Source organism: Achromobacter sp. ACM04 (assembly GCF_014851465.1).
Taxonomy (GTDB): Bacteria; Pseudomonadota; Gammaproteobacteria; order Burkholderiales; family Burkholderiaceae_B; genus Achromobacter; species Achromobacter aegrifaciens.
Map to the genome: position 1 here is coordinate 728,721 of NZ_JACUZS010000003.1, position 450,819 is coordinate 1,179,539.

Sequence of the window (450,819 nt, forward strand, 5' to 3'; positions counted from 1 at the left end):
CTGGAACGCGTGGGCCTGCCGGCGGAAATGGCGCAGCGCTATCCGCACGAATTTTCGGGCGGCCAGCGCCAGCGCATCTGCATTGCGCGCGCCCTGGCTTTGAACCCCAAGGTCGTGATCGCGGACGAATCCGTGTCGGCGCTGGACGTGTCGATCCAGGCGCAGATCGTGAACCTGCTGATCGACCTGCAGCGCGACATGGGCATTTCCTTCCTGTTCATTTCGCATGACATGGCTGTGGTCGAGCGCGTCAGCCACCGCGTCGCCGTCATGTACCTGGGCCAGATCGTGGAGATCGGGCCGCGCCGCGCCATTTTCGAGAATCCGCAGCACCCTTACACCAAGAAGCTGATGTCCGCCGTGCCGATCGCCGATCCGGCCCGCCGCCACATGAAGCGCACGCTGTTGTCCGACGAAATCCCCAGCCCCATCCGCAAGCTCGGCGACGAGCCCGTGGTGCAGCCGCTGGTGCAGGTCGGAACGGATCACTTCGTCGCCCGGCATCCGGTCGGCGGAGCGTATTGAGTCAGTTGTCGTACTTGTTTTTCTTCCACCAAACCCCCTAATTCCTTTTTGGAACCAGGAGTTGCAATGATGAAAGTTCTGCGCCCCACCAAACTGATGGCCGCCGCTGCGCTGGCCTTCGGCGTGATCGCGTCGCCGCTGGCGCATGCCGCCAAGGACGTGACGTTCGCCGTCTCCATCGCGCTGGAAACGCTCGATCCGTACAACACCAACAGCACGCTGAACCAGGCGGCCGGCAAGGCCTACTACGAAGGCCTGTTCGAGTTCGACAAGGACCTGAAGGTCCAGAAGGTTCTGGCCACCGACTACACCGTCAGCGAAGACGGCCTGGTCTACACCTTCAAGCTGCGTCCCGGCGTGAAGTTCCATGACGGCACCGATTTCAACGCCGAAGCCGTCAAGATCAACTTCGACCGCCCGGCCAATCCGGACAACCGCCTGTCGCGCTACATCCAGTTCAGCGTCATCGACAAGACCGAAGTGGTCGACCCGATGACCGTCAAGATCACGCTGAAGAAGCCGTTCTCGGCCTTCATCAACGCGCTGGCCCACCCGGCCGCCATGATGATCTCGCCCGCCGCGCTGGCCAAGTACGGCAAGGAAATCGGCTTCCACCCTGTGGGCACCGGTCCCTTCGAATTCGTCGAATGGAAGCCGGCCGAATACCTGAAGGTCAAGAAGTTCGACGGCTACTGGAAGAAGGGCTACCCCAAGGTCGACACCCTGACCTTCCGTACCGTGACGGACAACAACACCCGCGCCGCCGTGGTGCAGACGGGTGAAGCGCAGTTCGCCTTCCCGGTGCCGTTCGAGCAGGCCGCCGTGCTGAAGAAGAACGACAAGCTGGACGTGGTCGATCACCACAACTCGATCATGGCGCGCTACCTGTCGATGAACACGCAGCAAAAGCCGTTCGACAACGTCAAGGTGCGTGAAGCCATCAACTACGCCATCAACAAGGAAGCCCTGGCCAAGGTCGCTTTCTCGGGCTATGCCACCATCGTCGACGGCGTCGTGCCGCAAGGCGTGGACTACGCGCACAAGACCGGCCCGTGGCCGTACGACATCAAGAAGGCCAAGGCCCTGCTGGCCGAAGCCGGCTACCCCAACGGCTTCGAAAGCCAGCTGTGGTCCGCCTATAACGACGGCACCTCGGTGAAGGTGGTGCAGTTCCTGCAGCAGCAACTGGCGCAAGTCGGCATCAAGGTGTCGGTCGAAGTGCTGGAATCGGGCCAGCGCGTGCAGCGCGTCCAACAGGTGCAGAAGCCTGAAGACGCCAAGGTCCGCATGTACTACGCCGGCTGGTCGTCCTCGACCGGCGAAGCCGACTGGGGCCTGCGTCCGCTGCTGACCACCGCCGCGTTCCCGCCGGTGCTCAACAACGTGTCGTATTACTCGAACAAGTCGGTGGACGATGGCATCCAGCAAGCCCTGGCCACGACCGACCGCGCCAAGAAGACCGAGATCTACAAGAACGTTCAGGAAACCATCTGGAAGGACGCCCCGTGGGCCTTCCTGGTGACCCAGAACAACCTGTACGTGAAGTCGAAGAACCTGTCGGGCGTGTACGTTGAGCCGGACACCTCGTTCTGGTTCGGCGACATCGATCTGAAGCAGTAAATCTGGCAGTAACTCTCGGGGCCTAGTCGCCCCTGTAAGGCCACATACGGCGGGGGCGCGGTGTCCCCGCCGATGTTGCAGGAATTTCAATGCTGACCTACATCGTCAAACGTCTTTTGGGCATGATCCCCACGCTGCTGCTGGTAGCCGTGGTCGTGTTCCTGTTTGTGCACATGCTTCCGGGCGACCCGGCGCGACTGGCCGCGGGCCAGGAGGCCGACCAGCAGACCGTCGAGCTCGTGCGCAAGGAACTGGGACTGGATCTGCCGCTGCCGCAGCAGTTCGTGCGCTATTTCAGCCACATGCTGCAAGGCGACCTGGGTACCTCCTTGCGTACCAAGCGCCCCGTCTCGACCGAAATCGCCGACCGTTTCATGCCTACCCTGTGGCTCACGCTCGCCAGCATGGTGTGGTCAGTGACCTTCGGCATGATCATCGGGATCGTGTCGGCGGTATGGCGCAATCGCTGGCCCGACCGTCTCGGCATGACGCTGGCGGTGTCCGGCATCTCGTTCCCCGCGTTCGCGCTGGGCATGATGCTGATGCAGGTCTTCTCCGTGAATCTGGGCTGGCTGCCTACCGTGGGCGCCTCGACCTGGCAACACTACATACTTCCGTCCATCACGCTGGGCGCCGCCGTGGCGGCCGTGATGGCGCGCTTTACCCGGGCCTCCTTCGTGGAAGTCATCCAGGAAGACTTCGTGCGGACCGCCCGCGCCAAGGGCCTGACCGAGCGCCGCGTCGTGATCAAGCATGCGCTGCGCAATGCGCTGATTCCCGTCGTCACGATGATGGGCCTGCAGTTCGGCTTCCTGCTGGGCGGCTCCATCGTGGTCGAGACCGTGTTCAACTGGCCCGGCCTCGGCCGCCTGCTGGTGGACGCCGTGACCCAGCGCGACTATCCGGTGATCCAGGGCCTGGTGCTGCTGTTCTCGCTGGAATTCATCCTGATCAACCTGATTGTCGACGTGCTCTATGGCGTCATCAATCCCAGCATCCGTTACAAGTGAGGCGGCCATGAGCAATACGACACCCGCCACGACCATCGCCGCCGCTCCCAAGAACGACGTGCGCACCCCCGCCACCGAGTTCTGGCGCAAATTCAAGAAGCAGAAGCTCGCCGTCGGCGCGGGCATCTTCGTCCTGCTGCTCGTCGTCGTCGCGGTCTTCGCGCCGTGGATCGTGCCGTTCGACCCGGAGAACTTCTTCGACTACGACGCCCTGAACGCCGGACCTTCCACCACCCACTGGCTGGGCGTGGACTCGCTGGGCCGCGACATCTTCAGCCGCATCATCATGGGCGCGCGCATATCCTTGGCCGCGGGCTTCCTGTCCGTCGCCATGGGCGCCGTCGTCGGCACTTTCATGGGCCTGATGGCGGGCTACTACGAAGGCTGGTGGGAACGCATCACGATGCGCATCTCCGACGTGCTGCTGGCGTTCCCCGGCATGCTGCTGGCCATCGGCGTGGTCGCCATCCTGGGTTCCAGCATGGTCAACGTGATCGTGGCCGTGGCCGTGTTCAGCGTGCCGGCGTTTGCCCGCCTGGTGCGCGGCAACACGCTGTCGATCAAGCAGATGACCTACGTCGAAGCGGTCAAGAGCGTGGGCGCGTCCGACTGGACCATCATCATGCGCCACATCCTGCCCGGCACGATCTCGCCGATCGTGGTCTACGGCACGATGCGCATCGGCACCTCGATCATCACCGCGGCCAGCCTGTCGTTCCTGGGCATGGGCGCTTCGCCTCCCACGCCGGAGTGGGGCGCGATGCTGAACGAAGCGCGCGCCGACATGGTGATCGCGCCGCACGTGGCAATCTTCCCGGCGCTGGCGATCTTCTTCACGGTGCTCGCGTTCAACCTGCTGGGCGACGGCCTGCGCGACGCGCTCGATCCCAAGATCGACCGCAAGTAATCCTGCCGCCGGCCCTCCCTGGAGGGCTGGCGTGGAGGGCGAATCTTTGCGCCGTCGCCCCAGGGCGGCGGCGTTTTACATTCAGGAGCGTGGCGACACGCAGCGAACATGGACAAACAAGCGCTGGACATCCCCCGCATCGGCGTACTGCCATCGGGACCGCTGGATTCGATCTGCGACGTGGGCGAGGTCGCCGTCGGCCACCGTACGCTGGCCGAAGGCCCGCTGCAGACCGGCGTAACCGTGGTGCGTCCGCATGCCGGCGATCCCTATCTGGATAAGGTGCCGGCTGCCGCCACCGTGCTGAACGGCTTCGGCAAGAGCACCGGCCTGGTCCAGGTGCAGGAGCTGGGCGTGCTGGAAACGCCCATTGCGCTGACCAATACGTTTGGCGTGGGTACGGTGGCCAATGCGCAGATCCGCGCCGCGGTCGCCGCGAACCCTGGCATTGGTCGCGGCATGGCTACCGTCAATCCGCTGGTCTTCGAATGCAACGATGGCTATCTGAACGATATCCAGGCGCTGGCGGTGCAGGAATCGCACTACGCCGAGGCGCTGGCCGCCGCGGGCAAGCCGTTCGAGCAGGGCGCCGTCGGCGCGGGCCGGGGCATGTCCTGCTTCTCGTTCAAGGGCGGCATCGGCTCGGCCTCGCGCCTGGCATCCATTCAGGCCGGACCGCAATACACGGTTGGCGCGCTGGTGCTGGCGAACTTCGGCCGCCTGCCCAACCTGACCGTGGCGGGCAGGCCCTTCGGCCGCCGGCTGGCGCAGCAACTGGACAGCAGCCTCGCCCAGGCGGGCGAGAACGCCGCCATCGTGCCCGAGAAGGGTTCCATCATCCTGCTGCTGGCGACCGATGCGCCGCTGGACTCGCGCCAGTTGCGCCGCCTGTCGCTGCGGGCCGGGGCGGGGCTGGCCCGCACCGGTTCGGTGTACGGCCATGGCAGCGGCGACATCGCGCTGGCGTTTTCCACGGTCTATACGGTGCCGCAACTGCCGGAGCAGCCCATGCCGGCGGTGGCGATGCTGCACGAGGCCCGCATCGATCCCTTGTTCGAAGCCGCCGCCGAAGCCTGCGAACAGGCCATCATTTCCGCGCTGTGGCATGCCGAAGGCGTGACGGGGCGCGACGGCAACCACCGCGCCGCGATCCGCGACGCGGCGCCGCAGTGGCGCCAGTGGCTGTCCGAAACCGAATTCTGAAATCCTCCGAGGCTGATCCCATGAAGATCCTGATTTCCACCGATATCGAAGGCGTCGCCGGCGTCTTTCATTCCGAACAAGTCCGCGCCGGCAACGGCGAATACGAGCGCGCCCGCGCCTGGATGACCGCCGAGGCCAACGCGGCCGTGCAAGGCGCGATCGCCGGCGGCGCCGAAGAGATCCTGGTCAACGATTCGCACGGCGGCTTTCGCAACCTGCTGCCTGACGGCCTGGACGAACGCGCCCGCCTGGTGCTGGGCAAGCCGCGTTACCTCGGCATGATGGGCGGTCTGGAAGAGGGCTGCGACGCCGTCTTCATGATCGGCTACCACTCGCGTTCGCAGGGCTGCGGCATCCTGGCCCACACCATCAACAGCTTCGCCTTTGCCCGCGTAATCATCAACGGCATGGAGCTGGGCGAGGCCGGCCTGTACGGCGCGCTGGCGGGCGAGATGGGCGTACCCGTCATCCTGGGCACCGGCGACGATGCCTTCATCGCGGAGACTCGCGATACCTTCCCGGGCGCCGAATGGGTGCAGACCAAGGTGGCCCATGGGCAGGGCAGCGGCGTGACCCTGTCGCCGGCCGCGTCGCGCCGCGCGATCGCCGCCGCTGCGGAAACCGCCGTGCGCAATCTGAAGAAAGGCGCGGCAGTTCCTTTCCGCATTCCCGCCCCTATAGAATGCCGGTTGCAGACGCAGAGCTCGGCCCTGGCCGACCTGTTCTGCATGTGGCCCACGCTGGAACGCGTGGACGGCGTGACCTTGCGATTCACCACGGATAGCATGCAGTCCGCCGTCCGCACGCTGAACAGCCTGGCCGCCATGTCTTTCATGTTGCGCTAAGGATCCCATCCCCCATGTCTAGCACCGACGCCCGTATTGCCCAATTGCGGCAGGCCATGAGCCGCCGCGGCCTGTCCGCCTATGTCGTTCCGTCCTCGGACCCGCACCTGTCCGAATACCTGCCCGCGCGCTGGCAGGGACGGCGCTGGTTGTCCGGCTTCACGGGCTCGGTCGGCACGCTGGTGGTCACGGCCGATTTCGCCGGCCTGTGGGTGGACAGCCGCTACTGGGTGCAGGCCGAAGCCCAGTTGGCCGGCACCTGCGTGCAGTTGATGAAGATCGCGCTGGCCACGACGCCGGGCCATGTGGATTGGCTGGCGGCCAATGCCAAGGCGGGCGAGGTCATCGGGGTGGACGGACAGGTGCTGGGCCTGGGCGCTTTCCGCGCCCTGTCGGCGGCTGCGGCCTCGGCCGGCGCCGTCCTGGAAATCCGCGAGGATCTGCTGGAAGACATTTGGCAGGAGCGCGCCGGGCTGCCTGGCGCCGCCATCTATGAACACGTGGCGCCTGAAGCCTGCGTGACCCGCGCCGACAAGCTGGCGCAGGTGCGCGCCGCCATGCGCACGCATGGCGCCGACGTGCATTTCATCAGCACGCTGGACGATATCGCCTGGCTCTTCAATCTGCGCGGCGCGGACGTGGACTACAACCCGGTGTTCGTCGGCCACGCGCTGATCGGACTGGACCATGCCACGTTGTTCGTGGCTGACGGCAAGATCGACGACGCCCTGCGCGCCGTGCTGGCGGCCGACGGCGTGGAAGTGGCCGCTTATGCCCAGGCCGCCGATGCGCTGGCCTCGCTGGAACTCGATCAGAAGCTGTTGATCGATCCGGCGCGCGTGACCTGCGGCGTGTTCCATGCGATGGATCCGGCCGTGCCGCGCATCGAAGCCATCAATCCGTCCACGCTGCTGAAGTCGCGCAAGACCGATGCCGAGCTGGCGAACGTGCGTCAGGCCATGGCGCAGGACGGCGCCGCGCTCTGTGAGTTCTTCGCCTGGTTCGAAGGCGCGCTGGGCCATGAAACCATCACCGAACTGACCATCGACGAGCAGATCACCGCTGCTCGTGCGCGCCGGCCGGCCTATGTCTGCCCCAGCTTTGCCACCATCGCCGGCTTCAACGCCAACGGCGCGATGCCGCACTACCGCGCTACCCCCGAATCGCACGCCACCATTGAAGGCGACGGCCTGCTGCTGATCGACTCGGGCGGCCAATACCTGGGCGGCACGACCGACATCACCCGCGTGGTCGCGGTGGGCTCGCCCAGCGCCGACCAGAAGGTGGACTTCACGCTGGTGCTCAAAGGCATGATCGCGCTGTCGCGCGCCTCGTTCCCGCGCGGCACGCCTTCGCCCATGCTGGATGCCATCGCGCGCGCCCCTATCTGGGAAGGCGGCGCGGAATACGGCCACGGCACGGGTCACGGCGTGGGCTACTTCCTGAACGTGCACGAAGGCCCGCAGGTCATTTCCTACCGCGCTGTGCCGGGTCCGCACACGGCGATGGAGCCGGGCATGATCACCTCCAACGAACCGGGCATCTACCGCCCTGGCCGCTGGGGCGTGCGCATCGAGAACCTGGTCGCCAACCGCGTCTGGCTGACCTCGGAACTGGGTGAATTCCTGTGCTTCGAAACGCTGACGCTGTGCCCGATCGACACGCGCTGCATCGAGCCGTCGCTGATGCGCGCCGACGAAATCGCCTGGCTCAACGACTATCACAAGACGGTGTACGAACGCCTGTCGCCGCTGGTCGAAGGCGAGGCGCTGGCCTGGCTGGAGCGCCGCACCGCGGCGATCTGAAGCGTCGCGTGAGTGCATGAAAAAAGGCCGCGGGCGCAATGCCCGCGGCCTTTTACTTTGCGCGAAGGCTGGTCAGTTTTCCGCCGTGGCCGCCTTGGCGCCGGGATAGAGCGCGAGCCTGCCGATCAGGCAGCCCAAAGCCAGCAGCGCGCCATAGGCCAGCAGCGTCAGGCCGGCGGCCGCATGGGACTCCGCCGCGCGCATCAGTTGTCCCCAGGTCATCGCCCGGACGGCCAGGAATCCCAAACCTATGCCCAGCGCCTGCGCCAGCCAGAAGGCGATGGTGCCGTGGGCGACGGCCCGTCCGAACCGGGCCGCGCCGATCGGGCGCGGCAGGATGTTCAGGCAGACCAGGGTGCATAGCCCCAGCAGGGCCGCAGGCAGGACCAGATAGCCCAGCGCGTACGCCGTCCAGCCAGCGCCCTGAGCCTGCATCTGCAGGAAACCGCCCAACCAGACCGAAACAGTCAGTTGCCAGACCAGCACGGTCAGCGCGGTAGTCCAGGCGGCATGGCGCCGTTCATAGGCGGGGCCGCCAGCCGGGCCCGCAGGCTGCACGGTCCAGGCGGCAATGCGCACGATGACGCAGATGCCGATGATCTCAAGCACGATGGTTACGAGCTTGGTGATGATGTTCAGGGCCAGAAACTGCCCGATCATGCCGAAGCCGAGCCGTTCCTGCAGCACGTCGCGGTGGTCCATGACGAAGCGCATCAGCGTGTTCTGCAGAAAGGCGATGCCTGCCGCCACGGCCAGGGTGTAAAGCAGAAACAGCGCGATGAAGGTGCCGAACAGCTTGCGGGGCTCGGTCACCGCCTGGGTGTCATGGCGCGCCAGCCAGCCTCGCATGGCTCCCCAGGCGGTCAATCCGGCGATCACCGCGCCCGCGACGATATGGACCAGCAGCGGCGCCAGGAACTGCGGCTGGGTGTACATCTCCTGCATTTGCTCGAACTGGGGCAGGGCCAGCAGGCTGTACGACTGGACCAGCGCCGAGTAAGCCAGCCGCAGGAAAACTGCGGTCAACGCAAGGCGCCAGGCGAGCGAGTAGGAGGATCGGGCGGGATCGGTCATCGGCGGAAGCGGGAGTGTTGAGAAAAAACAGCAAGCAAAAAAATAGGGATCGAACATAGCACGGCGCTGCGCCGCGCCACATAAGGCGATGCCCCTTTCGGCGATTCGAGTGCTGCCAAATGTTACGCCCCGGAGCTAGGGGAAAACCCAAATAAGCTCCGCCTCCCGGCTATAATCCAAATTTCCCGCACGCGCCCGCTCGTCCCGGGTGCTCATTACGATGACCAAATACGTATTTGTCACCGGCGGTGTGGTGTCTTCCCTGGGCAAAGGCATCGCCGCTGCGTCGCTCGCCGCCATCCTCGAGTCGCGTGGCCTGCAAGTCACCATGCTGAAGCTCGACCCGTACATCAACGTCGATCCGGGCACCATGAGCCCGTTCCAGCATGGCGAGGTGTTCGTCACGGAAGACGGCGCCGAAACCGACCTGGACCTTGGCCACTACGAGCGTTTCATTTCGGCTCGCATGCACAAGGTGAACAACTTCACCACCGGCCAGATCTACGAATCCGTGCTCCGCAAGGAGCGCCGCGGCGACTACCTGGGCAAGACCGTCCAGGTCATTCCGCACATCACCAACGAAATCCAGGACTTCATCGCCCGCGGCGCCGAAGCCGCCTGGAACGGCAACACGGACGTCGCGATCGTCGAGATCGGCGGCACCGTGGGTGACATCGAGTCCCTGCCGTTCCTGGAAGCCGCCCGCCAGATGAGCCTGCGCATGGGCCGCAACAACGCCGCCTTCGTGCACCTGACGCTGGTGCCCTTCATCGCGTCGGCCGGCGAACTCAAGACCAAGCCGACCCAGCACTCGGTGCAGAAGCTGCGCGAAATCGGCATCTACCCGAACGCGCTGCTGTGCCGCGCCGACCGCCGCATCCCGGACGACGAGCGCGCCAAGATCTCGATGTTCTCCAACGTGCCCCTGGACGCGGTCATCTCCGTCTGGGACGCCGATTCGATCTACAAGATCCCGGCGATGCTGCATGCGCAGGGCGTGGACAACATCGTCTGCGAAGCGCTGGGCCTGACCCCGCCGCCGGCCGACCTGTCCATGTGGGATAACCTGGTCGAGGCGCTGGAGCACCCGCAGCACCAGCTCACCATCGGCATGGTCGGCAAGTACGTCGACCTGACCGAGTCGTACAAGTCGCTGACGGAAGCCCTGGTCCACGCCGGCATCCACACGCGCTCGAAGATCAACATCGAGTACATCGACTCCGAAGACATCGAAACCCGCGGCACCGACCAGCTCAAGCACCTGGACGCCATCCTGGTTCCGGGCGGCTTCGGCAAGCGCGGCACCGAAGGCAAGATTGCCGCGATCCGCTACGCCCGTGAAAACGGTGTGCCGTACCTGGGCATCTGCCTGGGCATGCAACTGGCCGTGATCGAGTTCGCGCGCCACGTCGCCGGCCTGGGCGGCGCCAACAGCACGGAATTCGATCCCTCGGCGCCGCACCCCGTGGTGGCCCTGATCACCGAATGGATGGACCGCGAAGGCAAGGTCGAAAAGCGCAACCAGTCGTCCGACTTGGGCGGCACCATGCGCAAGGGCGCGCAGCGCGTGCCGATCAAGCCGGGCACCCGCGCGCAGTCGATCTACGGCGACGAAGTGAACGAGCGTCACCGCCATCGCTACGAGGTCAACAACGTCTACGTGCCGCGCCTGGAAGAAGCCGGCATGGTGATCAGCGCCCGCACGCCGACCGAGAACCTGCCGGAAATGATGGAATTGCCCGACCACCCGTGGTTCGTGGGCGTGCAGTTCCACCCGGAGTTCACGTCGACCCCGCGTGACGGCCACCCGTTGTTCGCCAGCTATATCCGCGCCGCCATCGAGCAGAAGGCTCGCCGCGGTCAGGAGGCGTAATGCGCGTCTGCGGTCTGGAGTTCCGTAAGCGGATCTTCGGGACCGCGGGCCGCCGCCTCAGCGCCGCCCTATACGGCGGCGCTTCTTTCGGATACAACCAATTAGCATCGGATATGCGTCGCCCGGCCGCCTTGCGCGACACTGGCGGCGTCGCCGTATCCGGCGTCAGACCGAAACCAACGCAACTGCTCTGAAGGAATCCCATGAGTGCCTACCTCATCGCCGACGTCTCAGTGACCAAGCCCGCGCAGTACGAGGACTACAAGCGTCTGTCCACGCTCGCAATGCGCGCGTACGATGCGAAGATCCTGGTGCGCGGCGGCGATTCCAGGCACCTCGAGGGCCGTGAGCCTGGCCGTACCGTCGTCATGGAATTCCCCTCCATGACCGCGGCCCAGGCTTTCTACGACTCCTGGCAGTACCGCCGCGCCCGCAATGCCCGCGAAGGCGCGGCTGTCATGAATATGTTTATCGTTCAGGGAATGTAAAGTCATGAGTGCTATCGTCGATATCATCGGCCGCGAGATTCTGGATTCGCGCGGCAACCCCACCGTCGAATGCGATGTGCTGCTGGAGTCCGGCGCCATGGGCCGTGCGGCCGTGCCGTCGGGCGCGTCCACCGGCGCGCGCGAAGCCATCGAGCTGCGCGACGGCGACAAGAGCCGTTATCTGGGCAAGGGCGTGCTGCGCGCCGTCGAGAACCTGAATACGGAAATCTCGGAAGCCCTGATGGGCCTGGACGCCCAGGAACAGACCTTCGTCGATCGCACCCTGATCGAGCTGGACGGCACCGAATCCAAGGAACGCCTGGGCGCCAACGCGATCCTGGCCGCCTCCATGGCCGTGGCCCGCGCCGCCGCCGACGAATCGGGCCTGTCCCTGTACCGCTATTTCGGCGGCAGCGGCCCCATGAGCATGCCCGTGCCGATGATGAACGTCATCAACGGCGGCGCGCACGCCAACAACACGCTGGACCTGCAGGAACTGATGATTCTGCCGGTGGGCGCAGGCAGCTTCCGCGAAGCCCTGCGCTGGGGCGCCGAAGTCTTCCACATGCTCAAGAAGCTGATCCACGGCCAGGGCATGTCCACGGCAGTGGGCGACGAGGGCGGTTTCGCGCCCAACGTGGCCAGCCATGAAGCCGCCATCCAGCTGATCCTGAAGGCCATCACCGAAGCCGGCTACGAGCCGGGCACGCAGATCGCCCTGGGCCTGGATTGCGCCAGCTCCGAGTTCTACCGCGACGGCAAGTACACGCTGGCCGGCGAAGGCGGCATCTCGCTGTCCTCGCAGGAATTCACCAATCTGCTGGCCACCTGGTGCGACAAGTACCCGATCATCTCGATCGAAGACGGCATGGCCGAAAACGACTGGGAAGGCTGGAAGCTCCTGACCGACCAGTTGGGCAAGAAGGTGCAGCTGGTGGGCGACGACTTGTTCGTCACCAACACCAAGATCCTGCGCGAAGGCATCCAGAAGGGCGTCGCCAACTCGATCCTCATCAAGATCAACCAGATCGGCACCCTGACCGAGACCTTCGCCGCCATCGAAATGGCCAAGCGCGCCGGCTACACCGCCGTCGTGTCGCACCGTTCAGGCGAAACCGAAGACTCCACCATCGCCGACATCGCCGTGGCGACCAACGCCATGCAGATCAAGACGGGTTCGCTGTCGCGTTCGGACCGCATGGCCAAGTACAACCAGCTCCTGCGCATCGAGGAAGAGCTGGCTGAAGTCGCGTCGTATCCCGGCTTGGAAGCTTTTTACAACCTGCGTTGATGAGAAGCGCGGCCCCAGGCGCAATCCCGGGGCCGCATCCACGCCACGACTGCTGAGGGTTCCCGCGTATGCGCCTGTTGTTCCTGGTGCTGTTCGTGCTGCTAGGCCTGATCCAATACCCGCTGTGGCTGGGTAAGGGCGGGTGGTTCAAGGTCTGGGATCTGCAACGCCAGGTGGCGGAGCAACGCGAGACCAACGAAGGCCTGCGCGCGCGCAATGCCGCATTGGAAGCGGAAGTGCGCGACCTCGAAGGCGGCTCCGGCGCCATCGAGGAACGCGCCCGCGGCGAACTGGGCATGATGCGCGACGGCGAGGTGTTCGTGCACATCCTGCCGCAGAACACCCCGGCCCCGGCTGGCGGCGCCTCTTTGGCTGCCGACGCCGCGGCCAAGCCGGCCACCCCCGCGCGCGCCAGCGCGCCGGCGGCCCGCCCTGCGGCTACGCCTCCCAAGCCCGCCAATCAGGCCAACGCCCGGCACTGAGCGCCGGCTGCCGTTCCTGTTCATTCCCCGTTCCGTTCAACCGCAGCGCACGCTGCGGCACTCTCCGTACACGATGCCGGCGGGTTGCGGCGTCCTGCGCGCCCAATCCACCGGGTGCGAATGCATCTCCGTTTCCAGTTCCATGCGCAGGGGCAACAGGCCCCGGGTCTGCGCGTTTCCGGCATAGCTGCCGCGATCGGAGCCCAGCGCGGCCAGCAGCGCCCGCAAGGGCGGCAGCAACGGCTTGTGCAGATAGGTCAGCCGCAGCTTCAAGGTGTTGGCCTGAAATATGGTCTGGCCGCCCGGCTGCGGCGGCCGGCGCGCATGCTGCAGGTCCTGGTAGCCGTTGTCGATGGCGCGCAGGCCTGACGCCGCGGGTACCTTGAGATCCGGGCGGGCGTGTTCGCGGAACGATTGCTCGTCGGGCAGCAGGACTTCGATGCGCCAGGGGTGGGTACCCGAAATGGCGGCCAGCTCGGCTTGCTCGTCTTCCTGGCGGCGGCGTGCGCCGGCCTGGCCTTGCGCATCGGCGTACTGCGGCAGCAGGGCCTGCAGAAAGGCCATGCGCATGCGCGCTGGATCGCCGTGCCCGGTGGCGCCGGCGCGTCCCGCCTCCATCAGCGCCAGATAGGCCATCTGGCGCACGCCCTGCCAGCGGGCCGTTTCGATCGCCAGCAGGCCCAGCAGCAGCACCACGGCGCCCGCCACCGCGAATTCGATGGCGGCGGCGCCGCGTTGCCGGCAGGAGGGTGCATGAAAAAAGGCGGTCATGGCTGCGCAGTCTGGCGCAGGCATGGCCGCCTGTCGATGAGGATAAGCCGGCGTGATCGAAACGTCCCGGCGGCCAGGCCGCCGGTGTGGATCAGTGCACCGTGGGAGGTTCGTCCGCGGCCGGAGCTGCGCCGGACGAGAACAAGGTGGCGCAGTCGACGGAGTCGAACTTATACGGTTTGCCGCAGAAGTCGCAGGCCACGTCGACCTGGCCGCGTTCGGCCAGGATGCTGTTGATCTCTTCCTGGCCCAGCGTGCGCAGCATGCTGGCCACGCGTTCGCGGGTGCAGGGGCAGTGCCAGCGCACCGCCAGCGGATCGAACGCCACCAGGGTTTCTTCCCAGAACAGGCGATGGATCAGCGTGTCGATGTCGGTGGCCAGCAGTTCATCGCGCTTGATGGTGCCGGCCAGGGCGCAGGCGCGGTCCCAGGTTTCGGCGGCGTTCTGCTCGGTAAGAGCGGGCGCGTCCGAGCCGCCGTGGTAGGGCAGGCGCTGGATCAGCATGCCCGTGGCATGGTCGGCGTCGGCCGCCAGCCACAGCCGGGTATCCAGCTGTTCGGAGGCTTTCATGTAGTGCTGCAGGGCTTCGGCCACGGTGTCGCCCTGCAGGGGCACGATGCCCTGATAGGCCTGCTGGCCCGGCAGCTTGCGCTGCGGATCCAGCACCACGATGAAACGGCCGTTGCCGCCCGGGTTCAGCAGGCTTTGCATGTTGCCGTCGCTGGGCACGTCGTGGCCTTCGCGCATCTTGACGGTGGCGCGCAGGCTCAGGTCGTTGCGGCATTCCACCACCAGCAGCGCAATGGGGCCGTCGCCCTGGATCTGCAGCACCAGCGAGCCGTCGAACTTGATGTTGGCGGCCAGCAGCGTGGACGCCGCCACCAGTTCGCCCAGCAGGTGGGTGATGGCGGGAGGGTAGTCGTGATTGGCCTGCACGGCCTTCCAGGTCGCGTCCAGGCGCACGGCCTGGATGCGGACGCTGCGGTCTTCGGTAAGGTATTTCTTGAGCTGATCGGTCATGGAGGCATGTTAGCCGATCAGGCCCGTCTATTCCCCCTGCCGCCAGCAGGGTCGAAGCGCCGCCCCGGGGCGCTCAGCCGATCCGTTTCAGCGCGGTCTTGTAGCGTTGGCCGCGCGCCACGTAATGGGCGGTGTTCTTGTGCAGATTGGCGATTTCCTCGTCCGAGAGCTCGCGGACGATCTTGCCGATGCCGATGACCAGGGAGTTGTCGGGAATGATGCGGTCTTCCGGAATGATGGCGCCGGCGCCGATCAGGCAGTTGCGGCCGATGACGGCATTGTTCAGCACGATGGCCTGCATGCCCACGAGGGCGCCTTCATGGATGGTACAGCCGTGCAGCATGGCCTGATGGCCTACCGTGACGTTGGGGCCGATGGTCATGGGACAGCCGTCGTCCACGTGCAGCACGCTGCCTTCCTGGATATTGGTGCCGCTCTTGATCAGGATGGCGTCGTTGTCGCCGCGGATCGACACGTTGGACCAGATGCTGACGCCTGCCTCCAGCGTTACGTTGCCGATGATGTCGGCGCTGTCGGCCACATAGGCCGCCGGGTCGATGCGGGGAATCAGGTCGTCGAGCTGGTAAATGGGCATGCCTAGGTCTCCGGTTGCGGCGTCACGCCTTGGGGGCGTGCGGCGCGTCTGTAATGGCTGCGGTCATCCGCGAGCGCTCTTCTTCGCGCAGGCGCAGGATGCGGCGCTGGATTTTACCGGTGGTGGTCATGGGCAGCTCGTCGACGAATTCGATCTCCTTTGGGTACTCATACGGGGCCAGGCGCTCGCGCACATGTTCCTGCAGGTTCTCGATGATGTCGTTGCGGTCGCGCTGCGCGAACTCCGGCGTCAGCACCACGTAGGCCTTGACCAGGGCGCCGCGCTCGGCGTCCGGCTTGGGCACGACGGCGGCGTTGGCCACGGCCGGATGCCCGATCAGGCAGCTTTCGATTTCGCCCGGCCCGATGCGGTAGCCGGCGGACTTGAATACGTCGTCGGCGCGGCCTGCGTACCAGAGGTAGCCGTCGGCGTCGATCTTGGCCAGGTCGCCAGTCAGGCACCAGTCGCCCTTGAACTTGGCCTGGGTGGCGGTTTCATTGCGCCAGTAGCCCAGGAACATCACGGGATCCGGGTAGCCATGGATGTCGAGCCGGTTTACGGCGATCTCGCCGGTGGCGCCGGGCGCGACCGGCTTGCCGTCCTCGTCCAGCACCGCGACGTTGTGGCCTGGGTAGGGGCGGCCCATGCTGCCTGGTTTGGCGGGCCAGCGCTTCTGGCTGTTGCCCACCACGTAGTTCATTTCCGTCTGGCCGAACATTTCGTTGGGCGTTACGCCCAGCGCCGATTGGCACCATTCGAAGACGGTCTCGCCCACGCTTTCGCCGGCGCTCATGATGGAACGCAGGGCCAGCTGGTAGCGGCCGCGCGGCTCCGGCACCGCTTTCATCATCATCTTGAGCGCGGTGGGGAAGAGGAAGGTGTTGGTGACCTGGTAGCGTTCCAGGAGCTCGAATGCGCGCTCGACCGAGAAGCGGCCGCGCGTGCCGACGATGGGGTGGCCGAAGTACAGGGTGGGCAAAAGGGCGTCCATCATGCCGCCGGTCCAGGCCCAGTCGGCCGGCGACCAGAACACGTCGGCGGGCTTGGGGAACCAGTCCTGCGAGGCCACGAAGCCCGGCAGGTTGCCGATCAGCACGCTGTGCGGCAGCAGCGCGCCCTTGGGGGCGCCGGTGGTGCCGGAGGTATAGAGCAGGATGGCCGGGTCCGAGGAACGGGTCTGGACCATCTTGAATTCGCTGGGTTGGCGCGCCAGCAGGCTGCGCCAGGGCAATACGCGTTCGTCGGCGAAGCCGATGCCGATGATCTGCTGCAGGTTGGGACAGTTGTCGCTTACGGCCAGCAGGTTGGCGCTGGAGGCGTAATCCACGATCGCGACCCGGGTTTCGGAGTCGCGCAGGCGGCTTTCCAGGGCCTCGGGGCCGAACAGGGCGGACAGCGGCAGCACTACCGCGCCGACGCTGTAGATGGCCATATGGGCCACCACGGTCTCGGGCCGTTGCCCCAGCACCACACCCACGCGGTCGCCGCGCCCAACGCCCATTTTCACCAGGCCGTTGGCCAGCTGATTGGCCGCTTCCGCCAGGCGGGCATAGGTCCAGACCTCGCGGTTGCCAGATTCATCTTCGTAGTAGATGGCAATGCGCCGCGCATCCGGACTGCTGGATGCCCAGCGGTGGCAGCACGCTTCCGCGATGTTGAACTGGGTGGGTACCAGCCAGCGGAATGTTTGGTAGAGCGCCTGATATTGGTCGTTCATGGCCCTATGTTGTGAGCATGTTGCAGCGTGAACGGGTCAAGTTGGCCCGTTGCCCCAGATGCAAGCATGACCTAGAGGGCCGTGAACTGCAACATCCCCGTTGCGTAACGGGGACGCATACGGGTTATCACGGGTGTTTGCCTTGGCGGCGCAGTGCGGAGGGCAGGGCCGGCAGCGTCAGCGAGCGGGGCGGCCGGGCGGCGGGATCGGCTTCGCGATCCGCCATGACAGTGGCCCAGTCCAGCAACTGGAGCTGGCCGTCGTGCGTCTCCGCCAGGGCGGACAAGCTCTCCACCCAGTCGCCGTCGTTGCAGTAGAGGATCTCGCCCACGTAGCGCAGTTCGGCCTTGTGGATATGGCCGCAGACCACGCCGTCCAGGCCCCGTCGCCGGGCTTCGCCCGCCAGCGCCTCTTCGAAGTCCGTGATGAAGGACACGGCGTTCTTGACCTTGTGCTTCAGGTATTGCGACAGGGACCAGTAATGCAGTCCCAGACGGTGGCGCAGCCGGTTGAAATGATGGTTGATCCACAGCGCCAGTTGGTAGAGCCCGTCGCCCAGGTGGGCCAGCCAGCGGCTGTGCTGGATCACGCCGTCGAACTGGTCGCCATGCAGCACCAGCAGGCGCTGCCCCTTGGCGGTGGTGTGCACGTCCTCGTCCAGGATCTCGATGTCGCCGAAGGCATAGCCAGCGAACTCGCGCGCGAATTCGTCATGGTTGCCCGGGATGAATACGACCCGGGTGCCGTTGCGCGCCTTGCGCAGGATGCGCTGGATGACGTCGTTGTGCGCCCGGGGCCAGTGCCAGTGCTTGCGCAGCTGCCAGCCGTCGACGATGTCCCCCACCAGGTAGAGCGTGTCGGAATCGTTGTGATCCAGGAAGTCGAGGAGGAATTCCGCCTTGCACCCGGCGGTGCCCAGGTGAATATCGGAAATCCAGAGGGCGCGCCAGTGCGCGGGGCGGATTTCGTTCACGGTCGCTTTCCCAGGGGCTGTGCTCATGCCTGGGAATGAAACCATCCGGCGATGACCGGAACGTGAACGCTGCGTGACGCTGTTGTGACGGCGGGCGAGGTTCTGCGATGCACGGCGGACCGCCGTGCATCGGGTTCATGGGTTCGGGGGGGCGCGACCGGAGTCGGCGGTCAGGGCTGCTGCGGGTTGGCCTTCTTGGCCCGCAGGCGCTTCCAGATGCCGCCGCCCAGCGCGGCCGCGGCCAGCAGGCCGACCTTGGCGAACTTGGCCAGGAAGGCGGCGATCACGGCGAACAGGCCCAGTTTTTTGGCCGCTACGCCAGCCACCAGGGCGGCCAGGCCGTACTCGGCCACCTTGTCGGTCGAGGAGTTGAAGTCGGCGTAGCGCTTGCCTTCGACGTAGTTCAGGTTGTCCAGCAGGGTCAGCACGGCCGTCTTGTCCTTGGGCACCATGCTCTTCTGCGTGATCAGGTCCAGCGTGATGTAGCCGTCGCGGCCCAGCGCGTAGGTGTTGTAGTTGACGGTGGGGTTCTCGGTGGCGCTTTCGCCCTTGTGCTTGACCGCGACCGACCAGACCAGGCGCTGCGAGTTGCTGTCGTACTTCGGCGCCTCGACCCAGCCGTCCATGATCAGTTCGGGGAAGCCACGCTTCTTGCGCTCTTCGTTGGACTGCTCGGTGCCTTCGCGCAGGCTGTCCAGCAATTCGTTGACGTTCCAGTTCTTGGCGTCGTCGTCCTTGATGTAGCCGGCCTTGTCGAAATTGACGGTGATGACCCAATCGTCATCGTCGCTCTTGGGCATCACCACGCCCAGCAGGGAAGGATCCTTGCCGTTGCCGTAGGCCGCCATCAGCCGGTCCGCCTGCAGGCGCGGCACGAAGAACATGGATTCGGGCAGATGCACGACCGCCTGCTCGCCCAGTTTGACGTCGGCGGGCCCTTCCTGGGCAGCGGCGAAGGCGGCCTTGGTGGCCGCTTCGATTTCCTGTTGGGCGGCGGCGTTCTGCGCCAGGGCGCCGGCGGGCAGCAGGAACAGGGCGCTGGCGGCGGCCAGCGCAACACGGGAAAGGAAAGCGCGCATGATGGTTCTAGGGCGTCTGAAAAAAGGGGCCCCATTGTCTTTGCGGTCGACTTTCAACTTTCTGAAAGCAAACGGCTAATTCGGCGCACGATGTTGCCGTTTGTCGCAGAATGTATGCGGCGGGTCGGCTGACGCTGCCGGCGCAGGCTAGCGGGCCTTCTTGTGGCGCGGCGCGTTGCGCAGCCGCGTGCCCAGGATGCGATCGTGCAGGAACTGGCCGTCGGGATCGAACCAGGACCAGACGAAGATGGTGAAGGGCGCGGCGACGATGAACATGTCCATCGAAGGCCAGCCGGTGGCGCTGGCGGCCGCCCACACGACCGCCGCGCCGGCCAGCACCAGAGGCCAGACCAGGATGTAGCGCAACATCAGGCGGGTCGTGGACGGGGTGTTGCCGTCGCGGTCGACCAGGCGGATGTTCCAGGTTTTCATGGGCAGGGTCTGGCCGCGGCGGCGCCAGCACAGCACGAAATACGCTCCGATGGCGACGAACAGCCAGGCCTGCCGGGCGCCGCGCAATTCCAGCGCGTTCTTGCTCTGGGTCAGGGTATCCAGCAGGTAGCCAGCCAGGAACACCACGCCAAACAGCAGCACGGCTTCGTACATCATGCAGGCGAACCGGCGCAGCCGGTTGGGGGTCTGGTCAAGGAGGGCGTCGGTCGTCATGGGTCGCTATTATCCGACAAAGCCCAGGCCTTCCAAGGCAAAAAAAAACCCACCGGTAAGGGCGGGTCTTAAAAGGGGCTATGCAGCCCCCAAGGGGAAAACTGTTCAGGCCGTAAGCCTGGGCCTTGCTCAGGCGGCGGAGTGCGCGTTCTTGGTGCTCGTCTTGCCAGCCAGGGCACGGATGCCGTGGGCCAGCTTACGCAGGCCGGCGGCCAACGCCCGCATCGGGTGCGGACGGAATTGTTCTTCGATAGCCTGGAGCATCAGTTGGCGCTCGAGTTCGTCGGTCAGGCGGATGGTGTTGTTCGGGTTGATCACAATAGCCTCCACGGGCTTGCACTGTTTGTTTAGCTACTAGGGATAACCCGAATTATAGGGGTTAACCCTGAACTTGTGCAAGTGCCTGGTGCATATTGGCAACACCTTGGTGCGATGATGCGCTCAAACGGTGCTGGGGAAAACCATAAGCAAAGATAAGCGCGCCATGTTGCGGCGCCTTTACAACGCGCTGTTCAAGGGGAAGGGGCGCCCGGGGGCCGAAACCTCCCGGGGGCGCAGGGGCGCTCAGGCGTCGCGGTAACCGGCCGCGACCAGCTCGAAACCGAACAGGCGGCAGTCCAGCGAACCGTTGTGCAGCGGCACGCGGCGCTTGGGCTTCAAGCGCATCTGGTTGGGCAAGGTGAGGTCGCTGGTGATGACGTGCAGTTGCCAGCCCGCGAAATTGCGCTTCAGGCAGGTGGCCCAGTCGCGCCACAGATCCGCGTCCTGTTCGGTCCCCATGCGCTCGCCATAGGGCGGGTTGGTGACGATCCAGCCGTGGTCGGCGGGCGCCGTGACGTGGCGGGCATCGCCGACCTCGAAGCGGATCGAGTCTTCGGTCAGCCAGGCGCGTTCGGCGTTGTTGCGGGCGAATTCGATCGCGCGCGGGTCCAGGTCGTAGCCGACCAGCGGCGCGTCCAGTTGCGGCAGGATGCGCGCGCGGGCATCGTCCTTCAGGTCGCGCCAGCGGTAGGCGTCATGTCCGCGCAGGCGTTCGAAGCCGAACGGGCGCGAGATGCCCGGGGGCACGCCGAGGGCGATCCAGGCAGCCTCGATCAGGATGGTGCCCGATCCGCAGAACGGATCCAGCAGCGGGGCGGCCGGATCCCAGCCCGCCAACGCCAGCATGCCTGCGGCCAGGTTCTCGCGCAGCGGCGCCTCGCCCTTGTCCAGGCGCCAGCCGCGCTTGAACAGCGACTCGCCCGAGGTGTCCAGGTACAGCGTCGCGGTATGCCCGGTCAGGAACAGGTGCACGCGGGCGTCCGGACGCACGGTGTCGATGCTGGGGCGTTCGCCTTCCAGTTCGCGCAGGCGGTCGCAGATGCCGTCCTTGGCGCGCAAATTGCAGTACTGCAGGCTTTGCACCGGGCTCTTGATGGCCGAGGTATCCACGCGCAGGGTCTGCTCCGCGCCGAACCAGCGCTCCCAGGGAGTGTCGCGGGCCAGGTCCAGGATGTCGTCTTCGTGCGAAATCTCGGCATGGGCGACCTGCACCAGGATACGGGTGGCCAGGCGCGAATACAGGTTGGCGCGCTGCACGCCGGCCCAATCGGCCGTGAACGAGCAGCCAGCGCGGCCGGCCTGGGCGTCCTCGAAGCCCAGCGCCTGCATTTCGGCCGTCAGCGCCTCTTCCAGTCCTTGCGGGCAGGGGGCGAAGATGGGAAATGTTTCCGCCTGGCGGGTTTCGCGCGGACGGCGGCTGCGGACCTCGACGGCGGGTTCGCGGTGGTCTTGGTCCCGGTTACGTGCTTCGACAAAATCCGATTCGTGCTCGGGTTCAGCCTGATATTCCGGCGCCGGACCGTCGTCCTCGAACGGGTCGTAGAAGCGTCCCGCCGGGGTGGCCGGCGCGATGTACTGATCGTCGCGCAGGCGCGGCGCGCGCTGCGGGGCGCGGCCGGAGCGGCCGCCGGATTCAGTTTCGCGGCGCGGGCTGTCGGCCCGCTTGCGGTCCGTAGCAGGTCGCCCCGATGCCGCCCGGTCCGAGGCGCCGCGTCTCGGCGCCGCCCGGTCCGACGCGCCGCGCGCGGACTGGCCGCGGCCGGCGCCGCGCGGGCCACGGGCTTCCTCGTCCTTGCGCCGCTGATAGGCGGCGGGATCTTTCTGGCGTTCGATGCTTTCCTTGGTGCGCTCCTGTTGCGCGACCAGACGGGCGCGGGCGCCGCTGCGGGTGCGCTTGGGGGCGTCTTCGGCATAGGCGTCGCGCGCCGTTTTCTTGATCGTCAGCGTCTTGCGCGGGCGGTCCTGTTCATCAGAGGACATACGAATCCTGGCGAATGTGCAGAGGTAGGGGTATCAGAAGGGTTTGACGACGACCAGCGCCACCACCACCAAGAGCAGCAAGACGGGAACTTCGTTGAACCAGCGATAGAACTTGTGCGAACGGGTGTTTTTGCCCTGTTCGAATTTGCGCAGCATCAGGCCACAGGCGTGATGGTAGCCGATGACGAGCAGGACGAAAAAGAGCTTGGCGTGCATCCAGCCGTTGCCGGGGCCCACGCCGATGCGATAACCCAGATAGAGCCACATGCCGAATACCACCGCGACCACGGCCAGGATGGTGGTGAAACGGTACAGGCGGCGCGCCATGCCCAGCAGGGTGGTCTGGACCGCGGGGTCCGATTGCTGCGCCAGATTCACGAATATGCGCGGCAGGTAGAACAGGCCGGCGAACCAGGAAGCGATAAAGACAATATGAAAGGTCTTGACCCAAAGCATGGCCATGGCGCGATCCAGTCGAGGAAAGCCGCATTGTAAGCTGCGCCACTACGCGTTCAGGCCAAGAGGCAAAGCCCCGCGGACAGGGCTTTGCGGGGAGGCGGCTCAGATCACGTACAGGTCGACGTACTCGTGGACCGGCATGGCTTCCAGCCGCTTCTGGTCCAGCGAGGCCTGCAGGATGCGGTCTTGCTGGCGGGCTGGGAACATGCGCGCCAGATTGGTGCGGAACTTGGTTTCCAGCAGCGGTATGCCTTCGGCGCGGCGGCGCTTGTGGCCGATGGGGTACTCGCAGACGATCTCGTCCAGCCGCGTGCCGTCCTTGAATTCCACCGTCAGCGCATTGGCGATCGAACGCTTGTCGGGGTCGTGATAGTCGCGGGTATAGGCCGGGTCTTCCACGCACACAATCTTGTCGCGCAGCGCGTCGATGCGCGGATCCCGCGCCACCGCGTCCTCGTAGTCGGCCGCGGTCAGGCGGCCGAACAGCGTCGGTACCGCCACCATGTACTGGATGCAGTGGTCCCGGTCGGCCGGGTTGGCCAGCGGTCCCTTCTTGTCGATGATGCGGATGCAGGCTTCGTGCGTGCGGATTGTGATTTTCGCGATGTCGTCGGCGTTCTTGCCGGCGGCCTGCAGCCGGGCGTGGAGTTCCATTGCGCACTCGACGGCGGTCTGCGCATGGAATTCGGCTGGAAACGAAATCTTGAACAGCACGTTTTCCATCACGTAGCTGCCGTAGGGGCGCTGGAACCGGAACGGCTGGCCTTTGAACAGCACGTCGTAAAAGCCCCAGGTCTTGGCCGTCAGCACGGACGGATAGCCCATTTCGCCGGTCCGGGCGATCAGCGCCAGGCGCACGGCGCGGCTGGTGGCGTCGCCCGCGGCCCAGCTCTTGCGGCTGCCGGTATTGGGCGCGTGGCGATAGGTGCGCAGGCTCTGGCCATCGACCCAGGCCAGCGACACCGCACTGATCACTTCATCGCGGCTCAGGCCCAGCATCTGCGCCACCACGGCGGTGGAGGCAACTTTCACCAGCACGACGTGGTCCAGGCCGACCTTGTTGAAGGAGTTTTCCAGTGCGATGCAGCCCTGGATCTCGTGCGCCTTGATCATGCCGGTCAGCACGTCGCGCATCAGCAGGGGCGGTTTGCCGGCCGCGACCGCCGTGCGGGACAGCCAGTCGGCGGTGGCCAGGATGCCGCCCAGGTTGTCGGACGGGTGGCCCCATTCGGCGGCCAGCCAGGTGTCGTTGAAGTCCAGCCAGCGGATCATCGTGCCGATGTTGAAGGCGGCCTGCACGGGATCGAGCTGGAATTGCGTGCCCGGCACCTTGGCGCCGTGGGGCACGGTCGTGCCGGGGACGATGGGCCCCAGCAGTTTCCTGCACGCTGGATACTCCAGCGCTTCCAGGCCGCAGCCCAGCGTGTCGATCAGGCAGTTGCGCGCCGTTTCGTACGCCAGGCCGCTCTGGATTTCATACTTCAGGACGTAGTCGGCGATATCGACCAGAACCAGGTCGGGATCGGGACGGACGTTGGAGATCGGGGCAGACATAGCGGTACCTCTCCATGGAATGAATACAGGTGGCCATGCCGTGCCCTCGTCCGCGCCCTGGTGTCGTGGCTTACTTGCGCTTTTCCAGCGGCACGAACTTCTGGTCTTCCGGGCCCACGTAATTGGCGGTGGGGCGGATGATCTTGTTGTCGATGCGCTGCTCGATGATGTGGGCCGACCAGCCCGCCGTGCGCGCGATGACGAACAGCGGCGTGAACATGGCGGTGGGGACTCCCATCATGTGATAGCTGACGGCCGAGAACCAGTCCAGGTTGGGGAACATCTTCTTGATGTCCCACATGACCGTTTCCAAGCGTTCGGCGATGTCGAACATCTTGGTGCTGCCGGCCTTCTTGGACAGCTTCTTGGCCACTTCCTTGATGACCTTGTTGCGCGGGTCGGACACGGTATAGACGGGGTGGCCAAAGCCGATGATAACTTCCTTGGCTTCGACGCGGCGGCGGATGTCGGCCTCGGCCTCGTCCGGGGTTTCATAGCGCTTCTGCACGTCGAAGGCCACTTCGTTGGCGCCGCCGTGCTTGGGGCCGCGCAGCGCGCCGATGGCGCCCGAGATGGCGGAGAACATGTCCGAGCCGGTGCCGGCGATGACGCGGGCCGTGAACGTGGACGCGTTGAACTCGTGTTCGGCGTACAGGTTCAGCGAGATGTGCATGGCCTTGACCCACTCGTCACTGGGCTTTTCGCCATGCAGCAGGTGCAGGAAGTGGCCGCCGATGCTGTCGTCGTCCGTCTGCACGTCGATGATGCGGCCGTTGTGGCTGTAGTGGTACCAGTACAGCAGCGCCGAGCCCAGGTTGGCCATCAGGCGGTCGGCGATGTCGCGCGCGCCCGGGGTGTTGTGGTCGTCTTTTTCAGGCAGCACGCAGCCCAGCACGGACACGGCGGTGCGCATCACGTCCATCGGGTGGCTGGCGGCGGGCAAGGCTTCCAGCGCGGCTTGCAGCTGGGCGGGCAGGCCGCGCAGGCTGCGCAGCTTTTCCTTGTAGGCCTTCAGTTCGGCCTTGTTCGGCAGCTTGCCGTGGACGAGCAAGTGGGCGATTTCCTCGAACTCGCTGGCGTCGGCGATGTCCAGGATGTCGTAGCCGCGGTAGTGCAGGTCGTTGCCGCTGCGGCCGACCGTGCACAGTGCGGTGTTGCCGGCGACGACGCCGGACAGCGCAACCGACTTCTTGGGCTTGAAGCCGGCTTTTTCTTCCGGCTGGGCGTCCGTCTTGGCCACTTGCTTCTTGGGAGCCGTGCTCATGTCTCTACTCCTTCCTTTCGCGATGGTCGTTGCTATTGGGGGTGGGCATGCAAGGCGCCGGGCGGCTGCCGCGACGCCGGAAACCGTGGGCTGGCTTAGGCCTTGCCCTTCTGGAACAGCGCGTCCAGCTTCGATTCGAATTCGTGGTAACCGATGCGGTCGTACAGTTCCTCGCGCGTCTGCATCAGGTCCACCACGTTCTTCTGGTGGCCATCGCGGCGGATGGCGGTGTAGACCGCTTCGGCTGCCTTGTTCATGGCGCGGAAGGCCGACAGCGGGTAGAGCACCATGCCCACGCCCACGCTCTTCAGTTCTTCCACCGAGAACAGCGGCGTCTTGCCGAATTCGGTGATGTTGGCCAGCACTGGCACCTTGACCGCCTTGACGAAGCGGTCGTAGGTAGGCAGGTCGTAGGCGGCTTCGGCGAAGATCGCGTCGGCGCCCGCTTCCACGCAGGCCAGCGCGCGCTCGATGGCGGCGTCCACGCCATGGGAGGCGATCGCGTCGGTGCGGGCGATCAGGTAGAAGTCCGTATCGGTGCGGGCGTCGGCCGCGGCCTTGACGCGGTCGGCCATTTCTTCGGTCGAGACGATTTCCTTGCCGGGGCGATGGCCGCAGCGCTTGGCGCCGACCTGGTCTTCGATGTGGCAGGCGGCGGCGCCGAACTTGATCAGGCTCTTGACGCTGCGGGCGATGTTGAACGCCGACGGGCCGAAGCCGGTATCGATGTCGACCACTAGGGGCACGTCGCAGACGTCGGTGATGCGGCGCACGTCCGTCAGGACGTCGTCCATGGTGTTGATGCCCAGGTCGGGCAGGCCCAGCGAACCAGCCGCGACGCCGCCGCCGGACAGGTAGATGGCGCGGTAGCCGGCGCGCTTGGCCAACAGCGCGTGATTGGCGTTGATGGCGCCGATGATCTGCAGGGGGCTTTCTTCGGCAAGCGCGCGGCGAAAGAGGGCGCCGGCGGATTCGGGTCTGGACATGGGTGGTCTCCGTAATTTGGACCGGGTGTTTTCGTGGGCCCCGGATGAAACGACTGGACTGCGGACTGGCGCGTTGCAGGCCAGGCCGGGATGCGTCCCGTCCTGGTTCCTGACCTTACCGCGGGCCCGGAAAATAAATCTGTCCCCTTCGCGACATTCCTTTGCGCAGGGGCAAAGGGACAGGTTTATGTTTCGGTCTTGCCTAGGAATTGGGCCCGCGCAAACGGGCCCAATTCTTTACTCATGCGCTGCTTACTTCAGCAGGTCCTTGACGCCGTCGCGCTCTTCGAGGAGCTCTTTCAGCGTGAAGTCCAGGCGCTCGCGCGAGAAGGCGTCGATTTCCAGGCCTTCGATGCGCTTGTATTCGCCGTTTTCGGTCGTGACCGGCACGCCGTAGATGATGCCTTCGGGGATGCCGTAGGAGCCGTCCGACGGGATGCCCATCGTGACCCACTTGCCGTTGCTGCCCAGGACCCAGTCACGGACGTGGTCGATGGCGGCGTTGGCAGCCGAAGCGGCCGAGGACAGGCCGCGGGCTTCGATGATGGCGGCGCCGCGCTTGCCCACGGTGGGGATGAACGTGTCACGGTTCCAGGCGTCGTCGTTGATCAGCTTGGACAGCGATTCGCCGCCGACGGTGGCGAAGCGGTAGTCGGGGTACATCGTGGGCGAGTGGTTGCCCCACACGACCAGCTTTTCGATGTCGGCGACGGCCTTGCCGGACTTGGCAGCCAGTTGCGACAGGGCGCGGTTGTGGTCCAGGCGCAGCATGGCGGTGAAGTTCTTGGCGGGCAGGTCCGGCGCCGACTTCATTGCGATGTAGGCGTTGGTGTTGGCCGGGTTGCCGACGACCAGGACCTTGACGTTGCGGCTGGCGACGTCGTTCAGGGCCTTGCCCTGAGCCGTGAAGATCTGGGCATTGACCGACAGCAGGTCCTTGCGTTCCATGCCGGGGCCGCGCGGGCGGGCGCCAACCAGCAGGGCCACGTCGGCGTCCTTGAAGGCGGTGCGCGGGTCGCTGTGGGCGGTGACTTCTTGCAGCAGCGGGAAGGCGCAGTCATCCAGTTCCATGATGACGCCCTTCAGGGCCTTTTGCGCTTTCTCGTCGGGGATTTCCAGCAGTTGCAGGATGACGGGTTGATCTTTACCCAGCATTTCGCCGGAGGCGATGCGGAATAGCAGTGCGTAACCGATTTGGCCGGCGGCGCCGGTGACGGCGACACGCAAGGCAGGCTTGGACATGGACGTTCTCCGTAATGGTTTGGCGAGAAAAAATCTCACCAAGCAGTGTAATCGTTGGGCGTGAAAATCAACGCGTATGCAACGGCGTGCGCAGTGGCAGGCGCGGGGCCCGGGCAGCGTTGAATCCTAGATCGAATTTACGTGTCCGTCAATTGCTCTTCTATCTTATATAAGACATAAGACGTTGGACAGCCGCCCGGCCGATATGCCACAATAGAGCGTTTATTCGAATGCGCCGCAACCCGGTTTCGGTTGCGCGCCTGTATCAAGCCAGAACACTGGCGGCGGCAGCGCATTGCGGATGGGTTCGCTGCCTTGCGCCGCCCTCCCATTTCCCCGGATAAACATGACCCAATCAAAAAGATCCATGGCAGAGCCCCGGCCCGAAACCTCCTTACGCATTCGCGCCGCCCGCACGGCGGGCGAGGGGGCCGCTTTCAGTCCGCTCTACCGGCAAATCAAGGATCTGCTTGTCCAGAGCCTGGAACGCGGCGAATGGAAGCCCGGCGAACTCATCCCCAGCGAAATCGATCTGGCTGCCCGTTTCCAGGTAAGCCAGGGCACGGTGCGCAAGGCGGTCGATGAGCTGGCTGCCGAGCACATGCTGCTGCGCCGCCAGGGCAAGGGCACTTTCGTCGCCACCCACCACGAAGCGCGCGTGCGCTACCGCTTCCTGCGCCTGGCCGCCGATGACGAAGGCGAGGCCGGCCGGGCCGAAAGCCGCATCCTGGAATGCCGGCGCCTGCGGGCGCCCGCCGAGATCGCGCGCGCCCTGGACCTGCGTGCCGGCGAAACCGTCGTCATGATCCGCCGCCTGCTGTCCATGGGGCAGACGCCCACCGTCGTGGACGACATCTGGCTGCCCGGTTCTATTTTCCGTGGACTGACCCTGGAGCTGTTGACCGCCAACAAGGCGCCGCTCTACGGTCTGTTCGAATCCGAATTCGGCGTGAGCATGGTGCGCGCGGACGAAAAGCTGCGCGCGGTGATCGCGCCGGCCGAGGTCTGTCCGCTGCTTAATGTTCCCGCCGGGACGCCGTTGTTGCAGGTTGATAGGGTGTCTTATACGTATGGTGACCGCCCCATGGAAATCCGCCGGGGGTTGTACTTGACCGATCGATACCACTACCGCAATAGTCTGAATTGATGAGTTTTTTACCTACGATTTGATACCGACCCTATCTCTGGGCGAAAATACCGTGTTTGCCCGCAAGGGCTACGGCATTTCCGCCGTAACGATTCCCTAGTTCCGAAACACCGAGGCCGTCATGTCCGACACCGCTGCCAAGCCACGTCCGCAGTTTCGCAATATTGGTATTGCGCAACTCGCCAGCTACCGCCTGCCCCTGGCCGGCAAGCTGTCCATCCTGCACCGCGTCAGCGGTGCGCTGCTGTTCCTCTGTCTTCCCTTGGTCATTCTGCCGCTGTTCGCGGCCAGCGTGGCCGCACCGCAGACGTTCGCAGCCGTGGCCGCGTACGCCGGCAACCCGATCGTCAAGCTTGTCTTCCTGGTCCTGATCTGGGGCTATCTGCACCACTTCTGTGCCGGCATCCGCTACCTGCTGCTGGACCTGCACATCGGTATCGACAAGCTGTCGGCCAAGAAGAGCGCCGGCGTGGTTTTCGGGGTGAGCCTGGCGCTGACCCTGGTGTTCGCTCTCAAACTGTTCGGAGTGCTGTAATGGCCGACGTCAAAAACTACGGACCCAAGCGTCTGGTCGTGGGCGCCCATTACGGCGTCATGGATTTCATCATCCAGCGCATCACCGCCGTCATCATGGCCGTGTATACGCTGGTGCTGCTCATCGGCATCCTGATGATGCCGGCCTTCACGTACGAGCACTGGACCGCGCTGTTCAACTTCTACGTGGGCGTTCTTCCGGTTGGCCAGATCCTGGCCACCCTTGCATTCATTGCGCTGGCCTGGCATGCCTGGATTGGTGTGCGCGACATCTGGATGGACTACGTCAAGTCGGTGGGCGTGCGCCTGCTGCTGCAAGTGCTGACGATCCTCTGGCTGGTCGGTTCGGTCGTTTACTTCGCGCAAATCCTCTGGAGCATTTAAGCCGTGGTCTCTGTCATGAAATCCCTGCCGCGCCGCCAGTTTGATGTGGTGGTCGTTGGCGCCGGTGGAGCCGGCATGCGTTGTTCGCTGCAACTGTCCCAAGCGGGCCTGTCCGTTGCAGTGCTGTCCAAGGTGTTCCCCACGCGTTCGCACACGGTTGCCGCACAGGGCGGCGTGAGCGCCTCGCTGGGCAACATGAGCGAAGACAACTGGTACTGGCACATGTACGACACCGTCAAGGGTTCGGACTGGCTGGGCGACCAGGACGCCATCGAATTCATGTGCCGTGAAGCGCCGAACGCCGTGTACGAGCTCGAGCACTTCGGCATGCCGTTCGACCGCAACCCCGACGGCACCATCTACCAGCGTCCGTTCGGCGGCCACACCGCCAACTTCGGTGAAAAGCCGGTCCAGCGCGCCTGTGCCGCTGCCGACCGCACCGGCCACGCGCTGCTGCACACCCTCTACCAGCGCAACGTCGCCGCGCGTACCCAGTTCTTCGTCGAATGGATGGCGCTGGACCTGCTGCGCAACGAAGCGGGCGACGTGGTGGGCGTGACCGCCCTGGAAATGGAAACGGGCGAAATCTACATCCTGGAAGCCAAGACCACGGTGCTGGCCACCGGCGGCGCCGGCCGCATCTGGGCCGCTTCCACCAACGCCTTCATCAACACCGGTGACGGCCTGGGCATGGCCGCCCGCGCGGGCATTCCGCTGCAGGACATGGAATTCTGGCAATTCCACCCGACCGGCGTGGCCGGCGCCGGCGTGCTGATCACCGAAGGCGTGCGCGGCGAAGGCGGCATCCTGCTGAACAAGGATGGCGAACGCTTCATGGAGCGCTATGCGCCCACGCTGAAGGATCTGGCCCCGCGCGACTTCGTGTCCCGCTCGATGGACCAGGAAATCAAGGAAGGCCGCGGCTGCGGTCCGGACGGCAGCTACGTGGTCCTCAAGCTGGATCACCTGGGCGCCGACGTGATCAACAAGCGTCTGCCTTCGATCCGCGAAATCGCGATCAAGTTCGGCAACGTGGACCCGATCAAGGAACCGATCCCCGTCGTTCCGACCATCCACTACCAGATGGGCGGCATTCCGGCCAACTACCACGGCCAGGTGCTGACGCGCGAAAACGGCGAGAACAAGATCGTCAACGGCCTGTACGCCATCGGCGAATGCGCCGCGGTGTCGGTGCACGGCGCCAACCGCCTGGGCACCAACTCGCTGCTGGACCTGATCGTGTTCGGTCGCGCCACCGGCAACCACATCGTCAATTCGCATCCGGAACGCCAGCACGCGCACCAGCCCGTGCCGCAGCAAGCCGTCGAATTCTCGCTGGACCGCATCAACAAGCTGGAATCGCGCACTTCGGGCGAGAAGACCCAGGACATCGGCAACGCCATCCGCTTCTCGATGCAGCGCCACTGCGGCGTGTTCCGCACGCTGGAACTGCTGAACGAAGGCGTGACCCAGATCGAAGATCTGGCCAAGCAAGCCGACAACATCTACTTCAAGGACAAGTCCAAGGTGTTCAACACCGCGCGCGTCGAGGCGCTGGAATTGGCGAACATGACCGAAGTGGCCCGCGCCACGATCAAGTCGGCCGCCAACCGCACCGAAAGCCGCGGCGCGCACGCGCTGGACGACCACCCGACGCGCGACGACGAGAACTGGCTGAAGCACACGCTGTGGTACTCCGAAGGCAGCCGCCTGGATTACAAGCCCGTGCAGATGAAGCCGCTGACGGTCGAGTCCTTCCCGCCCAAGGCGCGTACCTTCTAAGTCCGGATTGAGCCCACTATGAGCACCAAGAGAATCGTCAAGTTCGAAATCTACCGCTACGATCCGGACAAGGACGAGCGCCCGTACATGCAGAAGCTGGAAGTCGAACTCCAGCCGACCGACAAGATGCTGCTCGATGCGCTGGTGCGCATCAAGAACGACGTCGATGACAGCCTGGCCCTGCGCCGCTCGTGCCGTGAAGGCGTGTGCGGTTCGGACGCCATGAACATCAACGGCAAGAACGGTCTGGCGTGCACGACCAACCTGCGCGAACTGAAGGAACCCATCGTTCTGCGTCCGCTGCCGGGCCTGCCCGTCATCCGCGACCTGATCGTGGACATGACGCACTTCTTCAACCAGTACCACTCGATCCGCCCGTACCTCATCAACGACACGCCGCCGCCCGAAAAGGAACGTCTGCAGTCGCCCGAGGCCCGCGAAGAGCTGGATGGCCTGTACGAGTGCATTCTGTGCGCGTGCTGTTCCACTTCCTGCCCGTCGTTCTGGTGGAACCCGGACAAGTTCGTCGGCCCGGCCGGCCTGCTGCAAGCCTACCGCTTCATCGCCGACAGCCGCGACGAAGCCACGGGCAGCCGCCTCGACAACCTGGACGATCCGTACCGCCTGTTCCGTTGCCACACCATCATGAATTGCGTCGACGTCTGTCCCAAGGGACTGAACCCGACCAAGGCGATCGGCAAGATCAAGGAACTGATGGTTCGCCGTACGGTCTAGTTTTTATTAAGCGCATTTTGCCTCCGGCGGCATTTTTTGCCGCCGGGCCGTCCCAAGGCAAAAACGCCCCCAAGGGGGGCAGCAAGCCCGCGTAGCGGGTGCGGCGTGGGGGCTTTTAAAGGTGTAAAGAAGGATGAGCAAGCTAACTGAATTGGAGCGGGCGCGCTTGCGTTGGCGGGCGCGCCGCGGCTTGCTCGAAAACGACTTGATCATCACCCGGTATCTGGATGCCCACGAGGCTGAGCTTACCGATGATGACGTAGCCGCATTGACGCAGCTTTTCGAGATGGGAGACAACGACCTTCTCGACCTGCTGCTGGCCCGCAAAGAGCTTGAGGGCGCGCTGGACACGCCCAGGCTTCGGAGCATCATTGGCCAGATGCGCGCGCTCTGATTAATTGAGAGGAATGAACATGAACCTGTCTGACAAAAAAGCCACTCTATCCTTCTCGGATGGCAGCGCCCCCATTGAGTTCCCTGTTTACAAGGGTACGGTTGGTCCGGATGTGATCGACATCCGCAAGCTGTACGGCCAGACGGGCATGTTCACGTTTGACCCCGGCTTCATGTCCACCGCTGCCTGCGAATCGGGCATCACGTACATCGACGGCGACAAGGGCGAACTGCTGTACCGCGGCTACCCCATCGAGCAATTGGCCGTCAATTGCGACTTCATGGACATCTGCTACCTGATCCTGAACGGCGAACTGCCCAACAAGGACCAGAAGGCCGATTTCGATTCGCAAGTGACCCATCACACGATGGTCAACGAGCAGCTGCACTTCTTCCTGCGCGGCTTCCGTCGCGACGCGCACCCGATGGCCGTGCTGACCGGCCTGGTCGGCGCGCTGTCCGCGTTCTACCACGACTCCACCGACATCACGAACCCGCAGCATCGTCACATCTCGGCCATCCGCCTGATCGCCAAGATGCCGACGCTGGTCGCGATGGCCTATAAGTATTCGCAAGGCCAGCCCTTCATCTACCCGCAGAACGACCTGTCCTACACGGGCAACTTCCTGCGCATGATGTTCGCCACGCCGTGCGAAGACTACAAGGTGAACGAAGTCGTCGAGCGCGCGCTGGACCGCATCTTCATCCTGCACGCCGACCACGAGCAGAACGCTTCGACCTCGACCGTCCGCCTGTGCGGTTCGTCGGGCACCAACCCGTTCGCCGCCATCTCGGCCGGCGTGGCTTGCCTGTGGGGCCCGGCTCACGGCGGCGCCAACGAAGCTTGCCTGCAGATGCTGGAAGAGCTGCAAGCCAACGGCGGCATCGCCAAGGTCGGCGAGTTCATGGAGAAGGTCAAGGACAAGAACTCGGGCGTGCGCCTGATGGGCTTTGGCCACCGCGTCTACAAGAACTACGACCCGCGCGCCAAGCTGATGCAGGAAACCTGCAAGGAAGTGCTCTCGGCCCTGGGCCTGGAAAACGACCCGCTGTTCAAGCTGGCCATGGAACTGGAACGCATCGCCCTGTCGGATCCGTACTTCGTCCAGCGCAAGCTGTACCCGAACGTGGACTTCTACTCGGGTATCGTCCAGCGCGCCATCGGCATCCCGACCTCGCTGTTCACGGCCATCTTCGCGCTGGCCCGCACGGTGGGCTGGATCGCCCAGTGGAACGAAATGCTGTCGGATCCCGATTACAAGATCGGCCGTCCGCGCCAGCTGTTCACCGGTTCGGTCACGCGCGACGTGCCCCCGATGGACAAGCGTTGATACGCAGTCTGGCTTGAACAAGAAACCGCCTTCGGGCGGTTTTTTGTTGCCTGTACGCCGTGTGGCCGCGGCGCGATGGTTTGGCGTGTACCATCCTTGCCATGATTCCGATAGCGCTGCCTTCTGCTGGCTTCTACATTTTTGTTTCCCTGGGTTTTCTTGCCGGTCTGGCGCTGCTGGCCTGGGCCGTGGTCCTGGTCGCCAGCGGCGGCGCGCGCCGCACGGTGCGCAAGTACTGGAAGACTTCTTCCCTGGTGTTCGTCGTGCTGGCCGTGCCGTTCGCCTTCTATGCCTGGGTGCAGACGGTGATCTGGCAAATCGAGCGAGAGGGCGCCCGTGCCGAGGCAGCCCGCAATGTCACGCTGCAGGAAGTCACGACCGTCGGCGGCATCGCCATGCCCGCGGGCACTCGACTGAAGCTGCAGGACGAAGGGCAGCTGGAGACCTATCTCGAAGCGGAATTTCCGCAGCCCGTGGCCATGTATGGCGTGCAGGCGTCGAGCGCGCGGCGCTATCTCAATTCGGACTATGACGACGAAACCTACGCCTTGCGGGGCCGCTATCCGCGCAACGTCATCCTGCGTGGCGCGGGCAGCCAGACCGTGCTGGGCTGGCAGTGCGACGCCACGCAGGATATCGAATTCGAGGTGGCGCGCGATGGCGCGATGAGGGCGCTGGACAAGTGCGTGCTGGGGCCGGGCAACCGCGCCGAAACCCTGGACCTTGCGCCGGGTTCCATCGTCTACGGCTCCGGCGGCACGGTCTACACCGATGGCTCGAGCGATCCGGACCGCTGGCGGATCGAGGTCAAGGATCCGATGGCGGTCCGGATATTCGGGCTGCCCTTGAGCGAGCCCCGGCTGTACCTGGACGAGGCGCGGCGCCTGCTGCGGGTCAGCGATGCGGAACTGGCCTGCCCGACGCGATTCGGCGGCGTGAGCTATGCCGCCGGCACCCAGGTCAAGTCGGTGCGCCGCGGCCGCGGCGATGCGCGCGAGCCGTTCCCGGGCGTGCTGGTGCTGAGCCCCTGGAATGGCCAGGCCGCCACACGCGACGGCCAGGCGGACGTGCCGGAAGGCATGTCGGTGATGCAGACCTTGGCTGGCGAGGTCGTGGACGTGGTCCGGAACGACACGGTGGGCGTCTTCCACTTCGCCACCTTCGTCGTGGGCGACGAGGAACCCGAGGCCCCCCGTCGCGCATCCTGCCCTTGAGCGCACGGCCCTCGCGGGCGGGTGTTACGCGCCGATGCCGCGCGCCATCAGCACGGCGAACAGCGGCAGGAAGATGAACAGGTGCGATTCGATCATGACCCAGCGCCGCGCCCGCTTGATGTCGGCGGCCGCAGGCAAGAAGCCCGGCTGCTGCCGCGACTGCTTGGCCCAGCGCAGGAAGGTCATCGTCGGCGCGATCGAACAGAGCCCGATGATGACGAAGAGCGTGATCTTGGCATGGAACCAGGGATTGCTCATGTAGAACGCGGCGCCCTTGATGCCCAGCGTCAGGCGCAGCACACCAGTGATGAGCACCACCACGGCGCTCAGCGCATAGAGGCGGTCATAGATGACCAGGCGCTTGAGGCCGGCGGCAGTGAGATCGGGCCGCAGCAGCACGGCTTCGGCGGTCAGGACCACCACCAGCAGGAAGATGGCCAGGTAGTGAAACCAGGCATACAAGGCGTCGGCCAGCATGTTGACTCCAGAAAACAAGGTTGAACTTGGTTTTTACCATCAGCCCGCGCCGGCGGGCTATCGCGGCGGCAGGAGCCCGCGCAATGAAAATGGGCGCCCCGAGGGGCGCCCATTGCTCAGCGGCTGACTATCATCAACGGCGCTTCTTGGCGGCCTCGGCGGCTTCCTGCTGCGCGTCCACCACGGCCAGCGCCGTCATGTTGACGATGCGGCGCACGGTGGCGCTGGTGGTCAGGATGTGCACGGGGCGCGCCGCGCCCAGCAGGATCGGGCCCATCGCGACGCCATTGCTGCCAGTCATCTTCAGCATGTTGTACGTGATGTTGCCGGTATCCAGCGTGGGCATGACGAGCAGGTTGGCGCGGCCCTTGAGCGTGCTGTCCGGGTAGGCGAGCACGCGGATCTTTTCCGACAGGGCGGCGTCGGCGTGCATTTCGCCGTCGACTTCCAGGTCGGGAGCGCGGTCCTGCACCATCTGGCGCGCGGCGGCCATCTTGCGCGAGGATTCCGTCACGCGGCTGCCGAAGTTGGAGTGCGACAGCAGGGCGATCTTCGGTACCACGCCAAAGCGCAGCATTTCGTCCGCGGCCTGGATGGTGATGCTGGCGACTTCCTCGGCCGTCGGGTTCTCGTTGACGTGGGTGTCGGTGACGAACAGCGTCTGGTCGGGCAGCATCAGCACGTTCAGGGCGGCGTAGGTCTGGCCTTCCTTCTTGCCGATGATTTCGTCGATGTACTTGAGCTGGTTGTCGTACTTGCTAGCCACGCCGCACAGCAGGGCATCCGCGTCGCCGCGACGCAGCAGCATCGCGCCGATCAACGTGTTGTGCTTGCGGATCATCGCCTTGGCGATGGCCGGCGTCACGCCTTCGCGGCCCTTCAGCTGGTAGTACGCGTTCCAGGTTTCGTTGAAGCGGCTGTCGTCTTCCGGATCCACGATCTCGAAGTCCTGGCCGGCCGCCAGGCGCAGGCCGAACTTCTTGATGCGCATTTCGATGACGGCAGGGCGGCCGATCAGGATCGGGAACGCCAGCTTCTCATCGGCCACGGTCTGCACCGCGCGCAGCACGCGCTCGTCTTCGCCGTCGGCGTAGATGACGCGCTTGGGCGCCTTCTTGGCCTGGGCGAACAGCGGACGCATCAGCTGGCCCGAGTGGTACACGAAGCCCATCAGCTTCTGGCGGTAGGCTTCGATGTCCTCGATGGGGCGGGCGGCTACGCCGGAGTCGGCGGCGGCCTGGGCCACGGCGGGGGCGATCTGGACGATCAGGCGCGGGTCGAAGGGCTTGGGGATGATGTAGTCCGGGCCGAACGACAGTTCCTGGCCGGCGTAGGCGCGGGCCACTTCGTCGTTCTGCTCGGCTTGCGCCAGTTCGGCGATGGCCTTCACGCAAGCCAGCTTCATCTCTTCCGTGATGCGCGACGCGCCGGCGTCCATGGCGCCGCGGAAGATGAAGGGGAAGCACAGCACGTTGTTGACCTGGTTCGGGTAGTCCGAACGGCCGGTGGCGATGATGCAGTCCGGGCGGGCGGCCTTGGCCACTTCAGGACGGATTTCCGGTTCCGGATTGGCCAGCGCCAGGATCAGCGGGCTGGCGGCCATGGTCTTGACCATGTCGGCGGTCAGCACGCCGGCGGTCGAGCAGCCCAGGAACACGTCGGCGCCGTTGACCACGTCGGCCAGCGTGCGCGCGTCGGTCTTCTGCGCGTAGCGCTTCTTGTTGGCTTCCATGTTTTCATCGCGGCCGTCCCAGATCACGCCGCGCGAATCCACCACGTAGATGTTCTCGCGCTTGACGCCCAGGTGGACCAGCAGGTCCAGGCAGGCGATGGCGGCGGCGCCGGCGCCGGAGCAGGCCAGCTTGACCTTGCCGATGTCCTTGTTCACGACCTTCAGGCCGTTCAGGATGGCGGCCGACGAAATGATGGCGGTGCCGTGCTGGTCGTCGTGGAAGACGGGGATCTTCATGCGCTCGCGCAGCTTCTTCTCGATGTAGAAGCACTCGGGCGCCTTGATGTCCTCGAGGTTGACGCCGCCCAGCGTGGGTTCCAGCGCGGCGATGATGTCGACCAGCTTGTCGGGGTCGTTCTCGGCCAGTTCGATGTCGAACACGTCGATGCCGGCGAACTTCTTGAACAGGCAGCCCTTGCCTTCCATCACGGGCTTGGCGGCCAGCGGGCCGATGTTGCCCAGGCCCAGCACGGCGGTGCCGTTGGTGATCACGCCCACCAGGTTGCCGCGCGAGGTGTACTTCGAGGCGGCGTCATCGCCCTGGTCGAAGATGGCCATGCAGGCGGCTGCCACGCCGGGGGAGTAGGCCAGGGACAGGTCGTCCTGGTTGGCCAGCGTCTTGGTCGGAGTGACCGAGATTTTGCCGGGGGTGGGGTAGGCGTGGTAGTCCAACGCCATTTTGGTGAGGGTTTCGTCCATGGGATACAGGCCTTGCGGGCGCTAAATGGAAAGGAAATGGGATTGCAAAAAGCGGGCTCGCGGCCCGCCGTATTTTCTGGGAAATGCTTGGGAACACCCGTATTTCAACAGAAAGCGCGGGTGCTTGGTTGTTGCGCTGCAGCGAATGGACGATTTTGCGCAAAACCTCGCTGCATTGCGGATTGCAATCCTATCTATCCCAAGGCGGCGTTTGCCGCGCGCCGGCATTCAGGCTCGCGCGCAACGCCAGGGCATCTTCCTGGCGGTCCAGGCTGTCCAGCGCGTACAGCACGATCCAATCCGCGCTGACCTCGAAGAAGTCGCGCAGCTGGGCGCGGGTGTCGCTGCGGCCGAAGCCGTCGGTGCCCAGCGTGCGGTAGGGCGCGGGCACCCAGGCGCGGATCTGTTCCGGCACGGCGCGCACGTAGTCGCTGGCGGCGACTACCGGCACGTTGCTGGCGCCCAGGCAGCTGCGGACCCAGTCGGCGCCGGATGCAAGGCCGAGCACGCGGGCGCGTTCGGCTTCGCGGCCGTCGCGGGCCAGTTCGGAAAAGCTGGTGACGCTCCAGACTTCGGCGTCCACGCCGTACTCGGCCTGCAGGCGCTCCGCCGCGAGTTCGGCCTCGCGCAGCATCGGGCCCGCGCCCAGCAGGCGCACCTGCGCCTGCCCGCGCGCGGGCCGCAGGCGGTACATGCCGCGCAGGATGCCCTCGCGCACGTCTTCGCCTGCCGGCATGTCCGGCTGCGCCAGGTTCTCGTTGGTGACGGTCAGGTAGTAGAACTCGTCGCGCTGTTCGTCCAGCATGCGGCGCATGCCGTGCTCGACGATGATGGCGACCTCGTAGGCATAGGCCGGGTCATAGGCGCGGCAGTTCGGCACGGCGGCGGCCATGATGTGGCTGGAGCCGTCCTGGTGCTGCAGCCCCTCGCCGCCGAGTGTGGTGCGGCCGGAGGTGGCGCCGACAAGGAAGCCGCGCGTGCGCTGATCGGCGGCTGCCCAGATCAGGTCGCCGATGCGCTGGAAGCCGAACATCGAGTAATAGATATAGAAGGGCAGCATCGGCAGGCCGTTGACCGAATAGCTGGTGCCCGCGGCCGTCCACGAGGAAATCGCGCCGGCCTCGGTAATGCCTTCTTCCAGGATCTGGCCGTCGCGCGCCTCGCGGTAATACAGCACCGAGCCGATGTCCTCGGGTTCGTAGAGCTGGCCTTGCGCGGAATAGATGCCGATCTGTCGGAACAGGTTGGCCATGCCGAAGGTGCGCGCCTCGTCCGCCACGATGGGCACGATGCGCGGCCCCACGTTGGCGTCCTTGAGCAGGGCGGTGAGCATGCGCACGATGGCCATGGTGGACGACATTTCCTTGCCGTCGGCGGCCAGCGCGAAGCGCGCCCAGTGCTCCGCGTCCGGCGGCGCCAGGCGCGGCGCCTCGGTGTTGCGGCGGGGAATGTGGCCGCCCAGCGCGGCGCGGCGCGCCTGCAGGTGGCGCAGTTCGGCGCTGTCCTCGGCCGGGCGGTAGAACTTCAGCGCCAGGCAATCGGCGTCCGAGATCGGCAGCGCGAAGCGGTCGCGGAAGGCCAGCAGCGCCTCGTCATCCAGCTTCTTCTGCTGGTGCGTGGTCATCTTGCCCTGGCCGGCCGAGCCCATGCCGAAACCCTTCTTGGTCTGCGCCAGGATCACCGTGGGCTGGCCGCGATGGCGCACGGCGCGGTGGTAGGCCGCGTGGATCTTCACCATGTCATGGCCGCCGCGGTGGAGGCGGTCGATGGCTTCGTCGCTCCAGTCGGCCACCAGGGCGGCCAGTTCGGGATTCTGGTTGAAGAAGTGGGCGCGGTTGAAGGCGCCGTCGTTGGCCGCGAAGGTCTGGAACTGTCCGTCCACGGTATTGGCGAAGGCGCGCGCCAGGGCGCCGTTGGTGTCGCGCCGCAGGAGCGCGTCCCAGTCGCTGCCCCAGACCAGCTTGATGACGTTCCAGCCGGCGCCCGCGTACAGCGTTTCCAGTTCGTCGATGATGCGGCCGTTGCCGCGCACCGGGCCGTCCAGGCGCTGCAGGTTGCAATTGACCACGAACACCAGGTTGTCGAGCTTTTCGCGCGCGGCCAGCGTCAGCGCGGCGATGGATTCAGGTTCGTCCATTTCGCCATCGCCGAAGATGCCCCAGACCTTGCGGTCGCCGCCGGGCATCAGCGAACGGTGCTCCAGGTAGCGCATGAAGCGCGCCTGGTAGATGGCGTTGATGGGGCCGATGCCCATCGAGCCCGTGGGGAATTGCCAGAAATCCGGCATCAGCCACGGGTGCGGATACGACGACAGCCCGCGCAGGCCGCGCGCGCCAGCCGTGATCTCCTGGCGGAAATGCGCCAGGTCCTCTTCGCCCAGAAAGCCTTCCAGATAGGCGCGGGCATACACGCCGGGCGCCGAGTGCGGCTGCATGTAGACCAGGTCGCCGGGGCCGTCCGGGCTCTGCGCGCGAAAGAAATGGTTGAAGCCGACCTCGAACAGGTCGGCGGCCGAGGCGTAGCTGGCGATGTGGCCGCCCAGCTCTCCATGCGCCTGGTTGGCGCGCACCACCATGGCCAGCGCATTCCAGCGGTTGATGCGGGCGATCCGTTCCTCCACGGCGAGGTTGCCGGGGAAGGGCGGCTCCTGATCGGCGGGGATGGTGTTGAGGTAGGCGGTGCGGGTCTGGCTGTTGGCGCGCAGGCCCAGCGACGCCGCATGACCCAGCAGATTGTCCAGCACGTAGCCCGCGCGCTCAGAACCTTCCGCCTGTACCAGCGATTCCAGCGCCTCACGCCATTCGGCGGTTTCGGCGGGGTCGGCGTCGTGCTGGATGTCTTGCCCGGGGCGGGCGGAACTGGCGTCGCGCATGGTCTTGTCGTCTCCTGGTTTGACGTCCATGCTAGACCCTAGCCCCTGGCATGGGTGATCAAAATTCTGGGGAAACTTCGGAAAATTCAGCATAATCTTTTGCAAGTTTTACCGCTTGCGGCAGCTTCTGCCGAGGATATGCTTGGTGGTCGTATCAGAGGGGTGACCGCCAGGTGGACGCGAAGGCGCTAGAATTCGCGCCTGGCAAGATAGGAATAACTGCAATGACCCAACCCATCAGCGTCCCGGCAGAGGTCACGTTGCCCGAACTTACGTTCCGCGGCATCCTCCTGGGCGCAATCATCACCGTCATCTTCACGGCTTCCAACGTCTTTCTCGGACTGAAGGTGGGCCTGACGTTCTCATCCGCCATTCCGGCGGCGGTGATCTCGATGTCCGTCCTGCGCCTGTTCAAGGACGCGAACATCCTCGAAAACAACATGGTGCAGACCCAGGCCTCCGCGGCCGGGACGCTGTCGTCCATCATCTTCATCCTGCCGGCCCTGGTCATGATGGGGCACTGGCAGGGCTTCCCGTTCTGGCAGACGCTGGGCATCTGCGCCGCCGGCGGCATGCTGGGCGTGATGTTCACCATTCCGCTGCGCCACGTGATGGTGGTGCAGAGCGACCTGCCGTATCCGGAAGGCGTGGCTGCCGCTGAAATCCTGCGGGTGGGCAGCGCCGAGCGCGCCCAGGACGAGGCCGCGGACAACGGACGCGCGCCAGCCAAGGCCGAGACCGGCATGGGCGACATCGTGGCCGGCGGCGTGGTCGCCGCCGCGGTCAGCTTCGCGGCCAGCGGACTGCGCGTGCTGGGAGACAGCGTCAGCGGCTGGTTCGCGCTGGGCGGCGCGGTGTTCCGGCTGCCCATGGGCTTTTCGCTGGCGCTGCTGGGCGCGGGCTACCTGATCGGCATCGTCGCGGGCCTGGCCATGCTGACCGGGTTGATCATTTCCTGGGGCATCGCCGTGCCCATCCTCACCGCCATGGGCGACATCCCGGCGGGCACGTCGCTGGCGAAGTACGCGACCGGCCTGTGGGCTTCGCAGGTGCGCTTCATCGGCGCCGGCGTGATCGGCGTGGGCGCCATCTGGACGCTGGCCACGCTGTTCATGCCGATGGCGCGCGGCGTCAAGGCTTCGTTCGCGGCGCTGACCAAGGCGGGCGCGGCCCGCGCCGGACGCGCGCCGCGCACCGAGCGCGACCTGTCGGCCGGCTGGATCTCGGCCGTGACGCTGGTGCTGGTGGCGGTCCTGGTGGTGACCTTCCAGGTGTTCCTGTCCGGCGCGCCGCTGTCGCCTGCCGGCATCTGGAAGCTGGTGGCCTACGCCGTGCTGTTTGCCTTCGTCTTCGGCTTCCTGGTGGCCGCCGCCTGCGGCTACATGGCCGGCCTGGTGGGCTCGTCGACCAGCCCGATCTCGGGCGTGGGCATCGTTGCCATCGTGCTGGTGTCGCTGCTGATGCTGGCGCTGGGCGGCGAATTGCTGGGCGCGCAGAACGGCGTGCAGATGGCGATTGCGCTGTCGATCTTCAGCACCTCGGCGGTGGTGGCGGTGGCCTCCATTTCCAACGACAACCTGCAGGACCTGAAGACCGGCTGGCTGGTGGGCGCGACGCCCTGGCGTCAGCAGGTGGCCCTGCTGATCGGCTGCGTCGCCGGCGCGGCAGTGATTTCGCCGGTGCTGGAACTGCTTTACAACGCCTACGGTTTTGCCGACGCCATGCCGCGCGAGGGCATGGACCCGGCGCAGGCCCTGTCCGCGCCGCAGGCGACGCTGATGCTGGCGATCGCGCGCGGCATCTTCACGCACCAGCTCAACTGGACCATGATCCTGATCGGCATGGCGGTCGGCGTGGGCCTGATCGTGGTGGACGAGATCATGAAGCGCACCTGCCGCGTGGCCCGGATTCCGGTGCTGGCCGTGGGTATCGGCATCTATCTGCCGCCCACCGTCGCCGCGCCCATCGTGGTCGGCGCGGTCCTGGCATGGTTGCTGGAACGCGCCCTGCGCCGCCGCGCGGCCGCCGCCGGCAAGCCCTACGAGCAGTTCGCCGACGCAGCCAATCGCCGCGGCGTGCTGATCGCCTCGGGCCTGATCGTGGGCGAAAGCCTGGTCGGCGTGCTGATGGCCGGCATCATCGGCGCGGCCGGCACCGAAGCGCCGCTGGCGATCGCCGGCGCGGGCTTCGAGCACACGGCCTCGTTCCTGGGGTTGGCCGTCTTCGTGGCGGTGGCGATCCTGTTCTGGCGCCGGGTAATGAAACTGGCGTGAAACGCCCGGCCGGTCCTGCCGGGCGGCCGCCTCAGGCGGCGTCCAGCAGGTCGGCCAGCGTGCGGGCGATGACCTTGGTGGCGCGCCGCAGGTCTTCCAGCACTACCCGCTCATCGTTGCGCTTGGCGTGCGATTCCAGCACGGTGCGCGGTCCGGCGCCGTAGATCACGCCCGGAATGCCCGCTTCGGCGTACAGGCGCACGTCGGTGTAGAGCGGCGTGCCCATGGCGGCGATGGGCTCGCCGAACAATTCCTCTCCATGCTTCTGAATGGCCTGCACCAGCGGCTGGCTGCCGGGCAGCGGGCGCATGGAATTGGCCAGTAACAGGCGCTTGATGTCCAGGCTGATGCCGGGCACGGCAGCAGCGGCTTCCTGGATGATGCGGCGGATGTCGGCCTCGACCTCGGCCGCGCTTTCTTCGGGGATCATGCGCCGGTCCAGCTTGAACGCCACCTTGCCCGGCACCACATTGGTGTTGGTGCCGCCTTCGATGCGGCCCACGTTCAGGTAGGGGTGGCTGATGCCCGGCACCTTGGAGCGGATTTCCCGGTACCGTGCGTTCTGCGCATACAGCGCGTTCAGGATGGCAACCGCGCCTTGCAGCGCGTCCACGCCGCTGCTGGGGATGGCGGCATGCGCCATCTTGCCGTGGACCGTCACTTCCATTTGCAGGCAGCCGTTGTGGGCGGTTACGACCTCGTAGCTGAAACCCGCGGCGATCAGCAGATCGGGCTTGGTCAGTCCTTGGGACAGCAGCCAGCCGGGGCCGAGCAGGCCGCCGAATTCCTCGTCGTAGGTGAAGTGCAGTTCGACGGCGCCGCGGCTGGGGCGGGCGACGGCTTCCAGCGCGCGCAGGGCGAACGTGTAGCTGGCGAAGTCGCTCTTGCTGACCGCGGCGGCGCGGCCGTACAGGCTGCCGTCGTCGATCTCGCCGCCGTAGGGGTCATGTTCCCAGCCTTCGCCCGGCGGCACCACGTCGCCGTGGGCATTGAGCGCCACGCGCGGGCCGCCCGCGCCGTATTCGCGGCGCACGATCAGGTTGGTGATCGATTGCAGGCCATAGTCCCGCACGGCCTCGGCGGGCACGGGATGGGCTTCCGCCTGCAGGCCGAAGCCTTGCAGCAGCTCGGCCGTGCGCTCGGCATGCGGGGCGTTGTTGCCGGGCGGCGTGTCGGTCGGCACGCGCACCAGCTCCTGCAGGAAGCGGACTTCCTCGTCAAAGTGGGCGTCAATCCAGGCGTCGAGTCGGGCGTAGTCGGTCATGGTCGGCTATTGGGTGTCGTGGGCAAGGTCGTCGAGCAGGTTCAGGAACGCCAGCACGGCAAGCTGGATGTCGTCGCTGGAGGTGGATTCGCGCGGGTTGTGGCTGATGCCGGAATTCTGGCCGCGCACGAACAGCATGGCCTGGGGCATGACCTCGTGCAGCTTCATGGCGTCGTGGCCGGCGCCGCTGGGCATGCGGTGGACGGGCAGTCCCAGCGCGTCGACGGCGCGTTCCCAGCGCTGCTGCCAGGCGCGATCGCTGGGCGCGGCGGCGGCGCGCATGGTTTCTTCCAGCGTGTAGCGCAGGCCGCGGCGCAGGCAGATGGCTTCGAGTTCGGCCAGCACGTCATGCGCCAGCGCATCGCGCTGCGCGTCGCTGGGCGCGCGCAGGTCCAGGCTGAAGCGGCATTCTCCCGGCACCACGTTGATCGAGCCGCCCGGGACTTCCAGCATGCCCATGGTGCCGACCGAGTCGCCGTCGCGGGCGGCGCGCTGCTCCACGTACAAGGCCAGTTCGGCCGTGGCGGTGGCGGCGTCGCGGCGGCGGTTCATGGGCGTGGTGCCGGCGTGGCAGGCCAGGCCGTGGATCCGCACCTGGTAGCGCACGCAGCCGTTGATGGACGTGACCACGGCCAGCGGCAGCCCCATTTCGTAGAGCACCGGCCCTTGTTCGATGTGGACTTCGACGAAGCCCAGATAGCGGGCAGGGTCGCGCTTGAGCGTGGGAATGTCTTCACTGCGCAGGCCGGCTTGCGCCATGGCGTCGCGCATGCTGACGCCGTCGTCGTCCTGCTGGTCCAGCCATTGCGGCTTGAAGTCGCCGATCAGTGCGCCCGAGCCCAGGAAGGTGGCGCGGTAGCGCTGGCCTTCCTCTTCCGCGAAGCCAATGACTTCCAGGTGGTAGGGCAGGCGCTTGCCCTGGCGGCGCAGTTCGCGCACGCAGGCCATCGGCACGAAGATGCCCAGCCGGCCGTCGTATTTGCCGGCGTTGCGCACGGTGTCGTAATGGCTGCCCGTCATGAGCGTGGGGGCGTCGGGGCTGGCGGCCAGGTAGCGGCCAACCACGTTGCCGACCGCGTCGATGCCGACCTCGTCGAAGCCGCAGTCGCGCATCCATTGCGACAACAGTCCGGCGCAGGCGAGGTGGGCTTCGGTCAGGTAGGTGACGGTGAGCTGCCCTTTTTCGGCGTAGCCGGGATCGCTGTGGACGGCCAGTTGCTCGCCCCAGTCCCAGATGTCGTTGCCGATGGCGGGTTCGGCGCCGAAGCCATCGCGCAGGCGGATCTCGGCGATGCGGTGCAACTGCTGCTGGGCCTCATCGAACTCCAGGTCCGGCGGGTTGTCCAGGCGGCGGGTGAACTCGTCGATCACCTGCTGGCGCGTCATGCCGGCGCCGCGCGGGCCGCGCACGGCCAGCACGAAGGGAAAGCCGAACCTGGCGCGGTAGTCGGCGTTCAACGCTTGCAGGCGGGCAGATTCGGCGGGCGTACACGCGGCCAATCCGGCCAGGTCCTGTTCGCGCGCCGAATCCGCGTCCTGGGGCGTCCCTGCTGCCAGCTCGGGATGGGCGCGCAGTAGCGCCGTCCGGGCATCGGCATCCGCGTCGTTCACGGCGCGGCGCAGGCGCTGCGCCAGGTCGGCCAGCGAGCGGAACGGCCGGTGGCCAAGCGCGCGTTCGGCGATCCAGGGCGCGCTGCCGTACAGGCCGTCGAGCATGGCGGCGGCGTCCGCGGGCGCTGCCGCATTGAGTTGGGCTAGGGTGTGGGCCATGGCCGTCCTGTTCAGGCGTTGGGGGTGTAGGGATGCGCCGCCTTCCAGTGGCGCGCGATGTCCAGGCGCCGGCAGACCCAGACGCGGTCATGGCTGGCAATGTGGTCCAGGAAGCGCTGCAGCGCAGTGATGCGGCCGGGCCGGCCCAGCAGGCGGCAATGCATGCCGATGCTCATCATCTTGGGGGCCTCGTCGCCTTCGGCATAGAGCGCGTCGAAGCTGTCCTTCAGGTACTGGAAGAAGGGATCGGCGTGCGAATAGCCCTGCGGCAGCGCGAAGCGCATGTCGTTGCAGTCCAGCGTGTAGGGCACGATCAGTTGCGGCACGACGCTGCCGTCCGTTTTCTGTACGCGCATCCAGAAGGGCAGGTCGTCGCCGTAGTAGTCGCTGTCGTACTCGAAGCCGCCGTAGTCGGCCACCAGACGCCGCGTGCGCGGGCTGTCGCGTCCGGTGTACCAGCCCAGCGGACGGCTGCCGGTCAATTGCGTGATCGCGTCCATGGCCAGGCGCATGTGTTCGCGCTCGGTGGCCTCGTCGATGTGCTGATAGTGGATCCAGCGCCAGCCGTGGCAGGCGATCTCGTGTCCCAGCTCGACGAAGGCGGCGGTCAGCTCGGGGTGGCGCTGCAAGGCCATGCCGACGCCGAACACCGTCAGCGGCAGGCCGCGCTTCTCGAATTCGCGCAGGATGCGCCAGACGCCGGCGCGCGAGCCGTACTCGTAGATGCCTTCCATGCTGAGGTGGCGCTCGGGATAGCTGGCGGGGTTGAACATTTCCGATAGGAACTGTTCGGACCCGGCGTCGCCATGCAGCACGCTGTTTTCGCCGCCTTCCTCGTAATTCAGCACGAACTGCACCGCGATGCGCGCCTGCCCCGGCCATCGGGCATGCGGCGGATTGCGGCCGTAGCCGGCCAGGTCGCGGGGGTAGGGGAGCGTGGAATCGTAGACGGTCATGGACAGGCGGGCGGAGTGCAACGGCGCGCGGCGGCCGGGCGTGGGTGGGCGGACGACTTCCTGATGATCAGCACCATAGCTGGAAATCCTGGTTTTGTATACAAACTATGTACATAATTTTGCGGAGGCGACGTTGTCGGGAAGGTCCGGCCACGGAAAAAGCCCAGCCGGCGGACACGCCGGCTGGGCTGCGCTTCCTGCGCTCATCATGGGCGCTGGCGGCCAGGGCTGGCAAGCCCTGGGGCAAGGCTGGACTTTCAGCGCAAGTCGCCGCAAGGCCAGCCGAAGGCGCCGTAGGCGCCCTTATCCGTTGCGGTAGAGAAAGCTGTAGGCGTTGATCGCCGGCACCCCTCCCAGGTGCGCATACAGAACCCGCGAACCGGCCGGAATCTCGCCGCGGCGGATGATGTCCATCATGCCCTGCATGGATTTTCCTTCGTAGACCGGGTCGGTCATCATGCCCTCGAGCCGGGCGCAGAGGCGGATGGCCTCGTTGGTCTCGGCCGAGGGCAGGCCGTAGGCCGGATAGGCATAGCGGGTGTCCAGCACCACGTCGCGCTCTTCGATGGCAGTCCTGAGTCCGACCATATCGGCCGTGCGCCGCGCGATGCGCAGGATCTGCGCGCGGGTTTGCTCGGGCGTGCCCGAAGCGTCGATACCGATGACGCGGTCCGCGCGGCCATCCGCCGCAAAGCCCACCACCATGCCGGCCTGCGTGCTGCCCGTGACGGCGCAGACGACGATGTAGTCGAACTTGAAGCCCAGCTCGGCTTCCTGGCGCCGCACTTCCTCGGCGAAGCCGACGTAGCCCAGGCCGCCAAGTTCATGGTCGGATGCGCCGGCCGGAATCGCGTAGGGCTTGCCGCCGCGCTTGCGGACGTCTTCCAGCGCCTCTTCCCAGCTGCGGCGAAAGCCGATGTCAAACCCCTGGTCCACCAGGCGCACGTCGGCGCCCATCAAGCGGCTCATCATGATGTTGCCGACCCGGTCGTAGACCGCGTCTGAATAGTCCACCCAGTTTTCCTGCACCAGCACGCAGGCCAGGCCCAGCTTGGCGGCCACCGCAGCCACCATGCGGGTGTGGTTGGACTGGATGCCGCCGATGGTGACCAGCGTGTCGCAGCCCTGTTCCAGCGCCTGCGGGATCAGGTACTCCAGCTTGCGCAGCTTGTTGCCGCCGAACGCGAGGCCGCTGTTGCAGTCTTCGCGCTTGGCATAGATCTCGACCTTGCCGCCCAGATGCGCGGACAGGCGCTCGAGCTTTTCGATGGGGGTGTCGCCGAAGGTCAGGCGATGGCGCGGAAATCGTTGCAGATCCATGGGACTCTCCTGGGCCGGGCCGGGTGGCGCGGATGGAAAAATCATAGGAATTTCAAGGATTTGCCGTCAATTGCGTATTTTTATTATTTAAAAGGAAAATAATTAAATAAACGTCCAGGTTTCTACTTAATATTTCCTGATTGGCTTTTTGATCGAAATTTAATTTTCAGGGACGTATCAAATGCCGGCAAATTCTGAGCTGGACCGCATCGATCGCCACATCCTGCGTGTGCTGCAGCAGGACGCGCAGATCACCAACCTGGAGCTGAGCGCGCGCGTCCACCTGAGCCCGGCCGCCTGCCTGCGCCGCGTGGAAAAGCTCAAGAACGAGGGCGTCATCCGCAAGACGGTCGCCCTGCTGGAGCCGGCGGAAGTGGACATGGCCACCCTGGTCATCGTGGGCGTGGTGCTGGACCGCTCCACGCCGGAATCCTTCACCGATTTCGAAGCCGCGGCGCGCGGCATCAGCGGCTGCCTGGAATGCCACCTGGTGGCCGGCGAGTTCGACTACTTCCTGATGCTGCGCATCCGTGATCTGGAACGCTTCAACAAGCTGCATGCGGGCGAGATCATCAAGCTGCCCGGCGTACGCCAGATCCGCACCTTTTTCGTCCTGAAAGAGATCCTGTCGACCACCGAATTGCCCGTATGAACGAGGCTAATGCGCAACACTGCAATTTCTGCGAGTGAAAATGATGCGGCGCGGCATTTTGGGTTGCCGGAAATTGAATGCGAGTAGACGGCGCAATAGAAGGGGTTGCCTGGACATTCCAATGCTGCATGACGGCATTCCGAATGCGCTTTTGCGTCACGCAAACGCAAGAAGACGTCCTTAAACTCAAAGGGCTATACTCTTATCCCATACGGCTTTTAAGGCTTGTACGCGCCTTCTGCCCCTGCTATCCGCCTAACGGGAAGCCCGTGTCGCGGAAGGTTTTCCTGCATCGTGTCGAGTGAAGCACTCGTAAAGGTGAAGCGATATGTCTTCGGAAATAGAATCTCTATCCACGTCTTATCTCTTTGGGGGTAACGCCCCTTATGTTGAGGAGCTTTACGAAGCCTACCTCGACAATCCCGGTTCGGTACCTGACAACTGGCGCGAATACTTCGACCAGCTGCAACACGCTCCCGCTACCGACGGCCAGGAATCCACCCGCGACCAGGCCCACGCTCCCATCGTCGAATCGTTCGCCCAGCGCGCCAAGGCCAATGCCTTCGTGCAACGCGCGGCCGAACCCGACCTGACCGTGGCCAGCAAGCAGGTTTCGGTGCAGTCGCTGATCGCGGCCTACCGCTCCCTGGGTTCGCGCTGGGCCGACCTGGATCCGCTCAAGCGCCAGGAACGTCCCCCGATCCCCGAACTCGATCCGGCCTTCTACGGCCTGACCGAAGCCGATCTGGACCAGACCTACTCGGCCACCAACACCTACTTCACGACCGCCAGCACGATGACGCTGCGCGACATCCTGAAGGCGCTGCGCGACACGTACTGCCGCAGCATCGGTGCCGAATTCACGCACATCTCCGACCCCGCCGCCAAGCGCTGGATCCAGGAACGCCTGGAAGCCACCCTGGGCGCGCCTGCCTACTCGGCCGAAGAAAAGCGCCACATCCTGCAGCAGCTGACCGAGTCCGAAGGCCTCGAGCGCTTCCTGCACACCAAGTACGTCGGCCAGAAGCGCTTCTCGCTGGAAGGCGGCGAAAGCTTCATCGCCTCGATGGACGAAGTGGTGAACCACGCCGGTGAAAACGGCGTCCAGGAAATCGTGGTCGGCATGGCCCACCGCGGCCGCCTGAACCTGCTCGTGAACATCATGGGCAAGATGCCCGGCGACCTGTTCGCCGAGTTCGAAGGCAAGCACGCCGAAGGCCTGACCGACGGCGACGTGAAGTACCACAACGGCTTCTCCAGCGACCTGTCCACCCGTGGCGGCCCGGTCCACCTGTCGCTCGCGTTCAACCCGTCCCACCTGGAAATCGTCAACCCCGTGGTCGAAGGCAGCGCGCGCGCCCGCCAGGAACGCCGCGGCGACGCCGAAGGCAAGCAAGTGCTGCCGGTGCTGGTGCACGGCGATGCGGCCTTCGCCGGCCAGGGCGTGGTCATGGAAACCCTGAACCTGGCCCAGACCCGCGGCTACGGCACGGGCGGCACGCTGCATATCGTCATCAACAACCAGATCGGCTTCACCACGTCCGACCCCCGCGACTCGCGCTCGACGCTGTATTGCACCGACGTGGTCAAGATGATCGAAGCGCCGGTGTTCCACGTCAACGGCGACGATCCCGAAGCCGTCGTGTTCGTGACCAAGCTGGCGCTGGACTACCGTCTGCAGTTCCGCCACGACGTGGTCGTGGACATCGTCTGCTTCCGCAAGCTGGGCCACAACGAGCAAGACACCCCGTCGCTGACGCAGCCCCTGATGTACAAGCGCATCGGCCATCACCCCGGCACGCGCAAGCTGTACGCCGACAAGCTGACCACGCAAGGCGTGCTGGCCGACGGCGAAGCCGATCAGCTCGTCAAGGATTACCGCCAGCTGATGGAAGACGGCCAGCGCACCATCGAACCGGTGCTGACCGACTACAAGAGCAAGTACGCCATCGACTGGTCGCCGTTCCTGGGCGCCAAGTGGACCGACCAGGCCGACACCGCCGTGCCGCTGGCCGAACTCAAGCGCATCGGCGAACGCATCACCAGCGTGCCGGAAGGCTTCACGGTGCACCCGCTGGTCGCCAAGCTGCTGAACGACCGCCGCACCATGGCCAAGGGCGAAATGAACCTGGACTGGGGCATGGGCGAACACCTCGCCTTCGCGACCCTGGTGTCCTCGGGCTACGCCATCCGCATCACCGGCCAGGACTCGGGCCGCGGCACGTTCACGCACCGCCATGCCGTGCTGCACGACCAGAACCGCGAACGCTGGAACGACGGCACCTACATTCCGCTGCAGAACGTCTCGGAAGGCCAGGCTCCGTTCACCGTCATCGACTCCGTGCTGTCCGAAGAGGCTGTGCTGGGCTTTGAATACGGTTACTCCAGCGCCGAGCCCAACACGCTGACCATCTGGGAAGGCCAGTTCGGCGACTTCGTCAACGGCGCCCAGGTCGTGATCGACCAGTTCATCAGCTCCGGCGAAGCCAAGTGGGGCCGCCAGTCGGGCCTGACCCTGATGTTGCCGCACGGCTACGAAGGCCAGGGTCCCGAGCACTCGTCGGGCCGCATCGAGCGCTTCCTGCAGCTGTGCGCCGACAACAACATGCAAGTGGTCCAGCCGACCTCCGCGTCGCAGATCTTCCACGTGCTGCGCCGTCAGATGATCCGTCCGTTCCGCAAGCCGCTGGTGCTGTTCACGCCCAAGTCGCTGCTGCGCAACAAGGACGCCGGTTCGCCCCTGACCGACCTGGCCGGCGGCAGCTTCCGCCCGGTCATCGGCGAGGTCGACGAGGCCATCGACGCCAGCAAGGTCAAGCGCGTGCTGGCTTGCTCGGGCAAGGTCTACTACGATCTGGTCAATGCCCGCCGCGAGCGTGGCGCCGACAACGTTGCGATCGTCCGCGTCGAACAGCTGTATCCGTTCGCGCACAAGTCGTTCGAAACGGAACTGCGCAAGTACCCGAAGGCAACCGAAGTGATCTGGGTTCAGGACGAACCGCAGAACCAGGGCGCCTGGTTCTACGTTCAGCATCACGTGTACGAGAACATGGTCGAAGGCCAGAAGCTGGGTTACGCCGGCCGCGCCGCGTCGGCATCGCCGGCCGTGGGCTACCTGGCCAAGCACCAGGAGCAGCAGAAGGCCCTGATCGAAACGGCTTTCGCGCCCAAGTTCAAGGTCATGTTGACGAAGTAACACTCGCTTGATGCACGCGCCGCGCGCGCAGGTTTCTGGAATTCCGATTCGAAGCTTGCCGCGCAGCGCGACCAGAACACAAACTTTACGGAACAAACAAAATGGCTATTACCGACGTCGTCGTCCCCCAACTCTCCGAATCCGTCTCCGAAGCGACGCTGCTGACCTGGAAGAAGCAGCCGGGCGCTGCCGTTGAAGCGGACGAAATCCTGATCGAAGTCGAAACCGACAAGGTCGTGCTGGAAGTGCCGGCTCCCGCTTCGGGCGTGCTGGCTGAAATCGTCAAGGGCGACGGCAGCACCGTCACCTCCGGCGAAGTGCTGGCTCGCATCGACACCGCCGGCAAGGCCGCCGTTGCCGCCGCCGCGCCCGCCGCCGAAGCGCCCAAGGCCGCCGAGCAAGCAGCTGCCGCTCCGGCCGCCGCTCCCGCTTCGTCGGCTGCCGCCGGCGTGGCTTCGCCCGCTGCTGCCAAGATCCTGGCCGAGAAGGGCGTTGACGCCGCTTCCGTGGCTGGCTCCGGCCGCGACGGCCGCGTGACCAAGGGCGATGCCCTGGCCGCCAGCGCGCCCGCCAAGGCCGCTCCGGCCAAGGCCGCTGCTCCGGTCGCGCCCCCGACGCTGTCGCTGGACGGCCGTCCGGAACAGCGCGTGCCGATGAGCCGCCTGCGCGCCCGCATCGCCGAGCGTCTGCTGCAATCGCAACAGGAAAACGCGATCCTGACCACGTTCAACGAAGTGAACATGCAGGCCGTCATCGACCTGCGCAACAAGTACAAGGACAAGTTCGAGAAAGAGCACGGCATCAAGCTGGGCTTCATGTCGTTCTTCGTCAAGGCCGCCGTTGCCGCGCTGAAGAAGTTCCCGCTGATCAACGCCTCGATCGACGGCAAGGACATCATCTACCACGGCTACTTCGACATCGGTATCGCTGTCGGCAGCCCGCGCGGCCTGGTTGTGCCGATCCTGCGCAACGCCGACCAGCTGTCGATCGCCGACATCGAAAAGACCATCGCCGACTTCGGCCGCCGCGCCGCTGACGGCAAGCTGGGCATTGAAGAAATGACCGGCGGCACGTTCTCGATCTCCAACGGCGGCGTGTTCGGCTCGATGCTGTCGACCCCGATCATCAACCCGCCGCAATCGGCCATCCTGGGCGTGCACGCCACCAAGGATCGCGCCGTGGTTGAAAACGGCCAGATCGTCATCCGCCCGATGAACTACCTGGCGCTGTCCTACGACCACCGCATCATCGACGGCCGCGAAGCCGTGCTGGGCCTGGTCGCCATGAAGGACGCTCTGGAAGATCCGCAGCGCCTGTTGCTGGACCTGTAATCTCGACGCCCCGGCCCGGCGCCCACCCGACCCCTGGGTCTTGCGGCGCCCTGGCCGGCTTATTGCCGGCCCGCAGGGCGGGGCGTGCTCCACTCAATACCTCATCGCGAGAACACTATGTCCAAACAATTTGACGTCGTCGTCATTGGCGCGGGCCCCGGCGGCTACATCGCCGCCATCCGCGCCGCGCAGCTCGGCATGTCGGTGGCTTGCATCGACGCCTGGCAGAACGGCCAAGGCGGCCCGGCTCCCGGCGGCACCTGCACCAACGTCGGCTGCATCCCGTCCAAGGCGCTGCTGCAATCGTCCGAGCACTACGAACAAGCCAATCACCACTTCGCCGAGCACGGCATCGAAGTCAAGGGCGTCAGCCTGAAGCTCGACACGCTGATCGGCCGCAAGAACACGGTGGTCAAGCAGAACAACGACGGCATCCTGTACCTGTTCAAGAAGAACAAGGTCACGTTCTTCCATGGCAAGGGCGCGTTCGCCGGCCAGGTTGAAGGCGGCTGGGCCATCAAGGTCACCGGCACCGCCGAGGAAGACCTGGTTGCCAAGCACGTGGTGGTCGCCACCGGTTCGTCGGCGCGCGAGCTGCCCGGCCTGCCGTTCGACGAAAAGGTCGTGCTGTCCAACGACGGCGCGCTGAACATCGGCGCCGTGCCGAAGACGCTGGGCGTGATCGGCGCCGGCGTGATCGGCCTGGAAATGGGCAGCGTGTGGCGCCGCCTGGGTTCCGAAGTCACCATCCTGGAAGCCATGCCGGAATTCCTGGCAGCCGCTGACGGCCAGGTGGCCAAGGAAGCCCTGAAGGCCTTCACCAAGCAAGGCCTGAACATCCAGATGGGCGTCAAGATCGGCGAGATCAAGGCGACCGCCAAGTCCGTCACCGTGCCCTACGTCGACGCCAAGGGCGCCGAGCAGAAGCTGGTGGTCGACAAGCTGATCGTCTCGATCGGCCGCGTGCCTTACACCGGCGGCCTGAACGCCGACGCCGTGGGCCTGAAGCTGGACGAGCGCGGCTTCATCGCCGTGGACGGCGACTGCAAGACCAACCTGCCGAACGTCTGGGCAGTCGGCGACGTGGTGCGCGGCCCGATGCTGGCGCACAAGGCCGAGGAAGAAGGCGTGGCGGTTGCCGAGCGCATCGCCGGCCAGCACGGCCACGTCAACTTCGACACCGTGCCGTGGGTTATCTACACCTCGCCGGAAATCGCCTGGGTCGGCAAGACCGAGCAGCAGCTCAAGGCCGAAGGCCGCGAGTACAAGGCTGGCAGCTTCCCCTTCCTGGCCAACGGCCGCGCCCGCGCGCTGGGCGACACCACCGGCTTTGCCAAGGTGATCGCCGATGCCAAGACCGACGAGGTCCTGGGCGTGCACATCGTGGGCCCGATGGCCTCGGAACTGATCTCGGAAGCCGTGACCATCATGGAATTCCGTGGCGCAGCCGAAGACATCGCCCGCATCTGCCACGCGCACCCGACGCTGTCGGAAGCCGTGAAGGAAGCCGCATTGGCCGTGGACAAGCGCGCATTGAACTTCTGATACGCGCATAGCCGATGCAAGACGGGGGCGGGTTCACGGATCCGCCCTTTTTTCATTCTGCTTTTCCTGCTCCCACATGAACGTCCGCGAATACTACGAACACGCCCTGGCCGAACGCGGCTACAAGCCCGACGAAGCCCAGAAAAAGGCGATCGACCGGCTGCAGCGCTATTTCGACGAATGGGTCAAGTTCAAGTCGATGCGCTCGAACGCGCTGAAGAAGCTGCTGAACCGCCCCGACGTGCCGCGCGGCGTGTACCTGTGGGGCGGAGTGGGGCGGGGCAAGAGCTTCCTGATGGACGCCTTCTACGCCACCGTGCCCGTGGTGCGCAAGACGCGCCTGCACTTCCACGAATTCATGCGCGGCGTGCACCGCGAACTCGAAGAAGTGAAGGGCATGCAGGATCCGCTGGACGAAGTGGCCAGGCGCGTGGCCAAACGCTACCGCCTGATCTGCTTCGACGAGTTCCACGTATCCGACGTGGCCGACGCGATGATCCTGCACCGGCTGCTGTTCAAGCTGTTCGAGTACGGCACGTCCTTCGTGATGACGTCCAACTACGAGCCCTCGACCCTGTATCCGGACGGCCTGCACCGCGACCGCATCCTGCCCGCGATCCAGCTGATCCAGGCGCGCATGGACATCATGAACGTGGACGCCGGCGTGGACTACCGCCGCCGCTCGCTGGAACAGGTGCAGTGCTATCACACGCCGCTGGACGAGCGCGCCCAGAAAGCATTGCAGGAAGCATTCGACAGCCTGGCCGACACGCCGCCCCAGGATCCGGTGCTGCATATCGAGCACCGCGAGATCCGCGCGCTGGCGCTGGGCGGATCGGTGGTGTGGTTCGATTTCGCCACGCTTTGCGGCGGGCCGCGTTCGCAGAACGATTATCTGGAGTTGGCCAACCGCTTCCATGCGGTGATCCTGTCGGGCGTGCCGCGCATGGGACCGCGCCAGGCTTCGGAGGCGCGCCGCTTCACCTGGCTGATCGACGTGTTCTATGACCACCGCGTCAAGCTCATCATGTCCGCCGAGTGCGAACCCGAGGAGATCTACACGGAAGGCGCGCTGGCCAATGAATTCCACCGCACGGTCTCGCGCATCCTGGAAATGCAGTCGCGCGAGTACCTGGAATCGGAACGCCGCCACACCGTGTCGTTGTAGTCGCGCCGCATCTGTCCGAATTTTCCGGGCAGATCGCGGTTGAAATTGGTAATACAAGTCATTATCAATTAAGATTTGGAGACTTCTGGTCCAGCACCGCAGTTTCCAACGTGTCTTCCACCCTCTTGTCCGCATCGGCCGCGCGCACCGACCCTTCCGCCGCGCCCGTCGATGGCCTGTACCGCGATCACCGCCCCTGGCTGTTCGGCTGGCTGCGCCGCAGGCTTGGCTGCGAGCACCGGGCCGAAGACCTGGCGCAAGACGTGTTTCTGCGCGTGATCCAGGGCCGCAAGGCGGTGCGCGCCGGCGAAGCCCGCGGACTGCTGACCACCATTGCCAAGGGCCTGGTGGTGGACCACCAGCGGCATGCGGCATTGGAACGGGCCTATCTCGCCTACTTGGCCGCCATACCCGAGGCTTATGCGCCGTCCCCCGAAGAGCAGACCGAGCAACTGCAATCGCTGGCGCGGCTGGACCGCCTGCTGGACGGCTTGCCGCCCAAGGCGCGTTCCGCGTTCCTGCTGTCGCAGCTCGACGGGCTGACCTATCCCGAGATCGCCCAGCGGCTCGAAGTCTCCTTGAGTTCGGTGCAGCAATACATGGTGCGCGCCATGACCGCGTGCTACGCGGCCTTTGATGACTAGCGCCGCGGACCCCGTCGCCGACCAGGCGATCGCCTGGTGGGTGCGGCTGCAATCCGGCCTGGCCGGTGCGGCAGAGCGGCAGTCCTGCGAGGCATGGCTGGCGCAGGATCCCGCGCATCGCTGCGCGTGGGATCGCTTGCAGCGCATCAGTCAGGATGCGCGGCGCGTGCCGGCGGCGTTGGCGCATGACGCGCTGACGCGTTCTGCATCGTCCTCGCCCCGATCGGCCGGCCGTCGCACGGTATTGCGCGGATTGCTGGCTGTTGGCGGCACGGCTTTTACCGGTTGGGCGGGCTACCGGCATACGCCGTGGCAGCGACTGGCGGCGGACCTCAGCACCGGCACAGGCGAACGGCTGGCCGTTGCGGTGGCTGATGGATTGCACATCACCTTGAACAGCGACAGCGCGGTGCGCCTGCACTTGCAGGACGATGCCCGCGGCCTGGACCTGTTGCGCGGCGAAGTGCTGGTGCGGACCGAAATGCGGCCCGCCATGGCGGCTCTGCGCGTGGATACCGGGCATGGCGAACTGCGCGCCGAACGGGCGCGCTTTGACCTGCGGCGCACCGCCGAAGGCGCGCGCTTGGGCGTGTACGAAGGCAGCGTGACGCTACTGCGCGGCGGCGTGGCTACGCATGCGGAAGCCGGGGAGCGCCTGGAATTCTCCGAGCATGGCGAAGTCGGCCGTCTTGCCTCCGATCCCGACCGGCTGGCCTGGACCGACGGGCTGGTGGTGGCCAAGGACTGGCGCCTGGACTACTTCGCGCAATACCTGGCTCGCCAGCGCCTGGGCATGATCCGGGTGGATCCGGCGGTGGCCGGTCTGCGGCTGTCGGGCGTATTTCCGCTGGATGACGCCGAGCGTGCGCTCAAGGCACTGGAGCCCGCCTTGCCCATCCGCGTGACGCGGCATACGCAGTATTGGCTGCAGGTCGGTCCGCGCGAGGCCTGAGCGTTACAAATTTTTTTGCCTGCGGCTTGCAGGTTTTCCGATCCCGTACGGAAGGCAGGGATAGATACCACCGTACAGGGAGAGTTTTGTGTCCGCTTCATCTCACTCGCGCTTGCGCGCCCCCTTGTCTGCCGGCCGCATGGCCCTGCTGGCCGCCATGTGCGCGGGCGGGCTTGCCGCCGGCATGCCGCAGGCCTGGGCGCAGCCGGCGCCCGCTTCCGCGAACGCGCCGCGCAGCTACCAGATCGCTGCCGGCTCCTTGGCCGATGCCCTGACGCAGTTCGCGCGCAGCGCTGGCGTGGTCCTGTCGTTCGATCCGGCGCTGGTGCGGGGACGCCGCTCGGACGGGTTGGACGGCGCCTACTCGGTGGGCGCGGGATTCGCCCGCATCCTGTCGGGCAGCGGTTTGCAGGCGCGTGCGCAGTCGGGCAATACCTGGACGCTGCTGCAGGTTGCCGCACCCGCGGGCGACACGCCCACGCTGGCGCCGGTGACCGTGTCGGGCATGTCCGACAGCGCAATCACGACGGTGGGCTACGTGGCCACGGTGAGCGCCAGCGCCACCAAGACCGACACGCCGCTGATCGAAACGCCGCAGTCGGTATCGGTCGTCACGCGCGAGCAGATCACGGAGCAGGGCGCGCAGACACTGAACCAGGTGCTGCGCTACACCGCGGGCGTGGCCACCGAATCGCGCGGCGCCACCGCCACGCGCCTGGACCAGTTCAGCGTGCGCGGCTTTCAGGCTTCGTCCTACCTGGACGGCTTGCGAGTATTCGGCGGGCGCGACGCCTTGCCGCAGGTGGACACCTATCGCCTGGAGCGCGTGGACGTGCTGAAGGGACCGGCCTCCGTCATGTACGGGCAGGGCGGTCCGGGCGGCGTGGTCAACCAGGTCAGCAAGCGCCCGCTGGAAGAGACGCTGCGCGAGGTCGAGGTGCAGGTCGGCAACTATGACTACCGTCGCGCCAACTTCGATTTCGGCGGTCCGGTCGATGAAGACGGCAAGTTCCTGTACCGCCTGGTCGGCTCGGGCTACATGTCAGACGGCCAGGTCAAGGACACCAAGGAACGCCGCTACTTCGTGTCGCCGGCCTTTACCTGGAAGCCCAGCAGCGACACGACGCTGACGGTGCTGACCAACTTCCAGCGCGATCCCGACATGGGTTCCTATGGCAGCGTGCCGGCCATGCGCACGCTGCTTTCCGCGCCCGACGGCATCCGCCTGCCGGCCGATTACTACGACGGCGACGCCAATTTCGAAAAGAGCGACCGCAAGAGCTATTCGCTGGGCTATGTGCTGGAGCACCGCTTCAACGACAACATCAAGGCATCGCAAAGCCTGCGCTGGACGCGTGCGGAAGCGCAGTACCGCAGCATCTACGGCGCGATGACCAATAACTACGGCTATACCGACAAGACCTACCGCTACCAGCAGCGCGCGTCGATCGCGACTGATGTGGACGTGGGCGCGCTGGTGCTGGACAACAATGTGCAGGCGCGCTTCAACACCGGCCCCTTCGCCCACACCACGCTGCTGGGCTTTGACTATCAGCACGTCAAGACCGACACGCTGTCCGGCTTTGGCACCGCGCCCGCGCTGGATGTGCTGAACCCGAACAATCATCAGAACATCCCGGCGCCGGCGTTCTCGACGGATGCGACCAACAAGCAGTACCAGACCGGCCTGTACTTCCAGGACCAGATCAAGATCGATCGCCTCTCGGTGTTGCTGGGTGGCCGCTACGACTGGTCGCGCACCGTGGGCGAGACCACCACGATCGCCACCGGACGGGTCGCGCCGTCCTCGCTGAATGCGGAGAAGTTCACGGGCCGCCTGGGTGCGATCTACAACTTCGACAACGGCGTGGCGCCGTACTTCAGCTATTCGGAATCGTTCGAGCCGCAGTCCGGCACGGGCTGGCAGAACAAGCCGTTCAAGCCGATCGAAGGCAACCAGTACGAGGTCGGCATCAAGTACCAGCCGCCGGGCAGCGCCACGCTGCTGTCGTTTGCGGCGTTCGACATCCGCCGCGAGAACATGACCACCACCGATCCGGATCCGACCCACATCTGCGGCACGGCGGGCGGACGCTGCTCGATCCAGGCGGGCGAGCTGCGCACGCAGGGCATCGAGCTCGAAGCCAAGACCGAGCCCCTGCGCGGCCTGACGCTGGTGGCTGCTTACTCCTTGATGGACAACGAGTACTCCAAGGGCTATCCCAACGCCGCGGGCATGAACCTGAAGGGCAAGACGCCGGTGGGCGTGCCTTCGCAACAGGCGTCCGCCTGGGCCCGCTACCAGTTGCAGGACGGTCCGCTGGCGGGCGTGGGAGTGGGTGGCGGCGTGCGCTACATCGGTTCCTCGTATGCCAACGAGACCAACACCCTGAAGGTGCCGTCGGTCACGCTGTTCGACCTGATGCTGGACTACGACCTGGGCCGCGCGTCGCCGTCGCTCAAGGGCATGCAGGTGGCGCTGAACGTGCAGAACCTGTTCGACAAGGAATACATCGCGTCGTGCTCGGGCGATTCCTGGTGCTGGTACGGCTACCAGCGCTCCATCAAGGCCAGCCTGCGCTATCGCTGGTAAGTCTTGCTGCTAGTTCGAAGTGAGAATGGTTATAATTTAAAACCCTCCGAATCGGGCTTGGGCCGCGGGGCTGGTCCGATCCGGTCCTCTAAAGGAAATCAATAATGACATTCGCAAGAACCTTGGCCGCCATTGCCCTGTTGGGCACGGCGGGCGCCGCGCAGGCGCATTTCGTTTGGTTGGAACGCAGCGCCGAGGGACCGGCCAAGGCGTATTTCGGGGAATGGGCGGATGACGTGCGCGAAAAGCGTGACGGCCTGCTCGGCAAGATCATGGTCGCGCCCGTCGTTACGGGCGCCGATGGCAAGGCGCTGAAGGCCTCGGGCGAAGGCGCCGACTTCCTCGAATTCGCGGCGGCGGGCAAGGGCGACGTGCGCTTGCGCCAGGCCTACCAGTTCAAGGACACCCTGGTGCAGTACGGCGCCAAGGCCGGCCGCGCGGACACCGAGGGCAAGCTGGACCTGGAACTCGTGCCGGTCGCGGCGGGGACCAACGCCTTCGTGCTGCAGTTCAAGGGCAAGCCGCTGGCGAAGACGGAAGTCACCGTATTCGGCCCGCCCAAGTGGGAGAAGCGCTTCCACAGCGATGAAAACGGCCGCATCGAAATCACCACCCCGTGGCCCGGCCAGTACGTGCTCGAAGCCGCCCACGTCGAAGACAAGGCGGGGGAGGCCGACGGCAAGGCATACGCCAAGATCCGCTACGTTTCCACTACTACCTTCAACGTGTCCCAGTGAAAGCTCCCGCTGCCGGCGCAGGCATGATGCGCTACCGTCTGGCCGTCTTTTCCAGGGCGGCGGCCGCCATCCTGGGCGGCTATGTTCTGGCGTCGGCGGCAGCCGCCTGCCTGGCGATCTGGCTGCCCATGCGGCGGCCGGACGCCGTGGTCACGGCGCAGATGCTGTCCTTCGTGTTCTACGCCTGCGGCGTGATCTGGGTTTTTGCCACGCGCAATGCCTGGCGCGCCTGGGCCGGCGTGCTGGCGCCCGCCGCGCTCCTGGGCGGGCTGTTCGCGATCGGCCGCGCGATGGGGGCGGCATGAAGGCGAAAGTGGAAAAGGCACCGGGCGAGGAAGGCCTGCGCCAATCCATGTCCTGGCTGCACACCTGGTCGGGACTGATCTTCGGCTGGGTGCTGTTCGCGATGTTCCTGACCGGCACGCTGGCGTTCTTCCGCCCCGAGATCACGGCCTGGATGCAGCCCGAGATCCAGACGCGGCCCGCGCCTGCGGCGCAGTCCGTGACTGCTGCACAGAACTACCTGGCGGAACATGCGCCCGACGCCACGCGCTGGTTCATCACGCCGCCGTCCGACCGCGAACCGCTCATCCAACTGCTCTACCAAGTGCCCAAGCCCAAGCCGGGCGAACGCGGTTTCGTGCGCGTGAAGCTGGACCCCGCCACCGGCCAGGCCCTGACCGCGCGCGAGACGCGTGGCGGCGACTTCTTCTACCGCTTCCATTTCGAACTGGAAACCGCGTTTCCCTGGGGGCGCTGGCTGGCCAGCATCGCCGGCATGTTCATGCTGGTGGCCATCATCAGCGGCATCATCACCCACAAGAAGATATTCACCGACTTCTTCACGTTCCGGCCCGGGAAAGGCGGGCAGCGCGCCTGGATGGACGGCCACAACGCCTTGTCCGTGCTGGGGCTGCCGTTCCACCTGATGATCACGTTCAGCGGGCTGGTGCTGTTCATGGCCATGCTGATGCCGGCCGGCATACTGGCCGTCTACGAGAGCCCCAGGCAGTATTCCGACGAGGTCTTCAAGTCCTTCAGGATCACTCCCGCGCGCAACGAGCCCGCGCCGCTGACCGCGCTGGCGCCGCTGGTGGAGCAGGCGCAGCAGCACTGGCAAGGCGGCCGGGTGGGGCGCATTACCGTCAATCATCCCGGCGATGCCGGCGCGACCGTGACCCTGGTGCGCGACGCCGCGGATGGCGTGTCGTTCGGCAAGCTGGCGCCCTACATGCGTTTTGACGGCGTCACGGGCGCATTCCAGGAAGGCGAGGACGAGCTCGGCGCCACGGCGCGTACGGCGGGCGTCATCGTCGGCCTGCACCTGGGATTGTTTGCCGAACCGTTTTTGCGCTGGCTCTATTTCCTGGTCAGCATGGCGGGCACGGCGATGGTGGGCACGGGCCTGGTCCTGTGGATCGCCAAGCGGCGGCAGAAGGCGCGTCCGGGGGCGCGCGAAGCGTTTTCGTTGCGCCTGGTCGACGCGCTCAACGCCGGCACGGTCGCTGGCCTGTTCATCTCGATCGCCGCCTTTTTTTGGGCCAACCGCCTCCTGCCGATCGACCTGGCGGGCAGGCAGTTCTGGGAATCGCGCGCCTTCTTCGCCGTCTGGGGCTTGTCGCTGGTCTACGCCTTCCTGTTCCAGCGCAGCAAGTGGCGCGACCTGTTGGCCGCGGCCGCGGCCTCCCTGGCGCTGGTGCCGGTGGTCAACGCCCTGACGACCTCGCGCCATCTCGGGGTGTCGCTGCCTGCGGGCGATTGGGTCATGGCTGGTTTTGACCTGACCTGCCTGGCCGGGGCGCTGCTGCTGGCCTGGATGGCGCGCAAGGCGGCCCGCGCCAGCAAAGCGGGCGCCAAGGCGCCCGCCAAGGGCCGCGCCGCATCCAAGCCGTCCCAGCCCGCCTACGAACCTAGAGGTGATACGCCATGACGCTAGCTGCCTTCTGCCTGGCCTACGCGGGCTTTTCCGCCCTGTGCCTGGGCATGGACCGCCACTACGAAGACCTGTTCGACCGCGCGCTGCCGCGGCGTCACAGGTTGCCTTTGCGCCTGTTCGGCTGGGGGGCGCTGGCTTTGTCCTTGTGCGCCTCGGCGGCGGTCTGGGGCTGGAGCTACGGCACGGTGGAATGGATCGGCATTCTGAGCATCGCCGGGCTGCTCCTGATCTGGTTCCTGACGTTCCGGCCGCGCGCCGCGCTGACCGCGGGCGGGCTGTGCGCGCTGGCGGCGCCAGTGTTGGCCGTCCTGTAGCCGCGCGCCCGGCAAGTTACACTGGGCGTTTCCCCCAGCAAACGCCTCTTCGCCTCATGAATACCCGCGTCCTCACCGGCATCACCACCTCTGGAACTCCCCACCTCGGCAACTACGCGGGCGCGATCCGTCCCGCCGTTCAGGCCAGCGCGCAGCCCGGCGTGGACGCATTCTTCTTCATGGCGGATTACCACGCCCTCATCAAGTGCGACGACCCTGCCCGCGTGGCGCGCTCGCGCCTTGAAATCGCCGCGACCTGGCTGGCGGTGGGCCTGGACCACGAGCGCGTGACCTTCTACCGCCAGTCGGACATCCCCGAGATCCCCGAGCTGACCTGGCTGTTGAACTGCGTCACGGCCAAGGGCCTGATGAACCGGGCGCACGCCTATAAGGCGTCGGTGGACCAGAACACGGAAAAGGGTCTGGAACCGGACGATGGCGTGACCATGGGCCTGTTCTCGTACCCGGTGCTGATGGCCGCTGACATCGTCATGTTCAACGCCAACAAGGTGCCGGTGGGTCGTGACCAGATCCAGCATCTGGAAATGGCGCGCGACATCGCCCAGCGCTTCAACCACCTGTACGGCCGCGATTACTTCACGCTGCCGGAAGTGGTGATCGAAGAAGACGTGGCGACCTTGCCGGGCCTGGACGGCCGCAAGATGTCCAAGAGCTACAACAACACCATTCCGCTGTTCGAGGGCGGCGCCAGCGCGCTGCGCGCGGCGGTGATGCGCATCGTGACCGATTCGCGCGCGCCGGGCGAACCCAAGGACGCCGAGAACTCGCACCTGTACACCATCTACCGCGCCTTCGCCACGCACGAACAGGCTGCCGCGCTGCGCAAGCAGCTCGAAGAAGGCATGGGCTGGGGCGAAGCCAAGCAGGCGCTGTACGACCACCTGGAAAACCTGCTGGCGCCCATGCGCGAGAAGTATTTCGACCTGATGGCCAACCCTGGCCGCATCGAAGACATCCTGCAGGCCGGCGCCGCCAAGGCGCGCAAGCTGGCCACGCCTTTCATGCAGGAACTGCGCCAGGCCGTGGGCCTGCGCAACCTGGAAGCCGGCTCGGGCGCCAAGGCCGCGCAGCCCAAGAAGGAAAAGGGCAAGGGCGCGCGCTTCGTCAGCTTCCGCGACGAGGACGGCAGCTTCCGTTTCCGCCTGCTGGCAGCGGATGGCGAGGAACTGCTGTTGTCGCAGCGTTTCGCCGATCCGAAGGAAGCCGGCGCGTTGATGCGCCGTCTGCAAGCGGAACCGGCCGATGCGGTGCTGAAGGCCGATGGGCAAGGCTATGCCGCGATGATCGACGGCGTGGCCGTGGCCACCGCGCCGGCTGGCGCGCAAGACGAATCCGGCGCCTTGCTGGAACGCGCGCGCGCCGCGCTGTCGTCTTTGTCGCAGGAATAAACCCAAGGGGCCGGCGCGCAGCCGGCCCGGCGGTTCAGGCCGCGCGGGCGCTGGCTACGATGCGCCCGTCGCGCACCTGGAAGCGCTGGGCGCTGCCCTGTCCGGCGATTTCCAGCATGTCGCCTTCCGTGTAGCCCGTGACATTCGGGCAGTCCAGCCATTCGGGGTTGATGAACGGGAAGTACTTGAGCGTGCCGCTGCCCTGGCTGGCGAAATCGAAGGTGGTGTTGGCGACCACTTCCGGATCCCATTGGCTGGCATCGAAAGTCAGCGCGCAACCCGCGCCGATACGGTAGGTGATGCTGGCGCCCATGCTGGCGAATCCCAGTGCGCCGACGTGCAACTGCGCTCCATTGCTCAATTCGATGATGCGGCTGCCCAGCCGCTCCAGCGTGATGTGCTTGAAACTGACTTCGGCGCCATCGACAAGCAGGTGCGAATACTGGCCCAGGGTGATTTCGCTGTAGACGCCGCTGGCGTTGGCTTCCTTGGCGGTGAGGGTTGCCGTTTCATTGGCGGCAAGCGTGATGGTATGGGACATGGCTGGGCGGATCTCCGGTCGTTCGGGGCAGGGCGCTGTTGTTCTTGTGCTGCTCCCCGGCAGGCGCTACGCGCCTTGGCTCGCCTGCTCGCGGGGGGCTTGTGCCGCCTTGCGGCCTGGCGCCGCCGGGTTTTATTATTTTGACACAATTAGATATTTTCTATCATTTTTGATAGGTTTGGCTTGAGAGAAGACAAGTAACCCGCCTCTTTACGGGTAAGCCCTAGGTAAAAAAAACCGGCGCATCAGGCGCCGGTTTTCCGTGGGGCGGGTCTCGCTCAACGCTTGAGCTTGGCGAACGCGTCCGCCATGGCGCTGTTCATGCCGGCGCCGGCCCCGGCGCCGCCGCGGCTGCCGTCGCCCTGCGGACGGCGGTTGCGGTCGCCGCCCTTGGGGGCGTCGCCGCTGCGGCGGGCGGGAGCTGCGGTGTCGTTCAGGCGCATGGTCAACGCGACGCGCTTGCGCGCCACGTCCACTTCCAGCACCTTCACGCTGACCGTCTGGCCCACCCGCACGACGTCGCGCGGATCCTTCACGAACTTTTCGGCAAGGGCCGAGATGTGGACCAGGCCGTCCTGGTGCACGCCGATGTCCACGAACGCGCCGAAGTTCGCCACGTTGGTCACAACGCCTTCCAGCACCATGCCCGGGTACAGGTCGTTCAGGGTTTCGACGCCTTCCTTGAACTGCGCCGTCTTGAACTCCGGACGCGGATCGCGGCCGGGCTTTTCCAGTTCGGCGAAGATGTCGCGCACCGTCGGCAGGCCGAAGCGCTCGTCGGTGAAGTCGGACGGCGACACGCCCTTGAGCGCTTCGCGCTGGCCGATGATCTGCTTCACCTCAGCCTTGATCTTGGCGACGATGCGTTCGACCACCGGATAGGCTTCGGGGTGGACCGACGAGGCGTCCAGCGGGTTGTCGCCGTTGGGAATGCGCAGGAAGCCCGCGGCTTGTTCGAATGCCTTGTCGCCAAAGCGCGGCACCTTGCGCAGGATCTCGCGGGTCGGGAAGGCGCCGTTCTCGTCGCGCCAGGCGACGATGTTCTTGGCCAGCAGCGAATTCAGGCCGGACACGCGGGCCAGCAGGGCGGCCGACGCGGTGTTCACGTCCACGCCCACGGCGTTCACGCAATCCTCGACCACGGCGTCCAGCGAACGCGCCAGCTCGCGCTGGTTGACGTCGTGCTGGTACTGGCCCACGCCGATGGCCTTGGGATCGATCTTGACCAGTTCGGCCAGCGGATCCTGCAGGCGGCGGGCGATGGATACGGCGCCGCGCAGCGTCACGTCCAGGTCGGGGAATTCCTGGGCCGCGGTTTCAGACGCCGAATAGACGGAAGCGCCGGCCTCGGAGACCACCACGCGGGTGACCTTCAGGTCCGGGAAGCGTTCCATCATGTCGCCCACCAGCTTCTCGCTTTCGCGCGAGGCGGTGCCGTTGCCGATGGCGATCAGGTCGACCTTGTGGCGCGCCACAAGGGCGGCCAGCGTGTTGATGGTGCCGTCGCGGTCGCGGCGCGGTTCGAACGGGTAGACGGTGGTGGTGTCCACGACCTTGCCGGTCTGGTCGATCACGGCGACCTTGCAACCGGTGCGGATGCCGGGGTCCAGGCCCAGCACGGCCTTGGGGCCGGCGGGCGCGGCCAGCAGCAGGTCCTTCAGGTTGGCGGCGAACACCCGGATGGCTTCGGCTTCGCCGCTTTCGCGCAGGCGGCCGATCAGCTCGCTTTCGAACGCCGTCAGCAGCTTCACGCGCCAGGTCCAGCGGCAGACTTCGCCCAGCCAGCGCGCGCGCGGCGTGGCGTCCAGTGCGAACAGGCCGTTGCCCAGCTTGAGGAAGCCGGCGATGCGGGCCACGCAGGGATGCGGCGTCTGCGCTTCCAGTTCGGCTTCCAGGCCCAGGCGCAGTTCCAGCACGCCTTGCTGGCGGCCGCGCAGCAGCGCCAGGATACGGTGCGAGGGCAGGGTGCGCAGCGGTTCGTTGAAGTCGAACCAGTCGCGGAAATTGGCGCCCTCGGTTTCCTTGCCGTCGACCACCTTGGAATGGATCAGGCCGGTGGACCACAGGTGCTCGCGCATGTCGGCCAGCAGATCCGCGTTTTCCGCGTAGCGCTCGGCCAGGATGTCGCGCGCGCCGTCGAGCGCGGCCTTGGCGTCGTTGATGGACGCTTCGGGATTCAGGTATTGCGCGGCGAGCGCGGCGGGGTCGCAGGCGGGATCGGCGAGGATGCCGTCGGCCAGCGGCTCCAGGCCCGCTTCGCGGGCGATCTGGGCGCGGGTGCGGCGCTTGGGCTTGTACGGCGCGTACAAGTCTTCCAGGCGCTGCTTGGTGTCGGCCGTGGCGATTTCCTGCTGCAGCGCTTGCGTGAGCTTGCCCTGTTGCGAGATGGATTCAAGAATGGAGCCGCGGCGCTCTTCGAGTTCGCGCAGATAGCCCAGGCGCACTTCGAGATTGCGCAGCACGGTATCGTCCAGGCCGCCCGTGGCTTCCTTGCGATAGCGGGCGATGAAGGGCACGGTGGCGCCATCGTCCAGGAGTTCCACCGCCGAAGCGATCTGGGAGGCGCGCGTGCCCAGCTCGGTGGCGAGCTGCGCGACGATGCGGGCGTTGTCGACGCCGGCGGCGACGTACGTGATAGCGGAAGTTTCAGACATCTCGATACGACGACAAAAAGGAAAAACAAGGGGCGGATTGTGCCATAAGCCGCTGTTACAAAACGTGCCAGGGTGGACGGATATGTCCCCCTCGCGACGGCCTGGCGGCCAATCCGCGGCCCGGCAGCGGGTATCATTTGGTCCTTTCCCACCCAAGTGTCTGGCGCCCGAACCGCAACCGGCACCGGTTCACCGTTGACTCGCTATGCTGGACCTGGATATCTCCGAATTCTTCGACGCCGACGGGCCTTTGGCCACGGCTTTGCCCGGCTACAAGCCCCGGCCTTCACAGGTCGAACTCTCGCAGGCCATAGGGCAGGCCATCCAGGACCGCGCCACCTTGGTGGCGGAGGCAGGCACCGGCATCGGCAAAACCTGGGCCTATCTTGTACCCGCCTTCATCCAGGGCGGCAAGGTGCTGATTTCCACGGGTACGCGCACCCTGCAGGACCAGCTTTTCGCCCGTGACCTGCCGCGCGTGCGCGCGGCGTTGGCCGCGCCGGTGACGGCCGCGCTGCTCAAGGGCCGCGGCAACTACGTCTGTCATTACCACCTGGACCGCCTGCAGGGCGACGAGCGCGCGCTGAAGTCGCGCACCGAAATCCAGCAGTTGCGCCAGATCCAGGTGTTCGCGGGCATTTCCAAGACGGGCGACCGCGGCGACCTGGCGCAGGTACCGGAAGACGCCGACATCTGGCAGCGCGTGACCTCCACGCGCGAGAACTGCCTGGGCCAGGAATGCCCGCGCATCCGCGATTGCTTCGTGGTGAAGGCGCGCCGCCAGGCGCAGGAAGCCGACGTGGTAGTCGTCAACCATGCCCTGTTCATGGCCGACCTGGTGCTGCGCGAAGAGGGCGTGACCGACCTGCTGCCCGAAGCGGACACCGTGATCTTCGACGAAGCGCACCAGTTGCCGGACACGGCCACCCGCTTTCTGGGCAGCAGCGTGTCCACGCACCAGTTGCTGGATTTCGGCCGCGCGCTGGAAGCGGCCGGCCTGGCCTACGCGCGCGAAGCCGCCAAATGGAGCGACGTCAGCCGCCATGTGGAAACGGCGGCGCGCGAGCTGCGCCTGGTCTGTGCGCCGCTGGACCGTATGCCCGGCCGCAAGGCGACTTTCGAGGCCATCCCCAATCCCGAGGAATTCGACGAAGCGCTGTTGGCGCTGCGCGAGGCCGTGGACGGCGCGGCCAAGGTGCTGGGCGCGGTGGCCGAAAAGCACCCGGACCTGATGGCGGCCGCGCGCAGCGGCGCCGAGATTTCGGTGCGGCTGAAGCGCTGGGCCACGCCGGGACGGGCGGGCGCAGACCATTCCGACGAAGGCTGGGGCCGCGACGACCAGGCGTCCGAACCCGTCGTGCAATCGGCGCTGGGCGACGGACTGCCCACGCCTGCCGCCATCCTGGAGGGCGCGGCCGCCGCGGAACAATGGACCGGCCCGGCGGTGCGCTGGGTCGAACACGGGCAGCACCACGTGCGCCTGCATTCGGCGCCGCTGTCGGTGGCCCAGGCTTTTTCCAAGTACCGCAAGCCTGGCCAGGCCTGGATCATGACCTCGGCCACGCTGTCCGTGAACGGCGAGTTCACGCACTTCACCAGCCAGCTGGGGCTGGAGAAGGCGCGCACGGGCAAATGGGAATCGCCCTTCGACTATCCCGAACAGGCCTTGCTGTTCGTGCCGCGCGGCATGCCCGAACCGCAATCGCCGCAGTTCCTCGACCGCTTCGTGCAGACCCTGCTGCCGCTGCTGGAGGCCAGCCCCGGCGGCACGCTGGTGCTGTGCACGACGCTGCGCGCGGTGGACAAGGTCGCCAACCTGCTGGCCGACGCCTTCGACGATGCCGGCCATGAATGGCCATTGCTCAAGCAGGGCGAGGGCACGCGCCGCGATCTGCTGGACCGCTTCTGCAAACTGGAGCATCCGGTGCTGGTGGGCAGCGCCAGTTTCTGGGAAGGCATAGACCTGCCCGGCGACGTGCTGACCCTGGTGGCGATCGACAAGCTGCCGTTCGCGCCGCCCGACGATCCGGTCATCGAGGCGCGCCTGCGCGCCTGCCGTGCGCATGGCGGCAATCCCTTTGCGGAATACCAACTGCCCGAAGCCGCGATCTCGCTCAAGCAGGGCGCGGGCCGTCTGATCCGTACGGAATCGGACTGGGGCGTGCTCATGGTGGGCGACGCGCGCCTGGTCGAAAAGCCTTATGGCAAGCGCCTGTGGCGCGGTCTGCCGCCGTTCGCGCGGACGCGCGAACTGGAAGAAGTACTGGCGTTCTACCGGCGCAAGCAGGAACCGCAGGACTAGCGGCCGTTCACGCCACAATCAGCCAGCCCTGGGGGCTGCCCGCGCCAGCGGGCCCCCCTGCCAGCCGCCTCAGGCCGCGACCCGTTCCGTCCGCCGCGACATCGCCCACCACCCGGTCATGACCGCGGCCAGGCCCACGATGGGCAGCATGGCGGCGTTCAACGTTTCCCAGCCTATGCGCACGAGCGCCGGACCCGCGGCCAGCGTGGCCAGGGCGGTGGTGGCGTAGCGCAGCATTTCGGCGGCTCCTTGTACGCGCGCCCGTTCGGCGGGACGGTAGGACTGCGCCAGCAGCGTGGTGCCGCCGACGAACATGAAGTTCCAGCCCACGCCCAGGCAGAACAATGCCGCGTGGAAGGCCGTGAGCGAAGTCGATTGCATCGCGATCAGCGAGCAGGCCGCGTTCAACGCCATGCCCATGCCAAGTACGCGGGGCAGACCCAGCCGGTTGATCAGCGCGCCGGCGAAGAAGGCCGGGGCGTACATGCCGATCAGGTGCCACTGCATGATGCTGGCGCCATCGGCGATGCTGTGCTGGCAGGCGACCGCGGCCAGCGGCGCGGCCGTCATGACAAACATCATCGACACCGAACCCACGACGTTGTTGGCCAGGGCCGCCACGAAAATCGGCTGCCGCATGACCTCGCCCAAAGGACGGGCCGGCAGGCCTGCGGCCTGCGTGTCGGCGGGCTGGCCGCCTTCGCCTTCCTGATCGCGGTAGGCGATGAGCAGCAGCGCGCTGGCGGCTCCCAACAGCGCCACCATCAGATATGCGCCGGAAAAGATCGCGGCGGGGAAGATGTCCTTGGCCCAGGCCGCCAGCGCCGGCCCCGCGATGGCGGCGATGACGCCGCCCGTCAGGACCACGGATATGGCGCGGCTCTTGGCCTCGGCGGGTACCGCGTCGGCGGCGGCCAGGCGGTAGTACTGCGCAAACGCCTGGAACACGCCGACCAGCGCCGTGCCCAGGCAGAAGAGCCAGAAGTCGCTGGCGAACACCGCGGCCACGGAAATCAGCCCGCCGGCCGCGCCCGCCAGCGATCCCAGCATGAAGCCCGCACGGCGGCCGATGCGCTGCATGAGCAGCGATGCATACCAGGTGACCGCGGCGCCCGCCACGGTGATCAGCGCGAACGGCAGCGTGGCCAGGGCCGGATGCGGCGCCAGCATCTGGCCGGTCAGCGCCGTCAGGGTCAGGTCGATGGAGATCGCCGCGATGTACAGGCCCTGGCAGACGGCGAGGATGCGGGCATTGCGCAGGCCGCGCGTGGAGGAGGTCATGGCTGTGGGAGTCCGGAGGATTGACAGGCCCCACTCTAGCGCCGGAAACTATGGCAAGAATGACTATTTTCCCTCATTTCATGCCATGACCCATCGCGTCTGCATCCTGCCCGTACCCAACTTCCAGCTGCTCGACATGGCAGGCCCGCTGTCGGTCTTCCAGATCGCTGCCGAACTGGTGCCGGGCGCCTACGAAGTGGCCGTGGCGTCGGCCGAAGGCGGCCTGGTCCGCTGTTCGGCCGGCGTGCCCGTGCTGACGCGGCCCTGGCGTGGTCTGCGCGCCGACACCGTGCTGGTGCCGGGTGGCCAGGGCGCGCGCGAACCCCAGGCGGCCCCGGCCATGCTGGCCTATCTGCGCGCCGCGCATGCGCGCGGCCGGCGCGTGGCCAGCGTCTGCACCGGCGCGTTCGTGCTGGCGCAGGCCGGCATCCTGCAAGGGCGCCGCGTGACCACCCACTGGCGTCATGCCGCCGAACTGCAGCAGCGCCATCCCGCGCTTGCGGTGGAAGCGGACCGCATCTACGTCGAGGACCGCGCGGTCTGGACCTCGGCGGGCATCACGGCCGGCATCGACCTGGCGCTGGCCATGGTGCAGGCGGACCACGGCGAGGCGGTCGCCCGCGCCACCGCCCGCGAGATGGTGGTCTATCACCGGCGCACGGGAGGGCAGTCGCAGTTCTCTGCATTGCAGGACCTGGCGCCAGCCAGCGGACGCATGCGCGAGGTGCTGGCCCATGTGGGCCAGCACCTGGACGAAGTCCTGGACATCGAGCGCCTGGCCGGCGTGGCCTGCCTGAGTCCGCGCCAGTTCTGCCGCCAGTTCAAGCTGGAAACCGGGCAGACCCCGGCCAAGGCCGTGGAGCGCGTGCGCGCCGAGGCTGCGCGTGAACTGGTCGAGGAAGGCGAGGCCGGCATGGATGCCATCGCGCGCCGGGTGGGCTTCGGCGATACGGAGCGCATGCGCCGCGCCTTCATCCGCATCTACGGGCAGCCGCCGCAAGCGCTGCGGCGCGGCGCGCCGGCATGAAAAAGCCCCTGCGTGGCAGGGGCTTTGCTTGGTGCGGCGGGCGTTACGTCAGTTGAACGGGTTCCACCAGCTCTTGTCGGCCTTCAGGCCCTTGGTCTTGAATTCGCTGTTGGGGAAGTTCTTGTCGTACACGCGCTGCGAGTCGTTCTTCAGTTCGGTCAGGCCGAGCTTGTCGTAGGACTCGACCATCAGATAGAGCGCTTCCTCGGTGGCGGGGGCGCCTTCGAAGTCGGTGATGACGGTCTGCGCACGGTTGGCCGCGGCCACGTAGGCGCCGCGCTCGTAGTAGTAGCGGGCGACGTGCACTTCGTTCATGGCGATGGTGTTGACCAGCCAGGCGACGCGCTTCTCGGCATCCACCGTGTACTTGCTGTCCGGGTAGCGCTTGATCAGCTCGTTGAACGCGTCGTAGGACGCGCGCAGGCCCTTGGGATCGCGCTCGGCGGGATCCTGGCCGGTGATGCTGCTCATGAAGGCGCTGGCCGGGGTGAAGTTGATCAGGCCCTTCAGGTAAAGGGCGTAGTCGGTGCCGGGGTGATTGGGGTAGAGCTGCTGGAAGCGGTCGATGGCGGCCAGGGCCTGCTCGTTTTCGCCGTCCTTCCAGTTGACGTAGGCAAGCTCAAGCAGGGCTTGCTGGGCGTAGACGCCGAAGGGGTAGCGGCTTTCGATCGCGGTCAGGCGTTCGCGCGCTTCTTTCCAGCCGCCCGAGGCCATTTCCGCCTTGGCGTCTGCGTAGAGCTGTTCGGCGCTCCAGTTGGTGGTCTTGTCGTACTTGCTGTTGCTCGAGCCGCAACCGGCGATGACCATCACGGCGAGCAGCGCGATAACCACGCGCAAGACCGGCCCGCTTCGGGAGGCGGGATTCGAGGGAGCTGCGGAGTGGTGAATCACGAGAATCGTATCCTTGGTGTTAGCATGCAAGGCTGATTATATGATTTGTCTCCATGTCTGATACAGCCTCCGGCGCGGATCTCGTTTCCGACGACGAACTCCTGGGTATTTCCGAAGAAAACCCGCAGGGGGAACCGCAATTTGTAACAGTGCCTTCCGGCACGCGCGCCGACCGGTTGGACAAGGTGCTCGCGGGGCTGATGCCCGAGCATTCCCGCAGCCGGCTGCAGGGCTGGATCGAGGCCGGCAACGTCCACGTGAACGGCAAGCCCGGCAAGATCCGCCAGACGGTCGGACCCGACGACGAACTCACCGTCTGGCCCCAGCCCGCGCCCGAAACCCTGGCCTTCGCGCCCGAACCCGTGGAGTTCGCGGTCGTGGCCGAAAGCCCCGACTGGATCGTGGTGAACAAGCCCGCCGGCCTGGTGACGCATCCTGGCGCCGGCAACTGGAGCGGCACGCTGCTCAACGGCCTGCTGTACCGCTATCCCGAACTGGCGCAGGTGGCGCGCGCCGGCATCGTGCACCGCCTGGACAAGGACACCTCCGGCCTGATGGTCGTGGCGCGCAACGAAACCGCCCAGACCCACCTGGTGCGCCAATTGCAGGCGCGCAGCATGGGCCGCGAGTACGTGGCGCTGGTCCACGGCTGGCTGGCCGCGGCCGGCAAGGTCGATCGTCCCATCGGCCGCGATGCGCGCGTGCCGGTCCGCATGAGCGTGGAGCGCCCGGTGGCGCCCAAGCCCGCCATCACCCATTACATGCCCGCCCGCCGCGGCGAGGCGGATCCCGGCGGCCGCGTCACCGAAGTGGTGTGCCGCCTGGAAACCGGCCGCACCCATCAGATCCGCGTGCACATGGCCAGCCTGGGGCATCCGCTGCTGGCCGATACCATCTACGGCGGCAAGAACATTGCGGGCGCGCAGCGGCAGATGCTGCATGCGCGCGCGCTGCATTTCGAAGATCCGGGCGGTCGCGGCGAAGTCGACTTCACCGCGGCCGTGCCTCCCGACATGAGCTTGGTCCAGGAAGAGATTGCATGGAACGCGTAGTGGCAGGCTTGCCGGTGGTGACGGGCCCGCAATGGCCGGGCGTGAACTACTTCTGCACGACCCGGGCAGGGGGCGTGGGCGTCGCGCCGCACGACACCTTGAATCTGGGCCGCCGCGCCGGGGACGATCCGGACACGGTGACTGAGAACCGGCGCCGCGTGCGTGCTGCGCTGCCGGCCGAACCCCTGTGGCTGCGTCAGGTCCATGGCAGCGTAGTGGTGGATGCCGATCAGGCCGACCTGCCGGACGAGCCGGCGGTCGACGCCAGCGTCACGGCGCAACCCGGCCGCGTGCTGGCCGTGATGGTTGCCGATTGCCTGCCCGTGGTCATCGCCGATGCGCAAGGCACGGTGCTGGGCGCGGCGCATGCCGGCTGGCGCGGCCTGTCGGGCGGCGTGCTGGAGAACACGCTCGCGGCCATGCGCGCCAAGGCGCCGCAGGCCTCGGGCTGGCGCGCCTGGGTCGGCCCCGGCATCGGCCCGCAGGCGTTCGAGGTCGGGCAGGACGTACTGGACGCGTTCACCAAGGACGATCCGGCAACCCTGCGCTACTTCACGCCGCGGCCGGGCATTTCCGGAAAATGGCTGGCCGACCTCGCCGGATTGGCTGATTTCCGCCTGCGCCGCGCCGGAGTACAAGAAGTGTCCTTGAGCGGGATGTGCACGGTGGCCGGGGCGGACCGGTTCTTCTCGTACCGCCGCGACGGCGAAACCGGACGCATGGCTTTGCTGGCCTGGCTAGGCCCGGTTTGATCTGGCGCAAGGCCCGCAGCCGGCCTTGCGTCATACCCTGTCAGGCCTCCTTGTATACCCGCATTGACAGTCCCGGACCCGGAATGCAACATCAATCGCGTAGTTTCGATAACAAGGTGTCGAAGTGAATGCCAATCTCTCCGCAGGGCCCATTCCGGTGAGCGTGGCACCGGAAGTCCTGGCCGACATTCAGGCCGAATTCTCCCGCGAGTGGCAGCGCCTTTGCGATGACGCCCGCCGTGGCGCGCTTGCGCCGCCGCCAGACCGCCGTTTTTCGGGTGATGCCTGGGCCTCCAATCATTCGCACCTGCTGCTGGCGCATACCTATCTGCTGTCGGCCCGCGCCATGTCGCGCATGGTCGACGCGGCCCAGGTCAGCGAGCCCATGCGCGATCGCCTGCGCTTTTCCATCATGCAATGGGTCGACGCGTTGTCGCCGTCGAACTTCCTGGCGTTGAACCCGGATGCCCAGCAATCCATCGTCGAAAGCGCCGGACGCGCGCTCAACGAAGGGCTGGCCAATCTGCTGGGCGACGTCAAGAAAGGCCGCATCACGCAGACCGACGAATCGCAGTTCGAGATCGGCCGCAACGTCGCCGTGACGCCGGGCGAAGTGGTGTTTGAAAACCGGTTGTTCCAGCTCATCCAGTACGCGCCGTCGACCGCCACCGTGCACGAACGGCCGCTGGTCATCGTGCCGCCGAACATCAACAAGTTCTACATCCTGGACCTGCAGCCCGAAAATTCCTTCGTGCGGCACGCGGTGGACCAGGGCTATACGGTATTCCTGATTTCCTGGCGCAATCCGGTGTCCAGCGACACCGATGGCGTGGACCGCGCGACTTGGTCCGATTATCTGGACGACGCGGTGCTGCAGGCGCTGCGCGTGGCCAGCGACATCACCAAACAGCCGCAGGTCAATGCGCTGGGCTTCTGCGTGGGCGGCACGATGCTGGCTTCCGCGCTGGCTCTGGCCGAGGCGCGCGGCGAGCATCCGGTCGCGTCGCTGACCCTGTTGACCTCGCTGCTCGATTTCCACGATACCGGCATCCTCAACGTCTTCGTCGACGAAGCGCACGCGCTGCTGCGCGACCACCAGTTGGGGCAGGGCGGACTGATGCCCGGGCGCGATCTCGCCACCACGTTCTCGTTCCTGCGGCCCAACGAGCTGGTCTGGAACTATGTGGTCGGCAACTACCTGAAAGGCCAGAAGCCGCCCGCGTTCGACCTGCTGTTCTGGAATGGCGACAGCACCAATCTGCCCGGCCCGTTCTTCTCCTGGTATTTCCGCAATACCTACCTGGAGAACAACCTCAAGGTGCCGGGCCGCGCGCAGGCCGCGGGCCTGCCGCTGGACCTGACGCGCCTGGAAATGCCGGCGTACATCTTCGGGTCACGCGAGGACCATATCGTGCCCTGGGTTTCGGCGTATGCGTCGACCCAGGTGCTGCGCGGACCGCAGCGCTTCGTGCTGGGGGCGTCCGGCCACATCGCCGGCGTGGTGAACCCTCCGGCGAAGAAGCGCCGCAGCTACTGGGCGGCTGACAAGCTTGAACAGTCAGGCCATCATCTGCCTGGCGACCCGAACACCTGGTTCGCGCAAGCGGTCGAGACGCCGGGCAGCTGGTGGCCCGATTGGGCCGGCTGGCTGTCGGGCCATTCCGGCAAGCAGGTCAAGGCGCGTGAAAAATTGGGCAATGCCAAGTACCGGCCGATAGAGCCGGCGCCTGGCAGATATGTGAAAGTCCGGGCAGCCTGAAGCCGCGACCAGCGGTTAGGCCCAGACGAGAAGAAGGTTAATCAACGAGGCGTCCGTCGCACACAGGAGGAAGTCCAATGAGCGGAAAACTGGCTTACGTTACAGGCGGGATGGGCGGTATCGGCACCTCTATTTGCCAGCGCTTGGCCAAGGATGGCTTTCGCGTGGTGGCAGGTTGCGGCCCCAGCCGCAACTACCAGCAGTGGCTGGATGAGCAGGCAGCGCAGGGCTACACGTTCTACGCGTCCGTGGGCAACGTGTCCGATTGGGACTCCACGGTAGAAGCCTTCGAACGGGTCACGAAGGAGCTGGGCCCGGTCGACGTGCTGGTCAACAACGCGGGCATCACCCGCGATGGCCTGTTCCGCAAGATGAGCGCGGACGATTGGCGCGCGGTCATCGACACCAACCTGAACAGCTTGTTCAATGTGACCAAACAGGTGATCGACGGCATGGTCGAACGCCAGTGGGGGCGCATCATCAACATCAGCTCGGTGAACGGGCAGAAAGGCCAGTTCGGCCAGACGAACTATTCGACCGCCAAGGCCGGCATCCATGGCTTCACCATGGCGTTGGCCCAGGAAGTCGCCAGCAAGGGCGTCACCGTCAACACGATTTCGCCCGGCTACATCGGCACCGACATGGTCCGCGCCATCCGTCCCGACGTGCTGGAAAAGATCGTCGCCACCATCCCGGTGCGCCGCCTTGGCACGCCGGAAGAAATCGCGTCCATGACGTCGTGGTTGGCCTCGGACGAGTCCGGCTTTTCGACGGGCGCGGACTTCTCGCTCAATGGCGGCCTGCACATGGGCTGACCCATCGCGGGCCGCCAGCGGGCGGCCCGTCGGCGCCGGAGGGCCTCGGGGAGAGGGCCCTCCGGATTACACTAACCCTATCCGAAGCCTTAGAGATCGCCCGATCCGGGGACAACCATGACGCAAGCACAAACCGGCGCCAGCCTGCGCCTGATTAAAAAGTACCCCAACCGTCGCCTGTACGACACCCGGACCAGCACCTACATCACCCTGGCAGATGTCAAGCAACTGGTCCTGGCAAACGAAGAATTCCAGGTCGTCGATGCCAAGAGCAGCGAAGACCTGACGCGCAGCATCCTGCTGCAGATCATCCTTGAAGAGGAAAGCGGCGGCATGCCCATGTTCTCCTCGAACATGCTGTCGCAGATCATCCGTTTCTATGGCCATGCCATGCAGGGCATCATGGGTTCCTACCTGGAAAAGAACATCCAGGCCTTCATGGAAATCCAGCAACGCATGGCGGAGCAATCCAAGGGCCTGTACGGCAGCCAGTTCGGCCCCGAGGCCTGGGCCCAGTTCATGAACGTGCAGACGCCCATGCTGCAGAACATGATGAACAACTACATCGACCAGAGCAAGAATCTGTTCGTGCAGATGCAGGACCAGATGCAGGATCAGACCCGCGCCATGTTCTCGACCTTCCCGTTCACGCCTGGCGGCACGCAAGGTCCCGGCCGCAAGTAATGGCGGGGCCGTGCCTGGCGCGGCCTCATCGATCAGCACCCCAAAAGCCGGACAGAGATCTGGTTCTTGGGGTGTTTTTTCATCACCGCGTGCAGGTTTTGTTCGCGCGGCAAGCAAGCACAGATACCCCGGAGAGCAAGCATGAGACTGAACAAGGCGTTTTCCCGCCTGGCCTGCGCGGCGCTGGCAGGCTTGACGGCCATGTCCGCGTCGCCCGCCGCTTGGGCTTGCACGCGCGTGGTCTTCCATGGCGCCAACCAGCAGGTGGTTACCGCACGCTCCATGGACTGGAAGAACGACATCACCAGCAACCTGTGGGTATTGCCGCGCGGCATGGCGCGCAGCGGCGAGGCCGGCCCGAACTCCCTGCGCTGGACTTCGCGCTACGGCAGCGTGGTCACATCCGGCTATGACGTCTCCACCACCGATGGCGTGAACGAGGCGGGCCTGAGCGCCAATCTGCTGTGGCTGGCCGAATCGCAGTACCCGCAATTCGATGCGAAGAGCAAGCCCGGCCTGACCATCGCGGCGTGGGCGCAATACGTGCTGGACAACTACGCCACCGTCAAGGAGGCCGTGGCGGCGCTGGAGCAGGAACCCTACACCATCGTCTCGGACAACGTGCCGGGCGAGGACCGCCTGACGACGCTGCACCTGTCGATCTCGGACGCCAGCGGCGACAGCGCCATCATCGAATACATCGGCGGACGCCAGGTGATCCACCATAGCCGCGACTACCAGGTGATGACCAACTCGCCTCAGTTCGAGCAGCAGCTTGCGCTCGATGCCTACTGGCAGCAGATCGGCGGCACCACCATGCTGCCGGGCACCAACCGCGCAGCCGACCGTTTCGTGCGCGCATCGTTCTACATCAACGCCATCCCCAAGGATCCCGATCCCAACAAGGCGCTGGCCAGCGTCTTCAGCGTGATACGCAACGTCTCCGTACCCTATGGCATCAGCACGCCCGGACAGCCCAATATCTCGTCCACCCGCTGGCGCACCGTCTTCGACCACCAGCGCAAGCTGTACTTCTTCGAATCGGCCCTGACGCCCAACACGTTCTGGGTGGACCTGAAGGCCCTGGACTTCAGTCCGGAAACCGGCAAGGTGCTGAAGCTGGACCTGGGGCCGGATCAGCGCCACACGTTTGCGGGCGACGCCACGCGCGACTTCCAGCCCGCGGCGCCGTTCAAGTTTCTCGGGCTCTGAAAAAAGGTCAGGGCCTTTTTCGCCGCTTGATCAAACGCAATGATCCGCAGATTTTCCTGATCCGAGGTTCAGGGTTCTGTCAGTTGATTTGGTTACATTAATGAAAACGGTTCTTGTTTGTATTTTAGGAGCCGTCGTCTCATTTGTGTCTCAAGGATTATGCACATGATCAAGAAAGCCTTGGCCCTGGCCATTGTCGCCCTGAGCGTTTCCGCCGCGAACGCGGCCGAATACCCCATCGGCAAACCGGTGGAAAAGGGCGGCATGGAAATCGGCGCGGTGTATCTGCAGCCGATCGAAATGGACCCCCCGGGCATGATGCGCCCGGCCAAGGATTCGGATGTGCACCTTGAGGCCGACATTCACGCCACCGCCGGCAACAAGACGGGCTTCCCCGAAGGCGAGTGGGTGCCTTACCTGGTCGTGAAGTACGAAATCCAGAAGGTCGGCAGCCAGAACGTGCAGAAGGGCACCTTCATGCCGATGGTCGCCAACGACGGTCCGCACTACGGCGAGAACGTCAAGCTGGAAGGTCCGGGCAAGTACAAGCTGAAGTACTCCATCCTGCCGCCGACCGCGGACAAGATGAGTCACTTCGGCCGTCACGTCGACAAGGAAACCGGCGTGGGGCCGTGGTTCGAGCCCTTCGACCTCGAATATGAATTCGTCTACGCCGGCACCGGCAAGAAGGGCGGTTACTGATCGTGCGCAGCCTGCTTCGCGTTGCCGCCGCATTGCTGATCGGCCTGGCCGGCCTGGCCGGCGGGGCGCCCGCGCAGGCTGACGAACTACCCACGTTCACGCTGACCTTCAAGCCGAACGGTACGTTCGAGCCCGCCACGCTGGAAGTGCCGGCGGGCCGTTTCAAGATCGAGCTCATCAACGAGAGCAACGAGCCGGTGGAATTCGAAAGCATTCCGCTGCGCAAGGAAAAAGTCCTGGGGCCGGGTGTGAAGTCTTTCGTGGTGATCACCATTTCCCGCCCCGGCGAGTATCCATTTTTTGATGACTTTCACCAGAGCGTGAAAGGCACCTTGGTCGTCAAACCCAAGGAATAAGCGGTAGCAATATATGGAACAGGTCCTCTTTATCGTCTGGCGTGAAAGCGTCGAAGCCATGCTGGTGGTGGGCATACTCTACACCTGGCTGCGCTCCACGCCGGAGGGCAAACGCGGCCTGAACTACCTGTGGGGTGGCGTAGCGGCAGGCCTGGCGCTGGCCGTGGCCCTGGCGCTGGTGCTGCTGGGCGTCTCCTCCTGGCTCAGCGACGAAGGCCAGGAATGGTTCCAGGCCATCATGTCGCTGGCCGCGTGCGCGCTGGTGGTGCAGATGGTCGTGTGGATGAAGAAGCACGGCCGCACGCTCAAGGGCGAACTCGAAGGCGGGGCCCGCGCTTCCGTCGCCAGCGACAACTGGTGGGGCCTGTTCGTGCTGGTGGCCATTGCCGTGGCGCGCGAAGGCAGCGAAACCGTGGTGTTCCTGTACGGCACCGTGTCGGCGGGCGAGGGAGGCAGCGACATGCTGATGCTGGCGCTGGCTGGCGTGGCCGGTTTTGTGGTGGCGTTGCTGACGTTCTGGCTGTTGCAATTGGGCGGCAAGCTCATCACCTGGCGCCGCTTCTTCCGCGTGACCGAAATCCTGTTGCTGCTGTTGGCCGGCTCGCTGCTGGTGGGCGGCCTGGATCACCTGATTTCGCTGGACGTGCTGCCGACCATCGTGGATCCGGTCTGGGACAGCTCGTGGCTCTTGAGCGACAGCACCGGCGTGGGCAAGGTCCTGGCCGACTTCGCCGGCTACCGCGCGCTGCCTGCGTTGATCTCGGTGCTGTTGTGGGTGGCTTACTGGATCATTGTGTGGGCGCTGCTGCGCTGGGTGGGGAGCAAGCCGGCAGGCGCTGCCACCGCCGCCCGCAGCGCCACCTGAACCCGACTGTTGCCGGACTGAATATTTGAAGGTTTGACCATGGCAGCTGCACTCGGGAGGGCGACCTCCCGTATCGCCGACTTTCTCCGTGACCATGCCCCGCTGTTGCGCAAGCTGCAGTGGGGCATTGTTGCGATATACGCGTTCCTTTTGATCGTGCCCGCGATCCTGCCCTTGCCGGACAACGCGGCCTCGGTCTTCAACAATCTGACCATCGTCGCTCAGTTCGCGTTCTGGGGCGTGTGGTGGCCGTTCGTGCTGATTTCCATGCCCATCCTGGGCCGGGCCTGGTGCGGCTGGCTCTGTCCCGAGGGCATGCTGACCGAATGGGCCAGCGAGCGCGGCCAGGGCCATGCGATTCCGAAATGGATGCGTTGGGGCGGCTGGCCTTTCGTCGCGTTCGCGTTGACGACCGTCTACGGGCAACTGGTCAGCGTCTACCAATATCCGCTGGCGGTGCTGGCGGTGTTGGGCGGGTCCACGGTGGCGGCCATGATCGTCGGCTGGCGCTACGGCCGCAGCAAGCGCGTGTGGTGCAAGTACCTGTGCCCGGTCAACGGCGTCTTCAACCTGTTGGCCAAGCTGGCTCCCTGGCACTTCAAGGTCGACGAAGAGAAGTGGCGTCATCCTGTCATCCGCATCGAGCCCATCAACTGTGCGCCGCTGGTACCGCTGCGCCACATGAAGGGCGCGGGCGACTGCCATGTCTGCGGACGCTGCAGCGGCTATCGCGGTGCGATCGAACTGACGCCGCGTTCGCCCGAAGAAGAAATCGTGCATGTCACCCATGGCGATCCATGGCAGACGGCGCTGCTGTGCTTCGGCCTGATGGGCATCGCGATCGGCGCCTTCCTCTGGAGCGCCAGCCCCTGGTACGTGACCGCCAAGCAGTGGGCCGCGACCTGGCTGGTCGAACACGACATCATGTGGCCGCTGCTGGACAACGCGCCCTGGTTCATCCTGACGCATTACCCGGAAGTGAACGACAGCTTCTCGTGGCTGGACGGCGCCGGCATCCTGATGTTCGTCGTCGGCGCCACGATCTGTGTCGGCGGCGCTTCCTTCCTGTCGTTGTGGATCGCCGACCGCCTGGCGCCCGCCGCGCCTGTGGAAGGCGAACCCGCGACGCGCTGGGGCCGTCCTGGCCTGCACAAACTGGCGCAGGCCCTGATTCCTTCCGCCGGCATCGGCGTGTTCCTGGGCCTGTCGGCCACCACCGTAAATCTGCTCAAGCACGAAGGGATGCAGGCCGCCTGGGCCGCGCCGGTGCGGTTCACGCTGCTGAGCCTGGCGGTGCTGTGGACGCTGCGCCTGTATGCGCGCCTGCTCAAGCCGCGCGCGGCAAGCGGTTGGCGCAAGGGGCTGGCCTGGCTGGTGCTGGCAGCCGGCCTGGCGCCGTTCTGCCTGGCATGGGTGTTGTTCTTTGCGGTCTGGTAGTCCGGGCCCGAGGCTTGCGATAAAGTAGGGAACGCGCCGGCTCAAGCCGGCGCAATGTTTTCAACTATCGCTACCGCCATGGCCACCTACGCTTTCCGCCTGCTCAACGTTTTCGCTTCCTCCACCTTCAGCGGCAACCAGCTCTGCGTGTTCGAAGACGCGCGCGGCATGGACGACGCCACCATGCTGAATCTGGCGGCGCAATTCAATCTGTCCGAAACGACCTTCATCCTGCCCTCCGACAAGGCGGCAGCGCGCGTGCGCATCTTCACGCCGGGCTTCGAGATGAAGTTCGCGGGCCATCCCACCATAGGCACCTCGCAGGTCGTGCGTGACTTGCGGCAGACGGGCGATGCATTGACCCTGGAGTTCGCTGCCGGCGTGGTGCCGGTGACGGCGCGCGGCGATGCCTGGACCTTTACCGCGCCGTGCCCGGATGGCGTGCGCACCGCCGCGCCCGAGCTGGAGCGAGGCGAAATCGCCAGCCTGCTGGGTCTGGATGCGAGCGATCTGCTGGACGATCCGATCTGGCTGGACACCGGCGCCGATCAACTGCTGGTGCCGCTGGCCAGCGTGGACGCGGTACGCCGCGTTGCGCCCGATGCCTCGCGGCTGGACCGTTGGCAGGCCAACAGCCTGGGCCGCAAGGTCATGTATGCCTACGCTTTCGACGACAGCCGCCAGCAGGATGGGCGCCAGGTGGTGGTGGCGCGCTATTTCTACGCCAAGGCGGGCGGCGGCGTGAACGAAGACGCCGGCACGGGTTCGGCCTGCGCCAATCTGGGCGGCTGGCTTTTGCATCAAAAGCGACCCTTGCCCGCCAGCATCCTGGTGGAGCAGGGCGACCAGATGGGCAGGCCCTGCCGGTTGTTGCTGGACGTCCAGGCCGATGGCCGGATCCGGGTGGGCGGACGCGCCCTGGAGATAGGCCGGGGCGTAGTGGACGTCTGATCAGGACCGCCGCGCGGGACGCGGCGCAAAAGCAAGGCGGCGCCTGTGTCGGACACAGGCGCCGCCTTGTTTTCAAGACCGGGCCGAAGCGGCCAAGTCGGGCTTACTTCTTGTTCTTGGCCGGGTCGACCTTGATGTTGTTCATCACCTGCTTGACGCCTTCGACGCCGCGCGCCACGGTGGCGGCATGATCGGCTTCGGCTGCGGTGCCGACGGTACCCGTCAGTTTGGTGACGCCCGCATTGGTCTCCACGGCGATGTCCAGCGCGCTCAGCTGCTTGTCGGCCACGATGGCAGCCTTGACCTTGGTGGTCACGGTGGCGTCGGACGCGTACTCACCCACGGACTGTTTCGGCTTGCCGTCATCGGCGGCAAAAGCCATGGAAGTGAAGACGGCGCCCGTGCCCAGTGCAGCGGCGGCGATCAGCTTGCGGAATTCCATAGTCATGCTCCTTGTTAGTGGTTCAGCGCGTCGGGACGCGAGGATTGTGTGGTGTCTTGGGTCCGATTTCTATTTTTTGCGGAAAGCGCCGCCGAGGATGGACAGCAGCGCCAGTACCAGGAAGACGAAGAACAGGATCTTGGCGATGCCGGCAGCGCCGGCGGCGATGCCGCCGAAGCCCAGGACAGCCGCGATGATGGCGATGACGAAGAAAACTACGGCGTAGTGCAACATGTCAGCTTCTCCTGGTGGTTTATCGGATCAAGGATTGCGGTCGAAGAAGTCGCGGACTTCTTTTTCAGCTTGTTCCTTGGTCTTGCCATAACGCTCCTGGATCAGGCCCGCCAGACGTTCGGCGTTGCCTTCGGTGCGGGTCAGCTCGTCGTCGGTGAGCTCACCCCAGGCGGCCTTGGCCTTGCCCGTCAGTTGCTTCCATTTGCCAGCGATGATGTCGTTGTTCATGGTGACCTCTCCTGTTGCTAGCGGCATCCGGTTTGCGGCCTGTAAACCGGGTTGTCGCGGTTGAGTGGGACACTGATCAGCTAGGGCCTGCCGGTTCAAGAAGTTGCCGTGCAGGCCATGTACTTACCGTACGAGCCTGCGGCATGGCCGTCAAACCTGGCTGTGGGCAAATGTAACGGCCTGGCGGCGGCAAAATGGCCTGGTTTCCGGCGGGAGGAGATTGCAGGCGCACTAGGTGCCGCAGTTACATTCCGGCAATGTCTTGTCCCCTTTTGAGGGAGGCTGGTAACTGGATCTGCAAGTCTGGATGCGGGCATGCGCGCTTGGCTTGCCGACGCGCGCGCCGGTATAGTGTCCGCGGAACCCGCAAGCAGGTTCGGCCACAGAATATGGAAAGAGGAACTCGCATGACGCAACGACTTTGCCGCGCTATCTTGCTGACGCTGGCCGCGATGGCCGCGCTCGGATGCACGCACGTGACGGACCGTTATCAGGCCGCTGCGCCTGTGGTGTCGTCCAGCAGCTGATCGGCGCGCGCCGAAGCAAACGGGGCGCCCTTGGGCGCCCCGTTTGCACTTCAGGAACCGCGTACGGCTCAGGCTTGCGCGATGCGGCGCGCGATGTGATCCAGCGCCTCTTCGACCTGGTCGACCAGGATCAGGCACAGGTCGCCTGCGCCCAGGCGCGCCAGCGCAGTGTCGATGGCGAGAAACTCGCCGTGGATCTCTTCGACGTGCTTGCTGCGCGTGGCGTTGGCCAGGCCTTGTTGCAGCAGGGCCAACACTTCGCCGTCGGCGCGGCCGCGCTGGCATTGGTCCTGGTAAAGCAGCACGTCGTCGAAGGCTTCGCCGAGGATCTCGGTCTGCATCCGGATGTCTTCGTCGCGCCGGTCGCCCGCGCCGCTGATGACCACGGAACGGCGCTTGGCCGGCATGGCGTCCACCGCGCGCACCAGGGCCAGGATGGCATCGGGATTGTGGCCGTAGTCGGCGATCACCGTGGCGCCGCGGTAGTCGAACACGTTGAAGCGTCCGGGCGCTGTCTGGGCGTCGTTGACGAAGCTGGCCAGGCCGCGGCGAATGATGTCCGTGTCCAGACCCAGCGCCCAGGCCGCGGCGATTGACGCCATGGCGTTTTCCACCTGGAAGGTGATCGTGCCGTTGCGCGTGAGCGGAATGGCGGCCAGCGGGTAACGGGTTTCTTCGCCGCCCTGCGCGGTGACGATGGAGTCGCCGTCGCGGTACACGCAGCGCAGGCCTTGCGCGCGATGCGTGGCCAGCACGGGATGATTGCGGTCTTCGGCGAAGTAGGTGATGGAACCCGGGCAGCTCGCCGCCATTTCAGCCACGATGGGATCGGCCGCGTTCAGCACCGCGGTGCCGCTGGGGTGCACGTGCTGCACGATCACGCGCTTGACCACGGCCAGGTCCTCGACCGTGCTGATGTAGCCCAGGCCCAGGTGGTCGCCCATGCCGATGTTGGTGACGATGGCCACGTTGCAGCGGTCGAAGGCCAGGCCTTCGCGCAGGATGCCGCCGCGCGCGGTTTCGAACACGGCCGCGTCGACGTCCGGGTGCATGAGCACGCTGCGGGCGCTGCGCGGGCCGCTGCAATCGCCGGTGTCGATGCGCAGGTTGTCGACGTAGACGCCGTCGGAATTCGTCATGCCGACGCGGTTGCCGGCGACGCCCAGGATGTGGGCGGTCAGGCGCACGGTGGTGGTCTTGCCGTTGGTGCCGGCCACGGCCACGACCGGGATGCGGCCGTCGTCGCCGTCCGCGTACATGTTGGCGATGATGGCCTCGCCCACGGCGCGGCCCTTGCCGAAGGACGGATTCAAGTGCATGCGCAGGCCGGGGGCGGCGTTCACTTCCACCACGCCGCCGTTCTGGTCTTCAAGCGGGTAGAGCACGCTTTCGGCGACCACGTCCACACCGCAGATGTCCAGCCCGATCATGCGGGCCGCCGACACCGCGCGCGCGGCCATTTCCGGATGCACTTCGTCGGTCACGTCGGTGGCCGAGCCGCCGGTGCTCAGGTTGGCGTTGTTGCGCAGGAAGATCAGGGTGCCGGACGGCGGCACGGAGTCGGCCTCGAAACCCTGCTTCTTGAGAGTCGCCAGGGCAATGTCGTCGAAGCGGATCTTGGTCAGCGAGGTCGCGTGGCCGTCGCCGCGCAGCGGGTCGGCGTTGACCTGGTCCACCAGTTGGCGGATGGTCTGCACCCCGTCGCCCGTGACCTGCGGCGGGTCGCGGCGCGAGGCCGCGACCAGTGCGCCGCCGACCACCAGCAGGCGGAAGTCGTGGCCGGGGATGTAGCGCTCGACGATGACCTCGGAGCTGATTTCCTCGGCCACTTCAAAGGCCTGGATCACGCGCTCGCGGGATTCGATGTTGACGGCGACGCCGCGGCCCTGGCTACCGTCGCGCGGCTTGACCACGACCGGGCCGCCCAGTTCCTCGGCGGCGGCCCAGGCTTCCTCGGCGGTGGTCACTGAACGGCCCATGGGCACCGGCACGCCGGCGGCGTCCAGCAGCATCTTGGTCAGGTCCTTGTCCTGCGCGATTGACTCGGAGATGGCGCTGGTCAGGTCGGTTTCGGCGGCCTGGATGCGGCGCTGCTTGCTGCCCCAGCCGAACTGCACCATGCTGCCCTGGGTCAGGCGGCGGTAGGGGATGTTGCGGGCGGTGGCGGCATTGACGATGGAGCCGGTGCTGGGCCCCAGGCGCACGTCTTCGTCCAGTTCGCGCAGGCGCTTCAAGGCGTCGGCGAGATCGAAGGGGGTGTCGTCCAGCGCGGCGCGCACCAGCACTTGCGCCAGTTCCATCGCCAGCTTGCCGACTTCTTCCTCGCTGTACTCGACCACCACCTGGAACACGCCAGGCTCGATGGTGGAGGCGGTGCGGCCGAACGTGACGGGGCAGCCGGCATGAGCCTGCATCGTCAGGGCCACGATCTGCAGCACGTGCGCGATGGAGACCGCGCCCTGATGGCCTTCCGGACGCAGCAGCCCGGTCTGCGGCAGGCGCGCGCGCAGGCGCGCTTCGAAATCAGGCAGGTTGTCGATGGAGCATTCGGCGTCGGCGCAGGAAACGATGGCCTCGATCGCGGTGTTCTTGCTCCACAGATTGGGGCCGCGCAGTGCTCGGATACGGGAAACTTCCATGGCAGGTATTCCTGTCTAGCTCACGCGCGCCCGCGCTAGTGCGAGGGCGCGCGCAGATATTGTCAGTATTGCTGAATCCAGCGGCGGACCAGGTCGATGGTGGGACCGGAGAAGGCTTCGTCGGACTGCAGCAGGACGAAGTCGCCTGCGGCGATGGCGTCGAGCTGGCTCTGGATGGCCTTGCCGTGGTCGGGTTCGTCCTGGATGTCCTTGACGCGGGAGCCTTGCGCCAGGCCCTGGCGCAACAGCGCGCGCGCCTCGCCTTCGGGACGCTTGCTGCGCACGGTCAGGTCGTCGTAGAGCACCACGCGGTCGAAGGCGTCGCCCAGCAGCTTGCCCTGTTCGATCAGGTCCGCGTCGCGGCGGTCGGCGCCGGCCGAGTAGACGGCGGCGCGCGTGGTCGACGGGAACTGGTCGATGGCGGCGATCAGGGGGCGCAACGCCGAGGCGTTGTGCACGTCGTCGACCACCACGGTGCTGCCGTTGCGTTCGAACAGCGTGAACTGCCAGGGAGCGTCGGCCTGGTCGATGTCGAAGGTCTCGATGCCGGCGCGGATCAGCTCCACGGGTATGTCCAGCGCCCAGGCCGCGCCCACCGCGGCCAGCACGTTCTCGACCTGGAAGGCCACGCGGCCGCCATGGGTCAGCGGGATCGAGGCCACCGTGGCCAGGCGCTCCTCGCGGGTGCCATGCGCCAGCACGATGCCGCCGTCGCGCACGAACACGGCGCGGCCGTCTTGTTGCAGGTGAGCGACGATGGCGGGCAGGGCGGGATCGATGCCGAAGAAGATCACGGCGCCGTCGGAGAGCTCGGCCATTTCCACCACGCGCGGATCGCGCGCGTTCAGCACGGTGGAGCCGCCGGGCAGCACCACGTCCACCTGCGTGCGGAACACGTTGAACATGCGCTCCGTTTCATTGATGTCGAAGTCGCCCAGGTGGTCGGCGTCGTCGATGTTGGTGACCACGCCAACCTGGCAGCGGTCGTAGGCCAGGCCTTGGCCCAGGATCACGCCGCTGTCGTTCTCGATGACGGCGGCATCCACGTTGCGGTTCATCAGCAGGCGCGTACCGGAAGCGAAATCGGCGCGGTCGCCCTTTTGCACCAGGCGGCGGTCCAGGTACAGGCCTTCACTGCAGGCCAGGCCGGTGCGCTTGCCGGACAGGCTCAGCAGGCGGGCCACCAGGCGCGCCACCACGGTTTTGCCGTTGGTGCCGGTAACGCCGACGATGGGGATGCGGCCCGCATCGCCTTCAGGGAACAGGTGGTCGACGATGGCGCGGCCGACCGGACGGGGCGTGCCGTCGGCAGGCTTCAGATGCATCAGCAGGCCGGGGCCGGCGTTGACTTCGACGATGGCGCCGCGCTGTTCTTCCAGCGGGCGCGAGATGTCCTCGGCCACCAGGTCCACACCGGCGATGTCCAGGCCGACGATGCGCGCGGCCAGAGTCACGGTGGCGGCGATGCTGGGATGCACACGGTCGGTGACGTCGAAGGCGACGTTGCCGCTGCGTTGCACCAGCACGCGCTGGCCTTCGGGCGGAACGCTGTCTTCCGACAGGCCCTGGCGGGCGATTTCCAGCCGCGCGGCGGAATCGAGGCGCACCGGGTTCAGCGGGTGGTTCTCGGTGCGGCCGCGGCGCGGGTCGGTATTGATCTGGCTGTCGATGAGTTCGGTGATGGTGGACTTGCCGTCGCCCGTCACCCAGGCCGGTTCGCCGGCGGCGGCGGCCACCATGCGGTCCCCCACGACCAGCAGGCGGTGTTCGTTGCCCAGCACGAAGCGTTCGACGATGACGCCGCTGCCTTCGTCCACGGCCACGCGGTAGGCCGACACCACTTCCTCGCGCGTCGTCAGATTGGTGAACACGCCGCGGCCGTGGTTGCCGTCATAGGGCTTCACGACCACCGGCAGGCCGATGTCCTCGGCAGCTTCCCAGGCGTCGTCCTCGCTGCGTACGAGGCGGCCTTCGGGCACGGGCACGCCGCAGGTCGACAGCAGTTCCTTGGTCAGGTCCTTGTCGCGCGAAATGCCTTCGGCGATGGCGCTGGTGCGGTCGGTCTCGGCAGTCCAGATGCGGCGCTGGGCCGAGCCGTAGCCGAACTGCACGAGGTTGCCCTCGAACAGGCGGATGTAGGGAATGTCGCGGTCGTCGGCGGCATCCACGATGCAGGCGGTGCTGGGGCCGAGACAGTGCTTGTCGATCAGGCTGCGCAGCTTGGCGATGGCGGCGGGCACGTCGAAGGGGCGGTCTTCGATGCCGGCCATGACCAGGTCGCGGGCTTCGTTCAGGGCGGTGCGGGTGACCTGTTCCTGCCAGGCGCGCACGACGACCTTGTAGACGCCGCGGGTGGAGGTTTCCCGGGCCTTGCCGAAACCGCCGCGCAAGCCGGCCAGGTTCTGCAGTTCCAGGGTGACATGTTCAAGTATGTGGCCGGGCCAGGTGCCTTCTTTCAGGCGCGACAGGAAACCGCCCCGGACTCCCGGACTGCAGCGGTGCTCGATCAGCGTCGGCAGCCATTCCGTCAGGCGTTCGTAAAAGCCGGGAATGGTGTTGGAGGGATAATCCTCCAGTTCACCGATATCCACCCACGCTTCGAGTACCGGACGGTACGTCCAAATGTTCGGGCCGCGCAAAGCCACGACATCGAGAAATTCAATGTCTTTCTTTTTCATGTTTTAATTTACGAGAGAAGCAGGTTGGCACGCGCGGACGCCCCTATGCAAGACCGCGAATTTATTGGGGTTGCGCCTTTAGAATAATGCCAACGAGTGGGGGATCCCAGATATTCCTAATTAGAAAAATCGGCTGCTACTATACGACGCCTTCAAGGCGTGAAATCGTTATGTTGTAAGGAAGGGACACGTTTGCCGCCAGTCCTGGTTGCGAACCGGTTGCCGCCTAGTAGGGCAGAGTCCTGGCCCGGCATGCGTACCAATGAAAAAACCAAACCTGCTTTCCGGCCTTGCCGAAGCCTTTCCTGCCCGCTGGCGCGATGAAATCAGCGCCGAACTGGCGGACGGCGAAACCTTGTTGGCCTGGGTTGAAATAGACCTGGATCAGCGCCTGAAGTTCCGTCCGGGGCTTATCGCCGCCACCGACCGCCGGCTGTTGGCGCGCCATCCCGACGAACCGCGCTGGGAATCCTGGGCATATGGCCCCCAATTAAAACTGAGCCTCACCGACCACGCTGGCGCCGCGCTGCTGGAATTGCACGACGACGGCTCCCGCCTGGGCGCGTGGCGTTTCACGCTGGCGCGCAATCCGGCCGCGTTGCGGCTGCTGGCGCAGTTCGAAACACAGCAGGCCATCCGTTTGTCCGGCCATCAGGACGAGGATCTGGCGGAGCGTACCTGCACCGTCTGTAATAACGTCATCCCGGCGGGCGAGGAAGAATGCCCGACCTGCAACCAGGAACAGGCAGCGCCATCCACCACTTGGGCGCTGCTGCGACTGTGGCGTTTCGCCCGCCCTTACCGCGGGCCGCTGCTGGCGGGTTTCGTGCTGACCCTGCTGGGCACCGCCGCCACCCTGGTGCCGCCGTACCTGACCATGCCGCTGATGGACGACGTGCTGATTCCGTTCCAGAACGGCGCGCCCATCGATTACGACAAGGTCCGCCTCTATCTGGGCGGGCTGCTGGCCTCGGCTTTCCTGGCCTGGGGGCTGGGCTGGGCCCGGACCTATATCCTGGCCTGGGTCAGCGAGCGCATCGGCGCGGACCTGCGCACCACCACCTATGAGCACCTGCAGCAGTTGTCGCTGGAGTATTTCGGCGGCAAGCGCACCGGGGATCTGATTTCCCGCATCGGCAGCGAAACCGACCGCATCTGCGTGTTCCTGTCGCTGCACTTGCTGGACTTCGCCAACGACATCCTGATGATCTGCATGACCGCGGTCATCCTGGTGTCCATCAACCCGTGGCTGGCGCTGGTCACGCTGGTGCCGCTGCCGTTCATTATCTGGATGATCCACGCGGTGCGCGACCGCCTGCGCCATGGCTTCGAAAAGGTCGATCGCATCTGGTCGGAGATCACGAACGTCCTGGCCGATACCATTCCGGGCATCCGCGTGGTCAAGGCTTTCGCGCAGGAAAAGCGCGAAGTCGCGCGCTTTCGTGAAGCCAACAACCGCAACCTGGAAGTCAACGACCGCGTGAACACCACCTGGTCGCTGTTCTCGCCCACTGTCACGCTGCTGACCGAAGTGGGCCTGCTGGTGGTGTGGATCTTCGGCATCTGGCAGGTGTCGCAGAAGCAGATCACCGTTGGCGTGCTGGCCGCCTTCCTGGCCTATATCGGGCGCTTCTACATGCGTCTGGATTCGATGAGCCGCATCGTCTCGGTCACGCAGAAAGCGGCCGCTGGCGCCAAGCGCATCTTCGACATCCTGGACCATGTCTCCAGCGTGCCGGAACCGCAGAATCCCGCCAAGCTGCCGCACATCAACGGCCGCATCGAGTTGCGCGACGTGGGCTTCCGCTACGGCAACCGCCAGGTCATCCGCGGCTTGAACCTGAACATCGCGCCGGGCGAGATGATCGGCCTGGTGGGCCACAGCGGCTCGGGCAAGAGCACGCTGATCAACCTGATCTGCCGCTTCTACGACGTATCCGAAGGGGCGGTGCTGGTGGACGGCGCCGATATCCGTTCGGTGCGCGTGGCGGACTACCGCCGCAACATCGGGTTGGTGCTGCAGGAGCCGTTCCTGTTCTTCGGCACCATCGCCGAGAACATTGCCTACGGCAAGCCGGACGCCACCCGTGACGAAATCGTGGCTGCGGCGCGCGCCGCGCATGCGCATGAATTCATCCTGCGGCTGCCGCACGGCTACGACTCGCTGGTCGGCGAACGTGGCCAGGCCTTGTCCGGCGGCGAACGCCAGCGCATCTCGATCGCCCGCGCGCTGCTGATCGATCCGCGCATCCTGATTCTGGACGAAGCCACCTCGTCGGTGGACACCACCACCGAAAAGGAAATCCAGAAGGCGCTGGACAACCTGGTGCGTGGCCGCACCACGATCGCCATCGCCCACCGTCTGAGCACGCTGCGCAAGGCGGACCGCCTGGTGGTGCTGGACCGCGGCCAGATCGTGGAGCAGGGCCCGCACGAAGAACTGATGGCCCGCGAGGGCGCCTACTACCGCCTGTACCAGGCGCAGGCGCGCCAGGCCGAGGCCGACGCGCAGGCGTCGGGCAGCGAAGACATGGCCGCCGTGGCCTGACGCGGAACCGGAATTATCGTCATGACCTTGCCGTCTTTTCAGCTGCGCCGCAATGCCTTCGGGCGCCTGGAGTTCCAGTCCGCCGATGGCCAGAACCACGAGGGCGTGCTGCCCGTGCGCGCCTTTCCCATCAGCGAACCGGGCCGCGGCCTGTCGCTCGTGACAGTGGACGGGCGCGAATTGCTCTGGATCGAGCACCTGTCCGATGTGCCGGCTCCGCAGCGCGAGTTGATCGAGGAAGAACTGGCAAGCCGGGAATTCATGCCCGAGATCCGCAAGCTGGCCAGCGTCTCCACTTTCGCCACCCCCAGCACCTGGCAGGTCGATACCGACCGCGGCCCCACCTCGTTCACGCTGCGCGGCGAAGAGGACATCCGCCGCCTGAGTCCGCAGACCCTGTTGATCGCCGACAGCCACGGCATCTTCTATCTGGTGCGCGACATCCAGTCGCTGGACAAGCACAGCCGCAAGCTGCTGGACCGCTTCCTCTAACCCTCAGCCTTCCCGCGGCCGCTTGAACGGGGAGTGCGTTTCCAGCTCTCCCAGATAGTTCGCCACCGCGGCGGTTTCCTCGTCCAGGAAGTTCTGGATCGCGTCCGCGAAACCGGGGTGCGCGACCCAGTGCGCCGACCAGGTGGGCGTGGGCAGCAGCCCGCGCGCCATCTTGTGTTCGCCTTGCGCGCCGCCCTCGAAGCGCGCGATGCCGTGGGCAATGCAATAGGCGATGGACTGCATGTAGCAGGTCTCGAAGTGCAGCCCCGGCACGTATTCGGTCGCGCCCCAGTAGCGCCCATACAGCGCGTCGCCGCCCGCCAGGTTGAGCGCGGCCGCCACCGGCTGGCCGTCGCGCTCTGCCAGGATCAGCACGAAGGCACCGGCCTGTTCGCGATACGCGCGGCGGAAGAATTCGTGGCTCAGGTAGGGTGGATTGCCATGGCTGAAGTAGGTGCGGCAATAGCATTCGTAGAAGAAGTCCAGCTCGACCGCGCCGATCTCGGCCCCGCGCAGCCAGCGGTACGACAGCCCGGCGGCCGCGACCTTCTTGCGGTCCTGGCGGATCTTCTTGCGCTTGTCGTGGCTCATCGTGGCCAGAAAGGCGTCGAAGTCCGCGTAGCCCGGATTGGTCCAGTGGAACTGCACGCTTTCGCGGATCATGAAGCCGGCCTCGCGCAGCGCGCGCATGTCGGCCTCGGCGGGGAACAGCAGGTGCAGCGAAGACACCTTGATCTCTTCGGCGAAGGCGACCAGCCCGCGCACCAGCGTGGCGCGATCCTCATCGTTGCCGGCCAGCAACCTGGGGCCGGTGACCGGCGTGAAGGGAATGGCCGACAGCAGCTTGGGGTAGTAGCGCAGCCCGTGGCGCTGGAAGGCGTCGGCCCAGGCGTAGTCGAATACATATTCGCCGCGCGAATGGGATTTCAGGTAGAGCGGCGCAGCAGCCGCCAGCGCATCGTCGCGCCACAGCGCCAGGTAATGTGGCGCCCATCCGGTCTGGGGCGCGGCGCAGCCGGTCTCGTGCAGCGCGCGCAGGAATGCATGGCGCAGAAAGGGCTGGTCGCCCGCCAGCGCGTCCCATTGCTGGGCGTCGATGCGGGACAGGTCGGTCTCTATGGTCAGGCGCAGGGAATCCATGGGTGAATGATAAAGTCTCCGTGTATGCGCGAGGCCTGCGGCCACGGCGCTTTCAAGGGATTTCGGGCGGGCGCGAGGCCGCCCGGCACAGAGAAGCATATGGATAGCAACACGACGCCCGACGCGGCCGGGCATCGCCAGGATTGCCTGCGTGGGCAGGCGCTGGCGGCCCTGGCCGCCACGGCCTGGCAGGACAAGCTGGCGGCAGTGCGCGCCATGTCGGATGAGACGGTGCTGGACTGCGAGCAGGCCTACACGCCCACGGCGGAACTGCCGGGCCGCCCGGCGCGGCCTGAGCTGGTGGTCCCCGCCCAGGTCAAGCAGCGTTCCATGGCCACCGAGGAAGGGCGCGCGGCGCTGCTGCACGCGCTGGCGCACATCGAATTCAATGCCATCAACCTGGCTCTGGATATCATGTGGCGCTTTGCTGGCATGCCGGCAGCCTTCTACCGCGACTGGCTGCGCGTGGCGCGCGAAGAGGCCTATCACTTCGATCTGCTCAGGCAGCGTCTGGCCGCCATGGGCTACGCCTATGGCGACTTCCCCGCCCACAACGGGCTGTGGGACATGGCGCAGCGCACGCAAGACGATCTGCTGGCCCGCCTGGCGCTGGTGCCGCGCACGCTGGAGGCGCGCGGCCTGGATGCTTCCCCCGCGATCCGTGCCAAGCTGGCGGGAGCGGGCGATGCGGAAAGCGCTGCCATCGTCGACATCATCCTGGCCGACGAGATCGGCCACGTGGCCATCGGTAATCATTGGTACAAGCAGCTGTGCGCGCAGGCGGGCAAGGATCCCGTGTCCTGTTATGCCGAACTGGCGCAACGCTATGACGCGCCCCGGCTGCGCGGTCCCTTCAACCTGGAGGCGCGCCGCGCCGCCGGCTTCGACGACGCCGAGCTTGCCGCGCTGCAGGCCGGCTGACTGGACGACATGAACAACCACGACTTCTTCAAGACGCTGCGGGCCCGCCCGCTGCGCGCGCTGGCCTGCGCCCTGGCCGGCGGCGCCCTCATTTCGCTGGCGCCCGCGGCGTCGGCCGCCGACGCGTTCGCGGCCTGCCTCGCGCAATTGCGCGGCGCGGCGCTCAAGGCCGGCGTGTCCGGCGCCACGTTCGACACCCAGACCGCCGGGCTTGCACCGGACATGACAGTGCTGGATCTGCTGGACGCCCAGCCGGAATTCAAGACGCCTATCTGGGACTACATGGCGGCCCTGGTCGACGATGAGCGCGTGGCCGACGGCCGGGCCGGCATGGCGCGCTGGCAGTCTGACCTGGACCGCGCCGCGTCGCGCTACGGTGTGGACGCAGCCACCATCGCCGCGGTGTGGGGCGTGGAAAGCAACTACGGCCGCACACTGGGCGGCCGGCCCCTGCTGACGTCGCTGTCCACGCTGTCCTGCTTCGGCCGGCGCCAGGCATATTTCCGCGGCGAATTCTTTGCCACGCTGAAGATCATCCAGGACGAGCACATCGCGCCCGAACGCCTGACGGGCTCCTGGGCGGGCGCTTTCGGCCAGACCCAGTTCATGCCCTCGACGTACTTGCGGCTGGCGGTGGACTTCGACGGCGACGGCCGCCGCGACCTGGTCGACAGCGTGCCGGACGCGCTGGCATCGACAGCCAATTTCCTCAAGCGCGCGGGTTGGAACAGCGCGCTGCAATGGGGCTATGAAGTCCGCCTGCCGGCGGGTCTGGACACTTCAGGCGCGGGCCGCAAGAACAAGCGCGCGATGTCGTACTGGGCGGGGCGCGGCGTGACGCGCGCCGCCGGCCAGCCGCTGCCCGCGGGCGACACGCCGGCGGGGCTGCTGCTGCCGGCGGGCAGCAAAGGTCCTGCCTTCCTGGTCACGCGCAATTTCGACGCCCTGTATTCCTACAACGCAGCCGAAAGCTACGCGCTGGCCATCGCCCACCTGTCCGACAGGCTGCGCGGCGGCGGCCCGCTGGTGCAAGCCTGGCCAACCGACGATCCAGGCCTGTCGCGGGCGCAGCGGCGGGAATTGCAACGGCTGTTGATTGCTCGCGGCTATGAGATCGGCGAACCCGATGGCATGATCGGCGCCCGCACCCGGCAGGCCCTGCAGACGGTGCAGCGCGAACTGGGCCTGCGGCCGGACGGCCGCGCCGGCCTGAAGTCGCTGCAGGCCTTGCAAGAGGGAAAGGCCGTCGACTGACGGGATGCAATCGACAAGCTTTGTAAAGATGCCGGGTGTCATCCATCGGATGACAGGCGGGGCGGCAGGCATGGGCCTATACTGGATCTCCGTTTTTTCAGGAGCACGATGATGAGCCTATTGGATACCTTGGCCTCGATGGCCGGCGGCGGTCAGCAAGGGGGCTCGGCTTCGCTGCTGCCCGCGTTGATCGAGCAACTGAACAAGTACCCGGGCGGCCTGACCGGCCTGATCGCCAGCTTCCAGAAGGGCGGCTTGAGCGAGATCGTGGCGTCATGGGTGGGCACCGGCCAGAACATGCCGGTCAGCGCCGATCAGCTCGGTTCCGTGCTGGATCCCGGCGTCGTCAACGAACTGGCCGCCAAGACCGGTCAGGACACGGACTCCGTGCTGGGTTCGCTGTCCTCGCTGCTGCCGCAGCTGGTGGACAAGGCCACGCCCAACGGCGAGGTCCAGGGCGAACAGCAATTCAACCCTGCCGACCTGCTGGCGTCCCTGTCGGGCATCTTCGGCAACCGCGCCGGGTAAATCCTATCGCCAGGCAGCCCATGCAGGCGTCTGCGCCTGCTTCCACCGGCCGGCGACGCCTGTTGCAGGGCTTGGGCGTGGCGGCGCTGGCCGCCAGCCTGCCCGCCTGCGCGCCGGCCTGGTCGGTGCAAAGCACCTTCTGGCAGCTTTGGCCCAGCCACCTGGAATTGAGCCCGCAGGCGTGGCGCGAACGCATCGCCGCCATGCACGCGTTGGGATTCCGCGAGATCATCATTCAGTGGGTGGGCGCCAGCGGCGGGGCGCAGCCCTGGCAACTGCCCGCGTCCACGCTGGCGCTGATCTTCGACGAGGTCGAGCGCCTGGGCATGGGGCTGCAGTTGGGCCTGCCCTACGACGAGCGCTGGTGGCGACAGTTGGGCAATCCGGATGACGCCGCGCTGGCCGCATTCCTGCAGGCCGCACAGGCGCAGGCGCTGGCTTATGCGCAAGCGTCGAACGCAACCGGGCTTGCCGCTTTCCGCGGCTGGTACATCCCTTACGAGATCGAGCAGCACAGCTGGGCCGCGCCCGGCCGCCAGGCGCGGCTGGCGCAATGGCTGCGCGAGCTGTCCGATCCGCTCGCGCAACAGACGGGACGCGTGCCCGCCATCTCCACGTATCACAGCAAATTGCCGGGAGCGCTGAGCCTGGCCGACCTGTGGAACGGATTGTTGGATGTGGTCAGGCTGAGGCCCATGCTCCAGGACGGAGTGGGCGTGTCCGGCATGGCGGCGTATGAGGCGTTGGAGCCCTTGCATCGCATGCTGCTGGCGCGTCGTGCGCCGTTCGACCTGATCGTCGAACTATTCGAGGAACTGCCGTCCGAACGCCAGGACGGCACCACCTTCAATGCCCGCTCCGCCGACGCGGCGCGCGTGCGCCGGCAGTTGCGCATCGCGCGGCGCTACCGCGCGCAACGCGTGGTCGCCTTTGCGGCTGATCCCTGGCTGATCGGGCCTACGCCCGAGGCCGAGCGCCTGAAGCGGGAATGGCCGCTCTAGGCGGCCGATCAGCGGTCTGACGCGGAATGGTTAGCGCGGGTGCGCCGCGGCCATGGCCTTGAGCTGCGCGCAGGTCTTTTCCTTGTCGGCCGCGCTCAACGTGCCCAGTTGCACCTTGGCTTGGCTGTAGGACTTCGAAAAAGCGGCGTCGAAGTCCGCCGCCGACATGCCCTGGGCGCTGGTCGCAGTCTTCTGTTGTTGCTTCATCTGCTCGAGCTGCGCTGCCGTGTAGGCGCCGCAGTACTCGGCGGCGGCATGCATCTGGCCACTCACGGCCGCCAGGTTGGGCATCTGGCCCTGCATGGTCTGCTGGGCAAGGGCGGCGCCGCTGGCCAGGGTCAGGGCGGCGGCGGCCAGGGCGATACGGGCTTGTTTGAACATCGGCAATTCAATCTCCAACGCGGTGAGGGATGAGGTTTGCACGCCTGGCGATCGCTCAGCCTGCGTGGCGCGGAGCACTATGCCCGATTCATTGTTATAGGCTTATGAACCGATGTAATCGTGTGTATCAGCGGCTCAGTACGACAGCGTCATGTTCATGAACCAACCCTTGGCGCGGTCGCTCTCGCCCCCGCCCAGGCTGGTACGGTACTGGACGCCGAAGTCCAGGTAAGAGCGCGGCGCGTTGTAGTGGTCTTCGCGGAACCAGTAGCGCACGTTGAAGCCCGGCCCCACGCCCAGCGACCAAGAAGTGCCGTGGTCGGACAGGACCACCGACTGGCTGCCGTAGCCGGGCAGGTCGTCCAGCTTGGCCACGCTCTTCTGCCACAGCCAGTCCGCGCCGACCACCGCGTACGGAAACAGCACCAGCTTGTCGCTGATGCTGGTGGCGCGGAAGCTGCGGCCCACGCGCAGTTCGCCGGACAGGAAGGCCTGGTCGCGCTTGAGGCGGCCCGAGGAACTGCCCAGATCCTGCTGACGCTGGCCCTTGGAGTCCACCGAATAGGCGGTATAGCGGGCGCTGTTGTCGTCCCAGGCGTAGCCGGCCTGCGCATAGCCTTCGATCGTCAGCCAGCTGGGTACGTCCACGCGCAATTCGCGGCCTTGGTAATAGCCGTAGGTGACGTAGGACATCCAGCCCCCGGCATTGCCGTTGAGTTTGTAGCGCGCCACGGCGCTCTGGTCCTGCAGATTGGGATAGGCGTTGTGGAAGGCTTGCTGCGCCGCGCACTGCACCGCGCTGGATTCGGGGTAGGCATAGCCCTGGCGGGTGGCGGATCCCAGAAAGAAGCGGCGTTCGATGCCGAAAGTTATGCCGGTATCGGCCAGCAGATAACGCAGGCCCAGCGCGCCGATGGTGCTGGGGATGCCGGATGAGGTGCTGTTGTTGCGGAAGCGTTCTTCGTTAGAGCGTTCGTCCGGGGTGCTTTCCCCGGTGCAAGGGTCGACATTCCTGCGCGACTCGTAGGTGCTGCCGCTGTCGTACAGCGTGTTGGAGCTGCGCGCGTACGCCTCGAGCATGCCCCAGCGGTTGTTCAGTTGCGGCGGACGCCAGAAGATTTCCGCAGTGCTGAAGATCACGTCGCCAGGGGTGTTGATGGCGGCCCCGCCCAGGCTGGAGCTGGCCGGCCGTGCGCCGCGATAGGATGCGGAGAACGAGCCGCCCCATTCGCGCGACAGGGCGGCGACGCCGCTGCGCGTGTTGTAGCGCTCCAGCGGCGTGAGGCCCAACTGGCCGGCATCGTCCATGTCGATGGCTTGCTTGAGCGAGTCGGTGGCGGCGCGGTTGTCGCCCATTGCCGACTGCGCATAGGCCTGGTCCAGGATCAGGCGCGGCGGCGCCTGGCCGGTGGCGCGCGCGGCCGCGAAGTCGGACGCCGCGCCCGCGGGCTGGCCCAGGCGCTGGCGCGCATAGCCGCGCTGCGCAAGCAGCTGGGCCGAGTCCGGCTGGCGGGCGATGGCGTCGCTCAGCCGGGCTTCCGCCTCGGCGGCTTGCGCCTTGTTGCCCGCGGCCAGCGCGGTCGTCAGCAGCTGGGCATAGCTCTCATTGTCCGGCGCTTGCGCCACGGCCTGGCGGGCCAGCGTGATGGCTTCCTGGTAGGCGCCCTTGTCGTAGGCGGCATAGGCGCCCGTGGCGGCCTCGCTACCCGGAGCCGGCGCCGCGGGCGCCTGGCTTGCGGCGATCTGCTTCTGATAGGCCTGCTGCCTCGCCTGCAGCGCCGCCTTGTTGGGCGCGCCCAGCGCCAGCGCCGTGTCGACGGCCTGGCTGGCGGCTTCGTAGCGCTGTTGCGCGCCCAGCGATTCCACCCACAGCAAGGCCCATTCGCCTTGCCTGGGCACGGCGCGGAAGGCGCGTTCGGCGCCTGCGGCGGCCGCGGCGTAATCCTGGCGTCCATAGTCCGCATAGGCGCGCGCCGCCACGGGATAGGCGCGCTGGTACGGGGTTTGCGGCGCGGGCTTGCGGACAGGGGCGGGCGTCTGCACGGGCGTCTGCCCGGAAGCTTGCGCAGGCGTTTGCGCCGCGGGCTGTGTGGGCGTGGCGGCCACGGCAGGCGGGCGCTGCAGGTTGGCCTTGGCCTGCCGCAGTTCCGGGGTGCCCAGGCCGTCGGCGATCGCCGCGTCGGCCGCACGGGCGGCCTCCTGCCGTTTGCCTTGCTTTTCCAAGGCATAGACCAGCAACAGGCGCAGGCGAGCCACGTCGGGCCGCAGGCGGATGGCGTTCTCCGCCATGATCTGGGCGGTTTCGTAATGGCCGGCGTCGTACTGCTTGTAGGCCTGGTCGGCCAGTTGGTAGGCGTCGCCTTCCAGCGGACGTTCGGCTGCGGCGGCAGGTTGCGCGGCCGCTACAGGGACTGCGGCCACGCACAGCAGGGCGCTGAAAGCCAGCGTACGGGAAAGGACGGTCATGGAGGAGTGGGCCTGTGCGATAGCGGGTCCGCGGGGTGTTCGGTTTGCGTCGGGGCGCCTTGCTGGAATGACAGCGCTTCGTGCAGCGTCTTTTCGTCGAGCCAGCCCCGCTCCATCAGGATTTCGCCCAGCGGCCGCTTCTCGCGCGCCTGGATCTCCAGCGCCTGCTCCAGCATCTGATGATCGATGGCTTGCCAGGACAGCAGCAGGTCGCCCAGGCGCTGGCGTTGCTGCGCCAACTGGTCGGTGGATGGGAAGTCATGCATGGTCTTGTCCCAGGCCAGCCGCTTGCCGGTGATCAGGTGGCCGATGAACAGGCGCCAGGCCCGCGCCGCCGCCATGGCGTTGATGAAGTTGCCGACGATCATGCGCGGCATGGACAGCAGCGCATGCTCCCAGCCGTACATGCGGCCGACGAAATACGCGCGCTGCACCACGCGCAGCAGCAGGGCCCCCGCGTTCAGCCACATCAGCGTCACCAGCCAGCCGCCGGGGCGGAAGTAGGAAGGGTAATAAACCTTCCACCAGCCAAAGCGGTCGGCCAGATAGAAGAGAAAGAAGTTGGCCAGCAGCAGATAGGCCAGTATCGCGATGAACGACGTGAACAGTCCCTTGCGGTCGCGGAACAGCAGATACTTGGTGGCCAGCGAGCCGGTCCACCCCACCTGCTGCCAGCCTTGCAGGCCGATGCCCAGCGTCCAGCGCGCCTTTTGCCGGTAGGCGGTGCGGAAGGTGTTGGGGAAGTATTCGCGCACGCCCAGCGGCATCCTGATGGCGGAGATCTTCTCCCGCCCCAGGCCGAACCATGAGCGGCGGCGCGTCACGTACTCGACCTCGAATTTGCCGAAGATCTGGCGCATGCCGCGCTGGGCCAGGCGCGCGCCGATGTCGTAGTCCTCGGTCAGCGTGTCGGTATTGAAGGGCTGGTTGTTGGTCTCTGCCGCCAGCACCTCCAGCGCGTGGCGCGAGAAGCAGGTGCCGACGCCGGCGGACGGCACCATCTTGGACAGGCTTTCCCGCACCACCAGGTCCTTGGTGTGCCATTCGGCGAACTCGTCCATGTAGGTGCCGGCGACCAGCTCGTGCCACTCCCGTTCCAGCGACGTGACTGGCAACTGGATGAAATCGATGCGCGGCAGCAGATAGTTGTAGTACTTGAGTTCCAGCGGGTGCAGCACGTCTTCGCTGTCGTGCAGGATCACGCCGGCGAAGGGCTCGGGCTGCATGGCGTTCTGCGCGAAGATGGCCTGCACGATCCAGTTCAGGCAGTCGGCCTTGCAGGTCGGCCCGTCGTGCGGCACTTCCACCCGTATCAGTTGGCGGTAGCGCCGCCGCATGCGTTCCACTTCCTTGATGGTGCGCTCGTCGTTCTGGTACGTGCCCGCGAAGATCATGTAGTTCTTGTATTCCAGCGTCGACACCATGTTCTCCAGCATGGGCGCGATCACGTCGTACTCCAGCCAGGCCGGCACCATGATCGCCAGCGGCTGTTCCCGCTTGGCGCGCAACTGCTCGGCGGTCAGCGGCGCATACTGGCGCTTGACCGTCAGCCCGCGGCGCAGTTCGCGCAGCCAGAACCAGCCGTCGATGAACAGGTCGTCCAGGCTGGACAGCAGGATGATGACGCCGACTACCGCCGTCACGATCTCCAGGCCGCGGTAGTAGTCGGCGATGAGGTAGGGCCAGTAAAGCGAGGACATGGCGCCTCCGGGTTACTTGCTGTCCTTGTTCTTCCTGCGGGTGACGCGCAATGCGGCAATCAGGATCAGGAGCAGGACCAGCAGGCCCACGCTCAGCGCCGGGACGCTCCACGACAGGTAGTTGCGCCATTCGAAGAAGGCGCTTGCGCCCGCCCCAGGCGGCTGGCCCGCCGCGGGATTGGCGCTGTCGATCCAGGCCAGCGGCCCTGCCGCGCCGATGATGGCGATGTTGCCGCGGTTCAGCACGAAGGGCGCCTGCGGCATGACCGGGCGCTGGCCCAGCGTGTGCCACAGCAGGCCGTCCTGGCCGCCGGCGCGCACCACTTCGGCCGTGCTCAGGTTGTCCAGGCCGGAAACGTCGAGCCAGGGCGCGCTCTTGCCGTCCACCGTCAGCTGCTTGCGGTCCGTGACCTTGACCATGGGCTTGGCGCCGTCCACCGCGACTTCCATCGCCACGAAGGGGCCGCCGGGCTTGGCCGCCTGGCCCGCCGGCGTGAGCGACAGCGCCGCGCGCGTGGCGGACAGGCCGCTGGCCGTGGCGATGCCGATGACGCGTTGCAGGCTGGCCGGCGCGTCGGCCAGATAGCCGTCGGGGATCAGCAACTGGGGGCTGCCGGCCAACAGCGGCAGCAGCCCCACGAAGGTGCCGTCCGGCTGCGCGCGGCCCGGCTTCACATAGCTGGTGGGCAGCACGTTGACGGGGTAGCCTTGCGGGATTTCGTTGCAATCCACCGATACCGGCTGGCGCTGGAACGTGACGCGCACCGCGTTGGTAAGGCCCAGGGCGTAGCCGGGCACGCGCGCCGTCAGGCGTTCGGGATGGCCGTCGGCGTCCATCTGCTTGGCGGCCAGCAGGATGCCATTCCAGAACACCGAGGCGACCGGCCGGGTGGCGGACGCGCCCGGCGCGGCGGCCAGGTCCATGACCAGTTCGTCCGGCATGCTGCCGTCCGCCGACACCGCGGCCAGCGCGAACGTGGCGTTCCAGTCGCCGCGCGCGACCACGTCGAAGCTGGCGGACGATCCGCCCAACGCGGTCAGGCGCATGCCATCTTCGCCCGAAGCCTGCGGCGGCTCCGCCGTCTTGACCTGCGCCTGGCGCGTGACCAGGATGCGGCGCCAAGCCGTGTCGAAGGCGCCCGCGCCTTGCGCGCCGGCGTCGGCGGCCACGGCGATGACCGCCTGCCGACCCAGCGGCGCCAGGCGGATCTCCTTGGAGGGCAGGTCCTGGCCGGCCAGGGGCATGCGCCGCTGGCGCCAGACCTGGAAGGCCTCGGCGGCGTCGCCGTCCTGCGCCAATTGCGCCTGCAAGGCGTCCAGCGCCTCGTTGTAGCGGGCGCGCAGCGCGGCGTCGGCGATCACCACGTCGCCGCTGACGGCGGGCGCGCCCATGACCAGCAGCGCGCCGATCTCCGCGGCGTTGGCCAGCTTGTGCTTGTCCTTGCCCGCCAGGGCTGCGAACGCCTGCACTTGCCCCAGTCCGTTCGGGGCCTGCAGGCCGCGGGTGTCGATCTCGTCGCCCACCGCCGGGAAGGCGCGGACTGCGACCCGCTTGCCGCTGCGCTCCATCGCCACGCCCATGCGCCAGGCGCTGTCGAAAGCCTGCTGGTCGAGCTTGGCGCCCGCCACCATCAGCACGGGCTTGCCGGGCAGGGTGCTCCAGGCTTCGTCCAGGCTGCCGATGGCCGAGGCGTCGTAGCGGTAGCTCAGGCGCGTGCGCGGCGACACCATCAAGGCGTTGGCGGTGGCGCGGTTGCTTTCGCACTGGCGCTGCGCGATCTCCGATTGCCAGTCCACCGCCAGGCGCACGAAGCCGGTGTCGCGCACGCGTTGCTCCACGTTCAGCTTGCGCGTGGCCGACCCCTCGCCGTCGGCGATGCGCTGCGCCGTCTGCGGCACGCCGTCCACCCATAACACCATGCTGGCGCGGCCCGGTTCGCCCTTGATGTAGCGCGCGTCGAAATCGAGCGTGGCGTCGGCTATCGCCACGCCGCGGGGTACCGGCAGGTAGAACTCCTGGCGCGCATCGCTGTTGCTCAGCACCACCGGTTCGCGGATGCCCAGGTCTTCCAGGCTGGTGTCGCGCGTGACCCAGTCGTCGCCCAGCAAGCGCCGCAAGGCGTCGCCCGCGGGACTGGCCATCGCTCCCAAGGGGAGCAGCAACCCGGCGGCGATCAGCGCGCGGCAGAGGGTGCGGGCGGCGGGGGAATGCGGGGCATGGGGCATGAGGGCTCCGGTGGTGAGGGGCATGGGGCGGCTAACGGGCCGCGGCCGGTGCTTGAGGCGCAAACTCGGATACGGCGCGGCCGCAAAGCGCATCGACGATGCGCTGGCTGGCGAGGCCGTCGCCATAGGGATTGATGCGGCGCGAGAACGAAGCGTGCAGTTCCGGGTTGTCGAGCAAGCGGTTCACTTCGGCCAGGATGCGCTGCGTATCGGTGCCGACCAGCGTCACGGTGCCGGCCTGCACGGCTTCCGGGCGTTCGGTGACGTCGCGCATCACCAATACCGGCTTGCCGAGGTAGGGCGCTTCTTCCTGCACCCCGCCCGAGTCGGTCAGGATCAGGTAGGCGCGCTGCATGAACCAGACGAAGTCCAGGTAATCCAGCGGGGCGATCAGATGCACGCGCGACAGGCCGTCCAGTTGAGCCATCACCACGTTGCGCACCTGCGGATTCAGGTGCACGGGGTAGACGATCTGCAGGTCTTCGCGCCGCGCCAGTTCGGCCAGGGCGGCGCAGATGTTCCGGAAGCCCTCGCCGAAGCTCTCGCGCCGGTGTCCGGTCACCAGCAGCAGGCGGCGCTGCGGATCCAGCCAGCCGTAGCGTGCCGCCAATTGCTGCGCCAGCGCACCTTCGGGCGCGAGCTTGGCGCAGGTCATGGCCAGCGCGTCGATCACGGTATTGCCTGTGACCGTGATGCGGCCCGAGAGGTTTTCGCGCAACAGGTTGGCGCGCGATTGCGCAGTCGGCGCGAACAGCCAGTCGCCCACCGCGTCAACCACGCGGCGGTTCATTTCCTCGGGGAAGGGCTTGGCCAGATCGCCGGTGCGCAGGCCGGCTTCGACGTGGCCGATGCGCGCGCGGCGGTGGAAAGACGCCAGCGCGCAGGCCGATGCGGTGCTGGTGTCGCCGTGGACCAGCACGCAATCGGGCTGCTCCGCCTCCAGCACGCTGTCCACCCGGCTGATCAGCCGCGCGTACAGGCCGTTGAGCGTCTGGTTGGGCACCATGATGTCCAGGTCGTGCTGCGCCCGCAGGTCGAACAGGGCCATCACCTGATCCAGCATCTCGCGATGCTGGCCCGTCACGCAGACGACGCTCTGGATCCGGGGTTCGCCTTGCAGCGCGGACACCAGGGGCGCCATCTTGATCGCTTCGGGACGGGTCCCGAATATGGAAAGGACTTTCATCGCAAGAGCGGGCCCCCTACGCCGGTGGCATTTTCTTGCGTAGATTATGGATTGAAAGTAATCGTAATATGTGACGGTTTATTTCAATAAAAGGGGATTGCCGGAAAATTTGGGGACAAACTGTTGCTTTCGCGCGATACCCCGAACTATTTACCCAGCGTCATGCCGCCGTCGATGGTGACGACCGAACCCGTCATGAACAGGAACGGCGGCCTGGTCAACGCGATGATCGACGCCGCGATTTCCTGGGTAGTCGCCAGGCGGTTCATCGGATGCATGGCCGCAAGCCGCGCTTCGTCCAGTTCGCCCGCGTCGATGGAATGCTGGATCAAGGGCGTCTTGACGTAGCCCGGCGCCACCGCGATGACCCGGATGCCGTCCTCGGCCCATTCATTGGCCAGCGACCGCGTCAGCGTTGCCACGCCGGCCTTCGATACGGCGTAGTGGGCGCGGCCCTTCATCATGACCATGCCGGCCACCGACGCGATGTTGACGATGACGCCGCCGCGGGCGCGCAGCGCCGGATACAGGGCATGCGCGCAATGGAAGGTGCCGTTGAGGTTCACCGCCAGGACCTGGGCCCATTCCGCGGGGTCCTTCTCCGCGACCGGGGCACGGCTGCCGGCGATGCCGGCGGCGTTGATCAGCAGGTCTACGCCGTCCAGCTGTGCCGCCGCGCGGGCTACGCTGGCGTAGTCCGAAACGTCGACGGCCACGGCGTCATCCGCGGCGCTCCGGTCCCACACCACGACCTGCCAGCCTTCGGCGCGCAGCTGCCGCGCGCATTCCTGGCCGATCCCGCTTGCGCCGCCGGTGATGACGGCGGTCCTTGCTTGAGTGTTCGTGCTCATGTCTGACTCGCTATGTAGGTTGTGTCGATTTCAGGTGCCGGAGGCCGCTGCTTGCGCGGCCGGCGCCGCGCGCCGGTTGCGCACGCACAGGATCGCCAGGCCCGCGCTCGCCAGCGTCGCCAGGGCGAACACCTGGGCCGCGAGTTCCCATTCGCCGCCGCTGGCCTGCATGACCGCGCCGGTCAGGGTCGGGCCGAAGAAGCCACCCAGCGAGCCGATGGTCGTAACCAGCGCCAGGGGGCCGGCGCTCGCGCCGATGTAGTTCTGCACCGCGGCATTGAGCGGACCGTAGTACGCGATGGTGTAGCCGGTGATGATGGACACCACGGCCAGGAATGCCGCCAGGGACACCATCGCCGCGCCGTGCAGCATCAGGAAGCCGCCCGCGCCCGCCAGGCAGACGACCGCCAGGTGCCAGCGGATGTCGCCGGTGCGTTCGCTGCTGCGTCCGACCACGTAGCTGAACACCAGCGCCACGACGTTGGGAATCATCAGCAGCGCGCCGATTTCCAGCGGCGTGATGCCGTACAGCTGCTTGAGTATGGTCGGAAGAAAGTACGCCAGGGCAAAGGTCGCGGCATACGCGGCCAGCAAGATCAACAGCAGGCCCCACAGCATGGGCTGGCGGAAGACGGCGAATCCGTGCGTCCAGGAAGCGGAGGGGAAGGCCGTGCGGGCCGGAGCCTCGTGTTCCATGACGGCGCGCAAGCCCTGGCGCTGGCCGTCGCTGAGCCAGCGGGCCTCCTGCGGCGTGCCGGGCAGGTAGCGCAGGATCAGCAAGCCCAGCAGCATGGTGGGCAGGCCTTCGATGAGGAACAGCCAGCGCCAGCCCGGCATGCCGGCGTCGATCTTCAGCAGCGCGCCCGCCAGTGGCCCGCCGAAGATCATGGCCAGCGGCAGCGCCATGATGAAGATCGAATTGATGCGGCTGCGGTAGCGCGGCGGAATCCAGGATGCGATGTAGAAGTTGACGGCGGGAATGAAACCGCCTTCCGTCACGCCCAGCAGGAAGCGCAGCGCGTAGAACGATTTTTCACCGTGCAGCGCGGCCATCAGGCAGGAGACCAGGCCCCAGGCCAGGAACATGCAGGCCAGCCAGCGCCTGACGCCGAAGCGTTGCAGCGCCAGGTTGGCGGGCACGCATACGCTGGCATAGCCGATGAAGAAGAGGCCCGCGCCGAACCCGTAGGCCGCCAGGGAGATGCCCAGGTCCGCGCCCATCTGCAGCTGCGCATAGCTGATGTTGGTGCGGTCCAGGAAGTTGAGCAGATATCCTGCGAACAGCAAGGGCAGGACGCGATTGCGAAAGCCGGCGACAGCCTGTTCGGCATGCGCCAGATCTTCATTGCGGATCATGGTAGGTCTCCTGTCGTCCGCCTTGGTGGCGGATCTCTCTAGGCTGGGATGGCGGCGGCGCGGGGCAGCACTGCGCCGGCTGTGGTTTCAGTTGCGCCCTGTCACCCGGGCGTACAGGTCGGTATCCGGCCACGCGGCGCCGCGCCAGGCGACGTGCTGGTCGGGCCGGATCAGGGTGAGCGGGGCGGGGTAGAGGTTGGCCACGCCGCCTTCGTCCGGACGGATCAGCGTCAAGGGCACGCCCGCAGCCTGCGCTGCGGATACGGCGGCATCGACGTCGCGGGCGGCCGCCGTGGGCAAGGCCAGCAGGGTAAAACCCGGGCCGAAATGGTCGTACAGCGAGCTGCCGTCATGCAGCCAGGCATGCGGCGCCAGGGCGCCGGGACGGGACGAGGGCGTGTAGTTGATGAAGTCCCGGGCCGGCTCGGGGCTGCCGTCGGGCACGATGACGGGAGAGTCCGCGTACTGGTAGCCCAGCACCACGCCCAGGGTGGAGAACTCGCGCATCTTCGCCGCGCGGATGCGCGCGCCGGCTTCCTGGCGCGCCCGCTCGCCTGCGGCGCCAGCGTCTTCAAGATGGTCCGCCAGCAAATGATTGCCGAGGATCGAATGGTTGTGTTCGGCTTCGTCGAGCACCCATTGGTGCACGGGCCGGCGTTCCCGTTCATAGCTGTCGATGAGGGCGGGGCCGCCCCAGCCTTGCAGCGCCGCGGCCAGCTTCCAGCCCAGGTCCACGCTGTCGGCCACCCCCATGTTCATGCCATAGCCGCCGAAGGGCGGATGCAGATGGCAGGCATCGCCCACCAGGAAGACGCGCCCTTGGCGGTAGCGGTCGCCCAGCAGCTTGCTGGCGGTCCACTCGTCGCTGCTGAGCACCTCGTATGGCAGGTCGATGCCGGTGGCGCGGGCGATCATGGCGCGCGCGTCGATGTCGCTGGCGCGTTGCTGCGGGTCCACGTGAGTGGGCATGAAGAACCAGGTGTCGCCGCTGTCCATCGGACCGATCAGGCTGGGCGCGTCGCCGTTGATCTGCCAGTACATGATGGCGGGGCCGTGCCGATGGGCCTGGGCCAGTCCGGGGGCGCGGAACACGATGTTGTAGTTGCGGGACAGCCCGTAGCTGCCTTCCATGCGCGTGCCGATCAGGTCCCGCACCAGGCTGCGGGCGCCGTCGGCGCCCACCAGGTAATCCACTTCCAGTTCGATGTCCCGGCCTTGCGCCAGATCGCGCAAGCGCGCGTGCACTCCGCCGGCATCCTGCGTCAGGTCCAGCAGCTCGGAGCGGAACCGTATCTCCACGTCGGGTAGCGAGGAGGCATGCGAACGCAAGACCTCTTCCACGGTGTACTGGGGTATCCACTGCGCGTGTTCCGAGTACAGCGGATTGCGGCCGGGGGCGCAGTACATGGCGTTCTCGTGCCGCCCGAGTTCGAAGCCGGCCAGGCGGGTGCAGAACACGACGTTGGAGGGGTAGTACGCGCCCAGCGGCGACGCCGCGCGCAATCGGTCGGCGATGCCCCAGCGGCGCAGGTGTTCGCGCGTGCGCACATTGGTCGTCTTGGCGCGCGGCGCGTATCCCACGCGGTCGTTGCGCTCGATGAGCAGGCACGGAATCTTTCTGTGCCCCAGTTCGATCGCCAGACTCAGTCCGGCCGGTCCGGCGCCCACGATCAGCACGCGGGGCGAGGCTCGCTTCTCCACCTTCGGTCTCCTCGGTTGCCTGCTCATCTGCAGGCTTTGGAAGCATCCTAGGCCTATGTCCATGATGCTGAAAGATGGCAGAATTGGCTTACCGATATCAAATTTGATTCACTTCCATGAAGCTCAACACCCTGCGGGATTTCCTGGCCGTGGCCGAACGCGGCGGCGTCAGGGCCGCGGCCCGCCATCTGGACGCGCCTCAGCCGGCCATCTCGCGCAGCATCCGCGAACTCGAGAAAGAGCTGGGGTGCGTGCTGTTCGAACGGCATGCCAAGGGCGTGCGCCTGACCCCCATGGGCGCCGTGTTCCTCAGGCGGGCCAACGCCATCCGCCATGAGCTGCAGCGTGCGCGCGACGAGATCGGCCAGTTGAACGGCGCGTCCCGCGGACGCGTCACGCTGTGCATGTCGACCGCGCCGCATCTGGGACTGTTCGCCGAAGTGTTGCGCGAGTTCCGGGCGCGCTACCCGGATACTCATCTGGAGATCATCGACGGGGTCTACCCGCTGGTGGAGGCGTCCCTGCTGGATGGCACCGTGGACTTCTACATCGGGCCGGTGCCCGCGCGCACGCCTGGCGAACTACAGGTGGAAAAGCTCTTCGACAACACGCGCGTGATCATCGGCCGCAAGGGCCATCCGCTGGCGCGCGCCCATTCCCTGCGCGACCTGGCCGGGGCGCAATGGATCACCACCTCCATCACGCACAAGGCCGAAGAAGAGCTGGGTCCGCTGTTCGAGAAGCATGGCCTGCCACCGCCGCACCTGGCCTTGAAGGCCCAGTCCGCGCTGACCTTCATCACGGCCCTGACCAATTCCGACCTGCTGATGATGCTGCCGGTGCAATGGCTGCAGTATCCGCTGCTGCAAGGCGTGTTCCAGGAAATCCGCGTCAAGGAACCGCTGCCCGCGCCGCCGGTATGTATCGTGCAGCGCGCCGGCCTGCCGCTGACGCCGGCGGCCGAGTACTACTGCACGCTGGCGCGGCGGGCAAGCGCGCGGACCTCGGGCTAGAGGCCGGCCGCCGGCCACTGGAAGCGTTGCGCCACCTTGTCGAGAAAGCGGCCGGCCGCCTCGCGGTGGTAGTCGGTGGAGCGGGCCACGCCCTGGCCCGCGGCTTCCAGGTCCAGCATCGCGTTCAGGTCGCTGTTGAGCGAAGCGTTGAAGCCGCGCTTGGTGATCGCCAGCGCCGCCATGGGCAGTTCTGCCATGGACAGCGCGATCTGCCGCGCGCGCTCGTGGATCGCCTCCTGCGGCTGGATCTCGAACACGATGCCCATGTCGCGGGCTTCCTGCGCCTCGAATTCGCGGGTGGAGAAGGCCAGTTCCTTGGCGCGTTGCAGGCCCACCATGCGCGGCAGCGTGTACATGGTGGCGCAATCGGGGATGGCCCCCAGCCGCAGGAAGGACAGGCAGAAGCGCGCCCGCGGCGAGGCCAGGATCAGGTCGGCGGTCAGGGCCAGGCCCAGCCCGGCGCCATAGGCCGGGCCGTCGACCGCTGCGATCACCGGCCGGTCCAGCGTGATCAGGCCTTCTATCGTCAGGAGCAGGCTGGCCATGCGTTCGCGCGCCTCTTCGGCGGAGCCGCCGGAGCCCATGGTGGAGATGTCGCCGCCCGAGCAGAAGGCGCCGCCCGCGCCGGCCAGGATCACGACGCGCACGCCGCGGTCGCGCCGGATCTCGCCCACCAGATGGGCCAGCTCTTCGCGCATGACCATGTCCAGCGCGTTGCGCTGGGCGGGGCGGTTCAGCGTGATGGTGGCGACGCCGCCTTCCACGGCATAGAGCAGGGTCTTGAACTCGCTAGAGATGACTTGCATCGGATCGGTCTCCATGTCTGCCTTCCATGATGGCCGGGCCGCGCCATGCGGATCCGGCCGCAAGCTGCCGCGGGCGCTCAGGCGATGGCGCCGCGTTCGCGCAGGGCCTGGATCTCGGCTGGCGCCAGGCCCAGTTCCGCCAGCAATTCTTCTGTGTGCGCACCGGGCGCGGGCACTGCGCGAGCCTGCCCGGGCGTGCGCGAAAGCCGCGGCGCGGGGGCGGGGTGCACGATGCCGCCGGTTTCGATGAAACTGTTGCGCGCCACATGGTGGGGGTGCCGCGGCGCTTCCTCGAAGTCCAGCACCGGCGCGAAGCAGGCATCCGTGCCTTCGAGCAGCGCGCACCATTGCTCGCGGGTGCGGCCCGCGATGATGCCGGCCAGCTTGGCGCGCAGCTGCGGCCATTGCGCGCGTTCCCATTGCTGCTGGAAGTCCGGGTCGTCGATGCCGCAACGCTCCAGCAGCAGGCGGTAGAACTGCGGTTCGATCGCGCCGATGGAAACGTACTTGCCGTCCGCGCAGGCATAGCAGCCGTAGAAATGGGCGCCGCCGTCCAGCATGTTGGACTGGCGCTGGTTGATCCAGCCTCCGTCTTGCAGCTTGCCGTGGTAGGCGCTCGCCAGCAGGGACGCGCCGTCGCAGATGGCTGCGTCCACCACCTGGCCCCGGCCCGTGCGGCCGGCCTCGAGCAGGCCGCAAAGCACGCCGAAGGCCAGCATCATGGCGCCGCCGGCCATGTCGCCGACCAGATGCAGCGGCGGCGTCGGCGGCCGGTCGGCATGTCCCATGGCGTGCAGCGCGCCGGTGATGGCGATGTAGTTCAGGTCATGGCCGGCCGCCTGCGCCAGCGGTCCGTCCTGGCCCCAGCCCGTCATGCGTCCGTACACCAGCCGCGGATTGCGCGCCAGGCATTCGTCCGGCCCCAGGCCCAGCCTTTCCATCACGCCCGGGCGGAAGCCTTCCAGCAAGGCGTCCGCCCGGTCCAGCAGCCGCAGCACGATGTCGGTCGCGCCGGGCTTCTTGAGATCCAGCGCGATCGTGCGCCGGCCCCGGTCGATGATGGTGCCGCCGCCGCCCAGGAAGCCGGGCGCAAGCCGGTCGATGCGGATCACGTCCGCGCCCATGTCCGCCAACATCATGGCGCAGAACGGGCCGGGCCCGATGCCGGCCATTTCCACCACCGTCAATCCGTTCAGGGGACCAGCCATGTCTATCGTCACTCCATGATGTGTCGGGTTCTCAGGCTTCGAAGAATTCGGCGCGCGCGTCCAGGATGACCTGGGTGTACTTCTCCATGTTGGCGTCCATGCGATGGGTCGGGCCGACGATGGACAGGGCAGTCAACTGTCCGCCGACACGCCCGGCGATGCCGATGGCCGAGACGCCTTCATTGCCTTCGTCGCGGGTGTGGAAGTACTTCTTTTCCAGCTGGGATTCGATCTGCGTGCGCAGGGTCCCGGGGTCGGTGATGCTGCTGGCCGTGACGTGTTCGAACGGCAGCGCATCGATCACGGCGTTGCGTTCTGCGGCGTCCATTTCACCCAGCAGCGCCTTGCCCAGCGCCGCGACCTGCAGGTCGAAGGTGGTGCCGGGCTGCACCACGTAGCGCAAGGCGCGCGGGCTTTCCTGGCTGGCGTAGATCTTCACCTTGTTGCCGTCCAGCAGGCCGCACATCGAGGATTCGCCGGACTGGCGCGTCAGGATCTCCAGCGCTTCGGACGCGAAGGCTTGCAGCGGATCGGCCGCCGAAATGCCCTGGGCCACGTCGAGCAGCCTGCCCGTCGGGTGGAAGTAGCGCGACTTGGGCGTGCGCAACAGGTAGCCTGCCTGGCGCAGCGTGTAGAGCAGGTCCGAGCAACTGCTGTCGGCCAGGTCGAGAAAGCGCGCCATTTCCGAATTCGTCAGGGGACGGCGTTCCCGCGCATAGACTTCGAAGACTTGCAGCACGCGCTGTGCGGTAGGGAGGATTTGCGGCATAGGATGTCGGAGTGGATAGTGGAACCGGCCCGGGCGTTTGCGTAGCCGGTCATTTCAACGCGGAAATGCCTAATACGCTTTGCGCCATGAGCAGGGCCTGGATCTGGTTGGTGCCTTCGGCAATGCTCAGGTGGCGGGCGTCGCGGTAATGACGCTCGACGGGGAACAGCGTGGTGTAGCCCGCGCCGCCATGCACCTGCATGGACAGTTCCGCCACGCGCAGCACGGCGTCGGTGGCATGGCGCTTGGCCATCGAACATAGCATCTGGCTGTCGGCGGCGTTGCGGTCCAGCGCGTCGGCGGCGCGCCAGCACAGCAGGCGCGAGGTTTCGACCAGCGTCATCATGTCGGCGATCATATGCTGCACCAGCTGGAAGCCGCCTATGGGCCGGCCGAACTGGACCCGGTCGCCGGCGTATTTTACCGCCGCCTCATAGGCGGCCTCGGCGATGCCCAACGCGGAAAACGCCACCACGCAGCGGCCGATGTTGAGGTACTTCTTGGCCAGCGCGAAGCCCTTGCCCTCGGCGCCGATCAGGTTGGCCGCGGGGATCTCCACGTCTTCGAACAGCAGCTCGCCCAACGGGCAGCTCAGCATGCCCATCTTGTCGATGGGGCTGGACGAGAAGCCTTGCATGGCGCGCTCGAACAGCAGGCAGGACACGCCGCGTTCGCCGCCATCCCGCTGGGTCTGCACGAACACCACGCCCAGCTCGCAGACCGTGCCCAGGCTGATGTAGAGCTTGCGGCCGTTGACCCGCCAGCCGGTTTCGGTCTGCACCGCGCGCGTTTCGACATGGGCCGCGTCCGAACCAATGTTGGGTTCGCTCAGCGCGAAGCTGGCGATCGCGTCGCCCGACAGGACGCGCGGCAGGTACTTTTCCTTGAGGTAGGGCGAGCCGCCGTCGCTCAGCACCGAGGCGGCGAGATTGCTGGTGCTGACGATGCTGCGCAGCGACGGCCAGACGCGCGCGAGCTCGGCTATCAGCATGCCGTAGGTCGTCATCGGCAGGCCGTAGCCGCCGTCCTTTTCCTGCAGCATGCCGCCCAACAGGCCGAAGTCGCGCATGGCGCGGACCATGTCCTGCGGCACCACGCGGGCTTCGGCCTCGTAGCGGTTGACGATGGGCGCGACTTCGGCCGTCAGGTAGCGGCGCAGCGAGTCGCGCAGTTCGATCTGGGTGGAGTCCAGTGAGAAGTCCATGCGAGTCCTAGGCGGATATGGTCGAGGAGGGCGTTGCGGCGGCGGTCATGAGGGGCGTTGCTCCAGGCTGGCATCCGCGCCGGGGCGCAGGCCGATCAGCGCGTCCAGCGGCATCGCGCCCTGTCCTTCGGCGCCGACCCAGACCGGGTTGAGCTCCAGTTCCTGCAAAGTGTCGCGGCGGCTCCAGGCAAAGTCCGAGACCCGCAGAATCAGGTCCTCCAGCGCGGCAAGGTCGGCGGGCGCCTGGCCGCGCACGCCGTCCAGCATGTCGGCGTAACGGATCTCGCGCAGCAGGGCGCGCGCATCGTCGCGCGACAGCGGCACCATGCGGTGGGCCACGTCGCGGATGGTTTCGACGAAGATGCCGCCCAGGCCGAAGGTCAGCACCAGGCCGAAGGCCGCATCGCTATGCACGCCGACCAGCACCTCGCGGCCGCCCGGCGGCAGCATGCGCTCCACCAGGATGCCGTCGATGATGGCGTCCGGCTGGTGGCGTGCGACCGATTCATGAATGGTGGCATAGGCTTCGCGCGCCGCGCCGGCGCTGGCGATGCCCAGCTTGACGCCGCCCGCTTCGGTCTTGTGCGCGATCTGGGCGCTGACCACCTTCATCACCACGGGAAAGCCCAGGCGCTCGGCCTCGCGGGCTGCCTGCTCGGCGCTGGCGGCAACCACTCCTTCGGGTATTGGCAGGCCGGCCGCGCGCAGCATGGCCTTGGCCGCGGCTTCGCTAAGCATGCGGGCCTGGTCGGATGCAGCATCGGCGTGCGCGGGCGCTGCCGCCGTCGCGCGTTCGGGCCGCTTCCACGGTATGGCCTTGGACAGGGCCGCGATCGCGTCCGACAGCGACAGGAACGGCAGCAGGCCGGCGGTTTCCAGCAGTTGGAAACCGCCGCCCAACCGCCGGCTCATCCAGACCGGCACGATCAGAGTTTCGGTTTCGGCCGCCACCGTGGCGATGGCCTGCGCCATGCCGTCGGTGATGGAACCGTAATCCATGGGGATGGGGAACAGCACCGTGCCCACCGCCGGGTCGGCGCATATCGCGCGCAGGCAGGCCGCCGAGGCTTCGGGGTTGCGCAGGATGTCGGCAGTGGTGTCTACCGGGTTGTCGATACTGGCGAAATCCGGCAGCAGCTTGCGCAAGGCGGCCTTGGTCTCGGGCGCGAACACCGCCATCGGCAGGCCGGCTGCGCCGGCGATGTCGGCGGCCAGCGCGGCGGTGCCGCCCGAGAAGGTATGGATGCACAGGCCGTTGCCGCTCTTGGGCGTGATGCGCGTCAGCAGGCGCGAGACCGCCAGCAACTGGTCCAGGTCATCCACTTCGATTGCGCCGAACTGCCGGAACACAGCGCTGTTGACCGCAGCCGTGCCGGCCACCGACGCCGTGTGCGACTGCGCGGCGCGTACGCCGGCTTCCGACCGGCCCACCTTCAGCACCACCACCGGCTTGTTGCGGGCGCGCGCCAGTTCCAGCGCCGCCGTCAGCCGCCTGCCGTGCTTCACGCCTTCCATCAGCAAGGCGATCACGCTGGTTTTCGGATCGTTCGCCATGTGGGCGATGAAGTCAGGAATCTCCAGGTCGACCTCGTTGCCGGCGGAGAACCACAGGCCCACTCCCTGGCCGTAGGACAGGCCCTGCAGCAGGTTGCGGCCCAGTCCGCCGCCCTGGGTCGCCAAGCCGATGGAGCCGGTGTTCAGATCGTCCTTGAAGGCGGGCGAAAAGGTCATGCCCAGGCGGTCACGCACGTTCACGAAGCCCGGACAGTTCGGCCCGTAGACATGCAGGCCGGTAGCCTCGCACAGCTCGGCGATCTCGCGTTCCAGGCGCCGGCCTTCCTCGCCTGCCTCGGAAAAGCCGGAGGTCATGACCACCGCGAAAGGGATCCCGCGCGCCGCGCATTGCCGCAAGGCATCCAGCACCAGCGAGGCGTTGATCATGATCAGGGCCACGTCGATCTCGGCTGGCGGCAGGGCGCTGATGGATGGCCAGCAGGGCCGGCCGCCGATTTCCTGGTAGGCCGGGTTGACCGCGTACACCTCGCCCGGCACCGACGAATGCAGCACCAGGTTGTCGTACAGGCGGCGCCCCTGGCTGGATTCGCGGGCAGAAGCGCCGACCACGGCCACATTGCGCGGATTGACGAAGCGCGTCAGGTCTGCGAACGGTTTCATGCCGCGCCCTCCATGGACCGCAGCACCATCGCGAAGTCGGCCTGGACCACCACCTCGCCGCGCTGGTTGACGGCTTCGCGCCGGAACACCACCTTGTCCTTGCCCGGTCGGTACTGCCCGGTTTTTTCGGTCACCGTCACTCGCACGACGATGGTGTCGCCGATGAAGGTGGGTTTGGGAAAGCGGCAGTTGATATCGATCAGCGCCAGCACGTAGGGTTCCAGCTGGCGGTAGCCGCTGGACTGGGTGGTCAGCCCGGACAGCACGGACAGCACCAGCAGGCCGTGGGCGATGCGCTGGCCGAAGGGCGTGGCGCTGGCGTACTCGTGGTCGACGTGCAGGCGGTTGAAGTCGCCGGACAGGCAGGCGAAGTTGACGATGTCGCTTTCGGTAATGGTGCGGCCGGCGGATTCGAAGCAATGGCCGACCTCCAGCGGCTGCTGGACGGGAAGCGGGGATGGGCTGGCAGGGCTTGCGCTTTGCATGGCTGATCGGATTCCGGAAGGGAGGAGCGTTTTACGAAGCGTAGCGGCCGCCGGTCACATGCAGCAGTTCGCCCGTGATGAAGGAGGACCGTTCAGAAGCCAGGAAGGCCACCGCGTTGGCGATGTCCTCGACCGCGCCCAGGCGTGGCACCGGCTGGCGCGCCAGCGCATTGGCGCGCAGGGTTTCGTAGGTGGACAGGCCGCGCACCAGCGGCGTTTCGATCAGTCCCGGGGCGATGGCGTTGGCGGTGATGTTGAACTTGCCCTGTTCCAGCGCCAGCGCGCGGGTGAAGCCGATCAGGCCCGCCTTCGCAGCCGAGTAGTTGGTCTGGCCGGGATTGCCCCAGTGCGCGCGCGAGGCGATGTTGATGACGCGGCCCCACTTCCTTTCCATCATCGAGGGCAGGGCGGCCTTGGTGCAGTAGTAGGCGCCTTTCAGGATGGTGTCGACCACCGAATCCCAGTCCTCCACCGGCATCTTGAGCAGGTACTTGTCGCGCGTGAAGCCGGCGTTGTTGACCAGGATGTCGATGCCGCCGAACTTGTGCGCGGCCAGCTCGGCCATGGTCTGCACCTGTTCCGCGTCGCAGACGTCGAGCACGGCGCCGATGGCCTCGTGGCCGGCCTGCTTCAGGTTGGCTACCGCCTGTTCCACCGATTCGGGATTGATGTCGGTAATGACGATGCGGGCGCCTTCCTGCGCCAGGGCCAGTGCCGACGCATAGCCAATGCCGCGGCCGGAACCCGTGATGACGGCGACTTTACCGGTGAGTTGCAGGTCCATCTCCATTCCCCTTCTGTAGCTGATGGCGCCCGGCACGCTGGGCCCGAAATCCGATATCCCGGGATAGGCGCCTGGCAAGTTTGAATTTATTCCGAGGTTCCGAACAAATATACACACCACCGGAATTCTTGACAATTAATATCGGCACATCGTTATACTGTTCGGCATGTCGGAATAAGTTGGCCCGACATTCCCATATCTCTAAAAAAACGGAAGGAGATCGACTCATGGCAATGTTGAAGGGATTGTTGGCCGCGGTACTGAGCCTGGCTGCCGCAGGCGCAGCTAGCGGGGCCGACGCTTATCCGGACAAGCCGGTGCGGGTGTACGTGGGCTTCGCGCCCGGCGGCGCCACGGACTTGCTTGCCCGCCTGTACGCCAAAAAGCTCGGCGAACGTTTCAACCAGACATTCATCGTGGAAAACCGCCCCGGCGCGGGCGGCAACATCGCGATCCAGGCGCTGACGCAGGCCCCGGCCGACGGCTACACCATCGCGATGGCGGCCAACTATGTGGCGGCCAACGCCGCCATGAAGCGCAACCCCTACGACTGGGAGCGCGACCTGACGCCCATAGGCATGGTGGCCTCCACGCCCAACATCCTGGTGGTGCCGCCCGGCTCCAGCATCCAAGGCGTCGACGACCTGATCAGCAAGGCCAAGGCCGGCGGCAACAAGCTGACTTTCGCCTCGGCCGGCATGGGCTCGTCCATCCACCTGGCGGGCGAGCTGTTCAAGGTCATGGCCGGCGTCGACATGACCCACGTGCCCTACAAGGGCGTGTCGCCGGCCGAGGTGGACCTGATGTCGGGCACCGTGGACATGATGTTCGGCAGCGTTTCCACGGCCATTCCGCTGGTGCAGTCCAAGAAGCTGAAGGCGCTGGCTGTCACCGGGCGCGAGCGCATGAAGGCGATGCCCGACCTGCCCACCATCGAGGAAGCCGGCCTCAAGGGCTACGACGTGGAAGCGGTGTACTTCATGGCGGCCCCCGCCAAGGTGCCGGCGCCGGTCCTGAAGACGCTGGCCGATGCCGTGGCCGACATCAACAAGCAGCCGGATGTCCAGGAATTCATGGACCGGATCTACGCCCGGCCCCTGACCGGCGGCCCCGAAGAGGCGCGGGCCTTCCTGAAGAGCGAAGTGAAGAAGTGGCAGGGCGTGGTCGATGCCACCGGCATGAAGGTGGACTGACGCGCGGCAACGGGTCCGTTTGCCGGATTCGAGACAGCGGGCGCCACAAGCCCGCGGACACAAGACCAATCAGGAGACATACATGAACACACGCAGGCGATACACGCTGGCAGTGCTGGCCGGCCTGATGACCGCAATGACCTTGCCGCAGATGTCGCACGCGGCCGATGACTATCCGAACAAGCCCCTGCGCCTGATCGCGCCCAGTTCGCCCGGCGGGATCCTGGACATCACCAGCCGGGTGATAGGCAAGAAGCTGTCGGAGCGGCTCGGCCAGCCGGTGGTGGTGGAAAACATGGCAGGCGCGGCCGGCATCCTGGGCATGCAAGGCCTGCTGCGCGCCGAGCCCGACGGCTACACGATGGTCATGGGCAGCAGCGGCCCGAACGCGGTCAATTACACGCTGTACAGCAAACTGCCGTACGCCATGTCCGACTTCGCCCCGGTGATCCGCATCATCACCATGCCGAACGCGCTGGTGGTCAACGCCAACGCGCCGGTCAAGACGCTGGCCGAGTTCCGCGACTATGCCCGCAAGAAGCAGGGCAATCTGTCCATGGCGGTTTCCATGATCGGCACGTCCGGACACCTGGGCGGCGAGCTGCTGAAGAACCGCCTGGACTTCACCGCTGTCACCGTGCCCTACAAGGGCGCCGCGCCCGCGACCAACGACCTGGTCGCAGGCCAGGTCGACTTCACGGTCGAGAACGTGATCACCGTGGCGCCGCTGGTCAAGGCGGGCAGGCTGCGGGCGCTGGCGGTCACCACCCGCGAACGCAGCCAGATCCTGCCCGACGTGCCGACGCTGGCCGAGCAAGGCTATCCCGATGTCGACGTCGGCGCCTGGCTGGGCGTGCTGGTCGCGGCGCGCACGCCGCCAGCGGTGGTCGCGAGGTTGAACAAGGAGCTCAACGCGGTCCTGGCCGATGAAGAGGTGAAAAAGCAGCTGGCGCAGCAGGGCGGCATTCCGCTGGGCGGCACGCCGGCCGAGTTCGACAGCTTCATCCGGTCGGAAAAAGACCGCTGGGAAAAAATCATCAAGGCCGCCGGCATCAAGGCGGAATGACCAGCATGCCGGCGGCCTGGCGCCGCCGGCATGCGTAGGGAGGCATGATCCATGGCAATCGATTATCAAAACCTGCGCAACTGGAAGTTCGAGGACCGCGTCGACCGCTACAGCGCGCGCGACTGCATGATCTACGCGCTGGGCCTGGGCTACGGCAGCGATCCGGCCGATGAAGCCGAGCTGCGCTACGTGCACGAGGACGGGACGGCCGTGGTGCCGACTTTCCTGGCCACCATCGGCGCGCCCAATGGCTGGGCCGCCGATCCGGCCACCGGCATAGACTGGGTCAAGATCCTGCACGGCGAGCACCGCATGACCTTCCATGCGCCGCTGGCCGCGGCCGGCGCGGTGCGCAGCCAGACCCGCGTCACGCGCGTCGTGGACAAAGGCGCCAGCAAGGGTGCGCTGGTAGTCACCGTGCGCGACATTTCGGATGCTGAGAGCGGCGCGCCGTTGGCCACGGTGGAGCATGTGTCGTTCTGCCGCGCCGATGGCGGCTTCGGCCAGGGCGACGAGCCGCCCGAGGCCCTGCCGGCCACGCCGCAACGCGAACCCGATCAGGTCGTGCTGCTGTCCACGCTGCCGCAGCAGGCGTTGCTCTATCGCCTGAACGGCGATCTCAATCCGGTGCACGCGCTGCCGCACATGGCGCGCACCGCCGGTTTCGACCGGCCCATCCTGCATGGCCTGTGCACCTACGGCATGGCGGCGCGAGCCTTGCTGCAGGCTTGCGCGCCGGCGGCGCCGCAACGGCTGGGCGCCATCGCCGCGCGCTTTTCCGCGCCGTTCTTCCCGGGCGAAACGCTGCGCGTGGAGATCTGGCGCGACGGCGACCGCCTGCAATTCCGCGCGCTGGCCCACGAGCGCGGCACGGTGGTGCTGAGCCACGGCGCCGCCAGCCTGGCGCATTGAGAAAAACCAGAGGTGAACCATGTCAGTACTTGAAGCCCATGCCCGGGAGATGCCCGATGGCATCGCCTACCGCATGATTCCGTCCGGCACCACGGTGACCTGGCGCGAGTTGGAACTGCGCAGCCGCAAATGCGCGGCGGCCATGCTGGACGCCGGCCTGCAATCCGGCGATGTGATCGCGGTATTCCTGGAAAACCATCCGCGCTTCTTCGAACTGTTGTGGGCCGCGCACCGCGTCGGCCTGTACTACACCACCATCAGCCGCCACCTCAAGCGCGAGGAAGCGCGCTACATCATCGAAAACTGCGACGCGCGGGTGCTGTTCTATTCCGGTCACACGCAGGCCGAAACGGATGCGGACGAGCTGGATGCGCGCGGCGTGCTGCGCGTCAGCATGGACGGCGCGGACGCCAGCGCAATCCCGTACGAAGACTGGATCGGCCGCTACGCCGATGACGTGGCCCTGCCTGAAACCCCGGAAGGCACGGACTTCCTGTATTCGTCGGGCACCACCGGGCTGCCCAAGGGCATCAAGCGCCCGCTGTCGGTGGCCAACCGCTATTTCCGCGTTGGCGATGCGCCCAGCAGCGCCTGGAAAGCTTTCGACCGCGACACCGTCTATCTGTCCACCGCGCCGTTCTATCACGCGGCCCCGGTGCGCTGGAACATGGCGGCGCTGCGGGCGGGCGGCAGCTGCGTGATGATGGAAAAATTCGACGCGGCCGCTGCGCTGGAGGCCATCGCCACCCATGGCGTCACGCATTCGCAATGGGTGCCGACCATGTTCATCCGCTTGCTGCGCCTGCCGCAGGAGGAGCGCACGCGCCACGACCTGTCCACGTTGCGCTACGCCGTGCATGCGGCCGCGCCGTGCCCCGCCGACGTCAAGGAAGCCATGATCGCGTGGTGGGGGCCGATCCTGTACGAGTACTACAGCGGCACCGAACTGGTGGGACGCACCTCGCTGGGCTCCGATGAGTGGCTGGCGCACCGCGGCTCGGTCGGCCGGCCGGAGTTCGGCCAGGCCCACATCATGAGCGAGGACGGGCTGAACGAACTGCCCCCGGGCCAGCCAGGCGTCATCTATTTTTCCGGCGGCGGCTCCTTCGAATACCACAAGGACCCGGCCAAGACGCGCGGCGCCTACAACGCGCGCGGCTGGGCCACCTACGGCGATATCGGCTACCTGGACCAGGACGGCTATCTGTACCTGACAGACCGCCTGTCCAACATGATCGTGTCGGGCGGCGTCAACATCTATCCCCAGGAAGCCGAGAACCTGCTGAGCACGCATCCCGCGGTGGCGGACGTAGCGGTGGTCGGCGTGCCGAACCCGGAGTTCGGCGAGGAGGTCAAGGCCGTCGTGCAATTGCGCGATCCGGCCGCGGCCAGCCCCGACCTGGCGCGGCAGTTGATCGACTATTGCCGCGACCGGATCTCGCCCATCAAGTGCCCGAAGAGCGTGGACTTTTCCAGCGACATGCCGCGCACCGAGACCGGCAAGCTGCTCAAGCGCCTGGTCAAGCAACGTTACTGGCCGCAAGCCTAGGCGGCCCGCCATGAAAGATCAGGAGGCAGCATGAATCGGCAGCGCAAGCTTTTCTCGGCGGAGCATGACCTGTTCCGCGACACCGTGGCGCGCTTCATCGCGCAAGAGATCACGCCGCATCACTACCAATGGGAACAGGAAGGCCTGGTGCCGCGCGAACTGTGGCGCAAGGCCGGCGCGGCCGGCATCCTGCTGCCCAGCACGCCCGAGGAATACGGCGGGGGCGGCGGCGACTTCCTGCACACGATCATCGTGGTGGAAGAGATCGCCCGTGCGCTGGCCACCGGCGTCACCGGCTTCACCACCCATTCCGATATCGTCGCGCCGTATCTGCTGAACTTCGGCACCGAGCGCCAGAAGCAGCGCGACCTGCCCGGCATGGCCCAGGGCGATATCGTGGCGTCCATCGCCATGACCGAGCCGGGCGCGGGCAGCGACGTCAAGGCGATACGCACCGCGGCGGTCCGCGCGCAGGGCGGCTACGTCATCAACGGCCAGAAGACCTTCATCACCAACGGCTTCCATGCCGACCGCGTGCTGGTGGTGGCCAAGACCGATCCGGCAGCCGGCGCGCGCGGCATCAGCCTGTTCTGGGTCGATACCGCGACGCCCGGATTCACGCGCGGACGCCTGCTGGACAAGGTCGGGCAGAAGGCGCAGGACACGGCCGAACTCTTCTTCCAGGACATGTTCGTGCCGGACGAGGACATGCTGGGCGAGCCAGGCCAGGGCTTCGGCTATCTGATGAAGGAACTGGTGCGCGAGCGCCTGATGATCGCGGTGCGCTGCGCCATGGCACTGGAAAGCGCGCTGCAATGGACCGTCGACTACACCAAGGACAGGCGCGCCTTTGACAAGGCATTGATCGACAACCAGCACATCCGCTTCAAGCTGGCAGACATCAAGACCCTGGCCGCCGCCACTCGCGCCTTTGTCGACGGTTGCGTGCAGCAATACCTGGATGGCGAGCTCGATGCCGGCGGCGCGGCCATGGCCAAGCTGTGGGCATCTGAAGCCACCAGCGCCATCGACGACCTGCTGCAGTTCCACGGCGGCTACGGCTACATGCGTGAATACCCCATCGCCCGCGCCTACACCGACGTGCGGCCCAACCGGATCTACGGCGGTGCCTCGGAAGTGATGCGAGAGCTGATCGCACGGACGCTTTGAACTTTCTTCTTCTTCGACTTCGACAGGAACAGATCCCTACATGAGCAAGCATCTCTCGAAATCGGTTGCCATCGTCGGCGCCGCCGAATCCGACCTGGGGAAAGTGCCCGGGATGACCTCGCTGGACCTGCAGGCGCAGGCAGCGACCCGCGCGCTGCGCGATGCCGGCCTGACGCTCAAGGACGTCGACGGCGTGTTCGCGCACGTGGACGACAAGTTCGCCGGGCTGCACCTGGCCGAATACCTGGGCATACGGCCGCGCTATGTGGATTCGACCAGCGTGGGCGGCATGTCCAGCGTCATGCACATCCGCCACGCCATGGCCGCCATCGAGGCCGGCATGTGCGAGGTGGCGCTGGTGGCCTACGGCAGCACCCAGCTGTCGGACGGCACGCGCAAGGTGGGCGGCACGCCCGAAGACATGCGCATGCCGCGCGGACAGTTCATCACGCCGTATGGGCAGCTGAGCCCTATCGGCTACTACGCGATGGTGGCGCAGCTGCACATGCAGCGCTACGGCACCACCCACAAGGACCTGGCCGAAGTGGCGGTGGCGGCGCGCAAATGGGCGCAGCTCAACCCCAAGGCCTACCGCCGCGAGGACACCTCGATCGAGGAAGTCATGGCGTCCAAGTTGATTGCCGACCCCTTGCGCCAGCGTGACTGCTGCCTGGTGACCGACGCCGGCGGCGCGGTCATCATCACGTCCGCGGCGCGAGCGCGAGAGCTCAAGCGGCCGCCGGTCTACGTGATGGGCATCGCCGAATCCTTCTCGCACCACTACACGCCCTTCAACACGGCGGACTGGCTGGACACCAATGTGGCGCAGACGGCCGACGCCGCGCTCGCCATGGCCGGCGTCACGCGCGCCGACATCGACGTGGTGCAGATCTACGACCATTTCACCATCGGCGTGATCCAGTCGCTGGAAGAACTGGGCTTCTGCAAGCGCGGGGAGGGTGGGGCCTTCGTGGCGGACGGACGCCTGGCTCCGGGGGGCGACTTCCCCATCAATACCTCGGGCGGCGGCCTGTCCTACAACCATCCCGGCCAGTTCGGCATGCTGCTGCTGCTCGAGGCCGTGCACCAATTGCGCAAGGAATGCGGCGAGCGCCAGCTGCCCCGCGCCGAACTGGCCCTGGTGCACGCGCCAGGCCTGGTTTTTTCCTGCAACACCACCCTGATACTCGGAGTCTGACCATGGAACTCGCCCAACGCCCGCTGCCGCAACCGACCCGGATCACCCAGCCTTACTGGGATGCGGCGAAGGAAAGCCGCCTGGTCATCCAGCAATGCGCCTGCTGCAAGACGCGCCAGTTCTATCCGCGCGAATTCTGCACCGCCTGCCTGTCCGACAGCATCGAGTGGATCGACTCCGCAGGACTGGGCACCGTCTACACCTACACCGTCAACCGGCGTCCGAGCAATGCCGCCCTGAGCGAAAAAGTGCCATATGTGGTCGCCATGATCGACCTGGACGAAGGCGTGCGCATGATGGCCAACATCATCGACACCCCGCCCGAGGCGGTCCGGATAGGAAGCCGGGTGCGGGTGTGTTTCGAACAGGTGTCGGACGAGATCACCTTGCCGCAGTTCAGGCTGGAGGTGTGAGCACAGCGCCGGCCGGTGGCCGGCGCAGGCAAATAAAAAAGGCCGGTCTGACTTTGAATCAGACCGGCCTTTTGCGGTATTTGGTGGAGCCGGGGGGAATTGAACCCCCGTCCGCAAGCCCTCCGCAACCAGTTCTACATGCGTAGTCGATTTATTTGGTTTTAACCCTGGACTTAGCCAACCGACAGGCCGGACCAGAGCGATTCACGTAATTTAAATTTGAACCGTGTGACCCCAGTTCAAACCGATTCCTTGTGAATGTCGCTGCTGCGGTTCGAGGGTTGCCCCCCTAGGAAGTTGCCTTCCCCCGCCTGACCCAAGGACAGATCAGTGCAGCGGCTCACCGCTTAAGCGGCGAGAGCGAAACGCTCGTCGTTGGCGTTTGTAGTGTTCCAGTGGTTTAACGAGCGTACTGGTGCTCGGCATGCCCTGAGTTGTTTCGCGACCCACGTCGAATCCGGATCGGCCCCAAGAGGATCTATTGTACTGGGAAACGCCATAGCCTGCTGCATCGTCTGCGCCGCCATGCCCGGGCGTGGCGCAGACGATACAGGCGGGCCGTCACACGGCGTTGGCGCAGGCCGCCTTGGGCTCCCGGCGCGGGCGCGAAGCCGCCATCAGCGCGAAGGCCAGGACCACGGAGATGCCGACGATGACGGCCGCGGCCCAGCCCAGCGAGGCCAGTCCGTAGTTGTCGATGACGTACCCGCCGACCACGGCGCCCAGGCCGATGCCGGTGTTGGCGCCCGAGATATTCAGGGACGCGGCAAAGGCCGGCGCTTCCGGCGCGGACTTCATCAGCCGCACGTGGCAGACGATGAAGAGCGCGGCTTGCGCAATGCCCCAGACTCCCAGCGCCACGGCCAGCAGTCCGTGCGACTGCATCACGGGGGCGATCACGGCCAATCCTGCCGCCATCAGCGCCGAGAACAAGGCGGTCGCGCCCAGGGGGCTGCGGTCCACCATGCGGCCGCCCAGGGTGTTGCCGATCAAACCGACGGCGCCGAACGCCATCATGGTCCAACCGACGATCTGGCCGTTGAAACCGGCCAGCCGCTCCAGCATGTCCGCCAGGTAGGTGTAGGCCGTGAACATGCCGGTGAAGACCAGCAGCGACAGCAGCACATGGCCGACCACGATCGGGTTGCGCAGGATGCGCAGCTGCGTGATGAGCTTGACGTTGTCGGCGCGGATGCGGGTGCTGGGGAAGGCGAACAGCAAGAGCAGGGCCTTGGCGAACGCCACCGCCGACAGCACGCCAAAGGCGGCGCGCCAGCCGAAGGCGTCGGAAATCAGCACGCCGATGGGGATGCCGAATACCGTGGCCGCGACGATGCCGAAGGCAACCATGGAGATGGCGCGGCCGGCGCGCGCCGGGCCGACCAGTTCCACGGCCGTGGCGCTGGCCAGCGACCAGAACACCGGCAGAGCCAGGGCAGGGACGAGGCGCGCCACGGCCATGACCCAGATGTTCGGCGCGACGGCCGCCAGGGCGTTGGACAGGCCGAACAGCACCAGCACGCCAATGAACAGGCGCTTGCGCTCTATGTTGGCCATGAGCGCCGTGAGCAGCGGACCGGTCGCCGCCACCGTGAAGGCGAACAGCGATACCAGCAGGCCGGCCTGGGACACGGTGACGTTCAGGTCGCGGGCCAGGCCGGGCAGCAGCCCGATGATCAGGAACTCTGTCGTCAGGATGGTGAAGCCGGCGGCGGAAAGTAACAGGATGGGCAATAGCATAGGCATTCCTCTGGCGCGACGCGGCAAGGCGGCGCGCGGGGGGCGTTGTGGGCGGTCTAAAAAAGGTCAGGTGTGCGCCGGCCTGAATGCCGGGCAGAGCAACGGGGCCGAAGGGCGCCGTGGCAGGGATCAGTGGCGGACGGCGGTGTCCGCAACCTCCGGCATCAGCCGGAAAAGGCAATCGGGAAGCACCCGCATGCCTTGCATAAGCCACACTTTAAGTGACTTTGGTTTCAGGATAAAGGCCCTGGTTTCGGAAATATTGTTCGGGAAACTCAACTAATTTTCACGAACAACAGCAAGACAGGAGCCGGGCCGCGTGGCGGCCCGGTCAGGCAGGCTTACCGCAGGTCGCTGGGCAGCAGCGGCTGGATGGCGGACCAGAGTTCCGCGGGGGAATTGGCGCAGGTTTCCGCTTCCCAGGCCGTGATGTTGTCGTCTTCGCCGACGTAGCCGTAAGCGGCCGCGACCGCCGGCATGCCCGCCGCGTGCGCGGCCTGGATGTCGCGCAGATCGTCGCCGACATAGACGCAACGGTCTACGGCGAAGCCGGCTTCGCGCGCGGCGTGCTGCAACGGCAGCGGGTGCGGCTTGGCGTGAGCCGTGGTGTCGCCGCAGACCAGGACGGCGCTGTCGCGCGTCAGGTCCAGGTATTCGACGATGGGCAGGGTCAGATAGGTGACCTTGTTGGTCACGATGCCCCAGGACAGTCCGCGGTTGCGGATGTCCGCCAGCAGCGCTTCGATGCCGGGAAACAGCTTGCTGTGGACGGTGGAGCCGGCGGCGTAGTCTTCCAGGAACTGCAGCCGGGTGGGCTCGTAGTCGGCGTCGCCCGGCTTCAGGTCCAGCGCCACGCGCAGCAGGCCGCGGGCGCCCTGGGATGCGACCGGGCGCAGGGCCTCGTACGGCATAGGTTCCAGTCCCTTGCGGGTGCGCTGGCGGTTGGCTGCGGCGGCCAGGTCGGGGGCGGTGTCGGCCAGCGTGCCGTCGAAGTCAAACAGGATCAGGGCGCTCATTTGCGGGTAGCCATCAGGTAATTGACCGAGGTGTCGGACGACAGGGTGTAGATCTGGGTGATCGGGTTGTATTCCATGCCGCGCATGCTGACCGGTTCCAGGTTGGCGCCGCGCGCGGCTGCCGACAGCTCGCTGGGCTTGATGAACTGGTCATAGCTGTGCGTGCCGCGCGGCAGCAGGCGCAGGACATATTCCGCGCCCACGATGGCGAACAGGAAGGACTTGGGATTGCGGTTCAGCGTCGAGAAGAACACCCAGCCGCCCGGTTTCACCAGGGTCGAGCAGGCGCGCACGATGGACGCCGGATCCGGCACGTGTTCCAGCATTTCCATGCAGGTCACCACGTCGTACTGGCCGGGTTGTTCCGCTGCGAGTTCCTCCACCGGAACCTTGCGGTACTCCACCTTCACGCCCGATTCCAGGCCATGCAGGCGAGCCACCTTCAGGGACTTGTCGGCCAGGTCGATGCCGGTCACCTCGGCGCCGCTGCGCGCCATGGCTTCGGACAGGATGCCGCCGCCGCAGCCCACGTCCAGCACCTTCTTGCCCGCCAGGCTGCCTGCGCATTCCTGGATCCATTCCAGCCGCAGCGGGTTGATGGCGTGCAGGGGCTTGAACTCGCTTTCGGGATCCCACCAGCGGCTGGCCAGGGCGCCGAACTTGTCGATTTCGGCCTGGTCGGCGTTGATGGGGCGGGCGGTATCGTGGGTTTGCGTAGTCATGGGCAGGTTCAGCGTAAGGCGACTCTATGACTCTATATATAGAGGGGTCCATCGCGCCGGGCGAGGGAGGGGCGGCGCAGCCCTGCACCGCTTTGGTGCGTGGCTGGCGAAAAAAAGGGCCTCGCTATGCGAGGCCCCCTTATTGTAGCTAGTCCAGCAATTACTTGCGGCTACCCACGATTTCGATCTCAACGCGACGGTTTTGGGCGCGGCCTTCCTTCGTCTTGTTGGAAGCGATCGGGTTCAGCTCACCCTTGCCTTCCGTGTAGATACGGTTCGGGTCGATACCCTTGCTGACCAGGTAGGTCTTGACCGAAGCGGCGCGGCGCTCGGACAGCTTCTGGTTGTAGGCTTCGGTACCGATCGAGTCGGTGTGGCCCACAGCAATGATGGTTTCGAGGTCGATACCGCGAGCTTGCTGGGCGACTTGGTCCAGCAGCTGACGGCCTTCGGGCTTCAGCGTCGACTTGTCGAAGTCGAAGAACGTGTCAGCATTGAACACGACCTTGGCCGCCATCGGGGCCGGCTTCGCCTTCTGTTGTGCAACCGGCACGCCGTCGCAACCGGGGATACCGGTGGCCGGGGTCCAGAATGCATCGCGCCAGCACAGTTCGTTCGTGCCGTTCTTCCAAACGTCACCGAACGGGTTGCGCCAGTTGTCCACGGTTTGCGCGGAAGCTACACCAGAGGCCGTGACGGCGGCGAAGGCGAGCGCCAGAGCGAATTTGGAGGGTTTGTTCATGTTTCTCCTCGTTGAGCTTGAAGCTGGATAAGTGACTCGCAGCGAACCCCCGCCGCATATCAGGAAAACGGGGCCAGTATAGCAACGCCAAGAGCTGGTTCAAAGGAATAGCTACTGGGTTTCCTGCGTGCTGGAAACAATCTTAAGGCATTTGGGGGGCTTTGGCTTCCCTGGAGAGGCGCATTGGCGCTGGATATGACGTTTTCGGCGCTCCTTCGGTTTTCCATGTTGGTTTTTGACAACAGGGCCGCGGGACGCGGGCGGACGCGCGGTTGGTCGCCGCCCCATATCTTCCCGTCCGGCCGGTCGAGGCGCCGCTTGGGGAGCGCCTTCTGACCGCCGCGGGAATCGGATGATAGAATTTCCTGTTTACCCGGCCCGGGTTCCTCCTTACACGATTCTGTCGTTATATATATGGATTCCTTTGCCAAGGAGACGCTTCCGGTATCGCTGGAAGAAGAGATGCGCCGCAGTTACCTCGATTACGCGATGAGCGTGATCGTCGGGCGGGCGCTACCGGATGTGCGGGACGGCCTCAAGCCTGTCCACCGGCGCGTGCTCTACGCGATGCACGAACTGAACAACGACTGGAACCGCGCCTATAAGAAGTCGGCGCGTATCGTCGGGGACGTCATCGGTAAATACCACCCCCACGGCGACCAGTCCGTCTACGACACCATCGTCCGCATGGCGCAGGATTTCTCCATGCGCTACATGCTGGTCGACGGCCAGGGCAACTTCGGCTCGATCGACGGCGACAACGCCGCGGCGATGCGTTACACCGAAATTCGCCTGGCCAAGATCGCCCACGAATTGCTGGCCGACATCGACCAGGAAACGGTGGACTTCGGCCCCAATTACGACGGCAGCGAACAAGAACCGCTGCTGTTGCCGTCGCGCCTGCCCAACCTGCTGGTCAACGGCAGCTCGGGCATCGCGGTGGGCATGGCCACCAATATTCCGCCCCACAACCTCCAGGAAGTGGTCGACGGCTGCCTGTACTGCCTGCGCAATCCGGGCTGCTCGGTCGATGAGCTCATGGAGCTCATCCCGGCCCCCGATTTCCCCACTGGCGGCATCATCTACGGCATGTCCGGCGTGCGCGAAGGCTATCGCACCGGTCGCGGCCGCGTCATCATGCGCGCCAAGACCCACTTCGAGGACATGGAGAAGGGCAACCGCCAGGCCATCGTGGTCGACGCGATCCCCTACCAGGTCAACAAGAAGACGCTGCAGGAACGCATCGCCGAGCTCGTCAACGACAAGAAGATCGAAGGCATCTCGGACATCCGCGACGAGTCCGACAAGGACGGGATGCGCCTGGTCATCGAGCTCAAGCGCGGCGAGGTTCCCGAGGTTGTCCTGAACAACCTCTACAAGAACACGCAGCTGCAAGATACCTTCGGGATGAACCTGGTGGCGCTGGTCGACGGCCAGCCCCGCCTGCTCAACCTGAAGCAGATGATCGACTACTTCCTGCAGCATCGCCGCGAAGTGGTCACGCGCCGCACGGTGTTCCAGCTGCGCAAGGCCCGCGAACGCGGCCACGTGCTGGAAGGCCTGGCCGTCGCGCTTGCCAACATCGACGATTTCATCGCCATCATCAAGGCAGCTCCGACTCCGCCGGTCGCGCGCCAGGAGCTGATGGCGAAGTCGTGGGATTCGTCGCTGGTGCGCGAAATGCTGTCGCGCGCCGACGGCGACACGCCGGGAGGCCGCGCGGCCTTCCGTCCGGACGACCTGGGCGCCGAGTTCGGCCTCCAGGGCGACGGCCTGTACCGTCTGAGCGACACGCAGGCCCAGGAAATCCTGAACATGCGCCTGCAACGCCTGACCGGGCTGGAGCAGGACAAGATCGTCGGCGAATACAAGGACATCATGTCCACCATCGCCGACCTGCTGGATATCCTGGCGCGTCCTGAGCGCATCACCACGATCATTGGCGAAGAGCTGCAGGCCATCAAGGCGGAGTTCTCGACCGGCGCGAAGGATACGCGCCGCTCGGAAATCGAACTCAACGCCACCGAGCTCGACACCGAAGACCTGATCACGCCGACCGACATGGTCGTGACCCTGTCGCACGGTGGCTACATCAAGAGCCAGCCGCTGTCCGAGTACCGCTCGCAAAAGCGCGGCGGACGCGGCAAGCAGGCCACGGCCATGAAGGAAAACGACTGGATCGACCAGTTGTTCATCGCCAACACGCACGACTTCCTGCTGTGCTTCTCCAACCGCGGCCGCGTGTACTGGCTGAAGGTCTGGGAAGTGCCGCAAGGCACGCGCAACTCGCGCGGCAAGCCCATCGTCAACATGTTCCCGTTGGCCGAAGGCGAGAAGATCACCGTGGTGCTGCCGGTCAAGGAATTCAGCGAAGACCACTACGTCTTCATGGCGACCTCGCGCGGCACGGTCAAGAAGACCCCGCTGTCCGACTTCTCCAACCCGCGCAAGGCCGGCATCATCGCCGTGGACCTGGACGACGGCGACTACCTGATCGGCGCCGACCTGACCGACGGCCAGCATGACGTCATGCTGTTCTCGGACGCCGGCAAGGCCGTGCGCTTCGACGAGAACGACGTGCGTCCGATGGGCCGCAACGCCCGCGGCGTGCGCGGCATGATGCTGGAAGACACCCAGACCGTCATCGCGCTGCTGGTGGCTGGCGACGAAACGCAAAGCGTGCTGACCGCCACCGAAAACGGCTACGGCAAGCGCACCCCGATCACCGAGTACACGCGTCACGGCCGCGGCACCAAGGGCATGATCGCCATCCAGACCAGCTCGCGCAACGGCAAGGTCGTGGGCGCGGTGCTGGTCATGCCTTCGGACGAGATCATGCTGATCACGACCGGCGGCGTGCTGGTGCGCACCCGCGTCTCTGAAATCCGCGAAATGGGCCGCGCCACGCAAGGCGTCACGCTCATCAACGTTGACGACGGCAGCTCTCTGTCCGGCGTGCGCCGCGTCGTGGAAAGCGATGCGGACGATGACGGCGACCTGGGCGAAGACGGCCAGGACGCGGACGGCGGCGACGACAACGGCGCTGCGGACTCGACGGATTCGATGGAACCTACGGAGCAATAATGGCCCGCCCCTGGAACTTCTCGGCAGGCCCCTCGGCCTTGCCCGAGGTGGTGCTGCAGCAAGCCGCTGCGGAAATGCTGGATTGGCACGGCAGCGGCATGTCCGTGATGGAAATGAGCCATCGCGGCAAGCATTTCGTGCAGATCTGCGATGAAGCAGAGTCCGATCTGCGCGACCTGCTCGGACTGCCGGCGGACTACGCCGTCATGTTCATGCAGGGCGGCGGTTCCGGGGAAAACGCCATCGTTCCCATGAATCTCATGGGACGCCGCGGTACGCCGGCGGCCGACTTCGTCGTGACGGGCCATTGGTCCAAGCGTTCGTACAAGGAAGCCGGCCGCTACGGCAGCACCCATGTGGCGGCAAGCAGCGAGCAGGCCATCCAGCTGGATGGCCGCGAGCAGGCGCCGCTGACCTGGGTGCCGCCGGTCGATACCTGGCAAGTGCGCCAGGATTCGGCCTATCTGCACCTGTGCAGCAATGAAACCATCGGCGGCGTCGAGTTCATGGACTGGCCCGACACCGCCGCGCTGGGCGCGCCCGACGTGCCGCTGGTCGTCGACGCGTCCTCGCATTTCCTGTCGCGTCCGATGGACGTGACGCGCTGCGGCATGATGTACGCCGGCGCGCAAAAGAATGCCGGCCCGGCGGGCGTGACCATGGTCATCGCGCGCCGCGACCTGATCGGCCACGCCTTGCCGATCTGCCCGTCCGCGTTCGATTACGCCAACGTGGCCGCGGAGCATTCGCGCTACAACACGCCGCCCACCTTCGCCATCTACGTCGCCGGCCTGGTCTTCAAGTGGGTCAAGGCCAATGGCGGCGTGGCCGGCATGGAAGCCGCGAACAAGGCCAAGGCCGATCTGCTGTACGGCTATCTGGACAGCACCAGCTTCTACCGCAATCCCATCCACGCACCGGTGCGCTCGCGCATGAACGTGCCGTTCGTGCTGCGCGACGAATCGCTCAACGACGCCTTCCTGCAAGGCGCGGACGCGGCCGGCCTGACGCAGCTCAAGGGCCACAAGAGCGTGGGCGGCATGCGCGCCTCGATCTACAACGCGGTGCCCCTGGCTGGGGTCACGGCGCTGGTCGAGTACCTCAAGGAATTCGAGCGTCGCTATGGATGACGATCTGCAGCGCAAGCTGCTCCCCTTGCGTCAGCGCATCGACGCGTTGGACGCCCAGATCCTCGACCTCCTGACGCAGCGCGCAAGCGCCGCGCTGGAAGTGGGCGAGGCCAAGCACGCCGCGAATGCCGATGGCCCCGTGCTGCGCCCCGAGCGCGAAGCCGAGGTCATCCGCCGCCTGCAGCAGACCAATCCCGGCCCGTTCCCGAACGCTGGCGTGGCCGCGGTCTGGACCGAAATCATCTCGGCCTGCCGCGGCCTGGAGCGCGGCATGACGGTCGCCTTCCTGGGACCGCAGGGCTCGTTCTCGGAACAGGCGGCGCAGGAGCATTTCGGCCACGCCGTGCAGAAGCTGCCTTGCGCTTCGTTTGACGAAGTCTTCCGCGCCGTCGAGGCGGGGCAGGCCGACGTCGGCATGGTTCCGGTCGAAAACTCCACCGAAGGCGCGGTCAACCGCAGCCTGGACTTGCTGCTGAACACGCCGCTGAAGATCCTGGGCGAGCGTTCGCTGGTCATTCGCCATTGCCTGATGTCGCAGTCCGGCAGCATGGACGGCATCAAGACGATTTCCGCGCATCCGCAGGCGCTGGCCCAGTGCCAGGGCTGGCTCACGCGCAACTATCCCGATGTGGCCCGCGTGGCCGCGTCCAGCAATTCCGAAGCCGCGCGCGCTGCCGCGGGCGACCCGAGCATCGCGGCGATCGCCGGTGAAGTGGCGGCGCCCGCCTGGAACCTGCAGATCGTGGCCGCGGGCATCCAGGACGACCCGCATAACCGCACGCGCTTCCTGGCGATCGGCAACATCGAGCCGCTGGTCAGCGGCAAGGACAAGACCAGCCTGATCCTGGCCGTGCCGAACCGCGCTGGCGCCGTCTACGAAATGCTGGCGCCGCTGGCGGCCAATGGCGTGTCCATGACGCGCTTCGAGTCGCGGCCGGCCCGCACCGGCCAGTGGGAATACTATTTCTATGTGGACGTCCTGGGTCACCGCAATGACCCGAACGTCGAACGCGCCCTGGCCGCCTTGCAGGCGCAGGTTGCCTACCTGAAAGTGCTGGGTTCCTACCCGGCGCCGTGAGCCCTTCCGACATGACCACCGCATCCAAGCCCCTCGTTGCTCCGGCGCACGTCAGCGCCATCGCGCCTTACCAGGCCGGCAAGCCCATCGAAGAACTGGCCCGCGAATTCGGGCTGGACCCGGCCGGGATCGTCAAACTGGCGTCCAATGAAAACCCGCTGGGCATGCCCAAGTCGGCGCGCGAGGCGATGCTGGCCGCGGCCGAGTCGTTGGCGCGCTATCCCGATCCCAACGGCTTCGACCTGAAGTCGGCGCTGGCTGAACGCTACGGCGTGCCGATGAGCTGGGTCACGCTGGGCAACGGCTCCAACGACATCCTGGAAATTGCGGCGCTGGCGCTGCTGGAGCCGGGCGTGTCGGCGGTCTATGCGCAGCACTCGTTCGCGGTCTACCGCCTGGCCACCCAGGCGCGCGGCGCCCGCCACATCGTGGTGCCGGCCAAGGACTACGGGCATGACCTGGATGCGATGTTCGATGCCATCGCCGACGATACGCGGCTGCTGTTCATTGCCAACCCGAACAACCCCACCGGCACCTTCGTGCCGGGCGACCAGGTCGCGGCCTTCCTGGAGCGCGTCCACGCCGCCCACGGCGATCGCGTGACGGTGGTCCTGGACGAGGCCTACAACGAGTACCTGGATCCCGAGTTCCGCTTCGACAGCACCGCGCTGGTGCGCCGCTATCCCAACCTGATCGTGTCGCGCACCTTCTCCAAGGCCTACGGCCTGGCGGGGCTGCGCGTGGGCTTCGCGGTGGCGCAACCGGCCCTGACGGATCTGCTGAATCGCGTGCGCCAGCCGTTCAACGTCAATACGCTGGCGCAGGCCGCGGCCATCGCCGCGTTGCGCGACGCGGCCTACCTGGAAGAGGCCTATGCCTCCAACAAGGCGGGCAAGGCGCAGTTGTGCGCCGCGTTCGAGCGCCTGAAGCTGCGCTACGTGCCCAGCTACGGCAACTTCGTGCTGGTGCATGTGGGCGACGCCCCGCGCATCAACCTGGAGCTGCTCAAGCGCGGCGTGATCGTGCGCCCGGTTGCCGGCGACGGCTTGCCGGAGTGGCTGCGGGTGTCCATCGGACTGCCGCAGGAAAACGAGCGGTTCATCGAAGCCTTGAGCGCCATCCTGTCCGCATGAACGACGCGTCACCGAAATCCGATCAGGGGGCCGCTGGCCCCCTGATTCCTGTATTGGCCGTAGTAGGCGTGGGCCTGATCGGCGGATCCTTCGCCGCGGCCTTGCGCCGGGCGGGGCAGGTGGGCCGGGTGCTTGGGGTAGGGCGCAACGCGCAATCGCTGGCCCGCGCCGTTGAACTAGGGCTGATCGACGAAGCCGCTTCCGCAGAGGATGCCGCGGCGCGCGCCGATCTGATCCTGCTGGCGACGCCAGTGGGCGGGCTGGGCGACGTGCTGTCGCGCATGCGCGCGCATCTGCGCTCCGATACCGTGCTGACGGATGGGGGCAGTACCAAGGCCGAAGTGGTCGAGGCCGCACGCGCCGCCCTGGGCGACCGGATCGCGCAGTTCGTGCCTGGCCATCCCATCGCCGGCGCAGAGCGCACCGGACCGGAGGCGGCCGATGCCGACCTGTACCGCAAGCGCACCGTCATCCTGACGCCGCTGGCCGAGAATGGCGCGGCCTCGCTGGAGCTGGTGCGCCGGGCATGGCAGGCTTGCGGGGCGGACGTGATCGACATGGACGCCGACGCCCATGACCGCGTGCTGGCTTCGGTCAGCCATTTGCCGCATCTGCTATCGGCGGTGTACATGGAGCAAGTGGCCGAGGCCACCGATGCTTCCACGCGCCTGGCGCTGGCGGGCAGCGGTTTTCGCGACTTCACGCGCATCGCCGCGGGTTCGCCCGAGATGTGGCGCGACATTTTTCTGTCCAACCGCGACGCCATGCTGGCCGAACTGGCCGACGTGCGCACGGTGCTGGATCGTGCCGAACGCGCCATTGCCGATGGCGATGGCGCGGCTTTGCTGACGCTGCTGGACACGGCGGCCCGCGCCCGCCGCAACTGGCGCAAGGAGTAGCTGACATGGGCGCTTTGCCTTATCTCGATCTGCCGCGCGTGCGGCAAGCGCGGGGCGTGATGGCCCTGCCGGGTTCCAAGAGCATTTCCAACCGCGTGCTGCTGCTGTCCGCCATCGCCGAGGGCAGCACCGTCATCACCGGTTTGCTGGATTCCGACGACACCCGCGTCATGCTCGGCGCCTTGCGCCAGCTGGGCGTGCAGGTGTCGGAACTGGAGGCGGGCAGTGTCACGGTGCAGGGCGTGCGCCGCTTTCCGGTGGAAAGCGCCGACCTGTTCATGGGCAACGCCGGCACCGCGATCCGGCCGCTGACCGCGGCGCTGGCGCTCATGGGCGGCGATTACCGCCTGTCGGGCGTGCCGCGCATGCACGAGCGCCCCATTGGCGACCTGGTCGACGCGCTCAAGGGCTTGGGCGCCAGCATCGATTACCTGGGCCAGCCTGGCTATCCGCCCCTGCATATCGGCCGCGGCGACATCGCGGCGGACGCGGTCACGCGCGTGCAGGGTTCGGTGTCCAGCCAGTTCCTGACTGCCTTGCTGATGGCCGCGCCGCTGCAGGCCGGCCGCAGCGGCAAGCCGGTCACGATCGAAGTGCTGGGCGAGCTCATCTCCAAGCCGTACATCGAGATCACGTTGAACCTGATGGCGCGCTTCGGCGTGCAGGTGCGGCGCGACGGCTGGAGCCGTTTCGTCATCGACGGCGGGGCGGCCTATCGCAGCACCGGGCAGATCGCGGTCGAAGGCGACGCCTCGACGGCTTCCTATTTCCTGGCGCTGGGCGCGATCGGCGGCGGGCCGCTGCGCGTGACCGGCGTGGGCGCGGACAGCATCCAGGGCGACGTCGCCTTTGCAGGCACGCTGGCCGACATGGGCGCCACCGTGACCTACGGTCCCGACTGGATCGAGGTGACGGGCGCGCGCGTCGCCCAGGGCGAACGCCTGAAGGCCTTCGACACCGATTTCAACCTGATCCCGGACGCCGCCATGACCGCGGCCGCCCTGGCGCTGTACGCCGACGGCCCGTGTCGCCTGCGCAACATCGGCAGCTGGCGCGTCAAGGAAACCGACCGCATCCACGCCATGCAGACCGAACTGGAAAAGCTGGGCGCGCAGGTGGAATCGGGGCCGGATTGGCTGCGCGTGACGCCGCCGGCGCAGGATGCCTGGCGCGATGCGCACATCGGCACCTGGGACGACCACCGCATGGCAATGTGCTTTTCGCTGGCGGCTTTCGGGCCGGCGGCCGTCCGTATTCTCGACCCGGGCTGCGTCAGCAAGACCTTCCCGGGTTACTTTGATGTTTACGCGGGCCTGGTAGCGGCCTAGCGAAGAATCGCCCATGACTTCGATTTCCCCTGCAACTTCCTCCACTGTCCCCGTCATCACCATCGACGGCCCCACCGCGTCCGGCAAGGGCACGGTGGCCCACCGCGTCGCCAAGGCCCTGGGCTGGGCCGTGCTCGACAGCGGCGCGCTCTATCGCCTGACCGCGCTGGCGGCGCTCAACCGCGGCTTGTCCCCCGAGGACGAGCCCGCCGTGGCGCGCGTGGCCGAAACCCTGGATGTGCGTTTCGAAGGGCCTCATGTCTACCTCGAGGGCGTGGATGTCGGCCACGATATCCGTCGCGAGGAAGTCGGCAACTTCGCCTCGCGCGTGGCCGCCTTCCCGGGCGTGCGCCAGGCGCTGCTCGAGCGCCAGCGCGCCTTCCGGCTGGCTCCGGGCCTGGTTGCGGACGGGCGCGACATGGGTACGGTGGTGTTTCCCGATGCGCCCCTGAAGGTGTTCCTGGTAGCCGATGTGGTCGCGCGGGCGCAGAGGCGCTGTAAGCAGTTGATCGAAAAGGGAATTTCTGCTAATCTTGATGACCTCCTACGGGATATGCGCGAGCGGGACGCCCGCGATATGGGGCGGACTACCGCTCCCTTGGCTCCCGCAGCGGATGCACACGTGCTGGATTCGTCTGATTTGACGATTGCAGAAACGGTGCAGGCAATACTGGATTTCTGGAAGAACGCCGCCGCGGATTGAATTACCGGTCCCGGACTTTTCTCTCGAATCCTCCGCAGTTTTCTGTTTTTTTTATCGGCCCTGTTCAAGCCAGGCGCAGCCCCCACGGGACACCCCGCAAGGGTAAACCGGCAAGCAGGCATTTTGACTCCACTGTGGCGGGCAATCCGCTGCGGTGTGTTTTTAACGGCCATTTCGGCCCAATGGATTTCAACCCCATGTCTTCCGTTTCCACTACCGCCACCGGCGGCGAAAGCTTCGCCGACCTTTTCGCACAAAGCCTCAAGAGCCAGGACATGAAGTCCGGCGAGGTCATCAGCGCCGAAGTCGTGCGCGTCGACCACAACTTCGTCGTCGTCAACGCCGGCCTGAAGTCCGAAGCGCTGATCCCCCTGGAAGAGTTCCTGAACGACCAGGGCGAGCTCGAAGTGCAACCTGGCGATTTCGTCTCGGTGGCCATCGATTCCCTGGAAAACGGCTACGGCGACACCATCCTGTCGCGTGACCGCGCCAAGCGCCTGTCGGCCTGGCTGCAACTGGAAAAGGCCCTGGAAAACGGCGAACTGGTTACCGGCACCATCACCGGCAAGGTGAAGGGCGGCCTGACCGTCATGACCAACGGCATCCGCGCGTTCCTGCCGGGTTCGCTGGTGGACCTGCGTCCGGTCAAGGACACCACCCCGTACGAAGGCAAGACCCTCGAATTCAAGGTCATCAAGCTCGACCGCAAGCGCAACAACGTCGTTCTGTCGCGTCGCCAGGTGCTGGAAGCCAGCATGGGCGAAGAGCGCCAGAAGCTGCTCGAAACCCTGCACGAAGGTGCTGTGGTCAAGGGCGTGGTCAAGAACATCACCGACTACGGCGCGTTCGTGGACCTGGGCGGCATCGACGGCCTGCTGCACATCACCGACATGGCCTGGCGCCGTGTGCGTCACCCCTCCGAAGTCCTGCAAGTGGGTCAGGAAGTCGAAGCCAAGGTGCTCAAGTTCGACCAGGAAAAGAGCCGCGTCTCCCTGGGCGTCAAGCAGCTGGGCGAAGATCCGTGGGTGGGCCTGGCTCGCCGCTACCCGCAAGGCACCCGCCTGTTCGGCAAGGTCACCAACCTGACCGACTACGGCGCGTTCGTTGAAGTCGAAGCCGGCATCGAAGGCCTGGTGCACGTCTCCGAAATGGACTGGACCAACAAGAACGTCGATCCGCGCAAGGTCGTGACCCTGGGCGAAGAAGTCGAAGTCATGGTCCTGGAAATCGACGAAGACCGTCGTCGCATCTCGCTGGGCATGAAGCAGTGCCGCCAGAACCCGTGGGAAGAGTTCGCCACCAACTTCAAGCGTGGTGACAAGGTCCGCGGCGCCATCAAGTCGATCACCGACTTCGGCGTGTTCGTCGGCCTGCCCGGCGGCATCGATGGCCTGGTTCACCTGTCCGACCTGTCGTGGACGGAAACCGGCGAAGAAGCCGTGCGCAACTTCAAGAAGGGCGACGAGATCGAAGCCGTGGTTCTGGGCATCGATACCGACAAGGAGCGCATCTCGCTGGGCATCAAGCAGCTGGAAGGCGACCCCTTCAACAACTTCGTTGCCACGTTCGACAAGGGCGCCGTTGTTCCGGGCACCATCAAGTCGGTCGAAGCCAAGGGCGCTGTTGTCACGCTGTCCGTGGACGTTGAAGGCTACCTGCGCGCTTCCGAGATCTCCTCGGGCCGCGTTGAAGACGCCACCACCGTTCTGACCGCCGGCGAGAACATCGAAGCCATGATCGTCAACATCGACCGCAAGACGCGTTCGATCCAGCTGTCGATCAAGGCCCGCGACAACGCCGAAACCGCCGAAACGATCCAGCGCATGTCCGACGCCAGCGCTTCGTCCGGCACCACCAACCTCGGCGCGCTGCTGAAGGCCAAGCTGGACCAACAGCGCAACGACGGTTAATTCGTGACCAAGTCGGAGCTGATCGCCGCCTTGGCGGCCCGCTATCCTCAGCTGGCCGCCCGCGACACCGATTACGCGGTCAAGACCGTGCTCGACGCAATGACCCAGGCCCTGGCCTCGGGTCAGCGCATCGAGATCCGCGGTTTTGGCAGCTTCTCGCTGTCGCAGCGGTCTCCCCGCATCGGTCGCAATCCGAAATCCGGCGAACAGGTGCTGGTGCCTGGAAAACAGGTGCCGCACTTCAAGGCGGGCAAGGAATTGCGCGAGCGGGTGGACTTGGCCGGCGGCAATGACGAGGACGCTCAATCTTCTGGATCGAGTGAACCGATGCCGTCGATGGTGAGTCTGCACGCCATGCATTGACGGCACGGCAGTAAGGCCGCCTTCGGGCGGATCGGACCGAGAACCTAGCCCCTTGAGCAATCAAGGGGCTTTGTTTTTTGGCGCCAGGCGGGATCCGTCGCTTACAATTGATAGTCTTGAATTCTTTGGAGCATGCGCCATGCGCTACCTAGTCTGGGCCCTGCGATTGCTCGTGTTTGTTGCAGTATTGATGTTCGCGTTGAAAAACACGGATCCGGTCGCCGTGAAGTTCTACGCCGATTACGTGGTGCAGGACGTGCCCCTCATCGTTGTGATGCTGGTCGTGTTCGTCTTGGGCGCCTTGTTTGGCTTGTTGCTGACCGTGCCCGCCGCCATGCGCCGCCGCCGCGAAGCCATGCGCCTGCGCCGCGAGCTGGACCGTGTCCAGGCCGCCGTCGCCGGCACCACGCCCGCCGTGCCGCCGGAGGCCGTGGCCCCGATGTCGCCGCTGTGATGCCGTTGCGTCAGCACTGAATCCCTTTCCGCACTGAATTACCGCAAGAGCCCGCATAGTGGATTTTGAACCTTGGTGGTTGATTTTCGTGCCGGTATTGTTCGCGCTGGGCTGGCTGGCCGCGCGCTTCGATATCCGGCAAATGCTGCGGGAAACCCGCAGCCTGCCCGACTCCTATTTCCGCGGGCTGAACTTCCTGCTCAATGAAGAGCCGGACCGCGCCATCGACGCCTTCGTCGAAGTGGCCAAGCTGGACCCGGAAACCACCGAGCTGCACTTTGCGCTGGGCAGCCTGTTCCGCCGCCGGGGCGAAATGGAGCGCGCCATCCGCGTGCACCAGAGCCTCCTGAACCGTTCCGACCTGCCCGCCGCCGAACGCGAGCATGCGCAGCACGAGCTGGCGCAGGATTTCCTCAAGGCCGGCATGCTGGACCGCGCCGAAAACGGCTTCGAGCAGCTCAAGGACACCCGCTACGCCTTGCCCGCGCTGCGTTCGCTGATCCGCATCTACGAATCCGAGCACGATTGGCCGCGCGCCATCGAAGCCGTGAAGACGCTGCAGGGCCTGGTCGACGAGCCGGTGCCGCAGCTCGTGCACTATTACTGCGAACAGGCGCAAACCGCGCTGTCGGCCAAGCCCGCCGACATCGACGCGGCCCACAAGGCGCTGGATGCCGCCGACCATGCCTTGTCGACCATCGATCCGGCGTCGAGCAAAGGCGCCATGGTGCGCACCGCCATGCTGCGCGCCCGCCTGGCCCTGATCGAACAGGACCCGAAGCGCGAACGCCTGTACCTGGAGTCGATCATGACCGACGCTCCCGAGTACGCCGGCCTGGTGGCCGAGCAGGTCCTGGCGAACTACCGCGCCGCCAATCAGGAAGCGGCCGGGCTCGACGTGCTGCAGAAGCAGTATGCGCGCCATGCGTCGCTGGACCTGTTCAACGTGCTGTTCCGCGAACTGCGCGCCCAGCAGGGCTCCGCGCCGTCATGGGCATTTGCCCGCAATGCCTTGCGCAGCCATCCGTCGCTGCTGGGGCTGGACCGTCTGCTGGAGGCCGAGCTGGCCAATCCGGAAAGCGGCGCCGAGCAGGCGCCAGTGCCGGGCGCCGACCTGACGTTGTTGCGCAGCCTGATCCACAAGCATACGCAGCGGCTGGACCGCTACGCATGCCGCAGTTGCGGTTTTCAGGCGCGTCGCTTTTACTGGCAATGTCCCGGCTGCAACGCCTGGGAAACCTACGCGCCGCGCCGCTTGGAAGAACTTGAATGAATGCATTTCCCGCCGAAGCCATTTCGCATAGCCGCGTCCTCGTGGTGGGCGATGTGATGCTGGACCGGTACTGGTTCGGCGAAGTCGAACGCATTTCGCCCGAAGCGCCGGTGCCCGTGGTACGCGTGGCGCGCCGCGAAGACCGCCTGGGCGGCGCGGCCAACGTCGCGCGCAACGTGGCGGCCCTGGGCGGCCATGTGACCTTGGTCGGCGTGCTGGGCGAAGACGAGGCGGGCGACAGCGTCCGGCGCTTGTCCGCCGAAGCCGGCATACAGGCCGAGCTGGTCGCCGATCCGTCCTTGCACACGACCTTGAAGATGCGCGTGCTGGGCCGCCAGCAGCAGCTGCTGCGCGTGGACTTCGAACAGCATCCGGCACAGGCCGCGCTGGACAACGTCGATGCCGCTTTCGCGCGCCATCTGGCCAATCACGACATCGTCGTGCTGTCCGACTATGCCAAGGGCGTGCTGGCGCGGGTCGAATCGCTGATCGCGCTGGCCCGCAACGCCGGCGTGCCGGTGCTGGTGGACCCGAAGGGTCACGATTACACCCGTTACCGCGGGGCGACGCTCGTCACCCCCAACCGCTCGGAAATGCAGGAGGCCGTGGGCCGCTGGAGTTCCGAGGCCGAACTCACCGATCGCGCGCAGCGCCTGCGCGCCGACCTGGATCTGGAAGCCTTGCTCGTGACCCGTTCCGAGCAGGGCATGACTTTGTTTACCGACGCGGGACGCGACCACATCGACGCGCAGGCGCACGAAGTGTTCGACGTGTCCGGCGCAGGCGACACCGTGCTGGCGACGCTGGCCGTGTCGCGCGCCATCGATCTGCCGTGGGTCGACGCGATGGGCTGGGCCAACAAGGCCGGCGGCATCGCCGTGGGCAAGCTTGGCACGTCCATCGTCACCGCCGCGGAATTGGCAGGAGAACTCTCATGATCGTCGTTACCGGAGCCGCGGGCTTCATAGGCAGCAACCTGGTGCGCGGGCTCAACCGCCGCGGCATCAAGGACATCATCGCGGTCGATGACCTGACCGAAGGCGACAAGTTCGTCAACCTGGTCGATTGCCAGATCGCGGACTACATGGACAAGGACGACTTCCGCCGCCGCGTCCTCGACGGCAGCCTGCGGGAAGTGCGTGCCGTGCTGCACCAGGGCGCGTGCTCGGACACGACCGAGCGCAACGGCCGCTACATGCTCGACAACAACTACCGCGTCACGCTGGAGCTGTTCGAGTTCTGCCAGGAGCGCCGCATTCCGTTCCTGTACGCCTCGTCGGCGGCGGTCTACGGCGGTTCCTCGATCTACGTGGAAGACCCCGCCAACGAAGGCCCGCTGAACGTCTACGGCTATTCCAAGCTGCTGTTCGATCAGGTCCTGCGCCAGCGCATGGACAGCCTGACCGCACAGGTGGTGGGCCTGCGCTACTTCAACGTCTACGGTCCGCACGAACAGCACAAGGGCCGCATGGCTTCGGTGGCGTTCCACAACATGAACCAGTTCCTGGAGCATGGGCACGTGCGCCTGTTCGCGGGCTGGGACGGCTACGTGGATGGCGGCCAGAGCCGCGACTTCATTTCCGTCGAAGACGTGGTCGCGGTCAACCTGCATTTCCTGGACCACCCCGAGCAGTCGGGTATTTTCAACTGCGGCACGGGCCGCGCGCAGCCCTTCAACGATGTGGCGGCCGGCGTGGTCAATGCGCTGCGCGCGGAGCGCGGCGAAGCCGAGCTGACGCTGGCGCAACTGGTGGAACTGGATCTGATCCGCTACATCCCGTTCCCGGACGACCTGAAAGGGCGCTATCAGAGCTACACGCAGGCCGATGTCACGCGCCTGCGCGCAGCGGGGTTCCAGGCGCCGATGCGCGATGTGCGGACCGGCGTCACCGAGTACGTGCGTTACTGGCGCGCCCGCAAGTAAGTCTGCGCCACTGCGCCGGGTCTGCAAGAAAAGCCACCGTTCGCGGTGGCTTTTTTTCGCCTGGCGGTTTGCCGGGGCGGATGTTTCCATTCACTGCGCCGCCGTGGCGGGGCGCGCCGCCCGCATGATCTGAGCGTGGCGTGACAGCCGTTGCGCCAGACACCTGGGAGACCCTCCATGAATCCATTCCTTCAATCCGCCGCTGCCCACCCGGCCCCTTTTGCCAGATGGCGCAGGGTGCGCGCCACCCTTGCTTCCGGCGCCCGGCCGCGCCCTTTGCGGCAGGCCTTGGGCGCGCTGCTGGTAACGGCGGGCCTGGGCCTGGCCGCGCCGCAGGCGCACGCGGTGGACCTCAACCAGGCCAATGCCCAGCAGCTCGAAGGCGTCCGGGGCATCGGCCCGCGCATGGCGGAAATCATCATCAAGGAGCGCGAACGGGGCGGCAAGTTCGAATCCTTGAACGACCTGGCTGAACGCGTGCGCGGCATCGGCCCGAAGAAGGCGCAGGCCCTGCAAGAGGCCGGCCTGCAGGTGGCAGGGACGGGCCCTCAGGCCGGGCAGGGCGATACGGCGGCCAAGCCGGCGCAGGGCAAGCCGGCTGCGGGCAAGGCCGAAGCCAAATCCGAAGCGAAACCGGCGGCGTCCCAGCCCGCGGCCCGCGCCCGGCCCTGAGCGCGTCGCGCGCCGCGCGGGTAGCCCTGGCGGGAGCGCGGCTTTTGGCGGCGCGCGCCGCCAGGCGGGGTTATCATCGTCCGCATGACTACTACCTATCCCACTATCGAGCAAACCGTCGGCAATACGCCGCTGGTGCGCCTGCAGCGCATTCCCGGGGCCGCGGGCGCCGCCCGGGGCAATGTCATCCTGGCCAAGCTGGAGGGCAACAACCCCGCCGGCTCCGTGAAGGACCGTCCGGCCCTGTCGATGATCGCCCGCGCGGAAGAGCGCGGCGACATCAAGCCGGGCGACACCCTCATCGAGGCGACCAGCGGCAATACCGGCATCGCGCTGGCCATGGCTGCCGCCATGCGCGGCTACCGCATGATCCTGATCATGCCGGACAACCTGTCGGTGGAACGCCGCGCGGCCATGACGGCTTACGGCGCCGAGCTGATCCTGACGCCCGCGGACAAGGGCGGCATGGAATACGCCCGCGACCTGGCGTCGGCCATGCAGGCGGACGGCCGCGGTCTGGTGCTGGACCAGTTCGCCAACCCCGACAACCCCCGCGCCCACATCGAAACCACCGGGCCGGAAATCTGGAACCAGACCGAAGGGCGCGTTACCCACTTCGTGAGCGCCATGGGCACCACCGGCACCATCATGGGCGTGTCGACCTACCTGAAGTCGCGCAACCCCGCAGTGCAGGTGGTGGGCGCGCAGCCCGCCGAAGGATCGTCGATCCCGGGCATCCGCAAGTGGCCCGAAGCCTATCTCCCCAAGATCTTCGATCGCAGCCGGGTGGACGCCTATGAATCCATCGAGCAGGCCGAGGCCGAACAGATGGCGCGCCGGCTGGCGGCGGAAGAAGGCATCTTCGGCGGAATTTCATCGGCGGGCGCGCTGGTTGCCGCCCTGCGCGTGGCCGAACGCGTCAACGACGCCACCATCGTGTTCATCGTGTGCGACCGCGGCGACCGCTACCTGTCCACGGGCGTCTTCAACTGAACGCCTGATCGCCGTCGGGCAGAACAAAACCGCCATGCCGGGTTTGCCGGGCATGGCGGTTTTTCATTGGTCGGGCGCGGCGTGCGCCCGTGTTTCTTGCGCACTTATTCGGGCTGGATGCCGGCGTCCTGCATCACCTTGATCCAACGCTCGCTCTCCGCCAGGTTGAAGGCTTCGGCTTCCTGGTAGCTCATGGTGCTGGGCAGCGTGCCTTGCGACTTCAGCGCTTCAACCACCTTGGGCGATTGCGAGGCTTCGATCATGACCTTGTTCAGCTTGGCGATGATGGGCTGCGGCGTGTCTTTGGGCGCCCACATGCCGTACCAGGTGACGATGTCGAAGCCGGGCAGGACGCTTTCCGCGATGGTCGGCACGTCGGGCAGTTCGGCCAGGCGGGTCTTGGTCGTCACGGCGATCGGGCGGATCTTGCCGCTCTGGATCAGCGGGAGAGCCGGCGCCAGCGGCGCGTACATCAGGTCCACGTGGCCGCCCGCGACGTCGGTCAGGGCCGGGCTGCTGCCGCGGTAGCCGACATGGGTGATCTTGGCCTTGGTGGAGGTATTGATCAGTTCGCCCGCCAGGTGCGGCAAGGTGGCCACGCCGGGGGATGCGAAGGTCAGCGAACCGGGCTGGGCCTGGCCCTGCTTGATCAGTTCGCCGAAGGTCTTGAACTTCGAGTTGGGCGGGACGACGGCCACCATCGGCACCGTGCCCAGCACGCCCACCATCTTGAAGTCCTTGATCGGGTCAAAGCTCAGATTCTTGAACTGGGCCGGATAGATGCCCTGCACCGACGGGTTCATCAGCAAGGTGTAGCCATCCGCCGGCGCCTTGGCGACCTGGGCCGTGCCGATGGTGCCGCTGGCCCCCGCGCGGGTTTCGATCACCAGCGGCTGACCCAGGATCTCGCCCATCTGGACCGCGATCAGGCGGCCGACCACGTCCGTCGGTCCTCCTGCCGCCCAAGGCATGATCACGCGGATGGGCTTGTCCGGATAGTCCGCCTGCGCGTAGGCGGTTGCTGCCGGCACGGCCGCCGTGGCGATCGCCGAGCAGGCCGCGGCGAGGAAGGTGCGTTTGTTCATCTACTGTCTACTCCTACAAAGGTGAGATTGGCCGAGGGCAGCGCTGCTTGCAGCATCGCCTTGACCTCGGCCAGCTGTTTCCCCGTGGTGGCTTCGTTCTTCAGCATCCGGCTCAGCGGGCCGGCCACCACGATGGCAAAGGGTTGTTCGTATGCGCGGAATCCGAGCGAAATGGACATCACGTCCTCGACGTTCTCGCCCACCGAGCGCTGCCAGCCGCGCGCCATGCCCGCCTCCAGGTCGCGGTCGAAGGCTTCCCGGCTGGTGAGCGTGCTGTCCGTGTAGGCGGCAAAGCCGCTGTAGGCCTTGAACCACTTCTGCCGTTCTTCCTGCGACAGCACCGATAGCAGCGCCTTGCCGGAGCTGGTGGCGTGCACCGCCTTGAAGCCGCCCGGCTGATGCGAGAAGCGGATGGTCTGCTTGGACTCGGCGACGATCAGGTACACGACCTTGTCGTCGGCCAGCTTGGCCAGCAAGGCCGTCTCGCCCGTCAGGTCCCGCACCCGGGCCAGCACCGGCTCGATCACCGCGTTCAGCGGGTCGCTATGGCAGATCAGGGTGGCCACGTGTATCAGTTTCTGGGTCGGGTAATAGCCGTGCTTCTTGCCGATTTCGTAGAGATAGCCGCGCGCCACCATGGTCTTCAGCAGCCCATGGCAGCTCGACAGCGGAATCCCCATCTGGGCAGCGATCTCGCTGTACAGCAGGGGCTTCTGCTCCTCCGCAAAAAGGTTCAGCACATCCAGCACTCGGCCAGCAGTTTTCACATCCATGATGTTAGTATCCTATACGTGATAAATTTATGTCAAACAGCATTCAATCGACCAGGAGTTGCAACGCATGAGATGGAAGAACCGTCCTGAGGGATCGAACTGGGGAGATTTCGGGCCTGACGACCAGCGAGGTTGCCTGAATTACATCACCCCCGCGAACGTGCTGAGCGGCATGCGGGAAGTGCGCGAAGGCCTGAGCTTCTGCCTGTCGCTGCCGCTGGATTACCCGGGCGGCAACGGCGTGAACGTGCGGCGCCACCCGCCCAAGCTGCGGCCTACCGAGAGGGACGGCGACCAGTACCTGAATTTCCCGCTGGGACGCCTGCGTCCCGGCTGCGTCGACGTGCTCAGCGACGACATCGTCGAAATGAGCTTGCAGTATTCGACGCAATGGGATTCGCTGGCCCACGTGGGCGCGCTGTTCGACGCCAATGGCGACGGCCTGCCCGAGCGCGTCTACTACAACGGCTACCGGCCCAACGAGCACGTGGTGGGTCCGGTGGACTACGACGTGGGCAATGGCTATGCCAAGACCGATCTGGGCCAGGGGCCGGCCTCCAACGCCAAGAAGCTGGACATCACCCAGTTGGCCGAATCGTGCCTGCAGACGCGCGGCGTGATGGTCGATCTGGCGCGCCACTACGGACGGGAGCAGAAGTCGGTCGGCTATGACGAGCTGATGCGCATCCTGGACGCGGACCGGATCGAGATCGAGCAGGGCGATATCGTGCTGTTCCATACGGAATTCGGCGACGCCCTGCTGGAAAAGAACCGCGAGCCGGATCCCCATACGCTGCACGAGATCTGCGCCGGCCTGGACGGCAGCGACGAGAAGCTGCTGCAGTGGATCACCGACTCGAAGGTGGCGGCCATGGCCTCGGACAACCACGCCTTGGAAATCTATCCCACGCAGAAGCCCAATGCCTGCTGCGCGGCGCTGCCTCTGCACCACCACTGCATTTTCAAGCTCGGCCTGCCGATAGGCGAGATGTGGTACCTGGGGGCGCTGGCGCGCTGGCTGACGGCCAACGGCCGCAGCCGCTTCCTGCTGACGGCGCCGCCGCTGAACCTGCCTGGCGCCGTGGGTTCGCCCGTGACGCCGGTTGCGACGGTGTAAAGCGCAGGACCGCGGCGCCTGGCGCCGCGGGTCCTGCGGGCTTCAGCGGCCCACGCGCGCTTCGATCTCGCTTGCCAGATCCGCTACCGAGGTCGCGTAGAAGTAACTGCGGTTGTACTTGGTGAGCGCGAAGAAGTTGGGCGTGCCGACGCGATATTGCGCCGTGCCTCGGGCCTCCTCGACCAGGTCGACCACGCCCAGCGGCTGGCTGCCCCAGCCCGAGGCCGATGCGCCTGGCTGCAGGCGGGCGCCGGCGGCTGTGAGCGTGCCCCAGCTTTGCTTGGGTTCCAGTCCGCCGTCGACGAGCGCGGTGGGATCGGCAGGCAGCACCACGGGTGCGAACACCGGCAGGCCGCGCTGCCAGCCGTGCTGCGACAGGAAGCTGCCCACGGACATGATGGCGTCGCGGGTGTTGTTGCTCAGGTCGATATGGCCGTTGTCGTCGCCGTCCACCGCGTAATGCATGACGCTGGTGGGCATGAACTGGGGCATGCCGATGGCGCCGGCGTACGAGCCGCGGGTTTCCAGGTCCAGCTTGTCTTTCATGACCAGGGTCAGGAAGTCGGCAAGCTGGCCGCGGAACATGGTGGCGCGCTCGGGCTTGGCGGGGTCCGGATAGTCGAAGGCCAGCGTCGTCAGCGCATCCAGCACGCGGAAATTGCCCATATTGCGGCCGTACAGCGTTTCCACGCCGATGATCGAGGCAATCACCGGCGCCGGAACGCCGAAGCGCTGCGCCGCCTGGTTGAGCAGGTCGCGGTTCTCGTTGTAGAACTCCACGCCCCAGCCGATGCGCTTGGGTTCGACGAAGCGCGAGCGGTAGGTCAGCCAGCTGCGCCAGATCTTCTTGCCCGGGGGCGACGGCGCGATCAGGCGCGCGACGGTGGCGTTGTAGCGCGAACCGGCCAGCGCGGCGACCATGGGGTCCAGCGGCAGTTGGCGCTCGGTGGCCAGGTTTTCCACGAAAGTGCGGACTTCAGGCCGCAACGTGCCATTGGCGGCCAGCGCGGCGGGGGCGTCGTCCGCCAGTTCGGATCCAGGTGTCGGCGCGCTGGGTCCGATGCGGATGGGGGCCGGGGTTGATTCGGCGGCCGGCTGGCCGGCGACGGTGTTGGGTGCAGAGGGGGCGGTGGTGGAGCAGCCCGCCAGCAGGGCGGAGAGCGTTCCGAGTTGCAGTAATCGCCGACAGATGAACATAATCTTCCTTATGGAGACCATGTATCTTACCCACCCGGCATGCCGCCTGCATGAAATGGGCAGTTGGCATCCCGAAAGCCCCCAGAGGCTGGACGCCATTTCAGACCAGTTGCTTGCCAGCGGCTTGATGCCTTACCTGGACGACCGCCAGGCGCCGCAGGCATCCCGCCATGACATATTGCGGGTGCACACTGTCCAGTATCTGAACAGTTTGCGTGAACATACGCCGGAGCAAGGGTATTTCCCTATCGATCCGGATACGCTGATGAATCCCCATACCTACGAAGCCGCCCTGTACGCGGCCGGGGCAGGGGTGGCCGCGGTGGATGCGGTGATGGGCGGAGAGGCCCGCACGGCCTTCTGCGCGGTGAGGCCCCCGGGGCATCACGCCTGCCGTTCCCAGGCCATGGGATTCTGCTTTCTGAACAACGTCGCTATTGCGGCGCAGCATGCGCTGGACTTCCACGGCCTCTCGCGCGTGGCCATCGTCGATTTCGACGTGCACCACGGCAACGGCACCGAAGACATCTTCGCCGGCAACGACCGGGTGCTGATGTGCAGCTTCTTCCAGCATCCGTTCTTTCCCAATAGCGGCGCCGAGAGTCCCGCTTCGAACATGCTGAACGTGCCCGTGGCCGCGTACACCGGCGGGGCGGCGGTCAGGACCATCGTCACCGATACCTGGCTGCCGGCGCTGGAAGCGCACCGGCCCGAACTGATCCTGGTATCGGCCGGTTTCGACGCGCATCGCGAGGACGACATGGGCCAGATGGGCCTGGTCGAGGCGGATTACGCCTGGATAACAGAACAGCTCGTGGAGGTGGCCGAGCGCCACTGTCAGGGGCGCATCGTCAGCACGCTGGAAGGCGGTTACAACTTGTCCGCCTTGGGCCGCAGCGTGGTCGCCCATATACGAGCGCTGGCGAAGCTGTAGAATCGAGAAAAAATTGTGCAATGCGATCCCGGCGCATGCCGGGTAATTATTTTCCATTTGGAGGCAGCGGGATGAAGGTTTTGGTACCTGTCAAACGCGTCGTTGACTACAACGTCAAGGTGCGCGTCAAGTCTGATCAAACCGGCGTGGATATCGCCAATGTGAAGATGTCCATGAACCCCTTTGACGAGATCGCCGTCGAGGAAGCGACCCGCCTGAAGGAGAAGGGTGCTGTCGCCGAGGTCGTGGCGGTTTCTTGCGGCGTTGCGCAATGCCAGGAAACGCTGCGCACTGCCATGGCCATCGGCGCCGACCGCGGCGTGCTGGTCCAGACCGATGCCGAACTCCAGCCGCTGGCCGTGGCCAAGCTGTTGAAGGCGCTGGTCGACAAGGAACAGCCGCAGCTGGTGATCCTGGGCAAGCAAGCCATCGACGACGATGCAAACCAGACCGGCCAGATGCTGGCCGCGCTGCTGGACTGGCCGCAAGCCACGTTCGCCAGCAAGGTCGAGCTGGCCGATGGCAAGGTCACGGTCACGCGCGAAGTCGACGGCGGCCTGGAAACGCTGACGTTGAAGCTGCCCGCCATCGTCACCACCGACCTGCGCCTGAACGAGCCGCGCTACGTCACGCTGCCCAACATCATGAAGGCCAAGAAGAAGCAGCTGGACACCGTCACGCCTGAAGAGCTGGGTGTGGACGCCGCGCCGCGCCTGAAGACGCTGAAGGTCAGCGAGCCGCCCGCCCGCAAGGCCGGCATCAAGGTGGCCGATGTCGCGGCCCTGGTGGACAAACTCAAGAACGAAGCGAAGGTGGTCTGAACATGACGACGCTGGTTATTGCCGAACACGATAACGCCCAGCTCAAGGGCGCAACCCTGAACGCCGTCGCCGCCGCCGCCAAGATCGGAGGCGACGTGCACGTGCTGGTCGCCGGCGCCAACGCGCGCGCCGTGGCCGACCAGGCCGCCGCCGCCGCCGGCGTGGCCAAGGTCCTGCTGGCCGACGCGCCGCAACTGGCCGACGGCCTGGCCGAGAACGTCGCCGCCCAGGTGCTGGCCGTGGCCTCGGGCTACAGCCACATCCTGTTCCCCGCGACCGCCTCGGGCAAGAACGTGGCACCCCGCGTGGCTGCCAAGCTGGACGTGGCGCAGATCTCCGACATCATCGGCGTGGAATCGGCCGACACCTTCCAACGCCCGATCTACGCCGGCAACGCCATTGCCACGGTGCAGTCGGCCGATGCCGTCAAGGTCATCACCGTGCGCACCACCGGCTTTGACGCCGTGGCCGCGCAGGGCGGTTCGGGTGCGGTGGAAGAAGTCGCCGCCGTGGCCGATTCGGGCCTGTCCACCTTCGTGGGCCGTGAAGTCGCCAAGAGCGACCGTCCGGAACTGGCTGGCGCGCGCGTCGTCGTCTCCGGCGGCCGTGGTCTGGGCAGCGCCGAAAACTTCAAGATCCTGGATCCGCTCGCCGACAAGCTGGGCGCGGCGCTCGGCGCCTCGCGTGCCGCGGTCGACGCCGGCTACGCGCCTAACGACTGGCAAGTCGGTCAGACCGGCAAGATCGTTGCCCCGCAACTGTACGTCGCGGTTGGTATCTCGGGCGCCATTCAGCATCTGGCCGGCATGAAGGATTCGAAGGTCATCGTGGCCATCAACAAGGATCCGGAAGCGCCGATCTTCGGCGTGGCCGATTATGGCCTGGTGGGCGATCTGTTCCAGGTCGTGCCCGAACTGACCGGCGCGCTGTAAGCCACAACGCGCAGCCGTATCGAAGGCCCGCCAGCTTCGCGCTGGCGGGCTTTTTTATTATTTTGACGCGAGGACTACACATCTTGTGATTTCAGTATTCCAAATCTTTTGATTTCTCGAAAGATTCTGATAATGTGTTCCGCGCGCAGCTAGATTCGCGCAAGTGCTTGGCCTGTACAGAACGAAGGAGATTCGGGATGGAATGGTTCTTTGACACTCTGCGAAAATATCCGGAACTTGCGATATTCCTTACCCTCGGTCTCGGGTACTGGATAGGCGCCAAGAAACTCTTCGGATTCAATCTGGGAGCCGTGACTGGCACGCTGCTGGTCGGCGTGCTGGTGGGACAGCTCAATATCACGATCGCTCCCGTCCTCAAGCAGGTCTTCTTCCTGCTCTTCCTCTTCGGTCTGGGTTACGGCGTCGGACCGCAGTTCTTCCGAGGGATGAAAAGCGACGGCCTTCCGCAGGTCATCTTTGCCGTCATTATTTGCGTGATCTGCCTGTTGGTGACATGGGCGACAGCCGTAGGCTTCGGCTTCGATGCCGGCACCGGCGCAGGCCTGCTGTCAGGGGCCCAAACCATTTCCGCGGTCATGGGCGTGGCGACGGACACCATCAACGGCTTGGGCATAGACGCAGCAACCAAAAAGAAATGGATTGACAGCATTCCCGTCGCGTACGCGGTCTGCTACATCTTCGGCACGGTTGGAAGCGCCTGGATCCTGGCATCCCTGGGCCCGAAGCTGATGCGCGTGGACATCGTCAAAGAATGCCAGGAATACGAAGCCAAGATGTCGGGGGGCGCCGACTCGATGGAGTTGTCGGGCTACCGCAAGTTCATCGCGCGCGCCTACAAGCTGGACCGCGAGGAATTCGCCGGCAAGACGGTGGGAGAGCTGGAGTCCCGCTTCGTCGAGGCCCGGGTGTTCGTGGAGCGCATCCGGCGCGGCGACCAGATCATCGACAGCGATGCCAAGACGGTGCTGCAGCAAGGCGACGTGCTGGGCGTGACCGGCAGGCATGATGCGTTGGTTACGCAGGCCGCCGGCATCATCGGCACCGAAGTCGAGGACCGCGACCTGATCAACATGCCCGCCGAGGTCGTCGAAGTCGTCTTGACCAACAAGAACATCGCCGGCAAGACCATCAAGGAAATCGCCGACAGCGAAGCGGGCCGCGAACTGGGACGCGGCGTGTTCCTGCGCAAGGTCGTGCGCGGCGGCCACGACATGCCGATCAACTGGGGCTTGAAGCTTGACCGCGGCGACCGCCTGTTCGTGCTGGGCGCCAAGCGCGACGTAGAACGCGTGGTCGGCCGGCTGGGCTACGTGGATCGCGCCACCAGCCAGACCGACATGGTCTTCGTCGGCTTCGGCATTCTGCTGGGCGGCCTGTTCGGCTCTCTGGTGCTGACCGTGGGCGGCGTTCCCGTCACCTTGTCGACCTCCGGCGGCGCGCTGATTTCCGGCCTGATCTTCGGCTATCTGCGTTCGGTGCATCCGACCTTCGGCCGTGTGCCGGAACCGGTGCACTGGTTCCTGACATCGGTGGGGCTGACGACGTTCGTCGCGGTCGTGGGTATATCGTCAGGGCCGGGATTCGTGCTGGGCTTCCAGCAATTGGGCGCCAAGCTCTTCATCGCGGGCATCATCGCCACCAGCGTTCCGATGATCGTGGGCGTGTACATTGCGCGGTATGTATTCAAGTTCCATCCCGCCATTGCGTTGGGAGTCTGCGCCGGAGCCCGGACCACCACCGCGGCCATCGGCCAGATAACTGAAACGGCGAAGAGCCAGGTGCCTGCCCTGGGCTACACGGTTCCTTACGCCATCGGCAATACCCTGCTCATCATCTGGGGGATTGTCATCGTCATGCTCATGTCCTAGCAGAACGCCCCGCCAGCCCCGCGCTTGCGGGGCGTTTTGCAAGCGCGCCGGCGCGGCCGGCGACGCTCAGCGCCTGTCACCATGCAAACCAGGAGTACTGAACAATGGCTTCCACCGCGCCTCTTACCGTCAGCCTGGCTTCGGCCTTGAAAACCACCCGTTCGCGCCAACGCGACCTGGAGCAGCTTTCTCCGTTTGAACTCAAGGACTACCTGATCACGCTGGCCAAGGACAACCAGCACACCGCCGCGATCACCATGCTGAACGCGGGCCGCGGCAACCCTAACTGGATCGCCACCGAACCGCGCGACGCCTTCTTCCTGATGGGCCAGTTCGCGATGAAGGAAGCGCGCCGCGTGCGCGACGAGTCCATCCTGGCGGGCATGCCGGCCAAGAAGGGCTGCGCCGACCGGATGCGCAAGTTCCTGGCCAAGCACAAAGGCATGGACGGCTACGATTTCCTGGTCGGCGTGCTGGAGTACGGCGTCAAGGTCAAGGGCTTCGACCCCGACGCGTGGGTCCATGAACTGACGGACAGCATCATCGGCGACAACTATCCCGTGCCGCCGCGCGCGCTGGTCCATCTTGAACAGATCGTGCACGATTACCTGATCAAGGAAATGTGCGACGGCCGTCCGCCCAAGGGCAAGTTCGACCTGTTCCCGGTCGAAGGCGGCACGGCGGCCATGTGCTACATCTTCGATTCGCTGATGCAGAACGGCCTGCTCAAGCAGGGCGATACCATCGCGCTGTTCCTGCCGACCTTCACGCCCTATATCGAGATCTCGCATCTGGAGCGCTTCCAGTTCAAGATCGTGCCGATCAACGCCAGCAGCCTGCGGGCCGACGGCACGCACGACTGGCACTATCCGGCGTCCGAAATCGCCAAGCTCGAGAATCCCAAGATCAAGCTGGCGGTCACGGTCAACCCCAGCAACCCGCCGTCGGTGGCGTTCAGCCCGGTCGAGATGAAGCAGATCGTGCGCCTGATCCGCAAGAATCCGGACCTGGTGCTGGTGACGGACGATGTCTATGGCACCTTCGTGCCGAACTTCCGCTCGCTGATGGCGGAAGTGCCGCACAACACCATCTGCGTGTACTCGTTCTCGAAGAACTTCGGCTGCACGGGATGGCGCCTGGGCGTGATTGCGACCCATGAAAAGAACACCATGGACCGCCGCATCGCCGAATTGCCTGCATCCTGGAAACAGCGCCTGAACAAGCGCTATGGCGCCATGACGATGGAGCCCGAAAAGCTCAAGTTCATCGACCGGCTGGTGGCCGACAGCCGCAACGTCGCGCTGAACCACACCGCGGGCCTGTCCTTGCCGCAGCAGGTGCAGATGGGATTCTTCGCGCTGTCGCACCTGATGGACCTGAAGGACTCCTACAAGCACCTGACGATGAAGATCGTGCGCGCGCGCCGCGATGCCTTGTGGCGCGGCCTGGGCATACCCATGCCGCCCGAAGATCCGATGCGCGCCTGGTACTACGTCGAGCTGGATTTCATGGTCTGGGCCAAGATCACGTACGGCGATGCGTTCTGCAAGTACATGATGGCCAACTACGAGCCGGTCGACTTCCTGTTCCGCCTGGCCGAGAAATCCGGCGTGGTGCTGATGGACGGCGGCGGCTTCGGCGGTCCGCCATGGTCGATCCGCGTGTCGCTGGCGAACCTGGACGACGGCGACTACGCCAAGATCGGCAAGCATATGGTCGAAGCCGCCACCGAGTACGTCGAGGCGTGGAAGGCCGGCGAACTGGTGCGTTCGGGCCCGACGGCCGGCAAGGGCCAGACCACGAAGGCGCCCGCGGCCAAGCGCAAGGCGGGCAAGACCGCGGCAGCCAAGAAAGCGGTCAAGAAGGCAGTGAAGAAGGCCGACACGGCGGCGAAGTCCGCCAAGAAGGCCGTGGCGCGCAAGTAGGCGGGCCGGGCAGCAACCTCCAGGGCGACATGACGACATGACTTGTACGGTCGGGTTTTTCAATAGCGTTCCCATCGCAGTGCTGTTTGTGACGGTGGGCTTGGGATACCTGATCGGCAAGCTGAAAGTCGGACCGATCCAGCTAGGCGGCGTGTGCGGAACACTCATCGTCGCCCTGCTGATCGGCCAGACGGGTTGTCAGATGCGCGGCGACCTCAAGGAAGTCGCCTTCGCCCTGTTCATATTCGCGATGGGGTACTCGGGCGGGCCGCAGTTCTTTGCCAACCTGAACCGCTCCAGCTTGCGCTACATCGCGCTGCCTATCATCGAAGCATTGCTGGTGCTGACCATCGTGCTGGCCGCGGTGCCGCTGTTCGGCCTGGACGCTGGGACGGCGGCGGGCCTCGCGGCCGGCGCGGCCACCGAATCGGCCGTGGTAGGCACGGCGGCAGAGGCGCTCAAGCATCTGGGCCTGGCGGATGCCGAGGTCCAGCGCATGGAAGCCAACATCGCCACGGCCTACACGCTGACCTATCTGGTTGGCCTGATCAGCATCGTGTTCTTCACCAGCCAGGTAGCGCCAGCCCTGTTGCGCATGAATCTGCGCGAGGCTTCCAAGGCATTGGAGGAAAAGCTCGGCGTGGCGGCCGGAGAGGGCGAGGACGCGAACATGCCCACCTTGCCGCGGCTGGTGGGACGCTCGCATGTGGTCAAGGACGCGGATGGCAAAAGCGTGGCTGAAGTGGAGGCCGCGCTGGGCGGACGCACCGTCATCAGCCGCATCCTGCGCAATGGCGAGGCGGTGGACGCCACGCCCGGCGACATGCTGGCCACGGGCGACATCGTGGTGGTGCTGGGCTTGCGGCGCTTCGCGCTGCGCGCGGGTTCCGTCATCGGACCCGAAATCCAGCTGCCGGAGGCGCATGCCGACGACTTGCAGCTGAGCGAGCTGGCCGTCATCGTCAACAAGAAAGCCGTCAATGGCCATACCGTCGGCGAACTGGCGAAGCGGCCCAACGCCCAGCGCGCGCGCGGCGTGTTCCTGCAGTCCATCGTGCGCTCGGGCCATTCCTTGCCGATCACGCCAGCCACCGTGGTGCAATACGGCGACCTGGTTACGCTGGTCGGCGCCGAGCCCGAACTCTCCCAGGCCGGCGCGGCGCTGGGCAATGAGCTGCGGCGCAGCGGCGTGACCGACCTGGTGTTCCTGGCGTTCGGCATCCTGGCCGGCTTGTTGATCGGCAGCCTGAGCGCGCGGATGTGGGGCATCCCCGTGTCGCTGGGCAGTGGCGGGGGCGCGCTGGTCAGCGGTCTGGTCTGCGGCTGGATTAACGCCAAACGGCCCTCGATAGGCCACATGCCGGACCATGCCGTGCAGTTGCTGAAGGATCTGGGCCTGGCTGTGTTCGTGGCCTGCGTGGGCTTGTCGGCGGGGCCGGAAGCCATCGCGCTGATCCGCGAGCACGGCGCGGTATTGCCGCTCATCGGCCTGCTGGTGTCGCTGGGGCCTGCCTGCCTGTCGCTGTGGGTGGGACACAAGATCCTGAAGATCGAAGGTCCCTTGCTGGTCGGCGCCATCGCTGGCCAGCATGTCAGCACGCCGGCCATCAGCGCCATCCTGACCTCCAGCGGCAGTTCCGTGCCGCTACTGGGCTACACGGTGACCTACGCCATCGCCAACGTGCTGCTGCCAGTGCTGGGGCCGATCATCGTGTCGCTGGCGCACCATCTGGGTTAGCGCGGGCTCTGCTTCAGCAGCGCGCATCCCTGCCACGCCTGATCGTCGATCAGGCGTTTTATTTCGTCCTTGCACAAGGCCATGATCTGGCTCACCGCCGGCGTGGGGGGCAGGCTCTCGCTGGCGCATAGCACCAGTTCGCGCGACAGCGTGTCGTCCAGGGCATGCGCCACGATCGACCCTTCCGCGATTTCGGGCTGCGCGGCCGAGCAGGGCAGGATCGTGGCGGCCATGCCGCTGCGCACCGCGGGGACGAGGATGGCCGAGGTGCTGGCTTCGGCAAACAGATTGCAGGTCAGGCCGGCGGTCAGGAAGGCATGGTCCAGGCGTGCGCGCAGCGTGTTGGGCAGGCTGGGCAGAACCAGGGGCAAGGCGGCGAAGTCCGCGATGGCCAGCGTGCGGCGCGGCAGCGCGACGCTGGCGTGAGCCAGCAGGAACAGGCTCTCGCGCAGCAGTGGCGTGCGCAGCAGTCCCTGCATGGGTTGCTGGTCCGGCGACAAGGAAAAATCGATGCGTCCCTGCAGCACCAGCTTGGTCAGGTCCGCGCTGGGCACATCGACGATTTCCAACACCACCGAAGGCAGCTCCGCCTTGGCCCGGCGCATCAGCGGCAACGCCAGCATGCGCGCGGTGCTGGAGGCCAGTCCTATCGACACCGTGCCGGTGACCTGGTCCCCGGTCTTGGACAGCAGGCTGCGAGTGCTGTCGACCTGACGCAGGATGGTTTGCGCGTGCCGGTACAGCAACAGGCCTTCCGCGGTGGGCTGGGCGCCTTTGACCCCGCGCACCAGCAGTGCGACGCCCAGGCTTTCCTCCAGCAGCGCCATCTGCTGACTCAGCGCGGGTTGCGCCACATGCAGACTTTCGGCGGCCCGGGTCATGTTGCGCATTTCAACCACCCGGACGAAGTACTTGAGCTGACGCAGATTCATTGGATAAGAAAATCTTATGAATGGATCGGAAAACAGTATTTTCGGGACCTGTGAAGCGCTGCCTAGAATGGGCTTCGCATCACGGGAGGACGAACATGAGTCTGCCATTGGCAGGGCTGAAAGTGCTGGATCTGACTCGGGCCCTTTCCGGGCCTTTCTGCACAATGATTCTGGGAGACCTGGGCGCCGAGGTCGTCAAGGTGGAACCCATGCCCGCCGGCGAGATGGCGCGGCAGTGGGGCCCCTTCGATGACGACATAAGTGTTTATTATCTTAGTGCCAATCGCAGCAAGCAAGGCATAGGCGTGGACTTCCGCAAGCCGGAAGGGATCGCGCTGCTGCGCAAGATGGCCCTGGCTTCCGACATCGTGGTCGAGAACTTCAAGGTCGGAACGATGGAGGCGATGGGCCTGGGATACGAGGCGTTGGCGCAAGAGCATCCGGGCCTGATCATGGCGTCGATTTCCGGCTTTGGCAGCAAGGGGCCGGCACGGGACTGGGCCGGATTCGATCAGGTCGCGCAGGGCTATTCGGGCTTCATGAGCCTGACCGGCACGCCGGAATCGGGGCCGATGCGGGTGGGCGTAGCCGTCGGCGACTTGAGCGCGGGCATGTGGCTGACGATAGGAATACTGTCCGCCGTCGCGCAGCGCGCCTCGACTGGTCGCGGGCAGCATGTGGAAACCTCGCTGCTGGCGGGCCTCATGGCGTTGCTCAGCGTGCAGGGCCAGCGCTACCTCAGCAAGGGAGAGATCCCGGAACCCTGCGGCAACGTGCATCCGGTCATCGCGCCCTACGGCACATTCGAAACCGCGGATGGGCCGCTCAACCTGGCGCCCGCGACCCAGGCGATGTGGGTCAGGCTTTGCGGCATTCTCGGACTCTCCCATCTGGTGTCCGACGAGCGGTTCCTGACGAACGCCGAGCGCATGCAGCACCGCTATGCGTTGAAGCAGGAGCTGGAGGCGGGGCTCAAGCGCAAGACGCGCATGGAATGGACCGCGCTGATGATCGAGGGCGGCATTCCCGCAGGGCCCATCAATACCCTGGAGGATGTGTTCGCCGACGCGCAGGTGCAGGCTTGCGGACTGGTCCGCTCGTTGACGCATCCGGTGTTGGGCGAATTGCGGCAGGTGGACCTGCCCCTGGGCCTGAGCGGCGCGCAGGCGCCGAGCCGCCGCGCTCCGCCCGTGTTCGGCCAGCACACGCGCGAGGTATTCGCCCGTTACGGGATGGCAGATGCCGAGATCGACCGGCTGCTGGCCGAGGGCGTGGCGCATCAGGCGGAGACGTGCACATGACGGGTTCCGCCGATACGCCCAGCCTTGCCGTCGACGGCCACGTGGCGACCATCCGGCTGCGCAGGCCCGGCCATGCCAACCGGCTCGGGCCGCAGGACCTGGCGGTCCTGAGAGAGCATCTGGACAGGGTCAACGCGGACGACGCCGTGCGGGTGCTGCGCTTTCAATCCGACGGCAAGTATTTTTGCAGCGGGTATGACATTTCGTCCCTGGCGTCCGACAGCGCGCCCAGCTCTCTTTATTTTGGCCAGACCATGGACCTGATCGAGGCGGCGCGGCCAGTGACCATCGCGGCGGTGCAGGGCGGGGCCTATGGCGGCGGCACGGACCTGTGCCTGGCTTGCGATTTCCGCATCGGCACGCCGCAGTCCGACATGTTCATGCCGGCCACGCGCCTGGGCCTGCACTTCTACGCGGGCGGCATGTCGCGCTATGTGACGCGCCTGGGCCTGGACCAGGCCAAGCGCCTGTTCCTGACGGCGGAAAAAATCCAGGCCGACGAAATGCTGCGCATCGGATTCCTGACGGAGCTGGTACCGCAAGAAATGCTATCGGCCCGGCTGGACGACTTGAGCGCGCAGATTGCGGCAATGGCTCCGATTCCGCTGTTCGGCGTGAAAGCGCACCTGAACCGCCTCGCGCGGGGCGAGCTCGATCTGGCCGCAATCGAGCAGGCGGTGCTGCGTTCCGAGCAGTCCCGCGACCTGGCCGAGGGCGCGCGGGCGTGGAAGGAGAAGCGCGCGCCGGATTTCACCGGCCGCTGACGCGGCCGGCGCATGACCAGAGAGCCGCGCCACAAGCGGCTCCGATTCCATCAAAGGAGACCCTGATGAAACCTGCTATTGCCGTCCATGGCGCCTTGCTTGCCGCCATCGCCTTGTCCGCGATGTCCGGCGCCGCGCATGCCGCCGATCCTTATCCCTCCAAACCCCTGACCTTGGTGATCGGGTTCCCGCCCGGCGGCGGGGCGGATCAAGTGGGGCGGGTCTATGCGAATGCGCTGGCCAGGCAATTGAAGCAGCCGGTGGTCGTGGAAAACCGCCCTGGCGCCGGTTCCACGATCGGCGCCAGCCTGGCCGCGCGCGCCGCCGCCGACGGCTACACGCTGTACCTGGGGAATTCCAGCGTCATGGGCAGCGACAGCGCCTTGTACAAGGTGGATTACACGCCGGACAACTTCGTGCCCGTGGCCCAGCTCACGACCGGCCCCATGGTCCTGATCGCGAACGCAAAGCTGGGGCTGAAAAGCGTGCAGGACCTGATAGACCGGGCCAGGAGCAAGCCGGGGTCCATCAATGTCGCCTCGTCCGGCAACGGCGTCATCACGCATCTGGCCGCGGTCGAGTTCATGACGCTTGCCAACGTGAAGCTGATGCACATTCCCTTCAAGGGGGGCGCCGCGGCGGCGCAGTCCGTGGCGGCGGGCGACACAGATATCTCGTTCGCCACGGCGCCTTCGGCCAAGTCGGTGATCGATACGGGCAAGGTGGTGGCCCTGGCGGTCACGTCTGGCCAGCCCTCGCGCCTGTTGCCCTATCCGACCATCGCGCAGACCGTGCCCGGCTATGACGTGTCCAACTGGTGGGGAATCTTTGCTCCCAAGGGCACGCCGCCGCAGGTGCTGGACACGCTGTTCAAGGCCAGCAACGATGTGCTGGCGCTGGCCGATGTGCAGCAGGGCATGGCGGCCGGATACGAGGAAGTGACGCCGTCCGCGTCCTTGGCCGCGTTCGGGGAGTATGCCCGCAAGGAAGGAAGCAAGGGTTTAAGATTGGCCAAAGAGAGTCAGGAAACGGCCAATTGATGGAGACCCCATGCCCTACGTAACCCCGCTGCAGGACTTCCGCTTCGCTTTGAAGGAGCTGGCAGGACTCGATGACGTCCTGAAACTGCCCGGCTTCGAAGAAGTCACGCCGGATCTGGTGGACGCCATCCTGGAAGAAAACGGCCGCTTCGTCGAGCAGGCCGTGGCGCCTTTGAACGTGCCGGGCGATACGCAGCCGCCGGTCTGGAAGGATGGCCAGGTCACGACCACGCCGGGCTACGCGCAGGGCTTCAAGGATTACGCCGCGGGCGGCTGGCAGGGCTTGCAGCATCCGGTGGAGTGGGGCGGGCAGGGCCTGCCCAAGCTGGTCGCGGCGGCGCCGGGCGAGAACATCCAGGCGGCCAGCCTGGCGTTTTCCCTGTGTCCCATGCTGACGGACGGCGTGATCGAAGCCTTGTTGACGGTCGGATCGGACGCGCAACGCAAGCAGTACGTGCCGCAGCTGATCGGCGGCAAGTGGACCGGCACGATGAACCTGACCGAACCGCAGGCCGGCTCGGACCTGGCGCAGGTCGCGACTCGTGCGGTGAAGCAGGACGACGGCAGCTACCGGCTGACGGGCCAGAAGATCTTCATCACCTATGGCGACCACGATCTGGCCGAGAACATCATCCATCTGGTGCTGGCGCGCACGCCGGACGCGCCGGCCGGCGTGAAGGGGATCTCGCTTTTCATCGTGCCCAAGTTCCTGGTGCAGGCCGACGGCGGCCTGGGCAAGCGCAACGACGTCTGGTGCGCGTCGCTGGAGCACAAGCTGGGCATCCACGGCAGTCCCACCGCAGTGCTCATGTACGGTTCGGGCAAGGGCGACGTGGGCGAAGGCGCCATCGGCTATCTGGTCGGCGAGCAGAACCGCGGCCTGGAATACATGTTCATCATGATGAATGCCGCCCGCTATTCGGTGGGGCAGCAGGGCATAGGCGTGTCCGAACGCGCCTATCAGCATGCCCTGGCCTATGCGCGCGAGCGTGTGCAGGGCCGCGCGGTCGAAGGGTCGGCCGGCCCCGTGGCCATCGTGCGCCATCCGGACGTGCAGCGCATGCTGATGACCATGAAGGCGCTGACCGAGGCGGCGCGCGCCGTGTCCTACGTGACGGCGGCCGCGCACGACAAGGGCACGCATCATCCGGATCCGGAGCAGCGCTCGCGCAACCGGGCCTTCTATGAGTACATGGTGCCCATCGTCAAAGGATTCTCCACCGAGACCGCGGTCGAGGTCGCATCGCTGGGCCTGCAGGTGCACGGCGGCATGGGCTATATCGAGGAAACCGGGGCCGCGCAGTATTACCGCGACGCGCGCATCCTGCCCATCTACGAAGGCACGACCGCGATCCAGGCCAATGACCTGGTCAGCCGCAAGACGCAGCGCGACGGCGGCGCCACCGCCCATGCCGCGATCGCGGCGATGCGCGAGACGCTGCGCGCAGTCGAGAACGAGGCGATGCGCGCGTCGGCGGACGATCGCGAAGGACTGCGCCTGCTGCGCGACAACCTGGACAGCGCCATCCAGGCCTACGAGGCCGGCGTGGCATTCATCCTAGAGCAGTCGCCGACCAATATCAGGGCGGTCTATTCCAGCAGCGTGCCCTATCTGATGCTGGCCGGTGTGGTGCACGGCGGCTGGCAGATGGCGCGGGCCGTGCTGGCCTGCCGCCGGCATCTGGCGGCAGGTTCCACCGATCCGTTCTACGGGGCCAAGCTGGCGACGGGATTGTTCTACGGCGCCCACATCCTGCCGCGCGCGCTGGCCCTGTCCGCCGCAGTGCGGGCCGGGGCGGTGGCGGACGCCTGCGGCGCCAGCTTGAATATTGCATAAGGTTATATGACTTGCGTATTTCCCCGGCTACAGGTTTGATGGAAGAATCGTTTCACAGACGCTGACCTGCGCCATGAAACGCTTTTCCTGCGCTGCCCGCCGCGACGGGCGGCCAGCCCCCAACCTGCATCCGCACACTGGAGACACCATGAGTCATCTACGCCTGGGCGACACCGCCCCTGATTTCGAACAGGAATCTTCGGCAGGGCCGATCCGCTTCCATGAGTATCTGGGCAACAGCTGGGGTGTTCTTTTCTCGCACCCGGCCGATTTCACGCCCGTCTGCACCACTGAACTGGGCTACACCGCCAAGCTGGCCGACGAATTCGCCAAGCGTAACGTGAAGGTGCTGGCGCTGTCCGTGGACGGCACCGATTCGCACACCAAGTGGATCGAGGACATCAACGACACGCAGTCCACCAAGGTCAACTTCCCGATCCTGGCCGACAAGGACCGCAAGGTGTCCGAGCTTTACGACATGATCCATCCGAACGCCAACGCCACGCTGACCGTACGCTCGGTGTTCATCATCGACCCCAACAAGAAGGTGCGCCTGACCATCACGTATCCGGCCAGCACCGGCCGCAACTTCAACGAGATCCTGCGCGTCATCGACTCCCTGCAGCTGACCGACAGCCACAGCGTGGCCACGCCGGTGAACTGGGAAGACGGCGACGATGTGATCATTGTTCCGTCCTTGCAGGACGAGGCCGTGATCAAGCAGAAATTCCCGAAGGGCTACAAGGCCGTGCGTCCCTATCTGCGCATTACGCCTCAGCCGAATAAGTAAATTCGGAAATCGAAGGGGCGGGTCCCCGTTAGCAACCGCCGCCTGCCCCTTGGGGAGGCGGCGGTTTTTCATTGGGGCGCGCATGGGGCCAGGGCAAATTCCCATTGCTGGGACACCGGTCCTATATGCCTGCGAGCGATGAGCAACCAAATAATGATTCGTTCCGTTCAGAACGCCCAGCCAGCACACTTGCTCCCACATTGCCGAACACAGGGAGCATGGGATGTCTTTCAGGAAAGCCGGTTGGTTGGCCGCCTTGGCCGCAGTGACGATGTCGTTTGCCGCGATTGCGCCGGCGCAGGCACAGCAGAAGCAGACGCTCCTGAATGTCTCATATGACCCGACCCGCGAGCTGTATCGCGCCATCGATGATGCGTTCATCAAGCAATACAAGGACAAGGCCAACGTCGACCTGACCATCCGCCAATCGCACGGCGGTTCGGGCCGCCAGGCGCGCTCCGTCATCGACGGCCTGGAAGCCGACGTGGTGACGCTGGCGCTGGCTTATGACATCGACGCGGTTGCCGACCGTGGGCTGCTGCCTGCCGATTGGCAGGCCCGCCTGCCGCAGAACAGCTCGCCCTACACCTCCACCATCGTGTTCCTGGTGCGCAAGGGCAACCCCAAGCAGATCAAGGACTGGGACGACCTGGTCAAGGATGGCGTGCAGGTCATCACGCCCAATCCCAAGACCTCGGGCGGGGCGCGCTGGAATTACCTGGCCGCCTGGGCCTATGCGCTGGAGAAGAACGGCGGCAGCGAGGACAAGGCCCGCGCCTTCGTGGGCGACCTGCTCAAGCACGTGCCGGTGCTGGACACTGGCGCGCGCGGCGCCACCACCACCTTCGTGGAGCGCGGCGTGGGCGATGTGCTGCTGGCCTGGGAAAACGAGGCTTTCCTGGCGCTGGAAGAGCTGGGTCCGGACAAGTTCGACATCGTGGTGCCGTCGCTGTCCATCCTGGCCGAGCCGCCGGTGGCCGTGGTCGACAAGGTCGTGGACAAGAAGGGTACCCGCGCCGCGGCGCAGGCCTATCTGGAATTCCTCTACACGCCCGCCGCGCAGGAAATCATTGCCAAGAACTACTACCGGCCCATCGACAAGACCGTGGCCGCCAAGTACGAAAGCAAGTTTCCCAAGGTCAAGCTCGTGACCATCGACGACAAGATCTTCGGCGGGTGGCGCAAGGCGCAGAAGGACCACTTCAGCGACGGCGGCACCTTCGACCAGATCTACCTGCCGCAAAAGAAATAAGCATCTGACGATCGGACGACGGCCATGACGACAGCCTCGAACCCGGTGGCAAGCGGCGCGCAAGCGCCTTTTGCCTTTCGGCGCAACAGCCCGGGCGTGCTGCCCGGATTCGGCATCTCGATGGGCTACGCGGTGCTGTACCTCAGCATCCTCGTGCTCATTCCGCTGGCGGCCTTGCCGATCAAGAGCGCGGGCCTGGGCTGGCAAGGCTTCTGGGACGCGGTGACCGCGCCGCGGGTGCTGGCCTCGTACAAGCTGACCTTCGGCGCGTCGTTGATCGCGGCGCTGGTGAACCTGGTGTTCGGCACGGTGGTGGCCTGGGTGCTGGTGCGCTACCGCTTTCCGGGCAAGAAGATTCTGGATGCGCTGGTGGATCTGCCGTTCGCGCTGCCCACGGCGGTGGCGGGCATCGCGCTGACCTCGCTGTATTCGCAGAAGGGCTGGCTGGGCGGACCGCTGGCCGACTGGTTCGGCTGGAAGGTGGCATTTACGCCCTTGGGCATCGTGATCGCGTTGATCTTCATCGGCGTGCCGTTCGTGGTGCGCACGGTGCAGCCGGTGCTGGAAGACGTGGAGCGCGAAATCGAGGAGGCCGCGGCCAGCCTGGGCGCCAACCGCTGGCAGACCATACGCCGGGTGCTGCTGCCCATCATCATGCCCGCCTTGATGACGGGCTTCGCGCTGGCGTTTGCACGCGCGGTGGGCGAGTACGGCTCGGTGGTGTTCATTGCCGGCAACATGCCGATGGTGTCCGAGATCACGCCGCTACTGATCATCGCCAAGCTCGAGGAATTCGACTACGCGGGCGCTGCCGCCATTGCCACGGTGATGCTGGTGCTGTCCTTCGCGCTGTTGCTCGTCATCAATCTGCTGCAGGGCTGGCAGGCCCGCCGCAACCTCGGGAGGCTCGCATGAGCGCCGCGGACCGTCCCGCCCATCTGACCGAGCCGCGCTGGGTGCGCGGCGTGCTGCTCTTCATCGCGCTGGGATTCCTGGCGCTGTTCCTGCTGGTGCCGCTGGCAGCGGTATTCGCCGAAGCCTTCAAGAAGGGCTGGCAGCTGTACCTGGACGCCATCGTCGAGCCGGACGCGCTGTCCGCCATCCGACTGACGCTGCTGGTGGCGGCCATCGCGCTGCCGGTAAACCTGGTGTTCGGCGTGGCCGCGGCCTGGGCGATCACCAAGTTCCAGTTCCGCGGCAAGCAGTTCCTGATCACCCTGATCGACCTGCCGTTCTCGGTGTCGCCGGTGGTGGCCGGCCTGGTGTTCGTGCTGCTGTTCGGCACCCAGGGCTGGTTCGGCGGCTGGCTGCAGGAACATGACATCAAGATCGTCTACGCGGTGCCGGGCATCGTGCTGGCCTCGCTCTTCGTGACCTTTCCGTTCGTGGCGCGCGAGCTTATCCCCCTGATGCAGGCGCAGGGCAGCGAGGAAGAGCAGGCTGCGCTGACCCTGGGCGCCAACGGCTGGCAGATCTTCTGGCGCGTCACGCTGCCGAACATCAAGTGGGGCCTGCTGTACGGCGCCATCCTGTGCAACGCGCGGGCCATGGGCGAGTTCGGCGCGGTGTCGGTGGTGTCCGGGCAGATCCGCGGCCTGACCAACACCATGACCCTGCACGTCGAGATTCTCTACAACGAGTACCAGTATTCCGCGGCGTTCGCCGTGGCGTCGTTGCTGGCCCTGCTGGCGCTGGTGACGCTGGTGGCCAAGAACGTCGTCGAGTGGCGCAACGCGCGCTTTCAGCAGGCCGCCGACCTGCCGGTCGAGTATCCCGGCCAGCCGGCCGCCATCAAGCCGGCCCTGGCCTGACAGGAGACAAGCATGAGTATCGAAGTCCGCAATCTATCCAAGCGCTTCGGCCAGTTCCGCGCGCTCAACGACGTCTCGCTGCATATCGAGACGGGAGAGCTGGTCGCGCTGCTGGGCCCGTCGGGCTGCGGCAAGACCACGCTGCTGCGCATCATCGCGGGGCTGGAGTCGGCTGATTCCGGCAGCGTGCTGTTCGCGGGCGAAGACGCTACCGCGGTGGACGTGCGCCAGCGCCAGGTCGGTTTCGTGTTCCAGCACTACGCGCTGTTCAAGCACATGACGGTGTTCGAGAACGTGGCCTTCGGCCTGCGCGTCAAGCACCGCTCGCAACGTCCTTCGGAGGACGTGATCCAGCGCAAGGTGCATGACCTGCTGGGCCTGGTGCAGCTGGACTGGCTGGCCGACCGCTATCCCGCGCAGCTCTCCGGCGGCCAGCGTCAGCGTATCGCGCTGGCGCGCGCGCTGGCGGTGGAGCCGCGGGTGCTGCTGCTGGACGAGCCCTTCGGCGCGCTGGACGCCAAGGTGCGCAAGGAATTGCGGCGCTGGCTGCGCCGCCTGCATGACGAGCTGAATGTGGCCAGCGTGTTCGTCACCCATGACCAGGAAGAAGCGCTGGAAGTGTCGGACCGGGTGGTGCTGATGAACTCGGGCCGCATCGAGCAAGTCGGCACGCCGCGCGAGGTCTGGGAAGCACCGGCCACGCCCTTCGTCTACGGCTTCCTGGGCGACGTCAACCAGTTGCAGGGCTTTGCCACGCGGGGCGTCTGGAACGGCGCCGGCCTGTCCTTGCCCGCGCCAGAGCTGGCGCAGGCCGAAGCGCAGCGCGCCACGGCCTACGTACGGCCGCACGAGTTCGAAGTCGAGCGCTACCGTGCCGGCGCTGACGGCATTCCGGTGCGCCTGGCACACGCCTTCCTCGCCGGGCCCAGCGCCTATCTGGAGCTGGCGAGCGAGGATTCCGACGCCATCATCGAAGCCGAGGTCCCCGAGTCCCTGTACCGGGAGTTGGGCCTGCGCGATGGCGAAATTCTGTTGGCGCGTCCGCGGCGGGCGCGCATTTTCGCGACGCAATCATGAGCACTACCGATCTTTTGCCTGAACTCGAGGCGGGCCTGGCCGCGCGCTGGCGCGAGTTGGGCGCACGCCTGGCCGACGTGCAGCAGCGCTACCCGGACGCCGCGCTGGCGTCCTCGCTGGCGGCCGAGGACATGCTGCTGACGCACGCCATCTACAGCGCCGGCCTGGACCTGGAAGTCTTTACGCTGGACACGGGCCGGCTGCACGCCGAAACGCTGGGCGTACTGGACGCCGTGCGCGAACGCTACGGCCGCGAGGTCTCCGTGTACCGGCCGATAGCGACCGCGGTCGAGCAGCACGTCGCCGAACACGGCGCCTACGCGTTCTATGAAAGCGTGGAGCTGCGCAAGGCCTGTTGCCAGATCCGCAAGGTCGAGCCGCTCAAGCGCGCGCTGGCCGGACGCGGCGCCTGGATCACCGGGCAGCGGCGCGCGCAATCCACCACCCGCGGCGAACTGCCGCTGGAAGAACACGACCAGACCTTCGGCCTCTACAAGTTCAATCCGCTGGCCGAATGGAGCGAAGAGGAAGTCTGGTCCGCCATCCGCGCGCTGGGCATCCCGTACAACCCGCTGCATGACCAAGGCTACCCGTCCATTGGTTGCGAACCCTGTACCCGCGCCATCCGTCCGGGCGAGGACCTCAGGGCAGGGCGCTGGTGGTGGGAGTCGTCGGACTCCAAGGAATGCGGCCTGCATGCGGGCAACCGGGTCATCGGCATCGCGGCGCGCGCCGACTGATGCGGCCCACGAATTCGAAATCTGTTTTAGGGGAAGTGCATATGTCTGCAGTGATCCAACGCAGCCACCTGGATTGGCTGGAATCGGAAGCAATATTCATCCTGCGCGAGGTGGCCGCCGAAAGCGAGAAGCCCGTGCTGCTGTTCTCTGGCGGCAAGGACTCCGTGGTGCTGCTGCGCCTGGCCGAGAAGGCATTCCGGCCGGGACGCTTTCCGTTCCCGCTGATGCACATCGACACTGGCCACAACTTCGACGAAGTGATCGCCTTCCGCGATGCGCGCGCGGCAGAACTGGGCGAGACCCTGATCGTGCGCAGCGTCGAGGATTCGATCGCGCGCGGCAGCGTGGTGCTGCGCCGCGAGACCGATTCGCGCAATGCCGCCCAGGCCGTGACGCTGCTGGAGGCGATCGAGGAATTCGGCTTTGACGCCTGCATCGGCGGAGCGCGCCGCGACGAGGAAAAGGCCCGCGCCAAGGAACGCATCTTCTCGTTCCGCGACGAGTTCGGCCAATGGGATCCGAAGGCGCAGCGTCCGGAACTCTGGAACCTGTTCAATACCCGCGTGCATCGCGGCGAGAACATGCGCGTGTTCCCGATCTCGAACTGGACCGAGCTGGACGTCTGGCAGTACATCCAGCGCGAGCAGCTGGCGCTGCCGTCGATCTACTACAGCCACCAGCGCGAGGTCGTGCGCCGCAAGGGCCTGCTGGTGCCGGTCACGCGGCTGACCCCGCCGCAGGATGGCGAACACGTCGAACGCCTGCAGGTGCGCTTTCGTACCGTGGGCGATATCTCCTGCACCTGCCCGGTGGCGTCCGATGCCGCCGACACCCGGGCCATCATCGCCGAAACAGCGGTGACCGACATTACCGAGCGCGGCGCCACGCGCATGGACGACCAGACTTCCGAGGCCTCGATGGAGCGCCGCAAGAAGGAAGGCTATTTCTGATCGCTTGACACGCCGGCATCAGCCGGCGACCAGGAACGCACATGAACGCACTCAACGATTCTTTTCTTTCCGGCGCCGATACGGGCGTGCTGCGCCTGATCACCGCCGGCTCGGTGGATGACGGCAAATCGACGCTGATCGGCCGCCTGCTGTATGACAGCAAGGGCGTGTTCGCCGACCAGCTGGACGCGATCTCGCGCGCCAAGCACAAGCGCGTGGCGGGCGACGGCATCGACTTTTCGCTGCTGACCGACGGCCTGGAGGCCGAACGCGAACAGGGCATCACCATAGACGTCGCCTACCGTTACTTCTCGACGCCCGCGCGCAAGTTCATCATCGCCGACGCGCCGGGCCACGAGCAGTACACGCGCAACATGGTCACGGGCGCGTCGACCGCCGACGTGGCCGTCATCCTGATCGACGCCACCCGCGCGGCCGACGGCGTGCTGCTGCCGCAGACCAAGCGGCACAGCACCATCGCGCGCCTCTTGGGCATCCGCCATATCGTGGTGGCGGTCAACAAGATGGACCTGGTGGACTGGGACCGCGCCGTCTTCGAGCGCATCCGCGATGCTTATGCGGATCTGGCAGGCAAGCTGGGCATCGAGCACTTCGACGCCTTGCCGCTGTCGGCGCTCAATGGCGACAACGTCGTCACCTTGTCGCCGCAGACGCAGTGGTACGACGGGCAGCCTTTGCTGGCCTTGCTGGAATCGCTGGACCTGGCAAGCGACGGCCGCGCCTTGCCGCTGCGCTTTCCGGTGCAATGGGTGGCGCGCCATGACGGCAGTCGCAAGGATGACTTCCGCGGCTATGCCGGCCGCGTCGCCAGCGGCGTGCTGCGGCCGGGCGACGAGATCACGGTGCAACCCTCGGGCGTGACGGCAGTTGTGAGCGAAGTGCGCGCCTTCGACCGCGCGCTGGATGAGGCGGTGGCGGGCGACTCGATCACGCTGGTGCTGGATCGCGACGTGGACGTGTCGCGCGGCGACGTGATCGTGCATGCGTCGGCGCCGGCGCAGGTCGCGCGCGAATTCGAAGCCGAGCTGTGCTGGCTCGATGCGCAGGCCTTGAATCCCGCGCGCAAGTATCTGTTGAAGTCGGGTACGCGCCTGACCTCGGCGAAGATCCGCGCGGTGCTGTCGCATCGTGACATCCACGAATTGCAGGAAGTGGAGAACACCGAGGGCACGCTGCGCATGAACGACATCGGACGCGTCACGCTCACCACGCGCGAGTCGTTGGCGGTCGATCGTTATGCCGATGTGCCCGCGACGGGCGCATTCATCCTGATCGACGAGGCCACGCATCAGACTGCTGCGGCAGGCATGTTGCGCTAATCCGCAAGAGGCCGGAAAACAACGGGTTTCCAGCCCCTGCGGGACCTGTTGTTTTTCTGCTAGATCCAGTATTGGCGCGGGTTTCCGGGCGATCTCGCCTGGTGAAATCGATTTGTCCGGACGGCGCCGGCGTCTTGCGGTAAAGTGGGGCTGTCTTACGAAAAGGCTTTTGGTGCTTGTCAAAACTACTGTGTTTTTGTACAGTAGTTTTCATGGCACGCACCGATCATTCTTTTCCCGCCGGTTCTGGGTCCCCGGCTGCCGCCCCCGCCGCCTTGCGCGGTCGGGGTGCGGTTACTAATGTTCGGCATCGCTTTCAGCGCGATGACCGCGTGCAGGTCGACGACGGCTGGTCCTCCTCCGGCCTGCCCGCCGACTTCATAGATTCCGTCCCCGATAATTTCCCCGAAGCTGCCGCCGGCGAGCAAGCCGCCCGCGTCATTCCCATCCTGCCGGATGCGCGCATAGCGCCCGCCGCTCCCAAGACCACGGTCACTGCTGAAGAAGCGCGCAAGATGCTGTCGCGCAACGATTCGCCCGATATCCCCTTCGACGTGGCGGTGAATCCGTACCGGGGCTGCGAGCATGGCTGCGTCTATTGTTACGCCCGGCCCACGCATTCCTACCTGGGCCTGTCGCCCGGGCTGGACTTCGAAACCCGGCTGGTGGCCAAGGCCAACGCGGTAGAGGCCCTGCGCGCCGAACTCGCGCGGCCCGGCTACAAGCCGTCTCCCATCAACATCGGTTCCGCCACCGACGCCTACCAGCCCATCGAACGCGAATGGCGGCTGACGCGCGGCCTGCTGGAACTGATGCTGGAAACCCGCCATCCGCTCACCATCGTCACCAAGAACGCGCTGGTCGCCCGCGACCTGGACCTGCTGGCCGCGCTGGCCGAACAGAAGCTGGTGGTGGTGTACATGAGCATCACCACGCTGGACGCCGGCATGGCCCGCACGCTGGAACCGCGCGCCGCCGCGCCGTGGCGCCGGCTGGAAGCCGTGCGCAGCCTGACCGACGCCGGCGTGCCGGTCGGCGTGCTGGTCGCGCCCATCATCCCGTTCATCAACGACGAGTCCATGGAGCACATCCTCCAGGAGTCCAAGGCGGCCGGCGCGCACTATGCCAGCTACACCGTCCTGCGCCTGCCCTGGGAGGTCAAGACCCTGTTCGAGGATTGGCTCAACGCCCATTTCCCGGACCGCGCCCAGCGCGTCCTGCATCGCATCGAAGACCTGCGCAATGGCCGCCGCAATGACCCCAACTTCGGGTCGCGCATGCGCGGAACCGGCGTCTGGGCCGATCTGCTGCGTCAGCGTTTCACCATCGCCACGCGCAAGCTGGGCCTGAACCGCCATCGCCTGGCGCTGGACTGCGACCGTTTCCTGCCTCCTGCCGCAACTGCGGCGAAGGCTGCCGATTTCCTATCCCCGGTTGGCGCGCAAGCGTCTTCAGGGGTCCCTTTTCCCGCCGTATCGCCCGCAGCCGGCGGCGCGCACGGGCGCGTAGCGCGCCAGTTGCAAGCCATGGCCGCAGGCCAGTTGTCATTGTTCGATTGACCGCCGGCTGCCGCCGCGGATGCCTGCCGGGGGGCTACGCCTGGCGCTGGACCGTCTTTCCTAGGAGTTCCCATGAACACCGCTGATATTTCCGTCTTGTCGGACGAACTCGTCGTTACGCTGAACCCGCTGCGCCGCGGCACGAACCGCGCCCGCGCCTGGTGCGCCCGGGTGGCCGGCATGGCGCTGCCCTGGAACACCTCCGGCGCCGATGTCGAGCCGCGCCGCCGCGTGCGGCCCGGCTCCGCGCCGGCTCGCTGGCCGTTCCCGCCCGCGCCGGCCGAGGCTGGCGCGCCGGCAGGCCCGGCCGTCGCCGCGCCTGCCGCGCGCGAGCGCAGCCTGGGTAACGCCACGGTGGAACCCGTGACGGCTCAAGTGACCATGAAGGCCATGGTGATAGATGTGGTGATGGTGCTGGCCTGGGGCGCGATCATTCCTGGCCTGATGTGGCTGGGCGCGGCCGCCGGATTCTGAACGGTCGGATGCCCGGCGGTAGCCGGCAGGCAAGGCGTAACCGGTACGCGCCAGCCCCGCCAGCCGGAACTGCCCGGAGCAGGGTTCGTCAGCTTGAACCCAGCAGAACGACGCCCGCCAGGATGGCCAGGCAGCCAGCCAACCGGCCCGGTCCGACTTTTTCGCGCAGCAGGAACATGCCGGCCAGGGTGCCCAACATCATGGACATTTCCCGGGCAGGGGCTACCAGGCTCAGCGGCGCGCCGTTGCGCAGCGCGTACAGCACCAGGATGTAGCCCAGCGGCGACAAGAGGCCCACGGCCAGCGCCAGATGCCAGTGCCCGCGCATGGCCTCCCAGGACTGGGGGCGGCGGCGCAGCATGTGGGGGGCCATCATGGTCGTGCGGGTCACGCAGGTAAACCAGTCGAACAGCACGGGGCTGATCAGCAGCACCTTCACGCCGTAGGCGTCGACGACGGTATAGGCCGCGATGAACAGGCCGATCACCACGCCCCAGCGCACGCCCACCCAGGCCTGGGCCTGCTTGAAAATGGCCAGGCGGCCCTGGGTTGCGATCAGCAGCACCCCGCCCACTACGCAAAGCATGCCGATGATGCCGGTGCTGGTGGCGGGTTCGCCCAGCAGCAGAAAGGCGCCGGTGGTGGACAGCAGCGGCCCGGTGCCCCGTGCGATGGGGTAGACCACAGACAGGTCGGCCACCTGGTACCCGCGTTGCAGGCACAGGCTGTAGCCCAGATGCAACAGGCTGGAAGTCAGGATGGCGCCGACCACGGGCCAGGTCCAGGTCATGCCGTCGTGCAACAGCACCCAGATGACCCACGGCGCATACAGTACCGAGGCGCACAGGCCATAGGCGAAGACGAAGGGAGCGCCCACCATGGCCGCGCGCTTGGCGAGCAGATTCCACGTGGCGTGGGCCATTGCCGCCAGGACGACCAATATCAGGGACGAATACGACATGAAGGAACAGCGCCAGATGGCGTGTTTGTTACAGAAGACGGAAGGGTACTCCAAACCGCGAGAACCGGGGCCATGTTACCTGATGCCCGGAGCGATTTTTGGTGTAGAATCATTGGTTTGCCAAATCTCATCCTCTGCTTGCGGCACATGCAACGGGAGCTGGCCTTAGCGTCAGTTGGCCGTGCAACACGCGATGGATGCGGGCTTGTGCTTATAGCGCAATCCTGCAGAAGCCACGTGAACAACATCGAACGGCAAAAGTTTTAGTCCGCAAAGACATGATGATCTAGGAGTTCTCATGAACCTTATCGCTATCCTGGAACAGGAAGAAATTGCCCGCCTGACCGGCGGTCAAGCCAAGCCTGAATTTGCTCCTGGTGACACCGTCATCGTGAGCGTGAACGTCGTTGAAGGCACCCGCAAGCGCGTGCAGGCTTTCGAAGGCGTCGTGATCGCCAAGCGCAACCGCGGCCTGAACTCCGCGTTCACCGTGCGCAAGATTTCGTCGGGTGAAGCCGTGGAACGTACGTTCCAGCTGTACTCGCCGCAAATCGCCGGCATCGAAGTCAAGCGCCGCGGCGACGTGCGCCGCGCCAAGCTGTACTACCTGCGCAACCGCTCGGGCAAGTCGGCGCGTATCAAGGAAAAGCTGGTCAGCAAGCAAGCCTCGGCGGCTTGATCGCTTATCGGCACACGGCCCTACCAGTGTCGGACGCTCACGCCATCCAGCGTTTTCGTTCGGCACGGGTTTCCGGGTTAAAAAGGCACCTGCGAGGGTGCCTTTTTCTTTTTGCAGAGTCTTTTGCAGAGACGTATGTCTGATTCCTCGTCTTCCCCGCGGCCCCGGCGGCCGCTGGCGCGTCCCGGCTTCGATCCGGCGACGCAACCCTGGGTGGTGGCCAACGCGTCCTTGCCGGCCGTGCCCGCCAGCCTGTTGACCCCGGATTCGTTGCGGGGCACGCTCAGCCAGCCGTCCACCTGGACGCTGGAGCTGTCGCGCGACACCGACCTGCGTTATCCGGGCCGCGAAGGCGTGCCCGTGCCTGCGGCGGTGCTGATTCCGCTGGTAACGCGCGACAACGGCGTGCACATCATGCTGACGCAGCGCGCCGCCCACCTGCATGACCATGCCGGCCAGATCAGCTTTCCGGGCGGGCGCATCGAAACCAGCGACTCCACGCCGGAGGCCGCGGCCTTGCGCGAAGCGCAGGAAGAAACCGGGCTGCCCGCCAACCACGTCGAAGTGCTGGGCAGCATGCCGCCGTATCTGACGGCGACGGGGTTCTCCATCATTCCGGTGGTGTCGCTGGTGCGTCCAGGCTTTGACCTGGCGCCCGACGCCTTCGAGGTGGCGGAAGTATTCGAAGTGCCGTTGTCCTTCCTGATGGATCCCGCCAATCACCGGCTGTACGAGGCCCGTCTGGACGACGGCCGGGTGCGCCAGTACTACGGCATGCCTTACGGCAAGCATTTCATCTGGGGCGCGACAGCCGGCATGTTGCGCAACCTCTACCATCTGCTGCGCCACGGCTTTACGCCCCGTTGATCCCCGCCGCAAGCCGGCCTTGGTTTCCGGCTTTCGCTGCCAATGAATACGGCCCCGTACAGGGGCCGTATTCAATTACGGGACGTCCAGGGGAGTGTGTGTCGGACTCCGCAGCAGGTTCCCATTGGACGACACGCTAGTAGCGCTGCTGTCCCGCCAGGTTTTCTTCCAGGATGCGCTGGTACAAGGCGTAGCGCGCCGGATCGATTGCGCCCGCCTGCAAGGCCGCGACCACGCCGCAGCCGGGTTCCTGGCGGTGGGTGCAATTGTAGAAACGGCACTCCTCGATGGGCTTGGTGAACTCCGGGAAGCCGCGGATGATGTCCTCACGGCTCAGATGCTGCAGGCCAAAGGCCTGGAAGCCCGGCGAGTCGATCAGGTCGCCGCCCGGCGCGGGCAGGTGATAGAGCCGCGTGCTGGTGGTGGTGTGCTTGCCCATGTCCAGCGCGGTGGAGTGCTCGCGGGTGGGAGCGGCCGCGTCGGGCACCAGGGCGTTGAGCAGCGTGGACTTGCCCATGCCGCTCTGGCCCAGCAGCAGGCTGGTGTGTCCGGCCAGGCGCGGCGCCAGCAGCGTATGCACCTTTTCGGGTTCCAGCGCGCTGAGTTCGATCACGTCCACGCCCAGCGCGGCGATCGGCGCCAGCCGCGCGCGCGCCGCCGGCAGTTCGTCCGCCAGGTCGGTCTTGTTGAGGATGATGATGGGCGCGATATCCGCGCTCCAGGCGCCGGCCAGGGCGCGGCCGGTCAGGTCGTCCGAAAACGTGGGCTGCACGGCGACCACGATCAGCAACTGGTCGACGTTGGAGGCGAACTGCTTGGAACGCATTTCGTCCGAGCGGTACAGCAGATTGCGCCGCGGCAGGATGGCGTCGATGGCGCCTTCGTCCTTGCCCTGGGGGGTGATGCGCACGCGGTCGCCGACGGCGGCGCCTGCCTTCTTGCCGCGCGGGAAGCACTTGCGCAGCGTGCCGTCGGCGAGCTCCACCGTGTAGTGGCGCCCGTGGGCGGCGATGATGCGGCCTTCGTTGGACGGCGCGGTCATGCAGCGGCCGCCGTCAGGTGGCGGATGCGCACGGCGGCGGGGGGATGGCTGTCGTAGAAGGCGGAGTGCACGGGGTCGGGAGTCAAGGTGGCGGCGTTGTCGTCGTAGAGTTTGACCAGCGCGGACACCAGGCGTTCCGGCGAGCTCTGTTCGGCCGCGTAGCGGTCCGCTTCGAACTCGTCGCGGCGCGAGTACCAGCTGGCCACGGGCGTGAGCATGAAAGTGAAGACGGGGATCACCAGGAAGAACAGCAGCAGCGCCATGGCGTCGTTGCGTCCGCCCAGTTGCGGCATGACGCCCAGTCCCACGTAGAACCAGGGCTGTTGCGAGATCCAGCCCAGGATGGCGAAGAACACCAGCGCGGCGGCGAAGCTGAAGACGATGCGCTTGACGATGTGGCGCTTGGCGAAATGGCCCAGCTCGTGCGCCAGCACGGCTTCGATCTCGTCGCCGTTCAGGCGCGCCAGCAGGGTGTCGAAGAACACGATGCGGCGCGAGCGGCCGAAGCCCGTGAAGTAGGCATTGCCGTGGGCGGAGCGGCGCGAGCCGTCCATCACGAACAGGCCGTTGAGCGCAAAGCCGCAGCGCTGGGCCAGGCGCTGGATGCGGCCGGCCAGCTCCGGGTCGGACAGCGGCGTGAATTTATTGAAGAGCGGGGCGATGAACATCGGGTAGACGATCAATAGCGCCAGGTTGAACGCGGTCCACAGCGCCCAGGCCCACACCCACCAGTAGGCGCCCGCGCTGCCCATCAGCCACAGCACCGCGGCCGCCAGCGGCAGGCCCAGCACCGCCGCGACCAGCAGGCCCTTGGCGGCGTCGGCGATGAACAGGCCGGGCGTCATGCGGTTGAAGCCGAAGCGCGCTTCCAGCTTGAACTGCCGCCACAACGTGAAGGGCAGGCCCAGCACGCCCAGCAACAGCGCCACCACGACCAGCAGCAGCATCTGGCGCAGGAAGTCGTTGCTGGTAATCTGGGCCACCATCAGGTCGATGAGCTGCAGTCCTCCCATCAGGGTCAGGCACACCAGCAGGATGGCGTCGTAGGTGCGTTCCAGCATGCCCAGCTTGACCCGCGCCACGGTGTAGTCCGCCGCCCGCTGGTGGCTGGCCAGCCCGATACGGTGAGAGAATTCGGACGGCACCTGGTCGCGGTTGCGCGCGACATGGCGGATCTGGCGCGTAGCCAGCCACAGGCGCACGGCGATATCGGTCAGCAGGAAGGCAACGAACAGCAATGTGAACATGGGCGATGCGGCGTGCTCAAGTGTGGGTATGTGCGAAAATCGAACGTTTTATAGGCAAATTATATGGCTGTGAACGAAAACCGCCTGGTTTGGCTGGACATGGAAATGACCGGCCTGGACCCCGAGAAAGAACGCATCATCGAAGTCGCCGTGGTGGTGACGGAACCCGACCTGACCGTCGTGGCCGAGGGCCCCGTGCTGGTGGTGCACCAGCCCGACAGCCTGCTCGACGCCATGGACAGCTGGAACAAGTCCACGCACGGCAAGAGCGGCCTGATCGACAAGGTCAAGGCGTCCACGATTTCCGAGGCGCAGGCCGAGGATACGCTGCTGGCGTTTCTGGCGCAGCATGTGCCGGCGGGCAAGTCGCCGCTGTGCGGCAACACCATCAGCCAGGACCGCCGTTTCATGTTTGCTTACATGCCGCGCCTGGAGCAGTTTTTCCACTATCGCAACCTGGACGTGAGTACGCTGAAGGAACTGGCCCGCCGCTGGGCGCCGGCCGTCTACAAGGGATTCGAGAAGAAGAGCCGCCACGAAGCGCTGGCCGACATCTACGAATCGATCGACGAGCTCAAGTACTACCGCGAACACTTCCTGAAGGTATAAGCGGCCCCGCCCATGCCTGCCGCCCCGTCCGCCTGCGAGCCGCTCATCGGGGATCACCCGTCGATGGCGGCGCTGCGCGATCTGGTCGGCCGGGTCGCCCGCAGCAAGGCCAGCATCGTCCTCATCTACGGCGAAACCGGCACCGGCAAGGGGCTGGTCGCCCGCAACCTGCATGCGCAGTCGGCGCGCGCGGCCAAGGGCTATACCGAGATCAACTGCGCCGCCATCCCGGGCAACCTGCTCGAGTCCGAATTGTTCGGCCATGAACGCGGCGCGTTCACCGGGGCGGTGGCGCGCAAGACCGGCCTGCTCGAAGCCGCCAATGGCGGCAGCGTGTTCCTGGACGAAATCCGCGAGCTGGATCCGGTCATGCAGGCCAAGATCCTGACCTTGCTGGACAGCCGGCGCTTCCGGCGCATCGGTTCCGTCCAGGAGGTTTCAGTCGATGCGCGCTTCATCGCCGCCACCAACAAGATCCTGTTGGGGGAGGTGCAGGCCGGGCGCTTTCGCGACGACCTGTATTACCGCCTGCAGGTGGTGTCGATCAACCTGCCGCCGTTGCGCGAGCGCGGCGATGACGTGATCGTGCTGGCGCAGCGCTTCCTGGAACGCTACAACGCCACCCACGGCAGCCGTTTCACCGTCATCGATCCCGAGGTGCGGCGCATTTTCAAGGCCTACGCCTGGCCGGGCAATGTGCGCGAACTGAGCAATCTGCTGGAGCGCATCTGCATCCTGGAAGACGGCGACACGGTACTGGCGCGACACCTGCCGCAGCGCATCCTGCGCGAAGCGGGCAAGCCCGCGCCGGCGGCCTCGTCTGCCGCCGCCGGCACCTACGCCGAACTGTCCGCGCAGTTCCAGCGCGGCCTGATCCGGGCGGCCTTGCAGGCCCAGGACGGCAACCTGGGGCGCGCCGCCGAGTCCCTGGGGCTCACGCGGCACGCCCTGCGCCACCAGATGCTCAAGCTGGGGCTGGAAGGCTGAGGCCTATTCCGCGCTGATGTTGTGCTTGCGCGCAATGCCTTGCCACAGGGCCAGTTCCTCGCGCACGCGCGTGCCGAATTCGGCGCTGTCCATGCGCGACGGCACGGTGCCGTCCAGGTCCAGCAATGCCTTCATTTCGGGCGAAGCCGAGATCTCGACGAGCGCGGCGTTGAGCTTGTCGATATAAGGCTGCGGCGTGCCCGCCGGCGCGAACACACCCACCCAGATCTGCACCGAATATCCCGGCAGCGCCTGCGCGGCCGGCGGCAGGTCGGGGAACGCCGCGGAGGGCGATTGCGCGGTGGTAGCCAGCAGCTTGACCTTCTTGCCCTGCACCACGGGGGCCAGCGTGCTGTAGTTGGACAGCATGACATGGATCAGCCCGCCGGCCAGGTCGGAGGCGGCGTTGGCCGCGCCCTTGTAGGGCACGTGGGTCATCTCCGTGCCGGCCGCGTCGTCCAGCATGACGGTGGCCAGATGCGCCAGCGAACCGACGCCGGCGCTGCCGTAGTTCAGGGCGCCCGGCTTGCTGCGCGCCGCTTCCAGCAACTGCTTCAACGAGGTATAGGGCGTCTGCGCCGAGGCGGCGATGACCAGCGGCCCCTGTCCTATCATCGCCACCGGCGCGAACTGCTTCAGCGGGTCGTAGGGCAGGTGAGGCTGCGTGGCGGCGGTGGTCAGGAAGGTCGACGAGGTCAGAAGCAGCACCGAGCCGTCCTTGGCCGAGCGGGCCACGTACTCGGAACCGATCGCGCCGGCCGCGCCGCCGCGGTTTTCCACGATCACCGTGTTGCCGAAGCGGGCCGCAAGCTGCGGCGCGATCGCGCGGGCGATCGCGTCATTGCTGGCGCCGGCGGTGAACGGCACCACGATCTTGACCTGCTTGGGCACTTCCGTCTGGGCCGCTGTCGCGCCGGCCAGCAGGGATGCCGCCAGGAACAACGTTGTTTGCATTAGCGCTTTCATGATCGATTCTCTAGGAGAGCGGGGGTTGGAGCGGGGCGCCGGGTGCGGCGCCCGCGGCGTTCAGTCCGGCATGGGGACGGCGACGTCCAGCAGCGGCGCATATTGCTGCGCGCCGAAGATGTCGCCATCGCCCGCGGACCCGCTGGGAGCCAGCCGGTAGATCGTGAACTTGATGGCCAGGCCGGGATCGTAATGCACGAAGTCCGATATGCGGCTGTCGTCGATGCGGTACAGGGCCGCCATGCTGGCGCGCGTCAGCGCGCCGGAGCGCTTGACCGCCTCGTAGGTCGCCGGCTCGCGGAAGATGATGTCGAAGGTGATCTTGTTCACGCCCGCGTTCTTGCTGCGGATGGTCTTGGCCAGGGTGCTGAGTTTCTGGGTGCTCATGGTCTTGCCGGCTCAGGCGCCAGCCTCGGTGAGGTGGGTCGGGAAGAGTTCGCCGGCGTCTTCCACCGGCAGCGTGTGGTTCAGGGTCCAGCGGTAGGCGGCGCTGGTGCGCACCACCTCGTCCAGCGGGAACGACACCGAACCGGCCGTGCCTTTCACGTCGGGCAGGCGGGCGTAGAACATCTGACGCAGGCCCGTAAGCGTCAGTTCCTCGGCCATTTCGGCGGTCGGCGCCACGCCCTGGACCATGACGCACAGCTCATGGCCCGGCTGGTCGCGCAGCGGCTCCAGGTCGCCCATGACGCCGTCGCGCCCGTAGACCTTGTAGTGCAGCTCATAGCCCGAGTCGCCGAAGCGTTCGCGCACCTTGTCTCGCGCCCAGGCGATGACGCGGTCGACGTTGGCGATGGTGTAGGGATCGCGTATGCCGCAAAGTCCCATGTAGCGCTCGCCGACCTTGCCGGAGCCTTCCAGCTTTACGCGCACCTGGGCGGCGGGTTCGAAGCGCGAGCCGGTGATGCGGGTGGTCTTTTCGCTCAACTGCTCGTAGCGGCAATCGGCCATGTCCAGCCGGCCGCCTGCGAAGAATTCTTCGTAGGGATTGGAGCGCTCGTACATCGCGTGGCCCGCGACCGACGCGATGGTGCAGCGCTGGTCGGGATGCATGGCCGTGACGCGCACGTCCTCCGCCGAGATCTCGCCCATCACGGTTTCCTTGCCGCCATAGGGTTCGGCGCAGAACGAAGCGCACTCCAGCACCTTGCCCAGGTAATAGGCGCGGTCGGCGTCGTAGCCCCGGTGCAGGGCAGGGGCGGCGAACACGGCGGCATCCGAGCTGCGGCCGCCGATGATCACGTCCGCGCCAGCTTCCAGCAGCTTGATGTAGGGATGCACGCCGGCCACCGCCACGATGCGGTCGCTGGCATCCAGCTCGGCTTCGGTCAGGTCAGCGTAGCCGTCCAGGCCGGCCACCTGCTGGCCCGCGCGCAGCGCGCGGCGCACGCGTTCCTTGTCGACTTCGGAATAGAAGTAGCCGACCTTGAACGGCGCCAGCTTGTGCTCGGCGGCGATCTCCTTGATCAGGCGCACGTACAGGTCGACCCGGCTGTTGGAGCCGGTGTCGCCGGCCGAGCCGATGACCATGGGCACGCCCAGCTTGCGCGCGGCCAGCAGCATCTGTTCCAGGTCGTGGCGCTGCCAGGCTTGCGGGCTGGTGGAGGTGTCGGAGCCCAGCGGCACGGGACCCACGTCGTCGCTGCCCGAGTCGGCGGCGATGCAGTCCGGCCCGGCGGCGACGCCGAGCTGGAAGCTCTCGGTGCGCAAGGGGGCGAATCCTAAGTGCCCGTTCGGGCAGATGATGCTCATGGAACGCATGGGTGTAGTCTCTTCAGTTGAGTCGTCCGGTCTCGCTCGTACCGGCAATGACTACAACGCAAGATGCGTGCCAACTGGCGGGAAGCGTAAATCCCGCGAATTTGCGGTCTTGTTGGCGCGATCTCTTTAAATTTGCGGGTAAATTTTCACGCAATGCGTGAATTTCACACATAAAAAGCGATGCCATCTTCATACTCGGTCGCCCGGATCCGCGACGCCGAACGCCAGGCCTTGGCCGCCGGCAGAAACTTGATGCCCCTGGCGGGGGCCGCTGCGGCCCGTTACGCGGCGGCGCGGCTCGGGCCGGGGGCGAGGGTGCTGGCACTGGCGGGGCCTGGGAACAATGGCGGCGATGCGCTGGAAGCTGCGGCCGGCCTGCGCGCCATGGGACATGACGTGCGGGTGCTGTTGCCGGCGGGGGCGCAGCGCCTGCCGCCGGATGCCGCCCGCGCCTATGCCGGCTGGCTGGCCGCGGGCGGTGAAACCTGGTCGGAACTGGAGCCGGGCTTCGTGCCGGAATTGGTCATAGACGGCCTGTTCGGCATCGGCTTGAATCGCCCGCTGGGCGCGGATTGGCAGGCGCTGGTGGACACGGTCAACGCCTGGAGCGTGCCGGTGCTGGCGCTGGACGTGCCCAGCGGCATAGACGCGGACAGCGGCGAGGCCCTGGGGCGGCCCATCCGGGCGCGCTGGACGCTGTCTTTCATCGGCCGGGCCAGGGGGCTGGAACGGCCAGGCCCGGGACGCGACGCCTGCGGCGTGTCGGAAGTGGACACGCTGGGCGTGACCATCGAGCCGGCGGCCTGATCCGAAAGGCAGGTCTTGGCGTCTTGGCCTAGGCGGGCTTGCCGCCGAAGCGCGAGGCGATGTCGGCCGCCAGCGGCGCGTAGCGCTCGTTGTCGCGGCCGGCCAGTGCATCCAGATGCGCTTCCGACGCGTCGAACACCTGCCAGTAGATGCGGCCGCAGATCTCGCGGGCGGCATGGCCGGGCCAGTCGTCAGGGAGCATGGGGCCCGGCAGTTGCGGATCGTGCAGCACGATCCGGCGCCAGCTGTGCAGCAGCATGACCCGCACGATGAACGCATCGGCGGGGGCGGGCGGGGTTTCCAGCAGCTTTTCCAGCGGGCCGAAATTCTTCGCGAACTGGCGGTACTGCTCCGCCAGCTCGTCCAGGTTCCAGCATTGCGAGGCCAGGCTGGCTATCGGCAGACCGCCTGCGCCGGCCAGGTCGCGCGCCGACAGTACCAGCGCGCGGTCGGGGATGCCCAGCTTTTCCAGGATGTCGTGCGCGGCGCTTGCCTCGGTGTGCGGATGCGCGAACAGCCCGGGCGCGATCATGCCGAAGCCTTCCCAGACCAGTTCCCGGCGCAACTCGGCGCGCTCGGCCAGTCCGTTGCCGGTGCGCGGCAGGGCGACCAGCGTCCATTCGCCGTTCCATTCCAGGGGCGGACCGACATAGATGCGCTGCGAGGCGTGCGCGGTGTGGCGCAGGCCCTGCTCGGAGATCAGGTAGAGGCTGCGCCTTCCGTGGCGTTCGGATTGCAGCCAGTTCTGCGCCACCAGGCGGAACACGCTGGTGCGCAGCAGCCGTTCATTGATGCCCAGCGGGGCCAGCAGCTCGATCAGATCGCCCAGCCAGATGGCGCCGCCGTGCGGCGCCAATGCGTCCCCGAGCAGGCTGACGCAGAGCGATTTCGCGCGCGGCGGATCGTTCTTGATCAGGCGTGACAGAAAGCGGTCCAGGGGCGACTGAGGGTTTGCCATTAGAGGGGGCCGGAGTGGCCGATATCGGGATCCGCAATATGATACATAAATCCAATGTGATACAGATTTGAGTTTGACAATGAATTTTTTGTATTAAATAATCCGCCTATGACATGACGGCACTGCGGAACGTTTGCTTTGCGTTTTCGCAAACCGTCTTCAAGGAGACAAACATGTACGCTCAACTCGTCGAAACCGGCGTCAAGCAGGTCAAGACCGCGGACCAGCTCGAAGGCCGGGAACAGACGTTCCAGCGCCGGATCGACGACGGCGTCCGCATCGAGGCCAAGGACTGGATGCCGGACGCCTACCGCAAGACGCTCGTGCGCCAGATTTCCCAGCACGCGCACTCGGAAATCGTGGGCATGCTGCCCGAAGGCAACTGGATCACCCGCGCGCCTTCGCTCAAGCGCAAGGCCATCCTGCTGGCCAAGGTCCAGGACGAAGCCGGCCACGGCCTCTACCTGTACAGCGCCGCGGAAACCCTGGGCGTGTCACGCGACGACCTGATCGACGACCTGCATGCCGGCCGCGCCAAGTACTCCAGCATCTTCAATTACCCCACGCTCAGCTGGGCCGACATCGGCATGATCGGCTGGCTGGTCGACGGCTCGGCCATCATCAACCAGATCCCGCTGTGCCGCTGTTCCTACGGCCCCTATGCGCGGGCCATGGTGCGCGTCTGTAAGGAAGAGTCCTTCCACCAGCGCCAGGGCTACGACCTGCTGATGCAGATGTGCCTGCACGGCACGCCCGAGCAGAAGGCCATGGTGCAGGACTCCCTGAACCGCTGGTGGTGGCCCGCGCTGATGATGTTCGGTCCCTCGGATGCCGACTCGCCCAACAGCGCCCAGTCCATGGCCTGGAAGATCAAGCTCTTCTCCAACGACGAACTGCGCCAGAAGATGGTGGACCAGACCGTGCCGCAGGCCGAATACCTGGGCCTGAAGGTGCCGGATCCCGAGCTCAAGTGGAACGCCGAACGCGGCCACTATGACTTCGGCGAGATCGACTGGTCCGAGTTCTACGCGGTGCTCAAGGGCAACGGCCCCTGCAACCGCGAACGCCTGGCCGCGCGCGTCAAGGCGCACGAGGACGGCGCCTGGGTGCGCGATGCGCTAGTCGCCTACGCCGACAAGCAGGCCGAGCGCAAGGTAGCTTGAGCCCGCGAGCGGGCTCCACTCTTCTTCACCACCATTGCAAACCGGAGCGCGCCGCGCGCGCCCGGCATTCAAGGACATCCATCATGAGCAAAGACTGGCCCCTGTGGGAAGTGTTCATCCGCAGCCAGCACGGCCTGGCGCACAAGCACGTCGGCAGCCTGCACGCGCCCGACGCCGAAATGGCGATCAACCACGCCCGCGACGTCTACACGCGCCGCAACGAAGGCCTGAGCATCTGGGTGGTGCGCGCCTCCGATATTTCGGCCAGCAGCCCCGGCGACAAGGATCCGCTGTTCGAACCGGCCAACAGCAAGGTCTACCGGCATCCCACGTTCTTCCCGATGCCCGAAGAAATCAAGCACATGTAAGACGGCGGGGGAGACATGGACAAGACTCTGTTTGAATACCTGCTGCGCCTGGGCGATTCCTCGCTCATCCTGTCGCAGCGGCTGGGCGCCTGGACCGGCCACGGCCCGATCCTGGAAGAAGACCTGGCGCTGACCAACACCGCGCTCGACCTGCTGGGCCAGGCCCGCATGTGGCTGACGCTGGCCGGCGAAGTCGAAGGCGCCGGCCGCGACGAAGACGCGCTGGCCTATTTGCGCGATGCGCACCAGTTCCATAACGCGCTGCTGGTCGAACGCCCCAACGGCAACTACGCCGACACCATGGCGCGCCAGTTCCTGTTCGACGTCTGGCACTATTTCCTGCTGCAGCGCCTGGAAAAGTCCAGCGACGAACGCGTCGCCGGCATTGCGGCCAAGGCCATCAAGGAAGTGACCTACCACGTGCGGCGTTCGTCGGACATGGTGGTGCGCCTGGGCGACGGCACGGCGGAAAGCCATGCCAAGATGCAGGCCGCCATCGATGATGCCTGGCGTTTCACCGGTGAGTTGTTCGCCGACGACGCCGTCGACCTGGACGTCGCCGCCCGCGGCATCGGCTGTGAACTGTCGGCCCTGCGCCAGCCCTGGCTGGCCCATGTGCGCGAAGTCCTGGAAGAAGCCACCCTGACGGTGCCCGACGAAGCCGCCGCCAGCCATCTGGCATACCGTGGCGGACGCCAGGGCAAGCACACCGAGGAACTGGGCTACGTGCTCGCCGAAATGCAGTTCCTGCCGCGCGCCTACCCGGGAGCCACCTGGTGAACGCGCTGGCGCCCGTTTCCGCCGACCAGGTCTACGCCTGGCTGCAGGAGGTCCCCGACCCGGAGATCCCCGTGCTGTCCGTGGTGGATCTGGGCGTGGTGCGGGACGTGTCCTGGGACGGCGAGGCCTGTGTCGTGGTCATCACGCCCACATACTCCGGCTGTCCGGCCATGCGCGAGATCACGCAGGATATCCAGCAGACGCTGGCCCGCCACGGCGTCGCCGAGGTCCGCGTGGAAACCCGCCTGGCGCCGGCCTGGACCACCGACTGGATGAGCGAGAAGGGACGCGAGGCGCTCAAGGGCTACGGCATCGCCGCGCCCGCCGAACGCGCCGTCGACATCTCGGGCATCAGCCGGCGCGCGGCCGGCCCTGCCATCGCCTGCCCGCGCTGCGGCTCGAAAGACACGCGCCTGGTCAGCAACTTCGGGTCCACGTCGTGCAAGGCGCTGTATCGCTGCGTGTCTTGCCGCGAGCCCTTCGATTATTTCAAGACTCACTGAGAGCGGTTTCGCAATGAGCCAGAACCAATTCCATTCCTTGACGGTGGCTTCGGTGGCGCGCAACACGCGCGACGCCGTGGTCGTGACCTTCGACCTGCCCGAGACGCTGGCGCAAGAGTTCGCCTTCCTGCCGGGCCAGTACCTGACGCTGCGCACCGAGCTCAACGGCCAGGAACAGCGCCGCTCCTATTCCATCTGTTCCGCGCCCCACGACAAGCTGCTGCGCGTGGCCATCAAGAAGGTGGACGAGGGCGTTTTCTCCAGCTGGGCCAACCATGAGCTGCAGCCCGGCCAGACCCTGGAAGTCATGGCGCCGGCCGGCAACTTCACCGTCGATTTTTCCCCCGAGAACAAGCGCCACTATGTGGCGTTTGCCGTAGGCAGCGGCATCACGCCGGTGTTCTCCCTGGTCAAGACCGCGCTGTCGACCGAGCCCGACAGCAAGTTCACGCTGTTCTTCGGCAACCGCGCTTCGTCCGCGGTGCTGTTCCGCGAAGAGATCGAGGACCTGAAGAACCTCTATATGGAGCGTTTCTCGCTGGTCTACATCATGAGCCGCGAGACCCAGGACATCGAACTCTTCAACGGCCGCCTGGACGGCGACAAGGTCGACCAGCTGATGTCGGCCTGGATGAGCCCCGAGGATATCGATTACGCTTTTGTCTGTGGTCCGCAGACCATGACCGAAAGCGTGGTCGAGCGGCTGCAGGCCCGGGGCATTCCGAAGTCGAACATCAAGTTCGAACTCTTCGGCGCGCCCAAGGGGCCGCGCGCATTGCGCACCGGCCAGGACGCCCGCCAGGCGCCCGGCAAGGGCCAGTGCGAGGTGACCGTGGTGCAGGACGGCCACAGCCGTATGTTCGTGATTGAAAAGAATAAAGACAGCGTGCTGGATTCGGCGCTGGCGCAAGGTATCGAACTGCCGTATTCGTGCAAGGGCGGGGTGTGTTCCACCTGCCGCTGCAAGGTCATCGAAGGCGAGGTGGACATGGACGCCAACTTCGCCCTGGAAGACTACGAAGTGGCGCGCGGATTCATCCTGAGCTGCCAGAGCTTTCCGGTCAGCGACCGCCTGGTCATCGACTTCGACCAGGAAACCTGACCCGGCCCGCGCCAGGCAGATAAAACCATATCCATTTGGAGAGACGCAGTGTCCCAACAATTCTTCGAACGCCATCAGCCCCTGCTGGAACAAGCCATGGCCGCCGCCTCCCTGCGCGGCTACTGGAGCCCCTTTGCCGAGTCGCCCAGCCCCCGCAACTATGGCGAAACCGCCAACGACGACGGCCGCGCGGCTTTTGAGGCGCTGCAAGGCAAGCCTTTCCCGCTGAACCTGCACGACGCCGACGGTACCGTCGGCGGCGAAAAATCGCCGTTCGGCTTCGACTTGGGCATCACCTATCCGCACGTGCCCGCCGACAAGCTGATCGCCGCCTCCAAGCGCGCGCTGGAAGACTGGCGCCGCGCCGGCCCGCGTGCCTGGGTGGGCGTGTCGCTGGAAATCCTGGCGCGCCTGAACAAACGCAGCTTCGAGATCGCCTACGCGGTCCAGCACACCACCGGCCAGGGCTTCATGATGGCCTTCCAGGCCGGCGGCCCGCACGCGCAGGACCGCGGCTTCGAAGCCGTGACCTACGCCTGGCAGGAAATGTCGCGCATCCCCGGCGTGGCCGTCTGGGAAAAGCCGCAAGGCAAGAACGACCCGATCCGCATGGAAAAGCAGTTCACCGTGGTGCCGCGAGGCGTGGCGCTGGTGATCGGCTGCTCCACCTTCCCGACCTGGAACGGCTACCCCGGCCTGTTCGCCAGCCTGGCTACCGGCAACACCGTCATCGTCAAGCCGCACCCCGGCGCGATCCTGCCCCTGGCCATCACCGTGAAGGTGGCGCGCGAAGTTCTGCAGGAAGCGGGCTTCGACCCGGACGTCGTCCTGCTGGCCGCGCACGCTGCCGGCGATGACACCGCGCAGAAGCTGGCGCTGGACCCGGCGGTCAAGATCGTCGACTTCACCGGCAGCACCGCCAACGGCGACTGGCTGGAGAACAACGCCCGCCAGGCGCTGGTCTACACCGAGAAGGCCGGCGTCAACCAGGTCATCATCGATTCCACCGACGACCTCAAGGGCGTGGCCCGCAACCTGGCGTTCTCGCTGGCCCTGTACTCGGGCCAGATGTGCACCGCGCCGCAGAACATCTACGTGCCGCGCGACGGCATCCAGACGCCGGAAGGCCGCGTCAGCTTCGACGAGGTCGCTGCTGCCCTGGGCGCCGCGGTCGAGAAGGTCGGCGCCGATGCGGCCAAGGCCGTCGAGCTGACCGGCGCGATCCAGAACGAAGGCATCGTCGAGCGCATCGAGAAGGCCCGCGCGCTGGGCCTGCCGGTGGTGGCCGACAGCAAGGCGCTGACGCACCCGCAGTTCGAGAACGCCCGCGTCCGCACGCCGCTGCTGTTGCGCACGGAAGCTGGCAACGCCGCCATCAGCCAGGAATGGTTCGGCCCGATCGCCTTCGTGGTGGCTACCGATTCCACCACCCACAGCATCCAGCTGGCGCGTGACAGCGTCATCAAGCATGGCGCGTTGTCGCTGTCGGCCTACACCACCAGCGACGCCGTCGCCGACCAGGTGCAGGACGCGGCTGAAGTCTCGGGCGTGTCGCTGTCGCTGAACCTGACGGGCGGCGTGTTCGTCAACCAGACCGCCGCTTTCAGCGACTTCCACGGCACCGGCGCCAACCCGGCCGCCAACGCCGCGCTGTCGGATTCGGCCTTCGTGTCCAACCGCTTCCGCGTGGTGCAAACCCGCCGTCATGTCTGAACGGGGGCGATGACATGAGCTACCAGGATATCCAATTCGACCTGTCCGGCGGCATCGCGCGCCTGACGCTGAACCGTCCCGACAAGCTGAACAGCTTCACCGCCAACATGCACGGCGAAGTGGCCGACGCGTTGACGCGCGTGGAGACCGAGGGCGCGCGTGTGCTGCTGCTGACGGGAGCCGGCCGCGGCTTCTGCGCCGGCCAGGACCTGAGCGAGCGCAAGCCCGCCGCCGACGGCACGCCGCCCGACCTCGGCGAAACCGTCGACAAGTTCTACGGGCCGCTGGTGCGCCGCGTCAACGCCTTGCCCATGCCCGTCGTGGTGGGCGTGAACGGCGTGGCGGCCGGCGCAGGCGCCAACCTGGCGTTTGCGGGCGACATCGTCATCGCCAAGGCTTCGGCAACGTTCATCCAGTCGTTCTGCCGCCTCGGGCTGATCCCCGACACGGGCGGCACCTTTGTGCTGCCGCGTCTGGTCGGCCGTGCCCGCGCCATGGGACTGGCCATGCTGGGCGACAAGCTCAGCGCCAAGCAGGCCGAAGAGTGGGGCCTGATCTGGCAATGCGTGGCGGACGAGGAATTCGATGCCACGCTGGAACGCCTGGCGCAGCACTTCGCCAAGGCGCCGACCAAGGGCCTGGCGTACACCAAGCGGGCCATGCAGGCCAGCCTGGGCAATGACCTGTCCACGCAGCTGGACCTTGAGCGCGACATGATGCGCGAACTCGGCCGCAGCGCAGACTACGCGGAAGGCGTGGCCGCCTTCCTCGGCAAGCGCGAACCGCAATTCAAGGGGCAATAAGAATGAACGCACACGTTCCCGCGGTCGAAGTGCCGGCCGATCCCCAGGAGCTGGCGCAGGCCGTCGGCACCGTCATGTTTGCGGGCGATGCGGCCTCGCAGGGCCTGGACATGAAAGTCGAGGAAATGGCGCCGGGCTACGCGCGGCTGACCATGCGCGTGCGCGCCGACATGCTGAACGGCCACAAGACCTGCCACGGCGGATTCATCTTCGCCCTGGCGGACAGCGCCTTCGCCTTTTCGTGCAATTCGCGCAACGTCAGCACCGTGGCCTCGGGCTGCACCATCGACTATCTGGCCCCGGGCTTCGAAGGCGATCTGCTGACCGCCGTGGCGCAGGAGCGTTCGCTGGCCGGCCGCACCGGCGTCTATGACGTCACCGTCACCAACCAGGAAGGACGCAACGTGGCGCTGTTCCGCGGCCGCTCCTACCGCATCAAGGGCCAGATCGTCGGCGTCCCCGCGGACGCTTGAGGCAGCCAGCCAACCAAAGCTATACGGCCGCGGGCCGCGCCGCGAGCGGGCAGGGCATATGCCCGCCGCGATCCGGCCCCGCGCAGAGAGAATTTCAGGAGAGAGATAACCATGTCCAACACCATGAGCAAGCCGGGGCTGGACCCCATCGAGCATGCCAGCCAGGATGAGCTGCGCGCGCTGCAGCTCGAGCGCCTGAAGTGGTCGCTCAAGCATGCCTACGACAATGTGCCGCACTACAAGAAGGCTTTCGATGAAGCCGGCGTGCATCCCGACGATCTGAAGCAGCTGTCCGATATCTCGAAGTTCCCCTTCACCACGAAGAAGGAACTGCGCGAGAACTATCCTTTCGGCATGTTCGCCGTGCCGCGCGAGCGCATCTCGCGCATCCACGCCTCCAGCGGCACCACCGGCAAGCCGACGGTCGTGGGCTACACCAAGGGCGACCTGGACAACTGGGCCAACCTGGTGGCGCGCTCGATCCGCGCGGCGGGCGGCAAGCCCGGCGACACGGTGCACGTGGCCTACGGCTACGGCCTGTTCACGGGCGGCCTGGGCGCGCATTACGGCGCGGAACGCCTGGGCTGCACGGTCATCCCGATGTCGGGCGGACAGACCGAAAAGCAGGTGCAGTTGATCAACGATTTCCGTCCGGACATCATCATGGTCACGCCCTCCTACTTCTGCAATATTCTGGAGGAACAGCGCCGCCAGGGGATTGATCCGCGTCAAAGTTCGCTGCGCATCGGCATCTTCGGCGCCGAACCCTGGACCGGGCAGATGCGCGCCGACATCGAGGCCGAAGCCGGCATCGACGCCGTGGACATCTATGGCCTGTCCGAAGTGATGGGGCCTGGCGTTGCCAGCGAATGCGTCGAGACCAAGGACGGTCCGGTGGTCTGGGAAGACCATTTCTACGCGGAAATCATCAATCCCGACACGGGCGAGCCCGTGGCCGACGGCGAGCCGGGCGAACTGGTGTTCACCTCGCTGACCAAGGAAGCGATGCCCATCATCCGCTACCGCACCCGCGACCTGACGCGCCTGCTGCCGCCCACCGCGCGCAGCATGCGGCGCATCGGCAAGATCACTGGCCGCAGCGACGATATGCTGATCGTGCGCGGCGTGAACATGTTCCCGACCCAGGTCGAGGAACTGGTCCTGAAGATCGCCCAGCTGGCGCCGCATTACCAGTTGGTGCTGTCGCGCACCGGCAATATGGACGAGCTGGAAATCCTGACCGAACTGCGCGCCGAATTTTCCACCCTGTCGGATGCCGAGCGCGCAAACCTGGGCAAGCAGCTCCAGCATGCCGTGAAGACGCACATCGGCGTGAGCGCGCGCATCCAGGTGTCGGATTCCGGGCACGTGGAACGCACGCTGACCGGAAAGGCTCGCCGCGTGATCGACAAGCGGCCGAAATAAGGTCCAAAAAAAGCAGCCGCAAGGCTGCTTTTTTTACTTGATCGTCCCGCGCACGATGCGCCGGTACCAATAGTGCAGCAAGGCCGCCGACAGTCCCAGGCCGACCATGGCCATCAGCCACATGCTGCCCGCGCCCTGGGGGGAGCCAGGGACCAGGATGGCGCGCACGCCGTCCAGGCCACCGCGGCCCGGGCCGAAACCGAACCACCAGCCGCCGACCAGGCCCACGCCCGCCAGCGCCACCACCTGCAGCAGCAGCGGCACCACCGCGACCTTGTAGGCGCGCAGCAGGTAGGAGTTGATGCACTGCATCGAGTCGAACAGGTGGAAGAGGGGCAGGACGGCCAGCAGCGTGGTCGCCACCGCGGCCACCTCCGGATTGTCGGTATAGGCGGCCAGGATCAGCGGACGGCCAGCCAGCAGCACCGCCGCCGTCAGCAGGGCGCCCAGGATGCCCAGCGTCAGGCCGGCCATGCCGGTGCGATGCGCATGGGCGAGGTTGCCCGCGCCGATGGCCTGCGCGGTCAGGGCTGCCGTGGCGACGCCCAGCGCCATGGGCATCATGTAGCAGAGCGCGGCCAGGTTGGACATGATCTGATGGCCGCCGGTCACGTAAGTGCCTTCGCGCGCCACCAGCAGGGCCATGAAAGTGAAGGCCGACACTTCGACCAGGTAGGAACCGCCCATGGGGATGCCCAGGCGCAGCAGTTCCTTGAGCGTCTTCCAGTCGGGCTTGCCGACGTGCAGCTTGAAGCGGCGGTAGTAGCGGTCGTGGGTGATGACCCACAAGCCGAGGCCCAGGCTCATCCACGACACCACGGCGGTTGCCAGTCCGGCGCCGGTGGCGCCCATGGCGGGCAATCCCAGCTTGCCGTAGATGAACAGCCAGTTGAAGAAGGCCTTGAAGACTATGGCCGTCAGGTTGATCGCCATGACCAGCTTGGGCCGCGAAACCGACGTGCCCAGCGCGTAGATGGTGCGGAACACCAGCGCGGCGGGCAGGGCCAGCACCAGGGCCTGCAGATACGAGCCGATGCGTTCGCGCACGCCGGGAGCGACCTCGCCGGACATGGACAGCCACATGTTGGGGAACAGCATCAGCACGGCGCCCACCACGGACAATCCCAGCGCCAGCCAGACGCCCTGGCCCCAACTGCGGCCGACCTCAAGATTGTTGCCTGCGCCGAAGTGCTGGGCCAGGATGGGGATCAGGGCGTGCACCACGCCCATCAGTCCGACGAAGATGGTGATGTAGATCGACGCGGACAGCGCCATTGCCGCCAGGTCGGCGGCGCTGGAATGGCCGGTCATGGCGGTGTCGAGCACGCCGAAGGAGATGCCGGCCCATTGGCTGACCAGCACCGGCCAGGCCTGCCTGGCGATGCCGCGCAGGGTGGCGCCGAAACTCATCGGCGCGGCGGGCGCGGGCGTCATCGGGGGGCGCCGACTCGGAGCAGGCGGAAGACTTCCTGGCGGTCGGCGCGCCGGCCGCCTTGCCACAGCACCTCGGCGCCGTCGCTGTAGGCGGCGGTGTTGTCCCGCAAGCTCTGGTTGCTGGTCTGCTGCAGCACCAGCGTGCACTTGGAGTCGAACGTGAACGTGAGGTTATTGAAGATCAGGAACGAGGCGCGCTGCCCGCTGCCCAGGCTAAGCCCGCGCACGCACTCGCCGGGGCGCACGTTCTGCTGCAGCGCCTGGGCTAACTGGCCCGACACGGTGCGGTAGCTGCGGGCGTAGTCCACGGCGGGTTGCCACAGCAGCACCAGCAGGATCCAGGTCACCGTCAGGCCGCCGGCCGACAGCACCGTGCCGCGCCACAGCGCCTGCGGCCGCACCCGCAGCCGCCACACCACCAGCGCGATCCAGCCCACGGTGAAACCCACGGCCAGCGCGAACGCGACCCAGGAGATCTCGGGTTGGTAGCCGGTGGTCTGGCGGGCGATATTGCGGGAAATCTGCGCCGGCCAACCGAAGTGCAGGGCAACCCAGCCCAGCCAGACCGTGATGGCCGTCAGCGAAAAGCACATGACGGCGAACCAGTCCAGCGTGTTGACCACGCCGCGGCGCAGCGTGGGCAGCGAGAACGCGCCCAGCACCGCGCAGGGCACGGCCAGCAGCACGTACTCGGAATCCGAGGCTTCTTCCAGGCCGAACAGCACGACCGCCGAACACACCAGCAGGACCAGCGGCAGCCAGATATGCGGCGCGTAGAGCCAGGCGCGCCAGCGCCAGATGGCCAGCAGGGCCAGCGGCCAGGTCGGCCACAGGTACCAGGGCAGGTCGCGCAGGGTGCGCCCGATGTCATGCCAGGGCGGCACGGCGAAGGACGACAGGTTCCAGGTCTTCCAGTTGCGGATCCAGTATTCGCTGCTGTGGCTGGCGGGTATCCACCAAGCCAGAATCAGGACGGCGGCCAGCAGCGCGGCCCACGGCAGCCAGCGCCGGCATTTCCACAGTCGGCTGCGGGGGTAGAACGCCAGGGCCGCGCCCACCATGATGGGGATGGCGCCGACCCAGCCGCGGGTCAGGAAACTGGCCGCCAGTGCGATGCCCAGGGTGGTGCTGCCGGTGAATGGCCGGTCTATGCTGCGCGCCAGCGAATAAAAGGCAAGCGCCTGCCAAGCCATGATGGCGGGCACCACGGTGGTTTCGTGGGTACGCTGCAGGATGCCGACCGTGGCCAGCAGCAACAACAGCGCGGCGTCCGCCAGCATGCGTCCGTAGTCGCGCGGTTCGGGTTCGCCGCCGAAGGGCAGGGCCAGCGGTTGCGCCTCGGCGCGGCGGCCCAGCAGATAGGTGCCGTACCAGACGCTGGTGGCGGTGATGCCGAACCACAGCAGATTGGGCAGGCGGCCGGCGGTGATGTCGCCGATGTAGGGGCCGAACAGCCAGATGCAGATCGCGCCCACCCAGGTGATCAGGGGACCTTCCTCGGCGTGCGCCAAGTGTCCCACCTGCGGCAGCAACCAGGTGATGCCGCCTTCGCGGATCGCCGTGATCATGGTCGCCAGTCCCACGGCATCGTCTGTTTTCCACGGGTCGCGCATGAACAGGCCGGCCACGATATAGGCCAGCGACAAGCCCAGCAGAATCAGTCTGGGCAGTTTCGCGGTAGCCACGGACGTGAGCCGGGCTGGAGTGGAAATGGAAAGTGGGGACACGGGCGTTAATGTAACCGAGTGGTCTGGTTGCGCTAGTACCCAGCGTCAGAATCGGACGGCCAGGGAGAAAAAAAAGCAGCCCGGAGGCTGCCTTTTCGCTGCGGCTCCCGGGGGAGCGACAGATCAGGAAGCGGACTTGACCGTGCCTGCGGTGCGGGCGAAGCGGGCGCGGAACTTTTCCACGCGGCCGGTTTCGACGATGCGCGTCTGGGCGCCCGTGTAGAACGGATGCGATTCGGAGGTCACGTCGCACTTGAAGAGCGGGTACGTCTTGCCATCCAGTTCGATGCTTTCGCGCGTCTGGACGGTCGAACGGGTGATGAACTTGTTGCCCGTTTGCAGGTCGGCGAAGACGACTTCGCGGTATTCGGGGTGAATGCCTTCTTTCATGGTGCTTTCCTAGGGCTCTGCCGAGCCTTGCAAGTTGTTAGGGTCGCCAGCCGGGTGTCCGGTGTCCCGCCTGCCTGGCGAACCCGCCGATATGCGGATCGGGTTGCCCAGCGGCCGGATACTCGTTGACTGTTCCAGCCACGTATCCAAAAAGTAACCCCAAATTCTAGCATGGGAATTTTGGCCAGGCCAAGAGGAAAGGAGGCCCCGCTCAGGGGCTCCCCTTGGCCAAAAATTGGGGCCAGATAAATTCGGCGCTTAAAGATCCGTGCGCAGCTTCCAGATCTCGGGGAACAGCACCACTTCCAGCATGCGCCGCAGGTAGTCCACGCCCGACGTGCCCCCGGTGCCGCGCTTGAAGCCGATGACCCGTTCGACCGTCGTGACGTGGCGGAAGCGCCACAGGCGGAACGCGTCTTCCAGGTCGGTCAGCTTTTCTCCCAACTGGTACAGGTCCCAGTAGCGGTCGGGCTGGCGGTAGACCGTCAGCCAGGCAGCTTCCACGCCAGCCGACGATTGGTAGGGTTGGGTCCAGTCGCGTTCGAGGTGATCGGCCGGCACGTCCAGGCCGTGGCGCGCCAGCAGCCGCAGCGCCTCGTCGTACAGCGACGGGGCTTCGTAGGCGCTGCGCACCTGGGCCAGCAGGTCCTCGCGGTGCGCATGCGGCTTTAGCATGGCCGCGTTCTTGTTGCCGAGCAGGAATTCGACCTGGCGGTACTGATAACTCTGGAATCCGCTGGAACGCGCCAGATAGGGACGCAGCGCCGAATACTCGGGCGGCGTCATCGTCGCCAGCACGTCCCAGGCATGGACCAGCTGTTCCATGATCTTGCTGACGCGGGCCAGCATCTTGAAGGCGGGCTGCAAGCGGTCGGCTGCCACATTGGCGATGGCGGCGCGCAGTTCATGCAGCATCAGCTTCATCCAGAGTTCGCTGGTCTGGTGCTGGATGATGAAGAGCATCTCGTTGTGCTCGGGCGACAGCGGATGCTGCGCGCCCAGCAGTTCGTCCAGATGCAGGTAATCGCCGTAGGTCATGTCGCGCGTGAAATCCAGCTGCGCTTTTTCCTGGCGGACGATGTCTTCGGGGCGTTCGGAGTGGCTCATGCGCGGCCTCCCTTGCAGGGCGGGGCGGCGCGGCGCGCCGAGGCGGGCAGGGCGCGCCACGAGGGCGCGTGGGGGCGGGCGCAGGCAAGCGCCGCATGCAAATCGGAATGGTCTTTCATGGTCGTGCTTCCAGAACCGGCGGCCGACTTCGGATCGGCCGCCATGGCCAGCGGACCAGCCTACAGTTCGCGCAGGACGGCGCGAACCGGGCTGGCATCGGCCTGGACCAGCGCCAACGGCAGTGCGATCAACTCGTAATCGCCTTCCGGCACATCGTCGAGCACCAGGTTCTCCAGTACCCGCATGTCGTGCCGCAAGATCGTGTGGTGGCTGTCCAGGGTCTTGCTGGACGCGGGGTCGATGCTGGCCGTATCCAGGCCGATCAGCATGACGCCGCGTTCGGCCAGCCATTCGATGGTCTGGGGCGCGTAGGCGGAGAAATCGTCGGTCCACCAGTCCTGCGCGGCATGCTTGGCGGTGCGGACCAGCACGCGCGGCGGCAGGTTCAGGGCCGCATGGGCCAGGTGGTCCACCGTGATGAGGGGGCCGCAATCGATGGCGTGGATGACGCGACAGGGACCCAGGAATGGTTCCAGTGATACGGCCCCGATGGCTGCGGCGCCGTTCTGGTAGTGCAGGGGAGCGTCAGCGTGCGCGCCGATATGCGGCGACATGGTGATTTCGCTGACATTCACCGGACAGCCGGGCGCAAGCGACCATTTCCATTGCTGGCGGTACGGCGTGTCGCCAGGAAAGACTGGCGATGCGGTGGACACGGGCGGGGAAATGTCCCACAAGCGTTTCATGTCAGGCGGGGGGATCGAGAGATGCGTTAAGCCTAAAGCAATTGCGGGCGCTAGTCTAACGAATTCCGGCGCGGGCCGCAGCCTACAGGCCGCCGAGTTCGGCCATGGACACGACCGTGCCGGCAGCCACGATCAGGTGGTCCACCAGCCGGATGTCCACCAGCGCGAGCGCCTGCTTCAGGTGCTGGGTGAATGTGCGGTCCGCGGCGCTGGGCTCGGCCAGGCCGGACGGATGGTTGTGGGCGATGATCAGGGCGGCCGCGTGATGGCGCAGGGCTTCGCGCACGACCTCGCGGGGATAGACCGATGCTTGCGACAGGGTGCCGCGCGCCAGCTCGCCCGTGGCGATCAGGCGCAGGCGGTTGTCCAGGTAGAGCGCAATGCAATGTTCCACCTGCCGGTGCCCCAGCGCCATCTTGCAATATTGTTTTACCGGCAGCGGGTTATCCAGATTGCTGTTGCGGGCCAGGTCTTCCTCGATGGCGCGGCGGGCCAGTTCCAGCAGGGCGGCCAGCATGCACGCCTTGGAAACCCCCAGGCCGGGAACCGCGGTCAGTTCCTCGGGCGTCGCGCCCAGCAGGCCTCGCAGGCCGCCAAATCGGGTCAGGAGCCGGCTGCCCAGTTCAACCACGTCCAGGCCGGGAATACCGGTGCGCAGGGCGATGGCGAGCAGTTCCGAGTCCTGGAGCGCAGCGGCGCCGTGGCGCAGCAACCGCTCCCTGGGGCGCTCGTGTTTGGGCAGCCGGTCGGACAATTTCATAAGAGGCTCTAAAATCAAGGTTTACTCAATTGCATATACGGTGGCAGATCTTGAGCATCGCCTCTAATGAAGTGAACGTTTTGGTCCGTCCGGATTCCTACCTGACGCTGCACTATCGCATCACGCTGGCCTCGGGCCCGGGCAAGGATTCCGTGTTCGCCGACACCTTCGATGGCCGTCCCGGCACGCTGCAGATGGGCAGCGGCCAATGGGCGCCTGGCCTGGAAGCGGCGCTGGTCGGCCGCGCCGAAGGCGAGCGCTTCAGCGTCACGGTCGAACCCGCCGACGCCTACGGCGAACGCAACCCCGAACTGATCCAGCGCGTCACGCGCGCCATGCTGGCCGAGCATGCGGGCGCCGACGCCACCTTCGAACCCGGCGACCTGGTGGAATTCACCGCGCCCAACGGCGGCCGCTATTCGGGCGTCCTGAAGGAAATCAACGACGAATCGGCCCTGTTCGATTTCAACCACCCGCTCGCGGGCATCAGCTTGCGGGTCGACGTGGCGCTCTTGGGAGTCCTCTGATGAGCCAGGTTGTCACCGCCACCGACGCCGAAGTCCTGCTGGCGCAGCCGCGCGGCTTCTGTGCCGGTGTGGATCGCGCCATCGACATCGTCGAGCGCGCGCTTGAATTGCATGGCGCGCCCATCTATGTGCGCCACGAAATCGTCCATAACCGCTACGTGGTGGAAGACCTGCGCGCCAAGGGCGCCATCTTCATCGATGAACTGGACGACGCGCCCGCCGGCGCCATCGTGGTGTTCTCGGCGCACGGCGTGTCCAAGGCGGTGCGGGCCGAAGCCGACGCCCGTGGGCTGCGCGTGTTCGACGCCACCTGCCCGCTGGTCACCAAGGTCCACATCGAGGTGGCCCGCATGCGCGCGGCCGGCCGCGAGATCATCATGATCGGCCACAAGGGCCATCCCGAGGTCGAGGGCACGCTGGGCCAGGCCCAGGGCGGCATGTACCTGGTCGAGACCGTCGAGGACGTCGCCGGCCTGCAGGTCACCGATCCCGAGAACCTGGCCTACGTCACGCAGACCACCCTGTCGGTGGACGACGCGGCGGCCGTGTCGCGGGCGTTGAAAGAACGCTTTCCCAACATCGTCGAGCCCAAGAAAAGCGATATCTGCTACGCCACCCAGAACCGCCAGGACGCGGTCAAGGTGATGGCGCCGGATTGCGACCTGGTGCTGGTGGTGGGCAGTCCCAACAGTTCCAACTCCAACCGGCTGCGCGAAGTGGCCGAGCGCAAGGGCGTCGCGTCCTATCTGATCGACGGTGCGCAATCGATCGATCCGGCCTGGCTGGTGGGCCGCAAGCGCATCGGCGTGACCGCGGGCGCTTCCGCGCCGGAGATCCTGGTGCAGCAGGTGATCGATCGGGTCAAGGAATTGGGCGCGGTGTCGGTACGCACCATGCCCGGCCTGGAAGAGAATGTGGCGTTCCCGCTGCCCAAGGGTCTGTCCCGCAAGTCGGCGCAGACGGAATCGCTGGAATAAGCAGGCGGGCGCCGCGCGCATGCGCGGCGCCGCAACAGAAAATCAAGGAGACTTCATGCAGTTGTACAGCTACTTTCGCAGCTCGGCCGCGTACCGCGTGCGCATCGCCCTCAACCTGAAGGGCTTGCCCTACGAATACCTGCCCGTGCATCTGCTGAAGGACGGCGGCCAGCAACTGTCGGCGGATTATCGCAAGGTGAATCCGACCGCGCTGGTGCCCACGCTGGTCGATGGCGACGCCGTCATCGGCCAATCGCTGGCCATCATCGAATACCTGGAAGAAACGCATCCTGAAGTGCCGTTGCTGCCGGCGGACGCGGTAGGCCGCGCGCGGGTGCGCGACCTGGCGCTGGGCATCGCCTGCGACACGCATCCCCTGAACAACCTGCGCGTGCTGAAGTACCTGAAGCACACCCTGGGCGTGGACGAGGCGGCCAAGACCGCCTGGTACAAGCACTGGGTGCATCAGGGCCTGGAAGCCCTGGAGGCGCAATTGGCCGGTTCTTCCGCCACCGGCCTCTTCTGCCACGGCGATACGCCCACCATTGCCGATCTGTGCCTGGTGCCCCAGGTGGCGAACGCCCAGCGTTTCGACTGCGACCTGTCGGCCATGCCCAACGTCGTGCGCATCGATGCCGCCTGCCGTGCATTGCCGGCGTTCGACGCGGCCGCGCCGGGCAAGCAGCCCGACGCGGAGTAGCGCCTATCCGGGTGCAGACCGGCTCAGCCGATCTGCACCGGCACGAAGATCTTGTCTTCGCCGCGCTGTACCAGCAGGGCGACCGTCTTGCCCGCCTTGGACAGCGCGTCCTTCACCTGAGCGACGTTGCGCACCGGTACGCCGTTCAGCGACAGCAGCACATCTCCCGGTTCGATCCCGGCCTTGGCGGCCGGTCCGATCGAACGTTCGATCAGCAGCCCCTCGGCGCCAGCCGCCTGCTGCTCTTGCGGGCTCAGCGGACGCAGTGCCAGGCCGAGCTGGCCGCGCTGAACCTCCTGGTCGCCAGCCGAGGCCTGCGTCTTGTCCTTGGGCACGCCGCCCAGGGTGGCGACCAGCTCCTTCTGCGAGCCGTTGCGCCAGACGTCCAGCTTGATCTTTTCGCCCGGAGTCGCCAGCGTGATGGTGGAGGCCAGGTCGCCCGAGGACACGATGGTCTTGCCGTCGATCTTGCGCACCACGTCGCCAGGCTGCAGGCCGGCCTTGTCGGCGGCGCTGCCTTTCTCCACGCTGGAAACCAGCGCGCCCGAGGGGGTATCCAGCTTGAAGGAGTTGGCCAGGTCCTGGTTCACTTCCTGCACCGTCACGCCCAGCCTGGCGTGCTGCACCTTGCCGTGTTCGAGGATCTGGTCCTTGATCTTGTAGGCCACGTCGATCGGGATCGAGAACGACAGGCCCTGGAATCCGCCGGTGCGGCTGTAGATCTGCGAATTGATGCCCACGACTTCGCCGCGGTCGTTGAACAGCGGGCCGCCCGAGTTGCCGGGGTTGACCGCCACGTCCGTCTGGATGAAGGGCACCGAGGTGTCGTCGGGCAGCGACCGGCCCTTGGCGCTGACGATGCCGGCGGTGGCCGTGTTCTCCAGGCCGTAGGGCGAGCCGATGGCCAGCACCCATTCGCCCACCTGCAGCTGGTTGACGTCGCCCACCTTCACCACCGGCAGGTTCTTGGCGTCGATCTTGAGGACGGCCACGTCGGTCTGCGGATCCGAGCCCAGCACGCGGGCCTTGTATTCGCGGCGGTCGGTCAGCTTGACCGTGACTTCCTTGGCGTCCTGCACCACGTGCGCATTGGTCAGGATGATGCCGTCGGCGCTGACGATGAAGCCGGAGCCTTCGCCGCGCATGGGCACTTCACGCGCGGGCCGCTGGCCGCGCGCGCCGGGAATCTGGCCGAAGAATTGGGCGAACGGATCGCCTTCGTCGGCGGACACCTTGCGGGTGCCGCTGACGCTGATGTTCACCACGGCCGGACCGAAGTCGCGCGTGATCTGCGCAAAGTTGGGCGGGCTGGACGTGCCCGGCGCCTGGAAGGAGGAAGCGATGGCCGGCGCGGTGGCCGCCATCGAAACGCCGCCGGTGAAGGCGGTTGCGCCCGCGCCGCCTATGGCGCCGGCTGCCAGCAGCGCCAGCACCAGGCGCGAGGGTTTCATTTGGGTGGTCTTCATGTCGGCTCCTGCGTTCATGTTGAAGGACATGGCGCTATCTTCGGGCCTGACACTTAGGCGAGTCTTAAGTCGGAAAAACCACCTTCACGCGCAGGCCTGCGCCCACCGGCGTGTCCTGCAGTTCTATGGTGGCGCCGTGCTGGTCGGCGATGCTGCGCGCGATCGCCAGCCCCAGGCCGCTGCCGTGCTGCGAATTGCCTTCGACGCGGTAGAAACGGTCGAACACGCGCTCGCGCTCGTCCGGCGCAATGCCGGGGCCCTCGTCGTCGATCAGCAGGGTCGTCTCGCCGGAAGCCTGTTCCAGATGGAGGTGGACGCGCTTGCCGGCGGGCGTGTACTTGATTGCGTTGTCCAGCAGGTTGCGTGCCAGCAGCGTCAGCGCGTCGCGATGTCCCTGCACCGATGCTTGCGGCGCGCCGTCCAGGTCGATGCTGATCGATTTCGCGTTGGCCTGGGGCAGCATTTCAGAGAGCGCCTGGCGCAGCACGTCGGCCAGGTCCACGGTTTCGGCGGGTGCCTGTCCGGCCGCGCTTTCATGGCGCGCCATGGATAGCAGCTGTTCGACCAGGCGTGTCGCGCGGTCGATGCCGGCTGCCAGCCGCTGTTCGGCCAGCCGGCGCGCATCCGTGTCGCCCGCGCGTTGCAGGGCCTGCAATTGCAGGCGTAGCGCAGTCAGGGGCGAACGCAGTTCGTGCGCCGCATCGCCGACGAACTGCTTTTGCTGCGCGAAGGCGCCGCGCATGCGCTCCAGCAGCAGGTTCAGTTCCAGCACCAGCGGCCGGATCTCATCGGGCAGGCCCTCCACGCTGACGGGCGACAGATCTTCCGGCTGGCGCGCCGCAACCTGGGCGCGCGCCCGCTTCACAGGCCGTAGCGACCAGCTGACCACGCACCAGACGATCAGCATGAGCAGGGGAGCGGCGGCGGCGATGGGGGCGATGGTGCGCAGCGCCAGCGCGCGCGCCATGCTGGTGCGCACGGTCATGTCCTGCGCCACCTGGATGACCTGGAAGGGCGTGGCCAGCGAATATACGCGGTAGGTGCTGCCCTCCATCTTCGCGTCGGAGAAGCCGAGGATGATCTGGTCCGGCAGCGGCCGGCGGGATCGGGAATTGAAGACACGCACGCCGTCGGGCGTCCAGATCTGGATGATCAGGTCGTCCGCCACGGGCGAACCCGCGCCGCGCGCGTGCGCCGGACCTGTGCTGAGCAGTCCGTCGCCGGTGCCCAGCGACAGGGCGGTGCGCTGCAGCAGCGAGTCGAAGATATCGTCGGCCTGCGCCAAAGTGCTGCGGTAAGCGATGGCGCCTTGCACCAGCGCGCCGACCACGATGGCGGCCAACAGGAAGAAAAGCAGCCTGGCTCTCAGTGAGTAGCTAAGCGGAATGCTCATGTTTTGGGGATGACATAGCCGACGCCTCTGACGTTCTGGATCAGGTTCGGACCCAGCTTCTTGCGCAGGCCATGAATATAAACCTCAACAGCGTTGCTGCTGATGCCGTCTTTCCAGCTGTACAGCTTTTCTTCCAGCTGGGCGCGCGAAAAAATCATGCCCGGGCGAGCGATCAGCGGTTCGAGCACCGCCCATTCGCGCGCGGTCAGCGTGACCGGAGCGCCGTCCACCATGGCGGCGTGCGACTGGGGATCGATGGTGATGCCCTCATGCTCGAACACCGGTTCCGCGCGGCCTGCGCTGCGGCGGATCAGGGCGCGCATGCGGGCCAGCAATTCATCCACGTCGTAGGGTTTGACCACATAGTCGTCGGCGCCGGCGTCCAGTCCCGCGATCCGGTCGCTCACGGCATCGCGGGCGGTGGCTATCAGCACCGGCGTGCGGTCCTTGCGCGTGCGCAGGTCGCGTAGGAGCGACAGGCCGTCGCGCTTGGGCAGCCCCAGATCCAGAAGTATGAGGTCGTACGTATCGGTGCGCAGCGCGAGCTCCGCGGCATTGCCGTCCTTGACCCAGTCTACGGCGTAGTGTTCGGCGCGCAGGCAGTCCAGCACGCTCTCGCCTATCATGAGGTCATCTTCGACTAGAAGGATGCGCATGGTCGTGTCCGCCAGGATGGTCCAGCAGATTGGACGCGTGGCGGCGGACGGGAGTTCCCGGGTGAGGGTTCGGCGCGCGAACCGGCGCGGAAATGAAAAAAGCAGCCCGAGCGGGCTGCTTTTTGGAATCTGGTGCCGGCAATAGGAGTCGAACCTACGACCTTCGCATTACGAATGCGCTGCTCTACCAACTGAGCTATGCCGGCAAGACCATTTGCTCCGCTCCTGTAAGAGCCGCAAGCAAAACATCTTCGTTTTTTCCGGTCCGTCACCCTGTTTATGGGGTCCGATCTGGAAAGACCGAGATCATATCAGAGTTTTTTTGCGATGGGAAACCAAGCAGGCCAAACCGGCGAAAAAATCAGCGATTTGCACACTTCAAATTTTTAGTTCATAATCTCGTTTCTTAGCAGTTCCCCGATAGCTCAGTCGGTAGAGCGACGGACTGTTAATCCGCAGGTCGCTGGTTCGAGCCCAGCTCGGGGAGCCAAAGAATTCAGGGCCATTCACGCAAGTGAATGGCCCTTTTGGTTTTCTCCATCAGGGCGGCGAGCATGGAAGATCGGGTATGGACGACAAACGCATAGGCGTGACGGTGATTTCCGGCTTCCTGGGTAGCGGCAAGACGTCGCTGCTCAATCGCCTGCTGAGGGATCCGGCATACGCTGACGCTGTCGTCATCGTCAATGAGTACGGTGAGATCGGTGTGGACCATCACCTGGTGCGCCAGGCCCGCGACAACATTGTCCTGGTTGAAGGCGGCTGCCTGTGTTGCGTCGTCAGCGGCGCGGTAGTCGACGCTTTGCGCGAATTATTCATGTTGGCGCTCAGCCGCAAGATCAAGCCCTTTCGTCGCGTGGCCATCGAAACCAGCGGATTGGCCGATCCCGCGCCCATCCTGTTCACCCTCAAACACGACCGCTTCCTCGCCGAGCGCTATGCGTATCGGGGCGCGATCGTCCTGGCGGACGCCCGCAATGGGTTGGACCAATTGGAGCGGCAGTCCGAAGCCCCGCGGCAACTGGCCCTGGCGGATGTCGTGGTGTTCAGCAAGCCGGACCTGGCGGACGCCGCGAGTCTGGATCTTCTGGATCAGGCCGTCGCCGCCATTAATCCGGGGGCGCAGCGCTGCGTGCAATGGCCTGATGCGCCGCTTGCGGATCCGCTGCGCGCGGGTCTCGATCTGCCGGCCAGGCGCGATGGTGTGACCCTTGCGAATTGGTTGCGGCCCTTCGCGCAGTCGAGAGCCGCCGTTCATGGGGATGTGGGCAGTTTCTCGCTGGTATTGGCTGCTCCTGTCGGGCGGGCGGCGTTTCTTGCTGGCATGTCGCGGGTTCTGGAACGCTTTGGGCAGGGCTTGCTGCGCATGAAGGGGCTGGTGTGCTTTGAGGGTGAGGCGCTGCCGTGCGAGGTGCATGGCGTGCATGGCGAGCTCTATCCGATCAATCAGCTGGAGCAGTGGCCGGACGAGGGGCGGGCGTCACGGCTGGTCTGCATCCTGCGGGGGGTGGATGTCAATGAGGTTCGTGCCGCCTTGGGCGTTGCGCTCGGGCAGCCGGCTCCTTGATCGTCTGCGTCTGAGCGTCTGGTCTGGTCAGGGCTTGCGGGTGGCCGTCTCGATTATGGTGTCGATGTTGCGCCGAAATACGGTATAACCGGAGCGGTCTGGTGCAAGAATCGAGACAATCATGGATCGTTTGAAAGCCATGCAGGTATTCGTGGAAGTCGCTGACAGGGGCAGCCTGTCGGCGGCGGCGATCCATCTGGACATGTCGCGCGCCATGGTGTCGCGCTATCTCGCGGAAATGGAGCAGTGGGTGGGGGTGCGCCTGCTGCACCGCACGACGCGGCGCCTGAGCCTGACGCCGGCCGGCGCCGAAACGCTGCCGCGCTGCCGCCAGATGCTGGACATGGTGGGAGACCTGCGCAATGCGGTATCGACCCCGGACGACACGCCCCGCGGGCTGCTGCGCATTACCACCAGCATGTCGTTTGGCTCCCGCCATCTGGCCAGCGCCATTACCGACTACGTCAAGCTGCATCCGGGCACCTCGGTTGACCTGATGCTGGTCGACCGCGCCGTCAATCTGGTGGAAGAGCGCGTGGATCTGGCGGTGCGTATCACCAATGACCTGGATCCCAACCTGATCGCCCGCAAGCTGGCGGTCTGTCGTTCGGTGGTGTGCGCCTCGCCCGAGTACCTGCAGCGCGAAGGCGTGCCGGCGCGCATCGAGGACCTGTCCTTGCGCAACTGTCTGACTCATTCGTATTTCGGCAAGAGCCTGTGGCGCTTCGAGCGCGACGGCGAGCCGGTGGATGTGCCGGTCAGTGGCAATATCAGCGCGAACGAGGTGTCGGTGTTGTCGCGCGCGGCGCTGGAGGGTGCGGGTATTGCGATGCTGCCGACCTACTATGCCGCGGACTACATCGCATCGGGCCGCCTGCGGGCCATCCTGACGCAAAGCAAGCCGCAGGAGCTGGGTATTTATGGTGTTTATGTCTCGCGCCGCCAGATGCCTCTGATCTTGAGGTCCATGCTGGATTTTCTGGTGGACCGCCTGGAATCCACGCCGTGGGACAAGCCTGCTCCGTAGTTTTTGCGCCGCGCAAGGCGCTGTGCGGGCTTGAGGGTGGGGTATATGGCGGTATAATGAAACAACTGCTTGAATATGTTGGACGCGGCGGGCGGATGCCGGCCTTGTCTGGTTAGAAAACATCCAAGAATCGTGGTTGCGGCTTATGTGGGCCGCGGGCATTGCGGAACTGGTTTTTCGCGTGCGCCAGGGGAAACGTATCGGGTTTGTGGGTTGTGGCGGTCTGTCCGTGGCGCCCGAACCTTGATGATTCAGGTCCTTGATATCGATTGCCGCGGGAAGGCGGCGCCGGGTTGCCGGCGTGCTCCGCGGGCTGGCTGGCGATTTGTGCCGGCTTTTCCAGAATTTGCTTGAGTGTTTGCTGCGCGGGGCGCGGCAGGCATCCCGCTCAATCCCGATTGGCGCGGTCGTTTCGGCACATGTCCGGGGTATTTCTATCCGGGGCGCATGGCGGTAAACACAGGAATCCAGTGAGAACTACGCAAACCCATGCAGTCTGTTGCTGGCGAGCCGCCGAGGCTGCCGGTGCGGCGGCGGGTGCCTGTGCTGCCGTGCTGCGCACGTCGGTGCAGCCGGGTTTGCTGGATCTGCGGATTTTTTCCGGCGCCGCAAATGAAAAAGGCCCGGCGAAATCGCCAGGCCTGAATCAATTTGGTTGCGGGGGCAGGATTTGAACCTACGACCTTCGGGTTATGAGCCCGACGAGCTGCCAGACTGCTCCACCCCGCGTCTGAGAAATGAATAGTAGCCTTATTTTCAACCTAGCGCAAGTTAGCCCTTTTTGAATTTGAATGTCGATGAACGATAGCGAGGCAATACTCGTGTTGGAAACCGCGCTGCTTTGCGCGGCGCAGCCGATGCAACTGTCCGATATGCGCAAGCTGTTCGGGGACGATGAACAATTCGACAACAGCGCATTGCGCACGCTTCTGGAAACGTTGCAGGCCAATTGGGCCGATGGCGGGCTGGAGCTGGTGCAGTTGGCCACCGGATGGCGCTTTCAGAGCCGTCCGCGCATGCAGCGCTACCTTGAGCGCCTCAATCCGGAAAAGCCGCCCAAGTATTCGCGCGCCGTGATGGAAACGCTGGCCATCGTGGCCTGGCGCCAGCCGGTGACGCGGGGCGACATCGAGGATATCCGCGGCGTCACCGTGTCTTCGCAGATCGTGAAGGCGCTGGAGGACCGCGGTTGGATCGAGGTCATCGGCCACCGCGACGCGCCGGGCCGTCCGGCGCTGTTCGGCACGACGCGCCAGTTTCTCGATGACCTGGGCCTGCGCGCCCTGGATGAATTGCCGGCGCTGGAATCCGCGCAGGCCGCCGCCGCGCTCGCCGGGCTGGATCTGGGTGAAGTGCAGCAGGTCCTGGGCGGCGAAGCGCCCGCCACCGAGGATGCGCCCACCGATGGTGCCGACGCTGCCGGTCAAGCGGTTGCCGAGGCTGCGGAAGGCGTCGAGGGTGAGGCGAGCGCCGAGGGCGGGGTTGGCGGCGAAGCCGAGGCTCGTCCTGACGGCGAACCTGCGGCTACGGCAGGCGAGGGTGAGGCGTCCGAAGTCAGTATTCCGGTTGCGGAATTGTCTGTTTCGGAACAGGATGTACCCATCGCTCCCGTCGATAGCGTAGAATCCATGCTTTCGCGCACAGAAGAAGGCGCGGATCCCGCCGACGAATCCACCGTCCGGGAGCAAGCCGAAGGCTTGTCCAATACGTCAGCCACGTCCGGTTTTCCCGACGATGCGGCTGACAACGACATTTCCGATATGGCCGCCGATGCCCCAGAAGCCGGCGCTGCAAAGGAAAGCGTCGAGAACGCAAAACACGCGGAACCGACCGACCCGATTGACGAGACCGATACCGCGGCGCCTGACGCCGCCGGGCATGAGCCCGCTTCCGGTCTTGCCGATCCTGTTCGGCCTGGCCCGGATGCCGCCTCTCCGGAATCGGACGAGGCAGGCGTCGAGCGGCCCGAGGCCGATCGACAGCCGGCGTCCCCAGATGATGACGAGCCTGCCGCAGGCAGGCCCACCCAAGTTTGAAATTCGGAGCTGTCCCAGTGACAACGAATACAGCAATGCAGGACGACAATCCCCGTTCGGATGATGCCGCTTCCAATGGCCAGCCGGAATCCGCCGCGCGTGAGCCGGCGGCTGAAGGCGAGACGGGAGCCCGCGGCAGGGGCCGCAAGCTGAGAACGCCGTTCCGCCGTCGCCGCGGCGATACCGCCGCCGAGCAGGCGCCGGCCGGCGAAGCGCAGCCCGCGGCGGCTGCCGCCCCTCAGGCCGAGCCGCAGGAGTCGCGCGGCACCGAGCAGGAAGCCGAGCAGGCGTTGTCGTACCTGGAAACCGCTGACCGCATGGAGCAGCGTCTGGGCAAGTACCTGAACAGCGATTCGGTCATGCCCAAGCTGCACAAGGTGCTGGCGGACGCCGGCATCGGTTCGCGCCGCGAAATGGAAGAACTGATCGTTGCGGGCCGCGTGTCGGTCAACGGCGAGCCGGCCCATATCGGCCAGCGCGTGGCGCCCAATGACCAGGTGCGCGTCAACGGCAAGCCCATCATGCGCGTCAATACGAAAAAGCCGCCGCGCGTGATCCTGTATCACAAGCCCGCTGGCGAGATCGTCAGCCATGACGACCCGGGCGGCCGCGCAAGCGTTTTTGCCCGCCTGCCGAAGCTGCGCACGGGCAAGTGGCTGTCGGTCGGCCGTCTGGATCTGAACACGGAAGGCCTGTTGATCTTCACGACCTCCGGCGACATGGCCAACCGCATCATGCATCCGCGCTACGGCACGGAACGCGAGTACGCGGTGCGTGTGCTGGGAGAAATGGACGAGGCTCAGCGCCAATCGCTGGTCGACGGCATCGAGCTGGACGACGGCATGGCTGCCTTCGGCGCCCTGGACTACCTGGGCGGCGACGGCAGCAACCGCTGGTACCGCGTCACCCTGCAGGAAGGCCGCAACCGCGAAGTCCGCCGCATGTTCGAGGCCGTGGGCGTCACGGTCAGTCGGCTGATCCGCACCCGTTTCGGCGACGTGGTCCTGCCGCGTACGCTGCGCCGCGGCCGCTGGGAAGAACTGGATTCTTCCCTGGTCACGGCCTTGATGGTCCAGTTGGGCCTGGTACGCGACGACGATGAATCCGGCGGCAACCGTCGCCGCTCCAAGCAGCCGCAGTCGCATGACAGCGCGCTGCCCCCGGGTTTCGGCACCATGGACCGCAACGGCATGAACGGCGCGCGCATCGGCCGCCGCGGCAAGCTGCAAGGCGGCCGCTTGGGCAGCGCAGGCCAGGCGGCCGCGTGTCCGTCGGATCCTTTTGGCACGGGCCTGATGATTGCCGGTGGTTATGCCAACGGCCATCCCCTGTCGGGAGAGGGCGCTGGGGGCAACCGCAAGGGCGGCAAGCCTGGCGGCGGCCGTTCCGCAGCGGGGGCGGGCGGCAAGGCCGGCGGCAAGCAGGGCGGGGGCAAGCCTGGTGGCAAGTCCGGCGGCAAGCCGCGCGGTCCGCGCGCGGCTGCGGCGGGCGGCCAGCCTGGCAATGCCGTGTCGGTCGAGGCTGGCGGCGGCAACGTCGCGGAAGCGCCGGCTGGCGGTCGTCGCTCGGCTGGCGGCAAGCCTGCCGGTGCGCGTGGCAATAGCGGTCGCGGCGGCAAGCCGGCAGGCGCCGGTGGCGGCCGTAGCGGTAACAAGTCGGGCGGCGCCGGCGGCAATAAGGGGCCGAACGCTGGCGGCAAGCCGCGCGCACCCCGTAATGCCTCGTCGTCCCCGCGCGGCGATGACTGGCAGCCGCGCGGCGCTTCGGCGCACGAATCCCGTCTGGGCGTGATGGGCGGGCGCGGTCGTCAGGGTCGCTGAAGGCCTGCGGGCGGCGCGCCGGACGCGCCGCTGCGCGGGATATGTCCCGCATAAACGTAAGCCCGCGACGAATCAGGCGTTTTTCCAGTTTATCTGGTAAAATCAATGGTTTTCATGGCTTCGCGCCGTCGCCTTTTGCGTGCCCGCAAGGAAAAGCACGCAAATACAGGGGCGGCAAGAGCTGGCAGTTTGCATCGGACTTTGCGCCTGGTGCTGCCTGGCCCGGGTTGCGGGTTGGGGCGGCGGGTCTTAATGGCCTGGGGCGGCGCAAGCCAAATTTAGGTCGCAATATAGGGCACTGCCCAGCATTGCTCCTTACGTGCAGTAGGGTGGCGGCTGGGCGCTGTGCAATACGGTGGGCTGGGCGTGCAGCCCATTTTTTTTGAGTATATGGCTGATTTATTCGCATTGACCAAAGAGGCTCTGGCCGGCATGGACGTCGAACTCGTGGACGTCGAGCGTGCCGCCCTGGGCCTTTTGCGCGTCACGATCGATCGGGTCGGCGGTGTGCGCATCGAAGACTGTGAACAGGTGTCCCGCCAGTTGTCGCGGGTGTTCGAAGTCGAGAACGTCGACTACAAGCGGCTGGAAGTCGGTTCGCCGGGCGTCGACCGCCCGCTGCGCAACGAGGCCGACTTCCGCCGGTTCGCAGGCGAGCGCATCGAAATCAAGCTGCGCGAGGCATTGGACGGCCGCAAGGTCTTTGCCGGCACCCTGACGGTGCCCGAAGACGACGCCGCAGCCTCCGACGCGGCTGCTGGAATGCAAAAGACCGTGTTCGGTCTCGAATTTGAGGCAAAAAAGAACGACGTCCAGGTATTGAATTTCACGGTCGACGATATCGAACGTGCAAAACTGGATCCCGTTCTGGATTTCAAGGGCAAAAAGCGATGAGTCGCGAAATTCTTCTGTTGGTCGATGCCTTGGCGCGTGAAAAGAACGTCACGCGCGACGTCGTGTTCGGAGCGCTGGAAAGCGCGCTGGCCTCGGCGATGAAAAAGCGCTTCAAGGATGATGCGGACATCCGTGTCGCCATCGATAGGGACACGGGCGATCACGAAGGCTTCCGCCGCTGGCTGGTCGTGCCCGACGAGGCTGGCCTGCAAGAGCCCGACAAGCAGGAAATGCTGTCGGACGCGCAGGAAATCGTCCCCGGCATCAAGGAAGGCGAGTACATCGAAGAGCCGCTCGAACCCATCGAGTTCGGCCGCATCGGCGCGCAGGCCGCCAAGCAGGCCATTCTGCAGAAGATCCGCGACGCCGAGCGCGAGCAGGTGCTGAACGACTTCCTGGACCGTGGCGAGACCATCGTGTCCGGCACGATCAAGCGCATGGACAAGGGCGACGCCATCGTCGAAACCGGCAAGATCGAAGCGCGCCTGCCGCGTTCCGAAATGATCCCGAAGGAAAACCTCCGGGTGGCCGACCGCGTCCGCGCCTTTGTGTTGCGCGTAGACCACGCCGCGCGCGGCCAGCAGGTGATCCTGTCGCGCACCGCGCCGGAATTCATCCGCCAGCTGTTCGAGAATGAAGTCCCCGAAATCGAGCAGGGCCTGCTGGAGATCAAGGCCGCGGCCCGCGACGCCGGCGTGCGTGCGAAGATCGCCGTGGTGGCATACGATAAGCGCATCGACCCGATCGGCACCTGCGTGGGCATGCGCGGTTCGCGCGTGACCGCCGTGCGCAACGAGCTGGGCGGCGAACAGGTCGATATCGTGCTGTGGTCGGAAGACCCCGCGCAGTTTGTCATCGGCGCCCTGGCGCCGGCCAACGTCGAGTCCATCGTCGTTGATGAAGACAAGCACGCGATGGACGTCGTGGTGGACGAGGAAAACCTGCCCAAGGCCATCGGCGCCAAGGGTCAGAACGTTCGCCTGGCTTCCGAGCTGACCGGCTGGCAGATCAACATCATGACGCCGGAAGAAAGCCTGAACCGCCAGGAAGTCGAGCGTTCGGGCCTGCGCGCCACGTTCATGAGCAAGCTGGACGTCGACGAGGAAGTCGCTGACATCCTGATCGACGAAGGTTTTACCGGTATCGAGGAAATCGCCTACGTGCCCATGCAGGAACTGCTGGAAATCGAGGCCTTTGACGAAGACACCATCAATGAGTTGCGCGCCCGTGCCCGCAATGCGCTGCTGACCGAGGCGATCGCCCAGGAAGAGCGCCTTGAGACCGCGCAGGATTTGCTCGAACTCGAAGGCATGACGCCCGAACTGGCTGCCAAGCTGGCCGAGCGCCAAGTGCATACGCGTGATGATCTGGCCGAACTGGCGACGGACGAACTGGCGGAAATCGCCGGTCTGACCGAGCAGGAAGCCAGCGATCTCATCATGCGTGCCCGCGCCCATTGGTTCGACGAGGAATAACCAAAAGGACACGGGTCCGCGGCGGACGGAATATCCGCCGCCGCGAGTTCACGTTGTTTGTAATAGCTGCATATAGGGAAGAGAGAGCCTAATGTCGAGTAATACCGTCGCGCAGTTCGCTACCGAGCTGAAAATGCCTGCCAATGTGCTGCTGGATCAGCTGCGCTCGGCTGGCGTTGACCTCAAATCGGTCGACGATTCCGTCACCGACAGCGACAAGGCGAAATTGCTCGAATCGCTGCGTCGCGCCCACGGCGCGACCGAAGGCAAGAAGATCACCTTGACGCGCCGCCAGACGTCCGAGATCCGCCAGGCGGATGCCACCGGCCGTTCGCGCACGATCCAGGTCGAAGTGCGCAAGAAGCGCGTGTTCGTCAAGCGTGATCCCTCCGAAATCGCCCTGGAACAGGCCGCGTCCGCGCGTGCCGAAGATGAGGCAGCCGCCGAAGCGGCGCCGCAGGAAGTGTCGGCGCCCGTCGCACCCGAAGCTGCCGCTCCTCGCGAGACCGCTCCCGTCCAGGCTGAGGCTATTGCCCCGGCCAAGGCGGAAGAGCCCGTTGCTGCAGAAGCGCCCGCGCCGGTCGAAGCGCCCGCGCCTGTTGAATCCGTCGCGGCCGAAGCGCCCGCTCCCGTCGAGGCGAAAGCCGCCGAAGTCCAGGCCCAGCCTGAACCCGAACCGACGCCGGCGCCTGCTCCTGCCGAGCCCGTGGCCGAAGAGGCCAAGCCCGAAGTCAAGACTGAATCCACCGAGCCCAAGGCTGAAGAAGCCAAGCCGGAACCCGTTGTGCTAGCCAATAAGTCCGAACCATCTTCCTCCCAGGCCGCCGCGCCTGTCGCCCAGGCTCAGCCTGCCGCGAAGTCCGAACCCGTCAAAACCGCCGCGAAGCCCGAGCCCGCCGCGCCCGCCGTCAAGGTTGGCAACCGTGCGGACAACCGCCGCGCCGGCCCGCCTCTCGCGGCTTCCGCCGCGCCGGCGGCCCGCGACGAGGCCCGCCGCAAGGCCGAGGCTGAAGCCGCCGCTCTGCGCGAGATGCTGAACCGTCCGCGCAAGGTGCTGCGCGCTCCCGAACCGGAAGCGCCCGCCGCTGCCGCGCCGATCTCCGGCACGCTGCACAAGCCGGCTGGCAAGCCGGGCGCCGCTCCCGGCGCCAAGAAGGACGCCAAGCCCGCCGCTCCCGGCGCGAAGAAGACCATCAAGACCGCCGAAGTCGCTTCGACCTGGTCCGATGACGCTTCGCGCAAGAAGCCCGCGGACAAGCCGGCAGCCCCGGCCAGCCGCGACGGCTGGCGTGCTGGCGGCAAGGGCGGCGGCAAGGGCGGCCGAGGCGGCCGCAACCAGCAGAACGATCGCCGCAATGAGCCGGCGCCGCAGGAATTCATCGCGCGTGAAGTTCACGTGCCGGAAACCATCAGCGTGGCCGACCTGGCCCACAAGATGTCCGTCAAGGCCGCAGAAGTCATCAAGCAATTGATGAAGCTGGGCCAGATGGTCACCATCAACCAGGTGCTGGACCAGGAAACCGCCATGATCGTGGTCGAGGAACTGGGCCACGTGGCAATCGCCGCCAAGCTGGACGACCCGGAAGCCTTCCTGGACGAAACCGCCAGCGTGTCGGAAGCCGAACAGCTGCCGCGCGCGCCGGTTGTCACCGTCATGGGCCACGTCGACCACGGCAAGACCTCGCTGCTGGACTACATCCGCCGCGCCAAGGTTGCCGCGGGCGAAGCCGGCGGCATTACTCAGCACATCGGCGCCTACCACGTTCAGACCGAACGCGGCATGGTGACCTTCCTTGACACCCCGGGCCACGAGGCGTTTACCGCCATGCGTGCCCGCGGCGCCAAGGCGACCGACATCGTCATCCTGGTCTGCGCGGCCGACGACGGCGTGATGCCGCAGACCCGCGAAGCCATCCACCACGCGAAGGCCGCCGGCGTTCCGATGGTCGTGGCCATGACCAAGATCGACAAGCCCTCCGCCAACCCCGACCGCGTCAAGCAGGAACTGGTTGCCGAGGAAGTGGTGCCGGAAGAATACGGCGGCGACGTGCCGTTCGTGTCCGTGTCGGCCAAGACCGGCGAAGGCATCGACGATCTGCTGGAAAACCTGCTGCTGCAGGCCGAAGTGCTGGAACTGAAGGCTCCCGTCGACGCGCCCGCCAAGGGCCTGGTGATCGAAGCTCGTCTCGACAAGGGCCGCGGCCCGGTCGCGACCATCCTGGTGCAAAGCGGCACCCTGCACCGTGGCGACGTGGTGCTGGCCGGCGCAAGCTTTGGCCGCGTGCGCGCCATGCTGGACGAAAACGGCAAGCCCATCCAGGAAGCCGGTCCGTCGATCCCCGTGGAAATCCAGGGCCTGACCGAAGTGCCGGCCGCTGGCGACGAGCTGATGGTGCTGTCCGACGAGCGCAAGGCGCGCGAAATCGCGCTGTTCCGCCAGGGCAAGTTCCGCGACGTCAAGCTGGCCCGCCAACAGGCCGCCAAGCTCGAGTCCATGTTCGACAACCTGGGCGAGGGCACGCAGACCCTGGCCCTGATCGTGAAGACCGACGTCCAGGGTTCGCAGGAAGCGCTGGTGCAGTCCCTGGTCAAGCTGTCGACCGACGAAGTGCGCGTGCAGGTCGTGCACGCCGCCGTGGGCGGCATCTCGGAAAGCGACATCAACCTGGCCATTGCCTCGAACGCCGTCGTCATCGGCTTCAACGTCCGCGCCGAAGCCAGCGCCAAGAAGCTGGCCGAGAACAACGGCATCGACGTGCGCTACTACAACATCATCTACGACGCCGTGGATGAAGTGAAGGCAGCCATGTCGGGCATGTTGGCGCCCGAGAAAAAGGAAGAAGTCATCGGCTTGGTCGAGATCCGCGAGGTTTACAGCATTTCCCGCATCGGCAACATCGCCGGTTGTATGGTGCTGGACGGCCTGGTGCGTCGCGATTCGCAAGTCCGCCTGCTGCGCAACAACGTGGTCCAGTGGACCGGCCAGCTCGATTCGCTGCGCCGCTTCAAGGACGACGTCAAGGAAGTCAAGTCGGGCTTCGACTGCGGCCTTACGCTGCGCGGCAACAACGACATCCAGGTGGGCGACCAGCTGGAAGTCTTTGAAATCAAGGAAATCGCGCGTACGCTGTAAGGCGACCGCGAGGCATTTTTTCTAATGAGCCGTCACAAGTCCAAAGCCATCCCCGGCCGCAATCTGCGGCTGGCCGACCAGATCCAGAAGGATCTGGCCGGGATCATCCAGCGCGAGATCGACACGAGCCGCGCTGGACTGATCACGCTCTCTGGTGTGGAATTGTCGACCGACTACGCGCATGCCAAGGTGTATTTCACGGTTCTGGGCGCCGAGCCCGAAGCCGCGACCGCCTTGCTGAACGAGAAAGCCGGTTGGCTGCATTCCCAGCTGTACAAGCTGCTGCACATACATACTGTCCCCACTTTGCGCTTCTTCCACGACGAGCAGATCGCCCGTGGCATCGAAATGTCGATCCTCATCGACCGCGCAAACCGGCCCGGCCCGCATTCGGGCGTGCCCGACGAACCTGAAGACCAGTCCTGATCGGGCTGTCGTCACTGCTTTAAACCGGATTCCGACGATGGCTAAACGACGCGGGCTTACGCTCGACGGTGTGCTGTTGCTCGACAAACCCGTGGGTTTGTCGAGCAACCACGCCCTGCAACGCGCCAAACGCGCCATGGACGCGGCAAAAGCCGGCCACACTGGCACGCTGGATCCCTTCGCCACCGGTCTGCTGGTGTGCTGCATGGGGCGCGCAACCAAGATTTCCGGCGCGATGCTCAACGCCGACAAGGCATATCGCGCTACGCTGCAATTTGGCTCCGAAACCGACTCCGGCGACCTGACCGGCAATGTCGTGTCCACCGCCGAGCCGGGCTTTACCGTTGATGAGCAGGCGCTGCGCGACGCGCTGTCACGTTTCTCGGGCACGATCGAGCAGATTCCGCCCATGTATTCGGCGCTCAAGCGCGACGGCAAGCCCTTGTACGAGTACGCGCGCGCCGGCATCGAGCTGGAACGGCCGCCGCGCCAGATCACGATTTACCGCATCGAACTGCTGTCCCTGAACGGAACCGAGGCAGAGATCGATGTGGCATGCAGTAAAGGCACATACATCCGGACGCTGGCCCAGGACATCGGGCGCGTGCTGGGCTGTTACGCCCACCTGACGGCGCTGCGGCGCACGCACGTCGGGCCGTTTTCCCTGGAACGCGCCGTTGCGCTGGATGCCTTGCAGGCCATGCCAGACCCCAAGCAGGCATTGCTTGCATTGAACGAATTGCCGGAGGGCTTGCTGCCCTCCACCCTGACCTTAAAGGACTCGCTATGACTCGCGCCTTGCGCAACGTCGCCATCATCGCCCACGTGGACCATGGTAAAACCACCCTGGTCGACCAGCTGCTGCGCCAATCCGGCACCTTCCGCGAAAACCAGGCGCTGACCGAACGGGTCATGGACTCGAACGACCTGGAAAAAGAACGCGGCATTACGATTCTGGCCAAGAACTGTGCCGTCGAATACGAAGGCACGCACATCAACATCATCGACACCCCGGGACACGCGGACTTCGGCGGCGAAGTCGAGCGCGTGCTGTCCATGGTCGATGGCGTGCTCCTGCTGGTGGATGCGGTTGAAGGCCCCATGCCCCAGACCATCTTCGTGACCCGCAAGGCGCTGGCCCTGGGCCTGAAGCCCATCGTCGTGGTCAACAAGGTCGACCGTCCGGGCGCCCGCACCGATTTCGTCATCAACGCCACCTTCGACCTGTTCGACAAGCTGGGCGCCACCGACGAGCAGCTGGACTTCCCGGTGATCTACGCCTCGGGCCTGTCGGGCTACGCCGGCCTGAATCCTGAAGTGCGCGAAGGCAACATGCGCCCGCTGTTCGAAGCCATCCTCGAACACGTGCCGCAGCGCGACGACGATCCCAATGGTCCGCTGCAGATGCAGATCATCTCGCTGGACTACAACAGCTACGTCGGCAAGATCGGCGTGGGCCGCATCAACCGCGGCCGCATGCGTCCCGGCATGGAAGTGGCTTACAAGTTCGGTCCTGAAGGCCAGGGCGGCCGCGGCCGCATCAACCAGGTGCTGAAGTTCCACGGCCTGGAGCGCATCGTCGTGGACGAAGCCGAAGCCGGCGATATCGTGCTGATCAACGGCATCGAAGAGCTGGGCATCGGCTGCACGGTGACCGACACCGCCAATCAGGACGTGTTCCCGATGCTGCGCATCGACGAGCCCACCCTGACCATGAACTTCATGGTGAACACCTCGCCCTTGGCCGGCCGCGAAGGCAAGTTCGTGACCAGCCGCCAGCTGCGCGACCGCCTGGACCGCGAACTGAAGTCGAACGTGGCGCTGCGCGTGCGCGACACGGGCGACGACACGGTGTTCGAGGTGTCGGGCCGCGGTGAACTGCACCTGACCATTCTGCTGGAAACGATGCGCCGCGAAGGCTACGAGCTGGCCGTGTCGCGTCCGCGCGTGGTGTTCAAGGATATCGACGGCGTGAAGTGCGAGCCGTTCGAATCGCTGACCGTCGACGTCGAAGACGCCCACCAGGGCGGCGTGATGGAAGAGCTGGGCCGCCGCAAGGGCGACCTGCAGGACATGCAGCCGGACGGCCGCGGCCGTACCCGCCTGGAATACCTGATCCCGGCTCGCGGCCTGATCGGTTTCCAGAACGAGTTCCTGACGCTGACGCGCGGCACCGGCCTGATGAGCCACATCTTCCACGAATACGCGCCCATCAAGGAAGGCTCGATCGGCGAGCGCCGCAATGGCGTGCTGATCAGCCAGGATCACGGCGACGCCGTGGCCTACGCCCTGTGGAAGCTGCAGGATCGCGGCCGCATGTTCGTGAGCCCGGGCGATGCGCTGTACGAAGGCATGATCATCGGCATCCACAGCCGCGACAACGACCTGGTCGTGAACCCCATCAAGGGCAAGCAGCTGACCAACGTGCGCGCCTCGGGCACCGACGAAGCCGTGCGCCTGGTTCCGCCTATCCAGATGTCGCTGGAATACGCCGTGGAATTCATCGACGACGACGAACTCGTGGAAATTACGCCCAAGTCGATCCGTCTGCGCAAGCGCTTCCTGCTGGAAAACGAGCGCAAGCGCGCCGCGCGCGAATCCGCCGTCTGATGGCACGGCGCGCAGCTTGGCTGCGCTGCTACAAAAAAACGCAGCCTTCGGGCTGCGTTTTTTTTGGGGCCGCAGTGTCAGGGGCGGTTCGCGCTTGCCGCGCCAGGCAGGCGCTGCACCGCGTCCAGCAGCCGGGCGGCGAACTCCTGGGCGGCGCGGCTGCGCGAGGCTTCCTTGCGCCACAGGATGGCCGCGCGGCGGATGGTGGTGGGGTCGGTCAGCGCGATGCTCTTCAACCCCGATCCGGCCGCGCCCGCCGCATGCTCGGCGGCGATGGTCGCCAGTTCGCCCTGCCGGCACAGGTGGATCAAGGCGTCCACCGACTCCATTTCGACCCGCACGTCGGGCGTCAGCCCTGCCTGGGCGCAGGCCGCGTCTATCATGCGGCGCGTGGCGAAACTGCGCGGCAGCAGCGCCAGCGGCACACCCGCGAGATCGCGCATGCGCAGGCTGCGCCGCGACGCCAGCGGGTGGTTTTTGCCAACCACGACCTGCAGGCGTTCGTCGAACAGGGGTTGCGCCTCGATTTCTTCCCGCAGCGCCGGATGGAATGAAATGCCCAGGTCCAGCTGGCCGCTGACCAGCAGGTCTTCAATGGGGCCAGCCCGCAGATCGCGCACCTGGATCTGGACCTTGGGAAAGGCCAGGCTGAACCCGGCCACCGCGTCCGGCACGAAATGGGTCAGGAAGGTGGGGATGACGCCTATGGTCAGGGACCCCGCCTGCAGGCCGGCCAGATCCGCCAGCGCCATCTTGCCGGCTTCGATTTCCTGTAGCGCCCGGCTGGCGTGGTCGCGCAGCACCCGGCCCGCCTGCGACAGGCGCAGCCCCCGGCCGATGCGGTCGAACAAGGGCATGCCCAGCTCTTCTTCCAGCTGGCGCAGGCCATGCGACAGGGTGGATTGGGTGACGTGCAGGGCGTCGGCCGAGCGGGTCAGGTGCTCGGTGTCGGCGACGCTGAGAAAGTAGCGCAGCTGGCGCAATTCCATCGAGGGGCTCCTGGCGCTATGCCGGTCTGGGCGGTCGATGATTGTAAGTGTATCGTTCGACCATATCGAATGATAAATGCAATATAAATCATTGGATGCAAAACCGGCCGAGCCCTAACCTTGCCGCATCACTCACGCAGGGCTTCAGGCTTTATGACATCCGTTTCGACCCCGGCTCCGATCACGGCAGACGATGCCACCTGGCGCATCGAGCGCATCCACGCAAGAATCGTCGACATCCCGACGATCCGGCCGCACAAGTTTTCGTTCGGCGCCATCAACCGGCAAAGCCCGGTGATCGTGCAGCTCTGGCTAGCCAACGGCGCCTGCGGTTTTGGCGAAGCGGCCACGATAGGCGGCCCGTCGTGGAACGAGGAATCGCCGGAAACCATCCTGCATGCGATCCAGAACTACCTGGCTCCCGCCGTGGCCGGCGCGGATGCGCGCAGATTCGCCGAACACCTCAACCGCTTCGATGCGGTCTGCAAGGGCAATACCTTCGCCAAGAGCGCGGTCGAGATGGCGCTGCTGGACGCCGTGGCGCGCAGCCTGGGCGTGCCGGCCTGGCAATTGCTGGGCGGCAAGCGCATCGAACGCCTGCCGCTGGCCTGGACGCTGGCCAGCGGCGATTCGCAACGCGATCTGGAGGAGGCCGAGCAGATGATGCAGGCGCGCCGCCATCGCCTCTTCAAGCTCAAGATCGGCGCGCGCAGTCCGGCGGACGACGTGGCGCACGTGACGCGCATTGCGCGCGGCCTGGACGGCCGCGCCGACATGACGGTGGACGTCAACCAGGCCTGGGACGGCAACACCGCCCGCCGCTATCTGCCGCAACTGGTGGAGGCCGGCGTGACCCTGATCGAACAGCCCGTGGCGAAGTGGGACGTGCAGGCGCTGCGCGAAGCGACGCAGTCGCTGGGTTCGGCCGCGCTGATCATGGCGGATGAAACCGTGTGCTCCGCGCAGGACGCCTACATGCTGGCCGCGCAGCGCGCCTGCCATGTGTTTTCCCTGAAGGTCGCCAAGCACGGCGGGTTGCTGCGCACGCGCGAGGTCGCGGCCGTGGCGCAAGCGGCCGGCATCGGCTGGTACGGCGGCACCATGCTGGAAACCTCGCTGGGAAGCGCGGCGTCGGCGCACGTGTTCGCCACGCTGTCCGACCAGCACCACGGTTGCGAACTGTTCGGCCCGCAATTGCTGGTCGACGACATCGTCGAGCAGCCGATGACCGTGCGCGACTTCGAACTCCACCTTCCCGACGGCCCCGGCTTTGGCGTCGTCGTCGACGAAAAACGGCTGGAACGTTTTGACCGCGCAAGGGCGGGCCTGACGCCCGCCACGGTCGACTTCGGCCGCCGCGGCGAGGCCGCTGCGACCTGACCCATCACTTTCCCGATCATTCCAAAAAGCAGGAGACGCATCATGGCTGAATATACCCAGCAACAACTACTGGATCTGGTCAACAGCTCCCAGGTCAATCCGGGCAACGACCGCGTGCGGCAGATCACGCAGCGCATCGTGTCGGACCTGTTCCGCGCGATCGACGATCTCGACATCAAGCCCGATGAATTCTGGGCGGGCGTGGACTGGCTTGCGCGCCTGGGCGGCAGCGGCCAACTGGGGTTGATCACGGCAGGCCTGGGCTTTGACCGCCTGATCGACATCCGCGAGGAAGAGGCCGACGAGGCCGCCGGCCGCGCCGCCGGCACGCCGCGCGCGATCGAGGGACCGCTCTACATCGCGGGCGCGCCCTTGTCCGACGGCGAAGCCCGCCTGGACGAAGATCCCGCAGCCGGCACGGTGCTGGTGATGGAAGGGCAGGTGCGTGACGTGGACGGCAATCCCGTCGCCGGCGCGCTGGTGGACGTGTGGCACGCCAACGAGCTGGGGCGTTATTCGCACTTCGATCCCGACCAGGCGGACTACCACCTGCGCCGCAAGATCAAGACCGACGCGCAAGGCCGCTACCGCTTTCGCAGCTTCATCCCGCCGGGCTACGCGATTCCGCCGAACAGCCCCACGTCCGAATTGTTCGGGGCGCTGGGCCGCCATGGCAACCGGCCGGCCCACATCCACTTCCTGGTGGCGGCCGACGGGCAGCGCACCTTGACCACGCAGGTCAACATCCCGGGCGACACCTTCCTGGACGATGACTTCGCCTTCGCCACGCGCGACGGCCTGGTGGTCGAACTGCAGCCCAATACGCCGGCCGCCGGCTATGAGAGCCTGGGCGTGAACGCGCCGTTCACACGCGTCTGTTTCGACTTTGTGCTGCAGCCGGCGCTGGACGCCGACGAGGCCCGTCCGCAAGCCCGCATGGACCGCGCCACCGCCTGACCGATGCCCGGGCGGCGCCCGCAAGCGGCGCCGCCATTCTTTTCCCCAAATCACCTAGAACAACCCGCAGGCGCGAGGCCGGGTTCGGCCGCGCCATGGAGACAACCATCATGACCGCGACTTCCAGCTGGTCGATTCCGACGCTGATCGACCAGGAACGACTGGGCGCCTTTCAATGGCGCGTGTTGATCCTGTGCTTTCTGATCGCGCTGTTCGACGGCTTCGACACACAGGCGATCGCCTTCACCGGGCCGGCGATCCTGGCCGCCTTCGATCTGAAGGCGGGCGCGCTGGCGCCCATCCTGACCGCTGGCATCGTCGGCATGACGGTGGGCGCCATGACCCTGGGCCTGATCGGCGACCGTATCGGCCGCCGTCCGGCCATCATGCTGGGCCTGGCCCTGTTCGGCCTGTCCACGCTCGCGACGGCCTGGGCCACCGACACCACGCATATCCTGGTGCTGCGCTTCATCGCCGGCCTGGGCATGGGCGGCTGCACGCCGGTGCTGCTGGCGCTGGCCGCCGAGTACGGTCCGGCCCGTTTGCGCGGCGCCATCATGACCGGCGTGCTGCTGGGCCTGCCGGCCGGCGCCATGCTGGGCGGCCTGTTGGCCGCCCGCATGCTGCCCGTCATCGGCTGGGAAGGCATCTTCATCGTGGGCGGCCTGGCGCCGCTGGTCCTGCTTGCCGTCGCCTTTCTGATGCTGCCCGAGTCGCTGTACTTCAAGGCCACGCGCCGCGATCCGGAAAGCCAGCGCTACATCGCGCGCGTCTTGTCGGCCATCTCGCGCCGCAAGCTGGACGCCGACACGCAGTTCACCGTGCCGGAGGAATCCGTCGCGCGCGCCGGCGTCGGCGCCTTGTTCTCGGATGGCCACGGCGCCAAGACCGTGGCGATCTGGGCGGTGTACCTGCTGAACTGGGTGGCGTGGTTCATGCTGCTGTCGTGGCTGCCCACGGTGCTGAAGGCCGCGGGCCTGCCCGCCGAGCAGGCGCCCATGGGCACGGTCATCGTCAACGCCGTCTTCATCATCTGCGCGATTCCGCTGTCCTTCGTGCTGCCGCGCGTCAACACGAGGAGGCTGCTTGGCGGCATGTTCGCGCTGGGCATCGTGGTGGCCGTAGGCCTGAGCCAGGCCGGCGACAACTGGACGCTGGTCTTCATCCTGGTCGGCGCGGCCGGCTTCGGCATCGGTGGTCAGCAGATTGCACTGAACTACCTGGTGGTGGGCGCTTACCCCACCGCCTTGCGCGCCACCGCCACCGGCTGGGCTATCGGCATGGGCCGCGCGGGCGCGATCGCGGGTTCGGCCATCGGCGGCAGCTTCCTGGCCTGGGGCGGACCGTCGGGATTCTTCATCGCGTTGGCGATACCCCTGGCGGTCGCGGCCCTGGCGGTGCTGAGCCTCAAGCTCAAGCACGCGCGGCCGGACGGCGCGCTTTCGGCGGCCCATTGATATAGCAAAGGACGATACAAGCATGAGCACACATCTACGCTTCGAGGGCCTGGTGGCCCTGGTCACCGGCGCCGCCCAGGGCGTGGGCCGGGCAACGGCCCGGCGCCTGGCGGCTGAAGGCGCGCACGTGGTCGTGGTGGACCGGGCGGAGGAGCAGGGCGCCGCCGTGGCCGAGGAGATCCGCGCCGCGGGCGGACGCGCGAACTTCGCACAGGCCGATCTGGAAACCCATGAGGGCGCGCAGTCCATGGTGCGCGCCGCGTTGGAAATCAACGGCCGCATCGACGTGTCGGTGCACAACGTGGGCGGCACGATCTGGACCCGGCCGTTCTGGGAATACACGCCGGAGCAGATGCAGCGCGAGGTCAACCGTTCGTTGTGGCCCACGCTGTGGTCCTGCCGTGAAGTCATACCGGTGATGCGGGCGCAGGGCGCGGGCGCCATCGTCAACGTGGGTTCCAACGCCACGCGCGGCATCTACCGGGTGCCGTATTCGGCCTCCAAGGGCGGCGTGCACGCCGCCACCGTCTGCATGGCGCTGGAGCTGGCGAAGTCGGGCGTGCGTGTCAATTGCGTGTCGCCGGGCGCGCTGGACAACGGCGTGCGCGCGATTCCGCGCAATCACGAGACGCCATCCGCGCAGGAAGCCGCCTGGGTCAGCGAGATGTATGCCTCCTGCCTGCGCGACACTCCGCAGGACCGCCTGGGCCAGGCCGAGGAAGTCGCCGCGGCGATCTGCTTCATGGCGGCGCCCGAGGCGTCCTACATCACCGGGCAGATCATGTATGTGGCGGGCGGCGACATAGGCTGAAGACCGGGCTGGTTCAGCTGGCCTTGCGCCCGGCCGCCAGCCAGTCCAGGAAATCGCGGCCCGGTCCCTGGTCGCGCACGATCGCGCCGATGGGCTGGAATGAACCGGGCGATTCGATGCGCACGCGCTGGAAATGTCCGTGCTGCATGTACCAGTTGCCCAGGGTCTGCGGCACCATGGCCAAGGCCTTCTGCGCCTGCATGACGGCGATGAGCAGCGGCATGGGCGGTGCGGCGCTGCTCAGCCGGCACAGCCGCGGCACCACGCCGGCGCGTTCGAAGAAGGCCTTGAAGACCGCATGGATGGCCAATTCCGGGCGAGGTTCTATCCATAGTTGGGATGCCACCTGCGCCAGCGTGGGGGCGTCGTCCGGATCCAGCAGCGGGTGGCCGGCAGCGGCTACGATCACCGCCGCGTCTTCCTGCAGCGGCACGAATTCCAGGCCGGCGGGCACGGCTTCCGGACGCCGGCACAGCAACATGTCCAGGCTGCCGCTGGCGGCTTGCGGCAGTAGTTGCTCGCGGCTGCCTTCCACCACCTCTACTTGCAGTCCGGGCCGCGCGTTCATGTAGGCGGGCAAGCGCTCGGCCAGCAGGCCGCCCGTGGCTGCCGGGATGGCGCCCAGGCGCAGATTGCCCGTGGCGCCCTGGCGCAGGGCCGCCACCGAATCGGTGGAAGCGCGCAGCGTCGTCAGCATGCTGCGGGCGCACTCCGCCATGAGCTGGCCGCTGCGCGTGGTGCGCATGCCGCGGGCATGACGCTCGAACAGTTGCACGCCCAGCAGATCTTCGATGTCGGCCAGCGCATGGGTGGCCGCGGGTTGGCTCAGGCCGATATGGCTGGCCGCCTGCTGAATGCTGCCCAGGTCGGCGATGCTGGCCAGCAATTGCAGGTGGCGCAGGCGGCCTTTGGCGAGCAGGCGGGACAGCAGGGTGGCGGGAGCGACGTCCATGGCTCGGGGAGGGAAGCTATTCAAAATACGAATATATCCACGCATTAATGTATTTGAAATAAGGATATGCCCTGGACACAATGCAGCGATCCCTTACATCGCTTCCGTTCCCCAGGAGTGGCTGGTCCATGAAGTCCCGTCTGCTGCACGCGCTGGTTTGCGCCGTAACTTTCAGTGTTTCGTCCCTGGCCGCCGCCCAGGATGCCTATCCCTCCCAGCCCTTGCGGCTGATCGTGCCGTTCGCGCCCGGCGGGTCCACGGACGCGCTGGCCCGCGCGGTGGCCGAGGGTCTGCGCAAGGAACTGGGCCAGAGCGTGGTGGTGGAGAACCGCGCCGGCGCGGGCGGCCTGCTCGGCACCGAGGCGGTGGCCCGGGCCGAACCTGACGGCTACACGCTGGGCATGGCCACGGTCAGCACCATGGCCGTCAATCCGCTGCTGTACGGCACCAAGCGGGTCAACCCCGAAACGCAGCTCAAACCAGTGGCCTCGGTGGCGACGGTGCCGGTCGTGTGGATGGTGAATCCGGCGTTTCCGGCGCAGGATTTTGCGCAGTTCCTGGCTGAGCTGCGGGCTCATCCGGGCAAGTATTCCTATGGTTCGCCCGGAGTCGGTTCGCTTGGCCACCTGAATCTGGCGGCGATGAATGCCGATCTGAAGGTCGATGTGCTGCACGTGCCGTACCGCGGCATGGGGCCGGCGCTGACCGCCGCGGTGGGCGGCGAGGTGCAGGTGCAGCAGGACCAGTACGCGTCCGCGCAATCGCTGGTCAAGGCTGGCAAGCTGCGCGCCATCGCCGTGTCGGCGCCCGCCCGGATGCCTGACATGCCGGACCTGCCGACCATGACGGAACTGGGTTATCCGCAGCTGAACGCGCTGGGCCAGACCTGGTTCGGCCTGGTCGTGCCCGCCGGTACGCCCGATGCCGTGGTGCAGCGCCTGAATCAGGCCGCAGTGCGTGCGCTGGCCGAGCCCGGGTTGGTGCAGCGCCTGGCGGGCATGGGCGCGCAGCCCGACGCCGGCACGCCGCAGGCCTTTGCCGAGCGCATCGCGCAGACGCTGGCCGCCAACCGCAAAATCATTGAAACTGCCGGCATCAAGCTCGACGAGTGACCTGACCGGTTTTTTCCCCGCCATTACAGCCACAGGAGAAACAATGGGTGCCATCGATAAACTTGCGCCGTTCATCGACGCGCGCAGCGAGCGCTACGCGGAACTGAGCGACCGCATCTGGAGCCTGGCCGAACTGCGCTACGACGAACACAAGTCCGCCGAGCTGCACATCGCGATGCTGGAAGTAGCGGGTTTCCGCGTCACGCGCGACGCCGCCGGCATTCCCACCGCCTTCGTGGCCGAGGCCGGCAACGGCGGCCCCGTGATCGGCATCCTGGGCGAGTACGACGCGCTGTCGGGCCTGAGCCAGGAGAGCGGCGCCTACGCCTGCCAGCCTTCGCCGGAAACGCCGAACGGCAACGGCCACGGCTGCGGCCATCATCTGCTGGGCACGGCCGCGCATTTTGCGGCGGTGGCGGTGAAGGAATTCCTGGAGGCCAACGGCCTGCCCGGCACCATCCGCTTCTACGGCTGTCCGGCCGAAGAGGGCGGTTCGGGCAAGACCTTCATGGCGCGCGCGGGCCTGTTCGACGACGTGGATGCGGCGCTCACCTGGCATCCCGCATCGCACACCGGGATCTTCCACCAGTCCTCGCTTGCCAACATCCAGGCCTATTTCCGTTTTCGCGGCGTTGCCGCGCACGCGGCCAATTCGCCGCACCTGGGCCGCAGCGCGCTGGACGCGGTCGAGCTGATGAACGTGGGCGTGAACTACCTGCGCGAGCACATGGTGCCGGATGCGCGCGTGCATTACGCCGTGACCAACAGCGGCGGCATTTCACCCAACGTGGTGCAGGCCCGCGCCGAAGTGTTGTACCTGGTGCGCGCACCCATCAATTCGCAGGCGTCCGAACTATACGAGCGCGTGCAGAACGTGGCGCGTGGCGCGGCGCTGATGACGGGTTGCGAGCTGGAAATCGTGTTCGACAAAGCCTGCTCGAACTACATTCCCAACGGCGTGTTGAACCAGATCATGTACGCCAACATGCTGGCCTTGCAGGGTCCCGATTACACCGCGGGCGAGCAGCAGGCCGCTCGCCGCATGTGGGATGCGATCTCTACGGACGACATCGACAACGCCGGCAAGAACCTGGGCGCGGTGCTGCGCAATCCCACGCCGCTGTTTGCCGGCGTGGCGCCCTACGAGCCCGGCAAGGCTGAGATCACCTACGGTTCCACCGACGTGGGCGACGTGAGCTGGGTCGCGCCCACCGCGCAATGCTGGGGCGCTTGCTACGCCTACGGCACGCCGTTCCATTCCTGGCAGATGGTGGCGCAGGGCAAGATGTCCATGGCGCACAAGGGCATGGTGCACGCGGCCAAGATCATCGCGGCGACCGCCGCCGATCTGTACACGCAGCCCGAGGCGCTGGCGCGCGCCAAGGAGGAACTGATGGAGACGCGCCGCGGGCAACCTTACGTCTGCCCGATTCCGCCGGACGTGCTGCCCTCGTTCATGCGCAAATAACAGGGAAAGGGCCCCCACGCTGCGCACGCTTCGCGCGCTTGCTGCCCCTCCGAGGGGGCGGCAAGCGGGCCTTGAGCTACATGCGATTTCAGGCCGGCAGGGACGGCGCGTATTGCGCGTCCGAATTGACCTTGGCGTGGAATTCCACCACCTTGCGCACCACCTTGACGGGATCGTCTTCGATGATGAAGAGATCCAGGTCATGCGCGCCTATCATGCCGTTGGCCAGCACCTGGCCGCCCAGCCATTCGACCAGTCCGGACCAGTACTCGCTGCCCACCAGCACGATGGGAGCGGGCGGGACCTTGCCCGTCTGGATGAGCGTCAGCGCTTCGAAGAGTTCATCCAGGGTGCCGAAACCGCCAGGCATCGCCACATAGGCGAAGCTGTGCATGAAGAAGGTTGCCTTGCGCGAGAAAAAATACTCGAATGACAGGCTGATGGTTTGGTATTCGTTGTTGTGCGCTTCGTGGGGCAGGCTGATGTTCAGACCGATGCTGGTGCCGCCTGCTTCGAACGCGCCCTTGTTGGCTGCCTCCATGATGCCGGGACCGCCGCCGGCGATCACCGCGAAACCCGCATCCGCCAGGGCGGCGGAAATTGCGACGGTGGTTTCATAGTGGGGGGAATTACGGCTGACTCGCGCACTGCCGAAGACGCTGACAGCAGGCCCGATGTTCGCGAGCTTGTCTGCCGCCGTCCGTATCTCTGACATAATCAGCGGAATTTGTTTGTTGGCGGGTGTTTCCGCAGCTATTGCCATATCTGCCTTTGTAACCATGAAAAAAACCTTATTACTGGTCGACGGTTCAAGTTACTTGTACCGCGCTTTCCACGCTATGCCTGATTTGCGCAACGCGCAAGGCGAACCCACGGGGGCGCTCTACGGCGTGGTGAATATGCTGCGCAAACTTGTCTCTGATCATAAGGCAGAGTATGCCGCATGTATTTTCGATGCCCGCGGCAAGACCTTCCGTGACGATATCTATCCGGAATACAAGTCGCATCGCCCGCCCATGCCGGAAGACCTGGCCGCGCAGATCGAGCCCATCCACCGCGCCGTGCGCGCGCTGGGCTGGCCGGTGCTGGCCATCGAGGGCGTCGAGGCCGACGATGTGATCGGCACCCTGGCCAAGCGCGCCGCCGAGCATGACGTGCACACCATCGTGTCCACCGGCGACAAGGATCTGGCGCAGTTGGTCAACAGCCACGTCACCCTGGTCAACACCATGACGGGCGAAGTGCTGGACGAGGCCGGCGTGGTCAACAAGTTCGGCGTGCCGCCCGACCGCATCGTGGATTACCTGATGCTGGTGGGGGACGCCGTGGACAACGTCCCCGGCGTCACCAAGGTGGGCCCGAAGACGGCGGTCAAATGGCTTACGGAATTCGGCTCGATAGACAAGCTGATTGAAGGCGCGGAAGGCGTCAAGGGCGTGGCGGGCAGCAACCTGCGCGAGGCCATTCCCAACTTCCCGCTGACGCGCCAATTGCTCACCGTGAAGTACGACTGCGACCTGGCCGGCCACGTGGACAACGTGGATGACCTGACGCCGCGTCCGCGCGACGATGCGACGCTGACCGAACTCTATGAACGCTACGGTTTCCGCACCTGGCTGCGCGACCTGACCGGCGACGCCGAACGCGTGCCCGCGGGCGACGCCCGCGTTGCGCACGAGGCGCCCGCCGCGCCCGTGGAGCTGGATTATCAGATCATTTCCGATTGGGCCGCGTTCGACGCCTGGATGGAAAAGCTGAAGGACGCGCCCCTGGTCGCGGTGGACACCGAGACCACGTCGCTGGACGAAATGCAGGCCAGGATGGTGGGCATGTCGCTGGCGGTGGCGCCGGGCGTGGCGTGCTACATCCCGGTCGCGCATCGCGGTCCGGACAATGCGCCGCAGCTGCCCAAGGCCGAGGTGCTGGCGCGCCTGAAGCCCTGGCTGGAAGACGCGTCCCGCGCCAAGCTGCTGCATCACGCCAAGTACGACGCGCACGTGTTCGCCAACGAAGGCATCAAGCTGGCCGGCATCGCCGAAGACACGATGCTGCAGGCCTATGTGCTGGAATCGCACCGCGGCGTGGGCCTGAACGACCTGGCCCAGCGCTATCTGGGCCGCAGCGGCGTGTCCTACGAGGACCTCTGCGGCAAGGGCGCCAAGCAGATCGGCTTTGACGAAGTGGCGGTGGACAAGGCCGGCCATTACGCGGCCGAAGACTCGGACTTCACCTTGCAGCTGCACCAGGTGCTGCGCCCCATGGTGGCGGCCGATGCGGGACTGAACCGTATCTACCTGCTGGAAATGCAGGTGTCCTCGGTGCTGACCACGGTCGAGCGCAACGGCGTCAAGGTAGACGCCGCGGAGCTTGGCCGCCAGAGCCACAAGCTGGGCCAGGAGATGCTGCAGCTGGAACAGAAGGCCTATGAACTGGCCGGCCAGCCCTTCAACCTGAATTCCCCCAAGCAGCTGGGCGAGATCCTGTTCGGCCGTATGCAGCTGCCGGTGGTGCGCAAGACCGCCAGCGGCGCGCCGTCCACCGACGAAGAGGTGCTGAGCAAGCTGGCCCAGGACTATCCGCTGCCGCAGGTGCTGCTGGAGTACCGCGGCCTGTCCAAGCTGAAGTCCACCTATACGGACAAGCTGCCGCGCATGATCAACCCGGATACCGGGCGGGTGCACACGCATTATTCGCAGGCCGCGGTGATTACCGGCCGCCTGGCTTCGTCCGATCCCAATCTGCAGAACATCCCCGTGCGCACCGAGGCCGGCCGGCGCGTGCGCGAGGCGTTCATCGCCGAGCAGGGCATGCTGCTGTCGGCGGACTATTCCCAGATCGAGCTGCGCATCATGGCGCACGTGTCGGACGACGCCAACCTGCAGCGCGCCTTCGCAGCGGGCGAGGACATCCACCGCGCCACCGCTTCGGAAGTGTTCGGCGTGTCGCTGGCCGACGTCTCCACCGACCAGCGCCGCGCCGCCAAGGCCATCAACTTCGGCCTGATCTACGGCATGGGGGTGTTCGGCCTGGCGTCCAACCTGGGTATCACGCGCGATGCCGCGCAGGCCTACATCGACCGCTATTTCGCCCGCTATCCCGGCGTGGCCATGTACATGGACGACACCCGCCGCCGCGCGCGCGAGCAGGGCTACGTGGAAACCGTCTTCGGACGCCGCCTGCAGCTGCCGGAAATCCGCGGCGCCTCGGGTCCGCGCCGCCAGGCGGCCGAACGCGCGGCCATCAACGCGCCCATGCAGGGCACGGCGGCCGACCTGATCAAGATGGCCATGGTGGCGGTGCAGGACTGGCTGGAAGCCGAAAAGCTGCAGACGCGCATGATCATGCAGGTGCACGACGAACTGGTGCTGGAAGCGCCCGACGCCGAGCTGGAACTGGTCAAGGAAGCGCTGCCGCGCCTCATGTGCAACGTGGCGGAACTGCGCGTGCCGCTGGTGGCGGAAGTCGGCATGGGCAAGAACTGGGAGCAGGCCCACTAGAGCCGGAAGCACCCGGTCCCAGGACACATGGGCCGCCTGCGGGCGGCCCATTTCCGTTTTTGGTATTGAAACAATATAATGTTTCGCTTCCCTCCGCCTTAAAGCGTCCCCCCAAAAATGTTGCTGCTCTGGATTTTGCTCGCCACCGTCACCGGCGGGCTTATCGCCGTCCTTGTCGCCAGCTGGCTGGCCTACAAGGTTTTCGCGCAATACCTGCACCACATGGTCAGCCTGTCGGTGGGGGTGCTGCTGTCGGTGGCGCTGCTGCACCTGCTGCCCGAGGCCTTCGAGACGGGGGTGGGCGATGCCCACGTGCTGTTCGGCCTGATGCTGGCATCGCTGATCGGCTTTTTCGTGCTGGAGAAGATTGCGCTGCTGCGCCACAGCCATCACCACGAGGGCGACGGCCATCACCACCACAAGGGGCATGACCGCCACGAGGCGGGCCGCGGCGGCGTGCTGATCCTGATCGGCAGCTCGCTGCACAACCTGTGCGACGGGGTGCTGGTGGCGGCGGCTTTCCTGACCGATCCGCTGCTGGGCGTGCTGACCGCGGCGTCCATCATCATCCATGAGGTGCCGCACAAGCTGGGTGACTTCGTGGTGTTGCTCAACGCGGGCCTGGCGCGCCGCCGCGCGTTCTCCCTGATCCTGTTCACCAGCTTGTGTTCAGCCGTGGGCGGCATAATAGGGTACTTCGTGCTGCAGCAGGCGCAGCAATGGGTGCCGTATGTCCTGGTGGTTGCAGCCAGCAGCTTCCTCTACATTTCGGTGGCCGACCTGATGCCGCAGATGCACGAACGGGTATCCCTGGCCGATGCCGTCCCGCAATTGCTGCTGGTCGGCGTGGGCGTGGTGCTGATCTACAGCGTCACCACGGTGATGCACCATGGGCACGACCACGAGGCCGAAGCCGGCCAGGCCGCGCCGCAAGTGGAGCATGGCCACCGGCACTAGGACAGGCGCGGGGCCGTGCAGGCGCTGACGGGATATCCGGCTTGGTTGATCATCCCTACACAGGAGTTCTTCATGAGTTTTTCCGCCGCAGCCGGCAACGTCGCGCCCACCGTGATCCACACGGACACCCAGGGCCTGGTCCACGGGGATTTCAAACTGCCCGTGGCCGACGGCACGATCGCCGCCTATTACGCCGCGCCCGAAGGCAAGCGCGACCTGCCCATCGTGCTGGTTGTGCAGGAGATCTTCGGCGTGCACGAGCACATCAAGGACCTGTGCCGCCGGGTCGCCAAGGCCGGCTACCTTGCCGTCGCTGCCAATCTGTACGAACGCCAGGGCGATGCCTCGGTCTACACCGACATCCCGAAACTCATTGCCGAGCTGGTCAGCAAGGTGCCGGACGAACAGGTGTTCGCCGACCTGGACGCCAGCGTGGCCTGGGCGGCCGCGCACGGCGGCGATCCCAAGCGCGTGGCGGTGACGGGCTTTTGCTGGGGCGGTCGCCTGACCTGGATGTACGCCGCGCACAATCCCGACGTGAAGGCGGGCGTGGCCTGGTACGGCAAGCTCAGCGTGGGCCATGGCCCGCTGATCAAGCGCGTTGCCTTCGACGTGGTCAACGAACTGCACGCCCCGGTGCTGGGCCTGTATGGCGGCAAGGACGCCAGCATTCCGCTGGCCGACGTCGAAACCATGAAATCCAAGCTGGCCGCCGGCAACGACAACGCCCGGCGCTCGGAATTCGTGGTGTATCCCGAGGCCGACCACGCCTTCCTGGCGGACTACCGCGCCAGCTACAAGGCCGAGGCCGCGCAGGATGGCTGGAAGCGCATGCTGGAGTGGTTCAAGCGCTATTTGTAGGATGCGGGGCAGCGAAAGCTGCCCAAGAACGCGGTGAAAAAAGCCGACCACATAAGGTCGGCTTTTTCGTTCTGCTCAGTTCCCAGCCTCGCGCAAGCGGCTGGGCAGCAGTTCGCCGTGCCGCGCCAGCAGCGGATAGGCCGCCGCGCCGACCAGATGGGAATTGATGCCCTTCATGTCGCGCAGGATGTCCAGGTAGAGCGCGCCCACCTCGGCGGCGTCGACCTCGCCGCCCTTGATTTTCTGCAGGTGCGTGTCCGCGGCATGGGTTTCGATCGAGCGGAAGCGCGCCTTTTCACCCGCCAGCGCACGAGCCTGGCGCAGGTCGTCGTTGACGAACAGGGCGGCGGCGGTGCGCTGGTTGGCGATGAGCTGGCCCAGCGTGTCGTCCAGGCTGGCGCGCTGTTCGGGCGAAAAGATCCAGCCCTGCTTGCGCAGCTTGGCGACGTGGCTGAGCAGGCCGTGGTGGGCGATGTCGCCGGCATGGCCGATATTGCTGGTGAAGGCCAGGATGTCGTCCAGGCGCTGGATGTCCTCGCGCGTCATGTTCTCCTGGTCCAGGGTGGCCAGGTAGGTGGTGATGGCGTTTTCCAGCTTGTCCAGCGCGGCGTCCAGCTGGCGCGCCTGCACCATGCGGTGGCGGTTGTCGCGCTTGAAGCCGGCGCGGGCGTAGAGCAGCAGCGTCTGCAGCATGTCGGCCATGCGCAGGGCCTCGCGCGCGGCGTTGCCCAAGGCTACGGCGGGCACGTCATGAGCCCATTCATCCAGGTACTGCGGGCGCGACGGGTCGTTCGGATCCGCGCGCTTGGGCAGCCAGCGCGTCAGCAGGGCGGCGTAGGGCGTCAACAGCGGCAGGAACACCAGGGCGATGACGGCGTTGAACAGGGTGTGGAAGTTGGCCACGGCGCGGGCTGGGTCGGAGGCCAGATCGCTCATCATCGGCTGCAGGTAGGGCAGCAGTATCAGCCCGATCAGCACGCCCAGCACCCGGGTCAGCAGGTTGCCCAGGGGCAGGCGGCGCGCGGCGGGGTCGTCTCCGGTCACGCCTTCGATCATGGGGTTGATGGCAGTGCCCAGGTTGGCGCCCAGCACCAGCGCGAAGGCTACGTGCGGGGCCACCATGTGGTGGCTGGCCAGCGACATGACCAGCACCACCACGGCCACGCTGGAATGCGCCGCCCAGGTGAAGGCGGCCGCCAGCAGTACCGTGGCCACGGGCTGGGTCGCCAGCGCGTCCAGGATCATGCCCAGCATGGGCGCGGTCTGGAAGGGCTGGAACAGTTCGACCAGTTGGTGCAGCGACAGCAACAGCAGGCCCAGGCCGATGAAGACGCGTCCCAGGTCGCGCGTGCGGCCCGGCGGGTAGCGGCGGAACATCCATACGCCCGCGAGGATCAGGATGGGGGCGAGCGAGGTCAGGTCGAAGGACAGCAGCTGGACGATGAGCGTGGTGCCGACGTTGGCGCCCAGCATGGCGGCCAGGGCCGGCGCCAGGCCGACGACGCCGCCGGCCGCGAAGCCGGTGATCATCAGGCCCGTGGCGGTGCTGCTCTGCAACGCGGCGGTAATGCCCAGTCCGGCGGCGAATGCCCGCAGCCGGGTTCCCAAGGCCTTGCCCAACGCCGCGCCCAGGGCGGCCCCGAAGGCGCGCTGCACGCCTGTTTGGACCATATGCACGCCCCAGAGGAGCAGGGCGACGTAGCCGGCGAAGTCAAGCAGGGTAATGAGTCCGGACATCCTGGCGTATTTCCATTCTTTTATGACAAGTAATAATTCTGTAATGATCGCATGCGCGGCGCTGCCGGGGGAACCTGTCCCCGCAATACAGCATACGCCTGCGGGCGCATCTGCGGGGCAGGACGCTAGCTGCGCGTGGGCTGGCCTACGCGTATCATTGCCTCATCAATCGCAGATGCAATGGAGTTTTGCGTGGCTGTTTCCGTATTCGACCTGTTCAAGATAGGCATAGGCCCGTCTAGCTCCCATACGGTGGGCCCCATGCGGGCCGCCCTGTTGTTCGCGCAAGGCCTGGAGCGCGACGGCCTGATGCCCAATGTGGCCACGGTGCGCGCCGAGCTTTACGGCTCGCTGGGCGCCACGGGCAAGGGCCACGGCACCGACAAGGGCGTGCTGCTGGGCCTGATGGGCGAAGCCCCCGACACCGTCGACCCCGCCGCCATCGCCGGCATGATCGCGTCGGTGCGGGCCAGCCGCCAATTGCCGCTGCTGGGACGCTATCCGGTTCCTTTCGTCGAAAAGGAACACATGATGTTCTACCGCCGCGAAGCCATGGCGGAACATCCTAACGGCATGAAGTTTCACGCCTTTGACGCCAATGGCGAATCCCTGCGCGAGGCCCGCTACCTGTCGGTGGGGGGCGGTTTCGTGGTGACGGCCGGCGCGTCCAACAGCCAGGTCATCGCCGCGCACGACCAGTTGCCGTACCCGTTCCGCATGGGTCGCGAACTGATGGGCATGTGCAGCGAGAGCGGCCTGTCGGTGGCGCAGCTGATGATGAAGAACGAGCTGACCTGGCGCGACGAGGCCGAGGTGCACGCCGGGCTGGACCGCATCTGGCAGGTCATGCAGGACTGCGTGTCGCGCGGCTGCGGCATCAACTATCCGGAAGCGGACGGTGAACTGCCCGGCCCCTTGCGCGTGCGCCGCCGCGCGCCCGAGCTTTACCGCAACCTGACCCAGCGCGCCGAGCGCACCCTGTCCGATCCCCTGTCCGTGATGGACTGGGTCAATCTGTACGCCATGGCGGTCAACGAAGAGAACGCCGCGGGCGGGCGCGTCGTGACGGCGCCGACCAATGGCGCGGCCGGCATCATCCCGGCAGTGCTGCATTACTACGACCGCTTCGTGCCTGGTTCCAACCGCGAGGGCGTGCGCGACTTCCTGCTGACCGCGGCGGCGGTGGGCCTGCTGTACAAGTACAACGCCTCGCTGTCGGGCGCCGAAGTCGGCTGCCAGGGCGAGGTCGGCGTGGCCTGCTCGATGGCGGCGGGCGGCCTGGCCGCGGCCCTGGGCGGCACGGTCGAACAGGTCGAGAACGCGGCGGAGATCGGCATGGAGCACAACCTGGGCCTGACCTGCGACCCCGTGGGCGGCCTGGTGCAGATCCCCTGTATCGAGCGCAACGCCATGGCCTCCATCAAGGCCGTGAACGCTGCCCGCATGGCGCTGCGCGGCGACGGCCAGCACTACGTGTCGCTGGACTCCGTCATCAAGACCATGCGCGAAACCGGCGCCGACATGAAGACCAAGTACAAGGAAACCGCGCGCGGCGGGCTGGCGGTGAACATCGTCGAGTGCTGAGGGCACGGGGTGACGACGATGCGGGAGGGCGAGCGGCTGTCATGGCCTCGGGGTTTCTTTCCGAAGCAAGGGAAGAACGCAGGCCGGGGAGGAAATGGCAAACGGCACGCCTGCAGGCTGCAGCTGGCCGCTGTCCGGGTCGATGCGCAGGCAGGAAATGCGGTGCTCGTCCTGGCTGGCGACCAGCAGGAAGCCGCCGTCCGGGGTGATGGCGGCGTCCCGCGGGGTGCGCCCGCCGGCGGGCCACAAGCCTATCGGCTCAAGCCAAGGGGCGGATTCCAATAGCCGAAATCCTGCGATGCTGTCGTGGCCGCGGTTGGTCGCGTAGAGCCAGTGTCCGCTCGGATGCAGGCAAAGCGCGGACGCGGAGTTGGCGTTTTGCCAATCTGCCGGCAGCGTGCCGATTCGGGCGAGCGCGTGTGCATGGGGATCGCGTGCCGTGGGCAGTTGAACGACGCTCACGCTATTGGACAGTTCGTTGAGCACGAAGGCGTGGGTACCGGCCGGATTCAGCCGCAGGTGGCGCGGCCCGGAACCTGGTCCTATCTGCACCTGCAGGTCCGGGAGCAGATCCAGCGCGGCGCCCCGCAAGGCATGGCGGGCGACGCTGTCGGTACCCAAGTCACACAGGTAGACCGCATCGCCGGACGGGGTCGGCTGGGCGCAATGCACATGGGGGCTCGCCTGGCGTTCGCTGCGCGGACCGCTGCCATGGCGCACGATGATGTCGGGCGGGGCGCTGGGCAAACCCTGCCCGTCGAGCCGGTAGCTCAGGAGTTCGCCGCTGCCATAGTTGGATACGAAGAGGCGGTCCGCCGCAGGCGTCAGGCTGATGTGGCAAGGGCTGGCGCCAGGCGTAGGCACATTGAGCAAATGCCGCAGCGTGGCCGCGCCGTCGACCGCGTAGACGTCGATGCTGGCGCCTACTTCCTGCTCGCTCACGCCGTACAGCAGGCCGAGGGACGCGGAATGGCACAGGTAAGAGGGATTGACGCCATGGCTGTCCACCTGCAATTCACGCAGCGTGGCCGTCGCGGCGTCGAACCTCAGCAAGTGGATGCCGCGCCCTATGCCGTGCACATGCGGCATCGGCCGCGTATACGTGCCCACGGCAACCAGCCAGCTGCCCGTTCCGCGGGCCGGGGAGTGCGTACTCGATTCAGCCACGGTCTGCCCTCGACATCACGTCTATCCATACGGCCAGGACCGGCGCCAGGCCCCTGAAATTATGCGCCCACCCCATTGAAGCAGGAATGTCTGATCGTTGGTCGTCTTCGGGGTCTGCCTCGCATCCTGGGGGCCTTTTTTGGCCGGAGCCGGAAAAGACGATGGCCCGCGCAAGCGGGCCATCGAGTCAGGGCTGCAGGGCGCGAGGCCCGTCTGAGCGAAAGGCTTAGATCACGCGCGCATTCTGCAGCGCGGCGATGCGGGCCGGAATCGGCGGGTGCGAGGCGAACATCGCGGCCAGGCCGCCCTTGCCGGTGATGCCCGAGGCCTCGAAGGACTTGGGCAGCTCGCCCGGTTCCAGGCCGCCCAGGCGGGCCAGGGCGCGGATCATGGGTTCGCGGGCGCCCATCAGGTGGGCCGAGCCGGCGTCGGCGCGGTACTCGCGCTGGCGCGAGAACCAGGCCACGATGATCGAGGCCAGCACGCCGAAGATGATTTCACAGACCAGCACGGTGATGTAGTAGCCCGGGCCGATGCCGCGTTCGTTCTTGAACACCACGCGGTCGATGAAGTAGCCGACCACGCGGGCCAGGAACACGACGAAGGTGTTCACCACGCCCTGGATCAGCGTCAGCGTGACCATGTCGCCGTTGGCGATGTGCGCGACTTCGTGCGCCAGCACGGCGGCGACTTCTTCCTCGCTCATGCTTTCCAGGAGACCGGTGGACACCGCGACCAGCGAGTCATTCTTGAAGGCGCCGGTGGCGAAGGCGTTGGGGGCGCCTTCATAGATGGCGACTTCCGGGCGGCCGATGCCGGCGCGGTCGGCCAGCTGGTGCACGGTGTCGACCAGCCAGGCTTCGCGCTGGTTGCGGGGCGAATTCGGGTCGAGCACCTGGGCGCCGGTGCTCCACTTGGCCATGGGCTTGCTGATCAGGAGCGAGATGATCGCGCCGGTGAAACCGACCACCACCGAGAAAATCAGCAGGGCGTTCAGGTTCAGGCCGTTGGCGGTGATGTAGCGGTCCACGCCCAGGATGCGCAGCGTGGCCGACAGCACCAGCATGACAGCCAGGTTGGTCAGGACGAACAGGACAATGCGTTTCATGTTTTTTGTGTTCCTCTGCGAGCAGGATATGCCGGGATTCGACACTGCTGCGGGCCGCCAGTTCCCCGACTCGCGGCGCCGCTTCCGGTGACGGAGAGTATAGTATCGCTTTCCCTTATTCCTCCTCACTTTTCCCTTAGCGTAGACCCCCATGCAGGCACTCTGGATGTTGCTGGCGTCCGCCATGTTCGCCATCATGGGTTCGTTCGTGAAGCTCGGCACCGAACACGGCGCCTCGCTGCCGCAAGTCGTTCTATTTCGCGGATTGCCGTCGGTCATCCTGCTGCTGATCTGGGCCCGCGCCGGCCGCCAGTCCATCATCCCCGTCAGCTGGAAACTCCACCTGTGGCGCAACCTGTCCGGCGTCACCTCGATGTGGCTGGGCTTTTTCGCCATCGCCCATCTGCCCCTGGCCACCGCCACCAGCCTGAACTACACCGCGCCGCTGTTCATCGCCTGCTGGATGCTGGGCTGGGGCGGCGCGCAGCGCGACCCCGTGCGCATCGTGGCGGTGGCGCTGGGGTTCCTGGGCGTGATCGCGGTGCTGCGGCCCAGCATCAACGAGGACCAGTGGCTGGCTGCCCTGCTGGGGATGACCGCCGGCGCCATGTCGGCCATCGCCATGATGCAGATCCGCCAGTTGGGCCGGGTCGGCGAACCCGAATGGCGCACGGTGCTGTTCTTCTCCGTGGCCGTTTGCGTGTCCAGCCTGGCCGGACTGTTGTTCGAGGGCTGGGGCCACGCCGACTGGACCGGCTACCTGTCGCTGCTGGGCGTGGGCGTGACGGGCCTGTTCGGCCAGTTGGCCATGACCCGCGCCTTCGGCCTGGGGTCGGCGCTGCTGACGGCGGCGCTGCAGTACAGCACCATCATCTTCGCGGCCCTGCTTGGCATGGGTTTCTGGGGCGAACAGCTGGACGCTCTGGCCTGGGCCGGCATGGGCTTGATCATTTTCGCGGGCCTGTTGTCGATCTGGCGCACCATGCGCGATCCCAAGCCGGCCTGAGCCGCGGTCGCCCAACACCCTTACAGGAGCACACCGAATGACGATGACCCTGATTTCCGCCGCCGACCTGGCCGCGCGCCTGGATGCGCCGGACGTGCGCGTGTTCGACGTGCGCCACGACCTGACCAACCATGCGGCGGGCCGTCAGGCCTATGACGCGGGCCACATCCCCGGCGCGCGCTACCTGGACCACGAAACCGAACTGGCCGCGGCCCGCACCGGCAAGAACGGCCGTCATCCGCTGCCGTCGCGCGCCGCGTTCGGCGCGCTCATGGCCGCCCACGGCGTGACGCCCAAGACCCTGGTGGTGGCCTATGACGCCAGCGGCGGCATGTACGCTGCGCACCTGTGGTGGATGCTGCGCTGGCTGGGGCATGACCAGGTGGCAGTGCTGGACGGCGGCTGGCAGGCCTGGACGGCGGCCGGTTTGCCGACCACGACCGAAGCGGGCGCCGCCGTGCGCGCGGGCCAGCCCGTCGAGCCGGGCGCCTCGCTGGCGGGTTCGGTGGATGCGCAGGCGGTGCTGGACAACATTCCCCGCCAGGCCTTCACCGTGATCGACGCGCGCGCGGCCAACCGCTACCGCGGCGAGGTCGAGCCCATGGACCCGGTCGCCGGCCACATTCCGGGCGCGCTGAACCGCCCCAACGGCGAGAACCTCCAGGCCGACGGCCGTTTCAAGCCGGCCGCGCAGTTGCGCGAGGAATTCGCCACGCTGCTGGACGGCCGCGATCCGGCTGCCATCGTGCACCAGTGCGGCTCGGGCATCACGGCTTGCCACAACCTGCTGTCCATGGAGATCGCGGGCCTGTCCGGTTCGCGCCTGTACCCGGGCTCCTGGAGCGAGTGGTGCAGCGATCCGTCCCGCCCGGTGGCTACGGGCGCTCAGTGACCCGAGGCCTGGGCCTGACGCCCGGGCCTGGACGCCCGGGCGTCGGCAAAGACCCGGGAACCCAGAAAGTCCACTAGCGCCCGGACCTTCGGCGACGGGTGCTTGCTGGCGGGCCACAGGATGTGGAAGACGTTGGTCCGCTCCGATTTTCCTTTCAGTACCTGCACCAGGCGGCCGTCCGCCAGGGGTTCGCGGATGGCGAAGTCCGGCAGGTAGGCAATCCCCAATCCTTGCAGCGCGAAGCAGGCGCGCGTCTCGATGTTGTTGCAGATCATCGAGACGGGCAACTGCAGTTCAGGCTCGTCGTCGGCTTGCCGCAGGGCCCAGGTCTCCAGCTTGCCGCTGCTGGGAAAGCGGTAGTGCAGGCAGCTGTGGCGCAGCAGGTCGGCCGGCGTTTTGGGCGTGCCGCGGCTGGCCAGGTAGGCGGGGGAGGCGACCAGCAGGATCTGGAAGGCGCCCAGGCGGCGCGCCGACAGGCGTGAGTCGGCCGGCTCGCCCGTGCGCACCACGGCATCGAAGCCTTCTTCGATCACGTCCACCATCCGGTCGGTGAAATCCAGGTCGAGTTCGATCTCGGGATACTCGCGCATGAACTCGCCCAGCACCGGCAGCACCAGCCCGCTGACCAGCGGCAGGCTGACGCGCAGGCGTCCGCGCGGCGCGGCGGCGGCCTGCGACAGCTCCAGTTCGGCCGCTTCTATCTCGGCCAGGATGCGGCGGCTGCGTTCCAGGAACAGCGCCCCCTCGGCCGTCAAGGTGACGCTGCGCGTGCTGCGGTGGAACAGGCGCACGCCCAGTTTTTCTTCCAGCCGCGCCACGCTTTTGCCGATGGCGGATGCCGACACGCCCAGCAGCCGGCCGGCGGCGACGAAGCTGCGCGTTTCGGCGACCTGCACGAACACGACAAAGCCATTGAGGCTATCCATCTGTTTCCTCGATTGCGGACATATAGTTCCGCATAAGAAGGAAATGTAGCCTACTTTTTCTTTAATCCGGGGGGCTCTATCGTCTCGGCACCAAGCTTCAACCAAGGTGCCTGAGATGAAAAAAGCCACGAATTCCCCGCGTCCGCGTACTGCGCCCACGCATCCCCCCGCCGGTCGCGACCGCCTGCCGCTGGGCGCCTTGTTGGCGCTGGCGATGGCCGGCTTCATCACCATCCTGACCGAGGCGCTGCCGGCCGGGCTGCTGCCGCAGATGGCGCAGGGCCTGGCCGTGTCCCAGGCCAGCATCGGCCAGACCGTCACCATCTACGCGGTCGGGTCGTTGGTGGCGGCGATCCCGCTGGTCGCCGCGACCCAGGGCGTGCGGCGGCGTCCGCTGCTGCTGGCGGCGATCGCCGGGTTCGTGCTGGCCAACACGGTGACCGCGCTGTCATCCGGCTATGTGCTGACCCTGGCCGCGCGCTTCCTGGCCGGCGTGTCGGCGGGACTGTTGTGGGCGCTGCTGGCCGGTTACGCCGCGCGCATGGTGCCCGCACATCAGCAAGGGCGCGCGATCGCGGTGGCGATGCTGGGTGCGCCGCTGGCGCTGTCGCTGGGCGTTCCGGCCGGCACGTTCCTGGGCGCGCTGTGGGGCTGGCGCGCAGGCTTTGGCATCATGAGCGGGCTGGCCTTGGTCCTGATGGTCTGGGTGCGTTTGCGTGTGCCGGACTTTGCGGGACAGGCCCGGGGCCGGCAACTGCCGCTGCGGCGCGTATTCCTGCTGCCCGGCGTGCGCCCGGTGCTGTTCGCGGTGCTGGCGTTCGTCCTGGCGCACAACATTCTCTACATCTATATCGCGCCGTTCCTGGCATCGCTGGGCATGGCTGCAAACACCGAGCTGGTGCTGCTGGTGTTCGGACTCAGCTCCCTGGCCGGCATCTGGCTGATCGGGACGTTGATCGACCGTCATCTGCGGGCGCTGACTTTGGCCTGCATCGCCCTGTTCGGCCTGGCCGCGCTGGCGCTGGGTATCGCGGGCGGCATGCCGGCCATGCTTTATCTGTCGGTGGGGGCTTGGGGCGTGGCGTTCGGCGGCTCGCCGACGCTGTTCCAGACTGCGCTGGCCAAGACGTCGGGCGATGCCGCGGACGTGGCGCAGTCCATGCTGGTGACCGCGTGGAACACGGCGATTGCCGCAGGCGGGATCGTCGGCGGCGCGTTGCTCGAACGCCTGGGCGTGGCCGCGTTCGTACCGGTGCTGCTGGCGCTGTTGGCGGCGACGCTGGCGGTGGTCTGGGCCGCCAGGACGCACGGCTTTCCGGCCAGCCCTACCAGATGGCAGCCAGCTTGACCCGGCCCGAGATGCTCTCGGCGATTTCCAGGAAGTGGTCCAGGGGCGGCGTTGCCAGCCCCGGAACCTTGGCCATGTCGTCCCAGCGTCTCAGGCGGATCGCATCCGGCGCGCCCGGCATGCTCGCGAATTCCACCGCCTGGCTCGCATCGAAACTGCCCCCCTGCAGCGCCAGGCTGCGTTTCGAATCCTCCGAGAGCGACGCTTCATATTGCGGTTCCACATAGCAGAGGTAGCGCTTGGCTTCCACGTGCAGCCGGATCGGGTCCAGCACCGCCGAGCTGAACAGGCCGCGCAGGAAGGGCAGGACGAAGTACTGGTGCTTGTCGTCGATGCCGCGCAGCGTCGGCGTGCCAGGCCGGTCGGCGATGAGATGGCCCAGGTCGTGCAGCAGGCTGGCGGTGATCAGGTGGGCGCCGGCGCCGTTGCGCTCGGCCAGCGCCGCGGTCTGCAGCGCATGCCGCAGGTGGCTGACGGATTCGCCGTCATAGGAGCGGTGCCCGCGCTCCAGGAAAATCTGCTCGATATCTTGCAAGGTCAAGGCCATGGTTGTCTCCTGGGTGGCCGCATAGGGGAGGGCGGCGCTCAGCCGGCGGCTGGCGCCATCTCCAGAAAGCGCGCGATCAGCTGCACCGGTTGGCGCTCGCGCAGGCAGTACAGGTATTCGTGCATCACGATGTCGGCGCCCTCGATATCCAGGGCCGCCAGATCGGGATGGGACGGGATTTCGCGCGATGGGATCAGGCTGATCCCCAGGCCGCACAGGATGGCCTGGCGGATGGACTCGCGGCTGCCGATTTCCAGCGTGCGGCTTACCGTGACGCCGGCCGCCTGCAAGGCGTCCTCCGTCAGCTGCCGCGTCATGGAGCCGGGTTCGCGCAGCAGCAGCGCGTGTTCGGCCAGGTCGGCCAGGCGGACGTGGCCGTGGCGCGCCAAGGGATGGTCGCGATGCGCCACCACCCGGATGGGGTCGGCCGCGATCATGCGGCGGTACAGGTGCTTGTCATCCATCAGAAACGACGACGTGGCAATCTCGATGCGATAGTCATGCAGCGCCTGCAGCATGCTTTGCGAATTGCCGATAGCCAGCGTCAGGTCTATGCCCGGATAACGCTGGTTATAGGCGCGCACCGTGTCCATGATGTAGTAGGGGCCGGTGGCGCCGATGCGCAGATTGCCTTCGCGCAGGTCGCTGGCGTCGCGCAGCCGGAAGTCGATCTCGGTTTCCTGCTGGACCAGCTTTTCCACCATGGGCATCAGGCTGTGGCCGGCGTCCGACAGGCGCATGCCGCGCCCCTGGCGGTGGAACAGTTCGACGCCGTAACGCGACTCCAGCTGGCGCAATTGCCCCGTCACCGTGGGCTGGCTGACGCCCAACTGGGCGGCGGCCTTGGTGACGGTGCCGCAGCGGGCCACGGCGTAGAAGGATTTGAGTTCGGCGACAAGCACGGTGCAGGGGGCGGAATAGGGGCGCAATGCGCAAGACCGCCAGTACACCAAAATAATTTGATGTTTTTATTACTGCATTTGCGCGAAGTGTCATAAACACTCAATACGCGTCTTCCATACTGCCTTCGTTCCCAAACCGGAGGCCCCATGGCCGAACGCGATACCGCATTTCTCTCTGTCAGGCATCTGGTGAAGCGCTTTGGCAGCCACACCGCGCTGTCGGACGTCTCGCTCGACATCCGCGCCGGGGAGTTGGTGTGCCTGCTGGGCCCCTCGGGCTGCGGCAAGACCACCTTGCTGCGCGCCATCGCCGGCCTCGAGCGCCAGGACAGCGGCACCATCGTGCTGTCCGGGCGCGACATCTCGCACGCCGAACCGCAGGCGCGCGACTACGGCATCCTGTTCCAGTCGTACGCGCTGTTTCCCAACCTGACGGTGGCCCAGAACGTGGCCTACGGCCTGAGCGGCAAGCGCGCCCACCGCAACCACGTCGCCAACCGCGTCGAGGAAATGCTGACGCTGGTCGGCCTGGCGGGCGCGGCGGATAAATATCCGGGACAGATTTCCGGCGGACAGCAGCAGCGCGTGGCCCTGGCGCGCGCGCTGGCGCCATCGCCGTCCCTGCTGCTGCTGGACGAGCCCATGTCGGCGCTGGACGCCCGTGTGCGCGAGCATCTGCGCATCGAACTGCGGGCCCTGCAGAAGCGCCTGTCCATCACCACGCTGATGGTCACGCACGACCAGGAAGAGGCCATGGTGATGGCCGACCGCATCGCCGTAATGAATGGCGGCATCATCGAGCAGTACGGCACGCCGCGGGAACTCTACCGCCAGCCCGGCTCGGCCTTCATCGCCGATTTCGTGGGCGAGGCGAACTGGCTGCCGTTCGAACGCATGGACGCGCACCGCGCCCGCGTCGGACGCCAGGAGCTGGCCGTGGACGAGGCGCTGGACGCCGCCAGCGGCAAGCTGTTCGTGCGCCCGGAAGCGGTGCGCGTCAGCACCGCGCGCCCGGATCAGCCCAACGCCATGTTGGCCGATGTGCTGGACGGCGTGTTCCTTGGCCGCGGCTATCGCCTGGCCTTGCGCCTTGAGGGCGTGCCCGGCAGCACGGTGCATTCCATCGTGTCCCCCGAAATCGGAGACGCCCTGCTGGGCCCTCACGCCGCCAGCCGCTGCTGGGTGGAGCTGCCGCGCCATGCGATACGCGCCTACGCTTGATCCGGCCATGAATCGTTCCTCCAACGCCGCCGCGCCGGCTGCTGGAAATATCGCAGCGCCCACGCCGGCCCCGGCGCTGGGCCGCCGCCCGCTGCCGGCCTGGGTTGGCGCCTTCGGCCTGGCCACCGGGCAGGGCGCCCTGGCGCTGGGCCTGTTGCTGTTCCTGGCGCTGCCGCTGGCCGCCATCCTGCTCAAGTCGGTGACCGACAGCGATGGCGCCTGGGCCGGGTTGTCGGTGCTTGCGGACATCATCGGCGGCGACGGCTTCATGGCCATGGTCGCGCGCAGCCTCGCGGTGGGCGTGGTGACGACCTTGCTGGTCGTGCCCTGCGCCTATGGATTCGCCTATGGCCTGACCCGCACGCGCCTGCCGGGCAAGGGCCTGCTGCGCACCGTCGCCTTGCTGCCGCTGCTGGCGCCGTCGCTGCTGCCGGGGATCGCGCTGGTGTACCTGCTAGGCAACCAGGGTCTGCTCAAGAGCCTGACGGGCGGCGCGACCATCTACGGTTTCTGGGGCATCGTCGTGGGCGAGGCTTTCTATACCTTCCCGCACGCGCTGATGATTCTGCTGACCGGCCTGGCCCTGGCCGACGGCCGTCTTTATGACGCCGCGCGCGCCATGGGCGCCGGCCCCTGGCGCACCTTCCTGACCGTGACCCTGCCGGGCACCCGCTACGCCGTGTTTTCGGCCTGCTGCGTGGTGTTCACGTTGACGGTGACCGACTTCGGCGTGCCCAAGGTCGTGGGCGGCGATTACAACGTGCTGGCGATGGAAGCCTACAAGGCCGTGGTCGGCCAGCAGAACTTTCCCAAGGGCGCGGCCATCGGCATCCTGCTGCTGCTTCCCGCGATCCTGACCTTCGCCCTGGACCGGCGGCTGCGCGCCCGACAAGGCGCTCAGCTGAGCGGCCGGGCCCAGCCCTATGCCGCGGGCGTCAACCGCCGCCGCGATGCCGCGTTCCTGGCGCTGGCCGGCGTGCTGGCGGCGTTCCTGCTGCTGATCATCGGCGTGGCGGTGTGGGCGTCCTTCGTGAAGATGTGGCCCTACAACCTGTCGATGTCGCTGCGTTCGTACGACTTCGACAATATGGACGGCGGCGGCTGGCTCGCCTGGCGCAACAGCCTGCAGTTGGCGTTCTGCACCGCCCTGGCCGGCACGGCCGTGGTCTTCACCGGCGCATGGATGATGGAGAAGGTGCCCGCCCGCGGCCAGCTCGCGCGCGGCCTGCGCGGCATGGTCGGCATGCTGGCGCTGATGCCCATGGCGGTGCCGGGCCTGGTGCTGGGCCTGGGCTACATCTTCTTCTTCAACAGCCTGTCGAACCCGCTGAACGTGCTGTACGGCACCATGCCGCTGCTGGTCCTGTGCACCATCGTCCACTTCTACACCAGCGCGCACCTCACGGCTGCCACCGCGCTCAATGCGCTGGACCCCGAATTCGAAGCGGCCTCCGCGTCGCTCAAGGTGCCGCGCCTGACGACCTTCCTGCGCGTGACGCTGCCGATGTGCCTGCCGGCCGCGCTGGACGTGGCCCGCTATCTGTTTGTTTCCGCCATGACCACGGTGTCCGCGGTCGTGTTTCTGTACAGCCCGTCGACGGTGCTGGCCGCGGTCGCGGTGCTGAACATGGACGACGCCGGCTTCATCGGTCCCGCCGCCGCCATGTGCACCGTGATCATGGCCAGTTCGGCCGTCGCTGCCCTGGTCCTGCACCTGGCCAGCCGCGCGCTGGTGGCGCGCAGCCAGGCCTGGCGCCGCCCCGCGGCCCATTGAACGATTTTTCAAGGATGACCCTCATGACTGTTTCGCCTTTGCCCGTCCGCCTGGAGGCGGTGATCTTCGACTGGGCCGGCACGCTGGTCGACTTCGGTTCCTTCGCGCCCACCAAGGTGTTCGTGGACGCGTTCTCGCAGTTCGGCGTGGAAATGTCGCTGGCGCAGGCCCGCGGCCCGATGGGCATGGGCAAGTGGGACCACATCCGCACGCTCTGCAATGAGCCGGTCATCGCCAGCCAGTACCAGGCCCAGTTCGGCCGCCTGCCCACCGATGACGACGTGACCGCCATCTACGAGCGCTTCCTGCCGATGCAGCTGGACAAGGTTGCCCAGTATTCGGCGGCGATCCCCGGCGCGGCAGAACTGCTGCGCGCTCTGCGCCAGCACGGCCTGAAGATCGGCTCGTGCTCGGGCTACCCCGCCAGCGTCATGCGCCGCGTGGTCGAGCGCGCCGCCACCGAAGGCCTGGAGCCCGATTGCATCGTCGCCAGCGACGACGTGCCGCGCGCGCGCCCGGCGCCCGCGATGGCGCTGAAGAATGTGGTCGAACTCGGCCTGTCCGACGTGGCCGCCTGCGTCAAGGTCGACGACACCGCGCCCGGCATCGAAGAAGGACGCCGCGCCGGCATGTGGACCGTGGGCCTGCTGCTGTCGGGCAACGCCGCCGGCCTGACGCTGGAGGAATACCTGAGCCTGGACGACGCAGGCCGCCAGAAAGCGCGCACCGCCGCCAGCCTGGAGCTGTCGCCCGCCGCGCCGCACTACCTGATCGATACCGTCGCCGACCTGCCTGGCGTGATCTCCGATATCGAAGCCCGCTTGTCCGCAGGCCAGCGCCCCTAACCCTCTCACCTGTCTGCACCGCTTGCCGGGGCCGGTTCGCGCCAGCCCCGGGGGCCTCCCTCAGCCTTTTTCCGCCTACCCACGGAGTACTTCATGAATCGCTACAAGCTGCTTGCACTGGCCGCCGCCCTGACGGGCGTGATGGGCGCCGCCTCCGCCGAGACCACGCTGACGGTCTACACCGCGCTCGAAGCCGACCAGATCAAGGCCTACCAGGCCGCGTTCGAGAAGGCCAATCCCGACATCAAGATCCAGTGGGTGCGCGACTCCACCGGCATCATCACCGCCAAGCTGCTGGCCGAAAAGAGCAACCCCAAGGCCGACGCCATCTGGGGCCTGGCCGGCACCTCGCTGGGCCTGATGGACAAGGAAGGCATGCTGCAGCCCTACGCCCCCAAGGGCCTGGACCAGATCGCCGCCAACATGCGCGACGCCAAGGCCGAGCCCAGCTGGGTCGGCATGGACGGCTTCGCCGCCGCCATCTGCTTCAACACCATCGAAGCCGAAAAGCAGAAGCTGCCCAAGCCCACTTCGTGGCAGGACCTGACCAAGCCGGTGTACGCCGGCAAGATCGTGATGCCGAACCCGGCTTCGTCGGGCACCGGCTTCCTGGACGTCAGCGCCTGGCTGCAGATCTTCGGTGAAGAGAAGGGCTGGGCCTACATGGACGCCCTGCACAAGAACATCGGTTCGTACACGCACTCGGGCTCCAAGCCCTGCAACATGGCTGCCGCCGGCGAATTCCCGATCGGCGTGTCGTTCGACTACCGCGCCGCCAAGCTGAAGGCCGACGGCGCGCCCGTCGAAGCCGTGTTCCCCTCGGAAGGCCTGGGCTGGGAAGTGGAAGCCACCGCCATCATGAAGGGCACCAAGAACCTGGAAGCCGCCCGCAAGCTGGCCGATTTCTCCGCCAGCCGCGAAGCCAACGAACTGTACAAGGCCAACTTCGCCGTGCTGGCCATCCCGTCGATCGCTACGTCCAATCCGAACCTGCCGGCCGACCTGATGCAACGCATGATCAAGAACGACTTCACCTGGGCCGCCACCAACCGCGACCGCATCATCGCCGAGTGGACCAAGCGCTACGACGGCAAGTCCGAGCCGAAGAAGAAGTAAGTCCGTTTGACCGCGGCGGCGCCGGACGCCGCCGCGCCCCGGGGGCGCCCGCCAGGGCGGCTCCCGCCGCATTTCCCTTTGCAATGTTCCACAGATGAAAAATTTCGACGTAGTCGTGGTGGGCGCCGGCATGCTGGGCATCGCCCACGCCTGGGCCGCCGCCAAGCGCGGCCTGTCGGTGGCCGTGATCGAGCGCAGCCGCCAGGCGCATGGCGCCACCATCCGCAATTTCGGCCAGGTCATCGTGACGGGCCAGGCCCCCGGCATGATGCTGTCGCACGCCCAGCAGGCGCGCGAACTGTGGCTGGAACTGGCGGACCGCGCGGGTTTCCATGTGCGCGCCAACGGCGCCCTGGTGCTGGCGCGCAATGCCGAAGAGGCGGACGTGCTGCAGGAATTCGCCGACACGCGCATGCGCCAGGAAGGCTATCGCGCCGACCTGCTGTCGGCCCGCGAGGTGGCCCGGTTGTACGGCGGCCAGCTCGCGCACCACTGCGCGGGCCTGCAAGGTCATGACGATCTGCAGATCTATTCGCGCGAGGCGCTGCCGGCCATCACGCGCTACCTTGCGGAATCGCTGGGTGTGCAGTTCATCACCGGCACGCTGGCGCGCGCGGTCGAGGGCGGGCTGGTGTGTACCTCGGCTGGCGAATTCAAGGGCGGGCACGTGTTCGTCTGCCCCGGGCATGACTACCTGACCCTGCTGCCCGAGCGCTTTGCGCCGATGAACCTGGAGGTCACGCGCCTGCAGATGTTGCGCGCCGCGTTCGAGACTAATCCCATCGCGCTGGACCGCCCCTTGCTGACCGGCCTGTCCTGCGTGCATTACGGCGCATTCTCGGACCTGCCGTCGGCGCTGGCGTTGCGCGACGTGATCCAGGCGCGCACGCCCATGCTGCTGGAGAACGGCATCCACCTGCTGATCAGCCCCACGCCTTATGGCGAACTGATCATCGGCGATTCGCACCGCTACGGCCAGGACGCGCCGCCGTTCAACGACGAGGCGGTCGACAATGCCATGCTGGACCTGGCGACCCAGGCGCTGGGCGCGCGCCTGCGCGTGCTGGAGCGCTGGCAGGGCGTCTATGGCGCGCATGGCCCCGCGCCGTTCTCGGTCATGCCGGTGGACCCGGCCACGACGGTTGCGGTGATGCACTCGGGCGTGGGCATGACGGTGGGACTGGCCATCGGCGAGCGCACGGTGGCGGGTGTGCTGGGCCGCTGATCGCGGCAGCCGGAAAGAAGAAAGGCCTCGCATGTGCGAGGCCTTTTTGCATGGGACAGGCGCCGGAGCCAGGCTTCAGACCCGCTCCTGCATGATGCGGCGATACCATTCATGGAAGTGCTGCATGCCGTCTTCCATGGGCGACTGGTAGGGACCGGTTTCGTTCACGCCGCGCAGCATCAGCGCCTTGCGGCCCGCGTCCATGCGCTCGGCGATCTCGTCGTCCTCGATCGCCGTTTCCATGTAGGCGGCGCGCTGCGCCTCGACGAACTCGCGTTCGAAGGCGGCGATTTCCTCGGGGTAGTAGAACTCGACCACGTTCACAGTTTCCTGCGGGCCCTTCGGGTACAGCGTGGAGAGCACCAGCACATGCGGATACAGCTCGATCATGTGGGTCGGGAAGTACGTGACCCAGACCGCGCCGAAATCAGGCGCATCGCCTTCGCGGAACGCCAGCAGGCGGTCGTGCCATTGCTTGTACACGTCGGACCCCGGCTGCGCCAGGGCGTTGTGCACGCCGACCTTCTGCAGGCTGTACCAGTCGTTGAACTCCCAGCTCAGGTCGTCGCAGGTGACGAAGCGGCCCAGGCCCGGATGGAACGGACCGACGTGGTAGTCCTCGAGATAGACCTCGATGAAGGTCTTCCAGTTGTAGTTGCACTGGTGCACTTCGACGTGGTCCAGCACGTAGTCGCCGAAGTCGAATTCCGGGCGCGAGAACAGCGGCGCCATGTCGGCGGCCGGATCGCGCGGGCCTTCGAACAGCAGGCCATGGCAGTCGCGCAGGCGGAACTTCTGCAGGTTCATGCAGGGCGTGGTGGCGAACTGGGGCGCGCCCAACAACTCGCCCTGGTTGTTGTACGTCCAACGATGCAAGGGGCAGACGATATTGCCGCCGGTTGCCTTCAGATTGCCATGCGTATTGCAGTTGCCGGCCACATTGCCGGTTTCGCCGCCAAGCATCAGCGCCTGGCGGTGGCGGCAGACATTTGAGATGAGTTCGACGCCTTGCTGGTTGCGAACCAGCACGCGTCCTCCGTCTTCCTGGACCAACGTACGCCAATCCCCGATTTCGGGCACCACTTTCTGGTGGCCGACGTATTGTGAGGATTGCTTGAAAATGAGTTCTTGCTCGCGGGCAAAGAGGGCTTCGTCAAAATACGCGCTGACGGGTAGCTGGGTGCGAGCTGGCACTACATGTGCCATCCGACCGATGTCGGTCATGATTCCCCCCGCTCGGATAAAAAAGCCAGGACGGAGGGGCTTTTGCCTGGCGGCTTTGAAATCCGCAGGATGCGTTCCGTGCTGGCGCGAAGAAAAATCGGTGTCTGGCCGATCAAATAAGCCGTGAATTGTACCCCAAGCCCTTACCCCGCGCCCGTGAAGATCTGCGAAGCTTCGTGAAGTTATGCCGTAGCCGTCGTGCACGCGCTGCGCGAGGCATAACCCCTTGAAGATGTAGGCCTTTCAGACGAAGCGCCGGGTGGCCGGATGGCGTCTCATCAGCCAGCTGCTGGCCGCCGACAACATGAACACGGCCACCGCCAGCATGGGCAGCGTCCAGGCCTCGTTGCGCGCGCCCGTCAAGGCGCCGGCGCGATGCGCCACGTCCAGGAACAGCGGATGGATCAGGTAGACGCCGAAGGTCAAAGGCGCCAGCGAGGCCAGCCGCGGCAGGCGCGGCGACCCAACGATCCACTGGAATGCGGCCAGCGACATGAACGGCACCGTGAGACTGAAGTAATCGTAGAAGTAGGTATCCAGCGCGCGGTTGCTCGACATCGTGTACACGCCCAGCGCGGTCGCGGCGACGGTGGCCGCCAGCATCAGGCCCGGACGCGGGATGCGCATCTGGCCGTCGAAGATCAGGCGGCCCGCCACGAAGTAGCCCAGATAGGGCAGGAACCAGGTCAGGAAGAAGCCCGCGGGCGCGCCCAGCGCGCGGCGGTACAGCGCGTCCAGGATCGCCACGCCCAGGATGCCGACCACCCACAAGGCGCGGGCGCGCGGCGTGCTGCGCGCATACAGGACGCGCACCAGCGGCGCGAACAGATACAGGCCCACGATCATGTACAGGTACCACAGGTGGTAGTACGGCTCGCCCTGCACCAGCTTGCGCGGCCAGAACGAAAAATCGATGCGGCCGTCGTCCCACCAATCCAGCGCCGTGCGCCAGGCCAGATAGAAAAACGTCCAGAACAAGAGCGGCGCGCAGATCCGCGCCATGCGCCGGCTGTAGAACTGGCGCGCGTCCTGCGGCTTGTCGGGATCCAGCAGCAGGGCGCCGCTGACCATGACGAACACGGGCACGCACCAGCGCGCCGCCGAGTCGTACAGATTGGCCGCCAGCCACGCTCCCCCGCCGTACACCGCGGGGTTGCTTACCACCATGGCGGCGCTGTGCAGCAGCACGACGGCTACCGCCGCCAACCAGCGGGCGGCATCCAGGCGCGCATATTTCTCTTCGGCGTACGGCATCGGGCTCCCATGGCGGTGTCTACTTTTTCACCATAGCAGCGGGCAGCGTCCTGGTTCTGTATCCAGGGGTTAGAGGGCATATCGACGCGCATGAAAAACCGGCAGGGGCGCTGGAGCCCTCTGCCGGCGGACGCCGCGCGGCGCGGCGCATTCACGGGCGGGCGCGGGCCCGCCTACGTTTTGTCACGAAACCAGCCGCGCCATCATTGCAGGACGATATTGGCCTGCTTGATCAGTTGCGCCACGATCGGCTGTTCGGTCTTGATCTGCTTGTCCAGTTCGGCAGCCGTGCCCGAGCGCGGGTCGATGCCCATGTCCAGCATGCGCTTCTTGATGGTCTCGTCCTGCAGGGTCTCGGCCAGGGCCTGCTGCAGCTTTTCCATCACGGGGGCGGGGGTGCCCTTGGGCGCCACGAAGCTGAACCAGGCGGTCATGTCGAACGCGGGATAGCCTTGTTCGGCCAGCGTCGCCAGCTTGGGCTGCGTCGCCAGGCGGCCCGGGCTGGTGATGGCGAAGACCTTGACCTTGCCGGCATCGGCCTGCGGCATGCCGGTGGCCACCATGTCGAAGAACAGGTCCACGTCGCCGCTGACCAGGGCGGGCAGGGCCTGGGTCGCGCCCTTGAAGGGCACGTGCAGGATGTCGATGCCCGCGCGTTCCTTGAAGAGTTCGCCCGCCAGGTGCGAGGACGTGCCCGGGCCGAAGGTGGCGAAGGTCAGCTTACCTGGATTCTGCTTGGCGTAGGCCACCACGTCCTGGGTGCTGTTGAACGGCCGCTTGGGGCTGGACAGCAGGACCAGCGGCCCGACGCCGACCATGCCGATGCGCGCGAAGCCATCGGGATCGTAGGGCAGTTCCTTGTATAGATAGCGGTTGGTGACCAGCGTGGAGTTGGTCGCCATCAGGATGGTGTAGCCGTCCGGCGCTTCGCGCGAAACAAAGGCCGCCCCGATCGAGGTGCCGGCGCCTGCCTTGTTCTCGACGATCATGGGCTGGCCCAGCGTCTTGGCCATGCGCTCGGCCAGGATGCGGGTCAGCACGTCGGTGGCGCCGCCGGCGGGGAAGGGCGAGACCACCTTGATCGGCCGGGCCGGATAGGTTTCGGCCTGGGCGCCCAGCGCGGCGGCGCTGAGCAGCAGAGTGGCCAGCAGTTTGAAGCTAGTGCGAATCATGTTTTCCCCTTGAAATCGCGTGCATGAGTGGATGTTCGGGCCTGGCTTGGCGCTGCGGGTAGCGCTTGCCAAGTCTCCTTGGGTGCATTAAATTCCGTAAAATGGAATTTAATTTTGTTATTCGAAATAAACTATAAAAACGAAGCGAATAGAAATGCAATCTTTTTCTGACGCCAAGCGCATCGCCCATCCCGCCGCCAAACCGGACGGCAAGGTCGAACTCAGTCTGCCCGCGCGCCGCAAGCGCGCCGCCGGCGCGGGCGTGGGCGCCAACTCGCCTGATTTCATTACCGCACTGGCGCGCGGGCTGGATGTACTGCGCTGTTTTCGCCATGGCGTGACGGCCTTGGGCAATCTGGACCTGGCGCGCCTGACCGGTTTGCCCAAGCCCACCATCAGCCGCATCACCTACACCCTTACTGAATTGGGTTATCTGCGCTATCACCCGGACACCGGCAAATATTCGCCTGGCTATGGCGTGCTGGCGCTGGGCTTCGGTCTGCTGGCCGGGCTGGAGGTGCGCGAACTGGCCAAGGCCTCGATGACCGAGCTGGCGCGCGCCACCGGCGGCGCGGTGGCCCTGGGCGCCTTCGATGGCGATGCCATGACCTACGTCGAGGCCATCCATGGGTCTTCGGCGCTCTACCTGCGCCTGCCCGTCGGCTATCGCGCCAGCCTGGACAGCGCCATGGGCCGGGCCTACCTGGCCAGCCTGCCGCCCCAGGCCTGCGCCGACGCGTTGGCCCGGCTGGGCGAGACCGCGCCGGACGCGGCCGCCATGGAGCGCGCCCGCGCCGAACTGCGCGACACGGGCTGCTGCTACGCCATCGGCGAATGGCAGTCGGGGATCAATGCGGTCGCCGTGCCGTTTGCCTCCATCACGGGCGAGGGCGTCTTCGTCATGAGCTGCGGCGGGCCCGCCAGCCTCTTGCCCGAGGCGGACCTGCGTACGCGCGTGGCGCCGCTGCTGCAGGGCGCCATTGCGGGGCTGGCAGGCGCTGCGGCCTGAGACGCGCCGCGCGCGGCGGCAAGCCCGACGGCCTTGCGGGTATCTCGTACAATTCACGGATTGATCCACCCCTAGCGCCCTCGGAGACCCGTTTGGCCAAATCTTCACAAGCCGATCCGCAGATCGATGACCGTCCCTTGCCCCAGGATTTCGAAACGGCGCTGGCCGAACTCGAATCGCTGGTAGCGGCCATGGAAGACGGCTCGTTGCCGCTGGAGCAGTCGCTGGCCGCCTACCGGCGCGGCGTGGCGCTCACGCGGGTCTGCCAGGAACGCTTGGCGCAGGCCGAACAGCAGGTCAAGGTCCTGGAGGGCGACTTGCTGCGTCCGCTGGACCCGGCGGCGCTGGATGACGAATAAGAACCCGATGAAGCAAATTCAACTCGCCTTCCCGGAATGGTTGCAAGGCCGTGTCCAGCACGTCGAAGACGTCCTGGACGATCTGCTCCCCCCGGCGGACGCGTTGCCCGCGCGGCTGCATGAAGCCATGCGCTACGCCGTGCTCGGCGGCGGCAAGCGGGTGCGCGCCGCGCTGGTCTACGCGGCGGGGCAGGCCTGCCCCGTCAGCGGCAGCGTGCTGGCCGTGCAGGCCTCGCTGGACCGCGCCGCCGCGGCGGTGGAACTGATCCACGCCTATTCGCTGGTGCATGACGATCTGCCCTGCATGGACGACGACACGCTGCGCCGCGGCCGTCCCACCACCCACGTGAAGTTCGACGAAGCCACCGCCATGCTGGCGGGCGATGCGCTGCAACCGCTGGCCTTCGATCTGCTGGCTTCCATGCCGATCGCGCCCGCGCTGATCGTGCAGGCCACTCAGTCGCTGGCGCGCGCCGCCGGCAGCCAGGGCATGGCCGGCGGCCAGGCCATTGACCTGTTCAGCGTCGGCCGCGCGCTGTCGCGCGACGAGCTGCAAACCATGCACAGCATGAAGACGGGCGCCATGCTGGCTTGCAGCGTGGCCCTGGGCGGCATCGTGGCGGGCGCCAGTTCGGCCTCGCGCCAGGCGCTGGACGCCTACGCGCAGGCGGTGGGCCTGGCCTTCCAGGTGGTCGACGACATCCTGGACGTGACCGCCGACAGCGCCAGCCTGGGCAAGACGCCGGGCAAGGACGCCGCCGAGAACAAGCCCACCTATGTATCGCTTCTGGGCCTGGACGGCGCGCGCGCGTTCGCCCAGGAACTGCGTGAGGACGCGCTGGCCGCCCTGGCTCCGCTGGGCGAGGCCGGATCGCGCCTGGCTGAACTGGCCGACTTCATCGTCCTACGAGACCGCTGAACCGGGACCAGCCCGGGCTGGAGGCAGGCCGGGCCAACGAACCACATAAAAGCATGACGACAGATTTACTGGACCGCATTCAATCCCCGGCTGACCTCAAGCGCCTGGATCGCCGCGAGCTGAAGAAGCTGGCCGACGAGCTGCGCGGCTTCGTGCTGGAATCGGTGTCCAAAACGGGCGGGCACCTGTCGTCCAACCTGGGCACGGTCGAGCTCACCCTGGCCCTGCATCAGGTGTTCGACACGCCGCATGACCGCATCGTCTGGGACGTAGGCCACCAGTCCTACCCGCACAAGATCCTGACTGGCCGCCGCGCCGGCATGGCCAAGCTGCGCCAGCAGGGCGGGATTTCGGGTTTCCCCAAGCGCAGTGAATCCGAGTACGACGCCTTCGGCACCGCGCATTCGTCCACTTCCATCTCGGCGGCGCTGGGCATGGCGGTGGCCTCGCGCAACGCAGGCGTGCAGCGCCAGCACATCGCCATCATCGGCGACGGCGCGATGTCCGCCGGCATGGCCTTCGAAGCCATGAACAATGCCGGCGTCACGCCCAACATCAACCTGCTGGTGATCCTGAACGACAACGACATGTCGATCTCGCCGCCAGTGGGGGCGCTGAACCGCTACCTGGCGCGCCTGATGTCGGGCCGCTTCTATGCGGCCGCCAAGAACGTCGGCCGCGCGGTGCTGCAACACGTGCCGCCGGTGCTGGAACTGGCGCGCCGCTTCGAAGAGCATGCCAAGGGCATGGTCACGCCGGCCACGCTGTTCGAGGAATTCGGCTTCAACTACGTCGGCCCGATCGACGGGCACGACCTGGACGCGCTGGTGCCCACGCTGCAGAACCTCAAGGCCCTGGAAGGCCTGCAGTTCCTGCACGTGGTCACCAAGAAGGGCCAGGGCTACAAGCTGGCCGAGGCCGACCCGGTGCTGTACCACGGTCCGGGCAAGTTCGATCCGGCCGTCGGCATCCAGCAATCGAAGGCGCCGGGCAAGCGCAGCTTCACGCAGGTGTTCGGCCAGTGGCTGTGCGACATGGCCGAACAGGATTCGCGCCTGGTCGCCATCACGCCCGCCATGCGCGAGGGCAGCGGGCTGGTGGAATTCGAAAAGCGCTTTCCGCAGCGCTACTTCGACGTGGGCATCGCCGAGCAGCACGCCGTGACGTTCGCTGCGGGCATCGCCTGCGAAGGCCAGAAGCCCGTGGTCGCGATCTACTCCACCTTCATGCAGCGCGGCTACGACCAGTTCATCCACGACGTGGCCCTGCAGAACCTGGACGTGACCTTCGCGCTGGACCGCGCCGGCCTGGTGGGCGCGGACGGCGCCACGCATGCGGGCAATTACGACATCGCCTTCCTGCGCTGCGTGCCCAACATGGTCGTGGCCACGCCCTCGGACGAAAACGAAACGCGGCTGCTGCTGTCGACCTGTTATCAGTATCCCGGCCCGGCGTCGGTGCGCTATCCGCGCGGCGCGGGCTGCGGCGCGGCTGAAGCGCCCGGCCTGGACACGGTCGAGCTCGGCCGCGGCGTGGTGCGCCGCGAGGGCCGCAAGATCGCCATCCTGGGTTTCGGCATGCTGCTTCAGGCCGCGTTGGGCGCGGCTGAAAAGCTCGATGCCACCGTGGCCGACATGCGCTTCGTCAAGCCGATCGACCGCGAACTGATCCTCGACCTGGCCAGCCGCCATGACGCCCTGGTTACGCTGGAAGACGCTTCCATCATGGGCGGCGCCGGCAGCGCGGTGCTGGAAACGCTGAGCGCGGCGGGGGTTGCGATCCCGGTCCTGCAACTGGGCCTGCCCGACGAGTTCATCGACCACGGCGAGCAGTCGGCGCTGTGGGCCGGCATCGGCCTGGACGCGGCGGGCATCGAAAGCGCGATCCGCGCCCGTTACGCCGATCTGCTGGGCTGAATCCGGCCCGATTCCGCGGGCAGGGGCCAGGCCACTGTCCGCGGCAATGAAACACACTGTTCCGGCCCCGCCAACCTACGGATAAAAGGGTTTTCCCTGGCGATCCGCGGACTATGGGCGATAATGGCCCCCTTCTCAAAGATTCCTAGGCCCGTGCGTTTTCACGACTGATTGCCTAGACAGGTAAGCCGAAATGAATTCTCCGATCGACCCCGCCATCGTGATGCCCGACGTCCAGAGTTCGGCGGACACCCGGCACATCCCGATTCAGCGCGTGGGCATCCGTGGCGTGCGCCACCCCATGTTGATTGAAAGCGGCGACGGCTCGCCCCAAGGCACCGTGGCCAACTGGACGCTCACGGTGGCGCTGCCGCCCGAAGAAAAAGGGACGCACATGTCCCGCTTCGTGGCCCTGCTGGAAAAGTACCGCAGCATCCCCATGACGCCGACCCTGTTCCGCGCCATGGCTGCCGACATGCTGCCGCTGCTGCATGCCGAGCGCGGCGACATCACCGCCGCCTTCCCGTACTTCATCAACAAGTCCGCCCCGATTTCCGGTGTGCAAAGCCTGTTGGACTACGAAGTGCAATGGATCGCCCGCGCCCAGGGCGACGAGGTCGAGTTCGAGTTGATCGTGCAGGTGCCCGTCACCAGCCTCTGTCCCTGCTCCAAGGCCATCTCCGAATACGGCGCGCACAACCAGCGCTCGCACGTCACGGTGTCGGCCATCCTGAATGCCGACATCGGCATGGACGGCGTCATCCGCCTGATCGAAGAAGAAGGCTCGTGCGAACTGTGGGGCCTGCTCAAGCGCCCGGACGAGAAGTACGTCACCGAGCGCGCCTACGACAATCCCAAGTTCGTCGAGGACCTGGTGCGCGACGTGGCTGCCCGCCTGAACGCGCATCCCGGCATCGCCCGCTACCGCGTGGAAGCCGAGAACTTCGAATCCATCCACAACCACTCGGCCTACGCCGTCGTGGAAGGCTGAGCTTTCCGTGAGCCATCCGGCGGCCAATGACTGGCCGCTCATCGCGGGGCTGCAGGAGTGGGAATCGCGGCTGGCCAGCAATCTGGCCGGCCGCGGCCGTTTTGGCGTGGCCCTTTACGAGTTCTTCCGCTTTGGCGTGAAGCAGGCCTGGGCCTGCCTTTTCGGCGGCCTGATGTGCGCGCTGCTGCTGGGCACGCACTGGTGGTATCCGAAAGACGCCGCGCTGGCCCGCTACGACTTCCTGACCCTGGCCGCGCTGGGCATCCAGGCGCTGCTGCTGGCGCTGCGCATGGAAACCTGGAGCGAAGCCCGCGTGATCCTGCTGTTCCATGTGGTGGGCACGGGCATGGAAGTGTTCAAGACCGCCGCGGGTTCGTGGATCTATCCCGAGGCCAGCGTGCTGCGCATCGGCGGCGTGCCGCTGTTCACGGGCTTCATGTACGCGGCGGTGGGCAGCTATCTCGCCCGCGTCTGGCGCCTGTTCGACTTCCGCTTCCGCGCGCATCCGCCGCTGGCGGCCTGCGTGGCGCTGTCGGTGCTGATCTACCTGAACTTCTTCGCGCACCACTACATCATGGATATCCGGTGGGCGCTGTTCGCGCTGACCGCCATCCTGTTCGCCCGCACCTGGGTGTATTTCCGCATTTGGCGAGTCTACCGCCGCATGCCGCTGCTGCTGGGTTTCGTGCTGGTGGCCCTGTTCATCTGGTTCGCCGAGAACATCGGCACCTTCGCCAACGCCTGGCGCTATCCAAACCAGTCGCAGGGCTGGCAACTCGTGTCCATCGCCAAGCTGGGCTCATGGTTCCTGCTGATGATCATCAGCTACGTGATGGTCGGCGTGGTCAACCGTCCCCAGGAAATCGATGTTGCCGATTTGCCTCGGCAGGCGGGGCAGGGCGATGGAAATAGTCCGTCCCTTATTTCCTGACCTGCCTCTGGCTTGCGTCTGACCGCTCAATCGGTGATAATCGAGAGCTTTCTTGCTCGACCGCCCATGGTTTTTGGGTAGCGGGCTGCCCCTTGCGGGCCACTGTTCAAGATGCATATTGCGATCCGCCCCTGATGGAAAGCGGGGGCGCAGGACGGTCGGCCAGCGAGACATCCTCAAGGAGTTTTACTCATGCGTCACTACGAAGTGGTGTTTATCGTTCACCCCGACCAAAGCGAGCAAGTGCCCGCCATGGTCGAGCGTTACCAAGCGCTGGTCACGGGCCAAGGCGGCTCGGTTCACCGCCTGGAAGACTGGGGTCGCCGTCAACTGGCCTACCCGATCCAGAAGCTCGTCAAGGCTCACTACGTCTGCCTGAACATCGAGTGCGGCCAAGCCACGCTGGATGAGCTGGAACACTCGTTCCGCTACAACGACGCCGTTCTGCGCCACCTGGTCATCAAGACCAAGAAGGCTCAAGCCACGCCCTCGATCATGATGAAGTCGGTCGAACGCGAAGAAGCCCGCAAGGCTTCGGCTGAAGCAGCAGCGCCGGCTCAGGCCGAGTAAGCAGGGCTCACGCAGAGCTCATCCCATGAAGTCCCCTCGGTGCCTGGCAGGATGAACAAGCTGGAACTCAGCGCCCGCGTTCTCGAATGCGAGCCTTTGCGCCACACTCCCGCCGGTTTGCCCGCACTGGAAATGGTGCTGGCGCACGAGTCCGAAGTCATCGAAGCAGGCCACCCGCGCCGCGTCGAACTGACTATCGCGGCCGTGGCACTGGGCGATCTGGCGTTGCTGCTGAAGGACACCGCGCTAGGGTCCGAATTGCTGGTGCAGGGGTTTCTGGCTCCCACCCGCAAGGACTCGGTGAAGGTCAAGCTGCATTTGCAGCAGGCACGCAGGATCAGCGGCAGCGCAGGGCGCGATCCGCTGGTGGCTTGAAGGGAATTGGGCAAGAGGCGCGATGAGCGCCTTCTGATTACGGATAGGTTATGGGGGTTTGGGCCCGTTTTGGGTAGAACCCGGCCCCCTCAAACAAAGAGGCACATATCATGGCTTTCTTCGGAAAACGCAAGGAAAAACGCAAATTCACGCAGCAGAACCCGCTCTTCAAGCGTCGTAAGTTCTGCCGCTTCACCGCTGCCGGCGTGGAAGAGATCGACTACAAGGATCTGGACACCCTGCGCGACTTCGTGCAAGAAAACGGCAAGATCATCCCGGCTCGCCTGACCGGCACCAAGGCAATCTACCAGCGTCAGCTGGACACCGCCATCAAGCGCGCGCGCTTCCTGGCCCTGTTGCCTTACACCGACAACCACAACTAATCCGGGGCACTGAAATGCAAGTTATTCTGCTCGAAAAAGTCGTCAACCTGGGTAACCTCGGCGAAGTCGTCCGCGTGCGTGATGGCTACGCTCGCAACTTCCTGATTCCCCAGCGCAAGGCCCGTCGCGCAACCGACGCCGCCCTGAAGGAATTCGAAGCGCGCCGCGCCGAACTGGAAAAGGCCCAGGCTGAAAAGCTGGCCGCCGCCCAGGCTCTGGGCGAGCGCGTCGCCGGCTTCCAGCTGAAGATCGTCCAGAAGGCTGGCGTCGACGGCCGCCTGTTCGGCTCGGTCACCAACGCCGACATCGCTGAAGGCCTGCGCAAGGCCGGCTTCGAAGCCGTGGAAAAGGCGCAAATCCGCCTGCCCAACGGCCAGCTGAAGTCGATCGGCGAGTTCCCGGCCCAGGTTGCCCTGCACGCCGACGTCCTGGTCGACGTGACGATCCTGGTCGAAGGCGAACTGTCCTAAGCCGGTACCCGCAGTAAAAAAGAAGCCGGCCCGCGCGCCGGCTTTTTTTCTTTTTGTCCATCGCGTATTGCGTGTAGTCTTCGGACTCCACGATCCAGGCCCCGCGCCGCATTCCTCAGAGGACGTCTTGACTCAGCCCCCCGTTCACCACAACGCGCCCCCCGGCCTGCGAGCCTGGTTGGATAGCGTGGATGCGTCGCGTGAACCTTCGGTGAGGGATGTGACGATAGATGGCGTGCGCTGCATCATCAAGCGCCGCCGTCCCGGCATCGGTCAGGGCGTGAGCTACGCGCTGCGCTATGTGCGCGCCCTGTTCCTGGGCGTGGGATGCAAGATTTTCCTCGGCGAGTTTCCACGTCCGGGCGTGTTGCTGCGCAACGGCCTGACGCACGAGTCGCAGCGCCTGGCGCAACTGCTCAAGGCCGGTTGCCGCGTGCCCGAGGTCTGGTGGCAGGAGCAAGGCCTGCTGGTGCTGGAATACGTGGGCGAAGACCTGGCCGACCTGATCCGCAACGAGGACACGACGTCCCGCTTGTGGCTGGCGCGCGCCGCGGCAGCAGATCTGGCCGCTTTCCATGCCCGCGGCATGTGGCATGGCGGCGCCCAGATCCGCAACATCACCCTGCAGGACGGCGAGCTGTGGCGCATCGATTTCGAAGAGAACATCGGTTCGACCCTGTCGCGCCCGCTGGCCCAGGCCTATGACCTGTTCCAGATGCTGGCCTCTCTGGTGTCTTTGCGTAAATTGCCGGACGACGTGGCCCGCACGCTGGGTAAACTGGCGTTCGAAGTCTATTTCGAAAGCAACCCCGACCCCGAGGTCCGAGCCCGCCTGACGCGCCTGGCGCGCGTGCTCTGCGGCATTGCCGCGCCCTTGCGCGTGGTGCTGGGCCGATTGCCCTCGCGCGATATCCAGGGATTCTTCCGCGTCGCGGACATCCTGCAGCCGTTACTATTGAAGTCATGAATACACCTGCCGACTCCCAGCTCGAATACCTGCGCGTTCCCCCCCATTCCATCGAGGCGGAACAGTCGGTTCTGGGCGGCCTGCTGCTGGACAACGCAGCCTGGGACCGCATCGCCGACGTGCTGGTCGAAGAGGATTTCTACCGGCACGACCACCGGCTTATCTGGCACCATATTGCCCGCCTGATCGGGCTGGCGCGCCCGGCGGACGTCATCACCGTCCACGAGTCGCTGGTCAGCGCCGGCAAGGCCGAGGATGCCGGCGGCCTGGCCTATTTGAACGCGCTGGCCCACAACACGCCGTCGGCCGCCAACATCCGCCGTTATGGCGAGATCGTGCGCGAGCGCGCCATGCTGCGCAAGCTGGTCGCGATCGCCGACGAGATCTCCGCGGCCGCCATGAGCCCGCAGGGCAAGGAAGCGCGCCAACTGCTGGACGAGGCCGAGTCCAAGGTGTTCCAGATCGCCCAGGAAGGCGCACGCGGCGCCGCGGGCTTCCAGGAAATCCAGCCGCTGCTGACGCAGGTGGTGGAGCGCATCGACGAGCTCTATCACCGCGAGAGCACCTCCGACGTGACCGGCGTGCCCACGGGCTTCACCGATCTGGACAAGATGACCTCGGGCATGCAGGGCGGCGACCTGATCATCGTGGCCGGCCGCCCGTCCATGGGCAAGACCTCGTTCTCGATGAACATCGGCGAACACGTCGCCATCGAGGAAGGGCTGCCGGTGGCGGTGTTCTCCATGGAAATGGGCGCGGTCCAGCTGGCCATGCGTATGCTGGGCTCCGTGGGCCTGCTGGACCAGCATCGCATGCGGACCGGCAAGCTGATCGCCGAGGACTGGCCACGCGTGACCCACGCAGTCCAGCTGATGCAGGACGCGCAGGTCTACATCGACGAATCGCCGGCGCTCAGCCCGATGGAAGTGCGGGCGCGCGCGCGCCGCCTGGCGCGCCAATGCGGCCAGCTCGGCCTGATCATCATCGACTACCTGCAGCTCATGTCGGGCAATGGCTCGGGCGAAAACCGGGCCACCGAAGTGTCGGAAATCAGCCGCTCGCTCAAGGGCCTGGCCAAGGAACTGAACTGCCCGCTGATCGCGCTGTCGCAGCTGAACCGAAGCCTGGAACAGCGTCCCAACAAGCGCCCCGTGATGAGCGACCTGCGCGAATCCGGCGCTATCGAACAGGACGCGGACGTGATCCTGTTCATCTACCGCGACGAGGTCTACAACCCCGATTCGCCGGACAAGGGCACCGCCGAGATCATCATCGGCAAGCAGCGTAACGGTCCCATTGGTTCCGTGCGTTTGACCTTCCAGGGCTCCAGCACGCGCTTCCTGAACTTCTCGGGCGCGCAGCCGCGCGACATGTACTGAACCTGTCCGCTCCAAGAAAAAACCGCGCCTCGGCGCGGTTTTTCATTGCAGCTGCGAACCCGCTTCAGGCTTGCGCCTCGGGACGCTTGCCGAAGCGCGCGGCCAGCACGCCGCACACCATCAGCTGGATCTGGTGGAACAGCATCAGCGGCAGCACGATCGCGCCCACGGCGTGGCCGGCGAACAGCACCTGCGCCATCGGAATGCCGCTGGCCAGGCTTTTCTTCGAGCCGCAGAACAGCAGCGTGATGCGGTCTTCGACATTGAAGCCGAACACGCGGCCGGCAAGGGCCGACAGACCCAGCGCCAGCGCCAGGATGACGGCGCAAGCCACCACCAGGCCGGCCAGCGCGGGGATCGGGGTCGAACTCCACAGGCCTTCGTTGATGGCTTCAGAAAACGCCGTGTAGACCACCAGCAGGATGGAGCCCTGGTCGACGAACTTCAGCATGGCCTTGCGCTTGTGCACCCAGGCGCCGATCCAGCGACGGGCGAACTGGCCCAGCACGAAGGGCAACAGCAGTTGCAGCATGATCTTGCCGACGGCGTCGAACGAGATCGGCGCGCTGCCCGCGTTGGCGACCACCGTGCCCACCAGCAGCGGGGTGATGAAGATGCCGAGCAGGCTGGAGGCGGAGGCGCTGCACACGGCAGCCGGCACGTTGCCGCGCGCCATCGAGGTGAAGGCGATGGCCGATTGCACCGTGGCGGGCAGGCAGCACAGGAACAGGATGCCCAGATAGAGTTCGGGCGTGACCAGCGGTTCCAGCACCGGCTTGAGCGCCAGGCCCAGCAGCGGGAACATGAGGAAGGTCGCGGAGAAGATCGTGAGGTGCAGCTTCCAGTGCGTCAGGCCGGCGATGATGGCCTCGCGCGACAGGCGCGCGCCGTGCAGGAAGAACAGCAGGCCGACCGCGATGTTGGTGATCCAGCCGAACACCACCACGCCTTGCCCATGAGCGGGCACGATGCTGGCGATGATGACGGTGCAGATCAGATAGAGGGTGAAGCGATCGGGAAGAAGGCGGGCAAGGCGTGACATGAGGGATGGAAGGGGGAGGGCGGACGGAAAGCGCCGCGGGCGCCGTAAACGGGCAGTATTGTAGTCCCCGGGACGTCTTGCTTCCTGACAGCCAGTTGTCAGCGCTGCAGGTCGCAGCAGCGCCGCAGCACGGCGCTCAGGGCGTCATGGCCAGCGCCAGGTCGAACGCCGCGACCAGCGAGGCATGGTCGGCCAGGCCCTTGCCCGCGATGTCGAAGGCAGTGCCGTGGTCCACGCTGGTACGCACGAAAGGCAGGCCTACCGTCACGTTCACGCCGTGGTCCAGGCCCAGGTACTTGACCGGAATGAGTCCCTGGTCGTGGTATTGCGCCACCACGATATCGAACTCGCCGCGCCGGGCGCGCATGAAGATCGTGTCGCCGGGCCAGGGCCCGCTCGCGTCTATGCCTTGCGCGCGGGCAGCGGCGATTGCGGGCTCGATGATGTCGATGTCTTCGCGGCCGAACTTGCCGCCTTCGCCCGCGTGCGGATTCAGGCCCGCGACCGCGACGCGCGGCTGGGCGATGCCCATCTGGCGGCAGGCCTGGTCGGCCAGCCGCATGGCAGTCAGTTCCGCCTGCGGCGTGATGCGCGCGATCACGTCGGCCAGCGCCACGTGTATGGTCACCAGCAGCACGCGCAACTCGTCGTTGGCCAGCATCATCGCGAAGTCTTGCGTATCCGAGCGTTCCGCGAGGATCTCGGTGTGGCCGGGATAGTCGATGCCGGCGGCATGCATGGATTTCTTGTTCAGCGGCGCGGTGACGATGGCGCGGATGCGGCCGGCCTGCGCGTCGTCGATGGCGGCGCAGACATAATCGTAGGCGCCGCGTCCCGCGGCCGCGCTGATCTGCCCCAGGGGCAGGTCGGCGGGCAGGGCGGGGCTACAGGCGATGACGTTAATGTGGTCCGCGCCCGGCGCTGCCTGGCCGACGTCGGCGACCTCGACGATCTCCAGCCTTGCGCCCAGCTGGGCGGCGGCGCGGCGCAGCGCGCCCGCATCGCCATACACCACGCAAGGCGCGTTCAGGCCTTGCGCGTAGGCCTTGACGACGATTTCGGGACCGATGCCGGCGGCATCGCCCATGGTGATGCCTACGGGCAGGGAGGTGTTCACGATGCGGGGACTGAGGTTGTGTTGCGGATCTGGGTGGGCCGCCGCCTTACTTCGAGGAATTCTTGGGCGGCTCGATGACGCCGCATTCGAAGGTCACGGTGGCGCGCTTGGGGCCCAGGCCGGTCGCGTGGTTGGAGGTGATCTTGGGCTTGACCAGCTTGCGGTCGATCGACTGGCAATACTGTTCGGCCCGCAGCAGGGCCTGGTTCTTGATTTCCACCCAGGTCATCATCTGCGAGCCGGAGCTGTGGGTGACGCTGTAGGTGTCCTTGCCGGCGGGCGTGACCTCGCTCATGCTGGAACAGGCGGTCAGCAGGGCAAGCAATACGGCGGCGGGGGCAAGGCGTGCAAACATGAGGCGTCCTGGAATGGCGATTACCTCAATTACACCATCATTTCATGGCGCGGCCACGGCGCTGCGGCGGTCGAGCTTGCGGCTCAGGACGATGGAAGTCTGGGTCTGCTTGACCCCGTCGATCAGGCCGATGCGGTCCAGCAGTTCGTCCAGCTGTTCGTGGGTTTCGCATCGCAGGAAGATGAGGTAATCGTAGGGGCCGCTGACCGAGGAGACCTCCTCGACTTCGGGCATCTTCTCCAGTTCGCGTATGACCGCGGCGGGAGTCTTGGGCAGCACGCTGATGAAGCAATAGGCGCGCACCGCCGCTTCTTCCAGCAAGCGCCCCAGGCGCACGCCATAGCCCGCCACGATGTGCTCGCGTTCGAGCCGCGCAATGCGCGCCACCACCGTGGTACGGGCCAGGCCGAGCTTGCGCGCCAGGATGGCCGCGGGTTCGCGCGCATTGGCTTGCAGCAGGCTGAGCAGTTGCCGGTCGATGGCGTCGAGTCGTTCGTTCATACGGAAATGGGCGGCATGGAGCGAGAGGGCGCGAGTGCCGACGGTACAGGCCCGGGCCTGCCCGCGTCAATGCGCAGCCGGCCCTCGCACGCCAGCATGGCGCCGGGCGCTAGCCATCGGATTCGGGCGGAATGCCGCCTTGATAGATGCGCCCGTCGAACTCGAAGCGCGTGATGGTTTTGCGCGCGGCATCGAAGATGCGGTCGCGGCTGGCATCGTCCAGGCCGTCGTGGTCGGCGAAGCTGAAGCGGCACAGATCGATGTCGCTATCGTAGAAGGCCGAATGCACATAGCGGCTGACATCGGCCTCGTGCGCGAAATGCGCGAATTCGCGCAACTGCTCCATTTCGTGGAAGGAGCCGTTACGGCTGACCAGCAACATGCCGAACTTGCGCTCTTCGTCGGCGACGGGTTCCGGCGTAGGCAGGGCGTCGGGATGCCGGGTGTCCTGATAATCGAAACGCGCGCCCAGGTCATGCATGGCCGCCAGCACGCGTTGCCATTGCGCTTCGTCCAAGGTGAGGCGGGCCGCCACGTAGAACAGGCGCTGGCGGCCCAGCGAGCGCGGTTCGGGGCCGCCGATGAAACTGTGCCAGGGAATGGCTGCGTCGAGTCCGGCCAGCTCCGCCATGCGCGCGTCGCTGTATCCCAGCCGGTCCTGCAGGCGCCGCATGGACTGGGCGTCCGGCGCAACGTAGTTCTGGATCGTCTTCATCGGAGGCCTCCGGTTGCACCGGATGCTCGCGGGCGCGCAGCCCTGGAGACGGAGCCGGTGACGTGCGCCGCCGTGCCTCTGCGGCTACGCTTCATGCTAGCGCGGCGCGCAGGGCTTGCCTAGCATGGGCCGGCGTGGCGCCGTGCTAGGATTTGCGCCGACTTCAATGCCAGGAGGCTTACACATGGACATCCAGGAACAAATCGCCGTCATCGTGCATACCATTTCGCATCAAGGCGGCCGCATCGATGCGCTGAATTCGACCGTGCTGTCGATGCTGCATCTGGCCAAGGCTTCTCCCGGCCTGCGCGAGGCCATCGAAGCCCAGCTCGAACAGAACTATTCCAGCCTGCTGGCCCGCTCCGAGAATCCGCAGTACGTGGCCGGTTTCGAGAGCGTGCGCGACATGATTCTGGGCGCCTTGAAATAGGCTGGCTTGCGGGTCCAGGCTTGCGGGAGTTACCCACAACTTCTGTGGACAAGCCTTGGGATAGTGCGGGCATAGATGTTCATTTTCCTTTAATTACAAAGGCTTGCATGGGGCGGTCAAAGCTGGCTCCATTTGCTCGCTGCGGCAGCGTTTGCTGCACGCTGCCGCAGGTCACGCAAGCCGGGTAATATGCGGCCCCATGCGGAATCAGTATTCATTGGAATGCCGGGGCGGATCGATCGCGATGCGCGTCTCGGAAGCAGCAAAGCTGGCGGCGTTCGACCCCGGCAAACTTTCCCCCGAGGCGCGCCAGAGCTGGGAGCGCATGGGGCATGGCTTCAAGGCCTGGCACGACTTCGACCAGCGCCACCCCATCCTGCGCCGCCTGGCGCGCTTGCCCCTGGTGGGCCGCTGGTACCGCAACGCGCGGCGCCGTTATGTGCTGCGCGCCAGCGGCAAGCTGGTGGTCTGAGCGCAGTTATTTGCGGCGCCTGCCCAGCAGGTGATAAGCCAGCCAGATGAGCACGCCGATCGCGATGGCCACGGCCAGCTTGGTCTCGACGCCGTGCAGGCGTCCCAGCATGGATTCGATCGTCTGGCCGAACAGATAGCCCAGGGTGCTGAAGCACACCGCCCAGATGGCGGCGGCGATGGCGTTGAGCACCAGGAAGCGCAGCGGCGGCACATTCGACACGCCCAGCGCCACTGGCCCCACCGTGCGCAGGCCGTACAAGAAACGCAGGCTCAGGATGAAGCCGTGCGGATAGCGGTCCACCGCGGCCAAGGCCTTTTCGAAAGCGGGCTTCTCGCGGATGCGCCGGACATAGCGATGATCGCGATAGCGGCGGCCCAGCAGGAACAGGGCCTGGTCCGCAAGGAATGAACCGGCGAACGCGCACAGCACCACATAGGGCAGGTGCAGCAGGTGCTGGTGTGCGAGGAAGCCGGCGAAAACGACCACGCTTTCGCCTTCGAGCAGCGTGCCGGCCAGCACCGCCCACAGGCCGTAGTCGACGATGAACTGGTGCAGGGCGGGATTCATCTGGGCCGCTCGCCCACGATGCGCGCGAGCGTTTGCAGCGCAGCGGTGATCTCGGGCGTGGTGCGTTGTCCGCAGCTGATGCGCAGGAAATGGTTGTAGCGTGTGCCATTGGAGAACATGGCGCCCGGCGCGACCCGTATGCCTTGCCGGAGCGCGGCTTCGAACACGTCCATGCCCGAGCGTCCGTCGGGCATCTCCACCCAAAGCAGCATGCCGCCCTGCGGCACGCTCAGGCGGGTGCCGGAAGGGAAGTGCGCAGCGATGGTCTCGGCCGTCTGGTCGCGCTGCATCTTCAGGTGCCGGCGCAGGCGCGACAGATGGCGGTCGTAGGCGCGCGAGCCCATGAACTCGGCCACGGCAATTTGCGCCAATGGTTCGTTGGGCCGGCTCTGCGCGAACTTCAGCATGGCGATGCGGGTCTTCCAGCGGCCGCCCAGCAGCCAGCCCAGGCGCATGCCGGGCGCCAGCGTCTTGTGCATGGACGAACAATAGATGACGTTGCCGGTTGCGTCCCAGGACTTGGCGGCGGCCAGCGGCGTGTCGTCGTCCGTCAGCGCGCCGTAGGTGTCGTCTTCGATCAGGGGCACCTGCTGGCGTTCGCACAGCGCAACCAGCCGCGCCTTTTCCGCGTCGGGCATGACGCAGCCCAGCGGGTTCTGGAAATTGGGCACCACCACCACGGCGCGGATGTTGCCGTGGGTCTGGAACGCCAGGTCCAGCGCTTCGATCGACAGGCCGTGCTGCGGGCTGGTGGGAATCTCCAGCGCCCGCATGCCCAGGCTTTCCAGGATCTGCAGCAGGCCGAAGTAGGCGGGCGATTCGACCGCGATTGTGTCGCCTGGCCGCGCCACCGCGCGCAGCGCCAGGTTCAGCGCCTCGATGCAGCCATGCGTGACGATGACGTCGTCCGGCGTGGCGTTGATGCCGTTGGCCAGTGCGCGGCGGGCGAGCACGGTGCGCAGGTCCGGATGGCCCTGCGGCGGGACCGGGCTGACCAGCACCTGCGGCGACTGGCGCAGAGCGCGGATCATGGCCTGCTTAAGTTCTTCCAGCGGATAGGCTTCGGGCACTGCCGCGGCCAGGGCGAAGTTGGCGCTGACCGGATGCGCTTCGCACTTGGCCACGAAGTCCGAGACCCGATCGTGGATGCCTACGTATTGCGCCGCGCCCAGTGCCTGGCGGATGTCCGGCTCGTCCACGGGCGGGATGGTGTTGCGGCGGGGCTTGAGCACGAAGTAGCCCGAGCGGGGCCGCGCTTCGATCAGGCCGTCGTCTTCCAGCTGGCGGCAGGCCTGCAAGGCCGTGGACAGGCTGACGTGGTGGGTGCGCACTAGCGTGCGGACCGAGGGCATGCGCTGGGCGGGCGCCAGCACGCCGGTCTGGATGGCGCGCCGGTAATGGTTGGCCAGGCGTAGATAGAGCGGTTGCGGATCCATGCGCCGATCATGCTCCCCGAGGTTGGTGTGAGACTAGGCACAGATTTAAGCAAAGTACACCATAACAGCGACGAAATCGAGGATCTGCATCGGTACAGAAACCTCAGGGGTGTGACTGTTGCGCATAGCAGGGCGCGCGTAGTCTGTAGTTGTCCCACAGGAGACGACGATGATTGCGACTTACACCCCAGATGCCCAGGCCCGCCGCCTGGAACTTGCCGCCGGCGCCAGCCGGAAACTGGTCCTGCGCGCCGGCGCCACGCTGGTGTGCGTCAGCGGCAGCGTGCGGATCGAGGAACCCGTGAATGGCCCGGAAGCCGCGGGCGGACTGCCTCGCGCGGTATCGGTGCGCATTAATGCGGGTGAGGGGCATGGCCTGGGCTACGGCGGCGTGGCGCAGGTCACGGCCATCGGCCAGGCCGAGGTGATATGCCTGGACGTACCGGGCTATGCGCAGCTTTTTTTTCAGGCAGCGGCCGCATTTTTTCGGCTGGATTTGGCCAGAAGCCGAAAAAATTCCCTCGGTGCGCTGCACAAGATTTCAAAATGATGTATGATTCACACATCAGACGCGGGGTGGAGCAGTCTGGCAGCTCGTCGGGCTCATAACCCGAAGGTCGTAGGTTCAAATCCTGCCCCCGCAACCAGTTTCAAGCAGAAGAAAGCCGCGATATTCATCGCGGCTTTTTTTCGTCTTGCGGCAGGATTTCCCGCGCCGCTTGCTCTGCGTCAAACCTTTGTTCCAGTCCGGACTTTCCCTGGTGTTCACGGCCGCACAGGCCCGCAGCCCTGCGCTACCATGGGTCACGCGCGCTAGGTTGCCGCACTCGAGGAGGGTCCATGGGAACAGCAAAATACGATCATCCCGGCTATGTCGCCGATACGGGCGCTGACGGCAAGTACCACGTGGGCATCTGGTGCCCCCATGGCTATCCCGCCCATATCCATATCGGCAGGCCCGCCGAACGTGGCGATCCCCAGGCGATGCTGCGCCTGCGCATACCGGACGGGGTGTTCCAGTCCTTGCCCGACGATCCTGAAACCCTTTGCCGCCGTGCGCTGGGGCAGGCGCTGGGCGCGGGCCTGTTGCCGTCCGTCTCGGTGGATGGCGAATACCAGGAACTGCGTTTCCAGATCGACGCCGAACCCTGGTCCGGCCCGATGCAGTCGGCCGCCCACGCCTGAATCCTGGCCGCGAGCCCAGGTTGAATTACCCACAGCAACTGTGGACAAGCCTTGGGATAGCCTCTGCGCATTTCGGGTTTTCCCTGCCAGAACAATGACTTGGTAACGCCGGTCAATAAACGCCCCACTGGGGCGTTTATTGCTTCCCTCCTGCACGACGGTCCGGCTATGCGACAATCTTTTCCCTCCCTGGCGTGCCCGCCCCTGTTTTGCCATTCCCTCCCGGTCCGTTCCCCATGCTTAGTGCTACGCGTATCCATTCCTGCGGCCTGAAGGCGCCGACGCCATGAGTCCAGCTGTCGCGCGCGTCGCCGTCATCGGCGGCGGCCCCGCCGGTCTGATGGCCGCCGAGCGCCTGAGCGCGCAAGGCGTGCAGGTGGATGTGTTCGATGCGATGCCATCGGTCGGCCGCAAGTTCCTGATGGCGGGGCGGGGCGGCCTGAATCTGACCCACAGCGAGCCGGCCGAGCCGTTCCTGGCGCGTTACGGCGACCGCGCGTCCCATGTCGCGCCTTGGCTGCAGGCGCTGGACGCGGACGGATTGCGGGAATGGACCCACGGACTGGGCATCCAGACCTTCGTGGGTTCGTCCGGCCGGGTTTTTCCCCAGGAGATGAAGGCGGCGCCCCTGTTACGGGCCTGGCTGGCCAGGCTGCGCGCCGGCGGCGTGCGCCTGCACATGCGGCACCGCTGGCTGGGATGGCCGGCGGGTTCCCGGCCTGGCCCGGGCGCGCTGCGCTTTGATACGCCCGAGGGCGAGCAGTGCTACGCGGCTGACGCCGTGGTGCTGGCGCTGGGCGGAGGCAGCTGGGCCAAATTGGGATCGGATGGCGCCTGGGTCGACGGCCTGCAAGCGCACGGCGTTACGGTCGCGCCGCTACGGCCGGCCAATTGCGGATTCGACGTGGCGTGGTCGGATCATTTTCGCGAACGCTATGCGGGACAGCCCGTGAAATCCGTGGCCATGGCCTGCGAAACCGCAGCCGGCGTGGCTCCCGCCCGTCAGGGAGAGTTCGTCGTGTCGGAAACCGGCATAGAAGGCAGCCTGGTGTATGCCCTGTCCGCGCCGCTGCGCGACCGTATCGATGCCCAAGGCCATGCCGTCGCCATGCTGGATCTGGCTCCGGACTGGTCGCAGGAGAAAGTGATGGCTGCCGTGACGCACCCGCGCGGCTCGCGGTCAATGTCCAGCCATCTGCAAAGCCGGTTGGGGCTGACCGGGGTCAAGGCGGGGTTGCTGCGCGAATGCGCCTCGGCGGAAGATTTCCGCGCCCCCGAACTGCTGGGCCTGCGCATCAAGGCCTTGCCGCTGCGTCTGCTGCGTGCGCGGCCTATCGACGAAGCGATCAGCACCGCAGGCGGCGTGTCGTTCGCCGCGCTGGATTCCGGCCTGATGCTGCGCGAAATCCCAGGCGTGTTCTGCGCAGGGGAAATGCTGGATTGGGAGGCGCCGACAGGCGGCTATCTGCTGACGGCCTGCATGGCGAGCGGCGTGGCCGCCGCGGCCGGGGCGATTGAATTCTTGCGATCGGGTGGGCGCGGCCAGGCGGATGCCTGAAGCCGCATGAGCTCAGGAGCCCGAGGAATAGGGCGTCAGGCCCAGCGGCGCGCGCGGCGCCAGATCGCCGACGACGTGGCCCACGACGGGTTCGCCCCCTTCCGGCTGCGTGACGATGCCGATGACGCGGGTAATCGCGCTGGCCGGAATGTCCGTGCCGTGCGCGGGATCCTGCACCAGTTGCCAGATGGTGGCTTCTTCGGGGACTGCGGTCTGTTCGGTCAGGTCGGAGCTGTCCAGGCAGCTGCGGGCAAAGGCCGACCAGTCCGATGCGTTGCAAGGCAAGCCGTGAGCGGTGGCCAGGCGGGCCAGGGCCAGCGGCGCGTCTGCCTGGCTGGCCGCATGCTGGGCGGCGGCTCCCAGGGAGACATCCAGCGACAGCAGGCGCAGGAACTCTACGACGTTGTCGGTATTCTTCATTGTGCGGTCTCCTGTGGTGACTGTTCTGGTTATGGCCCTGAGCCTGCAGGCAAGCCGGGCGGCGTTTCAGGCCGGGCCTTGGCCCAGCATCGATACCAATGACTTTTTCAGGCGTGCCGAAAAAATCGGTACCGTATGGGACACCCCATCGCGGTCGACGCCCTCTTTGAGTTCGACCGATTGGCCGAGGAAAATATCCGGTGCGGCGCCAATTTCGTTGTAGCGGGCCAGCAATTCGTTCACGTTCTGCTGCGCGTCGGCGAGCGTGCTGCTTTCAGCCAGCTTGCCAGCGGCATGCGCCTGCAAAATGCGATGGAGATCGTCGATGAAGAGCGCCAAAGCCGCCTGCCCGCGGCACTGCGGCTGTTCCCAGCCCCAGCCCTGGTGGGCCGAGCCGGCGCTTTGCGATGTGTGTTTCTTGGTCATGTCCGCATCCTAATCGATTGGCGCTAAATGCGCGACAGGCGAACGCAAGCCTTTCCAACGGCGTTTGATCCCGGCTCAGCCTCCCATAGGGGAGCCGCCGCGAGCCGGTCCGGTCGATGCGCAAATGAGGGTCTTTGGGGTATGCTGGCTTCACTTTCCAAGCCCAGACAGGAGATGTCTATGAAGAACAAAGTCTTTCTCGTCATGTTGCTTTCGATCGCCGCGCTCTCGGCCGGTTGCAACACCGTAGCGGGGGCAGGCAAGGACATCCAGCGGGGCGGCGAGAAGATAGAGGGCGCCGCCACCAAGTAGGCCCGCGCCCTGCGCCGCAATCCGGCCTGGAAGCCGCGAGACATGCCTTGGCATCCCTCTCGCGGCTTTTTTGTTGGCGCGCTACGTAGGGAGGGGCTGCAAGCGGGAGGCGGTGCGAGGGCTTTCCCCCTGGCATAATTCGCGGAGTTGAATTCGATCGTGGGAAGTGTCATGCGCAAGTCTTTGTGGTTGGGAATGGCGTTTGCGGCCTTGTTGGCCGGCTGCGCGAGCAAAGGGGTCTACGAATCCGATGCCGTCGTCACGGAGACCTTCACCGTCAATACCAACTACGAAGCGGCTTTCCGCCGGGCCGGCGAGTACGTGCGCACCTGCCACGTGCAAGTGCAGCACGCCTATAACGTCGCCTATGCCTGGCGCCACGTGAAGGGCGAAAAGGGTGCGCCGGACGAAGTGCAGCTCTATAAGGTGACGGAACCCGCCAAGGTGCTGGAACTGATTGCCGCCGAAAGCGCCAGCCCCTCCACCGCCAAGGTAACCATCACGGTCTTGGGCGAAGGGCGTTGGGACGCTGCTGAAATCGCCGCTGCCCGCGCCTCCATCCAGAGCGCAACGCCGGTCTGCCGCAAGGGCGGCGAAGGCTGATCCATGGATGCCCGCGCCCAGCAGATCCGTGCTAGCGGCCTGTCGTTCTCGCTGCTGGCGGGGGCGTTCCGCTTCCTGGGCTGGCTCAATGGGGGCGCGGCGCTGGTCCTGACGGGGTTTTCGCTGGGCGTGGTCGGCGGCGATATCGCCGCGCCGGATCTGCAACTGCCGCTGGCGCTGCTGCTCGGCGGCCTGCTGGCCGCCTGCCTGGGAATTCTGTTTGCCTACCTGGCGCAGGTCAGCCTGTTGCGCCAGGGCTACACCGGACATCTGACGCGTGCCCACTGGCCCGCGCAGCTTTTGGCCATGGTTTGTTATCTGATCAGTGCGCTTGCCTTCTGCGCCGCCTGCTGGCTGGCGGCTGGACAGGCGGTCACGGATGCGCCTCAGACGACGACCGCCTATGCGAGGCGGTAGTTGCGGGTAAACCCGTGTGCGCAAAAGTGTTGGACTTGAATTTGCGTTGAGAATAATATGCGCAGTGCGTATATAAATCTCCTGTTCGGGGCCCGTCATGACCATTTCCCAGCAAGCCTTCCTGCGCGACGCCATGCGGCGCCTGAATCTCACCCGCGACGTGTTCGCGACCCGCATCGGCGTCAAACGCCGGGCGCTTGATACCTGGTTGCTGCCCGAGGGCTCGCAGGAATTCCGCGCCATGCCGGAAGTGGTGCAGCGCTTCGTGAGCGAAATCGTCCAGAACGGTGTTTTGCTGGAAAAATATACGCAAAGCGTACAAGAAGGTCCGCTGCGTGACCGCATCGCCGTGGAAGGCAAGCACCAGCTGCTGTCGGTGGACCAGTTCACCCGTGAATCGGTCGAGGACCTGTTCCGCGTGGCCGACATGATGCAGCCCATCGCCCGCCGCCAGAAAGTGTCGCGCGTGCTGGAAGGCGCGGTGCTGGGCAACCTGTTCTTCGAGGCCAGCACCCGTACCCGCGTGAGCTTCGGTTCGGCATTCTGCCGCCTGGGCGGCTCGGTCTGCGACACCACCGGCTTCACGTTCTCGTCCATGGCCAAGGGCGAGTCGATCTACGACACCAGCCGCGTCATGAGCGGCTACGTCGACGCCATGGTCATCCGCCATCCGGACCAGGGTTCGGTCGCGGAATTCGCGCGCGCCACCAACATCCCCGTGGTCAACGGCGGCGACGGCCCGGGCGAACACCCTAGCCAGGCCCTGCTGGACCTGTACACGATCCTGACCGAGTTCTCGCGCCTGGGCAAACTGCTGGACGGCGCGCACATCGCCATGGTCGGCGACCTGAAGTACGGCCGCACCGTGCACTCGCTCATCAAGCTGATGGCGCTTTACAAGAACGTGAAGTTCTCGCTGGTGTCGCCCAAGGGCCTGGAAATGCCGGCCTACATCATCGAGCAGGCCAGCCGCAACGGCAACATCATCGAGCAGAAGAGCACGCTGGCCGAAGGCCTGGCCGGCGCCGACGTGATCTACGCGACGCGCGTGCAGAAAGAGCGCTTCGCCAACGAAGAAAACGAAGGCTACACGCCGGATTTCCAGATCAGCCGCGCCATCATCGACGCCTACTGCGGCCCCGATACCATCGTGATGCACCCGCTGCCGCGCGACAGCCGTCCCGGCGCCAACGACCTGAGCGTGGACCTGAACCACGATCCGCGCCTGGCCATCTTCCGCCAGACCGATAACGGCATTCCCATCCGCATGGCGATCTTCGCAGTGCTGCTGGGCGTGGAGGGCCTGGTGCAGCACTCCTTGCGCGACGTGACCTGGCAGCATCCGTCGCACGTGGGTCCGGACGATTCCGCTTTCCACGGACTCGAATAAGCGCGCGGCGCCGGGTCGAATACCCCTTGGACTCCAGCCGCTACGCGGCCTGGAGCCGGGGTTTTCAAGCATAATCCGCGCTGGCTTTTTCTGTCGCGTGTCGTTTCCGGACACGCCGTAGGGCCTACGGACGGATTATCTATGTCTACTAGCAGTGTTGGCGTCGCGCCATCTTCCGATCGGCACGCCGGCGCATCCGGCCAGGCGTGCTACCTGAGCGCATCCGACGAGCAGGCCTGGATAGCGGTCTACCAGTCGGTTGACGCCTATACGCGCGGGCAGGTCGCCGCAGTGGTGGGCGACAGCCTGTCCGCCCTGGTCGACGCCTTTTATTCCACGCTGCTGGCCGACGCCGAAGCCGGCCCCCGCCTGTCCCACGACATCGTATCCAGCCGTTTGCACGCGGGCATGACCCGCTGGCTCAAGGGGCTGCTGTGCGTGCGCGACCAGGGCGACATCGCCGTCCTGATGGCTACGCAGAAAAAAGTGGGCGAGGTGCACGCCCGCGTCCACATTCCGATCCATCTGGTGATGGCGGGCGCCCGCATCCTGAAGAACGAGATCGCGCTGCGCCTGCGCGCCAGCGACCTGGACGGCATGGCCGCATCGGTCGCCACCCAGTACGTGTGCAATCTGTTCGACCTGGCGGTCGAGCAGATGAGCCGCGCCTTCATGCGCGACATCAGCCGCGGCGCCCGCAACGACGAGGCCTATCGCCTTTTCGCCCTGGGCCAGAACATTTCCACGGAACGCGAACGCCAGCGCGCCGCCTTGCTGGAATGGAGCCAGGCGGTGCTGATCGGCTTGCATTACCGTGCGCCAGGGCAAAGCCTGCCGCGGCTGGCGGCCTCGGAATTCGGGCTGTGGCTGCAGCACAAGGGCGGGGCGATGTTCGAAAGCGCTCCGGGCCTGCAGCAGATCACGGACGCCGTCGCGCAGTTGGACTCGGTAGTGCTGCCCCAATTGATGCGGGGCGAAGAACAGGGGCTCGCCGCCTCGATGCCGGACCACGTGCGCGAATTGCAGGAACTGGTGGCGCGCATCAAGCATCTGCTCAACGGCCTGTTCGACATGGTGGCCGAGATCGAGAGCGGCAGCGATCCGCTGACCAATGTGCTGAACCGGCGCTTCCTGCCCTCGGTGGTCGGGCGCGAAATCTCGATCGCGCGGCGCCAGCGCAGCGCATTCTCCGTCCTGTTGCTGGACATCGACCATTTCAAGGCCATCAACGACCAGCACGGCCATTCGGGCGGCGACCAGGTGTTGCGCCAGTTTGCGGAAGTGCTGCACCAATCGTGCCGCTCCAGCGATTTCGTGTTCCGCTACGGCGGCGAGGAATTCCTCGTGGTGCTGGTGGATGCGCAGCAGGAGGCCGCGCTGGCGACGGCCGAGAAGCTGGGCGCGGAGATCCGCCGCCATGTGTTCAACATCCCCGAGGCGGGGCCGCTGCATATCACGGCCAGCATCGGCGTGGCGACCTTCGACGGCCACCCGGACTATGCCTATCTGATCGACCGCGCCGACCAGGCGCTCTACCAGGCCAAGCAGGCCGGCCGCGACCGCGCCGTGGCGGCCTGAGGCCCGGCGCGCGCATGAAAAAGGCCGCCCGGTCAGGGGCGGCCCGCGGTTTGCCTGGCGCCATGGCGCCCGCGGCTTACACCTTCTTTTCGCCGCCGAGCGCGTCGACCAGTTCGGCCATCATCTTGGCCAATTCGCCCGTCATCAGCATCATGTCGGAATCGAACTTCTCGTCGTCGTTGGCGGCCACGCCTTCGTTGCCTTCCTTCAGCACGTCCAGGGGCGCGACGCGCTTGACGTCCAGGCCTTCGGTCAGCACGAACGAAATGCGGTCGGCCCAGGTCATGGCCAGGCGGGTGCACTGCTTGCCCGACTGGATATGGCGGCGCACGTCATCGGCGTCGATCGAATGCTTGACGTAGCGGATCGCTGCGCCGCTTTCGCCCGACGAACGCAGCTCGGTGTCCTGGTCGATCGAGAAGTTGGCCGGAGCCTCGTCCTCGGCCAGCCAGCCGGTCATGGCCGAAGCCGGCGACTGCGCCACGTACAGGTTTTCGAGCGGGAACGGATCCACGCACTTGGCCAGGAGGCCGATGACTTCGTCGGCCTTGGCCGAGGCGGCCGCGTCGATCACCAGCCAATGGTTCTGCGGATCGATCCAGACGCGCGTGTCGCGGTACACGCTGAAGGCGCGCGGCAGGAGCTCGTCGGTGACGCGTTCCTTGATTTCCTTCATTTGCTTGCGGCCCGGCTTGTAGCCTTGCTGCTCTTCGATTTCCTGGGCGCGGGCCTTGGCGACCTGGTTCACCACGGTGCCAGGCAGCAGCTTCTTTTCGGCGCGCAGGCTCAGCAGGATCTGGCCGTTGACCACATGCGCCAGGCCGCCGTTCTCGCGCGGAGGAACCCAGCCCAGGCTTTGCATTTCGAGGTTGTTGCCGCTTTGGTAGGCATGCCGCGCGAGCGTTTCTTCAAGCTGGTCGCCGACCAGCGTCCACGGCGAGGAGAGGCGATAAATCTTGAGATTCTTGAACCACATGAGCGTCGGCCAAAAGGGTTGATTCTATACGACCCGGCCGCTTTGCCGAAGTGCGGCAATACCGCAGCGTGACGCGACACCTTCTGTCACTGACAGCGGCGGGCCGATGCGCTACTGTCCGCGCAGCAAGTCGAACTGGAGATAAAAAATGAAGATCATCGGCGCCATTCTGATCGGCCTGGGTATCGCCGCCCTGGCCTACAAGGGCTTCAACTACAAGTCCGAGGAGACCGTGCTGCAGATCGGTTCGGTGAAGGCCACCGCCGAGACCGAGAAGTCGGTGGCGATTCCGGCCTGGGCCGGCATTGCGGCCATCGTAGCCGGCGTGGTGGCGATCGGCGTCGGCATGCGCCGCTGACTGCGGGCTGTCTGCAAGATCCGCCGATGGCGACCGCAGGGTCGCCATTTTTGCGCGCGCAGGCAAAAAAAAGCGGCCCGGCTCATTGAGGGCCGGGCCGGTACGGGAGCACGCAATACCGCGTCATAAAAGGCTCGCGGGGAACGCGGTATCGGTGTCAGAACACTGGCCCTGCAATCGGCCGACAGGGGGATCAATCGTCGGTCAATCTGGCGCAAGGCCGTAATCTGAGCGCCCAGTCTAATGGCGCGGGTCTGACATGGTCCTGAAAGTGCGGACTCAATTGCGATGGAGCGACATAGGCGAATTCGGACCGGGCCTATCGTCGGCGACCTTGGTCTGGGACTGGGCTGATTTTCCGCCTCGGGTCGAAAAAATACACTTTTCTCTCGCTATCGAGGTTTGTCGATGCCGGTCTTCGGTACTCAGAACTCGTACTTTTCGGCGAGGTGATGCGTGATGCGAGGTGAAACATGAAGAAAGCAGTCCGGCTCCTGGCTGCGGCTGGCGCAATTGTCCTGTCGCACTTGTTTGCAAACGACAGCTCGGCGGCAATTTGTACGAATCCGTACGCGTTCACGCTTCAAGGTCCCGCTTCTATTGCCTTCGACCCTGCGCTTACTGTCGGCGCCACGCTTTGGAGCGGTTCTGTCAATGCATCCAGTGGCGGTAGCGGTGGCTGCAGTTCCGGTACGTTCAGGATTGATTTCGTGGGTTCGAAGACCTACCAGGGAAACAATCTCTACGATTCTGGGATTTCGGGGATCGGCTACAGGTTGAAGTTCACAAGCTCGGGATCTTGCACCAAAGTCTGGTGGCCGTCTTCGTGCACCGACTCATGGTCGGGCACGATGGGTACTCACAGCCTTCTGGTCGAACTGGTGAAGACCGGGCCGATCACAACCGGCGGAACGTTGAGCGGGATATTCGCGGAATGGAAGGTCGGCGCTGAACAGTACTTGCGCTACAGTTGGCGGGGCAGTGTCACCGTCAAGCCGGTGATCCCTACCTGCAAAGTCGCCACGCCGTCCATTCCCGTCCCGCTCGGCACCATTCCAGCCAGCAAGTTCTCTGGGGTGGGAAGCACTTCGAAGTCCGAGAGCTTCAACATCGCATTGCAGTGCTCGGGTGGCGACGCCGGCCGCACCACCGACATCCATCTGACCTTGACCGACCAGACTGCGCCTTCCAACCGCACGGCCGTGCTGTCGCTGACCTCGGGGTCAACGGCGCAGGGTTTAGGCATTCAGGTCAAGAGCGGGACGACGCTTATCAGCTATGGCCCCGACTCGGCTGCGCAGGACAACCCCAATCGTTGGTACGCGGGGGCGGCCGCCAATGGCACGTTCCTGATCCCGCTGTCGGCGAGCTACGTGCAAACCGGGGCCACGGTCAAGGGTGGATCGGCCAATGGCCGGGCGACGTTCACGATGAGCTATCCATAGCCCCCAATGCGCGCGCAAAAAAAAAGCTCCATAAGGAGCTTTTGAAAGGCCGGGCGGGCGCAGCAGTCCCGTCCGGCGGGGGATGGCCTTTTAAGCGTTGATGTCGTTGTCCTTGGATTCGCGCACGAACAGCGTGCCGATGACCAGGGTCATGACTGCAATGATGATCGGATACCACAAGCCGTCGTAGATGTTGCCGGTGGCGGCGACCACGGCGAAGGCGACCGGGGGCAGGAAGCCGCCGAACCAGCCGTTGCCGATGTGGTAAGGCAAGCTCATCGACGTGTAGCGGATGCGCGTCGGGAACATTTCCACCAGCATGGCGGCGATCGGGCCGTAGACCATGGTCACGTAGATCACCAGGATGGTCAGCAGCACCACGACCATGACGTTGTTGCTCTGGGCCGGATCAGCCTTGGCGGGGTAGCCGTGGCTGCGGATGGCGGTGGTGAGCGACTTGTCCAGTTCGGCGGCCTTGGCCTTGAAGTCGGCGGGCGCCAGGGCCTTGCCGTCGAACGAAGCGAACTCGTCGTTGCCGATCTTGACCTTGGCGACCGAGCCGGCCGGGGCCGCTTCGTTCTTGTAGTTCACCGAGTTGCGGGCCATGAACGACTTGACCACGTCGCAAGAGCTCGTGAACGAGGCGGTGCCCACGGGGTTGAACTGGAACGAGCAGGTGGCCGGGTCCGCGATCACGGTGACCGGCGCCGAAGCCTGGGCCTTTTCCAGCGCCGGGTTGGCGAAGTGCGTGATGCCCTGGAAGATCGGGAAGTACGTCGCTGCGGCGATCAGGCAGCCGGCCATGATGATGGGCTTGCGGCCGATCTTGTCGGACAGCGCGCCGAAGATCACGAAGAAGGGCGTGCCGATCAGGAGCGCGATCGCGATCATGATGTTGGCGGTGTTGGCGTCGACCTTCAGCGTCTGCGTCAGGAAGAACAGGGCATAGAACTGGCCCGTGTACCAGACCACGGCCTGGCCGGCGGTCAAGCCCAGCAGCGCCAGGATCACGACCTTCAGGTTCTTCCACTGGCCGAACGATTCGGCGATCGGCGCCTTGGAACCCTTGCCTTCGTCCTTCATGCGCTGGAAGGTCGGCGATTCGTTCAACTGCAACCGGATCCACACCGAGATGCCCAGCAGGACGACCGAGATCAGGAACGGAATGCGCCAGCCCCAGGCCTTGAAGTCGTCTTCGCCCATGAACGTGCGGATGCCGAGGATGACCAGCAGCGACAGGAACAGGCCCAGGGTCGCGGTGGTCTGGATCCAGGACGTGTAGAAGCCACGGCGGCCATGCGGCGCGTGTTCGGCGACATAGGTCGCCGCGCCGCCGTATTCACCGCCCAGCGCCAGGCCTTGCAGCAGGCGCAGGACGATCAGAATGGCGGGAGCGGCCAGGCCGATGCTGGCGTAGCTGGGCAGCACGCCCACGAGGAACGTGGACAGGCCCATGATCACGATCGTGACCAGGAAGGTGTACTTGCGTCCGACCAGGTCGCCCAGTCGGCCGAACACCAGTGCGCCGAACGGACGCACGGCGAAACCGGCGGCGAACGCCAGCAGGGCGAAGATGAAGCCCGCGGTGGGGTTCACGCCCGAGAAGAAGTGTTGCGCGATGATGGCGGCTAGCGAGCCGTACAGGTAGAAGTCGTACCACTCGAAAACCGTGCCCAGCGACGACGCAAAGATGACGCGGCGTTCATCCTTGGTCATCGGGCGCGGATCCGCGGATGGACCGCGGCCTGCCATGGTTGTTGTGCTCATGATGTCTCCTCGGTTTTATGGCCGGCGGTGGTCCGCCGTGCTGCGCCCGCCGCCGGCGAGCCGACATTGAGCTATATGCAACATTGGGGGGTGAGGCTGACGAGGTTCTGACGGGATACTTACTTGAGTCTTAAAATTGAAACTGAAAGTAACTGTCCCCTGGGAGGCTAGGGATAGTCCTAGGAGACGTCGGAGAGGTCTGACAACTCGGCGTAAAGCGGAAAGATCACGCGAATCCGCATACCGGGGAGGTTCGAATACGTCGTGGGGTGATCGCTGATTTCGACGCTGGCTTGGTGCTTCTGGGCGATCTCCCGAACGATGGCCAGCCCCAGGCCGCTGCCGTCGGACTGGGTGCCCAGCACGCGGTAGAAGCGGTCGAACACCCGTTCGCGCTCTTCAGGCGGGATGCCGGGGCCGGAATCCTCTACCTCCAACACCGCATGCGCACCCAGGATCTGCGTGCGCACCGTGATGTGGCCGCCGCGCGGCGTGTAGCGCAGCGCGTTGTCCACCAGGTTGTTGAGCAGTTCGGCCAGCAGCAGCGGGTTGCCGTTGATCTCGACCGGGTGGTCCGAGCCTTCGAAGCCCAGGTCGGTACTCAGCGAGAGCGCCTGCGGCACCCAGTGCATGGCCTGTTCGTAGGCGATGGCGTTGATGTCCGTGCGGGTCATGCCGATGGCGCTGGGGTTTTCGGCCCGGGCCAGCAACAGCAACTGGTTCACCAGGCGCGTGGCGCGCTCGGAACCGGTCACGAGCTGGCGCAGGCTGGACTGCATTTCCTCGGGGCTGGCGTCGCGCAGGGCCAGTTCGGCCTGGGTGCGCAGGCCGGCCAGCGGGGTTTTCAGCTGGTGCGCGGCGTCCGCGACGAAGCGGCGCTGCGCCTGCACGTTGGACGATAGCCGGTCCAGCAGGTCGTTCATCGCGGCCACCAGGGGCGCGATCTCGGTGGGGGCGGCGCGCTCGTCGATGGGCGACAGGTCGTCGGGCCGGCGGGCCCGCAGGCGCTGCTGCAACGCGTTCAAAGGCGCCACCCCGCGCGACAGCCCGAACCACACCAGCAGCACGGCGACAGGCAGCACCACGAACTGCGGAATGATCACGCCCTTGATGATGTCGTTGGCCAGCTGGGTGCGCTTTTCGACGGTCTCGGCCGCGATCAGCAGCGCCGGCTGGGTATCGGGCAGATGCAGGTCCACCCAGGTGAACGCCAGCCGGACCCCGAAGCCGCGCAAGGTCGCGTCCTCGTACTGCACTTCGCCGGGCCGGGGCTGGCCCACGGTGGAAGGCAGGGGCAGGGCGCGGTCGCCGCCCAGGTATTCGCCGCGGCTGCCCAGCGCCAGCCAGAACACGCTATCGGTCTCGTCCGCGTGCAGTACTTCCCGCGCGGTGTTGGTCATCTTCAGCACGGCCCGGCCGTCCTGCGCATGTACCTGCAGCGTCAGCACATGAAGATTATTGGCCAGCGCACGGTCGTAGGGCACGTTGGCGATGTTCTGCGCCACCACATAGGTGATGGCCACGCTCATCGGCCACAGCAGGAATAGCGGCGCCAGCATCCAGTCCAGGATTTCGCCCAGCAGGGAGCGCTGCGGCGGCGCGAAGCTGGGGCCCTTGGCCCCCGCCCGCATGACATCCAGTGCTTCCTGGTTCAGCGCTTCCGGCGGCGCCGCTTCAGCTTGCGAGGTACGCCGCACCCTGGTCCCGCTCAAGACAGTAGCCCAGGCCGCGCACGGTCACGATCTTCACGCCGCTGGGCTCCAGCTTCTTGCGCAGGCGATGGACGTAGACCTCGATGGCATTGGTGCTGACCTCTTCGCCCCATTCGCACAGGTGGTCGACCAGCTGGGTCTTGCTGACCATGCGGCCGCTGCGGGTCAGGAGGATCTCGAGCAGGCTGACTTCGCGCGCCGACAGGTCCAGGGTCTGGTCGTCGACCATGGCGACGCGGCCGGTCTGGTCGAACAGCAGGCGGCCATGCTTGATCATGGTGGCGCCGCCGCCCGCGCCGCGCCGGGTCAGGGCCCGCACGCGGGCCTCGAGCTCGGACAGCGCGAAAGGCTTGGCCATGTAGTCGTCGGCGCCCAGGTCCAGGCCCTTGACGCGCTGTTCGATGCTGTCGGCAGCCGTCAGGATGAGCACCGGCAGGGCGGAATTGCGGGCGCGCAGGCGGCGCAGCACTTCCAGTCCGGCCAGTTGCGGCAGGCCCAGGTCGAGGATGAGCAGGTCGAATGCCTGGGCCGCCAGCGCCGAGTCGGCCGCCAGTCCGTCGCGCACCGCATCCACGGCATAGCCGTTGTGGCGCAACGAACGGGACAGGCCGTCGGCCAGGATGCTGTCGTCTTCGGCGATCAGGATACGCATGGGCTACAGTGAGAAAAGGCCCCGCGGCGCAAAGGGGACAAAACGCCGGGTTCGTCTGGCATTCTGGCATAGGGCGCCATGCTTGCCACTCAGGGTATACGTGCAAAACACTGGCACACTGGTTTTATGTACAGTATAATCCGATGCCATAATCTGACCCGTTGCTCAAAGCACCCGCCTAACCCTGCGGCACTTCCCTAGACACCAGATACGTTACAGACAGGACTCTACATGGACGACAAAACCACCAAGGCCGCCGCATCGGAAAAGGCCAAGGCGCTTGCCGCCGCGCTTTCGCAGATCGAAAAGCAGTTCGGCAAGGGCTCGATCATGCGCTACGGCGACAACGAGGTGTCGCACGACATCCAGGTGGTTTCCACGGGCTCCCTGGGCCTGGACATCGCGCTGGGCGTCGGCGGCCTGCCGCGAGGCCGCGTGGTCGAAATCTACGGTCCGGAATCCTCGGGCAAGACCACGCTGACGCTGCAGGTGGTCGCTGAAATGCAAAAGCTGGGCGGCACCTGCGCCTTCGTCGACGCCGAACACGCGCTCGACGTGCAATACGCCTCCAAGCTGGGCGTGAACCTGGCCGACCTGCTGATCTCGCAGCCGGACACGGGTGAACAGGCGCTGGAAATCACCGACGCGCTGGTGCGCTCCGGCTCGGTCGACCTGATCGTGGTCGACTCGGTGGCCGCGCTGGTCCCCAAGGCCGAAATCGAAGGCGAAATGGGCGATTCCCTGCCCGGCCTGCAAGCCCGCCTGATGAGCCAGGCGCTGCGCAAGCTCACCGCCACCATCAAGAAGACCAATTGCATGGTCATCTTCATCAACCAGATCCGCATGAAGATCGGCGTGATGTTCGGCAACCCCGAAACCACCACCGGCGGCAACGCGCTCAAGTTCTACGCCTCCGTGCGCCTGGACATCCGTCGCATCGGCTCCATCAAGAAGGGCGACGAGGTCGTCGGCAACGAAACCCGCGTCAAGGTCGTGAAGAACAAGGTCGCGCCGCCGTTCAAGCAGGCCGAATTCGACATCATGTATGGTGCCGGCATCTCGCGCGAAGGCGAAATCATCGACCTGGGCGTGGCCGCCAACGTGGTCGACAAGTCCGGCGCCTGGTACAGCTACAACGGCAACCGCATCGGCCAGGGCAAGGACAATGTCCGCGAGTACCTGAAAGAGCACAAGGAACTGGCCATCGAAATCGAGAACCGCGTTCGCGAAAACCAGGGCATCGTCAGCCGCGCGGCAGAATTCGTGCCCACTGCGGAAGACACCTCCGAAGAGTAATCGGATTGGTGGCGGGCCTGGCGCGGCGCAATTCAAGTTCGCCGCAAACGGACCACCTATCGCGTCGGGGCAGCCCGAACAGTTGCGGCAGGCGCCAGGACGGGCCTGCCGTTATGCATACCAAGCAGGAAACGCATGAGCTGGAAATCGCCGCCCGCTTCAGCCGAGCGCCTACGCGCCAAGCTGGACGATGAATTCGAAACCGTGGCCAAGCCCCAGGGCTTGCGCCGCACTTCGGATGCGCGCCGCGATCAGGAAGCGGAATCCAGCGATGCGCCGGAGCAATGGAGCCGCAGCTCGGAAGCCGGCAATGTGCGCCGCGGCCGCCGCGCCGCCGCTGCCGAGGACGGCCCGGACGCGGACGGCAAGTCCGCCCGCAAGGGGCCATCGCTGAAGATGCGGGCCGTGGGCTATCTGTCGCGGCGCGAGCATGCCCGCGAAGAGTTGGCGCGCAAGCTTGCCGCCTACGCCGAGGACCCGGGCGAAGTCGAGGCCGTGCTGGATGCCCTGGAAAAAGAAGGCTGGCTGTCCACCGAACGTTTTGCGCAAAGCCTGGTGCACCGCCGCGCGTCGCGCCAGGGGGCGGCGCGCATCGTGCAGGAATTGCGGCAACATGGGGTGGACGACAACCAGGTCGCCGAATTGCGCGAACAACTGCGGGCCACCGAGTACGACCGCGCGCTGGAAGTCTGGAAGAGGCGCTTCAGCGCCAAGCCGGAAGACCGCGCGGCCTATGCCAAGCAGGCCCGCTTTCTGGCCAGCCGCGGGTTCGCGCATGACGTGATCCGCCGCATCCTGGGTGCAGGCGGCGACGAGGACTGAGCGCTACGCCCGAAGCGCCTGGCCTCTTACTTTGCCGACTTGATCCCCGACAGCGTCTTGAAGCAGACATCCCGGGTAATGGTCAGGAACTCATCGATGTACGACGCGTCCGTGTCTTCGCTGCGCACCGTCGCGTACAGCGTGCGCCATACGCCTTGCGGGCCCAGCCGGCACAGCCGCAGCCAACCCTGATTCATGTATTCCGTCAGCGCCCAGTTGGGCAGCGCGGCCACGCCGCGGTTGCTGGCTACCAGTTGCGCGATGATGGGAGTGAGTTCCGCGCGGCGGACGGCGGCCGGTTCCACGTCGGCGGGGTCGAGGAAGGCCGTGAAAATGTCCAGGCGCTGCTTGTCCACGGGATAGGTGATGAGCGTCTGGTCGGCCAATTGCTCCGGCATGACGAACTTGCTGCCTGCCAGCGGATTGGATTCCGACACGGCCAGCACCAGCTCGTACTTGAACAACGGCAGGTATTCCACCGCCTCGAGCGGCTGGGGATCTGACGTGATGACCAGGTCCAGGTCGCCGCGCACCAGAGCGGGCAGGGGGGCGAAGGAAAACGCCGCCGACAGGTCCAACGCCACGTCCGGCCATTGCACGCGGAAGGCGTCCAGGGCCGGCATCAGCCACTGGAAGCAGGAATGGCAGTCGATGGCCAAATGCAGCCGGCCGGTGCGGCCCGCGGCCAGCCGCTGCAGGTCCCGTTCCGTCGCGCGGATGCGCGGCAGCACGTCATCCGCCAGCGCCAGCACCCGCAGTCCCGCCGTCGTCAGCCGAGCCGGCCGCGTGCGGCGGTTCAGCAACGGCGTGCCCAGCCGGGTTTCCAGGTCGCGCAACTGGTGCGACAGGGCCGACTGGGTCAGGTGCAGGCGCTCGGCGGCTTCCTGCAGGCTGCCGCCGTCGCGGATGGCGGAAAGCGTTTCAAGGTGGCGGATTTCAAGCATGGGTGACCGCAGGATTTGGGAATAAGCTCATATTCTATGAGATTTGCTCATTTTATGAATGTAGACATTGATTTTGATTCATTTTGATTTGGCCTCAGAATGGCTGTCACTTGAACAAATTTTGTCTAACGGTGGTGATCCATGACTACGATTCATAATTTGGGGTTCCCCCGCATCGGCGCCCAGCGTGAACTGAAGCGCGCAGTCGAAGCTTATTGGGCCGGCAGGCAAACCGCCGAGGAACTGGAACAAACGGGCCGCGAGCTGCGCGCCAGGCACTGGAAGCTGCAGGCCGCCGCCGGCCTGAAGTTCGTGCCGGTGGGCGACTTCGCCTGGTACGACCAGATCCTGGAATGGAGCACGCTGCTGGGCGCCGTGCCTGCCCGCTTCGGCCAGCACGACAACGAACCCGTCACGCTGGACACGCTGTTCCGCATGGGCCGTGGACGCGCGCCGTCGGGCAAGCCCGCCGCCGCCTGCGAAATGACCAAGTGGTTCGATACCAACTATCACTACATCGTGCCGGAACTGGCGCCGGGCCAGACCTTCCGCATCGCCCGCGAATCGCTGTTCGAACAGGTCCAGGAGGCGCAGGCCCAGGGGTACGCCGTGAAGCCCGTGATCCCCGGCCCGCTGACCTGGCTGTACCAAGGCAAGGGCGACGCCTTTGCCGCCGGCGCCGCCGATGAGGGCAAGCTGCAACTGCTGGCCGCGCTGCTGCCGGTCTACCAGGAAGTGCTGGCGCGCTTCGCAAAGCTGGGCGTGCAGTGGGTGCAGATCGATGAACCCATCCTGTCGCTGGATCTGCCGCAAGCCTGGCGCCGCGCGTTCAAGCAGGCCTACGACCAGCTGTCCTCCACCCCGGTCAAGCTGTTGGTGGCCACCTACTTCGACGGCCTGAAGGACAACCTGCCGACCGCCCTGGGCCTGCCCGTGGCCGGCCTGCATGTGGATCTGGTCCGCGCACCCGAGCAACTGGCGGAAGTGGTTGCGGGCCTGGGCTCCGGGCAGGTGCTGTCCGCCGGCATCATCAACGGCCGCAACATCTGGCGCACCGACCTGGATTCGGCCATTGCCACGCTGACCCCGATCAAGCAGCAATTGGGCGACCGCCTGTGGCTGGCGCCGTCGTGCTCGCTGCTGCACGTGCCGGTGGACCTGGCGCATGAAACCGAGCTGGACGCGGAACTCAAGAGCTGGTTGTCGTTTGCCGCGCAGAAGCTCGAAGAACTGAGCCTGCTGGGCCGCGCCCTGGACGGCGCCACGCAAGCGGCCGCGCAGGAAGGCCTGTCCAGGCAGCGCGCCGCGCTCGCCGCCCGCCGCGCTTCGACCCGCATCCACAATCCGGCCGTCGCCCAGCGCATGGCCGGCGCTGCGGCCGTGTCGCGCGATCGCGCGCCGTTTGCCGGCCGCATCGCCCGCCAGCAGGAACAGCTGGGCTTGCCCGCCTACCCGACGACGACCATCGGCTCCTTCCCGCAGACCGCGGAAATCCGCGCCTTGCGCCGCGACTGGAAGTCGGGCGCGTTGACGGACTCGGGCTACGAGACCGCCATCCGCAAGGAGATCGAGGAAGTCATCCGCTTCCAGGAAAAGGTAGGCCTGGACGTGCTGGTGCACGGCGAACCCGAGCGCAACGACATGGTGGAGTACTTCGGCGAGCTGCTGGCCGGCTTCGCCTTCACCAAGAACGGCTGGGTTCAGAGCTATGGCTCGCGCTGCGTCAAACCGCCCGTCATTTTTGGCGACGTTGCGCGCCCGGCGCCGATGACGGTGGGCTGGTCGTCGTACGCGCAGTCGCTGACCGACAAGCCGGTCAAGGGCATGCTGACCGGGCCGGTCACCATCCTGCAATGGTCGTTCGTGCGCGACGACCAGCCGCGCGAGCAGACCTGCCGCCAATTGGCGCTGGCGCTGCGCGACGAGGTGGTGGACCTGGAAGCCGCCGGCATCAGTGTCATCCAGATCGACGAGCCCGCCATCCGCGAAGGCCTGCCGCTGCGCCGCGCCGATTGGCAGGCCTACCTGGACTGGGCCGTGGATTGCTTCCGCCTGTCGACCGCCGGCGTGCGCGACGAAACGCAGATCCACACCCATATGTGCTATTCGGAGTTCAACGACATCATCGAGTCCATCGCCGCCATGGACGCGGACGTGATCACGATCGAAACCTCGCGCTCCAACATGGAGCTGCTCAAGGCGTTCGAGGACTTCCGCTATCCGAACGATATCGGCCCCGGCGTGTACGACATCCATTCGCCGAACGTGCCCGAAGTGGACTGGATGGTCGGCCTGATGCAGAAGGCCGCGGCCCGCCTGCCCAAGGAGCGCCTGTGGGTCAATCCTGACTGCGGCCTGAAGACGCGCGCCTGGCCTGAAACCGAAGCTGCGCTGCTTGGCATGGTGCAGGCGGCCCGAGCCTTGCGCCAGGCGGCCTGAGCAAGCAGCTTGCCCTGACGCCGCCGGGATCCCAAGGGTCCGGCGCCAGCCCTGATCCGTGCATGTCGCGCGCGGAGCAGGGCTTTTTTCTCTGCAGCCGCAAGATCCTTCTGATGGCTGCAAGCCACAGGCTGCGCGCAGCGTGGATGTTTTTTTTCAAACTTGCTTGAACGAAATTCCGCGGCGGGGGTCAATACGCAAAAATCCCATTGCTGGATCCTTGTCGTTCCTATGATTCTCCAAGGCCCCTGTCGGCCCGACCTGCTGCTCGCAGAGACGCTGCCCGACATTCTGGAAGCCACGATCCGCCGGCATCCCGCCGCCGTCGCCATTCATTGGCTGGATCACACTCTCACCTACGACATGCTCGGCCAGCGCGCCGATCTGGCCGCGCATCATCTGATGCAGGCCGGCGTGCGGCCTGGCGATATCGTGGGCCTGTGCCTGCCGCGCGGCGCCGACCTGCTGGTGATGCAGGCGGCCATCGCGAAGGCGGGCGCGGCCTGGCTGCCGTTCGAGTCCGACACGCCGGCGGACCGCATGCTGGTCTGCCTGCAGGACGCGGGCGCTCGCGGGCTGATCGCGGGCGCCGAGGTCCGGCTGGACGGCATGGCCACCTGGACCACCTGGGCCTTGTCGGAGCCGGTCGAAGGCGCTTTGCGCAGGCGGGAAGGGCTGCTGCCCGAGCATCCCGCCTACGTCATCTACACCTCGGGCTCCACCGGCAAGCCCAAGGGCGTGCCTGTCAGCCATGCCAGCATCTGCCACTTCCTGCGCAGCGAAAACGCGGTGCTGGGCGTGCGCCACGAAGACAAGGTCTACCAGGGCTTCTCGGTAGCCTTCGACATGTCGTTCGAAGAGATCTGGATCAGCTATCTGGTCGGCGCGTCCCTGTGGGTGGCGCCCAAGATGCTGACCACGGACCCCGAAGGCCTGCCGGACGCGCTGGTGCGGGAAGGCATTACCGTGTTGCACGCCGTGCCGACCTTGCTGGCGCTGTTCGCGCGCGACGTGCCCGGATTGCGCATCGTCAACCTGGGCGGCGAGGTCTGTCCGGACTTCCTGGTGCCGCGCTGGGCCACGCCCGGCCGGCGCCTGTTCAATACCTACGGCCCCACCGAGACCACGGTGTCCGCCAGCCTGGCCGAACTGCTGCCCGGCCAGCCCGTGACCATAGGCACGCCGCTGCCCAACTACGGCATGCTGGTGCGCGGCGAGGATGGCGCGGTGCTGCCGCAAGGGCAGGTGGGCGAGCTGTGCATCACAGGCCCCGGCGTGGCTGGCGGCTATCTGGGCAGGCCCGAGCTGACGGCCGAGAAATTCCTGGCCAATCCGCGTCCGGCCGGCGATCACGACACGCGCATGTACCGCAGCGGCGACCTGGCGCGCATCGACGAGCACGGGCAGATCCACTGCCTGGGCCGCAGCGACGACCAGGTCAAGGTGCGGGGGTTCCGGGTCGAACTCGGGGAAATCGAGGCCGCGCTTTACCGCCTGCCGGGCGTGGGCGCGGCCGCCGTGGTGCTGCGCGATCTCGCGGGCATCGAGCAGCTGGTGGCTTTCCTCAAGCCCGAGGGCGAGGCGCGGCTGGACCCGCAAGCGATGCGCGCCGCGCTGGGCGCGGACCTGCCCGCCTACATGATTCCGGGGCGCTTCGAACAGGTGGCCGATGTTCCCCGTTTGACCTCGGGCAAGATCGACCGCAAGGCGCTGAAGGCGCGCGAACTGGTGGCCGTGTCCGAGCCCGGCGGCGAAGACGACGAACCCGTCACGCCGGGCGAGCGGGCCTTGTTCGACGCCTTGCGTCCGCTGTTCCCGGGACAGCCGCTGCGGCTGGCCAGCGACTTCTTCCGCGACCTGGGCGGCCATTCGCTGCTGGCCGCGCGCCTGGTGTCGTCGCTGCGCAAGCATCCGCATTTTTCCGCGCTGACCATGCACGAGCTTTACCAGCATCCTGTGCTGGCAACGCTTGCGGCCCGGCTGGACGCGCTGGCTTCGGCCGAAAGCGACGCGGCCCAAGCGGCGGGCGTCGCCGGCATTGGCGCCGATCCCGCGCCCGCGCCCGAGTGGCGCCGCTGGACCTGCGGCCTGGCGCAGTTGGCGGCCTTGCCGCTGCTGATCGGCGTACGCATGCTGATCTGGCTGACGCCGTTCTTCACGTATCACTATTGGACGGGCGACGAAGGCGACTCCGTCTGGCGTGCGGTGGTCCTGTCCATCGCCAGCTATCTGGCCTGCAATCTGTTGAGCTTCGGCGTGGCCGTGGCCTGCAAGTGGGGCATTCTTGGCCGGCTCAAGCCCGGCAGCTATCCGATGTACGGCTGGCTGTTCTACCGCTGGTGGCTGGTGGACCGGGTGATGGACATTCCGCCCGCGCATCTGCTTGCGGGATCCCCGTTGCAGGTCTGGTACCTGCGGGCGCTGGGCGCGCGCATCGGCCGCGACGCTGCCATCAGCCGGGTGTCCGTGCGTGCGCCCGATCTGCTGTCGGTGGGCAACGGCGTGAGCATCGGCGCGGCGGTCAACCTGGAGAATTTCTCGGTGCGCGGCGGCGAGTGGGCTGTGGCGCCGATCACGTTGGCGGACAACACCTACATCGGTTCCTATTCGGTGCTGCAAGGCGACGTGGCGATGGGCGAGGGCGCACGGCTGGACGGACTGTCTGCGCTGGCGCAGGGCGCCCGCGTGCCTGCGGGCCAGATCTGGAGCGGGGCGCCAGCGCGCCACGATCCGCAGGCCCGCGCTCCCGAATTGCCGCCGCGGCCGCGACGCCACGGCATCTGGAGCCGGCTCGACTGCATGGCCTATGCGGCCGGCGGTACGCTGATCGCCGCGCTGTTCTTCATGCCGGTGTTCCCGAGCTTTGTGCTGATCGACTGGATCGACGCGCGCTGGCTGGACCTGATGGGCGCGCGAGTGCCCTGGCCTCAAGCCTTCCTGAGCTATCTGCTGCTGGCCTTGCCTGCCAGCGCATTGCTGTTGATGCTGACGGTGCTGGTATCGGCGTTGCTGCGATGGACGCTGTTGCCGCGTCTGGCCAGCGGCCGCTGGCCTGTATACGGCCAGATCTACCTGCGGCGCTGGTTGACGAACCAGATCCAGGAATCGAGCCTGAGCGTGCTGCACGGCCTGTACGCGTCGATCTACGCGGGCAACTGGTATCGCCTGTTGGGCGCGAAGGTCGGGCGCGGCACCGAAATTTCCACCGCCATGGGCGTGGTGCCCGACATGCTGACCCTCGGCCGAGACAGCTTCATCGCCGACGGCGTCATGCTGGGCGACGAGGAAATCGACGCCGGCTGGATGACCTTGCGGCCCACCGTCATCGGCAACCGCAGCTTCGTCGGCAACGGCGCCTATGTGCCGGACGGCTCGGTACTGCCCGACGACGTCCTGATCGGCGTGCAGAGCCGCGCGCCGGCCAATGCCCGCATGGCCAGCGGCCAGACCTGGCTGGGCAATCCGCCGCTGGCGCTGCCGGCTCGCGAACAGACCGCGGGCTTTCCGGCGCACCTGACCTTCCGCCCCAGCCTGGGGCGCAAGATCCTGCGCGGCGGCGTCGAGGGCATGCGCATGGTCCTGCCGCTGGCCGTGGTGATCGCGGTGGGCTATCTGACCGTGATGAAAGTCATCCCCATGGCCGCCCGCGAAGGCTTTGTCTCCGCTTTCGACGAGCTGATGCTGGCCGGCGTGTTGTACGGCGTCGGCGCGTTCCTGTTCCTGGTGGCGCTGAAATGGGCCTTGATCGGCCGCTACAAGCCGCGCGCCGAGCCCATGTGGACGCCGTTCGTCTGGAAGAGCGAAGCGGTCACCAGCCTGTATGAATCCATAGCGGTGCCCAACTTCTTCAACTTCCTGCGGGCCACGCCCTGGCTGCCGCTGGCCCTGCGCTGCATGGGCGCCCGCATCGGCAAGCGCGTCTTCATGGACACCACCGACATCACCGAGTACGACTGCGTGTCGATCGGCGACGACGCGGTGCTGCACGCCTGGTCCGGACCGCAGACCCATCTGTTCGAAGACCGCGTGATGAAGATCGGCATGGTCCGCATCGGCGATGCCGTCAACGTCGGGCCGCGCAGCACCATCCTGTATGACACCCGGGTCGAAGCGGGCGCGCGCCTGGGGCCGCTGACGCTGGTGCTCAAGGGCGAGGCCATTCCGGCGGGCCAGGCCTGGATCGGCAGTCCGGCCACGCCTTGGGAGCAGCGGTGACCGGACCCCGGAGGCTGACCGGGGAGGGCGCCCCGGTCGAATTGTGGCTGCTGCACCTGCCTGCCTCCCGCCACAGGCAACGGGAGGCAGCCCGGAATTGGCTGGCCACGGAATTGGCGCGGCGCGATCCGCAAGCCGCGCCCGGCTGGACGGAAACGTCCAAGGGTCCGCAAATGCCCGCAGGCGCGCGCTGGAACAGTTCCTTCTCTTACTATGGCCCCTATATTCTCTGCGGCCTGTCCCGGCTGGGCCTGCCGGGCGTGGACCTGACCGGCGCGCAGGCCTGGGCGGGCGATGCGGACGTGATCCGCCTCTATTGCGGCCCGCAGGCCGCCGCCGAACTGGCCGCCAGTCCGCCGGCCGCCCGGGCGGACGCCTTCGCCCGCGCCTGGAGCGCGCTGGAGGCGCGCCTGAAAGCCTGCCGGCGGGGACTGGAGGAATACTCCCCCGAGCGCGAGCGGCACCTGGCCGCTGCCCGCATCACCTGCCAGCTCCGGCACCAGGGCCTATGGGCGGCAGCCGCACTCTGCGGCGGCGCGTCAGGCGCCAGTCAGGGGGCTTGATCGCAGGCCGCCTGCGCTATACTTTGAAGGTTTTGTTGCCGCGCACCATGCGCAGGCATCTCGCCCCGCAGGCCCCCAGCATGCCCTTGCCACCGCCGGACTATCCTCGCCAACCATTGCACACGCGTTCCATACGCGTGCAGTCGTATGCGCGCGAAGACGGGCACTGGGACCTGGAAGCCGAGCTGATCGACGTCAAGGCGTACGATTTCCCCAAGCGCGACGGCGAGATGTTCAAGGCCGGACAACCCATCCACCACATGCATCTGCGCATCACCATCGACGAGAACTTCTCGATCGTGGCGGCGCAGGCCGTCTATGACGCCGCTCCCTACGGCGAGCATTGCATGGCCATCGAACCGGCTTACACTGATCTGATCGGAATGAACCTGCTCAAGGGGTTCCGCCGGCAGGTCAAGGAGCGGTTCGGGCACGTGGAGGGCTGTACGCACATGACCGAACTGTCGCAGGTGCTACCCACCGCGGCGGTGCAGACCATGGCCAACCGCCGGCGGCAGGAAAACAACCCGAACCGGCGTCCATTCCAACTGGACGGCTGCCACGCGCTAAGCACCAGCGGCCCGGTGGTGGCTGAGCACTATCCCAAGTGGTACACCGGGGGTAGCGCTGAGGCATCGGCCGATTCGTCCTCCGATTCACCTTCTTTTTCTCATACGTCCTGACAGGTAACACATGAAAATCCACGAGTATCAAGGCAAGGAACTGCTGAAGCAATTTGGCGTCCCCGTGCCGCGCGGGATTCCCGCTCTTTCCGTCGACGAGGCCGTGGCTGCCGCTGAAAAGCTGGGTGGACCGGTTTGGGTCGTCAAGGCACAAATTCACGCGGGCGGCCGCGGCAAGGGCGGCGGCGTGAAGCTGGCGCGCTCGCTGGACGACGTCCGCAAGCTGGCCTCGGAAATCCTGGGCATGCAGCTGATCACGCACCAGACCGGCCCGGAAGGCCAGAAGGTCCGCCGCCTGTACATCGAAGACGGCGCCGACATCCAGAAGGAATACTACGTGTCGCTGGTCACCGACCGCGCCACCCAGAAGGTTGCCTTCATCGCCTCCAGCGAAGGCGGCATGGACATCGAGGAAGTGGCCCACTCCACTCCCGAGAAGATCATCACCGAATACATCGACCCGCTGACCGGCCTGTCGGCCGAGCAAGCCACCAAGATCGCCAACGCGATCGGCCTGCCCGCTGACTCCACCGCCCAGGCCGTGGACGTGTTCCAGAAGCTCTACAAGTGCTACATGGACACCGACGCCTCCCTGGTCGAAATCAACCCGCTGAACCGCGACAGCAAGGGCAACATCATCGCCCTGGACGCCAAGTTCAACTTCGACTCCAACGCCCTGTTCCGTCACCCGGAAATCGTCGCCTACCGCGACCTGGACGAAGAAGATCCGGCTGAAATCGAAGCCAGCAAGTTCGACCTGGCCTACATCCAGCTCGACGGCAACATCGGCTGCCTGGTGAACGGCGCCGGCCTGGCCATGGCCACCATGGACACCATCAAGCTGTTCGGCGGCGAGCCGGCCAACTTCCTGGACGTCGGCGGCGGCGCCACGGCCGAGAAGGTCACGGAAGCCTTCAAGATCATGCTCAAGAACAAGGGCGTGAAGGCCATCCTGGTCAACATCTTCGGCGGCATCATGCGCTGCGACGTCATCGCCGAAGGCGTGATCGCTGCTTGCAAGGCCGTCAACCTGAACGTGCCGCTGGTCGTCCGCATGAAGGGCACCAACGAAGAACTCGGCAAGAAGATGCTGGCTGACTCCGGTCTGCCGATCATCAGCGCCGACACGATGGCCGAAGCCGCCACCCGCGTCGTAGCCGCCGTCAAGTAAAGAAAAATCCAAGGATTCACAAATGTCGATTCTGATCAACAAGGACACCAAGGTCATCACCCAGGGCATCACGGGCAAGACGGGCCAGTTCCACACCCGCATGTGCCGTGAGTACGCCAATGGCAAGGCCGCTTTCGTGGCCGGCGTGAACCCCAAGAAGGCGGGTGAAGACTTCGAAGGCGTGCCGATCTTCGCTTCGGTGAAGGACGCCAAGGCTGACACCGGCGCCACCGTGTCCGTCATTTACGTGCCGCCCGCGGGCGCCGCTGCCGCCATCTGGGAAGCCGTCGAGGCCGAACTGGATCTGGTGATCTGCATCACCGAAGGCATCCCGGTCCGTGACATGCTGGAAGTCAAGAACCGCATGAAGGCCAAGGGCAGCAAGACCCTGCTGCTGGGCCCGAACTGCCCGGGTCTGATCACCCCCGACGAAATCAAGATCGGCATCATGCCCGGTCACATCCACCGCAAGGGCCGCATCGGCATCGTCAGCCGTTCGGGCACCCTGACGTACGAAGCCGTGGCGCAAGTCACCGAGCTGGGCCTGGGTCAATCCAGCGCCGTCGGCATCGGTGGCGACCCCATCAACGGCCTGAAGCACGTCGACGTGCTGAAGATGTTCAATGACGATCCCGACACCGACGCCGTCATCATGATCGGCGAAATCGGCGGACCCGACGAAGTCAACGCTGCCGAGTGGGCCAAGGACAACATGAAGAAGCCGGTCGTCGGCTTCATCGCTGGTGTCACCGCTCCTCCCGGAAAGCGCATGGGCCACGCCGGCGCGCTGATCTCCGGCGGCGCCGACACTGCCGACGCCAAGCTGGAAGTCATGGAAGCCTGCGGCATCCGCACCACGCGCAACCCGTCCGAAATGGGCAAGCTGCTCAAGTCGGTGCTGTAAAAAGCGCCTGGCCGCGCGTCCGGACGCTGCTTGCGTCCGGCGCCCGCGGCCTGCTGGCGGAAGTCCCGCTTCCGGCGTCAAACCCCTGGCTCCCGGCAACTGGCATCCGCCAATCGAAGCCCGCTCCGGCGGGCTTTTTTTCGTCTTTTTTTCCGTAATCCTAGGGAAATCCCGCGTCCACGTCGCGGCCTGGCAAACATACGGAAAGCTGAACGAAACTATAATGAAAGAAATTCTGCACGTACCCAGCAAGAATGCCGTCGGGCTCGCACCAAGACGGCCAGTACGTTTTTTTTCGTCTTATTTCACCCATTCATTTGGTTTGTCCTAGGGGGATCACACCTAGGAAAGAGAGGCATGGAACTCAGTTCAGCGGCATTCTGGATAGCATTGCTCCAGATCATTTGGGTCAACATTCTGCTATCGGGCGACAACGCCGTGGTTATTGCGCTGGCGGCGCGTTCGCTGCCTCCGGCCCAACAGAAAAAAGCGATCGTGGTCGGCTCCGCCGCGGCGATCATCATGCGTATCGTGCTGACGCTGGTAGCGGCCAAGCTGCTCCTGCTGCCCTGGCTCAAGCTCATCGGCGCGCTGCTCCTGGTCTATATCGGCGTGACGCTGCTGTTGCCCGAGGGCGAGGAAGACGGGGCCGGCAAGACACAAGGCAATCTGCTGACCGCAATCCGCACTATCATGATTGCCGACCTGGTCATGAGCCTGGACAATGTGGTGGCCGTTGCCGCCGCCGCCATGGGTGACACGACCTTGCTGGTGTTGGGTCTGGCCATCAGTATTCCGCTGGTCATCTTTGGCAGTACGCTGCTCCTGAAGGTCATCGAGCGCTTCCCGGTCATCGTCTGGGTGGGGGCGGCGCTGCTGGGTTTCATCGCGGGCGAACTGCTGGTGGGCGATCCGGCCTTGCAGGAACCGGTGGCGCGCATCGACGCTGCCCTGGGCGTGACGCAGCACAGTTTTGCGCTGATGACAGGCGCGTTGGGCGCGGTGCTGGTGCTGGCTATCGGCAAAGTTTTGCTGATGCGCCAGAAAGCTGACTGAAAGCTGAATTATACTAATACGTTGTACTGAATAAGCCCGCCGCGTCGCGCGCGGCGGGCTTTGCCGGACCGGGACCGGCCACTCTTTTCATAAATGCCTTCGGGGGTTCATAGTGCTTGAGTTTTTCCAGACGCTGAGTTGGACAGCGGTATTCCAGATCATCCTCATCGACATCCTGCTCGGCGGCGACAACGCCGTCGTGATCGCGCTGGCCTGCCGCAATCTGGCGCCCAAGCAGCGCATGCAAGGTATTCTGTGGGGTACCGCGGGCGCCATCATCCTGCGCGTGGTCCTGATCGCCTTCGCCCTGACGCTGTTGTCGATCCCCTTCCTGAAGGTCGTGGGCGGCCTGCTGCTGGTCTGGATCGGCGTCAAGCTGCTGATTCCCGAGGACGATGCCCATGGCAACATCAAGGGCGGCACATCCATCGCCGCCGCGATCAAGACCATCATCATCGCCGACTTCGTGATGAGCCTGGACAACGTGATCGCCATTGCCGGCGCGGCCCAGAACGCCCACGCCGACCACCAGATCGGCCTGGTCGCGTTCGGCCTGATCGTCAGCGTGCCCATCATCATCTGGGGCAGCACCCTGGTGCTCAAGCTCATCGACCGCTATCCGCTGGTCGTCACCTTCGGCGCGGCCTTGCTGGGCTGGATCGCCGGCGGCATGCTGATCACCGACGTGGTTGTCGAGCGTCAATTCGGCGTGCAGCCCACTGCGGTTAAAATCGGCGCAGAAATCATTGGCGCCTTGCTCGTTGTTGTCCTTGGACGGTGGCTGGCAAGCCGCAAAACCGCTTCCAAGGAATCAGCACATGAGTCTGCGTAGATCCACCGATCCCCAGCAATCCGAATCGGGCCTGAGCCTCCTTCAGGGCCTTTTCGTGCTGGCCATCCTCGGGGTGGTCGCGACGGTCATCGTCTCCAATTTCGTTTGATGCCGTCTCGTGTCTCTACCGCAACGCCTGGTCATCGCGACCCGCGCCAGCCGGCTTGCCCTGTGGCAAGCCGAGCATGTGCGCGACCGGCTGCGCACGCTGTACCCGGCGTGCGCGGTTGAGCTACTCACCCTGACGACCCGAGGCGATCAGATCCTCGACCGCACGCTCTCCAAGGTGGGCGGCAAGGGTCTCTTCGTCAAGGAACTCGAAAACGCGCTGCTCGACGGCCGCGCCGATCTGGCCGTGCACTCCTTGAAGGACGTGCCGGTCGATCTGCAGGCGCCGTTCGAGCTTTGCGCTGTCCTCGATCGCGCGGATCCGCGCGATGCCTTCGTCTCCAATACCCATGGCTCGCTGGCCGACCTGCCCGCGGGCGCCGTCGTCGGCACGTCCAGCCTGCGCCGCGAATCCCAGATCCGTGCGCGCTATCCCGAGCTGGTCGTGAAGCCGCTGCGCGGCAATCTCGATACGCGCCTGGGCAAGCTGGACAAGGGCGAATATGACGCCATCGTACTGGCCGCTGCCGGCCTGGAGCGGCTGGGCCTGGGCTCGCGCATCCGCAGCCTGCTCGAACCGGAAGACAGCCTGCCGGCGGCCGGGCAGGGCGCCTTGGGCATCGAGATCCGCGACGACCGCGACGACATGCGCGCCTGGCTGGCCCCCTTGGTCAGCGCCGACACCACGTCCTGTGTGGTGGCCGAGCGCGCCGTGTCCCGCAAGCTGGGCGGATCCTGCCAGGTGCCCCTGGCGGCGTACGCTGAAATTGCCGGCGGCACCTTGTCGTTGCGCGCCTTGGTGGCGTCGCCCGACGGCGTGCGCATGGTCCATACGGCCCGCAGCGGTCCGGTGGCCGAGGCCCAGGCCATCGGCGAGGCCGCGGCGCAGGCGCTGCTGGACGCAGGCGCCCAGGACATCCTGCGCGAACTGCTGCAAGACCCGCCCAGGGCCGACTGATGGTCATGGCGTCCGCAGCCGCCGAACCGCCGCGGGTCGCCATCCTGACGCGGCCCGACGGCCGCAACGAGGCCCTGGCAGGCCGCCTGCAGAGCGCCGGCTGGACGCCCTGCATTCTTCCCGCCCTGGAAATCCAGGTTTTGCCGGCCGCGACCGGCGGGCCGCCGCGTCCGTCCGACTACGACATGGTCGTGTTCGTCAGCGGCAATGCGGCCAGGCTGTACCTGGAACAATGGGCGCAGGCGGACGGGCCGGCTCCCTGGCCGGCGGGCGTCATCGCCGCCACAGTCGGGCCGGCCAGTGCGCAGGCCTTGCGCCTGTCCCCCTGCTTTGGCGCGAATACAACAGTTTTGCATCCCCCTGAAAGCGCGCCCAGCCACGATTCCGAGGCGCTCTGGGAGGTTTTGCTGGGGCTGCCGCAAATGCCCGCGCGCGTGCTGCTGGTGCGCGGCACGCAGGGCCGCGACTGGCTTGGTGACAAGCTCGAGGCGCACGGCGCGGCCGTGACGCGCCATGCTGCCTACCTGCGGCGCCCCGCGAGCTGGGGCGCCGATCAGGTTGCCAGCCTGCGGCGCTGGGCGGACGCGGGCATTCCGGCCACTTGGCTGATCACCAGCGGCGAGGGCGCGGATGCGTTGCGGGCAGGCCTGGAGGCGGCTGGCCTGGCGGACTGGTGGGCGCGGTGCAGCTTTGTGCTGACGCATCCCTCCCTGGAGCGCCGGCTGCCACAGCCCTGTCATGAAGGCGGGGCGCGGCCGATGGTAAAAATCTGCTTGCCCAACGACGAGTCGATATTCCAGGCTTTTGTTGCTGCTTGATTCGTTGCATCGGACTGACACCGAATACAATCGCGTCATGACAGACAAGACTCCCGCTACCGATCCGGTCGTTCCGACGGCCGCCCCGGGTGCAAGCGCGCCCGCGTCGGCCCCGGCCGATTCCGTCAAGGCCCGCCCGGCCAAGCGCCGCAGTGGCCCGCTGGTCCCCGCCCTCATCATCCTGATCCTGTTGGCCGCCGGCCTGGGTTACGCCCTCTGGATGCAGCGCACCCAGTTCGTGTCCGCCGGCCGCGAGGTCGCCACGCGCCTCGAAACGCTGACCACCGATCTGGCGCAAGCCCGCAAGGACACCCGCGAGGCCCTGGCCCTGGCCCAAGCCCAGGCCGGCCGCGTCGGCGAACTTGAAGACACCGTGCGCGAAACCCAAAGCCAGTACAACGCCTTGCAGCTGGCTTGGCAGAACTTCAACGACAGCGCCAGCGACGAACTGCTTGCCAACGACGTCGAGCGCCTGTTGACCATTGCCAACCAGCAACTGCGCCTGGCCGGCAATGTCTCCAACGCGATCGTGGCGCTGGAAACGGCGCAATCGCGCCTGGCGCGCGCCGACCGCCCGCGTTTCTCCAGCCTGCAGCAAGCCATCAACGGCGACCTGGACCGCTTGCGCGCCGTGTCCACCGTGGATATCCCTGCCCAGTCGGCCCGCATCGACCGCCTGGTGGCGCTGATCGGCAAGGCGCCGCTGCTGGTGCCGGACGCCGCCGCCCCGGGTGTGGCGCCTGCCGGCGAAGCCGCGCCGGCGGCCGCACCTGCCCCCGCGGTCGATCCGCTGGCGGGCTTGCCGGCCGACGCGCCCTGGTGGCAGCGCTGGCGCGCCGAGATGGCCTCCTGGCCCGGCCGCGCCGGCTCCGCGCTGGCGCATGAACTGGGCGGCCTGATCACGATCCAGCGCGTGGACGAGCCGGCTGCCTTGCTGCTGTCGCCCGACCAGGCCGACCAGGTGCGCGGCACGCTGCGCCAACGCCTGCTGACGGCGCAACTGGCCATGCTGATGCGCCAGCCCGCCGTCTGGAAGAGCGAACTCGACAACGTCGGCGTCACGCTCGCCAAGTATTTCGACGGCCGGTCCCCCGACACCGTCGCGGCCCAGACCCTGGCACGCGAACTGGCGCAGACCGACATTGCCGTGCGCATGCCGGAAGTGGCCGACAGCCTGAACGCCGTGGCCGCGCTGCGCGCCGCGGGCTTCAAGACCAGCGGACAGGACTGAGGCTTATGCGTACCTGGTTCTGGACACTGCTGCTCGCCGTCGTCGCCGTCGCCCTGGCGGTGGTGCTGCGTTCGCACTCCGGCAACGTGCTGTTGCTGGTCTGGCCGTGGCGCATCAGCATGTCGCTGACGTTGGCGGTCCTGCTGATCGTCGCGGCCTTCATCGTGCTGTACGTGGGCCTGCGCCTGCTGGCGTGGCTGCTGGCCATCCCCGACCGCGTGCGGGCCTGGCGCGGCAAGCGCGCCCAGGCGCGCGACCACGAATTGCTGGAACGCGGCTGGATCGGCCTGCTGGAAGGGCGTTACACCACCGCCGAAAAAGACCTGACCAAGCTGCTGGACCAGACCAAGGTCCAGACGCGCCGCGTGCTGGCAGCCTTGTCCGCCGCCCGCGCCACGCATGGCCTGGGCGAGTTCGACCGCCGCGACCGCCTGCTGGCGATCGCGCAGGAGCAAGCCGGCACGGATGCCGGCCTGATCGAAGCCACTGCCACCGTGTCGGCCGACATGCTGCTGGACCAGGGCCGCGCCGAGCGTGCGCTGGCCGTGCTGGAGCCGCTGGCCGACGGCGGCGCGCGCCATCTGCACACCATGCGCCTGCTGCTGCGTGCGCACACCGCCCTGCATCATGACGAACAGGTGTTCACGCTGGCGCGGGGCCTGGTGCGCCGCAATGCGCTGGCCCGTTCCGAAGCCGATCAATTGATCGACGCTTCGGGCGCGGCGCGGTTGCGCGCCGCCGCCGCAGGTGGCAGCGACGCCTGGCGCGCCATTTGGAAGGATCTCAAGGCCGAGGAGCGCCTCCTGCCGGAAATCGCGCTGGCGGGCGCGGCGGCGTTCGAGGCCGCCGGCGAAACCAGCGAGGCCGCACGCGTGCTGGAAGCCGCAGTCGCCGTGAAGTTCAATCCCGCCCTGGTGGCTGCCTACGCCCGCTGCGAGGCCGAGCAGGTGTCGCGCCGGCTGGCCCGTGCCGAAACCTGGCTGCAACAGCGTCCCACCGATCCGGACCTGCTCACCGCGCTGGGCATGCTGTGCCTGAACGGCCAGCTCTGGGGCCAGGCCGAACGCTATCTGTTGCGCAGCCTGAGCCGCCGCAGCGATGCGCAGACGCATGCGCTGCTGGGCAGCCTGTACGACCGCCTGGACCGTCCCGCCGACGCAGTGCGCCACTGGCGCCTGGCAACGGCGGCCAGCATGGCGCTGCCGGTGCTGGCGGCGGATGCCGCCTTGCCGGCCGCGGACACCGGTTCGGATCCTTACCGCGTGGACGCCGAAGGCGGCTATGCGGTGGGCCTGTCCGACGTCGACAGCGACACCGAACTCGGCGGCGATTACCCCGCGCTGCCGCCGGCCGTGGCGGCGTCGGCCTCCGACTACGTGCTGGATCCGGACGCCCGCGAGAACAAAGAACAGCGCGAGCGTGCGCTGGCTCCCGAGGATGCCCCGCTGGCCGGCGGCGGCACCTCCGACATCGACGAGTACTTCGACAGCGCCCCCATCCCGGCGGCGGCTTTCGATGATCCCGTGCCCACGTACGCTCCGGCTACGCCCGCTGGGTCCAAGCCCGCGCCTGCCGCCGCGCCCGTGCCGGCTACCAAGCCGCCGTTCAAGGACGACGGCTCGATTTGAACAATCCTTCAGACACACAACAAGGTTGAATCATGAGTCTTGATCGCGTCTCCCCTGGCAAGAAGCTGCCGGAAGACTTCAACGTCATCATCGAAATCCCCATGAACGCCGACCCGGTGAAGTACGAGGTCGACAAGGACACGGGCGCGATTTTCGTTGACCGCTTCATGCTGACTGCCATGCACTACCCGTGCAACTACGGCTACATCCCGCAAACCCTGTCCGAAGACGGCGACCCCGCCGACGTGCTGGTGTTGACCCCGTTCCCGATCCAGATCGGCGCGGTCGTGCGCTGCCGCGCCATCGGCGTGCTGGAAATGGACGACGAGTCGGGCGGCGACGCCAAGCTGTTGGCCGTGCCGATCGAAAAGCTGTACCCCCCGTACCGCAACATCAAGTCCTACGAAGATCTGCCGGCGGAAGACATCTCCCGCATCCAGCATTTCTTCGAGCACTACAAGGACCTGGAAAAGGGCAAGTGGGTCAAGGTCAAGGGCTGGAAGGGCCTGGACGCCGCGCACGAGGAAATCGTCCGCAGCGCCGAGCGCTACAACAAGGCCTGATTACGGCTTCCTGGATTTGGCCGGCGCAGCGCCGCCGGCTGACGTCTTGATGCGGCGCGGCCGCGACGGCATGATGCCGATCGCCGCCGCGCCGTTGCTTTGCGGAGCCTGCAGATTGCGCGACACCTGCGCGGCCGCGATCTGGATGCGCGCCTGCAGTACCTCCAGCCGCTCGGCCGAGGTGCGCGCTTCGGCGGCGATGAACACCAGGCTGCCCACGACTTTCTGTTCGGCGCTGAAGATGGCCGAGCCTATGCCTATCAGCCCAGGGTCGACCTCGCCGTGCGACACGTAGACGCCGGCTGCGCGCAGGCGCTTGAGGTTGGCGCGGAATTCGTCCCAATCCTCCCCCAGCCCGGCTTCGCGGATTTCCGCGGCGTGCCACAGCATCAGGTTGCGCAGCTGGTACGGCGGCAGGTTGGCCAGGATGGGCTTGGCGGTGGCGCCATGGAACATGGTGTAGGGACGGCCGCGCGCGTAGCTCGATTCGATGGAATCATCGGTCCAGTAGCGGTCCACGCACATGACCTTGTCGCCGTAGTAGTTGCACAGCATCAGGTTGGCGTGCAGCTCGTCGCCGGTGGCCCGCATGACCTCGCGCGCCGCGCGCATCAGCGGATCGTGCTGGCGAAGATGGCGGTCCAGCTCGATGATGCGCGACCCCAGCACGTAGGCGCCGCCCGAGGTGGGCGCCAGCAGCCCGCTTTCGGTCAGCGACTTGAGGTAGCGGTAAGCCGTGGCGCGCGAGCAGTCCAGATGCGCCATGACGTCTTCCTGGAACGCGGCGGTGGTGTCGTCGCGAAAGAGGTCGAGGATGGACAACATGCGGTCTGGAGTGCTCATTGCGGGAGGGCGCGCCTAGTGAATGTGGAAGCCGCCATTGACGTCGACCACGATGCCGGTTGAGTAGGAGGACAGGTCCGAGGCCAGGAAAAGTATGGCCTGGGCGACTTCGGCGGGCGAGCCGAAACGCTGTAGCGGAATGCCCTGTTTGAGTTCTTGTTCCCAATTTTCGCCGAATTTTCCCAGCGTCATGTCCGTTTCGATGATGCCGGGCGCCACGCAATTGGCGCGCACCCCGCGCGGGCCGAGCTCGCGCGCCAGCGCCTTGGTGAAGCTGATGACGCCGCCCTTGGATGCGGCGTAATGCGAGCCGCCCAGCAGGCCGCCGCCGCGCAAGGCGGCGGTGGAGCCCAGGTTGACGATGGCCGGACGCCGCGCGCTTTGCAGCAATTCCGGCAGCGCCGCATGCGTGACGTTGTAGGTGCCGGTCAGGTTCACCTCCACCATGCGGCGGAACTCGTCCTCGGGCAGGTCCCAGATGCGCGTGGCCGCGACGATGCCGGCGTTGTTGACCAGCACGTCGATGCCGCCGAGCGCCTCGCGGGCGCGGGCAATCGCCGCCTCGCAGGAGGCCGAACGGGACACGTCGCAGTGCAGGTCGATGCGGCTCGCGGCCAGCGCCGCGCCGGCGCCTTCCGGATAGGCCTGGTCCAACACCGCGACCGTGGCGCCCTGGGCGATGAAGAGCTCGACGATGGCGGCGCCTATGCCACGGGGGTTGGCGCCCCCCGTGACAATGGCGCGCTTGCCGGCCAGCAGTCCAAGCGCGCCGTCCATCACGATTTCACCAGCGGGCAGGCGCCGTCCTTGAGCGGACGGAAGGCCTGTTCGGCCGGAATCTTGCGCACCAGGTTGTAGTAGTCCCAGTCGCGCTTGGATTCCGAGGGCTTCTTGACCTGAAACAGATAGAGATCGCGCATGATGCGGCCGTCCTCGCGGATGCGGCCGTTCTCGGTCATGAAGTCGTTGATGGGCGTCTCATGCATCTTCTTCAGCACCGGCTCGGACGCGTCCGTGCCCGCCGCCTTGACGGCGTTCAGGTAGTGCGTGGCGGCGCTGTAGTTGCTGGCCTGGACCATGGACGGCATGCGGCCGGTGCGTTTGAAATAACGCTCGGACCATTGCCGCGACTTGTCGTCCAGGTCCCAGTAGAAGGGTTCCACCAGGTTCAGGCCCTGCGCGTATTCCAGCCCCACGCTGCGCACGTCCACGATGCTCATGAAGAGGGCGGCCACGCGCTGCTTGCTGCCCATGATGCCGAACTCGAACGCCTGCTTGATGCTGTTGATGGTGTCGCCGCTGCCGTTGGCCAGGCCGATCACCTGGGCCTTGGAGGCCTGCGCCTGCAGCAGGAACGAGGAGAAGTCCGCGCTGGCGATCGGGTGGCGCACGCTGCCTACGACCTGGCCACCCTTGGCCTTGACCACCGCCATGGCGTCGCGCTCCAGCGAATGGCCGAAGGCGTAATCGGAAGTGATGAAGTACCAGCTCTTGCCGCCGTCTTCCATGACGCCGTTGGCCACGCCGGTGGCGTAGGCGTAGGTGTCGTAGGTCCAGTGCATGCCGTTGGGCGAGCAGGCCTTGCCGGTCAGGTCGGCGGAGCCTGCGCTGGTGAAGATCACCACGCGCTTCATCTGGCGGGTCAGGTCCTGCACCGCCAGCGCGATGGCGGAGTTGGGCACGTCCAGGATCAGGTCGACCTTGTCGTTCTCGTACCAGCGGCGCGCGGTCGCCACGCCGATGTCGACCTTGTTCTGGTGGTCGGCCGAGATCACTTCGATGGGCTTGCCCAGCACGGTGCCGCCGAAATCCTCGACGGCCATCTTCACGGCTTCCACGCCGAACTTGCCGGACAAGTCGGCCATCATGCCGGACTGGTCGCCGAGCACGCCGATCTTCACGACGTCATCGGACACCTGCGCCTGGGCGGATACGGACAGGGCGCCCAGCACGCAGGCGGCCAGGCTGTTCTTCAAACGGGTCTTCATGGGTATGTCTCCTCGGGGGCTAGTTTCTTTGCGCGCCGTCCTGTGCCGGACGGTCGCGCCGGGGCGGCTTACTCCAGCGTCTGGCCGGCGTAGGCGTCGATGAACATATTGGGTTTCAGGAAGAAGCTCAGCACCAGGGCGCCATTGGGCGCGCGCGCCACGTGCCGGTTGCCGCGCGGACGCCACACGTAGTCGCCAGCGCAGACCTCGCCTTCGGCGTCGACGATCGAGCCTTCCAGCACGAAGGTCTGTTCGACCTCCACGTGCTCATGCAGGGGCAGCTCGGTGCCGGGCTGCCAGCGGAACAGGGCGGTCAGCAAGCCGGTCTCCTTGTCCTGCATTAGCACCTTCATGTCTATGCCTTCCACTTGCGTCGGTTTCCACGGCAGATCGGCAACTTTGAGGAAGCGTGAAGCCAGGGGCGGCAAGGCGTTGGCTGCGGGGCAGCCGGGAGTTTCCAGGGCCATGATGTCTCCTACCAGAACTCTTTATGAGAGATAAAGAAAAAATCTTGTTATTGAGTGTTTAAAAATAGTCGCGTATATTGAGATTTATGTCAATCATGTTTTCGCCCGGCGCAAGCATGCAGCGACACAGGCCGGGCCAAGAAATCCGGCGCATATAAGACCAAGGAGACAAGCTTGAAACACGACTATCTGGACCGCACGTTCGGTCTGGCGGGGCGCGTCGCGCTGGTGACGGGCGCAGCAAGGGGACTGGGCTACGCCATCGCGCGGGCATTGGGCCAGGCTGGCGCCCAGGTGGTAATCAACGATCTTTCCGGCGAGGCCTGCGCGGCCGCCTGCGAGCGCCTGGCGGCCGAAGGCATCAAGGCCCACGGGGCGCCTTTCGATGTCGCCGACGAAAAGGCCGTGGCCGATGCCGTCGCGCAACTGGATAACGCAGGGCTGGCGGTCGACGTACTGGTCAGCAATGCCGGCAACCAGAACCGCAAGCCCGTGGTGGAAATGAGCTCCGCCGAATGGCAGGCCTTGCAGAACGTGCACGTCAACGGCGCCTTCCATTGCGCGCGGGCCGTGCTGCCAGGCATGGGCAAGCGCGGCTTCGGCCGCATCGTGCTGATGTCGTCCGTGGCAGGGCAGGCCACCATGCCCAACATCGCCGCCTACGCCACGGCCAAGGGCGCGATCGCGGCCTTCACGCGCGCGCTGGCGGTCGAATACGGCGCCAGCGGCATCACCTGCAATGCGCTGGCGCCCGGTTTCGTGCGCACCGATTTCACGCAGGGGCTGCAGGACAATCCGCAGTTCCAGTCCTTCCTGGCCACGGCGGTACCCGCCGGCCGCTGGGCCGCGCCGGAAGACATTGCACCCGCGGTGGTCTACCTGGCCTCGCCGGGCGCCGCGTTCGTCAACGGACACGTCCTGGCGATCGACGGCGGCCTGCTGGCCCGCATGTAGGAGCGCGCCCATGAACACCCCAGCGGTCCTGTCCGCCCAGGGATTGGTCAAGCGGTTCGGCGGCTTCAATGCCGTCGACGGCGTGTCCCTGTCCCTGCGCGAAGGCTCCATCCATGCTTTGATCGGCCCCAATGGCGCAGGCAAAACCACCTGCTTCAACCTGCTGACCAAGTTCCTCACGCCCGACGCGGGCGTCATCCACTATCGCGGCCGCGACATCACGGCGCTGGCGCCCGAGCAGATCGCGCGCCTGGGCATCGTCCGCTCGTTCCAGATATCCGCCGTGTTCCTGGGCCTGACGGCGCTGCAGAACATGCGCGTGGCGCTGATGCGCCAGCACGGCGATGGCTGGCGCTTCTGGCGCAGCCGCAGCAGCATCGACCGCCTGAACGGCCGCGCCATGGAACTGCTGGACGCGGTCGGCCTCTCCGGCCTGGCGCACACCACCGCGGCGCTGCTGCCATATGGACGCAAGCGCGCACTGGAAATCGCGATGACTCTGGCGCTGGAGCCGGAAATCATGTTGCTGGACGAGCCCATGGCGGGCCTGGGCCAGGAGGACGTGACCCGCATCGCCGCGCTGATCCGGCGCGCGTCCGCCAACCGCAGCATCCTGATGGTCGAACACAACCTGTCGGTAGTCGCGGATCTGTCCGACACCATCACGGTGCTGGCGCGCGGCGCGGTGCTGGCCGAGGGCGACTACGCCACCGTGTCGAGCGACGAGCGCGTCATCACGGCCTACATGGGCTCCGACGAGGAGGCGCACTGAGATGCTGGTTATCAAGGACCTCAACGCCTGGTACGGCGAATCCCACGTGCTGCACGGCGTGGACATGGAAGTCAGGCGCGGCGAACTCGTCACCATCCTGGGCCGCAACGGGGCGGGCAAGACGACCACGCTGCGCGCCATCATGGGCATCATGGACAAGCGGCGCGGTTCCATCCGCTTGAACGGCCAGGAGACCGTGGGCATGGCGGCGCACCGCATTCCGCGGTTGGGCGTGGTGTATTGCCCCGAAGAACGGGCCGTGTTCCGCAGCCTGGACGTGACCGAAAACCTGATGCTGCCGCCGCGCCTGGCCGATGGCGGCATGTCGCTGGACGAAATCTACACGCTGTTTCCCAACCTGCGCGAACGCAGCGCCAGTTCCGGCGGCAACCTGTCGGGCGGCGAACAGCAGATGCTGGCGATCGCGCGCATCCTGCGCACCGGCGCCCAGCTCATCCTGCTGGACGAACCCACCGAGGGCCTCGCGCCCGTCATCGTGCAGCAGATCGGGCATGCCATCCGCACCCTGAAGGAGCGGGGCTTCACCATCGTGCTGGTCGAGCAGAACTTCCGTTTCGCGACCAAGGTGGCTGACCGCCACTACGTCATGGAGCACGGCTGCGTGGTCGACCAGCTGTCGGCAGAAGAAGCGCGCAACGATCCCGAGCGGATCAAGCGCCGCCTGGGCGTCTGAGGGGAGAATCCACGTGTTCGAAATATTCGGCGTGCCGTCCACGGCACTATTCGGCCAACTGCTGCTCGGCCTGATCAACGGTTCGTTCTACGCACTGCTGTCGATCGGGCTGGCGGTGATCTTCGGCCTGTTGAACATCATCAACTTCGCCCATGGCGCGCAGTACACGGCGGGTGCATTCCTGGCCTGGATGCTGCTGAACTATCTGGGCGTGAACTACTGGGCAGCGCTGGTGCTGGTGCCTCTCATCATGGCCGTGTTCGCCATCGTGGTCGAGCGCCTGCTGATCTCGCGCACCTACCGCATGGATCACTTGTACGGGCTGTTGCTGACCTTTGGCATCGCGCTGCTGATCGAAGGCGGCCTGCGTCAGGCCTATGGCGTATCGGGGTTGCCCTACACGATACCCAAGGCGTTGTCTGGCGGCGTCAACCTGGGCTTCATGTTCCTGCCCTGGTATCGCGGCTGGGCGGTGGCGGTGTCGCTGGTGCTGTGCCTGGCCGTGTGGGTGCTGATCGAGAAGACCCGCGTGGGCGCGATGCTGCGCGCGGCCACCGAGAATCCGACGGTGGTGCGCTCCTTCGGCATCAACGTGCCGCTGCTCATCACGCTGACCTACGCGCTGGGCGTGGCGCTGGCGTCGGTGGCGGGCGTGATCGCCGCGCCGATCTACCAGGTCAGTCCGATGATGGGCTCCAACCTCGTGGTGGTGGTGTTCGCGGTGGTGGTGATCGGCGGCATGGGCTCCATCATGGGCGCCATCATCAGTGGTTTCGGGCTGGGCATCATCGAAGGCCTGACCAAGGTGTTCTATCCCGAGGCCGCCAACCTGGCGATCTTCATCATCATGGTGCTGGTGCTGCTGTGCAAGCCCGCGGGCCTGTTCGGCAAGCCGCTGCAGGTGCAGAACGTGCTGGCCGCCGAGGCCACGCGCGAGCCGGTGCAGCTGAGCCGCCGCGGCATGCGCGTGGCGATGGCGGCGCTGGCCGTGGCCGCCATCGCCGCGCCCTGGTTCATCTATCCGACCTTTCTGATGAAGGTGCTGTGCTTCGCGCTGTTTGCCGCGGCCTTCAATCTGCTGGTGGGCTACGTGGGCCTGCTGTCGTTCGGCCATGCCGCGTTCTTCGGCGCGGCCGCCTACGCGACCGGCATCGTGATGAAGCTGCTGAGCGCCACGCCCGAACTCGGCCTCCTGGCCGGGGTGCTGACGGGGGGGCTGCTGGGTCTGGCGTTTGGCGCCGTCGCGATCCGGCGCCAGGGCATCTACTTCGCGATGATCACGCTGGCGTTGTCGCAACTGGTCTATTTCATCGCGGTCCAGGCGGGCTTTACCGGCGGCGAGGACGGGCTGCAGAGTGTGCCGCGCGGCAAGCTGTTCGGCATCTTCGATCTTGAAGGCGTGATGCCGATGTATTACTTCACGTTGGCCGTGTTCGCGCTGGGCTATGCCTTCGTGCTGCGCGTGCTGAACTCGCCCTTTGGCGAGGTGATCCGTTCGGTGCGCGACAACGAGCAGCGCGCGCGCTCGCTGGGCTATTCCACTTCGCGCTACAAGCTGATGGCGTTCACGCTGTCGGCCTCGGTGGCGGGGCTGGCCGGCGGCCTGAAGGTGCTGGTGTTCGGCGTCGCGTCCTTGACGGACGTGCATTGGCACGCCAACGGCGAAGTGGTGCTGATGGCGCTGCTGGGCGGTATCGGCACGGTGTTCGGCCCGCTGGCCGGCGCGTTCACCTTCGTGTCGCTGCAGAACTACCTGGCGCCGCTGGGCTCCTGGGTGCTCATCGTCCAGGGCGCAATCTTCGTCCTCTGCGTCCTCCTGTTCCGCGACGGCATCATGGGATTGGTCTCGCGGGCCTGGCTGGCGCTTACCCGTACGAAAAAGGAATCCTGATGTACTTGCATGTCGTAATGCTGCAGCTGTCCGAGGCCGCCGACGCGCGCTTCCATGACCGCGTCCAGGGCTATTGCCAACGCATCCAGGCCGAATGCGAAGGCGTGGCGGGCTACGCCTTCCGGCCCAACGAAGCCAGCCGCTCGGACGGCCTGACCCACGCCGTGGTGGCGGCCTTTGCGGACAGCCCCGCGCATGACCGCTACCAGGTCTCGCCCGCGCACCAGGAGATGAAGGCCTACATGGCCGGCTTCATCGAGCGCCTGGTGGTGTATGACGGGGAAATTCCTACGTTCAGCTGAATGGCCCGAACCGCGCCCGGGCTCCCGGAAAGGGATAAACTCGCGGATGACTTTTCATCGTCTGGCCGCCTGCAGGGCAGGCCGCCCGCGGTAGCGGGCGCCTCGCGGGGCTGGCTGTTTTCTATTGCCGGATTCCGGCCACGTATTCTTCATAGGTCGAGTGAACATGGACTACGTATTGCCCCCTCAGCCGCCCGTCGCGGTTCCCGTTGCCGGCAGCGCCGCGCTGTTTCCGGTGCGTCGCGTCTATTGCGTCGGCCGCAATTATGCCGAACACGCCAAGGAAATGGGCTTCACGGGCCGCGAGGATCCGTTCTTCTTCTGCAAGCCGGCCGACGCCGTGCTGAGCGTGGCCGACGGCGAAACCGGCAAGATGCCGTATCCGCCCAAGACCTCCAACCTGCACTACGAAATGGAATTGGTCGTGGTGCTGGGCAAGGGCGGCCGCGACATCCCGGTCGAACAGGCCAATGAGTGTGTGTGGGGCTATGCGCTGGGCCTGGACATGACCCGCCGCGACCTGCAAGGCGAAATGAAGAAGCAGGGCCGTCCCTGGGAAATCGGCAAGGCCTTCGACCTGTCCGCGCCGCTGGGTCCGATCCATCCGCGCAGCGTCGTCGGCACCCTGGAAAAGGGCGCCATCTGGCTGGACGTGAATGGCCAGCGCAAGCAGTCCAGCGACATTTCGCAGATGCTGTGGAACATTCCTGAGAGCATTTCCTACCTGTCCGGCCTGTTCGAACTGCAACCCGGCGACCTCATCTTCACCGGCACGCCCGAAGGCGTGGGCGCCGTGCTGCAAGGCGACGTGATCACCGGCGGCGTCGAAGGCCTGGGTGAACTGCGCGTCCAGATCGTTTAAAGTACGCCCCGGATCCGTTTTCACCACTTCAGGAGCGCCAGCATGCGCAGCAAGATCGTGCTGACCGCCTTCGTCGTGTTCGGCTTCGTTCTCGCCGGTTGCAACACCGTCGCGGGCATGGGCAAGGACATGTCGAAGGCAGGCAACGCCATTACCAACGCCGCCGACAAGTAATTGCCGGGGCGGTTTTGAGAAGGCCTGAGTTGGGAGTCACGCCCCGCTCAGGCCTTTGTACGTTCAGGCGCTAGGAAGCAAGGTGTGCTTCTGCGCCCGCTATGAAAATCCTGAGTGAGAAATCGAGTTGCTCGGGCCCGTAGGTGTCGATTCCCAATGCGACGGCCTGGCGTAGCCGTGAATAGGACTTTCCATCGACCGAATCCAGCCATTTCTGAAGCTGGCGAGGTCTGGTGCGATCGACCGCTGACCTGGCCTGCCAGATATCCTTCACATGGCCAACGCAGAGGGCGGCCAGCAGCACGGCCAGGCGCACCGCGGCCGCTTCGCTGAAGCCCGCCCGATTCAGCTGTTCGAGCAATTCCTCGGTCGGCAGCAGGTTCCAGCTCATCAGCTCGGAATCGTCAAAGCGAAGATGTTCCGCCAATCCCCCCATGGCGACGGCTGCGTCGACCAGGTGGGTCGCGTAGGTCCTGCATGCGTCTTGCCATGTGGCCGCGTGAGCGATGTCGGCGCTGCTGAAGCTGGCCGTCAGCGTGTCCTTTGCGACGAGCGCCAGCAGCGTCTGGCGATCCTTCACGTGATAGTTGAGCGCCTTCCGGTCCACATTGAGCGCATCCGCCAGTGCCTGCATCGACAATTTGTCGTGACCGATGCGCCTTGCCGCCCGCAAGATCCGGTCCAGATCAAGGCCGGCTCGTTCTCCTCTTCCGCGCTCAACTTCCCCTAAAACGTCTTTTTTCATCGTCTTTTCGGCGTGATGTTTGGTCAACAAGCAGGCCGCCTCAAGTCTGCTTGAGCGCGGAAAGCATGGCACATCCTGCGGAAAACCCTGCTTGACCTCAGTTGATCGTAACACTAACTTCAACGCCATATTCCCGGCCGGGAATATGGCGTTGAAGAGGCGGGATGCTGATCAGAGGGTGCATGGATCGCTGCCAACAACGTCGTGACCAGCAGCAGGCTGCACGGAATGGAGGTGGTTCGCCCAGTGATCAACTTTCGACACCGGTCGGCATGAAATATCTCAATTGGCCCCAAGCCTGGAGCATCCGGGCCGGGCTATTGAGACGGCTGCGGACGCGCTATCGGGATGCCTCCCCTCCCTGAATTCTTGCATCGACCATGACCTATGCGTACATGCCCGATTGTTATGTCTAAACAATCCAGATTTTTCAGAGAACCAGCGAGAAATCCGGGATTGAAGGAGGCCGCGTGCCAAACCAGATCATCAATTCGCGCCAGGTCAAAGTGCCGGCGCACTCGATCGTGTCGATCTTTACCGCCATGGGGGCGATTGCATGGGACTGCAATGCCTCTGAATCCCGAACGGGGCTCGAGCGCGGAACCGTCGCTCAGCTACGGCCCTCATCCGAGGCCTCGGTCGCGGAATCCGCGCCGCCGCCTGCGTCTGATTTTGCGTCTCTTGAGCGCCTGATGGAGCAGGGCGCGCTGGTCCGGATTCCGTCGATTCGAGACACAGTGCTGCGGGATGCCGGCGGATTTCGTTCCGACCTGGCGCGGCACGGGATAGGTTTTCAGATAGTCAGCTTGAACTCCGCGGCTTACGACCTCAAAGGCGGAAACCCGAGGACGCATCGCAAGCAGTCGTACAACGGCCAGGTTCCCACCGTCGCGGAGACACAGCAGCTTGTCCTGACTTATGACCTGGGTCAGCACGGAAACGATCAAAGCCAGTTGATTTTCAGCGCCATGACGGGGCACGCGAGCTGGGCGCCGAAGGGGCCTTCGGCGGACATTGCGCTGAGCCGGCTGGCGTACTTCACCACATTCAACAACCGTCAGTGGGAGTTGAAGGCAGGCTATCTCAGCAATGCCCTGGAGTTCGTGGGCTTGTACGTTGGCGGTTCGTTGGCGGTCGGCGCGCAAGGGATGAATGCCATCATTCCCTTTCAGGTCGGCCTGTCACGCCTGCCTTTCGCCACCCCGGGCGTAAACGTGACCTACAACGGCTCTGGCGGCTTCTACAACAAGACCGGAATTCAGCGCAGCATAAGCCCCTATGGAGCAGAGGCCGAAGAGTCGGAACATCAGCATGGGCTGAAGTGGAAAACGCCGGGAAGCGGGTGGTTGGCGATCAACGAAACCGGAGTGAAGCAGCAAGCAAGTCCCGACAACCCTTCGAGATGGTTTCGGATCGGGGGGATTTTCAATACGTCCGACTACGCCAGGTTCGATTCCCGCCAGCGCAGCTCGAACAACTACGCGCTCTATGCCGCGGGAGACCAGCAGATTTCGCGGCTGACGCCCAACTCCTCGTCTGCGCAGGGATGGTACGCCGGCCTTTCCTTGCACCTTGCTCCCGCGGATCAGAATCTGTACACCAAGTTCGTGGAGGCCAGGCTATATACGATAGGGACGTTTCCATCGCGACCCTATGACATGCTATCCGCCACGGTCACCTGGTCGGATTTCAGCGATACCGCGAAGGACGCGTTCGGCAAGCGGGGCGTGGACACGGCCAACTCGAGCAGTGCGGCCATGGTGTCCTACATGGCGCGCCTCTATCCCGGCGTCTATCTGAGCACGGGACTCAGCTACATCCGATCCCCGTCATTCGTGCCCGTGGACAACAATGCCTTGAATTTTCTGGTGGGGTTCAACATGTTCATGTAAGGGGGCATTCTTCCCTTCCACCCCATGGCCATCTTTACCTATATGGGGACTGCCAAAAAAAACGCCCGATGAGATTCATCGGGCGTTCATTCCTTGGGCCGAGCCTGCGCTGGTCGCCTGCGGCAGGAGGCGCATGGGGGGCGAGGCCTACAGCACATCTCCAGCATAGTCGGCCAGGCGCGAACGCTCGCCGCGCTGCAGGGTGACATGCCCCGAATGCGGCCAGCCCTTGAAGCGGTCGACCACGAAGGTCAGGCCGGAACTGCCTTCGGTCAGGTAGGGCGTATCGATCTGGGCAATGTTGCCCAGGCAAATCACCTTGGTGCCCGGGCCCGCGCGCGTGACCAGCGTCTTCATCTGCTTGGGCGTCAGGTTCTGCGCCTCGTCGATGATCAGGTACTTGTTCAGGAAGGTGCGGCCGCGCATGAAGTTCAGGGACTTGACCTTGATGCGCGAACGGATCAGATCCATGGTGGCGGCGCGCCCCCAGTCCCCGTTGCCTTCGCCTTCGCCCATGTTCAGGACGTCCAGGTTGTCTTCCAGGGCGCCCATCCAGGGCAGCATCTTCTCTTCTTCCGTACCCGGCAGGAAACCGATGTCTTCCCCGACCGGCACCGTGACGCGGGTCATGATGATTTCGGTGTAGCGCTTGGTTTCCAGCACCTGGGTGATGCCCGCGGCCAGCGCCAGCAGCGTCTTGCCCGTGCCCGCCTGGCCCAGCAGCGACACGAAGTCGCACTCCGGATTCATCAGCAGGTTCATGGCGAAGTTCTGCTCGCGGTTGCGCGCGGTGATGCCCCAGACGTTGTTCTTGCCGTGGGTGTAGTCGCGCAGCGTGGCCAGCACCGCCATCTTGCCGCTGACCTCGCGCACCTGCGCGTACAGCGGCATCTGGCCTTCGAAGTAGACGAACTGGTTGACCACGAACTGCGAGCACAGCGGGCCATGGATGCGGTAGAAGGTGGTGCCGCCCTGTTGCCAGGATTCCACGTCCTTGCCGTGCTTGTTCCAGAAGTCCTCGGGCAGCTGCATCACGCCCGAGTACATCAGGTCCGAGTCCTCCATGACATGGTCGTTGAAGTAGTCTTCAGCGGCCATGCCCAGCGCGCGCGCCTTCAGGCGCATGTTGATGTCCTTGGACACCAGCACGACTTCGCGCTGCGGGTACTTTTCCTGCAGGGCGCGCACGACGCCCAGGATCTGGTTGTCGGCCTTGCCCATGGGCAGGTCGGACGGCAGCGTGCTGTGGATCGCGGTCGTCTGGAACATCAGGCGGCCGGTGGCGTCCTTGTTGCCCAGCTTGGTCAGCTCCAGGCCTTCGTCCAGCTGGGTCGCGTCCTGCACCAGCGCGTCCAGCGAACGGCTGACCTGGCGCGCGTTGCGCGCCACTTCCGACATGCCCTTCTTCTGATGGTCCAGCTCTTCGAGCGTCATCATCGGCAGGAAGATGTCGTGCTCTTCGAAGCGGAACAGGGAACTGGGATCGTGCAGCAGCACGTTGGTGTCCAGCACGAACAGCTTGCGCGGTTCGTTCTGGGCGCGGGCTTTGGTGCGCTTGGCGGGCGCCGGCTTGGCGCGGCGCGTTTCGGCGCGCGCAGCGGGAGCGGCTGGCGCCGGCGGCGGCACCTGGCGGGCGGGCGCGGGGATCTGCGCCTTGCGGGCCGGTGCGGCCAGGCCTTCAAGTTCGGGCTGGACGAGGAGCTCGTCTTCGTTGTCCTCGGCGAGGACTGCCTGGGTACTGGACCGCGCAGCGGCGGTCTTGGTGCTGCGGGCCTGCGCCCGGGCGGATTCGCCCGAGGGGAAGGTCAGGATGGCTGCGGGACGGGTGGGCAACTTCGGAAGCGGCATATTTGTCACTCTCCAGTGTGGGCCGGCTATAGCGCCTGACGGGTAAAACCTGTGCTGACGGCTAACCGATGCTCTTCGCTGCTTGCAGGACTTCCTTGGCGTGGCCCGGGACCTTCACCCCGCGCCACTCCTGCACCAGCACGCCATAGGCATCGATCAGGAAGGTGCTGCGCTCGATGCCGCGCACCTGCTTGCCGTACATGTTCTTCTGCTTGATGACGCCGAACAGATTGCAGACGGTTTCGTCGGCGTCGGAGATGAGAGGGAAGGGAAGCTCGTACTTGGCCTTGAAGTTTTCGTGCGATTTCAATGAATCGCGCGAGATGCCGATGACCACCGCGCTGGCCGCCAGGAATTCGGCGTGCAGGTCGCGGAAATCCTGGCTTTCGGTGGTGCAGCCAGGCGTGTTGTCCTTGGGATAGAAATACAGGATCACGGCGCGGCCCTGGCATTGCTCCAGGCTGATCGGACCTATGGTGCTTTCGGCGGTGAACAGCGGGGCGGGTTTGCCTATGGTCGGCGTCATTTCTGGGATTCTCCGTTGGGGGGGATGAGGGCCACGACCACGCGCCGGCCCTCCGCCATCAGGATGTTGTAGGTGCGCGAGGCGGCGTGCGTGTCCATGATCTCGACGCCGATGCCGGCCGCCAGCAGGGGGCGCAGCACGTCGGGGCGCAGGAACTGCTGGCGCGCGCCCGTGCCCACCAGCAGCACTTCCGGCGCATTCGCGGGACGGCTGGGGCTGGCTTCCGGTTCGTCCAGAAAGTCCATGGGGTCGCGGACGGGCTCGGACAATCCGGCCGCCTGGCGCAAGAGGGTGGGGGTAATGTCGGCCGGCGACTCAACAGGCCAGTGGGTCACTTCGCCTTCGGGGCCGAACGCGACCGAGGAGGAAAAACGTACCTGGTTGACCTCGATATAGCCATCGCCATAGGCGGTGACGGTATTCAGAGCGGCCGTCGCAGGATCGGTATGCAGCTTCAATAAAAACTCCGGCTATATGGCCCGATAATAGCGCATCGGGATGACGCCATGTTGCAGGGTATCCACGAGAGAGACCCCCACGCTGCGCTCGCTTACTGCTCCCGAGGGGGCGCGTTTTGCTTGGGGCGGCCCGGCGGAGAACCGAGGCCCCCACGCCGCACTCGCTGCGCTCGCTTGCTGCCCCCGAGGGGGCGCGTTTTGCCTTGGGGCGGCCCGGCGGCAAAACAGGGCTTCTTTGCCACGCGATTTCCCTCGGGCGGACCCTGAAATCGGCCCCTTTTTTTCCCCATTTGCCGCACAGCCCTCCTTGCGCTAGATTACAGGGTTTTGCTGCACTGCAATCCCTTGCCGGCGCAGCGTTTCGGACCCTTTTCCCCTTCGCGCATTCGCGCCCTGGTTTTTTCGCCCTTTTTATCGCCCCCTAAGGATTCCCATCATGAGGAAGTTCTCCCGCATCGAGCGTCTGCCCCCGTACGTTTTCAACATTACCGGCGAGCTCAAGATGGCGGCGCGTAGGCGTGGCGAAGACATCATCGACATGTCGATGGGCAACCCGGACGGCGCGACTCCCAAGCACATCGTCGACAAGATGGTGGAAGCGACGACCCGCCCGACCACGCACGGCTATTCCGTGTCCAAGGGCATTCCGCGCCTGCGCAAGGCGATCTGTGACTGGTACCAGCGCCGCTATGCGGTCGAGTTCGATCCGGATTCCGAAGCCATCGTCACCATCGGCTCCAAGGAAGGCCTGGCCCACCTGATGCTGGCCACGCTGGACCGCGGCGACACCGTGCTGGTACCCAACCCCAGCTATCCGATCCATATCTACGGCGCGGTCATCGCCGGCGCCAATATCCGTTCCGTGCGCATGACGCCGGGGGTGGACTTCTTCGAGGAACTGGAACGCGCCGTGCGCGAGTCCATCCCGAAGCCCAAGATGATGGTGCTGGGCTTTCCCAGCAACCCGACCGCGCAATGCGTGGACCTGTCGTTCTTCGAGCGCGTGGTGGCGCTGGCCAAGGAACACGACATCCTGGTCGTGCATGACCTGGCCTACGCCGACATCACCTTCGACGGCTACGTGGCGCCGTCCATCATGCAGGTGCCCGGCGCGCGCGATGTCGCCGTCGAGTTCTTCACGATGAGCAAGAGCTACAACATGGCGGGCTGGCGCATCGGCTACATGGTCGGCAACCGCGAGCTGGTCAACGCGCTCGCGCGCATCAAGAGCTATCACGACTACGGCACGTTCACGCCGATCCAGGTGGCGTCCATCGCCGCGCTGGACGGTCCGCAGGACTGCGTGAACGAAATCGTGGCGCAGTACCAAAGCCGCCGCGACGTGCTCGTGCGCGGCTTGCATGAAGCAGGTTGGAATGTGGAAATTCCCAAGGCGTCCATGTACATCTGGGCGCAGATCCCCGAACCCTACAGGGCGATGGGCTCTTTGGAATTTGCCAAGCGCGTCCTGTCGGATGCGAAGGTGGCCGTGTCCCCCGGGATCGGCTTTGGCGAGTATGGCGACGAATACGTGCGCTTCGCTTTGATCGAAAACGAGCAGCGCACCCGGCAAGCGGTGCGAGGCATCAAAGACATGTTCCGCAAGGACGGATTGCTGAAGTAGAGCCCACCCCCGAAGCGCTGCGCGCTTCCCCCTCAATGGGGCATGCCTGCGGACCGGCGGAGCCGGATCCGCGGCATCCCGATAGGGGGGCACCGTATCAGGGGGCGCAGCTCTCGCACAGCAGTTATGGAGAACCGAAAATGAATTCCCCTCAACGCCCGCCTGCAGAAGGCGCCGCGATGAAACCCATGAAAGTCGGCCTGCTCGGCCTGGGCGTGGTTGGCGGAGGCACCTGGTCGGTGCTGTCGCGCAATGCTGAAGAAATCGCACGCCGCGCCGGTCGCCGCATTGAAGTGACTCGCGCCGCCGTGCGCGACGTGGCCAAGGCGCGTGCGCGCGTGGGCGACGCCATCCTGGTCGACACCGATGTGCGCGCGCTGGTGCGCGATCCCGAAATCGACATCGTGGTCGAACTGATCGGCGGCGACACGCTGGCGCGCGAGCTGGTGCTGGAAGCCATCGCCAACGGCAAGCACGTCGTGACCGCCAACAAGGCGCTGCTGGCCAAGCACGGCAACGAGATCTTCGCTGCAGCCCATGAACGCGGCGTGATGGTGACCTTCGAAGCCGCCGTCGCGGGCGGCATCCCCATCATCAAGGCGATCCGCGAAGGCCTGACCGCCAACCGCATCCAGTGGGTGGCCGGCATCATCAACGGCACCACCAACTTCATCCTGTCCGAAATGCGTACGCGCGGCCTGCCGTTCGCCGACGTGCTGGCCGAGGCGCAGCGCCTGGGCTACGCCGAAGCCGACCCCACGTTCGATGTGGAAGGCGTGGACGCGGCGCACAAGCTGACCCTGCTGGCGTCGCTGGCCTTCGGCGTGCCGGTCCAGTTCGACCGCGCCTACATCGAAGGCATTTCGCAGCTGGCCGCCGAGGACATCGAGCATGCCGAACGCCTGGGCTACCGCATCAAGCTGCTGGGCGTCACCAAGCGCCGTCCGGACGGCATCGAACTGCGCGTGCATCCCGCGCTGGTGCCGGCCGAGCGCCTGCTGGCCAACGTCGAAGGCGCGATGAACGCCGTGCTGGTCAAGGGCGACGCCGTCGGCCCCACGCTGTACTACGGCCAGGGCGCGGGCGAAGAACCCACCGCCTCGGCCGTGGTGGCCGACCTGGTCGATGTGACCCGCCTGCACACCGCCGATCCGGGCAACCGCGTGCCGCACCTGGCGTTCCAGCCGGACGCCATGTCCGATACGCCGATCCTGCCGATCGAAGATGTCAGCACCTCGTACTACCTGCGCCTGCGCGTGGACGACCAGCCGGGCGTGCTGGCCGACATCGCCCGCATCCTGGCCGACCGTTCCATCTCCATCGGTTCGATGATCCAGCAGCCGTCGCACATCGGCGGCGCCGACATCATCTTCCTGACGCATGAAGCGGTTGAAGGCAACGTCAATCAGGCGATCGAGCGCATCGAAGCCCTGCCGTTCGTGCGCTCGAAAGTGACGCGCCTGCGCGTGGAAAATTTGCTATGAAATACATCTCCACCCGCGGCGGCATGACGCCGCTGCAGTTCTCGGACATCCTGCTGGAAGGCCTGGCGCCGGACGGCGGCTTGGCCGTGCCGGAGCAACTGCCCCAGGTTTCGGCGGAAACGCTGGAGTCCTGGCGCGGCCTGCCGTATGCCGACCTGGCGTTCGAAGTGCTGTCGCTGTTCGCCACCGACATTCCGGCCGACGACCTGCGCCGCTTGACGCGCGCGGCCTACAACCAGCAGACCTTCAACAGCGAGGACATCGTCCCGCTGCGTCCGCTGGACGGCGGCCTGTCGCTGCTGGGCCTGTCCGAAGGGCCGACGCTGGCCTTCAAGGACATGGCCATGCAGTTCCTGGGCCAGGTCTTCGAATACGTGCTGGCCAAGCGCGGCACCACCCTGAACATCGTGGGCGCCACCTCCGGCGACACGGGTTCGGCGGCGGAGTACGCCTTGCGCGGCAAGAAGGGCGTGGCGGTGTTCATGCTGTCGCCCCACGGCCGCATGAGCGCCTTCCAGCGCGCGCAGATGTATTCGCTGCAGGACGAGAACATCCACAACATCGCCGTGCGCGGCGTGTTCGACGAAGCCCAGGACATCGTCAAGGCCCTGGCCGGTGATCTCGAGTTCAAGAGCAAGTACCGCCTGGGCGCGGTCAACTCCATCAACTGGGCGCGCATCGCCGCCCAGGTGGTGTACTACTTCCACGGCTGGCTGCGCGCCACCAGCAAGGCCGGCGAGCAGGTTTCGTTCGCGGTGCCCTCGGGCAATTTCGGCAACATCCTGTCCGGCCACATCGCGCGCAGCATGGGCCTGCCGATCCGCCGCCTGGTGCTGGCCACGAACGAAAACAACGTGCTGGAAGAGTTCTTCCGCACGGGCGTCTATCGTCCGCGTCCCGCCGAGCAGACCTACGCCACCTCCAGCCCGTCCATGGACATTTCGCGCGCGTCGAATTTCGAGCGCTTCGTGTTCGACCTGGTCGGCCGCGACGCGGCGCGCGTCAAGGAACTGTGGGCCGGCATGGCGCGCGACGGGTCTTTCGATCTGTCCGCCCTGAAGCCGCAGTTCGAGGAACGCTATGGCTTCGTGTCGGGCGCAAGCACGCACGAAGACCGCCTCGCGACGATCCGTTCGGTCTACGACGAAACCGGCGTGCTGATCGATCCGCACACCGCCGATGGCGTCAAGGTCGCGCGTGAATTCGTCGAGCCCGGCGTGCCCATGCTGGTCCTGGAAACCGCCTTGCCGGCGAAGTTCTCGGAAACCATTGAAGAGGCCCTGGGCCGTCCGGCCACGCCGCCGGGCAACCTGGCCGATCTTGAATCCTTGCCGCAGCGCGTCGAACTCATGGATTGCGATGCGGGCGCCGTGCGCCGTTTCATCGAGGCGAACGCCAAGGTGTAAAGGCCGCTTGCGTCTTGTATGCGTGTGCAACCCCTCGCAGGCCGGGCCTTCGAGGGGTTTCTTTCATTTTGGCGGGTCAGCGGCTTTACCTTCGCATGCATTTTGACCACAACCCGTCACGAATGCGGGGACAGTGTCAGATACAGTGAATTCACGATTCACTTTCGGAGAACACGCCCATGAAACTGAAGACCATGACGCTCGCCCTGGCCGTGACCGGATTCGGAGTGCTGGCGGGATGCTCGTCTCCGTCGGTCATTCAGCAGCGGGATGGCAGCTCGACCGTGACGCCGGACAAGCCCGAGTACGACAAGGATTCGGGCATGTACGAATACGACAAGGACGGCAAGAAGGTCCAGATCAACAAGGACGACGTGAAGTCGATCGAACAGGTGAAGTGACCGCCGTTCCGATATGCTTGTCCATGCAAAAAGCCCCGGCCGCTCAAGGCGCCGGGGCTTTTTCGTTGGCGCAGGGCGCCCGCAGCGTTACTGCTTGGCTGCGTCTTCGGCGTGGTAGCGGCCGACGCGGTCGACTTCGTTCTTCGAGCCCAGGATCACGCTGACGCGCTGGTGCAGCTTGTCAGGCTGGATCTCCATGATGCGCTGCGTGCCGTTGATCGCGGCGCCGCCGGCCTGTTCGACCAGGAAGCTCATGGGGTTGGCTTCGTACATCAGGCGCAGCTTGCCGGCCTTGCCAGGTTCGCGGGCATCCCACGGGTACATGAAGATGCCGCCGCGGGTCAGGATGCGATGCACGTCGGCCACCATGGAGGCGATCCAGCGCATGTTGTAGTCCTTGCCCAGCGGACCGGTCGTGCCGGCCAGGCAATCGTCGACGTAGCGCTTGACCGGGGCAGCCCAGTGGCGCATGTTCGACATGTTGATGGCGAACTCCTTGGTGTCTTCCGGCACGCGGATGTTCTCGTGCGTCAGCACCCACGAGCCCATTTCGCGGTCCAGCGTGAAGCCCACCACGCCATTGCCGATGGTCAGCACCAGCATCGTCTGCGGACCATAGACGGCATAGCCGGCCACGACCTGCTTGTCGCCCGGTTGCAGGAAGTCCTGCTCGCACACCGGCGCGCCCGACACGTCATGCGGGGCGTGCAGCACCGAGAAGATGGTCCCGATGGAGACGTTGACGTCGATGTTCGAAGAGCCGTCCAGGGGATCGAACAGCAGCAGGTATTCGCCCTTGGGGTAGCGGTTCGGAATCAGATGGATGGTTTCCATCTCTTCCGAGGCCATGGCCGCCAGATGGCCGCCCCATTCATTGGCTTCGAGCAGGATTTCGTTGGACAGCACGTCCAGCTTCTTCTGCACTTCGCCCTGGACATTCTCGCTTTCCAGGCTGCCGAGGACGCCGCCGAGCGCGCCCTTGCTCACCGCATGGCTGATGGCCTTGCAGGCGCGCGCGACCACTTCGATGAGCAGCCGCACTTCCGGCGCGAGGGCTTGGGCGGAGCGCTGCTGCTCCACCAGGTATTGGGTCAGTGTTTTACGTTTCAAAGGAACCTCCTATGCTGCGAATTCTAAAGCCTTGGATACGATTTCCTGCACATTGCGCGACAGGCCTTCCTGTGCGCGCACCCGCTGCAGGGCGGCCTGCATAGGCGTGCGCAGGGCGGGCACGAAGCGTGCCCAGTTGTCCAGCGCGCGCGCAAGGCGGGCGGCAATCTCGGGGTTGAGGGCATCCAGCGCCAGCACCTGCTCGGCCCAGAAGGCGTAGCCGGTGCCATCGGGGTGATGCATGCCGCGGGCGTTGTTCAGGCAGAACTGGAAGATCAGCGAGCGCGCGCGGTTCGGGTTGCGCAAGGTGAACGCGGGGTGCTGCATCAGCTCGCGCGCGGTCTGCACGGTGGTCGAGCGGGCCGCAGCCTGCAGGGCGAACCACTTGTCCACCACCAGGGCGTTGTCGCGCCATTTGTCGTAGAAAGCGGCAAGCGCCTTGTGCGGGAAGTCGCCCTGGCCGAAATTGATCAGCGCGGACAGCGCCGCCATGCTGTCGGTCATGTTGCCGGCCTTCTCGTACTGCTGTTCGGCCAGGCGCTGGGCATCCGGTTCGCCCGCCGCCATCAGGTGGCTGAGCGCCAGGTTCTTCAAGGCGCGCCTGCCGGCCGGAACCGGCGCCGGACTGTATTCGCCCGGGGTCTGGTTGTCGTCGAATGCCTGGCGGAATTCGGCGGACAACTGGCGTCCCAGTTCGGCGCGCAGGAAGTCGCGCGCGACCGCGAGGGCCGGCGGGTCCACCTGCTGCATGCGTTCTGCCAGGGTCTTTTCGGACGGCAGGGCCAGGGCGCGGGCGCGATAGGCGGCGTCCAGCGCCGGATCGGTCAGCAACGCGCGCCAGGTCTCGATGAAGGCGGCGTCGGCATGCAGGGTCTTGCCGGCCTGGCGGGCCTCGGCCAGCGCCAGGATCTGGCGGGTGGCGAATTCCTGGCCGGCCTCCCAACGCGCGAAGGGATTGCCGTCGTGCGCCGACAGCAGGGCCAGTTCTTCGTTGGTCCAGTCGTAGTCCACGATGACCGGGGCCGAGAAGTCGCGCAATAGCGACGGCACGGGACGCTCGGCGATATCCTCGAATACCCATTGCTGGCTTTGCTGCGTCAGTTCCAGCAGCGCGGTGTCCAGGACTGCGCCAGCATGGCGCAGCGGCAGCGCGCGGCCGTCGCGGTCCAGCAAGCCGATGGCGAACGGGATGTGGAAGGGGGCCTTGACGTAGTCGGCGCCGGCCTTCTTCTCCACGCCGACCGGCGGGCATTCCTGGGTGAGCGTCATGGTGCAGCGGCGCGCGGCGGCGTCGTGGTCGAGCTTGACGGTCACGCGCGGCGTGCCGGCCTGGCGGTACCAGCGGCGGAACACGGACAGGTCGCGGTCCGGATGCTGGCGCACGTAGACGGATTCCATGGCGGCGACGAAGTCGTCGCAGGTCACGGCCTGGCCGTCATGGCGGCGGAAGTACTCGTCCATGCCGGCGCGAAAGCCTTCCTCGCCCAGCAGAGTGTGCTGCATGCGGATGACTTCGGCGCCTTTCTCGTACACGGTGGCCGTGTAGAAGTTGCCGATCTCCTGGTAACTTTCAGGCCGGATCGGATGGGCCATGGGACCGGCGTCTTCCGGAAACTGGGCGGCGCGCAACGCCACAACGTCGTCGATGCGCTTGACCGCGCGGGCGCTCGCGGCCTCGGCGGCATCCATGCCGTGGGCCATCATGTCGGCGCTGAATTCCTGGTCGCGAAAGACGGTCAGGCCTTCCTTCAGGCTCAGCTGGAACCAGTCGCGGCAGGTGACGCGGTTGCCGGTCCAGTTGTGGAAGTACTCGTGTCCGATGACGGATTCGATGCCTTCATAGTTGGCGTCCGTGGCCGTATCCGCATCCGCCAGCACGTAGGCGGCGTTGAAGATGTTCAAGCCCTTGTTTTCCATCGCGCCCATGTTGAAGTCATGGACGGCCACGATCATGAAGCGGTCCAGGTCCAGCTCCAGGCCGAAGCGGCTTTCGTCCCAGCGCAGCGCGCGCACCAGCGAATCCAGCGCCCATTCGGTCTTGGATTCCGAGCCCGGGTCGCTGTAGACCTGCAGCAGCACGTCGCGGCCGCTGGACGTCTTCACGGTGGTTTCGCGGTGGGTGAGCTTGCCTGCCACCAGCGCGAACAGGTAGCAGGGCTTGGGGAAGGGATCTTCCCATTCGACTTCGTTGCGGCCGTCGGGCAACTGGCGCGTGGCCAGCAGGTTGCCGTTGGACAGCAGCACCGGATACTCGGGCTGGGCGCGCAAGGTCACGCGGTAGCGCGACATCACGTCGGGCCGGTCGGCGAACCAGGTGATGCGGCGAAAACCTTCGGCTTCGCATTGGGTGAAGAAGTTGCCGCCCGAGACGTACAGGCCCATCAGCGTGGAATTGGCCGACGGTTTGCATCGGCTGACGATTTCCACCGTGGCGGCGGGGGGCAGGCCGTAAAGGGCCAGGCTGTGTTCGGAAAGGCGGTAACTGTCGGCGGGCAGGGCCGTGCCATTCACGCCTACCGAGACGAGTTCCAGGTCTTCGCCGTCCAGGGTCAGGGCGGCGTCGGCGCTGGCCCCGGCCTTGCGTTGCACTTGCATCGTGCAGCGCACTTCGGTCGCGTCCGGCGCGAGGTCGAAGGCGAGGGCGACTTCGGGAATGTCGTAGGGGTAGGGCTGGTAATCCTTGCGATATACGGTTACGGGCGTGTCTGTGCGCATGGGATTGCAGTCCTGTATGAACGAGGGTTCTATTGTAGTGGCTGGGCAAGACGCGCCGACCTGGGCCGTTTGGCGTACCGTAAACTTTTTGTAGCGGTCTGAGTCAAAGTCAGTATCATGGCGCCGTCGCGCGCCAGAGGGGTGTCAAATGTCGAGGTTGTCCATGTTCAATATGCGCCGCTGGGCCGGTCTGCTGGCCGTGGCGGGGGCGTTTGCCCTGACGGGTTGTGCCGCGCCCACGGTTTCCGCGCGGGTCACTTCCTTTCAGCAATGGCCCGCAGGCGTGGAGGGGCAAACCTACCAGTTCATTGCCGCCGACGCCTCGCAAAACAATAATCTCGAATATCAGTCCTATCAGGACATGGTGCGGGCCGGCATAGGCGCAACCGGCCTGGTCGAGGCCAAGCCTGGCGCCAAGGGTCGTTTCGACGTGTCGTTCAACTACGGCACCTCGCAGACCCAGATAATGGTGCAGCGTCCGTACGACCCATATTTCTACGGCGGCTACGGCTACGGAGGTTTCTACGGTCCGCGTCCGTGGGGAGCGGGATATGGCTACTGGGGGCCGGACTGGGTGGACGTGCCCATGGTCGTGCAGCGCAATACCCTCACCCTGCATATCTACGACACGCAGCGCAGCGGCGCCGAGGTATACCGTTCCAGCGCTTTCATATTGAGCGAGCGCGACGATTTCCTGCGTACCATGCCGTACCTGGTGCGCGCAATATTTGATAATTTTCCCGGGAATAATGGCGCGGAACGCGAAATCCGCTTCCCCGTGCAATGAAATCGGCGTGGCTTTTCGGTCCCGCCTTTAAATAAAATCGGCGCACCAAAATGGTGCGCCGATTTTTTTCTTACTGGCGAATAGGTTCTTATTCTTTGATAAGAAAACTGTCGCGGGTCGCGCCTGCGGCTTCTTCCGCGGCGAGCCAGCGGGGAGCCTTGCCACGGCCGCTCCACGTTTCCCCTGTTTGAGGATGGCGGTACTTGGGCGCAACGGCGCGTTTGGCGGCGTTGGCCGGACGGGCAGCGGCGCCAGCCTTGCGGCGGCCGCCGGTGGCGGCGCGGGCGGGTTTGCCGGCGCCATAGGCTGCGACGATTTCTTCAGGCGTGATGTCGTACTCGCGCATCGACGTGATGATCTGCGTGATCACGGGCTTGCGACGCTTGGTTTGCAGGACTTCAGCCTTCTTTTGTAGCTTGTTGATTTCCTTTTCGATCTTTGCTTGCAGTGCTGCGTAGGATTCTCGGGCCATGGTTTATTCCTGATTATGGAACTGCTGTAATCGCCGGCGAAGTTATTGTGTAATTGTTGTGCCTCGCATAATACAGAAGTTACGGCTTGACTTCCTGGTTTCTGAAGCAATTACTTTGTATCAAAAGAGTCCGATACCGTTTTCAGGCGCGCGAGTGCCCGCGACGAGCCAAGTATTGGGAAGGATATTCTCGAATTTGGGACAACTTGAAACAATAGGGGTATTGGTTCACGAGGCGGACGAATAGCCGCGCGTGCCCTTGCATCTGCTCGATTTGTCTCGCAAAGCGCGCAAATGCGGGGCTTCCAGGCTTGGCGCCTGCCTCGAGCAAGCGGTGTGCGAGGCGTTCCCAGAAGTCTGATGACGTGATGGCGGGAACGAATGAATTGTCTAGCAGTCTGATATTGGTCCAACCTGATCAGATGGGGTCCTCGCGCTGCGAGCCCTGCGAGCTGTTTGGCATATTTCATTTTGATGTCAGGTTGTATGACGAGTTTGGCCCGAGATGTCTGAATCCCTTTGCCTATATGCCAGGTGGCTGCAAATGCTCCATGGCGACCAGGAAAAAGGGGCGCATCGAACATCGTTTGAGCTCGTCAATTCAACTTGATATGTAATATTCCGGCCCCATGCATACCTCCGCAGATAATGCCCGCGGTATTTTTGGCCGCCGACGCGTACCTTCCGGAGATCCGTGGCTGGCGCCATGTCGCCGGGCCGCGCCAGCGTTACGATATGATCTCGAGTATCACCGCGAGCGCGCGCCAGCGCGCCGCCGTCTCCTGTACAGAGCCCCATGAAAATCATCGATCCCGCCATTGCTTCCCTCGCCACCGCCAAATCTCTGCTGCTCGACCCCTGGGGCCTGACCGAGGCGGACATGGCGCGCGCGCTGGGTGAGATCTTCACGCACAAGGTCGACTACGCCGATCTGTATTTCCAGTACACGCGCAGCGAGGGCTGGAGCCTGGAAGAGGGCATCGTCAAGACCGGCAGTTTTTCGATCAGCCAGGGTGTCGGGGTACGCGCCGTGAGCGGCGAGAAAACCGCCTTCGCCTATTCGGATTCGCTGTCGCCCGAAGCGCTGTTGTCGTCCGCGCACGCGGTTCGCGGCATTGCGCGCCGCGGCGCTGGCAAGGTAAAGGTGGCGGCGCAGGTCGAAGCCGAGATCGGCCGCAGCCTGTATGCCGATATCGATCCGGTTGCCACCTTGAGCGCTCCCGAGAAGGTCGCGCTGCTGGAACGCGTGGAGCGCATGGCGCGCGCGCGCGATCCGCACGTGATCCAGGTCATGGCGGGGCTGGGCGCCGAATATGACGTGGTGCTGGTGGCCGGCAGCGACGGCCGCCTGGCCGCCGACGTGCGTCCGCTGGTGCGCCTGTCGCTGACTGTCATTGCCGAACGCAATGGCCGCCGCGAAATGGGTCACGCGGGCGGCGGCGGCCGCCTGGGCCTGGCCTATTTCACGGACGAAATGCTGCAGGGTTATGTCGAGCGCGCGGTGCACGAGGCCATGGTGAACCTGGAAGCGCGTCCGGCGCCAGCGGGTGAAATGACCGTCGTGCTGGGTTCGGGCTGGCCCGGCATTCTGCTGCACGAGGCCGTCGGCCACGGGCTGGAAGGCGACTTCAACCGCAAGGGCTCCAGCGTGTTCTCCGGCCGCATCGGTGAGCGCGTGGCCTCCAAGGGCGTGACCGTGGTCGACGACGGCACGATCCCGGATCGCCGCGGCTCGCTCAATATCGACGACGAAGGCAATGCCACCCAGCGCAACGTGCTGATCGAGGACGGTATCCTGCGCGGCTACATGCAGGACACGCTGAACGCACGCCTCATGAAGACCGCCGCCACCGGTAACGGCCGCCGCGAATCGTTCGCGCATCTGCCCATGCCGCGCATGACCAATACCTACATGCTGGCGGGCGACAAGCCGGCCGAGGAAATCGTGTCTTCCGTCAAGCGCGGCTTGTACGCGGTCAACTTCGGCGGCGGCCAGGTCGACATCACCAACGGCAAGTTCGTGTTCTCCGCGTCCGAAGCCTACATGATCGAAAACGGCAAGGTGACCTATCCGGTCAAGGGCGCCACCCTGATCGGCAACGGTCCGGACGCCATGAACCGCGTCACCATGATCGGCAACGACCTGCAGCTGGATTCCGGCGTGGGCACTTGCGGCAAGGATGGCCAGAGCGTGCCCGTGGGCGTGGGCATGCCCACGGTCCGCATGGAAGGCCTGACCGTCGGCGGCACCGCCTGACTCAAAAACACGGATGACGGCTCGAAAAAATTGTGCTAGAGTCAATCCCCATGAAATTCGCGTCCCCCGCTTTTTATTTTTATTTTTATGGTTTTCTGAAGCCGCTGGCGGAGGAAGGGACGCGCTCAATCTGAAGTTTGGAAAGAATCCCCCCAAAAAAGCCGCCAGCGAACTGGCGGCTTTTTTTGCGCCGCCAGTTGAGGAAACCATCTCGGGAACATCCCCGCGGCGGGCAACCCAGGAGCAGTACCGTGTCACACAATACCGATGACCTTCGCATTCGAGAAATCAAAGAGCTGAACCCGCCCGCGCATGTCATGCGCGAGTTCGCCTGCACCAAGGAGGCGTCCGACACCGTGTTCGCCGCCCGCCAGGGGATGCACCGCATCCTGCACGGCATGGATGACCGGATGATCGTCGTGATCGGCCCTTGCTCCATCCATGACACCCGCGCGGCTATCGAATATGCGAAGCGCCTGAAGCCCGTGCGCGACCGGCTGAGCGCCGACCTGGAAATCGTGATGCGCGTGTACTTCGAGAAGCCACGCACCACCGTGGGCTGGAAGGGTCTGATCAACGATCCGGACCTGGACGGCAGCTTCGACATCAACAAGGGCGTGCGCGTCGCCCGTGAACTGCTGCTGGACATCAACAGCATGGGACTGCCGGCGGGTTGCGAGTTCCTGGACATGATTACGCCGCAGTACATCGCGGATCTGGTCTCCTGGGGGGCGATCGGGGCTCGGACGACGGAAAGCCAGGTGCATCGCGAGCTGGCATCGGGACTGTCGTGTCCGGTGGGGTTCAAGAACGGCACCGACGGCAATGTGAAGATCGCGGTCGACGCGATCAAGGCGGCGTCGCAGCCGCACCATTTCCTGTCGGTGACCAAGGGTGGGCATTCCGCCATCGTGTCGACGGCCGGCAACGAGGACTGCCACGTCATCCTGCGCGGCGGCAAGACGCCGAACTACGATGCGGCCAGCATCGAGGCGGCCTGCCAGGACATGTCCAAGGCCGGCCTGGCGCAGCGCATCATGATCGACGCCAGCCACGCCAACAGCAGCAAGAAGCCCGAGAACCAGCCGTTGGTCATCGAAGACGTGGCGCGTCAGATGGAAGCGGGCGACAGCCGCCTGGTGGGCGTCATGGTTGAAAGCCACCTGCTGGGCGGCCGCCAGGACATGGTGCCGGGTACGCCGCTGGTCTACGGCCAGAGCATCACCGACGGCTGCATCGACTGGGACGCCTCGGTCGCCGTGCTTGAACGCCTGGCCCATGCCGTGCGCGAACGTCGCCGCGTCGCCCTGACTTCCGGCAAATAAGCCCCTGGCAGCGCCGCGGATCGCCAAGGCCTGGCGGTTTGCGGCGCGGTGCGCGCGGCGGCGTAGAATAATCAGGTTAACGAACCCGAGATCACGCTGACCATGAACGCTCCCTTGCACGCAGAATCGTTGCGCCGCCCGGTGCCGGCCGCTTGTCTGGATGCCTTGCGCGCCCGCTTTGGCGACCGCCTGTCCGAATCCTCCGCCATGCGCGACCATCATGGCCGCGATGAATCTCCCTATCCGGCCATGCCGCCGGACGCCGTGGTCTTCGCGCACACGACCGAAGAAGTGGCCGAGATCGCCAAGCTGTGCAACGAGCATCGCGTGCCGCTGATTCCCTATGGCGCCGGCTCTTCGCTCGAAGGCCATATTCTGGCGATCCAGGGGGGCATCAGCCTGGACCTGTCGCAGATGAACAAGGTGTTGGCGGTCAACGCCGAGGATCTGACCGCCACCGTGCAGGCAGGCGTGCTGCGCAAGCAGCTCAACGAGGAAATCCGCGACACCGGCCTGTTCTTCCCGATCGATCCGGGCGCCGACGCGAGCCTGGGCGGCATGGCGGCCACGCGCGCTTCCGGCACCAACGCCGTGCGCTACGGCACCATGCGCGAGAACGTCATGTCGTTGACCGTGGTGACGGCGGACGGGCGCATCATCCGCACAGCGGGCCGCGCCCGCAAGTCCTCGGCCGGCTATGACCTGACGCGCATCTTCGTCGGCAGCGAAGGCACCCTGGGCATCATCACCGAAGTGACGGTGCGCCTGTATCCCCAGCCTGAAGCAGTGTCGGCCGCGGTCTGCAATTTCCCCACGCTGGATTCGGCGGTGCAGAGCGTGATCGAAATCATCCAGATGGGAGTGCCGGTCGCGCGCGTCGAGTTCATGGACGCGGCCAGCGTGCGCGCGGTGAACCTGCACAGCAAGCTGACCCTGCGCGAAACGCCGCTGCTGGTGTTCGAGTTCCACGGCAGTCCCGCCGGCGTGCAGGAGCAAGCCGAAACCGTGCAAGCGATCACGGCAGACCATGGCGGCATGGACTTCGAATGGGCAGAGCGTCCCGAAGACCGCAGCCGCCTGTGGACCGCGCGCCACAATGCCTACTTCGCCGGCCTGCAACTGCGCCCCGGCTGCCGCGCCAGCACTACCGACGTCTGCGTGCCGATCTCGCGCCTGGCCGATTGCGTGCGCGACACGGTCGAAGAACTGGACCGCGCAAGCTTCCCCTACACGATCGTGGGCCACGTTGGCGACGGCAACTTCCATGTGCTGATGCTGCTCGATGCGGACAGCGCCAAGGAATGGGAAGAATCCGAAACCATCAACCACAACCTGGTGCGCCGCGCGATCGCCGCCGACGGCACCTGCACGGGCGAGCACGGCGTGGGCCTGCACAAGATGCAGTTCATGGCCGAAGAGCATGGCGAGGACGCCCTGGATCTGATGCGCAGCCTGAAGCACGCGTTTGATCCGAACAACATTCTCAATCCTGGCAAGATCGTGTCCTGGTAAGCCTGCTTCGGCAGTGCAGCCGATATCCGAAGCCGACGGCGCGCCGTCGGCTTTTTTCTTGCCGTCCTCAGGCGCGAACGAGGAGGGCGGCTTTCGCGGTGCGGCAGGCGATTACGGCTGGTTACTTATCTGGCGTGCCATAGGTGCACGGATGCGGGTAAATCCCGGTCTGCTAGTGACGGGCGCTCGCGCTATTGTTGCGCTCATGAATTCATTGGTCGAAACCGGCCTGGCACAAGTGCAGGCGCCTTATTCCTTGCAGCAGCTCATCGAGGCGTTGTCGGCCGTGTTGCCCGCGCACTGCGTGTTGTTCCGCGAAGAAGATACGCGTCCCTACGAGTGCGACGGCCTTTCCCTGTATCGCGCGCTGCCTGCGGTCGTCGCCCTTCCAGAAACGGAAGAGCAGGTGCAGGCCGTCATGCGCATCTGCAAACGCCTGAATGCGCCCGTGGTCGCGCGCGGCGCCGGCACCGGCTTGTCCGGCGGCGCCATGCCGCATAGCCGCGGCGTGTTGCTCGGCTTGTCCAAATTCAATCGCATCAAGCACATAGACCTGGCCAGCGCCACGGCCATCGTGCAGCCGGGCGTACGCAATCTGGCGATCTCGGAGGCGGCTGCGCCTTACGGGCTGTATTACGCGCCTGATCCTTCCAGCCAGATAGCCTGTTCCATCGGCGGCAACGTGGCGGAGAATTCCGGCGGCGTGCATTGCCTGAAGTACGGACTGACCGTGCACAACGTGCTGCGCGTGCGGGTCGTGACGATCGATGGCGATGTGGTTGAACTGGGTTCCGAAGCGCCCGATGCGCCGGGCCTGGACTTGCTGTCCGTCTTCATCGGTTCGGAAGGCATGCTGGGCGTGGTCACGGAAGTGACGGTCAAGCTCATTCCCAAGCCGGCCTGCGCGCAGGTCGTCATGGCCAGTTTTTCCAGCGTGGAAGCAGCGGGCAATGCGGTCACGCAGGTGATCGCGGCCGGCATGATACCCGCGGGCCTGGAGATGATGGACCGCCGCGCGACCCACATGGTCGAACCCTTTGTGCGCGCCGGCTACGACATGGATGCGCAAGCCATCCTGCTGTGCGAATCCGACGGCACGCCTGAAGAGGTGGAGCACGAGATCGCGCGCATGGAGGCCGTGTTCCGCGAGGCCGGAGCCACGCGCTGCCAGGTCTCGTCATCAGAGGCCGAACGCCTGAAGTTCTGGGCCGGCCGCAAGAATGCCTTCCCGGCCGCGGGGCGCGTATCGCCCGATTACTATTGCATGGACGGCACGATACCGCGCCGCCATCTGGCGCGCGTGCTGGGCGCCATCGAACAGATGGAAGACGAATTCAGCCTGCGCTGCGCCAACGTCTTTCACGCAGGCGACGGCAACCTGCACCCGTTGATCCTGTTCGATTCAAACAAGCCGGACGAGGTGGAGCGCGCCGAGAAATTCGGCGCCGCCATACTCGAGCTGTGCGTGCAGGTAGGAGGGACCGTGACCGGAGAGCACGGTGTGGGTATGGAGAAAATAAATCAAATGTGCGTGCAATTCTCTCGCGAAGAACTCGACGCGTTTCTGGCGGTCAAGCGGGCCTTCGATCCGCCCTGCCTGCTCAATCCTGAAAAAGTCATCCCTACGCTGGCCCGCTGCGCCGAATACGGCAAGATGCACGTCCACGCGGGAGAGTTGCGCTTCCCCGATCTCGCCCGTTTCTAGGACCTGTCCTTATGGATTTCGTCCTGTCGGAATTGTGCGACCAGGTCATGACGGCCCGTGCCGGCCACAAACCCCTGTTTGTGATGGGCGGGGGCAGCAAGGCGTTCTATGGCAATTACCGCCCGGTGACGCCGCAGGACGGCCACTGCCTGCTGGACATGACTCCCTATCGCGGCATCGTCAGCTACCACCCGTCGGAGCTGGTGGTGACGGTGCGCGCGGGTACGCCGCTCGCCGAACTTGAAGCCGCGCTGGCCGAGAACGGACAGATGCTGGCCTTCGAGCCGCCGCATTTCTCGGCGTCCGCCACGGTGGGCGGATGTGTCGCGGCGGGGCTGTCAGGCCCGCGCCGCATGAGCGCTGGCGCGCTCAAGGATTTTGTCCTGGGCGCGCAACTGCTGGATTCGGAAGGCCGCATCCTCTCGTTTGGCGGCGAGGTCATGAAGAACGTGGCGGGCTATGACGTGTCGCGCCTGTTGGCCGGTTCGCATGGCATCTTCGGCGCCATACTCGAAGTCTCCCTCAAGGTCGTGCCGCGGCCGATGGAAGAGATCACCCTGGCGTTGCCCGCGACGCAGGCGCAGGCCTTGGCCAGCTTCGCCCTGTGGCGCGGCAAGCCGTTGCCGATCTCGGCCACCAGTTGGAGCGGTGACGAGGCGGGCGCCGAAGGCCAGATGGCCGTGCGCCTGTCGGGCGCGCCGCCCGCGATCGCCAGCGCCCGCCAACTGATAGGCGGCGCGCCGATGGCGCCCGAGGCCGCGCAGGCCTGGTGGCGGTCGCTGCGCGAGCAGACGCATTCCTTCTTCGCGCCGGGCCGGCCCTTGTGGCGCCTGGCGTTGCCGCCCACCGCCGCCGCGTTGGCGCTGGGGCCGACCTTGCTGGAATGGGGCGGAGGCCAGCGCTGGCTGTCGGGCGAGCAAGACGCCGCCGCGCTGCGCGAAACCGCAGAGCGGCTGGGCGGCCACGCCACGCTGTTCCGCACCGGGCAGGGCAAGCCGCCTGCCGACGGCGTATTCCATCCGCTGGCGCCCGGGATCGCCTCGATCACGCGCCGCCTCAAACAAGAGCTCGATCCGGCCGGCCTGTTCAATCCCGGCCGCCTGGTCCTGGATCTATAGGGCATCATGCAAACCAATCTTGCATCCTGGGCACGCGATACCGATCTGGGCAAGGAGGCCGACGCCATCCTGCGGCGGTGCGTGCACTGCGGTTTCTGCACCGCTACCTGTCCGACGTATCAGGTGCTGGGCGACGAGCTGGACAGCCCGCGTGGGCGCATTTATCTGATCAAGCAAGTGTTGGAGGGCGCCGAGCCCACGCAGTCCACGCAGCAGCATCTGGACCGCTGCCTGACTTGCCGCAATTGCGAAACCACTTGTCCGTCCGGCGTCCAGTATGGCCATCTGGTGGATATCGGCCGCAAGATCGTGGAAGAGCGCGTGCCGCGCAGCTGGGCCGACAAGACCAAACGCAGCTTGTTGCGCAAGACCATGCTGTCGCCGCTGTTCGCGCCCGCGATGCGGCTGGGGCAGGCGGTGCGCGGCATGCTGCCGGAGGCGCTCAAGCGCAAGGTGCCGGAACGCCGCGCGGCGGGGCCGCTGCCGCAGGTGGCGGGCCATGCGCGGCAGGTGCTGATGCTGGCGGGATGCGTGCAGCCCGCCATGATGCCAACCATCGATGCGGCCACCATCCGCGTGCTGGACGCGGTGGGCATAGGCGCGCGCATCGCGCCCGGCGCTGGCTGTTGCGGCGCGGCCAGTTTCCACCTGGACGCGCAGGAAGAGGCCTTGGTGCAGATGCGCGCCAACGTCGATGCCTGGTGGCCGCTGGTGCAGGATGGCAAGGTCGAGGCCATCGTGATGAACGCGTCGGGCTGCGGCGCCATGGTCAAGGAGTATGCGCATCACCTGCGGCACGATCCGGCCTACGCGCAAAAGGCCGCGGACATCGTGGCGCTGGTGAAGGATGTGGCCGAGATCGTCGCGCCGCATGCGGCGCAATTGCGCGCGCGGCTGCCTGCGGGCACGCGCGCGGCATTCCATCCGCCATGCACGCTGCAGCATTGGCAGGGCCTGCGGCCGCTGTCGGAACAATTGCTGGCGGATCTGGGTTTTGCGTTGCAGCCGTTCGCCGACAAGCACTTGTGCTGCGGTTCGGCGGGCGCCTATTCGGTATTGAATCCGGAGATTGCGCTGGAACTGCGCGACCGCAAGCTGGGCGCGATCGCCGCGGGCGGACCGGACGTGATCCTGTCAGCCAACATCGGCTGCATCGGCCATTTGCAAAGCGGCACCGACACGCCGGTGCGGCATTGGATCGAAGTGGTTGACGAGCAATTGCGCCAGCCTGCGGGCCAGCGCGGCGCGTAGGCGCCGGACGCCTGGCGGCATCCGGCGCCGGGCGTCTTACTCCACGGCCTTGACCATGTCTTCAAGCACCTTCTTGGCGTCGCCGAAAACCATCATCGTGCGGTCCATGTAGAAGAGCTCATTGTCCAGGCCCGCGTAGCCCGATGCCATGGACCGCTTGTTCACGATCACGGTGCGGGCCTTGTAGGCTTCCAGGATGGGCATGCCGGCAATGGGCGACTTCGGGTCGTTCTTGGCGGCCGGGTTGACCACGTCGTTCGCGCCCAGCACCAGCACCACGTCGGTCTGGCCGAACTCGCTGTTGATGTCTTCCATTTCGAAGACCTGGTCGTAGGGCACCTCGGCCTCGGCCAGCAGCACGTTCATGTGCCCGGGCATGCGTCCCGCCACCGGGTGGATGGCGTACTTGACCGTCACGCCGCGCTCGGTGAGCTTTTCCGCCAGTTCCTTCAGCGCGTGCTGCGCGCGCGCCACCGCCAGGCCGTAGCCGGGAACGATGGTCACGCTTTCGGCGTTGGTCATCAGGAAGGCGGCGTCGTCGGGACTGCCCGACTTGACGCTGCGCTGCTGCGCATCGCCCGCCGCAGCAGCGCCGCCAGCCTGGCCTCCGAAGCCGCCCAGGATCACGTTGAAGAACGAACGGTTCATCGCCTTGCACATGATGTAGGACAGGATCGCGCCCGAGGAACCCACCAGCGAACCGGCGATGATCAGCATGGGGTTGTTCAGCGAGAAACCGATGCCGGCCGCCGCCCAGCCCGAGTAGCTGTTCAGCATGGACACCACCACCGGCATGTCGGCGCCGCCGATCGGGATGATGATCAGCACGCCCAGCACGAAGGCGATGAGCGTCATGATGATGAAGGGCGTCCATTCCTGCGTGAGCATGAACCAGATGCCGCAAGCCAGCATCAGCAGCGCCAGCGCCAGGTTCAGCATGTGCTGGCCCGAGAACACCACCGGCGCGCCCTGGAACAGGCGGAACTTGTACTTGCCCGACAGTTTGCCGAAGGCAATGACCGACCCCGAGAACGTGATGGCGCCGACGAAAGTGCCGATGAACAGCTCGAAGCGGTTGCCGGTGGGAATCGGCACGCCGACGGGCACGATGCCGAAGGCATGCGGCTCCGCCACCACGGCCACCGCGATGGCGACCGCCGCCAGGCCGATCATGCTGTGCATGAAGGCGACCAGCTCGGGCATCTTGGTCATCTCGACGCGCTTGGCCATCAGCGTGCCGATGGAGCCGCCCACCAGCAGGCCCAGCACGACCCAGCCCAGGCCGATGGTGGCGGCGCCGTCGCGCGCCAGGCCGACGATGAGCGCGGCCGTGGTCAGCACGGCGATCGCCATGCCGGCCATGCCGAACGCATTGCCGAGTCGCGACGTGGTCGGATGCGACAGGCCCTTGAGCGCCTGGATGAAGCAGACCGAGGCGATCAGGTACAGCAGGGTGACGAGGTTCAGCGAGATCATTTCGCTTCCTCCTTGCCCGCCTTGCGGTCCTTTTTCTTGAACATTTCCAGCATGCGCCGGGTCACGAGAAAGCCGCCGAACACGTTGACCGCGGCCAGCGCCACGGCGAACACGCCCATGCCGCGCGCCAGTCCGCCTTCGGTCAGCGCGGCCGCCAGCATGGCGCCCACGATGATGATGGCGGAGATGGCGTTGGTGACTGCCATCAAGGGCGTGTGCAGGGCGGGGGTGACGTTCCACACGACGTGGTAGCCGACATAGATGGCCAGCACGAAGATGATGAGATTCATCAGGGTGGGGTTGATCGCTTCCATGCTGTTAGTTCCTCCGCGCCACGTTGCCGCCTTCGCACACCAGGCAGGCCGCGACGATCTCGTCGTCGCGCTGGATCGCCAGCGCGCCGTCCGCATTGATGATGAGCTTCAGGAAATCCTGGATGTTGCGCGCATAGAGCGCCGAAGCGTCGGTCGCGACCAGGCCGGGCAGATTGGTCAGCCCGATGATCGTCACGCCATGCTTTTCCACCACCAGGCCTTTCTCGGACAACGGGCAATTGCCGCCGCGCTCGACCGCCAGGTCCACCAGCACCGAGCCCGGCTTCATGGCCGCGACGGTTTCCGCGGACACCAGTGTGGGGGCGGGGCGGCCGGGAATCAGCGCGGTGGTGATGACGATGTCGGCCTGCTTGCAGCGTTCGGACACGAGCGCGGCCTGCCGAGCCATCCAGGCGGGCGGCATGGGCCGGGCGTAGCCGCCCGTGCCTTGCGCGATCTCGCGTTCTTCGTCCGTTTCGAAAGGGACGTCGATGAACTTGGCGCCCAGCGATTCCACCTGTTCGCGCGCGGCGGGACGCACGTCCGAGGCTTCGACCACCGCGCCCAGCCGCTTGGCGGTGGCGATGGCCTGCAGCCCGGCCACGCCGGTGCCCAGCACGACGGCGCGGGCGGCCTTCAGCGTGCCCGCGGCGGTCATCATCATGGGTATCAGGCGGCCGTAGTGGTGCGCCGCCAGCAGCACGGCCTTGTAGCCGGCCAGGTTGGCCTGCGAGGACAGCACGTCCAGGCTTTGGGCCCGCGTGATGCGGGGCGCGGCTTCCAGCGCGAATCCGGTGAGTCCGGCGGCCGCGATCTGCTGGATGCCTTCGGCGTCGAAGGGATCCAGCATGCCGACCACGACGGCGCCGGATTTCATCTGGGGCAGTTCCGCGGCAGAAGGCGCGCGCACCTTCATGACGAGTTCTGCCCCCAACGCGTCCTGGGCGCTGCCGAGCGTTGCGCCCGCTGCCTCATAGGCTTCGTCGAGATAGCGGGCGGCAGTGCCTGCCCCGCGCTCCACGATGACGGTGTGTTTTCCGCCTACGTACTTCTTGACGGTCTCCGGTGTTGCTGCGACACGAGTTTCCCCGTCTCGGGTTTCTTTTGGTATCCCGATGTGCATCTACGCCTCTCCTCATTAGTTGGCATCAGTTATACACGGGAAAGTGAAAGGAAAGGTGTCGCGCCCCTGGGAAGTGAGGGAGAAGAACCAAGGTTGCATCGGCCAGCCGATGCCCGGCGGCAGACCAAAAAAAACCCCATGGCGAACCATGGGGCTGGGGTCTTGCAACCCAACTGCTCCGGCCAGTCTGACTTTTGCGCTGGCCGGCACCTGCGCGCAAACGTCCGGCGTCAAGCCGTTTGCGCGCGAGTCCAGGTGATCAGCGCGGCGGTGAGTTCGCGCAGATCGGCCTTCAGGCGGCCGTAGTTTTCGGAAGGACGCAGCGAAACTTCGTCCATGTAGAGTTTGCGGTTGATCTCGATCTGCAGACTGTGGCGGCCTTCTTCGGGGCGGCCGAAGGCGCGCACCAGCTCCACGCCCTTGTAGGGATCGTTGACGGTCACGTTGTAGCCGCGTTCGCGCAGCCAGGCGGCGATGAATTCACGGAAGGCCGGGTCGCTGGTGCTGCCGTCGCGGTCGCCCAGCACGAAGTCGGGGTGGACCAGGCCCGGGCGGTCGGTGGCGTAGGCGCCGGCGACGCTGGGCATGGAGTGGCAGTTGATGTGCCAGACCTTGCCGAACTTCTTGTGGGCTGCGTCCAGCACCTGGCCCAGCGCGGCGTGGTAGGGCTTCCAGCAGGCGTCGATGCGGTGGCGCACTTCCGCGACCGTGAGCTTGCGGTTGTAGAGCGGCGTGCCGTCGTCCAGCATGCGCCAGATCAGGCCCTTGCCCAGCTTGACCTTGGGCGAGGCGTTGATGGCGTCGGGCCAGGCGGCGTCCAGCAGCAATTCGTCGATTTCGTCGGGCGAGCGGTTGGCGTCGATGTAGGCGCGCGGGAACGCGGCGGCAATCATCGGCACGCCCATTTCGATGGCGTCGCCCCACAGGTCGTCAACCCAGGTGTCCTCGGCGGTGCGCAATGCGCCAAAGTCCACCGCAGCCGCGAAATCGGGGGGGTAGGCGGTGCCGCTGTGCGGGGAGTCCAGCACAAGGGGAGCCGAGGAGTCCGAATCAGGATATTGCTGCGGAAGGTCGAGCCGGTAAGACAGGGGTTGGGTAATTCGCATAAGGGGGTGTTGCGTTCGTTAATCGGAGGTCCTCGCGCACCGGCGGGCGCGCGAGGACCGAAGATCGCTTAGTCGATCTTCACGTTGGCTTCTTTGGCGATGCGCTTGTTCTTGGCGATTTCAGCCGAGATCTGCGCCGCGAATTCGGCCGGAGTGTTGGCGGCCGGCGCGGCGCCCAGGGCTTCCAGGCGGGTCTTGACGTCGGCTTCGGCGCTGACCTTCTGCACGGCTGCGTTCAGCTTGTCCAGCACGGGCTGGGGCAGCTTGGCGGGAGCCACCAGGCCGAACCAGGACGCGTCGTTCACGGCCGGCAGGCCGGCTTCGGCGAACGTGGGCACGTCGGGCAGGGCGGCCACGCGCTTGGGCGAGGCCACGGCCATGGCGACCAGGCGGCCGGATTGCACGTGCGGCAGCGAGGAGGGCAGGTTGTCATACATGACGTCGACCTGGCCGGCCAGCGCGTCGTTCAGCGCCGGGCCCACGCCGCGGTACGGCACGTGCATCAGGTTGGTGCCCGAAGCCATCTTGAACAGTTCGCCCATCATGTGCGAGACCGAACCGTTGCCGGCCGACGCGTAGGTCAGCTTGCCCGGCTCGCTCTTGGCCAGCTTGATGAAGTCGGCGATGTTCTTGGCCTGGACCTTCGGGTTGATGGTCATGATGTTGGGCACGGCCGCCAGGTTCGAGATGGGCGTGAAGTCCTTCTCGCCATCGAACGGCAGGTTCGGGTAGATGGCCGGGTTGATGCCGTGCGTGCTCACGGTGGCGATGCCCAGGGTGTAGCCGTCCGGCGCGCTGCTGGCGACGAAGGCGCTGCCGATCGAACCGCCGGCGCCGCCGCGGTTTTCCACCACGACGGTCTGGCCCAGCTCCTTGCCCAGCTTGTCGGCGAACAGGCGACCGACGATGTCGGTGGTGCCGCCGGGCGGGAAGGGAACGATCAGGCGGATGGGCTTGGTCGGATACGCGTCTTCAGCGTGCGCGATACCCGAGGTCAGCGGCGCGGCGAGGGTCGCGGCGGCGACGCACAGGCCCAGTACTACGTTACGGCGTTGCATGGATTCCCCTAATGAATTGGAAAGCGGATGCGCAAAGGCAGACGCAAACGCAACGATTCTTTCCTGGCGGTCCGGTTTGCGCAAACGAAAGTTTCTCCGTAAGCTATGACTTTTTTTCATGCCTCTTTTCGCGGCGGCCCGGAACAGGGCCGTTTTCGTTGCGCGGCCTGAAACAATTTGCGTACCTTATCCATGCGGCGATTCTGTCCCTCACTCACGGATCTCCAGGCGTTCGAAGTCGCCGCGAGACATAGCAGTTTCACGCGCGCGGCGCAGGAATTGTGTGTCACGCAGGGCGCGGTCAGTAAGCAGGTGAAACATCTGGAGGAGTTCGTCGGCATCGAACTATTCCTGCGAATCAGGCAAGGCCTGGTCCTGACCGAGGCCGGACGCAGTTACCTGACCAAGATCCAGGCCGGGCTGGGCCAGATCGAAGCCGCCACCGTGGAACTGATCGCGCACCAGGGGCAGGGCGGCACGCTCAACCTGACCTGTATGCCGACTTTCGGGGCGCGCTGGCTGATCCCGCGCCTGACCGCCTTCATGCGCCTGCGGCCGGACATCCACGTCGAATTCCTGCCTCACCGCCAGGGCTATGATTTCTCCACCCCTGAACTGGACGCTGCCGTGCGCTTCGGCGAAGGCATCTGGCCGGGCAGTGGGGCGGACTACATCGTCGGCCGCGAAATCCTGCCGGTCTGCAGCCCGCGCCTGATCCCGGGCGGCTGTGCGGCGCCCGCGGACCTGCTGGCCTATCCGCTGCTGCACCATACCTCGGCGCTGGAAGGCTGGCGCGACTGGTTCGAGCAGGCTGGATGCGATACCCGGCGCAGCCTGGAAGGCGCGCGCTTCGACCAGTACGCGCTGCTGTCGCAGGCGGCCGCGGCCGGCTTCGGCGTGGCGCTGATTCCGCGCTGCCTGATCGAGGACGAGCTGCGCGACGGCAAGCTGGCCGTCGCCATCCAGCTGCCGATACGGGCGCGCATGGGGTACTACCTGTGCTATCCGGAGCAGAAGGCCAACCTGCCCACCCTGCAGGCTTTCCGTACCTGGCTGATGGAAGTGTCGCGGGCGGCCGAGCCGCAGCCGCAGGAAGATGTACGGACCGATCTAAAATAGACCCATCATGAGTCAAAAACTTACCAAGAAAGGCCGCGTTGTCGTCGGCATGTCCGGCGGGGTCGATTCTTCGGTCACCGCCTGGCTGCTCAAGCAGCAAGGCTACGAGGTCGTCGGCCTGTTCATGAAGAACTGGGAAGACGACGACGATTCCGAATACTGTTCCACCCGCCAGGACCTGCTGGACGCCGCCAGCGTCGCGGATCTGGTCGGGGTCGAGTTCGAGTTCGTCAATTTCGCCGCCGAATACAAGGACCGCGTGTTCGCGGAGTTCCTGCGCGAGTACTCCGCGGGCCGCACGCCCAACCCGGACGTGCTGTGCAATGCCGAGATCAAGTTCAAGGCCTTCCTCGACCATGCCATGGCGCTGGGCGCCGAGCATATCGCCACCGGCCACTACGCGCGGGTGCGCGAGGTGCCGGCCGAAGGCGGCGGCACGCAGTTCCAGCTGCTCAAGGCGCTGGATGCGTCCAAGGACCAGAGCTACTTCCTGCACCGCCTGAATCAGGCGCAGTTGTCGCGCACCATGTTCCCGCTGGGCGAGATCCACAAGACCGAGGTGCGGCGTATCGCGCACGAGATCGGCCTGCATAACGCCGCCAAGAAGGATTCCACGGGTATCTGCTTCATCGGCGAGCGGCCGTTCCGCGAGTTCCTGAATCGCTACCTGCCGACCGAGCCGGGTCCGATCATGACGCCGGAAGGTCAGAAGGTAGGCCGTCACGAAGGGCTGTCGTTCTATACGCTAGGCCAGCGCAAGGGCCTGGGCGTGGGCGGGGTGAAGGGGCGCCAGCGCGAGGACGGCACGGCCGAAGCCTGGTACGTGGCGCGCAAGGACCTGGAGCGCAATGTGCTCTACGTGGTGCAGGGGCATGACCATCCCTGGCTGCTGTCGGGCGAGCTGCGGGCGCAGGACGCGAGCTGGGTCGCCGGCCACGCGCCAGCCCCGGGCGCCTATGGCGCCAAGACGCGCTACCGCCAGGCCGATGCCGCGTGCAGTCTGGCTGGCGCTGCCGACGGCACCTTCAGCCTGAGCTTTACCGAACCGCAGTGGGCGGTCACGCCCGGACAGTCCGCCGTGCTTTACGATGGCGAGGTTTGCCTGGGCGGCGGCATCATCCTGTAGGTATGGGCGCCGCGCCGGCATCCGCCGCGTGGCGTGCACGGATTTCAATCAAAGCCCCTCGGGCGCGGCCCTTGGGGCTTTGTTCATTACCAAGAAGAAAGAGGAGACAGTTGTGGATGTAACGATGGTGATTTGCCTGCTGGTGCTGGGCGGCGTGGTGGGTTTCGCCGCGGGCCTGCTGGGCATAGGCGGAGGCATGTTGCTGGTGCCTTTCCTGACGATGCTGTTCGCGTGGAAGGGCATGCCCGCCGACCTGGTTGTTCATGCCGCCATCGCCACGTCGATGACCTCGATCCTGTTCACCTCCATTTCCAGCGTGCGGGCGCACCAGCAGCGCGGCACGATCAAATGGAACATCGTCTGGGCGATGGCGCCGGGCATCATCATCGGCGGCCTCCTTTCGGGCGGCGCGGTCTTTGCCGCGCTCAGCACGCTGTGGCTGTCGCTGTTCTTCGCGCTGTTCGTCGGCTATTCCGGCTGGAGCATGCTGCAGAACAAGAAGCCCAAGCCCAGCCGCCAGATGCCGGGCGTGGTGGGCACCAGCGCGGCTGGCGCGGGCATCGGCTTTCTGTCCGGCCTGGTGGGCGCGGGCGGCGGTTTCCTGTCGGTGCCTTTCATGGTCTGGTGCAACGTGGCCCTGCACAACGCGGTGTCGACTTCGGCCGCGCTGGGCTTTCCCATCGCGCTGGCCAATAGCGTCGGTTACGTGGTGTCGGGCCTGAACTCGGGCGAGACACGTCCGGGAATGCTGGGCTACATCTACTGGCCGGCATTGATTGCGCTGGTGTGTACCAGCGTGCTGACGGCGCCTTTGGGTGCGCGCATGGCGCACCGCCTGCCGGTGCAGACGCTCAAGCGCGTATTCGCCTGCCTGCTGTTCGCGCTGGCCGCGTACATGCTGTTCAAGGCCTGGCAGACGTTCAACGCCTGAGCCAGGTAGGGCTGCGCCGATAGAAAGGCGCAGCTCACGCAAAAGCGCCACCGATGCAGAAGCACAGGCGGCGCAGAGGCAAAGGCAGAACGGAAGCGCGGGCGGAGCAGGGGCGAGGCCAAGTAGAAGCCGGGCCGCACGGATCCGGCTCCGCCGGTCCGTAGCGGCGCCCCCTGGGGGGAGGCGCGCAGCGCCTCGGGGGGGGCTTATCCTGGAACGGTATCGATGAAGGACTGGCGCTGCGACAGCTTGTCGTACAGGCGGGCCAGGTTCTGGTGGTTGGTGCGCCAGTCGAGCGCGGCGAAGCGCAGGTCCAGATAGCCCAGCGCGCAGCCGACGGCGATGTCGGCCAGGCTGTAGTTGATGCCCATGCAGTGGGCGTTGTCGCCCAGGCTCTTGTTCATCGCGTCAAGGCTGGCATGGATCTTGGAATACTGGCGCTCGATCCATTCGGGGCTGCGCTGAGCCTCGGGACGCTGGTTTTCCTTGACGATGGTCACGCAGGCGTCCAGGAGGCCATCGGCGATGGCTTCCCAGCACTTGACCGCGGCGCGATCGCGCCCCGGCTGAGGAATCAGGCGGGCAACAGGGGACAGGGTGTCGACGTATTCGACGATGACGCGCGAATCGAAGAGGGCGCCGCCATCTTCCATGACCAGGCAAGGTACCTTGCCCAGCGGGTTGTACGTTTGGATCTGCGTGTCGGCGGACCAGACGTTTTCGAGTTCAAGCCGGTAGTCCAGCTTTTTCTCGGCCATGACGATACGCACTTTGCGCACGTAAGGACTGGTAAGCGAGCCGATCAGTTTCATGGAGTCACAAGCGGAGTCGGAAAGCGGCCGAAGTATAGCAGGCCGCATGACGGCAAGACGGCCAAAAGGCCGGAATCTTCGTCAGTTTGCCACAATGTTGCGCGCTTCCGGATGATAAAATCGCCCGATTCGCTCATTCCCCGCTTTTTCTCTTCCAGACCATGCAAATCGCCGATCAGCTCAGCCAACTCAACGCCCTTTCGCCACTGGATGGCCGGTACGCTTCCCGGGGCGACGCGCTGCGCGGCCTGCTCTCCGAAGCCGGTTTCATGGCGCACCGCGTCGAGGTCGAGGTGGCCTGGCTGGTCGCGCTGTCCGACGCCGGCCTGCCGGAGCTGCCCGCCTTCTCCGAAGCCGCCCGCGCCCGCCTGCAACAATTGGTGGGCGACTTCTCCGAGGCCGACGCCGCCCGCATCAAGGACATCGAACGCGTCACCAACCATGACGTCAAGGCCGTCGAGTACTGGCTGAAGGAAAAAGTGGCCGATGACGCCGAGCTGGCCCGCGCCGCCGAGTTCATCCACTTCGCCTGCACCTCCGAGGACATCAACAACACCTCGCACGCGCTGATGCTGACGCGCGCCCGCAACGAGGTCGTGGTGCCGCGCCTGCGCGAACTCGCCGCCAAGCTGAACGACATGGCGGTGGCCCAGGCCGATCAGCCCATGCTGTCGCGTACCCACGGCCAGCCCGCCAGCCCGACGACGCTGGGCAAGGAATTCGCCAACGTGGCCGCGCGCCTGAACCGCGCCATCGCCGCGGTCGAGGCCGTCGAACCGCTGGCCAAGCTGAACGGCGCCACCGGCAACTACAACGCGCACCTGTCGGCCTACCCCGAAATCGACTGGCCCGCCTTCAGCCAGCGCGTGCTGGCCGGCCTGGGCCTGACCCAGAACCGCCACACCATCCAGATCGAACCGCATGACTGGATGTCGGCCCTGTTCGACGCCATCACGCGCGCCAACATCATCGTGCTGGACCTGGATCGCGACGTCTGGGGTTACGTGGCGCTGGGCTATTTCAAGCAGCGCCTGAAGGAAGGCGAGGTCGGTTCCTCCACCATGCCGCACAAGGTCAACCCGATCGACTTCGAAAACTCCGAAGGCAACCTTGGCCTGGCCAACGCCGTGCTGCGCCACCTCGCGGACAAGCTGCCGATCTCCCGCTGGCAGCGCGACCTGACCGACTCCACCGTCCTGCGCAACCTGGGCGTGGGCCTGGGCTACTGCCTGGTGGCTTGGGATGCCTGCATGCGCGGCCTGGGCAAGCTTGAAGTCAACACCGTCGCCATCGACGCCGACATCGACGCCTGCTGGGAAGTGCTGGCCGAGCCGGTGCAGACCGTCATGCGCCGCTATGGCCTGCCGCAGCCGTACGAACAGCTCAAGGCCTTGACGCGCGGCAAGGGCATCACCGAGGAAGGCCTGCGAGAATTCATCCAGGGCCTGGCCCTGCCCGAAGAGCCCAAGGCGCGCCTGTTGGCGATGACCCCGCGCTCCTACATCGGGCTGGCCGCTGACTTGGCCCGGGCGGTATAGTCGCCTTGCCGCGCGCCCGGGGTGCGCGGCTTCTGTTGACCTTACGGGAGATTGCAATGAAGAAGTTGTCCACGCTCGCCGCGTTGGCCTGTATGACGGTTGGGCCCCTGCTGGCGACGAGCGCGTCCGCGCAGTTCGCCAAGCCCGAGGACGCCATCAAGTACCGCCAGTCGGCGCTGACGCTGATGGCTTCCCACTTCGGCCGCATGGCGCCGGTGGTCAAGGGCCAGCAGCCCTATGACGCCGCGCAGATCAAGGCCAATGTGGAAGTGCTGAAGACCTTGTCGGCCTTGCCGTGGACGGCTTTTGGCGCCGGAACCGAAGGCGGTGACGCGCGTCCTGAAGTCTGGAGCGACGCCGCGGGCTTCAAGCAGAAGCAGCAGGCCTTCCAGGACAATATCGTCAAGCTGTCGGCCGCTGCCGATGCCGGCGACCTGGACAAGCTGCGCGCTGCATTCGGCGACGTCGGCGCAAGCTGCAAGGCCTGTCACGACGCGTATCGCAAGAAGAAATAAAGCGCCTGCCGTCCGCGGACGGCATATGGACAAAGAGGCGCCAGCGTAACCGTTGGCGCTTTTTTTTATGGCGTTGCCGAGCGTGAGTCCCTGGGATTGCGCGTCGGTCCCGCGCAGGGGAGAGGGGATGAAATCCTTTGATGAACTGGTGGCAGAGGCCGACGCCGCCGATGTCAGCGGGTGGGGCTTCGGCTGGCTGACGGGGCGCGCTTCCGAGGAGCGTCCGCCGTGGGGCTACGCCAGGCTGCTTGCGCAGCGACTGGCCACAGTGCGGTCGGCGCTGGACCTGGATACGGGCGGCGGCGAAGTGCTGGACGAGGCTCCGTACTTTCCACCGACGATGTGCGCGACCGAAGCCTGGCCGGCCAATGCCAGGAAAGCGCATGAACGCCTGGCCGCTCGTGGCGTGCGGCTAGTGCAGACTGCGCCGGGCGCTGGCTTGCCGTTTGCCGAGGCGTCGTTTGAGCTCGTGACGTCCAGGCATCCCGTGAGCCCGGACTGGGCAGAAGTCCGCCGGGTTCTCGAGCCGGGCGGGTGTTACTTCGCCCAGCACGTGGGGCCGGCTTCGGCCTTTGAACTGATCGAGCATTTCCTGGGGCCTTTGCCGGCAGAGCGGCGCCTGCGGGATCCGCAGGATGAAGCGGCCGCCGCAGGGGCCGCGGGACTTGCGGTGACGGACTTGCGCACGACCCGTTGCCAGATGGTGTTCCATGACGTCGGCGCCGTGATCTGGATCCTGCGCAAATGCGTGTGGTGGGTGCCCGATTTTTCGGTGGCGAGGTATCGCGATGCCCTGCTGGCGCTGGATCAGCGGATGCGCCGGGGAGAGCCGTTCGTGGCCCATTCGACGCGGCACTTGATCGAGGCGCGGCGTTGAGTGGGCCGCAGCGCTGTTTTCACGCTGCGTGAACCGTCAGGAAAAAGACATGTCGGCCGCGACTTCCAGCGACCGGATCCACAGTACCAGGACCGTGACACAGGCGCCCAGCACCAGCGCGCGCAGCCAGACGGCGAAACCGTCCTGCGTGGGGGGCGTGCCGGCGGGCACGTCCTTGGCATCGACCTTGCCGGTGATGATGGCGCGCACCAGGCGCTTGCGGCGCACCAGCGCGTACCAGAGCACAGCTGCAATATGAAGGGCGACCAGGGCCAGGATGACCCACTCGTTCAGCTTGTGCCAGGACGTCATGGCGGCGGAAATGGATTCGCTGACGTGGCCGAACAAGGGGCCCTGCGTCATGATGTCGTCGGTGGTGAACAGGCCGCTGAGCGCCTGGAAGCCGATGACCAGCAGCAGCGCCAGCACCGATAGCGCGCCCAGCGGGTTGTGGCCTGCGGGCGCCGCGGCGCCCTTCAGATAGCGGGCCACGGCCGCCGGGCCGCGCACGAAGTGCGAGAAGCGGGCGTAGCGCGGGCCGACGAATCCCCACAGCAGGCGAAACAGGATCAGGCCCAGCGCCGTACAGCCGAAGCGCACGTGCCAGTCCATGTACAGGCCGCCCAGCTTCACGCTGACGAACGCGCCGACGATGCAGACGACGAGCGCCCAATGGAAGAGGCGGGTGGGAAGGTCCCAGATGTGGACCGCGAGACGGTTGTTCTGCATGGTGGGATCGCCAGGGCTGTATTGCCGGGGACTTTATCACGCACAAATTGCCCCGTTGCTGGCGCAACGGGGCGGGGTACCGCTTCAGTGAGTGGCGCTGCGCACCGGTTCGATGCGATGCACGTGCTCATGGCGGAAGCGGATGCGCTGGCCGGGGGCCTTTTGCGCGGGTGCGCCGCAGGGCACGACTTCCGTCGTGTAGGTGGTCGTGCCATCGATGGGCGCGTTGTAGATGACCGTGGCGCGGATTTCCGGGCCATTTGCGGGCTTCAGGTAAACGATGTCGCCGATATGGATCGGCATGTTGTCCAGCGTGGTATGGGCCGGGCGTCGGATCAGGTCCGAAGTCGTGAAACGAGTATTCATGGTGTTTGTTCTCTTGGTTTCTAGTTATGGGAAAAGCCGCGTCTGGTCGCGTGGCGTGCAGCATTCCTGCCGCGTGCCGCTGCCAGCCGTATCGAATCGGACAGGCGTGTCGTGACACTAACGCATATTTGCCGCCGTCCTTTTGCGCATTCTCATGTTTTGCGCGCACGGCCAGGCGGCGCAATGCTGTCCATCAGTCCGGGACAGCATCGTTTCGGGCTGCGCGATGCGCAAACATGCGCAAAGCATGCGTGCGGACGTGCGCGGCCCGAGGGTTCGTGCAGGACAGGCAGGCCCTGCTGATTGCGGCGCGGTTATCGGTAATCGTCGCTTGCGCGTGTTGTAAGCGCCGCTGATTGTCTTGTTGCTTCTTGCCAAGCCGGACTGGCGGTTTGGCGAAGGCGTCTTGTTCCAGGCCGCAATCCGGATTTGCGGTTTTCGCAAATGGGACGGGATGCTTGGGCTTGGATGTTTTCGAGGGTCTGCTTCGGCGTCTGGGGAGGGGCTGATGTACAGGCCTCAGTGCCAGCGCCGTCGTTTATCACCGCGTTTTTTCGTATGGAATTTGGCGAAAACGGCAGAACTCAACCGGTAATATTACAGGCAGTTGATGCTTTTGGCAAGTGTTTTGTGGTAGGGAGGAGACTCCTCCCCCGTCCTTGGCCTTTAATGGGTTGCCGGGCGAGCCTGGCGCTGGGCTTCGATGATGAGGCCTTCCAGGCGCGGCGACATGCGCAGCGCCACTTGCGCGCTGGTCTGGCCGTCCGGCTGGTTTTCGGTTTCCAGGGCGAGTTCGATGCGCTCGTTGTCGAAGGCTTCGGGGGCGGCCTGGATCTCCACATAGCGGGCCAGCAAGGCGTCGACCGCCTTTTGCGCGTCGGCCAGCGCCTCGTCGGACAATTGCCCAGGGCTCAGGTACTGGTTGACCACCCGCGCCAGATCGGTCATGAAGAACAGCAGGGCGGCCGCGCCGCGGCAATCGGGATGGGCAAAGCCCCAGGTATCGGAGGTGGCGTTTTGAGTCATGTCTTGGGGCTGAGCTGTGTTGCAGGGCCGTAATGGCGGAAAACGCCATTTTATGGGATCGGACTACGGGCCCGCATCAGGCATACTGCCATGCCTATGATCAGACTCGCACGACCTTCAGACCTGGCCAGCCTGGCCGATATCGAACGCTCCGCCGCGCGGCGCTTCCTGGGCACGCACATGGCGTGGGCCGCCGGCGACGATACGGCGCCGCACGCCGAGTTGGCGCAGGCGCAGGCGGCCGGATTGCTTTGGATCGTAGAAGGCGAGGGCCAAGCCGCAGGCTTTGCGCTGACCCGGCCCATGGATGGCGATCTCTACCTGGCCGAAATGGCGGTAGCGCTGCCGTGGCAGGGGCGCGGCCTGGGCCGGGCGCTTCTGGCCGCCGTGTGTGCGCATGCCCGCAATGCCGGCTGCTACCGGTTCGTGGTGCTGACCACCGACCGCGAACTATCCTGGAACAGGCCGTTTTATCTGCGGCAAGGTTTCGTCGACGTCGCGACAGGGGAACTCTCGCCCGGGTTGCGGACGCGCCTGAGCCATGAGGCGGCCATGGGTTTTGATCCTGCCCGCCGCTGCGCCATGGCGTATCCCCTGGAGCCATGATGCGGGCGGCGCACCCTGTGTCAACACGCTTCGATAGCAACAAAATCCGCCCGCTGGCAGCGTCGGAAAGCGCCTTCGGGATAATCTGCCGGAGGGCGGCCGCCCGGTTCGCGGGCGGCGCCGGTTTCGCGAACCCGCATGCAAGGAGGATGGGCATGGCATTGCTGCGAGCTTGCCTGCTGGGCCTGGCGATGGCATCGATGCTGTTTCTGTCGGCCTGCGTCAACAAGGAACCCCAGGAGCGGGCCGCCTTCATCCAGCTGCTGCAAAGCCGGATGAACAGCGCGTCGCTGCTGCCCATCGGCAGCCTGAGCGAACCTGAAAAGGAGGCCATCGGCGGCTATGCCGATGCCTATGAGGTCATCGCCGATTTTCAGGAAATCCTGACGCAGGCAGCGGCGTCCATGCGTGACGCGTCGGAAGCCGAGACCCTGCGTTCCGTGGCCGATATCGTGGAACGGCGGGACCGCCTGGAGGCCGCGCGCAAGACGCTGGCCGAGCAGGCAGCCGAGGTGCAGCGGGCCCAGGCCAAGGCGGATAAGGCGCGTGCGGCGCTGGCGCTCCCGGCCGATCTGGCACCCGTCTACGACGGTGTTTATGACGAAGCCGTGACGGCGCCCGCGGCCGAGGTGTTGGATGCCGCGGCCGCCATGGACGCGGTGGCGCGCGATGCGCTGGGCGTGGCGGATTTCGTCGCCGCCCATGCGCAGGACATCCTGCTGACGGACGGGCAGGCGCGTGTCGCCACGCCCACGCTGCAGCAGGAGCTGAACCTACGCCTGCAGGGATTGAACGCGCAGTCGGATGTTCTGGAGCACGCGCGCGCCGCCTTGCGCCAGGCTGCCGGGCAGCCGCAGGACGCCCGCTGAACGGCGCTTTGTACAATGCGGGTCTCGCGGCGTCAGCCGAGCCTGGGACGTAATATGAGCGAATCTTCCAGCATGCACTACAGAACCTTTCTGCTCCTGCTGGTGGTGGTCACCATCGCATTCGGCTGGTTGTTGTGGCCTTTCTACGGCGCTGTTTTCTGGGGCGCTGTCCTTGCCATCATCTTTGCGCCGCTGCAGCGCCGGCTGGTGGCGCGCATCGGCGGACGGCGCAACCTGGCCGCGCTGATCACCTTGCTGCTGGTGCTGCTGCTGGTGATCCTGCCGCTCATCGTCATCAGCGGATCGCTGGTGCGCGAAGGGGCGAACCTCTATCAGAGCGTCAAGTCCGGGCAGATCAACTTCGGCGACTATTTCCAGCAGGCCATGGCGGCTTTGCCGCCGTCGGTGCATGATCTGCTGTCGCGCTTCGACCTGGCCGACATACCGAGCCTGCAGGAAAAACTCAGCGCGGGCGCCATGCAGGCCAGCCAGTTCCTGGCGACCCAGGCCTTGAACATAGGGCAGGACACGTTCCAGTTCGTGATCAGCTTCGGCATCATGCTGTACCTGCTGTTCTTCCTGTTGCGCGACGGCCCGCAGCTATCGGCGCGGCTCAAGCGCGCCATGCCGCTGAGCGACACGCACAAGCAGCATCTGCTGCGCAAGTTCACCACCGTGGTGCGCGCCACCGTCAAGGGCAACGTCGCGGTGGCCGCGGCGCAGGGCGCGCTGGGCGGCATCATCTTCTCGATCCTGTCGATCCAGGGTGCGCTGCTGTGGGGCGTGATCATGGGCTTTCTGTCCTTGCTGCCGGCGATCGGCGCGGGGTTGATCTGGGCTCCGGTCGCGATCTACTTCCTGTTGACCGGGGCCACGATCAAAGGCGTCGTGCTGATCCTCTTCGGCGTGCTGGTCATCGGCATGGTGGACAACGTGCTGCGCCCCATTCTGGTCGGCAAGGACACCAAGATGCCGGACTATGTGGTGCTGATATCCACGCTGGGCGGCATGGCTTTGTTCGGCCTGAACGGTTTCGTGATCGGCCCCTTGATTGCCGCGCTGTTCATGGCAAGCTGGGATTTGTTTGCCCCGCCGGTGGAAGGATTCGCGGACGACGCCGCAGACAAGTCGCGCGCCCGAAAGTAGGCGCGGCGGATCGCCCGCCAGTCCGTCCGTTGCAAGACGGGTGTATGGTGTAGCAGGCCGGCTTCCATCGGAGCCGGCCTGTCGTATCAACCTCGACTTTTCGGGAGCGCGTCGGACATGGAATGGAAACTGCATCGATCGGGCTGGATCGAAGAACGCAACTTCGACATCGAATTCGCCGAGACGCCCGACGGCTACCACGCCCGGGTGCGGGTCTTCGGATTCCCGGTGCTGGAAGACACCAAGCATGTGTTTCCCAATGAGGCGCTGGCTGAAAAAGGGGCGCTGACGCTGCTCAAGACCCAGTTCACCGGCACCCCGGATCTGGAAGACCGGTAGACGTACCCGGCGGCGCGCCTCTGTAGTAAATTGGGGACGCGCCAGTTACGCCACATCCGTCTTGACGCGGCGAGGGGATTCCCATGGCGCGGATTGTGCGATTGCGAACTTCTGCAATAATTTCTGACGTTCGTTCGTCCTCTGGCCGTGGGCCGAGCGGAGCGTATCGGGAGGCGCATGGGTCCAGAGGTGTGGTTTCGATCGGCAGGCCGACGTTTGCGGACGTCGCAAGGCGAGGCCCCCGTGGCTGACGCCGAGAGCCTGGCCGTCGCGCGGACGCGTCGGCCGCGCCGCTATTCCATGCGCACGGGCCTGCTCACACTCGTGTTCGCGTGTATCACGCCCGCGCTGGTCATGGCATCCGTGGCGGTCTACGAAAGCTACGTCATCCAGAAAGAGCGGATCTTCCGCGACACGATATTCCTGGCGCGCAATCTCACCGCGATTCTCGACCGCGAACTCACCGGCGTCGAGGCCGGCCTGCAAATGCTGGCATCGTCGCCAGATCTCGTCGCCGGCGATCTGGCCGGTTTTCATCGGCGGGCGCGTGAATCCGTGCGTTTCCAGATCATCGACAGCTATGTCCTGACCGACAAGGATGGCCGCCAGTTGATCAATACGTCCGTGCCGTTCGGCAACGCCTTGCCGCCGACCGGCGCGTCCGCCGAGCTGGCCCACGTTTTCCAGACGCGCACGGCGGTGCTGACGGGGCTGTTCACCAGCAGGGTCAATCAAGGCCCCCTGATTGCGCTGGGCGTGCCGGTGCTGCGCAACGGCGAGGTCGCATACAGCTTGAACGTTGGCATCCTGCCTGAACGCATCGGCAATCTGCTGGGCAGGCGCGCCCTGCCGGACGGCTGGGTGGCAGCCGTGCTGGACGACAGCGGCACGATCCTCGCGCGCACACGAGACACCTCGAAATTCGTGGGCCAGAAGGCCGTTCCCGAACTGGCGCGGGCGGTGCAGCAGGAAAGCGAGGGCTCGCTGGAAACCATTACCAAGGAAGGCACGCCCGTCTACACCGCCTTCAGCCGCTCGTCGTTATCCGGCTGGACGGTTGCCGCCGGCGCGCCGATGAGTCTGCTGACCACGGATCTTTACCGCTCCATCGCCTGGATTGCCCTGGGCACCTTGTTGGCCTTCGGCCTGGGCTTGCTGCTGGCCTTGCGGTTGGCCAGCCGCCTGACCTCGTCCGTGCAGAGCCTGGTCGCGCCGGCGCTGGCGCTGGGCAAGGGGCATGCGGTGACGGTGCCGGGCACGCGCGTCAAAGAGGTTGCGGAAGTGGGCGGCGCCCTGGTACAGGCCTCGCGCATGCTGACGCATGCCCAGCACCTGGCGCACTACGATCCGCTGACCGGCCTGTGCAACCGCGTGCTGTTCAACGAATTGGTGCTGCGCGAGCTGGCGGTGGCGCAGCGCAGCGGCGAATCCTTCGCCATCCTGGCGATCGATCTGGACGGCTTCAAGGCGGTCAACGACCTGCATGGCCACGCCGCCGGCGATGCCGTGCTGCAGGAAGCGGCGGAGCGCATGGCTGACGCGATCCGCGTGTCCGACGTGGCGGCGCGGCTTGGGGGCGATGAATTCGCGGTCCTGCTGCTGGGCGCGGACAAGGAAAACGCCGGGCATGTCGCGCAGGCGCTGGTCGAAAACCTGTCCCTGCCGTATCCCGACGTCACTGTCGCCGTGTCAGCCAGCGTGGGCATTGCCGTGTATCCGCAATCCGGCGTCACCGTGCGCGAATTGCTGGAGCGCGCGGACCGGGCGCTGTACAAGGCCAAGGGACAGGGCAAGCGCAGGGTGGAGGCGGACCAGTAGCTCCGCGCGCCTCAGGACTCGGAGAGCGGCGGCGCCAGGGCGGTCAGGACTTCGCCCGATTTCAGCCTGTACCGGTTCCGGTCCAGCGGCAACACCAGCTCCCCCTCGGTGGTGCGGTGTATGTAGCGGGCCGCGTCAGGCCGGGCCGCGTCAGGCCGGGCCGCGCTAGGCCGGGCCGCGGCTGTTCCCGGCATTTCCGCCCGCAAGAACACCTCAATCCGGTAGAGCCGGCCCGATTCCGTGCTGGCCAGCACGTCGCTCAATCTGCGTGTGGATATGGTCATGCGGCGCTTGCTCCTTTTTCTGCATTGTTCTGGCGGGCATTCTGAATACGGGGGGGGGCTGGCTTCATTGCAAGGCGGAGCGCCGCCGCGGGACGTGCGGCTTTTCGCTAAACTGCCCGGCTTGACGCCCCAAGGCGGGCAATCGGAATCGGTAATGCAACTCTCCCTGAGCCGGAACACGGCGACTTCACTGGGCTTGCTGGCGGTGCTGCTATGGGGCACCGTGGTCGGCCTGATCCGCAGCGTCAGCGAAAGCTTTGGGCCGGTCGGCGGCGCCGCGCTCATTTACACGGCCGGTTCGGCGTTCCTGGTGCTGCTGCTGGGCTTTCCGAAGCTGCGGACCTTTCCGCGTTCCTATCTCATCGTCGGTAGCCTGCTGTTCGTTGCCTACGAGATCTGCCTCTCGCTCTCCCTGGGATTCGCCGCCAATCGGGGGCAGGCGATCGAGCTGGGTATCGTCAACTATCTCTGGCCCTGCTTTACCGTGATTCTGGCCATGCTCATCAATGGCCAGCGCGCCAATGCGTGGGTAGTGCCCGGCATACTGCTGTCGCTTGCCGGCATCGTTTGGGTCCTGGGCGGATCCGGCGGGCTATCCTGGGAGCGCACCCTCGCCAACGTGTCCAGCAATCCCCTCAGTTATGGGCTGGCCTTCAGCGGCGCCGTGATCTGGGCCGTCTATTGCAACGTCACGACGCGATTCGCCGATGGCAAGAACGGCGTTGCCTTGTTCTTCATGCTGACCGCGCTTGCCCTGTGGATCAAGTACCTGTCGGGCGCCGAGCCTGCGTTGGCCTTCACGTGGCCCGCCACGCTGGAGCTGCTGGTGACCGGCGGCGCCATGGCAGCGGGCTATGCGCTGTGGAACGTAGGGATACTCAAAGGCAACCTGACCTTGCTGGCCACGGCGTCCTACTTCACCCCGGTCTTTTCAACATTCTTTGCCGCGGTGTGGCTGTCGACCCGCCTGACCGCGTCGTTCTGGCAGGGCGTGGCCATGGTGACCGCCGGGTCGCTGCTGTGCTGGGCCGCAACGCGCGGCAAAGCCGCCCGGGGCGCGTAGCCCCAGGCGCATGCATTGCAATGATGGAATTATTCGATCAGCACGGTCTGCGCGACCGCGTATCCGAGCGGAATCAACAAGAGTGAAGCAAACAAGGAACTGGTAATCGCCGCCGAGATTCTCAGCCAGGGTTCGGACCCTGCGCTTTGAACCGTTTGAATCACCAACGCGACGATACCCACAACCATCAAACAGCTGATAACCACTGCTACATAAGTCATGTTGTCTCCGTCCTCGCCTGATTAAAGGGATGCGGCTGCCGCTGAGCGGTCTAGATGTTTGTATTGATTGTGCGCCTGTATTGGCGCAACAGGCCCTAGGGTTTTCCTGACGCAATGCGCGGTTTGTGGTGTTTTTGCTGCGGGGTGTGCAGCATGAATTCATGTGCGGTCGCAGCATTCATGGCCGTGTCGCCAGCGCCGGGTTTGCGCCGGCGCGTCTTGCGCTACGATGGCGGCGTCAAGTCACGTTAAAGGCCGCCCCATGCCGCAACTGCGCCCAGGCACGCGCGCCACGTTGCAAGTCAGGCAATTGATGCCGGGAGAATTCGCCTGGATCATCACCTTGTTTGATCCCGAATCCGGCAATGTGCGCAGCACCAATTATTCGCCCAGGCGTTATGCCAGCCAGGACGAAGCCTCCACCGCGGGCAAGGCCGCCGTCGTTGAGTTCCTGGGCAGCGGCGGGCATAAAGCCGCCGAACCGGCCAGGGAAGGGAAGAGCAAATCCTGACCCCGCCGGCTGCGCACGCCTGAAAGCCCTCGCACAGAGGGCTTTTTTGCATTCCCGCGCAACGGGCCGGGAATGCGGTTTGCTGATGGGACAGGGCGGCGCGCCTGGCGCCGCTTTCAGGAGCAAGCCATGTCCCAGTCCATGCATCGCGAACCCGGCGGGGGCGACCCGCCCGAACCCGACGATCCCGCCTTTCCCAACAATCCGCCGCCGGACGACCCGCCGCTGGATCCGACGCGGCCGCGCAGAGATCCCGACGTCATCGATCCCGTGCAGCCGCCGCCGAATCCGCGCGCGCCCGGCACGATCGACCTGGCCTGAGCGCTGCGCGCAACGCGCAGGACATCATCCAAGGAGGCTTTATGCGTTCCATCTTGCTGTGGCTGTTGGGCGTGCCCATTCCCATCATCATTCTGCTGGCGCTTTTTTGGCATTGAACCGAGAGGTTTTCCGCCGCGGCGGCACGTATTCGAGCAGCCGCGATGAACCGTGAACAAGGAACAGATCCATGGAAAACGCAACTTCATTGAGCCAGCCCTATCCCGGCGGCGTGCCGCCGAGGGAATCCGCCATCTCGGCCGTGTCCTGGGCCGCCGTGATTGCGGGGGCGGTCATCGCTGCAGCCCTTTCGCTGGCGTTGTTCGCTGGCGGCACGGGGCTGGGCTTTCTTTCTGTTTCACCCTGGAGCGGCGAGGGCGCGACTGCGCCTGCAATAGGCATCGGCCTCATCGTGTGGATGCTGGCCACGCAGATCGTTGCCTACGGCATCGGCGGCTACGTCGCGGGGCGGCTGCGCACCAAATGGGTCGACGTGCACTCTGACGAGGTTTACTTCCGCGACACAGCGCACGGCTTTCTGGTGTGGGCGTTGAGCGCAGTCGTCAGCGCCGTGTTGCTGGGCGCGTCCATCGCGGCCTTGGCTTCGGGCGTCGCCAAGGCGGGCGCAGCCGTGGCGGCCGGCGCCGGCACGGCTGCGACGGCCGCCGCTGCCGCGGGCGGGAGCGAGGGAATGTCGCAGATGCAGGGCTACTTTTCAGACGCCTTGCTGCGCTCCGAACGGCCCGACGCCAGCGCCGACCGCAACGGCGCGAGAGTAGAGGTGGGCCGCATCATGGCGATGAGCGCGGCGCGCGGCTCGATGACGGGCGAGGACCGCGACTATGTCGTGAAGGTCGTGGCTGCGCAGACCGGCATGGAGCCGGCGGCGGCGCAGCGCCGCGTCGAGCAGGCCGTGCAGAACATGAAACAGGCTGCCGACGACGCCCGGCAAAAGGCCAAGGAGGCCGCAGACCAGGCCCGCAAGGCCGCGGCAGCATTCGCGCTGTGGGGCTTCGCCTCGATGCTGATCGGCGCCTTCGTGGCCAGTCTGGCGGCGACCTGGGGCGGGAGGCGGCGCGACGCGGTGCGGTTGCCCTGAAGATAGGGGGCTTCGAATGCGCCGAGATCGGGCGCCACAACGAAAAAGCCCGGAGCCACCAAAGTGGTTCCGGGCTTTGAATCTTGGTGGCGCATCCCTGATTCGAACAGGGGACCTGCGGATTATGATTCCGTCGCTCTAACCGGCTGAGCTAATGCGCCATTTCGATTAATCCCTGGATTTGCGTCACATCTGTGTCGCAATCAGTGATCAACGAAGAACGAAATTCTAGCACGAAATTTTTGATGCGTGCAAGCGATCAGCGATCAAATTTTAAAGAAACGCTTCAGGCGTCTCGCGCCAGCCGGATGCCCGAGAACTGCCAGCGGGCCTCGGGCGGGAAAAAATTGCGGTAGCTGGGGCGGATGTGGTCCCTGGGCGTGGCGCAGGAGCCGCCTCGCAGGACGTACTGGTTGCACATGAACTTGCCGTTGTATTCGCCCACCGCGCCGTTGTCGGGTTTGAAGCCGGGGTAGGCGTCGTAGGCGCTGGAGGTCCATTCCCAGGCGTCGCCGAATAGTTGCACGGGGCCGCCCGTGCCGTTGCGCGCAGGGGCCGGGCGCGTGTCCAGGTGGCCGTTCTCCAGCATGTTGGCGCGCCCGGCCAGCGCGCCTTCGGGCAGTTGGCGGGCGGCATGTTCCCATTCGGCTTCGCGCGGCAGCCGCACGCGCGCCCAGCGGGCGTAGGCATCGGCCTCGAAATAGCTGACGTGCGTGACCGGCGCCTGCAGTTCGAGTTCCTGCATGCCGCGCAGCGTGAAGATGCGCCAATCGTCGCGCTGTCCTTCCCAGTAGAGCGGCGCGCGCCAGCCTTCAGCGCAGACCATGTCCCAGCCCAGCGACAGCCAGAGTTCGGGCCGCTTGTAGCCGCCGTCCCGGATGAAGGCCAGGTACTCATGCTGGGTCACCAACCGGTCGGCCAGGTGGAACGGGGCCAGCAGCACGTCATGGGCCGGACCTTCGTTGTCGAAACCAAAGCCATTGCCGTCATGGCCGATGCGGGTGATGCCGCCGGCATAGCGCGTCCAGCCGGCGGGTGTGGAGGGCGGCAGTGCAGGCGGGCCGGGTGCGACGTAGGCCGGCTTGAGCGGGTTGGCCGACAGCATGTGCTTCAGGTCGGTCAGGATCAGCTCCTGGTGCTGCTGCTCATGATTCAGGCCCAGTTCCAACAAGGCGTCGAAGGCGGGATCGTTGCCGCCCAGCCGCGAGATCAGTTCATGCATCGCGCCGTCCACATGCCGGCGGTAGTGCTGCACTTCCGTCAGCGCGGGACGCGACAGCAGGCCGCGGCGCGGACGCGGATGCTTGGCGCCGACGGCGTTGTAGTAGGAGTTGAACAGCATGCGGTACTGCGGATGGAAGACCGCATAGGACGGGTGAAAGCGTGTCAGCAGAAAGGTCTCGAAGAACCAGGTGGTGTGGGCCAGATGCCATTTGACCGGGCTGCAGTCCGGCATGGATTGCACCTGGCAATCCTCGGGACTCAGCGGGGCGGCCAGGGCCGTGCTGGTCGAGCGCACCGCATCGTAGCGGTCGTGCTGGCCCGCCTGGCCGGCAGCGTAAGGTCCGGTGGCAGGGTGAGTCAGCAGGCACGCAGGTTCCATGGCGATCCTCCAGTGGCGTTGAGGGCAGGCCCGGGTTATGCGCGGGCGCTGAAAATCGAGAACCAGCCGCGGGAATCCGACCAGTGCGCGACGTCGCGGTAGCCGGCGCTTTGCAGCAGGTCGGCGAAGGCTTGGGGAGTGAACTTGTAGGAGTTTTCAGTGTGGATGCGTTCGCCGGCGCCGAACGCGCGTGCGCCGCCTGGCCAGGCTACGCGCACTGCGCGCAACGCTTCCAGATGCATTTCGATGCGCGAGTCGGCGCTGTTGAACAGCGCCACATGGCGCCAGTCGTCCACGTCGAAATCGGCGTCCAGCACGCTGTTCACGTGCCGCAGCAGGTTCAGGTTGAAGGCCGCGGTCAGGTGCAGCGCATCGTCGTAGGCGGGCTCCAGCACTTGTTTGGGCTTGACGCGGTCCACGCCCACCAGCAAGCCGCCGCCCGCGCACTGTCCGCGGATTCGCCGCAGCATGGCGTGCGCGTCCGCGGGGCTGAGGTTGCCGATGCTGGAGCCGGGATAGAAGAACAGCCGCTGTTCGGCCGGAATGCTGGCCGGCAGAGCCAACGCGTGCGTGAAGTCCTGGCCGAGGGCGGTGATTTGCAGGTCGGGGTAGGACAGCTGCAGGCGGCGCACTGCCGCTTGCAGGTAGTCGGCCGAGATGTCGATGGGCACGTAATGACGCGGACGCAGGCTGGGGAACAGGCGTTCAGCCTTGACGCAATCGCCCGCGCCCAGGTCGATCATCGAGAGCACCGGTCCGACGTGGCGCGCAATATCGGCGCCGTGGCGCTGGAAGATCTCGGACTCGCAGCGCGTCGGGTAGTACTCAGGGAGCTGCGTGATGGCGGTGAAGAGCGCCGAACCCAGCGCGTCATAGAGGAACTTGGGATCGATGTGCGCGTGGCGCGCCACCAAGCCTTCGTGCAGTTCAAGCTGCTCGGCGCTGGGAGGCTGCGACTCTTGCGCGATGAATTTCGGCGCGGCGGGGGCAAACAGTGCGGAAGGCGAAACCATGCGTCCTGTTCCTTTTCTGTCGTCGGGACGGCCCGTCGCCGGGGCGCCTCGGATGGGGCGGCTGGCGGTCGGGAGGCGCGGCGTTGGGAGGCTCAGACCAGGCGGTTCTGGCGCATTGCAAAAGTCTATTGTGGCCGTCAGGGCGGGGCCGGTGTCAAGCGCCAAGCCGCTGAATGCAATGGACTTTTACGAATTTGGAAGAGGCTTGCGAGGAGACCGGCCACCGGGCGTCGCAGCGGATACACGCGATACTTTTGCTTGCGTTGAAATATCGGTTTACGGCTGGTTGCCAAAGCTCGGGCGGGGTCGGGCGATGGGGGTCACAATGGCATCTTGCGTTGCACAGGTACGTGAATGCGGCGTGTTGCATCGCATCAGGCGGCCCGACTCCGCGAGGCCCGACAATTACAAGGAGCGACCATGAACCGAAAGCATCAACGCGCCGAAATGGCCCTGCACCGTGAACGGGTGAGCGACAGCTTCCACGAATTGCTGGCGGGTACGGAAGACCTGCTGCGGTCGACGGCGTCGTATACGGGCTCCGAGATCGAGTCGGCGCGAGCTCGCCTGAAGCGCCAATTGGCCGACGCGCGCGAGTCCGCCGGCGATTGGGAGGGCGCGGCGCGGGAACGCGCGCGCCGCGCAACCGCCTATGCTGACGAGTACGTGCATGAACATGCCTGGAAGTCGGTGGGCGTAGCGGCGCTGGTGGGCGCCTTGCTAGGCTGCCTCCTGGCCTCGGGCGGCCGCCGCTAAGCCCTGACGCCATGAAGCCGCCCGGGGCTGCGCGCCGGTCGGGATTGCGGCGGGATTGGTGGCCGTGGATGGCCCGCGCACGCCGGCTCCTGTTGCCGCTGGTGTGCGCGGTCTTGCTTGCGGCCTGCGCCAGCGTTCCTGACTCGCAGGAGCGCCGCGCGCGCGCATCGCAGGCCAGTCTGTCGGCCGACGCGGCGTCAGACAGCTATCGCCGCGGGCAGGGCATCGCCGCCGATCCGCGGACTCCCAAGAGCGATTTTCTCGCGCGTCACCTTGCTGTCGAGCAGGCAGTCAGCGGCGCGCCGTTGGTGGCCGGCAACCGTGTCCGGCTGCTGGCGGACGGCCCCAGCACCTACCGCGCCATGCTGCAGTCCATCGCGCAGGCCCGCCGGTACGTGCACATGGAAACCTATATCTTCGATGACGATGCCGAGGGTTCGCGCTTTGCCGAAGCCCTGATTGCGGCGCGCAACCGCGGCGCCGAAGTGTCCTTGATGGTCGACGCGGTCGGCACGATCAAGACGCCCGATGCCTTGTTCCAGCGCCTGCGCGATGCGGGCGTACAAGTCGCGATCTTCAATCCGGTCAACCCGGCGAGCGGCCGTGCGGGCTGGTCGCCGAACCAACGCAACCATCGCAAGGTGCTGGTCGTGGACGGCAAGGTCGGCTATCTGGGCGGCATCAACGTGAGCAGCGTCTACGAGTCCTCGCCAGGATCTGGATCAGGTTCGGGTTCGGGCTCGGGGTCGGGGTCGGGAAAGGGCGCCGGCAAAGCCGATTCACCGGCAGCCACAGACGCCAAGGCGGCGCCCTGGCGCGACACGCATCTGCGCATCGAAGGGCCCGCAGTGGCCCAGCTGGAGCAGGTCATCCGCGCGGGTTGGGAATCCCAGTCCAAGGAGCCGATCAAGGGGGGCGATTCACAGGTGGCGCCGCCCGTGGGTGCAACGACGGTGCGGATACTGGCCAATCAGCCGGATCGCAGCGATGGCTACACCGTCTACCTGACGCTGATGTCGGCGTTTGAAAGCGCGCAGGAATACATCCATATCACCATGGCGTACTTCGTGCCGGATCCCGCCTTCATCGAAGTCCTGACGGACGCGGCCCGGCGCGGCGTCGACGTGGCGCTGGTGTTGCCTGGCTTCAGCGACTCGTCGCTGGTGTTCCATGCGGGACGCTCGCACTATACGGACCTGCTGCGGGCCGGCGTGAAAATCTACGAGCGGCGCGATGCGCTCTTGCATGCCAAGACTGCGGTGGTGGACGGCGTGTGGTCCACGGTGGGGTCCAGCAATCTGGATTGGCGCAGCTTTGCGCTGAACTACGAAATCAATGCCGTAGTGCTGGGGCCTGAATTCGCGGCCGAAATGGAGGCACTGTTCCAGCGCGATCTCGCCGAGTCGGTGCGGATCACGCCCGAGGCCTGGCAGGCCAGGGGCGTGGGTGACCGTTCGATGGAGTTCTTCTCGCGCATGTTCGAGCGCTGGCTGTAGCGCCCGGCGCCAGCCGGATCAGACCTGTGCGGCGGCCGGCGTGGCATGGGCGGCATGTTCTTGCGCCAATGCGGTTGTGATGTCGTGGGTAGGCTGGAACGAACTGGCCTGGGCCATGGCCCAGCCCGCGCGGAACACCTGGTGGCGGAATTCTCCGCGCAGCAGTTCGCCGGGCGCGAGTTCCGGGAACAGGGCCGACAGCAGCCGGATTTCGCTGGAGGAGATGCGGCGCGCGATATGGTGCGGGCGCAGCTGGCCGGGGTGGGTCAGGCCGGCCGCGGCAAGCAGTTCCGCCAGTGCATGCAGCGTGTTGCGGTGGAAGTTCGCCACGCGCTGCGCCTTGTCCGGCACCACCAGCGCGCGCTGGCGCAGCGGGTCTTGGGTCGTGACGCCGGTGGGGCATTTGCCGGTGTGGCAGGCCTGGGCCTGGATGCAGCCGATGGCGAACATGAAGCCGCGCGCGGCGTTGCACCAGTCCGCGCCCATGGCCATGACGCGGGCCATGTCGAAAGCGGTGATGATCTTGCCGGACGCGCCCAGCTTGATGCGGTCGCGCAGGTTCACGCCGATCAGCGTGTTGTGGACCAGGCGCAGAGCCTCGCGCAGCGGCGTGCCGACGTGGTCGACGAACTCCACGGGCGCGGCGCCGGTGCCGCCCTCGGCCCCGTCCACCACGATGAAATCCGGCGTGATGCCGGTTTCCAGCATGGCCTTGACGATGGCGAACCACTCCCAAGGGTGGCCCACGCAGAACTTGAAGCCCACCGGCTTGCCGCCGGACAGTTCGCGCAGGCGCGCCACGAACTTCATCAGGCCGATGGGCGAATCGAAGGCGGAATGGGTGGCCGGCGAATTACAGTCCTGCCAGGCCACGACGCCGCGCGCTTCGGCGATCTCCGGCGTCACCTTGCCCGCGGGCAGGATGCCGCCATGGCCCGGTTTGGCGCCTTGCGACAGCTTGATCTCGATCATCTTGACCTGCGGCGTACAGGCATTCTTGACGAAGGCCTCTTCGGAGAAAGCGCCGTGTTCGTCGCGGCAGCCGAAGTAGCCAGAGCCGATGTTCCAGACCAGGCCGCCGCCCGGCTGGCGGTGATAACGGCTGATGCCGCCTTCGCCGGTGTCGTGCGCGAAGTTGCCCTGGCGCGCACCTTCGTTCAGGGCCAGGACGGCGTTGGCCGACAAGGCGCCGAAGCTCATGGCCGACACGTTGAACGCGGACATGGAGTAGGGCTGCTTGCATTCGGGGCCGCCCACCGTGACGCGGAAGTCGATGTCGGGGATTTGCGACGGCGACATGGAATGGTTGATCCATTCGTAGCGATCGCCGTAGACGTCTTCCTGGGTGCCGAAGGGACGCTTGTCGATCTCGCGCTTGGCGCGCTGGTAGACGATGGAGCGCTGCGCGCGCGAGAACGGCGCGGCCTGAGTGTCGTCTTCCAGGAAGTACTGGCGGATCTCGGGCCGGATGAATTCGAACAGGAACCGCAGATTGCCCAGGACCGGATAGTTGCGGCGGATGGCGTGGCGTGTCTGTGCCAGGTCATAGACGCCCAGCGCGGCCAGCAGCGTCAGCGGCACGGCCAGCCAAAGCCACCAGGGCGAGCTGGCCGCGGCCAGGGCGGCGGTGATTGCGGCGCCGATCAGGGTCAGTAAAAAAGCCGTGTAGCGGCCGAAAATCCAGCTCATGTCCATCTCCGTATTTCGGGATGGAGCAACCATACACCAGGAGCTGTCCCCCTGTGCCGGCGGACAGTCCTGGAATACTGTTTCTCAGCAGCTGGACGCCGCTGGGGTCTTTTCGACGGCGAGGCCGAAGGCCGGGCGCAGGCGCACGCCCAGGGCGCTGCCGGCGAAGGCGGCCGGCAGCCACAGCCAGGCGTGCAGGCTGCCCGACAGGATGCCGCTGAAATAGGCGCCGATATTGCAGCCGAAGGCCAGGCGCGAACCATAGCCCAGCAGCAGGCCGCCGATGACGGCGCCGGCCAGCGAGCGGGCCGGCACCTTCCAGATGGGGGCGAACTTGCCGGCGGCGCTGGCGGCGGCAAGCGCGCCCAGCATCAGGCCGATGTCCATGACGGTGGTGACGTCCTGGCGCAGCGGCGCGGCCAGCGAGGGCTGCTTGGCCCAGTAGGCCCAGGTGGCCACGTCGCCGCCGAAGGCGTCCAGGGTCTTGGCGCCCCACAGCGCAAAGGCGGAGGTGATGCCCCAGGGGCGGCCAGCCAGCGCCAGCGTGGCGAAGTTCAGCACTACCAGCGCCACGCCGCCCCAGATCAGCGGCCAGGGGCCTTGCAGCAGGGACGCCGGGCGCGCGGTACGCGAGGCGAACGAAATCACATGGCCGTGGCGGCGCTTCTCCAACGCCGTGGCTGCCCACGCGATCAGCGCGAACACGGCCAGGTTGATGGCCAGCGCGGGCGCCAGTCCCCAGGTCTTGATCAGCGAGGTCGGCGCCAGCGCCGGCAGGTTCGACCACCAGCCGAAGTTGGCGGTCGCAATGACCGAGCCGATGATGAAGAACAGCAGCGTGACCACCATGCGCGTGTTGCCGCCGCCGACTGCGAACAGCGTGCCCGAGGCGCAACCGCCGCCCAGCTGCATGCCGATGCCGAACAGGAAGGCGCCCAGCAGGACAGAGACTCCCGGGGGCGACACGAAGCCGCTGACGGGTTGGCCGAACAACGTGCCGGCTGCCAGGAAGGGGAAGAACAGCAGCACGCCTGCGGCCAGCATCAGCATCTGCGCGCGCAGCCCCGCGCCGCGGCGGTCGGACACGAACACGCGCCAGGCCTGCGTGAAGCCGAAGGAGGCGTGGTACAGGGTCACGCCCAGCAGCGCGCCGACGACCCACAGCGCGCCCTGGCGCCAACTGACGGTCTCATGCAGGTACAGGGCGCCTGCCAGCACCAGCAGCACGGCGATCCACAGCGGCTTGCGGTTGATCTGGATGGGCGGCAGGGCCGAGGTAGGCAGGGGGAGAGTCGAGGCGTTGGTGCTCATGGGCGAGTCCCGGGATCTTGATACGTAAGAAAGCAAAACGGGCGCGCGCAGGCACCCGTGTGATGCTTGAAAGTCTAAAGCGGTGGACGCTTGGATCAAACCACCAATTAATGCCTTTTATATAACTAAAAGCTATATAGGCGCTTATTGCAGGCGCCAAGCCAGGGCGGCCAGCGTCAGCAGCAGCACCGGCAGGGTCAGGACGATGCCTACCTTGAAGTAGTAGCCCCAGGTGATGCGCAGGCCCTTGCGCGCCAGCACGTGCAGCCACAGCAGCGTGGCCAGGCTGCCGATCGGCGTGATCTTGGGGCCCAGGTCGCTGCCGATGATATTGGCGTAGATCATCGCGTCCTTCACCGCGCCGGTGGCGCTGGTGTCCGCAATCGACAGCGCGCCCACCAGCACGGTGGGCAGGTTGTTCATGATGGACGACAGGAAGGCGGTGATCAGGCCCGTACCCATCGCCGCGCCCCAGACGCCATACTCGGCGCACCGGTCCAGCACTTGCGCCAGGTGCGCGGTCAGCCCGGCGTTGCGCAGGCCATACACCACCAGGTACATGCCCAGCGAGAACACCACGATGTGCCAGGGCGCCTCGCGCATGATGCGGCGCGTGCCGACGATGTGCTGTCGTCCCGCGATCAGCAGCAGGCCCAGCGCGCCGACGGCGGCGATGGCGCTGACCGGGATGCCCATGGGTTCCAGGATGAAAAAGCCCGCCAGCAGCAGGGTCAGCACGACCCAGCCGGCGCGGAACGTGGTCAGGTCGCGGATCGCGGAAGCGGGCGCGGGCAGTTGGCTCACGTCGTAGCGCGGCGGAATGCTGCGATGGAAGAACAGCAGCAGTACCGCCAGCGTGGACGCCACGGCCATCAGGTTTACCGGCAGCATCACCGATGCGTACTCGCCGAAGCCGATATTGAAGAAGTCGGCCGACACGATGTTGACCAGATTGGATACGATCAATGCGATGCTGCCCGTGTCCGCGATGAAGCCCGCGGCCATCACGAAGGCCAGCGAAGCGCCGGGGCCGAAGCCCAGCGCCACCAGCATTTCCATGACGATGGGCGTAAGGATCAGCGCCGCGCCGTCGTTGGCGAACAGCGCCGAAACCGCGGCGCCCAGCAGCACGATCAACACGAAAAGCAGCCGGCCGCGGCCGCCGCCCCAGCGCGCCACGTGCAGCGCCGACCATTCGAAAAAGCCGGCCTCATCCAGGATCAGGCTGGTGACGATGATGGCGATGAAGGTGGCGGTGGCGTTCCAGACGATGCGCCAGACGTCCGCGATGTCGGCCAGGTGAACCACGCCCGTGGCCAGGGCAAGCGCCGCGCCCAGCACGGCGCTCCAGCCTATCGACAGGCCCCTGGGCTGCCAGATGACCAGCGTGATGGTAAGTACGAAGATGGCGACGGCGAGCAGCATGATGAAGAACGATCAGGAAATCGGGTGTGCGCTGATCCAGGCGACCAGCAGGCTGACGGTCAGCACCGATGCGACGGTGGAAACCAGGATGGCGCGCGAGGTTACGCGGGCGTCGCGCCCGTACATCTGCGCCAGCATGAAGGGGCCGGTGCCGATGGGCAGCGCGCTCATCAGCACGGCGGTCCAGGCCCATACCGGCGGCATGGCGAAGACGTAGAACGCCAGCACCGCCGTGACGGCGGGCTGCAGCAGCAGCTTGCCGGCGACCAGGCGCATGACGCCGGGTCCCGAGCTGGACGTTTCCGTCTGCGCCAGGAACAGGCCGATCGTGACCAGCGCGCAGGGACTGGCGGACGCGCCCAGCAAGGCCACGTAGCGGTCCACGCCTTCCGGCAGCGCCAGGCCGGTGAAGGCCCAGGCCAGACCCAGCAGCGGAGCCGCCAGCAGGGGGTTGCGCAGCAGCGCGCGGCCGACCTTGAGCAGGGTCAAGGACAGATTGGGCGTCTGTTGGCGGTCGAACTCGATCAAGGCGATGGCAAAGCCGAACAGCACGCTTGCGGTGAGCAGGGTGGTGAAGGTGGCCGGCGCCATGCTGTCAGGGCCGAGCAACGCCAGGCACAGCGGAATGCCCATGTAGCCGGCGTTGGCGTAGGACGCGGCCAGCCCCTGGATGCCACGGTCGGTCAGCGCGCGCTGCGAGCCGCGCGCGCCGATAAACGAGGCGAGGAACGTGACGGCGATGCCGCCCGCGAAGGCGCCCACGAAACCCCAGTGCGCCATATGCGTCAGATCGACCTGCGTCATGGCGCGGAACAGCAGCGCGGGCAGCGACAGATACACGACGTAGCGGTTCAGCGCGTCGGTGGCGCCGGGACCCAGGATGCGCCAGCGGGCGGCGAGCCAGCCAGTCAGGATCAGCGCGAAGACCGGCAGGGCGGAGGTAACGACAGCGTTCATGGACAGGGACCTGGAGGGGCGCTCATTCTACTTGGCAGCGGTATGCGCCGTGCGCGTCACCAGCAGGATGCCGAGCGCTGCCAGGGCCATGCCCGGCCAGGCCAGCGCGGGAATGGCTTCGCCCAGGATGATCAGCGCAATGACGGCGGTGCAGGGCGGCACCAGGAAGAACAGCGCCGACACGCGGGAGGCCTCGCCATAGCGGATCATGGTCAGCAGCAAGGTGATCGCCACCAGCGAATTGCCCACGACCAGATAAGCCAGCGAAGCCAGCAGGGGCCCGGTCCATTCGATATGCATCGGCTCCAGCCAGTACGCCAGCGGCGCGGTGGCGATCAGGCCGACCGCGTACTGCACCATGTTGGACGTGACGGGATGCGTTTGCACGCCATAGCGTTTTTCATACAGCGTGCCGCCGGTGATGCAGAGCAGGGCGCTGATGGCGAACGCCAGGCCCAGCGGCGAGAGCACATCGATCGAAGCCTTGGCGATGATCACCAGCGCGGCGCCTGACACCCCCAGGCCCAGGCCTGCCCAGCGGCGGGCGTCGACTTTCTCGTGCGCGATCGCCGGCGCCAGCAGGCCGATCAGGATAGGTTGCAACGAGGTGATCAGCGCCACGCCGCCCGCCGACATGCCTTGCTTGAGAGACAAGTAGGTGAAACAGAAGTAGCCTGCCTGCAACAGCAGTCCGACCATCGCCAGATGGCCCCAGGCGCTGGCGCCGCGCGGCAGCGGCGGGCGCAGGAACAGCATGAAGGGCGCAAGTATCAGCACCACGCAGGCGTAGCGCAGCGCCAGGAACGTCATGGGGTCGGCATAGGCCAGGCCCACTTTGAGCACGACGAAACCGCTGGACCAGAGAAGCAGGAAGAGCGCGGGCGCGGCTTTCAACCAGGCGGGGGGAGCGGCAGGCGGCATGTGGCGGAACATGGACGACATGGGCAAGCCGCGATCGTACCCCCTTTTGGCCATTGTTCATCCCTGCCAAAATGAGGTTTAGGATTCTTTTATTCATTTGCTGCACGCGAGGGATGGACATGTCGACCAACAAACAATCTACGGTGCGTATCGCCCTGGGCACCTGGGACCGCTTGCGCGACGACGCGTATTCGGTGCGCCATGAAGTGTTCGTCGTCGAACAGAAAGTGCCGCCCGAGGTCGAGCTGGACGACGATGACGCGGTGTCGGTGCACGCCGTGGCCTACGGCCCGGACGGCACGCCCATGGGCACGGGCCGGCTTCTGCCCGACGGCCACATCGGCCGCATGGCGGTCCACAAGAAGGCCCGCGGCATGGGCGTCGGCAGCCAGTTGCTGGACGCGCTGATCGAACAGGGCCATGGCGACGGCCACCGCATGCTGGTGCTGCACGCGCAGACGCATGCGGCAGGTTTCTACCAGGCCCATGGCTTCAATGTGGAAGGCGAGGAATTCGTCGAGGCCGGTATTCCGCACGTGGTCATGACCCGCGTGCTGAAGTAGGGCGGGCCGCCCGGCTCAAAGCGTCTGCCTGCGGGCCGGGCAAATCAAATAGGCGGGATAAAGAAAAGGGCCGCAAGAAAAGGGCCGCAAGAAAAGGGCCACACAAAGAAAAAACCCCGGACGCTTACGCGTTCGGGGTTTTTTTGGCGCATCACGCAGGTACCTCGTGATGTAATAATTGGTGCCCAGGAGAGGACTCGAACCTCCACACCTTGCGGCACATGGACCTGAACCATGCGCGTCTACCAATTCCGCCACCTGGGCGCTGATGCTTTACTTGTCGCTTCGCTTTCGCGTTGTTTCTTGTTCAGCAGCAGAGGAATGAGATTATGCACACTTTTTTTGAAGTGTGCAAGTCGTGTGGCTTTTTTTTCATATTTTTTTGCTGCCGGGCGCTTTCGAACTTTCGATATAGTGTCGCCCCATGTCCCGTACCCTCTGCACGCGTTGTCTGCGTCCTCTGTCGCACTGTCTGTGCGCGCTGATTCCCTCGCTTTCCTGCCGCACTCGCGTCGTGGTGTTGCAGCATCCGAGCGAGGCGCGCCATGCCTTGAACACAGCAAGGCTGGCGGTGCTGGGGCTGGCGGGCGCGCAACGCGTGGTGGGCGAATATTTTTCGGAAGAGGATTGGGCGCTGCCAGGCCATCTGCCTCGCCTGCTGTTTCCGGGCGAGGGCGCCGAGGTGTTGGCGCCGGGCTACGGGCAGGACCTGGGCGCGCCCATCAGATTGATCGTGCCTGACGGCACCTGGGGACATGCGCGCAAGCTGCTGCATATCAACCCGGCGCTGGCCGCCTTGCCGCGCGTGATGTTGCCCGCGGGGCTTTCCACGCGCTACCGGGTTCGTCACGCCGACGTGCCGGGCGCGCTGTCCACGATAGAGGCCGTGGTGCATGCCTTGAATGCGATTGAAGCGCCGACGAATTTCGATGCGCTGCTGCGGCCTTTCGAAGCGTTGATCGATGGCCAGATCGAAGGCATGGGCGCGGATCTGTACGCGCGGCATCATTTGAATCGCAAGGTGCCGTGGCGTTGAAACACGCAGTGGCGGGGCGCAAAGCAAAAGCCCCGGGAATCTTGCGATTTCCGGGGCTTTTTAGCCGTTGCCATCAAGACCGCCTTGCATGGTCTTGATTGAAATTCCGTGGTGCCCAGGAGAGGACTCGAACCTCCACACCTTGCGGCACATGGACCTGAACCATGCGCGTCTACCAATTCCGCCACCTGGGCACTGAGAGATACTGTCAGAAGTATGTGATACGCTGCCGCTCTAGTCGCATCGCTTCAGTTAAAACACATTAACTAAAACATGCGTCCAAAGTGCAGTTGGTTCTACAATAAGGTTTTTAAGCAACTTGCTTTTCAAACCCCGGCTGGGTTTTAAACTTCCCGGCCCTTCTGACCATTTTCTGCTTCAGTGTTCAGCCTTGGGCGAACCACAGAAGCTGCGCATTATATACGGAAATTTTAGCTTTGGCAAAACGATCGAATAACGAATCGAATAACAACAGATCAACACCCTTGCCCGAAGCGCCGCCGGACTTCGATCCTGATGTCCCGTCCCGTGAAGCCATCCTGAAAGCGCTGCGCGCCGCAGGCTCGCCGCTGTCTCCGGTGGAACTGGCCGAACGCATGGGCGTCGAGCGCGCCGCGACGATGGTGGGATTTGAGCGCCGCCTGGGCGCCATGGAGCGCGACGGCCAATTGATGCCCAACCGCAAGGGCGTGTTGCTGCTGGCCACCAAACTGGACTTCGTCGCCGGCAAGGTGCTGGGGCATCGCGACGGCTTCGGCTTCCTGTTGCGTGACGACGGCGGCCCGGACCTGTTCCTGTCGCCGCGCGAAATGCTCAAGGTGCTGCATGGCGACCGTGTGCTGGTCAAACCCACTGGCGAATACCGCGGCAAGCCGGAAGGCACCATCGTCGAAGTCATCGAGCGCCGCACCAACAAGCTGGTGGGGCGCTTCCTGCACGAGCATGGCCTGTCCATCGTCGTGCCCGAGGACCAGCGCATCAAGCATGACATCCTGATTCCGCCCAGCGACACCAACGGCGCCCAGCATGGGCAGGTGGTCGCGGTTGAAATCATGGAACAGCCCACTCGCCACACGCAGCCGCTGGGCCGTGTGGCCGAGGTGCTGGGCGAGATCGACGATCCCGGCATGGAAATCGAGATCGCGGTGCGCAAGTTCGACGTGCCGGTCGATTTCTCGGAAGCCGCGCTCAAGCAGGCCGCACGCCTGCCGGACGTGGTCAGGAAGACCGATCTCAAGGACCGCGTCGACCTGCGCGACGTGCCGCTCATCACCATCGACGGCGAGGACGCGCGCGACTTCGACGACGCGGTGTACTGTGAGCCCGTGGAGCTGGGCGCGGGCCAGCGCAAGCGCCCGGGCTGGCGCCTGCTGGTGGCCATCGCCGACGTCAGCCACTATGTGCGTCCGGGTGACGCCCTGGACGACGACGCGATCGAACGCGGCACCAGCGTGTACTTTCCGCGCCGGGTCATCCCGATGCTGCCGGAGTCGTTGTCCAACGGCTTGTGTTCGCTGAACCCGGACGTCGACCGCCTGGTGCTGGTTTGCGACATGGTCATTCCGGCCAGCGGCGCCAAGGCTGGTACGGTCACGGCCTACCAGTTCTATAACGCGGTCATGCACTCGCATGCGCGCACCACCTATACGAACATCTGGGCCGCCCTGCAACAGCCCGGCGGTCCTGCCGCGCACGCCATGCGCAGCGTCATGCCCCAGGTCCAGCACCTGTATGAACTCTTTCAGCTGCTGGCGCAAGGGCGCAAGAAGCGCGGCGCCATCGACTTCGACACGGTCGAGACCAAGATCGTCTGCAATGAGCTCGGCCGTATCGAGCAAATCGTGCCGTCGGTGCGCAACGATGCCCACAAGCTGATTGAAGAGTGCATGCTGGCCGCCAATACCTGCGCGGCCGACTTCATGACCCGCAGCAAGCATCCCGGCCTGTACCGCATCCACGAAGGCCCCACGCCCGAACGCCTGCAGTCGCTGCGCGAATTCCTGCGCACCATGGGCCTGTCGCTGGGCGGCGGCGAGACGCCCACGGCCAAGGATTACGGCGACTTCCTGGATTCGGTGCGCGGACGCCCCGACTACCAGCTGTTGCAGACGATGTGCCTGCGCTCCATGCAGCAGGCGGTCTACAGCCCCGACAATATGGGCCACTTTGGCTTGTCCTATCCCGGCTACAGCCACTTCACCTCGCCCATCCGCCGCTATCCCGACCTGCTGACGCATCGTGTCATCAAGGCGTTGCTGGCCGGTCAGCGCTATGTGCCCAGCCTGGAAGACCAGCCTGTGGTGATCGGCCGCACGCAGCGCGAGCACGAACATGCCATCTGGGAAAAGATGGGCCTGGTGCTGTCCGCCAGCGAGCGCCGCGCCGACGAGGCGTCGCGCGACGTCGAAGCCTGGCTCAAGTGCTGGTTCGTCAAGGAGCGCGTGGGCGAGGACTTCAGCGGCACCGTTACCGGCGTCGCCAGCTTCGGCATCTTCGTCACGCTGGACACCCTGCACGTCGAAGGGCTGGTGCATGTTTCCGAACTGGGCGGCGAGTATTTCCAGTTCAACGACGCCCTGCACGAGTTGCGCGGCGAACGCACGGGCATGCGCTACCGCCTGACCGACAAGGTGCAGGTGCAGGTGTCGCGCGTGGACCTCGAAGCCCGCCGCATCGAGTTCCGCCTGGTGCAGGGCACGAGCTTCGACGCCTTGCGCAAGGCGTCGGCCCGCAGCCCGGATGAGCCCTCGCGCCGTGTCAAGAAGGCCGCGTCGCCCAAGCCCGCCGCCCTGAAGGGCCAGACTGCCAAGGAGCGTCGCGCCGAGGCCAAGAAGGCCAGCAAGCCGCCGCGGGCGCCCAAGGCATCCAAGCGCGCAGCGCCGGCCAAGAAGGCCGCGCACAAGCGCCACTGACACTTCCTTATGGCGAGGCCGTCGTATGGCGGCTGCGCCATAAGGGGTAACATTGCATCTATGGCCGGCTTGGTCCGGTGGCCCGCCCCGCTCTGGGGCGGGTATTCGTTTATCTAAAGGTATTGCATTTATGGCGTCGACCCAAGTCCTGGCCGGGTTTCACGCGGTTGTTGCGCGGCTGCGCCACGCGCCCGACTCGATCAAGGAAATCTATGTAGAGGCGTCGCGCCGCGACAAGCGGATGCAGACGTTCATCGAGCAGGCCGAAAAAGCGGGCTGCCGCCTGCATCCGGTCCCCATGGAGCGCCTGGACGGCCTGTCCCGCGGCACCCGCCATCAGGGCGTGGTGGCGCTGGCCGAAGAGCGCCAACTGGCGGTGGACGTGGATGAGGTACTCGATGTCATCGAAGGCCCGCCGCTGCTGTTGATCCTGGATGGCGTGACCGATCCCCACAACCTGGGCGCCTGCCTGCGTACCGCGGATGCCGCCGGCGTGCACGCCGTCATCGCGCCGCGCGACCGGGCCGTCGGCCTGAACGCAACCGTGCAGCGCGTGGCTTGCGGCGCGGCCGATACCGTGCCCTATCTGATGGTGACCAACCTGGCGCGCACCATGCGCAGCCTGAAGGACCGTGGCGTGTGGCTGGTGGGCACCGACGACCAGGCCACCGACAGCATGCATCAGATCGATGCGCGCCAGCCCATGGCCTGGGTCATGGGGGCGGAAGGCGAGGGCATGCGCCGCCTGACGCGGGAAACCTGCGATCAACTGGTGAACATCCCCATGCTGGGTTCGGTGGAAAGCCTGAACGTCAGCGTGGCCAGCGCCGTCTGCCTCTATGAAACCGTGCGCCAGCGCCGTTCCTGATTCATCCGTCTTACCTATCTTGTAGACCATATCCTCTTCGCGTCAGCCCATCATGCACCAGAACGGCTTTACCACCACGATCCTCCATTCCGACCGCAAGCAATCCGTCGAGCACGGAGCGGTGCACAAGCCCATGCATCCGTCCTCGGAGTTCGCCTACGAAGACGCCCGTGAGCTGGCCGCGGTCTTTCAGGGCAAGGCCGGCTTTACCTACGCCCGCCAAGGCACGCCCACCACCACCGCGCTGGAGGCCAAGGTCAACCAGATGGAAGGCGGCAAGGGCACGGTCAGCTTCGCGACCGGCATGGCGGCGCTGGCCGCCATCTTCACCACGCTGCTGCGCCGAGGCGACCATCTGGTGTCCAGCCAGTTCGTGTTTGGCAACACCAACAGCCTGCTGGGCACGCTGCTGGAACTGGGGGTGGAAATCACCTTCGTGGACGCGACGGATTCGGCGCAGGTGCGTGCGGCGATCCAGCCCAACACCCGCATGGTTTTCACCGAGACCATCGCCAATCCGGGCACGCAGGTTGCTGACCTGGCCGTGATTGGAGAAATCTGCCGCGAGAAGGGCCTGGTCTACGTGGTCGACAATACGCTGACCTCGCCCTGGATGTTCCGGCCTGTCTCGGTCGGGGCGTCCCTGGTGATGAACTCGCTGTCCAAGTACATCGGCGGCCATGGCAATGCGTTGGGCGGCGCCGTCACGGACACGGGGCTGTATGACTGGTCGAATTACGCGAACATCTACGAGGCCTATCGCAAGGGACCGTCCACCAGTTGGGGGCTCACGCAGGTCAAGAAGAAGGGCCTGCGCGACATGGGCGGGACCCTGGCAGCCGAGCCTGCGCACCGCATCGCGGTAGGCGCCGAGACCCTGGCCCTGCGCATGGCCAAGCACTGCGCCAACGCGTTGGCGCTGGCGCGCTTCCTTGAGGATCATCCGGGCGTGGCCAAGGTGCATTACCCCGGGCTGGCCAGCCATCCGCAGCATGCGCGCGCGGCGGCGTTGTTCGGCTCGCGCTTCGGCGGCCTGTTGGGCGTCGAACTGGCGGACGGGGTGGACTGCTTTGATTTCCTGAACCGCCTGCGCATCGTGCTGATGGCGACTCACCTGGGCGATACGCGCAGCCTGGCGCTGCCTGCCGCCCACACCATCTATTACGAGATGGGCGCCGAGCGCCGCAAGCAGATGGGCATCGCGGACAGTCTCATCCGCGTGTCCGTGGGCATCGAAGACGAGGCCGATCTGCTGTTTGATTTCGATCAGGCGCTCAACGGCTGCCTGCAGGGATAATGCGGCACGCGCGCGACCGGTGGCCGGGCGCGCCTGCAACGCAATCGGGATAGCGCCCATGCTCATACAGATCGCAGAAGTTTTCACGCCAGAAGAGGCGGCCGAGATCCGGCGCCGCCTGGACGCCGCCGATTGGGTCGACGGCAAGGTCACCGCCGGCTATCAGTCGGCCGAGGTCAAGCGCAATCGCCAACTGCCGGAGCAGCATCCCCTGGCGCAGGAGTTGGGCAATCTGATCCTGCAGCGCCTGGCGGCCAACAACCTGTTCATGTCGGCCGCGCTGCCGCGCAAGATCTTTCCGCCCTTGTTCAATCGCTATGAGGGCGGGGAGGCATTCGGCTATCACGTGGACAATGCGGTGCGCGGCATCGCCGGCACGGCTGAGCGCGTGCGCACGGACCTCTCGGCCACGCTGTTCTTTTCCGAGCCCGATTCCTACGATGGCGGCGAGCTGGTCATCGACGACACCTATGGCCCGCGCGCAGTGAAGCTGCCCGCAGGGCATATGGTGCTGTACCCGGGCACCAGCCTGCATAAGGTCAATCCGGTGACGCGGGGCGCGCGCGTATCGTCGTTTTTCTGGATGCAGAGCCTGGTGCGCGAAGACAGCCAGCGCGCACTGCTGCTGGACATGGATGTGGCCATACAGCGCTTGAATCAGGATGCCGCGGGGCATCCCTCCATCGTGCAACTCACCGGCATTTATCACAATTTGCTGCGTCGATGGGCCGATGTCTGACGCAAGTTAACGATCGCGTTCGAGGGTGTCGCGCAAACCCCGAAATGCGTGTTTCTGTTTATTGCGAAACGGTCTAAAAGCTAGTATTGACGCGGGTTGTGGTGAGGTTTTCGCTTGACAGCCGCGCCACGCCAAGGCCTAATACACGTCTGCGTCGCTGGTGATTTGAAGGCAATTTGCCATTGAATCCAGGCGGCGCAGCAGTTTAAAAGTTGTGCTTCGCAGCGCAAGAAAAAAGTTTATCCACTGTCTGTTCGTCGTTTGTCGGTTTTGCGTCTTCTGCGGCGTCCATCATGACGGCCATGAACTGCACTCCGGCAGACTCCATACCTTGTGAGGGGTACACCTGAATGAACAAAACCGAACTCATCGATCACATCGCCAGCAAGGCCGACATCTCCAAGGCCGCCGCTGGTCGCTCGCTCGACGCCCTGATCGGTGCCGTCAAGACCACCCTGAAGAAGGGCGGTACGGTTACGTTGGTTGGCTTTGGCACGTTCGCTGTGTCGGCTCGCGCCGCGCGCACCGGCCGTAATCCGCGCACTGGCGAAACCATCAAGATCAAGAAGGCCAAGGTGCCGAAGTTCCGTCCGGGCAAGGCCCTGAAGGACGCCGTCAACTAATGGACGGCGGGCGGGTCGCAGGCATTCAGGCCTGGCGATTTGCCCCCAACTGCGCGGTCCGGTATACTCCGGCCCGCGTATTGCTTTTGAGTGCCCCGGTTGGCAGTTGCTTGTACGGATTTTTCGCGAATTTCGTCTTGAGGCTGCATCAAAATGGGTGCTTAGCTCAGTTGGTAGAGCGGCGCCCTTACAAGGCGTAGGTCACAGGTTCGACCCCTGTAGCACCCACCAAAAGCTCCGATATGCGCTCCACACAAAACCCGCACACGTCATGGTGGCGGGTTTTTTGTTTTGCGCGCGCCGCATCGCTCGTGCCGGTTGATCTCGCTCAGAAATGTAGGACGGGATCAGATGAAATAGGACGTGCGAATCATTCGCATTTAAGATATTATTGTGGGCTTGTACCGGTCAGCCGGCGTCGCCATCGCGTGTGCGTCTTTCCTGGCTGGCCGGATAAGTCAATGCACCCTGGCTGATTCATGCCTAGTTTTCAACGCGGTTGGAATTCTTCTTCGCGCTCTTCATTCGGTATACGCGCAGGCGCTGGCCTGACGGTCCTGGCGCTGCATGCGGCAGTGGTAGGCGCCATCTTCATGGCACCCGAGAATCGTCCTGAACTCGAAGAACCCGAAGCCATCATGGTGAGCGTGGTGGATGCGCCCATTCCCCAGATCGCCAAGGCCGAGCCCACTCCCGAGGAGCCGCAGCCGGTGACGGAAACGCCGCCCGAGCCGCCGCAGCCCGAGGTCGAGCCCGAACCGGAGCCTGAACTCAAGCCCGAGCCGGAACCTGAACCCGAACCGGAACCGGTGGTTGAAAAGCCGCCGATGCCGGCGCCCAAACCCAAGCCCAAGCCGCCACCCAAGCCTAAACCCAAACCCGAGCCCAAGCAGGACGTCAAGGTCGAGCCCAAGCCGGAAGCGCCAAAGGCGCCGCCCAGTGGCGCGCCCGAAGGCACGCAGGCGCCGCAAGGGCCGCAGCAAGGGCCGCCGCCGGATCAGCCGGTGCTGGTATCCAGCATCGAATTCCAGGGGGCGCGCCCCATGCCCAATTACCCGATGGCATCGCGCCGCATGCGGGAAGAGGGTCGCGTGGTGGTGCTGGTCGAGATCAACACCCAGGGGCTGGTCGAGCGGGCAACCATCGATGCGTCCTCGGGCTTTCCGCGCCTGGACGAATCGGCGCTGGCAGCCGCCCGCAAGGGTCGTTTCAAACCGTATACCCGTAACGGCGTGGCCTATCCCGCCAAAGCCAAAATTCCGTTCGATTTCGTAATGAGGAACTGAGATGTCCAACGCACTGCATAGCGCCACCCTGGTGGCGCAGGCGACCACCAGCCCGGCAGCGCCGGCTGCCGCCGCCGCTGCGCCTGCCGCGGCTGCGGCCGCGCCCGCAGCTCAACAAGCCGCCTCGGCGGTCGGTGCCACGGCTCAGCAAGCCGCCGGCGCTGTCCAGCAATCGGCCGACGCGCTGCACGGCGCCGCCGCCGCGCTGCCCTCGGCGCTGCCTGCCGCGCCGGCCCCCGCCGCGGTCCCCGACATGGGCTTCATGCACTTCATCGCGCAAAGCGACTTCGTCGGCAAAGGCCTGTTCATCATCCTGATCCTGATGTCGCTTGTGACCTGGTACCTGATCCTGGTCAAGGTCGCGAGCAACGTCAGCATGCGCAAGCGCTCCGCGGACTTCCTGAACAAGTTCTGGAACGCCAGCTCGCTCGAACAGGTCGAAAACGAAATCGTCACGCATGGCGCGCGCGATCCGTTCTCGCACCTGGCCAGTCACGCCATGCATGCGCAGGCGCATCACAACAAGTTCGGCGCGACCAAGCTTGAAGAGTCGGGCAGCAACTCCGATTTCGTCACGCGCACCATGCGCAAGGTCATCGACGAAGAAACCGCGAAGCTGGAAAACGGCCTGACCGTCCTGGCTTCGGTGGGTTCGACGGCGCCGTTCGTGGGCCTGTTCGGCACGGTGTGGGGCGTGTACCATGCTCTGGTCGGCATCGGCCTGTCCGACGGCGTGACCATCAACCGCATCGCCGGTCCGGTGGGCGAAGCGCTGATCATGACGGGCCTGGGCCTGGCGGTCGCCATTCCCGCGGTGCTGGCCTACAACACCTTTGTGCGCAACAACCGCGTGTTCCTGTCGCGCCTGGATGCCTTTGCGCATGACTTGTTCGCGTTCCTGACCACCGGCCAGCAGGTCGCTCTGTCCGACGGCAAGGTGCGCGCCCTGCGCCGCCAGAACGGCAACGGCGCTGCGGCTCAACGCGGGAGCGAATAATGGCCTTTGGCAGCTTCGAGGGCAAGGGATCCGGAAGCCATACGGTTTCCGAGATCAATATGGTGCCCCTGATCGACGTGATGCTGGTGCTGCTGGTGATCTTCATCATCACCGCGCCGCTGCTGGCGCATTCGATCAAGATCAACATGCCCCAGGTGGCCGCCGAGCAGATCGAGGAAGAACCCAAGACCGTCGACCTGGCGATCGATGCCAGCGGGGCGCTGTTCTGGGACGAGAAGCCGGTCAATATCGATGACCTGCCCAACCGCTTCAAGTCGATCGCCGGCACCAAGCCGCAACCCGAGATCCGCATCCGCGCGGACCAGAACACGCGTTACGAGACCCTGGCCAAGGTCATGGCTTCGGCCCGCCGTTCGGGCATGACGCGCATCGGGTTCGTGACCACGCCTCCGTCCGGCGGCGTCGCCGGCTCCGCAGCGCCCGCTGCGGCCGGGGCCGCCCCGGCTCCGTCCGCACCTTGAACGCTTCCCGGCCCCGGGGCGCATTTCGCGCCCCGTTCCGGCCGGGATCGCGCTAGAATCGCCGCATGCGAGTTCTGGTAATCGAAGACGACACCACCCTGGGCCACGCGCTCCAGGAATTTCTGGCCGACCAAGGCTATGCGGTCGACTGGCTGACCGAGGGCGACCGGGTTCTGGGCGCCTTGGCGGGGCAGCCTTACGACCTCATGCTGCTCGACCTCAACCTTCCGGGCATGAGCGGGCTGGACGTGCTGCGGCAATTGCGCCAGGACGGCAACCAGGTTCCCGTGTTGATCCTCACCGCCCGCGATGGCATCGAGGACCGCGTCGCCGGCCTGGACGCCGGGGCGGACGACTACGTCACCAAACCTTTCGAATTGCCCGAGCTGGCGGCGCGCGTGCGCGCCTTCGGCCGGCGCCGCGCCGGCCAGGCGCAGCCCCTGATTGAAGTCGGCCCGCTGGTGTTCGACACCGTTGGCCGCGAAGTCCGCGCCAATGGCCAGCGCCTGTCGCTGTCGGTGCGCGAGCTTTCCGTGCTGGAAATGCTGATGGCCCGTGTCGGTCGCGTCGTGACCAAGCGCCAGATCGTGAACTCGCTGTCGGCCTGGGATGCCGATTTCAGCGAAAACGCCGTCGAAGTCTACGTGTACCGCCTGCGCAAGCGCCTGGAAGGCACTGGTGCCAGCATTCAAACGGTGCGCGGCTTTGGCTACATGCTGGATGTGGAAACGGCCTGACGGGCCGGCTGCGGCCGCGTCGCACCGGCCGCGCGCATCCATACGCCTAGGCGAGGGCATTGCGTCATGATGCAGGAACGCACTCCTACCGCTACTCCGGTTTCCCGCCCCTTGCTTCCCTCCCGTTCGCTGGCGCGGCATCTGGTCATCCGCCTGATGCCGCCGATCCTCCTGCTGGTCCTGTTGGACCTGGCGGCCACCTGGGTCATCACGCACAAGATCGACATGTCGCTCTGGATGCTGGAAGATTTCTTCTGGCTGATGGTGGTGGGGCAGGTCGCGTTGATCGCGCTGTTCACCTGGGTGGTGATGCAGGGCGTGCGTTCGGGGCTGCGGTCGGTCAACCACCTGTCCGAAGAGATCCGGCAACGCTCCATCGACGACATGCAGCCGCTGGAAGTGGCCGGCGTGCCGGTCGAAATCGAGCCACTGGTCACGCACACCAATGATCTGCTGCTGCGCCTGGATGCCTCGCTGGCGGCGCAGCGCCGCTTCATCGGCCATGCGGCGCACCAGCTGCGCACGCCTTTGTCGGGGTTGCGCCTGGAGTCGGAATTGATGCTGGCGCGCCCCTTGCCCGACGACGTGCGCGCGCGGGCCGAACGCATCAAGGCGGTGAGCGACCGCATGATCCGCCTGGGGCAGCAGTTGCTGGTTCTGGCGCGCGCCGATCCTAACGCCCGTCCGCAGGACAGCTTCGTGCGCATCGACCTTTGCGAATGGGTGCGGGCGAACGGCGCGGAATGGTTTCCGCGGGTGCGCGAGGCGCACTACGAGCTGGATCTGGTCGCGCCGGACGCGCCCATCTGGATCGACGCCGATCCCTTGCTGCTGGCCGAACTGCTGGGCAATCTCATCGACAACGCGCTGCGCTATGGCAACAAGACCGGCCGCATCACGCTGATCGTCGGCGCCAATCCGCCTTCGCTGACCGTGGAGGACGATGGGCCGGGCATTTCTCCCGATGAGCGCGAACGGGTGTTCGAGGCCTTCTACCGTTCTCCCACCGCGACCGCGGGCGGGTCGGGCCTGGGACTTGCCATCGTGCGGGAAATCGCGCACGCGCATGGCGCCTGGTGGAAACTCACCAGCCGTCCGGACTTTGCAGGAACACGGCTGTCCGTCGTGTTTCCCGGCCCCCGCAAGGGCGCCCAACTTACTCGTCAAGAACCTACATCATGAGCCAAGGTTCGGCCAGCGTTCCTTCGTCGTCCAACGGGCAAACACTCGGCGGGCACGCGCCATCGTCGCGGGCCGCCCTCATCATGGGGGCGCTGGGCGTGGTGTACGGCGATATCGGCACTAGTCCCTTGTATACGCTGCGTGCCTGTCTGACGGGACTGAGCGTGCACACCGACCTGGAGCCTGCCCACCTGCTGGGCGTGCTGTCCATCCTGTTCTGGATGCTGATGGTGGTGGTGTCGTTCAAGTACGTGACGCTGGTGCTGCGCGCCGACAACCGCGGCGAGGGCGGCACGCTGGCCTTGCTGGAACTGGCGGTGCGCGGGCGTGAAGGCAAGCTGCGCTGGGTGCTGATCGTGCTGGGAATTTTCGGCGCGGCGCTGTTCTACGGCGACAGCATGATCACGCCAGCCATTTCAGTGCTGTCGGCGCTCGAAGGGATAGGCATCGTGTCGCATCAGCTGGATGCCTGGGTCGTGCCGCTGTCGCTGGTGGTGCTGATTGCGCTGTTCGCGATCCAGTCGCACGGCACGGGCGCCATGGGCAAGCTGTTCGGTCCGGTGATGCTGTTGTGGTTCGGCACGCTGGCGGCGCTGGGCGGCTGGCAGATCTGGCAGACGCCGGAAGTGCTGCGGGCCTTGAATCCGATGTGGGGTTTGCGTTTCATCGTCGAGTTTCCGTGGATCAGTTTCGTGCTGCTGGGGGCGGTGGTGCTGGCCTTGACCGGCGCCGAGGCGCTGTATGCCGACATGGGCCACTTCGGCCGTCCGGCGATCCGCCGCGCCTGGTTCAGCATGGTGCTGCCGGCCCTGACGCTGTGCTATTTCGGCCAGGGCGCGCTGTTGTTGCGCGATCCGACCGCGATCCGCAATCCGTTCTTCATGATGGCGCCGGAATGGGGGCTGGCCCCGCTGGTGGCCTTGGCCACCATCGCGACCATCGTGGCGTCGCAGGCGGTGATTTCGGGCGCTTATTCGGTCACGCGCCAGGCGGTGCAGCTGGGCTTCTGGCCGCGCATGCAGATCCTGCATACGTCGGCCATCGAGAAGGGCCAGATCTATCTGCCGCAGGTCAATGCGCTGCTGCTGTGCGCGGTGCTGATCCTGGTCCTGCTGTTCCGCAATTCGGACAACCTGGCTGCCGCTTATGGCTTCGCGGTCACGGGGACGATGTTCACGACGTCGGTGCTGGCTTTCGCGGTGTTGCCGCGCGGTTCGACCGGCATCAAGCGTGTGCTGTGGATGGTGGCGCTGGGCCTGTTGCTGTTGTTCGATGTGCTGCTGTTCTCGGCCAACGTGTTCAAGATCCACGAGGGTGGCTGGCTGCCGCTGCTGGTGGCGATAGTGGTGTTCACGCTGATGATGACGTGGCGCCGCGGCCGCCGGCTGCTGTCGGAGATGCAGCAGCGGGACCGCCAGCCGCTCAAGGAATTCATGGCGCAGCTCGAAGAGTACCCGCCGTCGCGCGTGCCGGGCACGGCCATCTTCATGACGATGAACTCGGGCAATGTGCCGCCGGCGCTGCTGCACAACCTGAAGCACAACAAGGTGCTGCATGACCATGTGCTGTTCCTGACCATTCTGGTGGCGGACGTGCCCTATGTTTCGCCCGAGGAGCGCTTCTCCGTGACCAAGCTGTCGGCGTCCAGTTGGCAGGCGACGATCAACTACGGCTTCAAGGAAGATCCGGATGTGCCGGAGGCGCTGCGACTGGTGGCCGAGGCGTATCCGGAGATCGATCTGGAGCCGATGCGGACTTCCTACTTCCTGTCGCGGCAGACGGTGGTGGCGGCGAAGAAGCCGGCGCTGTGGCGCTGGCGGCGGGCGGTGTTTTCGTTCATGGCGCGGAACTCTACTCGGAGTACCAAGTTCTTCAAGATTCCGGCTAATCGGGTGGTGGAGATGGGGATGCAGGTGGAGCTTTAGGCTCTTGCTTGCTCCTTGGTGGTGATTTGCATTCTGTTGACGCCTGGGGCGGCGGGGGCCTGCCGCGCGCGGGGCAACGATTGCGGTCCGGAGCCTTCGCTCCGGACTTCCCCTTAGTCATCTTCGTCAAGGCCTTCGGCCTTTCCTTCAGATTCCCTCGGGCTTATCGACGCCCCGCGCGCGGCAGGCCCCCGCCGCCCCAGGCTGCGTCGGCTGAATGTGTCCCGTTGCTGGGGAGGGCGGTGTGCTTGGCGTTCTCGCCTAGGGTGGGGTGTGGTGGACGATCTTGCGGGGCTCGCCCCCGGCCGGCCGCGCAGGCGGCCTTTGGGGGCTTACGCGGTGTCTTGCGGTAGGTGATGACGCTGCGCGCTGGTCGTGACTGTCTTTAGTGGGCTCGCTCTCATCGAGGTTGGCGCCCGATCGCTCTTCGCCAAACAAAAAGCCCTTCGGCGTGCCGAAGGGCTTTCTGGTTTATGGCGTTGAAGAATTACTTCTTCTTGCCTTCGTCGCTCAGCTGCGGCAGCGAGCTGCCGGAGGAGGCGAGCAGGCCGGTCTTCACGTAGGTGAAGAGCTTGCCGCGGGTGTCGACGATGTCGAGGTTGCGCATGGTGAGCTGGCCAATGCGGTCCGCGGGCGTGAACGGGGCGTTTTCGACCTTTTCCATGGACAGGCGCTCGGGGGCGTAGGTCAGGTTGGGCGATTCCGTGTTCAGCAGCGAGTAGTCGTTGCCGCGGCGCAGTTCGATGGTGACTTCGCCGGTGACGGCGCGGGCGACCCAGCGTTGGGCGGCTTCGCGCAGCATGATGGCTTGCGGGTCGAACCAACGGCCCTGGTACAGCAGGCGGCCGAGCTTGCGGCCGCTTTCGCGGTACTGCTCGATGGTGTCTTCGTTGTGGATGCCGGTGACCAGGCGCTCGTAGGCGATGAACAGCAGGGCCAGGCCCGGGGCTTCGTAGATGCCGCGGCTCTTGGCTTCGATGATGCGGTTTTCGATCTGGTCGCTCATGCCCAGGCCGTGGCGGCCGCCGATGCGGTTGGCTTCGAGCATCAGTTCGACGGGGTCGCTGTATTCCACGCCATTCAGGGCGACCGGGTGGCCTTCCTCGAAGCGGACGGTGACTTCCTCGGCCTTGACGGCGACGTCGTCGCGCCAGAAGGCGACGCCCATGATGGGCTTGACGATGCGGATGCCGGAGTTCAGGTGCTCCAGGTCCTTGGCTTCGTGGGTGGCGCCCAGCAGGTTGGAGTCGGTGGAGTAGGCCTTTTCAGCCGACATCTTGTAGTCGAAGCCGGCCTGGCGCATGTACTCGGACATTTCCGAACGGCCGCCGAGCTCGTCGATGAAGCGCTGGTCCAGCCAGGGCTTGTAGATCTTCAGGTCCGGGTTGGTCAGCAGGCCGTAGCGGTAGAAGCGCTCGATGTCGTTGCCCTTGAAGGTGCTGCCGTCGCCCCAGATGTTGACGTCGTCTTCCTTCATGGCGGCCACCAGCATCGTGCCGGTCACTGCGCGGCCGATCGGGGTGGTGTTGAAGTAGGTGATGCCGGCGGTCGAGATGTGGAACGCGCCCGATTGCAGGGCGGCGATGCCTTCGGCCACCATCTGCGCGCGGCAGTCGATCAGGCGGGCCTTTTCAGCGCCGTAGGCCATGGCCTTGCGCGGGATCTCGTCGTAGTCGGACTCGTCGGGCTGGCCCAGGTTCGCGGTGTAGGCGTAGGGGATGGCGCCGTTGTTGCGCATCCAGAGGAGCGCTGCGCTGGTGTCGAGGCCGCCGGAGAAGGCGATGCCGACCTTCTGGCCGGTGGGAAGGTTCGGGAGGATAGTGGTCATTGTTTGAAGTGAGACGCCAACAGGACTTGGACAGCAGACTTTGACAGCTGCTAGCCGCCAAACAAGAGAAACGGACGCTATTTTAACTCTTTTGCCGCGGTCGGGCCGCCGGGGCGAACAGGGCCGGCAGCTCCAGCTGGCGGATCAGGAGCGCGGTGGCGGCGGCCAGCCGGGTGGCGGGGCGGTGGCGGGCGCTGGCCAGCACCAGATCATTGGTGATGGTCGGGTCGACGATGTCGCACAACGACAGCTCATGTTCCGCCGCCGGGCCGCGTGCGGCCGAGCGCGGCAGGATGGCGTAGGCGTCGCCCTGGGCGGCCAGTTCGACGATGGTCTGGACGGCGTCCACCTCGACGGCGATGGTCAGACGCACGCCCTGGGCGCGGCACACGCTTTCGACCAGGGTGCGGATGGCGTTGGGCAGGCTGGGCACCACCAGCGGGTAGTCGCCCAGTTGGGCCACGGTGACGCGCGGGGGCAGCGCGGGCTGGTGGCCGGCCGCGGCCACCAGCACCAGGTCCTCGCGGAACAGCGATTCGTAGGCCAACTGGGGCGAGGGCGCGGGGTCGTAGAGCAGGGCCAGGTCGACGCGGCCGGCCAGCAGCCATTCGCGCACCTGGGCGCTGAGGCCTTCAGCAACGGCGATGGAGGCCTCGGGGAAGCTGCGGCGGAAGGCCTGCACCAGCGGGGGCGTGAGCACGCGCGCGATGCGGGGCGGCAGGCCGACCACGACCTTGCCCGTGGGCGTCTCGCGCAGGGTCTGCAGGTCCTCCTTGGCGCGTTCGGCCAGGGTCAGCAGGGCGCGGGCATGCTCCAGGAAGCGCAGGCCGGCTTCGGTGGGTTCGGCGCCGCGGCCGTTGCGGTAGAGCAGATGCTGGCCGAGCTCCAGTTCCAGCAGGCGGACCTGGCGGCTGAGCGTGGGTTGCGCCACGTCCAGCATTTCGGCCGCGCGCGAGAAGCTGCGCCTCTCGGCCACGCGCAGGAAGTATTCGATCTGCTTGAGGTCCATCGGATATTTGGAAAATCTATATCTGAAATCAAAGATATAGCATTGTTGGGCGGCGGGCAATCCGGGACCATGGCGTTTTCAACGCAGGAACCCGCCCGTGCCCGATTGCCGTCCTCCGCTAGCCGCGCCCTCCCGTCCCCGCCACGCCTTGCCGCCGGGCGCCTGCGATGCGCATTGCCACGTGTTCGGGCCGGCCGACGTGTTTCCGTACGCCGAGGGGCGCTCGTACACGCCGCCGGATGCGCCTTACCAGGCCATGGCGGCGCTGCACAGTCGCCTGGGTGTGGAGCGCGCGGTGGTGGTGCAGGCCAACTGCCATGGCTCGGACCACCGCGCCTTGCTGGACGCGCTGGCCCAAAGCGGCGGCCGCTATCGCGGCGTGGCCCTGCTGGGAGCGGATGCCACCGAGGCCGGCGTCAGGCAATTGCATGAGGGTGGCGTGCGCGCGGCCCGTTTCAACTTCGTGCCGCATTTGGGCGGCGCGCCGGATCCCGCTGTCTTTGACCGGGTCGTGGCGCTGATCGCGCCGTTGGGCTGGCATCTGTGCCTGCACCTGGACGGCGCGATGCTGCCGGAGCTGCTGCCGCGCCTGGCCGCGCTGCCGCTGCCCTTCGTGGTCGACCACATGGGGCGGTTGAAGGCGGGCGATGGCTTGGCGTCGCCTGCGATGCAGGCGCTGCTGGGATTGGCGCAGGTGCCGCAGGCCTGGGTCAAGGTGTCGGGCATCGACCGCATCGCATCGGGCAAGCGGCCGTTCGCGGAGGGCCTGCCCTTTGTGCGCGCGCTGGCCGAGGCGTTGCCCGATCGCTGCCTGTGGGGCACGGACTGGCCGCATCCGAACGTGGCGGGCGATATGCCCGACGACGGCGAGCTGGTCGACCTGTTTTTTGAAGCTTGTCCCGATGCGGCCTTGCGCCAGCGCATCCTGGTGGACAACCCGGCGCGGCTGTACGGATTCGAGTAGGCGCGGCAAACGCCGCCGCCATCAGGCGGCGCGCGAACGACAAGAAAATTCCATTCAATCAGGAGACACCATGTTCAAGAAAATACTGTCCGCCGGCCTGCTGAGCCTGGCCGCCCTGGGATCCGCCCATGCCGATGGGCCGGTGCGCCTCATCATTGCCTTCCCGCCTGGCGGGCCGGTGGATCTGGTCGGCCGGGTGCTGGCCGAGCAATTGGGCAAGGAGCTCAAGCAGCAGGTCATCGTGGAGAACAAGGCCGGCGCCAACGGCAACATCGCCGCGGCCTACGTGGCCAAGGCGCCCGCCGACGGCTCGGTGCTGTTCCTGACCAGCGTGGGCGCGGTCGCGATCAGCCCGGCGCTGTACAAGGATCTGCCGTATGACCCCGTGCGCGATTTCGCGCCGGTGTCCAAGGTGGTCAACAACGCCACGGTGTTCGTGGTCAATCCGTCCAATCCGGCGGTCGACGCGGCGGACTTCGTCAAGAAGTCGCAGGCCGCCTCGCAATCGGTCGCGATCGGCTCGTCGGGCATCGGCAGCATTCCCCACCTGACCCTGGAAATGTTCGCCGATTCCAGCAAGGCGAACGTGATGCACGTGCCATACAAGGGCGCGGCGCCGGTCATCAATGACGTGATGGGCAACCAGGTGTCCGGCTTCTTCGGCGACGTGCCGGGCCTGATCGGCCATATCCAGGGCGGCAAGTTGAAGCCCCTGGGCATCGCCGCGCCGACCCGCCATCCGCTGCTGCCCGAGGTCAAGACCCTGGCCGAGCAGGGCATCGCCGGCGTGGAGTCCAACAACTGGTACGGCATCGTCGCGCCCGCCGCCACGCCGCCGGCCACGATCGACAAGCTCAACCAGGCCGTGCGCGCCGCGCTGAACACGGAGAGCGTGCGCGCCCGCCTGGAGAAGTTCGGGGCCCAGGCCGCTCCCGGCAGCCCGCAGGAACTGGCTGCCCTGATCGCGTCCGACCGCGAAAAGTGGACCTCGCTGATCCAGCGCAAGAACATCCGTCCGGAGTGAAGATGAACGCATGCAGAGTAGGGCTGGTGACGCCGGGCAGCCGCCCGGAACTGGCCGCGATCGAGGCGCGGATATCGGCTGCGCGGGGGCGCATCTCGCCGCTGTACCAGGTGCTGTTGAACAGTCCGGCCGTGGTCCAGGGCTGGGAAGCCATGCTGACCGCGATCCGCCTGAACACGGCGGTGCCGCCGCGTCTGCGCGAGCTGATCATCCTGCGCGTGGCGACCTTGAACAACGCACCGTACGAGTTCGAGGCGCATGTGCCGCACGCGCTGGCTGCCGGCATGCCGCAGGCGCTGGTGGACGCGTTGCGCGGCGGTCCGGCGCCGTCGGAACTGCAAGGCCTGGAAGCCGGCGAGGCCGAAGTGCTGGCGTTGACGGACGCCATGACGCGCGACATCGAGGTGCCGGACGCCGTGTTCGCGCCGCTGCGCGCGCGCTACGATGACACGCAGTTGGTGGAACTGGCGGCGACCGTGGGCGCGTACAACATGGTGTCGCGCTTCCTGGTGGCCTTGCGCGTAGGACATTAAAGGAGACTGGAGTGCAGGAAACCGTATTGCTGGTGTCGCTGGGCGAGCGCTTCGACGAGCCGCGCGCACGCGAACTTGAACAGACCTTGACCCAGGGATTGGAAGGCTTGTGCGCCGCCGCGTACGCCGCCGTGGAAGAGGACGAAACCTACGTCTATCTGCGCGGATCGGCGGCGGCTCTGCCCGAGGCGCAGGCGCGCCTGGCCGAGAGCTTCCCGGGCGCGCACAGCCGCGTGCTGCACCTGACGCTGGACCTGGCAGGCGCTTCGGCGGGGCAGGACGCGCCGTGGCATTACATCGTCGAAACCGACGTGCTGCCCGAGGCCGACGCCGACCTGAATGCCTGGTACGACCAGGAGCACCTGCCGGGCCTGGCATCGGTGCCTGGCACGGTGCGCGCCATGCGCTATGAGTGCCGCGACGAGTCGCCGCGCTACCTGGCCTGCTACGACCTGCACACGCGCGAAACCTTTGGCAGCCCGCCCTGGCTGGCGGTGCGCGCCAGCGACTGGAGCGGCCGTGTGCGTCCGTCGTTCCGCAATACGCGCCGGACCATGTTCAAACGGATTCTGTAATTGCGCGGCGTCCGCCGCATCCATCGGATTCGAATGCGGGCCTGCCGCCCCCATGAAAAAAGCCTGCGCATCGCAAGATGCGCAGGCTTTTCCGTCTGGGGGCGGTGTTACTTGATCTGGCCCAGCAGCAGGAATTCCATCAGCGCCTTCTGCACGTGCAGGCGGTTTTCGGCTTCGTCCCAGACCACGCTTTGCGGGCCGTCGATGACTTCGCCGGTGACTTCTTCGCCGCGGTGAGCGGGCAGGCAGTGCATGAACACGGCCTGGGGATCGGCGGCGGCCATCATTTCGGCGTCCACGCACCAGTCGGCGAAAGCGGCGCGGCGCTCTTCGTTTTCGGCTTCATAGCCCATGCTGGTCCAGACGTCGGTGGTGACCAGGTGCGCGCCCTTGCAGGCTTCCATGGGATCCTTGAACTGGCGCAGCACCGTGGCGGGCGGCGTGCCGATGCGCGAGGCTTCGAGCTCGTACCCGGCCGGGGTGGACACGTGCAGCGTGAAGCCCAGCATTTCCGCGGCTTGCAGCCAGGTGTAGGCCATGTTGTTGGCGTCGCCCACCCAGGCCACCGTCTTGCCGGCGATGGGGCCGCGGTGCTCGATGTAGGTGAAGATGTCCGCCAGGATCTGGCAGGGATGGAATTCGTTGGTCAGGCCGTTGATCACCGGCACGCGCGAGTGCGAGGCGAAGCGCTCGATGCGGGTCTGCTCGAACGTGCGGATCATGACGATGTCGACCATGCGCGAGATGACGCGCGCGGTGTCTTCGATGGGCTCGGAGCGGCCCAGCTGCGAATCGTTGGAGGTCAGGTTGATGACCGAACCTCCCATCTGGTACATGCCGGCCTCGAACGACACGCGGGTGCGCGTGCTGGCCTTTTCAAACACCATTGCCAGCGTGCGGTCATGCAGCGGCATGTGGGGTTCGTAGCGTTTGAACTTGTCCTTGATCAGGCGCGCGCGGTCCAGCACGTAGGCGATCTCGGCGGACGAGAAGTCCTTGAACTGCAGGAAGTGCCGCAGCGGGCCGTTTTGAGTCGTGGGAGGTGTCATGGTGATGTCGCAGGTCATGGGGCCCGGCCAGGCTCATGGCCCGGGCGGGACGTTGATTTTATGGTGTTTCGGCCAGGAATTCCTGGATGAGCGGAACCAGGATGGCGACGATGCGGTCGGCTTCGTCGCGGTTGAGGATCAGTGGCGGCAGCATGCGGATCACGCGGTCGCGCGTGACGTTGATGAGCAGGCCGGCCTGCATGGCGCGCAGGGCCAGCACGCCGCAGGGGCGCGCCAGCTCGATGCCCAGCATCAGGCCGCGGCCGCGGATGTCGGTGACGCCCGCGACGCCGGCCAGCGCATCGGCCAGGGCGGCTTTCAGGTGATTGCCTACATCGTGGGCGTTGGCGAGCAGGTTTTCGGATTCCAGCGCATCCAGCACGGCCAGCCCGGCCGCACAGACCAGCGGGCCGCCGCCGAAGGTGGTGCCATGACTGCCTGGCGTGAATACGCCCGCGGCCGGGCCGGCGGCCAGCATGGCGCCGATGGGCACGCCGCCCGCCAGGCCCTTGGCCAGCGTCATGACGTCGGGGGCGATATCGGCCCACTGGTGGGCGAACCATTTGCCGGTGCGGCCGATGCCGGACTGGACTTCGTCGATCATCAGCAGCCAGCCGCGCTCGGTGCACAGCCGGCGCACTTCCTGCAGATAGGCGATGTCGGAGGGGCGGATCCCGCCTTCGCCCTGCAGCACTTCCAGCAGCACCGCGGCCACGCGCGGCTCGGCGTCGCCGGCGGCGCGCACCGCGTCCACGCTGTTGTAGGGCACCTGGATGAAGCCCGAGGGCAGGGGCTCGAAGCCCTTGCGCGCCTTTTCGCTGCCCGTGGCCGCCAGCGTGGCCAGCGTGCGGCCATGCCAGGACGAATCCATCGTGATGATGTGGGCGTGCTTGTTGCCGCGCTGGTACGCGTAATAGCGCGCCAGCTTGATCGCGGCTTCGTTGGCCTCGGAGCCGCTGTTGTTGAATGCGACCTCCTGCATGCCCGACAGTTGCGTCAGACGAGTGGCCAACGCAGTCTGCTGCGGCACTTCGTAGATGTTCGAGGTATGGATGACGCGGGCGGCCTGCTCGCTGATGGCGGCCACCAGTTTCGGATGGGCGTGGCCCAGGCAGGACACGCCGATGCCGGCCAGCGCGTCCAGGTACTTGCGGCCTTCGGCGTCCCACAGCCAGACGCCCTGGCCGTGCGTGAACGATACCGGCAGCCGGGCGTAGATATTGGCCAGAGGCGAAGTCATCGCGGATCCTCCCGTGGATGAAGCGGATTGCGCCGGGACTCAGCCGGAGTCCCCGTGGGATGCCGCCGGGTTTGGCAGCGCCGGCAGCTCGTTTTCCCAGGCGAATCGCTTTTTGAAAGAGGGCAAAGGATCAATCATATACAATTCGCGGCGCAGGGCGCATGTTTGATCACGCCGAAGATCCGGCTTTCGTGAAGGGCGCGCTGTAGTGAAGAACTCATGGCAACTCGCGTCAGACAATTCGTAATTCATGGCGTTACCGAAAGCGGTAGCCGCTTTCGCCCCAGCGATTGGGCGGAACGGCTCGCCGGCGTAATGGCACAATTCCGGCCCGCCGGCTGTGCCGGTAACCACCTCACCTATTCGCCCTATGTGCTGCCCGTCGTGATCGACGGCGTGCGCGGGATCGTGGTCGATCTGCGTTTGCGCGATCTGGAACCGCTGGCGTACAAGTTCGTGGTGGATTTCGCTCGCGACAATAACCTCAAGACGGAAGAGCGCGAAATCTAGCCTCCCCAACCAAAAAAGCGCCCTCACCGGGCGCTTTTTCGTTGGGGGACGCCGCACGCCCCTAGGTGCCGTAGCGGTCCAGGATCTTGCGGATATCGCGCACGCCCTGGCCGTCCGCGGTCAGCAGCGCGCGCGCGGTCACCGATTCCAGGTGGTGCTCCAGCAGATGCAGCACGTGCTTCTCGTCGCGCGCGCGCAGGCCCGCCACGATCTCCATGTGCTCGCTGACCGCGCATTCGCTCGAGTGCGGCCGGCCGTAAAGCGCCAGGATCAGCGAGCAGCGCGACACGATCTCGTTCACGTAGCGCGCATACACCGCATTGCCCGACAGCTCCGCCATCAGGATATGGAACTCGCCTGACAGCCGGATGGACTCGTTGGCGCTGTTGCGCTTGCGGGCTTCCTCCTCCTGTGCCACGTGCTGTTCCAACCTGGCCAGTCCAGCCTCGGTGATGTGCTGCAACAGCCGGCGCGCCACGTCGCGTTCCAGGCAGCGGCGCGCCTCGAAGATGTCGTGCGCTTCTTCCAGGCTGGGGCGGGCCACCGCGGCGCCGCGGTTCGGCCGCAAATCCACCAATCCTTCGCTGAACAGGCGCGTCAGGACGCTGCGGACGATGGTCCGGCTGACGCCGAAACGTTCGCCGATGATGTCCTCGGGCAGCTTGTCGCCGGGCAGCAGAGCCTGCTCGATGATGGCTCTGCGCAAATTTTTGTATACGATTTCGTTGCGGCTGATGTCTTTCTTGGCAGACTCGTCGGCCGCCGGCGCGAGGGACTTCATCTTCTTGTTGGCTCCTATGCCTGCGCGCTTTTCTGGGTGTTGGAATGGTGCGGCAGGCGCTGCCGGCGCGCATTTTTCTGTGTGCTGGAAAGCATACTACACCCGGGGCTAAGGGTTAGCGATAGCTTGTCTGCGAGATTGTGCGGAGTACATTGGCGACATAAATCGTATACAAATTTTTATACAAAACAGATCTGATTATTCTTTAATGATTCGATTGTTTGTATACAAATTCACAAAGGCTGATCCATGTCCGCTGTACCGCAGGCCGCCGCAACCGAGCCGTCCCTTTCCGCGCCTTACCGCCTGCTGGTGGTCAATGGCAACACCACGTCCGAACTGACGAGCAGCCTGGCCAGCCAGGCCGAGGCCTTTTACGGGGACATGGTCCGCATCCATGCGGTCACCGCCGGGTTCGGCCCCGCCTACATCGCCAGCCGCGCGGAGGCGGCCGTTGCCGCCCATGCCGTGCTGGACGTCGTGGAGCGCGCGACAGGCGAGGCGCCTGACGGCGGATTCGACGCCTGCCTGCTGGCCTGTTTTGGCGAACCCGGCATCGGCGCGGTGCGCGAACGCCTGGACGTGCCCGTGGTGGGCATGGCCGAGGCCTCCATCCTGAGCGCCATGCAGCGCGGCGACCGCTACGCCATCGTGACGGTGGGCCAGCGCTGGCCCGGCATGCTGCGCGAACAGATCCGCCAGTTGGGGCTGGAGTCCCGCTGCGCCGGCATCCTGGCCCTGCCGGGCAATGCCCTGGACTACGTGTCGCGTTCGGCCGAGTCGGCCTTGCACGTCAGCCGTGCGCTGGACGCCGCAGTGGCGCAGGGGGCGGACGTGGTGATCGTGGCGGGCGCCGCGCTGGCCGGCTACCTGCCCAGCCTGCCGCGCCTGCCGGCCGTGCCCATCATCGATTCCTATCGCGCCGCCCTGGCCCAGGTGCTGGCGTTGGCGTCCCTGGAGCGCGCGCAGCGGTTGTCGCTGATCCGTCCGGGCGCGCATTCCTAGTCTTTTCGCCTTACCCACCGCGCCGGGCCCGACCCCGGCGAGTTCAGACCGATACACAAGGGAGAGTTGCAGCCATGAAGACTTTGCTCAAGTGGACCGCGGGCGCCGTGATCGCGCTGTCGGCCATCACGGGGGCCAGCGCCGCCAACACGCTGAAGTGGGGCGCGGCCCGGGACCTGGATTCGCTGGATCCGTATTCCTACGGCAGCACCTTCAACCTGGCGTTCCTGAACCATGTGTATGAAGCGCTGATCCGCTATGACGACAAGTTCAACATCACGCCCGCGCTGGCGGAGTCCTGGGAGACGCCGTCGCCCACGGTGCTGCGCTTTCATTTGCGCAAGGGGGTGAAGTTCCACAATGGCGCGCCGTTCTCGGCGGACGATGTGGTGGCGTCGATGACGCGGGTTTCGGACGAAGCCTCGCCCCTGAAGGGCAACCTGCCGGCCTTCAAGGCGGTGCGCAAGGTCGATGACTACACCGTCGACATCGAAATGACGCATCCGTATCCGCTGATGCTCAACGACCTGACCAACATCTTCATCTTCAACCGCCAATGGCTGGTGGACAACAACAGCCTGAAGCCCACCGACGCCGCCAAGAAGATCGAAGGCTATGCCACGCATAACGCCAACGGCACCGGCCCCTTCAAGGTGGAGTCGTACCGCCCGGACACGCGCACCGTGCTGGTGGTCAATCCCGCCTGGTGGGACAAGCCGCGCCACAACCTGGACCGCATCGAATTCACGCCCATTGCGTCCGCGCCCACGCGGGTCGCGGCGCTGCTGTCGGGCGATATCAACTTCACCGAGAACGCGCCGCTGCAGGACCTGGACCGGCTGCGCGCGGCGTCCAACGTCAAGGTGCTGGCCTCGACCGAGCTGCGCACCTTGTACTTTGGCTTCAATCTGGGCGACAAGCTGGTCGGCTCCAACATCACCGACAAGAATCCGCTGAAGGACCTGAAGGTGCGCCAGGCGCTGTACATGGCGCTGTCGCCGGAGCTGATCCAGAAACGCGTGATGCGCGGCCTGTCGCGCACCACGGGCGCACTGGTGGCGCCGTCCATCCCGGGCTACGAGCCCAAGCAGGAAGAGCGCCTGCCGTTCGACGCCGCGCGCGCCAAGAAGCTGCTGGCCGAGGCCGGCTACCCGGACGGCTTCACGGTGTCGTTGCTCTGTTCGAACGACATGTTCGTCAACGAGGAGGAAATCTGCCAGGCCGCCGCCTCCATGTGGGCGCGCATCGGCGTGAAGGCCTCGCTGGCCAGCGGGCCGCGTTCCCTGCAGAACCCCAAGCGTTCGCGCGGCGAGTTCGACATCACCATCCACGGCTGGGCCAACGAGCCGCAGATCGACGCGCTGTCCATCCTTTTGCAGGTGATGCATAGCCGCAGCGGCCCGGCCGGCGTCTTCAACTGGGGCCAGTGGGGCGATCCGGCGCTGGACGCCAGGATCGACGCGGCCGCGGCCGAGATGGACCGTCCCAAGCGGGTGCAGATGATGGCCGACGTGCTGCAGACGCTGCATGACGACGCGCGCTTCCTGCCGCTGCACCAGCAGCCGATGGCCTGGGCCGTGGGCAAGAACGTGGGCGAGGTGCTGCAGATGCCGGACAACAAGGCGCGCCTGTGGACCGTGCGCATGCAGTAACGCCGCGGACCGCCGCCCGCCGGCGGTCCTGCGTATGACTAGGGTCTGAAGGGGAGCCGCACATGCTGGCATTCATAGTTAGACGGGTCTTCAACGCGGTCGGCGTCATGCTGGCGGTGGCGCTGATGGCCTTCGTGATTTTCCGGTTCGTCGGCGACCCCGTCGACATGATGCTCAACGAGCAGGCCTCGCAGACGCAGCGCGATGAATTGCGCGAACGCCTGGGTCTGAACGCCTCGGTGGGCATGCAGTTCGTGCACTTCGTGACCAACGCGGCGCAGGGCGAGTTCGGCATTTCCTACCGCAACCAGCAGGACGTATTTGCGCTGGTGGCCGAACGCTTTCCCGCCACGTTCGAACTGGTCCTGATGGCGACCCTGCTGTCGCTGGTCATCGGCGTGCCGCTGGGCGTGCTGACCGCCATCTACCGCAAGTCGCGCCTGGCGCAGGCGCTGCAGTTCGTTTCCATCCTGGGCATATCGCTGCCCAGCTTCGTGGTCGGGATCATGCTGATCCTGATCTTCTCGGTGCAGCTGGGCTGGCTGCCGGGCTTTGGGCGCGGCGACACGGTGAAGATCGGCTGGTGGACCACCGGCCTGCTCACGCCCTCGGGCCGCGCCGCGCTGGTGCTGCCGTCCATCACGTTGGCGCTGTTCCAGATCACGCTCATCATGCGCCTGGTGCGGGCCGAGATGCTGGAGACGCTGCGCACCGAGTTCATCAAGTTCGCCCGCGCGCGCGGCCTGCCGGATCGCATCGTGCATTTCCGGCTGGCCCTGCGCAACTGCCTGATGCCGGTGATCACCGTGACCGGCATGCAGATCGGCAACCTGATCGCCTTCGCGCTGATTACCGAAACGGTCTTCCAGTGGCCCGGCATGGGGCTGCTGTTCATCCAATCGGTCATGTTCGTGGACATCCCCGTCATGGCCGCCTATCTGGTGATCGTGTCCTTCATTTTCGTGGCGCTGAACACGCTGGTGGACATGATGTACGGCGTGGTCGACCCGCGCCTGCGCAGCCAGCACGTCAAGGGAGGCGCCAATGCTCACTAAGCCATTTTCCGCAACGGGGCAGGGCCGGCTTGCCCGCTTCCTGCAGAGCGACCTCTGGTGGAGTTTGAGGCAGGACTATGTGGCCATGGGCGCGGGCATCGTGCTGCTGGCGGTGGTGCTGCTGGCCGTGTTCGCGCCCTGGATCGCGCCGCAGAATCCCTACGACCTGGCGCAACTGGACCTGTTGAACGCGGAGCTGCCGCCTGTGTGGGAGGCCGGCTCGGACCCGCAGTTCCTGCTGGGCACGGACACGCAGGGCCGCGATGTCTGGTCCGCCATCCTGTACGGCTCGCGCATGTCGCTGGTGATCGGGTTGGCCACGGTGGTGCTGTCGCTGGCCATCGGCCTGCTGGTGGGGCTGGCGGCGGGCTATTTCGGCGGCTGGGTCGACAACGCGCTGATGCGCCTGGGTGACACGCTGCTGAGCATCCCGACGATCCTGGTCGCGATTTTGGTGACGGCGGTATTCCGCCAGCTGTTGCCGCCCGGCATGCGTGAAACGTTGTCGGCCGTGATCCTGATCCTGGCCATCTCCATGACCAACTGGGTGCAATACGCGCGTACGGTGCGGGCTTCGGCCCTGGTGGAGCGCGGCAAGGAATACGTGCAGGCGGCGCGCCTGATCCGCGTGAGTTCGCTGCGCATCATGCTGACGCACATCCTGCCCAACACGCTGACGCCGGTCATGGTGACGGCCACCCTGAACCTGGGCCTGGCGATCCTGATCGAGGCCACGCTCAGCTTCCTGGGCGTGGGCATGCCGCCCACCGAACCGTCGCTGGGCACGCTGATCCGCCTGGGCAACCAGTTCCTGTTTTCGGGGCAGTGGTGGGTGGTGGTGTTTCCCGCGCTGTACCTGAGCCTGATCGTGCTGGTGGTGAACCTGCTGGGCGACTGGCTGCGCGACGCCCTGAACCCCCGCCTGCGCTGAACGCAAACCGACAAGAGTAGAACCATGGAAAACGCAACGCTGTATACCCAAGTCCGCCCGGCCGGCGGCGAGATGACCTCGGTGTTGGTGCGCGACGGCCGCATCCAGGCGCTGGGCGGGCCGGCGCCCGCCGGCGTGCCGGTGGTGGACGGGGGCGGCGCGCTGATGCTGCCGGGCCTGATCGACGCCCACGCGCACCTGGACAAGACCATGTACGGCATGCCCTGGTACCGCAACGAGGTCGGCCCGCGCCTGATCGACAAGATCGAGAACGAGCGCGCCGAGAAGAAGCGCCTGGGCATCGATCCGTACCGCCAGTCGGCCCGCCAGTTGGTGATGTCGATCGGCGACGGCACCAGCCATATCCGCAGCCATGTGGACGTGGACACGGACATCGGACTGGGCGCGATCGAAGGCGTGATGCGCGCACGCGAACAGTATCGCGACCAGATCGACGTGGAGATCGTCGCGTTCCCGCAGAGCGGGCTGCTGATCCGCCCGGGCACGCTGGAACTGATGGACGAGGCCTTGCGCATGGGCGCGGAAGTGGTGGGCGGGCTGGACCCGGCCGGCATGGACCGCGATCCCAAGGGCCATCTGGACGCCATCTTCGGGCTTGCACAGAGGCATGGAAAGCCCATCGACATCCATCTGCACGAAGCGGGCGAACTCGGCGCGTTCTCGATGCAGATGACCATAGACCGGGTGCTGGCGCTGGGCATGCAGGGCAAGGTCACGCTGTCGCATTCCTTCTGTCTGGGCATGCCCGACACGCAGGCGGTGCAGGCCCTGACGGAAGGTTTGCTGAAGGCCGGTGTGCACATCATGACCACGGGCTCGGCCTCGCGGCCGGTGCCCAATGTGGCGAAGCTGCACGCGGCCGGCGTCACGGTCTGCACGGGCAACGACGGCATGCGCGATACCTGGGGTCCCTACGGCAAGCCCGACATGCTGGAACGGACCATGCTGGTGGGCCTGCGCAACAACTTCCGTCGCGACGACGAGCTGGATCTGGCGCTGCACGTGGCGACCTACGGCAATGCGCAGGTCATGGGCCTGTCCGACTACGGTTTGGCGCCAGGCTGCCACGCCGACTTCGTGCTGGTGGACGCCGAGACGGTGGCCGAAGCGATCGTATCGCGCCCGCAACGCAAGCTGGTCGTCAAGGGCGGGCGCGTGGTCGCGCGCAACGGCCGGGCGCTGGCGGAGGCGCCGTGATGAGCGCGCCGCAAGGCCCCATCCTGCTGACCGCCCGCTGGGTGGTGGGCCACGAGAACGGCCGCCATTGCCTGTACGAGAACGGCGAGGTGGTGTTCGAGGGCGACCGCATCGTCTACGTCGGCCACCGCTACCCGGGGCAGGTCGCGCAGCGTCGCGACTATGGCCGGGCGCTGATCGGCCCGGGTTTCGTGGACCTGGATGCGCTGTCCGACCTGGACACGACCATCCTGGGCTTCGACAACTCGCCCGCCTGGAAGAAGGGCCGCATCTGGCCCGAGACCTACATGAAGCGGGGGCCGTACGAGATGTACACGGCGGCCGAACTCGCATTCCAGAAGCGCTACGCGTTTGCCCAGCTGATACGCAACGGCATCACGACGGCGCTGCCGATCGCGTCGCTGTTCTACCGCGTGTGGGGCGAGACCCGCGATGAATTCCTGTCTGCGGCCAATGCCGCCGGCGAGCTGGGCCTGCGCGTCTACCTGGGACCGGCCTATCGCAGCGGCCATACATATGTGGACGCCGGCGGCACGATCCGCTGTCATTACGACGAGGCGCGCGGCTTGGCGGGACTGGAGGCGGCCCTGGCCTTCTGCGACGAAATCGAAGGCCGTCACAACGGCCGCGTGCGCGCCATGCTGTCGCCCGACCGCATCGAAACCTGCACGCCTGCGCTGTTGCGCGCATCGGCTGCGGCGGCGCGCGAGCGGAATATCCCGATCCGGCTGCATTGCTGCCAGTCACGCCTGGAGTACGACCTGGTGCTGGAGCAGCATGGCATGAGCCCGCCGGAATGGCTGCAAAGCCTGGACTTCCTGTCCGAGCGCGCTTTGCTGCCGCATGGCACTTATGTGTCGGGTTCGCGCCATATCGAGCGGCCCGGGCGCGACCTGGAGATCATCCGCGACGCCGGCGCCAGCATCGTGCATTGCCCGCTGGTGTCGGGGCGACATGGCGCCACGCTGGAATCGTTCGCGCGCTACCGCAAGCTGGGCGTGAACATCGGCATGGGCACGGACACCTGGCCGCCCGACATGGTCCTGAACATGCAGGTGGGCATGATGCTGTGCCGGGTGGCCGACGGCTCGACCGAGGCGGTCCGCTCCGAGGACTACTACGACGCCGCCACCGTGGGCGGGGCTGACGCCCTGGGCCGTCCGGACCTGGGCCGGCTGGCCGTGGGCGCCAAGGCCGACATCGTGGTGTTCGATTTTTCGCACGACCGCAACGGCCAGCTGATCGATCCCATCCAGACGCTGATGGTGAGCGGCAGCGGGCGCGACGTATCGCAGGTCGTGATCGACGGCCGCTTCGTCATGGTGGACGGGCGGATCCCCGGCTTCGATGCGCGCCTGGCGCAAGAGCAGGCGCAGACGCAGTTCGACGGGCTGGTGGCCCGCTACCCTGACCGCACCTGGGGGCATCCGCCGGCCGAGCAGATTTTTTCCTCCAGCTATCCGCGTCCCGCAAGGAGTCCGTCATGATGGCCCTCGTTCCCAACTCCACGCAGCCGCCGGCCGCGGCCAACACCGCGCCGACCCTGTCGGTGCGCGGCCTGTCGGTCGAGTTCCCGACGCGCCACGGCGTCCTGGTCGCCACACGCGACATCAGTTTCGACATCCAGCCGGGCGAGATCCTGGGCATGGTCGGCGAATCCGGCGCCGGCAAGTCGCTGACCGGCATGGCGGTGATCGGCCTGCTGGAGCCGCCCGGGCGGCTGGGCGGCGGCGAGATCCACCTGGCGGGCAGGCGCATCGACAACCTGCCGCCCAAGGCGCGCCAGCGTTTGCGCGGCAAGGAAATCGGCGCGATCTTCCAGGATCCGCTGACCAGCCTGCATCCTCTGTTCACGGTGGGCGACCAGTTGGTCGAGACGATCCGCCACCATGACAAGGTGACGGCGCAGGCTGCGCGCCAGCGGGCGCTGGAGCTGCTGCTGGCCGTGGGCATCCCGGCGGCGGACAAACGCATCGATCACTATCCGCATCAGTTCTCCGGCGGCATGCGCCAGCGCGTGGTGATTGCGCTGGCCCTGGCGGCGCGGCCGGCGCTCATCATCGCCGACGAGCCCACCACGGCGCTGGACGTGTCGGTGCAGGCGCAGATCACGGCGCTGTTGCGGCGCTTGTGTCGCGAGCAGGGCACTTCGGTGCTATTGGTGACGCACGACATGGGCGTGATCGCCGAGACCGCGGACCGCGTGGCGGTGATGTATGCGGGGCGCATCGTCGAGATCGGACCGGTGCTGGACGTGCTGCGCCGCCCGGGCCATCCGTACACGCAGGGCCTGATGAATGCGATTCCCGGCCTGCGCCAGCGCGCTGCCCGGCTGAACCAGATCGACGGCGCCATGCCGCGCCTGCACGCCATGCCCGACGGCTGTGCTTTCCACCCGCGTTGCTCGATGGCGGGGCCGCGTTGCGGCCAGCAGCGCCCGCCGCTGGCCGCATCTCCGGCCGGCGCCACCGTCAGCGCCTGCTGGCTGCATCAAGGAGGAGTCGCCCATGCCGCTTAACGATGATGTGTTGTTGCGGGCCGATGACCTGGCCTGTTGGTTCGACGTGTCGCCGCCCTGGCTGGAACGCACGTTGTCGCGTCAGCCCGAGCAGACCTTGAAGGCGGTGGACGGGGTGTCGCTATCCGTGCCGCGCGGTACAACTTTGAGCATTGTGGGCGAATCGGGCTGCGGCAAGTCCACGCTGGCGAAGCTGCTGGTTGGGCTGGTGGCGCCGACGCGCGGAACGCTGCGCTACGGGCGCAACCGCAAGGGCGGCGTGCTGCATCCGCAGATGATCTTCCAGGACCCCTACGCCAGCCTGAATCCGCGCTGGCGGGTGGGCAATATCGTGGCCGAACCGATCACGACGCTGGGCTTGCGAGCCACGCCGGCGGAAACGCGACGGAGGGTGGACGAGCTGCTGGAACTGGTTGGCCTGTCCGCCAGCGACGCCGGCCGCTTTCCGCACGAGTTTTCGGGCGGCCAGCGCCAGCGGATTTCGATCGCGCGGGCGCTGGCGACGGAGGCGGAATTCCTGGTGTGCGATGAACCGACCTCGGCGTTGGATGTGTCGGTGCAGGCGCAGATCCTGAACCTGATGGGGGATCTGCAGAAGGAGTTCGGGCTGACTTATGTGTTCATCAGCCACAACCTGTCGGTGGTGCGGCACGTGTCGGACAGCGTGGCGGTGATGTATCTGGGGCGCATCGTGGAGCAGGCGCCTGCGGATCAGCTGTTCGACTCGCCACAGCATCCGTATACGCGGATGCTGCTGGATACGATTCCGGACCTGGATGATCCGCGGCGGGATCGGGAGCCGATGGGGGGGGAGGTGCCTAATCCCATCTTGCCGCCGTCGGGGTGTACGTTTCATCCTCGGTGTTCGATGGCGCGGGAGCAGTGCAAGGTGGAGGCGCCTGTGGTTGTCGGGGTGGGCGGGCGGCAGTTACGGTGTCATGCCGTGACGTGGGATGTAGTGCGCGCCGCGTGATCTGGTCGAAGATCGGTTCTTAGGGCGCCAACCGCGCCGTGGATGAGCCGGTTTCAGTCGGATCTGAGTGCTTCAATCGGACTCAATTTCGAGGCTGCAAAGGCGGGGTAGATACCGAAGAAAAATCCGGTCAAAAGCGACATGCCGAACCCGAGAAGTGCCGCCAGAGCCGATAGCGTAGGCTCCCAGCCTGTGAACCACGCGTAGAGCACGGAGGCGAACATGCCGAGCAGGGTGCCTGCTCCGCCTCCCACGAACGAGAGGCTGACTGCCTCCGTGACGATCATTGTCATGACGCCCCACTGGTCGGCGCCGATGGCCATGCGCAGCCCGATCTCGCGGCGTCGTTCGGCGATACCGGCCAGCATGACGTTCATGATGCCAATGCCGCCAACAAGCAGCGAGATGCAGGCCACTCCACCCAGCATCCATTTGAACATCTGCCCTTGCTGCCGCATGCCGTCGAGCAGCAGCAGCGCTCCCTGCGCCTGGGCGTTGCTGCCCTTGCGCTGAAGAAACGAGGAGACCTCGGTGAGCGCATGCAGAGGGTCGTGGCCCTCGGCAACGCGCAGCAGGATGTTGGATAACGCTCCGGTCGCGGAGTTCGCGCGGCGATCCGCCTTGATCGGCAGAATCAGGGCGTTGTCGAGATCGAACGGCAGTAGTGGGTTGCGTGGAGCACTACGCAGGACTCCCACGACCGTATAGCGGTAGTTGTCCATGCGGATCTCATCGCCCAGCGCCAGCTCTGTGCCGCCGCCGACGAGTTGCGTAGCCAGATTCCCTCCGACCACCACCACGGTGTTCAATCCATCCCGGTGGGAAATGAATCGGCCGCGGGCGAGTTCCAGCCGAGCTGCGGTCATCAGGTGTTCCGTGGTGCCAATGACCGTCGCGTCGAGCAACTTTCCTCCTGTGCCGGTCTTGACTGGCGTCGTCGATAGCGGAGCGGCCAGGGAAACCCCAGCGATACTCTTTGCCATTTCTTGTGCGTCTTCGCTCCTGAGTGGAGGGGCTTTGCGCTGTCCGCCGAGGGTGGGGCTGTCCTGAACAATGATGAGGTCCGTCCCCATCGACTTGAATTGGCGCGCAGCCTCGTCCGAGGTGTTCTCTCCGATGTTCAAGAGCGCCACGACGGCCGCAGCGCCGATGGCTATGCCGATCAGGGAAAGCAGGGTGCGTTGCCGAACCGCGCGCATATTGTCGATGGCATCCTCGACAATGGCGCGCAAGGAGCCGGTTGCGCGCGGGAAATTCATCCACGCCATGGCGCACTCTCGCGAACAACGCCCCGCCCGTGACTGACCACGATTTCCCGCTGACACTTGACGCTGATGGCAGGGTCGTGGGTCACGATGACGACCGCGACGCCGGACTCCCGGCTCAGTTCGCCCAGTAGGCTGAGAATGTCCTGCGCCGCCTTCTGATCAAGGTTGCCGGTGGGTTCATCGGCGAGCACGAGCTGCGGCGCTCCGACCAGGGCCCGCGCAATGGCGACTCGCTGCTTCTGTCCGCCGGATAGCGAGTCCGGCAGGTGCTCCGCGCGATCGGCCAACCCGACGCGCTCCAGCCAGCGCTGTGCCCGTCGGCGGCGCTCGGACTTGCCGATGCCGCGGTAGAGCAGGGGAAGGCCGACGTTGTCGAGTGCGCTCATGCGTGGCAGCAGATTGAAGGCTTGGAATACGAATCCGATGTGGCGATTGCGCAGGTTGGCTCGCGTCTTCAAGTCCGCATCATGCACGGGCTTCCCCCGGTAGAGCACGGCGCCGCTATCCGGCGCGTCGAGCAACCCCATGATGTTGAGCAACGTGCTCTTGCCCGACCCGGAGGCTCCGATGATGGCGCACATTTCGCCAGCGCCGACCTCGAGGCAAACGTCTTGCAGCACAGGTACTGTACCGCTGCCATTGTGGTAGGCCTTGCTGATCCGATCCAGTTTCAGCATTTCAGTTTCTTGTCTGCACAGGCGCCCTGCCGATACGCGCTGGGCCGCCTGACTCGGGATTCGCGGCGCTCCGGGTTTCTATGCGAAGGTTGCAGGTCATTCCGACGCGCAGCTTCCCTCGCTGCTCCTCGCTCAATGCCGGCAGATCGACGCTCACGTCGAACAGGGCGCTGCGGACGCCGTTGCCGCTTTGGATGGCCTGTGCCGAGATACTGGCAAGGTGTCCTAGGAGGGGGGCGATCTCCTGTGAATCGATCCACATTTCCACAGGCATGCCTGTGGCGAGGCTGACGACGTCCGCTTCGTCGACCCGGGCCGACACGCGCAGCTTGCCGGTAAGCGCGACGTTGAACAGTAGCTGACCCTTCGTGATCCGGCTTCCCGCATCAAGTGTCGCCGGTGCCTGTCCAGAGGATGCTGGCGCCTTCGACAGAATGCCGGAACGCGGCGCGGCGATGCGTGCCAGCAGCGCGCTCCTGGCCAAGTCCTCGTGCTTCGCCCTGGCCTGCTCATACTCGATTTTGGCGATTTCCATGCTGCTCTTGTCGGCTTTTTCCTGGGTGGCCTTCAGGTCATCCGCTGCCGCCGCCAACTGGGCCTTGAAACCGGTGAGCTGTTCCGCCACGATGTCGTACTCGTTCCGGGCGAGAATGCCCTTCTTGACCAGCCCGTCGGTTTCCCGCACTTTGCGCTCAGTTTGTTCGACCTGCTGGCGGGCCAGCACGAATGTGCGTCTCGCCCGCGAGACTTCGGCGCCACTGTCCCAGCGCTCAAGTTCCTGCATGGTCTTGGCGGCCTTGAGCATCGCCACCCTGACTTCCTGGACGCGTTGGTTCAAGTCCGTTGGGTCCAGTATCAGCAGCAACTGATCTTGCTTGACTTCCGTGTCGAACGAGAAGTGCCTTTCTTTGATGACGCCATCGAAAGGGGCCGAAACGCCGAGCGTTTCGTTGGCCTCGATGGTGCCGATGACGGAAATGTAGGCCGGGGTGGTGGGTGCCATGATTGGCGTCATCGAAGCCGATGCGGCTGCACTCGCTCCAGATGAGGCCGTCGGCGGAGCCGCGTCGGGGCCAAACGTTTTTCCAAGCAGCACAGCGACCAAGAGGGCCGCCGAGCTACCGGCGGCCAGCGTGGGAATTTTGGTGTGCCCCGCGCGCCGCGCTGCGGCTGCTGGTGCGACCGAGGGGAGCGGGGTATCGAGCAGAATCAACCAACGGCCATCAGCTTCGGCGCCGGGAAGCCGTTCGCAGTGCACGAACAGCCGTGTGGCGTGATGGTGTCTTTCTCGAGCACTGCCGCCGCGCGGCGGTGTGCCGAACCGTGAGATCAACGTGCTCGCGGACGTTGCGTCAGCGATATCGAGCAATGTCGCGATGGCCGGCTGGCCGATGAGCGATACACTCGGTAGCCGCAGAAGCACCTCCGCCTCGATGTTGAGTGATTCGATGATGCCGACGGCGCTCACGACCACGAGGCCGACCTGCCGGGCTGACGGCATGGACTCTTCAGTTCTCATAGCCATTGGTCTGGATGATGGGGATGCTCCAGACGTCGAGGGTCTTGCCCATGCGTTCGTCCAGTTCAGTGAGCGTGTTCAGGTACGTGATCTGCGCATTGAGGCGGGCGTTCTCGGCATTGCGCAGGTCGTTCTCGAAGGACAGCACCTGGAAGTTCGACGATTGGCCGGCCTGTAGCTTTTCCTTCTCCGCCTCAAGCTTCTGCCGGGACAAGTCGCGGGCCTTGATCGAGAGTTCCAGTTGGCGCCATCGGGTTTGGACATTGCGCGTGGCATCGCGGATTCGGTGCTCCACCGTTTGACGCGTTTCAAGCAACTTGAGTTCTTGGGTGTGCAGATCTACGGAGGCGCGCACCTCGGGTTGCTTGATGGAGCGGTCCCCGAAGGGGATGGTGAGCTGCAGGCCCGCGTAGCTGCCGCCGGTCCGGGCGCCGGACGCCTGAATGTCCATGGCTCCCGGCGACGCGCCGCCGCTCCGGGCCTGGGTTCTGGTGGCCACCAGCGACAAATCCCATAGCTGCTGGTTCTTGGCATAGTCCAGACTGATCTTGGCCCGTTCGACCAGGATTTTCATGGAGAGGTAGTCGGGCTGAAGCGTGAGCGCCGTTTCCAGGGCGCGCGTCGGGTCGGTAGGACGCCAGTCCACGCTGGTTGGAGCGGTCGCGTATAGAGGTGTGCGCGGCTCCAGAGCAAGCAACGCTACAAGGGCCAGTCGGGCCGCGTCGATCTGGTTCTCCGCTTCTTCCAGCGCCACTTCCCGATTCGCGACTTCGGCCTGCGTTTGCAGAATCTCCACCTTGGCCATGCGTCCTGCCGCAATCAGCGAGCGGTTGACCTCGTACAGATCTTTGTTGCGTGCCAGGGCTGCCTCGGCGATCACCTTCTGTTCCTGGGCGCGCAGGAGCTCGCGGTAGGCGTAGATCACCTGCGCGACGGTTTGGGATAGCGTTGCCTTGAGTGCTAGCCGGCTGATTTCATCATCGAGGCGCGCGATGCGGACTGAGGCCGTGTTCGCATCGATGCCTGCATTTTTCAGCAGGGGCTGGCTCAGCGTGACCGATGTAGACGAAGATTTGCCTGAGGTGCTCCTGCCCTGGACATTGGCGATAGATACGGTCGCCCCGGTCGGCAAGGTGACCGACGCGTTGGTGTTCAGGTCTTTCGCGTTGCTGGAGGTACCGTTGACTTTGCTCGTCAACGCGGACGTTGTGAGCAGCAGTTTCGGGTAGAACTTCCCTTCGCTGACGTAGAGATCGAATTTCTGGCTGATGCGCTGGACGTAGGCGCTTTTCACCAACCTGTTGTTCCTCACCGCCAGCGCGATGGCTTCTTCCAGGGGAAACGCGAACGCACTTTGCTGCTGTTTGGCTTGGTACTCGGAATAGAGAACATCGGCACCGAACACGGCGTCGCACGTCAAAAGAAACAATCCGGTCAGCGCGGCCGGGAGGTAGCGCTGAGGGTTATGTGTCTTGCGCTGAGAATGCGTGTGCGTGGCATGAAAGAAGTCAGAAAAGTCCCATTTTTCGCTCGCTTTTTGGACGTAAGGCTCGCAATCCTTCAATCTAGTATCAGGCGACAAGTTAGGACGCAGTTCTATCAACGTAGCTTTCCGGGGCGTAGGTGCCAAGAACATTGAGCAAAAATGCTTCAAGGGGCGGCACTTCCTATATTGATTGGGGATGCAAGTGAATATTCAGTCTGGCTATAGCGTTCTTTCGTTCCAAGGCGCAGATCGAGTGGGCTTTTCGAGACCGAGTTCGACTACGGCGAAATCGACGTCGATGGACGTGGCGGGTTTAGGGGGATTCGATTCTTCGTACACACAAGTGAGCATTTCCGATGTGGCGCGCAAGCGCTCGAACCAGGCGGGGACCGCGACGCAGGGCCGCACCGCGATTCAGGAAAAGTGGTTGAATTCCGCAGCTTCCGACCCGCAATACGCTGAACAGTTCGCGTCTGACATGGTGAACATACCCAGCACGATCTGGTACGACATTCGCGACCAGCTTGCACCGGGAAGGGGAGGGGAACCGTTGAATAAGCTCTCTTCCGGGCGCATCATCGACGAAGCCTTCAAGGAAAGGTTTTCCAAGGAGGCCGCCGTGATTGACGCGCAGCGCAAGGCGATATACGACTCCGAGAAGGCAAAGGGTACTCCTGCAGATCAGATTCTTGCCAAGCTCTTTGACCATACGAACTCGCAATCCGAAGACTACCTTGAGGCCAGTGGCTGGCTCGCACCGGCGGGCTGAAAGGCCGCGTAGTTGCAGATTCATCATTCACGGCGAGCCGGGGTGAGACCCATTGCCCGCTCGCCGAATGCCGGATCAGTCGTCGTAGTTCACCGACACGTTGGCGGTGCCATCACCCACCAGGGGCGACATCGTGCCATTGCCAGCGACGCGTGCTTGGAAGCGGACAGGCGTGTTGGCCTTGACACCTTTGCCTTTGAAACTGACCGAGCCCGAGCCCCTGGAGGTCACGTCGGTGCAGTTGGTGCCGCTGTTGTCGCACAGCAGCACTTGGAAGCCTGCCGGGCGCGGAAAGCGATAGCCGTAGCTGTAGTACACCGTGGTGATGGTTGCAGTGCTCGGGGGACTCCCGAGCACGGGCGGTGCCACGGTGTACCAGTGATTCTTGCTGTAGATGGTCGGCATGACCGCGGAACTCGAGTAGGCGCCCTCAGCCATGGCGTTCTGGGCGAACGCCGCGAGTGTCAGGGAGGCGACAGCTAGCACAGCACGTTTCTTGAATGTCATAAGACGACTCCAGTGCGTGATATTGAGTTGATGGAACAGGTGCGAGCAGATCTGGACGAATCCCTCGCGTAATCCGACCATGTCAATTCGTGAATTCCTCCTCGTGCGAAAAATGACATGGCGAACGCAGGCTATCTGATAGGCATCAGCTGCACATCTCTACAAAAGACTAGGTGCATGAATGGCGATGTCGTGCGTCAGAGCCCAGATAGAGCCGTTTCGCTTACAGGCCTAATGGCGTGACAATCCGTCAGCAACGAAACGTGCGACAGCTACACGTGCTGCGGGGGGCTGCAATCCGCAGATGATCTTCCGAGATCCGTACGCGAGCTTGAATCCGCCCTGGTGCGTGGACAACATTGTGGTCCGAGGCGATCACGACGCAGGGTCTGAGGGGGGGCAGCGGCCGAGACGCGGCGCGGGGTCAACGAGTTGCTTCCGCCGGATGGGTGGCGCGCGCGAACGGATCTCGATGCGTGAACGGCTGCTCGCCGCGCGCCACCCATCACCGCCCACACCCCAGATGCAGGTGCCATTAGCAAACGGTTCCCCGCATTCGCGCAAGCGCAGACAGCCACGACGCCCATCAACACGTATGCTGCTTGCGGCCGCCCGCGCGGCCGCAAGCAGCGGGCAACGCAAGAATCGCCACTAACCACGGGTCTAGCAGCGCGACAGGCCAAGAAATCGGTAGCTCGCCGGCGCGGGCGCCTTGGCGGCGAGCAACCTCGATGCGCCCGAGGGAATCTGAAGGGAGGGCCGCAGGCCCGGACGAAGATGACGAAGGGGCAGTCCGGAGCGAAGGCTCCGGACCGCAATCGTGGGCGCTCGCCGCCAAGGCGCCCGCGCCGGCGAGCGGCCTACGAAGAAGCCCTGACGCCCGCCACTACAACAGAACCTGCAAACAGACCTACTTAGCGTAGACCAGGTCCCGCAAACCCAGCGACAACCCCGGCCAATAAGTAATGACCATCAGGCAAACAATCACCACCCCCACAAACGGAATCAACGGCTTGATCAACCTCTCCAACGGCAACTTGGCCACCGCGCAAGCCGCGAAAAGATTCACGCCGAACGGCGGCGTAATCATCCCCAGCGCCAGGTTCACCACCATGATGATCCCGAAGTGCACCGGCTCCACGCCGAATTTCAGCGCCACCGGCAGCAGCAAGGGCGCCAGCACCACGATGGATGCCGAGGTTTCGATGAACATGCCGATCACGAACAGCGCCGCGTTCACGCCCATCAGGAAGGTGAACTTGGTGTCGAAGATCTGCGCCAGCCACACGCCCAGCGCGTCCGGGATGCCCGCGCGGTTGAGCAGGAAGCTGAAGATGCCGGCATTGGCGATCACGAACATGATCACCGCCGTCGACACCACCGACTTGTGCAGCGTGGCGGACAGCTGCTTGAAGCTCAGGCGGCGGTAGATGAACTTGCCCACCACCACGGCGTACATCACTGCCACGACCGAGGCTTCGGTTGGCGTGAAGATGCCGCCGTAGATGCCGCCCAGGATGATGACCGGCATCATCAGCGCCAGCCAGGCGTTCTTGAACGCAGGCCACAGCGGCAGGCGGCCTTCGCCGTCGCGCTTGCCCAGGTTGTTGCGCTTGGCGTAGAGCCAGACGTAGAGCATCAGCGCCACGCCGATCAGGATGCCGGGCATGACGCCGGCGATGAACAGTTCGCCGGTCGAGGTGTCGGTGGACACCGCGAACAGGATCATCGGGATGGACGGCGGGATGATCACGCCCAGTTCCGCCGCGCTGGCCTGCAATGACGCCGCGAAGGGCGCGGGGTAGCCGTGCCGGATCATGGCGGGAATCAGGATCGCGCCCACCGCGAAGGTGGTGGCCACGCTGGAGCCGGCCACGGCGGCGAAGATCATGCAGGTCAGCACGCAGGTGCAGGCCAGGCCGCCCTGGATGCCGCCCACCACGCTCTTGGCGAACTCCACCATGCGTTCGGAGATGCCGCCGGCTTCCATCAGGTTGCCGGCCAGGATGAAGAAGGGGATGGCGACCAGCGGGTACTTGTCCAGCGCGGCGAAGAGTTGCTGGGCCACCACCACCCAGGGTAGGCCGGCGGCGCCGACTCCCGCCAGGCTGGCCAGGCCGATCGACACGGCGACCGGCACGGACAGCCCGAAGAAAATCAGCATCGAGACAATCATTAATTGGGACATGGCGATATCTGCTGCTTATGTTCTGTGGGGGGCGGCTCAGCCTTGCGCGTCGTTGCGCACAGGCACGTCGTCTTCTTCGCCGGCGCACCAGCGGGCCAGCACGGCGATGGCGGCCAGGGTGGCGCCCACGGGGATGGCCAGATAGATCCAGGAAATCGAAATGTCCAGGCTCGGCACGGTCTGGAAGCGCACGCGGTAGGTCATGTTGCCGCCAATCCAGGCCAGAAAGCCGAGGAATCCGGCGCAGATCAGGCCGATCACGGCTTCGAGCACGCGGCGGCGCGTGCCGCCCAGCAGGTTGCGCAGCAGTTCCACGCTGATCATGGCGCCGTGGCGAAAGGCCAGGGCCACGCCCAGCAGCACGGTCCAGATCAGGAGGGCGCGGGTCAGCACCTCGCTCCAGTCGGCCGGGGAGTGCAGCACGAAGCGCGCGATGACTTGGTAGAAGGCGGCGGCCGCGGCGGCCACCAGCAGCAGTTGGGCAAGGACCGAGACCAGTTTGAACAGGCCGCGGTCGAAGGCGCAGAGCAAACGCATGATGAATCCCGTTGGCGTTGTACGCAAAGGATGGGAACAAAAGCGGCGGGACCGGGATCCCGCCGCCAAGGGGATGCGCCCCGGATCGGGGCGACCCCTGCTTACTTGGTGTCGCGGATCGCGTCGATCAGCTTCTTGTCGAACTTCTTGTAGTACTCGGGGTAGGCAGGCTCGACGGCGGCGGCGAAGGCGGCGCGGTCCACTTCGGTCACCTGCATGCCTTCCTTCTTCAGTTGTTCGACGCCCGTCTTCTCGATGTTGTCCACGTAGGCGCGCATGGCCTGGGCGGATTCCTTGCCAGCCTTGTCGAAGTTGGCCTTGTCCGCGGCCGACAGGCCCTCGTACACGTTGGCCGACATCAGCACCAGGGCCGGGCCGTAGACGTGGCCGGTCAAGGACAGGTATTTCTGCATCTGCGACAGCTTGGCCGAGGTGATCACCGACAGCGGGTTCTCCTGGCCGTCGATGGTGCCTTGCTGCAGGGCGGTGGCGACTTCAGGCCAGGCCATGGGGGTCGGCAGGATGCCGATCTGGCGGAAGGCCGTGATGTGGATCGGGTTTTCCGTGGTCCGGATCTTCAGGCCCTTGGCGTCGGCCGGCGTCTTGACCGGGCGGACGTTGTTGGTCAGGTGGCGGAAGCCCTGTTCGCCCCAGGCCAGGGCGATGATGCCGCGGCTGGGGAACTTTGCCAGCATATCTTGTCCGATCTTGCTGTCGAGCACGTTGCGGGCGTGCGGCAGGTCGCGCAGCAGGAAGGGGATGTCGAACACGCCGGTTTCGGGAACAAAGTTCAGCGTGGCGCCGGTGGACACGATGGCCAGGTCGATGGTGCCGATCTGCAGGCCTTCGATCACTTCGCGTTCGCCGCCCAGCGCGCTGTTGGCGAATTGCTGTACCTTGTACTTCCCGCCCGTGGAGGCTTCGATGGACTTGGCCAGCGCGTCGGCGCCGGCGCCATAGTGCGAGGACGTGGACAGCGCGTAGGCCATCTTCAGGGTGTTCTGCGCCACGGCGGGCAGGGCGGTTGCGGCCGTGCAGGCGGCCAGTATCGTGGCGGCAAGCCAGGATTTACGCATCGTCTTCTCCAGGTTTTGAGTATCTTTATGGGTGGCTTAGCCTCCCGCCCCGGGATGATATCGGGATTCGGCCCCGATCTAGGCCGTTGGTTAACATTGTGGAATGATGGATTTCCCTGATACGTCACGGGCCAGGCGCCCAGGTTTTTGGTCCACCTTGCGCCAGGGCGCCAGGATGATGATGCGCGACGCCCGCGCCGGGGAACTGCGGCTGCTGGTGCTGGCGCTGGTCGTGGCGGTTGCCGCGGTGACCAGCGTCGGCTTCCTGGCGGACCGGGTCGGCCGGGCGCTGGAGCGCGACGCCGGGCAGATGCTGGGCGCCGACCTGGTGCTGGACGCCGACGAGCCGGTGCCAGCGGTCTTCATGGATCAGGCCCGCGAACGCGGTTTGGCCGTCTCCAGTACCTGGCAGTTTCCTTCCATGGTCGGAGCCGGAGACGGCGCCCAACTGGCTGCGCTGAAGGCGGTGGAGCCGGGCTATCCGCTGCGCGGCGCCCTGCGCGTGGCGGGCGCACCGTTCGAACCCGATGCCCCGACTCGCGATATTCCGCCTGAAGGGGCGGTCTGGGTGGACGCCCAATTGCTGTCCCTGCTGAACCTGAAGGTGGGCGACACGCTGAACGTGGGTGACGCCCACCTGCGGGTGGACCGCGTCATTACCTATGAGCCGGACCGCGGCATGCAATTCGTCAACGTGGCGCCGCGGGTGCTGCTGCGCGCCAGCGATCTGCCCGCCACCGGCCTGATCGCGCCGGGCAGCCGCATCGGCTACGCCATGCTGGTTGCGGGCCAGCCCGACGCCGTGGCGGGCTACTCGACGTGGCTCAAGCAGAATCTGAAGCGCGGCCAGAAGGTTGCCACCCTGGAGTCCGGCCGGCCCGAAGTGCGCCGCACGCTGGACCGGGCGCAGCGCTTCCTGTCGCTGGTCGCGCTGCTGGCGGTGCTGATATCGGCCGTGGCCGTGGCCCTGGCCGCCGGCCGCTACATGACGCGCCACCGCGACGGCATCGCGGTCATGCGCTGCCTGGGGGCGGTGCAGTCGCAAGTGTCGCGCATGCTGACGCTGGAGTTCACCCTGGTCGGCCTGTTCTCGTCGGCCGCGGGCTGCCTGCTGGGTTATGCGGTGCATCAGGTGCTGGTCATGCTGCTGGGTTCGCTGATCGATACCAGCTTGCCTGCGCCCTCGGCCATCCCGGCCTTGCAGGGGCTGTTGACCGGCCTTTTGCTGTTGCTGGGTTTTGCCTTGCCGGCGCTGGCCCAGCTGCGCCACGTGCCGCCGGCCCGGGTGCTGCGCCGCGACGCCGACGCGCTCAGCGCGCGTAGCGCCCTGGGCTATGTCCTGGGGGCCGCGGGCTTCGCACTGCTGATCTGGTGGTTTGCCGGCGACGCCAAGCTGGGCGGCGTGGTGGCGGGCGGCTTCTTGGGAGCCTTCGCCGTGTTCGCGCTGGTGGCCTGGCTCTGCATCCTGGGCCTGGCACGCGTGCGCCGGCTGGCCGCCGGCCTGCCGGCGCTGCGTTTCGCGCTGGCTGGCGTAGTGCGCCGGCGCGCCGCCACCATCACCCAGGTGTGCGCTTTGGCGGTGGGCCTGATGGCGCTGTTGTTGCTGACCATGACGCGCACCGACCTGATCCAGGGCTGGCAGCGGACCTTGCCGCCGGACGCACCCAACCGTTTCCTCATCAATGTGCAGCCGGACCAGCGCCAGGCCGTGACCGACGCGCTCACCCGCGAAGGCCTGGGCCGCATCACGCTGGCGCCGATGGTGCGCGGGCGGCTGATCGCCATCAACGGCAAGCCCGTGGGGCCGGACGACTACGAGGAACCCCGCGCCAAGCGGCTGGTGGACCGGGAGTTCAACCTGTCCTATGGCGACGAATTGCCGTCTTCCAACCGTATCGAGCAGGGCCGCTGGCTGCAGCCGGGCGCGTCCGAGGTGTCGCTGGAGTCAGGCCTGGCCAAGAGCCTGGGCCTGGCGCTGGGCGACAAGATGACCTTCGATGTGGCGGGGCAGCAGGTCGAGGCGGCAGTCACCAGCACCCGACGGGTCGATTGGGATACGATGCGCGTCAATTTTTTCGCCATCCTGACGCCCGCCGCGTTGGCCGACATGCCCCAGAGCTGGATCACGTCCTTCTACCTGCCGCCCGAAAAGGCCTCGGTCCTGCCCGCGCTGGTGCGCGAGTTCCCGAACCTGACGGTGTTCGACGTAGGCGCCATCCTGCAACAGCTGCAATCAGTACTGAACGAAGTGGGGAAGGCCGTTCAACTGTTGTTCCTGTTCACGCTGGCCGCCGGCGTGCTGGTGCTGTCCGCGGCGCTGACGGCCACGCGCGACGAGCGCATGCGCGAAGCCGCCGTGCTGCGCGCGCTGGGCGCCACCCGTAGCCAGCTGGCGCGCTCCCAGCGCATCGAGCTGTGGGCCGTGGGTGGCCTGGCTGGTCTGCTGGCAGCGGCCGGCGCCACCGCGATCGCTTGGGCTTTGTCAACGCAGGTCTTTGATTTCACTATTACTCTTAGCCTTTGGCCGTGGCTGGCGGGCATCGCCGCGGGCATGTTGGGCGCCTGGGCCGGCGGCGCCCTGGCCCTGCGCGGCGTGTTGCGCACGCCGCCCCTGGTCACCCTACGAGAAACCTGATGCCGACGCGCGTCCATACGATTACCGAACCCGTGGAAAACTCCAGCAGCATTTTTGACCTACTTGGCGGCGAGCCGGGCGTGCGCGCCCTGGTGGACCGCTTCTATGACCTGATGGACATGGAGCCCGACCTGAAGGAGCTGCGGGCGGCCCATGGTCCCAGCCTGGACCAGGCGCGCGACAAGCTGTTCTGGTTTCTTTGCGGTTACTTTGGCGGCCCGGACCACTATATAGAACGCTTCGGCCATCCCCGGCTGCGCGCCCGCCACCTGCCGTTCTCGATCGGTGAGGTCGAGCGCGACCAGTGGGTGACCTGCATTGGCCGGGCCATGGAAGACCAGGGGATCGAACCGGCCCTGGTCGAACGCCTGCTGCAGTCCTTCTACGGCGTAGCCGACTGGATGCGCAATCGTGAAGGCTGAAGGCGATTCCCGATCCGGTGAACGGCGCCAGGCCTGGTCCGGCCCCCTGGGCGGAGCCATGCTGAGCGATCCCTCGCGCCTGACCGAAGCCGGCCCGGACCTGTTCAACCCGGCGCACTATGGCGACCGGGCGCGGCCGGTGGATGCCGGCGGACGCCAGGCCGCCTGGTTCGTGCAGGGGGCGGGCTGGCAGGGCGTGCTGCGCCGCTACCGCCGCGGCGGGATGGTCGCGCGCATCAGCCGCGACGCCTATCTCTGGAACGGCGAGGCCCGCACCCGCAGCTTTCGCGAATACCGCCTGCTGGCCGCCATGCGCGCCCAGGGCCTGGCGGTGCCTGCGCCGCTGGCCGCCGCCTATTGGCGGCAAGGCCCGATCTACCGCGCCGCCATCGTGGTCGAGCGCATTCCCGGCGTGCGGCCGCTGGCCCACGTGCTGGCCGAGCCGGTCTGGCAGGCGGCGGCCGAGGCCATCGTGCGCATGCACCGGGCGGGCGTCTGGCATGCCGACCTCAATGCCTTCAACATCCTGGTGGGCAGCGACGGTCGCATTTGGCTGATCGATTTCGACCGCGGCACGCAAGGTTCCCTGTCCGACCGCCAGCGCGAGGCCAACCTGGAGCGCCTGCGCCGTTCGCTGCGCAAGGTCGCCGGGGAAGAGGGCGAGCGCTTCTGGCTGCGCCTGCGCGACAGCTACTGGACGGCCTGGGGCGTGGGGATCCAGCCCTGATCCCGGCGGGGGCGGCCAAATGCCGCCATCTGGCCCAAATCGCGCCAATCGCCCGGCAAAGTTGGGCAGGTCCTCGCTAAAAAGCTTTATCATTTCGCCTTTTGGTACTCCTGTCACATACGGCATAACGCAAGGGGGCTGGTGATGAAACTACGGGCGGGTATGCGCTTGGCGCTTGGGGCGATGCTGGTCATGGCGGCCTCGTCGGCGGCGGTGGCGCAGAACAAGGTCGTCAACGTCTACAACTGGGCCGAATACACGGCTCCGGACACAATTCCCGGTTTTGAAAAGGAAACCGGCATCAAGGTCCGCTATGACGTCTACGACAGCAACGACACCCTGCAGGCCAAGTTGTTGGCCGGCAAGTCGGGTTATGACGTCGTTGTCCCGTCCACGCATTACGCCTCGCGCCAGATCGAAGCCGGCCTGTTCCAGAAGCTGGACAAGTCCAAGATCCCGAACTGGAAGTATCTGGATCCCGAAATCATGGCGCTGGTCGCCACCGTCGATCCCGGCAACGAATACGCCATTCCCTGGGGCTACGGCACCAATGGCCTGGGCTACAACGTCACCAAGGTCAAGCAGATCATGGGCGACGGCGTGGACCTGGCCAACTGGGACATGATCTTCAAGCCCGAGAACGCCGCCAAGCTGAAAGAGTGCGGCATCTCCATGCTGGACGAAGCCGCCCAGGTGTTCCCGGCCGTGCTGAAGTACCTGGGCAAGGATCCCAACAGCACCAACGCCGACGACTACAAGGCCGCGCTGGACGTGTTGATGAAGATCCGTCCGTACATCCGCCAGTTCAGCTCGTCGGGCTATATCGACGAGCTCGCCGTGGGAGACCTGTGCATGGTCTACGGCTTTTCCGGCGACGTGATGATCGCTCGCAAGCGCGCCCAGGACGCCAAGAAGTCCTATGAAGTGAACTACTTCATTCCGAAGGGCGGCGCGCCCGCGTGGTTCGACCTGATGGTCATCCCCAAGGATGCTCCGCATCCCGAAGAGGCGCTGGCCTTCATCAACTACATCGAAACGCCCAAGGTGCACGCGGCCATCACCAACACCATGTTCTATCCCAACGCCAACAAAGAGGCGCGGCAGTTCGTGGTCAAGGACGTGGCCGACAACCCCATGATCTACCCGCCGGCGGACGTCTCCAAGACCCTGTATGTGATCAAGGCGCTGCCCTTGAACATCCAACGCCTGCAAAACCGGATGTGGTCCGAGCTGAAGTCTGGAAGATAAGTCATCATGAGCGATAGCCGTTACTCGGCGCAGCATTCGGCCGATCCGGACGAGTTCGTCCGGATTTCCGATGTCGTAAAGATCTTCGGCGATGTGGTCGCCGTCCGTTCCGTCAATCTCTCGGTCAAGCGCAACGAGATCTTCGCCCTGCTCGGCAGTTCGGGCAGCGGCAAGTCCACCTTGCTGCGCATGCTGGCGGGCTTCGAGGAAGCCACCTCGGGCCAGATATTCCTGGACGGCGAAGACATCACGCACGTGCCGCCGTACCGCCGGCCCGTGAACATGATGTTCCAGTCCTACGCGCTGTTCCCGCACATGACGGTCGAGGCCAACGTGGCCTTCGGCCTGAAGCAGGAAGGCGTGGACCGGGCCGAGATCCATGACCGCGTGTTCGAAGCCCTGGACCTGGTCCAGATGGCCGGTTATTCGCGCCGCAAGCCCAACCAGCTGTCGGGCGGCCAGCAGCAGCGCGTGGCCCTGGCGCGCAGCCTGGTCAAGCGGCCCAAGCTGCTGCTGCTGGACGAGCCCATGTCCGCCTTGGACAAGCAGATCCGCCAGAAGACCCAGATCGAACTCGTGAAGATCCTGGAGCAGGTCGGCGTGACCTGCATCATGGTCACGCACGACCAGGAAGAAGCCATGACCATGGCCCACCGCCTGGCCGTCATGACCGAAGGCCAGATCGTCCAATGCGGCACGCCGCAGGACGTCTACGCCTTTCCGAATTCCCGCTTCGTTGCCAGCTTCATCGGGTCGACCAACATGTTCACCGGCACCATCGTGGTCGATGAACCGGACCACGTCGCCATCGAGTGCGGCGAGCTGACCCGTCCGCTCTTCGTCAACCACGGCGTGAGCGAGCCGCTGGGCATGGAAGTGCACGTCTCCATCCGCCCTGAACGCCTGGTGGTGTCGCGCGAGCAGCCCGAAGCCGAATACAACTGGGCCCATGGCATGGTCAGCCACATGGCCTGGATGGGCAGCTACGCGCTCTATCAGATCCGCCTGGATTCCGGCAAGACGGTCGAGGCCAGCGTGCCCAGCCAGTTGCTGGCCCAGATGGACGCGCCCGGCATCGATGAAGAGATCTTCGTCAGCTGGGACGCCGACAGCGCCACGGTGCTGGCGTCATGATCCGCTTTTCGCCCCGCGACTGGTTGCCGTCGGGCCGGGCGCTGGCGGTGGTGCCGCCGTTCGCCTGGCTGGTGCTGTTCCTGCTGGTGCCGTTCCTGCTGGTCCTGAAGATCAGTTTCGCCGAACTGAAGTTCGGCATTCCGCCCTATACGTCCCTGGCGGAATTCAAGGACGAGGCGGTGCAGTTCAGCCTGCACCTGCGCGGCTACATCCTGCTGTTCACGGACAGCCTGTACTTCGCCACGTATCTGAATTCGGTGAAGATCGCCGCCATCACCACGCTCTTCTGCGTGCTGATCGGCTATCCCATCGCCTATTACATCGCGCGTTCGTCGCCGGCGGTGCGCAACCTGCTGCTTTTGGGTGTGATCCTGCCGTTCTGGACTTCGCTGCTCCTGCGCGTGTACGCCTGGGTCGGCATCCTGCGCAACGACGGGCTGCTCAACAACCTGCTGCAGGGCCTGGGCATCATTTCCAGTCCGCTGGAAATCTACCGCACCGACATCGCCGTCTACATCGGCATGGTTTACGCCTACCTGCCATTCTTCATCCTGCCGCTGTACGCCACGCTGGTGAAGATGGACCTGCGCCTGCTGGAAGCCGCCTACGATCTGGGCGCCAAGCCCTGGCAGGCGTTTTGGCAGATCACGGTGCCGCTGTCGCGCCAGGGCGTGATTGCCGGCGCCATGCTGGTGTTCATCCCGGCGGTGGGCGAGTACGTGATCCCCGAAATGCTGGGCGGCGCCAACACGCTCATGATGGGCCGCGTGATGTGGAATGAGTTCTTCAACAACGCCGACTGGCCCATGGCTTCGGCCGTGACCTGCGTGATGGTGCTGTTGCTGCTGGTGCCGCTGGTGTACTTCCAATACAACCAGGTCAAGCAGCAGGAACAGGCGAACGGAGGCCGCAAATGAACGGGCCCAACAAGACTTTGCGCGCCGTCGTGCTGGGACTGGGGTACTTTTTCCTGTACGTGCCCATCATCAGCCTGATGGTGTTCTCGTTCAACGAGTCGCCCACCGTCACGTCCTGGACCGGTTTCTCGTTCCGCTGGTATCACTCGCTGTTCAACGACGACGCGCTGCTGCGCGCGGCCTGGCTGTCGTTCCGCATTGCCGCCATGACTGCCACCGCCGCCGTCATCATCGGCACCTGGGCCGGCTACGTGCTGGGGCGCATGGGGCGCTTCCGCGGCTTCGCGCTGTACGTGGGCATGCTCAGCGCGCCGCTGGTCATCCCCGAAGTGGTGCTGGGCATCTCGCTACTGCTGATGTTCGTGGAACTGCGCGGCAGCCTGGGCTGGCCCGCCGAAAACGGCATCTTCACGATCTGGGTCGGCCACGTGACCCTGTGCATGGCCTTTGTCGCGGTGGTCATCCAGACCCGCATCCGCGACCTGGACCGTTCGCTGGAAGAAGCCGCGCTGGACCTGGGCGCCACGCCCATGACCGTGTTCTTCAAGATCACGCTGCCGCTGATCGCGCCGGCGCTGGCCTCGGCCTGGCTGCTGTCCTTCACCCTGTCGCTGGACGACGTGGTGCTGGCCTCGTTCCTGTCCGGCCCCAGCTCCAGCACGTTGCCCATGGAAGTTTTCTCGCGCGTGCGCCTGGGCCTGAAACCCGAGATCAACGCGCTGGCGACCCTCTTCATCCTGGCGGTCGGCACTTGCGTGATCCTGGCCAACCGCATGCAATGGCGCAAGGAGTCCGAACCCAAATGAAGCAAACCACCCTGTATGGCCTGACCAAGTGCAGCACCTGCGTCAAGGCGCGCGACTGGCTGACGGCGCATGGCGTCGCCCACGCGTTCGTGGACTACCGCGACAACCCGGTGCCGGCCGCCACGCTGAAAGCCTGGGCGGACCAGGTCGGCGGCTGGGAAAAACTGGTCAACCGCACGTCCATGACCTGGCGCAACCTGCCCGAAGAGCGCAAGACGGCGCACACCGATGCGCAGTGGACCCAGTTGATCGCCGAGTATCCGGCATTGGTGCGCCGCCCGGTCACGGTCACGCCCGATGGCGAGGTGAGCGTTGGCTTCAGCGAAAAGCGCTACGGCGAACGTTTCGCCTGAGGCGCCGGCCCAGGCCGGCCTGGCGCCGGGCGCGCCCGGCCGGGCCTTGCCTGACGCCTTCTTCGACCGCGACGCCGCCCAGCTGGCGCGCGAGCTGCCGGGCAAGGTCATCCGCCACCGCGTGGGCGACCTGTGGCTGTCGGCCCGCATCATCGAGACCGAAGCCTATTACCTGGAAGAGAAGGGCAGCCATGCGTCGCTGGGGTACACCCATAAGCGGCGCGCGCTGTTCATGGACGGCGGTACGGTCTACATGTATTACGCCCGCGGCGGGGATTCGCTGAATTTCAGCGCGGGAGGGCCGGGCAATGCCGTGCTGATCAAATCCGCCTATCCCTGGACGGACGCGCTGTCCGGACCGCAAGCGCTGGCCCGCATGCTGGAGTTGAACCCCGATGCACAGGGGCGGCCGCGACCGGTCTCCGGCCTGTGCGCCGGCCAGACCCTGCTGTGCCGGGCGCTGGGCCTGAAAGTGCCGGACTGGGACGCACGCGGTTTCGACCCGCAGGCGCTGTATGTGGAGGATGTGGGGGAGTCGCCCGAAGCCCTGATCTGCACCACGCGCCTGGGCATTCCGCTGGGCCGGGACGAACACCTGCACTACCGTTTTGTGGACCCTGCTTACGCGGCCTTTTGCACGCGCAATCCCTTGCGCCGCGGACAGCGCGCCGGCCACGACTACGTATGGGTGGACCGCCAGGGCGTGGTGTTGCCAGAGGCGCCGCAGGCGTAACCGACCGGCCCGCGCCCCGGCCGCGTCTGCGCAGGGCGCGTCAGAACCCGCCGGTGGCAATACGTTCGGCCAGGGCCGCGCGCATGCGCACGTACTTGCGGTGGATGCGCCGGCTGTTCAGGCGCTTGCTCCAGGCATAGATCGGGATCAGCGGCAGGCCGCCGAAGCCGTCGATCAGGTACAAGCCCTGCTTGCCGTCGGCATTCAGGCCACAGGCGATGTTGCTGGCGGAGACATCGTGCAGAACCACGTGGGCATCGGCCAGATCCTGGAAGAATTCGTCCAGCTGCGCGCTGAGGGCGTCGTCGAGCTTGCCCTGCCTGGCCAGGTCCGTCACGGTGGGGGCGATGTTGCCGTCGGCGTCGCGGATTTTCTCGACGACCAGGCCCAAGCCCAGCGTGGTTTGGGCCACGCCGAGTATGCGCGCCATGGGCACCTGCCATACGCCCGAGGGGCGGGTGGTGGTGGTGACGTATTCGTAGATTTCGGTCAGGTAGACGCGGTACGCGCTTTCGCGCTGGTATTGCTTATACCAGCGCTTGAACGGGCGGGCCTCCAGATAAATCGCGCGGGCGCGCATGTCCATGACCTTGACGAGCAAGGACGGCATGTTGGGGTGCTGGAAGATGTGCCGGTCATGGCCGGAGGCGACCGGCGTGGCGGCGTTCAGGTCCAGCGGCCCGAAGATGGACTGGAAAGACGCCGCGGGCGTACAGAGAGAAGGATCTGCGGGGTTCAAGGGGAGATCAAGCCTGTTTGGATGCTCCCGAGTTTAATCCTTGAGCTGGAGCATGAGTCCGCCAGATGCCGAATCTCGGCCGGATTTACCGGGGAAGGCGTGGCCGGAGTCCTACAATCCCGGCTTTGGAGACGCATCTTTTGAACGACATACATCTGCTTTGGATCGCCGCGGGCGGCGCCGTTCTGGCCTTTTTGGCGGCCTTGCTGGCATGGCTGCGCCCGCCCGCGCAGGATGCCCGGCTCGACGCGCTGCTGGAAAGCCTGGAACGCACCGAGCGCGCGCTGCGCGCCGACATCGCGGAAGGGCAGCGCGGCCTGCGCAGCGAATTCGCGGACTCCACCCGCGCCTTGAGGGTGGAGCTGTCGCAGTCGCATGGCGATTTGCGCGCCGGGTTGTCGCGTGACGCCCAGGCCGCGCGCGCGGAGTCGGCGGAATCGCTGGCGCGATTTGCGGCGGGTTTCTCCGAGCAGCTGCAGGGCCTCATCCAGATCAACGAGCGGCGCCTGATGGAAGTGCGCGCCACGGTCGACCAGCGGCTGCAATCGTTGCAAACCGACAACAGCGCCAAGCTCGACGAAATGCGCCGCACCGTGGACGAAAAGCTCCACGCCACGCTGGAGCAGCGCCTGGGCGAGTCCTTCAAGCTGGTGTCGGACCGCCTGGAGGCCGTGCACAAGGGCCTGGGCGAAATGCAGGCCCTGGCGGCGGGCGTGGGCGACCTGAAGCGGGTGCTGACCAACGTCAAGTCGCGCGGCACCTGGGGCGAGGTGCAACTGGCCAGGCTGATCGAGGACAACATGACGCCGGACCAATACGCCAGCAACATCAAGCCCGTGCCGGGCAGCGATGCCGTGGTGGAGTTCGCCATCCGCCTGCCGGGGCGCGGCGATGGCGGCGAACCCGTCTGGCTGCCGATCGACGCCAAGTTTCCCAAGGAAGAGTACGAGCGCCTTATGGACGCGCAGGAAGCCGCCGACACCGAAGGCGTGAAGAACGCCGGCGCCGCGCTGGGCCGCGCGGTGGAACTGCAGGCGCGCCTGATCGCCGGCAAGTACGTGGCGCCGCCGCACACCACCGACTTCGCCATCATGTTCCTGCCTACCGAGAGCCTGTACGCGGAGGTGCTGCGCCGCCCGGGGCTGCTCGATAAGCTGCATGACCTGCGCGTCAACGTGGCCGGCCCCAGCAACCTGGCGGCATTGTTGAACAGCCTGCAGATGGGGTTTCGCACGCTGGCGATCGAACAGCGTTCGTCCGAGGTCTGGCAGGTGCTGCGCGCGGTCAAGACGGAGTTCGGCAAGTTCGGCGAATCCCTGGCCAGCGTCAAGAAGACGCTGGACACCGCCAGCAACAAGATCGGCCAGACGGAAGTGCGCACCCGCGCCATGCTCAAGAACCTGAAAGCCGTCGAGGCGCTGCCCGAAGCCGACGCCCGGCTCCTGCTCGGCACTGCGGACGAGGGCTACACCGGGGACGACGACGAAGACCAGGCCGCAGGCCAGAACTGATCCGGCCGCGGCGGCATCGCAGGGGCGTGAGCTTGTTGCCCGCAGCGACTGCCGATATCCTGGCGTCAGCGGCAATCCGCCGTCAGTCACCTGGAGCATTGCAAGCATGAGCACCGCTGAACGCCATGATTCCTCCACCCTGGACGCGACGGCGCTGGGCGCCGATATCGCACAAGGGGTCACCACTGCGCTTGCTGCGATGCAGCAGGCGGTGGACCGGGTGGCGGCCCGCAATCCCTCGATCAACGCCGCCTGCGGCCTGCAGGCGGAAATCGGCCTACGCCTGGCGCAGTCATTGGACGAGGAGCTGGGCGGCCTGTCGCAGGAACAGCGGTTGGCGCAATTGCAGAAACGGCCGTTCCTGGGCGTACCTACCTTGCTCAAGGACCTGGGCACGGCGGCGCTGGGCCTGCCCAGCGCCATGGGTTCGGTGCTGTACGGCCAGGTGGAATGGAACGTCGACGCCGAGATCGTCAAGCGCTACCGCCGCGCGGGCCTGATTCCGTTCGGCCGCACGACCAGCGCCGAATTGGGCCTGAGCCCCACCACCGAATCGCCGGTCTACGGGCCGGCCACCCAGAACCCCTGGAAGGCGGGCCATAGCGCGGGCGGGTCCAGCGGCGGCGCAGGCGCTGCGCTGGCCAGCGGCATGGTGCGCATCGCCCATGGCAGTGACGGCGGCGGGTCGATCCGCATTCCTTCGTCCTGCTGCGGCGTACTGGGCCTGAAGCCTTCGCGCGGCTTGATGCCGCTGGGCCCGCTGAAGGGTGAAGGCTGGGGCGGCCTGGCCACCGAACACATGATGACCCTGTCGGTGCGCGACTGCGCCGCGTCGCTGGACATCAGCGCCGGCGCCGACGTGGGTGCGCCTTACGCCGCGCCGGCACTGCCGGCTGACTCCTACCGCGCCGTGGTGGCGCGCGTCGCTGCTGATCCGCAATCGGCCGCACGGCGCCGCATTGCCTTCGTCAACACGACCTACGAGGGCGAGGCCATCCATCCTGAAGTGGCGGCCGCCGTGGACGAGGCCGCGCAGCTTTTCGCGTCGCTGGGCCATGAACTCGTGCCTGCCGCGCCGCCGGTGGGATCCGAGGAGGTGCTGTCGCCGATGCTGCCGCTGATCGCGAGCGCGGCGGCCAACGCCATTGATGCCTTCGTGGCCGCGCGCGGCCGCCGCCTGGCCGCCGATGAATTACAACCGACAACGCTGGGCGCGCGCGAATACGCCCGCGCCATCTCCGGTGCGCAGTACGTGGCCTGCGTCGACACCTGCCACGAGATCACGCGCCGGGTCGGCCGCTTCCTGGAACGCGACGGCGCGCAAGGCTACGACCTGTTCCTGAGCCCGGTGCTGGCGCAGCCGCCGGCGCCCATCGGCCGCTACGCCATGGACAACGCCGACTACCTGGCCTACCGTTTGGGCAAGAAGGGCGTCATCGGGTATTCGCCGTTTGCGCCCTTGGCCAATCTGACCGGCATGCCCGCCATCTCCATCCCCTTCGGCATGTCGTCCGACGGCCTGCCCATCGGCATCCAGCTGATGGGGCCGCTGGGCAGCGAGGCGCTGCTGTTGGAGCTGGCGGCGCAGGTCGAGGCGCTGCGGCCCTGGGCCCTGGTGGCGCCGATGGCCAGATAGGCCCGAAGGGGCTGACCGCGCCGCGGGCTGGCGGCGCATCAGTGGACCGATCCAGGGAGCAGCCATGTCATCGTTCGCGACACATACCGTATCCAACCAGGTGCCGCCCCTGGAGGACTACTCCTTGTACGAAACCGACCCGGCCTTGCGCGAGGCGGTGCGGCGCGAAGGCGCGCAAGCCTGGGAGCCGGACCTGGCGGCGCATGGCGCCTGGCTGGGCCGCGCGCAGACGCTGGAAGCCGGCGCGCAGGCCAACCGCTGCACGCCGCGCCTGGTCAGCTACGACCGCGGCGGCCACCGCATCGACCGCGTCGAATTCCATCCGTCCTGGAATCTGCTGATGGGCGGCATCATGGCGCGCGGCCTGCACAGCCGCGCCTGGGCGCAGCCCGAGCCGGGCGCGCAGGTGGCGCGGGCCGCGGCCTATGTCATGCAGGGGCAGGTCGAGGCGGGCAGCCTGTGTCCCACCACCATGACGTTTGCCGCGGTGCCGCTGTTGCAGCGTGAACCTGCGGGCGTCGTGGATTTCGGCGGGCAATGGCTGAACGCCCTGTATTCGCGGGAGTTCGACGGCGCCGACGCGCCGCTGGCCGCGAAGCGCTCGGCCCTGATCGGCATGGGCCTGACGGAGAAGCAGGGCGGCTCCGACCTGCGCGCCGTCACCACGCGCGCCACGCCAGTAGGCGCGCCCGGCCGCGGCCGCGCCTATTTGCTGGTCGGCCACAAATGGTTTTTCTCGGTGCCGCAGGCCGACGCGCATCTGGTGCTGGCGCAGACCGACGAAGGACTCAGTTGCTTTTTCGTGCCGCGCTGGATACCGGACGGACCGCGCAATGCCGTGCGCGTGCGCCGGCTGAAGGACAAGCTGGGCAACCGCAGCAACGCCAGCGCCGAGGTCGAATTCGAGGAAGCCTGGGGCGTCATGGTGGGCGAACCGGGCCGCGGCCTGGCCGTGCTGCTGGAGATGGCCGCCACCACCCGGCTGGATTGCGTGCTGGGCAGCGCGGCGCTGCTGCGGCAGGCGCTGGTGCAGTCGGCGCATCATGCGCGCTACCGTCACGCCTTCGGCAAGCCCTTGATCGAGCAGCCGCTGATGCGCAACGTGCTGGCCGACCTGGCGCTTGAAAGCGAGGCGGCCATGATGCTGGGCCTGCGGCTGGCGCGCGCCGTGGACGAGCGCGCCGACGCCGCGGCGCGGGCCCTGGTCCGCGTGGGCACGCCGGCCGCCAAGCTCTGGGTATGCAAGCGCGCGATCGCCGCGGTGGCCGAATGCATGGAGGTCTGGGGCGGCAACGGCTACGTGGACGACGGCCCTATGCCCCGGCTTTACCGCGAAACCCCGGTCAATTCCATCTGGGAAGGCTCCGGCAACGTCATGGCGCTGGACGTATTGCGCGCCTTGCAGCGCGAGGCCGGGGCGCTGCCCGCGCTGGAGCGCGAGTTCGCGCAGGCGGCGGGGCAGTACCAGGACTTCGACGACGCGCTGGCGCGCTGGCGGACCTTGCTGGCTGATGGCGTCCAGGCCGAGTTCCAGGCTCGCCGCATCGCCGCCGGCCTGGCGCGCTTGTGGCAGGCCGCCTTGCTGATCCAGCATGCGCCTGCGCCGGTGGCGCAGGCTTTCGTCGCCAGCCGCCTGAACGCGGGCGGCGGCGTGTTCGGCGAACTGGCGGCGGGCGCGGATGTGCAGGCCATCCTGGCGCGGGCGTGGCCTGCTGCCGCATGCTAAATTTCCTGGCTTGACCAACCTTCCCGCATTTTTCGCCATGCTTTCCCAGCAAGAACTCAAGCAGCAAGCCGCCGACGCGGCCCTGGAATTCGTTGAACAGGTCGCAGGACCCGACGCCATCATCGGCGTGGGCACGGGCTCCACGGCGGATCTCTTCATCGACGGCCTGGCCCGTTTCAAGGGCCGGATCGGCGGCACGGTGGCCAGTTCCGAGCGCAGCGCCGCCCGGCTTGCCGGACACGGGCTGAAGGTGCTGGACCTGAACGACATCACGACGATGCCGATCTACGTCGACGGCGCCGACGAGATCGACGCCAACCTGCACATGATCAAGGGCGGCGGCGGCGCGCTGACGCGCGAGAAGATCGTGGCTTCGGTGGCCGAGCGCTTCATCTGCATCGCCGACGAGTCCAAGCTGGTGCAGACCATGGGCAAGTTCCCGCTGCCCGTCGAAGTCATCCCCATGGCGCGCGCATCCGTGGCACGCGCCCTGGCGGCGCTGGGCGGTCAGCCCAAGCTGCGCGAGGGATTCGTCACCGATAACGGCAACGTCATCCTGGACGTGTCCGGCCTGTCCATCACCGACGCGCCGGGCCTGGAAGCCCGGGTCAACAATCTGGCGGGCGTAGTGACCTGCGGCCTGTTCGCGATCGCGGGCGCCGACGTGGCCCTGCTGGCCACGCAAAACGGCATCCGCCGGCTGGACCGCCGCGCCTGAGTCCGCTTGCCGACGCCTCCCGGCGTTGCCCCGGCCGGCCCGCCTTGTGGCCGCCGGGGTCCGTGTTCATAATCCTGTCACACTTGGGTCATAACCTTGCGGGTTGTGCAGGCCCATCTCGTAATATCCTTTTTTCAGGGCAGTGCAATGAGACCAAACACGCAGGGAGCCCGGATGTCGGAGCATACAAACAAGCAGTTCGATGCGGACCTCGAAAGCGTCCGTTCGCAGTTCCTGCAAATGGGCGGCCTTGTGGAAGCCATGATCCAGGAGGCCATCGACGCGCTCGCCAGCGGCGACATTTCGCTGGTCGAGAAAGTCCGTGAGCGTGAAAAGGAAGTCAACCGCCACGAAGTCGAAATCGACGAGAGCATCAGCCGCATCCTGGCGCGCCACCAGCCCACCGCCATCGACCTGCGCATGCTGATGGCCGTGTCCAAGATGCTGACCGACATGGAGCGTTCCGGCGATGAAGCCGAGAAGGTCGCCACCGTCGCGCGCCGCATCCACGAAGCCGAACTGCGCCACATCCCGGTGATCGAACTGCGCCACATGGCTGCCAATGTGCGCACCATGCTGCATCAGGCGCTGGACGCGTTCGCCCGCCTCGATCCCATCCAGGCCGCCGCCGTCGTGCGCAGCGACAAGGAAGTGGACAAGGAATGGAAGGGCGCGCTGCGCCACCTGATCACGTACATGATCGAAGATCCGCGCACCATCTCGCGCGCCATCGACATGATCTTCATCGCGCGCGCGCTGGAACGCATCGGCGACCACGCCAAGAACATGTCCGAGCGCGTGATCTACATGGTCAAGGGCGCCGACGTGCGCCACACCGGCGTGAAGAACACCGAGCGCCTGGCGCGCGGTGAAGAAGAAGACACGGAAGAGTAAGCGTCAGTCCAGGGGCAGCGTCGCCCCTGCCTGCAGGCGCGGGTCCGGCAGGCCGGCTTTGCCGGCGTCGATGCGGCCCGCCAGCCTGCGGCCGAATGCCGGCAAGGCAAGCGCGCTGATCTCCAGGTCGTACCATCCCTGGCAACCGCCGTAGGCAAGATCCAGCGAGCCGTCCGCTTGCACGTGCGCCATGGCGCACCAGCCGTCGCCCATGCGCGACTCCACTTTTACCGCCTGCGGCGTTTCGCCGCGATTGACGAGACGCAGGCTCAGGCCGGTCGCCGCCGGTATCACTTGCGCCTCCAGCGTGCCGGCATCGCGCGCATCGCCGCGGAAGTGCCGGTGCAGGCCGTCGGGGCCCAGCAGCCACAAGTCATAGGCGCCATCGGCGTGCAGGCGCCAGCCGTCGTCCAGCCGCGCGCCCGCGCTCACGGTATAGCGACGCGGCGCGTGTTCCAGCGCGTGGCGGTCGTAGACATGCAGCACCGCGCCTGCGGCGCCGGGATTGCGCAGGGTCAGCCGGTAATGTCCGCCGTCGGCAGCCATGCGGCCTTGGACGTCCAGCGCGTACGGCAGGGCGCAAGCCTGGCGCAGGCCTTCGGCGTGCGCGCCGCGGGCGGCAGCGAAGTCGAAGGCCGAGGTCAGGTCGCCGGCGATCTCGCGCCGCCAGGCGCTGATATTGGGTTCCAGCACGCCAAATCGCGCTTCCAGGAAACGGATCACCGACGTGTGGTCGAACACCTGGGAATTGACCCAGCCGCCACGGCTCCAGGGCGAGACCACCAGCATCGGCACGCGCGGCCCCAGCCCGAACCCGCGCCCATGCAGTCCGGCAGGGTCGTCGGGCGTGGCGGCGCTGGGCCCATGGCGCACATCGTGGTATTCGCCGTCCAGCTCGACCGTGGAGAGGCCGCCCGATAGGCCGTCGGCCGCGCGGGCAGGCGGCGCAGGCGGCGGCATGTGGTCAAAGAAGCAGTCGTTCTCGTCGTAGGTGACGAAGAACACGCAGCGGCTCCAGACCTCGGGATTGCGGGTCAGGATGTCCAGCACGCGCTCCGTGTAGGCACCGCCCCTTGCCGGCGACGAGACCTCGGGGTGTTCGGAATCGGCCGTGGGCGCAATGATCCAGGACACCTGCGGCAGCGTGCCAGCGGCGACGTCGCGGGCCAACTGGTCCAGCGTGCACGTGGACAGGCCGCGGTCGCGCAGGGGCGCGTCGCCGGCCGCGCCCGCATGCTGCCGGCGGTACTGCTGGAAGCCGGCCAGCGGATTGTCGTGATAGTTGTCCGCCATGTCCTGGTAGATGCGCCAGTCCACGCCGGCGTCCTGCAGGCGTTCGGGATAGGTGGTCCAGGCATAGCCTTCGCTGGCGGGCCCCAGGCGGTCGAAGGTATTCACCAGGGCTGGGCCGCCCGCCAGGCCTTGCGGATCATTGGTGCCGGTCCAGAGGAACAGCCGGTTGGGATTGGTGCCGGCATGGATCGAACAATGATAGGCGTCGCACAGGGTGAAGGCGTTTGCCAGCGCGGTCTGGAACGGCACCTCCTCGCCACGGTAGGCGCCCATGCCCAGGCGGCTCTTGGCGGGCAGCCATTGGTCCATGCGGCCGTCGTTCCAGGCGCGCTGCGCGTCGTCCCAGGTGTGCGGCGTGATGTAGCCCACCTGTGCATCGCTGGCGTATTCGGCCTGCAGGGCATAGGGGCGGACCTGCGCCGCACCATCCGCCTGCGTCAGCACATTGCCCGTCAGCGTGGGGGCGGGATGCGGATCGGCGAAGCCGCGCACGCCGGGCAAGGTGCCGAAATAGTGGTCGAAAGAGCGGTTTTCCTGCATCAGGATCACCACGTGCTGCACGTCCTGCAGCGTGCCCGCGCGGCGGTCGGGCGCGATGCCGAGCGCGCGTTCGATGGGCGAGGAGGGGGACAGGCGCGATTCTTCTTTCATGACAGCGATGATACGGCCAGCAGTACTTGAATCTTAAGGCCGGCGCCAAGGCGGACGCTGGCGCCGGAAATGAACAGCCCCTCGCGGGCGAGGGGCTGCATCGGGTGGGCCGCCATCAGCTTGCGGCCGGAAAAGGCGCGGCCGGATCAGGCCGAGGGCGGAACGTAGCCCTGCGCTTCGACGGTGCCGTCTTCGAACAGGAAGCGCTCCATCTGTTCCTTCAGGTACTTGCGGGCGCGGGCGTCCGCAAGGTTCAGGCGGTTTTCATTGACCAGGCGCGTCTGGATGGCCTTCCATTCTTCCCAAGCTTCCTTGGAAATGCTCTGCCAGATCTTGGTGCCGAGTTCGCCGGGGTAGGGGGGGAAATCCAGCCCTTCGGCTTCACGCTTCAGTTTTACACAGTTGACGATACGGGCCATGGTTCGCTGCCGGAAGAAATGAGTAATCCTGCATTTTAACGGGCTTGGCGACCTGATGGCGCCAAGCCCCTGCGGACCCTGCGGGTAGCCCGGGTGTTACAGCTTCTTGATGAAGACCAGGCTGTTGCGCGAACGGTTGTAATTGTGCTGTTTTTCACGCGGCAGGTCGGCGATGCCGCCCTGCACGAAACCGCGCTTCATGAACCAGTGCGAGGTGCGCGTCGTCAGTACGAACAGGCGCTTGGCGCCGACGGCGCGCGCGCGTGATTCCATGTGGCGCAGCAGGATTTCGCCTTCGCCCGAACCCTGCCATTCCGGATGCACGATCAGGCAGGCCATTTCGGCCATCTGCTCTTCGGGGAAACTGTGCAGGGCCGCGCAGCCGTAGATGACGCCGTCGTGCTCCAGCACGGTGAAGTTTTCCACGTCGCGCTCGACCACGCTGCGTGGACGCGGCACCAGCGTGCCGTCGGCTTCCAGCGGTTCGATCAGGCTGAGGATGGCGCCGACGTCGTCGATCGTGGCGGCGCGCAGGTCGTCCAGCGTGTCTTCCACCACCATGGTGCCGACGCCGTCGTGGGTGAAGATTTCCAGCAGCACGCTGCCGTCCAGCGCGAACGGCAGCAGGTGGGCGCGGGCCACGCCGCGCTTGACCGCGAGCGAGGCGTACTGCAGGAAGGCATGGGTCTCTTCGTCGAGTTCACCGCCGGCCAGCAGGGCGTCGGCGTCCACGCGGGCGAGTTCAGTGTCCAGCGTGCCGTCGTCGTTCAGCACGCCCTGCGAGCTGGACAGGAAGATGAGTTTTTCAGCGCGCAGCGCCACCGCGACGCTGGTGGCCAGGTCTTCCATGGCCAGGTTGAACGCGTCGCCGGTGGGCGAGAAGCCCAGCGGCGACAACAGCACCACGGACGAGCCCTTTTCGATGGCGAACTTGAGCGCGTCGATGTCGATCTTGCGCACCTGGCCGGTGTGCTTGTAGTCCACCCCGTCCAGCACGCCGGTCGGGCGGGCGGTGACGAAGTTGCCGGAGATGACACGGATATGGGCGTGCGACATGGGCGTGTTCGGCAGCCCCTGGCTGAAGGCGGCCTCGATGTCCAGGCGGATTTCGCCGGCGGCTTCCTTGGCGCATTCCAGCGCGGCGGCGTCGGTGGGCGACAGGCCGCGGTCGAATTGCTGGGTAAAGCCCTTCAGGCGCAGCTGCTCATTGACCTGCGGACGCGAGCCGTGCACCAGCACCAGGCGGATGCCCAGCGAGGACAGCAGCGACAAGTCCTGCACCAGCGCGTTCAGCGCGCCGGCCTGCACCAGTTCACCGCCGAAAGCCACCACGAACGTCTTGCCTCGGAACGCATGCACATAAGGCGCCACTTCTCGGAACCATCGGACGAATTGGGCGGGTGCGAATTCTGGGGCTTCAAGGGCGGAGACGGTGTCTGGTTCCAGGTCGGGCATGATGGGCGGAAGGATTCCTGAGAGTAAGCAAAAACGCGGCGCCGTGCCGCGCCATAGCGCCGTCGGACGACGGCGTGGCGAAATTATATGACCGTCGCGCCCCGGCGCAGGCGGAAAAGAGTGCCAATTTGGTGCCGGATTTGCCGGTTTGCGCCCGCGGCGCCAGCAGCGGGCTCGCGGAAATTTATAATGCCGGGCTAACCGGACTAATCGTACATGCCTGAATCCTCCAGCCCGCGTGCGCCCAAGGCCGCGGACGCGGCGGCTCCGGCGGCAGCGGCAGACGCGCAGAACGCGCGCCGCGCGCCGCGCCCCGAGCGGCCCATACCCGTGGTGAGCTACCCCGAAGACCTGCCCGTCAGCGCGCGGCGCCAGGAGATCGCGCGCGCCATCGCCAGCCACCAGGTGGTGATCGTCAGCGGCGAAACCGGGTCGGGCAAGACCACCCAGCTGCCCAAGATCTGCCTGGAGCTGGGCCGCGGCCGCCAGAAGATGATCGGCCACACCCAGCCGCGCCGCCTGGCCGCGACGTCGGTGGCCAAGCGCATCGCCGAAGAGCTGAACACCCCCATGGGCGAGGTCGTGGGCTACCAGGTGCGTTTCAACGACCGCACCGGCCCCAACGCGTCCATCAAGCTGATGACGGACGGCATCCTGCTGGCCGAATCGCAGCGCGATCCGCTCTTGCGCCGCTACGACACCATCATCATCGACGAGGCGCACGAGCGCAGCCTGAACATCGATTTCCTGCTGGGCTACCTGAAGCAGCTGCTGCCCCGCCGCCCGGATCTGAAGATCATCATCACCTCGGCGACCATCGACGCCGAGCGCTTCGCCCGGCACTTCGGCGCTTCCGAGGACCGGCCCGCGCCCGTCATCGAGGTGTCCGGCCGCCTGTACCCCGTCGAGGTCCGCTACCGTCCCGTGCGCGAGGAGCTCCCGGAAGACGAGGCCGCCCCGGCCAAGCCCGGCCGGGACCGCGAACGGATGTCGGGCGACGAGGAGCGCGACCTGATCGACGCCATCGTGGACGCGGTGGACGAGTGCGCGCGCCACGGCCCGGGCGACGTGCTGGTGTTCCTGCCTGGCGAGCGCGAGATCCGCGAATCCGCCGAGGCGCTGCGCAAGCGCCATCCGGCCGGCACCGAAGTCTTGCCGCTGTACGCGCGCCTGTCGCAGGCCGAGCAGGAGCAGATCTTCCATCCGCGCACCAATGCGCGGCGCATCGTGCTGGCCACCAACGTGGCGGAAACCTCGCTGACCGTGCCGGGCATCCGCTTCGTGGTCGACAGCGGGCTGGCGCGCATCAAGCGCTATTCCTGGCGCAACAAGGTCGAGCAGCTGCGCATCGAGCCGATCAGCCGCGCTTCGGCCAACCAGCGCGCCGGCCGTTGCGGCCGGGTCGGGCCGGGCGTCTGCATCCGGCTCTACGACGAGCTGGACTTCAACAACCGGGCGCCGTTCACGGACCCGGAAGTCCTGCGCTCGTCGCTGGCCTCGGTCATCCTGCGGATGAAGTCCCTGAAGCTGGACGACATCGAGCAGTTCCCCTTCGTCGAGGCGCCGCCCGGGCGCGCGGTGGCCGACGGCTACCATCTGCTGCAGGAACTGGGCGCGATCGAACTGGCGTCGGCCTCGGACGACGACACGGACGCTTCCCGTACCGGCTCGTCCTTCGTGCTGACGCGCACGGGACATGAACTGGCCAAGCTGCCGGTGGACCCGCGCATCGGCCGCATGATCCTGGCCGCGCGCGAACACCAGTGCCTGGCCGAGATGCTGATCATCGCCTCGGCCCTGTCGGTGCAGGACGCGCGCGATCGCCCCATGCAGGAACGCGAGGCGGCTGAAGCCGCGCACGCCAAGTTCGCCGACGACAAGTCCGAGTTCATCTCCTTCCTGAAGCTGTGGCGCTGGTACGGCGAGCAGGTGCAGCACAAGGCCTCGCAGCGCAAGCTGGTGGCCCTGCTGCGCCAGAACTTCCTGTCGCCGATCCGGCTGCGCGAATGGCACGACGTGCACACGCAGCTGGCCGCGCTGGTGGGCGAGCAGGGCTGGCGCCTGAACCAGACCGAGGCCACCTACGAGCAGCTGCACATGGCGCTGCTGTCGGGCCTGTTGGGCAATATCGGCTTCAAGAGCGACGAAGGCGGTCATTACCAGGGCGCGCGCGAGATCCGCTTCCATATCCACCCCGGTTCGCGGCTGGTGAAGAAGGCGGGGCGCTGGATCGTGGCGGCCGAACTGGTCGAGACCACGCGGCTGTACGCGCGTTGCGTGGCGCGCATCGATCCGGTGTGGCTGGAAAAAGTCGGCGCGCACCTGATCCGCAAGAACTGGTCCGATCCGCGTTGGGAAAAGAAGGCCGGGCAGGTGGTGGCCAATGAACGGGCCACGCTTTACGGGCTGACCATCTACACCGGCCGGCGCATCCAGTACGGCCGGGTCAATCCGACCCAGGCGCGCGAGCTGTTCATCCGTCAGGCATTGGTGCCGGGCGAGATCGACACGCGGCTGGCGTTCGTGGCGCACAACCGCAAGCTGATCGCAGGCATCGAAAAGCTGGAACATCAGACCCGCCGCCCGGACATTCTGGTCGACGACGAGCTGATCCACGCCTTTTACGACAGGCAACTGCCGGCCGACATTTCGCAGACGGCGACGCTGGAAAAGTGGGTGTCGGGGCTGGACAAGGCTGCCGCCGCCAAGCTGCTGCTGACGCGCGACGAACTGATGCGCCACGAGGCCGCGGGCGTCACGACCGATGTCTTTCCCAAGAAGGTGGAATGGCAGGGCGTGTCGATGGCGCTGGATTACCACTTCGAACCCGGTTCGCCGCGTGACGGTGTGACCCTGTCGGTGCCGCTGTTCGCGCTCAACCAGATCGATCCGGCGCGCTGCGAATGGCTGGTGCCCGGGATGCTGAAGGAAAAGGTGCACCTGCTCCTGAAGTCGCTGCCGCAGAAGCTGCGCCGCCACTGCGTGCCGCTGCCGGACTATGCCGCAGGCTTCTACGACCGCTGGTTCGAGCGCCAGGCCGACCCGCAGCAGGGGTTGGTCGATGCCATCATCGCCGACATGTGGGACCAGGTGCAGATCCGCCCAGCCGCGGCGGACTTCAAGCTGGAGACCCTGCCGGCCCACCTGTTCATGAACTTCCGGGTGGTGGATGAGCACGGCCGCATGCTGGCGGCCGGACGCAACCTGGCGCAACTGCGCGCCGAGTTCGGCAAGCAGGCGCAGGCCACGTTCCAGCAACTGGCGGCCAGCGACACCCAGGTGGCCCAGGCGCTGGCGCACGAGAACCTGACTTCCTGGTCCTTCGGCCCCTTGCCGGAGATCATGGAGATCAAGCGGCGCGGGCAGTCGGTGATCGGCTATCCGGCGCTGGTGGACCGCGGCGCGCATTGCGACCTGGACGTGTTCGACGATCCGGACGAAGCGCGCAAGCACCACCGCGCGGGCTTGCTCAGGCTGTTCCGGCTGGGCTTGCGCGAGCAGGTGAAGTTCCTGGAAAAGAACCTGGCGGACCTGACCAAGATCAGCATGCTCTACATGACGCTGGGGACGCAGGAAGAGCTGCGCGACCAGATCATCGACTGCGCGCTGGGGCAGGCTTGCCTGGCCGATCCCTGGCCGGTCAACGAGCAGCAGTTCGAGGCCCGGCGGGCCGAGGGCAAGGGCCGGCTGGGTCTTTTGGCGCAGGAAGTGGCGCGGCTGGCGGGGGCGGTGCTGACGGAATGGGCGGCAGTGCAGCGCAAGTTGCCGCAGGCCAAGCCGCATGCTGCGGCCTACGCGGACTTGCAGGCGCAGCTGGGGGCGTTGATGCCCAAATGGTTCATCCGCGATACGCCGTATGCGCAGCTTGCGCATTTTCCGCGGTATCTGAAGGCGGTTCTGGCTCGCATCGACAAGCTGCGGGCGGATCCGGCCAGGGATGCCAAGCTGGTGGCGGAGATGGCGCCTTTGCTGACGCAGTATCAGCGGGCGCGGTCGGCGCTGAAAGGGGCGCCGGATCCGCGGCTGGATGAGTTCCGGTGGCTGCTGGAGGAGCTGCGGGTGGCATTGTTTGCGCAGGAGTTGCGGACGCCTATGCCGGTTTCTGTGAAACGGTTGATGAAGAGCTGGGAGTCGCTTAAGCGTTGATTGCTTTTGTGGTTTTTTCGCGGGCGGTGGTTTTTTCGTAGGCCGCCCGTCGGCGCAGGCGGCGTGGCGGCTCGCGCCCACGATTGCGGTCCGGAGCGTTCGCTCCGGACTACCCCGTCGTCATCGTCGTCACCGCCTGCGGCGGTTCCTTCCGATTCCCTCGGGCGCATCGAGGTTGCTCGCCGCCACGCCGCCCGCGCCGACGGGCTACGAGCGTCTCGGGACGTCGCGATGTCGAAGTCGTGGGTGGGGAGAGTCTAGCGAGGCCCGCCGCATTTGGCCGCCCGGGCGGCCAAATGCGGCCTACGCGCTGTCTTGCGTCGCAGCTATGGACGCTCGCGCGATGTGACTGGGTAGGGGGCAGAGAAGCTGTAGGAAACAGGGGGGGTAGACGCCCGGATGTCCGGGCGCCTTTTCTTACAGGGCCAGGAAGCCCACGACCACCAGGGCGATCAGGCCGTACTTGGTGGCCTTGTAGACATTGCGGTTCCAGGCCTTGAAGGCCTTGCGCTTCTGGTCGATGACCCAGTGGGCGTGGGTCAGCTTGTTGATGGCGCCGGTCTGGTCGCCGCCGTCGTTGGGCGAGCTGGCGGCGGACATGACGACGCGGCCGAACCAGCGGTTGAAGGCTTCGGCCCAGCGCCACTTCAGCGGGCGCTCCACGTCGCAGAACAGGATGATGCGGTTCTGGTCGGTGTGGTTGTAGGCTTCGTGCACGTAGGTTTCGTCAAAAACCACGCTTTCGCCGTCGCGCCAGCTGTAGTGTTCGCCGTCGACGATGATGTGGCAGCCGTCGTCGTTCGGGGTGACCAGGCCCAGGTGGTAGCGCAGGGACCCGGCGAACGGGTCGCGGTGCGGGTTCAACTGGCCGCCCGGCGGCAGTTCGGCGAACATCGCGGCCTTGACCTTGGGCAGGGTCTTCAGGATGGCGACGGTCTTGGGGCAGAGTTCTTCGGCGGACGGGTGGCGCGCGTCGTACCACTTCAGGTAGAAACGCTTCCAGCCGTACTTGAAGAAGGAATTGAAGCCGATGTCGTTATGAGTGTCGGCGGCCTTGATGCGGCGCAGCTCGGCCATCTGTTGGGCTTCTTCGCGGATCGTTTCCCAGTTGTCGTCCAGCACCTTGAGTTCGGCGATTTCGCTGGTCGTCAGGTAGGGCGTGGTGGGAACCCGCGAGGTCAGCACCATGAAGGCGTTGACGGGGGCTAGCAGTACGGAATGGTCCAGCAATTGGCGGCCCAGCGGCAGCTTGACGCGGCCGCGGAAGTGCGCAAACAGGATGGCGCTCAGCCAGATCCCGGGAATTAGCCATTTCATAGGTGAATCTCGTGCGTAAATCTCATGTCAACAATGGAAGATGACGTGCAACGTGTATTGTTACACAGGCGCTTGCGTAGTCCTTTGCGCGAGCGCACAGGCCTCGGCTTGGACCGCATTGACTAGGTACAATTCCCTTTATGTCCGAAGAAGCCGTAACGACCCCGTCCCCATTTGTTCACCTGCGCGTACACTCCGAATTTTCGGTCGTGGACGGCATCGTGCGCATCCCCGACCTCATCAAGCGCGTGGCCAAGCTGGGCCAGCCCGCCGTCGCCTTGACGGATCTGTCGAACCTGTTCGGCCTGATCAAGTTCTACAAGGGCGCGCGCGGCGCCGGCATCAAACCGATTGCCGGCTGCGATGTCTGGCTGTCCAACGACGACGACCCCGCCAAGCCTTTCCGCTTGCTGCTGCTGGTGCGCAACCACCAGGGCTACCTCAATCTTTGCGAACTGCTGACTAAAGCCTTCCTGACGAACCAGGGCAAGGGCCGCGCCGAGATCCGCCGCGAATGGCTGCAGGGGCAGGAGGGCCTGATTGCCCTGTCGGGCGGGCGCGGCGGCGACGTGGGCCAGGCGCTGGACGCGGGCAATGCCGTGTCGGCGCTGGCGCTGGCGCGCCAGTGGGCGCACCTGTTCCCGGGCAGCTACTACATCGAGTTGCAGCGCGCCGGCATGGACGGCGACGAAGCCTACACCCAGGCCGCCATGCGCCTGGCGAGCGAGGCCGGCCTGCCGGTGGTGGCGACGCATCCGGTGCAATTCCTGGACGAATTCGAATTCCAGGCGCATGAGGCCCGCGTCTGCATCGCCGAAGGCGAAATCCTGGCCAACCCGCGCCGCGTGCGCCGGTTCAGCAAGGAGCAATACCTGCTCAGCTCCGAGGAAATGGCGCGGCGCTTCGCCGACGTGCCCTCGGCGCTGGCCAACACGGTGGAAATCGCCAAACGCTGCAACCTCAGCCTGGTGCTGGGCAAGCCGCGCCTGCCCAATTTCCCCACGCCGGACGGCGTGAGCCTGGACGACTACCTGGTCCAGCTGTCGGAAGAGGGCCTGGAAAAGCGCATGGCGTTCCTGTTCCCGGACGAGGCCGAACGCCAGTCCAAGCGCGAGCAGTACTACGAACGCCTGCGCTGGGAATGCAAGACCATCATCCAGATGGGCTTCCCCGGCTACTTCCTGATCGTGCAGGACTTCATCAACTGGGGCAAGAACAACGGCGTGCCGGTGGGTCCGGGCCGGGGTTCCGGCGCGGGCTCGCTGGTGGCCTATGCCCTGGGCATTACCGACCTGGATCCGATCCGCTACGACTTGCTGTTCGAGCGCTTCCTGAATCCCGAGCGGGTCTCCATGCCCGACTTCGATATCGACTTCTGCCAGGACAACCGCGAACGGGTCATCGACTACGTCAAGGAAAAGTACGGCCGAGCCGCCGTGAGCCAGATCGCGACCTTCGGCACGCTGGGCGCCAAGGCCGTGGTGCGCGACGCCGGCCGGGTGCTGGACATGCCGTACATGTTCTGCGACGGCCTGTCCAAGCTGATCCCGTTCAATCCGATGGATCCCTGGTCGCTCGAACGCACCCTGAAGGACGAGCCCGCCTTCAAGGACCGCTACGAGCAGGAAGAGGAAGTGCGCGCGCTGGTGGACCTGGCGCAGCCGCTGGAAGGCCTGACCCGCAACATCGGCATGCACGCCGGCGGCGTGCTCATCGCGCCGGGCAAGCTCACTGACTTCTGCCCGCTGTATTGCCAGCCCGGCCAGGAAAACAGCGCGGTTTCGCAGTTCGACAAGGACGACGTCGAGGCCGCCGGCCTGGTGAAGTTCGACTTCCTGGGCCTGCGCAACCTGACCATCCTGGATTGGGCCGTGCGCTACGTGCGCCAGTTCAACGAGGACAAGCGCGACTTCGACGTCATGGCCCTGGCGCTGGACGATCCGGCCGCCTACAAGATCCTGTGCGACGCCAACACGACCGCCGTGTTCCAGCTGGAATCGCGCGGCATGAAGGAACTGCTGAAGAAGCTGCGGCCCAACACCTTCGAAGACATCATCGCCATGCTGGCCCTGTATCGACCGGGGCCGCTGGAATCGGGCATGGTGGACGACTTCGTCAACCGCAAGCACGGCCGCGCTGCAGTGGATTATTTCCACGACGACCTGGAGAACACCCTCAAGAGCACCTACGGGGTCATCGTCTACCAGGAACAGGTGATGCTGATCTCGCAGATCATCGGCGGCTACTCGCTGGGCGGCGCCGACCTGCTGCGGCGCGCCATGGGCAAGAAAAAGCCCGAGGAAATGGCCAAGCACCGCGAATTGTTCGAGCAGGGCGCCAAGGAAAAGGGCCACGATCCGGACCTGGCGGTCAAGCTGTTCGACCTGATGGAGAAGTTCGCGGGCTACGGCTTCAACAAGTCGCACTCGGCTGCGTACGCGCTGATCTCGTACCAGACGGCCTGGCTCAAGGCCTACCATCCGACCGAGTTCCTGGCCGCGACCATGTCCTCGGACATGGACGACACCGACAAGGTCCAGATCTTCTGCCGCGACGCCCAGGACAACGGCGTCGAAGTGCTGCCGCCTGACGTCAATTTCTCGGGCTACCGCTTCGAGCCGGTCGCCGACAAGCACACTGAAAAAGGCAGGCCGCCGCGCACCATGCGCTATGGCCTGGGCGCCGTCAAAGGCACGGGGCAGGGCGCGGTCGAGGAAATCCTGCGCGCGCGCAAGGAAGCCGGCCCGTTCCAGAACCTGTTCGACTTCTGCCGCCGCGTCAATAAGCACGCCGTCAACCGGCGCACCATCGAAGCCCTGATCAAGGCCGGCGCGTTCGATACCATCGAGCCCAACCGGGCCGCGATGCTGGCTTCGGTGCCCACCGCCATGGAAGCCGCCGAGCAGGCGGCCCGCAGCGCCAACCAGGCCTCGCTCTTCGGCGACGACAGCGGCGACGTGGTGGCGGGCGAACTGGCCAAGGTCGCGCCCTGGGACCTGCACAAGAAGCTGACGGAAGAAAAATCCGCCCTGGGCTATTACTACAGCGGCCACCTGTTCGACGCTTGGCGCGACGAAGTGCGTCGCATCGTGCCGATGCAGCTGGTGCGGGTCGAGCCGCAGCGCGACCTGCAATGGATGTGCGGCGTGCTGGCCAGCGTGCGCGTCATGATGACCCGCCGCGGCAAGATGGTTTTCGCGGTGCTGGACGACGGCACCGCGCAGGTGGAAATCTCGGTCTTCAACGAGCTCTACGAAAAGCACCGCAACCGCCTGCGCGAGGACCAGCTCGTTATCGTCCAGGGCAAGGTCAGCAATGACGACTACTCCGGCGGCATGCGCATCGTCGCGGAACAGCTCTACGACCTGCAGCTGGCGCGCGAAGCCCGGGCCAAGTCCCTGCGCGTCAAGCTCAATGGCAGCGCCGACGCGGCGCGCCTGAGGCAGATGCTGAATCCGTTCCGGGCCGAACCCGAAAACGGCATTCCCGGCGTGCCGGTCGATATCGTCTATACCAAGAATAATTTCCTGTGCACGGTCCGCCTGGGCGAGGAGTGGCGCGTCCGCATGGCCGACACGCTGCTCGCCAACCTGAATGAATGGACCAAGCCGGATGGCGTGGAGGTCACCTATTGATGCCGATGCGTATCGTTCACTCGGAAGCCGCAACCAGCTTTGGCGGCCAGGAAGGCCGGATTTTCAAGGAGATGACCGCCATGCGCGCGCGTGGCCATCACATGGAAGCCATCTGCCAACCCAAGGCGCTCTTGGCTGAACGCCTGTCGGATGCCGGTTTTCCCGTGCACACCCTGGAAATGGATGGCGCGGTGAATTACCTGAAGGGCATCGCCACCATCCGTGGCATCCTGCGCGAAGGGCGCTTCGACGTGCTCAATACCCACAGCCGGCGCGACACGGTCATCGCGGCCGCCGCCGGCCGTCTGGCGGGGACGCCGCTCATCGTGCGGACCCGGCACCTGTCCAACAAGGTGGGGTCGCTATGGTCCTACACCTGTCTGCCGCACAGGGTCACGACGGTCAGTGACCATGTGCGCCAACACCTCATCGACCGCGGCGTGCCTGCTGGCAAGGTAGCCACCGTCTATTCCCCCATCGTGCTGCCGCCGCCCGTGGAACGCTCCACGTTGCGCGAAGAACTCGGCCTGGCCGATGACGACATCGTGGTCGGCTGCGTGGCCGTCATGCGCGCCACCAAGGGCCACAAGGACCTGATCGACGCGATCGCGCCGCTGATGGCCAGCCGGCCCAAGCTGCACCTGGTGTTCGTCGGCGGCGGTTCGCCGGTGTTCGAGCAGACCCAGGCCTATGTGGCCGAACTGGGCCTGCAGGACCGCATCCATCTGATGGGCATGCGGCGCGACGTGCCCAACCTGCTGGCCGGCTTCGATCTCTTCGCGCTGGCCACGCAGCAGGAAGCGTCCGGCACCGTCTACGTCGAGGCGCAGGCCAGCGGCCTGCCCGTCATCGGCACGGACGTGGGCGGCGTGTCGGAAATGTTCCGCGACGGCGAAACCGGCATCCTGGTGCCGCCCAAGAACCCCGAGGCGCTCACCGCCGCCCTGGTGCGCCTGATTGACGACGCCGGTTTGCGGCGGAGCATGGGCGAGGCCGGCCGCAAGATGGTCTGGGACGAGGGCGTGTTCTCGCCCGCCCGCCTGGCGGAAACCACCGAAGCCGTCTATGCCAAATGGCTGGCGGAGCGCGCGGGATGAATGCACCCAACGTTCCGGTGCTGATGTATCACCACGTCACGCCGGCCGGCGGCATGATCGCCGCCACGCCCGATG

At 65.9% G+C, this 450,819-nt stretch carries 406 protein-coding genes, 8 tRNA genes and 1 other RNA gene (2 of these 415 running past the window's edge); 265 read left to right on the plus strand and 150 right to left on the minus strand.

Features of this window, described 5'->3' with window-relative positions; translation table 11 throughout:
- From IB259_RS19715 to IB259_RS19745, 7 genes are all read left to right on the plus strand, one after another.
- A protein-coding gene (locus tag IB259_RS19715) for a dipeptide ABC transporter ATP-binding protein (RefSeq protein ID WP_054450703.1) crosses the window boundary here: on the plus strand, nt 1–525 show its 3' end. The gene continues 1,356 nt to the left of window position 1, outside the view; the window shows 525 of its 1,881 coding nt (coding positions 1,357–1,881); the start codon falls outside the window, past its left edge; the stop codon is at nt 523–525.
- Nucleotides 526–591: 66 nt separating this feature from the next.
- Nucleotides 592–2,145 (plus strand): glutathione ABC transporter substrate-binding protein GsiB, encoded by a 1,554-nt coding sequence (gene gsiB, locus IB259_RS19720; protein WP_054450705.1) that lies wholly within the window; start codon nt 592–594, stop codon nt 2,143–2,145.
- Nucleotides 2,146–2,234: 89 nt separating this feature from the next.
- Nucleotides 2,235–3,155: a glutathione ABC transporter permease GsiC gene (gene gsiC / locus IB259_RS19725; RefSeq protein WP_013392281.1), complete on the plus strand. Its 921-nt coding sequence runs from the start codon at nt 2,235–2,237 to the stop codon at nt 3,153–3,155.
- A 7-nt stretch (nt 3,156–3,162) separates the two neighbouring features.
- Complete coding sequence (gene gsiD / locus IB259_RS19730; protein WP_054450707.1) at nt 3,163–4,062, plus strand: glutathione ABC transporter permease GsiD; 900 nt, start codon at nt 3,163–3,165, stop codon at nt 4,060–4,062.
- A gap of 108 nt (nt 4,063–4,170) precedes the next feature.
- Nucleotides 4,171–5,265 (plus strand): P1 family peptidase, encoded by a 1,095-nt coding sequence (locus IB259_RS19735; RefSeq protein ID WP_192329955.1) that lies wholly within the window; start codon nt 4,171–4,173, stop codon nt 5,263–5,265.
- A gap of 20 nt (nt 5,266–5,285) precedes the next feature.
- The gene (locus tag IB259_RS19740) at nt 5,286–6,110 is read left to right on the plus strand and encodes a M55 family metallopeptidase (RefSeq protein WP_192329957.1); all 825 of its coding nucleotides are present in this window, start codon (nt 5,286–5,288) and stop codon (nt 6,108–6,110) included.
- A gap of 14 nt (nt 6,111–6,124) precedes the next feature.
- On the plus strand, nt 6,125–7,915 hold the full coding sequence (locus IB259_RS19745) for an aminopeptidase P family protein (protein WP_192329958.1): 1,791 nt from the start codon (nt 6,125–6,127) through the stop codon (nt 7,913–7,915).
- A 72-nt stretch (nt 7,916–7,987) separates the two neighbouring features.
- Here the strand turns inward: IB259_RS19745 and IB259_RS19750 are convergent, their stop codons facing one another.
- Nucleotides 7,988–8,941, minus strand: coding sequence for a hypothetical protein (locus IB259_RS19750; RefSeq protein ID WP_225596898.1), 954 nt, complete (start codon nt 8,939–8,941; stop codon nt 7,988–7,990).
- A 268-nt stretch (nt 8,942–9,209) separates the two neighbouring features.
- Between IB259_RS19750 and IB259_RS19755 the strand changes: the two genes are divergently transcribed.
- From IB259_RS19755 to ftsB, 4 genes are all read left to right on the plus strand, one after another.
- Nucleotides 9,210–10,862 carry a CTP synthase gene (locus IB259_RS19755; RefSeq protein WP_054450715.1) on the plus strand — a complete coding sequence of 551 codons (1,653 nt, stop codon included), beginning with the start codon at nt 9,210–9,212 and terminating at the stop codon, nt 10,860–10,862.
- A gap of 203 nt (nt 10,863–11,065) precedes the next feature.
- The gene (locus IB259_RS19760) at nt 11,066–11,350 is read left to right on the plus strand and encodes a DUF1330 domain-containing protein (RefSeq protein ID WP_013392289.1); all 285 of its coding nucleotides are present in this window, start codon (nt 11,066–11,068) and stop codon (nt 11,348–11,350) included.
- Nucleotides 11,351–11,354: 4 nt separating this feature from the next.
- A complete protein-coding gene (gene eno, locus IB259_RS19765; RefSeq protein ID WP_054450719.1) occupies nt 11,355–12,641 on the plus strand; it encodes a phosphopyruvate hydratase in 1,287 nt (428 codons plus the stop codon).
- A gap of 68 nt (nt 12,642–12,709) precedes the next feature.
- A complete protein-coding gene (gene ftsB / locus IB259_RS19770; protein WP_054450721.1) occupies nt 12,710–13,123 on the plus strand; it encodes a cell division protein FtsB in 414 nt (137 codons plus the stop codon).
- A gap of 36 nt (nt 13,124–13,159) precedes the next feature.
- On the opposite strand, the gene IB259_RS19775 is transcribed toward ftsB, so the two are convergent.
- From IB259_RS19775 to IB259_RS19840, 14 genes are all read right to left on the minus strand, one after another.
- The gene (locus IB259_RS19775) at nt 13,160–13,894 is read right to left on the minus strand and encodes a pilus assembly protein (protein ID WP_225596899.1); all 735 of its coding nucleotides are present in this window, start codon (nt 13,892–13,894) and stop codon (nt 13,160–13,162) included.
- A 91-nt stretch (nt 13,895–13,985) separates the two neighbouring features.
- Nucleotides 13,986–14,915: an Hsp33 family molecular chaperone HslO gene (gene hslO / locus IB259_RS19780; RefSeq protein WP_054450725.1), complete on the minus strand. Its 930-nt coding sequence runs from the start codon at nt 14,913–14,915 to the stop codon at nt 13,986–13,988.
- A gap of 73 nt (nt 14,916–14,988) precedes the next feature.
- Nucleotides 14,989–15,510 carry a gamma carbonic anhydrase family protein gene (locus IB259_RS19785; RefSeq protein ID WP_192329964.1) on the minus strand — a complete coding sequence of 174 codons (522 nt, stop codon included), beginning with the start codon at nt 15,508–15,510 and terminating at the stop codon, nt 14,989–14,991.
- A 22-nt stretch (nt 15,511–15,532) separates the two neighbouring features.
- Nucleotides 15,533–17,227 carry an acyl-CoA synthetase gene (locus tag IB259_RS19790; protein ID WP_119450949.1) on the minus strand — a complete coding sequence of 565 codons (1,695 nt, stop codon included), beginning with the start codon at nt 17,225–17,227 and terminating at the stop codon, nt 15,533–15,535.
- Between the two features lie 127 nt (nt 17,228–17,354).
- The gene (locus tag IB259_RS19795; RefSeq protein WP_119450948.1) at nt 17,355–18,227 is read right to left on the minus strand and encodes a UDP-2,3-diacylglucosamine diphosphatase; all 873 of its coding nucleotides are present in this window, start codon (nt 18,225–18,227) and stop codon (nt 17,355–17,357) included.
- Nucleotides 18,228–18,370: 143 nt separating this feature from the next.
- On the minus strand, nt 18,371–19,279 hold the full coding sequence (locus IB259_RS19800; protein ID WP_054450732.1) for a DUF2167 domain-containing protein: 909 nt from the start codon (nt 19,277–19,279) through the stop codon (nt 18,371–18,373).
- Nucleotides 19,280–19,426: 147 nt separating this feature from the next.
- Complete coding sequence (locus IB259_RS19805; protein ID WP_192329966.1) at nt 19,427–19,945, minus strand: RDD family protein; 519 nt, start codon at nt 19,943–19,945, stop codon at nt 19,427–19,429.
- A gap of 129 nt (nt 19,946–20,074) precedes the next feature.
- Entirely contained in the window at nt 20,075–20,263 is a 189-nt protein-coding gene (locus IB259_RS19810) for a hypothetical protein (protein WP_192329968.1), read from the minus strand.
- Between the two features lie 246 nt (nt 20,264–20,509).
- Nucleotides 20,510–22,246, minus strand: a complete 1,737-nt coding sequence (locus IB259_RS19815; RefSeq protein WP_192329970.1) for a class I SAM-dependent RNA methyltransferase — start codon at nt 22,244–22,246, stop codon at nt 20,510–20,512.
- Between the two features lie 33 nt (nt 22,247–22,279).
- Nucleotides 22,280–22,708, minus strand: a complete 429-nt coding sequence (locus IB259_RS19820) for a CopD family protein (protein ID WP_175163653.1) — start codon at nt 22,706–22,708, stop codon at nt 22,280–22,282.
- Between the two features lie 99 nt (nt 22,709–22,807).
- Nucleotides 22,808–24,259, minus strand: a complete 1,452-nt coding sequence (locus IB259_RS19825; RefSeq protein ID WP_192329972.1) for a bifunctional 2-methylcitrate dehydratase/aconitate hydratase — start codon at nt 24,257–24,259, stop codon at nt 22,808–22,810.
- A gap of 70 nt (nt 24,260–24,329) precedes the next feature.
- Entirely contained in the window at nt 24,330–25,523 is a 1,194-nt protein-coding gene (gene prpC / locus IB259_RS19830) for a 2-methylcitrate synthase (RefSeq protein ID WP_042792448.1), read from the minus strand.
- A 95-nt stretch (nt 25,524–25,618) separates the two neighbouring features.
- Entirely contained in the window at nt 25,619–26,509 is an 891-nt protein-coding gene (gene prpB, locus IB259_RS19835) for a methylisocitrate lyase (protein ID WP_054450739.1), read from the minus strand.
- Between the two features lie 252 nt (nt 26,510–26,761).
- Nucleotides 26,762–27,751, minus strand: coding sequence for a malate dehydrogenase (locus IB259_RS19840; protein WP_013392305.1), 990 nt, complete (start codon nt 27,749–27,751; stop codon nt 26,762–26,764).
- Between the two features lie 367 nt (nt 27,752–28,118).
- Here IB259_RS19840 and IB259_RS19845 point away from each other — a divergent pair, with 367 nt between their 5' ends.
- From IB259_RS19845 to IB259_RS19880, 8 genes are all read left to right on the plus strand, one after another.
- Nucleotides 28,119–28,898, plus strand: coding sequence for a GntR family transcriptional regulator (locus IB259_RS19845; RefSeq protein ID WP_042792450.1), 780 nt, complete (start codon nt 28,119–28,121; stop codon nt 28,896–28,898).
- A 121-nt stretch (nt 28,899–29,019) separates the two neighbouring features.
- Nucleotides 29,020–29,433 carry a succinate dehydrogenase, cytochrome b556 subunit gene (gene sdhC / locus IB259_RS19850; protein WP_013392307.1) on the plus strand — a complete coding sequence of 138 codons (414 nt, stop codon included), beginning with the start codon at nt 29,020–29,022 and terminating at the stop codon, nt 29,431–29,433.
- The gene (sdhD, locus tag IB259_RS19855; protein ID WP_013392308.1) at nt 29,433–29,816 is read left to right on the plus strand and encodes a succinate dehydrogenase, hydrophobic membrane anchor protein; all 384 of its coding nucleotides are present in this window, start codon (nt 29,433–29,435) and stop codon (nt 29,814–29,816) included. Before sdhC ends, sdhD begins: the two co-directional genes overlap by 1 nt.
- A 15-nt stretch (nt 29,817–29,831) precedes the next feature.
- Complete coding sequence (gene sdhA / locus IB259_RS19860; protein WP_225589297.1) at nt 29,832–31,598, plus strand: succinate dehydrogenase flavoprotein subunit; 1,767 nt, start codon at nt 29,832–29,834, stop codon at nt 31,596–31,598.
- An 18-nt stretch (nt 31,599–31,616) separates the two neighbouring features.
- Nucleotides 31,617–32,333 (plus strand): succinate dehydrogenase iron-sulfur subunit, encoded by a 717-nt coding sequence (locus IB259_RS19865; RefSeq protein WP_054450743.1) that lies wholly within the window; start codon nt 31,617–31,619, stop codon nt 32,331–32,333.
- Nucleotides 32,334–32,466: 133 nt separating this feature from the next.
- Nucleotides 32,467–32,727, plus strand: coding sequence for a succinate dehydrogenase assembly factor 2 (locus IB259_RS19870; protein WP_013392311.1), 261 nt, complete (start codon nt 32,467–32,469; stop codon nt 32,725–32,727).
- A gap of 19 nt (nt 32,728–32,746) precedes the next feature.
- Nucleotides 32,747–34,057, plus strand: coding sequence for a citrate synthase (locus IB259_RS19875; protein WP_013392312.1), 1,311 nt, complete (start codon nt 32,747–32,749; stop codon nt 34,055–34,057).
- Between the two features lie 101 nt (nt 34,058–34,158).
- On the plus strand, nt 34,159–35,271 hold the full coding sequence (locus IB259_RS19880; RefSeq protein ID WP_119450944.1) for a hypothetical protein: 1,113 nt from the start codon (nt 34,159–34,161) through the stop codon (nt 35,269–35,271).
- Nucleotides 35,272–35,295: 24 nt separating this feature from the next.
- Here IB259_RS19880 and IB259_RS19885 read toward each other — a convergent pair whose 3' ends face one another.
- The 3 genes from IB259_RS19885 to mdeB all read right to left on the minus strand — a co-directional run bounded on the left by IB259_RS19885 (nt 35,296) and on the right by mdeB (nt 41,051).
- The gene (locus IB259_RS19885; protein WP_054450746.1) at nt 35,296–35,748 is read right to left on the minus strand and encodes a DUF2214 family protein; all 453 of its coding nucleotides are present in this window, start codon (nt 35,746–35,748) and stop codon (nt 35,296–35,298) included.
- A gap of 133 nt (nt 35,749–35,881) precedes the next feature.
- On the minus strand, nt 35,882–38,179 hold the full coding sequence (locus tag IB259_RS19890; protein WP_054450748.1) for an NADP-dependent malic enzyme: 2,298 nt from the start codon (nt 38,177–38,179) through the stop codon (nt 35,882–35,884).
- A gap of 190 nt (nt 38,180–38,369) precedes the next feature.
- Nucleotides 38,370–41,051: an alpha-ketoglutarate dehydrogenase gene (gene mdeB / locus IB259_RS19895; RefSeq protein WP_192330100.1), complete on the minus strand. Its 2,682-nt coding sequence runs from the start codon at nt 41,049–41,051 to the stop codon at nt 38,370–38,372.
- A gap of 224 nt (nt 41,052–41,275) precedes the next feature.
- Between mdeB and IB259_RS19900 the strand changes: the two genes are divergently transcribed.
- Nucleotides 41,276–43,324: an OPT family oligopeptide transporter gene (locus IB259_RS19900; RefSeq protein WP_054450752.1), complete on the plus strand. Its 2,049-nt coding sequence runs from the start codon at nt 41,276–41,278 to the stop codon at nt 43,322–43,324.
- Nucleotides 43,325–43,355: 31 nt separating this feature from the next.
- Here IB259_RS19900 and IB259_RS19905 read toward each other — a convergent pair whose 3' ends face one another.
- The 4 genes from IB259_RS19905 to IB259_RS19920 all read right to left on the minus strand — a co-directional run bounded on the left by IB259_RS19905 (nt 43,356) and on the right by IB259_RS19920 (nt 48,634).
- Nucleotides 43,356–44,588, minus strand: a complete 1,233-nt coding sequence (locus tag IB259_RS19905; RefSeq protein WP_192329974.1) for a M20/M25/M40 family metallo-hydrolase — start codon at nt 44,586–44,588, stop codon at nt 43,356–43,358.
- Between the two features lie 6 nt (nt 44,589–44,594).
- The gene (gene uraD, locus IB259_RS19910; RefSeq protein ID WP_192329976.1) at nt 44,595–46,358 is read right to left on the minus strand and encodes a 2-oxo-4-hydroxy-4-carboxy-5-ureidoimidazoline decarboxylase; all 1,764 of its coding nucleotides are present in this window, start codon (nt 46,356–46,358) and stop codon (nt 44,595–44,597) included.
- Nucleotides 46,359–46,369: 11 nt separating this feature from the next.
- Nucleotides 46,370–47,314, minus strand: a complete 945-nt coding sequence (gene puuE / locus IB259_RS19915) for an allantoinase PuuE (protein ID WP_054450757.1) — start codon at nt 47,312–47,314, stop codon at nt 46,370–46,372.
- Nucleotides 47,315–47,617: 303 nt separating this feature from the next.
- Nucleotides 47,618–48,634 (minus strand): 1-aminocyclopropane-1-carboxylate deaminase, encoded by a 1,017-nt coding sequence (locus IB259_RS19920; protein WP_125472526.1) that lies wholly within the window; start codon nt 48,632–48,634, stop codon nt 47,618–47,620.
- A 181-nt stretch (nt 48,635–48,815) separates the two neighbouring features.
- Between IB259_RS19920 and IB259_RS19925 the strand changes: the two genes are divergently transcribed.
- The 13 genes from IB259_RS19925 (at nt 48,816) to IB259_RS19985 (ending at nt 65,111) form a co-directional block, all read left to right on the plus strand.
- A complete protein-coding gene (locus tag IB259_RS19925) occupies nt 48,816–49,286 on the plus strand; it encodes an Lrp/AsnC family transcriptional regulator (protein ID WP_054450761.1) in 471 nt (156 codons plus the stop codon).
- Between the two features lie 328 nt (nt 49,287–49,614).
- Nucleotides 49,615–52,482, plus strand: a complete 2,868-nt coding sequence (locus IB259_RS19930; protein WP_054450764.1) for a 2-oxoglutarate dehydrogenase E1 component — start codon at nt 49,615–49,617, stop codon at nt 52,480–52,482.
- A 101-nt stretch (nt 52,483–52,583) separates the two neighbouring features.
- Complete coding sequence (gene odhB, locus IB259_RS19935) at nt 52,584–53,813, plus strand: 2-oxoglutarate dehydrogenase complex dihydrolipoyllysine-residue succinyltransferase (protein WP_054450766.1); 1,230 nt, start codon at nt 52,584–52,586, stop codon at nt 53,811–53,813.
- 117 nt (nt 53,814–53,930) lie between these two features.
- Complete coding sequence (gene lpdA, locus IB259_RS19940) at nt 53,931–55,358, plus strand: dihydrolipoyl dehydrogenase (RefSeq protein WP_119450936.1); 1,428 nt, start codon at nt 53,931–53,933, stop codon at nt 55,356–55,358.
- Between the two features lie 76 nt (nt 55,359–55,434).
- The gene (gene zapE / locus IB259_RS19945) at nt 55,435–56,526 is read left to right on the plus strand and encodes a cell division protein ZapE (protein ID WP_054450771.1); all 1,092 of its coding nucleotides are present in this window, start codon (nt 55,435–55,437) and stop codon (nt 56,524–56,526) included.
- A 110-nt stretch (nt 56,527–56,636) separates the two neighbouring features.
- Nucleotides 56,637–57,170 (plus strand): sigma-70 family RNA polymerase sigma factor, encoded by a 534-nt coding sequence (locus tag IB259_RS19950; RefSeq protein WP_082400675.1) that lies wholly within the window; start codon nt 56,637–56,639, stop codon nt 57,168–57,170.
- A complete protein-coding gene (locus IB259_RS19955; protein WP_175163666.1) occupies nt 57,163–58,122 on the plus strand; it encodes a FecR domain-containing protein in 960 nt (319 codons plus the stop codon). The genes IB259_RS19950 and IB259_RS19955 overlap by 8 nt, the downstream gene beginning before the upstream one ends.
- Nucleotides 58,123–58,261: 139 nt before the next feature.
- On the plus strand, nt 58,262–60,715 hold the full coding sequence (locus tag IB259_RS19960; RefSeq protein ID WP_370528710.1) for a TonB-dependent siderophore receptor: 2,454 nt from the start codon (nt 58,262–58,264) through the stop codon (nt 60,713–60,715).
- A gap of 104 nt (nt 60,716–60,819) precedes the next feature.
- Entirely contained in the window at nt 60,820–61,452 is a 633-nt protein-coding gene (locus IB259_RS19965; RefSeq protein ID WP_054450779.1) for a DUF4198 domain-containing protein, read from the plus strand.
- Between the two features lie 23 nt (nt 61,453–61,475).
- Nucleotides 61,476–61,757 (plus strand): DUF3649 domain-containing protein, encoded by a 282-nt coding sequence (locus tag IB259_RS19970; RefSeq protein WP_054450781.1) that lies wholly within the window; start codon nt 61,476–61,478, stop codon nt 61,755–61,757.
- Nucleotides 61,754–63,382: a PepSY domain-containing protein gene (locus tag IB259_RS19975; RefSeq protein ID WP_054450783.1), complete on the plus strand. Its 1,629-nt coding sequence runs from the start codon at nt 61,754–61,756 to the stop codon at nt 63,380–63,382. The genes IB259_RS19970 and IB259_RS19975 overlap by 4 nt, the downstream gene beginning before the upstream one ends.
- Nucleotides 63,379–63,702: a DUF3325 domain-containing protein gene (locus IB259_RS19980; RefSeq protein ID WP_054450784.1), complete on the plus strand. Its 324-nt coding sequence runs from the start codon at nt 63,379–63,381 to the stop codon at nt 63,700–63,702. Before IB259_RS19975 ends, IB259_RS19980 begins: the two co-directional genes overlap by 4 nt.
- 56 nt (nt 63,703–63,758) lie before the next feature.
- A complete protein-coding gene (locus IB259_RS19985) occupies nt 63,759–65,111 on the plus strand; it encodes a tryptophan--tRNA ligase (RefSeq protein WP_054450785.1) in 1,353 nt (450 codons plus the stop codon).
- Between the two features lie 34 nt (nt 65,112–65,145).
- Here IB259_RS19985 and IB259_RS19990 read toward each other — a convergent pair whose 3' ends face one another.
- Both IB259_RS19990 and tex read right to left on the minus strand, forming a co-directional pair.
- Nucleotides 65,146–65,652, minus strand: coding sequence for a hypothetical protein (locus tag IB259_RS19990; protein ID WP_125472535.1), 507 nt, complete (start codon nt 65,650–65,652; stop codon nt 65,146–65,148).
- 278 nt (nt 65,653–65,930) lie between these two features.
- Nucleotides 65,931–68,306: an RNA-binding transcriptional accessory protein Tex gene (tex, locus tag IB259_RS19995; protein ID WP_054450789.1), complete on the minus strand. Its 2,376-nt coding sequence runs from the start codon at nt 68,304–68,306 to the stop codon at nt 65,931–65,933.
- A gap of 205 nt (nt 68,307–68,511) precedes the next feature.
- Between tex and IB259_RS20000 the strand changes: the two genes are divergently transcribed.
- Entirely contained in the window at nt 68,512–70,608 is a 2,097-nt protein-coding gene (locus tag IB259_RS20000; RefSeq protein ID WP_192329978.1) for an ATP-dependent DNA helicase, read from the plus strand.
- A gap of 69 nt (nt 70,609–70,677) precedes the next feature.
- Here the strand turns inward: IB259_RS20000 and IB259_RS20005 are convergent, their stop codons facing one another.
- Entirely contained in the window at nt 70,678–71,889 is a 1,212-nt protein-coding gene (locus tag IB259_RS20005; RefSeq protein ID WP_192329980.1) for an MFS transporter, read from the minus strand.
- A gap of 85 nt (nt 71,890–71,974) precedes the next feature.
- Here IB259_RS20005 and IB259_RS20010 point away from each other — a divergent pair, with 85 nt between their 5' ends.
- Nucleotides 71,975–72,916 (plus strand): GlxA family transcriptional regulator, encoded by a 942-nt coding sequence (locus tag IB259_RS20010; RefSeq protein ID WP_054450795.1) that lies wholly within the window; start codon nt 71,975–71,977, stop codon nt 72,914–72,916.
- Between the two features lie 48 nt (nt 72,917–72,964).
- Here the strand turns inward: IB259_RS20010 and IB259_RS20015 are convergent, their stop codons facing one another.
- Entirely contained in the window at nt 72,965–73,723 is a 759-nt protein-coding gene (locus tag IB259_RS20015; protein ID WP_233564578.1) for an outer membrane protein assembly factor BamD, read from the minus strand.
- 137 nt (nt 73,724–73,860) lie between these two features.
- On the opposite strand from IB259_RS20015, the gene IB259_RS20020 reads away from it, so the two are divergent.
- The 11 genes from IB259_RS20020 (at nt 73,861) to IB259_RS20070 (ending at nt 84,392) form a co-directional block, all read left to right on the plus strand.
- On the plus strand, nt 73,861–74,859 hold the full coding sequence (locus IB259_RS20020) for an RluA family pseudouridine synthase (protein WP_054450799.1): 999 nt from the start codon (nt 73,861–73,863) through the stop codon (nt 74,857–74,859).
- A complete protein-coding gene (gene pgeF, locus IB259_RS20025) occupies nt 74,847–75,611 on the plus strand; it encodes a peptidoglycan editing factor PgeF (RefSeq protein WP_054450801.1) in 765 nt (254 codons plus the stop codon). The genes IB259_RS20020 and pgeF overlap by 13 nt, the downstream gene beginning before the upstream one ends.
- 124 nt (nt 75,612–75,735) lie before the next feature.
- Complete coding sequence (gene phaC, locus IB259_RS20030) at nt 75,736–77,370, plus strand: class I poly(R)-hydroxyalkanoic acid synthase (protein ID WP_054450803.1); 1,635 nt, start codon at nt 75,736–75,738, stop codon at nt 77,368–77,370.
- A gap of 77 nt (nt 77,371–77,447) precedes the next feature.
- Nucleotides 77,448–78,185: an acetoacetyl-CoA reductase gene (gene phbB, locus IB259_RS20035; protein WP_054450805.1), complete on the plus strand. Its 738-nt coding sequence runs from the start codon at nt 77,448–77,450 to the stop codon at nt 78,183–78,185.
- Nucleotides 78,186–78,302: 117 nt separating this feature from the next.
- Complete coding sequence (gene phaR, locus IB259_RS20040; protein ID WP_042792481.1) at nt 78,303–78,869, plus strand: polyhydroxyalkanoate synthesis repressor PhaR; 567 nt, start codon at nt 78,303–78,305, stop codon at nt 78,867–78,869.
- A 201-nt stretch (nt 78,870–79,070) separates the two neighbouring features.
- Nucleotides 79,071–80,081 carry a linear amide C-N hydrolase gene (locus IB259_RS20045; RefSeq protein WP_370528711.1) on the plus strand — a complete coding sequence of 337 codons (1,011 nt, stop codon included), beginning with the start codon at nt 79,071–79,073 and terminating at the stop codon, nt 80,079–80,081.
- 165 nt (nt 80,082–80,246) lie between these two features.
- The gene (locus tag IB259_RS20050; protein WP_013392347.1) at nt 80,247–80,783 is read left to right on the plus strand and encodes an iron transporter; all 537 of its coding nucleotides are present in this window, start codon (nt 80,247–80,249) and stop codon (nt 80,781–80,783) included.
- Nucleotides 80,784–80,785: 2 nt separating this feature from the next.
- Nucleotides 80,786–81,139: a cupredoxin domain-containing protein gene (locus IB259_RS20055; RefSeq protein ID WP_054450809.1), complete on the plus strand. Its 354-nt coding sequence runs from the start codon at nt 80,786–80,788 to the stop codon at nt 81,137–81,139.
- A gap of 13 nt (nt 81,140–81,152) precedes the next feature.
- Entirely contained in the window at nt 81,153–82,004 is an 852-nt protein-coding gene (locus IB259_RS20060; protein WP_054450811.1) for an FTR1 family protein, read from the plus strand.
- Between the two features lie 39 nt (nt 82,005–82,043).
- Nucleotides 82,044–83,441: a 4Fe-4S binding protein gene (locus tag IB259_RS20065; protein ID WP_175164111.1), complete on the plus strand. Its 1,398-nt coding sequence runs from the start codon at nt 82,044–82,046 to the stop codon at nt 83,439–83,441.
- Nucleotides 83,442–83,519: 78 nt separating this feature from the next.
- Entirely contained in the window at nt 83,520–84,392 is an 873-nt protein-coding gene (locus IB259_RS20070) for a PhzF family phenazine biosynthesis protein (RefSeq protein WP_054450813.1), read from the plus strand.
- 103 nt (nt 84,393–84,495) lie between these two features.
- Here the strand turns inward: IB259_RS20070 and IB259_RS20075 are convergent, their stop codons facing one another.
- The 5 genes from IB259_RS20075 to cphA (IB259_RS20095) form a co-directional block, all read right to left on the minus strand.
- Nucleotides 84,496–84,834: a BON domain-containing protein gene (locus IB259_RS20075; RefSeq protein WP_013392352.1), complete on the minus strand. Its 339-nt coding sequence runs from the start codon at nt 84,832–84,834 to the stop codon at nt 84,496–84,498.
- A gap of 69 nt (nt 84,835–84,903) precedes the next feature.
- Nucleotides 84,904–85,068 carry a DUF1328 domain-containing protein gene (locus tag IB259_RS20080; protein WP_006389411.1) on the minus strand — a complete coding sequence of 55 codons (165 nt, stop codon included), beginning with the start codon at nt 85,066–85,068 and terminating at the stop codon, nt 84,904–84,906.
- A 27-nt stretch (nt 85,069–85,095) separates the two neighbouring features.
- Nucleotides 85,096–85,296: a CsbD family protein gene (locus IB259_RS20085; protein WP_006389412.1), complete on the minus strand. Its 201-nt coding sequence runs from the start codon at nt 85,294–85,296 to the stop codon at nt 85,096–85,098.
- A gap of 595 nt (nt 85,297–85,891) precedes the next feature.
- Entirely contained in the window at nt 85,892–88,462 is a 2,571-nt protein-coding gene (cphA, locus tag IB259_RS20090; protein WP_175164107.1) for a cyanophycin synthetase, read from the minus strand.
- 62 nt (nt 88,463–88,524) lie between these two features.
- Nucleotides 88,525–91,140, minus strand: a complete 2,616-nt coding sequence (gene cphA / locus IB259_RS20095; protein ID WP_054450818.1) for a cyanophycin synthetase — start codon at nt 91,138–91,140, stop codon at nt 88,525–88,527.
- A 262-nt stretch (nt 91,141–91,402) separates the two neighbouring features.
- Between cphA (IB259_RS20095) and IB259_RS20100 the strand changes: the two genes are divergently transcribed.
- Both IB259_RS20100 and IB259_RS20105 read left to right on the plus strand, forming a co-directional pair.
- Entirely contained in the window at nt 91,403–93,688 is a 2,286-nt protein-coding gene (locus IB259_RS20100; protein ID WP_054450820.1) for an ABC transporter ATP-binding protein, read from the plus strand.
- A gap of 21 nt (nt 93,689–93,709) precedes the next feature.
- Nucleotides 93,710–94,180, plus strand: coding sequence for a DUF1854 domain-containing protein (locus IB259_RS20105; RefSeq protein WP_054450822.1), 471 nt, complete (start codon nt 93,710–93,712; stop codon nt 94,178–94,180).
- A 3-nt stretch (nt 94,181–94,183) separates the two neighbouring features.
- Here the strand turns inward: IB259_RS20105 and IB259_RS20110 are convergent, their stop codons facing one another.
- Nucleotides 94,184–95,320 carry a GNAT family N-acetyltransferase gene (locus IB259_RS20110; RefSeq protein ID WP_192329982.1) on the minus strand — a complete coding sequence of 379 codons (1,137 nt, stop codon included), beginning with the start codon at nt 95,318–95,320 and terminating at the stop codon, nt 94,184–94,186.
- Between the two features lie 99 nt (nt 95,321–95,419).
- Here IB259_RS20110 and IB259_RS20115 point away from each other — a divergent pair, with 99 nt between their 5' ends.
- The 4 genes from IB259_RS20115 to IB259_RS20130 all read left to right on the plus strand — a co-directional run bounded on the left by IB259_RS20115 (nt 95,420) and on the right by IB259_RS20130 (nt 99,024).
- Nucleotides 95,420–96,241: a ferritin-like domain-containing protein gene (locus IB259_RS20115; protein ID WP_054450827.1), complete on the plus strand. Its 822-nt coding sequence runs from the start codon at nt 95,420–95,422 to the stop codon at nt 96,239–96,241.
- A 9-nt stretch (nt 96,242–96,250) separates the two neighbouring features.
- On the plus strand, nt 96,251–97,495 hold the full coding sequence (locus tag IB259_RS20120; RefSeq protein ID WP_192329984.1) for a lytic murein transglycosylase: 1,245 nt from the start codon (nt 96,251–96,253) through the stop codon (nt 97,493–97,495).
- Between the two features lie 81 nt (nt 97,496–97,576).
- On the plus strand, nt 97,577–98,023 hold the full coding sequence (locus IB259_RS20125) for a YidB family protein (RefSeq protein ID WP_225589308.1): 447 nt from the start codon (nt 97,577–97,579) through the stop codon (nt 98,021–98,023).
- Between the two features lie 20 nt (nt 98,024–98,043).
- Nucleotides 98,044–99,024: a DUF4434 domain-containing protein gene (locus IB259_RS20130; RefSeq protein WP_192329986.1), complete on the plus strand. Its 981-nt coding sequence runs from the start codon at nt 98,044–98,046 to the stop codon at nt 99,022–99,024.
- A gap of 30 nt (nt 99,025–99,054) precedes the next feature.
- Here IB259_RS20130 and IB259_RS20135 read toward each other — a convergent pair whose 3' ends face one another.
- From IB259_RS20135 to IB259_RS20170, 8 genes are all read right to left on the minus strand, one after another.
- Nucleotides 99,055–99,405 carry a hypothetical protein gene (locus IB259_RS20135; protein ID WP_225596900.1) on the minus strand — a complete coding sequence of 117 codons (351 nt, stop codon included), beginning with the start codon at nt 99,403–99,405 and terminating at the stop codon, nt 99,055–99,057.
- A 135-nt stretch (nt 99,406–99,540) separates the two neighbouring features.
- Nucleotides 99,541–101,871, minus strand: coding sequence for a hypothetical protein (locus IB259_RS20140; protein WP_175213979.1), 2,331 nt, complete (start codon nt 101,869–101,871; stop codon nt 99,541–99,543).
- Nucleotides 101,868–103,571 carry a glycosyl transferase family protein gene (locus IB259_RS20145; protein ID WP_054450835.1) on the minus strand — a complete coding sequence of 568 codons (1,704 nt, stop codon included), beginning with the start codon at nt 103,569–103,571 and terminating at the stop codon, nt 101,868–101,870. The genes IB259_RS20140 and IB259_RS20145 overlap by 4 nt, the downstream gene beginning before the upstream one ends.
- A 12-nt stretch (nt 103,572–103,583) precedes the next feature.
- Nucleotides 103,584–105,797, minus strand: a complete 2,214-nt coding sequence (locus tag IB259_RS20150) for a cellulose biosynthesis cyclic di-GMP-binding regulatory protein BcsB (protein WP_192329988.1) — start codon at nt 105,795–105,797, stop codon at nt 103,584–103,586.
- 31 nt (nt 105,798–105,828) lie between these two features.
- Nucleotides 105,829–106,983 (minus strand): non-hydrolyzing UDP-N-acetylglucosamine 2-epimerase, encoded by a 1,155-nt coding sequence (gene wecB, locus IB259_RS20155; RefSeq protein ID WP_119450919.1) that lies wholly within the window; start codon nt 106,981–106,983, stop codon nt 105,829–105,831.
- A 146-nt stretch (nt 106,984–107,129) separates the two neighbouring features.
- A complete protein-coding gene (locus IB259_RS20160) occupies nt 107,130–107,834 on the minus strand; it encodes an SDR family NAD(P)-dependent oxidoreductase (protein WP_054450840.1) in 705 nt (234 codons plus the stop codon).
- A gap of 30 nt (nt 107,835–107,864) precedes the next feature.
- Nucleotides 107,865–109,190 carry an MFS transporter gene (locus IB259_RS20165; RefSeq protein ID WP_192329990.1) on the minus strand — a complete coding sequence of 442 codons (1,326 nt, stop codon included), beginning with the start codon at nt 109,188–109,190 and terminating at the stop codon, nt 107,865–107,867.
- Nucleotides 109,191–109,277: 87 nt separating this feature from the next.
- Nucleotides 109,278–110,891: an FAD-dependent monooxygenase gene (locus tag IB259_RS20170; protein ID WP_370528706.1), complete on the minus strand. Its 1,614-nt coding sequence runs from the start codon at nt 110,889–110,891 to the stop codon at nt 109,278–109,280.
- Between the two features lie 116 nt (nt 110,892–111,007).
- Here IB259_RS20170 and IB259_RS20175 point away from each other — a divergent pair, with 116 nt between their 5' ends.
- A complete protein-coding gene (locus tag IB259_RS20175) occupies nt 111,008–111,904 on the plus strand; it encodes a LysR family transcriptional regulator (RefSeq protein WP_192329993.1) in 897 nt (298 codons plus the stop codon).
- On the opposite strand, the gene IB259_RS20180 is transcribed toward IB259_RS20175, so the two are convergent.
- The 7 genes from IB259_RS20180 to fabG all read right to left on the minus strand — a co-directional run bounded on the left by IB259_RS20180 (nt 111,901) and on the right by fabG (nt 119,335).
- The gene (locus IB259_RS20180; protein WP_054450846.1) at nt 111,901–112,725 is read right to left on the minus strand and encodes an enoyl-CoA hydratase/isomerase family protein; all 825 of its coding nucleotides are present in this window, start codon (nt 112,723–112,725) and stop codon (nt 111,901–111,903) included. The genes IB259_RS20175 and IB259_RS20180 overlap by 4 nt on opposite strands.
- Nucleotides 112,726–112,787: 62 nt before the next feature.
- A complete protein-coding gene (locus IB259_RS20185) occupies nt 112,788–113,918 on the minus strand; it encodes a CaiB/BaiF CoA-transferase family protein (RefSeq protein ID WP_192329995.1) in 1,131 nt (376 codons plus the stop codon).
- Nucleotides 113,919–113,949: 31 nt separating this feature from the next.
- Nucleotides 113,950–114,687 carry an IclR family transcriptional regulator gene (locus tag IB259_RS20190; RefSeq protein WP_054450848.1) on the minus strand — a complete coding sequence of 246 codons (738 nt, stop codon included), beginning with the start codon at nt 114,685–114,687 and terminating at the stop codon, nt 113,950–113,952.
- A 49-nt stretch (nt 114,688–114,736) separates the two neighbouring features.
- Complete coding sequence (locus IB259_RS20195) at nt 114,737–115,891, minus strand: acyl-CoA dehydrogenase family protein (protein WP_125472801.1); 1,155 nt, start codon at nt 115,889–115,891, stop codon at nt 114,737–114,739.
- Between the two features lie 45 nt (nt 115,892–115,936).
- Nucleotides 115,937–118,066 carry an acetate--CoA ligase family protein gene (locus tag IB259_RS20200; protein ID WP_192329997.1) on the minus strand — a complete coding sequence of 710 codons (2,130 nt, stop codon included), beginning with the start codon at nt 118,064–118,066 and terminating at the stop codon, nt 115,937–115,939.
- Nucleotides 118,063–118,551 carry a MaoC/PaaZ C-terminal domain-containing protein gene (locus tag IB259_RS20205; RefSeq protein ID WP_054450854.1) on the minus strand — a complete coding sequence of 163 codons (489 nt, stop codon included), beginning with the start codon at nt 118,549–118,551 and terminating at the stop codon, nt 118,063–118,065. The genes IB259_RS20200 and IB259_RS20205 overlap by 4 nt, the downstream gene beginning before the upstream one ends.
- A gap of 31 nt (nt 118,552–118,582) precedes the next feature.
- Nucleotides 118,583–119,335, minus strand: coding sequence for a 3-oxoacyl-ACP reductase FabG (fabG, locus tag IB259_RS20210; protein WP_119450912.1), 753 nt, complete (start codon nt 119,333–119,335; stop codon nt 118,583–118,585).
- Between the two features lie 227 nt (nt 119,336–119,562).
- On the opposite strand from fabG, the gene IB259_RS20215 reads away from it, so the two are divergent.
- The 7 genes from IB259_RS20215 to IB259_RS20245 all read left to right on the plus strand — a co-directional run bounded on the left by IB259_RS20215 (nt 119,563) and on the right by IB259_RS20245 (nt 126,836).
- Nucleotides 119,563–120,528 carry a tripartite tricarboxylate transporter substrate binding protein gene (locus IB259_RS20215; protein WP_192329999.1) on the plus strand — a complete coding sequence of 322 codons (966 nt, stop codon included), beginning with the start codon at nt 119,563–119,565 and terminating at the stop codon, nt 120,526–120,528.
- 82 nt (nt 120,529–120,610) lie between these two features.
- A complete protein-coding gene (locus IB259_RS20220) occupies nt 120,611–121,594 on the plus strand; it encodes a tripartite tricarboxylate transporter substrate binding protein (protein WP_054450860.1) in 984 nt (327 codons plus the stop codon).
- Between the two features lie 51 nt (nt 121,595–121,645).
- Nucleotides 121,646–122,506 carry a MaoC/PaaZ C-terminal domain-containing protein gene (locus IB259_RS20225; protein WP_054450862.1) on the plus strand — a complete coding sequence of 287 codons (861 nt, stop codon included), beginning with the start codon at nt 121,646–121,648 and terminating at the stop codon, nt 122,504–122,506.
- A gap of 19 nt (nt 122,507–122,525) precedes the next feature.
- Nucleotides 122,526–124,055, plus strand: coding sequence for an AMP-binding protein (locus IB259_RS20230; RefSeq protein WP_054450866.1), 1,530 nt, complete (start codon nt 122,526–122,528; stop codon nt 124,053–124,055).
- A 30-nt stretch (nt 124,056–124,085) separates the two neighbouring features.
- Nucleotides 124,086–125,225: an acyl-CoA dehydrogenase family protein gene (locus IB259_RS20235; RefSeq protein WP_054450868.1), complete on the plus strand. Its 1,140-nt coding sequence runs from the start codon at nt 124,086–124,088 to the stop codon at nt 125,223–125,225.
- Nucleotides 125,226–125,265: 40 nt separating this feature from the next.
- Entirely contained in the window at nt 125,266–126,423 is a 1,158-nt protein-coding gene (locus IB259_RS20240; RefSeq protein ID WP_192330001.1) for an acetyl-CoA acetyltransferase, read from the plus strand.
- 2 nt (nt 126,424–126,425) lie between these two features.
- Nucleotides 126,426–126,836: a Zn-ribbon domain-containing OB-fold protein gene (locus IB259_RS20245; protein WP_054450873.1), complete on the plus strand. Its 411-nt coding sequence runs from the start codon at nt 126,426–126,428 to the stop codon at nt 126,834–126,836.
- A gap of 81 nt (nt 126,837–126,917) precedes the next feature.
- Here the strand turns inward: IB259_RS20245 and ssrA are convergent.
- The 5 genes from ssrA to ompA form a co-directional block, all read right to left on the minus strand.
- Nucleotides 126,918–127,306, minus strand: a transfer-messenger RNA (tmRNA) gene (gene ssrA / locus IB259_RS20250).
- Between the two features lie 91 nt (nt 127,307–127,397).
- On the minus strand, nt 127,398–128,576 hold the full coding sequence (locus IB259_RS20255) for an MFS transporter (protein ID WP_175162849.1): 1,179 nt from the start codon (nt 128,574–128,576) through the stop codon (nt 127,398–127,400).
- Between the two features lie 341 nt (nt 128,577–128,917).
- A complete protein-coding gene (locus IB259_RS20260) occupies nt 128,918–129,592 on the minus strand; it encodes an HAD-IA family hydrolase (RefSeq protein ID WP_054450877.1) in 675 nt (224 codons plus the stop codon).
- Nucleotides 129,589–130,314, minus strand: coding sequence for a bifunctional 2-polyprenyl-6-hydroxyphenol methylase/3-demethylubiquinol 3-O-methyltransferase UbiG (gene ubiG / locus IB259_RS20265; RefSeq protein WP_054450880.1), 726 nt, complete (start codon nt 130,312–130,314; stop codon nt 129,589–129,591). Before ubiG ends, IB259_RS20260 begins: the two co-directional genes overlap by 4 nt.
- A 160-nt stretch (nt 130,315–130,474) precedes the next feature.
- On the minus strand, nt 130,475–131,056 hold the full coding sequence (gene ompA, locus IB259_RS20270; protein WP_013392385.1) for an outer membrane protein OmpA: 582 nt from the start codon (nt 131,054–131,056) through the stop codon (nt 130,475–130,477).
- Nucleotides 131,057–131,470: 414 nt separating this feature from the next.
- Between ompA and gyrA the strand changes: the two genes are divergently transcribed.
- The 15 genes from gyrA (at nt 131,471) to cysM (ending at nt 148,000) form a co-directional block, all read left to right on the plus strand.
- Nucleotides 131,471–134,140 (plus strand): DNA gyrase subunit A, encoded by a 2,670-nt coding sequence (gene gyrA / locus IB259_RS20275; RefSeq protein WP_192330003.1) that lies wholly within the window; start codon nt 131,471–131,473, stop codon nt 134,138–134,140.
- The gene (serC, locus tag IB259_RS20280; protein ID WP_054450883.1) at nt 134,140–135,270 is read left to right on the plus strand and encodes a 3-phosphoserine/phosphohydroxythreonine transaminase; all 1,131 of its coding nucleotides are present in this window, start codon (nt 134,140–134,142) and stop codon (nt 135,268–135,270) included. Before gyrA ends, serC begins: the two co-directional genes overlap by 1 nt.
- A complete protein-coding gene (gene pheA / locus IB259_RS20285) occupies nt 135,263–136,348 on the plus strand; it encodes a prephenate dehydratase (protein ID WP_054450886.1) in 1,086 nt (361 codons plus the stop codon). Before serC ends, pheA begins: the two co-directional genes overlap by 8 nt.
- An 11-nt stretch (nt 136,349–136,359) precedes the next feature.
- Nucleotides 136,360–137,481 (plus strand): histidinol-phosphate transaminase, encoded by a 1,122-nt coding sequence (gene hisC / locus IB259_RS20290; RefSeq protein WP_054451323.1) that lies wholly within the window; start codon nt 136,360–136,362, stop codon nt 137,479–137,481.
- Nucleotides 137,478–138,380, plus strand: coding sequence for a prephenate dehydrogenase/arogenate dehydrogenase family protein (locus IB259_RS20295; RefSeq protein WP_119450903.1), 903 nt, complete (start codon nt 137,478–137,480; stop codon nt 138,378–138,380). Before hisC ends, IB259_RS20295 begins: the two co-directional genes overlap by 4 nt.
- 5 nt (nt 138,381–138,385) lie before the next feature.
- Nucleotides 138,386–139,708: a 3-phosphoshikimate 1-carboxyvinyltransferase gene (aroA, locus tag IB259_RS20300; RefSeq protein WP_192330005.1), complete on the plus strand. Its 1,323-nt coding sequence runs from the start codon at nt 138,386–138,388 to the stop codon at nt 139,706–139,708.
- A 13-nt stretch (nt 139,709–139,721) separates the two neighbouring features.
- Nucleotides 139,722–140,411: a (d)CMP kinase gene (gene cmk / locus IB259_RS20305; RefSeq protein WP_054450894.1), complete on the plus strand. Its 690-nt coding sequence runs from the start codon at nt 139,722–139,724 to the stop codon at nt 140,409–140,411.
- 197 nt (nt 140,412–140,608) lie between these two features.
- A complete protein-coding gene (gene rpsA / locus IB259_RS20310; protein ID WP_026382780.1) occupies nt 140,609–142,321 on the plus strand; it encodes a 30S ribosomal protein S1 in 1,713 nt (570 codons plus the stop codon).
- 3 nt (nt 142,322–142,324) lie between these two features.
- On the plus strand, nt 142,325–142,684 hold the full coding sequence (locus IB259_RS20315; RefSeq protein WP_013392394.1) for an integration host factor subunit beta: 360 nt from the start codon (nt 142,325–142,327) through the stop codon (nt 142,682–142,684).
- Between the two features lie 139 nt (nt 142,685–142,823).
- Nucleotides 142,824–143,138 carry a lipopolysaccharide assembly LapA domain-containing protein gene (locus IB259_RS20320; protein WP_013392395.1) on the plus strand — a complete coding sequence of 105 codons (315 nt, stop codon included), beginning with the start codon at nt 142,824–142,826 and terminating at the stop codon, nt 143,136–143,138.
- 58 nt (nt 143,139–143,196) lie between these two features.
- Nucleotides 143,197–144,411 carry a lipopolysaccharide assembly protein LapB gene (gene lapB / locus IB259_RS20325; protein WP_054450896.1) on the plus strand — a complete coding sequence of 405 codons (1,215 nt, stop codon included), beginning with the start codon at nt 143,197–143,199 and terminating at the stop codon, nt 144,409–144,411.
- Nucleotides 144,408–145,349, plus strand: a complete 942-nt coding sequence (rfaE1, locus tag IB259_RS20330) for a D-glycero-beta-D-manno-heptose-7-phosphate kinase (protein WP_054450899.1) — start codon at nt 144,408–144,410, stop codon at nt 145,347–145,349. The genes lapB and rfaE1 overlap by 4 nt, the downstream gene beginning before the upstream one ends.
- On the plus strand, nt 145,346–146,335 hold the full coding sequence (gene rfaD, locus IB259_RS20335) for an ADP-glyceromanno-heptose 6-epimerase (protein WP_054450903.1): 990 nt from the start codon (nt 145,346–145,348) through the stop codon (nt 146,333–146,335). Before rfaE1 ends, rfaD begins: the two co-directional genes overlap by 4 nt.
- Nucleotides 146,336–146,512: 177 nt before the next feature.
- Nucleotides 146,513–147,007, plus strand: coding sequence for a helix-hairpin-helix domain-containing protein (locus IB259_RS20340; protein WP_119450900.1), 495 nt, complete (start codon nt 146,513–146,515; stop codon nt 147,005–147,007).
- A gap of 84 nt (nt 147,008–147,091) precedes the next feature.
- On the plus strand, nt 147,092–148,000 hold the full coding sequence (cysM, locus tag IB259_RS20345) for a cysteine synthase CysM (protein WP_041655288.1): 909 nt from the start codon (nt 147,092–147,094) through the stop codon (nt 147,998–148,000).
- Between the two features lie 104 nt (nt 148,001–148,104).
- Here the strand turns inward: cysM and IB259_RS20350 are convergent, their stop codons facing one another.
- Together IB259_RS20350 and IB259_RS20355 are read right to left on the minus strand one after the other, a co-directional pair.
- On the minus strand, nt 148,105–149,085 hold the full coding sequence (locus tag IB259_RS20350; protein ID WP_054450908.1) for a tripartite tricarboxylate transporter substrate binding protein: 981 nt from the start codon (nt 149,083–149,085) through the stop codon (nt 148,105–148,107).
- The gene (locus IB259_RS20355) at nt 149,082–149,858 is read right to left on the minus strand and encodes an IclR family transcriptional regulator (RefSeq protein WP_054450911.1); all 777 of its coding nucleotides are present in this window, start codon (nt 149,856–149,858) and stop codon (nt 149,082–149,084) included. The genes IB259_RS20350 and IB259_RS20355 overlap by 4 nt, the downstream gene beginning before the upstream one ends.
- 67 nt (nt 149,859–149,925) lie before the next feature.
- On the opposite strand from IB259_RS20355, the gene IB259_RS20360 reads away from it, so the two are divergent.
- A complete protein-coding gene (locus tag IB259_RS20360) occupies nt 149,926–150,975 on the plus strand; it encodes a cyclase family protein (protein WP_175162843.1) in 1,050 nt (349 codons plus the stop codon).
- A gap of 42 nt (nt 150,976–151,017) precedes the next feature.
- Here the strand turns inward: IB259_RS20360 and mltB are convergent, their stop codons facing one another.
- Nucleotides 151,018–152,172, minus strand: a complete 1,155-nt coding sequence (gene mltB / locus IB259_RS20365) for a lytic murein transglycosylase B (RefSeq protein ID WP_119450899.1) — start codon at nt 152,170–152,172, stop codon at nt 151,018–151,020.
- 10 nt (nt 152,173–152,182) lie between these two features.
- Here mltB and IB259_RS20370 point away from each other — a divergent pair, with 10 nt between their 5' ends.
- From IB259_RS20370 to aspT (IB259_RS20395), 6 genes are all read left to right on the plus strand, one after another.
- Nucleotides 152,183–153,106 carry a histone deacetylase family protein gene (locus tag IB259_RS20370; protein ID WP_082400679.1) on the plus strand — a complete coding sequence of 308 codons (924 nt, stop codon included), beginning with the start codon at nt 152,183–152,185 and terminating at the stop codon, nt 153,104–153,106.
- Nucleotides 153,107–153,177: 71 nt separating this feature from the next.
- Complete coding sequence (locus tag IB259_RS20375) at nt 153,178–153,927, plus strand: electron transfer flavoprotein subunit beta/FixA family protein (RefSeq protein WP_013392406.1); 750 nt, start codon at nt 153,178–153,180, stop codon at nt 153,925–153,927.
- A gap of 2 nt (nt 153,928–153,929) precedes the next feature.
- Entirely contained in the window at nt 153,930–154,859 is a 930-nt protein-coding gene (locus IB259_RS20380) for an electron transfer flavoprotein subunit alpha/FixB family protein (RefSeq protein ID WP_054450918.1), read from the plus strand.
- A gap of 197 nt (nt 154,860–155,056) precedes the next feature.
- Nucleotides 155,057–156,748, plus strand: a complete 1,692-nt coding sequence (gene aspT / locus IB259_RS20385) for an aspartate-alanine antiporter (RefSeq protein WP_054450920.1) — start codon at nt 155,057–155,059, stop codon at nt 156,746–156,748.
- Between the two features lie 104 nt (nt 156,749–156,852).
- Complete coding sequence (locus IB259_RS20390; RefSeq protein ID WP_119450897.1) at nt 156,853–158,673, plus strand: bifunctional aspartate transaminase/aspartate 4-decarboxylase; 1,821 nt, start codon at nt 156,853–156,855, stop codon at nt 158,671–158,673.
- 37 nt (nt 158,674–158,710) lie between these two features.
- Nucleotides 158,711–160,411: an aspartate-alanine antiporter gene (aspT, locus tag IB259_RS20395; protein ID WP_054450923.1), complete on the plus strand. Its 1,701-nt coding sequence runs from the start codon at nt 158,711–158,713 to the stop codon at nt 160,409–160,411.
- Here aspT (IB259_RS20395) and IB259_RS20400 read toward each other — a convergent pair.
- Nucleotides 160,408–161,343, minus strand: coding sequence for a LysR substrate-binding domain-containing protein (locus IB259_RS20400; RefSeq protein WP_054450925.1), 936 nt, complete (start codon nt 161,341–161,343; stop codon nt 160,408–160,410). The two genes, aspT (IB259_RS20395) and IB259_RS20400, sit on opposite strands and share 4 nt — an antisense overlap.
- A gap of 95 nt (nt 161,344–161,438) precedes the next feature.
- Between IB259_RS20400 and IB259_RS20405 the strand changes: the two genes are divergently transcribed.
- The 14 genes from IB259_RS20405 (at nt 161,439) to IB259_RS20470 (ending at nt 176,278) form a co-directional block, all read left to right on the plus strand.
- Entirely contained in the window at nt 161,439–162,644 is a 1,206-nt protein-coding gene (locus IB259_RS20405; RefSeq protein WP_054450927.1) for a CaiB/BaiF CoA-transferase family protein, read from the plus strand.
- Nucleotides 162,641–163,408, plus strand: a complete 768-nt coding sequence (locus IB259_RS20410) for an enoyl-CoA hydratase/isomerase family protein (protein ID WP_192330007.1) — start codon at nt 162,641–162,643, stop codon at nt 163,406–163,408. The genes IB259_RS20405 and IB259_RS20410 overlap by 4 nt, the downstream gene beginning before the upstream one ends.
- Before the next feature lie 65 nt (nt 163,409–163,473).
- Nucleotides 163,474–164,448 (plus strand): tripartite tricarboxylate transporter substrate-binding protein, encoded by a 975-nt coding sequence (locus IB259_RS20415; protein WP_054450932.1) that lies wholly within the window; start codon nt 163,474–163,476, stop codon nt 164,446–164,448.
- A 10-nt stretch (nt 164,449–164,458) separates the two neighbouring features.
- Nucleotides 164,459–166,285, plus strand: coding sequence for an acyl-CoA dehydrogenase (locus tag IB259_RS20420; RefSeq protein ID WP_192330009.1), 1,827 nt, complete (start codon nt 164,459–164,461; stop codon nt 166,283–166,285).
- A 148-nt stretch (nt 166,286–166,433) separates the two neighbouring features.
- A complete protein-coding gene (locus IB259_RS20425) occupies nt 166,434–167,075 on the plus strand; it encodes a peroxiredoxin (RefSeq protein WP_042792543.1) in 642 nt (213 codons plus the stop codon).
- A gap of 271 nt (nt 167,076–167,346) precedes the next feature.
- On the plus strand, nt 167,347–168,327 hold the full coding sequence (locus IB259_RS20430; protein ID WP_225589316.1) for a sulfate ABC transporter substrate-binding protein: 981 nt from the start codon (nt 167,347–167,349) through the stop codon (nt 168,325–168,327).
- A gap of 24 nt (nt 168,328–168,351) precedes the next feature.
- Nucleotides 168,352–169,242, plus strand: a complete 891-nt coding sequence (gene cysT, locus IB259_RS20435; protein WP_054450938.1) for a sulfate ABC transporter permease subunit CysT — start codon at nt 168,352–168,354, stop codon at nt 169,240–169,242.
- Nucleotides 169,239–170,138, plus strand: a complete 900-nt coding sequence (gene cysW, locus IB259_RS20440; protein ID WP_054450940.1) for a sulfate ABC transporter permease subunit CysW — start codon at nt 169,239–169,241, stop codon at nt 170,136–170,138. The genes cysT and cysW overlap by 4 nt, the downstream gene beginning before the upstream one ends.
- A 12-nt stretch (nt 170,139–170,150) precedes the next feature.
- Nucleotides 170,151–171,215: a sulfate/molybdate ABC transporter ATP-binding protein gene (locus tag IB259_RS20445; RefSeq protein WP_054450941.1), complete on the plus strand. Its 1,065-nt coding sequence runs from the start codon at nt 170,151–170,153 to the stop codon at nt 171,213–171,215.
- Nucleotides 171,212–171,955 (plus strand): phosphoadenylyl-sulfate reductase, encoded by a 744-nt coding sequence (locus tag IB259_RS20450; RefSeq protein ID WP_192330011.1) that lies wholly within the window; start codon nt 171,212–171,214, stop codon nt 171,953–171,955. The genes IB259_RS20445 and IB259_RS20450 overlap by 4 nt, the downstream gene beginning before the upstream one ends.
- Nucleotides 171,956–171,996: 41 nt before the next feature.
- The gene (cysD, locus tag IB259_RS20455; protein WP_054450946.1) at nt 171,997–172,905 is read left to right on the plus strand and encodes a sulfate adenylyltransferase subunit CysD; all 909 of its coding nucleotides are present in this window, start codon (nt 171,997–171,999) and stop codon (nt 172,903–172,905) included.
- 41 nt (nt 172,906–172,946) lie between these two features.
- Complete coding sequence (locus tag IB259_RS20460) at nt 172,947–174,245, plus strand: sulfate adenylyltransferase subunit 1 (RefSeq protein ID WP_192330014.1); 1,299 nt, start codon at nt 172,947–172,949, stop codon at nt 174,243–174,245.
- Nucleotides 174,246–174,457: 212 nt separating this feature from the next.
- Nucleotides 174,458–175,804, plus strand: a complete 1,347-nt coding sequence (locus tag IB259_RS20465; RefSeq protein WP_054450949.1) for a PA0069 family radical SAM protein — start codon at nt 174,458–174,460, stop codon at nt 175,802–175,804.
- A 72-nt stretch (nt 175,805–175,876) separates the two neighbouring features.
- Entirely contained in the window at nt 175,877–176,278 is a 402-nt protein-coding gene (locus IB259_RS20470) for a hypothetical protein (RefSeq protein WP_192330016.1), read from the plus strand.
- Between the two features lie 88 nt (nt 176,279–176,366).
- On the opposite strand, the gene IB259_RS20475 is transcribed toward IB259_RS20470, so the two are convergent.
- On the minus strand, nt 176,367–177,239 hold the full coding sequence (locus IB259_RS20475) for a DMT family transporter (protein ID WP_054450952.1): 873 nt from the start codon (nt 177,237–177,239) through the stop codon (nt 176,367–176,369).
- A 298-nt stretch (nt 177,240–177,537) separates the two neighbouring features.
- On the opposite strand from IB259_RS20475, the gene rplS reads away from it, so the two are divergent.
- Together rplS and IB259_RS20485 are read left to right on the plus strand one after the other, a co-directional pair.
- A complete protein-coding gene (rplS, locus tag IB259_RS20480; protein ID WP_006218237.1) occupies nt 177,538–177,918 on the plus strand; it encodes a 50S ribosomal protein L19 in 381 nt (126 codons plus the stop codon).
- Nucleotides 177,919–178,053: 135 nt separating this feature from the next.
- Entirely contained in the window at nt 178,054–178,785 is a 732-nt protein-coding gene (locus tag IB259_RS20485) for a CoA pyrophosphatase (RefSeq protein ID WP_119450892.1), read from the plus strand.
- Nucleotides 178,786–178,921: 136 nt separating this feature from the next.
- Here IB259_RS20485 and rsgA read toward each other — a convergent pair whose 3' ends face one another.
- Both rsgA and IB259_RS20495 read right to left on the minus strand, forming a co-directional pair.
- Entirely contained in the window at nt 178,922–179,827 is a 906-nt protein-coding gene (rsgA, locus tag IB259_RS20490; RefSeq protein ID WP_054450957.1) for a ribosome small subunit-dependent GTPase A, read from the minus strand.
- Nucleotides 179,824–181,074, minus strand: a complete 1,251-nt coding sequence (locus IB259_RS20495) for a M48 family metallopeptidase (RefSeq protein WP_054450959.1) — start codon at nt 181,072–181,074, stop codon at nt 179,824–179,826. The genes rsgA and IB259_RS20495 overlap by 4 nt, the downstream gene beginning before the upstream one ends.
- 63 nt (nt 181,075–181,137) lie before the next feature.
- Between IB259_RS20495 and orn the strand changes: the two genes are divergently transcribed.
- On the plus strand, nt 181,138–181,683 hold the full coding sequence (orn, locus tag IB259_RS20500) for an oligoribonuclease (RefSeq protein ID WP_042792554.1): 546 nt from the start codon (nt 181,138–181,140) through the stop codon (nt 181,681–181,683).
- A 12-nt stretch (nt 181,684–181,695) separates the two neighbouring features.
- The gene (locus IB259_RS20505; protein ID WP_054450961.1) at nt 181,696–182,670 is read left to right on the plus strand and encodes a sigma-54-dependent Fis family transcriptional regulator; all 975 of its coding nucleotides are present in this window, start codon (nt 181,696–181,698) and stop codon (nt 182,668–182,670) included.
- A gap of 3 nt (nt 182,671–182,673) precedes the next feature.
- Here the strand turns inward: IB259_RS20505 and IB259_RS20510 are convergent, their stop codons facing one another.
- The 3 genes from IB259_RS20510 to IB259_RS20520 form a co-directional block, all read right to left on the minus strand.
- Nucleotides 182,674–183,624: a tripartite tricarboxylate transporter substrate-binding protein gene (locus tag IB259_RS20510; protein WP_225591406.1), complete on the minus strand. Its 951-nt coding sequence runs from the start codon at nt 183,622–183,624 to the stop codon at nt 182,674–182,676.
- Nucleotides 183,625–183,696: 72 nt separating this feature from the next.
- The gene (locus tag IB259_RS20515) at nt 183,697–184,023 is read right to left on the minus strand and encodes a DUF4387 domain-containing protein (RefSeq protein ID WP_013392433.1); all 327 of its coding nucleotides are present in this window, start codon (nt 184,021–184,023) and stop codon (nt 183,697–183,699) included.
- A 12-nt stretch (nt 184,024–184,035) separates the two neighbouring features.
- Nucleotides 184,036–185,397 (minus strand): acyclic terpene utilization AtuA family protein, encoded by a 1,362-nt coding sequence (locus tag IB259_RS20520; protein WP_054450963.1) that lies wholly within the window; start codon nt 185,395–185,397, stop codon nt 184,036–184,038.
- Nucleotides 185,398–185,577: 180 nt separating this feature from the next.
- Here IB259_RS20520 and IB259_RS20525 point away from each other — a divergent pair, with 180 nt between their 5' ends.
- A complete protein-coding gene (locus IB259_RS20525) occupies nt 185,578–186,204 on the plus strand; it encodes an NAD(P)H-hydrate epimerase (protein WP_192330018.1) in 627 nt (208 codons plus the stop codon).
- 28 nt (nt 186,205–186,232) lie between these two features.
- On the opposite strand, the gene paaX is transcribed toward IB259_RS20525, so the two are convergent.
- Nucleotides 186,233–187,162 carry a phenylacetic acid degradation operon negative regulatory protein PaaX gene (gene paaX / locus IB259_RS20530; RefSeq protein WP_119450889.1) on the minus strand — a complete coding sequence of 310 codons (930 nt, stop codon included), beginning with the start codon at nt 187,160–187,162 and terminating at the stop codon, nt 186,233–186,235.
- A 173-nt stretch (nt 187,163–187,335) separates the two neighbouring features.
- Between paaX and paaA the strand changes: the two genes are divergently transcribed.
- From paaA to paaK, 9 genes are all read left to right on the plus strand, one after another.
- Nucleotides 187,336–188,325, plus strand: a complete 990-nt coding sequence (gene paaA / locus IB259_RS20535) for a 1,2-phenylacetyl-CoA epoxidase subunit PaaA (RefSeq protein WP_054450966.1) — start codon at nt 187,336–187,338, stop codon at nt 188,323–188,325.
- 83 nt (nt 188,326–188,408) lie between these two features.
- Nucleotides 188,409–188,693 (plus strand): 1,2-phenylacetyl-CoA epoxidase subunit PaaB, encoded by a 285-nt coding sequence (paaB, locus tag IB259_RS20540; protein ID WP_006388300.1) that lies wholly within the window; start codon nt 188,409–188,411, stop codon nt 188,691–188,693.
- 15 nt (nt 188,694–188,708) lie between these two features.
- The gene (gene paaC / locus IB259_RS20545; RefSeq protein WP_119450888.1) at nt 188,709–189,473 is read left to right on the plus strand and encodes a 1,2-phenylacetyl-CoA epoxidase subunit PaaC; all 765 of its coding nucleotides are present in this window, start codon (nt 188,709–188,711) and stop codon (nt 189,471–189,473) included.
- On the plus strand, nt 189,470–189,976 hold the full coding sequence (paaD, locus tag IB259_RS20550; RefSeq protein WP_054450968.1) for a 1,2-phenylacetyl-CoA epoxidase subunit PaaD: 507 nt from the start codon (nt 189,470–189,472) through the stop codon (nt 189,974–189,976). Before paaC ends, paaD begins: the two co-directional genes overlap by 4 nt.
- A 13-nt stretch (nt 189,977–189,989) precedes the next feature.
- Complete coding sequence (gene paaE, locus IB259_RS20555; RefSeq protein WP_054450969.1) at nt 189,990–191,078, plus strand: 1,2-phenylacetyl-CoA epoxidase subunit PaaE; 1,089 nt, start codon at nt 189,990–189,992, stop codon at nt 191,076–191,078.
- Between the two features lie 48 nt (nt 191,079–191,126).
- Nucleotides 191,127–192,791 carry a phenylacetic acid degradation protein PaaN gene (gene paaN, locus IB259_RS20560; protein WP_054450970.1) on the plus strand — a complete coding sequence of 555 codons (1,665 nt, stop codon included), beginning with the start codon at nt 191,127–191,129 and terminating at the stop codon, nt 192,789–192,791.
- Nucleotides 192,792–192,805: 14 nt separating this feature from the next.
- Nucleotides 192,806–193,594, plus strand: a complete 789-nt coding sequence (paaG, locus tag IB259_RS20565) for a 2-(1,2-epoxy-1,2-dihydrophenyl)acetyl-CoA isomerase PaaG (protein WP_119450887.1) — start codon at nt 192,806–192,808, stop codon at nt 193,592–193,594.
- 2 nt (nt 193,595–193,596) lie between these two features.
- Nucleotides 193,597–194,067, plus strand: coding sequence for a hydroxyphenylacetyl-CoA thioesterase PaaI (gene paaI, locus IB259_RS20570; protein ID WP_054450972.1), 471 nt, complete (start codon nt 193,597–193,599; stop codon nt 194,065–194,067).
- 111 nt (nt 194,068–194,178) lie between these two features.
- Nucleotides 194,179–195,492, plus strand: coding sequence for a phenylacetate--CoA ligase PaaK (gene paaK, locus IB259_RS20575; protein WP_054450973.1), 1,314 nt, complete (start codon nt 194,179–194,181; stop codon nt 195,490–195,492).
- 33 nt (nt 195,493–195,525) lie between these two features.
- Here the strand turns inward: paaK and IB259_RS20580 are convergent, their stop codons facing one another.
- The 6 genes from IB259_RS20580 to radC all read right to left on the minus strand — a co-directional run bounded on the left by IB259_RS20580 (nt 195,526) and on the right by radC (nt 201,716).
- Complete coding sequence (locus IB259_RS20580) at nt 195,526–196,926, minus strand: MATE family efflux transporter (protein WP_119450886.1); 1,401 nt, start codon at nt 196,924–196,926, stop codon at nt 195,526–195,528.
- Entirely contained in the window at nt 196,923–198,653 is a 1,731-nt protein-coding gene (locus IB259_RS20585) for a glycosyltransferase family 39 protein (RefSeq protein WP_054450975.1), read from the minus strand. The genes IB259_RS20580 and IB259_RS20585 overlap by 4 nt, the downstream gene beginning before the upstream one ends.
- 123 nt (nt 198,654–198,776) lie before the next feature.
- The gene (locus IB259_RS20590; protein ID WP_054450976.1) at nt 198,777–199,043 is read right to left on the minus strand and encodes a type B 50S ribosomal protein L31; all 267 of its coding nucleotides are present in this window, start codon (nt 199,041–199,043) and stop codon (nt 198,777–198,779) included.
- 258 nt (nt 199,044–199,301) lie between these two features.
- Entirely contained in the window at nt 199,302–200,150 is an 849-nt protein-coding gene (gene kynA / locus IB259_RS20595) for a tryptophan 2,3-dioxygenase (protein ID WP_054450977.1), read from the minus strand.
- A gap of 179 nt (nt 200,151–200,329) precedes the next feature.
- On the minus strand, nt 200,330–200,956 hold the full coding sequence (kynB, locus tag IB259_RS20600) for an arylformamidase (protein ID WP_054450978.1): 627 nt from the start codon (nt 200,954–200,956) through the stop codon (nt 200,330–200,332).
- An 82-nt stretch (nt 200,957–201,038) separates the two neighbouring features.
- On the minus strand, nt 201,039–201,716 hold the full coding sequence (gene radC / locus IB259_RS20605) for a DNA repair protein RadC (RefSeq protein WP_192330020.1): 678 nt from the start codon (nt 201,714–201,716) through the stop codon (nt 201,039–201,041).
- Between the two features lie 50 nt (nt 201,717–201,766).
- Between radC and IB259_RS20610 the strand changes: the two genes are divergently transcribed.
- Genes IB259_RS20610 through maiA form a run of 3 tightly spaced genes read left to right on the plus strand, consistent with a single transcriptional unit; the run spans nt 201,767 to nt 203,920 of the window.
- Nucleotides 201,767–202,243: a peptidylprolyl isomerase gene (locus IB259_RS20610; RefSeq protein ID WP_119450885.1), complete on the plus strand. Its 477-nt coding sequence runs from the start codon at nt 201,767–201,769 to the stop codon at nt 202,241–202,243.
- On the plus strand, nt 202,243–203,220 hold the full coding sequence (gene ispH, locus IB259_RS20615) for a 4-hydroxy-3-methylbut-2-enyl diphosphate reductase (protein WP_125473831.1): 978 nt from the start codon (nt 202,243–202,245) through the stop codon (nt 203,218–203,220). Before IB259_RS20610 ends, ispH begins: the two co-directional genes overlap by 1 nt.
- 55 nt (nt 203,221–203,275) lie before the next feature.
- Nucleotides 203,276–203,920: a maleylacetoacetate isomerase gene (gene maiA / locus IB259_RS20620; protein ID WP_054450982.1), complete on the plus strand. Its 645-nt coding sequence runs from the start codon at nt 203,276–203,278 to the stop codon at nt 203,918–203,920.
- A 23-nt stretch (nt 203,921–203,943) separates the two neighbouring features.
- Here maiA and IB259_RS20625 read toward each other — a convergent pair whose 3' ends face one another.
- From IB259_RS20625 to IB259_RS20640, 4 genes are all read right to left on the minus strand, one after another.
- Nucleotides 203,944–205,386, minus strand: coding sequence for a DegQ family serine endoprotease (locus tag IB259_RS20625; RefSeq protein WP_054450983.1), 1,443 nt, complete (start codon nt 205,384–205,386; stop codon nt 203,944–203,946).
- A 64-nt stretch (nt 205,387–205,450) separates the two neighbouring features.
- Nucleotides 205,451–206,779 carry an ATP-binding protein gene (locus tag IB259_RS20630; protein ID WP_192330022.1) on the minus strand — a complete coding sequence of 443 codons (1,329 nt, stop codon included), beginning with the start codon at nt 206,777–206,779 and terminating at the stop codon, nt 205,451–205,453.
- Nucleotides 206,776–207,435, minus strand: a complete 660-nt coding sequence (locus IB259_RS20635; protein WP_054450985.1) for a response regulator — start codon at nt 207,433–207,435, stop codon at nt 206,776–206,778. The genes IB259_RS20630 and IB259_RS20635 overlap by 4 nt, the downstream gene beginning before the upstream one ends.
- Before the next feature lie 130 nt (nt 207,436–207,565).
- Nucleotides 207,566–207,641, minus strand: a tRNA-Thr gene (locus IB259_RS20640).
- 208 nt (nt 207,642–207,849) lie between these two features.
- Here IB259_RS20640 and IB259_RS20645 point away from each other — a divergent pair.
- The 3 genes from IB259_RS20645 to IB259_RS20655 all read left to right on the plus strand — a co-directional run bounded on the left by IB259_RS20645 (nt 207,850) and on the right by IB259_RS20655 (nt 210,029).
- A tRNA-Asn gene (locus IB259_RS20645) sits at nt 207,850–207,925 on the plus strand.
- Between the two features lie 78 nt (nt 207,926–208,003).
- A complete protein-coding gene (locus tag IB259_RS20650) occupies nt 208,004–209,002 on the plus strand; it encodes a GTP-binding protein (RefSeq protein WP_192330024.1) in 999 nt (332 codons plus the stop codon).
- Nucleotides 209,003–209,123: 121 nt separating this feature from the next.
- A complete protein-coding gene (locus IB259_RS20655; protein ID WP_119450881.1) occupies nt 209,124–210,029 on the plus strand; it encodes a LysR family transcriptional regulator in 906 nt (301 codons plus the stop codon).
- A gap of 652 nt (nt 210,030–210,681) precedes the next feature.
- On the opposite strand, the gene IB259_RS20660 is transcribed toward IB259_RS20655, so the two are convergent.
- Nucleotides 210,682–210,758 (minus strand) — tRNA-Met (locus IB259_RS20660).
- Nucleotides 210,759–210,820: 62 nt separating this feature from the next.
- Here IB259_RS20660 and scpB point away from each other — a divergent pair.
- The 8 genes from scpB to typA all read left to right on the plus strand — a co-directional run bounded on the left by scpB (nt 210,821) and on the right by typA (nt 222,423).
- Nucleotides 210,821–212,065 carry an SMC-Scp complex subunit ScpB gene (gene scpB, locus IB259_RS20665; protein WP_192330026.1) on the plus strand — a complete coding sequence of 415 codons (1,245 nt, stop codon included), beginning with the start codon at nt 210,821–210,823 and terminating at the stop codon, nt 212,063–212,065.
- Between the two features lie 35 nt (nt 212,066–212,100).
- Entirely contained in the window at nt 212,101–213,885 is a 1,785-nt protein-coding gene (locus tag IB259_RS20670) for a pseudouridine synthase (RefSeq protein WP_054450989.1), read from the plus strand.
- A gap of 390 nt (nt 213,886–214,275) precedes the next feature.
- A complete protein-coding gene (gene rimP / locus IB259_RS20675; RefSeq protein WP_054450990.1) occupies nt 214,276–214,779 on the plus strand; it encodes a ribosome maturation factor RimP in 504 nt (167 codons plus the stop codon).
- Entirely contained in the window at nt 214,776–216,254 is a 1,479-nt protein-coding gene (gene nusA / locus IB259_RS20680; RefSeq protein WP_054450991.1) for a transcription termination factor NusA, read from the plus strand. The genes rimP and nusA overlap by 4 nt, the downstream gene beginning before the upstream one ends.
- 91 nt (nt 216,255–216,345) lie before the next feature.
- Nucleotides 216,346–219,387: a translation initiation factor IF-2 gene (infB, locus tag IB259_RS20685; RefSeq protein WP_054450992.1), complete on the plus strand. Its 3,042-nt coding sequence runs from the start codon at nt 216,346–216,348 to the stop codon at nt 219,385–219,387.
- Between the two features lie 24 nt (nt 219,388–219,411).
- Nucleotides 219,412–219,813 carry a 30S ribosome-binding factor RbfA gene (rbfA, locus tag IB259_RS20690; RefSeq protein WP_054450993.1) on the plus strand — a complete coding sequence of 134 codons (402 nt, stop codon included), beginning with the start codon at nt 219,412–219,414 and terminating at the stop codon, nt 219,811–219,813.
- A 37-nt stretch (nt 219,814–219,850) separates the two neighbouring features.
- Nucleotides 219,851–220,603, plus strand: coding sequence for a tRNA pseudouridine(55) synthase TruB (truB, locus tag IB259_RS20695; RefSeq protein ID WP_054450994.1), 753 nt, complete (start codon nt 219,851–219,853; stop codon nt 220,601–220,603).
- Nucleotides 220,600–222,423: a translational GTPase TypA gene (typA, locus tag IB259_RS20700; protein WP_054450995.1), complete on the plus strand. Its 1,824-nt coding sequence runs from the start codon at nt 220,600–220,602 to the stop codon at nt 222,421–222,423. The genes truB and typA overlap by 4 nt, the downstream gene beginning before the upstream one ends.
- 77 nt (nt 222,424–222,500) lie before the next feature.
- Here the strand turns inward: typA and cynR are convergent, their stop codons facing one another.
- Nucleotides 222,501–223,412, minus strand: a complete 912-nt coding sequence (cynR, locus tag IB259_RS20705; RefSeq protein ID WP_054450996.1) for a transcriptional regulator CynR — start codon at nt 223,410–223,412, stop codon at nt 222,501–222,503.
- A gap of 153 nt (nt 223,413–223,565) precedes the next feature.
- On the opposite strand from cynR, the gene IB259_RS20710 reads away from it, so the two are divergent.
- From IB259_RS20710 to IB259_RS20725, 4 genes are all read left to right on the plus strand, one after another.
- Nucleotides 223,566–224,792 (plus strand): muconate cycloisomerase family protein, encoded by a 1,227-nt coding sequence (locus IB259_RS20710; RefSeq protein ID WP_054450997.1) that lies wholly within the window; start codon nt 223,566–223,568, stop codon nt 224,790–224,792.
- A gap of 42 nt (nt 224,793–224,834) precedes the next feature.
- Complete coding sequence (locus tag IB259_RS20715) at nt 224,835–225,749, plus strand: dioxygenase (RefSeq protein WP_175214004.1); 915 nt, start codon at nt 224,835–224,837, stop codon at nt 225,747–225,749.
- 110 nt (nt 225,750–225,859) lie between these two features.
- Nucleotides 225,860–227,206: an MFS transporter gene (locus IB259_RS20720; RefSeq protein WP_054450999.1), complete on the plus strand. Its 1,347-nt coding sequence runs from the start codon at nt 225,860–225,862 to the stop codon at nt 227,204–227,206.
- Nucleotides 227,207–227,228: 22 nt separating this feature from the next.
- Nucleotides 227,229–228,017: a 1,6-dihydroxycyclohexa-2,4-diene-1-carboxylate dehydrogenase gene (locus IB259_RS20725; protein WP_192330028.1), complete on the plus strand. Its 789-nt coding sequence runs from the start codon at nt 227,229–227,231 to the stop codon at nt 228,015–228,017.
- 13 nt (nt 228,018–228,030) lie between these two features.
- Here the strand turns inward: IB259_RS20725 and IB259_RS20730 are convergent, their stop codons facing one another.
- Nucleotides 228,031–228,969 carry a LysR family transcriptional regulator gene (locus IB259_RS20730; protein ID WP_054451001.1) on the minus strand — a complete coding sequence of 313 codons (939 nt, stop codon included), beginning with the start codon at nt 228,967–228,969 and terminating at the stop codon, nt 228,031–228,033.
- Between the two features lie 128 nt (nt 228,970–229,097).
- Between IB259_RS20730 and IB259_RS20735 the strand changes: the two genes are divergently transcribed.
- Entirely contained in the window at nt 229,098–230,081 is a 984-nt protein-coding gene (locus tag IB259_RS20735) for a tripartite tricarboxylate transporter substrate binding protein (protein ID WP_082400683.1), read from the plus strand.
- 43 nt (nt 230,082–230,124) lie between these two features.
- A complete protein-coding gene (locus IB259_RS20740) occupies nt 230,125–231,549 on the plus strand; it encodes a M20 family metallopeptidase (protein ID WP_054451003.1) in 1,425 nt (474 codons plus the stop codon).
- Nucleotides 231,550–231,637: 88 nt separating this feature from the next.
- Here the strand turns inward: IB259_RS20740 and IB259_RS20745 are convergent, their stop codons facing one another.
- Nucleotides 231,638–232,264 (minus strand): TIGR00730 family Rossman fold protein, encoded by a 627-nt coding sequence (locus IB259_RS20745; protein WP_042792592.1) that lies wholly within the window; start codon nt 232,262–232,264, stop codon nt 231,638–231,640.
- A gap of 64 nt (nt 232,265–232,328) precedes the next feature.
- On the opposite strand from IB259_RS20745, the gene polA reads away from it, so the two are divergent.
- The 3 genes from polA to IB259_RS20760 all read left to right on the plus strand — a co-directional run bounded on the left by polA (nt 232,329) and on the right by IB259_RS20760 (nt 236,864).
- A complete protein-coding gene (polA, locus tag IB259_RS20750) occupies nt 232,329–235,046 on the plus strand; it encodes a DNA polymerase I (protein WP_054451004.1) in 2,718 nt (905 codons plus the stop codon).
- 117 nt (nt 235,047–235,163) lie between these two features.
- Nucleotides 235,164–236,003, plus strand: coding sequence for a ZIP family metal transporter (locus IB259_RS20755; RefSeq protein ID WP_054451005.1), 840 nt, complete (start codon nt 235,164–235,166; stop codon nt 236,001–236,003).
- A gap of 72 nt (nt 236,004–236,075) precedes the next feature.
- On the plus strand, nt 236,076–236,864 hold the full coding sequence (locus tag IB259_RS20760) for a dienelactone hydrolase family protein (protein WP_125470911.1): 789 nt from the start codon (nt 236,076–236,078) through the stop codon (nt 236,862–236,864).
- A 75-nt stretch (nt 236,865–236,939) separates the two neighbouring features.
- Here IB259_RS20760 and IB259_RS20765 read toward each other — a convergent pair whose 3' ends face one another.
- The gene (locus IB259_RS20765) at nt 236,940–238,601 is read right to left on the minus strand and encodes a Na/Pi cotransporter family protein (protein ID WP_054451007.1); all 1,662 of its coding nucleotides are present in this window, start codon (nt 238,599–238,601) and stop codon (nt 236,940–236,942) included.
- Nucleotides 238,602–238,793: 192 nt separating this feature from the next.
- On the opposite strand from IB259_RS20765, the gene IB259_RS20770 reads away from it, so the two are divergent.
- Entirely contained in the window at nt 238,794–240,185 is a 1,392-nt protein-coding gene (locus tag IB259_RS20770; RefSeq protein WP_119450578.1) for an L-serine ammonia-lyase, read from the plus strand.
- A 39-nt stretch (nt 240,186–240,224) separates the two neighbouring features.
- On the opposite strand, the gene IB259_RS20775 is transcribed toward IB259_RS20770, so the two are convergent.
- Nucleotides 240,225–241,352 carry a lactonase family protein gene (locus IB259_RS20775; protein WP_192330030.1) on the minus strand — a complete coding sequence of 376 codons (1,128 nt, stop codon included), beginning with the start codon at nt 241,350–241,352 and terminating at the stop codon, nt 240,225–240,227.
- Nucleotides 241,353–241,578: 226 nt separating this feature from the next.
- A complete protein-coding gene (gene htpX / locus IB259_RS20780) occupies nt 241,579–242,460 on the minus strand; it encodes a protease HtpX (RefSeq protein WP_013392481.1) in 882 nt (293 codons plus the stop codon).
- A gap of 151 nt (nt 242,461–242,611) precedes the next feature.
- Here htpX and IB259_RS20785 point away from each other — a divergent pair, with 151 nt between their 5' ends.
- Both IB259_RS20785 and IB259_RS20790 read left to right on the plus strand, forming a co-directional pair.
- A complete protein-coding gene (locus IB259_RS20785; RefSeq protein WP_054451009.1) occupies nt 242,612–243,466 on the plus strand; it encodes a DMT family transporter in 855 nt (284 codons plus the stop codon).
- A 37-nt stretch (nt 243,467–243,503) separates the two neighbouring features.
- Nucleotides 243,504–244,358, plus strand: coding sequence for a sulfurtransferase (locus IB259_RS20790; RefSeq protein WP_054451010.1), 855 nt, complete (start codon nt 243,504–243,506; stop codon nt 244,356–244,358).
- Here IB259_RS20790 and IB259_RS20795 read toward each other — a convergent pair.
- Nucleotides 244,352–245,284 (minus strand): LysR family transcriptional regulator, encoded by a 933-nt coding sequence (locus IB259_RS20795; protein WP_054451011.1) that lies wholly within the window; start codon nt 245,282–245,284, stop codon nt 244,352–244,354. The two genes, IB259_RS20790 and IB259_RS20795, sit on opposite strands and share 7 nt — an antisense overlap.
- A gap of 115 nt (nt 245,285–245,399) precedes the next feature.
- Here IB259_RS20795 and IB259_RS20800 point away from each other — a divergent pair, with 115 nt between their 5' ends.
- Entirely contained in the window at nt 245,400–246,632 is a 1,233-nt protein-coding gene (locus IB259_RS20800) for an MFS transporter (protein WP_370528707.1), read from the plus strand.
- On the opposite strand, the gene IB259_RS20805 is transcribed toward IB259_RS20800, so the two are convergent.
- Together IB259_RS20805 and IB259_RS20810 are read right to left on the minus strand one after the other, a co-directional pair.
- On the minus strand, nt 246,610–247,179 hold the full coding sequence (locus tag IB259_RS20805; protein WP_054451012.1) for a phosphonate degradation HD-domain oxygenase: 570 nt from the start codon (nt 247,177–247,179) through the stop codon (nt 246,610–246,612). The two genes, IB259_RS20800 and IB259_RS20805, sit on opposite strands and share 23 nt — an antisense overlap.
- A gap of 38 nt (nt 247,180–247,217) precedes the next feature.
- Entirely contained in the window at nt 247,218–248,081 is an 864-nt protein-coding gene (locus IB259_RS20810; RefSeq protein WP_054451329.1) for a LysR family transcriptional regulator, read from the minus strand.
- A 147-nt stretch (nt 248,082–248,228) separates the two neighbouring features.
- On the opposite strand from IB259_RS20810, the gene IB259_RS20815 reads away from it, so the two are divergent.
- The 5 genes from IB259_RS20815 to IB259_RS20835 all read left to right on the plus strand — a co-directional run bounded on the left by IB259_RS20815 (nt 248,229) and on the right by IB259_RS20835 (nt 254,262).
- Nucleotides 248,229–249,302, plus strand: a complete 1,074-nt coding sequence (locus IB259_RS20815) for a putative 2-aminoethylphosphonate ABC transporter ATP-binding protein (protein WP_175162474.1) — start codon at nt 248,229–248,231, stop codon at nt 249,300–249,302.
- Nucleotides 249,303–249,309: 7 nt separating this feature from the next.
- The gene (locus IB259_RS20820; RefSeq protein ID WP_192330032.1) at nt 249,310–251,076 is read left to right on the plus strand and encodes a putative 2-aminoethylphosphonate ABC transporter permease subunit; all 1,767 of its coding nucleotides are present in this window, start codon (nt 249,310–249,312) and stop codon (nt 251,074–251,076) included.
- Between the two features lie 23 nt (nt 251,077–251,099).
- A complete protein-coding gene (phnX, locus tag IB259_RS20825) occupies nt 251,100–251,921 on the plus strand; it encodes a phosphonoacetaldehyde hydrolase (RefSeq protein WP_054451015.1) in 822 nt (273 codons plus the stop codon).
- Between the two features lie 93 nt (nt 251,922–252,014).
- Nucleotides 252,015–253,037: a putative 2-aminoethylphosphonate ABC transporter substrate-binding protein gene (locus IB259_RS20830; RefSeq protein ID WP_192330034.1), complete on the plus strand. Its 1,023-nt coding sequence runs from the start codon at nt 252,015–252,017 to the stop codon at nt 253,035–253,037.
- Between the two features lie 94 nt (nt 253,038–253,131).
- The gene (locus IB259_RS20835) at nt 253,132–254,262 is read left to right on the plus strand and encodes a TIGR03364 family FAD-dependent oxidoreductase (protein ID WP_175214010.1); all 1,131 of its coding nucleotides are present in this window, start codon (nt 253,132–253,134) and stop codon (nt 254,260–254,262) included.
- A 75-nt stretch (nt 254,263–254,337) separates the two neighbouring features.
- Here the strand turns inward: IB259_RS20835 and IB259_RS20840 are convergent, their stop codons facing one another.
- From IB259_RS20840 to IB259_RS20850, 3 genes are all read right to left on the minus strand, one after another.
- A complete protein-coding gene (locus IB259_RS20840; RefSeq protein WP_054451018.1) occupies nt 254,338–255,486 on the minus strand; it encodes an aromatic ring-hydroxylating dioxygenase subunit alpha in 1,149 nt (382 codons plus the stop codon).
- A 243-nt stretch (nt 255,487–255,729) separates the two neighbouring features.
- Nucleotides 255,730–256,740, minus strand: coding sequence for an acyltransferase (locus IB259_RS20845; RefSeq protein ID WP_192330036.1), 1,011 nt, complete (start codon nt 256,738–256,740; stop codon nt 255,730–255,732).
- A 203-nt stretch (nt 256,741–256,943) separates the two neighbouring features.
- Nucleotides 256,944–257,912: a tripartite tricarboxylate transporter substrate binding protein gene (locus IB259_RS20850; protein WP_054451020.1), complete on the minus strand. Its 969-nt coding sequence runs from the start codon at nt 257,910–257,912 to the stop codon at nt 256,944–256,946.
- Nucleotides 257,913–258,066: 154 nt separating this feature from the next.
- On the opposite strand from IB259_RS20850, the gene IB259_RS20855 reads away from it, so the two are divergent.
- From IB259_RS20855 to IB259_RS20910, 12 genes are all read left to right on the plus strand, one after another.
- Nucleotides 258,067–258,921: an IclR family transcriptional regulator gene (locus tag IB259_RS20855; protein WP_175181706.1), complete on the plus strand. Its 855-nt coding sequence runs from the start codon at nt 258,067–258,069 to the stop codon at nt 258,919–258,921.
- Between the two features lie 92 nt (nt 258,922–259,013).
- Nucleotides 259,014–259,280, plus strand: a complete 267-nt coding sequence (locus IB259_RS20860) for an exodeoxyribonuclease VII small subunit (protein WP_054451022.1) — start codon at nt 259,014–259,016, stop codon at nt 259,278–259,280.
- Nucleotides 259,281–259,287: 7 nt separating this feature from the next.
- Nucleotides 259,288–260,199 (plus strand): polyprenyl synthetase family protein, encoded by a 912-nt coding sequence (locus IB259_RS20865; RefSeq protein WP_054451023.1) that lies wholly within the window; start codon nt 259,288–259,290, stop codon nt 260,197–260,199.
- 53 nt (nt 260,200–260,252) lie between these two features.
- Nucleotides 260,253–262,115: a 1-deoxy-D-xylulose-5-phosphate synthase gene (gene dxs / locus IB259_RS20870; protein ID WP_059379250.1), complete on the plus strand. Its 1,863-nt coding sequence runs from the start codon at nt 260,253–260,255 to the stop codon at nt 262,113–262,115.
- A 193-nt stretch (nt 262,116–262,308) separates the two neighbouring features.
- Nucleotides 262,309–263,106 carry a GTP cyclohydrolase FolE2 gene (folE2, locus tag IB259_RS20875; RefSeq protein WP_054451025.1) on the plus strand — a complete coding sequence of 266 codons (798 nt, stop codon included), beginning with the start codon at nt 262,309–262,311 and terminating at the stop codon, nt 263,104–263,106.
- A gap of 7 nt (nt 263,107–263,113) precedes the next feature.
- On the plus strand, nt 263,114–264,037 hold the full coding sequence (locus tag IB259_RS20880) for a DUF817 domain-containing protein (protein ID WP_119450556.1): 924 nt from the start codon (nt 263,114–263,116) through the stop codon (nt 264,035–264,037).
- Nucleotides 264,038–264,229: 192 nt separating this feature from the next.
- Nucleotides 264,230–264,607: a 30S ribosomal protein S6 gene (gene rpsF, locus IB259_RS20885; RefSeq protein ID WP_013392507.1), complete on the plus strand. Its 378-nt coding sequence runs from the start codon at nt 264,230–264,232 to the stop codon at nt 264,605–264,607.
- A 51-nt stretch (nt 264,608–264,658) separates the two neighbouring features.
- Complete coding sequence (gene priB, locus IB259_RS20890; RefSeq protein WP_054451027.1) at nt 264,659–264,982, plus strand: primosomal replication protein N; 324 nt, start codon at nt 264,659–264,661, stop codon at nt 264,980–264,982.
- Between the two features lie 110 nt (nt 264,983–265,092).
- On the plus strand, nt 265,093–265,365 hold the full coding sequence (gene rpsR / locus IB259_RS20895) for a 30S ribosomal protein S18 (RefSeq protein WP_006218308.1): 273 nt from the start codon (nt 265,093–265,095) through the stop codon (nt 265,363–265,365).
- Nucleotides 265,366–265,379: 14 nt separating this feature from the next.
- On the plus strand, nt 265,380–265,835 hold the full coding sequence (gene rplI / locus IB259_RS20900; protein WP_054451028.1) for a 50S ribosomal protein L9: 456 nt from the start codon (nt 265,380–265,382) through the stop codon (nt 265,833–265,835).
- Between the two features lie 127 nt (nt 265,836–265,962).
- Nucleotides 265,963–266,802: a hypothetical protein gene (locus tag IB259_RS20905; protein ID WP_054451029.1), complete on the plus strand. Its 840-nt coding sequence runs from the start codon at nt 265,963–265,965 to the stop codon at nt 266,800–266,802.
- The gene (locus tag IB259_RS20910; protein WP_054451030.1) at nt 266,799–268,181 is read left to right on the plus strand and encodes a replicative DNA helicase; all 1,383 of its coding nucleotides are present in this window, start codon (nt 266,799–266,801) and stop codon (nt 268,179–268,181) included. Before IB259_RS20905 ends, IB259_RS20910 begins: the two co-directional genes overlap by 4 nt.
- Before the next feature lie 64 nt (nt 268,182–268,245).
- Here IB259_RS20910 and IB259_RS20915 read toward each other — a convergent pair whose 3' ends face one another.
- From IB259_RS20915 to IB259_RS20935, 5 genes are all read right to left on the minus strand, one after another.
- Entirely contained in the window at nt 268,246–269,223 is a 978-nt protein-coding gene (locus IB259_RS20915) for a bile acid:sodium symporter family protein (RefSeq protein WP_054451031.1), read from the minus strand.
- A 136-nt stretch (nt 269,224–269,359) separates the two neighbouring features.
- Nucleotides 269,360–270,340, minus strand: a complete 981-nt coding sequence (pdxA, locus tag IB259_RS20920) for a 4-hydroxythreonine-4-phosphate dehydrogenase PdxA (RefSeq protein ID WP_082400687.1) — start codon at nt 270,338–270,340, stop codon at nt 269,360–269,362.
- 46 nt (nt 270,341–270,386) lie between these two features.
- Nucleotides 270,387–270,695, minus strand: coding sequence for a hypothetical protein (locus IB259_RS20925; protein WP_054451033.1), 309 nt, complete (start codon nt 270,693–270,695; stop codon nt 270,387–270,389).
- Nucleotides 270,696–270,737: 42 nt separating this feature from the next.
- The gene (locus tag IB259_RS20930; RefSeq protein WP_054451034.1) at nt 270,738–271,196 is read right to left on the minus strand and encodes an Lrp/AsnC family transcriptional regulator; all 459 of its coding nucleotides are present in this window, start codon (nt 271,194–271,196) and stop codon (nt 270,738–270,740) included.
- A gap of 109 nt (nt 271,197–271,305) precedes the next feature.
- Nucleotides 271,306–271,911, minus strand: a complete 606-nt coding sequence (locus tag IB259_RS20935; protein ID WP_192330038.1) for a hypothetical protein — start codon at nt 271,909–271,911, stop codon at nt 271,306–271,308.
- Nucleotides 271,912–272,095: 184 nt separating this feature from the next.
- On the opposite strand from IB259_RS20935, the gene IB259_RS20940 reads away from it, so the two are divergent.
- Nucleotides 272,096–272,341 (plus strand): hypothetical protein, encoded by a 246-nt coding sequence (locus IB259_RS20940; protein ID WP_054451036.1) that lies wholly within the window; start codon nt 272,096–272,098, stop codon nt 272,339–272,341.
- A gap of 244 nt (nt 272,342–272,585) precedes the next feature.
- Complete coding sequence (locus IB259_RS20945; RefSeq protein ID WP_223283424.1) at nt 272,586–272,813, plus strand: hypothetical protein; 228 nt, start codon at nt 272,586–272,588, stop codon at nt 272,811–272,813.
- A gap of 6 nt (nt 272,814–272,819) precedes the next feature.
- Here IB259_RS20945 and IB259_RS20950 read toward each other — a convergent pair whose 3' ends face one another.
- Together IB259_RS20950 and IB259_RS20955 are read right to left on the minus strand one after the other, a co-directional pair.
- Nucleotides 272,820–273,383: a DedA family protein gene (locus IB259_RS20950; protein ID WP_054451038.1), complete on the minus strand. Its 564-nt coding sequence runs from the start codon at nt 273,381–273,383 to the stop codon at nt 272,820–272,822.
- Nucleotides 273,380–274,819 (minus strand): PLP-dependent aminotransferase family protein, encoded by a 1,440-nt coding sequence (locus IB259_RS20955; protein WP_192330040.1) that lies wholly within the window; start codon nt 274,817–274,819, stop codon nt 273,380–273,382. Before IB259_RS20955 ends, IB259_RS20950 begins: the two co-directional genes overlap by 4 nt.
- Before the next feature lie 169 nt (nt 274,820–274,988).
- On the opposite strand from IB259_RS20955, the gene IB259_RS20960 reads away from it, so the two are divergent.
- The 4 genes from IB259_RS20960 (at nt 274,989) to IB259_RS20975 (ending at nt 277,562) form a co-directional block, all read left to right on the plus strand.
- On the plus strand, nt 274,989–275,369 hold the full coding sequence (locus IB259_RS20960; protein WP_192330042.1) for a hypothetical protein: 381 nt from the start codon (nt 274,989–274,991) through the stop codon (nt 275,367–275,369).
- 20 nt (nt 275,370–275,389) lie between these two features.
- Nucleotides 275,390–275,466, plus strand: a tRNA-Met gene (locus IB259_RS20965).
- A 193-nt stretch (nt 275,467–275,659) separates the two neighbouring features.
- On the plus strand, nt 275,660–276,004 hold the full coding sequence (locus IB259_RS20970; protein WP_054451041.1) for a hypothetical protein: 345 nt from the start codon (nt 275,660–275,662) through the stop codon (nt 276,002–276,004).
- 286 nt (nt 276,005–276,290) lie between these two features.
- Nucleotides 276,291–277,562, plus strand: a complete 1,272-nt coding sequence (locus tag IB259_RS20975) for a TIGR03862 family flavoprotein (RefSeq protein WP_175181704.1) — start codon at nt 276,291–276,293, stop codon at nt 277,560–277,562.
- A 12-nt stretch (nt 277,563–277,574) separates the two neighbouring features.
- Here IB259_RS20975 and IB259_RS20980 read toward each other — a convergent pair whose 3' ends face one another.
- A complete protein-coding gene (locus tag IB259_RS20980; RefSeq protein ID WP_192330044.1) occupies nt 277,575–277,982 on the minus strand; it encodes a hypothetical protein in 408 nt (135 codons plus the stop codon).
- A gap of 66 nt (nt 277,983–278,048) precedes the next feature.
- Nucleotides 278,049–278,408, minus strand: coding sequence for a hypothetical protein (locus IB259_RS20985; protein ID WP_054451044.1), 360 nt, complete (start codon nt 278,406–278,408; stop codon nt 278,049–278,051).
- A gap of 180 nt (nt 278,409–278,588) precedes the next feature.
- On the opposite strand from IB259_RS20985, the gene IB259_RS20990 reads away from it, so the two are divergent.
- The 5 genes from IB259_RS20990 (at nt 278,589) to IB259_RS21010 (ending at nt 282,708) form a co-directional block, all read left to right on the plus strand.
- Nucleotides 278,589–278,720 (plus strand): entericidin A/B family lipoprotein, encoded by a 132-nt coding sequence (locus tag IB259_RS20990; RefSeq protein WP_042792633.1) that lies wholly within the window; start codon nt 278,589–278,591, stop codon nt 278,718–278,720.
- A gap of 171 nt (nt 278,721–278,891) precedes the next feature.
- On the plus strand, nt 278,892–279,323 hold the full coding sequence (locus IB259_RS20995; RefSeq protein WP_054451045.1) for a BPTD_2524 family lipoprotein: 432 nt from the start codon (nt 278,892–278,894) through the stop codon (nt 279,321–279,323).
- A gap of 3 nt (nt 279,324–279,326) precedes the next feature.
- Entirely contained in the window at nt 279,327–279,740 is a 414-nt protein-coding gene (locus tag IB259_RS21000; RefSeq protein ID WP_054451046.1) for a hypothetical protein, read from the plus strand.
- Nucleotides 279,741–279,837: 97 nt separating this feature from the next.
- On the plus strand, nt 279,838–281,130 hold the full coding sequence (locus tag IB259_RS21005; protein ID WP_054451047.1) for an aspartate carbamoyltransferase: 1,293 nt from the start codon (nt 279,838–279,840) through the stop codon (nt 281,128–281,130).
- Between the two features lie 141 nt (nt 281,131–281,271).
- Nucleotides 281,272–282,708: a diguanylate cyclase gene (locus IB259_RS21010; protein ID WP_119450549.1), complete on the plus strand. Its 1,437-nt coding sequence runs from the start codon at nt 281,272–281,274 to the stop codon at nt 282,706–282,708.
- A gap of 76 nt (nt 282,709–282,784) precedes the next feature.
- On the opposite strand, the gene IB259_RS21015 is transcribed toward IB259_RS21010, so the two are convergent.
- Entirely contained in the window at nt 282,785–283,684 is a 900-nt protein-coding gene (locus IB259_RS21015) for a recombination-associated protein RdgC (protein WP_054451049.1), read from the minus strand.
- A gap of 148 nt (nt 283,685–283,832) precedes the next feature.
- On the opposite strand from IB259_RS21015, the gene IB259_RS21020 reads away from it, so the two are divergent.
- Both IB259_RS21020 and IB259_RS21025 read left to right on the plus strand, forming a co-directional pair.
- Complete coding sequence (locus IB259_RS21020; RefSeq protein ID WP_054451050.1) at nt 283,833–284,042, plus strand: hypothetical protein; 210 nt, start codon at nt 283,833–283,835, stop codon at nt 284,040–284,042.
- A gap of 473 nt (nt 284,043–284,515) precedes the next feature.
- Entirely contained in the window at nt 284,516–285,487 is a 972-nt protein-coding gene (locus tag IB259_RS21025) for a fimbrial protein (protein ID WP_082400689.1), read from the plus strand.
- A 90-nt stretch (nt 285,488–285,577) separates the two neighbouring features.
- On the opposite strand, the gene IB259_RS21030 is transcribed toward IB259_RS21025, so the two are convergent.
- The 3 genes from IB259_RS21030 to IB259_RS21040 form a co-directional block, all read right to left on the minus strand.
- Nucleotides 285,578–287,239, minus strand: a complete 1,662-nt coding sequence (locus IB259_RS21030; RefSeq protein ID WP_054451052.1) for an MFS transporter — start codon at nt 287,237–287,239, stop codon at nt 285,578–285,580.
- Nucleotides 287,240–287,433: 194 nt separating this feature from the next.
- Nucleotides 287,434–288,813 carry a sensor histidine kinase gene (locus IB259_RS21035; protein WP_156337320.1) on the minus strand — a complete coding sequence of 460 codons (1,380 nt, stop codon included), beginning with the start codon at nt 288,811–288,813 and terminating at the stop codon, nt 287,434–287,436.
- Between the two features lie 115 nt (nt 288,814–288,928).
- Nucleotides 288,929–289,618: a response regulator transcription factor gene (locus IB259_RS21040; protein WP_013392535.1), complete on the minus strand. Its 690-nt coding sequence runs from the start codon at nt 289,616–289,618 to the stop codon at nt 288,929–288,931.
- 231 nt (nt 289,619–289,849) lie between these two features.
- Between IB259_RS21040 and recA the strand changes: the two genes are divergently transcribed.
- On the plus strand, nt 289,850–290,914 hold the full coding sequence (recA, locus tag IB259_RS21045) for a recombinase RecA (protein ID WP_054451054.1): 1,065 nt from the start codon (nt 289,850–289,852) through the stop codon (nt 290,912–290,914).
- A gap of 135 nt (nt 290,915–291,049) precedes the next feature.
- Nucleotides 291,050–291,736: a recombination regulator RecX gene (recX, locus tag IB259_RS21050; protein WP_192330046.1), complete on the plus strand. Its 687-nt coding sequence runs from the start codon at nt 291,050–291,052 to the stop codon at nt 291,734–291,736.
- Nucleotides 291,737–291,762: 26 nt separating this feature from the next.
- On the opposite strand, the gene IB259_RS21055 is transcribed toward recX, so the two are convergent.
- The gene (locus IB259_RS21055; RefSeq protein ID WP_054451055.1) at nt 291,763–292,680 is read right to left on the minus strand and encodes a LysR family transcriptional regulator; all 918 of its coding nucleotides are present in this window, start codon (nt 292,678–292,680) and stop codon (nt 291,763–291,765) included.
- A gap of 141 nt (nt 292,681–292,821) precedes the next feature.
- Between IB259_RS21055 and metE the strand changes: the two genes are divergently transcribed.
- The 14 genes from metE to ppa all read left to right on the plus strand — a co-directional run bounded on the left by metE (nt 292,822) and on the right by ppa (nt 309,849).
- Complete coding sequence (metE, locus tag IB259_RS21060) at nt 292,822–295,119, plus strand: 5-methyltetrahydropteroyltriglutamate--homocysteine S-methyltransferase (protein WP_192330048.1); 2,298 nt, start codon at nt 292,822–292,824, stop codon at nt 295,117–295,119.
- A 231-nt stretch (nt 295,120–295,350) separates the two neighbouring features.
- Complete coding sequence (locus IB259_RS21065; RefSeq protein WP_192330049.1) at nt 295,351–299,334, plus strand: Pls/PosA family non-ribosomal peptide synthetase; 3,984 nt, start codon at nt 295,351–295,353, stop codon at nt 299,332–299,334.
- On the plus strand, nt 299,331–299,897 hold the full coding sequence (locus IB259_RS21070; protein ID WP_119450543.1) for a 4'-phosphopantetheinyl transferase superfamily protein: 567 nt from the start codon (nt 299,331–299,333) through the stop codon (nt 299,895–299,897). The genes IB259_RS21065 and IB259_RS21070 overlap by 4 nt, the downstream gene beginning before the upstream one ends.
- Nucleotides 299,898–299,977: 80 nt before the next feature.
- Complete coding sequence (locus IB259_RS21075; protein WP_054451331.1) at nt 299,978–300,580, plus strand: DUF2889 domain-containing protein; 603 nt, start codon at nt 299,978–299,980, stop codon at nt 300,578–300,580.
- A 10-nt stretch (nt 300,581–300,590) separates the two neighbouring features.
- Entirely contained in the window at nt 300,591–301,751 is a 1,161-nt protein-coding gene (sucC, locus tag IB259_RS21080; protein WP_054451059.1) for an ADP-forming succinate--CoA ligase subunit beta, read from the plus strand.
- A gap of 22 nt (nt 301,752–301,773) precedes the next feature.
- The gene (gene sucD / locus IB259_RS21085) at nt 301,774–302,655 is read left to right on the plus strand and encodes a succinate--CoA ligase subunit alpha (RefSeq protein ID WP_013392545.1); all 882 of its coding nucleotides are present in this window, start codon (nt 301,774–301,776) and stop codon (nt 302,653–302,655) included.
- Nucleotides 302,656–303,012: 357 nt separating this feature from the next.
- Nucleotides 303,013–303,711 carry a TerC family protein gene (locus IB259_RS21090; RefSeq protein ID WP_054451060.1) on the plus strand — a complete coding sequence of 233 codons (699 nt, stop codon included), beginning with the start codon at nt 303,013–303,015 and terminating at the stop codon, nt 303,709–303,711.
- 112 nt (nt 303,712–303,823) lie between these two features.
- On the plus strand, nt 303,824–304,543 hold the full coding sequence (locus IB259_RS21095) for a TerC family protein (RefSeq protein ID WP_054451061.1): 720 nt from the start codon (nt 303,824–303,826) through the stop codon (nt 304,541–304,543).
- Nucleotides 304,530–304,652: a hypothetical protein gene (locus tag IB259_RS31110; RefSeq protein ID WP_042792647.1), complete on the plus strand. Its 123-nt coding sequence runs from the start codon at nt 304,530–304,532 to the stop codon at nt 304,650–304,652. Before IB259_RS21095 ends, IB259_RS31110 begins: the two co-directional genes overlap by 14 nt.
- A 9-nt stretch (nt 304,653–304,661) precedes the next feature.
- The gene (hemC, locus tag IB259_RS21100) at nt 304,662–305,609 is read left to right on the plus strand and encodes a hydroxymethylbilane synthase (RefSeq protein WP_119450542.1); all 948 of its coding nucleotides are present in this window, start codon (nt 304,662–304,664) and stop codon (nt 305,607–305,609) included.
- Nucleotides 305,609–306,427 (plus strand): uroporphyrinogen-III synthase, encoded by an 819-nt coding sequence (locus IB259_RS21105; protein ID WP_175162446.1) that lies wholly within the window; start codon nt 305,609–305,611, stop codon nt 306,425–306,427. Before hemC ends, IB259_RS21105 begins: the two co-directional genes overlap by 1 nt.
- Before the next feature lie 37 nt (nt 306,428–306,464).
- The gene (locus tag IB259_RS21110) at nt 306,465–307,658 is read left to right on the plus strand and encodes a uroporphyrinogen-III C-methyltransferase (protein ID WP_054451064.1); all 1,194 of its coding nucleotides are present in this window, start codon (nt 306,465–306,467) and stop codon (nt 307,656–307,658) included.
- A 5-nt stretch (nt 307,659–307,663) separates the two neighbouring features.
- Entirely contained in the window at nt 307,664–309,286 is a 1,623-nt protein-coding gene (locus IB259_RS21115) for a heme biosynthesis HemY N-terminal domain-containing protein (protein ID WP_192330050.1), read from the plus strand.
- Between the two features lie 32 nt (nt 309,287–309,318).
- Nucleotides 309,319–309,849 (plus strand): inorganic diphosphatase, encoded by a 531-nt coding sequence (gene ppa / locus IB259_RS21120; RefSeq protein WP_013392552.1) that lies wholly within the window; start codon nt 309,319–309,321, stop codon nt 309,847–309,849.
- Here ppa and IB259_RS21125 read toward each other — a convergent pair whose 3' ends face one another.
- From IB259_RS21125 to IB259_RS21140, 4 genes are all read right to left on the minus strand, one after another.
- On the minus strand, nt 309,850–310,692 hold the full coding sequence (locus tag IB259_RS21125; RefSeq protein WP_054451066.1) for an IclR family transcriptional regulator: 843 nt from the start codon (nt 310,690–310,692) through the stop codon (nt 309,850–309,852).
- A 15-nt stretch (nt 310,693–310,707) separates the two neighbouring features.
- On the minus strand, nt 310,708–311,469 hold the full coding sequence (locus IB259_RS21130; protein ID WP_054451067.1) for an SDR family NAD(P)-dependent oxidoreductase: 762 nt from the start codon (nt 311,467–311,469) through the stop codon (nt 310,708–310,710).
- Nucleotides 311,469–312,680, minus strand: coding sequence for an ABC transporter substrate-binding protein (locus IB259_RS21135; protein ID WP_192330051.1), 1,212 nt, complete (start codon nt 312,678–312,680; stop codon nt 311,469–311,471). Before IB259_RS21135 ends, IB259_RS21130 begins: the two co-directional genes overlap by 1 nt.
- 68 nt (nt 312,681–312,748) lie before the next feature.
- The gene (locus tag IB259_RS21140) at nt 312,749–313,147 is read right to left on the minus strand and encodes a cupin domain-containing protein (RefSeq protein WP_054451069.1); all 399 of its coding nucleotides are present in this window, start codon (nt 313,145–313,147) and stop codon (nt 312,749–312,751) included.
- A gap of 174 nt (nt 313,148–313,321) precedes the next feature.
- On the opposite strand from IB259_RS21140, the gene IB259_RS21145 reads away from it, so the two are divergent.
- From IB259_RS21145 to IB259_RS21175, 7 genes are all read left to right on the plus strand, one after another.
- The gene (locus tag IB259_RS21145; protein ID WP_054451070.1) at nt 313,322–314,101 is read left to right on the plus strand and encodes an SDR family NAD(P)-dependent oxidoreductase; all 780 of its coding nucleotides are present in this window, start codon (nt 313,322–313,324) and stop codon (nt 314,099–314,101) included.
- A 10-nt stretch (nt 314,102–314,111) separates the two neighbouring features.
- Nucleotides 314,112–314,873 (plus strand): ABC transporter ATP-binding protein, encoded by a 762-nt coding sequence (locus tag IB259_RS21150; RefSeq protein WP_054451071.1) that lies wholly within the window; start codon nt 314,112–314,114, stop codon nt 314,871–314,873.
- Between the two features lies 1 nt (nt 314,874).
- Entirely contained in the window at nt 314,875–315,567 is a 693-nt protein-coding gene (locus IB259_RS21155) for an ABC transporter ATP-binding protein (protein WP_054451072.1), read from the plus strand.
- Nucleotides 315,568–315,580: 13 nt separating this feature from the next.
- Nucleotides 315,581–317,458, plus strand: a complete 1,878-nt coding sequence (locus tag IB259_RS21160) for an ABC transporter permease (RefSeq protein WP_119450536.1) — start codon at nt 315,581–315,583, stop codon at nt 317,456–317,458.
- Nucleotides 317,458–317,760 carry a Dabb family protein gene (locus IB259_RS21165; protein ID WP_192330052.1) on the plus strand — a complete coding sequence of 101 codons (303 nt, stop codon included), beginning with the start codon at nt 317,458–317,460 and terminating at the stop codon, nt 317,758–317,760. The genes IB259_RS21160 and IB259_RS21165 overlap by 1 nt, the downstream gene beginning before the upstream one ends.
- 166 nt (nt 317,761–317,926) lie before the next feature.
- A complete protein-coding gene (locus tag IB259_RS21170; RefSeq protein ID WP_054451075.1) occupies nt 317,927–318,622 on the plus strand; it encodes a fumarylacetoacetate hydrolase family protein in 696 nt (231 codons plus the stop codon).
- 42 nt (nt 318,623–318,664) lie between these two features.
- Nucleotides 318,665–318,796 carry an entericidin A/B family lipoprotein gene (locus tag IB259_RS21175; RefSeq protein ID WP_042792660.1) on the plus strand — a complete coding sequence of 44 codons (132 nt, stop codon included), beginning with the start codon at nt 318,665–318,667 and terminating at the stop codon, nt 318,794–318,796.
- Between the two features lie 70 nt (nt 318,797–318,866).
- Here IB259_RS21175 and IB259_RS21180 read toward each other — a convergent pair whose 3' ends face one another.
- Nucleotides 318,867–319,571 (minus strand): TetR/AcrR family transcriptional regulator C-terminal domain-containing protein, encoded by a 705-nt coding sequence (locus tag IB259_RS21180; RefSeq protein WP_119450535.1) that lies wholly within the window; start codon nt 319,569–319,571, stop codon nt 318,867–318,869.
- A 440-nt stretch (nt 319,572–320,011) separates the two neighbouring features.
- On the opposite strand from IB259_RS21180, the gene IB259_RS31250 reads away from it, so the two are divergent.
- Nucleotides 320,012–321,433, plus strand: coding sequence for a carbohydrate porin (locus IB259_RS31250; RefSeq protein ID WP_125470877.1), 1,422 nt, complete (start codon nt 320,012–320,014; stop codon nt 321,431–321,433).
- A 147-nt stretch (nt 321,434–321,580) separates the two neighbouring features.
- On the opposite strand, the gene IB259_RS21190 is transcribed toward IB259_RS31250, so the two are convergent.
- From IB259_RS21190 to IB259_RS21200, 3 genes are all read right to left on the minus strand, one after another.
- Nucleotides 321,581–323,281, minus strand: coding sequence for a PhoH family protein (locus IB259_RS21190; protein ID WP_054451078.1), 1,701 nt, complete (start codon nt 323,279–323,281; stop codon nt 321,581–321,583).
- Nucleotides 323,282–323,342: 61 nt separating this feature from the next.
- Nucleotides 323,343–323,807 carry a peroxiredoxin gene (locus IB259_RS21195; protein WP_054451079.1) on the minus strand — a complete coding sequence of 155 codons (465 nt, stop codon included), beginning with the start codon at nt 323,805–323,807 and terminating at the stop codon, nt 323,343–323,345.
- On the minus strand, nt 323,804–324,265 hold the full coding sequence (locus IB259_RS21200) for an Mth938-like domain-containing protein (RefSeq protein WP_054451080.1): 462 nt from the start codon (nt 324,263–324,265) through the stop codon (nt 323,804–323,806). The genes IB259_RS21195 and IB259_RS21200 overlap by 4 nt, the downstream gene beginning before the upstream one ends.
- A gap of 436 nt (nt 324,266–324,701) precedes the next feature.
- Between IB259_RS21200 and alaC the strand changes: the two genes are divergently transcribed.
- From alaC to IB259_RS21220, 4 genes are all read left to right on the plus strand, one after another.
- Nucleotides 324,702–325,889 carry an alanine transaminase gene (alaC, locus tag IB259_RS21205; RefSeq protein ID WP_008164319.1) on the plus strand — a complete coding sequence of 396 codons (1,188 nt, stop codon included), beginning with the start codon at nt 324,702–324,704 and terminating at the stop codon, nt 325,887–325,889.
- Between the two features lie 179 nt (nt 325,890–326,068).
- Nucleotides 326,069–327,373, plus strand: coding sequence for a homoserine dehydrogenase (locus IB259_RS21210; protein WP_054451082.1), 1,305 nt, complete (start codon nt 326,069–326,071; stop codon nt 327,371–327,373).
- Complete coding sequence (gene thrC, locus IB259_RS21215) at nt 327,370–328,779, plus strand: threonine synthase (protein ID WP_119450532.1); 1,410 nt, start codon at nt 327,370–327,372, stop codon at nt 328,777–328,779. The genes IB259_RS21210 and thrC overlap by 4 nt, the downstream gene beginning before the upstream one ends.
- Before the next feature lie 179 nt (nt 328,780–328,958).
- On the plus strand, nt 328,959–329,180 hold the full coding sequence (locus tag IB259_RS21220; RefSeq protein WP_054451084.1) for a YgdI/YgdR family lipoprotein: 222 nt from the start codon (nt 328,959–328,961) through the stop codon (nt 329,178–329,180).
- An 87-nt stretch (nt 329,181–329,267) separates the two neighbouring features.
- Here IB259_RS21220 and IB259_RS21225 read toward each other — a convergent pair whose 3' ends face one another.
- Complete coding sequence (locus tag IB259_RS21225) at nt 329,268–330,290, minus strand: class 1 fructose-bisphosphatase (protein ID WP_054451085.1); 1,023 nt, start codon at nt 330,288–330,290, stop codon at nt 329,268–329,270.
- A 9-nt stretch (nt 330,291–330,299) separates the two neighbouring features.
- The gene (gene pepN, locus IB259_RS21230) at nt 330,300–333,005 is read right to left on the minus strand and encodes an aminopeptidase N (RefSeq protein WP_192330053.1); all 2,706 of its coding nucleotides are present in this window, start codon (nt 333,003–333,005) and stop codon (nt 330,300–330,302) included.
- A gap of 148 nt (nt 333,006–333,153) precedes the next feature.
- Between pepN and IB259_RS21235 the strand changes: the two genes are divergently transcribed.
- Entirely contained in the window at nt 333,154–333,792 is a 639-nt protein-coding gene (locus IB259_RS21235; protein WP_175214022.1) for a DUF4136 domain-containing protein, read from the plus strand.
- An 88-nt stretch (nt 333,793–333,880) separates the two neighbouring features.
- Here IB259_RS21235 and IB259_RS21240 read toward each other — a convergent pair whose 3' ends face one another.
- Complete coding sequence (locus tag IB259_RS21240) at nt 333,881–334,264, minus strand: H-NS family nucleoid-associated regulatory protein (protein WP_054451087.1); 384 nt, start codon at nt 334,262–334,264, stop codon at nt 333,881–333,883.
- 796 nt (nt 334,265–335,060) lie between these two features.
- On the opposite strand from IB259_RS21240, the gene tldD reads away from it, so the two are divergent.
- The 6 genes from tldD to glcF all read left to right on the plus strand — a co-directional run bounded on the left by tldD (nt 335,061) and on the right by glcF (nt 343,432).
- Nucleotides 335,061–336,521, plus strand: coding sequence for a metalloprotease TldD (tldD, locus tag IB259_RS21245; RefSeq protein WP_013392574.1), 1,461 nt, complete (start codon nt 335,061–335,063; stop codon nt 336,519–336,521).
- Nucleotides 336,522–336,772: 251 nt separating this feature from the next.
- Nucleotides 336,773–337,846 (plus strand): 3-deoxy-7-phosphoheptulonate synthase AroG, encoded by a 1,074-nt coding sequence (gene aroG / locus IB259_RS21250; protein WP_054451088.1) that lies wholly within the window; start codon nt 336,773–336,775, stop codon nt 337,844–337,846.
- A gap of 102 nt (nt 337,847–337,948) precedes the next feature.
- Nucleotides 337,949–339,358, plus strand: a complete 1,410-nt coding sequence (locus IB259_RS21255; RefSeq protein WP_119450530.1) for an FAD-binding oxidoreductase — start codon at nt 337,949–337,951, stop codon at nt 339,356–339,358.
- Nucleotides 339,359–339,563: 205 nt separating this feature from the next.
- Nucleotides 339,564–341,063, plus strand: coding sequence for an FAD-linked oxidase C-terminal domain-containing protein (locus IB259_RS21260; protein WP_054451090.1), 1,500 nt, complete (start codon nt 339,564–339,566; stop codon nt 341,061–341,063).
- Nucleotides 341,064–341,074: 11 nt separating this feature from the next.
- Entirely contained in the window at nt 341,075–342,181 is a 1,107-nt protein-coding gene (gene glcE, locus IB259_RS21265; protein WP_054451091.1) for a glycolate oxidase subunit GlcE, read from the plus strand.
- 6 nt (nt 342,182–342,187) lie between these two features.
- A complete protein-coding gene (glcF, locus tag IB259_RS21270) occupies nt 342,188–343,432 on the plus strand; it encodes a glycolate oxidase subunit GlcF (protein WP_192330055.1) in 1,245 nt (414 codons plus the stop codon).
- 36 nt (nt 343,433–343,468) lie between these two features.
- On the opposite strand, the gene IB259_RS21275 is transcribed toward glcF, so the two are convergent.
- The 5 genes from IB259_RS21275 to IB259_RS21295 all read right to left on the minus strand — a co-directional run bounded on the left by IB259_RS21275 (nt 343,469) and on the right by IB259_RS21295 (nt 348,509).
- Nucleotides 343,469–344,908 carry an NAD(P)(+) transhydrogenase (Re/Si-specific) subunit beta gene (locus IB259_RS21275; RefSeq protein ID WP_054451093.1) on the minus strand — a complete coding sequence of 480 codons (1,440 nt, stop codon included), beginning with the start codon at nt 344,906–344,908 and terminating at the stop codon, nt 343,469–343,471.
- On the minus strand, nt 344,905–345,222 hold the full coding sequence (locus tag IB259_RS21280) for an NAD(P) transhydrogenase subunit alpha (RefSeq protein ID WP_013392581.1): 318 nt from the start codon (nt 345,220–345,222) through the stop codon (nt 344,905–344,907). The genes IB259_RS21275 and IB259_RS21280 overlap by 4 nt, the downstream gene beginning before the upstream one ends.
- Before the next feature lie 4 nt (nt 345,223–345,226).
- Entirely contained in the window at nt 345,227–346,345 is a 1,119-nt protein-coding gene (locus IB259_RS21285) for a Re/Si-specific NAD(P)(+) transhydrogenase subunit alpha (protein ID WP_054451094.1), read from the minus strand.
- Between the two features lie 230 nt (nt 346,346–346,575).
- Complete coding sequence (locus tag IB259_RS21290; protein WP_054451095.1) at nt 346,576–347,451, minus strand: N-formylglutamate amidohydrolase; 876 nt, start codon at nt 347,449–347,451, stop codon at nt 346,576–346,578.
- A gap of 68 nt (nt 347,452–347,519) precedes the next feature.
- Nucleotides 347,520–348,509 (minus strand): tripartite tricarboxylate transporter substrate binding protein, encoded by a 990-nt coding sequence (locus IB259_RS21295; protein WP_192330057.1) that lies wholly within the window; start codon nt 348,507–348,509, stop codon nt 347,520–347,522.
- A 192-nt stretch (nt 348,510–348,701) separates the two neighbouring features.
- Between IB259_RS21295 and gcvA the strand changes: the two genes are divergently transcribed.
- The 3 genes from gcvA (at nt 348,702) to IB259_RS21310 (ending at nt 351,685) form a co-directional block, all read left to right on the plus strand.
- Nucleotides 348,702–349,628, plus strand: coding sequence for a transcriptional regulator GcvA (gcvA, locus tag IB259_RS21300; RefSeq protein ID WP_054451097.1), 927 nt, complete (start codon nt 348,702–348,704; stop codon nt 349,626–349,628).
- Nucleotides 349,629–349,635: 7 nt separating this feature from the next.
- Complete coding sequence (gene mnmA / locus IB259_RS21305; protein WP_054451098.1) at nt 349,636–350,754, plus strand: tRNA 2-thiouridine(34) synthase MnmA; 1,119 nt, start codon at nt 349,636–349,638, stop codon at nt 350,752–350,754.
- A gap of 112 nt (nt 350,755–350,866) precedes the next feature.
- A complete protein-coding gene (locus IB259_RS21310) occupies nt 350,867–351,685 on the plus strand; it encodes a sulfite exporter TauE/SafE family protein (RefSeq protein WP_054451099.1) in 819 nt (272 codons plus the stop codon).
- Nucleotides 351,686–351,891: 206 nt separating this feature from the next.
- On the opposite strand, the gene IB259_RS21315 is transcribed toward IB259_RS21310, so the two are convergent.
- On the minus strand, nt 351,892–352,497 hold the full coding sequence (locus tag IB259_RS21315; RefSeq protein ID WP_054451100.1) for a glutathione S-transferase: 606 nt from the start codon (nt 352,495–352,497) through the stop codon (nt 351,892–351,894).
- Between the two features lie 161 nt (nt 352,498–352,658).
- Between IB259_RS21315 and purB the strand changes: the two genes are divergently transcribed.
- The 3 genes from purB (at nt 352,659) to IB259_RS21330 (ending at nt 355,427) form a co-directional block, all read left to right on the plus strand.
- A complete protein-coding gene (purB, locus tag IB259_RS21320; protein WP_192330059.1) occupies nt 352,659–354,035 on the plus strand; it encodes an adenylosuccinate lyase in 1,377 nt (458 codons plus the stop codon).
- A gap of 56 nt (nt 354,036–354,091) precedes the next feature.
- The gene (locus IB259_RS21325; RefSeq protein ID WP_054451102.1) at nt 354,092–354,550 is read left to right on the plus strand and encodes a cytochrome c; all 459 of its coding nucleotides are present in this window, start codon (nt 354,092–354,094) and stop codon (nt 354,548–354,550) included.
- 127 nt (nt 354,551–354,677) lie between these two features.
- Nucleotides 354,678–355,427: a class I SAM-dependent methyltransferase gene (locus IB259_RS21330; RefSeq protein WP_192330061.1), complete on the plus strand. Its 750-nt coding sequence runs from the start codon at nt 354,678–354,680 to the stop codon at nt 355,425–355,427.
- A gap of 36 nt (nt 355,428–355,463) precedes the next feature.
- Here the strand turns inward: IB259_RS21330 and IB259_RS21335 are convergent, their stop codons facing one another.
- The 3 genes from IB259_RS21335 to IB259_RS21345 all read right to left on the minus strand — a co-directional run bounded on the left by IB259_RS21335 (nt 355,464) and on the right by IB259_RS21345 (nt 357,548).
- On the minus strand, nt 355,464–356,156 hold the full coding sequence (locus IB259_RS21335; RefSeq protein ID WP_054451104.1) for a cytochrome b/b6 domain-containing protein: 693 nt from the start codon (nt 356,154–356,156) through the stop codon (nt 355,464–355,466).
- Nucleotides 356,157–356,240: 84 nt separating this feature from the next.
- The gene (locus tag IB259_RS21340; RefSeq protein ID WP_054451105.1) at nt 356,241–356,522 is read right to left on the minus strand and encodes a hypothetical protein; all 282 of its coding nucleotides are present in this window, start codon (nt 356,520–356,522) and stop codon (nt 356,241–356,243) included.
- Nucleotides 356,523–357,188: 666 nt separating this feature from the next.
- On the minus strand, nt 357,189–357,548 hold the full coding sequence (locus tag IB259_RS21345; RefSeq protein ID WP_119450525.1) for a hypothetical protein: 360 nt from the start codon (nt 357,546–357,548) through the stop codon (nt 357,189–357,191).
- A gap of 90 nt (nt 357,549–357,638) precedes the next feature.
- Between IB259_RS21345 and IB259_RS21350 the strand changes: the two genes are divergently transcribed.
- The 5 genes from IB259_RS21350 (at nt 357,639) to IB259_RS21370 (ending at nt 362,326) form a co-directional block, all read left to right on the plus strand.
- On the plus strand, nt 357,639–358,154 hold the full coding sequence (locus tag IB259_RS21350) for a GNAT family N-acetyltransferase (RefSeq protein WP_225590494.1): 516 nt from the start codon (nt 357,639–357,641) through the stop codon (nt 358,152–358,154).
- Nucleotides 358,155–358,309: 155 nt separating this feature from the next.
- Nucleotides 358,310–359,023 (plus strand): DUF3053 family protein, encoded by a 714-nt coding sequence (locus tag IB259_RS21355; RefSeq protein ID WP_119450575.1) that lies wholly within the window; start codon nt 358,310–358,312, stop codon nt 359,021–359,023.
- Nucleotides 359,024–359,077: 54 nt separating this feature from the next.
- Nucleotides 359,078–360,169, plus strand: coding sequence for an AI-2E family transporter (locus IB259_RS21360; RefSeq protein ID WP_054451108.1), 1,092 nt, complete (start codon nt 359,078–359,080; stop codon nt 360,167–360,169).
- Nucleotides 360,170–360,286: 117 nt separating this feature from the next.
- The gene (locus tag IB259_RS21365) at nt 360,287–360,508 is read left to right on the plus strand and encodes a hypothetical protein (RefSeq protein WP_054451109.1); all 222 of its coding nucleotides are present in this window, start codon (nt 360,287–360,289) and stop codon (nt 360,506–360,508) included.
- Between the two features lie 243 nt (nt 360,509–360,751).
- Nucleotides 360,752–362,326, plus strand: a complete 1,575-nt coding sequence (locus IB259_RS21370) for a diguanylate cyclase (RefSeq protein WP_054451110.1) — start codon at nt 360,752–360,754, stop codon at nt 362,324–362,326.
- Nucleotides 362,327–362,337: 11 nt separating this feature from the next.
- Here the strand turns inward: IB259_RS21370 and IB259_RS21375 are convergent, their stop codons facing one another.
- The gene (locus IB259_RS21375) at nt 362,338–362,610 is read right to left on the minus strand and encodes a hypothetical protein (RefSeq protein WP_054451111.1); all 273 of its coding nucleotides are present in this window, start codon (nt 362,608–362,610) and stop codon (nt 362,338–362,340) included.
- Nucleotides 362,611–362,764: 154 nt separating this feature from the next.
- On the opposite strand from IB259_RS21375, the gene yddG reads away from it, so the two are divergent.
- On the plus strand, nt 362,765–363,673 hold the full coding sequence (gene yddG / locus IB259_RS21380; protein ID WP_054451112.1) for an aromatic amino acid DMT transporter YddG: 909 nt from the start codon (nt 362,765–362,767) through the stop codon (nt 363,671–363,673).
- A gap of 29 nt (nt 363,674–363,702) precedes the next feature.
- Here yddG and IB259_RS21385 read toward each other — a convergent pair whose 3' ends face one another.
- Nucleotides 363,703–363,894, minus strand: coding sequence for a hypothetical protein (locus tag IB259_RS21385; protein WP_054451113.1), 192 nt, complete (start codon nt 363,892–363,894; stop codon nt 363,703–363,705).
- Nucleotides 363,895–364,156: 262 nt separating this feature from the next.
- Here IB259_RS21385 and IB259_RS21390 point away from each other — a divergent pair, with 262 nt between their 5' ends.
- The 3 genes from IB259_RS21390 (at nt 364,157) to IB259_RS21400 (ending at nt 365,822) form a co-directional block, all read left to right on the plus strand.
- Nucleotides 364,157–364,405, plus strand: coding sequence for a hypothetical protein (locus IB259_RS21390; protein ID WP_192330063.1), 249 nt, complete (start codon nt 364,157–364,159; stop codon nt 364,403–364,405).
- A 129-nt stretch (nt 364,406–364,534) separates the two neighbouring features.
- On the plus strand, nt 364,535–364,726 hold the full coding sequence (locus tag IB259_RS21395) for a hypothetical protein (protein ID WP_054451115.1): 192 nt from the start codon (nt 364,535–364,537) through the stop codon (nt 364,724–364,726).
- A 187-nt stretch (nt 364,727–364,913) separates the two neighbouring features.
- Entirely contained in the window at nt 364,914–365,822 is a 909-nt protein-coding gene (locus tag IB259_RS21400) for a hypothetical protein (protein WP_054451116.1), read from the plus strand.
- An 84-nt stretch (nt 365,823–365,906) separates the two neighbouring features.
- Here the strand turns inward: IB259_RS21400 and IB259_RS21405 are convergent.
- From IB259_RS21405 to egtD, 3 genes are all read right to left on the minus strand, one after another.
- Nucleotides 365,907–365,983: transfer RNA gene (locus tag IB259_RS21405), tRNA-Met, on the minus strand.
- Nucleotides 365,984–366,108: 125 nt separating this feature from the next.
- Nucleotides 366,109–367,425 carry an ergothioneine biosynthesis protein EgtB gene (gene egtB / locus IB259_RS21410; RefSeq protein WP_125473627.1) on the minus strand — a complete coding sequence of 439 codons (1,317 nt, stop codon included), beginning with the start codon at nt 367,423–367,425 and terminating at the stop codon, nt 366,109–366,111.
- Nucleotides 367,426–367,460: 35 nt separating this feature from the next.
- Nucleotides 367,461–368,438 carry an L-histidine N(alpha)-methyltransferase gene (gene egtD / locus IB259_RS21415; protein ID WP_192330065.1) on the minus strand — a complete coding sequence of 326 codons (978 nt, stop codon included), beginning with the start codon at nt 368,436–368,438 and terminating at the stop codon, nt 367,461–367,463.
- A 420-nt stretch (nt 368,439–368,858) separates the two neighbouring features.
- Between egtD and IB259_RS21420 the strand changes: the two genes are divergently transcribed.
- Together IB259_RS21420 and IB259_RS21425 are read left to right on the plus strand one after the other, a co-directional pair.
- Nucleotides 368,859–369,194, plus strand: a complete 336-nt coding sequence (locus IB259_RS21420; RefSeq protein WP_054451119.1) for a YqjD family protein — start codon at nt 368,859–368,861, stop codon at nt 369,192–369,194.
- Between the two features lie 68 nt (nt 369,195–369,262).
- Complete coding sequence (locus tag IB259_RS21425) at nt 369,263–370,690, plus strand: phospholipase D-like domain-containing protein (RefSeq protein WP_125473629.1); 1,428 nt, start codon at nt 369,263–369,265, stop codon at nt 370,688–370,690.
- A gap of 18 nt (nt 370,691–370,708) precedes the next feature.
- Here IB259_RS21425 and IB259_RS21430 read toward each other — a convergent pair whose 3' ends face one another.
- The 5 genes from IB259_RS21430 to IB259_RS21450 form a co-directional block, all read right to left on the minus strand.
- The gene (locus IB259_RS21430; protein WP_175181688.1) at nt 370,709–372,379 is read right to left on the minus strand and encodes an FMN-binding glutamate synthase family protein; all 1,671 of its coding nucleotides are present in this window, start codon (nt 372,377–372,379) and stop codon (nt 370,709–370,711) included.
- Nucleotides 372,380–372,463: 84 nt separating this feature from the next.
- Complete coding sequence (locus tag IB259_RS21435; protein ID WP_119450519.1) at nt 372,464–373,690, minus strand: YeeE/YedE family protein; 1,227 nt, start codon at nt 373,688–373,690, stop codon at nt 372,464–372,466.
- A 144-nt stretch (nt 373,691–373,834) separates the two neighbouring features.
- Nucleotides 373,835–375,115 (minus strand): arsenic transporter, encoded by a 1,281-nt coding sequence (locus IB259_RS21440; protein ID WP_054451123.1) that lies wholly within the window; start codon nt 375,113–375,115, stop codon nt 373,835–373,837.
- Between the two features lie 12 nt (nt 375,116–375,127).
- Nucleotides 375,128–376,072 (minus strand): AEC family transporter, encoded by a 945-nt coding sequence (locus tag IB259_RS21445; RefSeq protein WP_175181687.1) that lies wholly within the window; start codon nt 376,070–376,072, stop codon nt 375,128–375,130.
- A 27-nt stretch (nt 376,073–376,099) separates the two neighbouring features.
- On the minus strand, nt 376,100–376,993 hold the full coding sequence (locus IB259_RS21450) for a DMT family transporter (protein ID WP_175163411.1): 894 nt from the start codon (nt 376,991–376,993) through the stop codon (nt 376,100–376,102).
- A gap of 113 nt (nt 376,994–377,106) precedes the next feature.
- Between IB259_RS21450 and IB259_RS21455 the strand changes: the two genes are divergently transcribed.
- Nucleotides 377,107–377,556, plus strand: a complete 450-nt coding sequence (locus IB259_RS21455) for a GNAT family N-acetyltransferase (protein WP_370126826.1) — start codon at nt 377,107–377,109, stop codon at nt 377,554–377,556.
- A gap of 179 nt (nt 377,557–377,735) precedes the next feature.
- On the opposite strand, the gene IB259_RS21460 is transcribed toward IB259_RS21455, so the two are convergent.
- Nucleotides 377,736–377,820 (minus strand) — tRNA-Leu (locus tag IB259_RS21460).
- 160 nt (nt 377,821–377,980) lie between these two features.
- Between IB259_RS21460 and IB259_RS21465 the strand changes: the two genes are divergently transcribed.
- Nucleotides 377,981–378,592, plus strand: coding sequence for a tRNA-uridine aminocarboxypropyltransferase (locus IB259_RS21465; protein WP_192330067.1), 612 nt, complete (start codon nt 377,981–377,983; stop codon nt 378,590–378,592).
- A gap of 109 nt (nt 378,593–378,701) precedes the next feature.
- On the opposite strand, the gene IB259_RS21470 is transcribed toward IB259_RS21465, so the two are convergent.
- Nucleotides 378,702–378,786: transfer RNA gene (locus IB259_RS21470), tRNA-Leu, on the minus strand.
- Between the two features lie 243 nt (nt 378,787–379,029).
- Here IB259_RS21470 and rnr point away from each other — a divergent pair.
- The 12 genes from rnr to IB259_RS21530 all read left to right on the plus strand — a co-directional run bounded on the left by rnr (nt 379,030) and on the right by IB259_RS21530 (nt 391,640).
- Nucleotides 379,030–381,504 (plus strand): ribonuclease R, encoded by a 2,475-nt coding sequence (rnr, locus tag IB259_RS21475; protein ID WP_119450517.1) that lies wholly within the window; start codon nt 379,030–379,032, stop codon nt 381,502–381,504.
- A 130-nt stretch (nt 381,505–381,634) separates the two neighbouring features.
- A complete protein-coding gene (gene rlmB / locus IB259_RS21480; protein WP_013392619.1) occupies nt 381,635–382,372 on the plus strand; it encodes a 23S rRNA (guanosine(2251)-2'-O)-methyltransferase RlmB in 738 nt (245 codons plus the stop codon).
- Between the two features lie 52 nt (nt 382,373–382,424).
- Complete coding sequence (locus IB259_RS21485; protein ID WP_054451127.1) at nt 382,425–383,669, plus strand: cystathionine gamma-synthase family protein; 1,245 nt, start codon at nt 382,425–382,427, stop codon at nt 383,667–383,669.
- Nucleotides 383,670–383,727: 58 nt separating this feature from the next.
- Nucleotides 383,728–384,408, plus strand: a complete 681-nt coding sequence (locus IB259_RS21490; protein ID WP_119450515.1) for a Fe2+-dependent dioxygenase — start codon at nt 383,728–383,730, stop codon at nt 384,406–384,408.
- Between the two features lie 350 nt (nt 384,409–384,758).
- On the plus strand, nt 384,759–385,031 hold the full coding sequence (locus IB259_RS21495) for an HU family DNA-binding protein (protein WP_003812968.1): 273 nt from the start codon (nt 384,759–384,761) through the stop codon (nt 385,029–385,031).
- 155 nt (nt 385,032–385,186) lie between these two features.
- A tRNA-Val gene (locus IB259_RS21500) sits at nt 385,187–385,262 on the plus strand.
- A 248-nt stretch (nt 385,263–385,510) separates the two neighbouring features.
- On the plus strand, nt 385,511–386,317 hold the full coding sequence (locus IB259_RS21505; protein ID WP_054451129.1) for an energy transducer TonB: 807 nt from the start codon (nt 385,511–385,513) through the stop codon (nt 386,315–386,317).
- Nucleotide 386,318: 1 nt separating this feature from the next.
- Nucleotides 386,319–387,314: a MotA/TolQ/ExbB proton channel family protein gene (locus IB259_RS21510; RefSeq protein ID WP_054451130.1), complete on the plus strand. Its 996-nt coding sequence runs from the start codon at nt 386,319–386,321 to the stop codon at nt 387,312–387,314.
- Complete coding sequence (locus tag IB259_RS21515) at nt 387,314–387,796, plus strand: biopolymer transporter ExbD (protein ID WP_054451131.1); 483 nt, start codon at nt 387,314–387,316, stop codon at nt 387,794–387,796. The genes IB259_RS21510 and IB259_RS21515 overlap by 1 nt, the downstream gene beginning before the upstream one ends.
- Before the next feature lie 65 nt (nt 387,797–387,861).
- Nucleotides 387,862–388,533 carry a response regulator transcription factor gene (locus tag IB259_RS21520; RefSeq protein ID WP_006218435.1) on the plus strand — a complete coding sequence of 224 codons (672 nt, stop codon included), beginning with the start codon at nt 387,862–387,864 and terminating at the stop codon, nt 388,531–388,533.
- Nucleotides 388,534–388,599: 66 nt separating this feature from the next.
- Nucleotides 388,600–389,715, plus strand: a complete 1,116-nt coding sequence (locus tag IB259_RS21525) for a HAMP domain-containing sensor histidine kinase (RefSeq protein WP_225590495.1) — start codon at nt 388,600–388,602, stop codon at nt 389,713–389,715.
- The gene (locus IB259_RS21530; RefSeq protein ID WP_054451132.1) at nt 389,712–391,640 is read left to right on the plus strand and encodes a potassium transporter Kup; all 1,929 of its coding nucleotides are present in this window, start codon (nt 389,712–389,714) and stop codon (nt 391,638–391,640) included. Before IB259_RS21525 ends, IB259_RS21530 begins: the two co-directional genes overlap by 4 nt.
- Before the next feature lie 487 nt (nt 391,641–392,127).
- On the opposite strand, the gene argG is transcribed toward IB259_RS21530, so the two are convergent.
- Nucleotides 392,128–393,468 (minus strand): argininosuccinate synthase, encoded by a 1,341-nt coding sequence (gene argG / locus IB259_RS21535; protein WP_013392627.1) that lies wholly within the window; start codon nt 393,466–393,468, stop codon nt 392,128–392,130.
- An 82-nt stretch (nt 393,469–393,550) separates the two neighbouring features.
- Nucleotides 393,551–394,477, minus strand: a complete 927-nt coding sequence (locus tag IB259_RS21540; protein ID WP_175181686.1) for a LysR family transcriptional regulator — start codon at nt 394,475–394,477, stop codon at nt 393,551–393,553.
- Nucleotides 394,478–394,574: 97 nt separating this feature from the next.
- Here IB259_RS21540 and IB259_RS21545 point away from each other — a divergent pair, with 97 nt between their 5' ends.
- The 4 genes from IB259_RS21545 to IB259_RS21560 all read left to right on the plus strand — a co-directional run bounded on the left by IB259_RS21545 (nt 394,575) and on the right by IB259_RS21560 (nt 397,573).
- Complete coding sequence (locus IB259_RS21545; protein WP_175162637.1) at nt 394,575–395,441, plus strand: amidohydrolase; 867 nt, start codon at nt 394,575–394,577, stop codon at nt 395,439–395,441.
- A 70-nt stretch (nt 395,442–395,511) separates the two neighbouring features.
- Nucleotides 395,512–396,465 carry a tripartite tricarboxylate transporter substrate binding protein gene (locus IB259_RS21550; protein ID WP_119450511.1) on the plus strand — a complete coding sequence of 318 codons (954 nt, stop codon included), beginning with the start codon at nt 395,512–395,514 and terminating at the stop codon, nt 396,463–396,465.
- 2 nt (nt 396,466–396,467) lie between these two features.
- Nucleotides 396,468–396,998, plus strand: coding sequence for a carboxymuconolactone decarboxylase family protein (locus IB259_RS21555; RefSeq protein ID WP_054451135.1), 531 nt, complete (start codon nt 396,468–396,470; stop codon nt 396,996–396,998).
- Nucleotides 396,999–397,009: 11 nt separating this feature from the next.
- Nucleotides 397,010–397,573, plus strand: a complete 564-nt coding sequence (locus IB259_RS21560; RefSeq protein WP_054451136.1) for a DUF4286 family protein — start codon at nt 397,010–397,012, stop codon at nt 397,571–397,573.
- Nucleotides 397,574–397,680: 107 nt separating this feature from the next.
- On the opposite strand, the gene argF is transcribed toward IB259_RS21560, so the two are convergent.
- Together argF and IB259_RS21570 are read right to left on the minus strand one after the other, a co-directional pair.
- A complete protein-coding gene (argF, locus tag IB259_RS21565) occupies nt 397,681–398,622 on the minus strand; it encodes an ornithine carbamoyltransferase (RefSeq protein ID WP_054451338.1) in 942 nt (313 codons plus the stop codon).
- A 58-nt stretch (nt 398,623–398,680) separates the two neighbouring features.
- On the minus strand, nt 398,681–399,862 hold the full coding sequence (locus IB259_RS21570) for an aspartate aminotransferase family protein (protein ID WP_192330069.1): 1,182 nt from the start codon (nt 399,860–399,862) through the stop codon (nt 398,681–398,683).
- A 219-nt stretch (nt 399,863–400,081) separates the two neighbouring features.
- Here IB259_RS21570 and IB259_RS21575 point away from each other — a divergent pair, with 219 nt between their 5' ends.
- Nucleotides 400,082–400,372, plus strand: a complete 291-nt coding sequence (locus IB259_RS21575; RefSeq protein WP_013392635.1) for a DUF3579 domain-containing protein — start codon at nt 400,082–400,084, stop codon at nt 400,370–400,372.
- 61 nt (nt 400,373–400,433) lie between these two features.
- On the opposite strand, the gene IB259_RS21580 is transcribed toward IB259_RS21575, so the two are convergent.
- Complete coding sequence (locus IB259_RS21580; RefSeq protein ID WP_054451138.1) at nt 400,434–401,153, minus strand: GntR family transcriptional regulator; 720 nt, start codon at nt 401,151–401,153, stop codon at nt 400,434–400,436.
- 249 nt (nt 401,154–401,402) lie between these two features.
- Between IB259_RS21580 and IB259_RS21585 the strand changes: the two genes are divergently transcribed.
- The 8 genes from IB259_RS21585 (at nt 401,403) to IB259_RS21620 (ending at nt 410,505) form a co-directional block, all read left to right on the plus strand.
- Nucleotides 401,403–402,158: an aspartate/glutamate racemase family protein gene (locus tag IB259_RS21585; protein ID WP_192330071.1), complete on the plus strand. Its 756-nt coding sequence runs from the start codon at nt 401,403–401,405 to the stop codon at nt 402,156–402,158.
- 74 nt (nt 402,159–402,232) lie between these two features.
- Entirely contained in the window at nt 402,233–403,810 is a 1,578-nt protein-coding gene (locus IB259_RS21590; RefSeq protein WP_119450508.1) for an ABC transporter substrate-binding protein, read from the plus strand.
- A 62-nt stretch (nt 403,811–403,872) separates the two neighbouring features.
- Nucleotides 403,873–404,865, plus strand: a complete 993-nt coding sequence (locus IB259_RS21595) for an ABC transporter permease (protein ID WP_054451141.1) — start codon at nt 403,873–403,875, stop codon at nt 404,863–404,865.
- Nucleotides 404,855–405,796 (plus strand): ABC transporter permease, encoded by a 942-nt coding sequence (locus IB259_RS21600; protein WP_054451142.1) that lies wholly within the window; start codon nt 404,855–404,857, stop codon nt 405,794–405,796. The genes IB259_RS21595 and IB259_RS21600 overlap by 11 nt, the downstream gene beginning before the upstream one ends.
- A 24-nt stretch (nt 405,797–405,820) precedes the next feature.
- Nucleotides 405,821–407,014, plus strand: a complete 1,194-nt coding sequence (locus IB259_RS21605) for an amidohydrolase family protein (protein WP_054451143.1) — start codon at nt 405,821–405,823, stop codon at nt 407,012–407,014.
- Nucleotides 407,014–408,501, plus strand: coding sequence for an amidohydrolase family protein (locus IB259_RS21610; RefSeq protein ID WP_054451144.1), 1,488 nt, complete (start codon nt 407,014–407,016; stop codon nt 408,499–408,501). The genes IB259_RS21605 and IB259_RS21610 overlap by 1 nt, the downstream gene beginning before the upstream one ends.
- Nucleotides 408,498–409,532 (plus strand): ABC transporter ATP-binding protein, encoded by a 1,035-nt coding sequence (locus tag IB259_RS21615; RefSeq protein ID WP_192330073.1) that lies wholly within the window; start codon nt 408,498–408,500, stop codon nt 409,530–409,532. The genes IB259_RS21610 and IB259_RS21615 overlap by 4 nt, the downstream gene beginning before the upstream one ends.
- Complete coding sequence (locus IB259_RS21620) at nt 409,522–410,505, plus strand: ABC transporter ATP-binding protein (protein ID WP_175162645.1); 984 nt, start codon at nt 409,522–409,524, stop codon at nt 410,503–410,505. Before IB259_RS21615 ends, IB259_RS21620 begins: the two co-directional genes overlap by 11 nt.
- Before the next feature lie 53 nt (nt 410,506–410,558).
- Here IB259_RS21620 and IB259_RS21625 read toward each other — a convergent pair whose 3' ends face one another.
- From IB259_RS21625 to IB259_RS21640, 4 genes are read right to left on the minus strand one after another with little or no spacing between them, the layout of a single operon-like run.
- Nucleotides 410,559–411,773 carry an ABC transporter permease gene (locus IB259_RS21625; RefSeq protein WP_192330075.1) on the minus strand — a complete coding sequence of 405 codons (1,215 nt, stop codon included), beginning with the start codon at nt 411,771–411,773 and terminating at the stop codon, nt 410,559–410,561.
- Nucleotides 411,761–412,450 carry an ABC transporter ATP-binding protein gene (locus tag IB259_RS21630; RefSeq protein WP_192330077.1) on the minus strand — a complete coding sequence of 230 codons (690 nt, stop codon included), beginning with the start codon at nt 412,448–412,450 and terminating at the stop codon, nt 411,761–411,763. The genes IB259_RS21625 and IB259_RS21630 overlap by 13 nt, the downstream gene beginning before the upstream one ends.
- Before the next feature lies 1 nt (nt 412,451).
- Entirely contained in the window at nt 412,452–413,969 is a 1,518-nt protein-coding gene (locus IB259_RS21635) for an efflux RND transporter periplasmic adaptor subunit (RefSeq protein WP_192330079.1), read from the minus strand.
- Nucleotides 413,959–415,533 (minus strand): TolC family protein, encoded by a 1,575-nt coding sequence (locus IB259_RS21640; RefSeq protein WP_192330081.1) that lies wholly within the window; start codon nt 415,531–415,533, stop codon nt 413,959–413,961. The genes IB259_RS21635 and IB259_RS21640 overlap by 11 nt, the downstream gene beginning before the upstream one ends.
- A gap of 265 nt (nt 415,534–415,798) precedes the next feature.
- Between IB259_RS21640 and IB259_RS21645 the strand changes: the two genes are divergently transcribed.
- Nucleotides 415,799–416,224: a hypothetical protein gene (locus IB259_RS21645; protein ID WP_192330083.1), complete on the plus strand. Its 426-nt coding sequence runs from the start codon at nt 415,799–415,801 to the stop codon at nt 416,222–416,224.
- A 75-nt stretch (nt 416,225–416,299) separates the two neighbouring features.
- On the opposite strand, the gene IB259_RS21650 is transcribed toward IB259_RS21645, so the two are convergent.
- The 4 genes from IB259_RS21650 to IB259_RS21665 all read right to left on the minus strand — a co-directional run bounded on the left by IB259_RS21650 (nt 416,300) and on the right by IB259_RS21665 (nt 420,532).
- On the minus strand, nt 416,300–416,731 hold the full coding sequence (locus IB259_RS21650; protein ID WP_054451152.1) for a flagellar protein FlhE: 432 nt from the start codon (nt 416,729–416,731) through the stop codon (nt 416,300–416,302).
- A gap of 910 nt (nt 416,732–417,641) precedes the next feature.
- Nucleotides 417,642–418,919 carry a TRAP transporter large permease gene (locus tag IB259_RS21655; protein ID WP_054451153.1) on the minus strand — a complete coding sequence of 426 codons (1,278 nt, stop codon included), beginning with the start codon at nt 418,917–418,919 and terminating at the stop codon, nt 417,642–417,644.
- Nucleotides 418,920–418,955: 36 nt separating this feature from the next.
- Complete coding sequence (locus IB259_RS21660; RefSeq protein WP_054451154.1) at nt 418,956–419,456, minus strand: TRAP transporter small permease; 501 nt, start codon at nt 419,454–419,456, stop codon at nt 418,956–418,958.
- 101 nt (nt 419,457–419,557) lie between these two features.
- Entirely contained in the window at nt 419,558–420,532 is a 975-nt protein-coding gene (locus IB259_RS21665) for a TRAP transporter substrate-binding protein (RefSeq protein WP_054451155.1), read from the minus strand.
- A 103-nt stretch (nt 420,533–420,635) separates the two neighbouring features.
- Here IB259_RS21665 and IB259_RS21670 point away from each other — a divergent pair, with 103 nt between their 5' ends.
- From IB259_RS21670 to IB259_RS21710, 9 genes are all read left to right on the plus strand, one after another.
- Entirely contained in the window at nt 420,636–423,167 is a 2,532-nt protein-coding gene (locus tag IB259_RS21670) for an ABC transporter permease (protein ID WP_119450501.1), read from the plus strand.
- Nucleotides 423,167–423,589 carry a group II truncated hemoglobin gene (locus IB259_RS21675; RefSeq protein WP_054451157.1) on the plus strand — a complete coding sequence of 141 codons (423 nt, stop codon included), beginning with the start codon at nt 423,167–423,169 and terminating at the stop codon, nt 423,587–423,589. The genes IB259_RS21670 and IB259_RS21675 overlap by 1 nt, the downstream gene beginning before the upstream one ends.
- Entirely contained in the window at nt 423,579–424,316 is a 738-nt protein-coding gene (locus IB259_RS21680; RefSeq protein WP_370528708.1) for a 3-deoxy-D-manno-octulosonic acid kinase, read from the plus strand. The genes IB259_RS21675 and IB259_RS21680 overlap by 11 nt, the downstream gene beginning before the upstream one ends.
- Before the next feature lie 144 nt (nt 424,317–424,460).
- On the plus strand, nt 424,461–425,564 hold the full coding sequence (locus tag IB259_RS21685; RefSeq protein ID WP_119450499.1) for a polyamine ABC transporter substrate-binding protein: 1,104 nt from the start codon (nt 424,461–424,463) through the stop codon (nt 425,562–425,564).
- A gap of 6 nt (nt 425,565–425,570) precedes the next feature.
- Complete coding sequence (locus tag IB259_RS21690; protein WP_054451160.1) at nt 425,571–426,698, plus strand: ABC transporter ATP-binding protein; 1,128 nt, start codon at nt 425,571–425,573, stop codon at nt 426,696–426,698.
- The gene (locus IB259_RS21695; protein WP_054451161.1) at nt 426,695–427,615 is read left to right on the plus strand and encodes an ABC transporter permease subunit; all 921 of its coding nucleotides are present in this window, start codon (nt 426,695–426,697) and stop codon (nt 427,613–427,615) included. Before IB259_RS21690 ends, IB259_RS21695 begins: the two co-directional genes overlap by 4 nt.
- On the plus strand, nt 427,612–428,421 hold the full coding sequence (locus IB259_RS21700) for an ABC transporter permease subunit (RefSeq protein ID WP_042792726.1): 810 nt from the start codon (nt 427,612–427,614) through the stop codon (nt 428,419–428,421). The genes IB259_RS21695 and IB259_RS21700 overlap by 4 nt, the downstream gene beginning before the upstream one ends.
- Nucleotides 428,418–428,774 (plus strand): arsenate reductase, encoded by a 357-nt coding sequence (locus IB259_RS21705; RefSeq protein WP_054451162.1) that lies wholly within the window; start codon nt 428,418–428,420, stop codon nt 428,772–428,774. Before IB259_RS21700 ends, IB259_RS21705 begins: the two co-directional genes overlap by 4 nt.
- A gap of 19 nt (nt 428,775–428,793) precedes the next feature.
- Entirely contained in the window at nt 428,794–429,507 is a 714-nt protein-coding gene (locus IB259_RS21710) for a DNA-3-methyladenine glycosylase (protein ID WP_119450571.1), read from the plus strand.
- 40 nt (nt 429,508–429,547) lie between these two features.
- On the opposite strand, the gene IB259_RS21715 is transcribed toward IB259_RS21710, so the two are convergent.
- Nucleotides 429,548–430,246: a PhoP regulatory network YrbL family protein gene (locus IB259_RS21715; protein ID WP_054451163.1), complete on the minus strand. Its 699-nt coding sequence runs from the start codon at nt 430,244–430,246 to the stop codon at nt 429,548–429,550.
- A gap of 140 nt (nt 430,247–430,386) precedes the next feature.
- Between IB259_RS21715 and rmuC the strand changes: the two genes are divergently transcribed.
- From rmuC to phoU, 5 genes are all read left to right on the plus strand, one after another.
- Nucleotides 430,387–431,757: a DNA recombination protein RmuC gene (gene rmuC, locus IB259_RS21720; protein ID WP_156337313.1), complete on the plus strand. Its 1,371-nt coding sequence runs from the start codon at nt 430,387–430,389 to the stop codon at nt 431,755–431,757.
- Between the two features lie 106 nt (nt 431,758–431,863).
- On the plus strand, nt 431,864–433,393 hold the full coding sequence (locus tag IB259_RS21725) for an amidase (RefSeq protein ID WP_054451165.1): 1,530 nt from the start codon (nt 431,864–431,866) through the stop codon (nt 433,391–433,393).
- Between the two features lie 64 nt (nt 433,394–433,457).
- Complete coding sequence (locus tag IB259_RS21730; RefSeq protein WP_192330085.1) at nt 433,458–435,119, plus strand: isovaleryl-CoA dehydrogenase; 1,662 nt, start codon at nt 433,458–433,460, stop codon at nt 435,117–435,119.
- Nucleotides 435,120–435,156: 37 nt separating this feature from the next.
- Complete coding sequence (gene rpiA, locus IB259_RS21735; RefSeq protein WP_054451340.1) at nt 435,157–435,837, plus strand: ribose-5-phosphate isomerase RpiA; 681 nt, start codon at nt 435,157–435,159, stop codon at nt 435,835–435,837.
- Between the two features lie 174 nt (nt 435,838–436,011).
- On the plus strand, nt 436,012–436,731 hold the full coding sequence (gene phoU / locus IB259_RS21740) for a phosphate signaling complex protein PhoU (protein ID WP_054451167.1): 720 nt from the start codon (nt 436,012–436,014) through the stop codon (nt 436,729–436,731).
- Nucleotides 436,732–436,734: 3 nt separating this feature from the next.
- Here the strand turns inward: phoU and IB259_RS21745 are convergent, their stop codons facing one another.
- The 3 genes from IB259_RS21745 to argA all read right to left on the minus strand — a co-directional run bounded on the left by IB259_RS21745 (nt 436,735) and on the right by argA (nt 440,549).
- Nucleotides 436,735–438,675: a phosphocholine-specific phospholipase C gene (locus tag IB259_RS21745; protein WP_192330087.1), complete on the minus strand. Its 1,941-nt coding sequence runs from the start codon at nt 438,673–438,675 to the stop codon at nt 436,735–436,737.
- A 146-nt stretch (nt 438,676–438,821) separates the two neighbouring features.
- A complete protein-coding gene (locus tag IB259_RS21750) occupies nt 438,822–439,094 on the minus strand; it encodes an oxidative damage protection protein (RefSeq protein WP_054451169.1) in 273 nt (90 codons plus the stop codon).
- Between the two features lie 96 nt (nt 439,095–439,190).
- Nucleotides 439,191–440,549, minus strand: a complete 1,359-nt coding sequence (gene argA / locus IB259_RS21755; RefSeq protein WP_054451170.1) for an amino-acid N-acetyltransferase — start codon at nt 440,547–440,549, stop codon at nt 439,191–439,193.
- 216 nt (nt 440,550–440,765) lie between these two features.
- Between argA and hrpA the strand changes: the two genes are divergently transcribed.
- Nucleotides 440,766–444,695 (plus strand): ATP-dependent RNA helicase HrpA, encoded by a 3,930-nt coding sequence (gene hrpA, locus IB259_RS21760; RefSeq protein ID WP_192330089.1) that lies wholly within the window; start codon nt 440,766–440,768, stop codon nt 444,693–444,695.
- 417 nt (nt 444,696–445,112) lie between these two features.
- On the opposite strand, the gene lpxO is transcribed toward hrpA, so the two are convergent.
- Complete coding sequence (lpxO, locus tag IB259_RS21765; RefSeq protein ID WP_054451172.1) at nt 445,113–446,012, minus strand: lipid A hydroxylase LpxO; 900 nt, start codon at nt 446,010–446,012, stop codon at nt 445,113–445,115.
- Between the two features lie 140 nt (nt 446,013–446,152).
- On the opposite strand from lpxO, the gene dnaE reads away from it, so the two are divergent.
- The 3 genes in view from dnaE to IB259_RS21780 are tightly spaced (each overlapping or abutting the next) and all read left to right on the plus strand, a layout consistent with a single transcriptional unit that may run on beyond the window.
- The gene (gene dnaE, locus IB259_RS21770) at nt 446,153–449,647 is read left to right on the plus strand and encodes a DNA polymerase III subunit alpha (protein WP_054451173.1); all 3,495 of its coding nucleotides are present in this window, start codon (nt 446,153–446,155) and stop codon (nt 449,645–449,647) included.
- The gene (locus tag IB259_RS21775; protein ID WP_054451174.1) at nt 449,644–450,744 is read left to right on the plus strand and encodes a glycosyltransferase family 4 protein; all 1,101 of its coding nucleotides are present in this window, start codon (nt 449,644–449,646) and stop codon (nt 450,742–450,744) included. The genes dnaE and IB259_RS21775 overlap by 4 nt, the downstream gene beginning before the upstream one ends.
- Nucleotides 450,741–450,819: the beginning of a polysaccharide deacetylase family protein gene (locus IB259_RS21780; protein WP_119449140.1), read on the plus strand. 770 nt of this gene lie beyond the right edge of the window; only the first 79 of its 849 coding nucleotides appear in the window; its start codon is at nt 450,741–450,743; its stop codon lies off the right edge, out of view. The genes IB259_RS21775 and IB259_RS21780 overlap by 4 nt, the downstream gene beginning before the upstream one ends.

What these genes read in the sequence shown, in the direction of transcription:
- gsiB (WP_054450705.1), top strand. Translation starts at nt 592, where the DNA reads ATGATGAAAGTTCTGCGCCCCACCAAACTGATGGCCGCCGCTGCGCTG.
- gsiC (WP_013392281.1), top strand. Translation starts at nt 2,235, where the DNA reads ATGCTGACCTACATCGTCAAACGTCTTTTGGGCATGATCCCCACGCTG.
- gsiD (WP_054450707.1), top strand. Translation starts at nt 3,163, where the DNA reads ATGAGCAATACGACACCCGCCACGACCATCGCCGCCGCTCCCAAGAAC.
- IB259_RS19735 (WP_192329955.1), top strand. Translation starts at nt 4,171, where the DNA reads ATGGACAAACAAGCGCTGGACATCCCCCGCATCGGCGTACTGCCATCG.
- IB259_RS19740 (WP_192329957.1), top strand. Translation starts at nt 5,286, where the DNA reads ATGAAGATCCTGATTTCCACCGATATCGAAGGCGTCGCCGGCGTCTTT.
- IB259_RS19745 (WP_192329958.1), top strand. Translation starts at nt 6,125, where the DNA reads ATGTCTAGCACCGACGCCCGTATTGCCCAATTGCGGCAGGCCATGAGC.
- IB259_RS19755 (WP_054450715.1), top strand. Translation starts at nt 9,210, where the DNA reads ATGACCAAATACGTATTTGTCACCGGCGGTGTGGTGTCTTCCCTGGGC.
- IB259_RS19760 (WP_013392289.1), top strand. Translation starts at nt 11,066, where the DNA reads ATGAGTGCCTACCTCATCGCCGACGTCTCAGTGACCAAGCCCGCGCAG.
- eno (WP_054450719.1), top strand. Translation starts at nt 11,355, where the DNA reads ATGAGTGCTATCGTCGATATCATCGGCCGCGAGATTCTGGATTCGCGC.
- ftsB (WP_054450721.1), top strand. Translation starts at nt 12,710, where the DNA reads ATGCGCCTGTTGTTCCTGGTGCTGTTCGTGCTGCTAGGCCTGATCCAA.
- IB259_RS19775 (WP_225596899.1), bottom strand. Translation starts at nt 13,894, where the DNA reads ATGACCGCCTTTTTTCATGCACCCTCCTGCCGGCAACGCGGCGCCGCC.
- hslO (WP_054450725.1), bottom strand. Translation starts at nt 14,915, where the DNA reads ATGACCGATCAGCTCAAGAAATACCTTACCGAAGACCGCAGCGTCCGC.
- IB259_RS19785 (WP_192329964.1), bottom strand. Translation starts at nt 15,510, where the DNA reads ATGCCCATTTACCAGCTCGACGACCTGATTCCCCGCATCGACCCGGCG.
- IB259_RS19790 (WP_119450949.1), bottom strand. Translation starts at nt 17,227, where the DNA reads ATGAACGACCAATATCAGGCGCTCTACCAAACATTCCGCTGGCTGGTA.
- IB259_RS19795 (WP_119450948.1), bottom strand. Translation starts at nt 18,227, where the DNA reads ATGAGCACAGCCCCTGGGAAAGCGACCGTGAACGAAATCCGCCCCGCG.
- IB259_RS19800 (WP_054450732.1), bottom strand. Translation starts at nt 19,279, where the DNA reads ATGCGCGCTTTCCTTTCCCGTGTTGCGCTGGCCGCCGCCAGCGCCCTG.
- IB259_RS19805 (WP_192329966.1), bottom strand. Translation starts at nt 19,945, where the DNA reads ATGACGACCGACGCCCTCCTTGACCAGACCCCCAACCGGCTGCGCCGG.
- IB259_RS19815 (WP_192329970.1), bottom strand. Translation starts at nt 22,246, where the DNA reads ATGTCCTCTGATGAACAGGACCGCCCGCGCAAGACGCTGACGATCAAG.
- IB259_RS19820 (WP_175163653.1), bottom strand. Translation starts at nt 22,708, where the DNA reads ATGGCCATGCTTTGGGTCAAGACCTTTCATATTGTCTTTATCGCTTCC.
- IB259_RS19825 (WP_192329972.1), bottom strand. Translation starts at nt 24,259, where the DNA reads ATGTCTGCCCCGATCTCCAACGTCCGTCCCGATCCCGACCTGGTTCTG.
- prpC (WP_042792448.1), bottom strand. Translation starts at nt 25,523, where the DNA reads ATGAGCACGGCTCCCAAGAAGCAAGTGGCCAAGACGGACGCCCAGCCG.
- prpB (WP_054450739.1), bottom strand. Translation starts at nt 26,509, where the DNA reads ATGTCCAGACCCGAATCCGCCGGCGCCCTCTTTCGCCGCGCGCTTGCC.
- IB259_RS19840 (WP_013392305.1), bottom strand. Translation starts at nt 27,751, where the DNA reads ATGTCCAAGCCTGCCTTGCGTGTCGCCGTCACCGGCGCCGCCGGCCAA.
- IB259_RS19845 (WP_042792450.1), top strand. Translation starts at nt 28,119, where the DNA reads ATGGCAGAGCCCCGGCCCGAAACCTCCTTACGCATTCGCGCCGCCCGC.
- sdhC (WP_013392307.1), top strand. Translation starts at nt 29,020, where the DNA reads ATGTCCGACACCGCTGCCAAGCCACGTCCGCAGTTTCGCAATATTGGT.
- sdhD (WP_013392308.1), top strand. Translation starts at nt 29,433, where the DNA reads ATGGCCGACGTCAAAAACTACGGACCCAAGCGTCTGGTCGTGGGCGCC.
- sdhA (WP_225589297.1), top strand. Translation starts at nt 29,832, where the DNA reads ATGAAATCCCTGCCGCGCCGCCAGTTTGATGTGGTGGTCGTTGGCGCC.
- IB259_RS19865 (WP_054450743.1), top strand. Translation starts at nt 31,617, where the DNA reads ATGAGCACCAAGAGAATCGTCAAGTTCGAAATCTACCGCTACGATCCG.
- IB259_RS19870 (WP_013392311.1), top strand. Translation starts at nt 32,467, where the DNA reads ATGAGCAAGCTAACTGAATTGGAGCGGGCGCGCTTGCGTTGGCGGGCG.
- IB259_RS19875 (WP_013392312.1), top strand. Translation starts at nt 32,747, where the DNA reads ATGAACCTGTCTGACAAAAAAGCCACTCTATCCTTCTCGGATGGCAGC.
- IB259_RS19880 (WP_119450944.1), top strand. Translation starts at nt 34,159, where the DNA reads ATGATTCCGATAGCGCTGCCTTCTGCTGGCTTCTACATTTTTGTTTCC.
- IB259_RS19885 (WP_054450746.1), bottom strand. Translation starts at nt 35,748, where the DNA reads ATGCTGGCCGACGCCTTGTATGCCTGGTTTCACTACCTGGCCATCTTC.
- IB259_RS19890 (WP_054450748.1), bottom strand. Translation starts at nt 38,179, where the DNA reads ATGGACGAAACCCTCACCAAAATGGCGTTGGACTACCACGCCTACCCC.
- mdeB (WP_192330100.1), bottom strand. Translation starts at nt 41,051, where the DNA reads ATGCGCGACGCCAGTTCCGCCCGCCCCGGGCAAGACATCCAGCACGAC.
- IB259_RS19900 (WP_054450752.1), top strand. Translation starts at nt 41,276, where the DNA reads ATGACCCAACCCATCAGCGTCCCGGCAGAGGTCACGTTGCCCGAACTT.
- IB259_RS19905 (WP_192329974.1), bottom strand. Translation starts at nt 44,588, where the DNA reads ATGACCGACTACGCCCGACTCGACGCCTGGATTGACGCCCACTTTGAC.
- uraD (WP_192329976.1), bottom strand. Translation starts at nt 46,358, where the DNA reads ATGGCCCACACCCTAGCCCAACTCAATGCGGCAGCGCCCGCGGACGCC.
- puuE (WP_054450757.1), bottom strand. Translation starts at nt 47,314, where the DNA reads ATGACCGTCTACGATTCCACGCTCCCCTACCCCCGCGACCTGGCCGGC.
- IB259_RS19920 (WP_125472526.1), bottom strand. Translation starts at nt 48,634, where the DNA reads ATGGATCTGCAACGATTTCCGCGCCATCGCCTGACCTTCGGCGACACC.
- IB259_RS19925 (WP_054450761.1), top strand. Translation starts at nt 48,816, where the DNA reads ATGCCGGCAAATTCTGAGCTGGACCGCATCGATCGCCACATCCTGCGT.
- IB259_RS19930 (WP_054450764.1), top strand. Translation starts at nt 49,615, where the DNA reads ATGTCTTCGGAAATAGAATCTCTATCCACGTCTTATCTCTTTGGGGGT.
- odhB (WP_054450766.1), top strand. Translation starts at nt 52,584, where the DNA reads ATGGCTATTACCGACGTCGTCGTCCCCCAACTCTCCGAATCCGTCTCC.
- lpdA (WP_119450936.1), top strand. Translation starts at nt 53,931, where the DNA reads ATGTCCAAACAATTTGACGTCGTCGTCATTGGCGCGGGCCCCGGCGGC.
- zapE (WP_054450771.1), top strand. Translation starts at nt 55,435, where the DNA reads ATGAACGTCCGCGAATACTACGAACACGCCCTGGCCGAACGCGGCTAC.
- IB259_RS19955 (WP_175163666.1), top strand. Translation starts at nt 57,163, where the DNA reads ATGACTAGCGCCGCGGACCCCGTCGCCGACCAGGCGATCGCCTGGTGG.
- IB259_RS19960 (WP_370528710.1), top strand. Translation starts at nt 58,262, where the DNA reads ATGGCCCTGCTGGCCGCCATGTGCGCGGGCGGGCTTGCCGCCGGCATG.
- IB259_RS19965 (WP_054450779.1), top strand. Translation starts at nt 60,820, where the DNA reads ATGACATTCGCAAGAACCTTGGCCGCCATTGCCCTGTTGGGCACGGCG.
- IB259_RS19970 (WP_054450781.1), top strand. Translation starts at nt 61,476, where the DNA reads ATGATGCGCTACCGTCTGGCCGTCTTTTCCAGGGCGGCGGCCGCCATC.
- IB259_RS19975 (WP_054450783.1), top strand. Translation starts at nt 61,754, where the DNA reads ATGAAGGCGAAAGTGGAAAAGGCACCGGGCGAGGAAGGCCTGCGCCAA.
- IB259_RS19980 (WP_054450784.1), top strand. Translation starts at nt 63,379, where the DNA reads ATGACGCTAGCTGCCTTCTGCCTGGCCTACGCGGGCTTTTCCGCCCTG.
- IB259_RS19985 (WP_054450785.1), top strand. Translation starts at nt 63,759, where the DNA reads ATGAATACCCGCGTCCTCACCGGCATCACCACCTCTGGAACTCCCCAC.
- IB259_RS19990 (WP_125472535.1), bottom strand. Translation starts at nt 65,652, where the DNA reads ATGTCCCATACCATCACGCTTGCCGCCAATGAAACGGCAACCCTCACC.
- tex (WP_054450789.1), bottom strand. Translation starts at nt 68,306, where the DNA reads ATGTCTGAAACTTCCGCTATCACGTACGTCGCCGCCGGCGTCGACAAC.
- IB259_RS20000 (WP_192329978.1), top strand. Translation starts at nt 68,512, where the DNA reads ATGCTGGACCTGGATATCTCCGAATTCTTCGACGCCGACGGGCCTTTG.
- IB259_RS20005 (WP_192329980.1), bottom strand. Translation starts at nt 71,889, where the DNA reads ATGACCTCCTCCACGCGCGGCCTGCGCAATGCCCGCATCCTCGCCGTC.
- IB259_RS20010 (WP_054450795.1), top strand. Translation starts at nt 71,975, where the DNA reads ATGACCCATCGCGTCTGCATCCTGCCCGTACCCAACTTCCAGCTGCTC.
- IB259_RS20015 (WP_233564578.1), bottom strand. Translation starts at nt 73,723, where the DNA reads ATGGTCATCGCCGGTTGCGGCTCGAGCAACAGCAAGTACGACAAGACC.
- IB259_RS20020 (WP_054450799.1), top strand. Translation starts at nt 73,861, where the DNA reads ATGTCTGATACAGCCTCCGGCGCGGATCTCGTTTCCGACGACGAACTC.
- pgeF (WP_054450801.1), top strand. Translation starts at nt 74,847, where the DNA reads ATGGAACGCGTAGTGGCAGGCTTGCCGGTGGTGACGGGCCCGCAATGG.
- phbB (WP_054450805.1), top strand. Translation starts at nt 77,448, where the DNA reads ATGAGCGGAAAACTGGCTTACGTTACAGGCGGGATGGGCGGTATCGGC.
- phaR (WP_042792481.1), top strand. Translation starts at nt 78,303, where the DNA reads ATGACGCAAGCACAAACCGGCGCCAGCCTGCGCCTGATTAAAAAGTAC.
- IB259_RS20045 (WP_370528711.1), top strand. Translation starts at nt 79,071, where the DNA reads ATGTCCGCGTCGCCCGCCGCTTGGGCTTGCACGCGCGTGGTCTTCCAT.
- IB259_RS20050 (WP_013392347.1), top strand. Translation starts at nt 80,247, where the DNA reads ATGATCAAGAAAGCCTTGGCCCTGGCCATTGTCGCCCTGAGCGTTTCC.
- IB259_RS20060 (WP_054450811.1), top strand. Translation starts at nt 81,153, where the DNA reads ATGGAACAGGTCCTCTTTATCGTCTGGCGTGAAAGCGTCGAAGCCATG.
- IB259_RS20065 (WP_175164111.1), top strand. Translation starts at nt 82,044, where the DNA reads ATGGCAGCTGCACTCGGGAGGGCGACCTCCCGTATCGCCGACTTTCTC.
- IB259_RS20070 (WP_054450813.1), top strand. Translation starts at nt 83,520, where the DNA reads ATGGCCACCTACGCTTTCCGCCTGCTCAACGTTTTCGCTTCCTCCACC.
- IB259_RS20075 (WP_013392352.1), bottom strand. Translation starts at nt 84,834, where the DNA reads ATGGAATTCCGCAAGCTGATCGCCGCCGCTGCACTGGGCACGGGCGCC.
- IB259_RS20080 (WP_006389411.1), bottom strand. Translation starts at nt 85,068, where the DNA reads ATGTTGCACTACGCCGTAGTTTTCTTCGTCATCGCCATCATCGCGGCT.
- IB259_RS20085 (WP_006389412.1), bottom strand. Translation starts at nt 85,296, where the DNA reads ATGAACAACGACATCATCGCTGGCAAATGGAAGCAACTGACGGGCAAG.
- cphA (WP_175164107.1), bottom strand. Translation starts at nt 88,462, where the DNA reads ATGGAAGTTTCCCGTATCCGAGCACTGCGCGGCCCCAATCTGTGGAGC.
- cphA (WP_054450818.1), bottom strand. Translation starts at nt 91,140, where the DNA reads ATGAAAAAGAAAGACATTGAATTTCTCGATGTCGTGGCTTTGCGCGGC.
- IB259_RS20100 (WP_054450820.1), top strand. Translation starts at nt 91,403, where the DNA reads ATGAAAAAACCAAACCTGCTTTCCGGCCTTGCCGAAGCCTTTCCTGCC.
- IB259_RS20105 (WP_054450822.1), top strand. Translation starts at nt 93,710, where the DNA reads ATGACCTTGCCGTCTTTTCAGCTGCGCCGCAATGCCTTCGGGCGCCTG.
- IB259_RS20110 (WP_192329982.1), bottom strand. Translation starts at nt 95,320, where the DNA reads ATGGATTCCCTGCGCCTGACCATAGAGACCGACCTGTCCCGCATCGAC.
- IB259_RS20115 (WP_054450827.1), top strand. Translation starts at nt 95,420, where the DNA reads ATGGATAGCAACACGACGCCCGACGCGGCCGGGCATCGCCAGGATTGC.
- IB259_RS20120 (WP_192329984.1), top strand. Translation starts at nt 96,251, where the DNA reads ATGAACAACCACGACTTCTTCAAGACGCTGCGGGCCCGCCCGCTGCGC.
- IB259_RS20130 (WP_192329986.1), top strand. Translation starts at nt 98,044, where the DNA reads ATGCAGGCGTCTGCGCCTGCTTCCACCGGCCGGCGACGCCTGTTGCAG.
- IB259_RS20135 (WP_225596900.1), bottom strand. Translation starts at nt 99,405, where the DNA reads ATGTTCAAACAAGCCCGTATCGCCCTGGCCGCCGCCGCCCTGACCCTG.
- IB259_RS20140 (WP_175213979.1), bottom strand. Translation starts at nt 101,871, where the DNA reads ATGACCGTCCTTTCCCGTACGCTGGCTTTCAGCGCCCTGCTGTGCGTG.
- IB259_RS20145 (WP_054450835.1), bottom strand. Translation starts at nt 103,571, where the DNA reads ATGTCCTCGCTTTACTGGCCCTACCTCATCGCCGACTACTACCGCGGC.
- IB259_RS20150 (WP_192329988.1), bottom strand. Translation starts at nt 105,797, where the DNA reads ATGCCCCATGCCCCGCATTCCCCCGCCGCCCGCACCCTCTGCCGCGCG.
- wecB (WP_119450919.1), bottom strand. Translation starts at nt 106,983, where the DNA reads ATGAAAGTCCTTTCCATATTCGGGACCCGTCCCGAAGCGATCAAGATG.
- IB259_RS20160 (WP_054450840.1), bottom strand. Translation starts at nt 107,834, where the DNA reads ATGAGCACGAACACTCAAGCAAGGACCGCCGTCATCACCGGCGGCGCA.
- IB259_RS20165 (WP_192329990.1), bottom strand. Translation starts at nt 109,190, where the DNA reads ATGATCCGCAATGAAGATCTGGCGCATGCCGAACAGGCTGTCGCCGGC.
- IB259_RS20175 (WP_192329993.1), top strand. Translation starts at nt 111,008, where the DNA reads ATGAAGCTCAACACCCTGCGGGATTTCCTGGCCGTGGCCGAACGCGGC.
- IB259_RS20180 (WP_054450846.1), bottom strand. Translation starts at nt 112,725, where the DNA reads ATGGAGACCGATCCGATGCAAGTCATCTCTAGCGAGTTCAAGACCCTG.
- IB259_RS20185 (WP_192329995.1), bottom strand. Translation starts at nt 113,918, where the DNA reads ATGGCTGGTCCCCTGAACGGATTGACGGTGGTGGAAATGGCCGGCATC.
- IB259_RS20190 (WP_054450848.1), bottom strand. Translation starts at nt 114,687, where the DNA reads ATGCCGCAAATCCTCCCTACCGCACAGCGCGTGCTGCAAGTCTTCGAA.
- IB259_RS20195 (WP_125472801.1), bottom strand. Translation starts at nt 115,891, where the DNA reads ATGGACTTCTCACTGGACTCCACCCAGATCGAACTGCGCGACTCGCTG.
- IB259_RS20200 (WP_192329997.1), bottom strand. Translation starts at nt 118,066, where the DNA reads ATGAAACCGTTCGCAGACCTGACGCGCTTCGTCAATCCGCGCAATGTG.
- IB259_RS20205 (WP_054450854.1), bottom strand. Translation starts at nt 118,551, where the DNA reads ATGCAAAGCGCAAGCCCTGCCAGCCCATCCCCGCTTCCCGTCCAGCAG.
- fabG (WP_119450912.1), bottom strand. Translation starts at nt 119,335, where the DNA reads ATGGACCTGCAACTCACCGGTAAAGTCGCCGTCATCACGGGTTCCGGC.
- IB259_RS20215 (WP_192329999.1), top strand. Translation starts at nt 119,563, where the DNA reads ATGGCAATGTTGAAGGGATTGTTGGCCGCGGTACTGAGCCTGGCTGCC.
- IB259_RS20220 (WP_054450860.1), top strand. Translation starts at nt 120,611, where the DNA reads ATGAACACACGCAGGCGATACACGCTGGCAGTGCTGGCCGGCCTGATG.
- IB259_RS20225 (WP_054450862.1), top strand. Translation starts at nt 121,646, where the DNA reads ATGGCAATCGATTATCAAAACCTGCGCAACTGGAAGTTCGAGGACCGC.
- IB259_RS20230 (WP_054450866.1), top strand. Translation starts at nt 122,526, where the DNA reads ATGTCAGTACTTGAAGCCCATGCCCGGGAGATGCCCGATGGCATCGCC.
- IB259_RS20235 (WP_054450868.1), top strand. Translation starts at nt 124,086, where the DNA reads ATGAATCGGCAGCGCAAGCTTTTCTCGGCGGAGCATGACCTGTTCCGC.
- IB259_RS20240 (WP_192330001.1), top strand. Translation starts at nt 125,266, where the DNA reads ATGAGCAAGCATCTCTCGAAATCGGTTGCCATCGTCGGCGCCGCCGAA.
- IB259_RS20245 (WP_054450873.1), top strand. Translation starts at nt 126,426, where the DNA reads ATGGAACTCGCCCAACGCCCGCTGCCGCAACCGACCCGGATCACCCAG.
- IB259_RS20255 (WP_175162849.1), bottom strand. Translation starts at nt 128,576, where the DNA reads ATGCTATTGCCCATCCTGTTACTTTCCGCCGCCGGCTTCACCATCCTG.
- IB259_RS20260 (WP_054450877.1), bottom strand. Translation starts at nt 129,592, where the DNA reads ATGAGCGCCCTGATCCTGTTTGACTTCGACGGCACGCTGGCCGACACC.
- ubiG (WP_054450880.1), bottom strand. Translation starts at nt 130,314, where the DNA reads ATGACTACGCAAACCCACGATACCGCCCGCCCCATCAACGCCGACCAG.
- ompA (WP_013392385.1), bottom strand. Translation starts at nt 131,056, where the DNA reads ATGAACAAACCCTCCAAATTCGCTCTGGCGCTCGCCTTCGCCGCCGTC.
- gyrA (WP_192330003.1), top strand. Translation starts at nt 131,471, where the DNA reads ATGGATTCCTTTGCCAAGGAGACGCTTCCGGTATCGCTGGAAGAAGAG.
- serC (WP_054450883.1), top strand. Translation starts at nt 134,140, where the DNA reads ATGGCCCGCCCCTGGAACTTCTCGGCAGGCCCCTCGGCCTTGCCCGAG.
- pheA (WP_054450886.1), top strand. Translation starts at nt 135,263, where the DNA reads ATGGATGACGATCTGCAGCGCAAGCTGCTCCCCTTGCGTCAGCGCATC.
- hisC (WP_054451323.1), top strand. Translation starts at nt 136,360, where the DNA reads ATGACCACCGCATCCAAGCCCCTCGTTGCTCCGGCGCACGTCAGCGCC.
- IB259_RS20295 (WP_119450903.1), top strand. Translation starts at nt 137,478, where the DNA reads ATGAACGACGCGTCACCGAAATCCGATCAGGGGGCCGCTGGCCCCCTG.
- aroA (WP_192330005.1), top strand. Translation starts at nt 138,386, where the DNA reads ATGGGCGCTTTGCCTTATCTCGATCTGCCGCGCGTGCGGCAAGCGCGG.
- cmk (WP_054450894.1), top strand. Translation starts at nt 139,722, where the DNA reads ATGACTTCGATTTCCCCTGCAACTTCCTCCACTGTCCCCGTCATCACC.
- rpsA (WP_026382780.1), top strand. Translation starts at nt 140,609, where the DNA reads ATGTCTTCCGTTTCCACTACCGCCACCGGCGGCGAAAGCTTCGCCGAC.
- IB259_RS20320 (WP_013392395.1), top strand. Translation starts at nt 142,824, where the DNA reads ATGCGCTACCTAGTCTGGGCCCTGCGATTGCTCGTGTTTGTTGCAGTA.
- rfaE1 (WP_054450899.1), top strand. Translation starts at nt 144,408, where the DNA reads ATGAATGCATTTCCCGCCGAAGCCATTTCGCATAGCCGCGTCCTCGTG.
- rfaD (WP_054450903.1), top strand. Translation starts at nt 145,346, where the DNA reads ATGATCGTCGTTACCGGAGCCGCGGGCTTCATAGGCAGCAACCTGGTG.
- IB259_RS20340 (WP_119450900.1), top strand. Translation starts at nt 146,513, where the DNA reads ATGAATCCATTCCTTCAATCCGCCGCTGCCCACCCGGCCCCTTTTGCC.
- cysM (WP_041655288.1), top strand. Translation starts at nt 147,092, where the DNA reads ATGACTACTACCTATCCCACTATCGAGCAAACCGTCGGCAATACGCCG.
- IB259_RS20350 (WP_054450908.1), bottom strand. Translation starts at nt 149,085, where the DNA reads ATGAACAAACGCACCTTCCTCGCCGCGGCCTGCTCGGCGATCGCCACG.
- IB259_RS20355 (WP_054450911.1), bottom strand. Translation starts at nt 149,858, where the DNA reads ATGGATGTGAAAACTGCTGGCCGAGTGCTGGATGTGCTGAACCTTTTT.
- IB259_RS20360 (WP_175162843.1), top strand. Translation starts at nt 149,926, where the DNA reads ATGAGATGGAAGAACCGTCCTGAGGGATCGAACTGGGGAGATTTCGGG.
- mltB (WP_119450899.1), bottom strand. Translation starts at nt 152,172, where the DNA reads ATGTTCATCTGTCGGCGATTACTGCAACTCGGAACGCTCTCCGCCCTG.
- IB259_RS20370 (WP_082400679.1), top strand. Translation starts at nt 152,183, where the DNA reads ATGGAGACCATGTATCTTACCCACCCGGCATGCCGCCTGCATGAAATG.
- IB259_RS20375 (WP_013392406.1), top strand. Translation starts at nt 153,178, where the DNA reads ATGAAGGTTTTGGTACCTGTCAAACGCGTCGTTGACTACAACGTCAAG.
- IB259_RS20380 (WP_054450918.1), top strand. Translation starts at nt 153,930, where the DNA reads ATGACGACGCTGGTTATTGCCGAACACGATAACGCCCAGCTCAAGGGC.
- aspT (WP_054450920.1), top strand. Translation starts at nt 155,057, where the DNA reads ATGGAATGGTTCTTTGACACTCTGCGAAAATATCCGGAACTTGCGATA.
- IB259_RS20390 (WP_119450897.1), top strand. Translation starts at nt 156,853, where the DNA reads ATGGCTTCCACCGCGCCTCTTACCGTCAGCCTGGCTTCGGCCTTGAAA.
- aspT (WP_054450923.1), top strand. Translation starts at nt 158,711, where the DNA reads ATGACTTGTACGGTCGGGTTTTTCAATAGCGTTCCCATCGCAGTGCTG.
- IB259_RS20400 (WP_054450925.1), bottom strand. Translation starts at nt 161,343, where the DNA reads ATGAATCTGCGTCAGCTCAAGTACTTCGTCCGGGTGGTTGAAATGCGC.
- IB259_RS20405 (WP_054450927.1), top strand. Translation starts at nt 161,439, where the DNA reads ATGAGTCTGCCATTGGCAGGGCTGAAAGTGCTGGATCTGACTCGGGCC.
- IB259_RS20410 (WP_192330007.1), top strand. Translation starts at nt 162,641, where the DNA reads ATGACGGGTTCCGCCGATACGCCCAGCCTTGCCGTCGACGGCCACGTG.
- IB259_RS20415 (WP_054450932.1), top strand. Translation starts at nt 163,474, where the DNA reads ATGAAACCTGCTATTGCCGTCCATGGCGCCTTGCTTGCCGCCATCGCC.
- IB259_RS20420 (WP_192330009.1), top strand. Translation starts at nt 164,459, where the DNA reads ATGCCCTACGTAACCCCGCTGCAGGACTTCCGCTTCGCTTTGAAGGAG.
- IB259_RS20425 (WP_042792543.1), top strand. Translation starts at nt 166,434, where the DNA reads ATGAGTCATCTACGCCTGGGCGACACCGCCCCTGATTTCGAACAGGAA.
- IB259_RS20430 (WP_225589316.1), top strand. Translation starts at nt 167,347, where the DNA reads ATGTCGTTTGCCGCGATTGCGCCGGCGCAGGCACAGCAGAAGCAGACG.
- cysT (WP_054450938.1), top strand. Translation starts at nt 168,352, where the DNA reads ATGACGACAGCCTCGAACCCGGTGGCAAGCGGCGCGCAAGCGCCTTTT.
- cysW (WP_054450940.1), top strand. Translation starts at nt 169,239, where the DNA reads ATGAGCGCCGCGGACCGTCCCGCCCATCTGACCGAGCCGCGCTGGGTG.
- IB259_RS20445 (WP_054450941.1), top strand. Translation starts at nt 170,151, where the DNA reads ATGAGTATCGAAGTCCGCAATCTATCCAAGCGCTTCGGCCAGTTCCGC.
- IB259_RS20450 (WP_192330011.1), top strand. Translation starts at nt 171,212, where the DNA reads ATGAGCACTACCGATCTTTTGCCTGAACTCGAGGCGGGCCTGGCCGCG.
- cysD (WP_054450946.1), top strand. Translation starts at nt 171,997, where the DNA reads ATGTCTGCAGTGATCCAACGCAGCCACCTGGATTGGCTGGAATCGGAA.
- IB259_RS20460 (WP_192330014.1), top strand. Translation starts at nt 172,947, where the DNA reads ATGAACGCACTCAACGATTCTTTTCTTTCCGGCGCCGATACGGGCGTG.
- IB259_RS20465 (WP_054450949.1), top strand. Translation starts at nt 174,458, where the DNA reads ATGGCACGCACCGATCATTCTTTTCCCGCCGGTTCTGGGTCCCCGGCT.
- IB259_RS20470 (WP_192330016.1), top strand. Translation starts at nt 175,877, where the DNA reads ATGAACACCGCTGATATTTCCGTCTTGTCGGACGAACTCGTCGTTACG.
- IB259_RS20475 (WP_054450952.1), bottom strand. Translation starts at nt 177,239, where the DNA reads ATGTCGTATTCGTCCCTGATATTGGTCGTCCTGGCGGCAATGGCCCAC.
- rplS (WP_006218237.1), top strand. Translation starts at nt 177,538, where the DNA reads ATGAACCTTATCGCTATCCTGGAACAGGAAGAAATTGCCCGCCTGACC.
- IB259_RS20485 (WP_119450892.1), top strand. Translation starts at nt 178,054, where the DNA reads ATGTCTGATTCCTCGTCTTCCCCGCGGCCCCGGCGGCCGCTGGCGCGT.
- rsgA (WP_054450957.1), bottom strand. Translation starts at nt 179,827, where the DNA reads ATGACCGCGCCGTCCAACGAAGGCCGCATCATCGCCGCCCACGGGCGC.
- IB259_RS20495 (WP_054450959.1), bottom strand. Translation starts at nt 181,074, where the DNA reads ATGTTCACATTGCTGTTCGTTGCCTTCCTGCTGACCGATATCGCCGTG.
- orn (WP_042792554.1), top strand. Translation starts at nt 181,138, where the DNA reads ATGGCTGTGAACGAAAACCGCCTGGTTTGGCTGGACATGGAAATGACC.
- IB259_RS20505 (WP_054450961.1), top strand. Translation starts at nt 181,696, where the DNA reads ATGCCTGCCGCCCCGTCCGCCTGCGAGCCGCTCATCGGGGATCACCCG.
- IB259_RS20510 (WP_225591406.1), bottom strand. Translation starts at nt 183,624, where the DNA reads ATGCAAACAACGTTGTTCCTGGCGGCATCCCTGCTGGCCGGCGCGACA.
- IB259_RS20515 (WP_013392433.1), bottom strand. Translation starts at nt 184,023, where the DNA reads ATGAGCACCCAGAAACTCAGCACCCTGGCCAAGACCATCCGCAGCAAG.
- IB259_RS20520 (WP_054450963.1), bottom strand. Translation starts at nt 185,397, where the DNA reads ATGCGTTCCATGAGCATCATCTGCCCGAACGGGCACTTAGGATTCGCC.
- IB259_RS20525 (WP_192330018.1), top strand. Translation starts at nt 185,578, where the DNA reads ATGCCATCTTCATACTCGGTCGCCCGGATCCGCGACGCCGAACGCCAG.
- paaX (WP_119450889.1), bottom strand. Translation starts at nt 187,162, where the DNA reads ATGGCAAACCCTCAGTCGCCCCTGGACCGCTTTCTGTCACGCCTGATC.
- paaA (WP_054450966.1), top strand. Translation starts at nt 187,336, where the DNA reads ATGTACGCTCAACTCGTCGAAACCGGCGTCAAGCAGGTCAAGACCGCG.
- paaB (WP_006388300.1), top strand. Translation starts at nt 188,409, where the DNA reads ATGAGCAAAGACTGGCCCCTGTGGGAAGTGTTCATCCGCAGCCAGCAC.
- paaC (WP_119450888.1), top strand. Translation starts at nt 188,709, where the DNA reads ATGGACAAGACTCTGTTTGAATACCTGCTGCGCCTGGGCGATTCCTCG.
- paaE (WP_054450969.1), top strand. Translation starts at nt 189,990, where the DNA reads ATGAGCCAGAACCAATTCCATTCCTTGACGGTGGCTTCGGTGGCGCGC.
- paaG (WP_119450887.1), top strand. Translation starts at nt 192,806, where the DNA reads ATGAGCTACCAGGATATCCAATTCGACCTGTCCGGCGGCATCGCGCGC.
- paaI (WP_054450972.1), top strand. Translation starts at nt 193,597, where the DNA reads ATGAACGCACACGTTCCCGCGGTCGAAGTGCCGGCCGATCCCCAGGAG.
- paaK (WP_054450973.1), top strand. Translation starts at nt 194,179, where the DNA reads ATGTCCAACACCATGAGCAAGCCGGGGCTGGACCCCATCGAGCATGCC.
- IB259_RS20580 (WP_119450886.1), bottom strand. Translation starts at nt 196,926, where the DNA reads ATGACGCCCGCGCCCGCCGCGCCGATGAGTTTCGGCGCCACCCTGCGC.
- IB259_RS20590 (WP_054450976.1), bottom strand. Translation starts at nt 199,043, where the DNA reads ATGAAAGAAGGCATTCACCCCGAATACCGCGAAGTCGTCTTCGCCGAC.
- kynA (WP_054450977.1), bottom strand. Translation starts at nt 200,150, where the DNA reads ATGAGCCACTCCGAACGCCCCGAAGACATCGTCCGCCAGGAAAAAGCG.
- kynB (WP_054450978.1), bottom strand. Translation starts at nt 200,956, where the DNA reads ATGAAACGCTTGTGGGACATTTCCCCGCCCGTGTCCACCGCATCGCCA.
- radC (WP_192330020.1), bottom strand. Translation starts at nt 201,716, where the DNA reads ATGAAATTGTCCGACCGGCTGCCCAAACACGAGCGCCCCAGGGAGCGG.
- ispH (WP_125473831.1), top strand. Translation starts at nt 202,243, where the DNA reads ATGAGCCAGGTTGTCACCGCCACCGACGCCGAAGTCCTGCTGGCGCAG.
- maiA (WP_054450982.1), top strand. Translation starts at nt 203,276, where the DNA reads ATGCAGTTGTACAGCTACTTTCGCAGCTCGGCCGCGTACCGCGTGCGC.
- IB259_RS20625 (WP_054450983.1), bottom strand. Translation starts at nt 205,386, where the DNA reads ATGAAGACCACCCAAATGAAACCCTCGCGCCTGGTGCTGGCGCTGCTG.
- IB259_RS20630 (WP_192330022.1), bottom strand. Translation starts at nt 206,779, where the DNA reads ATGAGCATTCCGCTTAGCTACTCACTGAGAGCCAGGCTGCTTTTCTTC.
- IB259_RS20635 (WP_054450985.1), bottom strand. Translation starts at nt 207,435, where the DNA reads ATGCGCATCCTTCTAGTCGAAGATGACCTCATGATAGGCGAGAGCGTG.
- IB259_RS20650 (WP_192330024.1), top strand. Translation starts at nt 208,004, where the DNA reads ATGGACGACAAACGCATAGGCGTGACGGTGATTTCCGGCTTCCTGGGT.
- IB259_RS20655 (WP_119450881.1), top strand. Translation starts at nt 209,124, where the DNA reads ATGGATCGTTTGAAAGCCATGCAGGTATTCGTGGAAGTCGCTGACAGG.
- scpB (WP_192330026.1), top strand. Translation starts at nt 210,821, where the DNA reads ATGTCGATGAACGATAGCGAGGCAATACTCGTGTTGGAAACCGCGCTG.
- IB259_RS20670 (WP_054450989.1), top strand. Translation starts at nt 212,101, where the DNA reads ATGCAGGACGACAATCCCCGTTCGGATGATGCCGCTTCCAATGGCCAG.
- rimP (WP_054450990.1), top strand. Translation starts at nt 214,276, where the DNA reads ATGGCTGATTTATTCGCATTGACCAAAGAGGCTCTGGCCGGCATGGAC.
- nusA (WP_054450991.1), top strand. Translation starts at nt 214,776, where the DNA reads ATGAGTCGCGAAATTCTTCTGTTGGTCGATGCCTTGGCGCGTGAAAAG.
- infB (WP_054450992.1), top strand. Translation starts at nt 216,346, where the DNA reads ATGTCGAGTAATACCGTCGCGCAGTTCGCTACCGAGCTGAAAATGCCT.
- rbfA (WP_054450993.1), top strand. Translation starts at nt 219,412, where the DNA reads ATGAGCCGTCACAAGTCCAAAGCCATCCCCGGCCGCAATCTGCGGCTG.
- truB (WP_054450994.1), top strand. Translation starts at nt 219,851, where the DNA reads ATGGCTAAACGACGCGGGCTTACGCTCGACGGTGTGCTGTTGCTCGAC.
- typA (WP_054450995.1), top strand. Translation starts at nt 220,600, where the DNA reads ATGACTCGCGCCTTGCGCAACGTCGCCATCATCGCCCACGTGGACCAT.
- cynR (WP_054450996.1), bottom strand. Translation starts at nt 223,412, where the DNA reads ATGGAATTGCGCCAGCTGCGCTACTTTCTCAGCGTCGCCGACACCGAG.
- IB259_RS20710 (WP_054450997.1), top strand. Translation starts at nt 223,566, where the DNA reads ATGACATCCGTTTCGACCCCGGCTCCGATCACGGCAGACGATGCCACC.
- IB259_RS20715 (WP_175214004.1), top strand. Translation starts at nt 224,835, where the DNA reads ATGGCTGAATATACCCAGCAACAACTACTGGATCTGGTCAACAGCTCC.
- IB259_RS20720 (WP_054450999.1), top strand. Translation starts at nt 225,860, where the DNA reads ATGACCGCGACTTCCAGCTGGTCGATTCCGACGCTGATCGACCAGGAA.
- IB259_RS20725 (WP_192330028.1), top strand. Translation starts at nt 227,229, where the DNA reads ATGAGCACACATCTACGCTTCGAGGGCCTGGTGGCCCTGGTCACCGGC.
- IB259_RS20730 (WP_054451001.1), bottom strand. Translation starts at nt 228,969, where the DNA reads ATGGACGTCGCTCCCGCCACCCTGCTGTCCCGCCTGCTCGCCAAAGGC.
- IB259_RS20735 (WP_082400683.1), top strand. Translation starts at nt 229,098, where the DNA reads ATGAAGTCCCGTCTGCTGCACGCGCTGGTTTGCGCCGTAACTTTCAGT.
- IB259_RS20740 (WP_054451003.1), top strand. Translation starts at nt 230,125, where the DNA reads ATGGGTGCCATCGATAAACTTGCGCCGTTCATCGACGCGCGCAGCGAG.
- IB259_RS20745 (WP_042792592.1), bottom strand. Translation starts at nt 232,264, where the DNA reads ATGTCAGAGATACGGACGGCGGCAGACAAGCTCGCGAACATCGGGCCT.
- polA (WP_054451004.1), top strand. Translation starts at nt 232,329, where the DNA reads ATGAAAAAAACCTTATTACTGGTCGACGGTTCAAGTTACTTGTACCGC.
- IB259_RS20755 (WP_054451005.1), top strand. Translation starts at nt 235,164, where the DNA reads ATGTTGCTGCTCTGGATTTTGCTCGCCACCGTCACCGGCGGGCTTATC.
- IB259_RS20760 (WP_125470911.1), top strand. Translation starts at nt 236,076, where the DNA reads ATGAGTTTTTCCGCCGCAGCCGGCAACGTCGCGCCCACCGTGATCCAC.
- IB259_RS20765 (WP_054451007.1), bottom strand. Translation starts at nt 238,601, where the DNA reads ATGTCCGGACTCATTACCCTGCTTGACTTCGCCGGCTACGTCGCCCTG.
- htpX (WP_013392481.1), bottom strand. Translation starts at nt 242,460, where the DNA reads ATGAAACGCATTGTCCTGTTCGTCCTGACCAACCTGGCTGTCATGCTG.
- IB259_RS20785 (WP_054451009.1), top strand. Translation starts at nt 242,612, where the DNA reads ATGCAGGCACTCTGGATGTTGCTGGCGTCCGCCATGTTCGCCATCATG.
- IB259_RS20790 (WP_054451010.1), top strand. Translation starts at nt 243,504, where the DNA reads ATGACGATGACCCTGATTTCCGCCGCCGACCTGGCCGCGCGCCTGGAT.
- IB259_RS20795 (WP_054451011.1), bottom strand. Translation starts at nt 245,284, where the DNA reads ATGGATAGCCTCAATGGCTTTGTCGTGTTCGTGCAGGTCGCCGAAACG.
- IB259_RS20800 (WP_370528707.1), top strand. Translation starts at nt 245,400, where the DNA reads ATGAAAAAAGCCACGAATTCCCCGCGTCCGCGTACTGCGCCCACGCAT.
- IB259_RS20805 (WP_054451012.1), bottom strand. Translation starts at nt 247,179, where the DNA reads ATGGCCTTGACCTTGCAAGATATCGAGCAGATTTTCCTGGAGCGCGGG.
- IB259_RS20815 (WP_175162474.1), top strand. Translation starts at nt 248,229, where the DNA reads ATGGCCGAACGCGATACCGCATTTCTCTCTGTCAGGCATCTGGTGAAG.
- IB259_RS20820 (WP_192330032.1), top strand. Translation starts at nt 249,310, where the DNA reads ATGAATCGTTCCTCCAACGCCGCCGCGCCGGCTGCTGGAAATATCGCA.
- phnX (WP_054451015.1), top strand. Translation starts at nt 251,100, where the DNA reads ATGACTGTTTCGCCTTTGCCCGTCCGCCTGGAGGCGGTGATCTTCGAC.
- IB259_RS20830 (WP_192330034.1), top strand. Translation starts at nt 252,015, where the DNA reads ATGAATCGCTACAAGCTGCTTGCACTGGCCGCCGCCCTGACGGGCGTG.
- IB259_RS20835 (WP_175214010.1), top strand. Translation starts at nt 253,132, where the DNA reads ATGAAAAATTTCGACGTAGTCGTGGTGGGCGCCGGCATGCTGGGCATC.
- IB259_RS20840 (WP_054451018.1), bottom strand. Translation starts at nt 255,486, where the DNA reads ATGACCGACATCGGTCGGATGGCACATGTAGTGCCAGCTCGCACCCAG.
- IB259_RS20845 (WP_192330036.1), bottom strand. Translation starts at nt 256,740, where the DNA reads ATGCCGTACGCCGAAGAGAAATATGCGCGCCTGGATGCCGCCCGCTGG.
- IB259_RS20850 (WP_054451020.1), bottom strand. Translation starts at nt 257,912, where the DNA reads ATGATTCGCACTAGCTTCAAACTGCTGGCCACTCTGCTGCTCAGCGCC.
- IB259_RS20855 (WP_175181706.1), top strand. Translation starts at nt 258,067, where the DNA reads ATGCAATCTTTTTCTGACGCCAAGCGCATCGCCCATCCCGCCGCCAAA.
- IB259_RS20865 (WP_054451023.1), top strand. Translation starts at nt 259,288, where the DNA reads ATGAAGCAAATTCAACTCGCCTTCCCGGAATGGTTGCAAGGCCGTGTC.
- dxs (WP_059379250.1), top strand. Translation starts at nt 260,253, where the DNA reads ATGACGACAGATTTACTGGACCGCATTCAATCCCCGGCTGACCTCAAG.
- folE2 (WP_054451025.1), top strand. Translation starts at nt 262,309, where the DNA reads ATGAATTCTCCGATCGACCCCGCCATCGTGATGCCCGACGTCCAGAGT.
- rpsF (WP_013392507.1), top strand. Translation starts at nt 264,230, where the DNA reads ATGCGTCACTACGAAGTGGTGTTTATCGTTCACCCCGACCAAAGCGAG.
- priB (WP_054451027.1), top strand. Translation starts at nt 264,659, where the DNA reads ATGAACAAGCTGGAACTCAGCGCCCGCGTTCTCGAATGCGAGCCTTTG.
- rpsR (WP_006218308.1), top strand. Translation starts at nt 265,093, where the DNA reads ATGGCTTTCTTCGGAAAACGCAAGGAAAAACGCAAATTCACGCAGCAG.
- rplI (WP_054451028.1), top strand. Translation starts at nt 265,380, where the DNA reads ATGCAAGTTATTCTGCTCGAAAAAGTCGTCAACCTGGGTAACCTCGGC.
- IB259_RS20910 (WP_054451030.1), top strand. Translation starts at nt 266,799, where the DNA reads ATGAATACACCTGCCGACTCCCAGCTCGAATACCTGCGCGTTCCCCCC.
- IB259_RS20915 (WP_054451031.1), bottom strand. Translation starts at nt 269,223, where the DNA reads ATGTCACGCCTTGCCCGCCTTCTTCCCGATCGCTTCACCCTCTATCTG.
- IB259_RS20925 (WP_054451033.1), bottom strand. Translation starts at nt 270,695, where the DNA reads ATGTTTGCACGCCTTGCCCCCGCCGCCGTATTGCTTGCCCTGCTGACC.
- IB259_RS20930 (WP_054451034.1), bottom strand. Translation starts at nt 271,196, where the DNA reads ATGAACGAACGACTCGACGCCATCGACCGGCAACTGCTCAGCCTGCTG.
- IB259_RS20935 (WP_192330038.1), bottom strand. Translation starts at nt 271,911, where the DNA reads ATGAAGACGATCCAGAACTACGTTGCGCCGGACGCCCAGTCCATGCGG.
- IB259_RS20940 (WP_054451036.1), top strand. Translation starts at nt 272,096, where the DNA reads ATGGACATCCAGGAACAAATCGCCGTCATCGTGCATACCATTTCGCAT.
- IB259_RS20945 (WP_223283424.1), top strand. Translation starts at nt 272,586, where the DNA reads ATGCGCGTCTCGGAAGCAGCAAAGCTGGCGGCGTTCGACCCCGGCAAA.
- IB259_RS20950 (WP_054451038.1), bottom strand. Translation starts at nt 273,383, where the DNA reads ATGAATCCCGCCCTGCACCAGTTCATCGTCGACTACGGCCTGTGGGCG.
- IB259_RS20955 (WP_192330040.1), bottom strand. Translation starts at nt 274,819, where the DNA reads ATGGATCCGCAACCGCTCTATCTACGCCTGGCCAACCATTACCGGCGC.
- IB259_RS20960 (WP_192330042.1), top strand. Translation starts at nt 274,989, where the DNA reads ATGATTGCGACTTACACCCCAGATGCCCAGGCCCGCCGCCTGGAACTT.
- IB259_RS20970 (WP_054451041.1), top strand. Translation starts at nt 275,660, where the DNA reads ATGGGAACAGCAAAATACGATCATCCCGGCTATGTCGCCGATACGGGC.
- IB259_RS20975 (WP_175181704.1), top strand. Translation starts at nt 276,291, where the DNA reads ATGAGTCCAGCTGTCGCGCGCGTCGCCGTCATCGGCGGCGGCCCCGCC.
- IB259_RS20980 (WP_192330044.1), bottom strand. Translation starts at nt 277,982, where the DNA reads ATGAAGAATACCGACAACGTCGTAGAGTTCCTGCGCCTGCTGTCGCTG.
- IB259_RS20985 (WP_054451044.1), bottom strand. Translation starts at nt 278,408, where the DNA reads ATGACCAAGAAACACACATCGCAAAGCGCCGGCTCGGCCCACCAGGGC.
- IB259_RS20990 (WP_042792633.1), top strand. Translation starts at nt 278,589, where the DNA reads ATGAAGAACAAAGTCTTTCTCGTCATGTTGCTTTCGATCGCCGCGCTC.
- IB259_RS20995 (WP_054451045.1), top strand. Translation starts at nt 278,892, where the DNA reads ATGCGCAAGTCTTTGTGGTTGGGAATGGCGTTTGCGGCCTTGTTGGCC.
- IB259_RS21000 (WP_054451046.1), top strand. Translation starts at nt 279,327, where the DNA reads ATGGATGCCCGCGCCCAGCAGATCCGTGCTAGCGGCCTGTCGTTCTCG.
- IB259_RS21005 (WP_054451047.1), top strand. Translation starts at nt 279,838, where the DNA reads ATGACCATTTCCCAGCAAGCCTTCCTGCGCGACGCCATGCGGCGCCTG.
- IB259_RS21010 (WP_119450549.1), top strand. Translation starts at nt 281,272, where the DNA reads ATGTCTACTAGCAGTGTTGGCGTCGCGCCATCTTCCGATCGGCACGCC.
- IB259_RS21015 (WP_054451049.1), bottom strand. Translation starts at nt 283,684, where the DNA reads ATGTGGTTCAAGAATCTCAAGATTTATCGCCTCTCCTCGCCGTGGACG.
- IB259_RS21020 (WP_054451050.1), top strand. Translation starts at nt 283,833, where the DNA reads ATGAAGATCATCGGCGCCATTCTGATCGGCCTGGGTATCGCCGCCCTG.
- IB259_RS21025 (WP_082400689.1), top strand. Translation starts at nt 284,516, where the DNA reads ATGAAGAAAGCAGTCCGGCTCCTGGCTGCGGCTGGCGCAATTGTCCTG.
- IB259_RS21030 (WP_054451052.1), bottom strand. Translation starts at nt 287,239, where the DNA reads ATGGCAGGCCGCGGTCCATCCGCGGATCCGCGCCCGATGACCAAGGAT.
- IB259_RS21035 (WP_156337320.1), bottom strand. Translation starts at nt 288,813, where the DNA reads ATGCTGGCGCCGCTATTCCTGCTGTGGCCGATGAGCGTGGCCATCACC.
- IB259_RS21040 (WP_013392535.1), bottom strand. Translation starts at nt 289,618, where the DNA reads ATGCGTATCCTGATCGCCGAAGACGACAGCATCCTGGCCGACGGCCTG.
- recA (WP_054451054.1), top strand. Translation starts at nt 289,850, where the DNA reads ATGGACGACAAAACCACCAAGGCCGCCGCATCGGAAAAGGCCAAGGCG.
- recX (WP_192330046.1), top strand. Translation starts at nt 291,050, where the DNA reads ATGAGCTGGAAATCGCCGCCCGCTTCAGCCGAGCGCCTACGCGCCAAG.
- IB259_RS21055 (WP_054451055.1), bottom strand. Translation starts at nt 292,680, where the DNA reads ATGCTTGAAATCCGCCACCTTGAAACGCTTTCCGCCATCCGCGACGGC.
- metE (WP_192330048.1), top strand. Translation starts at nt 292,822, where the DNA reads ATGACTACGATTCATAATTTGGGGTTCCCCCGCATCGGCGCCCAGCGT.
- IB259_RS21065 (WP_192330049.1), top strand. Translation starts at nt 295,351, where the DNA reads ATGATTCTCCAAGGCCCCTGTCGGCCCGACCTGCTGCTCGCAGAGACG.
- IB259_RS21075 (WP_054451331.1), top strand. Translation starts at nt 299,978, where the DNA reads ATGCCCTTGCCACCGCCGGACTATCCTCGCCAACCATTGCACACGCGT.
- sucC (WP_054451059.1), top strand. Translation starts at nt 300,591, where the DNA reads ATGAAAATCCACGAGTATCAAGGCAAGGAACTGCTGAAGCAATTTGGC.
- sucD (WP_013392545.1), top strand. Translation starts at nt 301,774, where the DNA reads ATGTCGATTCTGATCAACAAGGACACCAAGGTCATCACCCAGGGCATC.
- IB259_RS21090 (WP_054451060.1), top strand. Translation starts at nt 303,013, where the DNA reads ATGGAACTCAGTTCAGCGGCATTCTGGATAGCATTGCTCCAGATCATT.
- IB259_RS31110 (WP_042792647.1), top strand. Translation starts at nt 304,530, where the DNA reads ATGAGTCTGCGTAGATCCACCGATCCCCAGCAATCCGAATCGGGCCTG.
- IB259_RS21105 (WP_175162446.1), top strand. Translation starts at nt 305,609, where the DNA reads ATGGTCATGGCGTCCGCAGCCGCCGAACCGCCGCGGGTCGCCATCCTG.
- IB259_RS21110 (WP_054451064.1), top strand. Translation starts at nt 306,465, where the DNA reads ATGACAGACAAGACTCCCGCTACCGATCCGGTCGTTCCGACGGCCGCC.
- IB259_RS21115 (WP_192330050.1), top strand. Translation starts at nt 307,664, where the DNA reads ATGCGTACCTGGTTCTGGACACTGCTGCTCGCCGTCGTCGCCGTCGCC.
- ppa (WP_013392552.1), top strand. Translation starts at nt 309,319, where the DNA reads ATGAGTCTTGATCGCGTCTCCCCTGGCAAGAAGCTGCCGGAAGACTTC.
- IB259_RS21125 (WP_054451066.1), bottom strand. Translation starts at nt 310,692, where the DNA reads ATGAGCACTCCAGACCGCATGTTGTCCATCCTCGACCTCTTTCGCGAC.
- IB259_RS21130 (WP_054451067.1), bottom strand. Translation starts at nt 311,469, where the DNA reads ATGGACGGCGCGCTTGGACTGCTGGCCGGCAAGCGCGCCATTGTCACG.
- IB259_RS21135 (WP_192330051.1), bottom strand. Translation starts at nt 312,680, where the DNA reads ATGAAGACCCGTTTGAAGAACAGCCTGGCCGCCTGCGTGCTGGGCGCC.
- IB259_RS21140 (WP_054451069.1), bottom strand. Translation starts at nt 313,147, where the DNA reads ATGGCCCTGGAAACTCCCGGCTGCCCCGCAGCCAACGCCTTGCCGCCC.
- IB259_RS21150 (WP_054451071.1), top strand. Translation starts at nt 314,112, where the DNA reads ATGAACACCCCAGCGGTCCTGTCCGCCCAGGGATTGGTCAAGCGGTTC.
- IB259_RS21155 (WP_054451072.1), top strand. Translation starts at nt 314,875, where the DNA reads ATGCTGGTTATCAAGGACCTCAACGCCTGGTACGGCGAATCCCACGTG.
- IB259_RS21165 (WP_192330052.1), top strand. Translation starts at nt 317,458, where the DNA reads ATGTACTTGCATGTCGTAATGCTGCAGCTGTCCGAGGCCGCCGACGCG.
- IB259_RS21170 (WP_054451075.1), top strand. Translation starts at nt 317,927, where the DNA reads ATGGACTACGTATTGCCCCCTCAGCCGCCCGTCGCGGTTCCCGTTGCC.
- IB259_RS21175 (WP_042792660.1), top strand. Translation starts at nt 318,665, where the DNA reads ATGCGCAGCAAGATCGTGCTGACCGCCTTCGTCGTGTTCGGCTTCGTT.
- IB259_RS21190 (WP_054451078.1), bottom strand. Translation starts at nt 323,281, where the DNA reads ATGCCGCTTCCGAAGTTGCCCACCCGTCCCGCAGCCATCCTGACCTTC.
- IB259_RS21195 (WP_054451079.1), bottom strand. Translation starts at nt 323,807, where the DNA reads ATGACGCCGACCATAGGCAAACCCGCCCCGCTGTTCACCGCCGAAAGC.
- alaC (WP_008164319.1), top strand. Translation starts at nt 324,702, where the DNA reads ATGAGGAAGTTCTCCCGCATCGAGCGTCTGCCCCCGTACGTTTTCAAC.
- IB259_RS21210 (WP_054451082.1), top strand. Translation starts at nt 326,069, where the DNA reads ATGAAACCCATGAAAGTCGGCCTGCTCGGCCTGGGCGTGGTTGGCGGA.
- thrC (WP_119450532.1), top strand. Translation starts at nt 327,370, where the DNA reads ATGAAATACATCTCCACCCGCGGCGGCATGACGCCGCTGCAGTTCTCG.
- IB259_RS21220 (WP_054451084.1), top strand. Translation starts at nt 328,959, where the DNA reads ATGAAACTGAAGACCATGACGCTCGCCCTGGCCGTGACCGGATTCGGA.
- pepN (WP_192330053.1), bottom strand. Translation starts at nt 333,005, where the DNA reads ATGCGCACAGACACGCCCGTAACCGTATATCGCAAGGATTACCAGCCC.
- IB259_RS21235 (WP_175214022.1), top strand. Translation starts at nt 333,154, where the DNA reads ATGTCGAGGTTGTCCATGTTCAATATGCGCCGCTGGGCCGGTCTGCTG.
- IB259_RS21240 (WP_054451087.1), bottom strand. Translation starts at nt 334,264, where the DNA reads ATGGCCCGAGAATCCTACGCAGCACTGCAAGCAAAGATCGAAAAGGAA.
- tldD (WP_013392574.1), top strand. Translation starts at nt 335,061, where the DNA reads ATGAAAATCATCGATCCCGCCATTGCTTCCCTCGCCACCGCCAAATCT.
- IB259_RS21255 (WP_119450530.1), top strand. Translation starts at nt 337,949, where the DNA reads ATGAACGCTCCCTTGCACGCAGAATCGTTGCGCCGCCCGGTGCCGGCC.
- IB259_RS21260 (WP_054451090.1), top strand. Translation starts at nt 339,564, where the DNA reads ATGAATTCATTGGTCGAAACCGGCCTGGCACAAGTGCAGGCGCCTTAT.
- glcE (WP_054451091.1), top strand. Translation starts at nt 341,075, where the DNA reads ATGGATTTCGTCCTGTCGGAATTGTGCGACCAGGTCATGACGGCCCGT.
- glcF (WP_192330055.1), top strand. Translation starts at nt 342,188, where the DNA reads ATGCAAACCAATCTTGCATCCTGGGCACGCGATACCGATCTGGGCAAG.
- IB259_RS21275 (WP_054451093.1), bottom strand. Translation starts at nt 344,908, where the DNA reads ATGATCTCGCTGAACCTCGTCACCCTGCTGTACCTGATCGCCTCGGTC.
- IB259_RS21280 (WP_013392581.1), bottom strand. Translation starts at nt 345,222, where the DNA reads ATGGAAGCGATCAACCCCACCCTGATGAATCTCATCATCTTCGTGCTG.
- IB259_RS21285 (WP_054451094.1), bottom strand. Translation starts at nt 346,345, where the DNA reads ATGCACATCGGGATACCAAAAGAAACCCGAGACGGGGAAACTCGTGTC.
- IB259_RS21290 (WP_054451095.1), bottom strand. Translation starts at nt 347,451, where the DNA reads ATGCGAATTACCCAACCCCTGTCTTACCGGCTCGACCTTCCGCAGCAA.
- IB259_RS21295 (WP_192330057.1), bottom strand. Translation starts at nt 348,509, where the DNA reads ATGCAACGCCGTAACGTAGTACTGGGCCTGTGCGTCGCCGCCGCGACC.
- gcvA (WP_054451097.1), top strand. Translation starts at nt 348,702, where the DNA reads ATGCGGCGATTCTGTCCCTCACTCACGGATCTCCAGGCGTTCGAAGTC.
- mnmA (WP_054451098.1), top strand. Translation starts at nt 349,636, where the DNA reads ATGAGTCAAAAACTTACCAAGAAAGGCCGCGTTGTCGTCGGCATGTCC.
- IB259_RS21315 (WP_054451100.1), bottom strand. Translation starts at nt 352,497, where the DNA reads ATGAAACTGATCGGCTCGCTTACCAGTCCTTACGTGCGCAAAGTGCGT.
- purB (WP_192330059.1), top strand. Translation starts at nt 352,659, where the DNA reads ATGCAAATCGCCGATCAGCTCAGCCAACTCAACGCCCTTTCGCCACTG.
- IB259_RS21325 (WP_054451102.1), top strand. Translation starts at nt 354,092, where the DNA reads ATGAAGAAGTTGTCCACGCTCGCCGCGTTGGCCTGTATGACGGTTGGG.
- IB259_RS21330 (WP_192330061.1), top strand. Translation starts at nt 354,678, where the DNA reads ATGAAATCCTTTGATGAACTGGTGGCAGAGGCCGACGCCGCCGATGTC.
- IB259_RS21335 (WP_054451104.1), bottom strand. Translation starts at nt 356,156, where the DNA reads ATGCAGAACAACCGTCTCGCGGTCCACATCTGGGACCTTCCCACCCGC.
- IB259_RS21340 (WP_054451105.1), bottom strand. Translation starts at nt 356,522, where the DNA reads ATGAATACTCGTTTCACGACTTCGGACCTGATCCGACGCCCGGCCCAT.
- IB259_RS21345 (WP_119450525.1), bottom strand. Translation starts at nt 357,548, where the DNA reads ATGACTCAAAACGCCACCTCCGATACCTGGGGCTTTGCCCATCCCGAT.
- IB259_RS21350 (WP_225590494.1), top strand. Translation starts at nt 357,639, where the DNA reads ATGCCTATGATCAGACTCGCACGACCTTCAGACCTGGCCAGCCTGGCC.
- IB259_RS21355 (WP_119450575.1), top strand. Translation starts at nt 358,310, where the DNA reads ATGGCATTGCTGCGAGCTTGCCTGCTGGGCCTGGCGATGGCATCGATG.
- IB259_RS21360 (WP_054451108.1), top strand. Translation starts at nt 359,078, where the DNA reads ATGAGCGAATCTTCCAGCATGCACTACAGAACCTTTCTGCTCCTGCTG.
- IB259_RS21365 (WP_054451109.1), top strand. Translation starts at nt 360,287, where the DNA reads ATGGAATGGAAACTGCATCGATCGGGCTGGATCGAAGAACGCAACTTC.
- IB259_RS21375 (WP_054451111.1), bottom strand. Translation starts at nt 362,610, where the DNA reads ATGACCATATCCACACGCAGATTGAGCGACGTGCTGGCCAGCACGGAA.
- yddG (WP_054451112.1), top strand. Translation starts at nt 362,765, where the DNA reads ATGCAACTCTCCCTGAGCCGGAACACGGCGACTTCACTGGGCTTGCTG.
- IB259_RS21385 (WP_054451113.1), bottom strand. Translation starts at nt 363,894, where the DNA reads ATGACTTATGTAGCAGTGGTTATCAGCTGTTTGATGGTTGTGGGTATC.
- IB259_RS21390 (WP_192330063.1), top strand. Translation starts at nt 364,157, where the DNA reads ATGCCGCAACTGCGCCCAGGCACGCGCGCCACGTTGCAAGTCAGGCAA.
- IB259_RS21395 (WP_054451115.1), top strand. Translation starts at nt 364,535, where the DNA reads ATGTCCCAGTCCATGCATCGCGAACCCGGCGGGGGCGACCCGCCCGAA.
- IB259_RS21400 (WP_054451116.1), top strand. Translation starts at nt 364,914, where the DNA reads ATGGAAAACGCAACTTCATTGAGCCAGCCCTATCCCGGCGGCGTGCCG.
- egtB (WP_125473627.1), bottom strand. Translation starts at nt 367,425, where the DNA reads ATGGAACCTGCGTGCCTGCTGACTCACCCTGCCACCGGACCTTACGCT.
- egtD (WP_192330065.1), bottom strand. Translation starts at nt 368,438, where the DNA reads ATGGTTTCGCCTTCCGCACTGTTTGCCCCCGCCGCGCCGAAATTCATC.
- IB259_RS21420 (WP_054451119.1), top strand. Translation starts at nt 368,859, where the DNA reads ATGAACCGAAAGCATCAACGCGCCGAAATGGCCCTGCACCGTGAACGG.
- IB259_RS21425 (WP_125473629.1), top strand. Translation starts at nt 369,263, where the DNA reads ATGGCCCGCGCACGCCGGCTCCTGTTGCCGCTGGTGTGCGCGGTCTTG.
- IB259_RS21430 (WP_175181688.1), bottom strand. Translation starts at nt 372,379, where the DNA reads ATGAGCTGGATTTTCGGCCGCTACACGGCTTTTTTACTGACCCTGATC.
- IB259_RS21435 (WP_119450519.1), bottom strand. Translation starts at nt 373,690, where the DNA reads ATGAGCACCAACGCCTCGACTCTCCCCCTGCCTACCTCGGCCCTGCCG.
- IB259_RS21440 (WP_054451123.1), bottom strand. Translation starts at nt 375,115, where the DNA reads ATGCTGCTCGCCGTCGCCATCTTCGTACTTACCATCACGCTGGTCATC.
- IB259_RS21445 (WP_175181687.1), bottom strand. Translation starts at nt 376,072, where the DNA reads ATGAACGCTGTCGTTACCTCCGCCCTGCCGGTCTTCGCGCTGATCCTG.
- IB259_RS21450 (WP_175163411.1), bottom strand. Translation starts at nt 376,993, where the DNA reads ATGCCGCCTGCCGCTCCCCCCGCCTGGTTGAAAGCCGCGCCCGCGCTC.
- IB259_RS21455 (WP_370126826.1), top strand. Translation starts at nt 377,107, where the DNA reads ATGGACATGTCGACCAACAAACAATCTACGGTGCGTATCGCCCTGGGC.
- IB259_RS21465 (WP_192330067.1), top strand. Translation starts at nt 377,981, where the DNA reads ATGTCCCGTACCCTCTGCACGCGTTGTCTGCGTCCTCTGTCGCACTGT.
- rlmB (WP_013392619.1), top strand. Translation starts at nt 381,635, where the DNA reads ATGGCGTCGACCCAAGTCCTGGCCGGGTTTCACGCGGTTGTTGCGCGG.
- IB259_RS21485 (WP_054451127.1), top strand. Translation starts at nt 382,425, where the DNA reads ATGCACCAGAACGGCTTTACCACCACGATCCTCCATTCCGACCGCAAG.
- IB259_RS21490 (WP_119450515.1), top strand. Translation starts at nt 383,728, where the DNA reads ATGCTCATACAGATCGCAGAAGTTTTCACGCCAGAAGAGGCGGCCGAG.
- IB259_RS21495 (WP_003812968.1), top strand. Translation starts at nt 384,759, where the DNA reads ATGAACAAAACCGAACTCATCGATCACATCGCCAGCAAGGCCGACATC.
- IB259_RS21505 (WP_054451129.1), top strand. Translation starts at nt 385,511, where the DNA reads ATGCCTAGTTTTCAACGCGGTTGGAATTCTTCTTCGCGCTCTTCATTC.
- IB259_RS21510 (WP_054451130.1), top strand. Translation starts at nt 386,319, where the DNA reads ATGTCCAACGCACTGCATAGCGCCACCCTGGTGGCGCAGGCGACCACC.
- IB259_RS21515 (WP_054451131.1), top strand. Translation starts at nt 387,314, where the DNA reads ATGGCCTTTGGCAGCTTCGAGGGCAAGGGATCCGGAAGCCATACGGTT.
- IB259_RS21520 (WP_006218435.1), top strand. Translation starts at nt 387,862, where the DNA reads ATGCGAGTTCTGGTAATCGAAGACGACACCACCCTGGGCCACGCGCTC.
- IB259_RS21525 (WP_225590495.1), top strand. Translation starts at nt 388,600, where the DNA reads ATGATGCAGGAACGCACTCCTACCGCTACTCCGGTTTCCCGCCCCTTG.
- IB259_RS21530 (WP_054451132.1), top strand. Translation starts at nt 389,712, where the DNA reads ATGAGCCAAGGTTCGGCCAGCGTTCCTTCGTCGTCCAACGGGCAAACA.
- argG (WP_013392627.1), bottom strand. Translation starts at nt 393,468, where the DNA reads ATGACCACTATCCTCCCGAACCTTCCCACCGGCCAGAAGGTCGGCATC.
- IB259_RS21540 (WP_175181686.1), bottom strand. Translation starts at nt 394,477, where the DNA reads ATGGACCTCAAGCAGATCGAATACTTCCTGCGCGTGGCCGAGAGGCGC.
- IB259_RS21550 (WP_119450511.1), top strand. Translation starts at nt 395,512, where the DNA reads ATGTTCAAGAAAATACTGTCCGCCGGCCTGCTGAGCCTGGCCGCCCTG.
- IB259_RS21555 (WP_054451135.1), top strand. Translation starts at nt 396,468, where the DNA reads ATGAACGCATGCAGAGTAGGGCTGGTGACGCCGGGCAGCCGCCCGGAA.
- argF (WP_054451338.1), bottom strand. Translation starts at nt 398,622, where the DNA reads ATGACACCTCCCACGACTCAAAACGGCCCGCTGCGGCACTTCCTGCAG.
- IB259_RS21570 (WP_192330069.1), bottom strand. Translation starts at nt 399,862, where the DNA reads ATGACTTCGCCTCTGGCCAATATCTACGCCCGGCTGCCGGTATCGTTC.
- IB259_RS21575 (WP_013392635.1), top strand. Translation starts at nt 400,082, where the DNA reads ATGGCAACTCGCGTCAGACAATTCGTAATTCATGGCGTTACCGAAAGC.
- IB259_RS21580 (WP_054451138.1), bottom strand. Translation starts at nt 401,153, where the DNA reads ATGAAGTCCCTCGCGCCGGCGGCCGACGAGTCTGCCAAGAAAGACATC.
- IB259_RS21585 (WP_192330071.1), top strand. Translation starts at nt 401,403, where the DNA reads ATGTCCGCTGTACCGCAGGCCGCCGCAACCGAGCCGTCCCTTTCCGCG.
- IB259_RS21590 (WP_119450508.1), top strand. Translation starts at nt 402,233, where the DNA reads ATGAAGACTTTGCTCAAGTGGACCGCGGGCGCCGTGATCGCGCTGTCG.
- IB259_RS21595 (WP_054451141.1), top strand. Translation starts at nt 403,873, where the DNA reads ATGCTGGCATTCATAGTTAGACGGGTCTTCAACGCGGTCGGCGTCATG.
- IB259_RS21600 (WP_054451142.1), top strand. Translation starts at nt 404,855, where the DNA reads ATGCTCACTAAGCCATTTTCCGCAACGGGGCAGGGCCGGCTTGCCCGC.
- IB259_RS21605 (WP_054451143.1), top strand. Translation starts at nt 405,821, where the DNA reads ATGGAAAACGCAACGCTGTATACCCAAGTCCGCCCGGCCGGCGGCGAG.
- IB259_RS21610 (WP_054451144.1), top strand. Translation starts at nt 407,014, where the DNA reads ATGAGCGCGCCGCAAGGCCCCATCCTGCTGACCGCCCGCTGGGTGGTG.
- IB259_RS21615 (WP_192330073.1), top strand. Translation starts at nt 408,498, where the DNA reads ATGATGGCCCTCGTTCCCAACTCCACGCAGCCGCCGGCCGCGGCCAAC.
- IB259_RS21620 (WP_175162645.1), top strand. Translation starts at nt 409,522, where the DNA reads ATGCCGCTTAACGATGATGTGTTGTTGCGGGCCGATGACCTGGCCTGT.
- IB259_RS21625 (WP_192330075.1), bottom strand. Translation starts at nt 411,773, where the DNA reads ATGGCGTGGATGAATTTCCCGCGCGCAACCGGCTCCTTGCGCGCCATT.
- IB259_RS21630 (WP_192330077.1), bottom strand. Translation starts at nt 412,450, where the DNA reads ATGCTGAAACTGGATCGGATCAGCAAGGCCTACCACAATGGCAGCGGT.
- IB259_RS21635 (WP_192330079.1), bottom strand. Translation starts at nt 413,969, where the DNA reads ATGAGAACTGAAGAGTCCATGCCGTCAGCCCGGCAGGTCGGCCTCGTG.
- IB259_RS21650 (WP_054451152.1), bottom strand. Translation starts at nt 416,731, where the DNA reads ATGACATTCAAGAAACGTGCTGTGCTAGCTGTCGCCTCCCTGACACTC.
- IB259_RS21655 (WP_054451153.1), bottom strand. Translation starts at nt 418,919, where the DNA reads ATGTCCCAATTAATGATTGTCTCGATGCTGATTTTCTTCGGGCTGTCC.
- IB259_RS21660 (WP_054451154.1), bottom strand. Translation starts at nt 419,456, where the DNA reads ATGCGTTTGCTCTGCGCCTTCGACCGCGGCCTGTTCAAACTGGTCTCG.
- IB259_RS21665 (WP_054451155.1), bottom strand. Translation starts at nt 420,532, where the DNA reads ATGCGTAAATCCTGGCTTGCCGCCACGATACTGGCCGCCTGCACGGCC.
- IB259_RS21670 (WP_119450501.1), top strand. Translation starts at nt 420,636, where the DNA reads ATGATGGATTTCCCTGATACGTCACGGGCCAGGCGCCCAGGTTTTTGG.
- IB259_RS21675 (WP_054451157.1), top strand. Translation starts at nt 423,167, where the DNA reads ATGCCGACGCGCGTCCATACGATTACCGAACCCGTGGAAAACTCCAGC.
- IB259_RS21685 (WP_119450499.1), top strand. Translation starts at nt 424,461, where the DNA reads ATGAAACTACGGGCGGGTATGCGCTTGGCGCTTGGGGCGATGCTGGTC.
- IB259_RS21690 (WP_054451160.1), top strand. Translation starts at nt 425,571, where the DNA reads ATGAGCGATAGCCGTTACTCGGCGCAGCATTCGGCCGATCCGGACGAG.
- IB259_RS21695 (WP_054451161.1), top strand. Translation starts at nt 426,695, where the DNA reads ATGATCCGCTTTTCGCCCCGCGACTGGTTGCCGTCGGGCCGGGCGCTG.
- IB259_RS21700 (WP_042792726.1), top strand. Translation starts at nt 427,612, where the DNA reads ATGAACGGGCCCAACAAGACTTTGCGCGCCGTCGTGCTGGGACTGGGG.
- IB259_RS21705 (WP_054451162.1), top strand. Translation starts at nt 428,418, where the DNA reads ATGAAGCAAACCACCCTGTATGGCCTGACCAAGTGCAGCACCTGCGTC.
- IB259_RS21725 (WP_054451165.1), top strand. Translation starts at nt 431,864, where the DNA reads ATGAGCACCGCTGAACGCCATGATTCCTCCACCCTGGACGCGACGGCG.
- IB259_RS21730 (WP_192330085.1), top strand. Translation starts at nt 433,458, where the DNA reads ATGTCATCGTTCGCGACACATACCGTATCCAACCAGGTGCCGCCCCTG.
- rpiA (WP_054451340.1), top strand. Translation starts at nt 435,157, where the DNA reads ATGCTTTCCCAGCAAGAACTCAAGCAGCAAGCCGCCGACGCGGCCCTG.
- phoU (WP_054451167.1), top strand. Translation starts at nt 436,012, where the DNA reads ATGTCGGAGCATACAAACAAGCAGTTCGATGCGGACCTCGAAAGCGTC.
- IB259_RS21745 (WP_192330087.1), bottom strand. Translation starts at nt 438,675, where the DNA reads ATGAAAGAAGAATCGCGCCTGTCCCCCTCCTCGCCCATCGAACGCGCG.
- IB259_RS21750 (WP_054451169.1), bottom strand. Translation starts at nt 439,094, where the DNA reads ATGGCCCGTATCGTCAACTGTGTAAAACTGAAGCGTGAAGCCGAAGGG.
- argA (WP_054451170.1), bottom strand. Translation starts at nt 440,549, where the DNA reads ATGCCCGACCTGGAACCAGACACCGTCTCCGCCCTTGAAGCCCCAGAA.
- hrpA (WP_192330089.1), top strand. Translation starts at nt 440,766, where the DNA reads ATGCCTGAATCCTCCAGCCCGCGTGCGCCCAAGGCCGCGGACGCGGCG.
- lpxO (WP_054451172.1), bottom strand. Translation starts at nt 446,012, where the DNA reads ATGAAATGGCTAATTCCCGGGATCTGGCTGAGCGCCATCCTGTTTGCG.
- dnaE (WP_054451173.1), top strand. Translation starts at nt 446,153, where the DNA reads ATGTCCGAAGAAGCCGTAACGACCCCGTCCCCATTTGTTCACCTGCGC.